The sequence below is a fragment of the Mesorhizobium sp. USDA 4413 genome (assembly GCF_056280365.1).
The window spans coordinates 4,326,026-4,768,136 of record NZ_JBVPRP010000001.1; the positions used below are offsets into that span (position 1 = coordinate 4,326,026).

The 442,111-nt window shown below is 63.6% G+C and carries 456 protein-coding genes, 4 tRNA genes and 10 pseudogenes (2 of these 470 cut by a window edge); 199 read left to right on the plus strand and 271 right to left on the minus strand.

Going from position 1 to position 442,111, the window contains the following annotated elements:
* Nucleotides 1-3,566: the 5' portion of a cytochrome P450 gene (locus ACVMIM_RS21145; protein ID WP_476114321.1), read on the minus strand. The gene continues 661 nt to the left of window position 1, outside the view; 3,566 of the gene's 4,227 nt are visible here — the first part of the coding sequence; its start codon is at nt 3,564-3,566; its stop codon lies off the left edge, out of view.
* A gap of 118 nt (nt 3,567-3,684) precedes the next feature.
* Entirely contained in the window at nt 3,685-5,466 is a 1,782-nt protein-coding gene (locus ACVMIM_RS21150; protein WP_476114323.1) for an adenylate/guanylate cyclase domain-containing protein, read from the minus strand.
* A gap of 417 nt (nt 5,467-5,883) precedes the next feature.
* On the opposite strand from ACVMIM_RS21150, the gene ACVMIM_RS21155 reads away from it, so the two are divergent.
* Together ACVMIM_RS21155 and ACVMIM_RS21160 are read left to right on the plus strand one after the other, a co-directional pair.
* Nucleotides 5,884-6,141, plus strand: a complete 258-nt coding sequence (locus ACVMIM_RS21155) for a PepSY domain-containing protein (RefSeq protein ID WP_476114325.1) — start codon at nt 5,884-5,886, stop codon at nt 6,139-6,141.
* 197 nt (nt 6,142-6,338) lie between these two features.
* Nucleotides 6,339-6,818: a hypothetical protein gene (locus ACVMIM_RS21160; protein WP_476114327.1), complete on the plus strand. Its 480-nt coding sequence runs from the start codon at nt 6,339-6,341 to the stop codon at nt 6,816-6,818.
* 64 nt (nt 6,819-6,882) lie between these two features.
* Here ACVMIM_RS21160 and ACVMIM_RS21165 read toward each other — a convergent pair whose 3' ends face one another.
* On the minus strand, nt 6,883-8,769 hold the full coding sequence (locus tag ACVMIM_RS21165; protein ID WP_476114328.1) for a L,D-transpeptidase family protein: 1,887 nt from the start codon (nt 8,767-8,769) through the stop codon (nt 6,883-6,885).
* A gap of 221 nt (nt 8,770-8,990) precedes the next feature.
* A complete protein-coding gene (locus ACVMIM_RS21170) occupies nt 8,991-9,737 on the minus strand; it encodes a 3-oxoacyl-ACP reductase family protein (protein WP_476114330.1) in 747 nt (248 codons plus the stop codon).
* A gap of 111 nt (nt 9,738-9,848) precedes the next feature.
* Here ACVMIM_RS21170 and ACVMIM_RS21175 point away from each other — a divergent pair, with 111 nt between their 5' ends.
* From ACVMIM_RS21175 to ACVMIM_RS21185, 3 genes are all read left to right on the plus strand, one after another.
* Nucleotides 9,849-10,460: a TetR/AcrR family transcriptional regulator gene (locus tag ACVMIM_RS21175; RefSeq protein WP_476117322.1), complete on the plus strand. Its 612-nt coding sequence runs from the start codon at nt 9,849-9,851 to the stop codon at nt 10,458-10,460.
* 173 nt (nt 10,461-10,633) lie between these two features.
* Nucleotides 10,634-11,035 (plus strand): rhodanese-like domain-containing protein, encoded by a 402-nt coding sequence (locus ACVMIM_RS21180; protein ID WP_040994826.1) that lies wholly within the window; start codon nt 10,634-10,636, stop codon nt 11,033-11,035.
* Nucleotides 11,036-11,069: 34 nt separating this feature from the next.
* Complete coding sequence (locus ACVMIM_RS21185) at nt 11,070-11,759, plus strand: glycerol-3-phosphate acyltransferase (protein ID WP_476114331.1); 690 nt, start codon at nt 11,070-11,072, stop codon at nt 11,757-11,759.
* Here ACVMIM_RS21185 and ACVMIM_RS21190 read toward each other — a convergent pair.
* The gene (locus tag ACVMIM_RS21190; RefSeq protein ID WP_476114333.1) at nt 11,756-12,664 is read right to left on the minus strand and encodes an alpha/beta hydrolase; all 909 of its coding nucleotides are present in this window, start codon (nt 12,662-12,664) and stop codon (nt 11,756-11,758) included. The two genes, ACVMIM_RS21185 and ACVMIM_RS21190, sit on opposite strands and share 4 nt — an antisense overlap.
* Nucleotides 12,665-12,711: 47 nt before the next feature.
* On the opposite strand from ACVMIM_RS21190, the gene ACVMIM_RS21195 reads away from it, so the two are divergent.
* Nucleotides 12,712-13,164: a MarR family winged helix-turn-helix transcriptional regulator gene (locus ACVMIM_RS21195; RefSeq protein WP_278048521.1), complete on the plus strand. Its 453-nt coding sequence runs from the start codon at nt 12,712-12,714 to the stop codon at nt 13,162-13,164.
* Between the two features lie 11 nt (nt 13,165-13,175).
* Here ACVMIM_RS21195 and ACVMIM_RS21200 read toward each other — a convergent pair whose 3' ends face one another.
* A complete protein-coding gene (locus tag ACVMIM_RS21200; protein ID WP_476114335.1) occupies nt 13,176-13,787 on the minus strand; it encodes a pyridoxamine 5'-phosphate oxidase family protein in 612 nt (203 codons plus the stop codon).
* Between the two features lie 83 nt (nt 13,788-13,870).
* The gene (locus ACVMIM_RS21205; RefSeq protein WP_040982795.1) at nt 13,871-14,224 is read right to left on the minus strand and encodes a gamma-butyrobetaine hydroxylase family protein; all 354 of its coding nucleotides are present in this window, start codon (nt 14,222-14,224) and stop codon (nt 13,871-13,873) included.
* 270 nt (nt 14,225-14,494) lie between these two features.
* Between ACVMIM_RS21205 and moaA the strand changes: the two genes are divergently transcribed.
* The 13 genes from moaA to ACVMIM_RS21270 all read left to right on the plus strand — a co-directional run bounded on the left by moaA (nt 14,495) and on the right by ACVMIM_RS21270 (nt 24,174).
* A complete protein-coding gene (moaA, locus tag ACVMIM_RS21210) occupies nt 14,495-15,490 on the plus strand; it encodes a GTP 3',8-cyclase MoaA (protein ID WP_476114337.1) in 996 nt (331 codons plus the stop codon).
* Nucleotides 15,491-15,543: 53 nt separating this feature from the next.
* A complete protein-coding gene (locus tag ACVMIM_RS21215) occupies nt 15,544-16,050 on the plus strand; it encodes a hypothetical protein (RefSeq protein ID WP_476114338.1) in 507 nt (168 codons plus the stop codon).
* Nucleotides 16,051-16,138: 88 nt separating this feature from the next.
* Nucleotides 16,139-16,495, plus strand: coding sequence for a hypothetical protein (locus ACVMIM_RS21220; RefSeq protein WP_476114340.1), 357 nt, complete (start codon nt 16,139-16,141; stop codon nt 16,493-16,495).
* Nucleotides 16,496-16,619: 124 nt separating this feature from the next.
* A complete protein-coding gene (locus ACVMIM_RS21225) occupies nt 16,620-17,540 on the plus strand; it encodes a DMT family transporter (RefSeq protein WP_476114341.1) in 921 nt (306 codons plus the stop codon).
* A gap of 4 nt (nt 17,541-17,544) precedes the next feature.
* Nucleotides 17,545-18,177: a molybdenum cofactor guanylyltransferase MobA gene (gene mobA, locus ACVMIM_RS21230; protein ID WP_476114343.1), complete on the plus strand. Its 633-nt coding sequence runs from the start codon at nt 17,545-17,547 to the stop codon at nt 18,175-18,177.
* Nucleotides 18,174-18,689: a molybdopterin-guanine dinucleotide biosynthesis protein B gene (mobB, locus tag ACVMIM_RS21235; protein WP_040994839.1), complete on the plus strand. Its 516-nt coding sequence runs from the start codon at nt 18,174-18,176 to the stop codon at nt 18,687-18,689. The genes mobA and mobB overlap by 4 nt, the downstream gene beginning before the upstream one ends.
* Before the next feature lie 151 nt (nt 18,690-18,840).
* The gene (locus ACVMIM_RS21240) at nt 18,841-19,626 is read left to right on the plus strand and encodes an ABC transporter substrate-binding protein (RefSeq protein ID WP_040994841.1); all 786 of its coding nucleotides are present in this window, start codon (nt 18,841-18,843) and stop codon (nt 19,624-19,626) included.
* Nucleotides 19,627-19,703: 77 nt separating this feature from the next.
* Nucleotides 19,704-20,420, plus strand: a complete 717-nt coding sequence (locus tag ACVMIM_RS21245; protein ID WP_040994843.1) for an ABC transporter permease — start codon at nt 19,704-19,706, stop codon at nt 20,418-20,420.
* Entirely contained in the window at nt 20,417-21,241 is an 825-nt protein-coding gene (locus ACVMIM_RS21250; RefSeq protein WP_476114345.1) for an ABC transporter permease, read from the plus strand. Before ACVMIM_RS21245 ends, ACVMIM_RS21250 begins: the two co-directional genes overlap by 4 nt.
* A 178-nt stretch (nt 21,242-21,419) precedes the next feature.
* Nucleotides 21,420-22,289, plus strand: a complete 870-nt coding sequence (locus ACVMIM_RS21255; RefSeq protein ID WP_476114346.1) for an NAD(P)-dependent oxidoreductase — start codon at nt 21,420-21,422, stop codon at nt 22,287-22,289.
* A gap of 5 nt (nt 22,290-22,294) precedes the next feature.
* Nucleotides 22,295-22,999 (plus strand): DNA alkylation repair protein, encoded by a 705-nt coding sequence (locus ACVMIM_RS21260; protein ID WP_476114347.1) that lies wholly within the window; start codon nt 22,295-22,297, stop codon nt 22,997-22,999.
* Nucleotides 22,959-23,537 (plus strand): N-acetyltransferase family protein, encoded by a 579-nt coding sequence (locus tag ACVMIM_RS21265; protein WP_476114348.1) that lies wholly within the window; start codon nt 22,959-22,961, stop codon nt 23,535-23,537. The genes ACVMIM_RS21260 and ACVMIM_RS21265 overlap by 41 nt, the downstream gene beginning before the upstream one ends.
* Before the next feature lie 64 nt (nt 23,538-23,601).
* Nucleotides 23,602-24,174 (plus strand): DUF3299 domain-containing protein, encoded by a 573-nt coding sequence (locus tag ACVMIM_RS21270; RefSeq protein ID WP_476114350.1) that lies wholly within the window; start codon nt 23,602-23,604, stop codon nt 24,172-24,174.
* Nucleotides 24,175-24,195: 21 nt separating this feature from the next.
* Here ACVMIM_RS21270 and ACVMIM_RS21275 read toward each other — a convergent pair whose 3' ends face one another.
* The 4 genes from ACVMIM_RS21275 to ACVMIM_RS21290 all read right to left on the minus strand — a co-directional run bounded on the left by ACVMIM_RS21275 (nt 24,196) and on the right by ACVMIM_RS21290 (nt 26,723).
* The gene (locus tag ACVMIM_RS21275; protein WP_006205209.1) at nt 24,196-24,687 is read right to left on the minus strand and encodes an Lrp/AsnC family transcriptional regulator; all 492 of its coding nucleotides are present in this window, start codon (nt 24,685-24,687) and stop codon (nt 24,196-24,198) included.
* 107 nt (nt 24,688-24,794) lie between these two features.
* Nucleotides 24,795-25,412: a uracil-DNA glycosylase family protein gene (locus ACVMIM_RS21280; protein WP_476114351.1), complete on the minus strand. Its 618-nt coding sequence runs from the start codon at nt 25,410-25,412 to the stop codon at nt 24,795-24,797.
* 28 nt (nt 25,413-25,440) lie between these two features.
* Nucleotides 25,441-26,052: a glutathione S-transferase gene (locus ACVMIM_RS21285; RefSeq protein WP_476114353.1), complete on the minus strand. Its 612-nt coding sequence runs from the start codon at nt 26,050-26,052 to the stop codon at nt 25,441-25,443.
* Nucleotides 26,053-26,099: 47 nt separating this feature from the next.
* Nucleotides 26,100-26,723 carry a thermonuclease family protein gene (locus ACVMIM_RS21290; RefSeq protein WP_476114354.1) on the minus strand — a complete coding sequence of 208 codons (624 nt, stop codon included), beginning with the start codon at nt 26,721-26,723 and terminating at the stop codon, nt 26,100-26,102.
* Between the two features lie 76 nt (nt 26,724-26,799).
* Between ACVMIM_RS21290 and ACVMIM_RS21295 the strand changes: the two genes are divergently transcribed.
* Nucleotides 26,800-28,326, plus strand: coding sequence for a sensor histidine kinase (locus ACVMIM_RS21295; protein WP_476114356.1), 1,527 nt, complete (start codon nt 26,800-26,802; stop codon nt 28,324-28,326).
* Nucleotides 28,327-28,343: 17 nt separating this feature from the next.
* Here the strand turns inward: ACVMIM_RS21295 and ACVMIM_RS21300 are convergent, their stop codons facing one another.
* The gene (locus tag ACVMIM_RS21300) at nt 28,344-29,339 is read right to left on the minus strand and encodes a nicotinate-nucleotide--dimethylbenzimidazole phosphoribosyltransferase (protein ID WP_476114358.1); all 996 of its coding nucleotides are present in this window, start codon (nt 29,337-29,339) and stop codon (nt 28,344-28,346) included.
* 162 nt (nt 29,340-29,501) lie between these two features.
* Here ACVMIM_RS21300 and ACVMIM_RS21305 point away from each other — a divergent pair, with 162 nt between their 5' ends.
* A complete protein-coding gene (locus ACVMIM_RS21305) occupies nt 29,502-29,732 on the plus strand; it encodes a DUF1289 domain-containing protein (RefSeq protein ID WP_476114359.1) in 231 nt (76 codons plus the stop codon).
* Nucleotides 29,733-29,742: 10 nt separating this feature from the next.
* A complete protein-coding gene (locus ACVMIM_RS21310) occupies nt 29,743-30,447 on the plus strand; it encodes a TIGR02281 family clan AA aspartic protease (protein ID WP_476114361.1) in 705 nt (234 codons plus the stop codon).
* Nucleotides 30,448-30,454: 7 nt separating this feature from the next.
* On the opposite strand, the gene dusA is transcribed toward ACVMIM_RS21310, so the two are convergent.
* Both dusA and ACVMIM_RS21320 read right to left on the minus strand, forming a co-directional pair.
* A complete protein-coding gene (dusA, locus tag ACVMIM_RS21315; RefSeq protein WP_476114363.1) occupies nt 30,455-31,453 on the minus strand; it encodes a tRNA dihydrouridine(20/20a) synthase DusA in 999 nt (332 codons plus the stop codon).
* 465 nt (nt 31,454-31,918) lie between these two features.
* A complete protein-coding gene (locus ACVMIM_RS21320; RefSeq protein ID WP_476117324.1) occupies nt 31,919-32,776 on the minus strand; it encodes a GNAT family N-acetyltransferase in 858 nt (285 codons plus the stop codon).
* 284 nt (nt 32,777-33,060) lie between these two features.
* Here ACVMIM_RS21320 and argE point away from each other — a divergent pair, with 284 nt between their 5' ends.
* The 6 genes from argE (at nt 33,061) to ACVMIM_RS21350 (ending at nt 39,643) form a co-directional block, all read left to right on the plus strand.
* Complete coding sequence (gene argE, locus ACVMIM_RS21325) at nt 33,061-34,185, plus strand: acetylornithine deacetylase (protein WP_476114365.1); 1,125 nt, start codon at nt 33,061-33,063, stop codon at nt 34,183-34,185.
* Nucleotides 34,186-34,198: 13 nt separating this feature from the next.
* A complete protein-coding gene (locus ACVMIM_RS21330) occupies nt 34,199-35,122 on the plus strand; it encodes a 2-hydroxyacid dehydrogenase (protein WP_476114366.1) in 924 nt (307 codons plus the stop codon).
* Nucleotides 35,123-35,146: 24 nt separating this feature from the next.
* Entirely contained in the window at nt 35,147-35,500 is a 354-nt protein-coding gene (locus ACVMIM_RS21335; RefSeq protein ID WP_476114367.1) for a cupin domain-containing protein, read from the plus strand.
* Nucleotides 35,501-35,650: 150 nt separating this feature from the next.
* The gene (locus ACVMIM_RS21340) at nt 35,651-37,114 is read left to right on the plus strand and encodes an aldehyde dehydrogenase family protein (protein ID WP_476114369.1); all 1,464 of its coding nucleotides are present in this window, start codon (nt 35,651-35,653) and stop codon (nt 37,112-37,114) included.
* A gap of 10 nt (nt 37,115-37,124) precedes the next feature.
* Nucleotides 37,125-38,168, plus strand: coding sequence for a tartrate dehydrogenase (locus ACVMIM_RS21345; RefSeq protein WP_476114370.1), 1,044 nt, complete (start codon nt 37,125-37,127; stop codon nt 38,166-38,168).
* 17 nt (nt 38,169-38,185) lie between these two features.
* Complete coding sequence (locus tag ACVMIM_RS21350; protein ID WP_476114372.1) at nt 38,186-39,643, plus strand: NAD-dependent succinate-semialdehyde dehydrogenase; 1,458 nt, start codon at nt 38,186-38,188, stop codon at nt 39,641-39,643.
* An 84-nt stretch (nt 39,644-39,727) separates the two neighbouring features.
* Here the strand turns inward: ACVMIM_RS21350 and ACVMIM_RS21355 are convergent, their stop codons facing one another.
* Both ACVMIM_RS21355 and ACVMIM_RS21360 read right to left on the minus strand, forming a co-directional pair.
* Nucleotides 39,728-41,002: an NAD(P)/FAD-dependent oxidoreductase gene (locus ACVMIM_RS21355; RefSeq protein WP_476114374.1), complete on the minus strand. Its 1,275-nt coding sequence runs from the start codon at nt 41,000-41,002 to the stop codon at nt 39,728-39,730.
* A 16-nt stretch (nt 41,003-41,018) separates the two neighbouring features.
* Nucleotides 41,019-41,687: a haloacid dehalogenase type II gene (locus tag ACVMIM_RS21360; RefSeq protein ID WP_476114376.1), complete on the minus strand. Its 669-nt coding sequence runs from the start codon at nt 41,685-41,687 to the stop codon at nt 41,019-41,021.
* 320 nt (nt 41,688-42,007) lie between these two features.
* Between ACVMIM_RS21360 and ACVMIM_RS21365 the strand changes: the two genes are divergently transcribed.
* From ACVMIM_RS21365 to ACVMIM_RS21395, 7 genes are all read left to right on the plus strand, one after another.
* Nucleotides 42,008-42,847 carry a GNAT family N-acetyltransferase gene (locus ACVMIM_RS21365; RefSeq protein ID WP_476114378.1) on the plus strand — a complete coding sequence of 280 codons (840 nt, stop codon included), beginning with the start codon at nt 42,008-42,010 and terminating at the stop codon, nt 42,845-42,847.
* A 126-nt stretch (nt 42,848-42,973) separates the two neighbouring features.
* The gene (locus ACVMIM_RS21370; protein ID WP_476114380.1) at nt 42,974-44,347 is read left to right on the plus strand and encodes an aminotransferase class III-fold pyridoxal phosphate-dependent enzyme; all 1,374 of its coding nucleotides are present in this window, start codon (nt 42,974-42,976) and stop codon (nt 44,345-44,347) included.
* 201 nt (nt 44,348-44,548) lie between these two features.
* Complete coding sequence (locus ACVMIM_RS21375) at nt 44,549-45,307, plus strand: HAD-IA family hydrolase (RefSeq protein WP_476114382.1); 759 nt, start codon at nt 44,549-44,551, stop codon at nt 45,305-45,307.
* A 63-nt stretch (nt 45,308-45,370) separates the two neighbouring features.
* Nucleotides 45,371-46,981 (plus strand): ABC transporter substrate-binding protein, encoded by a 1,611-nt coding sequence (locus ACVMIM_RS21380; protein WP_476114383.1) that lies wholly within the window; start codon nt 45,371-45,373, stop codon nt 46,979-46,981.
* An 89-nt stretch (nt 46,982-47,070) separates the two neighbouring features.
* Nucleotides 47,071-48,021 carry an ABC transporter permease gene (locus ACVMIM_RS21385; RefSeq protein ID WP_476114384.1) on the plus strand — a complete coding sequence of 317 codons (951 nt, stop codon included), beginning with the start codon at nt 47,071-47,073 and terminating at the stop codon, nt 48,019-48,021.
* A complete protein-coding gene (locus ACVMIM_RS21390) occupies nt 48,018-48,869 on the plus strand; it encodes an ABC transporter permease (RefSeq protein ID WP_476114386.1) in 852 nt (283 codons plus the stop codon). The genes ACVMIM_RS21385 and ACVMIM_RS21390 overlap by 4 nt, the downstream gene beginning before the upstream one ends.
* Nucleotides 48,866-50,521 carry an ABC transporter ATP-binding protein gene (locus ACVMIM_RS21395; protein ID WP_476114388.1) on the plus strand — a complete coding sequence of 552 codons (1,656 nt, stop codon included), beginning with the start codon at nt 48,866-48,868 and terminating at the stop codon, nt 50,519-50,521. Before ACVMIM_RS21390 ends, ACVMIM_RS21395 begins: the two co-directional genes overlap by 4 nt.
* Before the next feature lie 97 nt (nt 50,522-50,618).
* On the opposite strand, the gene ACVMIM_RS21400 is transcribed toward ACVMIM_RS21395, so the two are convergent.
* The gene (locus ACVMIM_RS21400) at nt 50,619-51,095 is read right to left on the minus strand and encodes an Lrp/AsnC family transcriptional regulator (RefSeq protein WP_066989429.1); all 477 of its coding nucleotides are present in this window, start codon (nt 51,093-51,095) and stop codon (nt 50,619-50,621) included.
* Between the two features lie 221 nt (nt 51,096-51,316).
* Between ACVMIM_RS21400 and ACVMIM_RS21405 the strand changes: the two genes are divergently transcribed.
* A complete protein-coding gene (locus ACVMIM_RS21405; protein ID WP_476114391.1) occupies nt 51,317-52,642 on the plus strand; it encodes an NAD(P)/FAD-dependent oxidoreductase in 1,326 nt (441 codons plus the stop codon).
* 26 nt (nt 52,643-52,668) lie between these two features.
* On the opposite strand, the gene ACVMIM_RS21410 is transcribed toward ACVMIM_RS21405, so the two are convergent.
* From ACVMIM_RS21410 to ACVMIM_RS21430, 5 genes are all read right to left on the minus strand, one after another.
* On the minus strand, nt 52,669-54,036 hold the full coding sequence (locus ACVMIM_RS21410; protein WP_476114392.1) for an FAD/NAD(P)-dependent oxidoreductase: 1,368 nt from the start codon (nt 54,034-54,036) through the stop codon (nt 52,669-52,671).
* Entirely contained in the window at nt 54,033-54,335 is a 303-nt protein-coding gene (locus tag ACVMIM_RS21415) for a (2Fe-2S)-binding protein (RefSeq protein WP_278048723.1), read from the minus strand. Before ACVMIM_RS21415 ends, ACVMIM_RS21410 begins: the two co-directional genes overlap by 4 nt.
* The gene (locus ACVMIM_RS21420) at nt 54,332-56,317 is read right to left on the minus strand and encodes a hydantoinase B/oxoprolinase family protein (RefSeq protein WP_476114394.1); all 1,986 of its coding nucleotides are present in this window, start codon (nt 56,315-56,317) and stop codon (nt 54,332-54,334) included. Before ACVMIM_RS21420 ends, ACVMIM_RS21415 begins: the two co-directional genes overlap by 4 nt.
* A gap of 5 nt (nt 56,318-56,322) precedes the next feature.
* Entirely contained in the window at nt 56,323-58,404 is a 2,082-nt protein-coding gene (locus ACVMIM_RS21425) for a hydantoinase/oxoprolinase family protein (protein WP_476114395.1), read from the minus strand.
* Nucleotides 58,405-58,493: 89 nt separating this feature from the next.
* Nucleotides 58,494-59,399: a LysR family transcriptional regulator gene (locus ACVMIM_RS21430; RefSeq protein ID WP_476114396.1), complete on the minus strand. Its 906-nt coding sequence runs from the start codon at nt 59,397-59,399 to the stop codon at nt 58,494-58,496.
* 102 nt (nt 59,400-59,501) lie between these two features.
* Between ACVMIM_RS21430 and ACVMIM_RS21435 the strand changes: the two genes are divergently transcribed.
* Nucleotides 59,502-60,620: an NAD(P)/FAD-dependent oxidoreductase gene (locus ACVMIM_RS21435; RefSeq protein ID WP_476114397.1), complete on the plus strand. Its 1,119-nt coding sequence runs from the start codon at nt 59,502-59,504 to the stop codon at nt 60,618-60,620.
* 489 nt (nt 60,621-61,109) lie between these two features.
* Here ACVMIM_RS21435 and ACVMIM_RS21440 read toward each other — a convergent pair whose 3' ends face one another.
* Nucleotides 61,110-63,698 (minus strand): EAL domain-containing protein, encoded by a 2,589-nt coding sequence (locus ACVMIM_RS21440; RefSeq protein WP_476114399.1) that lies wholly within the window; start codon nt 63,696-63,698, stop codon nt 61,110-61,112.
* 419 nt (nt 63,699-64,117) lie between these two features.
* Between ACVMIM_RS21440 and ACVMIM_RS21445 the strand changes: the two genes are divergently transcribed.
* Nucleotides 64,118-64,324 (plus strand): hypothetical protein, encoded by a 207-nt coding sequence (locus ACVMIM_RS21445; protein WP_476114400.1) that lies wholly within the window; start codon nt 64,118-64,120, stop codon nt 64,322-64,324.
* A 189-nt stretch (nt 64,325-64,513) separates the two neighbouring features.
* On the opposite strand, the gene ACVMIM_RS21450 is transcribed toward ACVMIM_RS21445, so the two are convergent.
* Genes ACVMIM_RS21450 through ACVMIM_RS21465 form a run of 4 tightly spaced genes read right to left on the minus strand, consistent with a single transcriptional unit; the run spans nt 64,514 to nt 68,459 of the window.
* Nucleotides 64,514-65,692, minus strand: a complete 1,179-nt coding sequence (locus ACVMIM_RS21450; protein ID WP_476114402.1) for a hypothetical protein — start codon at nt 65,690-65,692, stop codon at nt 64,514-64,516.
* 41 nt (nt 65,693-65,733) lie between these two features.
* A complete protein-coding gene (locus ACVMIM_RS21455; RefSeq protein WP_476114403.1) occupies nt 65,734-66,744 on the minus strand; it encodes a succinylglutamate desuccinylase/aspartoacylase family protein in 1,011 nt (336 codons plus the stop codon).
* A 9-nt stretch (nt 66,745-66,753) separates the two neighbouring features.
* Nucleotides 66,754-67,098 carry a RidA family protein gene (locus tag ACVMIM_RS21460; protein WP_476114405.1) on the minus strand — a complete coding sequence of 115 codons (345 nt, stop codon included), beginning with the start codon at nt 67,096-67,098 and terminating at the stop codon, nt 66,754-66,756.
* A 35-nt stretch (nt 67,099-67,133) separates the two neighbouring features.
* Entirely contained in the window at nt 67,134-68,459 is a 1,326-nt protein-coding gene (locus ACVMIM_RS21465; protein ID WP_476114407.1) for an alanine racemase, read from the minus strand.
* A gap of 77 nt (nt 68,460-68,536) precedes the next feature.
* Between ACVMIM_RS21465 and ACVMIM_RS21470 the strand changes: the two genes are divergently transcribed.
* A complete protein-coding gene (locus ACVMIM_RS21470) occupies nt 68,537-69,478 on the plus strand; it encodes an amidohydrolase family protein (protein WP_476117325.1) in 942 nt (313 codons plus the stop codon).
* Here ACVMIM_RS21470 and ACVMIM_RS21475 read toward each other — a convergent pair.
* The 4 genes from ACVMIM_RS21475 to ACVMIM_RS21490 are packed head-to-tail and all read right to left on the minus strand — an operon-like array spanning nt 69,452 to nt 73,961.
* Entirely contained in the window at nt 69,452-70,423 is a 972-nt protein-coding gene (locus ACVMIM_RS21475; RefSeq protein ID WP_476114408.1) for an ABC transporter permease, read from the minus strand. The genes ACVMIM_RS21470 and ACVMIM_RS21475 overlap by 27 nt on opposite strands.
* Nucleotides 70,420-71,385, minus strand: a complete 966-nt coding sequence (locus ACVMIM_RS21480; protein ID WP_476114410.1) for an ABC transporter permease — start codon at nt 71,383-71,385, stop codon at nt 70,420-70,422. Before ACVMIM_RS21480 ends, ACVMIM_RS21475 begins: the two co-directional genes overlap by 4 nt.
* Nucleotides 71,382-72,890, minus strand: a complete 1,509-nt coding sequence (locus ACVMIM_RS21485; protein ID WP_476114412.1) for a sugar ABC transporter ATP-binding protein — start codon at nt 72,888-72,890, stop codon at nt 71,382-71,384. The genes ACVMIM_RS21480 and ACVMIM_RS21485 overlap by 4 nt, the downstream gene beginning before the upstream one ends.
* An 18-nt stretch (nt 72,891-72,908) precedes the next feature.
* Nucleotides 72,909-73,961, minus strand: coding sequence for a substrate-binding domain-containing protein (locus ACVMIM_RS21490; protein WP_476114413.1), 1,053 nt, complete (start codon nt 73,959-73,961; stop codon nt 72,909-72,911).
* Between the two features lie 247 nt (nt 73,962-74,208).
* Here ACVMIM_RS21490 and ACVMIM_RS21495 point away from each other — a divergent pair, with 247 nt between their 5' ends.
* Nucleotides 74,209-75,003 carry an IclR family transcriptional regulator gene (locus ACVMIM_RS21495; RefSeq protein ID WP_476114415.1) on the plus strand — a complete coding sequence of 265 codons (795 nt, stop codon included), beginning with the start codon at nt 74,209-74,211 and terminating at the stop codon, nt 75,001-75,003.
* 492 nt (nt 75,004-75,495) lie between these two features.
* On the plus strand, nt 75,496-76,056 hold the full coding sequence (locus tag ACVMIM_RS21500) for an SH3 domain-containing protein (RefSeq protein ID WP_476114416.1): 561 nt from the start codon (nt 75,496-75,498) through the stop codon (nt 76,054-76,056).
* Nucleotides 76,057-76,143: 87 nt separating this feature from the next.
* Here ACVMIM_RS21500 and ACVMIM_RS21505 read toward each other — a convergent pair whose 3' ends face one another.
* The gene (locus tag ACVMIM_RS21505) at nt 76,144-76,446 is read right to left on the minus strand and encodes a DUF982 domain-containing protein (protein WP_476114418.1); all 303 of its coding nucleotides are present in this window, start codon (nt 76,444-76,446) and stop codon (nt 76,144-76,146) included.
* A 306-nt stretch (nt 76,447-76,752) separates the two neighbouring features.
* On the opposite strand from ACVMIM_RS21505, the gene ACVMIM_RS21510 reads away from it, so the two are divergent.
* Complete coding sequence (locus ACVMIM_RS21510; RefSeq protein ID WP_476114420.1) at nt 76,753-78,210, plus strand: NCS1 family nucleobase:cation symporter-1; 1,458 nt, start codon at nt 76,753-76,755, stop codon at nt 78,208-78,210.
* 44 nt (nt 78,211-78,254) lie between these two features.
* Here ACVMIM_RS21510 and ACVMIM_RS21515 read toward each other — a convergent pair whose 3' ends face one another.
* The 5 genes from ACVMIM_RS21515 to tpiA form a co-directional block, all read right to left on the minus strand.
* Nucleotides 78,255-78,800: a DUF1697 domain-containing protein gene (locus ACVMIM_RS21515; protein WP_476114421.1), complete on the minus strand. Its 546-nt coding sequence runs from the start codon at nt 78,798-78,800 to the stop codon at nt 78,255-78,257.
* 22 nt (nt 78,801-78,822) lie between these two features.
* The gene (locus ACVMIM_RS21520; protein WP_476114422.1) at nt 78,823-80,460 is read right to left on the minus strand and encodes a CTP synthase; all 1,638 of its coding nucleotides are present in this window, start codon (nt 80,458-80,460) and stop codon (nt 78,823-78,825) included.
* 148 nt (nt 80,461-80,608) lie between these two features.
* On the minus strand, nt 80,609-81,730 hold the full coding sequence (locus ACVMIM_RS21525; protein WP_476114424.1) for a L,D-transpeptidase: 1,122 nt from the start codon (nt 81,728-81,730) through the stop codon (nt 80,609-80,611).
* 213 nt (nt 81,731-81,943) lie between these two features.
* Nucleotides 81,944-82,456 carry a preprotein translocase subunit SecG gene (secG, locus tag ACVMIM_RS21530; protein WP_476114426.1) on the minus strand — a complete coding sequence of 171 codons (513 nt, stop codon included), beginning with the start codon at nt 82,454-82,456 and terminating at the stop codon, nt 81,944-81,946.
* 161 nt (nt 82,457-82,617) lie between these two features.
* Nucleotides 82,618-83,385: a triose-phosphate isomerase gene (gene tpiA, locus ACVMIM_RS21535; RefSeq protein WP_476114428.1), complete on the minus strand. Its 768-nt coding sequence runs from the start codon at nt 83,383-83,385 to the stop codon at nt 82,618-82,620.
* Between the two features lie 144 nt (nt 83,386-83,529).
* Here tpiA and ACVMIM_RS21540 point away from each other — a divergent pair, with 144 nt between their 5' ends.
* The 6 genes from ACVMIM_RS21540 (at nt 83,530) to lexA (ending at nt 89,789) form a co-directional block, all read left to right on the plus strand.
* Nucleotides 83,530-85,425: a peptidyl-prolyl cis-trans isomerase gene (locus ACVMIM_RS21540; protein WP_476114429.1), complete on the plus strand. Its 1,896-nt coding sequence runs from the start codon at nt 83,530-83,532 to the stop codon at nt 85,423-85,425.
* Nucleotides 85,422-86,432 (plus strand): anthranilate phosphoribosyltransferase, encoded by a 1,011-nt coding sequence (gene trpD, locus ACVMIM_RS21545; RefSeq protein WP_476114431.1) that lies wholly within the window; start codon nt 85,422-85,424, stop codon nt 86,430-86,432. Before ACVMIM_RS21540 ends, trpD begins: the two co-directional genes overlap by 4 nt.
* Nucleotides 86,433-86,436: 4 nt before the next feature.
* Nucleotides 86,437-87,249 carry an indole-3-glycerol phosphate synthase TrpC gene (gene trpC / locus ACVMIM_RS21550; protein ID WP_040994951.1) on the plus strand — a complete coding sequence of 271 codons (813 nt, stop codon included), beginning with the start codon at nt 86,437-86,439 and terminating at the stop codon, nt 87,247-87,249.
* Nucleotide 87,250: 1 nt separating this feature from the next.
* Entirely contained in the window at nt 87,251-87,727 is a 477-nt protein-coding gene (moaC, locus tag ACVMIM_RS21555) for a cyclic pyranopterin monophosphate synthase MoaC (protein WP_476114433.1), read from the plus strand.
* A complete protein-coding gene (locus ACVMIM_RS21560; RefSeq protein ID WP_476114435.1) occupies nt 87,727-88,932 on the plus strand; it encodes a molybdopterin molybdotransferase MoeA in 1,206 nt (401 codons plus the stop codon). Before moaC ends, ACVMIM_RS21560 begins: the two co-directional genes overlap by 1 nt.
* A gap of 116 nt (nt 88,933-89,048) precedes the next feature.
* Nucleotides 89,049-89,789, plus strand: coding sequence for a transcriptional repressor LexA (lexA, locus tag ACVMIM_RS21565; protein ID WP_040994957.1), 741 nt, complete (start codon nt 89,049-89,051; stop codon nt 89,787-89,789).
* Here lexA and ACVMIM_RS21570 read toward each other — a convergent pair.
* Nucleotides 89,783-92,242 carry a ComEC/Rec2 family competence protein gene (locus ACVMIM_RS21570; RefSeq protein ID WP_476114438.1) on the minus strand — a complete coding sequence of 820 codons (2,460 nt, stop codon included), beginning with the start codon at nt 92,240-92,242 and terminating at the stop codon, nt 89,783-89,785. The two genes, lexA and ACVMIM_RS21570, sit on opposite strands and share 7 nt — an antisense overlap.
* Nucleotides 92,243-92,343: 101 nt before the next feature.
* On the opposite strand from ACVMIM_RS21570, the gene gltX (ACVMIM_RS21575) reads away from it, so the two are divergent.
* Together gltX (ACVMIM_RS21575) and gltA are read left to right on the plus strand one after the other, a co-directional pair.
* Nucleotides 92,344-93,768: a glutamate--tRNA ligase gene (gene gltX, locus ACVMIM_RS21575; protein ID WP_476114440.1), complete on the plus strand. Its 1,425-nt coding sequence runs from the start codon at nt 92,344-92,346 to the stop codon at nt 93,766-93,768.
* Nucleotides 93,769-93,949: 181 nt separating this feature from the next.
* Nucleotides 93,950-95,278, plus strand: a complete 1,329-nt coding sequence (gene gltA, locus ACVMIM_RS21580) for a citrate synthase (protein ID WP_040994963.1) — start codon at nt 93,950-93,952, stop codon at nt 95,276-95,278.
* Nucleotides 95,279-95,323: 45 nt separating this feature from the next.
* Here the strand turns inward: gltA and lpxB are convergent, their stop codons facing one another.
* The 13 genes from lpxB to ACVMIM_RS21645 form a co-directional block, all read right to left on the minus strand.
* Complete coding sequence (lpxB, locus tag ACVMIM_RS21585) at nt 95,324-96,514, minus strand: lipid-A-disaccharide synthase (RefSeq protein ID WP_476114441.1); 1,191 nt, start codon at nt 96,512-96,514, stop codon at nt 95,324-95,326.
* Nucleotides 96,504-97,421 carry an LpxI family protein gene (locus tag ACVMIM_RS21590; RefSeq protein ID WP_476117326.1) on the minus strand — a complete coding sequence of 306 codons (918 nt, stop codon included), beginning with the start codon at nt 97,419-97,421 and terminating at the stop codon, nt 96,504-96,506. Before ACVMIM_RS21590 ends, lpxB begins: the two co-directional genes overlap by 11 nt.
* Nucleotides 97,408-98,250, minus strand: a complete 843-nt coding sequence (lpxA, locus tag ACVMIM_RS21595) for an acyl-ACP--UDP-N-acetylglucosamine O-acyltransferase (protein ID WP_040995315.1) — start codon at nt 98,248-98,250, stop codon at nt 97,408-97,410. Before lpxA ends, ACVMIM_RS21590 begins: the two co-directional genes overlap by 14 nt.
* Before the next feature lie 15 nt (nt 98,251-98,265).
* Entirely contained in the window at nt 98,266-98,727 is a 462-nt protein-coding gene (gene fabZ, locus ACVMIM_RS21600) for a 3-hydroxyacyl-ACP dehydratase FabZ (protein ID WP_040994967.1), read from the minus strand.
* The gene (gene lpxD / locus ACVMIM_RS21605; RefSeq protein WP_476114444.1) at nt 98,720-99,775 is read right to left on the minus strand and encodes a UDP-3-O-(3-hydroxymyristoyl)glucosamine N-acyltransferase; all 1,056 of its coding nucleotides are present in this window, start codon (nt 99,773-99,775) and stop codon (nt 98,720-98,722) included. The genes fabZ and lpxD overlap by 8 nt, the downstream gene beginning before the upstream one ends.
* 77 nt (nt 99,776-99,852) lie before the next feature.
* On the minus strand, nt 99,853-102,222 hold the full coding sequence (bamA, locus tag ACVMIM_RS21610) for an outer membrane protein assembly factor BamA (RefSeq protein WP_476114445.1): 2,370 nt from the start codon (nt 102,220-102,222) through the stop codon (nt 99,853-99,855).
* Nucleotides 102,223-102,440: 218 nt separating this feature from the next.
* Nucleotides 102,441-103,583 carry an RIP metalloprotease RseP gene (gene rseP / locus ACVMIM_RS21615; RefSeq protein WP_476114447.1) on the minus strand — a complete coding sequence of 381 codons (1,143 nt, stop codon included), beginning with the start codon at nt 103,581-103,583 and terminating at the stop codon, nt 102,441-102,443.
* A gap of 104 nt (nt 103,584-103,687) precedes the next feature.
* A complete protein-coding gene (locus ACVMIM_RS21620; protein ID WP_476114449.1) occupies nt 103,688-104,503 on the minus strand; it encodes a phosphatidate cytidylyltransferase in 816 nt (271 codons plus the stop codon).
* Nucleotides 104,504-104,515: 12 nt separating this feature from the next.
* Nucleotides 104,516-105,235 (minus strand): isoprenyl transferase, encoded by a 720-nt coding sequence (locus ACVMIM_RS21625; protein ID WP_476114450.1) that lies wholly within the window; start codon nt 105,233-105,235, stop codon nt 104,516-104,518.
* Between the two features lie 30 nt (nt 105,236-105,265).
* Complete coding sequence (gene frr, locus ACVMIM_RS21630; protein WP_082037291.1) at nt 105,266-105,820, minus strand: ribosome recycling factor; 555 nt, start codon at nt 105,818-105,820, stop codon at nt 105,266-105,268.
* A 90-nt stretch (nt 105,821-105,910) separates the two neighbouring features.
* Nucleotides 105,911-106,633 (minus strand): UMP kinase, encoded by a 723-nt coding sequence (pyrH, locus tag ACVMIM_RS21635; RefSeq protein WP_476114453.1) that lies wholly within the window; start codon nt 106,631-106,633, stop codon nt 105,911-105,913.
* Between the two features lie 166 nt (nt 106,634-106,799).
* The gene (locus tag ACVMIM_RS21640) at nt 106,800-107,909 is read right to left on the minus strand and encodes an aldo/keto reductase (RefSeq protein WP_476114455.1); all 1,110 of its coding nucleotides are present in this window, start codon (nt 107,907-107,909) and stop codon (nt 106,800-106,802) included.
* Between the two features lie 35 nt (nt 107,910-107,944).
* Nucleotides 107,945-108,472, minus strand: a complete 528-nt coding sequence (locus tag ACVMIM_RS21645) for a nuclear transport factor 2 family protein (RefSeq protein ID WP_278048756.1) — start codon at nt 108,470-108,472, stop codon at nt 107,945-107,947.
* 115 nt (nt 108,473-108,587) lie between these two features.
* Here ACVMIM_RS21645 and ACVMIM_RS21650 point away from each other — a divergent pair, with 115 nt between their 5' ends.
* Nucleotides 108,588-109,514, plus strand: coding sequence for a LysR family transcriptional regulator (locus ACVMIM_RS21650; protein WP_476114457.1), 927 nt, complete (start codon nt 108,588-108,590; stop codon nt 109,512-109,514).
* 53 nt (nt 109,515-109,567) lie between these two features.
* Here ACVMIM_RS21650 and tsf read toward each other — a convergent pair whose 3' ends face one another.
* The 4 genes from tsf to ACVMIM_RS21670 form a co-directional block, all read right to left on the minus strand.
* Nucleotides 109,568-110,488: a translation elongation factor Ts gene (gene tsf / locus ACVMIM_RS21655; RefSeq protein WP_040994984.1), complete on the minus strand. Its 921-nt coding sequence runs from the start codon at nt 110,486-110,488 to the stop codon at nt 109,568-109,570.
* Nucleotides 110,489-110,609: 121 nt separating this feature from the next.
* Nucleotides 110,610-111,389, minus strand: a complete 780-nt coding sequence (gene rpsB / locus ACVMIM_RS21660; RefSeq protein WP_040994986.1) for a 30S ribosomal protein S2 — start codon at nt 111,387-111,389, stop codon at nt 110,610-110,612.
* Nucleotides 111,390-111,591: 202 nt separating this feature from the next.
* Nucleotides 111,592-111,870, minus strand: coding sequence for a DUF4031 domain-containing protein (locus tag ACVMIM_RS21665; RefSeq protein WP_476114459.1), 279 nt, complete (start codon nt 111,868-111,870; stop codon nt 111,592-111,594).
* Nucleotides 111,871-111,953: 83 nt separating this feature from the next.
* Nucleotides 111,954-112,784 (minus strand): cell envelope integrity EipB family protein, encoded by an 831-nt coding sequence (locus ACVMIM_RS21670; RefSeq protein WP_040994990.1) that lies wholly within the window; start codon nt 112,782-112,784, stop codon nt 111,954-111,956.
* A 138-nt stretch (nt 112,785-112,922) separates the two neighbouring features.
* Between ACVMIM_RS21670 and ACVMIM_RS21675 the strand changes: the two genes are divergently transcribed.
* The 4 genes from ACVMIM_RS21675 (at nt 112,923) to ACVMIM_RS21690 (ending at nt 115,979) form a co-directional block, all read left to right on the plus strand.
* Nucleotides 112,923-113,387 carry a RidA family protein gene (locus tag ACVMIM_RS21675; protein WP_040994991.1) on the plus strand — a complete coding sequence of 155 codons (465 nt, stop codon included), beginning with the start codon at nt 112,923-112,925 and terminating at the stop codon, nt 113,385-113,387.
* An 8-nt stretch (nt 113,388-113,395) separates the two neighbouring features.
* Nucleotides 113,396-114,124, plus strand: a complete 729-nt coding sequence (locus tag ACVMIM_RS21680) for a glycerophosphodiester phosphodiesterase (RefSeq protein WP_476114461.1) — start codon at nt 113,396-113,398, stop codon at nt 114,122-114,124.
* A 54-nt stretch (nt 114,125-114,178) separates the two neighbouring features.
* Nucleotides 114,179-115,393, plus strand: coding sequence for a GNAT family N-acetyltransferase (locus ACVMIM_RS21685; RefSeq protein WP_476114463.1), 1,215 nt, complete (start codon nt 114,179-114,181; stop codon nt 115,391-115,393).
* Nucleotides 115,394-115,550: 157 nt separating this feature from the next.
* Nucleotides 115,551-115,979, plus strand: a complete 429-nt coding sequence (locus tag ACVMIM_RS21690) for an HIT family protein (RefSeq protein ID WP_476114464.1) — start codon at nt 115,551-115,553, stop codon at nt 115,977-115,979.
* Nucleotides 115,980-116,065: 86 nt separating this feature from the next.
* On the opposite strand, the pseudogene ACVMIM_RS21695 reads toward ACVMIM_RS21690, so the two are convergent.
* The 4 genes and pseudogenes from ACVMIM_RS21695 to ACVMIM_RS21710 all read right to left on the minus strand — a co-directional run.
* Nucleotides 116,066-116,164: pseudogene (locus ACVMIM_RS21695) on the minus strand (phosphotransferase-like protein); the annotation flags it as partial.
* A 64-nt stretch (nt 116,165-116,228) separates the two neighbouring features.
* On the minus strand, nt 116,229-118,694 hold the full coding sequence (gene clpA, locus ACVMIM_RS21700; protein WP_476114466.1) for an ATP-dependent Clp protease ATP-binding subunit ClpA: 2,466 nt from the start codon (nt 118,692-118,694) through the stop codon (nt 116,229-116,231).
* A 6-nt stretch (nt 118,695-118,700) separates the two neighbouring features.
* On the minus strand, nt 118,701-119,027 hold the full coding sequence (gene clpS / locus ACVMIM_RS21705) for an ATP-dependent Clp protease adapter ClpS (protein WP_040995322.1): 327 nt from the start codon (nt 119,025-119,027) through the stop codon (nt 118,701-118,703).
* 277 nt (nt 119,028-119,304) lie between these two features.
* Nucleotides 119,305-119,634, minus strand: coding sequence for a phasin family protein (locus ACVMIM_RS21710; protein WP_040972326.1), 330 nt, complete (start codon nt 119,632-119,634; stop codon nt 119,305-119,307).
* A gap of 289 nt (nt 119,635-119,923) precedes the next feature.
* On the opposite strand from ACVMIM_RS21710, the gene ACVMIM_RS21715 reads away from it, so the two are divergent.
* Nucleotides 119,924-121,339, plus strand: a complete 1,416-nt coding sequence (locus ACVMIM_RS21715) for an SPOR domain-containing protein (RefSeq protein ID WP_476114468.1) — start codon at nt 119,924-119,926, stop codon at nt 121,337-121,339.
* Nucleotides 121,340-121,382: 43 nt separating this feature from the next.
* Here ACVMIM_RS21715 and ACVMIM_RS21720 read toward each other — a convergent pair whose 3' ends face one another.
* The 3 genes from ACVMIM_RS21720 to ACVMIM_RS21730 all read right to left on the minus strand — a co-directional run bounded on the left by ACVMIM_RS21720 (nt 121,383) and on the right by ACVMIM_RS21730 (nt 124,130).
* Nucleotides 121,383-122,081, minus strand: coding sequence for a J domain-containing protein (locus ACVMIM_RS21720; RefSeq protein ID WP_476114470.1), 699 nt, complete (start codon nt 122,079-122,081; stop codon nt 121,383-121,385).
* A gap of 122 nt (nt 122,082-122,203) precedes the next feature.
* Entirely contained in the window at nt 122,204-122,641 is a 438-nt protein-coding gene (locus ACVMIM_RS21725) for a DUF1489 family protein (protein WP_476114472.1), read from the minus strand.
* Nucleotides 122,642-122,726: 85 nt separating this feature from the next.
* On the minus strand, nt 122,727-124,130 hold the full coding sequence (locus ACVMIM_RS21730) for an L-serine ammonia-lyase (RefSeq protein ID WP_476114473.1): 1,404 nt from the start codon (nt 124,128-124,130) through the stop codon (nt 122,727-122,729).
* 179 nt (nt 124,131-124,309) lie between these two features.
* On the opposite strand from ACVMIM_RS21730, the gene ACVMIM_RS21735 reads away from it, so the two are divergent.
* Nucleotides 124,310-125,029, plus strand: a complete 720-nt coding sequence (locus tag ACVMIM_RS21735) for a DUF599 domain-containing protein (protein WP_476114474.1) — start codon at nt 124,310-124,312, stop codon at nt 125,027-125,029.
* Here the strand turns inward: ACVMIM_RS21735 and ACVMIM_RS21740 are convergent.
* From ACVMIM_RS21740 to ACVMIM_RS21760, 5 genes are all read right to left on the minus strand, one after another.
* Nucleotides 125,002-125,793, minus strand: coding sequence for a YdcF family protein (locus ACVMIM_RS21740; protein ID WP_476117329.1), 792 nt, complete (start codon nt 125,791-125,793; stop codon nt 125,002-125,004). The genes ACVMIM_RS21735 and ACVMIM_RS21740 overlap by 28 nt on opposite strands.
* A gap of 43 nt (nt 125,794-125,836) precedes the next feature.
* On the minus strand, nt 125,837-127,402 hold the full coding sequence (locus ACVMIM_RS21745; RefSeq protein WP_476114476.1) for an amidase: 1,566 nt from the start codon (nt 127,400-127,402) through the stop codon (nt 125,837-125,839).
* Nucleotides 127,402-127,860 (minus strand): GNAT family N-acetyltransferase, encoded by a 459-nt coding sequence (locus tag ACVMIM_RS21750; RefSeq protein ID WP_278048768.1) that lies wholly within the window; start codon nt 127,858-127,860, stop codon nt 127,402-127,404. The genes ACVMIM_RS21745 and ACVMIM_RS21750 overlap by 1 nt, the downstream gene beginning before the upstream one ends.
* Before the next feature lie 3 nt (nt 127,861-127,863).
* Nucleotides 127,864-128,151 carry an Asp-tRNA(Asn)/Glu-tRNA(Gln) amidotransferase subunit GatC gene (gene gatC / locus ACVMIM_RS21755; RefSeq protein ID WP_040995008.1) on the minus strand — a complete coding sequence of 96 codons (288 nt, stop codon included), beginning with the start codon at nt 128,149-128,151 and terminating at the stop codon, nt 127,864-127,866.
* Nucleotides 128,152-128,399: 248 nt separating this feature from the next.
* On the minus strand, nt 128,400-129,107 hold the full coding sequence (locus ACVMIM_RS21760) for a metal-dependent hydrolase (protein WP_476114478.1): 708 nt from the start codon (nt 129,105-129,107) through the stop codon (nt 128,400-128,402).
* 117 nt (nt 129,108-129,224) lie between these two features.
* Between ACVMIM_RS21760 and ruvX the strand changes: the two genes are divergently transcribed.
* Nucleotides 129,225-129,707 (plus strand): Holliday junction resolvase RuvX, encoded by a 483-nt coding sequence (gene ruvX / locus ACVMIM_RS21765; RefSeq protein WP_476114479.1) that lies wholly within the window; start codon nt 129,225-129,227, stop codon nt 129,705-129,707.
* Here the strand turns inward: ruvX and ACVMIM_RS21770 are convergent.
* The 3 genes from ACVMIM_RS21770 to ACVMIM_RS21780 form a co-directional block, all read right to left on the minus strand.
* Nucleotides 129,649-129,990 (minus strand): DUF6105 family protein, encoded by a 342-nt coding sequence (locus ACVMIM_RS21770; protein ID WP_476114481.1) that lies wholly within the window; start codon nt 129,988-129,990, stop codon nt 129,649-129,651. The genes ruvX and ACVMIM_RS21770 overlap by 59 nt on opposite strands.
* A complete protein-coding gene (locus ACVMIM_RS21775) occupies nt 129,990-130,547 on the minus strand; it encodes a hypothetical protein (RefSeq protein ID WP_476114482.1) in 558 nt (185 codons plus the stop codon). Before ACVMIM_RS21775 ends, ACVMIM_RS21770 begins: the two co-directional genes overlap by 1 nt.
* A 182-nt stretch (nt 130,548-130,729) precedes the next feature.
* Nucleotides 130,730-132,358: a DNA alkylation response protein gene (locus ACVMIM_RS21780; RefSeq protein WP_476114484.1), complete on the minus strand. Its 1,629-nt coding sequence runs from the start codon at nt 132,356-132,358 to the stop codon at nt 130,730-130,732.
* A gap of 200 nt (nt 132,359-132,558) precedes the next feature.
* Between ACVMIM_RS21780 and ACVMIM_RS21785 the strand changes: the two genes are divergently transcribed.
* The 4 genes from ACVMIM_RS21785 to dprA all read left to right on the plus strand — a co-directional run bounded on the left by ACVMIM_RS21785 (nt 132,559) and on the right by dprA (nt 136,699).
* On the plus strand, nt 132,559-133,524 hold the full coding sequence (locus tag ACVMIM_RS21785) for an aspartate carbamoyltransferase catalytic subunit (RefSeq protein ID WP_040995018.1): 966 nt from the start codon (nt 132,559-132,561) through the stop codon (nt 133,522-133,524).
* Nucleotides 133,521-134,807 carry a dihydroorotase gene (locus ACVMIM_RS21790; RefSeq protein ID WP_476114485.1) on the plus strand — a complete coding sequence of 429 codons (1,287 nt, stop codon included), beginning with the start codon at nt 133,521-133,523 and terminating at the stop codon, nt 134,805-134,807. The genes ACVMIM_RS21785 and ACVMIM_RS21790 overlap by 4 nt, the downstream gene beginning before the upstream one ends.
* Before the next feature lie 186 nt (nt 134,808-134,993).
* Complete coding sequence (plsY, locus tag ACVMIM_RS21795; protein ID WP_476114486.1) at nt 134,994-135,575, plus strand: glycerol-3-phosphate 1-O-acyltransferase PlsY; 582 nt, start codon at nt 134,994-134,996, stop codon at nt 135,573-135,575.
* On the plus strand, nt 135,572-136,699 hold the full coding sequence (gene dprA / locus ACVMIM_RS21800) for a DNA-processing protein DprA (protein ID WP_476114487.1): 1,128 nt from the start codon (nt 135,572-135,574) through the stop codon (nt 136,697-136,699). Before plsY ends, dprA begins: the two co-directional genes overlap by 4 nt.
* A 32-nt stretch (nt 136,700-136,731) precedes the next feature.
* On the opposite strand, the gene ACVMIM_RS21805 is transcribed toward dprA, so the two are convergent.
* The 3 genes from ACVMIM_RS21805 to ACVMIM_RS21815 all read right to left on the minus strand — a co-directional run bounded on the left by ACVMIM_RS21805 (nt 136,732) and on the right by ACVMIM_RS21815 (nt 138,590).
* Entirely contained in the window at nt 136,732-137,874 is a 1,143-nt protein-coding gene (locus ACVMIM_RS21805) for a hypothetical protein (protein WP_476114489.1), read from the minus strand.
* A gap of 92 nt (nt 137,875-137,966) precedes the next feature.
* A complete protein-coding gene (locus tag ACVMIM_RS21810) occupies nt 137,967-138,179 on the minus strand; it encodes a hypothetical protein (RefSeq protein ID WP_476114490.1) in 213 nt (70 codons plus the stop codon).
* Between the two features lie 105 nt (nt 138,180-138,284).
* Nucleotides 138,285-138,590 (minus strand): DUF535 family protein, encoded by a 306-nt coding sequence (locus tag ACVMIM_RS21815; RefSeq protein WP_476114491.1) that lies wholly within the window; start codon nt 138,588-138,590, stop codon nt 138,285-138,287.
* Between the two features lie 469 nt (nt 138,591-139,059).
* On the opposite strand from ACVMIM_RS21815, the gene ACVMIM_RS21820 reads away from it, so the two are divergent.
* The 12 genes from ACVMIM_RS21820 to ACVMIM_RS21875 all read left to right on the plus strand — a co-directional run bounded on the left by ACVMIM_RS21820 (nt 139,060) and on the right by ACVMIM_RS21875 (nt 150,093).
* Nucleotides 139,060-140,295, plus strand: coding sequence for a tyrosine-type recombinase/integrase (locus ACVMIM_RS21820; protein WP_476114493.1), 1,236 nt, complete (start codon nt 139,060-139,062; stop codon nt 140,293-140,295).
* A gap of 114 nt (nt 140,296-140,409) precedes the next feature.
* Nucleotides 140,410-140,832, plus strand: coding sequence for a hypothetical protein (locus ACVMIM_RS21825; RefSeq protein WP_476114494.1), 423 nt, complete (start codon nt 140,410-140,412; stop codon nt 140,830-140,832).
* A 98-nt stretch (nt 140,833-140,930) separates the two neighbouring features.
* Nucleotides 140,931-141,140, plus strand: a complete 210-nt coding sequence (locus tag ACVMIM_RS21830; RefSeq protein WP_476114495.1) for a hypothetical protein — start codon at nt 140,931-140,933, stop codon at nt 141,138-141,140.
* Entirely contained in the window at nt 141,141-141,341 is a 201-nt protein-coding gene (locus ACVMIM_RS21835) for a hypothetical protein (RefSeq protein WP_476114496.1), read from the plus strand.
* 651 nt (nt 141,342-141,992) lie between these two features.
* On the plus strand, nt 141,993-142,268 hold the full coding sequence (locus tag ACVMIM_RS21840) for a hypothetical protein (protein ID WP_476114497.1): 276 nt from the start codon (nt 141,993-141,995) through the stop codon (nt 142,266-142,268).
* Nucleotides 142,265-143,182 (plus strand): AAA family ATPase, encoded by a 918-nt coding sequence (locus ACVMIM_RS21845; protein ID WP_476114498.1) that lies wholly within the window; start codon nt 142,265-142,267, stop codon nt 143,180-143,182. Before ACVMIM_RS21840 ends, ACVMIM_RS21845 begins: the two co-directional genes overlap by 4 nt.
* Nucleotides 143,183-143,541: 359 nt before the next feature.
* Nucleotides 143,542-143,955, plus strand: a complete 414-nt coding sequence (locus ACVMIM_RS21850) for a hypothetical protein (RefSeq protein WP_476114499.1) — start codon at nt 143,542-143,544, stop codon at nt 143,953-143,955.
* The gene (locus tag ACVMIM_RS21855; protein ID WP_476114500.1) at nt 143,952-145,385 is read left to right on the plus strand and encodes a hypothetical protein; all 1,434 of its coding nucleotides are present in this window, start codon (nt 143,952-143,954) and stop codon (nt 145,383-145,385) included. The genes ACVMIM_RS21850 and ACVMIM_RS21855 overlap by 4 nt, the downstream gene beginning before the upstream one ends.
* A gap of 16 nt (nt 145,386-145,401) precedes the next feature.
* Complete coding sequence (locus tag ACVMIM_RS21860; protein WP_476114501.1) at nt 145,402-145,602, plus strand: hypothetical protein; 201 nt, start codon at nt 145,402-145,404, stop codon at nt 145,600-145,602.
* Between the two features lie 11 nt (nt 145,603-145,613).
* Nucleotides 145,614-146,468, plus strand: coding sequence for a hypothetical protein (locus tag ACVMIM_RS21865; protein WP_476114502.1), 855 nt, complete (start codon nt 145,614-145,616; stop codon nt 146,466-146,468).
* A 101-nt stretch (nt 146,469-146,569) separates the two neighbouring features.
* Complete coding sequence (locus ACVMIM_RS21870; protein WP_476114503.1) at nt 146,570-149,194, plus strand: hypothetical protein; 2,625 nt, start codon at nt 146,570-146,572, stop codon at nt 149,192-149,194.
* A 71-nt stretch (nt 149,195-149,265) separates the two neighbouring features.
* Nucleotides 149,266-150,093, plus strand: a complete 828-nt coding sequence (locus ACVMIM_RS21875; RefSeq protein WP_476114504.1) for a hypothetical protein — start codon at nt 149,266-149,268, stop codon at nt 150,091-150,093.
* A 65-nt stretch (nt 150,094-150,158) separates the two neighbouring features.
* On the opposite strand, the gene ACVMIM_RS21880 is transcribed toward ACVMIM_RS21875, so the two are convergent.
* Nucleotides 150,159-150,293, minus strand: coding sequence for a hypothetical protein (locus ACVMIM_RS21880; protein WP_476114505.1), 135 nt, complete (start codon nt 150,291-150,293; stop codon nt 150,159-150,161).
* A 201-nt stretch (nt 150,294-150,494) separates the two neighbouring features.
* Between ACVMIM_RS21880 and ACVMIM_RS21885 the strand changes: the two genes are divergently transcribed.
* Nucleotides 150,495-151,421, plus strand: coding sequence for a hypothetical protein (locus tag ACVMIM_RS21885; protein ID WP_476114506.1), 927 nt, complete (start codon nt 150,495-150,497; stop codon nt 151,419-151,421).
* Complete coding sequence (locus ACVMIM_RS21890) at nt 151,421-151,708, plus strand: hypothetical protein (RefSeq protein ID WP_476114507.1); 288 nt, start codon at nt 151,421-151,423, stop codon at nt 151,706-151,708. Before ACVMIM_RS21885 ends, ACVMIM_RS21890 begins: the two co-directional genes overlap by 1 nt.
* A gap of 119 nt (nt 151,709-151,827) precedes the next feature.
* Here the strand turns inward: ACVMIM_RS21890 and ACVMIM_RS21895 are convergent, their stop codons facing one another.
* Together ACVMIM_RS21895 and ACVMIM_RS21900 are read right to left on the minus strand one after the other, a co-directional pair.
* Nucleotides 151,828-152,616: a hypothetical protein gene (locus ACVMIM_RS21895; protein WP_476114508.1), complete on the minus strand. Its 789-nt coding sequence runs from the start codon at nt 152,614-152,616 to the stop codon at nt 151,828-151,830.
* Nucleotides 152,617-152,771: 155 nt separating this feature from the next.
* The gene (locus ACVMIM_RS21900) at nt 152,772-153,032 is read right to left on the minus strand and encodes a hypothetical protein (protein WP_476114510.1); all 261 of its coding nucleotides are present in this window, start codon (nt 153,030-153,032) and stop codon (nt 152,772-152,774) included.
* 577 nt (nt 153,033-153,609) lie between these two features.
* Here ACVMIM_RS21900 and ACVMIM_RS21905 point away from each other — a divergent pair.
* From ACVMIM_RS21905 to ACVMIM_RS21915, 3 genes are read left to right on the plus strand one after another with little or no spacing between them, the layout of a single operon-like run.
* Nucleotides 153,610-153,951 carry a hypothetical protein gene (locus tag ACVMIM_RS21905; protein WP_476114511.1) on the plus strand — a complete coding sequence of 114 codons (342 nt, stop codon included), beginning with the start codon at nt 153,610-153,612 and terminating at the stop codon, nt 153,949-153,951.
* Nucleotides 153,948-154,202 carry a hypothetical protein gene (locus ACVMIM_RS21910; RefSeq protein ID WP_476114513.1) on the plus strand — a complete coding sequence of 85 codons (255 nt, stop codon included), beginning with the start codon at nt 153,948-153,950 and terminating at the stop codon, nt 154,200-154,202. The genes ACVMIM_RS21905 and ACVMIM_RS21910 overlap by 4 nt, the downstream gene beginning before the upstream one ends.
* A gap of 12 nt (nt 154,203-154,214) precedes the next feature.
* Complete coding sequence (locus tag ACVMIM_RS21915) at nt 154,215-154,409, plus strand: hypothetical protein (RefSeq protein ID WP_476114514.1); 195 nt, start codon at nt 154,215-154,217, stop codon at nt 154,407-154,409.
* 72 nt (nt 154,410-154,481) lie between these two features.
* Here ACVMIM_RS21915 and ACVMIM_RS21920 read toward each other — a convergent pair whose 3' ends face one another.
* From ACVMIM_RS21920 to ACVMIM_RS21930, 3 genes are all read right to left on the minus strand, one after another.
* Nucleotides 154,482-154,820: a hypothetical protein gene (locus tag ACVMIM_RS21920; RefSeq protein ID WP_476114515.1), complete on the minus strand. Its 339-nt coding sequence runs from the start codon at nt 154,818-154,820 to the stop codon at nt 154,482-154,484.
* Nucleotides 154,821-154,847: 27 nt separating this feature from the next.
* Entirely contained in the window at nt 154,848-155,315 is a 468-nt protein-coding gene (locus ACVMIM_RS21925) for a hypothetical protein (RefSeq protein ID WP_476114517.1), read from the minus strand.
* A 174-nt stretch (nt 155,316-155,489) separates the two neighbouring features.
* A tRNA-Lys gene (locus ACVMIM_RS21930) sits at nt 155,490-155,565 on the minus strand.
* 268 nt (nt 155,566-155,833) lie between these two features.
* On the opposite strand from ACVMIM_RS21930, the gene ACVMIM_RS21935 reads away from it, so the two are divergent.
* On the plus strand, nt 155,834-156,289 hold the full coding sequence (locus ACVMIM_RS21935; protein ID WP_040995030.1) for a BA14K family protein: 456 nt from the start codon (nt 155,834-155,836) through the stop codon (nt 156,287-156,289).
* Nucleotides 156,290-156,394: 105 nt separating this feature from the next.
* Here the strand turns inward: ACVMIM_RS21935 and ACVMIM_RS21940 are convergent.
* The 16 genes and pseudogenes from ACVMIM_RS21940 to ACVMIM_RS22015 all read right to left on the minus strand — a co-directional run bounded on the left by ACVMIM_RS21940 (nt 156,395) and on the right by ACVMIM_RS22015 (nt 173,145).
* Nucleotides 156,395-156,923 (minus strand): annotated as a pseudogene (locus ACVMIM_RS21940) (DUF6882 domain-containing protein).
* A complete protein-coding gene (gene glpK / locus ACVMIM_RS21945; RefSeq protein WP_476114518.1) occupies nt 156,884-158,377 on the minus strand; it encodes a glycerol kinase GlpK in 1,494 nt (497 codons plus the stop codon). The pseudogene ACVMIM_RS21940 and the gene glpK overlap by 40 nt, the downstream one beginning before the upstream one ends.
* Before the next feature lie 90 nt (nt 158,378-158,467).
* Complete coding sequence (locus tag ACVMIM_RS21950; protein WP_278048781.1) at nt 158,468-160,192, minus strand: ABC transporter substrate-binding protein; 1,725 nt, start codon at nt 160,190-160,192, stop codon at nt 158,468-158,470.
* A 77-nt stretch (nt 160,193-160,269) separates the two neighbouring features.
* The gene (locus ACVMIM_RS21955; protein ID WP_040995039.1) at nt 160,270-160,557 is read right to left on the minus strand and encodes a DUF2160 domain-containing protein; all 288 of its coding nucleotides are present in this window, start codon (nt 160,555-160,557) and stop codon (nt 160,270-160,272) included.
* Between the two features lie 3 nt (nt 160,558-160,560).
* Nucleotides 160,561-161,469, minus strand: a complete 909-nt coding sequence (locus tag ACVMIM_RS21960) for a carbohydrate ABC transporter permease (RefSeq protein ID WP_278048782.1) — start codon at nt 161,467-161,469, stop codon at nt 160,561-160,563.
* A gap of 3 nt (nt 161,470-161,472) precedes the next feature.
* Nucleotides 161,473-162,339: a carbohydrate ABC transporter permease gene (locus tag ACVMIM_RS21965; RefSeq protein WP_278048783.1), complete on the minus strand. Its 867-nt coding sequence runs from the start codon at nt 162,337-162,339 to the stop codon at nt 161,473-161,475.
* On the minus strand, nt 162,340-163,407 hold the full coding sequence (locus tag ACVMIM_RS21970) for an ABC transporter ATP-binding protein (protein ID WP_040995046.1): 1,068 nt from the start codon (nt 163,405-163,407) through the stop codon (nt 162,340-162,342).
* 10 nt (nt 163,408-163,417) lie between these two features.
* A complete protein-coding gene (locus ACVMIM_RS21975; RefSeq protein ID WP_476114520.1) occupies nt 163,418-164,497 on the minus strand; it encodes an ABC transporter ATP-binding protein in 1,080 nt (359 codons plus the stop codon).
* 39 nt (nt 164,498-164,536) lie between these two features.
* The gene (glpD, locus tag ACVMIM_RS21980) at nt 164,537-166,063 is read right to left on the minus strand and encodes a glycerol-3-phosphate dehydrogenase (RefSeq protein ID WP_476114521.1); all 1,527 of its coding nucleotides are present in this window, start codon (nt 166,061-166,063) and stop codon (nt 164,537-164,539) included.
* A gap of 126 nt (nt 166,064-166,189) precedes the next feature.
* Nucleotides 166,190-166,957: a DeoR/GlpR family DNA-binding transcription regulator gene (locus ACVMIM_RS21985; RefSeq protein ID WP_476114523.1), complete on the minus strand. Its 768-nt coding sequence runs from the start codon at nt 166,955-166,957 to the stop codon at nt 166,190-166,192.
* Between the two features lie 125 nt (nt 166,958-167,082).
* A pseudogene (locus tag ACVMIM_RS21990) lies at nt 167,083-168,493 on the minus strand (pyridoxal phosphate-dependent decarboxylase family protein).
* Nucleotides 168,494-168,564: 71 nt separating this feature from the next.
* On the minus strand, nt 168,565-169,296 hold the full coding sequence (locus tag ACVMIM_RS21995; protein WP_476114524.1) for a proteasome-type protease: 732 nt from the start codon (nt 169,294-169,296) through the stop codon (nt 168,565-168,567).
* Nucleotides 169,297-169,429: 133 nt separating this feature from the next.
* Nucleotides 169,430-170,224 (minus strand): transglutaminase family protein, encoded by a 795-nt coding sequence (locus ACVMIM_RS22000; RefSeq protein WP_476114526.1) that lies wholly within the window; start codon nt 170,222-170,224, stop codon nt 169,430-169,432.
* A 21-nt stretch (nt 170,225-170,245) separates the two neighbouring features.
* Nucleotides 170,246-171,188 (minus strand): annotated as a pseudogene (locus ACVMIM_RS22005) (alpha-E domain-containing protein).
* A gap of 138 nt (nt 171,189-171,326) precedes the next feature.
* Entirely contained in the window at nt 171,327-172,739 is a 1,413-nt protein-coding gene (locus ACVMIM_RS22010) for a circularly permuted type 2 ATP-grasp protein (RefSeq protein WP_278048791.1), read from the minus strand.
* Between the two features lie 169 nt (nt 172,740-172,908).
* Nucleotides 172,909-173,145, minus strand: coding sequence for an Lrp/AsnC ligand binding domain-containing protein (locus ACVMIM_RS22015; RefSeq protein WP_040995065.1), 237 nt, complete (start codon nt 173,143-173,145; stop codon nt 172,909-172,911).
* Between the two features lie 308 nt (nt 173,146-173,453).
* Between ACVMIM_RS22015 and ACVMIM_RS22020 the strand changes: the two genes are divergently transcribed.
* Nucleotides 173,454-173,873 carry a DUF4864 domain-containing protein gene (locus tag ACVMIM_RS22020; RefSeq protein WP_476114528.1) on the plus strand — a complete coding sequence of 140 codons (420 nt, stop codon included), beginning with the start codon at nt 173,454-173,456 and terminating at the stop codon, nt 173,871-173,873.
* Between the two features lie 34 nt (nt 173,874-173,907).
* Here ACVMIM_RS22020 and tgt read toward each other — a convergent pair whose 3' ends face one another.
* The 7 genes from tgt to coaD are packed head-to-tail and all read right to left on the minus strand — an operon-like array spanning nt 173,908 to nt 178,507.
* On the minus strand, nt 173,908-175,038 hold the full coding sequence (gene tgt, locus ACVMIM_RS22025) for a tRNA guanosine(34) transglycosylase Tgt (RefSeq protein ID WP_476114530.1): 1,131 nt from the start codon (nt 175,036-175,038) through the stop codon (nt 173,908-173,910).
* Nucleotides 175,031-175,300 carry a hypothetical protein gene (locus ACVMIM_RS22030; protein WP_476114532.1) on the minus strand — a complete coding sequence of 90 codons (270 nt, stop codon included), beginning with the start codon at nt 175,298-175,300 and terminating at the stop codon, nt 175,031-175,033. Before ACVMIM_RS22030 ends, tgt begins: the two co-directional genes overlap by 8 nt.
* Entirely contained in the window at nt 175,290-176,378 is a 1,089-nt protein-coding gene (gene queA / locus ACVMIM_RS22035; protein ID WP_476114534.1) for a tRNA preQ1(34) S-adenosylmethionine ribosyltransferase-isomerase QueA, read from the minus strand. Before queA ends, ACVMIM_RS22030 begins: the two co-directional genes overlap by 11 nt.
* Nucleotides 176,378-176,824, minus strand: coding sequence for a DMT family transporter (locus ACVMIM_RS22040; RefSeq protein ID WP_476114536.1), 447 nt, complete (start codon nt 176,822-176,824; stop codon nt 176,378-176,380). The genes queA and ACVMIM_RS22040 overlap by 1 nt, the downstream gene beginning before the upstream one ends.
* 15 nt (nt 176,825-176,839) lie before the next feature.
* Entirely contained in the window at nt 176,840-177,352 is a 513-nt protein-coding gene (locus ACVMIM_RS22045; RefSeq protein ID WP_040995079.1) for a peptidylprolyl isomerase, read from the minus strand.
* 30 nt (nt 177,353-177,382) lie between these two features.
* Nucleotides 177,383-177,988: a peptidylprolyl isomerase gene (locus tag ACVMIM_RS22050; protein WP_476114537.1), complete on the minus strand. Its 606-nt coding sequence runs from the start codon at nt 177,986-177,988 to the stop codon at nt 177,383-177,385.
* Between the two features lie 18 nt (nt 177,989-178,006).
* Nucleotides 178,007-178,507 (minus strand): pantetheine-phosphate adenylyltransferase, encoded by a 501-nt coding sequence (coaD, locus tag ACVMIM_RS22055; protein WP_040995083.1) that lies wholly within the window; start codon nt 178,505-178,507, stop codon nt 178,007-178,009.
* Nucleotides 178,508-178,791: 284 nt separating this feature from the next.
* Here coaD and ACVMIM_RS22060 point away from each other — a divergent pair, with 284 nt between their 5' ends.
* Nucleotides 178,792-178,944 (plus strand): hypothetical protein, encoded by a 153-nt coding sequence (locus ACVMIM_RS22060; RefSeq protein WP_476114539.1) that lies wholly within the window; start codon nt 178,792-178,794, stop codon nt 178,942-178,944.
* Between the two features lie 45 nt (nt 178,945-178,989).
* On the opposite strand, the gene gyrA is transcribed toward ACVMIM_RS22060, so the two are convergent.
* On the minus strand, nt 178,990-181,776 hold the full coding sequence (gyrA, locus tag ACVMIM_RS22065; RefSeq protein ID WP_476114541.1) for a DNA gyrase subunit A: 2,787 nt from the start codon (nt 181,774-181,776) through the stop codon (nt 178,990-178,992).
* 525 nt (nt 181,777-182,301) lie between these two features.
* On the opposite strand from gyrA, the gene ACVMIM_RS22070 reads away from it, so the two are divergent.
* Entirely contained in the window at nt 182,302-183,315 is a 1,014-nt protein-coding gene (locus ACVMIM_RS22070) for a PQQ-dependent sugar dehydrogenase (protein WP_476114543.1), read from the plus strand.
* A gap of 66 nt (nt 183,316-183,381) precedes the next feature.
* Here the strand turns inward: ACVMIM_RS22070 and ACVMIM_RS22075 are convergent, their stop codons facing one another.
* Nucleotides 183,382-184,212 carry a helix-turn-helix transcriptional regulator gene (locus ACVMIM_RS22075; protein WP_476114544.1) on the minus strand — a complete coding sequence of 277 codons (831 nt, stop codon included), beginning with the start codon at nt 184,210-184,212 and terminating at the stop codon, nt 183,382-183,384.
* A gap of 85 nt (nt 184,213-184,297) precedes the next feature.
* On the opposite strand from ACVMIM_RS22075, the gene ACVMIM_RS22080 reads away from it, so the two are divergent.
* The 3 genes and pseudogenes from ACVMIM_RS22080 (at nt 184,298) to ACVMIM_RS22090 (ending at nt 185,961) form a co-directional block, all read left to right on the plus strand.
* Nucleotides 184,298-184,828, plus strand: coding sequence for a hypothetical protein (locus ACVMIM_RS22080; protein ID WP_476114546.1), 531 nt, complete (start codon nt 184,298-184,300; stop codon nt 184,826-184,828).
* A gap of 32 nt (nt 184,829-184,860) precedes the next feature.
* Nucleotides 184,861-185,237, plus strand: a pseudogene (locus tag ACVMIM_RS22085) (VOC family protein).
* A 94-nt stretch (nt 185,238-185,331) separates the two neighbouring features.
* A complete protein-coding gene (locus ACVMIM_RS22090; protein ID WP_476114547.1) occupies nt 185,332-185,961 on the plus strand; it encodes a MarC family protein in 630 nt (209 codons plus the stop codon).
* 73 nt (nt 185,962-186,034) lie between these two features.
* On the opposite strand, the gene ACVMIM_RS22095 is transcribed toward ACVMIM_RS22090, so the two are convergent.
* The 3 genes from ACVMIM_RS22095 to ACVMIM_RS22105 form a co-directional block, all read right to left on the minus strand.
* Nucleotides 186,035-186,460 (minus strand): OsmC family protein, encoded by a 426-nt coding sequence (locus ACVMIM_RS22095; protein WP_476114549.1) that lies wholly within the window; start codon nt 186,458-186,460, stop codon nt 186,035-186,037.
* A 176-nt stretch (nt 186,461-186,636) separates the two neighbouring features.
* On the minus strand, nt 186,637-187,086 hold the full coding sequence (locus tag ACVMIM_RS22100; protein ID WP_476114551.1) for a DUF2306 domain-containing protein: 450 nt from the start codon (nt 187,084-187,086) through the stop codon (nt 186,637-186,639).
* Nucleotides 187,067-187,588, minus strand: coding sequence for a single-stranded DNA-binding protein (locus ACVMIM_RS22105; protein ID WP_476114552.1), 522 nt, complete (start codon nt 187,586-187,588; stop codon nt 187,067-187,069). The genes ACVMIM_RS22100 and ACVMIM_RS22105 overlap by 20 nt, the downstream gene beginning before the upstream one ends.
* A gap of 236 nt (nt 187,589-187,824) precedes the next feature.
* On the opposite strand from ACVMIM_RS22105, the gene ACVMIM_RS22110 reads away from it, so the two are divergent.
* From ACVMIM_RS22110 to ACVMIM_RS22150, 9 genes are all read left to right on the plus strand, one after another.
* The gene (locus ACVMIM_RS22110) at nt 187,825-188,139 is read left to right on the plus strand and encodes an ArsR/SmtB family transcription factor (protein WP_042642786.1); all 315 of its coding nucleotides are present in this window, start codon (nt 187,825-187,827) and stop codon (nt 188,137-188,139) included.
* Nucleotides 188,136-188,612, plus strand: coding sequence for an SRPBCC family protein (locus tag ACVMIM_RS22115; RefSeq protein WP_476114554.1), 477 nt, complete (start codon nt 188,136-188,138; stop codon nt 188,610-188,612). The genes ACVMIM_RS22110 and ACVMIM_RS22115 overlap by 4 nt, the downstream gene beginning before the upstream one ends.
* 16 nt (nt 188,613-188,628) lie before the next feature.
* The gene (locus ACVMIM_RS22120) at nt 188,629-189,231 is read left to right on the plus strand and encodes an ATP-dependent Clp protease proteolytic subunit (protein ID WP_040995107.1); all 603 of its coding nucleotides are present in this window, start codon (nt 188,629-188,631) and stop codon (nt 189,229-189,231) included.
* Between the two features lie 76 nt (nt 189,232-189,307).
* Nucleotides 189,308-189,586, plus strand: a complete 279-nt coding sequence (locus tag ACVMIM_RS22125) for a hypothetical protein (RefSeq protein ID WP_476114556.1) — start codon at nt 189,308-189,310, stop codon at nt 189,584-189,586.
* Between the two features lie 801 nt (nt 189,587-190,387).
* A complete protein-coding gene (uvrA, locus tag ACVMIM_RS22130; RefSeq protein ID WP_476114557.1) occupies nt 190,388-193,309 on the plus strand; it encodes an excinuclease ABC subunit UvrA in 2,922 nt (973 codons plus the stop codon).
* Between the two features lie 34 nt (nt 193,310-193,343).
* Nucleotides 193,344-193,808: a GNAT family N-acetyltransferase gene (locus ACVMIM_RS22135; protein WP_476114559.1), complete on the plus strand. Its 465-nt coding sequence runs from the start codon at nt 193,344-193,346 to the stop codon at nt 193,806-193,808.
* Between the two features lie 27 nt (nt 193,809-193,835).
* Nucleotides 193,836-194,642, plus strand: coding sequence for a DUF72 domain-containing protein (locus tag ACVMIM_RS22140; protein WP_476114561.1), 807 nt, complete (start codon nt 193,836-193,838; stop codon nt 194,640-194,642).
* 205 nt (nt 194,643-194,847) lie between these two features.
* A complete protein-coding gene (locus tag ACVMIM_RS22145) occupies nt 194,848-195,099 on the plus strand; it encodes a hypothetical protein (RefSeq protein WP_040995120.1) in 252 nt (83 codons plus the stop codon).
* Nucleotides 195,100-195,208: 109 nt separating this feature from the next.
* Nucleotides 195,209-196,354: a GGDEF domain-containing protein gene (locus ACVMIM_RS22150; protein ID WP_476114563.1), complete on the plus strand. Its 1,146-nt coding sequence runs from the start codon at nt 195,209-195,211 to the stop codon at nt 196,352-196,354.
* A 124-nt stretch (nt 196,355-196,478) separates the two neighbouring features.
* On the opposite strand, the gene ACVMIM_RS22155 is transcribed toward ACVMIM_RS22150, so the two are convergent.
* The 7 genes from ACVMIM_RS22155 to ACVMIM_RS22185 all read right to left on the minus strand — a co-directional run bounded on the left by ACVMIM_RS22155 (nt 196,479) and on the right by ACVMIM_RS22185 (nt 203,167).
* Complete coding sequence (locus tag ACVMIM_RS22155; protein ID WP_278048821.1) at nt 196,479-196,655, minus strand: hypothetical protein; 177 nt, start codon at nt 196,653-196,655, stop codon at nt 196,479-196,481.
* Nucleotides 196,656-196,973: 318 nt separating this feature from the next.
* Nucleotides 196,974-197,669, minus strand: a complete 696-nt coding sequence (urtE, locus tag ACVMIM_RS22160; RefSeq protein WP_476114565.1) for an urea ABC transporter ATP-binding subunit UrtE — start codon at nt 197,667-197,669, stop codon at nt 196,974-196,976.
* A gap of 71 nt (nt 197,670-197,740) precedes the next feature.
* Nucleotides 197,741-198,487, minus strand: coding sequence for an urea ABC transporter ATP-binding protein UrtD (gene urtD / locus ACVMIM_RS22165; protein ID WP_476114566.1), 747 nt, complete (start codon nt 198,485-198,487; stop codon nt 197,741-197,743).
* 6 nt (nt 198,488-198,493) lie between these two features.
* Complete coding sequence (gene urtC / locus ACVMIM_RS22170; protein ID WP_476114568.1) at nt 198,494-199,717, minus strand: urea ABC transporter permease subunit UrtC; 1,224 nt, start codon at nt 199,715-199,717, stop codon at nt 198,494-198,496.
* Nucleotides 199,714-201,330: an urea ABC transporter permease subunit UrtB gene (gene urtB, locus ACVMIM_RS22175; protein ID WP_476114570.1), complete on the minus strand. Its 1,617-nt coding sequence runs from the start codon at nt 201,328-201,330 to the stop codon at nt 199,714-199,716. The genes urtC and urtB overlap by 4 nt, the downstream gene beginning before the upstream one ends.
* Nucleotides 201,331-201,548: 218 nt before the next feature.
* A complete protein-coding gene (gene urtA, locus ACVMIM_RS22180; protein WP_476114572.1) occupies nt 201,549-202,859 on the minus strand; it encodes an urea ABC transporter substrate-binding protein in 1,311 nt (436 codons plus the stop codon).
* Nucleotides 202,860-202,960: 101 nt separating this feature from the next.
* A complete protein-coding gene (locus tag ACVMIM_RS22185; RefSeq protein ID WP_476114573.1) occupies nt 202,961-203,167 on the minus strand; it encodes a hypothetical protein in 207 nt (68 codons plus the stop codon).
* Here ACVMIM_RS22185 and ACVMIM_RS22190 point away from each other — a divergent pair.
* A complete protein-coding gene (locus ACVMIM_RS22190) occupies nt 203,166-203,555 on the plus strand; it encodes a hypothetical protein (RefSeq protein WP_476114574.1) in 390 nt (129 codons plus the stop codon). The genes ACVMIM_RS22185 and ACVMIM_RS22190 overlap by 2 nt on opposite strands.
* A gap of 160 nt (nt 203,556-203,715) precedes the next feature.
* Here the strand turns inward: ACVMIM_RS22190 and ACVMIM_RS22195 are convergent.
* From ACVMIM_RS22195 to ACVMIM_RS22205, 3 genes and pseudogenes are all read right to left on the minus strand, one after another.
* Nucleotides 203,716-205,287: pseudogene (locus ACVMIM_RS22195) on the minus strand (GMC family oxidoreductase).
* Nucleotides 205,288-205,335: 48 nt separating this feature from the next.
* Nucleotides 205,336-205,885, minus strand: a pseudogene (locus ACVMIM_RS22200) (gluconate 2-dehydrogenase subunit 3 family protein).
* 78 nt (nt 205,886-205,963) lie between these two features.
* Nucleotides 205,964-206,359, minus strand: a complete 396-nt coding sequence (locus ACVMIM_RS22205; protein ID WP_476114575.1) for a VOC family protein — start codon at nt 206,357-206,359, stop codon at nt 205,964-205,966.
* A gap of 235 nt (nt 206,360-206,594) precedes the next feature.
* On the opposite strand from ACVMIM_RS22205, the gene ACVMIM_RS22210 reads away from it, so the two are divergent.
* Nucleotides 206,595-206,900, plus strand: a complete 306-nt coding sequence (locus ACVMIM_RS22210; RefSeq protein ID WP_040995139.1) for a ribbon-helix-helix domain-containing protein — start codon at nt 206,595-206,597, stop codon at nt 206,898-206,900.
* Nucleotides 206,901-206,928: 28 nt separating this feature from the next.
* Here the strand turns inward: ACVMIM_RS22210 and ACVMIM_RS22215 are convergent, their stop codons facing one another.
* Both ACVMIM_RS22215 and cckA read right to left on the minus strand, forming a co-directional pair.
* Nucleotides 206,929-207,636, minus strand: coding sequence for a purine-nucleoside phosphorylase (locus ACVMIM_RS22215; RefSeq protein WP_476114576.1), 708 nt, complete (start codon nt 207,634-207,636; stop codon nt 206,929-206,931).
* A 75-nt stretch (nt 207,637-207,711) separates the two neighbouring features.
* Nucleotides 207,712-210,297, minus strand: a complete 2,586-nt coding sequence (gene cckA, locus ACVMIM_RS22220) for a cell cycle histidine kinase CckA (protein ID WP_476114578.1) — start codon at nt 210,295-210,297, stop codon at nt 207,712-207,714.
* Nucleotides 210,298-210,505: 208 nt separating this feature from the next.
* Between cckA and ACVMIM_RS22225 the strand changes: the two genes are divergently transcribed.
* Nucleotides 210,506-211,225 carry a hypothetical protein gene (locus tag ACVMIM_RS22225; protein ID WP_476114580.1) on the plus strand — a complete coding sequence of 240 codons (720 nt, stop codon included), beginning with the start codon at nt 210,506-210,508 and terminating at the stop codon, nt 211,223-211,225.
* 224 nt (nt 211,226-211,449) lie between these two features.
* On the opposite strand, the gene dksA is transcribed toward ACVMIM_RS22225, so the two are convergent.
* Complete coding sequence (dksA, locus tag ACVMIM_RS22230; RefSeq protein WP_040972254.1) at nt 211,450-211,866, minus strand: RNA polymerase-binding protein DksA; 417 nt, start codon at nt 211,864-211,866, stop codon at nt 211,450-211,452.
* A gap of 248 nt (nt 211,867-212,114) precedes the next feature.
* Between dksA and ACVMIM_RS22235 the strand changes: the two genes are divergently transcribed.
* From ACVMIM_RS22235 to ACVMIM_RS22250, 4 genes are all read left to right on the plus strand, one after another.
* Entirely contained in the window at nt 212,115-212,618 is a 504-nt protein-coding gene (locus tag ACVMIM_RS22235; protein WP_476114582.1) for a SixA phosphatase family protein, read from the plus strand.
* Nucleotides 212,619-212,681: 63 nt separating this feature from the next.
* On the plus strand, nt 212,682-214,154 hold the full coding sequence (locus ACVMIM_RS22240) for a YcjX family GTP-binding protein (RefSeq protein ID WP_476114583.1): 1,473 nt from the start codon (nt 212,682-212,684) through the stop codon (nt 214,152-214,154).
* On the plus strand, nt 214,151-215,233 hold the full coding sequence (locus tag ACVMIM_RS22245) for a YcjF family protein (RefSeq protein ID WP_476114585.1): 1,083 nt from the start codon (nt 214,151-214,153) through the stop codon (nt 215,231-215,233). The genes ACVMIM_RS22240 and ACVMIM_RS22245 overlap by 4 nt, the downstream gene beginning before the upstream one ends.
* Before the next feature lie 99 nt (nt 215,234-215,332).
* Nucleotides 215,333-215,887 (plus strand): hypothetical protein, encoded by a 555-nt coding sequence (locus tag ACVMIM_RS22250; protein WP_476114586.1) that lies wholly within the window; start codon nt 215,333-215,335, stop codon nt 215,885-215,887.
* 46 nt (nt 215,888-215,933) lie between these two features.
* On the opposite strand, the gene ACVMIM_RS22255 is transcribed toward ACVMIM_RS22250, so the two are convergent.
* From ACVMIM_RS22255 to ACVMIM_RS22285, 7 genes are read right to left on the minus strand one after another with little or no spacing between them, the layout of a single operon-like run.
* Nucleotides 215,934-216,923 (minus strand): ABC transporter ATP-binding protein, encoded by a 990-nt coding sequence (locus ACVMIM_RS22255; RefSeq protein WP_476114587.1) that lies wholly within the window; start codon nt 216,921-216,923, stop codon nt 215,934-215,936.
* Between the two features lie 8 nt (nt 216,924-216,931).
* Entirely contained in the window at nt 216,932-217,891 is a 960-nt protein-coding gene (locus ACVMIM_RS22260; protein WP_476114588.1) for an ABC transporter ATP-binding protein, read from the minus strand.
* Complete coding sequence (locus tag ACVMIM_RS22265; protein ID WP_476114590.1) at nt 217,888-218,859, minus strand: ABC transporter permease; 972 nt, start codon at nt 218,857-218,859, stop codon at nt 217,888-217,890. The genes ACVMIM_RS22260 and ACVMIM_RS22265 overlap by 4 nt, the downstream gene beginning before the upstream one ends.
* Nucleotides 218,859-219,854, minus strand: coding sequence for an ABC transporter permease (locus tag ACVMIM_RS22270; RefSeq protein ID WP_476117330.1), 996 nt, complete (start codon nt 219,852-219,854; stop codon nt 218,859-218,861). The genes ACVMIM_RS22265 and ACVMIM_RS22270 overlap by 1 nt, the downstream gene beginning before the upstream one ends.
* Before the next feature lie 59 nt (nt 219,855-219,913).
* Nucleotides 219,914-221,575: an ABC transporter substrate-binding protein gene (locus ACVMIM_RS22275; RefSeq protein WP_476114591.1), complete on the minus strand. Its 1,662-nt coding sequence runs from the start codon at nt 221,573-221,575 to the stop codon at nt 219,914-219,916.
* Between the two features lie 15 nt (nt 221,576-221,590).
* A complete protein-coding gene (locus ACVMIM_RS22280; RefSeq protein ID WP_476114592.1) occupies nt 221,591-222,496 on the minus strand; it encodes a proline iminopeptidase-family hydrolase in 906 nt (301 codons plus the stop codon).
* Between the two features lie 39 nt (nt 222,497-222,535).
* A complete protein-coding gene (locus ACVMIM_RS22285) occupies nt 222,536-224,050 on the minus strand; it encodes a leucyl aminopeptidase (RefSeq protein WP_476114594.1) in 1,515 nt (504 codons plus the stop codon).
* Between the two features lie 261 nt (nt 224,051-224,311).
* Here ACVMIM_RS22285 and ACVMIM_RS22290 point away from each other — a divergent pair, with 261 nt between their 5' ends.
* Complete coding sequence (locus ACVMIM_RS22290) at nt 224,312-225,214, plus strand: LysR substrate-binding domain-containing protein (protein ID WP_278048842.1); 903 nt, start codon at nt 224,312-224,314, stop codon at nt 225,212-225,214.
* A 91-nt stretch (nt 225,215-225,305) separates the two neighbouring features.
* Here the strand turns inward: ACVMIM_RS22290 and ACVMIM_RS22295 are convergent, their stop codons facing one another.
* The 3 genes from ACVMIM_RS22295 to ACVMIM_RS22305 form a co-directional block, all read right to left on the minus strand.
* Complete coding sequence (locus tag ACVMIM_RS22295; protein WP_476114595.1) at nt 225,306-225,668, minus strand: hypothetical protein; 363 nt, start codon at nt 225,666-225,668, stop codon at nt 225,306-225,308.
* A gap of 242 nt (nt 225,669-225,910) precedes the next feature.
* Entirely contained in the window at nt 225,911-227,125 is a 1,215-nt protein-coding gene (locus ACVMIM_RS22300) for an MFS transporter (protein WP_476114596.1), read from the minus strand.
* A gap of 60 nt (nt 227,126-227,185) precedes the next feature.
* Nucleotides 227,186-228,169, minus strand: coding sequence for an AraC family transcriptional regulator (locus ACVMIM_RS22305; RefSeq protein ID WP_476114597.1), 984 nt, complete (start codon nt 228,167-228,169; stop codon nt 227,186-227,188).
* A 140-nt stretch (nt 228,170-228,309) separates the two neighbouring features.
* Between ACVMIM_RS22305 and ACVMIM_RS22310 the strand changes: the two genes are divergently transcribed.
* Nucleotides 228,310-230,145 (plus strand): monovalent cation:proton antiporter-2 (CPA2) family protein, encoded by a 1,836-nt coding sequence (locus ACVMIM_RS22310; protein ID WP_476114598.1) that lies wholly within the window; start codon nt 228,310-228,312, stop codon nt 230,143-230,145.
* 9 nt (nt 230,146-230,154) lie between these two features.
* Nucleotides 230,155-230,703 carry a DUF924 family protein gene (locus ACVMIM_RS22315; protein WP_476114600.1) on the plus strand — a complete coding sequence of 183 codons (549 nt, stop codon included), beginning with the start codon at nt 230,155-230,157 and terminating at the stop codon, nt 230,701-230,703.
* Nucleotides 230,704-230,713: 10 nt separating this feature from the next.
* Here ACVMIM_RS22315 and folK read toward each other — a convergent pair whose 3' ends face one another.
* Genes folK through folP form a run of 3 tightly spaced genes read right to left on the minus strand, consistent with a single transcriptional unit; the run spans nt 230,714 to nt 232,426 of the window.
* Complete coding sequence (gene folK / locus ACVMIM_RS22320; RefSeq protein WP_040995174.1) at nt 230,714-231,226, minus strand: 2-amino-4-hydroxy-6-hydroxymethyldihydropteridine diphosphokinase; 513 nt, start codon at nt 231,224-231,226, stop codon at nt 230,714-230,716.
* A complete protein-coding gene (gene folB / locus ACVMIM_RS22325) occupies nt 231,210-231,569 on the minus strand; it encodes a dihydroneopterin aldolase (RefSeq protein ID WP_040995177.1) in 360 nt (119 codons plus the stop codon). Before folB ends, folK begins: the two co-directional genes overlap by 17 nt.
* Before the next feature lie 2 nt (nt 231,570-231,571).
* Nucleotides 231,572-232,426 (minus strand): dihydropteroate synthase, encoded by an 855-nt coding sequence (gene folP, locus ACVMIM_RS22330; protein ID WP_476114601.1) that lies wholly within the window; start codon nt 232,424-232,426, stop codon nt 231,572-231,574.
* Between the two features lie 84 nt (nt 232,427-232,510).
* Between folP and ACVMIM_RS22335 the strand changes: the two genes are divergently transcribed.
* Nucleotides 232,511-233,131 (plus strand): DUF922 domain-containing Zn-dependent protease, encoded by a 621-nt coding sequence (locus ACVMIM_RS22335; protein WP_476114603.1) that lies wholly within the window; start codon nt 232,511-232,513, stop codon nt 233,129-233,131.
* Between the two features lie 207 nt (nt 233,132-233,338).
* Nucleotides 233,339-234,823, plus strand: a complete 1,485-nt coding sequence (locus ACVMIM_RS22340; RefSeq protein ID WP_476114604.1) for an MDR family MFS transporter — start codon at nt 233,339-233,341, stop codon at nt 234,821-234,823.
* A 6-nt stretch (nt 234,824-234,829) separates the two neighbouring features.
* On the opposite strand, the gene ACVMIM_RS22345 is transcribed toward ACVMIM_RS22340, so the two are convergent.
* The 3 genes from ACVMIM_RS22345 to ACVMIM_RS22355 all read right to left on the minus strand — a co-directional run bounded on the left by ACVMIM_RS22345 (nt 234,830) and on the right by ACVMIM_RS22355 (nt 236,883).
* Nucleotides 234,830-235,861 carry an NAD(P)/FAD-dependent oxidoreductase gene (locus ACVMIM_RS22345; protein WP_476114606.1) on the minus strand — a complete coding sequence of 344 codons (1,032 nt, stop codon included), beginning with the start codon at nt 235,859-235,861 and terminating at the stop codon, nt 234,830-234,832.
* 233 nt (nt 235,862-236,094) lie between these two features.
* Nucleotides 236,095-236,415: a 2Fe-2S iron-sulfur cluster-binding protein gene (locus tag ACVMIM_RS22350; RefSeq protein ID WP_040995186.1), complete on the minus strand. Its 321-nt coding sequence runs from the start codon at nt 236,413-236,415 to the stop codon at nt 236,095-236,097.
* A 99-nt stretch (nt 236,416-236,514) separates the two neighbouring features.
* Entirely contained in the window at nt 236,515-236,883 is a 369-nt protein-coding gene (locus ACVMIM_RS22355; protein WP_476114607.1) for an Hpt domain-containing protein, read from the minus strand.
* Between the two features lie 302 nt (nt 236,884-237,185).
* Here ACVMIM_RS22355 and ACVMIM_RS22360 point away from each other — a divergent pair, with 302 nt between their 5' ends.
* A complete protein-coding gene (locus tag ACVMIM_RS22360) occupies nt 237,186-243,479 on the plus strand; it encodes a kinesin (RefSeq protein ID WP_476114608.1) in 6,294 nt (2,097 codons plus the stop codon).
* Between the two features lie 87 nt (nt 243,480-243,566).
* Here ACVMIM_RS22360 and ACVMIM_RS22365 read toward each other — a convergent pair whose 3' ends face one another.
* The 4 genes from ACVMIM_RS22365 to ACVMIM_RS22380 all read right to left on the minus strand — a co-directional run bounded on the left by ACVMIM_RS22365 (nt 243,567) and on the right by ACVMIM_RS22380 (nt 247,635).
* Entirely contained in the window at nt 243,567-244,157 is a 591-nt protein-coding gene (locus tag ACVMIM_RS22365) for an ABC-type transport auxiliary lipoprotein family protein (protein ID WP_476117331.1), read from the minus strand.
* A gap of 88 nt (nt 244,158-244,245) precedes the next feature.
* The gene (locus ACVMIM_RS22370) at nt 244,246-245,619 is read right to left on the minus strand and encodes an MlaD family protein (protein ID WP_476114610.1); all 1,374 of its coding nucleotides are present in this window, start codon (nt 245,617-245,619) and stop codon (nt 244,246-244,248) included.
* Nucleotides 245,620-245,633: 14 nt separating this feature from the next.
* Nucleotides 245,634-246,446, minus strand: coding sequence for an ABC transporter ATP-binding protein (locus ACVMIM_RS22375; protein WP_040995197.1), 813 nt, complete (start codon nt 246,444-246,446; stop codon nt 245,634-245,636).
* 1 nt (nt 246,447) lies between these two features.
* The gene (locus tag ACVMIM_RS22380) at nt 246,448-247,635 is read right to left on the minus strand and encodes an ABC transporter permease (RefSeq protein WP_476114612.1); all 1,188 of its coding nucleotides are present in this window, start codon (nt 247,633-247,635) and stop codon (nt 246,448-246,450) included.
* Nucleotides 247,636-247,712: 77 nt separating this feature from the next.
* Between ACVMIM_RS22380 and dgcA the strand changes: the two genes are divergently transcribed.
* The gene (gene dgcA, locus ACVMIM_RS22385) at nt 247,713-248,696 is read left to right on the plus strand and encodes an N-acetyl-D-Glu racemase DgcA (protein WP_476114614.1); all 984 of its coding nucleotides are present in this window, start codon (nt 247,713-247,715) and stop codon (nt 248,694-248,696) included.
* Here dgcA and ACVMIM_RS22390 read toward each other — a convergent pair.
* On the minus strand, nt 248,667-249,881 hold the full coding sequence (locus ACVMIM_RS22390; RefSeq protein WP_476114616.1) for an MFS transporter: 1,215 nt from the start codon (nt 249,879-249,881) through the stop codon (nt 248,667-248,669). The two genes, dgcA and ACVMIM_RS22390, sit on opposite strands and share 30 nt — an antisense overlap.
* A 184-nt stretch (nt 249,882-250,065) precedes the next feature.
* Entirely contained in the window at nt 250,066-250,896 is an 831-nt protein-coding gene (locus tag ACVMIM_RS22395) for a UDP-2,3-diacylglucosamine diphosphatase (RefSeq protein ID WP_278048859.1), read from the minus strand.
* Between the two features lie 122 nt (nt 250,897-251,018).
* Here ACVMIM_RS22395 and ACVMIM_RS22400 point away from each other — a divergent pair, with 122 nt between their 5' ends.
* The 3 genes from ACVMIM_RS22400 to ACVMIM_RS22410 all read left to right on the plus strand — a co-directional run bounded on the left by ACVMIM_RS22400 (nt 251,019) and on the right by ACVMIM_RS22410 (nt 255,598).
* Nucleotides 251,019-251,798 (plus strand): SDR family oxidoreductase, encoded by a 780-nt coding sequence (locus ACVMIM_RS22400; protein WP_040995204.1) that lies wholly within the window; start codon nt 251,019-251,021, stop codon nt 251,796-251,798.
* Nucleotides 251,799-251,961: 163 nt separating this feature from the next.
* On the plus strand, nt 251,962-254,286 hold the full coding sequence (locus tag ACVMIM_RS22405) for an NADP-dependent malic enzyme (RefSeq protein WP_476114618.1): 2,325 nt from the start codon (nt 251,962-251,964) through the stop codon (nt 254,284-254,286).
* An 88-nt stretch (nt 254,287-254,374) separates the two neighbouring features.
* Nucleotides 254,375-255,598 (plus strand): DUF2865 domain-containing protein, encoded by a 1,224-nt coding sequence (locus ACVMIM_RS22410; RefSeq protein ID WP_476114619.1) that lies wholly within the window; start codon nt 254,375-254,377, stop codon nt 255,596-255,598.
* Here ACVMIM_RS22410 and gltX (ACVMIM_RS22415) read toward each other — a convergent pair.
* Nucleotides 255,516-256,889 carry a glutamate--tRNA ligase gene (gltX, locus tag ACVMIM_RS22415; protein ID WP_476114621.1) on the minus strand — a complete coding sequence of 458 codons (1,374 nt, stop codon included), beginning with the start codon at nt 256,887-256,889 and terminating at the stop codon, nt 255,516-255,518. The two genes, ACVMIM_RS22410 and gltX (ACVMIM_RS22415), sit on opposite strands and share 83 nt — an antisense overlap.
* Nucleotides 256,890-257,600: 711 nt before the next feature.
* Between gltX (ACVMIM_RS22415) and ACVMIM_RS22420 the strand changes: the two genes are divergently transcribed.
* From ACVMIM_RS22420 to ACVMIM_RS22440, 5 genes are all read left to right on the plus strand, one after another.
* Nucleotides 257,601-261,377, plus strand: a complete 3,777-nt coding sequence (locus tag ACVMIM_RS22420; protein WP_476114622.1) for a vitamin B12-dependent ribonucleotide reductase — start codon at nt 257,601-257,603, stop codon at nt 261,375-261,377.
* Between the two features lie 82 nt (nt 261,378-261,459).
* Nucleotides 261,460-261,846, plus strand: coding sequence for a VOC family protein (locus tag ACVMIM_RS22425; protein ID WP_476114623.1), 387 nt, complete (start codon nt 261,460-261,462; stop codon nt 261,844-261,846).
* 348 nt (nt 261,847-262,194) lie between these two features.
* A complete protein-coding gene (locus ACVMIM_RS22430; protein ID WP_476114624.1) occupies nt 262,195-262,434 on the plus strand; it encodes a hypothetical protein in 240 nt (79 codons plus the stop codon).
* Nucleotides 262,435-262,462: 28 nt separating this feature from the next.
* Entirely contained in the window at nt 262,463-262,636 is a 174-nt protein-coding gene (locus ACVMIM_RS22435) for a hypothetical protein (RefSeq protein ID WP_278048867.1), read from the plus strand.
* Nucleotides 262,637-262,746: 110 nt separating this feature from the next.
* Entirely contained in the window at nt 262,747-263,658 is a 912-nt protein-coding gene (locus tag ACVMIM_RS22440; protein ID WP_476114626.1) for a complex I NDUFA9 subunit family protein, read from the plus strand.
* A 348-nt stretch (nt 263,659-264,006) separates the two neighbouring features.
* On the opposite strand, the gene ACVMIM_RS22445 is transcribed toward ACVMIM_RS22440, so the two are convergent.
* The 4 genes from ACVMIM_RS22445 to ACVMIM_RS22460 all read right to left on the minus strand — a co-directional run bounded on the left by ACVMIM_RS22445 (nt 264,007) and on the right by ACVMIM_RS22460 (nt 267,660).
* A complete protein-coding gene (locus ACVMIM_RS22445) occupies nt 264,007-264,477 on the minus strand; it encodes a YbhB/YbcL family Raf kinase inhibitor-like protein (protein WP_476114627.1) in 471 nt (156 codons plus the stop codon).
* A gap of 183 nt (nt 264,478-264,660) precedes the next feature.
* A complete protein-coding gene (locus ACVMIM_RS22450; RefSeq protein WP_476114629.1) occupies nt 264,661-265,803 on the minus strand; it encodes a glycoside hydrolase family 25 protein in 1,143 nt (380 codons plus the stop codon).
* 152 nt (nt 265,804-265,955) lie between these two features.
* On the minus strand, nt 265,956-266,642 hold the full coding sequence (locus tag ACVMIM_RS22455) for a phosphodiester glycosidase family protein (protein ID WP_476114631.1): 687 nt from the start codon (nt 266,640-266,642) through the stop codon (nt 265,956-265,958).
* 145 nt (nt 266,643-266,787) lie between these two features.
* The gene (locus ACVMIM_RS22460; RefSeq protein WP_476114632.1) at nt 266,788-267,660 is read right to left on the minus strand and encodes an undecaprenyl-diphosphate phosphatase; all 873 of its coding nucleotides are present in this window, start codon (nt 267,658-267,660) and stop codon (nt 266,788-266,790) included.
* A 196-nt stretch (nt 267,661-267,856) separates the two neighbouring features.
* Here ACVMIM_RS22460 and ACVMIM_RS22465 point away from each other — a divergent pair, with 196 nt between their 5' ends.
* Nucleotides 267,857-268,786 carry a hypothetical protein gene (locus ACVMIM_RS22465; RefSeq protein ID WP_476114633.1) on the plus strand — a complete coding sequence of 310 codons (930 nt, stop codon included), beginning with the start codon at nt 267,857-267,859 and terminating at the stop codon, nt 268,784-268,786.
* 11 nt (nt 268,787-268,797) lie between these two features.
* On the opposite strand, the gene ACVMIM_RS22470 is transcribed toward ACVMIM_RS22465, so the two are convergent.
* The 3 genes from ACVMIM_RS22470 to ACVMIM_RS22480 form a co-directional block, all read right to left on the minus strand.
* Nucleotides 268,798-269,010 carry a hypothetical protein gene (locus ACVMIM_RS22470; RefSeq protein ID WP_278048872.1) on the minus strand — a complete coding sequence of 71 codons (213 nt, stop codon included), beginning with the start codon at nt 269,008-269,010 and terminating at the stop codon, nt 268,798-268,800.
* Nucleotides 269,011-269,139: 129 nt separating this feature from the next.
* Complete coding sequence (locus ACVMIM_RS22475) at nt 269,140-269,535, minus strand: GFA family protein (protein ID WP_040981201.1); 396 nt, start codon at nt 269,533-269,535, stop codon at nt 269,140-269,142.
* Between the two features lie 113 nt (nt 269,536-269,648).
* Nucleotides 269,649-269,897 carry a ParB N-terminal domain-containing protein gene (locus tag ACVMIM_RS22480; protein ID WP_040981203.1) on the minus strand — a complete coding sequence of 83 codons (249 nt, stop codon included), beginning with the start codon at nt 269,895-269,897 and terminating at the stop codon, nt 269,649-269,651.
* Nucleotides 269,898-270,039: 142 nt separating this feature from the next.
* Between ACVMIM_RS22480 and ACVMIM_RS22485 the strand changes: the two genes are divergently transcribed.
* From ACVMIM_RS22485 to ACVMIM_RS22500, 4 genes are read left to right on the plus strand one after another with little or no spacing between them, the layout of a single operon-like run.
* The gene (locus ACVMIM_RS22485; RefSeq protein ID WP_476114634.1) at nt 270,040-271,680 is read left to right on the plus strand and encodes a N,N-dimethylformamidase beta subunit family domain-containing protein; all 1,641 of its coding nucleotides are present in this window, start codon (nt 270,040-270,042) and stop codon (nt 271,678-271,680) included.
* Nucleotide 271,681: 1 nt separating this feature from the next.
* The gene (locus ACVMIM_RS22490) at nt 271,682-273,064 is read left to right on the plus strand and encodes an aminotransferase family protein (RefSeq protein WP_476114635.1); all 1,383 of its coding nucleotides are present in this window, start codon (nt 271,682-271,684) and stop codon (nt 273,062-273,064) included.
* A 13-nt stretch (nt 273,065-273,077) separates the two neighbouring features.
* Complete coding sequence (locus tag ACVMIM_RS22495) at nt 273,078-273,572, plus strand: N-acetyltransferase family protein (RefSeq protein ID WP_476114637.1); 495 nt, start codon at nt 273,078-273,080, stop codon at nt 273,570-273,572.
* 2 nt (nt 273,573-273,574) lie between these two features.
* A complete protein-coding gene (locus ACVMIM_RS22500; protein ID WP_476114639.1) occupies nt 273,575-274,603 on the plus strand; it encodes a histone deacetylase family protein in 1,029 nt (342 codons plus the stop codon).
* Nucleotides 274,604-274,702: 99 nt separating this feature from the next.
* On the opposite strand, the gene ACVMIM_RS22505 is transcribed toward ACVMIM_RS22500, so the two are convergent.
* The 3 genes from ACVMIM_RS22505 to ACVMIM_RS22515 form a co-directional block, all read right to left on the minus strand.
* Entirely contained in the window at nt 274,703-275,977 is a 1,275-nt protein-coding gene (locus ACVMIM_RS22505) for a cysteine desulfurase-like protein (protein ID WP_476114640.1), read from the minus strand.
* A gap of 27 nt (nt 275,978-276,004) precedes the next feature.
* Nucleotides 276,005-277,072 (minus strand): aldo/keto reductase, encoded by a 1,068-nt coding sequence (locus tag ACVMIM_RS22510; RefSeq protein WP_476114642.1) that lies wholly within the window; start codon nt 277,070-277,072, stop codon nt 276,005-276,007.
* 112 nt (nt 277,073-277,184) lie between these two features.
* Nucleotides 277,185-277,643 carry a hypothetical protein gene (locus ACVMIM_RS22515; RefSeq protein WP_476117333.1) on the minus strand — a complete coding sequence of 153 codons (459 nt, stop codon included), beginning with the start codon at nt 277,641-277,643 and terminating at the stop codon, nt 277,185-277,187.
* A 390-nt stretch (nt 277,644-278,033) separates the two neighbouring features.
* Here ACVMIM_RS22515 and ACVMIM_RS22520 point away from each other — a divergent pair, with 390 nt between their 5' ends.
* Nucleotides 278,034-278,198 (plus strand): DUF1127 domain-containing protein, encoded by a 165-nt coding sequence (locus ACVMIM_RS22520; protein ID WP_096874857.1) that lies wholly within the window; start codon nt 278,034-278,036, stop codon nt 278,196-278,198.
* Between the two features lie 58 nt (nt 278,199-278,256).
* Here ACVMIM_RS22520 and ACVMIM_RS22525 read toward each other — a convergent pair whose 3' ends face one another.
* Nucleotides 278,257-278,763, minus strand: coding sequence for a DUF1993 domain-containing protein (locus ACVMIM_RS22525; RefSeq protein ID WP_040995242.1), 507 nt, complete (start codon nt 278,761-278,763; stop codon nt 278,257-278,259).
* Between the two features lie 141 nt (nt 278,764-278,904).
* Here ACVMIM_RS22525 and ACVMIM_RS22530 point away from each other — a divergent pair, with 141 nt between their 5' ends.
* Nucleotides 278,905-279,954, plus strand: coding sequence for a DUF1176 domain-containing protein (locus ACVMIM_RS22530; RefSeq protein WP_476114643.1), 1,050 nt, complete (start codon nt 278,905-278,907; stop codon nt 279,952-279,954).
* A gap of 15 nt (nt 279,955-279,969) precedes the next feature.
* Here ACVMIM_RS22530 and ACVMIM_RS22535 read toward each other — a convergent pair whose 3' ends face one another.
* The 7 genes from ACVMIM_RS22535 to ACVMIM_RS22565 form a co-directional block, all read right to left on the minus strand.
* Nucleotides 279,970-280,857 (minus strand): alpha/beta hydrolase, encoded by an 888-nt coding sequence (locus tag ACVMIM_RS22535; protein WP_476114645.1) that lies wholly within the window; start codon nt 280,855-280,857, stop codon nt 279,970-279,972.
* Nucleotides 280,858-280,890: 33 nt separating this feature from the next.
* On the minus strand, nt 280,891-282,507 hold the full coding sequence (locus tag ACVMIM_RS22540; protein WP_476114647.1) for an NTP transferase domain-containing protein: 1,617 nt from the start codon (nt 282,505-282,507) through the stop codon (nt 280,891-280,893).
* Nucleotides 282,504-283,208 carry an XdhC family protein gene (locus tag ACVMIM_RS22545; RefSeq protein ID WP_476114648.1) on the minus strand — a complete coding sequence of 235 codons (705 nt, stop codon included), beginning with the start codon at nt 283,206-283,208 and terminating at the stop codon, nt 282,504-282,506. Before ACVMIM_RS22545 ends, ACVMIM_RS22540 begins: the two co-directional genes overlap by 4 nt.
* Nucleotides 283,209-283,213: 5 nt before the next feature.
* The gene (locus tag ACVMIM_RS22550) at nt 283,214-283,552 is read right to left on the minus strand and encodes an XdhC family protein (protein ID WP_278048883.1); all 339 of its coding nucleotides are present in this window, start codon (nt 283,550-283,552) and stop codon (nt 283,214-283,216) included.
* 65 nt (nt 283,553-283,617) lie between these two features.
* Nucleotides 283,618-284,868 (minus strand): vWA domain-containing protein, encoded by a 1,251-nt coding sequence (locus ACVMIM_RS22555; protein WP_476114649.1) that lies wholly within the window; start codon nt 284,866-284,868, stop codon nt 283,618-283,620.
* 5 nt (nt 284,869-284,873) lie between these two features.
* Nucleotides 284,874-285,797 carry an AAA family ATPase gene (locus ACVMIM_RS22560; protein WP_476114651.1) on the minus strand — a complete coding sequence of 308 codons (924 nt, stop codon included), beginning with the start codon at nt 285,795-285,797 and terminating at the stop codon, nt 284,874-284,876.
* Nucleotides 285,798-285,826: 29 nt separating this feature from the next.
* Nucleotides 285,827-286,321: a flavin reductase gene (locus ACVMIM_RS22565; protein WP_476114652.1), complete on the minus strand. Its 495-nt coding sequence runs from the start codon at nt 286,319-286,321 to the stop codon at nt 285,827-285,829.
* A gap of 192 nt (nt 286,322-286,513) precedes the next feature.
* Between ACVMIM_RS22565 and ACVMIM_RS22570 the strand changes: the two genes are divergently transcribed.
* Both ACVMIM_RS22570 and ACVMIM_RS22575 read left to right on the plus strand, forming a co-directional pair.
* Nucleotides 286,514-287,584: a branched-chain amino acid ABC transporter substrate-binding protein gene (locus tag ACVMIM_RS22570; protein ID WP_476114654.1), complete on the plus strand. Its 1,071-nt coding sequence runs from the start codon at nt 286,514-286,516 to the stop codon at nt 287,582-287,584.
* Nucleotides 287,584-288,600 (plus strand): P1 family peptidase, encoded by a 1,017-nt coding sequence (locus tag ACVMIM_RS22575; protein WP_476114655.1) that lies wholly within the window; start codon nt 287,584-287,586, stop codon nt 288,598-288,600. Before ACVMIM_RS22570 ends, ACVMIM_RS22575 begins: the two co-directional genes overlap by 1 nt.
* A gap of 15 nt (nt 288,601-288,615) precedes the next feature.
* Here the strand turns inward: ACVMIM_RS22575 and ACVMIM_RS22580 are convergent, their stop codons facing one another.
* Nucleotides 288,616-288,873, minus strand: coding sequence for a DUF2171 domain-containing protein (locus ACVMIM_RS22580; RefSeq protein WP_040982323.1), 258 nt, complete (start codon nt 288,871-288,873; stop codon nt 288,616-288,618).
* A gap of 186 nt (nt 288,874-289,059) precedes the next feature.
* Here ACVMIM_RS22580 and ACVMIM_RS22585 point away from each other — a divergent pair, with 186 nt between their 5' ends.
* Together ACVMIM_RS22585 and purB are read left to right on the plus strand one after the other, a co-directional pair.
* On the plus strand, nt 289,060-289,584 hold the full coding sequence (locus ACVMIM_RS22585; RefSeq protein WP_476114657.1) for a hypothetical protein: 525 nt from the start codon (nt 289,060-289,062) through the stop codon (nt 289,582-289,584).
* A gap of 63 nt (nt 289,585-289,647) precedes the next feature.
* The gene (gene purB / locus ACVMIM_RS22590; RefSeq protein WP_476114659.1) at nt 289,648-290,955 is read left to right on the plus strand and encodes an adenylosuccinate lyase; all 1,308 of its coding nucleotides are present in this window, start codon (nt 289,648-289,650) and stop codon (nt 290,953-290,955) included.
* 99 nt (nt 290,956-291,054) lie between these two features.
* Here purB and ACVMIM_RS22595 read toward each other — a convergent pair whose 3' ends face one another.
* Nucleotides 291,055-291,867, minus strand: coding sequence for a VOC family protein (locus ACVMIM_RS22595; RefSeq protein WP_476114660.1), 813 nt, complete (start codon nt 291,865-291,867; stop codon nt 291,055-291,057).
* A gap of 199 nt (nt 291,868-292,066) precedes the next feature.
* Between ACVMIM_RS22595 and ACVMIM_RS22600 the strand changes: the two genes are divergently transcribed.
* Entirely contained in the window at nt 292,067-292,624 is a 558-nt protein-coding gene (locus ACVMIM_RS22600; protein ID WP_040995268.1) for an RBBP9/YdeN family alpha/beta hydrolase, read from the plus strand.
* Between the two features lie 176 nt (nt 292,625-292,800).
* Here ACVMIM_RS22600 and ACVMIM_RS22605 read toward each other — a convergent pair whose 3' ends face one another.
* From ACVMIM_RS22605 to ACVMIM_RS22615, 3 genes are all read right to left on the minus strand, one after another.
* The gene (locus ACVMIM_RS22605; RefSeq protein ID WP_040995380.1) at nt 292,801-293,574 is read right to left on the minus strand and encodes an HpcH/HpaI aldolase family protein; all 774 of its coding nucleotides are present in this window, start codon (nt 293,572-293,574) and stop codon (nt 292,801-292,803) included.
* Nucleotides 293,575-293,669: 95 nt separating this feature from the next.
* Nucleotides 293,670-293,804 carry a hypothetical protein gene (locus tag ACVMIM_RS22610; RefSeq protein ID WP_476114662.1) on the minus strand — a complete coding sequence of 45 codons (135 nt, stop codon included), beginning with the start codon at nt 293,802-293,804 and terminating at the stop codon, nt 293,670-293,672.
* A gap of 12 nt (nt 293,805-293,816) precedes the next feature.
* On the minus strand, nt 293,817-294,137 hold the full coding sequence (locus tag ACVMIM_RS22615) for a DUF1476 domain-containing protein (protein WP_278048893.1): 321 nt from the start codon (nt 294,135-294,137) through the stop codon (nt 293,817-293,819).
* A 274-nt stretch (nt 294,138-294,411) separates the two neighbouring features.
* On the opposite strand from ACVMIM_RS22615, the pseudogene purC reads away from it, so the two are divergent.
* The 5 genes and pseudogenes from purC (at nt 294,412) to ACVMIM_RS22640 (ending at nt 297,311) form a co-directional block, all read left to right on the plus strand.
* A pseudogene (purC, locus tag ACVMIM_RS22620) lies at nt 294,412-295,207 on the plus strand (phosphoribosylaminoimidazolesuccinocarboxamide synthase).
* 61 nt (nt 295,208-295,268) lie between these two features.
* On the plus strand, nt 295,269-295,508 hold the full coding sequence (purS, locus tag ACVMIM_RS22625; RefSeq protein ID WP_040995386.1) for a phosphoribosylformylglycinamidine synthase subunit PurS: 240 nt from the start codon (nt 295,269-295,271) through the stop codon (nt 295,506-295,508).
* A gap of 2 nt (nt 295,509-295,510) precedes the next feature.
* Nucleotides 295,511-296,179, plus strand: coding sequence for a phosphoribosylformylglycinamidine synthase subunit PurQ (gene purQ, locus ACVMIM_RS22630; protein ID WP_476114663.1), 669 nt, complete (start codon nt 295,511-295,513; stop codon nt 296,177-296,179).
* A 39-nt stretch (nt 296,180-296,218) separates the two neighbouring features.
* Entirely contained in the window at nt 296,219-296,629 is a 411-nt protein-coding gene (locus tag ACVMIM_RS22635; RefSeq protein WP_476114664.1) for a hypothetical protein, read from the plus strand.
* Between the two features lie 7 nt (nt 296,630-296,636).
* Nucleotides 296,637-297,311, plus strand: a complete 675-nt coding sequence (locus ACVMIM_RS22640) for a Pr6Pr family membrane protein (RefSeq protein ID WP_476114666.1) — start codon at nt 296,637-296,639, stop codon at nt 297,309-297,311.
* Here the strand turns inward: ACVMIM_RS22640 and ACVMIM_RS22645 are convergent.
* Nucleotides 297,292-297,540 (minus strand): DUF1127 domain-containing protein, encoded by a 249-nt coding sequence (locus ACVMIM_RS22645; RefSeq protein WP_476117335.1) that lies wholly within the window; start codon nt 297,538-297,540, stop codon nt 297,292-297,294. The two genes, ACVMIM_RS22640 and ACVMIM_RS22645, sit on opposite strands and share 20 nt — an antisense overlap.
* Nucleotides 297,541-297,631: 91 nt before the next feature.
* On the opposite strand from ACVMIM_RS22645, the gene ACVMIM_RS22650 reads away from it, so the two are divergent.
* The 4 genes from ACVMIM_RS22650 (at nt 297,632) to ACVMIM_RS22665 (ending at nt 302,369) form a co-directional block, all read left to right on the plus strand.
* Complete coding sequence (locus ACVMIM_RS22650; protein ID WP_476114667.1) at nt 297,632-299,041, plus strand: aminotransferase-like domain-containing protein; 1,410 nt, start codon at nt 297,632-297,634, stop codon at nt 299,039-299,041.
* Nucleotides 299,042-299,186: 145 nt separating this feature from the next.
* Nucleotides 299,187-301,418, plus strand: a complete 2,232-nt coding sequence (purL, locus tag ACVMIM_RS22655; RefSeq protein WP_476114669.1) for a phosphoribosylformylglycinamidine synthase subunit PurL — start codon at nt 299,187-299,189, stop codon at nt 301,416-301,418.
* A gap of 89 nt (nt 301,419-301,507) precedes the next feature.
* On the plus strand, nt 301,508-302,035 hold the full coding sequence (locus ACVMIM_RS22660; protein ID WP_476114670.1) for a hypothetical protein: 528 nt from the start codon (nt 301,508-301,510) through the stop codon (nt 302,033-302,035).
* 100 nt (nt 302,036-302,135) lie between these two features.
* Nucleotides 302,136-302,369 carry a BolA/IbaG family iron-sulfur metabolism protein gene (locus ACVMIM_RS22665; RefSeq protein ID WP_040995401.1) on the plus strand — a complete coding sequence of 78 codons (234 nt, stop codon included), beginning with the start codon at nt 302,136-302,138 and terminating at the stop codon, nt 302,367-302,369.
* Nucleotides 302,370-302,388: 19 nt separating this feature from the next.
* Here ACVMIM_RS22665 and ACVMIM_RS22670 read toward each other — a convergent pair whose 3' ends face one another.
* The gene (locus ACVMIM_RS22670; protein ID WP_476114672.1) at nt 302,389-303,588 is read right to left on the minus strand and encodes a ZIP family metal transporter; all 1,200 of its coding nucleotides are present in this window, start codon (nt 303,586-303,588) and stop codon (nt 302,389-302,391) included.
* Nucleotides 303,585-304,706 carry a multicopper oxidase domain-containing protein gene (locus ACVMIM_RS22675; protein WP_476114674.1) on the minus strand — a complete coding sequence of 374 codons (1,122 nt, stop codon included), beginning with the start codon at nt 304,704-304,706 and terminating at the stop codon, nt 303,585-303,587. Before ACVMIM_RS22675 ends, ACVMIM_RS22670 begins: the two co-directional genes overlap by 4 nt.
* Before the next feature lie 263 nt (nt 304,707-304,969).
* Between ACVMIM_RS22675 and grxD the strand changes: the two genes are divergently transcribed.
* Nucleotides 304,970-305,305: a Grx4 family monothiol glutaredoxin gene (gene grxD, locus ACVMIM_RS22680; RefSeq protein ID WP_040981263.1), complete on the plus strand. Its 336-nt coding sequence runs from the start codon at nt 304,970-304,972 to the stop codon at nt 305,303-305,305.
* Nucleotides 305,306-305,450: 145 nt separating this feature from the next.
* Nucleotides 305,451-306,719, plus strand: coding sequence for a multidrug effflux MFS transporter (locus ACVMIM_RS22685; RefSeq protein WP_476114677.1), 1,269 nt, complete (start codon nt 305,451-305,453; stop codon nt 306,717-306,719).
* A gap of 140 nt (nt 306,720-306,859) precedes the next feature.
* On the opposite strand, the gene ACVMIM_RS22690 is transcribed toward ACVMIM_RS22685, so the two are convergent.
* The 3 genes from ACVMIM_RS22690 to rpsD form a co-directional block, all read right to left on the minus strand.
* Nucleotides 306,860-307,687, minus strand: a complete 828-nt coding sequence (locus ACVMIM_RS22690; protein ID WP_476114678.1) for an inositol monophosphatase family protein — start codon at nt 307,685-307,687, stop codon at nt 306,860-306,862.
* The gene (ttcA, locus tag ACVMIM_RS22695; RefSeq protein ID WP_476114680.1) at nt 307,677-308,567 is read right to left on the minus strand and encodes a tRNA 2-thiocytidine(32) synthetase TtcA; all 891 of its coding nucleotides are present in this window, start codon (nt 308,565-308,567) and stop codon (nt 307,677-307,679) included. The genes ACVMIM_RS22690 and ttcA overlap by 11 nt, the downstream gene beginning before the upstream one ends.
* Nucleotides 308,568-308,673: 106 nt before the next feature.
* On the minus strand, nt 308,674-309,291 hold the full coding sequence (rpsD, locus tag ACVMIM_RS22700) for a 30S ribosomal protein S4 (protein WP_040995412.1): 618 nt from the start codon (nt 309,289-309,291) through the stop codon (nt 308,674-308,676).
* A gap of 365 nt (nt 309,292-309,656) precedes the next feature.
* On the opposite strand from rpsD, the gene ACVMIM_RS22705 reads away from it, so the two are divergent.
* Nucleotides 309,657-309,860 carry a hypothetical protein gene (locus ACVMIM_RS22705; protein ID WP_476114682.1) on the plus strand — a complete coding sequence of 68 codons (204 nt, stop codon included), beginning with the start codon at nt 309,657-309,659 and terminating at the stop codon, nt 309,858-309,860.
* 70 nt (nt 309,861-309,930) lie between these two features.
* Here the strand turns inward: ACVMIM_RS22705 and ACVMIM_RS22710 are convergent, their stop codons facing one another.
* Nucleotides 309,931-310,113, minus strand: a complete 183-nt coding sequence (locus ACVMIM_RS22710) for a DUF3008 family protein (protein ID WP_040981273.1) — start codon at nt 310,111-310,113, stop codon at nt 309,931-309,933.
* Between the two features lie 149 nt (nt 310,114-310,262).
* Between ACVMIM_RS22710 and ACVMIM_RS22715 the strand changes: the two genes are divergently transcribed.
* Together ACVMIM_RS22715 and ACVMIM_RS22720 are read left to right on the plus strand one after the other, a co-directional pair.
* Nucleotides 310,263-311,465, plus strand: coding sequence for a ribonuclease catalytic domain-containing protein (locus ACVMIM_RS22715; protein ID WP_476114684.1), 1,203 nt, complete (start codon nt 310,263-310,265; stop codon nt 311,463-311,465).
* Entirely contained in the window at nt 311,449-311,655 is a 207-nt protein-coding gene (locus tag ACVMIM_RS22720; RefSeq protein ID WP_476114685.1) for a S1 RNA-binding domain-containing protein, read from the plus strand. Before ACVMIM_RS22715 ends, ACVMIM_RS22720 begins: the two co-directional genes overlap by 17 nt.
* A 3-nt stretch (nt 311,656-311,658) precedes the next feature.
* On the opposite strand, the gene murI is transcribed toward ACVMIM_RS22720, so the two are convergent.
* The 3 genes from murI to ACVMIM_RS22735 form a co-directional block, all read right to left on the minus strand.
* Nucleotides 311,659-312,459 (minus strand): glutamate racemase, encoded by an 801-nt coding sequence (gene murI / locus ACVMIM_RS22725; protein ID WP_476114686.1) that lies wholly within the window; start codon nt 312,457-312,459, stop codon nt 311,659-311,661.
* A 288-nt stretch (nt 312,460-312,747) separates the two neighbouring features.
* Entirely contained in the window at nt 312,748-313,347 is a 600-nt protein-coding gene (locus ACVMIM_RS22730) for a hypothetical protein (protein WP_476114688.1), read from the minus strand.
* Nucleotides 313,348-313,427: 80 nt separating this feature from the next.
* Complete coding sequence (locus ACVMIM_RS22735; RefSeq protein ID WP_476114689.1) at nt 313,428-314,276, minus strand: RNA methyltransferase; 849 nt, start codon at nt 314,274-314,276, stop codon at nt 313,428-313,430.
* Nucleotides 314,277-314,484: 208 nt separating this feature from the next.
* On the opposite strand from ACVMIM_RS22735, the gene ACVMIM_RS22740 reads away from it, so the two are divergent.
* Together ACVMIM_RS22740 and ACVMIM_RS22745 are read left to right on the plus strand one after the other, a co-directional pair.
* On the plus strand, nt 314,485-315,696 hold the full coding sequence (locus tag ACVMIM_RS22740) for an NADP-dependent isocitrate dehydrogenase (protein WP_476114690.1): 1,212 nt from the start codon (nt 314,485-314,487) through the stop codon (nt 315,694-315,696).
* A gap of 74 nt (nt 315,697-315,770) precedes the next feature.
* The gene (locus tag ACVMIM_RS22745; RefSeq protein WP_476114692.1) at nt 315,771-316,397 is read left to right on the plus strand and encodes a glutathione S-transferase family protein; all 627 of its coding nucleotides are present in this window, start codon (nt 315,771-315,773) and stop codon (nt 316,395-316,397) included.
* A gap of 69 nt (nt 316,398-316,466) precedes the next feature.
* Here the strand turns inward: ACVMIM_RS22745 and alaS are convergent, their stop codons facing one another.
* Entirely contained in the window at nt 316,467-319,136 is a 2,670-nt protein-coding gene (gene alaS, locus ACVMIM_RS22750; RefSeq protein WP_476114694.1) for an alanine--tRNA ligase, read from the minus strand.
* A gap of 443 nt (nt 319,137-319,579) precedes the next feature.
* On the minus strand, nt 319,580-320,677 hold the full coding sequence (gene recA, locus ACVMIM_RS22755; protein ID WP_112127716.1) for a recombinase RecA: 1,098 nt from the start codon (nt 320,675-320,677) through the stop codon (nt 319,580-319,582).
* A 282-nt stretch (nt 320,678-320,959) separates the two neighbouring features.
* Here recA and ACVMIM_RS22760 point away from each other — a divergent pair, with 282 nt between their 5' ends.
* Both ACVMIM_RS22760 and ACVMIM_RS22765 read left to right on the plus strand, forming a co-directional pair.
* Nucleotides 320,960-321,898: a carbohydrate kinase family protein gene (locus tag ACVMIM_RS22760; RefSeq protein WP_476117337.1), complete on the plus strand. Its 939-nt coding sequence runs from the start codon at nt 320,960-320,962 to the stop codon at nt 321,896-321,898.
* 39 nt (nt 321,899-321,937) lie between these two features.
* A complete protein-coding gene (locus ACVMIM_RS22765) occupies nt 321,938-322,855 on the plus strand; it encodes a pseudouridine-5'-phosphate glycosidase (protein ID WP_476114695.1) in 918 nt (305 codons plus the stop codon).
* Nucleotides 322,856-323,059: 204 nt separating this feature from the next.
* Here ACVMIM_RS22765 and ACVMIM_RS22770 read toward each other — a convergent pair whose 3' ends face one another.
* On the minus strand, nt 323,060-323,383 hold the full coding sequence (locus ACVMIM_RS22770) for a TfoX/Sxy family protein (RefSeq protein WP_040995435.1): 324 nt from the start codon (nt 323,381-323,383) through the stop codon (nt 323,060-323,062).
* Between the two features lie 89 nt (nt 323,384-323,472).
* On the opposite strand from ACVMIM_RS22770, the gene ACVMIM_RS22775 reads away from it, so the two are divergent.
* Together ACVMIM_RS22775 and ACVMIM_RS22780 are read left to right on the plus strand one after the other, a co-directional pair.
* Nucleotides 323,473-323,970, plus strand: coding sequence for a GFA family protein (locus tag ACVMIM_RS22775; protein ID WP_476114697.1), 498 nt, complete (start codon nt 323,473-323,475; stop codon nt 323,968-323,970).
* 74 nt (nt 323,971-324,044) lie between these two features.
* Nucleotides 324,045-324,503, plus strand: coding sequence for a RidA family protein (locus ACVMIM_RS22780; protein WP_095765180.1), 459 nt, complete (start codon nt 324,045-324,047; stop codon nt 324,501-324,503).
* 21 nt (nt 324,504-324,524) lie between these two features.
* Here ACVMIM_RS22780 and sufA read toward each other — a convergent pair whose 3' ends face one another.
* The 8 genes from sufA to ACVMIM_RS22820 all read right to left on the minus strand — a co-directional run bounded on the left by sufA (nt 324,525) and on the right by ACVMIM_RS22820 (nt 332,120).
* Nucleotides 324,525-324,905 carry a Fe-S cluster assembly scaffold SufA gene (gene sufA, locus ACVMIM_RS22785; protein ID WP_476114699.1) on the minus strand — a complete coding sequence of 127 codons (381 nt, stop codon included), beginning with the start codon at nt 324,903-324,905 and terminating at the stop codon, nt 324,525-324,527.
* Nucleotides 324,906-325,006: 101 nt separating this feature from the next.
* Nucleotides 325,007-325,399 (minus strand): SUF system Fe-S cluster assembly protein, encoded by a 393-nt coding sequence (locus ACVMIM_RS22790; RefSeq protein ID WP_040995632.1) that lies wholly within the window; start codon nt 325,397-325,399, stop codon nt 325,007-325,009.
* 5 nt (nt 325,400-325,404) lie between these two features.
* Entirely contained in the window at nt 325,405-326,646 is a 1,242-nt protein-coding gene (locus tag ACVMIM_RS22795) for a cysteine desulfurase (protein ID WP_476114701.1), read from the minus strand.
* Nucleotides 326,647-326,749: 103 nt separating this feature from the next.
* Complete coding sequence (gene sufD, locus ACVMIM_RS22800) at nt 326,750-328,021, minus strand: Fe-S cluster assembly protein SufD (RefSeq protein WP_476114702.1); 1,272 nt, start codon at nt 328,019-328,021, stop codon at nt 326,750-326,752.
* Between the two features lie 25 nt (nt 328,022-328,046).
* Entirely contained in the window at nt 328,047-328,802 is a 756-nt protein-coding gene (gene sufC / locus ACVMIM_RS22805; RefSeq protein ID WP_476114703.1) for a Fe-S cluster assembly ATPase SufC, read from the minus strand.
* Nucleotides 328,795-329,205, minus strand: a complete 411-nt coding sequence (locus ACVMIM_RS22810) for a hypothetical protein (protein WP_476114704.1) — start codon at nt 329,203-329,205, stop codon at nt 328,795-328,797. The genes sufC and ACVMIM_RS22810 overlap by 8 nt, the downstream gene beginning before the upstream one ends.
* Complete coding sequence (gene sufB, locus ACVMIM_RS22815) at nt 329,202-330,719, minus strand: Fe-S cluster assembly protein SufB (RefSeq protein ID WP_476114706.1); 1,518 nt, start codon at nt 330,717-330,719, stop codon at nt 329,202-329,204. The genes ACVMIM_RS22810 and sufB overlap by 4 nt, the downstream gene beginning before the upstream one ends.
* Nucleotides 330,720-330,959: 240 nt before the next feature.
* On the minus strand, nt 330,960-332,120 hold the full coding sequence (locus ACVMIM_RS22820) for a cysteine desulfurase family protein (protein WP_476114707.1): 1,161 nt from the start codon (nt 332,118-332,120) through the stop codon (nt 330,960-330,962).
* 267 nt (nt 332,121-332,387) lie between these two features.
* Here ACVMIM_RS22820 and ACVMIM_RS22825 point away from each other — a divergent pair, with 267 nt between their 5' ends.
* A complete protein-coding gene (locus tag ACVMIM_RS22825) occupies nt 332,388-333,062 on the plus strand; it encodes an alpha/beta hydrolase (RefSeq protein ID WP_040981311.1) in 675 nt (224 codons plus the stop codon).
* A gap of 27 nt (nt 333,063-333,089) precedes the next feature.
* On the opposite strand, the gene ACVMIM_RS22830 is transcribed toward ACVMIM_RS22825, so the two are convergent.
* From ACVMIM_RS22830 to ACVMIM_RS22840, 3 genes and pseudogenes are all read right to left on the minus strand, one after another.
* Entirely contained in the window at nt 333,090-333,362 is a 273-nt protein-coding gene (locus tag ACVMIM_RS22830; RefSeq protein WP_476114708.1) for a phosphatase PAP2 family protein, read from the minus strand.
* An 80-nt stretch (nt 333,363-333,442) separates the two neighbouring features.
* A pseudogene (locus tag ACVMIM_RS22835) lies at nt 333,443-333,955 on the minus strand (phosphatase PAP2 family protein); the annotation flags it as partial.
* A 43-nt stretch (nt 333,956-333,998) separates the two neighbouring features.
* A complete protein-coding gene (locus ACVMIM_RS22840) occupies nt 333,999-335,642 on the minus strand; it encodes an ArnT family glycosyltransferase (RefSeq protein ID WP_476114709.1) in 1,644 nt (547 codons plus the stop codon).
* A gap of 234 nt (nt 335,643-335,876) precedes the next feature.
* On the opposite strand from ACVMIM_RS22840, the gene tyrS reads away from it, so the two are divergent.
* A complete protein-coding gene (gene tyrS, locus ACVMIM_RS22845) occupies nt 335,877-337,130 on the plus strand; it encodes a tyrosine--tRNA ligase (protein ID WP_476114710.1) in 1,254 nt (417 codons plus the stop codon).
* Between the two features lie 11 nt (nt 337,131-337,141).
* On the opposite strand, the gene ACVMIM_RS22850 is transcribed toward tyrS, so the two are convergent.
* Nucleotides 337,142-340,567, minus strand: a complete 3,426-nt coding sequence (locus tag ACVMIM_RS22850; protein ID WP_476114711.1) for a hypothetical protein — start codon at nt 340,565-340,567, stop codon at nt 337,142-337,144.
* A 95-nt stretch (nt 340,568-340,662) separates the two neighbouring features.
* Between ACVMIM_RS22850 and ACVMIM_RS22855 the strand changes: the two genes are divergently transcribed.
* Complete coding sequence (locus ACVMIM_RS22855; RefSeq protein ID WP_476114712.1) at nt 340,663-341,130, plus strand: peroxiredoxin; 468 nt, start codon at nt 340,663-340,665, stop codon at nt 341,128-341,130.
* A gap of 39 nt (nt 341,131-341,169) precedes the next feature.
* Here the strand turns inward: ACVMIM_RS22855 and ACVMIM_RS22860 are convergent, their stop codons facing one another.
* From ACVMIM_RS22860 to ACVMIM_RS22870, 3 genes are read right to left on the minus strand one after another with little or no spacing between them, the layout of a single operon-like run.
* Nucleotides 341,170-341,721, minus strand: a complete 552-nt coding sequence (locus ACVMIM_RS22860) for a GNAT family N-acetyltransferase (protein ID WP_476114713.1) — start codon at nt 341,719-341,721, stop codon at nt 341,170-341,172.
* Complete coding sequence (locus tag ACVMIM_RS22865; RefSeq protein WP_476114714.1) at nt 341,637-342,305, minus strand: GNAT family N-acetyltransferase; 669 nt, start codon at nt 342,303-342,305, stop codon at nt 341,637-341,639. Before ACVMIM_RS22865 ends, ACVMIM_RS22860 begins: the two co-directional genes overlap by 85 nt.
* Nucleotides 342,302-343,303 (minus strand): sterol desaturase family protein, encoded by a 1,002-nt coding sequence (locus tag ACVMIM_RS22870; RefSeq protein WP_476114715.1) that lies wholly within the window; start codon nt 343,301-343,303, stop codon nt 342,302-342,304. The genes ACVMIM_RS22865 and ACVMIM_RS22870 overlap by 4 nt, the downstream gene beginning before the upstream one ends.
* Before the next feature lie 305 nt (nt 343,304-343,608).
* Between ACVMIM_RS22870 and ACVMIM_RS22875 the strand changes: the two genes are divergently transcribed.
* Complete coding sequence (locus tag ACVMIM_RS22875; RefSeq protein ID WP_476114717.1) at nt 343,609-344,883, plus strand: M23 family metallopeptidase; 1,275 nt, start codon at nt 343,609-343,611, stop codon at nt 344,881-344,883.
* 131 nt (nt 344,884-345,014) lie between these two features.
* On the opposite strand, the gene ACVMIM_RS22880 is transcribed toward ACVMIM_RS22875, so the two are convergent.
* Nucleotides 345,015-346,241 carry a M20 metallopeptidase family protein gene (locus ACVMIM_RS22880; protein WP_476114718.1) on the minus strand — a complete coding sequence of 409 codons (1,227 nt, stop codon included), beginning with the start codon at nt 346,239-346,241 and terminating at the stop codon, nt 345,015-345,017.
* The gene (locus ACVMIM_RS22885) at nt 346,228-347,406 is read right to left on the minus strand and encodes a M24 family metallopeptidase (protein WP_476114719.1); all 1,179 of its coding nucleotides are present in this window, start codon (nt 347,404-347,406) and stop codon (nt 346,228-346,230) included. The genes ACVMIM_RS22880 and ACVMIM_RS22885 overlap by 14 nt, the downstream gene beginning before the upstream one ends.
* 264 nt (nt 347,407-347,670) lie before the next feature.
* Between ACVMIM_RS22885 and ACVMIM_RS22890 the strand changes: the two genes are divergently transcribed.
* The 12 genes from ACVMIM_RS22890 (at nt 347,671) to ACVMIM_RS22945 (ending at nt 358,826) form a co-directional block, all read left to right on the plus strand.
* Nucleotides 347,671-349,107, plus strand: coding sequence for an FAD-binding oxidoreductase (locus ACVMIM_RS22890; protein WP_476114720.1), 1,437 nt, complete (start codon nt 347,671-347,673; stop codon nt 349,105-349,107).
* Entirely contained in the window at nt 349,104-349,838 is a 735-nt protein-coding gene (locus ACVMIM_RS22895) for a FadR/GntR family transcriptional regulator (RefSeq protein ID WP_476114721.1), read from the plus strand. The genes ACVMIM_RS22890 and ACVMIM_RS22895 overlap by 4 nt, the downstream gene beginning before the upstream one ends.
* A gap of 2 nt (nt 349,839-349,840) precedes the next feature.
* Nucleotides 349,841-350,275, plus strand: a complete 435-nt coding sequence (locus ACVMIM_RS22900; protein WP_476114722.1) for a VOC family protein — start codon at nt 349,841-349,843, stop codon at nt 350,273-350,275.
* Nucleotides 350,276-350,343: 68 nt separating this feature from the next.
* On the plus strand, nt 350,344-351,396 hold the full coding sequence (locus ACVMIM_RS22905) for an ABC transporter substrate-binding protein (protein ID WP_476114724.1): 1,053 nt from the start codon (nt 350,344-350,346) through the stop codon (nt 351,394-351,396).
* Nucleotides 351,397-351,495: 99 nt separating this feature from the next.
* A complete protein-coding gene (locus ACVMIM_RS22910) occupies nt 351,496-352,269 on the plus strand; it encodes an ABC transporter ATP-binding protein (protein ID WP_476114725.1) in 774 nt (257 codons plus the stop codon).
* Nucleotides 352,266-353,021, plus strand: a complete 756-nt coding sequence (locus tag ACVMIM_RS22915) for an ABC transporter permease (RefSeq protein ID WP_476114726.1) — start codon at nt 352,266-352,268, stop codon at nt 353,019-353,021. The genes ACVMIM_RS22910 and ACVMIM_RS22915 overlap by 4 nt, the downstream gene beginning before the upstream one ends.
* Nucleotides 353,022-353,266: 245 nt before the next feature.
* Complete coding sequence (locus ACVMIM_RS22920) at nt 353,267-354,433, plus strand: ROK family transcriptional regulator (protein WP_476114728.1); 1,167 nt, start codon at nt 353,267-353,269, stop codon at nt 354,431-354,433.
* Nucleotides 354,430-355,194, plus strand: coding sequence for an ATP-binding cassette domain-containing protein (locus tag ACVMIM_RS22925; RefSeq protein WP_278048939.1), 765 nt, complete (start codon nt 354,430-354,432; stop codon nt 355,192-355,194). Before ACVMIM_RS22920 ends, ACVMIM_RS22925 begins: the two co-directional genes overlap by 4 nt.
* A gap of 39 nt (nt 355,195-355,233) precedes the next feature.
* Nucleotides 355,234-356,274: a sugar ABC transporter substrate-binding protein gene (locus ACVMIM_RS22930; protein ID WP_278048940.1), complete on the plus strand. Its 1,041-nt coding sequence runs from the start codon at nt 355,234-355,236 to the stop codon at nt 356,272-356,274.
* Between the two features lie 97 nt (nt 356,275-356,371).
* The gene (locus ACVMIM_RS22935; RefSeq protein WP_476114729.1) at nt 356,372-357,367 is read left to right on the plus strand and encodes an ABC transporter permease; all 996 of its coding nucleotides are present in this window, start codon (nt 356,372-356,374) and stop codon (nt 357,365-357,367) included.
* Nucleotides 357,368-357,380: 13 nt separating this feature from the next.
* Entirely contained in the window at nt 357,381-358,151 is a 771-nt protein-coding gene (locus ACVMIM_RS22940; protein WP_476114730.1) for an SDR family NAD(P)-dependent oxidoreductase, read from the plus strand.
* A gap of 138 nt (nt 358,152-358,289) precedes the next feature.
* Entirely contained in the window at nt 358,290-358,826 is a 537-nt protein-coding gene (locus ACVMIM_RS22945) for a hypothetical protein (protein WP_476114732.1), read from the plus strand.
* A gap of 243 nt (nt 358,827-359,069) precedes the next feature.
* On the opposite strand, the gene ACVMIM_RS22950 is transcribed toward ACVMIM_RS22945, so the two are convergent.
* The 7 genes from ACVMIM_RS22950 to ACVMIM_RS22980 form a co-directional block, all read right to left on the minus strand.
* On the minus strand, nt 359,070-359,381 hold the full coding sequence (locus tag ACVMIM_RS22950) for a hypothetical protein (protein WP_476114733.1): 312 nt from the start codon (nt 359,379-359,381) through the stop codon (nt 359,070-359,072).
* Between the two features lie 44 nt (nt 359,382-359,425).
* A complete protein-coding gene (locus ACVMIM_RS22955) occupies nt 359,426-360,304 on the minus strand; it encodes an ATP-dependent DNA ligase (protein WP_476114734.1) in 879 nt (292 codons plus the stop codon).
* 260 nt (nt 360,305-360,564) lie between these two features.
* On the minus strand, nt 360,565-361,047 hold the full coding sequence (locus ACVMIM_RS22960) for a DUF1515 family protein (protein ID WP_476114735.1): 483 nt from the start codon (nt 361,045-361,047) through the stop codon (nt 360,565-360,567).
* 9 nt (nt 361,048-361,056) lie between these two features.
* Nucleotides 361,057-361,239, minus strand: coding sequence for a hypothetical protein (locus ACVMIM_RS22965; RefSeq protein ID WP_476114736.1), 183 nt, complete (start codon nt 361,237-361,239; stop codon nt 361,057-361,059).
* A gap of 22 nt (nt 361,240-361,261) precedes the next feature.
* A complete protein-coding gene (locus ACVMIM_RS22970) occupies nt 361,262-361,642 on the minus strand; it encodes a hypothetical protein (RefSeq protein WP_476114737.1) in 381 nt (126 codons plus the stop codon).
* A 2-nt stretch (nt 361,643-361,644) separates the two neighbouring features.
* The gene (locus tag ACVMIM_RS22975) at nt 361,645-361,773 is read right to left on the minus strand and encodes a hypothetical protein (protein ID WP_476114738.1); all 129 of its coding nucleotides are present in this window, start codon (nt 361,771-361,773) and stop codon (nt 361,645-361,647) included.
* Nucleotides 361,773-362,618 (minus strand): glycoside hydrolase family 108 protein, encoded by an 846-nt coding sequence (locus tag ACVMIM_RS22980; protein ID WP_476114739.1) that lies wholly within the window; start codon nt 362,616-362,618, stop codon nt 361,773-361,775. Before ACVMIM_RS22980 ends, ACVMIM_RS22975 begins: the two co-directional genes overlap by 1 nt.
* 270 nt (nt 362,619-362,888) lie before the next feature.
* Here ACVMIM_RS22980 and ACVMIM_RS22985 point away from each other — a divergent pair, with 270 nt between their 5' ends.
* Entirely contained in the window at nt 362,889-363,107 is a 219-nt protein-coding gene (locus tag ACVMIM_RS22985) for a Flp family type IVb pilin (protein WP_476114740.1), read from the plus strand.
* A gap of 141 nt (nt 363,108-363,248) precedes the next feature.
* On the opposite strand, the gene ACVMIM_RS22990 is transcribed toward ACVMIM_RS22985, so the two are convergent.
* The 10 genes from ACVMIM_RS22990 to ACVMIM_RS23035 are packed head-to-tail and all read right to left on the minus strand — an operon-like array spanning nt 363,249 to nt 373,584.
* Nucleotides 363,249-364,616, minus strand: coding sequence for a LamG domain-containing protein (locus ACVMIM_RS22990; protein ID WP_476114741.1), 1,368 nt, complete (start codon nt 364,614-364,616; stop codon nt 363,249-363,251).
* A complete protein-coding gene (locus ACVMIM_RS22995; protein WP_476114742.1) occupies nt 364,616-365,533 on the minus strand; it encodes a hypothetical protein in 918 nt (305 codons plus the stop codon). The genes ACVMIM_RS22990 and ACVMIM_RS22995 overlap by 1 nt, the downstream gene beginning before the upstream one ends.
* A 15-nt stretch (nt 365,534-365,548) precedes the next feature.
* Nucleotides 365,549-366,196, minus strand: coding sequence for a hypothetical protein (locus tag ACVMIM_RS23000; protein WP_476114743.1), 648 nt, complete (start codon nt 366,194-366,196; stop codon nt 365,549-365,551).
* Nucleotides 366,193-366,930, minus strand: coding sequence for a hypothetical protein (locus ACVMIM_RS23005; protein WP_476114744.1), 738 nt, complete (start codon nt 366,928-366,930; stop codon nt 366,193-366,195). The genes ACVMIM_RS23000 and ACVMIM_RS23005 overlap by 4 nt, the downstream gene beginning before the upstream one ends.
* Complete coding sequence (locus ACVMIM_RS23010) at nt 366,930-367,472, minus strand: hypothetical protein (protein ID WP_476114745.1); 543 nt, start codon at nt 367,470-367,472, stop codon at nt 366,930-366,932. The genes ACVMIM_RS23005 and ACVMIM_RS23010 overlap by 1 nt, the downstream gene beginning before the upstream one ends.
* 8 nt (nt 367,473-367,480) lie before the next feature.
* Nucleotides 367,481-367,930, minus strand: coding sequence for a hypothetical protein (locus ACVMIM_RS23015; protein ID WP_476114746.1), 450 nt, complete (start codon nt 367,928-367,930; stop codon nt 367,481-367,483).
* On the minus strand, nt 367,930-369,687 hold the full coding sequence (locus ACVMIM_RS23020; RefSeq protein ID WP_476114747.1) for a hypothetical protein: 1,758 nt from the start codon (nt 369,685-369,687) through the stop codon (nt 367,930-367,932). The genes ACVMIM_RS23015 and ACVMIM_RS23020 overlap by 1 nt, the downstream gene beginning before the upstream one ends.
* Nucleotides 369,687-370,133, minus strand: coding sequence for a hypothetical protein (locus ACVMIM_RS23025; protein WP_476114748.1), 447 nt, complete (start codon nt 370,131-370,133; stop codon nt 369,687-369,689). Before ACVMIM_RS23025 ends, ACVMIM_RS23020 begins: the two co-directional genes overlap by 1 nt.
* Before the next feature lie 59 nt (nt 370,134-370,192).
* Nucleotides 370,193-372,946, minus strand: a complete 2,754-nt coding sequence (locus ACVMIM_RS23030; RefSeq protein WP_476114749.1) for a hypothetical protein — start codon at nt 372,944-372,946, stop codon at nt 370,193-370,195.
* Entirely contained in the window at nt 372,946-373,584 is a 639-nt protein-coding gene (locus tag ACVMIM_RS23035; RefSeq protein WP_476114750.1) for a DUF6441 family protein, read from the minus strand. Before ACVMIM_RS23035 ends, ACVMIM_RS23030 begins: the two co-directional genes overlap by 1 nt.
* A gap of 48 nt (nt 373,585-373,632) precedes the next feature.
* Here ACVMIM_RS23035 and ACVMIM_RS23040 point away from each other — a divergent pair, with 48 nt between their 5' ends.
* Entirely contained in the window at nt 373,633-374,001 is a 369-nt protein-coding gene (locus ACVMIM_RS23040) for a hypothetical protein (protein ID WP_476114751.1), read from the plus strand.
* 127 nt (nt 374,002-374,128) lie between these two features.
* Here ACVMIM_RS23040 and ACVMIM_RS23045 read toward each other — a convergent pair whose 3' ends face one another.
* The 21 genes from ACVMIM_RS23045 to ACVMIM_RS23145 form a co-directional block, all read right to left on the minus strand.
* On the minus strand, nt 374,129-374,611 hold the full coding sequence (locus ACVMIM_RS23045; RefSeq protein WP_476114752.1) for a phage pre-tape measure protein: 483 nt from the start codon (nt 374,609-374,611) through the stop codon (nt 374,129-374,131).
* Nucleotides 374,611-375,141 (minus strand): hypothetical protein, encoded by a 531-nt coding sequence (locus ACVMIM_RS23050; protein ID WP_476114753.1) that lies wholly within the window; start codon nt 375,139-375,141, stop codon nt 374,611-374,613. Before ACVMIM_RS23050 ends, ACVMIM_RS23045 begins: the two co-directional genes overlap by 1 nt.
* A gap of 53 nt (nt 375,142-375,194) precedes the next feature.
* Nucleotides 375,195-375,665 (minus strand): hypothetical protein, encoded by a 471-nt coding sequence (locus ACVMIM_RS23055; protein WP_476114754.1) that lies wholly within the window; start codon nt 375,663-375,665, stop codon nt 375,195-375,197.
* Nucleotides 375,665-376,009: a hypothetical protein gene (locus ACVMIM_RS23060; protein WP_476114755.1), complete on the minus strand. Its 345-nt coding sequence runs from the start codon at nt 376,007-376,009 to the stop codon at nt 375,665-375,667. Before ACVMIM_RS23060 ends, ACVMIM_RS23055 begins: the two co-directional genes overlap by 1 nt.
* Complete coding sequence (locus ACVMIM_RS23065; RefSeq protein ID WP_476114756.1) at nt 376,006-376,338, minus strand: hypothetical protein; 333 nt, start codon at nt 376,336-376,338, stop codon at nt 376,006-376,008. Before ACVMIM_RS23065 ends, ACVMIM_RS23060 begins: the two co-directional genes overlap by 4 nt.
* A gap of 10 nt (nt 376,339-376,348) precedes the next feature.
* Nucleotides 376,349-376,957 carry a hypothetical protein gene (locus ACVMIM_RS23070; protein WP_476114757.1) on the minus strand — a complete coding sequence of 203 codons (609 nt, stop codon included), beginning with the start codon at nt 376,955-376,957 and terminating at the stop codon, nt 376,349-376,351.
* Entirely contained in the window at nt 376,957-377,343 is a 387-nt protein-coding gene (locus ACVMIM_RS23075) for a hypothetical protein (protein WP_476114758.1), read from the minus strand. Before ACVMIM_RS23075 ends, ACVMIM_RS23070 begins: the two co-directional genes overlap by 1 nt.
* Nucleotides 377,344-377,347: 4 nt before the next feature.
* Nucleotides 377,348-377,560, minus strand: coding sequence for a hypothetical protein (locus tag ACVMIM_RS23080; RefSeq protein ID WP_476114759.1), 213 nt, complete (start codon nt 377,558-377,560; stop codon nt 377,348-377,350).
* 20 nt (nt 377,561-377,580) lie between these two features.
* Nucleotides 377,581-377,772 carry a hypothetical protein gene (locus ACVMIM_RS23085; protein ID WP_476114760.1) on the minus strand — a complete coding sequence of 64 codons (192 nt, stop codon included), beginning with the start codon at nt 377,770-377,772 and terminating at the stop codon, nt 377,581-377,583.
* A gap of 9 nt (nt 377,773-377,781) precedes the next feature.
* Nucleotides 377,782-378,444, minus strand: a complete 663-nt coding sequence (locus tag ACVMIM_RS23090) for a class I SAM-dependent methyltransferase (RefSeq protein ID WP_476114762.1) — start codon at nt 378,442-378,444, stop codon at nt 377,782-377,784.
* Nucleotides 378,350-379,276, minus strand: a complete 927-nt coding sequence (locus ACVMIM_RS23095; RefSeq protein ID WP_476114763.1) for a glycosyltransferase family 9 protein — start codon at nt 379,274-379,276, stop codon at nt 378,350-378,352. Before ACVMIM_RS23095 ends, ACVMIM_RS23090 begins: the two co-directional genes overlap by 95 nt.
* Nucleotides 379,276-379,893, minus strand: a complete 618-nt coding sequence (locus ACVMIM_RS23100; protein ID WP_476114764.1) for a hypothetical protein — start codon at nt 379,891-379,893, stop codon at nt 379,276-379,278. The genes ACVMIM_RS23095 and ACVMIM_RS23100 overlap by 1 nt, the downstream gene beginning before the upstream one ends.
* 5 nt (nt 379,894-379,898) lie before the next feature.
* Nucleotides 379,899-380,249: a DUF2190 family protein gene (locus ACVMIM_RS23105; RefSeq protein ID WP_476114766.1), complete on the minus strand. Its 351-nt coding sequence runs from the start codon at nt 380,247-380,249 to the stop codon at nt 379,899-379,901.
* 71 nt (nt 380,250-380,320) lie between these two features.
* Nucleotides 380,321-381,790, minus strand: a complete 1,470-nt coding sequence (locus tag ACVMIM_RS23110; protein ID WP_476114767.1) for a phage major capsid protein — start codon at nt 381,788-381,790, stop codon at nt 380,321-380,323.
* A gap of 82 nt (nt 381,791-381,872) precedes the next feature.
* Nucleotides 381,873-382,508, minus strand: a complete 636-nt coding sequence (locus ACVMIM_RS23115) for an HK97 family phage prohead protease (protein WP_476114768.1) — start codon at nt 382,506-382,508, stop codon at nt 381,873-381,875.
* Nucleotides 382,501-384,039 carry a phage portal protein gene (locus tag ACVMIM_RS23120; RefSeq protein WP_476114770.1) on the minus strand — a complete coding sequence of 513 codons (1,539 nt, stop codon included), beginning with the start codon at nt 384,037-384,039 and terminating at the stop codon, nt 382,501-382,503. The genes ACVMIM_RS23115 and ACVMIM_RS23120 overlap by 8 nt, the downstream gene beginning before the upstream one ends.
* Entirely contained in the window at nt 384,040-384,237 is a 198-nt protein-coding gene (locus ACVMIM_RS23125) for a phage head-tail joining protein (RefSeq protein ID WP_476114771.1), read from the minus strand.
* Between the two features lie 3 nt (nt 384,238-384,240).
* A complete protein-coding gene (locus ACVMIM_RS23130) occupies nt 384,241-386,193 on the minus strand; it encodes a phage terminase large subunit family protein (protein WP_476114773.1) in 1,953 nt (650 codons plus the stop codon).
* A 79-nt stretch (nt 386,194-386,272) separates the two neighbouring features.
* Entirely contained in the window at nt 386,273-386,875 is a 603-nt protein-coding gene (locus tag ACVMIM_RS23135) for a winged helix-turn-helix domain-containing protein (RefSeq protein WP_476114774.1), read from the minus strand.
* A gap of 275 nt (nt 386,876-387,150) precedes the next feature.
* On the minus strand, nt 387,151-388,134 hold the full coding sequence (locus ACVMIM_RS23140; RefSeq protein ID WP_476114775.1) for a hypothetical protein: 984 nt from the start codon (nt 388,132-388,134) through the stop codon (nt 387,151-387,153).
* Nucleotides 388,135-388,510: 376 nt separating this feature from the next.
* Entirely contained in the window at nt 388,511-389,887 is a 1,377-nt protein-coding gene (locus ACVMIM_RS23145; protein WP_476114776.1) for a DNA cytosine methyltransferase, read from the minus strand.
* Nucleotides 389,888-389,946: 59 nt separating this feature from the next.
* Between ACVMIM_RS23145 and ACVMIM_RS23150 the strand changes: the two genes are divergently transcribed.
* Nucleotides 389,947-390,624 (plus strand): hypothetical protein, encoded by a 678-nt coding sequence (locus tag ACVMIM_RS23150; protein WP_476114777.1) that lies wholly within the window; start codon nt 389,947-389,949, stop codon nt 390,622-390,624.
* Here ACVMIM_RS23150 and ACVMIM_RS23155 read toward each other — a convergent pair.
* Genes ACVMIM_RS23155 through ACVMIM_RS23200 form a run of 10 tightly spaced genes read right to left on the minus strand, consistent with a single transcriptional unit; the run spans nt 390,600 to nt 398,407 of the window.
* The gene (locus tag ACVMIM_RS23155) at nt 390,600-392,366 is read right to left on the minus strand and encodes a DNA primase family protein (RefSeq protein ID WP_476114778.1); all 1,767 of its coding nucleotides are present in this window, start codon (nt 392,364-392,366) and stop codon (nt 390,600-390,602) included. The genes ACVMIM_RS23150 and ACVMIM_RS23155 overlap by 25 nt on opposite strands.
* A gap of 3 nt (nt 392,367-392,369) precedes the next feature.
* Nucleotides 392,370-392,639: a hypothetical protein gene (locus ACVMIM_RS23160; protein ID WP_476114779.1), complete on the minus strand. Its 270-nt coding sequence runs from the start codon at nt 392,637-392,639 to the stop codon at nt 392,370-392,372.
* Complete coding sequence (locus ACVMIM_RS23165) at nt 392,640-392,981, minus strand: transcriptional regulator (protein ID WP_476114780.1); 342 nt, start codon at nt 392,979-392,981, stop codon at nt 392,640-392,642.
* Nucleotides 392,981-394,003, minus strand: coding sequence for a DNA-methyltransferase (locus ACVMIM_RS23170; protein WP_476114782.1), 1,023 nt, complete (start codon nt 394,001-394,003; stop codon nt 392,981-392,983). Before ACVMIM_RS23170 ends, ACVMIM_RS23165 begins: the two co-directional genes overlap by 1 nt.
* Complete coding sequence (locus ACVMIM_RS23175; protein ID WP_476114783.1) at nt 394,000-394,176, minus strand: hypothetical protein; 177 nt, start codon at nt 394,174-394,176, stop codon at nt 394,000-394,002. Before ACVMIM_RS23175 ends, ACVMIM_RS23170 begins: the two co-directional genes overlap by 4 nt.
* Nucleotides 394,173-395,570 (minus strand): helicase C-terminal domain-containing protein, encoded by a 1,398-nt coding sequence (locus tag ACVMIM_RS23180; RefSeq protein WP_476114784.1) that lies wholly within the window; start codon nt 395,568-395,570, stop codon nt 394,173-394,175. Before ACVMIM_RS23180 ends, ACVMIM_RS23175 begins: the two co-directional genes overlap by 4 nt.
* Entirely contained in the window at nt 395,567-396,031 is a 465-nt protein-coding gene (locus tag ACVMIM_RS23185; RefSeq protein WP_476114785.1) for a hypothetical protein, read from the minus strand. The genes ACVMIM_RS23180 and ACVMIM_RS23185 overlap by 4 nt, the downstream gene beginning before the upstream one ends.
* A 20-nt stretch (nt 396,032-396,051) precedes the next feature.
* A complete protein-coding gene (locus ACVMIM_RS23190; RefSeq protein ID WP_476114786.1) occupies nt 396,052-397,398 on the minus strand; it encodes a DUF7146 domain-containing protein in 1,347 nt (448 codons plus the stop codon).
* Nucleotides 397,395-397,934 (minus strand): DUF1643 domain-containing protein, encoded by a 540-nt coding sequence (locus tag ACVMIM_RS23195; RefSeq protein WP_476114788.1) that lies wholly within the window; start codon nt 397,932-397,934, stop codon nt 397,395-397,397. The genes ACVMIM_RS23190 and ACVMIM_RS23195 overlap by 4 nt, the downstream gene beginning before the upstream one ends.
* Nucleotides 397,934-398,407, minus strand: a complete 474-nt coding sequence (locus tag ACVMIM_RS23200; RefSeq protein WP_476114789.1) for a phage regulatory CII family protein — start codon at nt 398,405-398,407, stop codon at nt 397,934-397,936. Before ACVMIM_RS23200 ends, ACVMIM_RS23195 begins: the two co-directional genes overlap by 1 nt.
* Before the next feature lie 128 nt (nt 398,408-398,535).
* Between ACVMIM_RS23200 and ACVMIM_RS23205 the strand changes: the two genes are divergently transcribed.
* Together ACVMIM_RS23205 and ACVMIM_RS23210 are read left to right on the plus strand one after the other, a co-directional pair.
* A complete protein-coding gene (locus ACVMIM_RS23205) occupies nt 398,536-398,727 on the plus strand; it encodes a hypothetical protein (protein ID WP_476114791.1) in 192 nt (63 codons plus the stop codon).
* Nucleotides 398,728-398,730: 3 nt separating this feature from the next.
* Nucleotides 398,731-398,976, plus strand: a complete 246-nt coding sequence (locus tag ACVMIM_RS23210; RefSeq protein ID WP_476114792.1) for a hypothetical protein — start codon at nt 398,731-398,733, stop codon at nt 398,974-398,976.
* A 5-nt stretch (nt 398,977-398,981) separates the two neighbouring features.
* Here the strand turns inward: ACVMIM_RS23210 and ACVMIM_RS23215 are convergent, their stop codons facing one another.
* Nucleotides 398,982-399,239 carry a hypothetical protein gene (locus ACVMIM_RS23215; RefSeq protein WP_476114793.1) on the minus strand — a complete coding sequence of 86 codons (258 nt, stop codon included), beginning with the start codon at nt 399,237-399,239 and terminating at the stop codon, nt 398,982-398,984.
* Nucleotides 399,240-399,349: 110 nt separating this feature from the next.
* On the opposite strand from ACVMIM_RS23215, the gene ACVMIM_RS23220 reads away from it, so the two are divergent.
* From ACVMIM_RS23220 to ACVMIM_RS23270, 11 genes are all read left to right on the plus strand, one after another.
* Complete coding sequence (locus ACVMIM_RS23220) at nt 399,350-399,976, plus strand: helix-turn-helix domain-containing protein (RefSeq protein WP_476114794.1); 627 nt, start codon at nt 399,350-399,352, stop codon at nt 399,974-399,976.
* An 88-nt stretch (nt 399,977-400,064) separates the two neighbouring features.
* Nucleotides 400,065-400,652 (plus strand): hypothetical protein, encoded by a 588-nt coding sequence (locus ACVMIM_RS23225; RefSeq protein WP_476114795.1) that lies wholly within the window; start codon nt 400,065-400,067, stop codon nt 400,650-400,652.
* A complete protein-coding gene (locus ACVMIM_RS23230; RefSeq protein WP_476114796.1) occupies nt 400,649-401,272 on the plus strand; it encodes a hypothetical protein in 624 nt (207 codons plus the stop codon). Before ACVMIM_RS23225 ends, ACVMIM_RS23230 begins: the two co-directional genes overlap by 4 nt.
* Nucleotides 401,272-401,694, plus strand: a complete 423-nt coding sequence (locus ACVMIM_RS23235) for a hypothetical protein (RefSeq protein ID WP_476114797.1) — start codon at nt 401,272-401,274, stop codon at nt 401,692-401,694. Before ACVMIM_RS23230 ends, ACVMIM_RS23235 begins: the two co-directional genes overlap by 1 nt.
* Nucleotides 401,691-402,845: a hypothetical protein gene (locus ACVMIM_RS23240; protein WP_476114798.1), complete on the plus strand. Its 1,155-nt coding sequence runs from the start codon at nt 401,691-401,693 to the stop codon at nt 402,843-402,845. Before ACVMIM_RS23235 ends, ACVMIM_RS23240 begins: the two co-directional genes overlap by 4 nt.
* Nucleotides 402,842-403,102: a DUF2312 domain-containing protein gene (locus tag ACVMIM_RS23245; protein ID WP_476114799.1), complete on the plus strand. Its 261-nt coding sequence runs from the start codon at nt 402,842-402,844 to the stop codon at nt 403,100-403,102. The genes ACVMIM_RS23240 and ACVMIM_RS23245 overlap by 4 nt, the downstream gene beginning before the upstream one ends.
* The gene (locus ACVMIM_RS23250) at nt 403,102-403,287 is read left to right on the plus strand and encodes a hypothetical protein (RefSeq protein WP_476114800.1); all 186 of its coding nucleotides are present in this window, start codon (nt 403,102-403,104) and stop codon (nt 403,285-403,287) included. Before ACVMIM_RS23245 ends, ACVMIM_RS23250 begins: the two co-directional genes overlap by 1 nt.
* On the plus strand, nt 403,284-403,496 hold the full coding sequence (locus ACVMIM_RS23255; RefSeq protein ID WP_476114801.1) for a hypothetical protein: 213 nt from the start codon (nt 403,284-403,286) through the stop codon (nt 403,494-403,496). The genes ACVMIM_RS23250 and ACVMIM_RS23255 overlap by 4 nt, the downstream gene beginning before the upstream one ends.
* Complete coding sequence (gene ssb, locus ACVMIM_RS23260) at nt 403,496-403,960, plus strand: single-stranded DNA-binding protein (protein ID WP_476114803.1); 465 nt, start codon at nt 403,496-403,498, stop codon at nt 403,958-403,960. The genes ACVMIM_RS23255 and ssb overlap by 1 nt, the downstream gene beginning before the upstream one ends.
* Nucleotides 403,961-403,971: 11 nt before the next feature.
* Complete coding sequence (locus ACVMIM_RS23265) at nt 403,972-404,199, plus strand: hypothetical protein (protein ID WP_476114804.1); 228 nt, start codon at nt 403,972-403,974, stop codon at nt 404,197-404,199.
* A gap of 187 nt (nt 404,200-404,386) precedes the next feature.
* Nucleotides 404,387-405,448 carry a site-specific integrase gene (locus ACVMIM_RS23270; protein WP_476114805.1) on the plus strand — a complete coding sequence of 354 codons (1,062 nt, stop codon included), beginning with the start codon at nt 404,387-404,389 and terminating at the stop codon, nt 405,446-405,448.
* 99 nt (nt 405,449-405,547) lie between these two features.
* Here ACVMIM_RS23270 and ACVMIM_RS23275 read toward each other — a convergent pair.
* Nucleotides 405,548-405,623 (minus strand) — tRNA-Val (locus tag ACVMIM_RS23275).
* A 218-nt stretch (nt 405,624-405,841) separates the two neighbouring features.
* Here ACVMIM_RS23275 and ACVMIM_RS23280 point away from each other — a divergent pair.
* Together ACVMIM_RS23280 and ACVMIM_RS23285 are read left to right on the plus strand one after the other, a co-directional pair.
* A tRNA-Asp gene (locus ACVMIM_RS23280) sits at nt 405,842-405,918 on the plus strand.
* Nucleotides 405,919-406,257: 339 nt separating this feature from the next.
* The gene (locus tag ACVMIM_RS23285) at nt 406,258-406,455 is read left to right on the plus strand and encodes a hypothetical protein (protein WP_040995643.1); all 198 of its coding nucleotides are present in this window, start codon (nt 406,258-406,260) and stop codon (nt 406,453-406,455) included.
* 3 nt (nt 406,456-406,458) lie between these two features.
* On the opposite strand, the gene ACVMIM_RS23290 is transcribed toward ACVMIM_RS23285, so the two are convergent.
* The 5 genes from ACVMIM_RS23290 to ACVMIM_RS23310 all read right to left on the minus strand — a co-directional run bounded on the left by ACVMIM_RS23290 (nt 406,459) and on the right by ACVMIM_RS23310 (nt 409,655).
* A complete protein-coding gene (locus ACVMIM_RS23290) occupies nt 406,459-406,788 on the minus strand; it encodes an HK97 family phage prohead protease (RefSeq protein WP_476117477.1) in 330 nt (109 codons plus the stop codon).
* Nucleotides 406,691-406,924 (minus strand): HK97 family phage prohead protease, encoded by a 234-nt coding sequence (locus ACVMIM_RS23295; RefSeq protein ID WP_476114806.1) that lies wholly within the window; start codon nt 406,922-406,924, stop codon nt 406,691-406,693. The genes ACVMIM_RS23290 and ACVMIM_RS23295 overlap by 98 nt, the downstream gene beginning before the upstream one ends.
* A 244-nt stretch (nt 406,925-407,168) precedes the next feature.
* The gene (rbsK, locus tag ACVMIM_RS23300; protein ID WP_476114807.1) at nt 407,169-408,113 is read right to left on the minus strand and encodes a ribokinase; all 945 of its coding nucleotides are present in this window, start codon (nt 408,111-408,113) and stop codon (nt 407,169-407,171) included.
* 4 nt (nt 408,114-408,117) lie between these two features.
* On the minus strand, nt 408,118-408,570 hold the full coding sequence (locus ACVMIM_RS23305) for an RbsD/FucU family protein (protein ID WP_140677348.1): 453 nt from the start codon (nt 408,568-408,570) through the stop codon (nt 408,118-408,120).
* Nucleotides 408,571-408,596: 26 nt separating this feature from the next.
* Nucleotides 408,597-409,655 (minus strand): ABC transporter ATP-binding protein, encoded by a 1,059-nt coding sequence (locus tag ACVMIM_RS23310; RefSeq protein ID WP_476114809.1) that lies wholly within the window; start codon nt 409,653-409,655, stop codon nt 408,597-408,599.
* A 283-nt stretch (nt 409,656-409,938) separates the two neighbouring features.
* On the opposite strand from ACVMIM_RS23310, the gene ACVMIM_RS23315 reads away from it, so the two are divergent.
* The 3 genes from ACVMIM_RS23315 to ACVMIM_RS23325 all read left to right on the plus strand — a co-directional run bounded on the left by ACVMIM_RS23315 (nt 409,939) and on the right by ACVMIM_RS23325 (nt 413,749).
* The gene (locus tag ACVMIM_RS23315; protein ID WP_476114810.1) at nt 409,939-411,615 is read left to right on the plus strand and encodes an ABC transporter substrate-binding protein; all 1,677 of its coding nucleotides are present in this window, start codon (nt 409,939-409,941) and stop codon (nt 411,613-411,615) included.
* A gap of 92 nt (nt 411,616-411,707) precedes the next feature.
* A complete protein-coding gene (locus tag ACVMIM_RS23320) occupies nt 411,708-412,823 on the plus strand; it encodes a carbohydrate ABC transporter permease (RefSeq protein ID WP_040995487.1) in 1,116 nt (371 codons plus the stop codon).
* Nucleotides 412,824-412,831: 8 nt separating this feature from the next.
* The gene (locus ACVMIM_RS23325; protein ID WP_476114812.1) at nt 412,832-413,749 is read left to right on the plus strand and encodes a carbohydrate ABC transporter permease; all 918 of its coding nucleotides are present in this window, start codon (nt 412,832-412,834) and stop codon (nt 413,747-413,749) included.
* Between the two features lie 57 nt (nt 413,750-413,806).
* Here ACVMIM_RS23325 and ACVMIM_RS23330 read toward each other — a convergent pair whose 3' ends face one another.
* The 3 genes from ACVMIM_RS23330 to ACVMIM_RS23340 all read right to left on the minus strand — a co-directional run bounded on the left by ACVMIM_RS23330 (nt 413,807) and on the right by ACVMIM_RS23340 (nt 415,578).
* Nucleotides 413,807-414,157, minus strand: coding sequence for a hypothetical protein (locus ACVMIM_RS23330; protein WP_476114813.1), 351 nt, complete (start codon nt 414,155-414,157; stop codon nt 413,807-413,809).
* Nucleotides 414,158-414,264: 107 nt separating this feature from the next.
* Entirely contained in the window at nt 414,265-415,008 is a 744-nt protein-coding gene (locus tag ACVMIM_RS23335; protein ID WP_476114814.1) for a creatininase family protein, read from the minus strand.
* A gap of 3 nt (nt 415,009-415,011) precedes the next feature.
* The gene (locus ACVMIM_RS23340; RefSeq protein ID WP_476114815.1) at nt 415,012-415,578 is read right to left on the minus strand and encodes an SIS domain-containing protein; all 567 of its coding nucleotides are present in this window, start codon (nt 415,576-415,578) and stop codon (nt 415,012-415,014) included.
* 183 nt (nt 415,579-415,761) lie between these two features.
* Between ACVMIM_RS23340 and ACVMIM_RS23345 the strand changes: the two genes are divergently transcribed.
* Entirely contained in the window at nt 415,762-416,784 is a 1,023-nt protein-coding gene (locus ACVMIM_RS23345; RefSeq protein ID WP_476114816.1) for an aldo/keto reductase, read from the plus strand.
* Between the two features lie 83 nt (nt 416,785-416,867).
* Here ACVMIM_RS23345 and hupB read toward each other — a convergent pair whose 3' ends face one another.
* The 4 genes from hupB to ACVMIM_RS23365 form a co-directional block, all read right to left on the minus strand.
* Entirely contained in the window at nt 416,868-417,140 is a 273-nt protein-coding gene (gene hupB, locus ACVMIM_RS23350; RefSeq protein ID WP_040969493.1) for a DNA-binding protein HupB, read from the minus strand.
* A gap of 197 nt (nt 417,141-417,337) precedes the next feature.
* Nucleotides 417,338-419,749, minus strand: a complete 2,412-nt coding sequence (lon, locus tag ACVMIM_RS23355; RefSeq protein WP_476114817.1) for an endopeptidase La — start codon at nt 419,747-419,749, stop codon at nt 417,338-417,340.
* 272 nt (nt 419,750-420,021) lie between these two features.
* The gene (gene clpX, locus ACVMIM_RS23360; protein ID WP_040981372.1) at nt 420,022-421,296 is read right to left on the minus strand and encodes an ATP-dependent Clp protease ATP-binding subunit ClpX; all 1,275 of its coding nucleotides are present in this window, start codon (nt 421,294-421,296) and stop codon (nt 420,022-420,024) included.
* Nucleotides 421,297-421,586: 290 nt separating this feature from the next.
* Nucleotides 421,587-422,222, minus strand: a complete 636-nt coding sequence (locus tag ACVMIM_RS23365; protein WP_040995492.1) for an ATP-dependent Clp protease proteolytic subunit — start codon at nt 422,220-422,222, stop codon at nt 421,587-421,589.
* A gap of 346 nt (nt 422,223-422,568) precedes the next feature.
* On the opposite strand from ACVMIM_RS23365, the gene ACVMIM_RS23370 reads away from it, so the two are divergent.
* Nucleotides 422,569-423,156, plus strand: coding sequence for a hypothetical protein (locus tag ACVMIM_RS23370; protein WP_476114819.1), 588 nt, complete (start codon nt 422,569-422,571; stop codon nt 423,154-423,156).
* A 164-nt stretch (nt 423,157-423,320) separates the two neighbouring features.
* Here ACVMIM_RS23370 and ACVMIM_RS23375 read toward each other — a convergent pair whose 3' ends face one another.
* The gene (locus ACVMIM_RS23375; protein WP_040969488.1) at nt 423,321-423,524 is read right to left on the minus strand and encodes a DUF3126 family protein; all 204 of its coding nucleotides are present in this window, start codon (nt 423,522-423,524) and stop codon (nt 423,321-423,323) included.
* A gap of 150 nt (nt 423,525-423,674) precedes the next feature.
* Nucleotides 423,675-424,523 (minus strand): serine O-acetyltransferase, encoded by an 849-nt coding sequence (cysE, locus tag ACVMIM_RS23380; RefSeq protein WP_040995494.1) that lies wholly within the window; start codon nt 424,521-424,523, stop codon nt 423,675-423,677.
* A 121-nt stretch (nt 424,524-424,644) separates the two neighbouring features.
* On the opposite strand from cysE, the gene ACVMIM_RS23385 reads away from it, so the two are divergent.
* Complete coding sequence (locus ACVMIM_RS23385) at nt 424,645-425,250, plus strand: HD domain-containing protein (RefSeq protein ID WP_476114821.1); 606 nt, start codon at nt 424,645-424,647, stop codon at nt 425,248-425,250.
* A 163-nt stretch (nt 425,251-425,413) separates the two neighbouring features.
* Nucleotides 425,414-426,309: pseudogene (speB, locus tag ACVMIM_RS23390) on the plus strand (agmatinase).
* Nucleotides 426,310-426,329: 20 nt separating this feature from the next.
* Here the strand turns inward: speB and ACVMIM_RS23395 are convergent.
* From ACVMIM_RS23395 to ACVMIM_RS23405, 3 genes are all read right to left on the minus strand, one after another.
* Nucleotides 426,330-427,097, minus strand: a complete 768-nt coding sequence (locus tag ACVMIM_RS23395; protein ID WP_476114822.1) for an alpha/beta fold hydrolase — start codon at nt 427,095-427,097, stop codon at nt 426,330-426,332.
* A gap of 14 nt (nt 427,098-427,111) precedes the next feature.
* Nucleotides 427,112-427,606: a DUF192 domain-containing protein gene (locus ACVMIM_RS23400; RefSeq protein ID WP_476114824.1), complete on the minus strand. Its 495-nt coding sequence runs from the start codon at nt 427,604-427,606 to the stop codon at nt 427,112-427,114.
* Nucleotides 427,607-427,721: 115 nt separating this feature from the next.
* A complete protein-coding gene (locus tag ACVMIM_RS23405) occupies nt 427,722-428,315 on the minus strand; it encodes a cold-shock protein (protein WP_040995498.1) in 594 nt (197 codons plus the stop codon).
* A gap of 260 nt (nt 428,316-428,575) precedes the next feature.
* Here ACVMIM_RS23405 and gloA point away from each other — a divergent pair, with 260 nt between their 5' ends.
* On the plus strand, nt 428,576-429,016 hold the full coding sequence (gene gloA / locus ACVMIM_RS23410) for a lactoylglutathione lyase (RefSeq protein ID WP_040995499.1): 441 nt from the start codon (nt 428,576-428,578) through the stop codon (nt 429,014-429,016).
* 121 nt (nt 429,017-429,137) lie between these two features.
* Nucleotides 429,138-429,425 (plus strand): DUF2218 domain-containing protein, encoded by a 288-nt coding sequence (locus tag ACVMIM_RS23415; protein WP_476117339.1) that lies wholly within the window; start codon nt 429,138-429,140, stop codon nt 429,423-429,425.
* A gap of 14 nt (nt 429,426-429,439) precedes the next feature.
* Here ACVMIM_RS23415 and ACVMIM_RS23420 read toward each other — a convergent pair whose 3' ends face one another.
* Together ACVMIM_RS23420 and ilvA are read right to left on the minus strand one after the other, a co-directional pair.
* Nucleotides 429,440-430,000, minus strand: a complete 561-nt coding sequence (locus ACVMIM_RS23420) for a DUF1697 domain-containing protein (protein WP_476114825.1) — start codon at nt 429,998-430,000, stop codon at nt 429,440-429,442.
* Nucleotides 429,997-431,253, minus strand: coding sequence for a threonine ammonia-lyase IlvA (gene ilvA, locus ACVMIM_RS23425; protein WP_476114826.1), 1,257 nt, complete (start codon nt 431,251-431,253; stop codon nt 429,997-429,999). The genes ACVMIM_RS23420 and ilvA overlap by 4 nt, the downstream gene beginning before the upstream one ends.
* 274 nt (nt 431,254-431,527) lie before the next feature.
* Here ilvA and ACVMIM_RS23430 point away from each other — a divergent pair, with 274 nt between their 5' ends.
* Complete coding sequence (locus ACVMIM_RS23430; protein ID WP_278049042.1) at nt 431,528-432,562, plus strand: alpha/beta hydrolase; 1,035 nt, start codon at nt 431,528-431,530, stop codon at nt 432,560-432,562.
* Nucleotides 432,563-432,668: 106 nt separating this feature from the next.
* Nucleotides 432,669-433,829 (plus strand): alpha/beta hydrolase, encoded by a 1,161-nt coding sequence (locus tag ACVMIM_RS23435; RefSeq protein WP_476114828.1) that lies wholly within the window; start codon nt 432,669-432,671, stop codon nt 433,827-433,829.
* A gap of 12 nt (nt 433,830-433,841) precedes the next feature.
* Here the strand turns inward: ACVMIM_RS23435 and ade are convergent, their stop codons facing one another.
* On the minus strand, nt 433,842-435,659 hold the full coding sequence (ade, locus tag ACVMIM_RS23440) for an adenine deaminase (RefSeq protein WP_476114829.1): 1,818 nt from the start codon (nt 435,657-435,659) through the stop codon (nt 433,842-433,844).
* Nucleotides 435,660-435,818: 159 nt separating this feature from the next.
* Between ade and ACVMIM_RS23445 the strand changes: the two genes are divergently transcribed.
* Nucleotides 435,819-436,469 carry an outer membrane protein gene (locus ACVMIM_RS23445; RefSeq protein WP_476114830.1) on the plus strand — a complete coding sequence of 217 codons (651 nt, stop codon included), beginning with the start codon at nt 435,819-435,821 and terminating at the stop codon, nt 436,467-436,469.
* A gap of 144 nt (nt 436,470-436,613) precedes the next feature.
* On the opposite strand, the gene ACVMIM_RS23450 is transcribed toward ACVMIM_RS23445, so the two are convergent.
* A complete protein-coding gene (locus ACVMIM_RS23450; protein WP_476114831.1) occupies nt 436,614-436,904 on the minus strand; it encodes a hypothetical protein in 291 nt (96 codons plus the stop codon).
* Between the two features lie 226 nt (nt 436,905-437,130).
* Here ACVMIM_RS23450 and ACVMIM_RS23455 point away from each other — a divergent pair.
* A tRNA-Leu gene (locus ACVMIM_RS23455) sits at nt 437,131-437,216 on the plus strand.
* A 399-nt stretch (nt 437,217-437,615) separates the two neighbouring features.
* Here the strand turns inward: ACVMIM_RS23455 and ACVMIM_RS23460 are convergent.
* Nucleotides 437,616-437,990, minus strand: coding sequence for a hypothetical protein (locus ACVMIM_RS23460; RefSeq protein ID WP_476114832.1), 375 nt, complete (start codon nt 437,988-437,990; stop codon nt 437,616-437,618).
* Nucleotides 437,991-438,340: 350 nt separating this feature from the next.
* On the opposite strand from ACVMIM_RS23460, the gene ACVMIM_RS23465 reads away from it, so the two are divergent.
* Nucleotides 438,341-438,736: a hypothetical protein gene (locus ACVMIM_RS23465; protein WP_476114833.1), complete on the plus strand. Its 396-nt coding sequence runs from the start codon at nt 438,341-438,343 to the stop codon at nt 438,734-438,736.
* A gap of 718 nt (nt 438,737-439,454) precedes the next feature.
* On the opposite strand, the gene ACVMIM_RS23470 is transcribed toward ACVMIM_RS23465, so the two are convergent.
* Nucleotides 439,455-439,658: a hypothetical protein gene (locus ACVMIM_RS23470; RefSeq protein ID WP_476114835.1), complete on the minus strand. Its 204-nt coding sequence runs from the start codon at nt 439,656-439,658 to the stop codon at nt 439,455-439,457.
* A 325-nt stretch (nt 439,659-439,983) separates the two neighbouring features.
* On the opposite strand from ACVMIM_RS23470, the gene ACVMIM_RS23475 reads away from it, so the two are divergent.
* Both ACVMIM_RS23475 and ACVMIM_RS23480 read left to right on the plus strand, forming a co-directional pair.
* On the plus strand, nt 439,984-440,208 hold the full coding sequence (locus tag ACVMIM_RS23475; protein WP_476114836.1) for a hypothetical protein: 225 nt from the start codon (nt 439,984-439,986) through the stop codon (nt 440,206-440,208).
* A gap of 237 nt (nt 440,209-440,445) precedes the next feature.
* Entirely contained in the window at nt 440,446-440,757 is a 312-nt protein-coding gene (locus ACVMIM_RS23480) for a hypothetical protein (protein ID WP_476114837.1), read from the plus strand.
* Nucleotides 440,758-441,104: 347 nt separating this feature from the next.
* On the opposite strand, the gene ACVMIM_RS23485 is transcribed toward ACVMIM_RS23480, so the two are convergent.
* On the minus strand, nt 441,105-441,866 hold the full coding sequence (locus ACVMIM_RS23485; protein ID WP_476114838.1) for a LamG domain-containing protein: 762 nt from the start codon (nt 441,864-441,866) through the stop codon (nt 441,105-441,107).
* A gap of 22 nt (nt 441,867-441,888) precedes the next feature.
* On the minus strand, nt 441,889-442,111 hold the end of the coding sequence (locus ACVMIM_RS23490) for a hypothetical protein (RefSeq protein WP_476114840.1). The gene runs 1,592 nt beyond the window's last position; only the last 223 of its 1,815 coding nucleotides appear in the window; its start codon lies off the right edge, out of view — the gene reads right to left on this strand; it ends in the stop codon at nt 441,889-441,891.

Below are 442,111 nucleotides of genomic sequence, written 5' to 3' on the forward strand. Positions count from 1 at the left end.
GTGCCGTTGCGACCGAAATCGCGCGGCGGAGGCGGCTGCCCCGGAATCTGCCGGTTGCGCCGCACCTGCGACAGGATCCCGGTCCGATCCAGCGCCGCCTCGACCGACGGCGAAGCAGGGTAGAAGCCATGCTCGTCGCGATAGCCGAACAGGAATTCGCCGGGCGCGACGAGATGCATGGGCGCGGCTCCCTTGGCGGCGCGCGCCGTGCCCCGAACAATTGGCTGCGAAATGCCATCCGTGAAACCGAAATGCTCGACCGCCCGCTTGCCGTCGCGCTTCACCTGCAGCGGCAGCTCGGCGGTCACCGACATGCCGGCGCCTGCCGTCTGCCGCTTCATGGCCGCGATCTCGGCCTTCAACGTGGCTGGCATCTCGGCGTAGCAGACGATGACGAGGTCGACGGGATTTTTTGGCGAGCCCCACTGCCATTTGTCGGGAGCGTCAGGGCCGGTATCGTTGAGGATGCGGCTGCGCTCGGGCGTTCCCATGCCTTGGCGGAAAGCGACCGGGAACGTCTCCAACGGCTCGTCGTCGACGCCGCCTTCGAGCCCCAGCCGGCGCAAGCCGTTGGGACCGAACGCCACCATCATGGCGCGGCCGGCGGGCACACCGTCGCCGAAGCTGGTTTTTTCGATCACGACGTTGAGCCACGCCTTGCGCTTCGCCGCCGGCAAACCCTCCGGCACCCGGATACCGAGCATATGCGCATGGCCGAGCGCCCCGAACGGCCCGAAGAAGATCGATTGGATTTCCCCGGATTCCAGCTCTTCGAGCGGCGCGGACGGGGGTTCAGCCAGACTGGTCGCGTCCGCCGGCCGTGCTTGCGGGCGCGGCAGGGAGCCGAACAGGCTTAGCCAGTCGCGCGCCTCGTTGCCGGTGGCCGAAGCGATGCCGCGTCTGATCCTGGAGTTGATGCGGATACGGGTGGTGTTGAGATGCGGATAGGCGCTGTACCAGAACAGCGTCGGCACCTGCTGGCGCCGCGCCCAGCGCTTGAAGCGGTCGCCGTCGCGCGCGCCGTCGAGGAAGAGCCAGCGCGTGCGCGGATAGCCTTCGGTGTTGCTCCATACGCCGGTCAGGCCGGCCGAGGCCTTGGCGATGAAATCCTCGAGATAGCTTTCCCAGCTGCCGCCGTAATTCGAGAAGAACACCAGCTTGTCGGTGCCGGGCAACAGCACCCAGCGGGCGAAATGAATGGTGTTGATGGTGGCGAGGAAGCCCGGCCTGAACACTTTCTGCGCCGATATCGATATCAGATAGAAGGAGAGCCGCAGCGCCAGCCGCCGCAAGATCCCCGGCTTCATCGTCGAGATCGCCGTCAGGTTGTTTTGCGCGGTGTGATCCTCCTTGGCGAGGATCTTTTCGAGCGCGCCGATATTGACCGGGGTGTTCGCCGGCCGGTCCTTGTCCTCGAGCCGCCGCAGCGCCAGGAAGCAAAGGCCCACGAACAGGAGGAAGATGGCCAGCAGGCCGAGCACCGAAAGCAGAAGCGCGGCGCCGGCAATCGCGATATTGGCGAAGGTGACGCCATGCGGATTACCGAACACGAGCACATAGGTCATGCGCCAAAAGGCAAGAACGACGACCGCCACCGTGGCGAACATCGCCGGGGTCAGCAGCGTCGTCGTCAGCGCGCGCGCCCAGTGGCCCGGCGGCCTTTCCAGCAGGCTTTCGGCGGGCTCGAACGCCCAGCCGAATTGCCCGAGGCAGCGCACATGCCGGCGCGCTTCGGCAAGCACATCCATCGCATTGCCGTTGCCCGCGCGCGGCTTCTCGACGATCTCACGCACGCTGTCGGCGAGCTTGGCCTCGGCCAGGATCCGCCGGACGGAATGCCCCGGCGTGCCGGAGAAAACCAGCCCGGCGGCGCTGCCGAAGGAAGGCGATATGTCGATATGGTTCCTCTTCAGGAAGTCTTCCAGCGGGCCGCCATCCGGGAGGCCGCAGACATCCCTGAAGATAGGCCGCAACCGGTGACCGATCGATTGCGCGATGGCCGCAATGACATCGTCGGTGCTGCCATCGCCCGAGATTTCGAGCACCAGCGCGCCGGTTTCGCTCCCGGTTTTCTCGTCCCTGCCGGTGGGAGCGACGGCCAGGCTGGTGAAATGAATGGTGCCGACCCTGTCGAGCGCGGCGCTGAGCTCGCCGACCGCCGGATTGCCGAGATCCGCGACCTTGTCGCGCACCGCATCGAGCGGCACCGATCGGGTGATCGGGCAGACCACCGTCACCATCGACTGATCGGCGGTGCGGCAAAGCGGTGAGCGCTCGAAATCGACCTTGAGGCTCGCCGGATAGGCGCCGACATTGACCATCTTGCCGGCCCTGCCCCGCGCGCGGGCAAGCTTCGGTTTGCTGAACAGGGCGCGGACGCATTCGCCGATCTGGATGCGGGCGATCTCGGCGCCGATGCACAGATGGATGCCATAGCCGAATACCATGTAGTCGCGATGCGGGCGCGACGTGTCGAACTGGTTCGGCCGCTGCACGATCTCCGGGTCGAACATGGCTGAAAGCGTCGCCGGCATCACCACCGTTCCGGCCTTGACCAGGCGCTCGCGGCGCGTGCCCTTCCCGATGACCGCGTCACGCCTGGTGTAGCGCCACGGCCCGATCCAGATCGGTTTGAAACGCATGGCTTCCATGACCGCCCGGTCGAGCTTGCCGGTATCGCCGGTCGCGATTGCCTGATCGATGGCCTGTCGCGCATCGCTGCGCGACAGGATCACATCCAGGCAGTTGCCGCCGGCAAGCACGTTGGTCGGCACAAAGCCGGCGACCATGCCGAGCATGATGGAATGGATGTCGGGCAGCGACAGGCGCCCCTGATCCATCAGCCCGACGAGGCGGGCCAGCGGCCGGTCGTCCTTGCCTGACCTTTCCCTGATCGCGGCGATCGAGCGGTCTATGACCTTGATCAAGCGATCGCCGCCGACCACGGCGAGCTGGCGCGTGGTAGGGTTTGCCGTCGGGTCGGAGAAGAACAATGCGCTGAGCGCGATCGACCAGTCGGCGAATTCGGTTTCATCGTCGATCTCAAGGCCGAAATAATCGCGGCAGATGCGCACCGGCACGATCTTCATCAATCCGGCGATGGCGTCGAAGCCGGGGCTCGCGCGGGTCATGATCTCGCGCGAGTGATGCTCGGCGATCGGCCTGACGGCGGCTTCGACTTCCGCCGGCGGGAACGCGCTCAGCACCGCCGATTTCATCTGTCGGTACGCGGCGCCGTCCTGCATGCCGAGAATGAAATTCGAGCCCCGGGCGAGTTCGGCCATTTCCGGCCCGTAGGGCGTCTCGAACTCGTCGCCCCGCTCCAATATGTCGCGAACGTCTGCGCCCTTGGTGACGAGCAGGAAATTGCCGAAGCCGAAATTCGGCCAGAAACGGCGCAGCAGCGCCAGCAGCCAGCGCGGGTCGCCAAGAAGGAAGCCGGCGATGCGGGAAGCAATGCCGCTCTTGGAACGCAGGCGATTGATGTCGAAAGGCGGCATCTCGGCGACCGGACGCTGGCTCTTCTGAGCGGCGCGGACGGCGGCGAAATATTTCAAAGTGATCATCGCGTTCAAGCCCCCCGGCTGTCCACGTCAATGCGATGCCGGCATCGTTCTGGCCTAGGTTTGCATCGGTCCGGCGTATGTGAATTCGCTCACAGTCATTTGTTAGTCTACCCAGTGATCATGCTGCGGACTTGGCCAGATCGAAATTGCCGATCAGGAAATTGTTCTTGGCCGGGTCCACGAACGGTATCCAGCGTATCCTCTGCTCGGAAAAATCGGGGTGCCTGGTCATGAAAATCGCAAGCTCGCGCGCCGCTTCGTCGCGCCGGCCGCTTCTCATCAGCGCGCCTATCTTCAGGAACCTGGCGTAGAAATAGCCCGGCGAAAGGTTGAGCGAGCGCTCGGCGGTGGCGATCGCGGCCGGCCAGTCCTCGACGAAGCAATAGGCCGCGGCCAGTTCCCCCAGATTGTGGAAGCGATAAAGGTCGAACGGGCTCAACCGATCGGTGTCGAGGAAGAATGGGATTGCCCCGGTCGCATCGCCAAGCAAAAGCCGCGCGCTGCCCATGGCCGAGCGGGCGAAGGCAAAGCTCGGATTGATGTGGATCGCCTCGGCAAGGTGCTCAGCCGCCAATGCCGGCAGGCCGCGCATGATGTCGGCTGCGCCGAGATAGGCATGCGGACGCGCATCGAGGCTGTCCATCAGCAGCGCCTTGCGTGCAAGCGTCTCGACTTTCTCGAGATCGTCGCTGTCGCCGAAACGAAGCCACGCCCGCCAGAAATACCACCATGCGAGCTCGTTGAGCACGGCGCTCGAATTCGGATCGTCCCGGTAGGCTCTCTCGAAGAATTCGAGGGCAATGTCGGTGTCGCGGCGGGTGCGCCTGTTCATGTGCCAACGGCCACGCCTGACCAATTGCCAGGTTTCGAGGCTTTCCCACGGCACCTGGAACGTGCGCGCCTGCTCGGCGCGGTCGACCTCCTTGTCGAGGATGGAAACGATCTCACTGCCGATCTGGTCGCGCAGGCTGAAGATGTCGACGAGATCGCGGTCGAAGCGTTGCGACCAGACCAGGCGCCCGTTCGAGGTGTCGGTGAGCGACGTGTTGAGGCGGATCTGCCTGTCGGACTGCGCCAGCGTGCCGCTGACGATGTAGCGCGCGCCGAGCGCATTGCCGATGAGCCTTGTGCCCAGGCTGTCGTCGCGAAACTGGAAGCTGGAGCCCTTGGCGATGACCGAAAGCCAGCGCGTGTTGGAAAGGCCGTATATGATATCCTCGGCGATGCCGTCGGCCATATAGCCGACATCGGGTTCGCTTCCGTTGCCCTGGAACGGCAGCACGGCGATTGCGGGGGGGCCTTTGGCGATCGGCCTGTAATGGCCGGGCGTGGCGGAGATGGAAGCCAAGGAAGCCGCCGCGACGGGGCCGTTGCCGCCGCGGCCGGCGATCAGGACCTGCACCGGCAAGGCGATGTTCTTCAGGCTGAATTCGCCGAGATCGGTGAAGACGGCCGACGTCTTGTCCTTCACGTGATGCCATGTCGTCGCCGAGATGGCGACGCCGTCATGCGGCGCGAATTCCTGCAGCCGGGCTGCGATGTTCACGTCGTCGCCATAGAGCCGGCCTTCCCGGACGATGACGTCGCCGGTGTTGATCCCAGCGCGGAACGGCATGCGCATGTCCTCAGCGACCGCGGCATTCAGCGCCGCGATCCGGGACTGGAAATCGAAGGCCGCGCGCAGGGCTTCGATCGGGGTGCCGAATTCGGCCATGATGCTGTCGCCGGCATCGCCGAACGTGCGCCCGCCAAAGGCGCCGCAACTGTCGGCGATGATGTCGCGTCTTTCCTCGAAGGCGGCGACGGCGAGCTCGTCGTCGATGCCCATCAGTCGCGAGAATCCTACGGCGTCAATCGAAATAATTGTCGCAAGCTGACGGGTATAATTCCGTTCAGCCATGATCGAGCCCCCAGTCCCCGCTTCCAGTCCAGAACAGGCGACCTGCGCTCAAAGAAACACGTCGCCGTCTGCCGATGGAGATCCCCGGCAGGTCCGGCGCGCCGTTGCCACCCTGTTATGACCAGAACTCTATCAGGGTCTTGCCCAAAGCTCTACTACGAACAGCTAATATGACAAACTCGCCATCCGGCGCATGGTTAGTCCTTCGTTACATCGAGCGGCGTCTCCAGGCACCGCTTCTAGCTTTTGAAATCAAACCACCTTTCGCGCCAAGCGATCCCTGAATTGGTTCCCGGCGGACATGGATTGGCCGTATCAAGGCAAACGCTTCGGGAAGCGTTATTCTTACGCAGCGGAACCAACCTACCCAGGTGCGAGTTTCTGACCGCATTTGCCAACCGAGATTTGAGGGCTCTCATGCGCACTGTTGTTTTGGCAACCGGGATCGCGGTCTTCCTGGCCGCCGGACCGGCCTCCGCGGCGGATGACAAACCACTGCCGCCGCAGAATGCCAAGAAGCTCTCGGAAATCGTCGCCAAGGTCGAGCACCGCACCGACTTCCGCTATGTGAAGGAGGTCGCTTGGGATAGCGACGGCTACACCGTCACCTACTACACCACGGACAAGGCCAAGGTCCAAATCACCTACGACCCGGTGACCGGCGAACCCAAATAGGCTGCCTCGCCTGCCCGCCTTGACGTCCCGCCAGATCTACCGAAGCACAGACCCTGCCCGGTTTTCCTACCTCTGTGCTTTGGCACTGAACACTCCTGTGCCGCGCGCGAAAACCCGGCGCGACGGACCACACTTGCATCGATAAAGCTTTGGTGGCTGACTGCCCGTCATGATTGCGGGCACGGGGGTGCATGGCAATGATCGGATACGTCCTGAAGCGCATCCTGATGGTGCTTGTCGGCTATCTGGTCGCTGTGCTTATCGGGTTGATCGCCGTGGTGGTGATCTACGCGGTATTGAGCTCGCTGCCGAACACGCCAGCTTATTTCGGGCTTATGGAGTTCACGCCGGTCGCCGTTCTGGTGGTGCCGCCGCTCGGCATGTTCGTCTATTTCCTGACGATTATCCTGACGGGGATGCAGACGCTGGTCTTTGCCCTGATTGCCGAGCTCTTCTCCATACGCAGCTTTTGGCTGCACATGGTCTTCGGCGCTGCCGCCGCGGCTGCCGGTTTCATGCTGATCTGGCCCGATGCCACCGATGACCCGGAACGCTGGGCCGACATGGGCATTGTCGCCGGCGCCGGCCTGGTGGCCGGCCTGGTCTATTGGTTGATCGCCGGCCGCGACGCCGGCTTCCGCCGGCCGTTGGTCAAAGCAATTCCAGGAAAAGTGTGAAGCGGTCAGGCTCGGCGGGTTCGCCGTAGCCCTCCGTCCGGAATTGCATCAGAGTAAAAAGCGGTCAGCTTGCCGGCGTGCGCACCGCTTCGGTCGCGTCCAGCGCCTGCATCAGCTTGGAATCGCGGTCATAGACGTCGTCGAAATACTCGACCTTGCCGGACATGTCCGGCCAAGCAGTGAAATAGGCGACATAGACCGGGATGACGCGCGTGACATTCTCGGTCGAATGGCCGTGCTTTAGCTTCTCGGCGATATCGTCGACCGTGGTGCCCAGCACGGCGGCGGCCATGCCGCGCGGATCCTGCAACCGCACGCAGCCATGGCTGAGCGCCCGCATGTCGCGCGCGAAGAACGACTTCTGCGGCGTGTCGTGCATGTAGATGGCATGCTTGTTGGGGAAGAGAATCTTCAGCTCGCCCAAAGCATTGGCCTCGCTTGGCTGCTGACGTACGCTGAACGGAATGTTGGCGCCATACGCGCCCCAATCGACCGCCGCCGACGGGATACGCTTGCCGCGCGAATCCGTCACCTCATAGCCTGCGCGGTCGAGATAGCCCGGATCGCTGCGCAGCCTTGGCAGCATCTCGTTGACGATGATCGACTGCGGCACGCCCCAATAGGGATGGAAGTCAACCTGCTTGATCTGGTTGTAGAAGAAGGCGGTCTGGTTGGTGACCCGGCCGATGACCGCGCGGGTCTTCAGCTTCTCCTCGCCATTGTCGATATAGCTGGCGGTGAAGGCGGGCTGGTTGATGAAAACGCGCGGGCTGCCGAGATCCGACGGCATCCAGCGCAATTCCTCGAGCGCCACCTTGACCTTCTCGATCTTGTCGGCCTTCGACGTGCCAGCCAGCGAAGCCACCGTGCGCGGGCCGATAACGCCGTCGCCCTTCATGCCGGCGCGCTGCTGCACGGCCTTGATCACCGGCACCAGCTCCGGTTCGTACACCTCGCTCTTGCCCAGCCTGGCGAGAACTTCGCCGTAACTGCCGCCCGTCTCATCGTCGAGATTGCGGGCGATCAGCGTCAGCAATTTGGGCAGTTCCGGGCTGCTCTCGCCGGGCTTAAGCAGCAATTTGGGATCGACGACGATCTCGTTTTCCTCGCTGGTCTCGAGCGCCTCCAGTTCGACGCGCAGCGCCTGGTACTCGGCATTTTGCGGATGCCGCGATTCCAGATAGGTGCGGACCTCCTGGGTATGCGCCAGCGTCTTCAGCGCACCTTCCAGATCGAAGGGCTTGGCCGGGAAATCATAGTAGCCGGTCATCCGGTTGGGGTCGACGCGGCCGCTCTGGGCATCATGCGCATAGCGCAGCACACGCGCCGACAGCGCCATCTCGAAGCGGACCAGCTCCTTGGTCCGCTCTTCCGGCGTGGCGGAGCTTGAGGAAGCCGGAACATCGACGGAGTAGTCGGCTGGCGTCAAGCCGTAGCTCGCCGCCTCGCCCAGGGCACGCACCGCATCCTGCGCCCGGCTGTTGGGGGCATTGTCGCTCACCCAGATGAAGTCCGGATTGGCCGAATAATAGGCGATCAGCGCCTTGGCGATATCCGGCTCGGCGAACAGCTCGTAATCGCTCAAGCCTGCGACGGCATCGCGGAAGCTGTTGCTCGTCACCGACGGAACAAAGGCCGCGTCCTGCGCGGTCACCGGCTGGGGTGCCGGCAGCAGCGACTTGAAATCGACCCGCACGAGCTTGTCGGCCCTGTAAGTATTGTAGGTCGGGCTGCTGATCCTGACGCTGCCACCACCCTCTCCGGCGGGCACAGCCGGCCGTATCTTGCGCGGCTTCGGCGGCGGCGGAAATTCGCCTTGCGGGTTGTGCCGGATGCCGCCGCCGAACAGCATGTCGAACAGCCCTTGCGCGCTTGCCGGCTGCTGCCCGAGGGCAAGCGTTGCCGCGATTGCCATCGGCAGGACGGCTTTTTTGTTCCCGAGGATTTTCATGCTTCACCCGCACCGGTTGAAACCGGTTCCCGTTCCGTGCCGCTGGACGGTCCCGCCCTCCGCATTGCGGATGTATGACGTGACTATACCGATTCATACTGATTTCGTTAAGCTTCCATAAATTTCCGGAGCCATGTTGCAGAACGGTTTCACATCATCGTGAGACCCAAAGCGGCGATTGCTCCGGACCCCACGCGCTCGCAAAGCTGTCGAAAAAACAATCAGGCGTTGGCGCCGCCATCCATGGTCAACGACGCCCCGGTGACGAAGCGTCCTTCGGGGCTAGCCAACCAGGCCACCATTCCCGCGATCTCCTCGGCCTCGCCGAAGCGCGGTGTTGCCATCTTCCGGCGCTGGTGCTCCGCATGAGGCCCATTGGCGGGATTCATGTCCGTGTCGGTCGAACCCGGGTGGACAACATTGGCAGTGATACCGCGCGGACCGAGGTCGCGCGCCAAAGCCTTCGTCAGTCCGATCAGCGCCGCCTTGCTGGTCGAATAGGCGCTGAGGCCCGGATCCGTCACGCGCTCGGCCAGATTGCTGCCGATCGAGATGATCCTGCCGCCATCCGCCATATGCCGCGCCGCAGCCTTGGAGGCGACGAAAGGCGCTCTGAGATTGACCTCCATGCTCTCGTCGAAATCGGCGAGCGACAAGACATCGATCGGCGCGGCGCGCCAAATGCCGACGCTGTTGACCAGGATGTCGAGCCGCCCGAACGCATTCATTGCCCGGTCGACGGCGCTCTCGATCGCCCGGGCATCGCGCCCGTCGGCCTTGACGGCGATGGCGCGCCCGCCGGCCGCCTCGATTTCATCGACCACGGCGCGCGCCTGCGCCTCGCCATTCACATAGGTCAAGGCGACGCTTGCGCCGTCACGCGCCAATCTTTTCGCGATGGCTGCGCCTATACCACGGCTGCCGCCGGTGACGAATGCAGCCTTGCCGCGCAACTGGTTGGAAGACATTGGATTCTCCTTTATGTAGCGATCGATACATAAATACCTGCCAAGCTTGCCGAATGCCGTCAAGTGAATTATGTATCGATCAACACAGAAATGAGCCACCAGAAGGACACCGTGTCGGAAAGAGGTCGCCCGCGCAGCTTTGATCGAGCCGCCGCCTTACGTCGGGCGATGGAGGTCTTCTGGGCCAAGGGCTATGAAGGCGCCTCGGTCAGCGACCTGACCGCGGCCATGGGCATCAATTCGCCAAGCCTCTACGCCGCTTTTGGCAGCAAGGAGGCGCTCTTCCTCGAAGCAACCGACCTCTACACGCGCAGCGAAGGCACCGATATCTGGTCGACGCTCGAAGAAGCCCCGACCGCGCGGCGCGCGATCGAGGGGTTTTTGACTGAGACCGCCCGGGCCTATTCACAGACCGACCGGCCGCAGGGTTGCCTGATCGCGCTCGGAGCCTTGCATCAGGATTCGACGCAGGGGCTGATCTGCCAGGATCTGCGCCGCCGACGCGCCGAAAATCAGACGGCGCTTGAAAGACGTCTAGAGCGGGCAGTGGCTGAAGGCGAACTGCCTGCCGGCTTCGATTGCCAGGCCGCGGCCACCTTTTTCGCCACCGTACAGCATGGCATGTCGATCCAGGCGCGCGACGGCGCAACCCATGCCGCCCTTATGGCGACCGTTGCCGGCGCCATGGCGGCATGGACGACGATGGCCGGCGCTAGAGGATGATCCCGAAAAGTGGGAATCGGTTTTCGGAGAAACATTATGCTCCAACAAAGAGTTAGACCGTGATGGCGATTCAACGAAGGTCATCACGATCTAACGCCTGACCCCGTGACAAACGTCAGGCTTTGTGATCGAAATTCCGGCGGCCCCGACGAACGTGGCCGGGAGGATCTGACGTGAAGAAAGGGTATCGCCAGCTTCTCGACGAAGCGAATGCCGAGATCGAGGTTGTGTCGCCGGAGGAGGCCGCGGGGCTGCTGGAGGATGACGAGACGATATTCGTCGATCTGCGCGACCCGCGCGAGGTCGAGCGCGACGGCAAGATCCCCGGCGCCAAGCATGTGACGCGCGGCATGCTGGAATTCTGGATCGATCCCGAAAGCCCTTACCACAAGCCATTCTTCGCCAGCGGCAAGACCTTCGTTTTCTTCTGCGCCGGCGGCTGGCGTTCGGCTTTGGCCACCAAGACCGCGCAGGATATGGGCCTGACGCCGGTCAAGCATATCCTCGGCGGCTACACCGCCTGGAAGGCGGCCGGGCTGCCCGTGGAGCCGGGGCAGAAAAAGAAGGCGGACTGATCACAGTCTTCCGCAACAGCTGGGACCGACCCAAATGGTTTTCTGGATAGCGAGCGCAGTTGGATTGGCGGTCGCTTATCTTCTCGGTTCGACGCCCTCCGGCTATCTGGCCGGCAGACTGCTTAAGGGCATCGACATACGCGAGCACGGCTCCAGATCCACCGGCGCGACCAACGTGCTCAGAACCTTGGGCAAATGGCCAGCGCTGGCGGTGCTGGCGGTCGATGTGCTGAAAGGCGTTGCAGCTGTCGTCTTTGTTCGCCGGTTTTACCCGTGGTGCTTCACGATATCGTCGGCGGCGCCGCCGACGGCGCTCGAACTGCAAATCTGGGGGCCTTGGGCCGTCATGCCTCGCCGGACTTGCCGTATTGCTCGGGCATGGCCGGTCGGTCTGGTTGAATTTCACGGGCGGAAAATCCGCCGCGACAGGGCTGGGCGTGCTGCTGGCAATATCATGGCCCGTAGGGTTGGGAGCTGCGGCTGCATTTGCGACCTCGCTCGCTCTTTCCGGATCGTGTCCTTAAGCTCGATGCTGGCGGCACTGACGGCGGTCGCGCTTGTCTGCGGACTGGAGCAACCATTGCCCTATCGGTTGCTGGTGATCGCGGGCAGCCTCTATGTGATCCTGCGCCATCGCGCCAACATCCAGCGGCTGCTGGCCGGGACGGAGCCGCGCCTCGGCCACAGCAGCCAGGGGCCGAACGCAGGCGCGCAAAGCTCCTAGTGCAGCGCCGTTTCGCGCTGCCCGGTCACGAAACCCACCGCCCGTGCAACCACATCCCTGTCCGCGAGGATGCGGCGATGGCCGAGCCCGTCGGCCCAGTGCAGGTGGACATGCTCGCCGACGCCCGCATAGCGCTTCGCGTGGTCGGCATGGACCTCGCGATCGTCGGGCGCGTGGATGATCAGTGTCGGCACGGATGCCGCGGCCAGCTGGCGATCGCCGGTGAATTCGCTGAGCGGCCGCCCGGAAAGGTGTTTCACCCTGTCTGCCATTGCGACGCGGGAGCGTGGCCCGACATTCATCATGTCGCTGAAATCGTCGAAGATCGCGGGCAAGGAGCTCGGCGCGGCAATGAGCACCAGCTTCTGCGCCTTGAGCGGCGGCATGCCCTTGACCGAGGCCGCGACGGCATTGGCGGCAATCGCGCCGCCGAAGGAGTGGCCGACGACGGCGGCAAAGGGACCGAACCATTCGCCGGCGACCCGCGCCGCGTCCACGGCATTCACCATATTGAGATGGCGGCCAAGCGAATGGCCGTGTCCAGGCAGGTCGAGCGAGACGACCTTGTAGTCGGCGCCGCGAAACCCTTCGATCAAAGCGCGCATATATTCGGTGCGCGAGCGCCAGCCATGGATGACGAGCACCGTGCCGCGCGACTCCCTGCCCGGTTCCGGCCGGAATTCATGCACGGCGACGCAGTCCGTCCTGGTCTTCAGCCGGTGATGGCGCGCCTCGGCCATGAAGGCTGAGGCCCGCTCGACCGCGCGGCGTTCGCCGTCGCTCAAGGCCTTGACGCTGGGTGTCCGGCAAAACAATTCGAACGCGGCACGGCCGCCAAGACGCGGCGCAACATGCTCGGCCGCGCCGAAAACGCCCCGGATGACCTTCATTCCAAATGATGCCATATTGGCAGTCCATCCATTCGTTCAAGCATGAACATAATAGTTCAAACATGAACATTAAGCAAGAGCTGCCCTGGGACAATCCTCGCTTTCGCAACTGGGTTGCGGTGGCGCGCGCCTGCCATGTGCTGGAGCGCACCCTGGCGGTGAAGCTCGCCCCGCTCGACCTCAAGCCGGCGCAGCTCGACGTGTTGATGAACCTCTACCGGCACCCCGGCATGTCGCAGCATGACCTTGCCCGCAGGCTCCTGGTCGGCCGCTCCAACGTCACCATGCTGTTGCCCCAGCTCGAGACGCGTGGGCTGGTGCGCCGCGAGGGCGACGAGAAGGACAAGCGGGTGCTGCGGCTGAACCTCACCGAGGCGGGTGAGGCCCTGCTGATGAAGGCGCTGAAGATTCACATGGCACTGATCGAGAAGGCGATGAGCCAGTCGACGCCGGAACAGTGCGACATGATCGGCGAACAGATGCGCAAGATCGCCGACGTGCTGAAGGAAGCCTGAACGGCTTCCGACTACCACATCGTCTTCGTCGCCCGTTCCGGCCATTCCTGGTCGTAGGTCTCGCCGTCGATGCTCTTGCGGCTGGTGACCTCTAAGATCCGGCCGGGTGTCGGCAGCGACTTCGGATCGACATGCCTGGCCCGGTTCCAGAGTTCCGACCGCACGATGGCGCGGGCGCACTGGAAATAGACGGCGTCGACATCAATGACGGTGACCGAGCGGGCCGGCTTGCCGTCGACGATGAAGGACGCGCAAAGCCCGGCGTCGGTCGTGACATGCGCGCGGCCGTTGACGCGCAGCGTGGTGCCCGAGCCCGGCACCAGGAAGAGCAGCCCAACGCGCGGATCGCGAATGATGTTCTTCAGCGAATCGGCGCGGTTGTTGCCGCGCCTGTCCGGCATCATCAGCGTCTTGTCATCGACGATGCGCACGAAGCCGGCGAGATCGCCGCGCGGCGAGCAGTCCAGTCCCTCAGGCCCACTGGTCGCGAGCGCCACGAAGGGCGAGGCCTCGATGAAGGCGGCATATTCGGGAATCACATGGTCGAGTTCCTTGACGACCGAAGCCTCGCCCGGCAGCCCGTAGAGGGCCTCGAGCTGTTCGACGGATGTGATGCGCGACATCTTCTTCCCCCTGACCTTTTGCCGGCGCTACCCGATGTCCATGACGCCTTGACGACAGCCGATATTGGATTGCCCGCCCCAGGCTAGCGATCCCGACTCAGCCCCTTCTCGGCCAGCTCGGCAAGATAGGCGTTCCAGCGCTCGTCCTTTTCGTGGCCGAGCGTATGCAGATAGTTCCAGGTGAAGATGCCGGTGTCGTGGAAATCGTCGAAGGTGATGCGCACTGCATAATTGCCGACCGGCTCGATCTTGAGGATCGCGACATTGCGTTTGCCGGGCACGGTCACGCGCTGTTCCGGCGAATGGCCTTGCACTTCCGCCGATGGCGAGGCCACGCGCAAAAACTCCGCCGGCAATTCGAACGGTTGATGACCGGGAAAGGTTACGGTCAGCAGCTTGCGGTCCTTCGAGACCCTGAGTTCCTTTGGCGCGGTCATAGCTGGTCCTGTCTGGGTTGCGCCCTTCCCTACGCCGCTTCGCACGATCCGGAAAGATCATGCCAATGCAGGTCGCACAGAAGTGCGCAGCGGTTCCGGGACATGCAACGCGATAAGACCTAAAGCTCGTAACGCGCTTTGGGCAGCCGACACGCGATGTCGGTCGGGGAATGTTACCAAAGATCAAGACCTTCTATCTTGAATGCGGCGTTGGATCGTATCACATAGCTGTATATAACGACGCCGCTTAGGGCACGGGAAACGCTTGCAATGGACATGCTCGACCCCTTCGGTCGCACGATCAGCTATCTGCGCGTATCGGTCACCGACCGGTGCGATTTCCGCTGCACCTATTGCATGGCCGAGGACATGACCTTCCTGCCGAAGAAGGATCTGCTTTCATTGGAAGAGCTTGACCGGCTCTGCACCGTTTTCATCGAAAAGGGCGTGAAGAAGCTGCGGCTGACCGGCGGCGAGCCGCTGGTGCGCAAGAACATCATGCATCTGGTGCGTCAACTGTCGCGGCATCTGGAGACGGGTGCCCTGGAAGAGCTGACGCTCACAACCAACGGCTCGCAGCTGTCACGCTTCGCCGCCGAGCTCGCCGATTGCGGCGTCAAGCGCATCAACGTCTCGCTCGACACGCTGGATGCCGCGAAATTCCACCAGATCACGCGCTGGGGCAATCTCGGCAAGGTGATGGAAGGTATCGACGCCGCGCAGAAGGCCGGGCTGAAGATCAAGCTCAATACGGTCGCGCTGCGAGACTTCAACGATGCCGAAATCCCTGAGCTGATGCGCTGGGCACATGGCCGCGGCATGGACCTCACCCTCATCGAGACGATGCCGATGGGCGAGATCGATGCCGACCGCACCGACCAGTATCTGCCGCTGTCGCTGCTGCGCGCCTCGCTGGAGCGCCAGTTCACGCTCACCGACATACCTTACAAGACCGGCGGTCCTGCCCGTTATGTCCATGTCGCCGAGACCGGCGGCAGGCTCGGCTTCATCACGCCGATGACGCATAATTTCTGCGAGAGCTGCAACCGCGTGCGGCTGACCTGCACCGGTACGCTCTACATGTGCCTTGGCCAGGAGGACGCCGCCGACCTGAGGGCGCCGCTGCGCGCCTCCGAAGGCAACGAGCTGCTCGGCGAGACGATCGACGAGGCCATCGGCCGCAAGCCCAAGGGCCATGATTTCGTCATCGACCGCCGCACCAGCCGTCCTTCGGTGTCGCGGCATATGAGCGTCACCGGCGGCTGATTTTTTCTGCAATTTGGTGCAGGATCGCCTTTGGTCATCGACCGGGGGGTATCATGCAGCATCTTCGTCGCATCGGCTTGTATTCCGCGCTTCTGTTCTTGTTGATGAACTTGACGACAACGGCGCTGGCCAAGCCGTTCACCTATGTCAACGCGCGCTTCGGCACCGTGTGCACCTTCCCCGACCAGATTTTCAGCAACCGCATGCCCGAGCCCGAAAACGGCGATGGCCTGGAGTGGCAAAGCGCCGACGGCGCCAGCGTGGCCTATTACGGTAGCTACAATGCACTCGACGACACGCCCGACAGTCTCGTTCAGAACGAAAAAGCCAGCCCGGAGCCGGGAGAAAAAGTCACCTACAGCAAGACCGGCAAGAAGTGGGCGGTGCTGTCGGGCACGAAGGGCGACAACATCTTCTATCGTCGATCCGTGTTCGGAAAGGAGGATGTCGTCCACACCGTCTTCATCGAGTATCCCGCGGCGCTCAAGGCGAAATACGACCCGCTGGTCGGCGCCATTGCCGCAAGCCTGCACGAGGCGACCGGGCCACACTCGAAATAAACCCTGCAAGCCATCCGCCGCCCGATTTACCGCGGGCCTTTTCCGGCCTAGCCTTCGAAGCGCGATTTTCGCTCTAGGGGGAGTGCACATGCGCACATTCATGCTTTCACTTGCTATGCTTGGGATCGCCTCCATGCCGGCCGCTGCTCAGTCGATCGGCGGCACCTACACCGTCGCCGGCACCAATTTCGACGGCTCGAAATATGGCGGCGAGGCAACGATCACGCTGACCAGCGACACGACCTGCACGATCCACTGGGAAACCGGCGGCTCGACTTCGGACGGTATCTGCATACGTAACGACAATGCGTTTTCCGCCGGCTACGCGATGGGCAAGGAAGTCGGTCTTGTCGTCTACAAGATCGAGAAGGACGGCTCCCTGCATGGGCTATGGACCATCGCCGGCCAGAACGGCAACGGCACCGAAGTGCTGACGCCGAAGTAAGTCTTCGGAGCCTCGACAAATCGATCTCATGGGCCGCGTAGAAATTCGTGGCCCATTTCTTTTGGCGTTGCTGTTTCCGCCGACCTGCTACAGGTTCGAGCCAAAATAGAATCCGGAAACGCCTTTGCCCCTCTCGCCAAACCTGCGCGGCGCGCTGTTCATGATCGTGGCCATGGTCGGCTTCACCTTGAACGATGCCATCACCAAATTCTCTTCCGAGTCGATGAACATGGCGCAGGTCATGCTGGTGCGCGGCGCCTTCGCCTCCCTGTTCGTCGGCCTGCTCGCTTGGCGGCGCGGCGCGCTTGCCAATCCGGCCGCGATGCTGCAGCCGATGGTGGCGATGCGCGTCGCCGGCGAGGCCGGCGCCACGGTGTCGTTCCTGATCGCGCTTGCGCATCTGCCGATCGGCAACGTCTCCGCCGTCATGCAGGCGCTGCCGCTTGCGGTGACCATGGGCGCGGCCCTGGTGTTCGGCGAAGGCGTCGGCTGGCGGCGCTGGACCGCGATTGCCGCCGGCTTCGCCGGCGTGCTGATCATCGTGCGGCCAGGTTTCGAAGGGTTCAGCGTCTATTCGCTGGTGGCATTGGCCAGCGTCGCCTGCTGCGCGGTGCGCGATCTCTCCACCAAGCGCATCCCGGAGGCGATCCCGACCCTGCTGGTGTCGACGGCGACCGCGCTTGCCATGACCGTGCTTGGCGCGCTGCTCTTGTCGCCCATGGGCGGCTGGACGCCGATGAGCGTCCGGGCAACCATGCTTCTGGCGCTCGCGGCGGTGCTGGTGCTCATCGGCTATCAGTTCATCATCATGGCGATGCGCTCGGGCGACATCTCCTTCATCGCGCCCTTCCGCTACACCGCGCTGCTCTGGTCGATCCTGCTCGGCCTCGTCATTTTCGGCGACATGCCCGACCTGCCCATGATCTTCGGCGCCGCCATCATCATCGGCTCCGGCCTCTATGCGCTCTACCGCGAGCGCGTCGTCGGCAGGCAGCAACCTGCCGCCGAAAGCGCTGGACCCGATATGGCGCCGGACGGCATATAAGCCGATGGACCGAAATGTTGCGGGGATCATTCTGGCGGGAGGCCAGTCGCGCCGGATGGGCGGCGGCGACAAGCCGCTGCTTTCATTGGGCAAAGCCAGGCTGATCGATCATGTCGCGTCGCGCTTGAAGCCACAGGTCGCGGCCCTGGCGCTCAACGCGAATGGCGACCCGGCGCGATTTGCCGGCATGGGCCTGCCGGTTCTCGAAGACACGGTGCCGGGCCATGCCGGGCCACTGGCGGGCATTCTAACCGGCCTCGAATGGGCGGCGAGGAAAACGCGCTGCAGGTGGCTGATGAGCGCCGCCGGCGACACACCGTTCTTCCCCGACGATCTCGTCGAGCGCCTCGCAGCCGCAACCCGCGATCGTCCAGGCGCGATCGCCGTCGCCAGTTCGGACGGCAGATCGCACCCGACCTTCGCGCTATGGCCGCTCGGCTTGCGCGACACCCTGCGCCATTTCCTGGTAGAAGAGGACAACCGGCGGGTTTCGGCCTTTATGGAGAGCCAGGGCCATGTCGAGGTCGAGTTCCCGATGATCGCGGTCGGCAACCAAAAGATCGACCCTTTCTTCAACGTCAACACACCGGACGACCTTGCGGCGGCGGAGGGTCTGTTGCAAATCCTCAGGTCATGAGACGCGTATTCGGCATCACCGGCTGGAAGAACTCCGGCAAGACGACCCTGACGGAAAAGCTTGTCACCGAGCTGGTGGCGCGCGGCTGGACGGTTTCGACGGTGAAGCACGCCCACCATGACTTCGACATCGACAAGCCGGGCGCCGACAGCTTCCGCCACCGGCAGGCGGGCGCCACCGAGGTTGCCATCGTATCCGGCCGGCGCTGGGCGCTGATGCACGAATTGCGGAGCGAGGACGAACCGACGCTGGACGACATCCTGGCGCGGCTGTCGCCCTCGGACATCGTGCTGGTCGAAGGCTACAAGCGCGAAGCGCACAAGAAGATCGAGGCAAGGCGGCTCGAAGCCAAGGATCGGACGCCGCTTTCGGCCAACGATCCCAACATCGTCGCAGTCGCCGCCGACTTTACAGTCGAAGGCGAAGATCTGCCGGTTTTCGATCTCAACGACACGAAGTCGATAGCCGACTTTGTCGAGCGCACAACGGGTCTCGTGGCCCGAACCAAGTAACGCGGCGGCACGTCCTGATTGTCGTTTCCCGTTGATTTGCTGTTGCTTTTTTCTTGAAAAGAGTGGGAGTATCCGCCCCAGCGGGCGGTAAGGAAGCTCCGCCCACAAGAGCCGCACGGGACAGCGGCCATGACAATATGAGAGGATTATCATGCGTATTGCACTGCGTATCGCGCTTGCCGCTTCGGCCGCGCTGCTGACACTCGGCGTCGCCCAGGCTCAGGAAAAAACCCTGAGGATCGGCACCGAAGGCGCGTACCCGCCCTTCAACAACCTGACCTCGGACGGCCAGCTGGTCGGCTTCGACATCGATATCGCCAAGGCTCTCTGCGATGAAATGAAGGTGAAGTGCACCTTCGTCGCGCAGGATTGGGACGGCATCATCCCGGCGCTGCAGGCCGGCAAGTTCGACGCCATCGTCGCCTCCATGTCGATCACGCCCGAGCGCCAGGAAAAGGTGGACTTCACCCACAAATACTACAACACCCCGTCGGCCATCGCCGTGCCGAAGGATTCGCCGCTCAAAGGTGTGACCAAGGAAGACCTCGCCGGCAAAACCATCGGCGTCGCCACCACGACCACGCACTACAATTATGCTTCGAAGACCTACACGGACAGCACCATCAAGGGCTATCCGAGCAGCCCCGAGGAACAGGCTGACCTTGCCAATGGCCGTCTCGACGCCATCGAGGACGACATCGTCGTGCTGCAGCAGTGGCTGGATTCGCCGGACGGCGCCTGCTGCAAGATCCTCGGCCAGCCCTCGCCGCAGCCGGTCGAGATCTTCGGACCGGGCGCCGGCATCGCCGTGCGCAAGGGCGAGACCGATCTTGTCAACAAGCTGAACGCCGCGATCGACGCCATTCGCAAGAATGGAAAGTATAAGGAAATCAACGACAAGTACTTCAAATTCGACGTCTACGGCGCCGAATCCTGACAATTACGCCAGGGCGGTGAGGCACCCCTCGCCGCCCTTCTTTTCTTCCGGGATCGCCACGGAGACACGACCCGTCAATGCCGGCCCAAAGCATTTGGACACTTCTCAGCTGGGGACCGGACGGCTGGAGTGACGACATTGCGTCTGGCGTTCTGGTCACCATTGCATTGGCGCTCGCCACACTTCCGATCGGCCTTGTGATCGGCTTTTTCGTCGCCTTCGCCAAGCAGCATGAAGAGCCGTCGCTGCGCCTGGCCGGCAACATCTACACCACGGTCTTTCGCGGCCTGCCGGAACTGGTCACGCTGTTCCTGTTCTTCTTCGGCATGCCGCTTCTGTTGCAACATGTCGTGCGGCTGTTCAATCCGGACGCGACCATCGACGTCAACAGCTTCGTCGCCGGCATGATCGTGTTGTCGCTGATCTTCTCCTCCTATGCCAGCGAGGTCTTCCTCTCCGCGTTCCGCGCCATTCCGAAGGGCCAGTATGAGGGCGGCTACGCCATTGGCCTGTCGAAATGGCAGACGATGCGGCTGGTGATCCTGCCGCAGCTGATACGGATCGCCTTTCCGGGCCTCGAGAATTGCTGGCTGAGCCTGCTCAAGGACACCTCGCTGGTCTCGGTGGTCAATCTCGCCGAGACCTTGCGCCAATCCGGCGTCGCGGCTCGCGTCACCAAACATTCCTTCCTCTTCTACAGCGTCGCGGCGCTGATCTTCCTGGCGCTGGCCGTCCTGTCGTCGATCGCCACGAGCTACATCCTGCGCTATCTCGGGCGGAGGGAAGCGCGATGAGCGTCAGCCAGGCGATCGCTATCGACAAGCCGCCTTCGCAAGCGCGCGGCTGGCCCCGAGCCCGCATCCTGGGCTACGCGCTGGTCGGCATCTGGATTCTGTTCGGCCTCGGGATCGTGGCCTATCTCGTCTATGCCTGGAACGCCGAGTTCTTCGCCAGATACGCGCCGGCCTATCTGCAAGGACTAGGAACCACCCTGTCGCTGGTGGCCATCTCCATGGTCCTTGGCGCCATCCTGTCGCTTCCGGTCGCCTATGGCCGCATGTCGAAGAACCCGTTCCTGTCCGGGCTTGCCTATTGCTACGTCTATTTCTTCCGCGGCACGCCGCTGCTGGTGCAGACCTATCTGGTCTATTACGGCATCGGCTCGTTCCGCCCTGAGCTTGAAACGGTCGGGCTGTGGTGGTTCTTCCGCGAGGCTTTCTACTGCGGCGTCTTCGCCTTTTCGCTCAACACCGCAGCCTATCAGGCCGAAATCCTGCGCGGCGCCATCGAAAGCGTGCCGCGCGGCCAATGGGAAGGTGCGGCCTCGCTCGGCCTGCACAAATTGCAGACGCTGCGCAAAGTGATCCTGCCGCAGGCGATCATCGTCGCGCTCAGGCCCTACGGCAACGAGCTCATCCTGATGATCAAGGCCTCGGCAATCGTCGCCATCATCACGGTCTATGACCTGATGGGCAACGCCAAGCTCGCCTATGCGAAATCCTTCGACATCCAGGCCTATATCTGGGTGGCGATCGTCTATCTGGTGATGGTCGAGATCCTGCGCCATGGCGTCGAGTGGATCGAGCGCCGGATCACCGTCCATCTGCATCGATGATGCATTTCGCCTAAAAGTGCGCAGCGGTTTTTAGGGGAAACGACATCCATAAAACAAAGACTTAGATTGCCGCCTCGGCCGCCTGCACCAGTCGATCCGGCGCTGCGCGCCTTGACGAATTTTTCGCAGGGCCTAGACCTTCCGCCACTGAATCTCTGTTTTGTTGGAAGGCAGGCTTATGGCATCGGTTGCATTTCTCGGTCTTGGCGTCATGGGCTATCCGATGGCCGGACACCTCAGGAACAAGGGCGGCCATGACGTCACCGTCTACAACCGCACCAAGGCAAAGGCCGAGCAGTGGGTGGTCCAGCATGGCGGCAAACTGGCGCTGACGCCCGCAGAGGCTGCCGAGGGCAAGGACTTCGTCTTCTCCTGCGTCGGCAATGACGATGATCTGCGCTCGGTCACGACAGGTGCCAACGGCGCCTTCGCCGCGATGAAGAAGGGTTCCGTCTTCGTCGACAACACCACCGCCTCGGCCGAGGTCGCGCGTGAGCTTGATGAAGCTGCGCGCCAAGCGGGTTTCTCTTTCCTCGACGCGCCGGTGTCCGGCGGCCAGGCCGGCGCCGAGAACGGCGTCCTGACCGTGATGGTCGGCGGCGAGCAATCGGCCTTCGACAAGGCGAGGCCCGTCATTGACGCCTATGCCCGCATGGTCGGGCTGATGGGCTCGGCCGGCGCCGGCCAGCTGACGAAGATGATCAACCAGATCTGCATCGCAGGCCTCGTCCAGGGCCTGGCCGAGGGCATCCATTTCGGCAAGAAGGCAGGCCTCGACATTGAAAAGGTGGTCGAGGTGATCTCCAAGGGAGCCGCCGGCTCCTGGCAGATGGAAAACCGCCACAAGACGATGAATGCCGGCAAATATGATTTCGGCTTCGCCGTCGACTGGATGCGCAAGGATCTCGGCATCTGCCTGGCGGAGGCCAACCGCAACGGCGCCAAGCTGCCGGTGACGGCGCTTGTCGACCAGTTCTACAAGGATGTGCAGGACATGGACGGCAGGCGCTGGGATACCTCCTCGCTTCTTGCGCGCCTGGAAAAATAGCGACGATGCCTCTGCCCGATCCGAGCTGGAGCGCCGACGACATCGTTGCGCATTTGCGCGCGATCGGCACCGAGGCGGACCGGGCGGGCATGGCGCGCTTCGGCATCAACACGGCAAGCGCGCTCGGCGTCGGCAATTCGCAATTGCGGCCGCTGGCGCGCAAGTTGAAGAAGAACCACGAGCGATCGCTTCTGCTGTGGGATAGCGGTATCCGGGAAGCGCGTCTGATGGCGGCCTTCACCGGCGAGCCGAAGAAGATCGACATCGATCAATGCCGGCGCTGGGCCGCGGATTTCGACAGCTGGGAGATCGTCGACACCGTCGCCGACCTGTTCGCCGAAACGCCCTTCTGGCGCGAATTGATCGACGAGTTCGCCGAAGACGAACGCGAATTCGTCCGCCGCACCGCCTTTGCCATGCTGGCCTGGAGCGCGGTGCATCTCAAGAAAGAACCGGACGCGACCTTCCTTGCCTATCTGCCGCTGATCGAGAAGTATGCCGGCGACCCGCGCAATTTCGTCCGCAAGGCGGTGAATTGGGCGCTGCGGCAGATCGGCAAGCGGTCGATGAGCTTGCACGCCCCTGCCCTTGCGCTGGCGGAAAAGCTGGCAGCATCATCGGACAAGACGGCGCGCTGGATCGGCAAGGATGCGGTGAAGGAACTGACGGATGCCAAACAGCTCGCAAGGCTCGCAGCCGCAAAAACCTGACCTTTCCGGCGTGCGCTTTGTCGAGGTGACGCAAGAAACGCGTGGCCGTTTCGAGACATTGTTCGAGCAGCCCGGCGCTCCGAAATATTGCTGGTGCATGGCCTGGCGCCATTCCAGCCGCGAGCACATCGAGAACGACGAGAAGAAGCGCATGATGATGGCGCTGATCGCTGCCGGCACCCCGGTCGGAATCCTCGCCGAGTTGGACGGCAAGCCGGTCGGCTGGTGTTCGGTCGCGCCGCGCGAGACCTACCGGAAACTTTCAAGGCAGCAGGACGACACCGAGACCGGCATCTGGTCGATCGTCTGCTTCTATGTGCCAAGGGCTTTGCGCGGCGGCGGGCTGGCCTCCGCCCTGCTCGACGCTGCGATCGACCGTGCCTTCTCCAAAGGCGCGCGCGTCATCGAAGCCTATCCCGTCGACGAGGCCGCGCCCAGCTACCGCTTCATGGGATTTCGCGAGATGTTCACCGCGCGGGGCTTCCATGAGACCGGAACCGCCGGCACGCGCCGGCATGTCATGCGGCTGGATCGGTGAGCCCGGATAGGTCACGAGGCTTTTACTCGATTCCGGAAATCGGCTGGCGGAGGATGGAACGATCATGAGCAAGCGTTTCAAATCAGGCGCGGCGCTGGTGGCCGCGCTTCTCTTCACGGCCGCCGAAGCCGATGCCGCGGCCGACGTGGCGCATATCCTCTGGAAGGATCTGCGTCCCGCGACACAAGCTCTCGCGGAGGACGCAAACCTGCCAATGATCGCGGCAAAACTGCCCGACCACGGCGAGACCTTGTCGCTCAATCTGCAGGACAAGACGATACAATTAGCTGGCTATGCATTGCCGGTCGATCGCGAGGGCGATCTTGTCTATCAATTCCTGCTGGTGCCATGGACCGGCGCTTGCAGCCACATGCCGACGCCTCCGCCGAACCAGATCGTGCTGGTGACGCCGGCTCATCCGTATACGATGAAAGAGGCCTATGAGCCGGTCGCGGTCACCGGCGTGCTGAAGCCCGGAATGGAGAAAAGCCAGCTTTTCATCCTTGACGGCGTGTCGATCGTCCAGTCCGGCTACACCGTGCGCAAGGCCGAAGTGGCAAGCGTCGACAGCGTGCCGGACACGCTGAGCCTTCCGGTCAACTCGCCGTGGAATTTCCTCAACAAGAAGAGGAACTAAGGCCGATCGGCGCAGCCGGCGTCAGGCCGCGTTGGCGCCCGATTCCTTGTCCAGCACCATGTAGTCGAGCGGAATTTCCGTCGTGTACTTGATCTGCTCCATGGCGAAGGACGACGACACGTCGCGGATTTCGATCTTGGCGATCAGCCGCTTGTAGAAGGCATCGTAAGCGGCGATGTCGGGCACCACCACGCGCAGCAGGTAATCGACGTCACCGCTCATACGGTAGAATTCGACCACTTCCGGGAATTCCTGGATGACCTCGGAGAAGCGGCGCAGCCATTCATGGCTATGCGAATTGGTGCGGATCGAAACGAAGACGGTGACGCGCACATTGACCTTCTCGTGGTCGAGAATGGCGACGCGCCGCTTGATGACGCCCTCCTCCTCGAGCTTCTGGATGCGCCGCCAGCAAGGCGTGGTCGACAAGCCGACTTTCTTGGCGACATCGGCGACCGCGAGCGTCGCGTCCTCCTGCAGGAGGCGGAGAATTTTTCTATCGAGGCGATCCATGGGAAGCTCCAGGGGAATAGTTTCGCCATAATCCCTTTTATCGGGGCCTTCCACAAGAAAGAAATTCTGCCAAAGGCACGAAAAGCGAGTGATATCTTGCGGAATGCCTAACCGATGCGATAGCGGATTTCCGACCTGAGAAAGGGCAGCAAATCCATTTCAAACCAGGGATTCTTCTTCAGCCAGCCGGTGTTTCGCCACGACGGATGCGGCAGCGGCAGCACTTTCGGCATAGACGGTAAATCCCATATGGGGCGCCAGTTCCTGACCGTCTCGGTCAGCGACGGCAGCCGTGTCGTGCCCATATGCCATGCCTGCGCATAACCGCCGATGGTCAGCACCAGGTCGATCTGCGGCATGAGCGCCATCAATTCCCGGCGCCAGGTCGGCGCGCATTCGCGACGCGGCGGCAAGTCGGAGCCCTTGGCGTCCTGGCCGGGAAAGCAAAAGCCCATCGGCACGATGGCGAACTTTTCTGTGTCGTAGAATTCCTGCGCGCTGATGCCGAGCCAGTTTCTCAGCCGGTCCCCCGAAGCGTCGGTGAACGGCATACCCGACACATGCACCTTGGTGCCCGGCGCCTGGCCGGCAAGCAGGATCCGCGCCCTGGAGGACGGCCGCAGCACCGGCCGCGGCTCATGCGGCAGGGCCCGGCCGTTTGGCTCGTCGACGCAGATACGGCAAGCCCGCACCCTTTCGGTGAGGCGCTCCAGCGCTTGTCTCATGTCAGGCGGATTATCCAATTTCTGTCGCTCAGGCCGTCGCGCTCGGCCGGCTTGCAAGCGCCGCGTACCAGCGCAGCACGTTCGTGCATTCCTCCGGCACCTTGATGCGGGCCGGCTTCATGAAATCGATGGCGATCATGCCGGTAATGTCGGCGACCGAATAAGCATCGCCGGCGGCGAATTCGCGCTCCGCCAGTTCATGGTCGAGCAGGTGCAGGAATTCGATCGCCTTCGGCTTGTTGGCCTCGCCCCATTCCGGAATTTGCGGCACCTCCCATTCCTTCATCGCCGGATGGATGTGCCGGAACGCGGCGGCGACGCTGGCCATCAGGTTCAGTTCCATGCGTCTTTGCCACATCTCGACTTTTGCCTTGCCGAGCGCGCCCTTGCCGAACAGCGCGGGCTCAGGATGCAGTTCCTCGAAATAGCGGCAAATGGCGATCGATTCGGTGATGATGGTGCCGTCGTCGAGCTCGAGCACCGGCAGGCGCCGCAGCGGATTGCGCTGCGCCACCTCCTCGCCGCGATGCTCCAGCGCGCCCATGTCGACGGGCACCAGCGGCACCGTCAGCCCCTTCTCGGCAAGGAAGACACGCACGCGCCGGGGATTGGGCGCGCGGCCGCCGTCGAACAGCTTCATTCCATTCTCCAACGTCTCCACCGGATCATAGAGCGCGGGTCCACCCATCACCAGAAGCGAAAAAATTCGCGCAACGCATCGCCGAACGAGGCCAGCAAGCCGTGCTTTCTCTCGACCGGCGCGTCATGATGGCTGTCGCGCCATTGCTGCGGCTCGTCGAAAGTGCCTGCCCAGATACCGGCCTTGGCCGCTCTCGCCACCGCTTCCTCGGCTTCGAAGTCACCGAAGGCAACCGCCCATCCAGCCTGCACCTGGGCCCGGTTTAGGTCGGTATCGCCGGCCCTGCAATCGCCGAGCAGCCGACCGTAGCGGTCGCGCTGCCAGCCGCTGCAGGAAACAGGCCTGCCGGCGATCAGGCGCACCAGCGATTGCCGCGCCAGCTTGCCGCAGGGATAGTCGGCGCCGGCCTTCCGGCAGGTCTGCCGATATTCCGGAGCGTCGATGCCGCGTATGCGGATGCGCTCGGCACCCAGCGTAATCGAATCGCCGTCATTGACGATCGCCATGCCTTGTTCCTTACGCGTCTCGAAGCGATCGAGGCGCGCCGCCACCAGGATCAGCAACCCCAGCACAAGGATGGCCAGCCCCCAGTCCAGCAGCTTGAACCAGAGGCTTCGCGGCGAACGTGCCGCATAGCGTCGGCGCGGTTCCAGCGGCCCGAAACGGCTCATATGGCAAACAGTCTCTTAATCATTCGAACGTAGCTTAACGAACCGACAATCGCTGCGCGCAGAAATTGAAGTCTGTATGTCTTTGCAACGCTCGAATACAGCGGATAAATTCATTGTGGACCGCCGGAAACCGCACCGCAACAGCGAGGTGGCGCGGGCCGTGCGCAAGACGCGCGACCGCCTTTCGCAGCAGGCAGGCAGCCTCGACTTCGACCGTGAGCTGCTGAAGCTGCATGCGCGCACCATGGTGGTCAGCGCGGTCGCGATCCCCCTGCTCGTGCTCGCCGTGGCGGCCGTCGGCCGGCTGGCAGACCTGAACAGCCAGATCACCATCTGGGCTTTGGCGACGCTGCTTTGCTACACGATCGTCGCTTTCATGGCGCGTCGCGTGGAGCGGACCGAGGCGGCCGAACTCGACCCCGTGCAGACGCGCCGCGACTTCCTGATCGGCCATTTCCTGTGCGGCCTTGGCTGGGCATGGTTCGCCTGGATCGGTTGCGACACATGCCAGGTCGACCAGTTCCATGTGGCCAAGGCCATGGTGATCCTGGTCGCCATGGCGATGACGGCGGTCCTGGCCTCCTCGCTTGGCGGCGCCCTGTTCGCGACCTTCGCCATTCCCGTTGCCGTTTATGTCTACACCATTATGCGCCTGTGGACGCCGATCGAAGCCACGATGGCGGCGTTGCTGATCGCCGCGCTTCCCTTCTTCGGCTATGTGGCGCGACACCTTAATCAGGCCTCGTTGATGGTGCTGTCCTTCCGCTCGGAGAAGGACGCGCTGATCGCCGAAGTGGAGACGGCGAAATCGATGTCGGACGAAGCAAGGCGGCGCGCCGAGGACGCCAATCTGGCGAAATCGCGTTTTCTCGCCTCGATGAGCCATGAGCTCAGGACGCCGCTCAACGCAATCCTTGGCTTTTCCGAAGTGATGGCCAATGAAGTGCTGGGTCCGATGAACAATCCGACCTATCGCGACTATGCCCATGACGTGCATGAGTCCGGACAGCACCTGCTCGACCTGATCAACGAGATCCTCGACCTGTCGCGCATCGAGGCCGGCCGCTACCAGCTAAACGAGGAGCCGGTCGTGCTGGTGACCATCGTTGAGGACTGCTGCCATATGATGGAGCTGCGCGCCCGCAACAAGGACATCCGCATCATCCAGGAGTTCGAGGAGACCTTGCCGCGCCTCTTCGCCGACGAACGCGCTGTCCGCCAGATCACGCTCAACCTTCTGTCCAATTCGATCAAGTTCACCCCGTCCGGCGGCGAAGTGCGCGTGCGCGTCGGCTGGACCGCCGGAGGCGGCCAGTACATTTCGGTCAAGGACAACGGCCCGGGCATACCGGACGAGGAAATCCCGGTGGTGCTTTCGGCTTTCGGCCAAGGCTCGATCGCCATCAAGAGCGCCGAACAGGGGACCGGCCTCGGCCTGCCGATCGTGCAGGGGCTGCTTGCCATGCATGGCGGCGCGTTCGAGCTTCATTCCAAGCTGCGCGAAGGCACCGAGGCGATCGCCATCTTCCCGTTGAGCCGGGTGATGGAAGAGCTGCCGGCTTTGCCGACCAAGGCTGTCGCGGCGACGCGCGGACGCCGCTGAAGCGGCTTTTGGAACCTTTAACGTCGGACAGCCGCCGCCATGCCCGAACTCGTCAGTGCCGCGGCCTTCACGATACCGGCGGCGAGAGCGGCCCCTACCCCTTCGCCATGGCTGATGCCGAAATCGAGCAGCGGCCGCAATCCGAGCCTTTCGGCCGCCTTGGCGTGGCCAGGCTCCGGCGACAGGCTGGCAAGCAGGCAATGATCGAGCGAGCCTGGATTGGCCGCATGGAGGACGGCGGCCGCCGCGGTCGCCACGAACCCGTCGAGCAGGACGGGGATCTTCTCCATGCGCGCCGCGAGAATGGCGCCGCAGATCGCCGCGAATTCGCGTCCGCCGACCTTGCGCAGAGCCTCGAGCGGATCGCCGAGACCGGGGCCATGGAATGCCAACGCCCGATCCACGACCTCGGCCTTGCGCGCGATCATCGGCGCATCGGCGCCTGTCCCGGGACCGACCCAGTCAGTGCCCTCGCCGCCGAACAGCGCGGCGCAAAGCGCGGCGGCGATCGTCGAATTGCCGACCCCAAGATCGCCCAGGCACAGAAGATCGGCGCCGCCCGCGACCGCCTCCATGCCGAAGGCCATGGTTGCTGCGCAGCCGCGTTCATCGAGCGCGGCCTCCTCGGTGATGTCGCCGGTCGGGATATCCAAGGCGAGGTCGAAGACCTTCAAGCCGAGATCGTTGGCGACGCAGACCTGATTGATCGCGGCGCCCCCGGCGGCGCAGAGTTCGACTTCGTTTGCGGTCGCCGCCACCGGCCGCGGCGAAATGCCGTGCCTGACCGCGCCGTGATTGCCGGCGAAGATCGCCATCAATGGCCGGTTGATCGCCGGCGGCGCGCGCCCGCTCCAGGCGGCAATCCAGGCCGCGATGTCCTCGATCTGCCCCAGCGATTCTTTCGGCTTGCCCGCCTTGGCAAACAGCGCCCGCACATGGGCGCCCGCCGCGTCATCGGCCGGCGGCAGGGCCGCAAGCAGGCTTCGGAAATCGTCGAAAGGCTTAGCTGGCATGTCGGTTCGCGGTTCGTTGCGGAGGTCGCAAGCGGCATAGCCGCCTTCTCCGGCCGGCACAACCGCCTGACGATGCCGCGAATGCGTTGCCTTGCGGCGCAATGCGGAGGGCTTGCATTGCTCCGGCGGTTGCACCATGTGGAATAAAGCCGAGAGAACAGCATGTCCGCCATCGAATCCCCCTGCATACTGGTCTGTTCGATCGATATGAAAACCGGCTTCTGTTTCGGTTGCGGCCGCACGCGCGACGAGATTTCCGGCTGGCTCACGATGACCCCTGAACTTCGCCGATCGGTGATGGCTGAATTGCCGGCGCGGCTCGAAACGGTGGAGCGGCGGCCGCGCCGCGAAACCCGCCGTGCCCGCATGGCGCGCGAGCGCGGCGTTTTGTGAGAAGAAACCGATGAACCGGCTGTTCTGGATCGTCATGGCGGTGATCGGCACCGGCGTCGTGCTGCTCATGCTCAACAATTCGGCCGGCCACACTTTCGGCATGAACAACAATGATTTCGGCAGGTTGATCTGGGTCGGCGTGCTGGTGATGGTGATCGGCGCGAGCCTGCTCCGCTCGGGCCGGCCGCTGGGCGACATGGCGCGCAATATCGGCGTCTGGGCCGCACTGATCCTCGTGCTGATCGCCGGCTATCAGTATCGCTACGAGTTGCAGGACGTCGCGAGTCGCGTGACCGCCGGCCTTGTACCGGGCAGTCCGCTGGCCTTGGGCGTGGAGAATGACCGCCCGACCGTCACGCTCGACAAGGCCGGCAACGGCCATTTCGAAGCGCGCATCCTGGTCAACGGCACGCCGGTGCGCGCAGTGGTCGACACCGGAGCGACCAGCACGGTGCTGACGTCCGAAGATGCTCAAGCGGCGGGTTTCAACCCGGCGGCGCTCAGCTACAGCGTGGATGTCGCCACAGCCAACGGCATGGCGCGCGCGGCGACGGTCAGGACCGATGAGGTGGCGATCGGCGGCATCGTGCGCAAGAACATGTCGGTGATGGTCGCCGCGCCCGGCATGCTGGACCAGAGCCTGCTCGGCATGAACTTCATCGGCTCGTTGTCGGGTTTCGACGTGCGCGGCGACCGCATGATCCTGCGGGACTGACCGAAATTCAGGCCGCTTCGGCTTCCGCCGCCGCGAGATCGATTGCCGCAAAGGCGCTCTTAAGCACCTGCGGGCCGGCGCCGGGTTTGTTCGCATCGGTGGAAAGAATCTGCCGGAAGCGGCGCGCGCCGGGCAAGCCGTGGAACAGACCGACCATGTGGCGGGTGATGTGGCCGAGCCGCCCACCCCGCTCGATATGGCGCGCGGCATAGCCGGCCATGGCGTCGATCAGCGCCGGATAGTCGAAGGCGGCAGCCGCCTCGCCGTAGAAAGCAGCATCGACGCCGGTGAGGATCCCCGGCGTATGGTAAGCCGCGCGGCCGAGCATCACACCGTCGACATGGGAAAGATGCGCCGACGCCTCGGCGAGCGACTGGATGCCGCCATTGATGCCGATGAATTCGTCCGGCTTTCTGGCCTTCAGCCGGTAGACGCGCGGATAATCGAGCGGCGGGATTTCGCGGTTCTCCTTGGGGCTCAGCCCCTCCAGCCAGGCCTTGCGGGCATGCACCCAGAGCGCATTGGCGCCGGCGGCGAGCACGCCGTCGGCGAGCGTGTCGAGAGCGGGTTCTGGGTCCTGATCGTCGACGCCGATGCGGCATTTGACCGTGACAGGGATTGTCACCGAAGCTTTCATGGCCGCGACGCATTCGGCGACCAGGGCCGGCGTCTTCATCAGACAGGCGCCGAACGTGCCCGACTGGACGCGGTCTGACGGACAGCCGACATTGAGGTTGATCTCGTCATAGCCGAAAGCCTCGCCGATCCGCGCAGCCTCGGCAAGCTTTGCCGGATCCGATCCGCCAAGCTGCAATGCAACCGGGTGCTCGACCTCGTCGAAATCGAGCAGTCGCTCGCGCGCGCCATGGATAACGGCGTCCGCCACCACCATCTCGGTGTAAAGCAGCGCGCGCCGCGTCAGCTGACGATGGAAGAACCGGCAATGCCTGTCCGTCCAGTCCATCATTGGTGCCACGGCTATTCTAATATCCTGATATTTGCGCATTTTTCGTACTTCAACGAATTAAATCGCGTCGTGTGCACTCCATTTTACGCCACGACACGCGCCGTTCTCTGGTTTTTCGATGCCTCAGTGCACACGGAGCGCACAAGAATTGGCCACCTTCACTAAACTAAAATCCGGCTCTTGGAGAGGCCAGATCCGCCGCAAAGGGAATACGTCAATGAGACGTTTCTGCGTCGTAAGGTGCAGAGGAATGGGCGCTGGACCTGGAACATCGGATCGACAAGCAGGAACCGACGGTCACGCGAAGGTCCCGGATGCGAAAAATTTTGGCGATCTAATTACACTCCATTGTCAGGGCATGGAAGAAATAGGCACCAAGATCGGACGCTCCAAGGACGACCCCGGCTACCGCTTTGGGCAGAGAGCGGCCTGGCGGGTTCTGGCGTTGTCCTTGTTGGACGTTCGCATTGCAAGCGCAATACCGGTCCAAAGTCGAGCTCCAACCTACCCGAGAGTTTGGCTCGCCAGGGCATAGGTCTTCGGCCGAGCCGCGTCGCCGTCGGAGAAATCGGCGAGGCGCTTGCCGAGCGACATGGTCAGCACCGTGTCGAAGACTGGCATTCCGGCATGCGCGAGAAAGGCGGCGAACTCGCCACTGTCCATGTGCGTGTCGATCCTGAGGAAAGACCCCGAATGGTCGACGACGTGCGGACGCACGATCGCCACGGCGTCGGCATCGCTTTGAGCCACGACAGGCCCCACGACATGGCCGCGCCCAAACGGCCGGCAGAGTGCGAAAGCGGTCAGCTTCTTCCCGGTGAAAAGCCCATAGCCGGCCGAATGCGCAAAAAGCCTTTCAATGAGCGCTGTCCGCCTCACGCCAAAGCCCGCCGCGTCGAGCGCGATCGCCGCCGGGATATCGCTTGCCTCCAAAATCCGGATGTCGCCCAGCGCCCCTGCCGGGCTCTCCGTGGTCGGCACGTGGGCGATGCCCTGGCATTGATAGACAGTCTTCTCCGGGTGGAAGTCGAGCGAGAGATAAAGCCGCCGCGCAGCACGGGTCGCATTGAGACGCAGATCGCGCCCGGAGATTTTGTCGAGGACCCGCTTCATCAGCCATTGCGCCGCCCCCAGCGTCTGAAGCCGCGGCGAGGTGATGACCATCCCAATGGTTGCGAAACTGGCGCCATGCGGGAACCACATGGCCGAACCGAGAACCCGGCCGATCTCATCGAGCGCTACGAAACCCTGTCCCGCTTCGCGCAGGAATTGCCAGTCCTCGGCCCGATGCGGCCATCCCACAGACAGGGAAAGCGCGTGCAGCCGGTCGAGCTCGACGTCTTGGATGTCGCCGATCCGCATCGAGAAGGCATCGATTTTCAAGCTTTCGGACGGCTTCAATTCCGTGCCTCTGAAAGACTGCCGTATCAGTGACTGACGCACAACGGCCACCCTACCCGCCAACGCTAAACAACCCAGACCAATACGATTTGCTCGAAAGTCGAGCACCAACGCAAGATTCAACTGAAACACTTCCGCTTTCGGCACGCAATGGCGAGAGAACGCGCACACCCTCTCCGAAATTGTTGCAGCACACGGTCGACGGCACTGATCCCGGCGAACCTTAAAATGCCTTGAGGGCTGGAATGGACGTCTTCGACATCCTCGACCGTCTCGTCGCCTTTCCATCGGTCGCCGGCAAATCGAACGGAGACATCGTCGGTTGGATCGAAGCCTATCTTGCCGAACAAGGAGCGAAGGGCACCCTGCTCCCAGGACCGGAAGGCGACCGTTCAAATCTTTTCGCGACGATCGGCCCCGCCGATGTCCCGGGCTACATCCTGTCCGGCCATATGGACGTCGTCCCCGCTAGCGAGCCGCAATGGAGTTCGGCCCCTTTTTCGCTGCGCCGGGAGGGCGAACGGCTCTATGGACGCGGCACCACCGACATGAAGGGGTTTCTCGCCGCCGCGCTCGCTGCTGTGCCCGCGCTTGCGCGACTGCGCCTCGCCAGGCCGATCCACCTCGCCTTCTCGTACGATGAGGAGATCGGGTGCCGAGGCGTGCCGCACTTAATTGCCCGGCTTCCAGAACTTTGCGCCAAGCCGCTCGGCGTCATCGTCGGCGAACCGAGCGGAATGCGCGCCGTGCGCGGCCACAAGGGCAAGGCGGCCGCCCGCGTAATCATCAACGGCCGCTCCGGGCATTCCTCGCGCCCGGATCTTGGGCTTAACGCCATCCATGCGATGGCCGATATACTGAGCGCCGCTGTGAGTGAAGCGGAGCGGCTGACACATGGTCCATCCGACCCACGCTTCGAGCCGGCTTATTCCTCGTTGCAAGCCGGTGTGATCGCAGGCGGCCAGTCGGTCAACATCATCCCCGACAGCTGCAGGCTCGACCTCGAGGCGCGCGCAATACCGGGCATCGACCCGGCTCACTTGCTCACCCCGGTCAAGGCGCGGGCTGAAGCCCTCGCCTATGGGGGCTATGTTGTTGAATGGAAGCCGATCAGCGCCTATCCGGCGCTGTCCCTGCCGCAAGACGCGGCTTTGGCGGGGCTGCTGCGCGAATTGACCGGCGAAGCGCCTTTGGCCGCCGTCAGCTACGGGACGGAGGCCGGGCTTTACCAGGCCGCCGGCTTCGATGCGATCATCTGCGGCCCCGGCGATATCGGCCGCGCCCACAAGCCGGACGAATATATCCTCGCCGGCGAACTCGCCGCCTGCCAGCGGATGGTCGAAGCGCTGGGCGCGCGTTGCGCGGCTTGAAGGAGCAACCGGAATGACCTTCCTGTTCAACTCCGATACGCGGCGCGGCGCGGTCTTTGCCGAGCCCTTTGCCAAAGAGCTGCCGGACCTTTCCTTCGCGATGAATGCCGAAACCATCGATCCCGATGCCGTGCGCTATCTGATCACCTGGACCGTGCCGGACAACCTTGCGCGCTACAGGAACCTGGAGATCCTATTTTCCATCGGCGCCGGCGTCGACCAATTCCGCCTCGATGCGGTGCCCGCGAAGGTGAAGATCGTGCGCATGATGGAGGAAGGCATCGTGCGCATGATGCAGGAGTATGTGACCCTCGCCGTGCTTGCGCTCCACCGCAACCTGCCGGCCTATCTGGCGCAGCAGCGCGCCGGAGAATGGCGCGACATCCCTCAGCCTCAGGCCGCGTCGCGCCGAATCGGCGTCCTCGGCCTTGGACAGCTTGGCCAAGCCGTCCTCGACCGGCTGAAACCATTCGGCTTCCAGCTCTCCGGATGGAGCCGCTCCCCGCGGCGTCTCGAAGGCGTGACCTGTTATCATGGCGAGCTTGGGCTGGAGCAGATGCTGGCGGCCAGTGACATACTGATCTGCCTGCTGCCGCTGACCGAGGAGACGCGCGGATTTCTGAACGCCGGCCTGTTCGCGAAACTGCCTGACGGAGCGGCTCTCGTTCATACGGGTCGTGGCCCGCAGCTCGACCACGAAGCGCTTGTCGCCGCGCTCGATAGCGGCGATTTGTCGTCGGCGATGATCGACGTGACCGATCCCGAACCGCTGCCCGCGGGACATCCGTTCTGGTCGCATCCGAAGATCATCCTGACTCCGCATGTAGCCAGCGTGACCCAGCCCGCGACCGCCGCGCGGGCCGTTATCGACAACATCAAGCGCCACCGTGCAGGTCTCGATCCGATCGGGCTTGTCGACCGGTCGCGCGGTTATTGAAGTTCCAACCGGAAAGGCCATCCTGTGTCCCTGCTCAAGTCCATCGATATCAACCCAAGCTTTTCGCCCCGCGAATCGAACGCGCTGCCGGAGCGGCTGATTGCCGGCAATCCCGCCTTCAAGACCTGGGCGCAGGATGTCGCCAAGGATGATCTTGTCCATACCGGCGTCTGGGAGGCCACGCCAGGCGAAACGCGCTCGATCAAGGGCGAGACTTTCGAATTCTGCCATATCCTCGCCGGCGTGGTAGAAATCACGCCCGACGCTGGCGAAACGGTGACCTACCGGGCCGGCGACAGCTTCGTCATGAAGCCGGGCTTCACGGGTGTTTGGAAGACCATCGAAACCGTGCGCAAGATCTACGTCACCGTGGGCTAGCGAGCGTCCGCGCGGGCCCTGACGTCCGCGGAAGATTTTGCCGTGTCTTGTCACCAGCACGCAACATTCGTCGGCGGCGGGTCACCGAACAGCGCATGCTGCGTGCCGGCACGGGCTAGGCTCAGGCCGATGCTGCCGAGTGTTTTGCCCATGAGCCTGAGCTTCGATCCCAATACAATTACCCTACCCGTCGGCCACTTCATCGATGGGGAGCTGATTTCGGCCGAGGGTGCGATCGAGATGCGCCGCCCGTCCGATGGCAAGTCCTATGTCGCTTGCCCCGTGGCCGGCGTGGACATGGTCGACCGCGCGGTGGAAAGCGCTAAGGCGGCGCTGAAAGCCAGCAACTGGGGCGGCGTCCGGCCACGCGAGCGCACCAAGGCACTGCAGGCCTGGGCCGAGCTGATCGAGGCTGAAGCCGAAACGCTCGCCAGGATCGAGGCGCTGTGCTCGACGCGACCCGTGGGCCAGCTTATCGCGGGCGACATCGCCGTCACCGCAGAGCAGATCCGCTTCTTCGCCGAATTCGCCGACAAGGAAGGCAGCGACCTCGTGCCAACCGACGACGCCAGTCTCGGCATGATCATGAGCGAGCCCTATGGCGTGGTCGGCGCGATCACACCCTGGAATTTTCCGATCTCGATGGCTGGCTGGAAGCTCGGCCCGGCGCTGGCCGCGGGCAATGCGGTCGTGCTGAAGCCTTCGGAAATGACACCGTTCTCTACCGTCTATATGGCGCAGCTCGCCGTCAAAGCCGGTCTGCCGGCAGGACTCGTCAATGTGGTGCTCGGCGACGGTCCGACCACCGGAACGGCTTTGACCGGCCATCCCGAGATCGCCAAGGTCAGCTTCACCGGCTCGACCCGCGCCGGTTCGGCGATCATGGAGAACGTCGCCCGCACCGGCGTGAAGCCGATGACGCTGGAGCTCGGCGGCAAGAGCCCGCAGCTCGTCTTTGCCGATGCCGATCTCGACAAGGCGGCAACGGCAATCGCCGGCAGCGTCACCTTCAATGCCGGCCAAGCTTGCGTGGCCGGAACGCGCCTCATCGTCGAGAAGTGTGTGGCCGACAGGTTGACGGCGGCCATCCTTGAGCGAATGAAGGCGGTGCGACCCGGCCCGACCTGGGACGAGGCGACGCAGTATTCGCCGATCATCTCCGAACGGCAGCGGGCGCGTGTCGACGGGATCGTGCGGGCCGCGGTCGAGGCCGGCGGCAAATGCCTGGCCGGAGGCGGCGCCATGGACCACCCCGGCTATTTCTATGAGCCGACGCTGATCGCCAATGTCGATCAGAACAATCCGGCGATCGTCGAGGAGATCTTCGGCCCGGTCCTGACGGTCCAGACCTTCGAGACCGAGGACGAGGCGCTGGCGCTGTCCAGCCATCCGACCTATGGCTTGGCTTCCGGCCTGTTCACTTGCGACCTGTCGCGCACGATCCGTCTCGCGCGCAAGCTCGAAGCGGGCACCGTGTGGGTCAACCGTTACAGCCGCTCGCGCGACCACATCCTGCCGACCGGCGGCTACAAGCGCTCCGGCATCGGCAAGGATCTCGGCCGCGAGGCCTATCTCGCCAACCGCAGGACCAAGAGCGTCCTGATCAGCCTGTGAAGAGACGCCGATGAAAACCTACTCGATCGCCCTGATCCCCGGTGATGGCATCGGCCGCGACGTGACCGCCGCCGCCTGGACGGTGCTGGAAACAGCGGCCGAGCACTCCGGCTTTGCCCTGACGGGAACCGGGTTTCCCTGGTCCTGCCGCTTCTTCAAGGAGACCGGCCGCATGATGCCCGAGGACGGCATCGAGACCTTGCGCGGCTTCGACGCCATCCTTCTCGGCGCCGTCGGCTGGCCGGCCGAAGTGCCGGATTCCGTCTCGCTCCACGGCCTGCTGCTGCCGATCCGCAAGGCCTTCGTGCAATACGCCAATATCCGGCCGCACCGCTTGCTGCCGGGCGTCAGGGGCCCGCTGCGGGCCGAGAGCTTCGACATCCTTTGCATCCGCGAGAACACCGAAGGCGAATATTCCGGCGCCGGCGGGCGCGTGCACCAAGGCACGCTGGACGAGGTCGCGGTGGAGACCTCGATCTTCACCCGCGCCGGCGTCGAGCGCATCCTGCGTTTCGGCTTCGAGCAGGCGCGGGCGCGACGAGGCAGGCTTGCCTCCGTCACCAAGTCCAACGCGCAGAAATACTCGATGGTGTTCTGGGACGAGATCACGCGGAAGCTGGCGGCAGACTATCCGGACGTCGCAGTGACCAGCTATCACGTCGACGCGCTCGCCGCGCGCATGATCATGGAGCCGCAGAGCCTCGACGTGGTTGTCGCCTCCAACTTGTTCGGCGACATATTGACGGACATCGGCGCGGCGATCCAAGGGGGTCTCGGCTACGCCGCCTCCGCCAACATCAACCCGGACCGTTCGGCGCCGTCGATGTTCGAGCCGGTGCACGGCTCCGCCCCCGACATCGCCCATCTCGGCATCGCCAATCCGATCGCCGCCATATGGTCAGGCGCAATGATGCTCGATCATCTCGGCGAAAAGGACGCGGCCGGCCGCGTCATGAACGCGATTGAAGCGACAACCGCGCGGGGCATTGGAACCACCGCCGGCAAGGACAGCACAGACGCCGTCACAGCCGCGGTCGTCGCGGCGCTCAAATGATTGCAAGGTCGTTTTCGATGAAAGGCTTGAAAGACAAAACTCTCTTCCGCGAAGCCGGACTGATCGGCGGGAGATGGGTCGAGGCCGGTTCCGGCAGAACCGTCGATGTCATCGATCCGGCGACACAGCTATCGATCGGCACGGTGCCAGACATGGCAGGTCCGGAAACCCGTGCGGCCACAGAGGCCGCGGCTTCCGCCTATCGGGACTGGAGGAAGAAGACCAATACCGAACGTGCTGCCCTCCTGGACGCTTGGCATGGCCTGATGCTTAAGCATCTGGACGATCTCGCGCTGATCCTGACGACGGAACAGGGCAAGCCGCTTGACGAGGCCAGAGGCGAGATCCGCTACGGCGCCTCCTTCGTCAAATGGTTCGCTGAGGAGGCGCGCCGCATCAACGGCCACACCATCCCCTCGCCCACGGCCGACCGGCGCATCATCGTGCTGAAGGAGCCCGTCGGCGTGTGCGGCATCATCACGCCCTGGAACTTTCCCAACGCGATGATCACCCGCAAGGTCGCGCCGGCGCTGGCCGCCGGCTGCACGGTGGTGATCAAACCGTCCGAGTTCACGCCCTACTCGGCACTGGCGCTCGGCGTGCTTGCCGAACGCGCCGGCATTCCCGCCGGCGTCATCAACATCGTCACCGGAATGCCGGCCGAGATCGGCAACGAGATCATGGAGAATGAGACCGTGCGCAAGATCTCCTTCACCGGTTCGACCAGAGTCGGCTCGCTGCTGATGCGCGGAGCGGCGGACAGTGTGAAAAGGCTCAGCCTCGAGCTCGGCGGCAACGCCCCCTTCATCGTCTTCGAAGACGCCGATCTCGACCTCGCCGTCGAGGGAGCGCTTGCGTCGAAGTTCCGCAACGGCGGCCAGACCTGCGTGTGCGCCAACCGCATCCTCGTCCAGGCTGAGGTCTATGACGCCTTCGCCGCGAGGCTAAGCGCCCGCGTCAACGCCATGACGGTCGGCCCAGGTACTCAAGCCGGCGTCGCCATCGGGCCGATGATCAACATGGCGGCGGTCGAGAAGATCAATCGTCATGTCGAGGACGCGCTCGCCAAAGGCGCCACGATCGTCACGGGAAAGCCGGTGCTGCCGGAGGGGCCTCAATATGTCGCGCCGCTGGTGCTGACCGGCGCCACAAAAGAGATGCAGCTTGCCGGCGAGGAAACCTTCGGCCCGGTTGCGCCGCTCTTCCGTTTCGAGACGGAAGAGGAGGCGATCGCGCTGGCCAACGGCACGCCTTACGGGCTCGCCTCCTACTTCTACACCGAGAGCCTGAAACGCGCCTGGCGGGTCGGCGAGGCGCTGGAGTTCGGCATGGTGGGGCTCAACACGGGCTCGGTCTCGATGGAGGTGGCTCCCTTCGGCGGCGTCAAGCAGTCCGGCCTCGGGCGTGAGGGCGCGCAGGCCGGCATCGAGGAGTATCTCGAGATGAAAACGTTCCACATGGGAATAGGGGAGTAAGGGAACAAGGGAGTAAGGCAGTAGGGAATGAGCCACCTACTCCCCTACTCCCCTACTCCCCTACTCCCCTACTCCCCTACTCCCCTACTTCACCCTATCGAGCGCCTTGTAGTAAAGGCCGACCATCGGCAGGAACCAGGGCTTGCCGGAATAGCCGGGAATGGATGGCCACTCGAACCCCTTCATCGGATTGCGATCCTCGCGGGCGAGCATGGCATCGGCCATGATCATGCCGAGCCGGGTGGAAAGCTGCGCGCCGTGGCCGGAATAGCCCATCGCGTACCACACCCCGTCATGATAGCCGGCCCGCGGGAAGCGATCCTTGGTCATGTCGACCAGCCCGCCCCAGCAATAGTCGATCTCGACCTTGGCGAGCTGCGGGAAGATCGCCGCGAGGCTTGCTCGCAATATTTGTCCGCTCTTGGCGTCGGAGCGCTGATCCGACGTCGCGGAGAAGCGCGCTCGGCCGCCGAAGATCAGGCGGTTGTCCGGCGAAAGCCGGAAGTAGTTGCCGATGTTCATCGAGGTCACGCATGTCCGGTTGCCCGGCATGGTCGCGGCGATCTCGGCGTCGCTCAGCGGCCGCGTGGCGATGATGAAGCTGCCGACGGAGATGATCCTGCGGCGGAAATAGCTGAAATTCGGCGTGGTGTAGGCGCCGGTCGCCACCAGCACGTTGTCGGAGCTGATGCGGCCGCGCGAAGTCGTTAGCTCATGCCTTTTGCCGGCCTGCTTGCAGTCCGTCACCGCTGCGTTCTCGTGGATGACGGCGCCGTGGCGGGCGGCGGCTGAAGCCAGGCCTTCCACATAGCGGCCCATATGCATCATCGCGCTCTTCTTCGACAGCATCGCGCCATGGAACGGCGATCCGATCTCGGACTTCAGATCGGCCGCCGACAGCAGCGCCGTATCCGGATCGACCTCGGCATGGACGGCTTCGAAGTTGCGGGCGATCGCTTCGAAATGCTGCGGCTTGGAGGCGAGCTTCAGCTTGCCGGCGCGGCGGAAATTGCAATCGATGCCCTCCTCGGCGACCAGCGCCTCAATGGTGTCGACGGAGTCGTCCAGCGCCCGGTAGAGCGCGATCGCGCGTTCCTTGCCGAGCTCTGCCCTGGCCGCAAGGTAGCTGTGGGCGAGACCGTTGTTCAGGTGCCCGCCATTGCGCCCGGACGCGCCCCAGCCCACCCGCTCCGCCTCCAGCACGACCACCTTGGCGCCGCCCTTCGCCAATTGGCGCGCAGCAGCGAGACCGGTGAAGCCGCCGCCGATCACGGCGGCATCGTAGTGCCCTTCGACCGGGCCTTTTACCCCGCCGGAAAAGACCGGGGCGGTGTCGTGCCAGTAGGAGACGAATTTCATCGGCAATCCGCCTGTCTCAAAGCCCGACCACGCCCGGAAGTCCGGAAATATCGGCGATCTCAACATAGCCGTAATAGGGGTTGGCCGGTTCGTGGCGGCGGTTGACCCAGACCTTGTTCTTGATGCCGAGATCATGCGCCGACATGAGGTCGTAACGGAATGAAGACGAGCAATGAAGGATGTCCTCGGGGCCACAGCCCAGCCTGTCGAGCATGTATTCGAAGGCCTTGAAGCGCGGCTTATAGGCCTGTGCCTGCTCGGCCGTGTAGACGGCATGGAACGGTGCGCCGAGCTTCTCGACATTGGACATGATCTGCGCGTTCATCGCGTTGGAGAGGATGACCAGCGGAATTTCCTTCGCAACCTTCGAAAGCCCCGCCGGAACGTCCGCGTGAGGCCCCCAGGTCGGGACGCGCTCATACACCATCCTGGCGTCGTCGGGACTGAAGGCGACGCCGTTGCGCTTGCAGGCGCGCTCGAGTGCGTTGTGGATGACGTCGGCATAAGGCTTCCAGTCGCCCAATATCTCATCGAGCCGGTACGCCGCGAAGTTCTTTATGAATTCCTGCATGCGCGGTTCGTCGAGCCGGCTGCCGTAGAGGTCGCGTGCCGCTTCCGCCATCTGGAAATTGGTCAACGTGCCGTAGCAGTCGAAGGTGATGTATTTGGGCCTGAAAGATGCCATGTCCGTCGATCTCCGGTGGAAGCACATCTGCGTTGGATGTCTTTCATCATAGGCCGGCAGACGACGACCCACCTGACCGAAAAGCGCCTCCCGAAAGCAGAAAGTTCCGTATCCGCCATGCGGTTTGGCACGCTGTAGCATCTTGAGCGTCGATGGCTGCCGCCGTCGGTGGCGTGAAGCCCATCCAGTTCGAGAGGCGCCAGCACAAGATGCGGCGCACCCCCCGCGCAACGGCGAATGATACTGCCGAAGCCGAAACCTTCAGACGATCTGCGGCGCGCCGATGGCCGAGACTTGGGTGGCAGATAGAAGGATGCCTCATGCAGCAAGGCGAGATCGAGCTCCAGGATTTCGGACCGGACCATATCGAGGGCGCAGTCGCGCTATCTCGACAGGAGAATTGGCCGCATCGCCCGCAGGACTGGCAGATGGCGCTGCAGCTCTCGAGCGGCGCGGTCGCGCTCGATGACCAGCGGCGGGTCGCCGGAACCATCCTGGTCACGCCCTACGGCTGGGATTGCGCCATGATCAACATGGTGATCGTCGACCGGAACGCGCGGGGCAAGGGGCTCGGTCGCCGCCTCATGGAACAGGCCTTTGCCCTTGCCGGCGACCGTCCGCTTCGGCTCGTCGCGACGGCGGACGGCATGCCTCTCTATCAGAAGCTGGGCTTTGTTCCCTCGGGCACGATCCTGCAGCATCAGGGCAACGTCGTTGCGCTTGGTGCGCCCGACAACGTGGAAGCAGCAAGCGCCGATGATCTGCCGGAAATCAAGGCGATGGATCGCGACGCCTATGGCGCCGACCGTGGAGCCCTGATCGATGCGCTGGCCGAGCGCGGCGAATTCGCCGTCATCCGCCGCAATGGCTTGATCGAAGCCTATGCCGCAATTCGCCCGTTCGGGCGCGGCGAGGTGATCGGCCCGGTCATCGCGGAAAATACCGACGACGCCAAGGCCTTGATCGGCTTCTTCGCCGCGGAGCGTCCCGGCGCCTTCCTGCGCGTGGATACCGACAGCAGGACCGGCATCGCCGGCTGGCTCGCTGAAATCGGCCTCGTCCATGTCGGCGGCGGCGTGGCCATGGACCGTCCTGCCAAAAACGGCCCCGCACAGGCCAGGCCAAAAGTTTACGCGCTCGCCAACCAGGCGCTCGGGTAGAGCCGGATGATTTCGGATCGAGTCGATCCGAAGTCTGAATCCGGCGCCAAAGCAACGAGATAGAGCAGATGTCGTCCGAAAACCGCTTCACACCTTTCGGCGTCATGCTCTAACCGGAGGACAACAATGCTCGCCAATTCCCTGATTGAACTCGACCGGGCCCATCTCATCCATCCGGTCGCCTCCTATCGCGGGCATGAGGCGCTCGGCGTGCGCGTGCTGAAATCGGCGAAGGGCGCGACCGTGACCGATGCGTCCGGCCGGCAGCTTGTCGATGGTTTCGCGGGTCTGTGGTGTGTCAATGCTGGCTACGGACATGACAGCATCGTCGAGGCGGCCGCCCGGCAGATGCGCGAGCTTCCCTACGCCACCGCCTATTTCGACCTCGGCTCGGAGCCGGCCATTCGGCTCGCCTCGGAGCTCGCCGAGCGCGCGCCGGGCGATCTCAACCACGTCTATTTCACGCTCGGCGGGTCGGACGCCGTCGACAGCACGATCCGTTTCGTACGCTATTACTGGAACGCCAGGGGCGAGCCGCAGCGCGACCAGTTCATTTCGATCGAGCAGGGCTATCACGGGTCGTCGGTGGTCGGCGCCGGCCTGACGGCCCTGCCCGCCTTCCATGCCGGCTTCGGCATCCCCTTCGAATGGCAGCACAAGATCCCCTCGCCCTATCCCTATCGCAATCCGGTAGGCGAGGACGGCGAAGCGATCATCGCCGCATCGCTTGCCGCACTGAAGGCCAAGATCGAAGCGATCGGTCCGGAACGGGTCGCTGCCTTCTACGCCGAGCCGATCCAGGGCTCAGGCGGCGTCATCGTCCCGCCGAAAGGCTGGATCAAGGCAATGCGGGAACTCTGCCGCGAATACGGCATCCTGTTCATCGCCGATGAGGTGATCACCGGCTTCGGCCGCACCGGGCCTCTCTTCGCCTGCACGGATGAGGACATCGTTCCCGATTTCATGACGACGGCGAAGGGACTGACCTCGGGCTATGTTCCTATGGGCGCCGTGTTCATGGCCGATCATGTCTACAACGTCATCGCCGATGGCGCGGGCAGCGCGGCGGTCGGTCACGGCTATACCTATTCCGCTCATCCGGTCAGCGCCGCCGTCGCGCTCGAGGTGTTGAAGCTCTATGAGGACGGCCTTCTGGAGAACGGCGCCAGGGCTGGCTCCCGCCTGATGGCGGGCTTGGAGGAGCTGAGAAGCCACCCGCTCGTCGGTGACGTGCGCGGTCGCGGCATGCTTGCGGCGGTCGAACTGGTGGTCGACAAAAAGAGGAAGACGCCGCTTCCCGCCTCGTCCATGCCGGCACGGCGTATCTTCGACAGGGCGTGGGACAACGGCCTGATCATCCGTGCCTTTGCGCATGGGGTCCTCGGCTATGCACCCCCGCTCTGCTGCACGGACAGCGACATCGATGCGATCATCGAGCGCACGCGCCGGACGCTGGACCAGACGCTGGACGACGCGGATGTCCGCCAGGCGCTGGCATGAAGGGCGGCCAATATTTCGCGTTTCGAAATATCGCCGCGGCAGACGATTTCGCAATTTTGTGCCGCTACCTCGCGCCTTTTCGGCGAATCCAGCGCGGGGGAAGTGCCAGACTGCTTTTTAAGACAAGGCCAGAAAGCCCGAATTTCCAGGCTTTTGAACGGGCCGACGCCCCGGACAGCACGGAATTTTGTTCTGTTCAGCATGAGCAATTCGGTCGCGCGCAGAGGAGAGCCAGTCTTGGCCAGGGGCTTTAGCGAGTTCAAATACATGACCTTCGACGTGGTCGGCACGCTGATCGACTTCGAGGGCGGCATCACGAGTTGCCTGGCCGGGATCGCCGCTGAGTCAGGTGTTTCCATCGACGGCGAGGAGGCGTTGGCCCTTTACCGGCAGGCTCGCTACATGCCGGATGCGGGCCTATTCCCCGACGACCTTGCACGCGTCTACATGGTCATCGCGCCGCGGCTCGCTCTGCCGGCCGAGGAGAAGTACGGCGTCCGCCTGCGGGATTCCGTCAGCACCTGGCAAGGCTTCCCCGACAGCGCGGCGGCGTTGGCCGACCTTGCGAAATCTCACAAGCTCATTGCCATGACCAATGCCCGGCGCTGGGCGCTCGATCATTTCGAGAAGCAGCTCGGATCGCCCTTCTTCGCCACTTTCACCGCCGACGACACCGGCACGGAGAAACCGGATCCGGCCTTTTTCCAGGCTATCTTCGATTTCGTGGCCTCCCGCGGCGACAACAAGGACGACATCCTTCATGTCGCGCAAAGCCAGTATCACGATATCGGCATCTCCCGGGCGCTCGGCATGACCAATTGCTGGATCGAGCGCCGTCACGCCCAGAAGGGCTATGGCGGCACGATCGAGCCCGAGCGCTTCACCGTGCCGGACTACCACTTCACCTCGATGGCGGCGTTTGCGGCGGCAGTGCGGGAGAGCCTGAAAGAACGAACCTGAACCCAAGCCGGAAAAGCCGCAGCAAGACGCGCTTCCTGACCAACCAAAAGAAAGGGGAATCACATGACCGACAAGATCACCAACTGGACCGAAGCAGACGATGCGATGGTCGAAAACGCCATTCGACGGGGCGCCAGCCGCCGCGAACTCCTCAAGTTGCTGCTTGCGGGCGGCGCCGCTGTTGCCGCGGGCAGCATTGTGCTTGGCCGCGCCACGCAAGCCGTCGCCGCCACGCCGGTTTCCGGCGGACATCTCAAGGCGGCGGGCTGGTCGTCCTCCACAGCCGACACGCTCGATCCGGCGAAAGCGTCGCTCTCCACCGACTATGTCCGCTGCTGCTCGCTCTACAACCGCCTGACTTTCCTCGACAAGGACGGCAAGACGCAGATGGAGCTGGCCGAAAGCTTCGACAGCAAGGACGCCAAGACCTGGACCGTGAAGCTGCGCAAGGGCGTCACCTTCCATGATGGCAAGGAGCTCACCGCCGACGACGTCGTCTTCTCGCTGAAGCGTCATCTCGACAAAGCGGTCGGCTCCAAGGTCGCAAAGATCGCCGCGCAGATGACCGGCTTCAAGGCGGTCGACAAGTCGACAGTCGAGATCACGCTCGCCGATCCGAACGCCGACCTGCCGACCATCCTGGCGCTGCACCACTTCATGATCGTGGCCGACGGCACCACCGACTTCTCCAAGGGCAACGGCACCGGCGCCTTCGTGCTGCAGACGTTCGAACCGGGCGTGCGCTCGGTGGTCACCAAGAACAAGAACTACTGGAAGTCAGGCAAGCCCTATCTCGACTCCTTCGAGTTCATCGCCATCACTGACGACAGCGCCCGCGTCAACGCCCTGATCTCCGGCGACATCAATTTCGCCGCCTCGATCAATCCGCGCTCGATGAAGCTGCTGGACAGCCAGCAGGGCTTCGAGCTGTCGAAGACGACCTCGGGCAACTACACGGACCTCAACATCCGGCTCGACATGGCTCCGGGCAGCAAGGCCGATTTCGTTGCCGGCATGAAATATCTCGTCAACCGCGAGCAGATCGTCAAATCGGCCTTGCGGGGCCTCGGCGAAATTGGCAACGACCAGCCCGTCTCGCCGGCGAACATCTTCCACAACGCCGACCTCAAGCCGAAGGCCTTCGACCCGGACAAGGCGAAGTTCCACTTCCAGAAGGCGGGGCTCCTCGGCCAATCCATCCCCGTAATCGCTTCCGATGCGGCGACCTCGTCGATCGACATGGCGGTGATCATCCAGGCCGCCGGCGCCGATATCGGCATGAAGCTCGACGTCCAGCGCGTGCCCTCCGATGGCTACTGGGACAATTACTGGCTCAAGGCGCCGGTCCATTTCGGGAACATCAATCCGCGCCCGACGCCGGATATCCTGTTCTCGCTGCTTTACGCCTCCAACGCGCCTTGGAATGAAAGCCAATACAAGTCCGAGAAGTTCGACAAGCTGCTCGTCGAGGCTCGCGGCCTGCTCGACCAGGCCAAGCGCAAGGAAATCTACGGCGTGATGCAGACCATGATCGCCGAGGAAGCCGGCACCATCATCCCGGCCTATATTTCCAACGTCGATGCCCTTTCCAGCAAGGTGAAGGGTTTGGAAGCGAACCCGCTCGGTGGCATGATGGGCTACGCAATGGCGGAATACCTCTGGCTTGAAGCCTAAGAGGCGCCTGCAGGGGGGCCGGCTGACCGGCCCCCTGCACTGCATTGCGCAAGATTGTCTGGCCGAACGCAACCGCAGGGAGCGCTTCCATGAAGGCTGGGGTTCTCAAGCTCGTGGTGAAGCGGCTTGCGGTCGCGGTCGTCACGCTTCTGATCGTCCTGTTCGCCGTGTTTTTCGCCACCAGCATGCTGCCTGGCGACACGGCGTCCATCCTGCTCGGCCAGGCAGCGACACCCGAGGCGGTCGCCGGCCTGCGCGAGGCAATGCATCTCAACGATCCGGCGATCCTGCGCTTCCTTCGCTGGCTTCTCGGTCTGCTCCATGGCGACCTCGGCACCTCCTATGCCAATCAGATGCCGGTCGCGGCGCTGATCGGCGGGCGCTTCGTCAACACCATGAAGCTCGCCGGCATCACCACGCTGATCTCGGTCCCACTGGCACTGACGCTCGGCATCACCGCAGCGATGCTGCGCGGCTCGCTCTATGACCGTACCGTCACGGTGCTGTCGATCGGCGTCATCTCGGTGCCGGAGTTCATGGTCGCGACGCTGGCGGTCCTGCTCTTCGCCGTCTATCTCAGGTGGCTGCCGGCGCTGTCTTCGGTCAACGAGGCGCATTCGCTTGCGGATCTCGTGCGCATCTATGCGATGCCTGTGATCACGCTCACCTTCGTCATCTCCGCCCAGATGATCCGCATGACCCGCGCCGCGGTGATCGAAACGCTCTCCACGCCGTATGTGGAGATGGCGCTTCTCAAAGGCGCCTCGCGCAGCCGCATGGTGCTCAGGCACGCGCTTCCCAACGCGCTCGGCCCGATCGTCAACGCGGTCGCGCTCTCGCTGTCCTATCTGGTCGGCGGCGTCATCATCGTGGAGACGATCTTCAACTATCCCGGCATCGCCAAGCTGATGGTCGATGCGGTCGCGACCCGCGACCTGCCGCTGATCCAGAGCTGCGCGATGATCTTCTGCCTCGGCTATCTCCTGCTCATCACGGCCGCCGACATCGTCGCCATCATGTCCAACCCGAGGCTCAGATGAGAGTGGCGCGCGTGGCATCCTCCCGACGGTCCTTCCTGGGCCACAGCTATAATCTCGTCGGGGTCGCGGCCTCGCTGGTCATCCTGGCGTGGACGCTCGTCGCGATCTTCGCGCCCTGCATCATCCCTCATCCGATCGGCGACATCGTCGACGACGACTATTTCGGCCCGATGCGTCAGGGGCTATGGCTCGGTTCCGACTATCTGGGCCGCGACATGCTCTCCAGGGTTCTCATGGGCGCACGCTACACTGTCGGCATCTCGCTCGCCGCCGTCTCCATTGCCTGCTTCTCGGGCGTCGTGCTCGGCATGATCGCTGCCGTCACCGGCGGCTGGCTCGACACTTGCCTTAGCCGCTTCCTCGACGCGATGAACTCCATCCCCAGCAAGCTGTTCGGCCTGGTGGTCGTCGCGGCGGTCGGCTCATCGATCCCGGTGCTGATCCTGACGCTTGCAGTGATCTATATCCCCGGCGCGTACCGGTTCGCGCGAGCGCTCGCGGTCAACATCAACACCATGGACTTCATGACCGTCGCCCGCGTCCGCGGTGAAAGCACAGCCTATCTGATCGGGTCCGAGATACTGCCCAACATCATCCGCCCAGTGCTCGCCGATTTCGGCCTGCGCTTCGTCTTCATCGTGCTTCTGCTCTCCGGCCTGTCCTTCCTCGGGCTCGGCCTGCAGCCTCCCTTGGCCGACTGGGGCGCGCTGGTGCGCGAGAACATCGGCGGCCTGCCCTTCGCGGCTCCGGCCGTCATCGTGCCTTCTCTGGCGATCGCCAGCCTCACCATCAGCGTCAACCTGCTGATCGACAACCTGCCGCAGAAGATCAGGGACCGAGACGCATGACCTATCTCGTCGAGATCAAGAATCTGAGGATCGAGGCGACGACCGACGCCGGACGCCTGGTTGAGATCATCAAGGGCGTCAGCCTCGACATCGCGGACGGCGAGATCGTCGCCCTTATCGGCGAGAGCGGCTCCGGCAAGACAACGGTGGCGCTCTCGCTCATGGGCTACGCGCGGCCCGGCTGCCGCATCACCGGCGGTGACATCAACGTGAACGGCAAGAACATGGCTGCGCTTCCCGAAAAGGAACGCGCCAAGTGCCGCGGCACCGACATTGCCTATGTTCCGCAAAGTGCCGCCGCCGCCTTCAACCCATCCTCCACGATCATGGAGCAGGTGATCGAGGTGACGCGCATCCACAAGCAGATGCCGCCCGAACAGGCGCGAAAGCGAGCTGTCGAGCTGTTCCGTGCTCTGTCGCTGCCGGACCCGCAAGGGATCGGCGCCCGCTATCCGCACCAGGTTTCGGGCGGGCAATTGCAGCGCCTGGCGGCAGCCATGGCGCTCATCGGCGATCCCAAGCTGGTCATCTTCGACGAGCCGACGACGGCCCTCGACGTGACGACGCAGATCGACGTGCTGAAGGCGTTCAAGTCGGTCATGAAGGCCGGCGGGATAGCGGGTGTCTATGTTTCCCACGACCTCGCGGTCGTTGCCCAGATCGCCGACCGCATCGTGGTGCTTAAGGGCGGCGAAGTGCAGGAGACAGGCACGACGGCCGAAATCCTTTCGGCTGCCCAGCATCCCTATACACGGGAATTGCTAGCCGCTTTCGAGCCGAAGTCGAGGCAAATACGGGCCGATGAAGATTCCAGACCAAAACCGCTGCTTCGCATCGACAATCTGATAGCCGGATATGGCCCGGTGAAACGTAACGGGCAGCCGGTTATCCGCGCGGTCGATTCCGTCAGCCTAGTCGTGGAGAAGGGCCGCAATCTCGGCGTCATCGGCGAGTCCGGCTGCGGAAAATCGACGCTGGCGCGCGCCATCGCAGGCATTCATCCGGCGGCGACCGGCGATATCGTCTTCGACGGCAAGGCGCTGGAGCGCGCCGCCGGGAAACGCACTCGCGACCAGCTGCGCGAGATGCAGATCGTCTTCCAATACGCCGATACCGCGCTCAATCCCGCCAAGCCCATCGAGGATATCATCTCGCGACCGCTGACCTTCTATCACGGGCTCGACAGGCAAGCGCGCTCGAAGCGGGTCGACGAACTGCTCGACATGGTGCGCCTGCCGAGGGCGCTGCGCTACCGTCATCCTTCCGAGCTTTCAGGCGGGCAGAAGCAGCGTGTGAACTTCGCGCGCGCGCTCGCGGCGTCGCCCAAGCTCATCATCTGCGACGAAATCACCTCGGCGCTCGACACCGTGGTGGCGTCCGCCGTGATCGAGCTGCTCAAGGAGCTGCAGCGCGAGCTGGGCCTCTCCTATATCTTCATCAGCCACGACCTTTCGGTCGTCGAAGCCATCTGCGACCAGATCATGGTCATGTACAAGGGGGAGCGGGTGGAACAGATCACGCCCGACAAGGTGAAGGCGCCTAACCATCCCTATTCCAAGCTTCTGTTCTCTTCCGTGCCGAAGCTGGATCCGACATGGCTCGACGGCCTCGTCCGCGACCCCGAGCTCGTCAACCAGTACGGCCACCGCTGAGCGACAGCCTGAGCACCTCGTTGCAAAGTGGCATTGCTAAGCGGATAGCGCATGGGATCGGTGAAGGGGACCTTGTTTGAGGAAAACGGCCGCCGCCTCACATCGGGAAGAGGCTGGGCAGCGGCATGTGCGACTTGACGATGGGAGATTTCAGCACCACGAAGCTGAAATATTTGTCGATGCCGATGTCCATATCGGTCAGCCGCTCCATAATAGTCTGGTATTCGCCGATGCCGGCGGTCACGAATTTCATCAGGTAATCGTACCCACCCGACACGAGATGGCATTCGATAACCTGGTCGATCTTCTCCACGACAGCAAGAAAGCGGGCGAAATCCACCTGGCGATGATTCTTCAGGGTGATTTCGGTGAACACGGTCAGTGTCTGGCCGAGCTTGCCTATGTTGACCTGCGCCGAATAGCCTTCGATGTAACCTTCCGATTGGAGCTTCTTGACCCGCATCAGGCAAGGGCTCGGCGACAGATGCACCAGTTCGGCCAGTTCGACATTCGTGATGCGGCCGTTCTTCTGCAATTCGTGCAGAATCTTGATGTCGATCCGATCCAGTTTCACAGCCGTCTCCGAAGAAAGCGCCACAGCATAAAATGCTGCCGCAACAATTGCCAATGACACTACCACAGCCCGCCGGTCTGTCCATCAGAGCGAATGTCTCTTTGAAACGCAGCGGCTCCCGATTTTAACCGGGCTGTCGGAATAAAATTCTGCCTCGACCCCAACTGCAGCAGCGGCTGCCTGCGCAACGCGCTAAATTGGCGCATCAAGGTGGAGAGATCATGCGCGCGCCGCTGCAGCAAATCGAAACGTCCGGCGAACTGCCACAATCCGCGGATGCGGTGGTGATCGGAGGCGGCATCGTCGGCGTCTTCGCGGCCTATTACCTGGCGCGGCGCGGCATGAAGGTCGCGCTTGTCGAGAAGGGACGCATCGGCGCCGAGCAGTCCTGCAGGAATTGGGGATGGTGCCGCCAGCAGAACCGCGACGCCCGCGAGCTGCCGATGGCGACTCGCAGCCTCGATCTGTGGGAGCGTTTTGCAGCCGAAACCGGCGAGGACACCGGCTTCCGCCGCTGCGGTCTGCTCTATCTGAGCAATGACGAGGCGGAACTGGCCGGCTGGGCGCGCTGGCGCGACTTCGCCAAGACGGCCGGCGTCACCACGCATATGCTTGACAGCGCTGCGGCCAGCGAGCGGGGCCGCGCCACCGGCCGCACCTGGAAGGGCGGCGTCTTCTCGCCGACCGATGGCACCGCCGATCCGTCGCGGGCCGCGCCCGCGGTCGCCCGCGCCATCATCCAGCACGGCGGCAGCGTGCACCAGAGTTGCGCCGCGCGCGGCATCGAGACCGAAGGCGGACGCCTGAGCGGCGTGGTCACGGAAAGCGGAACGATCCGCACGAAGATGGCAGTGCTGGCGGGCGGCGCTTGGGCGTCCTCCTTTTGCCGACAGTTGGGCTTCCGTTTTCCGCAGGCATCGATCCGCTCCTCCATCCTGTCGGTCTCGCCCGGGGCGAAGGACCTGCCGGATGCGCTGCATACGGCGAAGATCTCGGTCACGCGTCGCGGCGACGGCGGCTACACGCTTGCGATCAGCGGACGCGGTCGCGTGGACGTGACGCCGCAGCAGCTGCGCTTTTCCCCGCAGTTCGTCCCAATGTTCCTGAAGCGCTGGCGCAGCCTCGCGGCCGGCGGCCTCCAGGGGTTGCGCTCGGGGCACGAAACGCTCAAACGCTGGCAGCTCGACCAGCCAACGCCGATGGAGCGCATGCGCATCCTCGATCCGGTTCCGGATCGGGCGACCATCCGCCTGACGCACGCCCGGGCGCTCGAGCTGTTGCCGGCGCTCAGGCAGACCAGGATCAGCGCGGCCTGGGCCGGCTATATCGACAGCACGCCGGACGGCGTGCCGGCCATCGGCGGGATAGATACCGTTCCAGGTTTCTTCCTGGCCGCCGGGTTTTCGGGGCACGGCTTCGGCATCGGGCCCGGGGCCGGTCACCTCGTCGCCGATCTTGTGACCGGGTCGCAACCGATCGTCGATCCGACGTCCTACGATCCGCGGCGCTTCGACGCTTCGGCTTGGGGCAAGGTCGCCGACTTCTAGGACCAAGCGTAGCTTGCACAATCGCATCAGCTCTCCTGGAGAAAGGCGCCGATGGGCGCCGGCCGGACAGGGGCCTGTCCGCGGAACCGTCCCACCGCGCCCGGCGTACAGCCGGCCCGCGTCGCGACGAGCTCGACGGCGGCCAATTGGCAATAGCGTCCCTGGCAGCGTCCCATGCCGGCGCGTGAAAGCGACTTCACCCTATTGGCGTCGCCGCCGCCCAAATCCGCGCTCTCGCGCACGGCTCCTGCTGTAACGTTCTCGCAGCGGCAAACAATCGCCTCGTCGGGAAGTGTTCGCACCATCGCGACTGGCCAAGGAAAGGCACAGGCCAACCCGCGGGCAAAACGCTCGAGCCGCGCGAGCTTGCGCAGGTCGGCGCAAACGGAAGGCGCCGGACGCCCGAGATCCGCAAGACACGCAGTCGCGGCAAGGCGCCCGGCCACTTCCGCGCCGTCCGCTCCGAGAAGACGCACTCCGTCGCCGGCAAGATAGACGCCGTTGCCCGCCCGACCCATCTCGTCGGCCTTCGGCAGCCATTGCCGCCACTGCTCGTCATAGGCGAAGGCGCATCCAGCAAGGTCGGCCAGATGCGTCTCCGCCCGCAGGTGCCAACCCATGCCGATCATGTCGCATGCGGTGATTCGCTCGCGGTCGCCGGCGTCGCGCCAGCGCAGCGCCGTCACCCCCGATGCGCCGGCCTCGATCCGCTCCAGCCGAACGCCCGCGTGATAGCGGCGGCCGAGCATCGCCCGCAGCGCCAGCCCGCGCAGCGCGATGATTGGGCGGGCGGAAAGTCCCCAGAACCCCTGCATCTGCCGGTGCCAGGGGGAGGTGTCGAGTACCGCCGCCACATCCGCTCCAGCCTTGAGGAGCTGCGCGCCGACCAGCGTCAGCAAAGGCCCCGATCCGATGAGGACGATCCGCCGTCCGAGCGCCACGCCCTGCGCCTTGAGCGCGATCTGCGCCGCGCCAAGGCTGTAGACGCCGGCGTTCTGCCAGCCGGGAATCGGAGCCATCCGGTCGGACGCTCCGGTGGCAAGGATCAGGCGGTCATAGCCGATCACCTGCACGCCGCCCTCCCCCAGCACATGCAGCCTACCTTCATGCACGGCGATGACCGATCTGCCGGCGAAATGAGTGAGCCGCCCTTCTTCGGCCAGTCTGTCGAAGAGCATATGCAGTGCGCGCGCCTTCGCCGCCTCGGACCCGTAGAGCTGCTCCGGCGTGCGGAGAAACCCTGCCGGCGGGCGGCGGTAGATCTGCCCGCCCGCCCGATTGGCCTCGTCGACCACCACCGGGTGAAGCCGGGCTTCTACAAGCGTTGCGGCGGCCCTTATGCCGGCGGGACCGGCGCCCACGATCACGATCCGCGGCGCTTGTGGCTCGCTCACGGCCAGTTCTCCGGCGGCGTCGTGCGCAGTCGCATGCCTTCAGCGACAGGCGTTGTACAGGCGCGCAGGCGCGATCCTTCCTCCTGCCACACCCAGCAATCCTGGCAGGCACCCATCAGGCAAAAGCCGGCGCGCGGATCGGCTCCGAACTCTGACTTTCGCAGCGCGTGGCCCGATGCCAGCATGGCGGTCAGCACAGTGTCGCCCGCCAGCGCGCCGCGGATCTCACCGTCAAGAAGGAACTGCACCTCTGCTCGGTCGCGCTCGGCCAGCCGGACGATGCGGCCGGCCGCGATCATTCCGCAGCCTCCCGCACCGCACGAGGACGAGGCAGCTCGGGAAACCGTTCGCAGACCGCATCGAAGGCGGCCTGTACACCTTCCGGCCCCGAGCGACCTTTCATGCGGCGGAAGATCTCCGTCTTGGCAAAGAACCGCCAGTGGATCGGCAAGGCATCCAGCAGAGCGTGGAGCCGGTCATAGGCAGCTCGTGTCCACCGCGCTTCGTAGCCTTCACGCTCCGGACCGAAATGGAAGTGGCCGGTGGACGACTTGTGCCGCGCGCGCAATTGCTCCGTCGCCTGCTCGTCCACCTCGCCGCCGCGGATGACGACGCCGTAGTCGCGCTCGGCGGAGGCCTGCGAGACATAGCCCCGCCGCACATCCTGCGCGACCCGCCAGGGCTCGCGCCGATGCGGGTCGCCGCGCCCGCCGCCGCCGGCGGAGCGGATCTCAAGCACGTCGCCGGGCTGCAGGACCGCGGTGTCGATGTTGCCCAGCCGCCGCTCATGCTCGGTCCCCGGATTGACGACCATGTCCGACAGGCCGGCCGCCTTGCCGCCCAGCACACCCCAGGGACGGAAGAAGCTGCGGTCGCGGTTGCGCGCGGTAATCCGGGAGTCGGGGGCAAAGACGCGAAAGGCCATCTCGGTCGCCAGCCCGCCGCGCCAACGGCCCGCACCGCCGCTGTCCCGGGCGAGCCCGTATTTCACGAACTCAACCGGAGTCTCGGTCTCGGTGATCTCGATCGGCGTGTTCTTGAGATAGGCGGCATCGGCGCCCGACCCATTGGTGCCATCGCGATGCGGCATCGCGCCGCCGCCGCCGACCACCGGGTTCACCGCTGCGATGACGGTCCTGCTGGTGCGCTCGTCGGTGGTCATGACGTTGACGATGCAGTTGTTACCGGCCGGAGCCGCGGGCAGCCGCTCAGGCACCGCCTGCGAAAAAGCGCCGAATATGACCGAGCGCAGCCGGGCGCAGGTGAGCGAGCGCATGCCGACGGCAGCAGGGTGGACCGGGTTAAGCACCGAACCTTGCGGCGTAATGCAGGTGAACGGCCGGGTAAGGCCTGTGTTGAGCAGGATCTTCGGGTTGAGCGTGTAGAGCACGTAGTAGACGCCGACGAGCAACATGGTGTGGCGCGGGTCGCCGCCCGAAGGCACGTTGAGCGAGGAGCCGAGCTGCGGATCGGAACCGGTGAAGTCGAGCACCGCCTCGTCGCCCCTAATCGTCAGTGTCACCTTCAGCCGACAGGGATTGGCCTCGACCGAATCCTCGTCGGCGTAATCGGCGAATTCCCAGGTGCCGTCAGGCATGGAACGCAGCACGTCGCGCGCCTGCGCCTCCGCATGGTCGAGGAGAGCGGAGACGCCTTCGATGAAGCCGGATTTGCCGAACTTCTTCACCATCGCCAGAATCTTGCGCTCGCCGGTGTTGAGCGCACCGACCAGCGCCTTGATGTCGCCGATGTTGAGGTCGGGCTTGCGCACATTGGTGCTCATGATCCTGAGGATCGTCTCGTCGAAGACGCCTTCCCTCACCAGCTTCATCGGCGGAAAGCGGATGCCTTCCTGATGGATCTCGGTCAGCGCGCGGCTGAGCGAGGCCGGCACCGCGCCACCCATGTCGGTGTTGTGGATGTGCCCGCCGGTCCAGGCGACGATCTCGCCGTCGACGAAAACCGGCTTCCACAGATGAGTGTCGGGCGCATGCGTGGCGACGTGGCCGGAATAGGGATCGTTGGTGAAGGCGACATCCCCCGGCCGGTAGTCATCGACCATGGCGATGGCGCGGTGGTAGGAAAGCCCCGGATACCAGGTGGCGCCGAGTTCCATCGGCACGGCGAAGGTCGCGCCGGAGCGGTCCATCAGCATGACCGTGAAGTCCTGTGTCTCCTTGACGAAGGCGGAGTGCGCGGTGCGGTGCAGCGTGTGCGCCATGTTCTCGGCGGCCGCGCGGGCGTGGTTTGCGAGAACCTGAAGGTTTGTCCGGTCAAACAAGACAGTCACTCCGGGAAGGTCAGCAGAAGGTTGAGATGACGGTCGACGCGTGCCTGCGTTCCCGCAGGTATGGCGAAGGTGGTGTCTTCCTGCACCACCACGGCCGGCCCGCTGAACGTGCTGCCGGGCACCAGGTTCTGCCGGTCGTGAAGGTCGACGGTCTGGACGCTGAGGCCCGTGTAGACGGGCAGCAGGCGCACTGGCGCGGCCGGAGCATCGATCTCGTCGGTCTCCGGAAAGGACAGGGCCGGACCTGCGCCTATCGCCGACAGCCGGACATTCACAAGCTCGATCGCGCCGTCCGGGTCGTGGAAATCGTAAAGCCGCTCGTGGGTGCGGTGGAAGGCCTGCTCGATCGCGGTCATGTCACCTTCGGCCAGCCATTTCGGCGAAAGGACGACCTCGATCTCATAGCTCTGCCCGACATAGCGCATGTCGCAGGACAGGCAGAGTTGCGCGGCCGCGTCGTGCCCCTGCGCCGCGAGCCAGTCGCGGCCCTCTTGCGCAAGTGCCTCGAACGCCTCGCGGATCATGGGGAGCGATGCGCCCGTCAACGGGCCGAAGATGGTGCGGATGAAGTCGCCGCGCAGATCGGCCACCAGCCCGCCCAGCGCCGACACCACGCCCGGGCGGCGCGGCGCCAGGACGCGTTTCATGCCGAGTTCGCGGGCAAGGAAGGCGCCGAGCATGGGGCCGCCGCCGCCGAAGGGCATTAGCGTGAAATCGCGCAAGTCGACGCCGGCGCGCGACGCGAGCTTCTCGACCTCGACGAACATCTCCGACACCGCGATATCCAGGATCGCCTGGGCCGTCTGCTCGACCGGGCGGTCGAGCCGCGCGGCAAGCTCGCCGACCGCGCGATGCGCCAGGCCCGTATCGATCCTGAGCTGGCCATAAGCCATCTCGCTGTGACCGAGCCATCCGCACACCACCACGGCGTCCGTCACCGTCGCCTGCTCGCCGCCACGACAATAGCATGCCGGCCCGGGCGTCGAACCGGCCGACTCCGGCCCGACACGCAGCACCCCTTGCGCGTCGACGCTGGCGATCGAGCCGCCGCCGATGCCGATCGAGCTCACCGACACCGACGGGATATGGAGCGGAAACTCGCCGATCAGCTCGCCGGTGCCGAACTGCGCCTCGCCGCCTATGATGAGCGCGAAGTCGGCCGAGGTCCCGCCGATGTCGAGGGTAAGAACCTTGTCCTCGCCTGCCTGACGTGCCAGCCACGAGGCACCGATGACCCCGGAGGCCGTTCCCGACAACAGCATGTTGACACAGGCGCGCTTGCCTTCAGCGGCGTTCATCAGCCCGCCGTTCGACTTCGTCAGCATCGGGCGGGCCGGCACACCGCGATCCTTCAGCCGCGCTTCCAACGCCGTCAGATAGCGGGCGACGCGCGGATGGACATAGCCGTTCAGGATGGCGGTCGAACTGCGCTCGTATTCTCGGATGACCGGCCAGACCTCGGCCGAAGTAAAGACGAAGAGGTTCGGCGCAAGACGCGCGATTGCCGCTTTGACCGCAGCTTCCTGCGCGGCGTTGCGCCAGGAATGGAGGAAGGCGACGATGATCCCTTGCGCCCCGTTCGCTTTCGCTGCCGCGACCGCGCTTTCCACCGCCGCCATATCCGGCGCTCGCGATTCGCTGCCATCGGCACGCATGCGAGCTGGAATGCCGAAGACCATATCGCGCGCGATCAGCGGGTCCGGCCGCGCGCAGAACAGCGAATACATGTCCGGCATGCGAAGCCGCGCGAGCTCGATCACGTCCTCGAAACCGGCATTGGTGAACAGCGCGAGCGGCGCGCCCTTGCGCTGGATGATGGTGTTGATGCCGACGGTCGTGCCGTGCACGAAGCGCGTCATGCGGGTGGGATCGAAACCTTCGCGTTCCGCCAGGAGGGCGAGGCCGGTCATCAACTCGGCACCCGGATCTTCCGGCGTCGTCAGCACCTTCAGCGAGGCGACGCGCCCGGACTTTGCCTCGAGCGCGCAGAAATCGATGAAGGTCCCTCCGATATCGACGCCGACTTTCCAGTCGGCCCCGTTCCGCGCCTCATCCGCGCTTGCGATGGCACCGTCCATGAGCCGTTCTCCCGATTAACCAACCGAAAGCTGGCACGGCTGGACGGTGCGCGTCCAAGACGTATAAGAGGCAGGGATATAAGCCATGCTTATGCCTTGACGCGATGGTCGCCGAGAACGGCGGAACAAGCCGCGCGGATTTCGTCGCGCATCATCTCGTCGGCCCGCGAAAGGGCCCGTGCGCGCGAAGCCAGCAGCGCGATCGGAAACTCGGGTCCAGCCGCGAGCGGCCTGACTACAAGCCCGGCAAATTGCTGCCACGGCAGCAGGGCGTCGACGAGGGCGATACCCAGACCCGCCTGGACGAAGCCGACCGCGGAGATGGACGCGTCGATCTCGAGCGACGGCGCAAGCGCCACCCCCTGCGCGCGGGCCGCGTGGGCCAGCTCGTCGGCGGGACGCGTGTTTCCGCGATAGGTTATCAACTCTTGCCCGGCGAGGTCGGCAAGCGTCAGCTCGGTTTTCCTGGCCAACGCATGTCCGGCGGGCAGCAGGCATGCGAAGCCGATGCTGCCGATCACGTCGGCCGCGATGTCGGGTGGCAGGCGATCGTCCATGGCAACGCCGAGGCTGGTATCGCCGGCGCGAAGCATGTCGACGATCGCGGCGATCGGGGCGCTATGGGAACGCAGCAATATGTTGGGATGCTGCGCCCGGAACCTAGTGAACGCGCGCGGCAGTATAGCCATGGCCGGCGGCGGGGACGCCGCAACCCGCACCAGCCCGGCGCGCCCCAGCCGCAGATCCGTGGTCTTGCGGCGCAGCCCGTCCAGCCCCGCCGACAGCCTCTCGGCATCGGGGAATATCTCGAGCGCATCCGGGGTCGGCCGCAGCCGGCCCTTGACCCGCTCGAACAGCGTGAAGCCGAGTTCGTCCTCGGTGTGAAGCAGGATTTGGCTGAGCGCAGGCTGGGAGATGTTCAACATCCGTGCCGCGGCGGTCACGGTGCCCGCGCGCATGACGGCGATGAACACTTCAAGCTGCCGAGCCCGCATTGTCACTCCATAGGTAAAGCTTATAGGCCTTGCCCAAACCCATCTTTGACGCAATACCGCGGCGCCGACAAGATGGATGCATCCAAGGATCAAGGAACGACTATGGATGTGATCGTGCTGGGCGGCGGACTGATGGGGACGGCTTCGGCCTATTTCCTTGCCAGGCGCGGCGCTCGCGTGACGCTGATCGAACGCAACCGGATCGGCACCGGGGCAACCGTCGCCTCCTTCGGCAACATCCGGCGCACGGGGCGTCATCTGTCCCAGCTTCCGCTGGCCCACCGCTCGCTTCGGCTGTGGGGCGAGGCCGAGAAAATGCTTGGGCGCGACGTGGAATTCCGGGCCACCGGTCATATCCGGCTGATCTTCGATGAAGGCGGTCTCGCCGACATGCGGGCCTATGCCGAGGCGGCGCGTTCCTTGGGGCTCGAGTTGGAGGAGCTTGGGCCGCGCGAAATCCGTTCCCGTTTTCCTGGCCTCGGGCCCGAGGCGATCGCGGCGTCGTTCTCTCCGCATGACGGCAGCGGCAATCCGCGCCTGATCGCGCCGGCCTTTGCCGAGGCCGCCCGCAAGCTGGGCGCGGAAATCGTCGAGGAAGCCATGGTCGACAACATCGAGGCAACCGATTCCGGTTTCCTCGTCGCCACCTCGAAGGGTTCATTCGCGGCCGAATGCCTGCTCAACACCGCAGGCGCTTGGGGCGCGCGCATCGCCGCGCTGTATGGCGAACAGGTTCCGCTCGATGCCCGCGGCCCACAGATGGGCGTGACCGAGCCGCTGCCGCATCGGATCCTGCCGGTGGTTGGCATCTGGACGCGCGACAAGGACTACGGCGCCTATCTGCGCCAGGTCGAGCGCGGCAACATTGTCTTCGGCGGCGCGGCCGAACGGGTGGCCGTGGACCTCGATCCGGGCCATGCGGCCGCCGATCCCATGCGCCTTCCAGTGCAACTGCGCGCCGTTGCGCGGTTGCTGCCGGCGATCGCGAAGGTCGCTGTCATCCGCACCTGGTCCGGTTGCGAGGGCTATGTGCGCGACATGCTGCCAGTCATGGGTCGCTCGGCGACGACGCCGGGCCTGTTCCACGCCTTCGGCTTCTGCGGACATGGCTTCCAGCTCGGCCCGGGCGTGGGCGATGCCATGGCCGAGCTTATGGTGACCGGCCGCTGCGAAACACCGCTCGACGATTTCAGGGTGGATCGCTTCGGCCGCGGAGCCTAACGAATCGAATTGATAACCATTGGCTGTCCCAAGACATGGCGATGACACCTTGTAGGAAACACCAGAGTTCACCGCTACGGCCGATATGAGACGCAAAGCGGGCTCGGCGCGGCTTTCGCTGGACTACAATGCCGACGGCGCCTTGCCCTGTTCAGCCTGTGCTCCTGAACAACGGCACGAACGGGCTCTGGACGCTCAATCAGATGGCCATCGACAGCTCCGAATGGGAGGTCGGCTGGACGACGCTTGCCGGCAGCAACCTCAACCAGATAGCAGTGGTGCGCGATCTGACGCCGCCGGTCTGAGATTGCCGGCGCGCGCATGAGAGCCGGTAAGTTTTACGGCCGAGCGACCGCGCTCGGGCTCGCGCTGCGGCCAGAGGCCGATGCAGATATGCCGTTCCTGGAGGCGCTCACTAAACTAAAGTCCGGCCTCTTGGAGAGCCCATCGACCGCTACGACGTTTGCTCGCGAGAGAACCGGAAACATTCTAGGTGGAAGCAGCCGCACGTCTGCGACTTCGCTCATCGGAGAGCTGCTCTTTGTCCCGCTCGCTCATCGTTTCGGGTGCGGCCTCGATGATTTCTCCAGTCACGACAGCTCGAGTGCGCTCCAGCATTGCGGGGATCTCCCGGGCAGGCAACGGCCGACTGAGCAGAAAGCCCTGAGCCTCGGTGCAGCCTTCCTTTCGCACCCGCTCGAGTTGCTCGGCTGTTTCGATCCCTTCGGCGGTGGTCTGCATGCCAAGGCTGCTGCCAAGGCTCGTCACGGCGCGGATGATGGCGACTGAGCTGTTGACATCGGCGCCATCCTTCACAAAGGACTGGTCGATCTTGATCTTGTCGAACGGGAACGAGCGCAGATAGCTCAGGCTCGAATATCCGGTTCCGAAATCGTCCATCGCGATATGCACACCCAGCATGTGGATCTGTTCCAGCATCGCCAGAGTCGCCTGGGTGTTGGCCAGCAGAACTGTCTCGGTGACTTCAAGCTCAAGCTGGCTTGGCCGCAATCCAGACGCGTCGAGTGCCTCGACGATCGTCGAGAGCAAACGGGAGTTGCGAAATTGCGTTGGCGACAGATTGACGGCAAGCCTGATGCTTTTGGGCCAGCTTGCCGCGTCGAGACAGGCCTGCTTGAGCACCCATTCGCCGATCGGCACGATCAGACCGATCTCCTCGGCCAGGGGGATGAACTCCGCCGGAGAGACAGTACCACGCGCCGGGTGGTGCCAGCGCAGCAGTGCCTCGAAGCAGCTGACTTCGCCGCGATCGAGATTGAGCAGCGGTTGATAGTAGATCTCGAATTGACCCCGTGCCAGCGCTTCGCGCAGATCGAGTTCGAGAAGCCGCCGCGCCTGCATGCGAGCGTCCATTTCCGGCTCGAAGAACCTGTACGTCCTACGTCCTTCCGCCTTCGCCCGATAGAGCGCCATGTCGCCATTCTTGAGCAGCTGGTCGGCGTTCCCGCCATCGTTCGGCGCAATGGAAATGCCAACGCTGGCGCTGATCACAATCCCATGCCCATCGACGACATAAGGCGCGCTCAGCGCATCGATGACCTGTTGCGCGAGGGCGGTGGCCTCGACCGGCTGTTCGGCCCCTCTTTGGATGATCACGAACTCGTCGCCACCGAGCCTCGCCACCGTGTCTTCTTCGCGCACGACCTGCCTCAGCCTCGCGGCGACCTCTTTCAACAATGCGTCGCCTACCGGGTGCCCCAGCGTATCGTTGACCGTCTTGAAATGGTCTAGATCGAGGCAAAGGAAGGCAGCCTTGCTATCCTTGCGTTCCATCTCGATCAAAGCTTCCTCGGCGCGTTCGCGGAACAAAATGCGGTTTGGCAGATCCGTGAGCCCGTCATGGCGCGCCATGTGCGAGATGCGGGCTTCGCTGCGTCGCAAGTCGGTCACATCGTGGTGGGTGGCAAGCCAGCCGCCGCCCGGCAACGGCTGGTGGATAAGGTCGATGGTGCGCCCGTCCCTGAGTTCCACAAGGCTTACCACGCGCTCGGCGCGATCAATGGTCGCCGAGAGCTCTTCGAGATACTTGTCCGGGTCATGGCCGACATAGAGACCGGCGGCGATACGATATCGCATCAAGTCGGCCCACTGCGTGCCTGGACGGGTCAAGCCCTCTGGCAGATGGTAGAAGTCGGCATAGGCCTGGTTACAGAAAACCAGCCGTCGCCCGGCATCGAACATGCATAGTCCCACCGGCATGTTCGCGGCAGCGGCAGCGAGGTGCTGCCGTTCCAGCTCGGCCTCGCGGGCCAAGGCGTTGCTGCGCTCCAGACTGGCACGGTAACCGGCAAAGGCGGAGAAGAGCACTCCGACCTCGTCCTGCCTATCCGTTTTCAATGCAACTAGGTTCGAGCGGTGTTCTCCCCGCGTCAACCGGTGCATCGCCTCGCTGACCGCCAGGATCGGCTTGCTGACATTGTGGCGTATCCAGACAATAAGCAAGCCAAGGCATAAGGCCGCAAAGGTAATCGCGGCCCAAGCCAGCCGCTGTGCGATGGTGTAGGTGCGGTCCGCCATGGCGGCGGCAGCCGTGCTCCGCTGATTGGTGAGCGCCAAGAGGCCGTTCAACCGATCAGCCGCCGCGGCAACCGTCGGAACTGAAATAGCCTCGAACTCATTGGCGGCCTTCGTTCGCTGTCCCGCATCGAGGAGCGGGATAATTGACGACAGGGAGTCCTGATATGCCGTCCACAGATTGACAAACTGGTCGAACAGCCGCTGCTCAGACGCCGATCCAGCACTCCTGCGGTAGGCGCGGCGGCCTTGGAGCATTTCTTCGCTCTCTCCCGCCATCTGTTTGTCGATGTCAGATATTTGCTGAGCGTCGGTGGTGCTCATGCGCAGCGTTGCATAAAGCTGGTGTTGCGCCAGGTTGCGCTTCATCTGCTCGACGATTTGGACTTGCGGCAACCAAATGCCCGTAATCTCGCTCGTGACCTTGTTGAGTGCTCGTAGTTGCGAAGCGCCAAATACACCTACTGCGACGATGCAGAGCAAGGCCAGTCCGAAGCCCAGTGAGAGCTTGCTGCCGACACTAACATCTCTAAACCGTTTCATCCAAACGCCGATCTGATGAGACTTGTCCCGACCGCGCGCGCCGATAGCGCGAGAAATGGAAGCGCCTCACTGATCTCGCGCTTAAATGTATTAAAGCTGACTTAAGATCGAAGTTGAAACGACTTATTCGGCGGCCGCAGTGCAGCGGGCAAATCATAGCCAGAGATTGTCCCTCTGCTATCCAGAAAGCAGTCAGCAAAGTTATGCTTGCCGCCGTTTGACTTCCGTCCGAGGGCCGCCGCCCACGAGCAAGCACATGGTCGCTATCAAACATGCATGCTGCGGGGCGGAAATATCCTTCTGGACGCTAATACAAGCCGCTACATATTTAACGAGTGGGCGGCTGTCGGCGCAGCTCGTTCGGTGCACGACTGCTGACCAACGCATCGACCGGCTGAATTCGGGATGGGAGGAAGGCCGTGGGAGATCACACCGGCTCGGCGCGCAACGCAGCCGACTTCGTCATTCACAACGTGCTGGATACGGTCCAATACTCCGACCGGGGCGTGGTGGTCACAATGGTCGATCCGCAAGGCGCACGTCTTCGCCTCCATATCACCATGGTCACGGGGGAGATGCTTTGCGAACATATCGCCGACGCGCTGGAGCAGCGTTACGGGCAATAGCAAGCCTGCTGTGGCAGCGCCATAATCCTATTCAGCGCACGTGGAAATCCCTCAGCACCGGCTGTCGACGACGAAAAGGGCTTGGCAATGCGTTAGCATCGAGCAGATGACAGTAGATTTCTTGAAGATAATGGATGCCCTTCGCACTGCTGAATGCACCGCAGGCCACAACCGAATTTACATCAGAGATCAAGGTGAGAGAGCTGCTTTCACCCAATCCAGCCGTGCGGCGGGGACGAGGCCGTAATTGTAGAAATTGAGGCCGTCGACGTCCGGGCGCCGCGCCGGCTTCACCTTTGCGGCGAGCGCATCTGGCCCGGCCATTTCAGGATAAAAGAGCCGGTAGCCAGCACCGAGGAACTTTCCGGCGCCGAGCGCGGCGCGACCGGCCGTTACCAGGCTTGCGACATCGCCCGGCCGCATGTCGTAGGCGCACAGGATCGCCCCATCGCAGACCTGGCCGAGCGCCGCGAGGTCGCAGCCTCCGAGCCAGCCGTCCTTCAGGTCAATGACGAGGACGTTCGTCGCCGGATGCGCCACCTCGCGCAGTTCAGCGACGAGACTGGTGACCGGCTCGAAGCGCCAGGCAAGATAGGCGTGGAGTTCGGGCCAGGGCCGGAAGACATCTAGCCCGCCCGCCGGAAAATCGGGAAAGCGCCGCGCAGGCACCGCCCGCTCGCAGGCCTCTACGATCCATTGCGCGACGAGTTTTTGCGCCGCTTTGCCATCGACGCCGGCTTTGGCCGCGCGATCCAGACAGGACGGGCAAAAACACAACGAGAGGAGAAAATCGTCCTCCGGCGTCAGCCCGACGCCGTCCTTTTCATGGTGATATTCATGCGCAAAACCCATGAAGGACGGGCTTTCAAGCTCGATCCTGTCCGGCCTGTAGCCATACGAGATATCGGCGACCAGCGCGCGGACATAGGCGCGCGCGTCAGCATGCGATGGACAGAGGTTGTAATAATTGGGATCGCCGAAGGCGTTGCGGGTGACGGCCTCAGGGTGCAGCATGCCGAGGCGCGTGTTGTGCAGGCACACGGTCCAGCACGAAACCCCTGGCCCGCCTGCCTCGCGGCGGCGGATGAGCTCGCCAAGCACGTCGCCGCCCTCGCCGATCACATCCGCCACCTTCGGCTGAATGACGAGGTCGGCCCACCGTGCCGCCGACGGCTTGAAGTAGATCGTGCCGTCCTCCGGGAAATAAGCTTTCCGCTTCGGGCTGCGCGGCTGCAGGAACCGCCCGGCATGATAGGAGGTCGCGAGGCTCACCATATTGAGCCCAGCGCGGCGAGTGAGGTCGCGCTCGACCGTCTCCAGGCCGAGATCCTGGATATCCCACGGATAGGTCCACATCGAAAGCTGCATGCTGGTCCTCTGTTTCTGGCGCTGCCTGGCGTTGTTTAGTGTCAGCCCTCGACGGGCTCCGCCACCTGCATAAGGCAGTCCCCGGCCTCGCACATCGTGTGCAGCCGGCGCGACAAAACGATGCCGCCTTCGGCAAAATGCAGGGCCTCCTCGGCGGCGTCCAGCCGCTCGAAATCGTGATACCAGCCCGCGACCTGCCCGGCGCTCACGCTGTCGCCGAGCTTGACCGCCGGTTCGAACCAGCCGCGCCGCGTCGCGTAGAGGCCCTGGCTGTGGCGCGACAGCGAAAGCAGCCGCGTCGGCACTGCAGGCCCGGCGCCGGGCGCCAGCAACGGCATCTCCATCACGCCCAGCGCAACCATGAGGCTGTCGAGCGCGCGGGCGGTCAGGGCCATCGATTCGACCGTCGCCGTGCCGCCGCCGCCGAACTCGCCGCTGACGCCGATCGCGCCGGCGCGACGCGCCGCGCCCATCGAGGTCGGTGATGCTGGGCCGTTGTCAGCGATGAAGCCGAAGGGCATGCCGAGCGTGCGCATCAGTTCGACGCCGCGCCGATGCCGCTCGGGATCGGCGTTGCGCTCGACGAGTGACGTCGGCAGATGCTCCATCGAGGTGCCGCCGGAATGGATATCGAAGATGACCTCGTGGCGGGCGAACAATTCCGTCTCCAGGAAATGCGCAAGCCGGCTGGTCGGCGTGCCCGACGGATCGCCCGGAAACGCCCGGTTGAGGTTACCGCCGTCGAGCGGCGAGCAGCGCTTGGCCGCCATCACCGCCGGGGCATTCGTCATCGGCAGGATGGTGACGCGGCCGCGGATTGCAGCCGGATCGAGGCGGCGCACCAGCTTCGCCAGCGACAGCTCGCCCTCATACTCGTCGCCATGATTGCCGGCCATCAGCAGCAGCGACGGACCTTCGCCATTGCGGATCGTGCAGATCGGCACCTTGACTTGGAAATAAGGCGACCGGTCGATCGAGAACGGGATGCTCAGATGAGCAAGCGTCTTGCCGTCACGGTCGAAATCGAGCGTGTGGACGAGGCCGGTATGCATAGCGTCCCCTTAGACAGCCGCGACCGCGGTGACTTCGATGCGCAGATCCGGATCGGCCAGACGGGCTTCGACGCAGGCCCGGGCCGGTAGCCGCGCCGGATCGACCCAGGCATCGTAGATCTTGTTCATCGCTTCGAAGTCGCCGATCTGCGGCAGGAAGATGTTGACCGCCACCAGCTTCGACTTGCTGCTGCCGGCCTCGTTGAGAAGCGCCTCGACCTTGGCCAGCACGTCGCTCGTCTGTGACTCGATGCCGGCTTTGCGATCGTTGGCGACCTGGCCGGCTATATGCACCATGCCGCCATAGACCACCGCCTGCGACATGCGCGAGCCGGACTGGAAGTATTTGATCATATTGGATCCTTTCGAGGTGTTTTCTTGAGGCCGGATCAGCCGAAAAAGGTCGGGAATGCGTGGGCGACGTGTCCGCTCTCGTCCACGCCGAAGATCACCCGGTAGCGGTCGAGACAGGTGCAGGGATGCGAAATGCCGAATTCGATGACGTCACCGACGGCGATGTCATCGTCCGGCTGCAGCGACAGAAATGCGTGCTGGTCGTTGAGCTTGATCACATGTGGCTGCATCGGTGGCGCAGGCAGTTTTTGACCGGCGCGATAAACGGCGAGCGGTTTCGGGAAACCCTGGTCGAATGAGACGTCCCGCATCCCCATGCCGCAGATGGCGAGGCCCGGTTCCGGCCGCGACAGCAATTCAGCCCAGACGCGCAGCGCCGGACGGAAGGAGCGTCGCGCCGAAGCGCCGGCACCGCCTACGGCAAAGCCGTTACGGGCGTCGACGGCGCCCAGCGATCGGTCGTAAATGCCGTGGTCGTGGAAGAAGATGGCGCCGCTGCGCAGCACCAGCGTCGCCTTGTCGTCCCGTTCGACCAGCGGCGACAGCGCCGTCACCACCTTGTCGAAGAAGACCGAACCGCCGGCCGTCACGATCAGCGGCGCATCGCCACCGATGCGGGCGCGCAGCCTGAGGAACATGTCGCCGACAATGGCCAGCAGCGCGGCAACCGCCTCGTCGGTGCGAACCGGATCGGATTGGGCGGCAGCGCCTTCGTAGGTGGCGACGCCGGCGATCCGCAGCCGTCCGCCGGTGGCAGCAACGGCATCGGCGATCGCCTCGGCCTCTGCCGTGCTGCGCGCGCCCGCTCTCGCCGCGCCGAGCTCGACCAGGACGCGCAATGGCGCAAGGTCTGCATTGCCGCGCCATGCGTCGGCGAGAGCCTGCACGATCGCGACTGAGTCGACAAAGACGTAGATCTCGGCACCCGGCCAGGCGCCAATCAGTTTTGCCAATCGGCTCGCACCACCGGCGCCGCCGACCTCATTGGCGATAATCAACCGGGAGAGACCCGCTTTCAGCATCACCGTCGCCTGCCTGATATCGGCGACCGTCGTGCCCCAGCCACCGGCCTCGACCAACGAACGGGCAAGGTCCGGCGCCATCGGCGTCTTGGCATGCGGCGCGATTGCGGCGCCGTGCTCGCGCGCATAGCGCAGGAACAGGTCGCGGTTCGAAGCGAAAGCCGCCTCGTCGAGTGTAAGCAGTGGCAGCGACATGCGACCGTCGGCCGGATGCCAGCCTTGCTGTCCGGCCAGGTTGGAATCCAATCCGGACGTGCCCGGAGGCACGCCGCGGATGCGGTCGTCGAGCGTAAAATTTTCATGCACGTCAAGCGGCGGAGCCGATGTGTTCTCGTTCATCCGATGCTACCTCTTCCGCTATCACCAAACGAGGGCCGGACCGATTGCCGGCGCTCCCCACAGCCTGCGAGGATCGCGTGCCCAATCCCTATTCCGGACCGATCGTCGACGCGCATCATCATCTGTGGGATCTGGGCCTTGGACGGCATCCCTGGCTCACTGCCACCGCTGGCGAGCGCGGCGGCCTGGGCGATCTTGGACCGTTGCGTCGCAACTATCTTCCCAACGACTATCTTCGCGATGCCGCAAGGCACAACATCGTGGCCACCATCCATGTCGAAGCCAACTGGGCCGCAGGAGATAGCGTCGGCGAGACGCGCTGGCTGGAGACGCTGGACAAGGCGCGAGGCGTCGCTGCCCGCTACGTCGTCCATGTGCCGCTCGCCAGTCCGCAGACGCCGGCGCTCATCGAAGCGCAGACCGCTTTCGACCGCGTCGCCGGCGTACGCGATATATTGAGCTGGGATCCCGATCCCGCCCGCCGCTTCGCCGCCCGCGACGGCATAATGGACGATCCGGCTTGGCGCAGCGGCCTTGGCCTGCTCGCCCGTCACGGGCTCTCGTTCGACCTGATGGTGTTCCCGCGCCAGCTCGCCGACGCCGCGCGCTTGGCGGCATCGTTCCCGGACCAGCAATTCGTCCTCAACCATTGCGGCAGCCCGATCGACCGCGACGCCGAGGGCATGCACAGATGGCGCGACGGCCTGCGGCGCCTCGCCGAACGCGACAACGTCGCCATCAAGATCTCGGATCTCGTCGCTTACGACCATAATTGGACGCTCGACAGCTTGCGGCCGGTGGTGCTGCACTGCATCGACTGTTTTGGCGCCGGGCGCGCGATGTTCGGCTCCGACTTCCCGGTCGCCGGCCTGCATGCCTCGTTCGACGAGGTGTATGACAGCTTCAAGGCTATCACGGCCGACCTTTCCGCCGATGAGCAAGCGGCGCTGTTCTGCGGCAACGCCAAACGCATTTATAAGCTGGACGACATCTCATCGACGAGCCTGCTCCCTGCCTGAGAGAAGCAGCAGTCCGAGGATCAGCGAGCCGAACAGGATGCTGCGCCAGCCGGGCGACGCATTGACTACGGTGATCAGCGCGGTGATCGTCACCAGAAGGATCGCACCGGGAATGGTGCCGGCATAGGTGCCGAGTCCGCCGAGGATCGAGGTGCCGCCGAGCACGACGGCGGCAATCGAGGCAAGCAGGTAGGGATCGCCGATCCCGACATAGCCCTGTCCGTTCATGCCGAGCACCAGCACGCCGGCCAGCCCGGCCGTGAAGCCGCTGATGCCGTAGACGGCAAGTGTCGTCGACGTCATGGGAACGCCCGACAGGGAAGCCGCTAGCGGGTTCGCGCCCATAGCAAAAATGCGCGCGCCGAAAGGCGTTGCGTGCATGACCGCCAGCACGATGGCCGAGACGGCAATCCACAGGATGATGCCCGCCGGCATGCCGGCCGGGCGGGCATTGCCAAGCCAATGGACCAGCGGGTTTTCGGCGGTGACGGCGCTGCCGCCGGCGATGATGATCAAGAGCCCTTGCAGGAAGGTCGCCATGGCCAGCGTCATGATCATTGGATGCACACGCAGCAGTGCCACGCCCAGACCGTTGACCACCCCGATTGCGGTGGTCAATGCGAGCACAGCGATCACGGACACAAGGCCGGTCGGATCGGCCTGCCACGACAGCAGTGGCAGGCTGATGGCGCTGACGGTGACGATCGCCGCGACAGACAGGTCGATGCCGCCGGCGATGACGACGAAAGTCTGGCCCGCCGCGACGAGGCCGATTACGGCGCCGAGTTCGACCAGGTAGCGCAGGTGGCCATAGGCGCCGAAGCCGCGAGAAACGAAGCTCGCCAGGATCCAGACGGCCGCGACGATGGCGAGCGTGAGAAACGGCCGGCTTTTCAGGATTGCGCTCGCGCGTTTGCCGCCGGCGCTGTCGTTCCAGGCTGTCATTGCTGCACCTTGCGGAATTGTGGAATGGCGACGGCGCCAATGATGATCAGGCCTTGCGCGACATATTGCGCCACCGGCGTGAAGCCGAGAAAGAACATCACGCTGATCATCAGGCTGAGCAGCAGGCTGCCGGCAAGCGCGCCGCGCATGGTGCCTTGCCCACCGAGGAAGCCGATGCCGCCAAGCACTGCGGCGGCGATCGAATTCAACGTGAAAGCCGTACCGATCACCGGGTCGCCCGAACCCGTCTGTGCGGCAACGAACAGGCCGGCGCTCGTCGACAGCAATCCGCTGATCGCATAGGCGGCGACGCGCGCAGCGTCGACCGGCACGCCGGAGCGATAGGCGCCGACCGGATTCTCGCCGGCGGCATAGAGGCTGAGGCCGAGCGGCGTGGCGAGGTAGAGCTTCCACAACAGCACGATAACAAGCAGAATCAGAAAGGCCGCCGGCGTATCGCCGGCGAGCAGGTCCGAAAACCATGCCGGAATGACGCCGCCCGGCCGAGGCAGGATCAGCAGCGCAGCGCCGCCGATGATGAAGGAGCCGGCAAGCGTTACCACGATCGCCGGCAGGCGCAGCTTGACGACGATGAAGCCGGTCGCGGCCCCGATGCCGAGCCCAGCCAGCGCCACGGCGGCCGCGCCGCCGGCGACGCCAAGCGGACCGGCCATGGTGGTTGCGGCAATGACGGCGCCAAGGCTGACGGTGGCGCCGATCGCCAGGCTGATGCCGCCGGTCAGCATCAGAATTGCCTGCGCCATCGCAACCAGCGCCAGCGGAAACCAACTCTGCGTGAACTTGGCAAAGCCGGAGGCGGTTAAAAGACCGGGAAACAGCACGCCATAGGCGACGAGAAATGCCAGCACGACCACGAAAAGGCTGCGCACGCCGATATTGCGGCGCGCCTGTACCGGCCAGTAGAGCGCGCCGGCGGATTTCGGAGAAGAATCGATGCTCATGCCGCGACCTTCTGCTTCTCGGCACCCATGGCCGCCGACACGATTGCCTCCTCGCTCAACGCCGCCCGGTCCAGCGTGGCCATAATGCGACCTTCGCGCACCACGGCGACGCGATCGCATAGATGGACCAGCTCCGGCGTGTCGGAACTGAGCAGCACGACGGCTTTCCCGGCGTCGGCGAAGGCGCGAAGCATCAGATAGATTTCGCGCTTGGTCTCGACATCGACGCCGCGCGTCGGATCGTTGAGCAGAAGCACCAGCGGGTCATGCGGCATCCACTTCGCCAGCGCGACCTTCTGCTGGTTGCCGCCGGAGAGCGCCTGCGCCGGCCGGCCAAGATCGCCCTTGATGGCAAGCTGCGCGGCGAGGCTCTTTCCCGTCTCGCGTTCGGCCCTGCGGCTGCGCAGCCTCAGGGCCGGCAGCCTGGCGAAGGCAGGCAGCATCATGTTGGTGAGGATCGGATGGATCAGGTGCAGCCCTTCCCGCTTTCGGTCGGCCGGCACATAGGCGAGCCCCAGCGCATTGGCCTTCGGCACGCCGCCCGGCAGGCCCGATGTTCCGTTGACCGTCGCCGATGCCGTCCTGGCTGGAATGGCGCCATATAGGCCGAGGAGCAGATCCTCCTGCCCCTGCCCGACCAGCCCGCCGATGCCCAGCACTTCTCCGGCCCTTATGTCGAGGTCGACATCGCGCATCAGGCCAGCGGAGAACCCGCGGACCGATATCGCATTGGCAGACGACGCGGACGGCCGCCATTTGGGAAAAAGATCGCCCGGGTCGCGCCCGACCATCAGCCGCACAAGCCCGGCGGCGTCGGTTCCGGCGAGCGAGCGATCGGCCGTGCAGGTGCCGTCCTTGAGCACGGTGACATGCTGGCAAAGCGCCATCACTTCGTTCAGCCGGTGGGAGATATAGAGAATGGCGATGCCTTCCGCACGCAACCGCTCCAACAGGTCCGTGAGTATTTTCGTTTCGGTGGCGGACAGCGAGGATGTCGGTTCGTCCAGGATGAGAACCCGCGGCTTGCGATAGAGCGCTTTGGCGATCTCGACCATCTGCCGGCGCCCGAGTGCAAGACGGCCGACGGGCGTCGACAGCGGTTCGTTGAGCCCGACCAGCGCGCAGGCGGCTTTCGCTCGCGAGGCGAGCTCGTTGTAATCGATCAGGCCGAACCGTTTTGGATAGGCACCGAGCCCGATGTTTTCGGCGATCGAAAGGCTGGCAGTCAGGCTGAGTTCCTGCTGCACGACGGCGATGCCGGCCTGCCGCGCCAGCGCCGGCGTCATGCGTGGCACGGCGCGTCCGTCGACTTCGATCTCCCCGCTGTCCGGCCGCAGCGCCCCGGACAGCAGATTGATCAAGGTCGACTTGCCGGCGCCGTTCTCGCCGAGCAATGCGTGCACGCGGCCCGGCTGCAGAGCGATGGAAACGCCGCGCAGGACAGGGTTGCCGAAGAATGCCTTCGACACACCCCGCGCGGCCAGGAGCGGAGGCACGGTTGTCAATGCTACAACCCTTCCGGCCTATTTCTGCGCCAGCAGTTTCTTGAACAGCTCCTCATCATAGGGCGAATAGATGTAGCCGTCAGCCGGGAAATCCTTGGCGCGGGCGAGATATTCGTCGATGTTGGAATTGTCGATGACCGGCAGCGGGATCTTGACGAAGGTCGGCACATCCTTGCCTTGCAGCGCCTGTACCGCGGTGTAGGCGGCAAGGGCGCCGAGCCAGTTCGGCTGCATGGTGGCCCAGCTCTTCAGGCCCTTTTCCTTCCACAGTTCAAGGAACTGGCGCGCATTCTCGCCGGTGATCGGCACCTGCTCGCGGCCCTGCTTGTCGAGCGCCAGCACCGCGCCGGCGGACAGCGCGCCGCCGAGCGACAGGATGCCGTCGATCTCGGGGTTGGCGAAGAGCAGACTGGTGACGGCTTCCTGGGCAGGCGCGACGTTATAGGGCGTGTTGGTCTCGGCCAGGATCTTCACATCGGGATGAGCCTTCAGCTCCGCATCCGCGCCCTTGCGGCGATCGTCGCTAACCGAAATGCCGGCTGGGCCATTGAGGATGAGGATCTTGCCCTTGCCGCCGATGGCGTTGATCAGGAACTTGGCGGCCTGGTCGCCCCATTGCGAAGAATCGGTGTTGATCTTGGCGGTCACCTTGTCGGTGTCGACGAGGCTGTCGAAATTGATGATGGCGATGCCCTTGGCGCAGGCGTCGGCCAGCACGCGCGCCGGCGCGGTCGAGGAACCGGCAATCAGGATGATGGCATCGACATTGGAATCGATCATCGACTGGATCTGCTGGATCTGCACGTTGGCGTCGCCCTGGGCGTCGGTCACGACCAGCTTGTCGACAAGACCCTGCTTCTTGAGCGTCTCGACCTCGGCTTCGATCGTGCCCTGCGTCTGCTTCATCCAGGTTGGCACTGAATAGATGTCGGCCCAGCCGATCGTGTAGGGCGGCTTGCGATCGCCCTTGATGCAGTTGGCGGCTGCGTTGGCAACGGTGCCGGCGCTCACGGCCAGGACGAGACCGAGGCAAAGGGCGCTGGCGGATGCGAAAAACGACGATTTCTTCATGACGGTTCCCCTTGGTGGCTATTGTCCGGACGCGCGAAATCGGGACGACGAAAGCCATCGGTCGCCGCATCGCGGAACCGCTGCTTTCCCGTCAGAAACTTCTCTGTCCGGCTCGTTAGTTTGTCCGGTATTTCAGACAACATGTCTGTATATCGGACAAAACGGATGCTAGTCTGAGCCTTGACATCTTTCAAGCGTCTTGGGACGAGGACCGAAAAAATGATCCTGGCGACATGAGTGACTTGGCATGAGTGATGGAGCGACTGATCTGATCGAAGCGAGCGCGCAGCCGCAGGGCGGCGAGCGGCGTCGCGGCATCGATCGCGTCATCATGCTGCTGGAAGCTCTGCTGAAACATCGCGCGCCGGTGCGCGTCGGCGACCTCGCCAAGATGATCGGCGCGCCGCGCTCAACGACCTACGAGATCGTCAACAGCCTGCTCGAGGCGGAGATGCTCGAGAATGTCGGCTCCGAAGGCTATGTCTATTTCGGCCGTGCAATGCATCTGTTCGGCTGGGCCTACTCACATCACAACGCGCACTATCGCCGTATTCTCGAAACCCTCGACAAGATGGCCGCGGAAACCGGCGAGACGGTCCAGCTCTGCGGGCTGCGCGGCAACAAATATGTGGTCCTCGACTGTCGCGACTCCCCCGGTCCGTTCCGCATCTCAAGCGATGTCGGTGTTGAAGTGCCTATCCCATGGACAGCATCGGGACGGTTGCTGGTCGCTCACATGAACGAAGCGGAGTTGAAGAACTTCATTCCTGCCGAGGACTACAAACTGCCTGACGGTCGCATCGTCGCGCGTGAGCATTTCTTCGCCGATGTCGACCTGGCGCGCCGGCAGGGCTTCAGCGAGACCTCGGCACTCGCCGACCGCTTCACCTGGTGCATGGCTGCCCCGATCCGCGACGGCCACGGCGCCATCAACAGGACGCTTTGCTTTGTGCTCCCCATCGACACGCCGGAGCCGCGGCGCAACCAATTGCTCGACCTATTACGCGAGCGCGCCCGTGGACTCTCATTGGCTGAAGTCTAAAGAAGAGCCCGGTCCGCGACAGCTCTAGAGAACCGACACGCGACCGCCTGGCAGAGAATTCTGCAGCCCTTCCAGCGAGCCTTAGAGCCGCCCCGATAATCTACTCTGTCCTCACATGATTGCTATCGGCATGGAATAGTTTCCAGTCGGGCTCGGTATATGCGGCATCGAGGTGAAGTTTGTCCGCGCTCGCCATTTTGGAGAATTTCCGTGTGCTCAAGCATAGCGTCTCAGGCGCTGGCGTGCGCGAGACAAGCGTGAGCGCAGGAATATCTTCGCAGACCCGCTCGCGACCGGAAATTCTGCCGGTAGGACCCGGTATCCCGCTGCCCCATCTCCCAAGCTGGGTCGCTTCCGCAGAGCATGTCGATCGACAGGACGATTTCCGGCCATTGTCGGCCGGATTGCGGAAATCAACGTGAAGCAAAGTCAACATGAAGCCGCTGACGGTCCGATGGCGATCGATCCCTTACGCATCCGCAGGTGAACGACATGAATTCCGAAGGGTCGCTCGGATTCCCGAAAGTCCGCCGGCCGGTCGGACGTCGAATGCAATCCGTCCTCGTCCTTTTCATCCTTACAACCGCGCTGATCTCGATACCCGGACCGATGGCCGGGCTGCGGGCAGAGGGCGGAACTCTTCCTCTACCGCGCTTCGTCTCGTTGAAAGCCTCATCCGCCAACCTGCGCGTCGGACCGGGCACCGGCTACGACATCCAATGGGTCATGACACGCCCGGGCATCCCGCTGGAGATCTATCAACAATATGGCAATTGGCGTCGCGTAAGGGACTGGGAGGGAACCACCGGATGGATCTTCGGACCGCTCCTGTCCGGGCGAAGAACGGGGATTGTCGCTCCCTGGGCGAAGAACAAGGTTCCATTGCGCAACAAACCGGCAATCGACGGTCGCATCACCGCATGGCTCGAGCCTCACGTTCGAGTCAAACTGACACAGTGTGACGGAAAGTGGTGCGCTGTCGCGCTGAGGGAGGCGTCCGGCTTCGTCAAACAAACCGACTTGTGGGGCGTCTATCCCGATGAAGTGCTTTAACGGGATGGCTCAAATGCAAGCAAAGGTCCGAGGCGTCGGCCGAAGGCCGACGCTCCGCCAACACCCGGCGTCGCGGGCGTGCAGGTACTAACGTCTCAAGGCGTAGACATTGTCCATCGACGCGCCACCCAGCGGCAGCGCCATGTCGTCGTCAAGCAGCCGGGTGATGCGGGCAAAGCCGACAAAGGCTTTCCGCGCCTCCTCGACCGACATCTTGCCCGCCATTGCCGCCGCGCAGCAATTCAGCGCGCATTGGTAAACCGGTCCGCGCCGTCCCGTCGGCCACTTCCGCAGGAACACCATCGCTTCGGAGACGCTATCGACCTCCTCCACAGGATATCCCTGCCCACGCGCAATTCGCACTGGGGTAAAGAAATGCAAGCGATCCATAATTTTCCTCCCGGTCGACCGCAGCGCAGTCGAACTTCATCAAACGCACGTCTCGAGAATTCGTTCCAAACAAATTTAGGTGCCGACGGAAAAATTTGGAACCGCCGGCCCGCGCCTGACATGCGAGAAGACACCACAGCGACTCGGCTAACCGCAGGCTGGAGCCATCGGATAAGAGCGATTCTCGTTGAATATCTTTAAGGCGAAAGCCGGCAAATGGATTGCTTGCCGGTTCCCCTGCGTCAGGCTTAACCTCCGCGGTTAAACGCGTGAGGGCGCGTCTTTTGCAAAAGGGGAACACTTGCAATGACCATTCAAGGCGCATCGCCTGACCTCTACAATGAGGATCTGGCTCCCGCAACGGTCAGGAACTGGGGACCGTTTTCGATCTTCAACGTCTGGACCTCGGACGTCCACAGCCTGTGGGGGTACTATCTGGCGGCCAGCCTGTTTCTGTTCTGCGGCGGCTTCGTCAACTTCATCATCGCCATCGGCATCGGTTCGCTGATCATATATGGCCTAATGAACCTGGTCGGCTATGCCGGGGTGAAGACCGGCGTGCCCTACCCCGTGCTTGCCCGCGCCTCCTTCGGCATCTGGGGCGCCAATGTGCCGGCTCTGGTGCGTGCCATCGTCGCCTGCTTCTGGTACGGTGCCCAGACGGCCGCCGCGTCGGGCGCGATTGTCGCGCTGCTGACGCGCCTGCAATGGTTCGAGGAGTTCAACAAGAGCTCGCACATGCTCGGCCATTCCACCCTCGAGGTGATCTGCTTCGTCATCATCTGGGCGCTGCAGCTGCTGATCATCCAGAAGGGCATGGAAACCGTGCGCCGCTTCCAGGATTGGGCCGGCCCGGCCGTCTGGGTCATGATGCTGATCCTGGCCATCTATCTTTGCGTGAAGTCGGGCACCTTCGCCTTCACCAGCGACATCCCGATGGACGTGCTGCTGGACAAGACCAAGGATGCCGGCGTTCCGGGCGAGCCTGGCTCCTGGACAGCCCTGTTCGCGGTGGCCGCGATCTGGGTGACCTATTTCTCGGCGCTCTATCTCAATTTCTGCGACTTCGCCCGCTACGCGCCGGACAATGCAGCGCTGCGCAAGGGCAACATCTGGGGCCTGCCGGTCAACCTCATCCTGTTCTCGCTGGTTGCCGGAGTCACCACGATCGCCGCCTATGACGTCTATCACGAGGTGCTGCTCCATCCCGACCAGATCTCGGCCAAGTTCGACAGCTGGTTCCTGGCGGCTCTTGCCGCGCTGACCTTCGCGGTGGCGACGCTGGGTATCAATGTCGTGGCGAATTTCGTCTCGCCGGCCTTCGACTTCTCCAACGTCTTCCCGCGCCAGATCGACTTCAAGAAGGGCGGCTACATCGCGGCGCTGATCGCCTTGGTGCTCTATCCCTTCGCGCCATGGGAAGGCAGCGCCGCTTCCTTCGTCAACATCATCGGCGCAACGATGGGACCGATCTTCGGCGTGATGATGGTCGATTATTATCTGATCCGCAAAAGCGAGGTCGACGTCGCGGCGCTCTATCGCGAGGACGGCGAGTTCCGTTTCCAGAGCGGCTGGCATGTCAACGCCTTCATCGCCGCCGGTATCGGCGCCATCTTCTCCTCGATCCTGCCCAACTTCACCAACTGGCTGCCGTCCTGGTGGGGCGTCTATGGCTGGTTCTTCGGCGTGGCGATCGCAGGCGCCGTCTACTATGTGCTGCGCACAATGGCGCTGGGCGCAGGCGCCAGAACGGCGAAGGCCTGAAGCAAGGCAGTAGGCAGTAGGGATTAGGCAATAGAAAATGCTGCCTACTGCCTACTGCCGACCATCTCGGCGAGGCGACGCACTGTGTTCCAATTGCGCGACGTGCCGACGCCGAAGCGCTTGTGATTGGCCGCGGCGAGCAGTCGTGAGCTCGGCCGCTCGCGGGAGAAGACAAGCCAGATATCGCCGTCGACCCAAAGCACTCTCTCATCGTCAGCGGCATGGGCCTGGAGCGCTTCGAGGGCATCCGCCGACACCGGCTCGCGCATCACGCGCACCGCGACCTGATCGGCCGAAGCGGCGGATTCGCCCGGAAACGGATTGGCTGCAGCAAGCTTGAGCCAGTCCTCGGCGCCGCGCACGATGATGTCGACATGGCGGCCGAAGGTCTTTTCGAAGGCCTTTTCCAGCCGCTGCTCGAGCTTTGAGATGTCGCCGGCCCGCGCCTCGAAAACCAGATTGCCGGTCGCGACCAGCGTGCGGACGTTTTTCAACCCCAGCTTCTCGGCCATGGCCTTGAGGTCGGCCATGACCACCCGCCGCCCCTCGCCCAGGACGATGCTGTAGAGCAGCGCGACATAAGTTTGCATGGCCAATGTGCCGGCCGGTTGCTCAAACCAGCCGCGACTGATCCACGGCGGCCGAAATGAAGCTCGCGAACAGCGGGTGCGGGTCGAGCGGCCGGCTCTTCAGTTCGGGATGGTACTGCACGCCGATGAACCAGGGATGGTCGGGATATTCGACCGTCTCCGGCAGCACGCCGTCGGGCGACATGCCGGCGAACACCAGGCCGCAATCCTCGAGCCGCTGCTTGTAATCGATGTTGACCTCGTAGCGATGCCTGTGGCGTTCCGAAATCTGCGTGTCGCCATAGATTTCGGCAATTTTGGAGCCCTTGGCGAGGTCGGCCTGATAGGCGCCGAGCCGCATAGTGCCGCCGAGGTCGCCGGTGGCCCGGCGCTTTTCCAGCATATTGCCCTTGAGCCACTCGGTCATGAGGCCGACGACCGGCTCGTCTGTCGGACCGAACTCTGTCGAAGAGGCGTGCTCGACGCCAGCCAGCGACCGGGCCGCCTCGATACAGGCCATCTGCATGCCGAAGCAAATGCCGAAGTAAGGCACCTTGCGCTCGCGGGCGAACTTCGCCGCCAGGATCTTGCCTTCCGAGCCGCGCTCGCCGAAGCCGCCGGGAACGAGGATGCCGTGCACCTTCTCCAGCCAGGGCGTCGGATCCTCCTTCTCGAAGATCTCGCTCTCGATCCAGTCGAGCTTGACCTTGACGCGGTTGGCGAGGCCGCCATGCGAAAGCGCCTCGATCAGCGATTTGTAGGCGTCCTTGAGGCCGGTGTACTTGCCGACGATGGCGATCGTCACCTCGCCTTCCGGATTATGGATGCGGTTGGACAGCGCCTGCCACGGCTCCATGCGCGGCTTCGGCGCCGGGTCGATGCCGAAGGCGGCAAGCACTTCCGAATCGAGCCCTTCCTTATGGTAGGCCATCGGCACGTCGTAGATATGCGGCACGTCGAGCGCCTGGATGACGGCGCTTTCGCGCACGTTGCAGAACAGCGAAAGTTTTCTGCGCTCCTCCTTGGGGATCGGCCGATCGGCGCGCACCAGAAGGATGTCGGGCGCGATACCGATGCCGCGCAACTCCTTGACCGAATGCTGCGTCGGCTTGGTCTTCAACTCGCCGGCGGTCGGGATGTAGGGCATCAAGGTGAGATGCACATAGACCGCGTTGTTGCGCGGCAGGTCGTTGCCGAGCTGGCGGATCGCTTCCAGGAAGGGCATCGCCTCGATGTCGCCGACCGTGCCGCCGATCTCGCACAGCACGAAATCGTAGTCGTCATTGCCGTCGAGCACGAAGTGCTTGATCTCGTCGGTGACGTGCGGGATCACCTGCACGGTCGCGCCGAGATAATCGCCGCGCCGCTCGCGCTCAATGATGTTCTTGTAGATGCGGCCGGTGGTAATGTTGTCCTGCTGGTTGGCCGAGCGCCCGGTGAAGCGCTCGTAATGGCCGAGATCGAGATCGGTCTCGGCGCCGTCATCGGTCACGAACACTTCGCCATGCTGGTATGGCGACATCGTTCCGGGGTCGACATTCAGGTAAGGATCGAGCTTCTTGATCCGTGCGCGATAGCCTCGCGCCTGCAGAAGAGCCCCAAGAGCTGCTGCGGCGATGCCTTTTCCGAGTGAGGAAACCACGCCGCCTGTGATGAATACATATCGCGCCATGGGAGTCATCGCTTAACGCGGCCTGATTGATTCCGCCAGAGAAAAAACCGCCGCGAAGGCTTTTTCCCAAAATGGCGCCGGTACCCGTGCGGGCTTGGATTCGGTCAAAACAAAAGGGCCGGCGATGCCGGCCCTTTCGGCAGTTTGGTGGAAATCATTAGATGATCACGACCTTGGTGCCGATCTTGACACGGCTATAGAGGTCCATGACGTGCTCGTTGATCATGCGGAAGCAGCCATTGGAGGCGCTGGTTCCGATCGTCTGCGGCGCGATGGTGCCGTGGATGCGCAGATGCGTGTCCTTCTTGCCGTCATAGAGGTAGATAGCGCGCGCGCCGAGCGGGTTCTCGCCACCGCCGGGCATGCCGTCCTTGTACTGGCCGTAATGCTTCGGCTCGCGCTTCTGCATGTCGAGCGTCGGAATCCAGCGCGGCCATTCCTGCTTGTCGCCGACCGCGACGGTGCCCTTGAACTGCAGGCCCTCACGGCCGACGGCGATGGCATAGCGCCGCGCTGTCGAATAGCTCTCGACCAGATAGAGGCGACGCGCGTTGGTGTCGATGACGATGGTGCCCGGCTCGTAGCCCGAGAAGGAAACATCCTGCGGCACGAATTCCGGTTTCACCTTGAAGGGGCGCTTGGCCTCCTTTTTGGCAAGGGCGGAATCGAGCGCCCGAGTTTCCGGCAGATAGTTGATCGAGGTGACGGAGGAACCGCCGAACAGGCCGGCGAACAGCCCGCCGCTGCTCGTCTGCTTCTGGCCGGGATTCTCGCTGCGCAACTCGCCATTGTTGCCCGTGGCCGTGATGTTCATCGCCTCGGCCGGGATCGGCTCGGCGGTCTGGATCGGCTCAACCGGCGTCAGCGGCTCGATGATCTTGATGGTCTTCTTATTGGCAGGCTTGGCATCGGCGACTTGGGCCGGAGCAGCGCCGCCGTTCTTCTTGGCGAGCCATTCCTGGCGCGCGGCGTCCGCCTTGGCCTTCGCTGCCTCACGCATCGCCATCTTGCGAGCCTCGAGCGCCTTCTGCTTGGCGGCTTCCTTGTCCGCCGCGATCTTGGCCTCGAGCTTGCTGATCTGCGCGAGATCGTCCGGCGTCGGGTTTTTCTTCTTCTTGAGGAGCCTCAGCTGCGATGCGTCGCTCTTGGCGGCGACAGGAATTGCGTCGGTCCTCTCAACCGACGGGGAAGTGGCCAGATTTGCCGGTCCGGCAAAGGCCGAGGAACCCATGCCGAGGACGGCACAGAATCCCAGAAGGATGAAGCTGCGAAGCTGCATGGCGAAGATCCGATTGTTCAGTGCAAGTTGCCCACGGCGTCGCCCGGCGCCCCCCAAGGACGCCGAAAAGTGCCGCGCGCAATCTATAGTCGATTGGCTGTCGTCGCCTCAAGCTGAGGCAGGCGCTACGCCCAGTTGAATCTTCGTGATTGGACGCGCATTTGCCGCGACTGTGTTCAAAGAACAACAGATCGCGGCCCGATGCTTGTCCGGCTACTGGTTCGGGACCTGCGGGGTGACCGGCAGGGTGACGCCATTGTTTTCCGGCGGCGTGGCCGGATTCGCGGGCGCCGGCGCAGCCGGAGCGGGCGTCGTTGCCGGAGCCGGCGGGGTCGCGCCATTGGCGAGCGGCGTGGTCGTCGCCGTGCCGCCTGACGGAGCCGTGCTGCCGGCCGGAGCCACGGGCTTGGAGGTGCCCACCGGCCCATTGGAACCCGGCAGCTGGTTGAGCACGCCGTTGCCCTGGCCGGACGTCGCCGGACGGTCGAGAATGTCGATCGGCTTCTCGCCGTAGCGGGCAAGGATCGACAGCGCCAGCGATGTTACGAAGAACGCCGCAGCCAGGATTGCGGTGGCGCGGGTCAGCGCGTTGGCGGCGCCGCGCGCGGTCATGAAGCCGGAACCGCCGCCGATGCCCAGGCCGCCGCCTTCGGAGCGCTGCAGCAGCACCACGCCGACAAGGGCGAGCACGACCATGAGGTGGATGACGATCAGTACGGTTTCCATAATTTATCCTGGCGAGGCCGAGCGCTGCCGCGCATACGACCGGTGTTTTGGAGGCGGCTCCTTACAATGCTTTGGCGGCATTTCCAAGCCCGTGGCCGGGAATATGGGAAGCAATGCGGCCATTACAACGATTTAGGCCGCGCGAGCCTCGGCGACGGTCGCTAAGCGATGTTCATATAGGCTTCCGCAATCGCCAGAAAGTCGGCTGCCTTGAGGCTGGCGCCGCCGACCAGCGCACCATCGACGTTCTCGACGCCGAGAAGCTCCACCGCATTGGAGGGCTTGACCGAGCCCCCGTAAAGAATGCGCATCTTCGCCGCGGGATCGCCGAGCAACCCCGTCAGCTTGCCGCGGATATGCGCATGCGCCTCGGCTACGTCGGCCGCGGTCGGGGTCAGGCCGGTGCCGATCGCCCAGACCGGCTCATAGGCAATGATGGTGTTCGCCGCGGTCGCGCTGGTCGGAACCGACCCTTCGAGCTGACGCGACAGGACATCGAGCGTGGCGCCCGCCTCGCGCTCGGCCCGCGTCTCGCCGATGCAGATGATGGCCACAAGCCCCGCCCGCCAGGCGGCCGATGCCTTGGCATGCACGATCGCATCATTGTCGCCGAACAGCTCGCGACGCTCAGAATGACCGACGATCACGTGGCTTGCACCGGCATCCTTGAGCATCTCGGCCGAAATCTCGCCGGTGAAGGCGCCGCTCTCCTTGGGATGGCAATCCTCTCCCCCGGCCCGCACCGGCGTGCGCGACAGGATCTCGGCGGCGCGCTGGAGCAAGGTCGCCGGCACGCACACCAGGGCTTCGGTCTCCGCGTCGAGTCCGCTCATGAACCCGTTGCCGATCGACCGCAGCTCGTTGAGCGAGGCGCTGGTGCCGTTCATTTTCCAGTTGCCGGCGACAAGCGGGCGGATTCCAGGGGTCATGGGGCGCGTTCTCCGAGCGACATTAAGCAGCGCCCTCACTACCAAAATCAGGTCACAAAGCAATCGACAGTGGACCGGAAGGGCGCTATTGCGCTTGTTTCAGACTCGGCGCGTGCGAAAAACGCGCAAAAATCGGAAGTATGCATGCTTGGTATATTGAGAAGCGCGGCGGGCACTTGGGTCGCGAAGGCGTTGCTGTCCTTGCTGGTGGTGAGCTTCCTCGCCTGGGGCGCGACCACGCGCATGGTGGGTGGCGTGCTGGGCGGTCATCACGCGGTGATCACGGCCGGCGGCACCGAGGTCTCGATCAACGAGTACCGCCTCGCTTATGACCGCCAGCTCAGCCTTCTGTCGCAGCAATATGGCCAGCGCATCACCCAGGAGCAGGCCAAGCTGCTCGGCGTCGATAACCAGGTGCTGGCGCAGCTCGTTTCAGGCGCCGTGCTCGACGAGCAGGCGCGCAAGCTCGGGCTCGGCCTTTCCAAGGACCGGCTGGCCGAGCTGACGCGCGAGGATCCGGCTTTCAAGGGCCCCAGCGGCCAGTTCGATCGCCGGACCTTCGAATATCTCCTGCGCCAGCTCGGCATGCGGCCTGAGGACTATCTCAAGAACCGTGCGCAGGTGGCCGTGCGCCAGCAGATCGTGGAGGCGATCTCCGACGGCCTGAAGGTGCCGCAGACCTTCCTGAAGGCGGTCTCGCTCTATCGCGGCGAGGATCGCACGATCGACTATCTCGTGCTGCCAAAGAGGCTGGTGCAGCCGATTGAGGCGCCGTCCGACAGCGCCATCAACGCCTATTTCGACGCCAACAAGAAGAACTATGCCGCGCCGGAATACCGCAAGTTCTCCTATATCCGGCTGGAGCCGCAGGATATCGCGGATCCGTCCGCAGTGACCGACAGCCAAGTCAGTGAGGACTACAACAAAAACATCGCGCGCTACACGACGCCCGAGATGCGCACCATCGAGCAGCTGGTGTTCAAGACGTCGGATGCGGCCAAGGCGGCCTACGATTCGCTGAAGGCAGGCGCCACTTTCGACAAGCTCGTCACCGCCGAAGGCAAGACGCCGGCCGACACGCTGCTGGGCACGCTGTCGAAGGACAAGATCGCCGACAAGGCGATCGCCGATGCTGCTTTCTCGCTCAATGCCAATGAGGTCAGCCCAGTCGTCCAGGGCGCCTTCGGTCCCGTGCTCTTGCGCGTCACCGAGATCAAGCCGCAGGTGGTGAAGCCGCTTTCGGAAGTGTCCGCCCAGATCCGCAAGGACCTGGCGCTCGGCGAAGCAAGCCGCATCCTGCTCGACGTCCATGACAGCTATGAGGACACCCGCGCCTCGGGCGCCTCGCTTGCCCAAGCCGCCGAGAAGCTGAAGCTCAAGGTTGTCACCATCGACGCCATCGACCGTACGGGCCAGCGGCCGGACGGCACGATTGTCAACGACCTGCCGGAATCGGCAACGCTGATCAAGTCGGTGTTCGCGGCCGAGCCCAACACCGAGAACGAGGGCCTGACCACCGCGGACAATGGCTTTGTCTTCTACGAGGTGCAGTCGATCACGCCGGCGCGCGACCGCACGCTGGACGAAGTCCGCAAGAAGGTCGTGGCCGACTGGACGGAGGCCGAGACCGACAAGCGGCTCGACGCGAAGGCTAAGGAACTGGAGAAGCGCCTCAAGGCCGGCACCACGCTCGACGTCATCGCCGGCGAGCTCAAGCTGGAGAAACAAACCAAGCGTGGCCTTAAGCGCGAAGCCGACGATGCCGATTTTGGCAAGGAGGGTGCTGCGGCGATGTTCGGCGTCGGAGAAGGCGGTACCGGTTTGATCCCCTCGCCCACCGGCGACGGCCAGATCCTGTTCAAGGTCGCCGAGGTCTTCGAGCCGGCAGGCGCCGACGGCAGCGCGGTGCCGGAAGACGCGCAGAAATCCTTCGGCGCCGGCATGTCCGACGACCTGCTCGACCAGCTGGTGGCGCAGCTGCAATCGCAATATGACGTTCGCATCGACCCGAACGCCGTTTCGCAAGCACAGACACGATGAGCGCGCTGAAGACACACATAGCCAAGGTTGCCACCGGCAGCGCGCTTTCCTTCGAGGAAGCGCGCGAGGCGTTCGACATCATCATGTCGGGCGACGCGACGCCCGGCCAGATCGGCGGCTTCCTGATGGCGCTGCGCGTGCGCGGCGAGACCGTGAGCGAGATATCCGGCGCGGTGGCGACGATGCGCGCCAAGATGCTGCGTGTCGAGGCGCCGCACGGCGCCATCGACATCGTCGGCACCGGCGGCGACAATTCGCACTCGGTCAACATCTCGACCGCTTCGGCCTTCGTCATCGCCGCCGCCGGGGTGCCGGTCGCCAAGCATGGCAATCGCGGCCTGTCCTCGCTGACGGGCTCCGCCGATGTGCTGACGGCGCTGGGCGTCAAGATCGATGTCTCGCCGGAAATGATCGGCCGCTGCATCCACGAAGCCGGCGTCGGCTTCATGTTCGCGCCGGCGCATCATCCGGCGATGAAGCATGTCGGGCCGACCCGCGTCGAGCTCGGCACCCGCACCATCTTCAACCTGCTCGGGCCGTTGTCGAACCCGGCCGGCGTCAGCCGTCAGATGGTGGGCGTCTTCCTGCCGGAGTGGATCATGCCGGTGGCCGAGACGCTGAAGGCGCTGGGCGCCGATCACGCCTGGGTCGTCCATGGCGACGGCTATGACGAGATCACCACGACGGGCGAAACCCAGGTGGCGGAGCTTGCCGGCGGCGAGATCCGCAGCTTCACCCTGACGCCGGAAGCCGTCGGGTTGAAGCGGCACAGCAAGGAAGAGCTGCGCGGCGGCGACGCGGCCTACAACGCCAAGGAATTGCGCGATATGCTGGGCGGAGCGGCCGGCGCCTATCGCGACACGGTGCTGATGAATGCCGGCGCCGGGCTGGTCGTGGCCGGCAAGGTGACGACTTTGGCCGACGGCATCACGGCGGCGGCGCAAGCGATCGACAGCGGCCGCGCGCTCGGCGTGCTGGACAAGCTGGTCGAGATTTCGAACGGATAAGGCCTTGTCGGACATCCTGCGCAAGATCGAAGCCTACAAGCGCGAAGAGATCGCCGCGGCGAAGCTCGCCGTGCCGTTCGCCGAGATCAAGGCGAAAGCCAGGGACGCGGAGCCGCCGCGCGGCTTCCTCGCGGCACTGGAAGCCAAGCGCCGGGCCGGCGGTTTCGCGCTGATCGCCGAGATAAAGAAGGCCAGCCCTTCCAAGGGCCTGATCCGCGCCGATTTCGATCCACCGGCGCTCGCTAGGGCCTATCAGAAAGGTGGCGCAGCCTGTCTTTCGGTGCTGACCGATGCGCCGTCTTTCCAGGGCGCTCCGGAATTTCTGACCAATGCGCGCAAGGCGGTGTCTCTGCCCGCGTTGCGTAAGGATTTTCTGTTCGACCCTTATCAGGTCTACGAGGCCCGCGCCTGGGGCGCGGACGCCATCCTGATCATCATGGCAAGCGTTGACGATGCCCTGGCGAGCGAATTGGAAGCGACCGCGTTCGAACTCGGGATGGACGCGCTGATCGAGGTGCATGACGAGGCCGAAACGGAGCGCGCGCTAAAATTGTCGTCGCGGCTGATCGGAATCAACAACCGCAATTTGCGGACCTTCGAGACCAGGCTTGAGACTTCCGAGCGGGTGGCGCCGATGGTGCCGGGCGGCTACCTGCTGGTCAGCGAAAGCGGCATCTTCACCCACGACGACTGCCTCAGGATGCAGAAGACCGGCATCGGCGCCTTCCTGGTCGGCGAGAGCCTGATGCGGCAGGCGGATGTGGCCGCGGCGACCGAGCTTCTGCTGACAGGCAAGGCGGCGGCTGAGGCCATCTGAGATGGCCCTCACCCATCTCGACGCCAAGGGCGAAGCCAACATGGTCGATGTCGGCGACAAGGCCGAGACAACACGCACCGCGATCGCCGAAGGCTTTGTCTCGATGCAGCCGGAAACGCTGGAGATAATTCTCGCCGGCGACGCCAAGAAGGGCGATGTGCTGGGCACAGCGCGCATCGCCGGCATCATGGCCGCGAAGAAGACGCATGAGCTGATCCCGCTTTGCCATCCGCTGCTTCTCACCAAAGTGGCCGTCGAGATCGAGCCGGACCGCGCGCTACCCGGCCTCAGGATCACCGCGCTTGCCCGCGTCACCGGCAAGACCGGCGTGGAGATGGAGGCGCTGACCGCCGCTTCGGTCGCCTGCCTCACCATCTACGACATGGCCAAGGCGGCGGACCGTGGCATGGTGATTTCCGGTATCCGGCTGGTCGAAAAGACCGGCGGCAAGTCGGGCGACTACAAGGCGGGTGCCTGATGGCCCTCGTTCTAGTCGCCGAAGCGCTCGAACGCTTGCTCGACGGCGCAGCACCTTTGCCGGGCGAGAGCGTTCCGCTGGCGGACGTGGCCGGGCGGGTTCTCGCCGAACCGGTTGTGGCGCTGCGCACCCAGCCGCCCTTCAACGCCTCGGCGATGGACGGCTACGCCGTACGCTCCGCCGACGTTGCTTCTGCGCCGGCGCAACTGGAGGTCATAGGCATGGCGCCCGCCGGGCGCGGCTTTTCCGGGACTGTCGGCGAAGGCCAGGCGGTGCGCATCTTCACCGGCGCGCCGCTGCCTGAAGGCGCGGACACCATCGTCATCCAGGAAAACGTCCGCGATCTCGGCAACCGCCAGATCGAGGTGACGGAGCCGACGGCCGAAGCACGCAATGTGCGCCGCCGCGGGCTCGACTTCGTCCAGGGCGACGTGGTGCTCGAAAAGGGCCGCGTGCTCGACGCGGCGGCCCTTTCGCTTGCAGCCTCGGCCAACCATCCCGCCTTGAATGTCGTGCGCCGGCCGCTGGTCGCGATCATCGCCACCGGCGATGAACTGTTGCCGCCGGGCAGCGCGCTCGGCCCCGATCAGATCATTTCATCCAACGCCTATGGCGTCGCCGCCGCCGCCCAGTCGGTCGGCGCGCGTGCGCTCGATCTCGGCATCGCCGCCGATCGTAAGGAAGCGATCGCGGCGCTGGTCCGGAAAGCAGTCGAGGCGAACGCCGATGTCATCGTCACGCTCGGCGGCGCCTCGGTCGGTGACCACGACCTGATCCATGACGTGCTGACCAGTGAAGGCATGCGGCTCGACTTCTGGAAGATCGCCATGCGCCCCGGCAAACCGCTGATGTTCGGCCGGCTTGGCAATGTCCGCTGCATCGGCCTGCCCGGCAACCCGGTGGCCAGCATCGTCTGCTCGCAGCTGTTCCTTAAGCCGCTGCTTGCCAGGCTCGGCGGCCGCGACCACAGGCAGGAGCTGCGAACGGCCCGGCTGGGCGCAGCGATGCAGGCCAACGATCTCAGGCAGGACTATGTGCGCGCCGTCATACGCGAGGACGCCGGCACGCTCGTCGCGACCCCGTTCGGCATCCAGGACTCCTCGATGCTCAGAACGCTCGCCGACGCCAACGGCCTGATCGTGCGCGAGCCCTTCGCGCCGGCAGCCGAGACCGGCGCCGAATGCAGCGTTCTGATGTTACGCTGAACAAATCGTCAACGAGTTCACTAAACTTTAAACGGTTGCGGAACACAACTGGAACAGATAGTGTTTGTTCTGGGTTTGTTTTTCTGATTCTGGTTTCAGAACCCGTGGGGGCCGCCATGCTGACGCGCAAACAACATGAACTTCTGATGTTCATCCACGAAAGGCTGAAGGAAAGCGGGATTCCGCCGTCTTTCGACGAGATGAAGGAAGCGCTCGACCTCGCCTCCAAGTCCGGCATCCACCGGCTGATCACGGCGCTGGAGGAACGCGGTTTCATTCGCCGGCTGCCGAACCGGGCGCGGGCGCTGGAAGTGCTGCGCCTGCCCGACTCGATCGCACCCGGCCTCAATGCGGCGAAGAAGTTTTCGCCAAGCGTCATCCAGGGCAGCCTGGGTCAGAACAATCTCAGCCGTCAGGTCAAGCCGGCTGCGCCCTCGCGCGCCCCGACGCCAAGCAACGACGACGATGCCGGCTCGGCCGTATCCATTCCGGTGATGGGCCGCATCGCCGCCGGTGTCCCGATCGACGCCATCCAGCACCAGACGCATTCGATCACGGTGCCGCCGGACATGATCGCCGGCGGCGAGCATTATGCGCTGGAGGTCAAAGGCGACTCGATGATCGAGGCCGGCATCTTCGACGGCGACACGGTCATCATCCGCAACGCCAACACGGCAAGCCCGGGCGAGATCGTGGTGGCGCTGGTCGATGATGAGGAAGCGACGCTCAAGCGCTTCCGCCGCAAGGGTGCCTCGATCGCGCTGGAAGCTGCCAACCCGGCCTACGAGACCCGCATCTTCGGACCGGATCGGGTGAAGGTGCAGGGCAAGCTCGTCGGGTTGATCCGCCGCTACTGATCCGGTTGCGAAGGTTTCGCATCCGTCCGCTGAGGCTTTTGATAAGGCGGCAGTCCTCTCGCCTCGCGGGTATACTTGCGCTGTTCGTGCCAAGGCCGGTACGGCTGCTCGACAGCATATTGGATGGCCGGTCGCGCGGTTGCCGATTGGGGATCGAAGAAGACGGCGGCGCTGCCGTCGCGCGCCAACTGCCGCTTGGTGACGACGAGCACGCGCGGATCGCGGCAGGGATTGTAGGCGGTGGCGTCGTTGATGACGACGAGGTCGGCAAAGCCGCAGGCCGGCCGGGCGCTGTCGCGGGTTTCAGCGAGTGCGACGATGGCGCCGGACGGATGCCGGCCGATGCAAAGATCACCCGTGCAGTAGAAGGGCGAGCCGGGCGGCAGATCGACGGGATCGACGATGTCCAGCGCATCTTTGGCGAACGTCTCCGGCGGCACGATTTCCTCGGCTTTCAGCGCCCGTTTCCAATTGTCGGTGGTGAACTCGTTGGCGCGTGCGCGACTGACGGCAAGCTCGCCACCGCCGATCGGCATCGCCACCAGATGCGCGTCCTCGGAAATGAGCACATCCGGCGTGCGGACATGCGGAATGGCCAGCAGCGCGGCAAGCGCGAAGGGAACGGCGGCAAGCCTCAGCCAGGTTGTGGCCATTGTCGCAATGACCAGCGCAATCGTCGCCAGCAGCACCGACTGGATCGAGATCAGCCCGACGGCGTCGACCGGTGAGCGTTCGGAGATCCATGCCGAAATGGCGATCATCGCCGTCAGTCCCTTGCCCATCACAAAGAGGAACGGGCCGTCGAAACCGAAGGGCATGGCCAGCGCGCTCAACACGGCAAACGGCATGACGATCAGTGACACGATCGGCATGACCGCCAGATTGGCGAGCAGACTGAGCGGCGACACGCGCTGGAAATGCCAAATCGCAAACAGCAATGTCGCGCTGCCCGCGATGAGCGACGTCACGGCGGCGCCGCCCACTCCAACCGCCAGTTTTCGCGACAGGAATCCCAGGAATGAACGCTTTGCCGGCGGCGCGATCGTTTTGCCGGCGCGATAGTCGGCAAAGCCGGCATAGGCGCCGACCAGGGCGGCGGTGGCGGCGAAGGACATCTGGAAACTCGGGCCGACCACCTCGTGCGGCGAGACGAGGATCACGGCGATTGCCGAGATCGCCAGGTTGCGCATCGTGAGCGCCGCACGGTCGAAGAGCACGGCGGCAAGCATCACGGCGAGCATGATGAAGCTTCGCTCGGCCGCCACCACGATGCCGGAGATGACGAGGTAAGCGGCGATCGAGATGAGCGCGATTCCGGCGGCATATTTCTTCACCGGCCGGCGCGAGGAGAAATCCGGAAGCAGCGCGAAGGCGCCGCGCAAAAGGACCATGATCGTGCCGGCGACCAGCGCCATGTGCAGGCCGGAGATCGAGATGATGTGGTAGATGCCGGTGCGCCGCATCGACTCGTTGATTGGCTCCGGAATGCCGGCGCGCACGCCGACGATCAGCGCCGCCGCGATCTCGCCCTCGGACCCGCCTATGCTGCTCCTGATGTGATCGGCGATCCCTTCGCGCGCATTTTCGACTGCCGAGGCGACGCGCGCGCCGAAAGGCGCCTCCACCGGCGCAACCAGCTTCGGGTCGCCCAGGAAAAAGCCGCTGCCGCCGATGCCGGCAAAATAGCTGTCGAAGGAAAAGTCGTAGCTGTCCGGCCGAACCGGGCCCGTCGGCGGCAGCAGCTTGGCATAGCCGGTCAGCATCGATCCGGCCGTCATGCCGGGCGGGATCCTGCGTGCCGACAGCCTGACGCGGTCCGGCGCGTAACGCAGCTTCGGATGGTCCGTGGAAATAAGGTCGATGGTCAGCCGGACACGGCCGTTGGCCATCGCCTCCGCGGTGACGAGCCGGCCCGTCAGCCTTGTCTGGATTTCCGAGCCCAGCATCGGGGTCGCCATTCGCCAGGTCTCCACCTTGGCCGCGAGAAAGCCCAAGGCGCAGAAAAGCGTTGCCATGAACAGAAGATGCGTTCTCTGCCAGGAGCGCGAGACCGCCGCGCAGACAGCCATCAGCGCCACGGCCGCAAGCGGCCTGTAGAGATCCGGCTCGGTGCTCAGCGAAAAGTAGTAGATGACACCGGCGGCCAGAAACACCGGCACCAGCAGAAAGCCGACGCCACGATCGAGCTCGGTGGTGGCAGCGACCGCAACGCTTCGGCGCAGCGCAGCAAGCGAAACGCGGCCAAGCTGTTTGCGGATCCTGCTGACGACGGCTGTTGGCGAGGCCGGCTGTAGCGCACCGCAACCGGGCGGCGGCAGCTCGGCGGGTGGATGGAGTTCCGGAAGCGAAAATGGCGCTTCTTCAGTGGACGCGGCATGAGCAAACATCAGGCGCTCGCTGACGCCTGCTGTCGTTCCTCCGCCCTCCTCCGCGCCCCCGCCACGTCCAGCCATCGGGTCTGCCCCTTGCGCCCCAGACCGCCTATGCTACATGAACGCCGGTCGCGTGGAAGCCCGCGCGAAATGTGCCGTTTCAGTGCTTCTTCGAGAGTTCCATGTCCGACAAGGTCGTCACACGTTTTGCCCCCTCGCCAACAGGCTACCTGCATATTGGCGGGGCACGCACGGCGCTGTTCAACTGGCTTTATGCCAAGCACACCGGCGGCACGATGCTTTTGCGTATCGAGGACACCGATCGCGAGCGCTCCACCCAAGCCGCTACGGCCGCCATTCTCGACGGTCTGACCTGGCTTGGCCTTTCCTGGGATGGTGAGGCCGTCTCGCAGTTCGAACGTGCGCCACGCCATCGCGAGGTGGCCGAGGAGCTCGTGCGCATGGGCAAGGCCTATTACAGCTACGAGACGCCTGCGGAACTGGAGGCGATGCGCGAGGCAGCTAGAGCCAAGGGCTTGCCGCCACGTTACAACGGCCAGTGGCGCGACCGCGATCCGTCCGAGGCTCCGGCCGGCGTCAAGGGCGCCATCCGCATCAAGGCGCCGACCGAGGGCGAGACGGTCGTGCAGGACCGCGTGCAGGGCGAGGTGCGGTTTCCCAACAAGGATCTCGACGATTTCATCATCCTGCGTTCGGACGGCAACCCGACCTATATGCATGCCGTCGTCGTGGACGATCATGACATGGGCGTGACCCATATCATCCGCGGCGATGACCACCTGACCAACGCCGCGCGCCAGACGGTGATCTACAACGCCATGGGCTGGGCGGTGCCGTCGATGTCGCACATCCCGCTGATCCACGGCGCCGACGGCGCCAAGCTGTCGAAGCGGCATGGCGCGCTCGGCGTCGAGGCCTATCGCGCCATGGGCTATCTGCCGGAAGCCCTGCTCAACTATCTGGCGCGGCTCGGCTGGAGCCATGGCGACGACGAGGTGATGTCGATCAAGGATATGATCGCCTGGTTCGATATCGGCGACGTCAACAAGGGCGCTGCCCGCTTCGACTTCGCCAAGCTCGAGGCGCTGAACGGCGTGCATATGCGCAAGATGGACGATCGCGCGCTGTTCGATATCTTCGTCGCCACTCTGCCCTATCTCGAGGGCGGTCCGGCGCTTGCCGCAAAGCTCGACGACAAGCGCAAGGCGCAACTGCTTGCCGCCATGCCCGGCCTCAAGGAGCGGGCCAAGACCCTGGTCGAGCTGGTCGACGGCGCGGCTTTCCTGTTCGCCGAGCGGCCCTTGCCGCTGGACGAGAAGGCGGCGGGCTTGCTGAGCGCCGATGCGCGCGCGATTCTGCGCGGCGCGCATGTCGCATTGTCTTCCATCCAGGGCGACTGGAGCGCCGCTTCGGCGGAGGCTTCGATCCGCGAATTTGCGCAGGCCGGCGGGCACAAGCTCGGCGCGGTGGCCCAGCCGCTCAGAGCCGCGCTGACCGGCCGCAGCACCTCGCCCGGCGTGTTCGACGTGCTGGCCGTGCTGGGCCGGCAGGAAAGCCTGGCAAGGATTGGAGACCAAATCGATTAGGAGCGAACTGGCCCAAGAAGATTGGCATTGAAAGGTGTGTTTCGCAGTGCAACATTAGGCCTTGGCCCAATCTGGCACGCGCCTCCTAAAATGCGGTGGCAAGTTCGCGCATTCCGGTGATTTCGACGTGTCGTTTGCAGGAATTGCCTTGCCGGCATGAGGAACATAAAGGAGTTTGGGAATGAGCGAAGCTGCGACAAAACTGGAACCTGGCGGCAAGGCGCACGAGTCGACCGCCAGGCTCGAACTCGCCGGCAAGACGCATGAGTTCAAGGTGCGAAGCGGGTCGACCGGGCCTGACGTCATCGATATCGGCGCGCTCTACAGCACCACCGGCGCCTTCACCTACGATCCAGGCTTCACGTCGACGGCGAGCTGCGAGTCGGCAATCACCTTCATCGACGGCGATGCCGGCATCCTGCTGCATCGCGGCTATCCGATCGACCAGCTTGCCGAACATGGCGACTTCCTCGAGGTCTGCTATCTGCTGCTCTACGGTGAATTGCCGACCAAGGCGCAGAAGGAGGATTTCGACTATCGCGTGACGCGCCACACCATGGTGCACGAGCAGATGTCGCGCTTCTTCACCGGCTTCCGTCGCGACGCCCATCCGATGGCCGTGATGTGCGGCGTGGTTGGCGCGCTGTCGGCCTTCTATCACGACTCGACCGATATCTCGGATCCGTATCAGCGCATGGTCGCCTCGATGCGCCTGATCGCCAAGATGCCGACCATCGCGGCGATGGCCTACAAATACCATATCGGCCAGCCCTTCATTTATCCGAAGAACGATCTCGGCTTCGCGGCCAATTTCCTGCACATGTGCTTTGCCGTGCCGTGCGAGGAGTACAAGATCAATCCGGTGCTGGCGCGCGCGATGGAGCGCATCTTCATCCTCCACGCCGACCATGAGCAGAACGCCTCGACCTCGACGGTTCGCCTCGCCGGCTCTTCTGGAGCCAACCCCTTCGCCTGCATCGCCGCCGGCATCGCCTGTCTTTGGGGCCCGGCGCATGGCGGCGCCAACGAAGCGGCGCTGAACATGCTGGGCGAGATCGGCCATGTCGACCACATCCCGGAGTTCATTGCCCGCGCCAAGGACAAGAACGACCCGTTCCGGCTGATGGGCTTCGGCCATCGCGTCTACAAGAACTACGATCCGCGCGCCAAGATCATGCAGAAGACCGCGCATGAGGTGCTGGGCGAGCTCGGCATCAAGGACGATCCGCTGCTCGACATCGCGATGGAGCTTGAGAAGATCGCGCTGACCGACGAATATTTCATCGCCAAGAAGCTCTATCCGAATGTCGATTTCTATTCCGGCATCACGCTGAAGGCGCTCGGCTTCCCCACCACCATGTTCACTGTGCTGTTCGCGGTCGCGCGCACCGTCGGCTGGATCGCCCAGTGGAAGGAGATGATCGAGGACCCGCACCAGAAGATCGGCCGCCCGCGCCAGCTCTACACCGGCGCGACCGAACGCGATTACGTGCCGATTGCTAAAAGGTAGGAATTAGTGAGTAGGCAGTAGGCAACGGGAAAGACAGCCTACTGCCTACTGCCTACTGCCTACTGCCGCCTTCTTCACACACCCCATCACCACCTCCGCGGCGATCTCGCCCGGGGGCCGCTCGGTCGCCATGCGCCGGGCGATCTCGGCAAAGCCCGCCTTTTGCCATACCCGCATGCCGGTGTCGGCGAACAGGGCTTCCAACTGCCTGGCGAGATTTTCCGGACGGACATACTGGTCATAAAACTCCGGAACCAGCGCGCGGTCGGAAATGAGGTTGGGCAGCAGCGCCGACCACGTCGTCACCATATGCTGCAGGAGCTGGCGCGCGATCGGGTCGAGCTTGTAGCACGAGACCATCGGAACGCCGGCAAGCGCCAGCTCGAGCGAAACCGTTCCGGACGCGATCAACGCCGCATCGGCCTTGCCGAAGGCCTGCCATTTGCGCTCCGGCTCCGTGATGATTTCGGGCTTGTCGTCCCAACTGGCAACAGAGGCCTTCACCAGCTCGGCGACATGCGGCACCGTCGGTAAGAGCAGGCGCAGACTATGGCCGCGTTGACGCAGCGCCGACATTGCCTTGCCGAAGGGTTCTATCAGCCGGCGGACTTCGCCACGGCGCGAGCCGGGCAGCACCAGCACCGTCTTGACGCGGTCGTCGGAGAGATCGCGCGGCTGGCTCTGCGCCTTGGCGGCGCCGAGCACGCCCGGATCCTGCGTCAGCCGGTGACCGACATAAGTGCCAGGCGGTCCGCCGAGACGGGCAAGCGCCTTCACCTCGAACGGCAGGATGCACAGGATATGGTCGACATACGGCTTCATCGCCACCGCCCTGCCCGGCCGCCACGCCCATACGCTCGGGCAGACATAATGGACGATCGGGATGGCCGGCGCTGCCGCGCGGACCTTTTTCGCGACGCGCAGCGAAAAGTCCGGACTGTCGATGGTGACGAGACAATCGGGCCGATCGGCCGCGATCGCCGCCGCCGTCTGGTTGATCCGGCGCATCAGCCGCGGCAGGTCGCGCAGCACCGCGCTGAAGCCCATCAGCGCGATCTCGCTGCCCTCGAAAAGCGGCGTCAGCCCCAGCTGCTGCAGATGCCGTCCGCCAATGCCCACAAGTTGCACCTCGCGACCGGTTGTGCGCTGGAGCGCGCGCACGATGTCGGCGCCGAGCAGATCGCCGGATTCCTCGCCGGCGACGATCGCGATCTTGAGCGGCTTGTCAGCGACCATTGGCCGGCTCCCCATTGGCCAGCTCCGTTGCGGGCAAGCCGACGATGAATAGCCCAAGCGCGTTGGCGCGTTCCAGCGTTTCAGGGCCTTCCAGAATGAGCGAGCGGCCAGCTTCCAGGGCAATGCCGGCCAGTCCGGCGGCATGCGCGGCTTCGACCGTCAGCGGGCCGATCGAGGGCAGGTCCGCGCGCAGTTCCTGGCCGGGTTTGGCGCATTTGACAAGGACGCCGCGCGTCTTGCCGGCAAGCCTGCCATGGCCGCGCAATTGCCTCGTCCGCTCGAGCAGCGCGGCAGTGCCCTCCACTCCCTCGAGCGCTATCGCCCGCCCGCCGATCGCGATCGCCGCCTGCCCGATGTCCAGCGCGCCGATGGCCTTGGCCGCCGCGCGGCCGGCCTCGATGTCAAGCCAATCCGATTGCTTTGGCGCCGAGGCCGTCAGCGTGCCTTTGCCGGCGGCGAGTTCCGGCACGACCTCATGCGCGCCGACGACCGTGATGCCGCGCTTCTCCAATCCGCGCGTGACCACCTTCAAAAGCCCGTCGTCGCCGCGCGCCAGCGCCATGATCACGGAAGGGATTATCGCCAGCAGGCCCAGGGTCGGACGGATCCTGGCTAGCCGTGGCCTGCGGCGGATCTCGCCGGCAAGGACCAGATGGCTGATATTCCGGCGTTTCAGCAACGGAACCAGCGAACCGACATCTTCCAGCGCAAGCGTCGCCTGTTCATACCCCGCAAAGTCCGCCTCGCGATCGACCTCACCTTCGGCCATGATGATGAAAGGCGAATATCCCTGCCGCTTCAGGCCTTCCGCCACTTCGACCGGCAGGCTGCCGCCACCGGCAATGATGCCGACTTTGGAGCCGGGCGCGAGTACAAGCCGTGTTTCGGCGGGCTCAGCCCTCGTCATCGCCATCATTGTCGTCGCCGCCACCACCCCTCAGCGGCGGCATGGTATAGTGCCGCTTGCCGGGGCTGGCGATGAAGTCGATCATCTTCATGGCGGCGGGAGACGAGGAGGCGAATTCCGCCCTGGCAAGCTTGATATTTTCGGCGACGCTGCGGGAGCGGTCGAAAATCGACCGATAAACCTTGCGCAACAGGTAGATTTCCGAGCGAGGCAGGCCGGAACGCTTGAGCCCGATGATGTTGAGGCCGCGCAAATTGGCGCGATTGCCGGCGGCGATCGCATAGGGAATGATATCGCCGACGACCGCCGAGCAACCGCCGATAAAGGCATTGTCGCCGACCCGCACGAACTGGTGAATGGCGGTCAGGCCGCCGATATAGACGTTGTCGCCGATCTCGCAGTGGCCGCCGAGCGTCGCGCCATTGGCGAAGGTGGCGTTCTTGCCGACGACGCAATCATGGGCGATGTGGGCGTAGGCGAGGAAATTGCCGTTGTCGCCGACACTCGTCTCCCCACGGCTGGAATCGGTGCCGACATGCATCGTGACACCTTCGCGTATGGTGCAGTTCTCGCCGATGACGAGCGTGGTGCGCCCGCCCTTATGCTTGGTGTTCTGCGGCGGCGCGCCGAGCGTCGCCATCGGATAGACCTTCGTCCCTGCTCCGACGGTCGTGGCGCCCATCACCGACACATGGCTGACCAGTTCGACACGGTCGGAGAGAATTGCATCGGCGCTGACATGGCAGAAGGGTCCAATGTGGACGCCTTTGCCGAGCCGGGCTCCTTCTTCGACGACCGAGGAAGGATGAATGGATGTCTCGACTTTCATGAGCATTTCAAATCGTCAGCCGGTAACCATCATGGCCGACACCTCGGCTTCGGCGGCCTTCGCGCCATCTACCATCGCCTCGCAGGCGAATTTCAGCAGATTGCCGCGCTTCTTGATCTTTTTGACATGGATCCTGAGCTGATCGCCCGGAACCACCGGTTTGCGGAATTTCGCGTTGTCGATGGTCATGAAATAAACCAGCGAGGGCTTTTCCGTGTTGAGGCTGCGAATGCAGATGGCGCCCGCGGTCTGGGCCATGGCCTCGATGATGAGCACGCCGGGCATGACCGGCTGCTGGGGAAAATGGCCCTGGAAATGCGGCTCGTTGATGGTCACGTTCTTGATGCCGACGGCGGAATCGTCGCCATCGATCTCGACGATGCGATCGATCAGCAGGAACGGGTAGCGGTGCGGCAGGAGCTTCATAAGCCCCATGATGTCGACTGCCTCGAGTGTCGTTGCCACCATATCAGCCATTTCCGTCGCCTTGCTTGCGCGTCCTGGCCATCTTCCGCAGCATCGCAATCTCGCGCATGGCTTCCGCCATAGGCTGCGCGGGATAACCTCCCCAGACCTCGCCTGCCGGCACGTTGTTCATGAATCCACTTCTCGCAGCAAGCTTGGCCCCGGGCCCGATGGTCAAATGATCGGCGAGGCCGACACCGCCACCCATGGTGACGTTGTCGCCGACGACGACGGAACCGGAGATACCCGAAAGCCCGGCTATAATGCAATTGCGGCCGATGCGAACATTGTGGGCGATCTGCACCAGATTGTCGATCTTGGTGCCTTGGCCGATGATGGTGTCAGACATCGCACCGCGGTCGACAGTGGAATTGGAGCCGATCTCGACATCGTCCTGGATGATGACGCGGCCGATCTGCGGCACGCGTTCTGGTCCCTTGGCGCCGCCGACGAAGCCGAAACCGTCCTGGCCGATCCGAGCGCCGCCATGGATGATGACGCGATTGCCAACAAGCGCATATTGAATGCTGGCGCCGGGCCCGATGAAGCCGTCGCGGCCGATCTGGCAGGAGCGGCCGACAACGGCGTGGGGCGCAACGACCGTGCCGCTGCCGATGGACACGCCGGGGCCGATCACTGCCCCGGCCTCGACGATCGCTCCGTCCTCGATATGCGCGGACGGATCGATGAATGCATGCGCCGATATGCCGGTTTCTCCGGTCATTGGCCCCGGAGTCGCGGCTTGCGGAAACAACAGGCGGCCGACCATCGCGAAAGCCTGCTGCGGACGCGGATGCATGAGCACGGCCACGCCCGGCGGCGCCTTGCTGGCAAAATCGGCAGGGCACAGGACCGCAGCCGCCCTGAGCAACGGCATAAGCGCGAAATTGCGCTTGCCGTCGACAAAGACGAGCGCGCCATTGCCACCCTCATTTGCTGGAGCCAGCGCCTCGATGGCAATTTCGGCCTGAGCGGAATCGAGCAGGCTAGCGCCGGTCAGATTCGCGACCTCGCCAGCCGTATACCGGCGTGAAGGCGCGAAGAACACCGGATCGGTCATTCCAGAAGCAATATCCAGCTGGGTCGGATCAGTCCACTCCGGGCCGTCAGCCGGCCCGGAACGATCGCAACCACGAATTAGAAGCGGGTCGCGATACCGAAGTTAAATTCCTGCACGTCATCACCCGGCTGTTTCTCGACCGGTATCGCATAATCGATGCGGATCGGGCCGAACGGCGAAGCCCACATCAGACCGACACCGACCGAAGCGCGCAAATGCATGTCAGCCGATCCTGGCTTGATCAAAGCAGGATCGAGCTTGCTGCCGTAAAGCGTTGCCGCATCGGCAAACACAGCGCCACGCAGACCGAAGCTCTCCGGAATAACCGGCAGCGGAAACTGAGCTTCCGCCGAGGCATTGAAATAGGTCGTGCCGCCCAGATGGTCGCCGCTGGTATCGCTGGCAATCGGGCCAATGCCGCCATAGGCGAAACCGCGAATCATGCGGTCATTGCTCTGGAAGTGGTCAAAGATGCGCAGATCGCCATTGCCATAGCCCGCGATATAGCCCGCACCACCCGACACTAGACCGACCAGGTCGAGCTGCTCAGACAAGGTCTGATAAACGCTTGCCCGGCCAGTCACCTTCACCCATTTGGCATCGCCGCCGAGACCGGCGACTTCCGTTGTGCCTGTGATGTAAAGACCCTCATGCGGGTTCTTCATGTCGTCGATGGTGTTGTAGACCAGCCCAAGGCTGACCGACGACTTGGTCCACGGGCTCTCGGCGACGCCGTCCCGGATGGCCTGAGAGATCGTGCACTTGGACGGGTCGTAGACTCCGCTGGTCAAGCAGCCATCGGCGATCGAATACTTCTCTTGCGAGATATTGTACGCCAGTTGCGTCGAAATGCTGTCAGTGATCGGCAGGCCGAATCGAACGGTCGCACCGGTGACGTCGGTGTCGTAATGATTGTACTCGCGGGTCGACTTGTAGATGTCGAAGCCCGCCGCGATGCGGCGGCCGAGGAAATAAGGCTCGGTGAAGGAAATGGCGAAGTCGCGCGAATGCTTGCCGCCGCCGGCCGACAGCTTGATGTATTGGCCGCGACCGAGGAAGTTGCGCTCCGTGATTGAACCTTCGATCGACGGACCAGGCGTGTCGCCGCCTGTCGAATAGCCGGCGCCAACGGAGAATTCACCGGTCGACTTCTCGACCACGGTGACCACTAGCACGACCTGGTCAGGCGCCGAGCCCGGAACAGTCGAAATGTCGACGGACTGGAAGTAGTCGAGGTTTTCCAGCCGCTTCTTCGCGCGCTGGATGAGAACCTGATTGAAGGCGTCGCCCTCGCTGACATCGAATTCGCGACGGATGACATAGTCGCGCGTGCGGTCGTTGCCGCGGATTTCGATGCGCTCGATATAGGCCTTGGTGCCCTGGTCGATGGTGTAGACGACCGAGATGGTGTGGTTCTCGAAATTGCGATCGCCGCGCGGCGTCACCTGGGCGAAGGCATAGCCCGAACCCGCGACCTTCTCGGTCAAGGCGACGATCGTATCCTCGACGTCCTTGGCGTTGTAGACGTCCCCCTTATGGGTTTCGACGACCGATTCCAGCGACTTCGAATCGACTTCGGGGATGGTGCTTTCCACGCTGACGTCGCCGAACGTGTAGCGGTCGCCTTCCTGCACGGTGATGGTAACCGTGTATTTGTTGGTGGTGTCGTCGAGCTCGCCGACGGCCGAGACGACCTGGAAGTCGGCATAGCCGTGATTGTAATAGAAACGGCGCAGCAACTCCTGGTCGGCGCGCAGCTTATCCTCGTCATAGACGTCGTCGCGCAGCACGAAGGACAGCCAAGACGAGCGCTTGGTGTTGATGACGTCCGACAGACGCCGGCTGGAAAAAGCGTGGTTGCCGACGAAATTGATCGCCGCGATCTGGGTGCGGCCACCTTCGTTGATGTTGAAGACCACGTTCACGCGGTTGTCGCCGAGATCCATGATCTGCGTGGTCACTGCGGCGTCGTCGCGGCCAATGCGCTTGTAGGCCGTCTTGATCGCCTCGACATCGGCGTCCAGCGTCTGCTGCGAGAAGGTCGCGCGCGGCTTCAGTTGGATACCCATCTGAAGCGCGTTGTCCTTGATCTTCTTGTTACCCTGGAACAGGACCTGATTGACGACCTTGTACTCGGAAACCTTGACCACCAGGGTCGAGCCGACCTGGTTGATCTGAACGTCCGAGAACAGCCCGGTGCCGAACAGCGCCTTGACGGCGTCGTCGATATCGGAGCTGGAGAAAGGCTTGCCCGGCTTGATCGAGATGTAATTGCGGATCGTCTCGGCATCGACGCGCTGGTTGCCGCTGACCTCGACCCGCGAAATGACCGCGGCTTCGGCCACGGATGTGGCGGCCAACTGCACTGCGAGCGCGCCTGGCACGACCAGAGCGGCGGACAAAGCCGCCGCGGAAGCGGCGCTCAAAAACTTGGATGCTGCCTTCATCGGGCTTTTGTACCTTTTTCTCGTAGTCCCCACGGCGAGAAAACCGGACGTGCGGTATTTTCCCTTACCGTATTAACCGGATTTTCCCTACACGCAAGGCTCCCGGTTAATTTGTATTTACTTAACCGTATCGCGTGGCTTTCGCGTCACGCATATCCCCACGCATGGTAAACGGCATCTCAATATGATCGGAGCTGAAGCCAAATTTCTTCATGATTTCAGCACCCAAACAGATCGTTCCAAAACACGAAGGCCATGAAGCCGAGCACCAGGAACAACCCGGTCCGGTAAGCCATCTCCATCATGCGCTCCGAAACGGGCCGCCTTATGACGGCCTCCACGCCGTAGAACAACAGGTGGCCGCCGTCGAGAGGGGGAATCGGGAGGAGATTGAGAAATCCTATTCCGACTGACAGAAATGCAACAAGCTGCACGAGCCACTCGAAGCCGAGCTTGGCCGCCTGGCCCGACATCTTCGCGATCTTGATCGGACCGCCCAGCTGGCACTTGTCCTCGCGTCCAAGCGCAAAGCGCTGCAGGAACTGTCCCGTGCGCTCGATCACGTGTCCGGTTTCCTCGACCGCCGCCACCACGGCGCCGGCCGGCGTATAAGAGATCAGGCGCGGCTGGCCGAGCTCGGCGTTGTTGACGACGCCGATCACCGCGACCTTGACCTTGTTGCCCAGCGCATCCTGCTGCTCCATGGGCTCCGGGGTCGCCGTAACGTGGATTTCCTTGCCGTCGCGCAGCATGGTGAAGGTGATGGGGTCGCCTGCCCGGCCTGAAACCAGCCGCTGCACGTCGGCGAAGGTCTCAACCTTGCTGCCGTCGACTTTGACGAATCGGTCGCCCGGCTGGATTCCGGCTTTTTGCGCCGGGCTGCCGGCGGTGACTTCGGCCACCGTCGGCTCCAGGACCGGGCGGCCATAGAGAGAAAACAGCACCGCAAACACGGCAATCGTCAGCAGGAAATTGAACAGCGGCCCCGCGACGACGGTGGCGGCGCGCTTCCAGATGGGTTGCCTATGAAAGGCGACCTCGCGCTCGGCTTCCGTCAGCGATTCGAGCTCTTCCGTGTTCGGCTGGCTCGACGTCGCATTCATGTCGCCGACGAATTTGACGTAGCCGCCAAGCGGAATGGCGCAAAGCTTCCAGCGCGTGCCGCGGCGGTCGTGAAAACCGAAGAGCTCAGGGCCGAAGCCGATGGAAAAAGCCTTCACGCCGATGCCGCACCAGCGGCCGATCAGATAGTGGCCCATCTCGTGGACGAACACGACGACGGTCAGCACGAACAGAAACGGCACGAGCGTGCCAAGGACGAAGCCTTGTGTGCTGAAGACCGCGTGAAAGATGTCGTTCAAGTCATGCCCTCAAATTCGCCCGCACGCGACATTCCACCGCGACTGTGGCATCAATCCGGGCGAATCCGTGGCGCGCGCCATTTTTCGCCCTGCTGCTGCGTCGTTCAGTTTGGAAACAGCCCCGATGCCGGATGCTCGGCGCCCGCCGCGATCCAGCCCATGACGTACAGCGCGAACGCGGCCGCGACAAGCCCGTCCACCCTATCCATGACGCCGCCATGGCCGGGAATGAGATTGCTGGAATCCTTGGCGCCGTGCCGGCGCTTGACCCATGATTCAAAGAGATCGCCGATCTGCGAAACGATCGAGAGCGCCAGCGCGACCAAGCCAAGCTGGACGAGATTGCCGGCGCCGGCCGCGATTGCGAGCAAAACTCCGGCGATAACGCCACCGGCCGCGCCGCCCAGCGCGCCGCTCTGCGTCTTGCCGGGCGAGATCGACGGCGCGAGCTTTGGGCCGCCGACGGCGCGACCGACGAAATAGGCCGCTATGTCGGTCGCCCAGACCACGGCGAACAGGAAGAGAATCGCAATCAGCCCGGAATGATTGTCGTCGCGGAGATAGGCGAGCGAAAAGCCGGAAAGAGCCGCGTAGGCCACCCCGGAGGCTTCCCACGGCGCAGCCCCTCTGACCCGGGCGACAATGGCCGCGCGGGCCACCAGGATCGCAACGAGGAGCAGCAGCCACAAGGCCGGCAGGCCGGCGATCAGCGCGACGATGAAGATAAGAATCAGGGCTTCCGGCAGGAAGCCTAGAGCCGCGCCGCTCCCGGCGCGCGCCATGCGCGTCCATTCGTAGAAGATCAGCGCCGCTATTCCCGCGCTAAACAGCCGGAACGGCAGTCCGCCGAGCCAGGTGAGCCCAAGCGTCAGAGCCGCCATCACGATTGCCGAGACGACGCGCTGCTGGAGGTTGCTCATGCGCGGCGGCGCCTAAAGCGCGACGTCGCGGGCGGCGAGCCCGCCGAAGCGTCGTTCACGGCCGGCAAAGTCGCGCAAGGCGTCTGCCAGATGCTCGCGGCTGAAGTCCGGCCAATAGCAAGGCAGGAAAACAAGTTCGCTATAGGCGGCCTGCCAGAGAAGGAAGTTCGACAGCCTGAGCTCGCCGCTGGTCCGGATCACCAGTTCAGGATCGGGAACGCCCTTTGTGTCGAGCGACGCTGCGAAGCTTTCGGCTGTGATCGCCTCGCTCGCCATGTCGCCGCGTGCGACGGCTTCCGCCAGCTTGCGCGCGGTTCGTACGATCTCGTCGCGGCCACCATAGTTGAAGGCGATCACCAGCGTCAGCGCCTCATTGCCGGCGGTCAGCGATTCGGCCTCCTGCAGCAGGCCCCGGATGTCGGGCTGCAGACCTTCCTTGTCGCCGATCACCCTCACCCGCACCCCGTTCTGATGCAGTTCGGCGAGATCGCGGCGGATGAACAGCTTCAAAAGACCCATAAGGTCGCTGACCTCAGATTTCGGCCGCGACCAGTTCTCCGAGGAGAATGCGTAGACGGTCAGATAGGAGATGCCGAGTTCGGGCGCGGCGCGGACAGTCTGGCGCAGGGCCTCGACGCCGGCGCGGTGACCGGCAAGGCGCGGCAGACCGCGCGCCTTGGCCCAGCGTCCGTTTCCATCCATGATGATCGCGACATGCGCGGGCTTTGCCATAGTCTCGCTTTCGAGCCGGAAATCCCGACCCTAAACCTGCATGATTTCAGCTTCCTTATCGGAAAGCAGGTGATCGATGGTGCTGATCATCTCGTCGGTCAGCTTCTGGACCTGGTCGGACCGCTTGCGCTGATCGTCTTCGCTGATGGTGCCGTCCTTCTCAGCCTTCTTGAGGAAATCCATGCCGTCGCGGCGGACATGGCGCACCGCCACGCGCGCGTTCTCGGCATAGCCATGCGAGATCTTGACCAGTTCCTTGCGGCGCTGCTCGTTGAGCTCGGGCAGTGGAATCCGGAGCGTGGTGCCGTCGACGATCGGGTTGAAGCCCAGATTGGCTTCGCGGATGGCGCGGTCGACAGCGCTGACCATCGACTTGTCCCAGACCGACACCGAAATCATGCGCGGCTCCGGCACCGAAACATTGGCGACCTGGTTGATCGGCATCGCCGTGCCGTAGGCCTGCACCTGGACGGCGTCGAGCAGGTTGCTGGAGGCCCGGCCGGTGCGCAGCGAAGCCAGGTCGTGCTTGAAGGCGGCGATCGCCCCGTCCATGCGTCGCTTCAGGTCTTCATACTCGCCACTCATGATCATCTCCTCGACCCGTTCGCCGGGTTCACTGTTTCTAACGTTGTTCGGTTCGCGGTTCCGTAGTCGCTTGACGGATCCGGGCGCCGGTTACTTGTCCGTGACGACCGTGCAATGGCCGCCGCCCCTCAGAATATCGCCGAAACCACCTTTTTCGTGGATCGAATAGACGATTATCGGAATGTTGTTTTCGCGCGCAAGTGCAATCGCGGCGGTGTCCATGATTGCAAGCCCGCGTTTGATGACTTCGGCGTGACTGATGCGGTCGAAGCGGACCGCGTTCGGATCCTTCTTGGGGTCAGCCGAATAGACCCCGTCGACCTGCGTGCCCTTGAAGAGCGCATCGGCGCCGATCTCCGCGGCGCGAAGCGCGGCGGCCGAATCGGTGGTGAAGAATGGATTGCCGGTGCCGCCGGCGAAGATGACCACCTTGCCCTGGTTCATATAGGCTGTCGCCTGGCGCTGCGAAAAACTCTCGCAAAGTTCCGGCATGGCGATCGCCGAGAGCACGACGGCGTCGACGCCGAGCTTGTTGAGCGAGGTGCGCAACGCCAGCGAATTGATGACGGTGGCAAGCATGCCCATGTGGTCGCCGGTGACGCGGTCGCCGCCCTTGGAGGCGACGGCCACGCCGCGAAAAATGTTGCCGCCGCCGATGACGACACCGACTTCCACGCCCAGCGCGCGCGCCTCGGCAATGTCGGCGGCGATGCGGTCGACCACCGAGACATCGATGCCGAAATGCTGCTCGCCCATCAATGCTTCGCCGGACGCTTTCAGCACGACACGTCGATAGAGGGGCTTTACCGTCATCTCATTCCTCGAAATCTCGGCGCGGCAAATTTGGAGGCAAAACCGCCCCCGCTTCATCCGGCGATGCTGTCATGACGGGTTGACCCGATACACGAAGGGCGCGGCGATGTCACGCCGCGCCCTCGTGCAAAATTCCAGGCTTTTTCGGTCAGTTGCCGTCTTTTGATCAGTTGCTTGAGATGCTGACCGCCTCGCCTTCGATCATGACGGGAGGCGAATAGCCGGCCGGCTTGTCGCCGGTGACGGCCCCGCCCGTCACGCGCACCTGGATCTCGGAACCGAAATAGGAGTGCGGGAACGGCGCCGGCGTCGCGCTGACCTTTTCCAGCCGCGCGCGAAGCTCCGCGGGAATTGAAAAATCGAGTGCGCCAAGATTGTCCTCGAGCTGGCTGAGCTTCGTCGCTCCGAGGATGACGGAGGCGATGCCTGGCTGCGTCGCCACCCAGTTGAGCGCGACCTGGGCCATGCTGCGGCCAAGCTCGACCGCCACTTTTTCGAGTTCCGCCACGATCGCCCAGTTGTGGTCGCTGAACTTCTGGAAACCGGGATGCGTTGTGTTGCGGAAACCGTCGAGACGCCCGGCATTTCCGGCTTGGGTCGGCTTGTATTTGCCGCTGAGCAATCCGCTGGCCAGCGGGCTCCACACCATGATGCCCGCGCCATGACGGGTGCCGAAAGGGACGTATTCATGTTCGATCGCGCGCTCGGCGAGCGAATATTCGAGCTGCAGCGCCGAGACCGGCTCATAGCCGCGCAGTTCGGCGATCGCCTGGGCGCGGCCGGCATACCAGGCCGGCACGTCGGAGAGGCCGATATGGCGCACCTTGCCGCCGCGAACGAGGTCGTCCAGCGTGCGCAGCACCTCCTCGGCCGGGGTGATCCTGTCCCAGACATGGAGAAGGTAAAGGTCGATATAGTCGGTGCCGAGCCGTTTCAGCGAGGCGTCCACGGCCCGCATGATGTTCTTGCGGCCGTTGCCGCCGGCATTCGGATTGCCGGCCTCGGAATTCATGGTGAATTTGGTGGCGATCACCGCCTTGTCGCGCAGGCCACGCTCGGCGACGAACTCGCCGAGCCAGGTCTCGGCGGTGCCGCCTGTGTAGAGGTCAGCCGTGTCGAAGAAGTTGCCGCCCGCTTCGACATAGGCGTCGAACATCGCGCGCGCGGTGTCCCTGTCCGCGCCCCAGCCCCACTCGGTGCCGAAGGTCATGGTGCCGAGCGCCAGCCGGCTGACGCGCAGGCCGCTGTTGCCAAGCGTATAATAGGTCATGGTCATGGTGGTCTTCCGATTCTGAACTGATTTGCGGCCGGTCACTGGCCGGGGGTCGCCTTGACCCAGGGATTTCCGCGCTCATGCGTCATGCGGAAGGTGAAGCCGTCGACTTTCCAGCCGTCAGCCGAGCGCGTCAGGTGGTGCTCGTAGGTGCCCCAGACTTCCCAGAGCGGGTCGCCATTGCCTTCCATCCGATTCCAGGCATAGCCGTTGGAGCGGACGGTCGCGGCATCGGCTTCGAGCGCAACCTGATGGTTGGTGCGCAGATGCAGGCTGGTCTTGCTGCCCTTGAGGTTGCTCGCCCAGGCGCCGATCAGGTCATCGGACGCGATGTTGGCCGCAGGCTGTCCGGACAGGCTGCTGAAATCGGCGGTGACTCGCTCGGCGAAATAGCTGCGCGCCAGCTTCCAATCCTGCGCATCCACCGCCCGGTCGATGGCATCGGCGATGCGGATAACGGCGCGCTCGTCGGCAAGGGCCTGCCAGCCGGTTGGTTCTGCGCCGCCCGCATCGACGGGCGCCAGCGCCATGCCTGCTGCGAAAGTTACATATCTCAACGCGTTCATGTCGTTTTCTCCTTGGCCATCAGCCCGCCGCCGATGTGTTGACGACAATATGGGCCAGTCTGCTGGCGTCGATAAGATTGCATTGTTCGCAAAGACTGTGCGATATTATTCATGAATGGACCGCGACCTTCTCACACACCTGCCGGTCATCGTCGCCGTGGCGCGGCGAGGCGGCTTCGCGCTTGCCGCGGCTGAACTGGGCATGAGCCCGTCCGCTGTCAGCCATGCCGTTCGGCTGGTGGAAGAGCGCATCGGCCAGCCGCTTTTTGCCCGCACAACGCGCAGCGTCTCGCTGACGGAAGCCGGCAAGGCGTTGGTCGAGACCGCGGCCCCAGCGCTCCAGGACATCGCCGAGCGGATGGACCGCATCCGTGGCGTGACGGGAAGGCCGGCCGGCCTGCTCAGGATCAACGCCTCCAACATAGCGATCCCCCTGGCTGTGACGCCGGTGGTCGCGGCCATGGCCGAACGCTATCCCGATGTGACGGTCGAGATCGTTGCCGACCAGGGACTGATCGATATCGTCGGCGAAGGTTTCGACGCCGGCATCCGGCTGGGTGAAATGATCGCGCAGGACATGGTCACCGTCAGGATGACGCCGCCGTTCAAAGCCGTGATCGTCGCCTCTCCCGCCTATGTCGGAAAGCACGGCCGTCCGCGCGGCGTGGCCGATCTCGCCAATCACAACTGCATCGGCTATCGCCTGGTTCGGTCCGGCGCGCTTTACCGCTGGGACCTGAGCGACAACGGCAAGGACATCGTCGTCGAAACGCGCGGCACCGCCATCGTCACGGATTCGCTTGGCGCCATCGATCTGGCGCTGACCGGCGTCGGGCTTGCCTACGTTTTCGAACCGCTGGTGCGCGCCGACCTTGCCGCCGGCCGCCTCGTCCAGATCCTGCCGCAGACGGCGATCGAGGAGCCCGGCCTCTTCCTCTATTTCCCGCGCCGCGCATCGATGGCGCCGAAGCTCAGGGCCTTTATCGACACCGCACAAGAAATCGGCCGGGCATCCATGCGGACACCCGGCCGAGTTGCCTGAGCTCGTGAGCTCTTCACCTCAAGGGAAACGTTAAGCGCTCCCCTGGATCGGAGCTATTTCTTGACCGCGGCAGCGACTTCCGCCGCGAAATCGGTCGTTTCCTTTTCGATGCCCTCGCCCAGCGCGTAACGCAGATAGGCGGTGATCTTCGCCGGAGCGCCGATCTCCTTCTCCGCATCCTTCAGCGCCTTCTCGACGGTGATGTCGGGGTTAAGCACGAAGGCCTGCTTCAAAAGCACGACCTCTTCGTAGAACTTGCGCAGGCGGCCCTCGACCATCTTCTCGATGATGGCTTCAGGCTTGCCGGATTGGCGCGCCTGGTCGGAGAAGATCGCCTTCTCGCGCTCGACCAGCGCCGGGTCGACTTCCTCGGCGGTCAGCGCGACCGGGTTGCTGGCGGCGACATGCATCGCCACCTGACGGGCAAAGGCATTGGCCGCGTGCTCGTTGCCGGTGGTCTCGATCGCCACCAGCACGCCGAGCTTGCCGAGGCCGTCCGCAACCGCATTGTGGACATAGGTGGCCACCACGCCATGCGGCACGGTGAGCTTGGCCGAACGGCGGAAGCCCATGTTCTCGCCGATCGTGCCGACCGCGTCCTTGATGGTCTCGGTGACCGACTTGTCGGAGCCCGGATACTTGGCGGCGGCCACGGCCTCCGTCGTGCCGTAGGCGAGCGCGACCTTGGCGACGTTGGCGACGATTTCCTGGAAGGCCGCATTGCGGGCGACGAAGTCGGTCTCGGAATTGACCTCGACAATGGCGGCTTCACGCACGCCGGCGTCGACGCCGATCAGGCCCTCGGCGGCGGTGCGGCCGGCCTTCTTGTCGGCCTTCGAGATACCCTTCTTGCGCAGCCAGTCGACGGCCGCTTCCATGTCGCCGTTGGTCTCGTTCAACGCCGCCTTGCAATCCATCATGCCCGCGCCGGTCAAGTCGCGGAGTTCTTTGACCTGTGCAGCCGAAATCGTCATTGTCGCCTCTTTGTTTCAAATGCGCCGACGCACCAACCGGGACTCGGGTGATGCGCTCGGCAAAAGCGCTTTAGCGCGCCAACTTATTGGAAAGATGAAGGCCGGGCTCCGGCCTTCCTTATCAAGCTTCCGGAGCTTCCGCAGCCGGAGTGTCGAGCGCCGGCTCGACCGGAGCCTCGGCCGAAGCGCCGATGTCTACACCGAGCGCACCCTGCTGGCGGGCGATGCCGTCGATGGCGGCCTTGGCGATCAGGTCGCAATAGAGCTGGATGGCGCGGGCCGCGTCGTCATTGCCGGGGATCGGAAAGTCGATCTTGTCCGGGTCGCAGTTCGAATCGATGATGGCCACGACCGGGATGCCGAGGCGCTTGGCCTCGAGGATGGCGATCGCTTCCTTGTTGGTGTCGATGACGAACATCAGGTCCGGCGTCGAGCCCATGTCCTTGATGCCGCCGAGAGCCTTGTTGAGCTTCTCGCGCTCGCGGTCGAGGTTCAGGCGCTCCTTCTTGGTGAGGCCCTGGGCCTCGCCGGCCAGCGTCTCGTCGAGTTTGCGCAGGCGCTGGATCGAGTTCGAGATCGTCTTCCAGTTGGTGAGCATACCGCCCAGCCAGCGCGAGTTGACATAGTACTGGGCTGAGCGCTGCGCGGCGTCGGCGACGATGTCGGACGCCTGGCGCTTGGTGCCGACGAACAGCACGCGGCCGCCCTTGGCGACGGTGTCGGACACCTGCTTCAGTGCCTGGTGCAGCAGCGGCACCGTCTGCGACAGGTCGATGATGTGGATGTTGTTGCGGGCGCCATAGATGTAGGGCGCCATCTTCGGGTTCCAGCGGTGGGTCTGGTGGCCGAAGTGAACACCAGCTTCCAAAAGCTGGCGCATGCTGAAATCTGGCAGAGCCATTCTTTAGTTCCTTTCCGGTTGGCCTCCACGGACACAGGCATTTCGGACGGGATGTCCTGATGCCACCGGAGGTTTCAGCCGGATTTCTCCCGGGCAGACACCAAAGTCCGTGTGTGGAATGAGCGCGGATATAGAGGGGAAGTCCCATAAACGCAAGCAGGGCACCGGAAAACGCCCTCGCCTGCGGCGATCCGCCCAAATCTCAGCGTTTTACCTTGCCGTTCGGCACCCTGACGCGGCGAAAGATCGCGACGATCTCCTCGCGGCTGCATTGGATGGCGCCAAGCCGGACCGCGCGGTCGCGCTCGAAGCCGGTGATGTCGTAATGGGGCGCCGAGGTCTTGGGCGGTCCTTGATAGGAGGAAAGCTTGAGGCCGAGATCGGCGGCGAAGCGGTGCAACTCATCCGTATCGTCGGCAAGGAGATGGCACCAGCGGTGGCCGGCCCATTTCCAGATCGCCGCATCGACATAGACAGCCATCAGGCCCGCCGCACTTCGTCATCCCGACACATGGCGAGTTGAAACCAGGCTTGCAAGCCTGATCGCCTGCCGTCGGGACGCTGCTATTTCGAAGCGGGGCAAGGCTTGGTCTGGTCGAACAGCGACAGGTTCACCAGCTTGCCGGTCATCGAGAAGTCGCCATAGTCCATGACGAGGTCGCGCGTGATGCCGTTCTCGTGCAGCTTGAAGCTGATCCGGTATTCCGGCACCTCCTCGCCGCTTTTGTCGGTATCGTCGAAATAGGCGATGTCGACCGGCCAGTATTTGTCGGAGGCGAGCTTGGCTAGTGCCGGCGCTTCCGGATCCGCCTTGTCGGCATCGGTCTTCTTGCCGACGATGACGGTGGTGGTCATCACCTTGTTGGCGTCCTCCGAACCGTCGAACAGATTGGTCTGGTAGAAATTCTCGCCCTTCTCGGCCTTGCCGATCAGCTCGACCAGATGCTGGGTCGGAAACTGCGTGGCGGCGAGCTCGAGGCTGCTCTTCTCCGGCTTGTCGATATCGACCTTGAGCCCCTTCGCCTCCCTGGTGGCCGTGCCTTTGACCTCCTTGTCGAGGTTCTGGTCGACAAAGGATTTCGTAACGAAGGAAAAGGTCTTGCCCTCAGCGTCCTCGAAAGTCGTCGTCTGCTGGTCGGTCAGCCTGGTGTTGTCGTTGGTGACGATCTGGGTGACGAAGCGGAACTTGACTGTATAGCCTTCGCAGGCGGAGCCGTTGAACTCGTAGACCATGCGGCCGGTGATGCCGGTAATGCCTGAACGGTCGGAAGCCTTGTTGAGCGTCAGATCGTAGACCGCGCGGTGCGCCTGCAGCGCGGGCACCGCAAAGGCCGGCGCCATGGGGAACGCGGCCGAAAGGCAGGCGGCGGCGAGAAAAAGGCGCGTTGCGCGCATGCGTTGCTCCGATCGTCGCGGCTGAGGGCAGGCCGCAGGGAAACATGGTCCAGCTTAAAAAAAGTCGTGGCGGAAGCGAGGCAAAAATAGCAATTTCGGCCCGGCCAACGCGGCGTCTTCCAGCAATAGGGAAAACCAATGAGCGAAACAATCGAAAAGCGGCTAAGCGATCTTGGCGTCACCATCCCGGCCGCCGCCGCGCCCGCCGCGAATTATGTGCCCTATTGTCGCACCGGCAACACGCTGTTTACCGCCGGGCAGTTGCCGCTGAAGGACGGCAAGCTGCAGGCAAGCGGGCTGCTCGGCCGCGACATCGACACCGCCGCCGGCAAGGAAGGCGCGAAATTCTGTGCCATCAACATCCTGGCGCAGGCCAAGGCAGCGCTGGGTGACCTCGAAAAGATCCGCCGCCTGGTCAAGATCACCGTCTTCGTGGCCTCGGCGCCTGATTTCGTCGAGCAGCATCTGGTCGCCAACGGCGCCTCCGACTTTCTGGTCGCGGCACTGGGCGAGCGCGGCAAGCACGCCCGCTCCGCCGTCGGCACCGCCTCGCTGCCGCTCAACGCCGCGGTCGAGATCGAAGCGATCTTCGAAGTCGAGTGAGGCTTAAGATGACCGATCTGTCCTGGCTGATCGCGCGACCTGTCGCGCATCGCGGCTTCCACGACATGAACAAGACCCGCTGGGAAAACACGCTGTCGGCCTTCACCGCAGCGGCCGAGCGCGGCTACGCCATCGAATGCGACGTGCATATCTCGTCGGACGGCGTCCCGGTCATCATCCACGACGGCGAGCTGAAACGGCTGACCGGCCAGGACGGATTCGTCTGGCAGCGCACGGCGGCCGAGCTGGCGACGCTCAGGATCGGCGGCACGAAAGACCACGTGCCGACGCTCAAGGAAGCGCTCGACCTGATCGACGGCCGCGTGCCGCTGGTGGTCGAGCTGAAAGGCGTTCCCGGGCATGATGCGGGGCTGGTGGCAAGCGTCGGCCGGCTGCTCAAGCGCTACAGGGGCAAGGTGGCGATCATGTCGTTCGATCACTGGCTGATCCGCGATTTCGCCACGGATGCGCCGGGCATCCCCGGCGGGCTGACCGCCTATGGCAAAGACAACCAGTTGATCGAGGCGCATTTCGCCATGCTCGCGCACGACCTCGCCTTCACCTCCTACGCCGCCGGTGACCTGCCGAACCCCTTCGTCAGCTTCGTGCGCGAGAAGCTGAAGATGCCTGTCATCACCTGGACCGTGCATGACCAGCCGGCGATCGACCTCACCTTCAAATATGCCGACCAGATGACCTTCGAGGGCTTCGAACCCGATCTGGTGAAAGTCGCCTGAGGCGGTGCCTGAAACGTGACTTGTAGCAGTCTTGAGGACGCTTAAATAAGCCCCATGGATCAGGGCGACGACGATGATGGACGGGCAGCGAACGCGGATTATGCGATCCGCATAGCGGCGGGCATCGGAGCCTTTACTTGCGAGGAATGGGACGGCTTTGCCGGCACCACGCGCGGCGATCAAGAAAACGGCTACAACCCGCTGGTTTCCTTTGCTTTTCTAAGCGCCTTGGAGGACTCCGGCTGCGCCGTCCGGCGCACCGGCTGGCAGGGCCATCACCTGCGACTGGAAACGGCGCAAGGCAGGCTTCTCGGCGCCGTCCCTTGTTATCTCAAGTCGCACAGCCAGGGGGAATATGTCTTCGACCATGGCTGGTCGGCCGCCTTCGAGCGCGCCGGCGGGCGCTACTATCCCAAGCTGCAATGCTCGGTGCCGTTCACGCCGGTCACCGGCCCTCGCCTGCTGGTCAGCAAAGGTGAGAACGAAGGTGCCGTGAAGGCCGGCCTCGCCGAAGGCCTGAAGCTCGTGACCGACAAGCTCGGCGTCTCTTCCGCGCATGTCACCTTTGCCACCGAGCCCGATGTCGCGACGCTGGAAGCGGCCGGCTTCCTGCACCGCACCGACCAGCAGTTCCACTTCTTCAACGAGGGCTTTTCAACTTATGACGACTTCCTCGCCACGCTTGCCTCGCGCAAGCGCAAGGCGATGAAGAAGGAGCGCCGCGAGGCGCTTGTCGACGGCATCTCAATCGACTGGCTGACCGGCAAGGACATCACCGAAGCCGCCTGGGACGATTTCTTCGCCTTCTATATGGATACCGGCGGCCGCAAATGGGGCCGGCCCTATCTCAACCGGCAGTTCTTCTCGCTGATCGGCGAGCGCATGGCCGACGACATTCTTCTGGTGATGGCAAAGCGAAACGGCCGCTACGTCGCCGGCGCCATCAACTTCATCGGCTCCGACGCGCTCTACGGTCGCAACTGGGGCTGCATAGAGGATCACCCGTTCCTGCATTTCGAGGTCTGCTACCATCAGGCGATCGATTTCGCGATCGAGCGCAAGCTCAAGGTGGTGGAGGCCGGCGCGCAGGGCGAGCACAAGCTGGCCCGCGGCTACCGGCCCGTGACCATGCATTCGGCGCACTACATCTCGCATCCCGGTCTACGCAATGCCGTCGCCGACTATCTCAGGCGCGAGCGGCGCGAGGTCGAGCGCATGGGCGAATATCTCGAAGAGCACACGCCCTTCCGCAAGGACCTCGCGGAATAGGCGGACCGCCGGGTCTCGCGGTCAGTGCGGCTTTCCCGCAAATCCGGCGCTCATGCATGACAGGGCGCGTGCGGCATCGTCGATCTCGCCTGAGCGCCTTGCCGCCCATCGGCGGCTTCGCTACACCGGACGGCGAACGCAATTGGGAGTGTCACCCATGGCCGAAGCCTACGATCCCGGCAACATCTTCGCCAAAATTCTGCGTGGCGAGATCCCCTCGCATCGCGTCTATGAGGACGACACGGTCGTCGCCTTCATGGATGTGATGCCGCAAGGCACAGGCCACACGCTGGTGGTGCCCAAAGCGCCGTCGCGCAACATGCTCGACGCCGATCCGACAACGTTCGGACCATTGTTCGGCGTCGTGCAGAAGGTTGCGGTCGCGGTGAAAAAAGCCTTCAACGCCGACGGCGTCACCATCATGCAGTTCAACGAGCCGGCTTCCGGCCAAACCGTCTACCATCTGCATGTCCACGTCGTCCCGCGCTTCGAGGGCGTGCCGTTGAAGCCGCATTCCGGCCAGATGGAGAAGCCGGAGGTGCTGGCCGAGAACGCCGACAAGATCCGCGCGGCTTTGGGAAGCTGAACTCCCCGGGCTCAGCCGTCGGCCTGCCAGCGCGCCAAGATCTGGAAGGCCGCGGGGACGCGACATGGGCGCAGGCGTCGAAATTTCATCCAGACGCCCTCGAATGTCTCCTGGATCGCCGCGGCGGTGCTCGACTTTCCCGATCGCGGCGCACCGTTGAGGATGATGATCTGTCCGGCTTCCAAGCGGTGCTCCCTTCAACGAAAAAGGCCCCGTTTCCGGGGCCTTTTGTATTCAAGCGAGCGCTTGTCAGCCCTTGCGCGGCAGTTGCGGCACAAGGCTGCGTTTGTTGCCGTCCTTGCCCTTCGGCTCCGGCTTCTGCGCCACCGCCTTCTTGGGCGCCGGCTTCTTGGCCAGCGTCTTTTTCGGCTTCGGCGCGTCTTCCGGCTCTTCCTTCTTCGGCCGCACGGGCGACTCGTCGGCGAGCGATTCGAGCTTCAGGCCGGACTCGCCGGTTTCCTTCTTCTCGACGGTGACGCGCACCGTGCCGCCCTTCTTGAGCTTGCCGAACAGCACTTCGTCGGCCAGCGGCTTCTTGATGTGCTCCTGGATGACGCGGCCGAGCGGACGCGCACCCATGCGCTCGTCATAACCCTTGTCGGCCAGCCAGGCGATCGCGTCCGGCGACAGGTCGAAGGTGACGCCTCGCTCGGAAAGCTGGGCCTCGAGCTGCATGACAAACTTCTGCACCACCTGATGGATCACCGGCACCGGCAGCGAGCCGAACGGGATGATCGCATCCAGACGGTTGCGGAACTCTGGCGTGAACAGCCGGTTGATCGCCTCGACGTCGTCGCCTTCGCGCTTGGTCGAGCCGAAACCGATCGCCGCGCGCTGCGCATCCGAGGCGCCCGCATTGGTGGTCATGATCAGGATCACGTTGCGGAAGTCGATCTGCTTGCCGTTGTGGTCGGTCAGCTTGCCGTGGTCCATCACCTGCAACAGGATGTTGAACAGGTCCGGGTGCGCCTTCTCGACTTCGTCCAGCAACAGCACGCAATGCGGATGCTGGTCGACGCCGTCGGTGAGCAGGCCGCCCTGGTCGAAGCCGACATAGCCGGGAGGCGCGCCGATCAGCCGCGAGACGGTGTGGCGTTCCATGTATTCCGACATATCGAAGCGGATCAGCTCGACGCCGAGCGAGGCGGCAAGCTGCTTGGCCACTTCCGTCTTGCCGACGCCGGTCGGGCCCGAGAACAGGTAGGAGCCGATCGGCTTCTCCGGTTCGCGCAGGCCGGCGCGCGCCAGCTTGATCGCCGAAGTCAGCGCAGTGATCGCGGTGTCCTGGCCGTAGACGACGCGCTTCAGCTCGACATCGAGGCCTTGCAGCACCTTCTCGTCGTCAGCCGAAACCGTCTTCGGCGGGATGCGCGCCATGGTGGCGATCGTCGCCTCGATCTCCTTGATGCCGATCGTCTTCTTGCGCTTGGCCTCAGGCACCAGCATTTGCGAGGCGCCGGTCTCGTCGATCACGTCGATCGCCTTGTCCGGCAGCTTGCGGTCGCTGATGTAACGGGCCGACAGCTCGACCGAGGCCTTGATCGCCTCGCTGGTGTAGCGAACCTTGTGGAACTCCTCGAAATAGGGCTTCAGGCCCTTCATGATCTCGATAGCGTCCTCGATGGTCGGCTCGTTGACGTCGATCTTCTGGAAGCGACGCACCAGCGCACGGTCCTTTTCGAAGAATTGGCGGAACTCCTTGTACGTGGTCGAGCCGATGCAGCGAATGGCGCCGGACGACAGCGCCGGCTTCAGAAGGTTCGACGCATCCATGGCGCCGCCCGAAGTGGCGCCGGCCCCGATCACGGTGTGGATCTCGTCGATGAACAGCACCGCGCCCGGATAGTCCTCGAGCTCCTTGACGACCTGCTTCAGCCGCTCCTCGAAGTCGCCGCGATAGCGTGTGCCGGCCAAGAGCGTGCCCATGTCGAGCGCGAAGATGGTGGCGTCCTGCAGCACTTCCGGCACGTCACCCTCGACGATGCGCTTGGCGAGCCCCTCGGCGATCGCCGTCTTGCCGACGCCCGGGTCGCCGACATAGAGCGGGTTGTTCTTGGAACGGCGGCACAGCACCTGGATGGTGCGGTTGATCTCGCTGTCGCGGCCGATCAGCGGGTCGATCTTGCCGGCGCGCGCCTTGTTGTTGAGGTTGATGCAGTAGGCCGTCAAGGCGTCCTGCTGCTTCTTCTTGCCGCCCTCTTCCTGCGGCTCGGCGCCGTTCGAGCCGCCCTGCTCGTCCTCGGCGCCGCGCGGCGTGCGCGATTCCGAAGCGCCCGGGCGCTTGGCGATGCCATGCGAGATGTAGTTGACCGCGTCGTAGCGGGTCATCTGCTGTTCCTGCAGGAAATAGGCGGCGTGGCTCTCGCGCTCGGCGAAGATGGCGACGAGCACATTGGCACCGGACACTTCCTCGCGGCCGGACGACTGCACATGGATCACGGCGCGCTGGATGACGCGCTGGAAGCCTGCCGTCGGCTTCGAATCCTCGTCGTAACCGGTGACGAGGTTGTCGAGCTCGGTGTCGATATAGGTGAGAACGGTATGCTTGAGCTCGTCGAGATCGACGTTGCAGGCGCGCATGACGGCGGCCGCCTCGGTGTCGTCGATCAACGCGAGCAGCAAATGTTCGAGCGTCGCATACTCATGATGCCGCTCGTTGGCGAATGTCAGCGCCTGATGTAGCGCCTTTTCCAGGCCTTGGGAGAAAGCCGGCATGTTACCTCACTTCTTCTCCATCACGCATTGCAGCGGATGCTGATTCTGTCGGGCGAAATCCATGACCTGGGACACTTTGGTCTCGGCCACCTCGAATGTGTAGACGCCGCACTCGCCCACTCCATGATTGTGGACATGAAGCATGATGCGTGTGGCGGCTTCGCGGTCCTTTTGGAAAAAGCGTTCCAGGACATGAACGACGAACTCCATCGGAGTGTAGTCGTCGTTCAGGATGAGGACCCGGTAGAGGCTGGGCTTCTTGGTCTTGGTTTTGGTGCGCGTGATGACAGCGGTGCCGCGACCGAGATCGTTGCGGTCTCCGTCACCTTGCATTCGCACCACGTCCGCCGTGGCAGTCAAACCGATCGTCACGTAGTCCAGCCTTTTCGAATCCTCATGCGAGTTCAACATGTAGGTTCTCGATGGACGATTTTAAGCCCTTCTGTTTAGCTGACAATATGGCTAGGTGAGCAAACCTCAGCGAATTTTCTCAATCGTGAATGCGGCAAGGTCCATCGGGTTGCGATCGCGCATAAAAAAACCCGGCCGCGTTTCCGCGACCGGGTCCTTTTTGCAGGCCGGCTGGCCGTATCAGCAGTGATCCGGCGGATTACTTCGCCTTGGCGACCACCGATTCGAACGGCTTGTAGGCTTCCTTGGCGAGCTCGGCATAGAGATTGCCGATCTTGCTGGCCTCGGCCACGAAGCTCTCATAGCTCTGCTTGGCGTAATCGGTCTGGATCTCGATGGCCTTCTCGATCGACTTGGCCGAGAACAGCTTCTCGAAGGCAGCGCTGCCGGCCTCGAAGCTCTTCTTGGTGTATTCGCCGGCTTCGGTGGCGATCGCCTGCGCGCCCTTAGTGAGCGAGGCAAAGCTCTTCAGCCCGGTGTCGGCGAACTCCTTGCCGTATTTGGTGAAGTCCTCATAGGTCTGGGTCATTTCATATTTCCCTTGGTTGAAACGCCCTTTTTGCCCCGGGGCGCCCTTGTGCAATGCACCTCAATATATTGTGCGATGCACAAAAGTCAAGAATCCCTTCGCGCGCAGGGCCTCCAGCGCCGGCCGTCCAGTAAAATTCGATTAAAGAGAAACTCGATTTGCCGAAAAATGGTGAACGCGGCGGTTACCATAAACGGATTGGTAACGCTGAGCGCGATAGCTTGGCCGGAAGCGAGGCAGGCACTCCCTTGGCCGCCTCCGGGGCAACGAAAATTCAGGGTAAGTAACGGTGCGTCAGGCGTTGTCGGGCTTCGTCTCCAAATCCTCATTCTCCTTCAAGGCGCTCATGGTTGCCGCGCTCGCGTTGACGATTGTCGCCGCCGATGTCGCGTCGGCTCTTGCCGCAAAGTCCGCGGCCATCGTCGTCGATGCCAAGACCGGCAAGGTGCTTTACTCGGCCGACGCCAACGGCCGGCGCTATCCGGCCTCGCTGACCAAGATGATGACGCTTTACCTCACCTTCGAGGCGCTGGCGAAAGGCAGGATCAGCAAGAACACGCCGGTGCCGTTCTCGGCGCATGCCGCGTCCGAGCCGCCGACCAAGCTCGGCGTGCGCGCCGGCGGCTCGGTCCCGGTCGAGACTGCGATCCTGTCGATGGTGACGAAGTCGGCCAACGACTCGGCGACCGCGCTGGGCGAGCTGCTCGGCGGCAGCGAGGATAATTTCGCCCGCATGATGACGGCCAAGGCGCGCCAGCTCGGCATGAACGGCACCGTCTTCCGCAACGCCAACGGCCTGCCCGACCCGGGCCAGTTCACCACGGCGCACGACATGGCGATGCTGGGCATCGCGCTGCGCGAGCACTTCCCGCAATATTACGGCTATTTCTCGCAGCGCTCGTTCCTGTATGGCCGCCAGCGCATCAACGGCCACAACCGCCTGCTTGGCCGCATCAAGGGCGTCGACGGCATCAAGACCGGCTATACCCGCGCCTCGGGCTATAATCTCGTCTCCTCCGTCGCTGATGGCGACCGCCGCCTCGTCGCGGTGGTGATGGGCGGCACTTCCGGCCGCAGCCGCGACAACCAGATGGCCACGCTGATCAACACTTATCTGCCGCGTGCCTCGACGCGCGGCGGCGGCGATCTCATCGCCAAGGGCAACGACAATCAGATCAAGACGTTGGCCAAGGCCTTCTTGCCCAAGCATGACGCGCCGACGCCGGACGCCAAGCCGGCAACGGACGACACCGTCGTTGCCTCAGCCGATGATGTCCAGGACGATACCCAACAGGTCACGGAGGAGACCAAGCCGGTGCTCAAGGCCCGGAAGGTCAAGACGGTCGCGATTGCAGCCATGGCGCCGGCCTCCAAATCCGAGGACACCAGCGTCGCCGCCTATGCCGAACCGGCGCCTGCCGCGCCCGCGATCGATCCGGTCAAGACGTCGTCGCTGCCGTCGGGCTGGGTGGTCCAGGTCGCTTCCTCGCCCACGAAGTCGGGGGCTCAGAGCCTGCTCGACCAGACCGCCAAGCAGGCGCCGAAGATCCTGGCCGACGCTTCCGGCTTCACCGTCGCCTTCGACAAGAACGGCACCACCTACTACCGCGCCCGCTTCGGCGGCTTCGGCTCGAAGGACGCCGCCTGGAAGGCCTGCGATGCGCTGAAGCGTAAGAAAATCTCGTGCTACGCCGTCGAGCAGTAGGCGGTTGTTGAAATCTCCCGGAAGGTACCGGCGTCGAAGGAGACTAATCGTGATTGGAGAGCAAGATGTCCTTGGCTTCATTGATCCGCGCCGCCAGGACAGACGTGCCGCCGACGTCGGCGTTCAGGCGCTGCATCAGGCGGCGGTGCGCCTTGCGGATATCCGCCGCGGCAGCCCCCGCTTCAAGACCAAGGATCTTGTAGGCCTCCTCCTTAGTCATGGCGCCCGCACCTGGCGCAACACCCAGCCCTTCGCCACCGTGCGGCTGCGCGTCCTTGCGCCAGACGGGAAAACGGCCGTCAAGATACGTCTCTAAAAGCTGCCGGCTCTCCAGATCGGGGCTGAGCTCGCCATGAAGCTGGCGCAGGTCGGTCAGCCCCATAGCCCCAAGCATCTTGCCTTCATAACGCCCGGCGAGAACGAGCCCCTCGAGCCTGCCGCTGTCATGGTCGAGGTCCATTTCGAGCGCCGCGGTGCGCACCGTCGAGTGCTTGGACGCCGCCGCTCTTGCCGCCGGCCGCCTCGTGCGTATCCAGCCGACCCAGGCCAGCGCTGCGAGCAGAAGCAGTCCGCCGATCAGGTTGCGGCCGAAGATCAACATCGGCGCGCCAATCAGCCCAAGGAATGCGGGGCCAAGCGATCTGAGACTGTCGGCCATCCTTGCCGCATCCGCGCGCACAAAGAGCAACGCGGCGCCGAAAAGCACCACGAGCACCGCTGCCAAAGCGAGGATCACGCCCATCGATCAGCACCGCCATAGAAATGACCGAGCATAGAAATAGGATGGGACCGAGGATGGGCGCTTGCAAGTCCCACATTGAGAGAGCCGAAGGGCCAGCGCCGCGCGAGAAGCGCCAAGCGACGCTAGAGCAGGCCGAGTTCGGCGAGTTCCAGCCTGAGCTTCGGCGGCATCTCGGCGAGTGCCGCCCTGCCCTTGCCGAGATCGGCCGGCGCGTCAGCAGGCTTCAGGTAACGCCAGCCCTGGAAGGCGCGCCGCGGCTGCCAATCGGTGCGCACCACCTGGGGATCGAGCACCAGATGACAGCGGCCGATCCCTTCATCGTCGGTGAAAGGCCTGATCTCGGTGATCAACTGCCGGCATTGCACGCTGCCCTTGATCACCCAATAGAGCGAGCCGCCATCGGTGATCTCGCTGCCGCGCGTTGGCACCATGCGGGTGGTGTGCCAGTGCTCGGCCGGCTCGCCGGCACGACGCCGCTCGTCGAGCCGGAAGGCGATCCACTCTTCGAGGTCCTCGACGCTGTCGCAGCCGACGCACAGTTTGATGAGATTGAGTGACATGCCCCAAGATTTAGCCGCAAGGGTTGACGCGTCAACGCCTTGAGCGACTTCTCCACAGGGCCAGCCTCGGATCCCGGGTAAGACCTCAGCACTCGACGACGTTGACCGCCAGCCCGCCGAGGCTGGTTTCCTTGTACTTCTCATTCATATCGAGGCCGGTCTGGCGCATGGTCTCGATCGCCGCGTCGAGCGGCACGAAGTGCGTGCCATCGCCCTTGATGGCCAGGGAGGCGGCCGTCACGGCCTTCACCGCGCCCAGCGCATTGCGCTCGATGCAGGGCACCTGCACGAGGCCGCCGACCGGATCGCAGGTCATGCCGAGATGATGCTCGAGCGCGATCTCGGCGGCGTTCTCCACCTGCTCGGGCGTGCCGCCCATCACGGCGCACAGACCTGCCGCCGCCATTGCCGAAGCCGAACCCACCTCGCCTTGGCATCCGACTTCGGCGCCCGAAATCGAGGCGTTCGATTTGATGATGCCGCCGACGGCGGCGGCCGTCAGCAGGAAGTCGCGGATGCTTGGCTGGTCGGCCTCGGGATGGAAATGCAGCCAGTAGCGCAGCACCGCCGGCAGCGTGCCGGCCGCGCCATTGGTCGGCGCCGTCACCACGCGCCCGCCGGCGGCGTTCTCCTCGTTGACCGCCATGGCGTAAATCGACAGCCAGTCATTGGCGAGCAGAGGATTGGGCCGGTTCTGCTGCCACTGTTCCTGCAGCTTGTCATGCAGTTGCCGCGCGCGGCGGCGCACTTTCAGCCCGCCCGGCATGACGCCGTCCTGCGACAGGCCGCGATCGATGCAGCCTTTCATGGCGCCCCAGATCGCGTCGAGGCCGGCATCGAGCTGCTCGCGCGACATATGCTTTTCCTCGTTGGCGCGCTTCATCTCGGCGATCGAAAGCCCGCTTTTTGCCGCCATCGCCAGCATCTCGACGGCATTCTTGAACGGGTACGGCACCTTCTTGCCTTCGGTCGTCACCGAGCCCTTGGCCTTCATGCGCTGCAGCTCTTCCTCGGAAACGACGAAGCCGCCGCCGATCGAATAATAGATGCGCTTGAGCAGCAGCCGGTCGGATGCGTCATAGGCATAGAAGGCCATGCCGTTGGCATGGCCGGTCAGCGGCGTCTTGCGGTCGAGCACGACATCCTTGGCGGGATCGAAACGATAAGTCGGATGCCCAGGCGGTGAAATCCGCTTCTCCGCGCCGATGCGGGCGACGATGCCGTCGGCCTCATCCGGATCGACCGTCTGCGGCGTCTGGCCTGCCAGGCCGAGGATGACGGCACGGTCCGAGCCGTGGCCGATGCCGGTATAGGCGAGCGAGCCATGCAGGCTGGCGCCTATGCGATCGACTTTCACGCCCGCCGGCCGCGGCCAGTCGCCGGCCAGGATCTCGTCGAGGAAACGGCGCGCGGCCGTCATTGGTCCCATCGTGTGCGAACTCGACGGGCCGATGCCGATCTTGAACAGGTCGAAAACCGAAAGGAACACGGGGCCGTTGTCTCCTGGAGGCCGATCAAGACTTACATATAGGAATCCCCGCGATTTTTCCGATGTTTTGCATGGCACGGCGCGGCGGCTGCCGACCTTGTTTGCTCCGCCAGCGACATCGCAAGCCGGCGCCTCGAGCGCCCGTCGAAGCACCGGCCCGGCCCGTGTTACAAGAAGTCATGGGCGACTCACTCCACCTCTCAACGGCAGATCTGGCGGCTTTGACTTTCTTCCTGGCCGTCTGGGTGCTGCACACGCTGGCCTCCGACGGCAGGCTGATCAGCCGCGTCTCGCTGACGACCGCCATGAACACGCAGCGCGAGGCCTGGATGCGCAACATGGCCGAGCGCGAGATCCGCATCGTCGACACCGCCATCATGGGCGGCCTGCAGCAAGGTACCGCCTTCTTTGCCTCGTCTTCCCTGATTGCGCTCGGCGGCTGCTTTGCCCTGCTCGGCGCCTCCGACCGCGTGCTTCAGGTTCTGGCAGACTTGCCCTTCGGCGCGGCTTCGTCGCGCGAAGCCTTTCAGACCAAGGTGTTCGGCCTGGTGCTGATTCTCGCCTTCGCCTTCTTCAAATTCGGCTGGGCCTACCGGCTGTTCAACTATTGCTCGATCCTGATCGGCGCGGTGCCGACCCCGCATGGCCCGGCTTCGCGCAATCCAGTCAGCGAAACGGCGGTGTGGCGAGCGACCCGCATGAACGTGCTTGCCGGCAAGCACTTCAATTCCGGCCTGCGCGCCGTCTTCTTCTCGATCGGCTATCTCGGCTGGTTCGTCGACCCGATCGTCTTCGTGATCTCCACGCTGGTGCTTCTGGCGGTGCTGGTGCGGCGCCAGTTCTTCTCGGCGGCGCGGCAGGCGGTGCTCGGTCAACCACCGGGTCCGGGAAAAGGCTGATCGATGCGGCCGGCGATCCAATAAGCGATGAGCCCAGCCCATTCACGAAGCGCCTTGGTGGTGATTTCCAGATTGTCACCAGGACTTGTGCGGTACAGGCGTTCCTTTCCCGTGGTCCAGTAATCGACCGGCCACGGAACAGTAGGAAAGCCGGCCCTGTCGAACAGTGCCTTCGCGCGCGGCATATGAAAAGCCGACGTGACGAGCAGCCAGGTCTCGCCCGGCTTAGGCATCACCAGCCTCTTGGTGAATATGGCATTCTCGTAGGTGGTGCGGGATTTGTTCTCGAGGACCAGGCGATCGGTGCTTACCCCGAGCGCTGTAAGCAGGCGCGGCGCGGCGTCGGCATCGCCCTCGCCTTCGCCGATCATTTCGAGCGGACCCCCGGTAACGACGACCTTTGCGGTCGGGAACCGCCGGGCCAGAACCGCCGCCTCGACGATGCGGTCGCCGCTGGCGTTCAATTCATAGCCGCCGCGCACGATATTGACCGCGCCGTCCATGGCGCCGCCCAGCACGACGATGCCGTCCACCTTTGCCGGCAGCGGCGGCCTCGGAAAGCGCTCTTCCAAGGGGTTGAGCATCATGACGCCAATCGACGACCATGTCGAAAGCACAAGGATGAGAAAGGCGAGAACGCTGCCGGCGGTTGCCAATCGCCGACGACCGAACATGCCGGCAACCAAGCCTGCCAGCAGCAGGAAGATCGCCAAGTTGAGTGGCCTGGCGACGAACCAAAAGAGCTTCGACAGGAAGAAGAACATCACTCACAACGCTGGGTGGGCACTGACCCTGACGGGATTGACCCTACCACCATTTTTCCGGCTGGAACCGACCCGCCGCCTGTTCGATGACATAAGCGGTCTGGAATAGTGTTTCCTCGTCGAAAGGCCTGCCGATCAATTGCAGGCCGAGCGGCAGGCCCTTGCCGTCGAGACCGGCCGGCACGGAAATGCCGGGAAGGCCCGCCATGTTCACCGTCACTGTGAAGATGTCGTTGAGATACATCTTGACCGGATCGGAGGCCATATCCTCGTCGGCGATGCCGAAGGCGGCCGAGGGGGTCGCGGGTGTCAGGATGACGTCGACGCCGGCGGCAAAGACCTTCTCGAAGTCGCGCTTGATCAGCGTGCGCACCTTCTGCGCCTGCAGATAGTAGGCGTCATAATAGCCCGCCGACAGCACATAGGTGCCGATCATGATGCGCCGCTTGACCTCGCGGCCGAAACCGGCGGCGCGGGTCTTCTCATACATGTCGACGATGTCCTTGCCTGGCACGCGCAGGCCGTAGCGCACGCCGTCATAGCGGGCGAGGTTCGACGAAGCCTCGGCGGGCGCCACGATATAATAGGCCGGCAAGGCATATTTGGTATGCGGCAGCGAGATGTCGACGATCTCGGCGCCGGCGTCCTTCAGCCAGGCGATGCCCTGCTGCCAGAGCGCCTCGATGTCTTCCGGCATGCCGTCGACACGATACTCCTTCGGAATGCCGACCTTCATGCCCTTGATCGGCTTGCCGATCGCCGCTTCGTAGTCCGGTATCGGGCGGTCGACCGAGGTCGTGTCCTTCGGATCGACGGAAGCCATCGACTTCAGCAGGATGGCAGCATCGCGCACGTCGCGCGCGATCGGCCCGGCCTGGTCGAGCGAGGAAGCGAAGGCGACGATGCCCCAGCGCGAGCAGCGGCCGTAAGTCGGCTTGATGCCGACCGTACCGGTCAGCGCGGCGGGCTGGCGGATCGAGCCGCCGGTATCGGTCGCGGTAGCGCCGGCGCAGAGGAAGGCGGCCACAGACGATGCCGAACCGCCCGACGAGCCGCCCGGCACCAGTTGCATGTTGTCATAGGTCCGCGCCGTCTTCGTGCCGCCGGCGGAAATAAAGCCGCCATCGCCCTGATGCGTCGTCGGCATGACGACCGTATCGACACGCGAGCGCCGCCACGGATTGATCACCGGGCCGTAATAGGAGGTCTCGTTCGACGAGCCCATGGCGAACTCGTCCATGTTGAGCTTGCCGAGCATGACGGCGCCGTCGGCCCAAAGATTGCTGGTCACGGTCGACTCGTAGCGCGGCTTGAAGCCGTCCAGAACATGGCTGCAGGCCTGGGTGTGGATGCCTTCGGTGGCGAACAGGTCCTTGATGCCGAGCGGAATGCCCTCCAGCGCGCCGCCCTCGCCCTTGGCGAGCCTGGCATCGGAGCTCTTCGCCATGTCGCGCGCTTTGTCGGCGGTGACGGCCACATAGGCGTTGAGCGCGGGATTGGCGCGATCGATCGCAGCGAGATATGCCTCGGTGATCTCGGCCGCGGTGATCTCCTTACCGCGCAGCTTGGCGCGGGCCTCGGAAATGGTGAGATGTGTGAGATCGCTCATCAGGCAAGGCTCTTTTCATAAAAGACCGACCACTCCGAGTCGGGATAATCCAGCACCGGTCCGCAACGCGAGAATCCGGCCCGCTCATAGACGGTCCACGCCGCAGGGTGCCGATCGCCGGTTTCAAGCACCAGCCGCGTCAGCCCTTCCTGCCGGGCGAGCGCCTCGACCCGTCCGACGATCTCGGCGCCGATCTTGCGGCCGCGGTGCGAAGGTCGCGTATACATGCGCTTGACCTCGCCGACGCCGCCCTCATGGCGCTTGAGAGCACCACAGCCGACGGCAAGCCCGCCATCGCGGGCAATGAACACAGTCGTATCCGAGCCTGCCATCTGCTCGACGGTGAGATGATAGCAGTGTTCGGGCGGCGTCAGTTCGAGCAGCGCGGCATTGAGTTCGGCGACGAGCGCGCGCACGTCGTCCTGCAAAGGCGTCTCGACGGCGATCTCGACAGCCACGGTCTACTCCACCACCTTCGGGACGAGGAAGAAGTTCTCATCCGTTGCCGGCGCGTTGGCGACGATGTCGGAGGGCTTGTTGCCGTCGATGACGACATCCTGGCGCTTCTTCATCTCCATCGGCGTGACCGAGGTCATCGGCTCGACGCCCGTGACATCGACCTCGTTCAATTGCTCGACGAAGCCGAGGATGGCGTTCAATTCGCCGGTCATGCGCTCGGCGTCCTCCTCGCTCACCGCGATACGGGCAAGGTGCGCGACGCGCTTCACGGTCTGAAGATCAACGGACATGTTCTATCGCCTCGGGAAAACCAGTGCGGGCTATAGCGGCGGCGCGCCCGGCGCGCAACATGGATGATGCCGGTCAATCGCGTGCAGTGCCTTGTCGCCATCGCGATAACGTTACGTCCTTCCACTGATACTAGCTGCCGTTCTGCCGGCTTGCGCGCACGCCGGCGCGGGCGTCGCCGCGCCTTGCGCCGAAACGCAAAGATTCCACCCCAAGGCTATGGCTTTGTTCCGGATTCCCGAACAGCGACCTAGATGGTGATCGCCTTGCCGATCTCCGGCAGCGCCACCTTGACGCCCGAACCTTCCATGCCGGCGACGAACTTGTCGGCGGTCTGGTCGATCATCGAGAAGGTGCCGAAATGGCAGGGAACGACCGTATCGAAGCCGAAGAAGCGGCGGCAGGCAAGGGCCGCCACCGCGCCACCCATGGTGAAGCGGTCGCCGATCGGCACGATGCCGATCTTCGGTTCGTGCAATTCGTTGATCAGCCCCATGTCGGAGAAGATGTCGGTGTCCCCCATATGGTAGAGCGTCTTATCCTCGGGAAAATGCAGGACGAGCCCGCCCGGATTGCCGAGATAGGTGTCCGTGCCGCCTTCGCCGCCGAAAGAGGACGAGTGCAACGCCTGGACGAAGGTCGTGGTGAACGGTCCGCAATCGACGGTGCCGCCGATATTGCCCGGATTGATCTTGTCGCCGCTGATGCCCTGGCCGACGAGATACATGCAGATCTCGAAATTGGCGACCAGCATGGCGCCGCTTTTCTTCAGCACCTCGACCGCGCCGCTGACATGGTCGTTATGACCGTGAGTCAGGAGAACATGCGTGACGCCGTCCGCCGGCCCTTCCCAGCCGCCCGTCCAGGACGGATTGCCGACCAGATAGGGGTCGATGAGAATGGTGGCGTCCTTGGTCTCGACGCGGAATGCCGAATGTCCGTACCAGGTCAGTTCCATGAATGCTTCCTCGATTTTTCCGTTGCCGAAGGATAGAACGCTGGCGGCAAATTGAAAGTAGCGCGGCGCTCTCCACCGTCAAAAGGATGTGTGACGCCTGGATTTCAGGAAAAGCCGTTGGGCATTATTTCAATCGAGGAACTGCCGGCGCGGCTTGCCGACGGCAAGACGCTCGCCGGGCTCGATCTCGGCGACAAGACGATCGGCGTGGCGGTCTCCGATCGCGGGCTGTCCTTCGCCCATCCGCGCCCGGTGATCCTGCGCAGGAAATTCTCGCTCGATGCCGCCCAACTGCTCGCTCAGCTCGATAAGGACAATGTCGGCGCCGTCGTGCTCGGCCTCCCCGTCAACATGGACGGCTCGGAAGGCCCTCGTGCGCAAAAATCGCGCGCCTTCGTCCGCAACATGGCGCCGCTTTCCGACCTGCCCTTCGTGCTGTGGGACGAGCGGCTGTCGACGGTCGCGGCCGAGCGGACGCTGATCGAGATGGATTTCTCGCGCAAGAAGCGCGCCGGCAAGATCGATTCGGCGGCCGCCGCCTTTATTCTGCAGGGAGCCTTGGACCGGCTTCAGTCGCTCGGCCGAGCCGCTCGGGGCTGATAACGCCCTGCCGGCGCTGCCTGATCCATGCGGCGATGTTGCGCCGGCGGCGGAAGGCCCACAGTCCCATGAGCAGGAAAAAGTCGAAAACGCAGGTTCGCGCCACCATGCCCGGGATGACAGCCGGATCGACGCCGAGCATCTGGCCGTAGAGCTGGAAAGCGAAATCGTGCACCTGTCGGCTGAGCATCGCGTAGCCGAAATTCATGTCGTTGGCCGACAGGAAGAACCATCCCCAGAAGATGGCCATCGGAGCAGCCCAGAGCGTGAATATCGTGCGCATCAGCGCCTGCCTCCAGGCTTGTTTTCCGGGCGGCCGGATATGCGGGAAAGAAGCGAACTGTGCGCGGCGCCCATCGCCATGAGCGAGGCCGCGCGAACATCGCCCTCGGGCAAATGCAGCGCGGCGAAGCTGGAGCGGCGCTCCGCCAGCACCGCGACATAGGAAGCAAGCAGCGCCGTCATCTGGATGGCGCCGATCATGAACAGGCCGTTTATGCCTTGCGCCACGCCGCCGATGAGGATCAGCGAAAGCAGGAAAGATGCCGAGATGAAGGCGATCCGCGCCACGCTCTCGCCCGCGTCCGCCCTCGTCGCCGTGTTCAGCAGCGTTTCGACGAAGGCCCAGCAGAACAACACCGCGACGGTCAGGAGCGCGATCGAAAGCGGCGCCAGCACGGCAAGATTTTCAAGCTCGGGAAACCGGCTGGCCTGAACCGACAAGCCAAGCACGCCGAGCGCCGCCGCTATGCCGCGGCTGCCATCCATGCAGATATAGGCAAGCAGGGCGAAAACCACCGCCCAATGCAAGGCCAGAACTGAGCTCAACACGTGCCGCATACGCTTCCCGCTGACGGAGCCTCGGGGAAGTCATGGTTAACCTTTCCCTACTCCAGCAAACGGAGATTGGGCTTTGCAACGGTTCGCCGCAATGGAAACCATTCGTTAAGGTTAACAGCTATCCACAGCTCGGCGAAGCGCGTGAAGCGGTTTCGGATCATGCTCTTTGATTTTGGACGGGATCAGGTCACCGGCGGATAGAGCGTGTCGATGATCATGCGCGCGTCATGGCGCGAATCGAGCATGCCGTAAGTGGTGCGCCACTGACCGCCCAGCCGCGTTTCGACGAAGGCGTCTGCGATGCGCCCTGCTCCCAGCCGGCGCAGTTCCGCCGCGGCGGCCGACAGCGCGAGCTGTTCGGTGAGCAGCCGCGCCGAGCCCTGGTCGGTCGCCGCCACCTGCATGGCAGCCTTCAGCACGCCGATGGTGCCGCGCCCGCCAGTGCCGAGATCGCGGTCGATGCCGGCGAGCACTTCCTCGAACAGGCCCGGCGCGCGGCCAAGCACGCGCAGCACATCGAGCGTCATAACATTGCCCGAGCCTTCCCAGATCGCGTTGACCGGCGCCTCGCGATAGTAGCGGGCAAGCGGCGCCTCCTCGACATAGCCGTTGCCGCCAAGGCATTCCATCGCCTCGTAAAGCAGCGCCGGCGCGATCTTGCAGACCCAGTATTTGACGACAGGGGTCATGGCGCGGGCAAAGGCCGCCTCGCCGCGGTCGCTTGCAGCCTCGTCGAAGGAGCGCGCCAGTCGGAACGACAGCGCGGTGGCCGCGGCGACATCGAGCGCCATATCGGCCAGAACCCGCTGCATCAGCGGCTGGTCGATCAAGTTGGAGCCGAACACCTGGCGATGACGCGCGTGGTGCACGGCCTCGGCGAGGCCCGCCCGCATCAACGCCGACGAAGCGACCGCGCAGTCGAGCCGGGTCAGCGTCACCATGTCCATGATCGTCTTCACGCCGGCGCCCGGGTCGCCGACCATCTCGCCGATCGCATTGACGAATTCCACCTCGGACGAGGCGTTCGAGCGGTTGCCGAGTTTGTCCTTCAGCCGCTGGAAGCGGAAGCCATTGCCGGAACCGTCACCCAGGATCCGCGGAACGAGAAAGCAGGACAGTCCCTCAGATGCCTGGGCGAGCACCAGGAAGGCATCGGACATCGGCGCCGACATGAACCATTTGTGCCCGGTCAAGCGGTAGAAGCCGCTTCCTGTGCGCTCCGCCCTGGTCGTGTTGGCGCGCACATCGGTGCCGCCTTGCTTCTCGGTCATCCCCATGCCGAGCGTCAGCCCGGTCTTCTGTACGGGAGGCTTCTGCGTCTGGTCGTATTTGCGCGTCGTCACACGCGGCGCCCATTCGCGGAAAAGCTTCGGACTGGCCATCAGCGCTGCCAGCGAGGCGCTGGTCATGGTGATCGGGCACAAATGCCCAGTTTCGAGTTCCGCGGTCAGATAGAAGCGCGCCGCCCTGACTTGATGGCGGCGGCCGATCTCGGCGTCGCCGTTTTCCCACACCGAAGAATGCAGGCCGCCGGCAATCGAGCGGCGCATCAGGGCGTGATAGGCCGGATGGTATTCGACCACGTCGAGGCGCCGGCCCTGGCGGTCATGCGTCCGCAATTTCGGCGTGTCGGTGTTGGCGAGGCGGGCGAGCTCCTGCGCCTCCTGCGTCATCACGAACCGGCCAAGTCCGTCGAGATCCTTGCGCACGGGATCGGAAAAACGCTCGGCAAGCTGGATGAGCAATGGATCGCCCCGCCATGCATTGCCGCCCGTCAGCGGCGGCGGCTGGTTTATCACCTCGTCGGTCACGCCCAATCCTTCAGTTGCCCAATCCTTCAATTGGCCGAGAGGTTCTTAGCATTTCCAAGGTCGCGGTCGCGAATCCGAAACTCCTGGGCCTTATAGCCCAAGCCACGGAAGGCGCGCGACGAAAATACCGGGGAGAACGCCCGCAATCCAAAGCTGGCGCTTGCGGCAGGCCGGACCGCACCCTATAGCAGCGCCTTGAGATGACCGACGCTTCGTCCCTGCCACTCTTTCCCCACCGCCATCTTCTGGGCATCCGCGATCTTTCCCCGGCCGATATCGAGCTGTTGCTCGATCGTGCCGACCAGGCCGTGGCGATCTCGCGGCAATCGGAAAAGAAGACCACGACGCTGCGCGGCCGCACCCAGATCAACCTGTTCTACGAGGCATCGACCCGCACGCAGTCGTCCTTCGAGCTCGCCGGCAAGCGCCTCGGCGCCGACGTCATGAACATGTCGGTGGCAAGCTCCTCGGTGAAGAAGGGCGAGACGCTGATCGATACGGCGATGACCCTCAACGCCATGCGGCCCGACATCCTGATCATCCGTCACCAGTCGGCGGGCGCGGCGGCCCTGCTCGCCCAGAAGGTCGGCTGCTCGGTGGTCAATGCCGGCGACGGCGCGCATGAGCACCCGACGCAGGCGTTGCTCGACGCGCTGACCATCCGCCGCGCCAAGGGGCCGCTCTCGAAGCTGATCGTGGCGATCTGCGGCGACATCCTGCATTCGCGCGTCGCCCGCTCCAACATCATGCTGTTGAATGCACTCGGCGCGCAGGTGCGCGTTGTCGCTCCCTCGACGCTGCTGCCCTCCGGCATCGACAGGATGGGCGTGATCGTCGCGCGCTCGATGGCCGAGGGGCTGAAGAATGCCGACGTGGTCATGATGCTGCGCCTGCAGCGCGAACGCATGGAAGGCGCCTTCGTGCCGTCGATCCGCGAATATTTCCGTTATTTCGGCCTCGATGCCGAAAAGCTGAAAGCCGCCAAGGACGATGCGCTGGTCATGCATCCCGGCCCGATGAATCGCGGGGTCGAGATCGCCTCCGAGATCGCCGACGGACCGCAAAGCGTCATCCAGGAACAGGTCGAGATGGGAGTGGCCGTGCGCATGGCGGTGATGGAAGCGCTGCTTGATCCGCGCCGCAACCATGAGGGGCGCGGCGCATGAGCGTGACCGTCTTCAGCAAGGCGCACATTGTCGACCCGTCGCGCGGCGTCGACGAGATCGGCAGCCTCATCGTCGACGGCCGCAAGATCGTCGCTGCCGGAAAAGCGGCATTGAACCAGGGCGCGCCGGAAGGCGCCGCCGTCGTCGACTGCGCCGGCAAAACGATCATTCCAGGTCTTGTCGACGCGCGCGTCTTCATCGGCGAACCCGGCGGCGAGCATCGCGAGACCATCGCCTCGGCAAGCGTGGCGGCGGCGGCCGGCGGCGTCACCTCCATCGTCATGATGCCCGACACCGACCCGGTGATCGACAATGTGGCGCTGGTCGAATTCGTGCTGCGCACGGCGCGCGACACCGCAAGCGTCAACATCTTTCCGGCCGCCGCGATCACCAAGGGCCTCGAAGGCCGCGAGATGACCGAATTCGGCCTGCTGCGCGAGGCGGGCGCCGTCGCCTACACCGACGGCAGACACACGATCGCCAACGCGCTGGTGATGCGCCGCGCGCTGACCTACGCGCGTGATTTCGGCGGCGTGATCGCGCATGAGACCCAGGATGCCGACCTCGCCTCTTCCGGCGTGATGAACGAAGGCCTCTATGCAAGCTGGCTTGGCCTTTCGGGCATTCCGCGCGAAGCCGAGCTCATCCCCTTGGAGCGGGATCTGGCGCTGGCCCGGCTGACCGGCGGGGCCTATCACGCGGCAAAAATCTCGTCCGCGATGGCGGCCGGCGCGGTGAACCGGGCCAAGACCGAAGGCGCCAACGTCACGGCCGGGGTCGCCATCCACAATCTGTCGCTCAACGAGAACGATGTCGGCGAATACCGCACCTTCTTCCGGCTGACCCCGCCCTTGCGCGCCGAGGACGACAGGCTGGCGATGATCGAGGCGATCAAGGACGGCACGATCGACATCATCGTCTCCTCGCACGACCCGCAGGACGTCGACACCAAGCGCCTGCCCTTCGCCGATGCTGCCGCCGGCGCGATCGGACTGGAAACGCTGCTTGGCGCGGCACTTCGGCTCTACCACAATGGCGATGTGCCGCTGCTCAGGCTGATCGAGACGCTGTCTACTGGGCCGGCGCGACTGTTCGGCCTGCCGGGTGGCACGCTGCAGCCGGGCGCGCCAGCCGATCTCGCAATCGTCGATGTCGACGAGCCGTGGATCGTCAGCGAAAGCGGACTGCGCTCGCGTTCGAAGAACACCTGCTTCGAAGGCGCGCGCCTGCAGGGCAAAGTCTTGCAGACGATGGTCGCGGGCCGCACAGTGTTTTCAGTATAGCCCATTCATTGCTTTGAGCTCTGCCGGACCCTGCCCGCACAGAGTTGCTTGGCGAACCCTCCCGACTCTACCATTATGACCAGCTGCTGCCCAAGCAGCGCCAGCTCTTGCAAACTGTGGTTGCATAAAGCAGATTATATCAATCCTGGGGCGAGCATCTGGAGCGACAGGAGTATGGGGGAAACAATGGGTTACGCGATCGCGCTCGTGTTCGGCTATCTGCTCGGCTCGATCCCGTTCGGGCTCCTGATCACCCGTGCAGCCGGGCTCGGCGATGTCCGCCAGATCGGCTCCGGCAATATCGGCGCGACCAATGTGCTGAGGACAGGCAACAAAGGCCTTGCCGCCGCCACGCTGCTGCTCGATGCGCTGAAAGGCACCGTCGCCGCGCTGATCGCCGGCCATTTTTCGTCGGACTTCGGACTGTTGGCCGGCTTTGCCGCGTTCCTCGGCCATCTGTTCCCGGTCTGGCTCGGCTTCAAGGGCGGCAAGGGCGTCGCGACCTATCTGGGCGTGCTGCTCGGCCTTGCCTGGCAAGGCATGCTCGTCTTCGCCGTCGTCTGGCTCGCGATGGCCTTCCTGTTCCGCTATTCCTCGCTGGCGGCATTGGCGGCCGCGGTGGTCGTGCCGATCGCGCTCTATTTCATAAGCACGCCGCAGATCGCCGGCCTGTTCGCGCTGATGAGCCTGATCGTCTTCATCAAGCACCGCGCCAATATCTCGCGCCTGCTGGCCGGCGCCGAAGGCAAGATCGGAGCGAAGGGATGAGCGCCCCGGCCGCCGGCCCGCATCTCAGCGACCGGCAGCGGCTTGCCTGGCTTCGCCTGATCCGCACGCCCAATGTCGGTCCGGCCTCGTTTCGCGAGCTGATCAACCGCCTCGGCTCGGCCGAAACCGCGCTCGAAATGCTGCCCGAGCTGATGATTTCCGGCGGCGCCAATCGCATCGCCCGCATTCCGTCCGTCGCCGAGGCCGAAGCCGAGTTGGACGCCGCCCGCCGCGCCGGCGCCCGCTTCGTCGGCATCGGCGAGGCGGACTATCCGCCCTTGCTGAAGACGCTGGACAACCCGCCGCCGCTGCTTGCGGTGAAAGGCGAAGGCGCGGTCTTCCGTTTGCCCGCGGTGGCCATCGTCGGCGCCCGCAACGCCTCGCTGGCCGGCATCAAGATGGCGCGCATGCTGGCGGCAGACCTCGGCCGCGAAGGCTACGCGATCGTTTCCGGCCTGGCGCGCGGCATCGACACGGCCGCGCACAAAGGCAGCGTTTCGACCGGAACGATCGGCGTGCTGGCCGGCGGGCTCGATGCCCCCTACCCGCCCGAGAATGCCGGCCTGTGCGACGAGATCGCAGATCGCGGCGGCGCCGTCGTTTCGGAAATGCCCTTCGCCTGGCAGCCGCGCGCCCAGGATTTTCCGCGTCGCAACCGCCTTGTCGCCGGCATGGCGCTTGGGCTGGTTGTGGTCGAGGCGGCACAGCGCTCCGGTTCGCTGATCAGCGCCCGCCTCGCCAATGAAATGGGCCGATTGGTCTTTGCCGTGCCGGGCTCGCCGCTCGATCCGCGTGCCGCCGGCTGCAACGCGCTGCTCAAGGACGGCGTCACGCTGGTCACCGAAGCCGCCGATGTGCTCGGCGCGCTGGCGCCGCTTGCCGGCACCCGGCTTCCAAGAACCCTCCCACTTGCCGAGGCGCCCGACATGTCGGCCATGCCGCCGCCCGGCGAAAACGACCGCGCCGATGTGCTGGAAGCGCTTGGCCCCACGCCGATCGCGGTGGATGACATCATCCGTCACACGGGTATGAGCGCAGCGCAGATCTCGATGGTGCTGCTGGAACTCGACCTCGCGGGACGGCTGGAGCGTCACGCCGGCGGGAATGTGTCGCTGATCGCGTGATCTGCGGCCCTCAGTTCCGGGTTCGGGTCCTCCTACCGGAACAGATATTTCGACACTTCCGGATTGCCGCGGCGCCACATCACATTGTCGAGGAAGTAGTGGTGCACGTTGATGAAGATCAGCACGATGAAGAAGAACAGCGATGAACCGAGCACCTGCCTGTCGTAGGGGACCAGGGCGGTCAGCACGAACGGGATCAGCCAGAAGCCGAGATAGCCGAGTGCGGCGCCTCCGATGATGAATCCCAGCACTCGCAGCCTGTAGCGAGGCCCAAGCACGGATAGTATTTTCGGCTCCGGATCCCGCGCCGCATCCAAGACGTCACGCTCGACATTGGTCTGATAGCGCCACACCACGGCCAGATATTGCAGCGAGTGCAGCGCCGGCACCACCAGCAGCCAGAGCGGGTTTATCCTGGCAATCAGGATCCAGAGATAGAGCGACGCGACATAGGCAACGATGCCGTTATACGGCAGGCCACCGCCATTCTTTCTCCAACGACGGGCCAGCATCAGGAGCGTGGCCGCTGTCGATGCAACGGCCGCCGCCAAGGCAATGTCGGTGATCCATGAAGGGGCGGCGAAGGTGTAATACTGGAGCCCGTAATACTGCCCCGCGGTCACCGCTGTGTTGGTCTGCAGCCAGGCCAGGATCCACACCGCGTAGCTGTTGACGAGCAGCACCTTCTTGTCCCGGTCATCGAAGAATTTGCGTTTCAAGACAGCGTCGACCATCAGCATCCCGTAGCCCTGCTTGACGTAGTGCCAGCCGACGAAAAAGAACATCGCGTTGGCCGCAAGGCCGAGCAGCCGCGTGTTCGACGTCGCCGCACCATAGGCAAAGAACAGGGCCATGATCACCGGGACGATGACGCCGGCGAAAATGTAGCGAAGCTGCAGGCTTCTGTCGTAGCCGTCGCCACGCGCCTTCCGGCCGAAATTGCGATAGAAGATCTGGTAGGAATGGGCGAAATGCGGATAGTTCACCAGGTAGGCCACAACGACCATCGTCGCGGCCAACGGCCCTTCATAGTCGCGCGGCACGAAGAACAGCACAGGCAGGATCAGGAACGCGCTGCCGCCGAGCATAAGGAAATCGGCGACCGGGCCGAAGAGATATTTGCCGGGCGTCGCCGCTTTACGAGCCGTGGTCTCTACCGAAAGGTCAAGTGCCATCCTGGAGCCTCCCTCGGGGCTCCGAGTTTAACCATGCCCCCTGTCCAGGGACAAGTTTGCCGGCGGCCCGCTCTCATTGGTCTTGGGGAAAGTCACCCCTCAGGGTAGGCAGCCTGAGCGATTTTCATCAGCCGCTTTCTGGCTTCTGCCACACGCTTCTGTTCCGACCTTATGCGGCTGCACAGCGCGATGTTGATCCCGACGCCACAGTCCTCGTCCAGCATTTCCTTTGCGTGATTGAGAGAAGTCTCTGCGCGCTTTACGCTCTGCCTGGCCCTGGCCAGTTCCAAGTTCAGTACGTCCACTGTATCCGCGTCCCAAATTGCGGTCCCTTCTGGAATTGAACGGGCGCGAATAGTTTTTTGTTCCGAATGCCTACGGCATCGAGCCGGCAATGGCGCAAAGCGCGGTTATTTCCGGAACAAAGGCTGAATTGACGCCTTCACCTGGTCGGTAAGTTGATCCTCCAGACGCCATCGCCTGCGAACCCGCGCCCGTTTGTTGGGCTTGTACTCGGTAAGCTCGCGCCGCGCCTTGGCAGTGGGCATGGCGAACATCAAGGGGTCTGTCCGAAGCCCTCCGGACTCCGTCCAGAAACCGTCATAGTCGGCGGAGATGCGGCGGCGCAAACTGTAATCGGTTGCAAAGACATGCCCCGCATTCGATACGGCAAAGAGGCCGGACAGTCCTAAGGACCGGCTTAGAACCTGCGCCACGCGACGCCGGGGACTATGTCCCTCTGATGATGACCGACGGCATGACCCGGAGGGCCCGGGTCGTTCATCCGAGCCAATTCTGTTGCCCAACAGCCGGATGCCCGAACCGGGCCACCGGCCTGCCCTATCGCGAACCGCGCACCCAAGGCAATTTACAAAAATGTAAAGCGCCAGCGGAGCGCCAACACAATGTCGTGGTGGAGGTTGGACTGCGGCAATTCGGCAGTTGTGACCGGGCTGTTCAGGCGGTCGTTGTTGGTGAGCGCGATGGGATTCGAACCCATGACCTACTGATTAAAAGTTCATTCCACGCGTTTTCGGCAAGCCGTTGATCCTGTTCAATATTCCCCGTGTCCGCACCATAAGCTATTGATTCCCAAAGGACATGCTTTGACAAATCAGGACACTATGCGACAATGCCCGCATATGGAAGCCCGTCGATTTGACGGACACAGTGCGGACACAAGACATGAAGCTTAGCGACCCCGAAATCAAGAAGCTGCCGACGCCAGCCACCGGCAACAAGATCACCTATGACGACGAGGTTAAGGGCTTTGGCGTCCGCGTCACTGCCGGCGGCGCCAAGTCCTTCATTCTCAACTACCGCACACGCTCCGGCCTGGAGCGGCGATATACGATTGGCTCCTGCTCTGATTGGAAGTGCAGCCCTGCCCGCGAGGAAGCTAAGGACCTCAAGAAACGGATCGATGTCGGCTTTGACCCGATGGGCGATCTAAAGGCAGCGCGCGAGGCGAAGACCGTTGCCGATCTGTGCGAACGCTTCGAAAAGGAGCACCTGTCCAAGAAGCGGGATTCGACAGCGCGCGACTACAAGGCCCTGATCAAGAACCGCATCCTCCCCGCCCTGAAACACAAGAAGGTGATCGATGTCGAGTTTACCGACGTCGACAGCCTGCACCGGAAGATTTCCAAGGATGCCCCTTATCTGGCGAACCGGACGGTCGCGGTACTGTCCAAGATGTTCGGGCTGGCCATCAAGTGGAAGTGGCGCACCGATAACCCGGCCAAGGGCATCGAGCGCAACGACGAGCAGAAGCGTCACCGCTATCTCTCCCCGCCTGAGCTGGCAAAGCTCACAGAGGCCCTAAGCGCGCTGGAAGACCAGCAAGCCGCGAATATCTTCCGGCTTCTGCTCCTGACCGGCGCGCGCCGTGGCGAAGTCCAGGCGGCGAAGTGGGAGCAGTTCGACCTGACTGCCGGTGTGTGGACCAAGCCGGGCTCAACCACGAAGCAGAAGACCCTGCACCGCGTCCCCCTCTCCGCCCCTGCTCGTATGCTCCTGACTGAGCTTCGGGAGGAAGCGAAGGATGATGCCGTCTATGTGTTCCCCGGCCGTGGCACTGATCACCGCGTCGAGATCAAGAACGAGTGGCGGGAAGTGTGCATTGCCGCCGGCATCGTCACGGCTGAGGCAGTGCCGGACAGCAAGGGGGTCGAAAAGATCGTTCTGACGCCATCGGCGCGCATTCACGACCTGCGCCACACATACGCCTCTGTGCTGGCCAGCGCGGGCCTTTCCCTGCCGATCATTGGTGCATTGCTCGGACACTCACAGCCGGCCACCACGGCCCGCTACAGCCACCTTATGGACGATCCGCTGAGGCAGGCCACTGAACGTGTCGGATCGATCGTCATGGCCAAAGACAAGGGCGCGGAAGTCGCGTCGCTGAAAGGCGGTGCGTGAATGTTCCGACCCAAAAGGATCTCATTGCACGCTGCACGTCAGATAGTTTCACAGCGGACGGCGACCGGAGAGAATCGAGTGAGCCCTATTTTCGATGCCCTACGGGAGAAGGCCTTGTCTATCAGCGTCGCAAACCAGGCCGGCAATTATGCCGAGTTGGACTATGAGGCGACCGATATCTGGTGGCCACACCCTTATCAGGTGACTAGCCCAAAAGACGGCCAGCACTCTTGCTTCGATGTGATGGTGTCCTCTGACGACCTAGACAAGCTTTGGCCTGAAAAGCCAGCAAAGGCTCCTCCGACAGAGCGGCTTCAGCCCGGCAATCCCGGTAAATGGAATTGGGAGGGAATGCTGATTGAAGCAGCGTTCTACATCCACGAAAACGGCCTGCCTGACCAGAAGGGTAAAGCAGCTTTCAAGGAGCATCTCTTGTTGTGGCTCAGCAACCAAAACGGCGGAGACGGCGGCCCCCACCCGAAGGAAGTCGAGAAGCGCGTCAACGCACTCTACAAGCGATTTGCGAGCGCGGAGTAAAACTCCTTATTTCCTCCAATTCCCCCCAACCTCCTCCGGTCTGGGAGCCGACAAAACATAACATCTGCTGACATTTCAACGAAAGGAAATGACACCAGATGAGCCTTCTAGACGAATACCTGGACCGCCCTTCCCTCGCCGCCGAACTTAAGGTGAGCGAGCGCACACTGATCCGCTGGCAGCATTTGCCGGATGGCCTTCCCTATGTCGAACTCGGCGGCCGCATCCTTTACCGCGTCCCCTCAGTGAAGGCCTGGATTGAGGCGTTGGAGCGCAGGCCCAATCCCCGCAAAGCGAGGGCCGCATAAATGCAGACAGACCTCCAGCCCGACGAGGCAGTCACCGCTGCAGCGCTCTATCTCGTCTCTCCGCGTGAGCGGTCAGGCCGCGCCACCGTTCCCGATCTCCGTACCAGGTTCGGCATTACCACGATGCAAGCCATCGAGGCGATGCGCCTTGCGAGCAGACTCAAAGATGGAGGCGCCTATGCGGCTATCGCCTCCTCTTGAAATGCGAAAGCCCGCCGGCCAGGGCGAGCTTCGCGAAGTCGATATTCACAGCAGCAACAACCAAACAATAGCCGAAGACCTCCGCTTTAGGCAAGCGTCACACATCCTCGCACGCTTCCCTATGTCGGTTCCCGTCGCGCTTACTGTCGCACGGCTCGCCTACGGAGGCGGCGCATGACGACATGCATCTTGGGAATCGATCCTGGCCTGTCCGGCGCCGCCGCCTTCTATTTTCCGGCAGCACCCGATCGCGTGGCGGTCTACGATATGCCAGTGGTCGCAAAGAGCATCGACGCGGCATCGCTTGCCCGCCGTATCGAAACAGATGCGCCCGGATCTCGCCATCGTGGAGAACGTGGGCGCCCGTCCTGGCCAAGGCGTGTCGTCAATGTTCCGCTTCGGGGTGGCACATGGCGCAGTGCTAGGTGCCCTCGCCGCCCTGAATGTCCCGACGCACCTAGTTTCCCCTACGTCATGGAAGAGGCATTTCAAGCTGGACAGCGACAAGGAAGCGGCCAGGGCATTGGCAATCCGCCTTTGGCCTGCCTGTGACCATTTCGGCCGCAAGAAAGACCATGGCCGAGCAGAAGCGGCCCTGATCGCCCGCTGGGCCGCTGAAACCCTCCCGGCAGCTCGCCAAGGAGGTTCGGCATGACCGTTCGACCGAATCTTCCGAGCGTCGAAGACATGTTCATCGATGCCGCCGTCCACCATTTGACGGCGGCGCGCAACCACCTCCAATGCGCTGCACTCCGGTTCGATGATGCGGGCTACGAGCACGATCCGACCGCCAGGTCTTACAGCTATGTCGCCGGAATCGTTGCTGACTTCCACGGCAGACCGTTTCGTCCGATCCAGACCGTTCCAGCGCATGTCGCTGATGCTGCCATTGAGTGGCGAGCAGAGCGCGAGAGGAGACGCAAATGAACGCTCCTCTCACCATCACGGCCGCAGACCTCCAGCACATGGAGTTCGAGCCCTTGCGGTATGTCATCCCCGGCTACTTGGCAGAGGGTGCTACATTGCTTGCGGGGAAGCCCAAGCTCGGAAAATCATGGCTTGTCTTGGACTGGTGCATATCTGTCGCTATCGGCGGCTATGCGCTGGGCTCCGTCAAATGCGAGGAAGGCGACGTTCTCTACGCTGCCCTCGAAGACAACCAGCGCCGCCTTAAACGGCGCATGAGCCAGGTGATCCCCGCCAGCCAAGCATGGCCGAAGCGGTTGGCGCTGCGAACCACCATGCGGCGCCTGGATGATGGGCTGCTAGGTGAAATCACGGCGTGGGCGCGGCATGCGCCGAACCCGCGCCTCATCGTCATCGACACGCTCGCGAAGGTTCGACCGCCGGCAAAGGCCAGTGACAAGCCTTACGAGGCCGATTATCGCGCGGTCTCCCCTTTCACTGCTCTCGCTGCTGAACTGCAGCTTGCAATCGTCATCGTTCACCACACGCGCAAGATGGATGCCGACGATCCGCTCGACATGGTGTCCGGGACCACGGGCCTCACCGGCGGCGTCGATAGTGTGATGGTGCTAGCAAAGGACGGCCAGGGAACTATCCTCTCAGGCAGAGGTCGCGACCTGGATGACATCGAAAGCGCCATCAAGCTGGACAGTAGCGGCCATTGGTCCTTGCTGGGCGACGCCGATGAGGTTCGCCGTAGCAAGGAGCGAAACAGGATCCTCGAAGCTGTCAGAGAGATCGGAGAAGCCGGACCTAAGGAAATCGCGGCGGCAACCTCGATGCGCGAGAACAACGTGCGGTATCTGGTGCGTGAGATGGCGAAGGCTGGTGAACTGGAGGCGGTAGCTCGCGGGCTGTATCGCATTCCAAAGTGAGGGGCTTTGTGAGGAGTGCTTTTCGCTGAGCTGTCCGAAGTGAGGGCAAACCCGAAAACACCCATACCCCCCCCCAACATCCCCAACATCCCTAACAATGGATCAGGAATGTTAGCGTTGTGAGGCCCGCCCCGGCGAACGTTCGGAAGGCGACACTTTTTCCTGTTGGCTCACGGCAGCAAACGACAAGTTGTCGCTTGCTGTCGTCCCTTTAACCCTCAGCCTGACAATTGCCGACACTGATTGTTTATCAGTAGACAGTTTATGACAACTTATTGATATTGCTTGCATTTCATATCGAACAAGCCGATTGTGTCCGCACTGTATCCGCTCAACCGCGACCAGATCGAGGTTCGGAAATGACTGAAAATAGCGCCACGATAGAGCTAGGTTCCCAGGCCAATGCACCGTCAAAAGGTGCTGGCAAGGCCCGGCTTGTCACGTTGTCCGATCTGGACAAGCGCACCGCTGCCGCGAAGCAGGCTCTTGAGTTCCGGGATATTCTCATCAGCGAACGCGGCGGCGACGACATCGGCGCGCTTCGGCTGGCGATTATCGAGGACGTGGCTTGCGTCTCTGCCATTATCCGTGACGCCCAGGTGCGTTGGCTGAAGGGCGAGCAGATCAGCCTTTCCGAGCTTGCCACGCTGCTCAACACGCGCCGCAGGGACGCAGAGCTTATCGGCATCGATCCCGAGCCGCGCGACATCACCCCCGACATCACCACGTTCATGGCCGCCAAGGCCGCAGAGAAGGCGAGCAAGGCCGCATGAGTGCTCCCGCCTTCACCTACAGCGAGGCTTGCCAAGACCCTGACCTGTTCGGGCCGTGGTTCGCTGCCGATAGCTGGGGTGTATGGCGCGTCATCGACAAGGCTCTGTTCGGCGAGCCGCTGGACGAGGCAGAACTTGCCATCTTCACCGAACTGACCGGCAGGGACGAGGCGCCTACTTCCCCGGCATCGGAGGCCTGGTTTGTGTGCGGGCGGCGTTCTGGCAAGGACGTGAAGGCCGCCAGCATTGCGACCTACCTGGCCACGTTCGGAGCGGAGCAATACGGCTATCTCTCCCGGTTGGTCCGTGGTGAGCGTGGCGTTGTCCAAGCCCTTGCCGTCGATCGCGATCAGGCAAAGGTCGTGCTGGGCTACACCAAGGCATTTTTCGAGCAGCCGATCCTCCGCAAGACCGTCAAGAAAGAGACGGCAGACGGGATCGAACTGAAGAACGGTCTCTGCATCGAAATCACTACGAATGACCGGCGTCGGGTGCGTGGCCGCACAGTGGTGGCAGCCGTGTTCGACGAGGTGGCTTTCTGGCTCTCTGAAAACAGCGCCAACCCTGACGAAGATGTGTACAAGGCAATCAAGCCTTCGATGGCCACCATTCCCGGCGCCATGCTGATAGGCATCAGTTCCCCCCATGCTCGCAAGGGCCTCCTGTACCGCAAATGGAAGGCCAACTACGGCAAGCCAAGCAAGGTGCTGGTGGTGCAGGCACCGACATGGCGGATGAACCCCAACCTTACCCGAGAAAGCGAGCTGATCGCCGAGGCCTACGCCGAAGATCCATCGTCAGCGGCCGCAGAGTTCGGCGCCGAGTTCCGAACCGACGTTGAGCAATTCGTGTCTCTCGATGTCGTGGAGGCGTGTGTGCTTCCAGGGGTGACCGAACTGCCTCGGGACGGCAAACATCACTATGTTGCCTTCGCTGACCCGTCTGGCGGCTCTTCGGACAGCTACACCCTGGCAATCGGCCACAGGGAAGGCAAGCGGGCCGTTCTGGACGCGATCAGGGAGCGGAAGCCACCTTTCAGCCCGGAAGCGGTCACGTCCGAATACTCGGCTCTCCTGAAGGCCTACGGCATCTCAACCGTGCAAGGCGACAAGTATGCTGGTGAGTTCCCCCGTGAACTCTACCGCAACAATGGCATCACATATCGGGTGGCCGGCAAGTCCCGCAGCGAGCTTTACCTGGACATGCTTCCGAGCCTGAACAGCGGCACGGTTGATTTGCTCGATAACCCGAAGCTCGTTTCGCAGATCGTCGGCCTGGAGCGTCGCGTGGCTCGTGGCGGGCGAGAATCCATCGACCATGCCCCGAACGGCCACGACGACCTGGCCAACGCTGTGGCCGGCGTGATCGATCTGCTCGCCAACAAGGCTCCCGCACCAACCGCTTACTCAGTGCCGATGCATTGGGGCTAACCCACAGGAGAAACCCATGACCCCCAGCCGTACAACCGAAATCAAGCCAGGCGTGAACGTGGACATGTCCAACTTCGGCCGGACGCCGGATCAGCATCCGATCGATATGAGCGATCTCGCCCGCAACCGGGAAATGGCGAAGCTCTCGACCGAAGGCAAGCTTAACCAGGCGCTCGGCATCGAATCTTCCGAACGCCTTCCGACCAAGCCGATCTGAAAGGAAACACCATGAAGATGCTCCCTGGAAAGCACAGCCTTTCAGAGCGCAAGGGCGCCAAGTTCGTCGGCTACTGGATGCATGAGCCCCAGGAGCAGCGTAACAAGGTCTATCGCGATCTTCGCGCTGCCTATGACGCGGCATTGGAAAGCGTGGGCTCTTTTAACCAGCATGTTTCGGATCTTCGTGCCGGCGGCAAGCTGACCGAAAAGGGCATCATGGAATCAGCATCGAAGCACGGCTTTGAGACCGTGCAGAAGCTTGCCCGGAACAAGGTTCAGGCTACGGCGGCCCTTCGTCGCGACATCGCAACGCGCATTGCCAAGATGAAAGCGGTCAACATCGACCGCACCGATATCGTGGGCGAGATGCAACGGCGGGAGCTGCGCGATCACTTCAACGCTCTTCCGGAGGAAAAACGCCACGCTCTGATGCGTGCTCCAAGCGACGCGCTTTTGGACGCGTTGCTCGGTGTCGATTCCATGCTGGTCAAGATTGAGCCTTCTGTTCTGGAGGTGGCAGCATCGCAGCGAATGGAGGCCAGATACGGCGCCGAGAAAGCGATGCTCGACGATCTGCAGGCCGCAGTCGAAACCGTCGAGCGGGCATATGATGCGGCCCGTGACGAAATCCGCCACGGCCTCGGCCTGCAAAGCCATGAATTCGAGGCACTGGCCGGGCCTATGGAGCAGCCGATCATCGAGCAGGAACGCGCCAAGGTCGATCGCATGGCGGTTAACGAGCAGCCGATCGCCGACGTGGACAAGCTTGCGGCCGAGATCGTGGCACTGCCCTTCGCGGATCGTGAGCGGATGCTGGATCTGGCCCTCAATACTCAAGGTGAAACGCTGAGCAAGGCGGCCTGACAGGTTTCATGCGCGCGCGGGGAAAGAGCCGGCCCACAAACGCGCTGCGCTGGCGGTGATCTGCTCCCCAGATCACCGCCCTCTCTATCGAAGGAACGACCATGACCGATCTGGCAACACTTGGCATCGCTTTCGAAAGTAAGGGGCTGGCCAACGCCACCTCCGATCTGGACAAGCTCACTGCCTCCGCGAACAAGGCTGAGCAGGCGACCAAATCGCTTGAGACGGCGAACACCCGCCAAGTATCGGCGACCGTCATGTTGTCCAAGAATATCGAGGCCGTGACGGCCAGTTATGATGCCGCCACGAAGAGCGTGGCCAGCCAGGTAGGCACGTTGAATAAGTTCGCTTCCGCCGCCGGCACGGCAAGCGCTGCATCGAGGCTCGGCGCCGCACAACTGCTGTCTTTCAGTCACGCCGCACGCTCAGCCGCAGAGAGCCTGCTGATAGGCGCATCCCCGCTGCAGGCGTTCGCTCAGCAGGCAAATCATCTATCCTTTGCCATGACCGGCCCGCAGGGTCTTATCGCGGCTACAGCGGCATCTAGGGCGGCGTTTGCCGAATGGTTGGCAACGACTCCCGGCATTATCACAACGGCGGGTGTTGGTGCTGTGGCCGCAGTTGGTGCGTACCTCATTGCCACCCGCGAAGACATCAAGTCTGTCGACGAGATTCTCGCTGGGCATAAGGCCCTGATCGACGAAATCGCGAACGCTTATCCGAATGCTGAGGCGGCTCTGAAGCACTACCAGGAACAGGCTGCGAAACTGCCTCAATCTGTAATTGCTGCCGACATCGAAAAGCAGCTCGGCGACAGCCTGAAAACACTAAACTCTCTAATGGACGGTTTGCGCTTGGACCTCAAGACGGTCGGTAGCGATTGGGGCCTTATGGGTTCCGCCGGCTCTGCCGCGTTTGCCAAGCTTTCCTCGGGTATTCAGGATGGCACCATTGACGCCAAGATGCTCTCTTCGGAGCTGGGCCGGCTGCGTCAGGAAAACAGTGGCCTTTCTGACTATGCCCGCTCATTTGCTGACAGCCTCCAGGACGCCGCCAACAAGGCCGCAGAGGTGGAGGATAGAATCAACGGCACCAAGGGATTGGCCGATGTCACTGTTGGCGGGCAGAAATTCCGCCAGACGCTCTATGAGATCAGTGGCGGCTTGAAGGATGTCGGCACCAAGGCCACGGATGCCGATTCCATCATCTCACGGCTCTTCAAGGCCGGATCATCCGACACTGGTGCCTTCGCAAAGATGTCGCAAACCATCGATCTGACGGTGGGCGCCCTCGATCGCATGGACGAGGCGGTCAAGAACGCACGTCGCGGGCAACTGGAAAGCTTCAACGACCTGGAGCAGCAATATCGGAGCACGCTCACACAGATCGACACACTGCAGAAGGCGCTCGAAACCGCCGGCGGCAAGGACAACATCGCCGCGTTCTTCGGCGACGTGTCCAGCATCAAGGGCGCGACTGGGGCGATCGATGATGCAATCTCGACCGTCAACAAGCTTTTCGACGCCCTGAATAGCGGCGGCGCCTCCACCACCAGCGTGTTCGAAGGCCTCCAGATGGTGCGCCAGACGCTCACCCAGAGCGGCCTCGGTGTCGATCAGGTCAACGCATTCGTCGATAGCCTGATCCGCGCTCGTCAGCAGATGGACGCGGCATCGTCGGATGCGCGGAAGCTAGATGCGGCCATTCATGCTATCCGCAATCGCACCGTGACCGTCACAGTGCTTACGCGGAAAGTCGGCACTGGCACCCAGAGCCTATACGATGTTCCCAATGGCACTGGGACCACAAGCGGCGTAGGCGTCACGAGATATGGCGGCGACGGCTCAGGGCCTTCTGTGACCTCCTATTCGGTCCCGAGCAGCTATTCAGGCGCCGAGAGCATGGGCAGCGGTTCCAGCTACGGCGTGAGCGGGTCCGGTACCGTCAACGTCACTCGCTTCGCCACAGGCGGCATGATTCATCCCGGTGATACGCAGCGCGTCTCATTCTTCAAGTCTCCAGATGAAACAGTCGGCATCTTCACGCCCCAGCAGATGACGGCACTTGCCGGCGGCACGCAATCGGTTGGTAGTGCCGATAAGTCGGCAACCGACAAACTGTCCATGGCCATTACCGACACGGCGGCCAACACCAAGAAGACCGCGCAAATCCTCGACGATATCAAAACGGCCGGTAGCGTTTCTGCGCTGGGGGGATCACCCTCTGCTGGCGTCGGATCGTCTTCCTCAGTCAATTCTGATCAGGCTCAATGGGATGCCGTCTTCAGCCAAGCATTCAAGACGGCGCAGGCCAATTATCAGGCCGCAAGGATGGCCGGTGGTGGCGACGGTATCGTTCCATTTGCGCAAGGGCTTGTGGCTACGCCGGCAGAAATAGCTCGCAATGCCGCAAATTTGGCAACGGGCCGGGGCGGCACGACTTCTGTCTTGGGTTTCGCCTCCGGGGGCATAATCCATCCAGGCGATAGCCAGCAAGTCCAGTTCTTCAAGAGCCCTGAAGAAACAGTGGCCATCTTCACCCCGGAACAGATGAAGGCGCTTAAAGGGTCGGATAGCAAATCGGGTGGCGGAGAGAGGCCAATCAACCTCTCCATGACGGTCAACATCCAGAGCGGCGCTCAGGCCAGCAAGGACAGCATCGCAGAGATGCGCCGACAAGCCGCGTTGGGCGTCCGTGAGGCCATCAGGAGCATCAATGGTCGATAGGATGCCCGTGCTCGCCTTCCTCGCCTCGCTCGCCGTCGTCGGCGCCTTACTGTTTCACTGAGAGGGTTGCAATGGCAAATCGCTTCTGGGTCGGCGGCACTGGCACATGGGATGCCTCGACAACAACGCATTGGTCAACAGCGACAGGCGCCGCTGGCGGCGCATCGGTGCCGGGGGTCAATGATGTCGCTATCTTCGATGCCAACTCAGGCGGCGGCACCGTCACGGTCGCAACGGACATCAATATTCAGGGTATCACCTGGGGTGCCTTCACCGGGACGCTCGATTTCAGCGCCAACAACAACAATGTGACGCTATCGTCGTCTTTCAACGGCAGCGGCAGCGGCACACGGACTATCAATTTAGGCAACGGGACATGGAATATAACCGCTTCGAGCACGGGGCCGTGGGCCATGGGGACCGTCACCGGCCTGACATTCAATGCAAATGGATCGACGATACGGTTCAGTGGGGTCTTAGGCGCTGGTGTCATCAGAACGTTCACGGGCGGAGGTCTGACCTACAATGCAGTCGTGTTTGATGCCCAGCCTTCAGGCGGCGTGAACCGCATTTCCTCGGGCAACACGTTCGGAAGCCTTACGGTGGCTGGACTCAACATAATCGACCTGGTTGGAGGCCAGACCATCTCGACGCTTTCGCTCAATGGCACAGCGAGCGCGCCCATCTCCGTTCGGTCTTCGGGAGAAGGCACGGCGAGAACACTGTCAGTGGCCAGCAACGCGCCAACCATGAACTTTTGCGCCTTCAGGGATATCACCGGTGCTGGAGGGGCGTCCTTCGTCGCAAACAACAGTTTCGATCTCGGCAACAACAGCGGAATCGCCATCAACGGTCCTGCGGGCGGCCACATCGCCACGCGCCAACAATTGGGGATGTAACGGATGCGCAGACTCGCTCAATCCACAGCCTACACCGTCATGCTAAAGCTGTTTCTGTCGAGCGATCACGTCTCGGCCGCGATCGGCAAGACGGTCGCGATCAAGATCAGCAAGAACGGCGGTGCCTTCGCCGATCCGAATGCCGGCGCAACCAACGCGACGGAGGTCTCAAGCGGCTGGTACAAGGTGGCGCTCGACACGACAGACACCGCTGGGGGACTTGGTGGTGCGCGGCACGGCGACGAGCTGCGACGATGCCGAGCAGGTCTGCCAGGTTGTCAGCGCCACGACGGGCGGCGCAACCAATCGATGCCGGGGCCGATACCTCCGGCACTCTTTCGCGCCTCACAAGCAATGCCGGCGCAACCAACGCGACGGAGGTCTCAAGCGGCTGGTACAAGGTGGCGCTCGACACGACAGACACCGGCACGCTGGGGGACTTGGTGGTGCGCGGCACGGCGACGAGCTGCGACGATGCCGAGCAGGTCTGCCAGGTTGTCAGCGCCACGACGGGCGGCGCAACCAATCTGGACGCGGCGGTATCGTCTCGCTCAACCTATGCCGGGGCCGATACCTCCGGCACTACGACGCTGCTTTCGCGCCTCACAAGCACGCGCGCCGGCCTGCTCGACCATTTGGACGCCGACATCTCGTCGCGTTCTTCGCATTCCGCCGCCGACGTCTGGGCCGTCACCACGCGCCGGCTGTCGGACGGCACCAACATTGTGCTCGCCAAGGGAACCGGCATCACCGGCTTCAATGACCTTTCCGCCGCGCAGGTGAATGCCGAGGCGGATACGGCCCTCTCGGATGCGGGTGTGACTAGTGTGCGCATGGCGCATCTGGACGCTGACATATCGAGCCGCATGGCGACATTCAGTTATACGGCACCGCTGGATGCTGCCGGCACTCGCACCGCGCTCGGCATGGCATCCGCCAATCTTGACACCCAGATCGGCACGCTGGCCACGTCGACCACAGCCGCCGCGATCAAGACTAAGACCGACAATCTGCCAAGTGATCCGGCCGATGCATCAGACATCGCTGCAGCCTTCGCCAGCCTACAGAGCCATGGCGACGGTGCTTGGGTCACAGCAACGGTGCCGACTGCCACCGACAACGCTGCGGCTATCCTGACCGCCGCTTATGAGGGATCCGAGACGGTTGAGGAATTCCTGCGCATCGCCCGCGCCGCGCTCTATGGCAAGGCTGATGGATTGGCCGGAACAACGGTTCACTATCGTGATGCGGCTGACAGCAAAAACCGCATTACAGCGACAGTGGATTCGAACGGAAACCGCTCCGCAATCACTGTGGACGGTGCCTGATGTTCGGCGCGCGCTATTGGGGGCGGCGGTACTTCGGCGGGCGCTACTTTGGCCCCGCCGCCATTGACGCGCCTGTGCCGGTTTTCGCCAGCGACGATCTGGCCGCCGTGCTGTCCGAAGCTGTGGACCTGCACGCATTCACCGTAATGACGCCAAACGATCGAATCATCATCGTGGACGCAGAAACCCGGTTCGTTTCGGTAGATTCCGAAAACCGTATGATCGCGGCTGAGGCCGAGGTGCGCACGATCACTGTAGATCCAGAAATCAGAACCGTGTCGGCATAGGCTCGACCACCGAGTTAGTGAAGACCAACGATCCTCGCCATGTCATGAGTCTGGCGCTACAACCGGCTTCGTCAAGCGCACCATGCTTTGACGCCGGAGCAGCGGAAGGGCTGGACGCCTTAAGGGCCTGGCCTGTCCAGCGCTTCCTGCCATTCGGCACCTGTCCGAAAGTCACCAGGGAAGTAAGTGTGGATTTCACGCATCGGCATTTTCAGATGCATCTCACGGTAGGCTCGCCAATGGTTATGGCTGAAGAACGTGATGTCGGTGAGCCCTTTGCTGGGCGGCTCGGAATCAATCGCCAGAATGTAGCCGAACGGCGGGAAGCTGATCTCGGCAAACGTGTGGGAAGGCCCTCCTAAACTCAGCATTCCGGTAATCCCAGACTGCCGCGTCTTAGAAGATCGCGGGTCGGTCATGAAGCAGAACAGCCTCAATTTCGGATCGAAGCCGATCGCATCCCGATCGAGCACATACTTCCGAAGCGAAGGATTGGCTTCGAACATGCCAGGCCCGCAAGCGCTAGCAAACATACAAACAATCTGCTTCGCCACTGCGCCAGGGAAGATCCGAAAGGGCAGGGCCAATGAACTGCCGCCTGCCAACCGGAACTCCATGCCCTGGTAGCTCCATTCGACATAGTGCCGGACGTACCAAGCGCCAGTATCATTGTTGCACCGCTGGCACAGCGTGTAGCCCCCGGCGCCTCGCCGGCTGGTCCGGTGTCTCATCTCGGAGGGGTGGGCAAGTTGGCCTGCAAGTCGGCCACTTTCGAAGTAGTGATTGATATCGGAGAACCGCATACTGCCCTTGTTGAACGCGGCCTCTGGCGGAACATGCTCAAAGGTAAGCCGGTCCTCGACACCGCAGACCGCACACTTTCCGAAGTGGAGTTCCTTCTTCGGCATCGTGACCTACGGCTTCGCCGGCAACAGTAGCGCAGCGACGGCCAAGACAGCCATGAGAGCGCTTGCCGTCATCCCGAGCATATCGCGCTGCCGGTAGCGCCAGACCGCGCTGGTGGCCATGGCTAGGGCGATTGCGGCGATGTAGAGCGGGACGGTCAGTTTCCGCCTTTCATGCACACCAATTGCACCTTGTCGCGGAAGTCGTTGATGGCGTTCTGCTTGTTTTCCTCTGTGTTGAAGCGGGGCTGCTCGTAAGCCATCATAATCATGGCGCGGAAGCCTTCCTTACCCTCTGCTGTGAATTGGGTGTCGTTTAACTTCTCAAGCACCGTCTGCATTGCGGTGCCGTTTTGACGGGCCTGCATAACCGCTTCCGCAGCACGGGCCACGTTCGCGCACGCCTCGTCTGTGGTCATCGCTATCGCCGGTTGGCCGATCAAGATTGAGACAAGACCAAGCCCAATAACGTATCGGAGAATACTCAACGCCCCGTCCTCCCTTATTCCCAATACAGCATCGCGCAACTGCAGGGCGCACGCAAGCCAACTTCCTTTCACGCGCGAAAGGTGTGATCTCCCCAGAAAAGGGGAATTGTATTTTTCGACAAATCAGCGCAGCGTGTCCGTGGGTGTGAGAACCCGGACCGTGATATCTCCGAATGGACCCTTGGCGGGGTCTTGCTCCCTTGGCGGGGGGCTCGGATGAACGAGGTTTCGCGACTTCGCGAACCTCAATGGACGCGCTTGGCGGCGCGGCTCCAACCGGCTGAATATGGCCGGGGTCGAGCGTGCTGTCCAGAGGGAAACCTTAAAAGCGTTCGAGCTGTCTCACGGCAGTTTCTCACCCCCCGGCTTCGGCGCCGTCCGCCGATATCAGATCAAGTGTCCAAAGGGCAGTTGATCGCCGGCTGTGAGAAGCCGGTCTTACCGTGGGGACTTGGAAATGAAATCCCAGGCAATGACACGTCGCGCCGCTCTAGGCGCAATAGCATCTGTGCCGGCCATAGCGGGCGCCACAGCGCTGCCGGTGGCCTTGGCGGCAGCAGCAGCCATCTCCGATCCGCTCGCCGATCTGATCGCCGAATACCGCGCCAAGACAGCCGAGTTTGCTGCGATCCCGGACGAGGTGGTGACGAGGGAGAACGAGGATGCCCTTGTCGAAGCGACCTATGGGCCTATCTCCCGCAAGCTTTGGCGCGACCCACCTCTTCCGACGACTTTGCGCGGCGTGGCCGAGGCTATGCGCTTCGCGATCGATGAGCGCGGATTTTGCGATCGTGCCGCCGAGCGGATCATCGTCGCGGCGCTGGCCTATCTGGATGGAGGCCGGTCATGAGCGACCTAATCGAACCCGCCGTGATCCTCGATACGTTTGTACAGGGCGTGGGGCGTGTGGAGGAGATCGCGGCCAATCTGTTCCGCGTGTCCTACTATGCCCACCAGCGCGGCTACGACGGCACTCAAGAGCGCGTCTGTGTGGCCAAGTTCATCGTGACCGCCGACACAATGGTTGCGATGGCTAACGCCACGGGCTTTCAAGAAATGGCTCGCCGCCTTATGGGCCAGACACACTCGTCTCTGAGCTGAGGGAGGGCAAAGGTGCCTGACCTCTTCAACAAGATCGCCGCCATTGCCGAAGCAGAGGCCGAAAAGACCATGCTGGAGGTAGAGGTGTTGGCCAACATCATTGCCGACAAGATGCAACATTTAGACGGTGGTGTCGGCAAGGACGGCCGCTATGGAGTCCTCATCAATCACGAACTCGGGTTTTTGACGATCGTGAGAAACTACTGATCTCAATTGCCCTATGGGGACACTTGATGAAGGCCCGGCGGCTTAGGCTTCCGGGCCTTTTCCAAAGAGACATCAGTAGCAGTTGGTGTTGATCATCCCGCTGCTGCCAGTTGAAGTGCAATGGAGCGGCCTGGAGGCAGCCTGTTGATTGGCGATGGCCTGCTGCATGGCAATGTTTCGCAGCGTGTTGTTGTGCTGCTTCGCCTGAGCCTCGTTCTCAATGCATTGCGCCATTTCAGGCGTTCCGGGTTTAAAGCCATAGGCGACGCATCGTTTGCCAAAGTAGGCTGCAACGGTATCAGGTGAGGCCGTTGCGAACCATGCTGGCGAGCCCGGCATTCCCACGTAGCGCTCACCATCAACGCCAGTGCAGCCGGCTAGAAACAAAAGAATCGCGATACGCTTCCGCATTGATGCCCCCCCCCTTTCATCCTCGCATCATTCGTTTGGTTCCAGCCCGTACGCTTGCCTCACAAGTCTGGTCAGAATTTCGTCGATCATTTCGTCAGTCAGATCTTCAAGCGACTCGACCTTGAATTTGTAGGCCGAATTACCACGATTCCGCCCGGCACCATTCAAAACGTGTACCCCGCCCCCGCTGTAAGCCCGAAATATATAGCTTCCGACGTACGCACCATTGTACATGGAGACAGTGATCGTTGGATAAGTTCGATTTGCCTCGGACGAAATGTCGAACTTGTCAGACTGATCATTGATCTGAAGCTCAACTTTGTGGGCCCATTGCTCCTTAGCCTCTTGAAGACGGGGCAAAAGCCTGTTGCGAAGGGCTATGCCGGCCTGCAGCATCTGTGAATGTCGTTGATTAGCTTCAGACTGTTCGCTCGCATCTTTGGTCGCTTTTGCATTCTCCGCGTCTTCCAAGATGCGCTTCAATTTGTCGTCCATGCCCGCCCCTCGTAGGTGTCTGTTTCACGCGCGTCAGTATATTCGCAGGAATGTACGCGAAAGCAATCAGGGATGGCTAAACCGTCAAAATTGCGGACACAGTGCGGACACCAAATTCTGTGGACACAGAACCCCGCCCTCACCTCTCGCAATTCCTTGATTTTCTTGGATCTTTGGTGAGCGCGTCGGGGTTCGAACCCGAGACCTACTGATTAAAAGTCAGTTGCTCTACCGGCTGAGCTACGCGCTCCCGCGGGCTCAAAACACCGCCCTCGAAATTGCGCGGAACATAGGGAGAGTGCCGCGGCCGGTCAACCGGAAAAGATGGGCTTCCAAGGCCGATTTTTTGAACCGATTCGAGGAGTCGCCGAGGGTGTTTGCGATGCCTGCGGCAATGGCCCGGGTCAGCATTGCTTCAGAAAGCTCCACAACAACGGGTTGATATTGAGCCTGGAACAATGTGCGACCCGGACCCGTTTCGCAGCCAGGGACGTCGATCAACCTCGAGGAGAAGATTAATGAACAAGATCGCATCGGGACTGCTGGCAGCCGCTCTCTCGGCGTCGTTCATCGCGGCGGAGATGGTGCCGGTCAACGCTCAGCCAAACTATGTGCCGCAACCCCAGGGCCTGTCGTCGGATGTCCAGACCGTGCAATATCGGGATTGGAGAAGGCACCGCGGCTTCAACCGCGATTTCTCGCGTCGTGGTGACGCCGTCTATTGGAACGGCCATCGTGGCTATCGTGAATATCGCCGCGGCTATCGCCGGCATGGCGACTATTGGTTCCCGCTGGCTGCCTTCGCGACCGGGGCGCTGATCACCGGCGCCATCGTCAACAGCGAGAACAACCGCGTCTATCGCGGCAACGCGCATGTGCAGTGGTGCTACGACCGCTACCGCTCCTACCGCGCATCGGACAACACCTTCCAGCCTAACAGCGGCCCGCGTCGGCAGTGCGTGTCGCCCTATTGATGGCCTCCAGTCGATATCCGGGTCGTTAACTGAGCCCGCGCCGCAAGGCGCGGGCTTTCTCGTTGTCATTCGACTGGACTTCAAGAACTGAGTGCGCCCCACGGGTCAGCTTGCCCAGCTAATGGTTTTGAGGATGAGATAAAGTCCTACGCCGTCATCAGGAGGACAGCGATAGGCTCCGCAGGCGTTGCAAATCCGAGTCACTGCTGAGGTCAATTCCCAGCCGAGTGCGTTAAGATCTTCGTCCGTCACATAGTCTCGAGTTAGCTCGCCGATGCCGTGCTCCTTGCCGAAAGATCGGGCTGACTGGGCGTCCGTTATGAACTCGGAAGGCCAATTCGAATTAGCCCAAGCCCAGAGCCAATTGCCGGCTGGTGGAGCCCGCTATCTGGATTTCCGAAACGACCTTGACGCCGCTCTGGTCGGAAAACAGCAGCTTTCCGGCCTTCAAGTCGTAGTCGTAACGCGACCAGTTGCCGAGGCGGAAATCCTTCGCCAGGCGCGCATTCTTGGCGGTAAGCTGTTCAAAGGCCTCGTCGCGCCAAGCAGGATACCAATGCGGTTGCATTTCCCCTCCGCCCGCTCCGGTAATCGTCACTGCCCATTTAGAGTCCGCCGCACCGCATCGCGCCATCCGGCCAGCTTCGCCCCGCGTGTGGCCGCATCCATCTCCGGCTTGAAGCGCCGCTCCAGCGCCCAGCTCTTGGCGAATTCCTTCGCTTTCGGCCAGACACCCGCTTTCGACCCGGCAAGCCAGGCCGCGCCCAGCGCCGTCGTCTCCAGGATCGTCGGACGGTCGACCGGCGCGTCGAGAATATCGGCGAGCCGCTGCATGGTCCAGTCGGACGCCACCATGCCGCCGTCGACCCTAAGCACCGTCTTGGCCGAGGCGCCTTTCCAGTCCTTGCGCATGGCGTCGAGCAGGTCGCGCGTCTGGAAGGCGACCGATTCGAGCGCGGCGCGCGCGAACTCGGCCGGGCCCGAATTGCGCGTCAGGCCGAAGATCGCGCCGCGCGCATCCGCGTCCCAGTGCGGCGCACCGAGCCCGACAAAGGCCGGCACCAGATAGACTTGTTGCGCCGGATCGGCGGTCGCCGCGAGCGCACCGCTTTGCTCGGCCTTGCCGATCACCTTGATGCCGTCGCGCAGCCATTGCACGGCGGCGCCCGCGATGAAGATCGAACCTTCCAACGCATAGGTAGTCTTGCCGTTGAGCCTGTAGGCGATCGTTGTCAGAAGCCGGTTCCTCGAGCGCACGAGATCCGCGCCGGTGTTGAGCAGCGCGAAGCAGCCGGTGCCATAGGTGGATTTCATCATGCCGGGTTCGAAACAGGCCTGGCCGATGGTCGCCGCATGCTGGTCACCGGCGACGCCGAGTATCCGCATCTCAGCCCCGAAAAGGCCCTTCTCGGTGACGCCGAAATCGTCGGCGCAATCCTTCACCTCAGGCAGGATCGCTGCCGGTATGTTCAGGATCGAGAGCAACTCTTCGTCCCAGACATTCTTCTCGATGTTGTAGACCAGCGTGCGCGAAGCGTTCGTCGCGTCGGTGGCGTGCACTTGGCCGCCGGTCAGCCGCCAGATCAGGAAACTGTCGATGGTCCCGGCGAGCAGTTCGCCCTTCTCGGCGCGCTTCCTGGCCCCTTTCACCTTGTCCAGCATCCAGGCGATCTTGGTGCCGGAGAAATAGGGATCGAGCAGCAGGCCGGTCTTCTTCGTGAATTTCTTCTCCAGCCCCTGCTTCTTCAGCTTCTGGCAGAGCGGTGCGGTGCGGCGATCCTGCCAGACGATCGCATTGTGGATCGGCTTGCCGGTCGCCTTGTCCCAGATCACGACCGTCTCGCGCTGGTTGGTGATGCCGATCGCGGCCACGTCGGACGCTGTGCGGCCGGCGGACTTCAGCGCCGCCTTCACCGTGGCGAGAACGCTCGTCCAGATGTCTTCCGGATCGTGCTCGACCCAGCCGGAGGCGGGATAATGCTGCGCGAATTCCTGTTGGCCGGTGCCGGCGACCTTCATCTCACCGTCGAACAGGATCGCCCGGGTCGATGTGGTACCTTGGTCGATCGCCAGCACAAAACCGCTCATTCCGTCCCTCCGCTTTTCATGCAACAGGGGAGACGGCCAAGCCGCCTCCCCTGCATTTCCTACGCGGGCGAACGCGCCCACGTCATGCAGTTACTTCTGCCAGCTCTTCACCAGCTCGTCATAATTGATGGTGATCGGCTTTTCCTTTTCGTTCTCAATCTTGAGCTGCGGCGCAAGGTTGCCCTTCGAGACGGCATCCTTGTTCCAATAGTCGAGATCATGCTCTTCGGCGAGCTTTGGTCCGATGTCGCCCTGGACGCCGGACTTCTCGATACGGCCCATGACCTTCTCTTGCTCGGCGCAGAGCGAGTCCATCGCTTCCTGCGCGCTCTTGGCGCCCGAGGACGCATCGCCGATCGCCTGCCACCACAGCTGAGCAAGCTTCGGGTAGTCAGGCACGTTGGTGCCAGTCGGCGACCACTGCACGCGGGCTGGCGAGCGATAAAACTCGATCAGGCCGCCGAGCTTCGGAGCGCGCTCGGTGAAGCTCTTGTCGTGGATGGTGGAGTCACGGATGAAGGTGAGACCGACATGGCTCTTCTTCACGTCGACCGTCTTCGAGGTGACGAACTGCGCATAGAGCCAGGCGGCCTTGGCGCGGTCGGTAGGCGTCGACTTCATCAGCGTCCACGAGCCCACGTCCTGGTAGCCGAGCTTCATGCCGTCCTTCCAGTAGACGCCGTGCGGCGACGGAGCCATGCGCCATTTCGGCGTGCCGTCCTCGTTCACGACCGGCAGGCCGGGCTTGACCATGTCGGCGGTGAAGGCCGTGTACCAGAAGATCTGCTGGGCGATATTGCCCTGCGCCGGGACCGGACCCGATTCGGAGAAGGTCATGCCCTGCGCCTCGGCCGGGGCGTAAGCCTTCAGCCAGTCGAGATATTTCTGGATCGAGTAGACCGCGGCCGGGCCGTTGGTGTCACCGCCACGCGCGACGCAGGAGCCCACGGGACGCGACTTCTCGTCGACCTTGATGCCCCATTCGTCGACCGGCAGGCCATTCGGGATGCCCTTGTCGCCATTGCCGGCCATGGACAGCCAGGCATCGGTGAACCGCCAGCCGAGCGACGGGTCCTTCTTGCCGTAGTCCATGTGGCCATAGACCTTCTTGCCGTCGACGTCGCGACCGGTGAAGAATTCGGCGATGTCCTCATAGGCCGACCAGTTGACGGGAACGCCGAGATCGTAGCCGTACTTGGCCTTGAAATCGGCCTTGTTCTTCTCGTCGTTGAACCAGTCGTAGCGGAACCAGTAGAGGTTCGCGAACTGCTGGTCGGGCAGTTGGTAAAGCTTCTTGTCCGGTGCCGTCGTGAACGAGGTGCCGATGAAGTCCTTCAGGTCGAGATTCGGGTTGGTGACGTCCTTACCCTCGCCTTCCATCCAGTCGGTCAGATTGCGCACCTGCTGGTAGCGCCAGTGCGTGCCGATCAGATCGGAATCGTTGACCCAGCCGTCATAGAGGTTCTGGCCGGTCTGCATCTGGGTCTGGATCTTCTCGACGACATCGCCTTCCTGGATCGTATCGTGCGTGACCTTGATGCCGGTGATCGCCGAGAAGGCAGGCGCCAGCACCTGCGATTCATACGAGTGGGTGGCGATGGTTTCCGACACGACCTTGATTTCCATGCCGGCAAACGGCTTGGCGGCGTCGATGAACCATTGCATTTCCTTTTCCTGATCGGCGCGCGAAAGCGTCGACAAGTCGCCTATCTCCTTGTCGAGAAAGGCCTTTGCCTCGTCCATTCCGGCATAGGCGTGGCCGGCGCCGAGCAATAGGACAAGGGCGGTCGTCGATGTTAGAAATTGCCGTCGCATGTGTCTCCTCCAGTCTTAGGTTTCAGTTTCGATCCGGAGCGGGCCGCCAGCACGCGGCCGCTTCGGCTATTCCCCCTCTATACGTATCGGAATACGCCAATCGCGTAGACCACCGAGAGAGCGAGAGCCCACCACAGGTTGGGCCCTACCAGGCCCAGCCAAGCGAGATGGATGAAGGCGCTGCCGAGCAGCGAAATGAAGAGGCGGTCGCCGCGCGTCGTCTCGAAGCGCAGCACGCCGATGCGCGGATTGCCGCCGGGTGAGACATATTCCCAAACGCCCATGCCGCAGAGCATCAGCGCAATCACGATGAAGAAAGCGGCCGTCGGCCACGTCCATGCCATCCAGGAGAAGTCGAAATTCATGGATCACACCCTCCCGAGGGCGAAGCCCTTGGCGATATAGTTGCGGACGAACCAGATCACGAGCGCGCCCGGGATCAGCGTCAGCACACCGGCAGCAGCCAGCAGCCCCCAGTCCATGCCGGCAGCCGAGACGGTGCGGGTCATCGTGGCGGCGATCGGCTTGGCGTCGGTCGTGGTCAGCGTGCGCGCGATCAGGAGTTCCACCCATGAGAACATGAAGCAGAAGAAGCAAGCGACCCCGATGCCGCTGGCGATCAGCGGCATGAATATCTTCACGAAGAAGCGCGGGAAGGAATAGCCGTCGATATAGGCGGTCTCGTCTATCTCCTTAGGGACGCCGGACATGAAGCCTTCAAGGATCCACACCGCCAGCGGCACATTGAATAGGCAGTGCGCCAGCGCCACCGCGATATGCGTGTCGATGAGGCCGAAAGCCGAATAGAGCTGGAAGAACGGCAGCGCAAACACCGCCGGCGGCGCCATGCGGTTGGTGAGCAGCCAGAAGAACAGGTGCTTGTCGCCGAGGAAGCGGTAGCGCGAAAAGGCGTAGGCGGCCGGCAGCGCGACCGCCACCGAGATCACCATGTTCATCACCACATAGGTAATCGAATTGATATAGCCCGAATACCAGGACGCGTCGGTGAAGATGATCTTGTAATTGCGCAGCGTCGGCTCATGCGGAAAGAGCGTCAGGGAGGAGATGATCTCCTGGTTGGTCTTGAAGCTCATATTGATGAGCCAATAGATCGGCAGGAGGAGCACGATGATGTAGATCGTCGGCACGATCCACCACCAGCGCGATTCCTCGCCGCGGCGCCGCATCAGCTTGGCCACCTCGTCCTGCGACAGCGTGCTCCCCACCTCGGTGACCGCCGCTTCGCTCACGCGTGTCGTCTCGTTGGCGCTCGCCATCTGTCAGCGCTCCGCGTCGTAGTTGGTCATCACGGTGTAGAACACCCACGACAACAACAGGATGATCAGGAAGTAGACCAGCGACATGGCCGCCGCCGGACCGAGGTCGAACTGGCCGAGCGCCGTCTTGACGAGGTCGATCGACAGGAAGGTCGTCGAATTGCCTGGGCCGCCGCCGGTGACCACGAAGGGTTCGGTATAGATCATGAAGCTATCCATGAAGCGCAACAGCACCGCAATCAGAAGCACGCGCTGCATCTTCGGCAATTGGATGTAGCGGAATACCGCCCAGCGCGAGGCGCCGTCGATCTTGGCCGCCTGATAGAAGGCGTCGGGAATGGAGACCAGGCCGGCATAGCAGAGCAGAACGACCAGGCTGGTCCAGTGCCAGACATCCATGACGATGACAGTGACCCAGGCATCGAACGGATCCTGAACATAATTGTAGTCGATGCCGAGCGCGTTGACATAATAGCCGAGCAGCCCGATGTCGTTGCGGCCGAACACCTGCCAGATCGTGCCGACGACGTTCCACGGAATGAGCAACGGCAGCGCCATGAGCACCAGGCAAACCGGCACTCCCCAGCCCTTCTTCGGCATGTTGAGCGCGATGAAGATGCCGAGCGGCACCTCGATCGCCAGGATGATGAAGGAGAAGATCAGGTTGCGCACCATCGCTTCCCAGAAGCGATCGGAGGCAAGCAATTCCTCGAACCACTCGGTGCCGGCCCAGAAGAAGACGTTGTTGCCGAACGTGTCCTGCACCGAATAATTGACGACGGTCATCAGCGGTATGACGGCCGAGAACGCCACCAGCACCAGCACCGGCAGCACCAGAAACCAGGCCTTGTTGTTCCAGGTCTTGTCCATCTATGCCCCCATCTCGACGCGCCAGGAACCGGCATAGATGTTGATGCCGGCCGGATCGAAGCGGACCTTCGGATCGGCCGGAACTTCGTCGTCCTCGCCGATTACCGCGGCAATTTCCCTGCCTTCCAGATTGGCGCGCACGACCTTGTGGCGGCCGACGTCCTCGACCTTGCTGACCTGCACCGCCATGCCTTCGCGGCCGAGCCGCACATATTCGGGACGGATGCCGAGCTCGACGGTGCCGCCTTCGGCTTTCGGCACCCCGGGCAGTTCGATGCGTTGCGTACCGAGCGTTGCCGTCCTGCCGTCGAGCGACACCGGCAGCACGTTCATGCCCGGCGAGCCGATGAAATAGCCGACGAAAGTGTGGCGGGGGCGCTCGAAGAGCTCGGCCGGCGTGCCGATCTGGACGATCTCGCCATCATACATGACCACCACGCGGTCGGCGAAAGTCAGCGCTTCGGTCTGGTCATGCGTGACATAGACCATCGTGTAGCCGAAGCGCCGATGCAGTTGCTTCAACTGCGAGCGCAGAACCCATTTCATATGGGGGTCGATCACCGTCAGCGGCTCGTCGAACAGGATGGCGTTGACGTCGGAGCGCACCAGGCCGCGCCCGAGCGAAATCTTCTGCTTCTGGTCGGCGGTGAGCCCACGCGCCTTTTTCTTCGCAAGCGAAGCGAGATCGATCATGTCGAGCGTCTCGCGCACCTTGCGGTCGACATCGGCTTCGGGCACGCGACGGTTGCGCAGCGGGAAGGCCAGATTGTCGTAGACGGTCATGGTGTCGTAGATGACCGGGAACTGGAACACCTGCGCGATGTTGCGCTCCTGCGTCGACAGGTTGGTCACGTCCCGGCCGTTGAACAGCAACCGGCCATGCGAGGGATGCAGCAATCCCGAAATGATGTTGAGCAAGGTGGTCTTGCCGCAGCCCGAGGGCCCGAGCAGCGCATAGGCGCCGCCATCCTCGAAGGTGTGATGCACTTCCTTCAGCGCGAAATCCGAATCCTTCTGCGGATTGGGCAGATAGGAGTGGCGGATGTGGTTGACCTCGATGCGCGCCATCGCTTGCTCCTCAGGCCGCCAGCTTCGACGCTGTCACGGCGTGGCCGTTCTGGTCGAACACCATGATGTGACGCGGATCGATGAACACCTCGACCTCGTCGTCCGTCTCGAAATCGAAAATGCCATGCGCAAGCATCACCCAGCGTGCATCGGCGAAGTCGAGATGGACGAAGCTTTCCGAGCCGGTGATCTCGGTGATCGTGACCTTGGCCCGCACCGGCACGGCACTGGCGTTCGGCCGCTCCAGCGACAAATGATGCGGCTGGAAGCCGATCGTGTAGCTGGCGTCCGCAATGCCGGCGAGCTCCGGCGGCACGGGCAGCTTGACGCCGCCTTCGAGCAGGAAGTCCGCGCCTTTCTTCGAGAGCACGATGGTGTTGAGCGGCGGGTCGGCGAAGGTCCGTGCCGTCACCAGGTCGACCGGTTTGCGGAACACCTCGACGGTCGGGCCGAATTGCGTGACGCGGCCTTCCGAGAGCGTCGCCGTATTGCCGCCGAGCAACAGCGCTTCGTGCGGTTCGGTCGTGGCATAGACGAAGATCGTACCGGCGGCGGCAAAGATCTTCGGCAATTCGGCGCGCAATTCCTCGCGCAGCTTGTAGTCGAGATTGGCCAAAGGCTCGTCGAGCAGCACCAGGCTGGCATTCTTGACGATGGCGCGGGCAAGCGCGGTGCGCTGCTGCTGCCCACCGGACAGGTTGAGCGGTGTTCGGTCGAGATAGGGCGTGAGCTTCAACAGCGCCGCTGCGTTGCGCACTTCCTTGTCGACCTTGGCCTGCTCGACGCCGGCGACCCTAAGCGGCGAGGCGATGTTCTCGTAGACGGTCATGGCCGGGTAGTTGATGAACTGCTGGTAGACCATGGCGACGTTGCGCTTCTGCACCTTCTGTCCGGTGACGTCCTTGCCGTCGAACCAGACCGAGCCGGAAGTCGGCGCGTCGAGGCCCGCCATCAGCCGCATCAGGCTGGTCTTGCCGGAGAGCGTCGGCCCGAGGAGCACGTTCAGCGAGCCGTGCTGAAGCGTCAGCGACACGTCGCGGATATGCTCCTGCGCGCCGACCGTCTTCGTCACGTTCCTCAGTTCCAGCATCACGCCTCCTCCCGGGCCTTGCGCATCAGCGGCCGATCCTCATTCCGCCGCCGCGACGTGACGGTTGCTCAGTCCGCGCATGAATTCCTCCAGTGCCGCCGCCTGCTCGCGGTTGAAATGCAGGCCGCGCTTGGTGCGGCGCCACAGCACGTCCTCGGCGGTGACCGCCCATTCGTTCTCGACCAGGTAGCGGACTTCCGCCTCGAAAAGGTCGGCGCCGAAATTGCGGCCGAGATCGGCATTCGACTTGGCGAGCCCGAGCAGCTTCTCGGCGCGCGTGCCGTAAAGCCGGGTGAAGCGGCGCGCCAGCCGCTGGTCGAGGAACGGATAGGTGCTCTTCAGCCTGGCGACCTGGGCATCGAAACCGGTCGCAGGGAAATCGCCGCCGGGCAGCGGCGCGTCATGCGTCCACGGCTTGCCGCGCTTGCCGAGAAACCCTTCGATCTTCTCCAGCATCGATTCTGCTAGCCGGCGGAACGTCGTGATCTTGCCGCCGAAGGCGTTGATCAAGGGGGCCATACCCTCCCCGCCGTCGGCTTTCAAAACATAGTCGCGCGTCGCCTCCTGCGCCTTCGAGGCGCCGTCGTCATAGAGCGGGCGTACCGCCGAATAGGTCCAGACGATGTCGGAGCGCTTTACCGCTACCGCGAAATACTCGCTCGCCGCGGCGCACAGATAGTCGATCTCGGCGTCGGAGATCTTAACGTCGTGCGGATCGCCCGGATAGTCGCGGTCGGTGGTGCCGATCAGCGTGAATTCTTCCTCGTAAGGAATGGCGAAGATGATGCGACCATCCTTGTTCTGGAAGAAATAGGCGCGCGGATCATCGAACTTCTTGCCGACGACGATGTGGCTGCCCTGCACGAGGCGAACATTGTGGACCTCGTTCTGGCCGACGGCGGCCGAGAGCACGTGATCGACCCACGGGCCGGCGGCGTTGACGAGAAGCCGCGCGCGAACCTCCTCGGTTTCGCCGGTAAGCACGTTCTGCACCTTGATGGTCCAGGTCGACCCGTCGCGCCGCGCGCTGACGACCTTGGTGCGGGTGCGGATAATGGCGCCCCGGTCGGCGGCGTCACGGGCGTTCAGCGCCACCAGGCGCGCGTCATTGACCCAGCCATCCGAATACTCGAACGCCTTGCGGAACAACGGTTTGAGCGGCTTGCCGGCCGGATCGCTCGCCATATCCAGCGTCTTCGTCGCCGGCAAGAGCTTGCGCCCGCCGATATGATCATAAAGGAACAGCCCGAGCCGGATCAGCCAGGCGGGCCTCAGGCCCTTGGCGTAAGGCAGAACGAAGCGCATCGGCCAGATGATGTGCGGCGCGTTCTTCCAGAGGACCTCGCGTTCCATCAGCGCTTCGCGCACCAGCCGGAACTCGTAGAATTCGAGATAGCGGAGGCCGCCATGGATGAGCTTGGTCGAGCCGGAGGAGGTCCCGCTCGCCAGATCGTTCATCTCGGCGAGGTAAACTGAAAATCCGCGGCCAACGGCGTCGCGGGCGATGCCGCAGCCATTGATGCCGCCGCCGATGACGAAAATGTCATGGATCGGGGATGCGTCCAAAGGGTCCTCCAACGATTTCGCATTGCACCATTTTTGTGTTTTACGAAACCGTGACGGGATTATTTCGAACTCAAACCGAATGTCAAACGAAATATCACCGCTGCGTGAGACGGCCGTGATGCGCGCCTATTGGAGCGCCGTCTCGATCAACCGAACCTCGGTCTCCTCGCAAACCCGGCGGATCGACGGGATGTCGCACCGATCGGTGATGAAGGTGTTCACCTGCGAAAGGTGACCGATCCGAACCGGCGCCGTGCGCTCGAATTTGGTCCGGTCGGAGACCAGGATGACGTGGCGCGCATTGGCGATGATGGCCTGCGCCACCTTCACTTCGCGGAAATCGAAGTCGAGCAGCGCGCCGTCATGGTCGATCGCCGAGGCGCCGATGACAGCGTAGTCGACCTTGAACTGGCGTATGAAATCGACGGCCGCTTCGCCGACAACGCCGCCGTCGGAACCGCGCACCACGCCGCCGGCGATCACCACCTCTATCGTGGGATAGATGCGCATCCTATTGGCGACATTGATGTTATTGGTGATAACCATAAGCCCGTTGCGGTCGAGCAGCGCCTTAGAGACGGCCTCGGTGGTGGTGCCGATATTGATGAACAGCGAGGCGTTGTCCGGAATGAGTCTGGCCGCGGCGCGGCCGATCGCTTCCTTCTCGTCGGCCGCGATTTTACGGCGAGCCTCATATTCCATGTTTTCGATGCCGGACGGGAACAACGCCCCGCCATGGACGCGTGTCAGCAAGCGCTGGTCGCAAAGGTCGTTGAGATCCTTGCGGATGGTTTGCGGCGTCACATTGAAATGCGTCGCCAGATCGTCGACCAGAACCCGGCCGTGATCTTTCGCCATCTGGATGATTTCGGCGTGGCGTGGCGAAAGAAACATCCGGCGTCCCTCCATTTTCGTTTTTTCCGTCTATATCGGAAAACGAAAGCGAAGAAAAGGTATGAGCCGGCTAACGAAAATCACCTGATTGCAAAAGGCAAACAGAGCGGAACACCTCTACCGCCTCAGGATAAGCGCCGCGCGATCTCGGTTATGACGTCGAAGGCGGCATCGACATCGGCTGCCGTCGACTCGAACTGTCCCGCCTGAAAGCGAATAGCCACGCGCCCATCGACCCGCGTTTGCGTCAGGTAAATGCGGCCATCGGTGTTGATGGCGTCGACGAGGCGGAGGTTGTGCTCGTCAGGGTCGATGCCTGCCACCGTGCGGTGCCGGAACGAGAACAGCGAAAGCATCGGCTCGCTGACGAGCTCGAAATCCGCTTCCCCGGCGAGGCGCGCGGCAAGCCCTGTGCTCCAGGCAACGTGGTTGCGGATCATCGCGCGCAGGCCCTCGAGGCCATGGGCGCGCAGCAGGAACCAAAGTTTCAGCGCGCGGAAGCGGCGCCCGAGCGGCACCGACCATTCCGAATAGTTGATGATGCCGTCATGACCCAGCGTTTTCAAAAACTCCGGCTTGATGGCCAGCGTGCGCACGAGATCTTCCGGCTGGCGGACGAACTGGATCGAGCAATCGAACTGCGCGCCGAGCCACTTATGCGGATTAAAGACAATGGAATCGGCGCCTTCGACGCCGGCCCAGAAAATCGGTATTCCGGGCAGATCATCGCCGACCCGGCCCAGGCGGCGTCGACATGCAGGTAAAGTCCGTGCTGCTTCGCCACAGCGGCCACCGCCGCTATGTCGTCGGTGCCGCCGGTGCTGGTGCCGCCGACACAGGCGATGATTCCCGCCGGCAGCAGACCGGCTTCACGATCGGCAAGGATCGCGGTCTCAAGCGCCGCGGTGTCCATTGCGCGAAAACGTCCGGAGACCGGGATGCGGACAAGGTTATCCTCGCCGATGCCCGATACCCAGATGGCGCGGTCGATCGAGGTATGGACCTGGTCGGAGGAATAGACGCGCAGCTTGCCCTGCCCGGTCAGCCCCTTTTTGTTGCCCAGCCAGCCGAGCGCGCGCTCACGCATCGTGAGCACCGCGGCAAGCGTCGCCGACGAGGCCGAATCCTGGATGACGCCGGAAAAGCCTTCGGGCAGGCCAAGCGCCTGGCGCATCCAGTCGACGATGCGCGTCTCGAGCTCCGTCGCCGCCGGCGAGGTCTGCCACAGCATGCACTGCGCGGCCATCGCCGAGACCAGATATTCCGCCACGACCGAAACCGGAGCCGCATTGGCCGGGAATAGGCGAAGAAGCGCGGATGCTGCCAATGCGTCATGCCCGGCACGATCTTCTCTTCGAAATCGGCGAAAATCTTGTCCATCGGCTCCGGCAATTCGGGTGGCGAGGCCTCGATGCTCCTGAAGATCTCGCCCGGCGCGATCGCCGGCCGCACCGGGCGGTCGCGCAGGCCGGCACGGTAATCGACGCCCCACTCGGCCGCCCGCCTCGACCAGTCGCGGAATTCCTCATTATCCATATTTTCCTCCCAGCAGCCGTCGAAGACACCGGCCGGCTGAACCGCTCCCAGGCAATGGTGCGACCAAAATCCTACCCCGGAAAATCCGGCAGATTTGAAAAAGCGATTTTCAGCGCATTGGACCAGCCGTCGGAAACGGTGCGATAGTAAGGGTCATTCTGGTCGATCCGTCGGTTCAGCCCCACCCTGAGCGCATCGTGCTCCAGGAACAGCAGGTCGAGCGGCAGCCCGACCGAAAGGTTGGATTTCAGCGTAGAATCGAAGGACACGAGAAGCAGCTTCACCGTTTCGGCAAGGCTCATTGTCCGGTCGTAGGCACGGATGATAATCGGCTTGCCGTATTTCGTCTCGCCGATCTGAAAGAAAGGGGTGTCATCGGTCGACTCGATGAAGTTGCCTTCCGGGTAGATCATGAACAGCGTTGGCGGGCTGCCCTTGATCTGGCCTCCAAGGATGAAGGAGGCATTGAAGTAGGAATCGGCCTTGTCGCCGTTCGGCGAGGCATGTTCGATGACTTCCTTGACCGTATCGCCGACCAGCCGCACCGTCTGGTACATGGACGGGGTTTCGAGCAGCTTCGGATGACGGTCGCCAACGGCCTTGTTGCGTTCGTCGAGAAGGCTGACCACCGCCTGCGTCGTGGCAAGATTGCCTGCCGACATCAGCACGATGACGCGCTCGCCGGGCTCTTCCCACACATGCATCTTTTTGAAGGTCGAGATCGAATCCATGCCGGCATTGGTACGCGTGTCCGACATGAACACGAGCCCGCGATCGATCTTGAGGCCGACGCAATAGGTCATGGTCGCTCTTCTGCTAAAGCAATTCCAGGAAAGCATGTAGCGGTTTTCCGCCCGGAATTGCGTGAAAACAAAGAGATAGAGCGGTTCGGCGATCCCATCAAATGCTGAACCGCTCCGGCGGTTTCGAAGCGGATTACTGCTCCACCGTGACGCTGACGGCAAGCTTCTCTTGCGCCTGCCCCAAGAGTATCCCCGACACCGGCGAGGCATCGCGATAGTCGCGCCCCATCGCCACCCGCACATAGCGTTCGTCGGGAGAGATACCGTTCGCCGGATCGAAGGCAACCCATCCGAGCCCGACGACATAGGCCTCGGCCCAGGCATGGCTCGCGGCCTGCTCCACGGCCGCATCCATCATCAAATAACCGCTGACATAGCGGGCGGGAAAACCAAGCGCGCCGGCCGCAGCGATGAAGATGTGGCTGTGGTCCTGGCAGACGCCGGACTTCAGCGCGACCGCCTCCTCCGCCGGCGTCACGACGCTGGTCGTGCCCGGTTTGTAGGCGACTCGTTCGCGGATCACGCCCATCAGCCGGTGCAATCGCTCGATCTCGGTGCCCTGCCCGACCAGGCCAGCCAGTTCGCGTATCCCTTCGCCGGCGGTGGTGAGCGGCGTCTGTTGCGCGAACAGCCAGAGCGGCGCAAAACCCTGATGCGGACCCGTCACGCCCGCCGTGTCATGCGTGGTCACGTCTCCAGCCGCCTCGACGGTGATCGAGTTCTGGCCCCTCTCGGCGCTGACCAGCCGCGTGTCGTTGCCGAAATGGTCGGTGAAGCGCACCTCCTCGCGCGCGCCTTCCACCTTGATCGCCCAGGAGCCGATGGTCTGCGTGCGCCCGCTGGAAGGGAGCAGGCGCAGCCGCTGCAGCAGATACTGCACCGGCTGGTCGTAGTGGTACTCGGTGCGATGGGTGATCTTGAGCCGCATAGCGCTCGCCCTCGGCTGTGCTCAATAGAACCGGTAATCCTGGGCGATTTCGTCGCCCAGCCTGGTGTTGTCGCGAATGAACTCGTGCAGGAATTCGTGCAGGCCGTGGTCGAATATGTCCTTGATCGAACCCTTCCTCAGCATCGCCTGGGATCTTCTCGGCCGTGGCGTGGCATGCATGGCGCTCGCCGTAATCGTCGGCGAGGAATTTCAAATGCTCGCCGAGAAAGCGGTAGCAGAAGGTCAGTGAGCGCGGCATGCGCACGTTGAGGATCAGATAGTCGGCTATATTGGTCGGCTTGTAGTCCGCCTCATAAACCCAGCGGTAGGAGCGGTGCGCCGACACGGAGCGCAGGATCGACTCCCACTGGTAGTTGTCCAGCGTCGAGCCGACCCAGGACAGTGAAGGCAACAGCACATAATATTTCACGTCGAGGATGCGCGCCGTGTTGTCGGCGCGCTCGACATAGGTGCCGAGCTGCGAGAAATCGAAAATCTCGTTGCGCAGCATCGTACCGTAGAACGAACCGCGGATCAGCGCCGTCTCGCGCTTGATGGCATCGAGAACCGTCGGCAGGTCGCGCTCGTCGACGGGCCTCGCCAGCATGCGCTTGAGCGACATCCAGGCTTCATTGATGCTTTCCCAAGTCTCGCGCGTCAGCGCCGTGCGCACCATGCGGGCATTGTTGCGCGCCGTCTCGATCGACGACATCGTGCTCGACGGGTTCGAGGTATCGCGCAGCAGGAAATCGGAGACGTTTGCGGCCGTGTAGTCCTGGTACTTCTGGCTGAAGGCGACGTCCGAGCCGGCGCTGAGCAGCACCGAGTTCCACTCCTCGGATGCATCCTGGGTGCGCGTCAGCGCCATGCGCAAGCCGGCATCGACCAGGCGCGCCATGTTTTCGGCCCGCTCGATATAGCGGTTCATCCAGTAGAGACCGTTGGCGGTGCGGCCGAGAAGCATGAGAACGCCCTTCGGGCTAGTGAGTAGGGAATAGGCAGTAGGCAGTAGTAAGCATTTGAATCTCAATAGAATGTGCCATTTCCCGTCCCTCTATGTTCAACTGCCTACTGCCTACTGCCCATTCCCTACTCGCTCATATCAATCATCCAACACCCACGTATCCTTCGTCCCGCCCCCCTGTGAGGAATTCACCACCAGGGAGCCCTCTTTCAGGGCGACACGCGTCAGGCCGCCCGGCACGATCTGAATTCGGTCGGAGACCAGCACATAAGGCCGAAGGTCGACATGGCGGGGCGACAGGCCCTTCTCGGTCAGGATCGGGCAGGTCGAGAGCGCCAGCGTCGGCTGGGCGATGTAGTTGGAAGGCTTCGCCTGGAGTTTGTTGGCGAACGCCTCACATTCCTTCTTGGTCGCGGCCGGGCCGACCAGCATGCCGTAGCCGCCGGAGCCATGCACTTCCTTGATCACCAACTCGCCGATGTGCTCGAGCACATATTTGAGGCTGTCGGGCTCCGAGCAGCGCCAGGTCGGGATGTTGCCGAGGATCGCCTTGCGGCCGGTGTAGAACTCGACGATCTCGGGCATATAGGAATAGATCGCCTTGTCGTCGGCGATGCCCGTGCCAGGCGCATTGGCGATGGTGATGTTGCCGGCGCGATAGACATCCATGATACCCGGCACGCCGAGCGCGGAGTCCGGCCGGAAGGTCAGCGGATCGAGGAAGGCGTCGTCGACGCGCCGGTAGAGCACGTCGATCTGCTTGTAGCCCTCCGTGGTCCGCATCGCGACGTGGCCGTCGACGACGCGCAGATCCTGCCCTTCGACGAGTTGCACGCCCATCTGGTCGGCGAGGAAGGCATGTTCGAAATAGGCCGAGTTGTAGGAACCCGGCGTCAGCACCGCGATGGTCGGCGTGCCTTTGGCGCTTTGCGGCCGCACGGCCGCCAGCGACTGGCGCAGCAACTGCGGGTAGTTCTCGACAGGCCGCACCTTGATCTTCTGGAACAGCTCCGGAAAGAGCTGCATCATCGTTTCGCGGTTCTCGAGCATGTAGGAGACGCCGGACGGCGTGCGGGCATTGTCCTCCAGCACGTAGAACTCGTTCTCCGAGATGCGCACGATATCGACGCCGATAATGTGGGTATAAACGCCGGCCGGCGGCCTGACCCCGATCATCTCGGGCAGGAAGGCTTCGTTCCTGGCGATCAGATCCTTGGGCACCCGCCCGGCGCGCAGGATCTCCTGGCGGTGGTAGATGTCGTCGAGGAAGGCGTTCAGCGCCTGCACGCGCTGCTCGATGCCTTGCGTCAGCCGGCGCCATTCCTGGCCGGAGAGGATGCGCGGGACGATGTCGAAAGGGATCAGCCGCTCGGAAGCTTCCTGCTCGCCATAGACGGCAAAGGTAATGCCGGTCTTGCGGAAGACGCGCTCGGCGTCCTGCATCTTCTGGGTAAGCCTGGCCGGGTCCTGCTCCTTCAGCCAGCGATCGTAAGCCTCATAAGGTCTTCTCAATCCGGAGACTTCCGGAAGCATTTCGTCGAACGCTGCCAATCGCGTACTCCCCTCTGAGGCCATTTCACTGGCCCCGCCGGAGAAAATCAAGCGCAATCGGTGATTTAGGAAGCCGTGACGGTCACTCCATGCAAATTGCCTAAAATCAAGGCACGGATGGCAAGGCCGGGTCAGTTCCTGCTTCCCGGCGGGGCACAGCGAGACCCGATCAGAACGCCCGGAAGGTCACGATAGTGAAGGTGTCCTTGATTCCAGGCAGAATCTGCACCCGCTCGTTGACGAAGTGGCCGACGTCTTCCTCGTCATCGATATAGAATTTGGCAAGCAGGTCGTAATTGCCCGCGGTCGAGTAAATCTCGGAGGCGATCTCGGCATCGGCGAGCGCGCTGGCGACCTCATAGGACTTGCCCAGGTCGCACTTGATCTGCACGAAAAATGCCTTCATTGCCCGGTCCTGCCAGCCTCGGAGCAATTCCAGGAAAAGTGCCTGGCGGCTTTCCGTCCGGAATTGCGTCAAAACAAAAAGTTGGAACGGATCCACGATTCCAAGAGCGGATCCGTTCCAACGAATAAGCGGCCCTTGTGGCAGACTGCCGCTCGGCTTTCAAGCTTCACGCGCCGCGCACCTCAAAGAGCATCTGATCTCGCCTCCCGACGCTGAAATGGCGAAATCTTCGCAGCTCGGTGAAACCACGCAATGCCGCGACGCGTATGTTAGATTCGTTCGCCAAGTGAATTCCAGGGAGGCAGGTCATGCGCCGCGCATTGTTCGCACTAGCTCTCGTTCCGATGTTGATGACCTCGCTTGCCTTGGCTGGCGATGCCGAGATCCAGGCCGCGCAGACCGTCATCGACAGCCAGTTGAAGGCCTTCATCGCGAATGACGGGGCCACCACCTACAGTTTCGCCGCACCGAACGTGAAGCAGATCTTTCCGACCGTCGACACCTTCATGAACATGGTGACGAACGGCTACGCGCCGGTGCGTAAACCCCAATCCTATTCCTTCGGCAAGGTCGAGGAGACCGCGCCCGGTTCGATCGTCCAGCAGGTGTTGATCGTAGGACCCGACGGCAAAGACTACGAGGCGGTCTACACCCTGCAGCAGCAGGCGGACGGCAGTTTCAAGATCACCGGCTGCAGCCTGCGCGCCGCGACTTCGGTCAGCACCTAAGCACAATCAGGAAAGTGCGAAGCGATTGGCGGCATCACCGCGCCGGAATATCGCCCCTCGCCCAGCCTTCGGTGATCTCGGCGGCGCGCGTTTCAAAAGCCTGCGCCTCGATGGCTGCCCGGATGTCCTGCATCAGTCTCTGATAATAGGACAGGTTGTTCCAGGTCAGCAGCATGGCGCCGAGCGCTTCCTGCGAGCGCACCAGGTGATGCAGATAGGCGCGCGAATAGTCGCGCGCCGCCGGGCAGTCGCTTTCCTCGTCGAGCGGCCGCGGATCGTCGGCATGACGGGCGTTCCTGAGATTGACCTTGCCGCGGCGTGTGTAAGCCAGACCGTGACGGCCGGCGCGCGTCGGCATCACGCAGTCGAACATGTCGATGCCGCGCGCCACCGATTTCAATATATCGTCCGGCGTGCCGACGCCCATCAGATAGCGCGGTCTGTCGGCCGGCAGTTCCGGGCAGGTAATGTCGAGCATCTCCAGCATCACCGCCTGGGGCTCGCCGACCGCAAGCCCGCCGACGGCGTACCCTTTGAGGTCCATCGCCTTGAGCGCCTGCGCCGAACGCAGGCGCATCGGCGCGCTGTCGCCGCCCTGGACGATCCCGAACATCGCCTTGCCCGGCTGGTCGCCGAATGCCGTCTTGCAGCGCTCGGCCCAGCGCAGCGACAATTCCATGGCGCGCTCGATCTCCTTTGGCTTTGCCGGAAGTGCCGTGCATTCGTCGAGCTGCATCTGGATATCGGAATCGAGCAGTCCCTGGATCTCGATCGACCGCTCCGGCGACATCTCGTAAGGCGCGCCGTCGATATGCGAGCGAAAGGTGACGCCCTGTTCGGTCAGCTTCCTGAGCTTCGAAAGCGACATGACCTGGAAGCCGCCGCTGTCGGTCAGGATCGGATGCGGCCAGCGCGCGAACTCATGCAGGCCGCCGAGCCTCGCCACGCGCTCGGCGCCCGGCCGCAGCATCAGATGATAGGTGTTGCCGAGGATGATGTCGGCGCCGACGCCGCGCACCTGGTCCATATACATGGCCTTGACGGTGCCGCCGGTGCCGACCGGCATGAAGGCAGGCGTGCGGATCTCGCCGCGCGGCATCGAGACAACGCCGCGCCTGGCCTTGCCGTCAGTGGCAAGCACCTTGAAGGAAAAAGTCTCAGCCATTGAATTCCTTGTCATGCACCGGAGCGCCCGGCGCCTGCTCGGCGAGCGACTGCCGGTAGCGGATGCAGCCCCGCATGAATTTCGGCCAGGGTGGCACGGCGATCGACGGCTCGGTCTTTTCCGGCAAAAGGTCCCAGAGGTCGGGATGATGCCAGCACAGATCATGCCCGGTCGCGTCGCGATGCGCGCGGATGCCGGCGCGCAGCTTTTTCACCTCCGCCATCAGCATGTCGCGGTCCATTTTCTCGAGATCATCGTCCATCGCTCGTCTCCGCCCGGTAAAGCAGGCTGGCATCGCCATAGGAATAGAACCTGTAGCGGTTCTCGACGGCATGCGCATAGGCCGAGCGCATCGTCTCCAGTCCGCTGAAGGCCGAGACCAGCATGAACAGCGTCGAGCGCGGCAGATGGAAATTGGTCATCAGCATATCGGCTGTGCGGAACCGATAGCCGGGCGTGATGAAGATGTCGGTCGGTCCGGACCAGGGCTCGATCCTGCCGTCCGCACGCGCCGCGCTCTCCAGCAGCCGCAGCGACGTCGTGCCGACACAGATGATCCGCCCTCCCCGCGCCTTGGCCGCGTTGAGCGCCGCCGCCGTCTCCGGGCTCACCGAGCCGGTTTCGGCATGCATCTTGTGATCGGCCGTGTCGTCGGCCTTGACCGGCAGGAAGGTGCCGGCGCCGACATGCAGCGTGACGAAGCGACGCTCGATGCCCCTGGCGCCGAGCGCGGCAAACAGCTCCGGCGTGAAATGCAGCCCGGCGGTGGGGGCAGCGACTGCGCCCTCTTCCCTGGCATAGATCGTCTGGTAATCGGCGCGGTCGCGCTCGTCGTCGTCGCGCTTTGAGGCGATGTAGGGCGGCAGCGGGATGTGGCCGACCGCGTGCAGCGCCTCGTCGAGGAACGGCCCGGAAAGATCGAAGCCGAGCAGCGCCTCGCCCGCCTCTCCCTTTTCGAGCACCGTCGCGTCGAGTTGGCCGAGGAAGCAGGAATTCTGATCATGGCCGAAATGGATGCGGTCGCCGGCGGCGATGCGTTTGCCCGGCCGCATGAAGGCCTGCCAGCGGTCCGGTGCCACGCGCATATGCAGCGTCGCCTCGACCTGCGCCACCGCATCGCCGCGCTTGCGCATGCCTTTGAGCTGCGCCGGAATAACCTTGGTGTCGTTGAACACCAGCACGTCGCCTTCGCGAAGCAGCGACGGCAGATCGGAAACGATGCGGTCCTGCAATGCTTCTCCCGGTGTGACGACTAGCAGCCTGGCGCTATCGCGCGGCTCCGCCGGGCGAAGCGCGATGCGCTCCTCCGGCAGGTCGAAGTCGAACAGGTCGACGCGCATCAGAAGAGCCGGATGAGCAACGCCCCGGCAAGCAAGAGCACGGCGCCGGCAACGCGGCCAAGCGAGATTTCGCGCACCGCCACGCCAAGGAAACCGGCGCGGTCGATCAGCATGCCGGCGGTCAGCTGGCCGGCGACCAGGAAGGCCATGAGCGCGGCAGCGCCGATGCGCGGCGTGAGGATCGTCGACAGCGTCACATAGAAGCCGCCGAGCATGCCGCCGGCGATGAACAGCCAGGGCGCCGGCGCTTTCCAGTCCAGCGAGATGCCCTGCAGCTTTACTACCGAGACCGAGATGACGCCGAGCACGATGGCGCCGGACAGGAAGGAGAACGCGGCGGCGGCCACCGGAAGACCGAGGCCGCGCGCCAATTGGGAATTGATCGGCGCCTGGACGGCGATGAAGGCGCCGGACAGGATGCCAAGCAGGGACCAGACTGCGCCCATCGTCGTTCTTGTGCCTTACTTGACGTCGGCCGCGACCTTCAGCGACACGATCTTGTCGGGATCCTGCACCGGCTCGCCGCGCTTGATCTTGTCGACATTTTCCATGCCTTCGATGACCTGGCCCCACACCGTGTACTGGCGGTTGAGGAAGGCGGCGTCGTCGAAGCAGATGAAGAATTGCGAATTGGCCGAGTTCGGGTTCTGGGCCCGAGCCATCGAGCAGGTGCCGCGGCCGTGATTGGCGTTGGAGAACTCGGCCTTGAGGTCCGGCTTGTCGGAGCCGCCCATGCCGGCGCGCGAGGGCGCATAGGTGGGCTTCGAGGAATTGCCGAACTTGACGTCGCCGGTCTGCGCCATGAAGCCGTCGATGACGCGGTGGAACACCACGCCGTCATAGGCACCCTCACGCGCCAGTTCCTTGATGCGGGCGACGTGCCCGGGTGCCAGCTCGGGGTACATCTCGATGACGACCGGACCCTTGGTCGTTTCCATGATGAGTGCGTTCTCGCGGTCCTTGATCTCAGCCATGTCAGAAATCCTTTTTGAAAATCGAGGGAGTTATTTGCCGTCGGCGGCGATGCGAACCTTGATCATGCGGTCGGGATCGGTGACCGTGCCGTTGTCGGCTTCGTCGCCCTTCTTGATCTTGTCGACGAGGTCCATGCCGCCGACCACCTTGCCGACGATGGTGTACTGGCCGTCGAGGTTCGGCGCCGGCGCGAACATGATAAAGAATTGCGAGTTGGCCGAATTCAGGTCTTGCGAGCGGGCCATGCCGACTACGCCGCGCGTGAACTGCTCGGTCTGCGAGAACTCGGCCGGCAGGTCGGGAAGATCGGAACCGCCGGTGCCGACGGCTTGCGGGTTGAAGCCCTTCTTCATGTTGCCGAACTTGACGTCGCCGGTCTGCGCCATGAAGCCGTCGATGACGCGGTGGAAGGCGACATTGTCATAGGCGCCGTCGCGCACCAGCTTCTTGATCTGCGCGACATGCTTAGGCGCCAGGTCGGGGCGCAACGCGATGGTCACGTCGCCATCCTTGAGCGTGATGATCATGGTGTTTTCCTTGTCGGCGGCGACGGCCGGCCCGGATGCCGAGAAAAGGAATGCCGCGAAAAGGCCGGCAAGCACGACAAGGAACGAAGCGAGCTTCTTCAGCTGCATGGGAATCTCCGGGAAAGCCTATCTGGTGAACTTGGCGTTGAGCGCGCCGGCGACGGCCACTGGCACGAATGGGCGGATATCGCCACCCATCGAGGCAATCTGGCGCACGAGTGTGGCGGTAATGGTGCGCACCGAGGGGCTGGCGGGGAGAAAAACCGTCTGTAATTCCGGCGCCATCGTCTCGTTCATGCCGGCCATCTGCATTTCGTAGTCGAGGTCGGTGCCGTCGCGCAGGCCGCGGATCATGATCGAGGCGCCGTGTTTGCGGGCCGCGTCGATGACTAGCCCGTCGAAGGAAACGACCTTGATGCGGCCGCCGTCCCGGCCGAACTCGGCTTTGGTCGCGGCCTCGATCAGCTCCACGCGTTCCTCGAAGGAAAACAAAGGCTTCTTACCCGGATGGATGCCGATCGCCGCATAAACGGTGTCGGCTACCGCGAGCGAGGCTTTCAGCACGTCGAGATGGCCGTTGGTCAGCGGGTCGAAGGAGCCGGCGTAAAGAGCGATGCGTTCGGTCATGGCAGGCTTCTAGAGCAATTCCAGGAAAAGTGTGAGCGGTTTTCCGTCCGGAACTGCGCAAAACAAAAAGATAGAGCCGTCCGCCGTTTCCCACGAAACGCATTAGCGAGCTTCTCAAACGATGGCAAATCCCACCGATTGGCCGGCCGTGAACCTTTTCGCGCCGATGAACGACAGATGAATGCGGCAATCACTAACGTTTCACGCAGCGTTCACTAGGCTGCCGCTTCAAGCGATGAAACCAAATTCCCATGTCATCGTTGTACGCCCAGGAGAACACGCAAATGCTGATCTACATGCTTGCCACTGCAATGACCATCGTGATGCTGATCGCGACTGCATTCGGGTTGCATCAGGAAGCAGCGCGGGTGCGCGTCAAGGCCAACACAAAGCGGCTCGATGGTTTTGCTCAACGCAACGTCTACCGTCGCCGCTAATCACCACTATCACCGCACCGGCCCAGAGGGCCGGCTTTGACGGACCTATTCGCTCTCGCTCCTATTGTCGGCGCCAGTCTCACTCGAAGCCACGTCTTCGGCCTCTTCATCCGACTGCGGCTCCGAAATCCGCTCCACCGACACAACCTTCTCGCCCTCAGCCGTGTTGAAGATCGTCACGCCCTTGGTGGCCCGGCTGGCGAAGCGTATGCCGTTGACCGGTACCCGGATGACCGTGCCGCCGTCTGAAACCAGCATGATCTGGTCGTCATTGCCGACGGGGAAGGTGGCGACCAGGCGGCCGATCTCGGCCGTCTTCGACACGTCGGTGGCGCGGATACCCTTGCCGCCGCGACCGGTCAGGCGGAAGTCGTAGGACGACGAACGCTTGCCGTAGCCATATTCAGTCACCGTCAGCACAAACCTTTCATGCGCCTTGAGGAACTCATAGCGCTCGTCGGAAAGCTCGGCTTCCTCGCCGACCTCCTCATTGGTGAGCGCAATCTCCTCTTCCTCGCCGGCTCCGCCGGCGGCAAGCCTGCGCTCCGCTGCGGCACGCTTCAGATAGGCTGCGCGCTCGGCGGGTGACGCATCGACATTCTCGATGATCGACATCGAGATGATGCGGTCGGTATCGGCCATGCTTATGCCGCGCACGCCGACGGAATTGCGGCTCTGGAAGACGCGCACGTCGGAGACCGGGAAACGGATGCACTGGCCGGAATTCGCCGTCAAAAGCACGTCGTCATTGTCTGTGCAGGTCTCGACGCCGAGAATCTCGTCGCCCTCTTCCTCCAGCTTCATGGCGATCTTGCCGTTGCGGTTGACCTGGACGAAGTCGGACAGCTTGTTGCGGCGCACGGTGCCGCGCGTGGTGGCGAACATCACGTCGAGCTCGCCCCAGCTGGTCTCGTCCTCCGGCAGCGGCATGATCGTAGTGATGCGCTCACCCTGCTCGAGCGGCAGCATGTTGATCAGCGCTTTGCCGCGCGATTGCGGGTTGCCGATCGGCAACCGCCAGACCTTTTCCTTGTAGACGATGCCGCGCGAGGAGAAGAACAGCACGGGCGTGTGCGTGTTGGCCACGAACAGCCGGGTGACGAAATCCTCGTCCTTGGTCGACATGCCGGAGCGGCCCTTGCCGCCGCGGCGCTGCGCCCGGTAGAGCGAGAGCGGCACGCGCTTGATGTAGCCGGAATGGCTGACGGTGACGACCATGTCCTCCCGCTGGATCAGGTCCTCGTCTTCCATATCCGCCCCGCCGTCGGAGAGCTCGGTGCGGCGCGGCGTGCCGAATTCGTCACGGACCGCGATCAGCTCGTCCTTGACGATCTGCTGGATGCGCGCGCGCGACGACAAGATATCAAGGAAATCAACGATCTCAGCGCCGATCTTGTTCAACTCGTCGGCGATCTCGTCGCGGCCGAGCGCGGTCAGGCGCTGCAGGCGCAGGTCGAGGATGGCGCGCGCCTGTTCCTCGGAGAGATTGTAGGTGCCGTCCTCGTTGATGCGGTGGCGCGGATCGTCGATCAGCTTGATCAGCGGCGCGACGTCATGCGCCGGCCAGCGCCGCTCCATCAACTGCTCGCGCGCCGTCTGCGGATCGGGTGCTGTGCGGATGAGCTTGATCACCTCGTCGATGTTGGCGACCGCAATCGCCAAGCCGACAAGCACATGGGCGCGCTCGCGCGCCTTGCGCAGCAGGTATTTCGTGCGGCGGCTGATCACCTCCTCGCGGAAACCGACAAAGGCCTTGAGCATGTCGATCAGCGTCATCACTTCCGGCTTGCCGCCGTTGAGCGCCACCATGTTGGCGCCGAACGAGGTCTGCAGCGGCGTGAAGCGGTAAAGCTGGTTGAGGATGACGTCGGCGACAGCCTCGCGCTTCAGTTCGATGACGACGCGATAGCCCTGACGGTCGCTCTCGTCGCGGATGTCGGAAATGCCGTCGATACGCTTTTCGCGCACCAGTTCGGCCATCTTCTCGATCATCGCCGCCTTGTTCACCTGATAGGGGATCTCGGTGACAACGATGGATTCACGATCGTTTCCGCGCCTTTCGATCTCGACGCGACCGCGCATGACGATCGAGCCGCGGCCGGTGGAATAGGCGCTGTATATACCGGACCGGCCAAGGACGATGCCGCCGGTCGGGAAATCCGGGCCGGGCACGATCTCCATCAGCGCCGGCAGGTCGATGGCCGGATTGTCGATGATCGCCATCGCTCCGTTGCACACTTCGGCCAGATTATGCGGCGGGATGTTGGTGGCCATGCCGACGGCGATGCCGCCCGAACCATTGACCAGAAGGTTCGGGAAACGCGCAGGCAGCACCTTGGGCTCTTGTTCCGCGCCGTCATAATTGTCCTGAAAATCGACCGTTTCCTTGTCGATATCCTCCAGGAGCTCGTGCGCGACCTTGGTGAGCCGCGACTCGGTGTAGCGCATGGCCGCAGGCGGGTCGGCGTCGATAGAGCCGAAATTGCCTTGACCGTCGATCAGCGGCACGCGCAGTGACCAGTCCTGCGCCATGCGAACCAGGGCGTCATAGATCGAGGCGTCGCCGTGCGGATGGTATTTACCCATCACATCGCCGACGATGCGGGACGATTTCACATGCTTGCGGTTCCAGTGGTAACCGCCTTCCTGCATGGCGTAGAGGATGCGCCGATGCACGGGCTTCAGGCCGTCGCGCACATCTGGCAGCGCGCGGCTGACGATCACGCTCATGGCGTAATCGAGATAGGAGCGCTGCATCTCCTCGATGATCGAAATCGGCTCGATGCCGGTGGGGCCGCCGTCCGGCCCGCGCGGTGTCTTCTGGTCGGTCAAATCAGGTCACAATCCAGTCGGGAATCACTGCATGCTTATATAGGAAGCCTCGCCGAAACTCCAATGTCGGCCGGACTTTTCCAGAGACAATTTCGGTGGTAATTTCAAATGGATACCGCTGATTGCGACGATATGGCCACTGTCGTTTTCGCCGTCATGCGGCAAGGTCGGCGATGGATCGGGCAAAAACCGCAAGTGCTGTGAACCTGGCCTCATGGCTGCCCCTGCGGGCGCTGAGCGGCTGGAGCGTCAAGGACCTCAACGGCGATCTGGCGGCCGGCGCGTCGGCCCGCACCAGCAAGGCAGATAGTCCGCGTCCTTGCTCCTGGCGAGCGCCAACGCTTCCTTCATCGCTTTGTTGAAATTCTTCGCAACTGCATCCTTATCGATGCCGTCGGATTGACGGCAGCCGGGCCTGGCAAGCTCCGTGCCCTGCCTGTCGCCGCTGTATCGCTGGCTCGACTTGAAACGGGGATAAGCCGCTCCAATTCCCTCCGGCAGACCTGCTTGCGTGTGGAGGCGGCAATGGACGTCCTTTCCCTCAAGACCGGATTGCTTTCCGCTGGAATTCGATTCCTCGCTTTCGCTTCGGTTGCGACGGTCGCCTCCGGTTTGGATCTCGGCGCGGCGCGGGCTGCGCTTCTTGCCCGCGTTCCAGCCGCGCGCGAAATGGCGGTCTGCGGCGACATGCTGTTCGTCGGCACCAAAGGCTCCTCGGTCTATGCCTTGCCTGTGTCCGGGGGACGCGCCCGACGGGTCGCCTCCGGGTTCTCGGCTGCGAGCGGTGTCGCATGCTCCGGCAGTCGTCTGTTCGTAGCCTGGAGGAACAGCGTAACCGCCTTCGATATCGGGCCAGGAGGCGCTCTCAGCGGCAGGCGCGACATTCGCCGGGGATTGGCGAATTCAGGGGTTCATAGTTATCGCTATATCGGCGTCGGCCCCGATTCCAGGCTCTATGTCTCGTTGGGATTGCCTTGCAACATTTGCCAGCCGCGGGGACTGCAAGGCACGATCGTCAGCATGAAGCAGGACGGGTCCGATCTTCGGCGCGTCGCCTGGGGCGTGCGTAATTCGGTTGGCTTCGACTGGCAAGGCGGCACGATGTTCTTCACCGACAACGGCGCAGACCGTATGGGCGACGACATCCCGCCCGACGAGTTGAACGAGCTCCGGCCCGGCGGCTTCTACGGCTTTCCATATTTCGGCGGCCAAATCCGGCTCAAGGGATTCGAGGGCGCGCGACCGCCCGCGCAGCAGATTTCGCCCGTCTTCGACTTCCAGGCGCATGTCGCAACGCTCGGAATCCACTTCTTCCGCAGCCTCGGCGGCGACGCTCTGGTCGCCGAGCATGGAAGTTGGAACAGGTCGGTACCCGTCGGCCGCCAGGTCGTGCGCGTGCGCTTCCGGGGCGGACGGCCGGTCTCGGTAGCGACATTCGCCAGAGGCGTTGGTCGCCCCGTAGATGTCAAGGAGGCGCCGGATGGCTCCGTCCTCGTATCCGACGACAGCGGAGGCGCGATTTACGTTTTCAAGCAATGACAACGGGGCACTCGAGACAGCCGGTTGTTGGCGAAATTGCCGGTCCAAATCAAAGCGCGTCCGGCGCTATCGCATGTGGGCTCGCCTGGCTCGGTATGCGCCAGGCGCCTCCCCCATCTCGCGCCGGAAGCGGCGGTTGAAGGTCGACAGGTCGTTGAAGCCTGCGTCGAAGGCGATCGTCGAGATCGCCGCGTCCGAGCTGCGCAGGCGCACCGCGGCGCGGTGCAGTCTGGTCCGCAGCAGGAACTGATAGGGCGTCATGCCGGCAACCTGCCGGAACGTGCGCAGGAAATGATACGGGCTGGTCGCAGTGCCGTCGGCCAGCTCGGTCAGCGAGAGCGGTCGCTCGGCGTTGAGCTCGATCAGGCGCACGGCCTCGGCAACCCGTTTCTGGTCGCGGCGGCTGGGAGCCCGTGCCGCTCTGGAAAGACCGGCGGCAGCCGCGATGACCGCGCCTGCAATGCGCAGGCCGAGTTCCTCGAATGCCTCGTCGTCGCCGGATTCCTGCGCTGCCTCCGCCCCGGCCAGCAAAGGCGCCAGCGCCGGCAAAGGCGGCAGGCGCGGATCGGCAAAGCCGAGCCGTTTTACGCCCGGCAAGTCGGCCATGACGCCTTCCATATAGGCCGGCGAGAAATGGAACGAGAGGCAGCGGTCGCCGGCACCGTGCTCATGCCCACATTCGTAGCAGGCGCCGGGATTGCCGAGCAGGATGGCGCCCGGCGCCAACATTGCCGTGCCCTGGCGCGTGCGATAGCGGAACGTTCCCCTGGTCACCGCGGCGATGCAGAAGCCGCGATGCTCCTCCTCGAACGGCTTGTCGCCGGCAGCGGCGGTGCACACCACGTCGGACACGGACCAGCCATGTCCTGAACCCAGAGTTTTCTGCGCTGTCGTCATGCCCGAAAGATAGCAATTTTTCCCAAGCGACGAACCCTGCCATGCCCCTATTGCTTGCCCTCTCCTGACAAACGAGGCAGCAACAATGACCGATCCCTTTGCTGAGGCCCTGCACAGTGACGGGCCCAAACCAGACCTCGCCGAAAAGCTGAAGCTCTACGGCCGCTTCATCGGTGCCTGGGCATTCGACGCCACCCGCATTCTCGAGGACGGCACCAGGCTCACAGGGCGCGGCGAGGTGCATTTCGGCTGGGTTCTGGAAGGCAGGGCCGTGCAGGACGTCTGGATCCTGCCCGCCCGCGACGCAGGTCCCTCCCCGTCGCTCGGGCCGTGGACCTTCTACGGCACGACATTGCGGGTCTACGATGCCAGCGCCGACGCCTGGCACATTTTCTGGAGCGACCCGCGCAACCAGTATTACAGCCGGCAGCTCGGCCGCGCCGAGGGCGACACGATCGTCCAGGTCGGCGCCGACGGCACCGGCGCGTCGGTGCGCTGGAGCTTTTCACGCATAACCGAAAACTCGTTCCGCTGGCTCGGCGAGCGCTCGCATGACGGGGGCGCGACCTGGCGCATGGAGGTCGAGTTTTTGGCACGGCGCTCGACTCCAGCTTAAGCGACCAACCAATTGCAATCATGGAGGAAACAATGCTCGACCATGTCTCGATCGGCGTCCGTGACGCCAGCGCTTCGAAACGCTTCTATGACGCAGCGCTGAAGCCGCTCGGCTATTCTGTCTCAGCCAGTCGCCCGGGTCCTTCGGTTACGGTGCCGAGACAGTCCGGCTTTGGGTAAACGATGCCGGGCGGCCGGTACCGGCTGACATGGACTCCGGCCTGCACATCTGCTTCTCGGCGCCGACACGCGCCAGCGTCGACGCCTTCCATGCGGCCGTATTGCGTGAGGGCGGCAAGGACAACGGCCAGCCCGGACTGCGCGCGGGCTATGGCGACAATTATTATGCCGCCTTCGTCATCGATCCGGATGGTTACCGGCTGGAAGCCTATTGCAGCAATGCCGAATAGCCGGCTGATTTACCCTCCCGCCTGTTTCCAGCGCCCGGCCTTTGCTCTACCAATTGCGGGGCTCGGGCGTCGCCCCGGCGGGAGGGGGCCAGCGATGCCGAGCTTCGATACCCTGTTCAACGCCTTCGTCACCATCCTGGTGACCATCGACCCACCGGGGCTGGCGCCGCTCTTCCTTGCGGTGACGCGCGGCATGAATCGCGAAGAGCGTCAGCAGGTCTCGGTGCGTGCTTCGGTAATCGGCTTCCTGGTGATGGCGCTGTTTGCAATTGCCGGCGCCTCGATCCTGTCGGTGTTCGGCATCACGCTGCCGGCCTTCCGCGTTGCCGGCGGCTTCCTCTTGTTCTTCATCGCCTTCGAAATGGTGTTCGAGCGCCGTCAGGACCGCAAGGAGAAGATCGGCGACGTCGCCATAACCAAGGACATGATCCACAACATCGCCGCTTTCCCGCTGGCGATTCCGCTGATCGCCGGCCCCGGCGCGATTTCGGCGACGGTGCTCTTATCGGGGCATTTTGAGGGCTTTGCCGCACAGGCAGCGCTGGTCGGCATCATCTTCCTCTGCCTCGTCATCACCTATCTGGTGTTCGTGCTGTCGGAACGCATCGACCGCATCCTCGGCCAGACCGGCCGCTCGATCCTGACGCGCCTGCTCGGCGTGATCCTGGCCGCGCTCGCCGTGCAGTTCGTGGCCGACGGCGTAAGGGCCCTGATGGCGGCATAATCCGCAGCTGCGAGTGGCTCACACCTACTGCCTACTGCCTACTGCCTACTGCCTACTGCCTACTGCCTACTGCCTACTTCGCCACCGTTTCGACCACCTCGAAATCACGCGTGATAGTCGCCGTCTTCGCCATCATCGCGCTGGCCGAGCAGTATTTCTCGATCGACAGGTCGATCGCCCGTTTCACCTTGTCGCGCGAGAGCGCGCGGCCCTTGACGATGAAATGCATGTGGATGCGGGTGAACACTTTCGGGTCGGTCTCGGCCCGGTCGGCGTCGAGCTCGACCACGCAATCCTCGACCGCCTCGCGGCCCTTCTCGAGGATGTGGACGACGTCATAGGCCGAGCAGCCGCCAGTGCCGATCAGCACCAGTTCCATCGGGCTCGGTCCAGGCGTCTTGCCATCCGGCCCATGCGCCGTGCCCAGCACGACCTTGTGGCCGGTGCCGGACTCGCCGACAAAGGTGCGTTCCTCAACCCATTTGACGCGTGCTTTCACGTTTGATCTTCCTTGCGAAATTCCCGTCCGCGCCAAGGCGTGTTGAGATTCAGGTCAGGCCGCGCCGAAAATGGCGGGTTCCGAGAACCGGAGCGGAGCGTACTTGAAGTACGTGAGCACCGGAAGCGCAGGAAACCGGCATTTGCAGGCCGGCCTCACCTGAATATCAACACGCCCTACTGGCCGAACACGACGGCATGCATGACCCGGCCGGGGAGCAGCGTGGAGATGCCGGCGCCGACCAGCGCGAACAGATAGAGCTTGATCATGGTGCCGCGATGCGCTGCCACCTTATGGGTGTGCGCATACCATGCCGCCAGCGGCACCGTAACCAGCACCAGGATAGACAACAGATGGATCGGACTGAACGGACCGACGAGCCGTATCTGCTGGATCCAGAAACTCGAAATGGCGATGACCAGCATAAGCGCCACCCAAGCATAGCCCAGCACGCGGTGACGCGCAGTACCCTTCGGCAGCGCCAGCTGGGCGCCGCCGATGGCGAAAGCGGCAAAGGCCGCGAAGGCATGCCATGGAATGGAGGCGGCGCCGACAGAAGCGGTCCGAGCGACATCGCGCCTTCCCTCAAATGCCGTTTCGAGGCGCCTAGAACGGGATCTCGTCATCCAGCTCGCGCGACGGGCCGCCACCGCCGCCGCCTTTCGAACCACCGCCGCCGCCGCGACTGAAACCTTCATTCGGGCCGGACTGGCCGAAATCCGAACCGCGGCTGCCGCCGCCGGAATAATTGCCGACCTGGCCGCCGCCACCCTCGCCGCGCGCGTCGAGCATCTGCAATTCGCCACGGAATTTCTGCAGCACGATTTCGGTCGTGTAGCGGTCATTGCCGGTCTGGTCCTGCCATTTGCGGGTCTGCAACTGGCCCTCGACATAGACCTTCATGCCCTTCTTCAAATACTGCTCGGCCACCTTGGCAAGCTGGTCGTTGAAGATGACGACATTGTGCCACTCGGTCTTGTCCTTGCGCTCGCCGGTGTTCTTGTCGCGCCAGCTTTCCGATGTGGCGATGCGGATGTTGACGACCGGATCGCCGGAATTCAGGCGGCGGATTTCAGGGTCCGCCCCGAGATTGCCGACCAGAATGACCTTGTTGACGCTACCCGCCATCTTACTTCTCCGCGCTCATCCGAAACAAATTTTAAGTCGCTCACCTTACAGCCTCGGGGTCGCCCATGCCCGCAAAGGCTGGTTTTTCCCACAAGGTTTTTGTTCTCTTTTCGTTCTAATCTCGACCGCCTGTCCTGTCAAGGAATGTCAGCAAAGGCCGGGTTTGAACATGCATCCCGATATGGCGATCAAATAGAAGCTTGCCAAATCGATAAGTATCGACTTATGCTTCATCCATGATCGAAGCAGAGATTTTCCGGGCACTCGCCGACCCCACCCGTCGCGCCGTCTACGAGCGGCTGACCGCCAGCGAGATGAGCGTGAGTGAGCTGCGTGCCGGCATGAGCGTGTCGCAGCCGGCGGTCTCCCAGCATCTCGCCGTTCTGCGCGGCGCCGGCCTGGTGGTCGAGCGGCGCGCCGGCCGCAACGCCTACTACCGCGCCGATCCGCAAGGGCTCGATCCGTTGCTCGGCTGGATCGAACGCTACCGCGCCTTCTGGCCGGAACGCATCGAAAAGTTGAAGACGGTTCTGAAGGGAATGGACCAATGACGGCAACCGAAAACCCGACGGTCGACGAAGCGCCGCTCAGCTTCGAATGCGACCTTCCCGATCCGCCGGAAAAAGTCTGGCGAGCGCTGACCGAGCCGGAACTGCTCGCCGCCTGGATGATGCCGAACGACATCAAGGCGGAAGCAGGCCGCCGCTTCGCCTTTGCCGGACCGGATGCGCCGATCGAATGCGAGGTGATCGAGGCCGAGCCCGGCAGGCTGTTGCGCTACTCCTGGCGCGAGCGGCCCGGCGCCAAGGACGCGGACCGGCTTCCCGCCTTTGACAGCATCGTCACGTTCACGCTTGCCGGCACCGCCTCGGGCGGCACGCATCTTCGCATCGTGCATGACGGCTTCGTGCCCGTGGCGCAGCCGCTCGTCGCCGTCTCGGGCGCGGAATGCGGACTTTCGCTTGACGCGCGCAAGACCCCAACCGCCGCCAATGCGCCTTGCATGATGCTGCGCGCGGCCTGATCGAAAGGAATCCGTCATGAGCATTGCCAATCTGGTGCCGATGGTCATCGAGCAATCGAGCCGCGGCGAGCGCTCCTTCGACATCTTTTCGCGGTTGCTGCGCGAGCGCATCGTCTTCATTAACGGCGAGATCAACGACAACGTGTCGGCGCTGGTCTGCGCGCAGCTTCTGTCGTTGGAATCGGACAATCCCGACAAGGAGATCTCGCTCTACATCAACTCGCCCGGCGGCATGGTGACCAGCGGCTTCGCGATCTACGACACGATGCAATACGTCTCCTGCCCGGTGTCGACGGTCTGCATGGGCTTCGCCGCCTCGATGGGCTCCTTCCTGCTGATGGCCGGCACGCCAGGGCGACGCATCGCCTTGCCCAACACCAGGATCGTGCTGCATCAGCCGCTCGGCGGCTTCCAGGGCCAGGCCTCCGACATCCAGCGCCATGCCGAGGATATTGTGCGCACCAAGCAGCATATGACCGAGCTTTACGCCAAGCATTGCGGCCGAACCTACGAGGAAGTCGAGCGCACGCTCGACCGCGATTATTTCATGAGCGCCGCGGAAGCCAAGGACTGGGGCCTCGTCGACCACGTCTACGACACGCGCAAGAAAGCGGCCTGACTTCGCGAGGCAGACGCGCGGCAATTTGATCGCCGCGCGTCTGGCATCGCTCCAGCCGCGTCCTTATAGTCCGCGCATGACCAATCCGCTCCAACGCAGACAATTATGCGCTGTTCTCGCCGCGCTTGCCGCCGCGCTGGTGTCCGGCACCGCGCTTGCCGACAGCTCGACGCAGAAATTGCCAGGCGTCAGCGACGACTACCGCATCGCCAAGCCGGCGCCGCAGCCGGAACCGGACGACGCGCAGCCCGCCGGCGGCGACGGTTCGTTCAAGATCGGCAACACCGATGTCAGGATCGGTGGCAGCATAACGATCGACATGGCAACCGGCGGCATGAAGCTGCCGAACCACTGAAAACCCTTGCGTCGCTTGTTCGCAAGGCGAGCGCCTCACAAAATGCAAGCCCCATCCCTGCTGTGCAGACGGATGGGGCTTCATGGATCTTAAATCCAACTTTAGCCGGGGGTGGACTGCCGGCGTTCTGTTTCGGATGCAACGCGGCGCTCAGCCGACGATCCGACTATCGTCTCTGATTGTAGGGAATCGGCAAGTCACGGTTTGTCGGGCTGGCGTTTCAAGTCTGCCCTGGCACTTATGCCTGCCGCGGCTCCATCTCCGTGTGGAGCCTCAAGGGACTGTCCGGTGGCGTCATGCTCCGCTCCTGGGTCCGTTGCGACAATGTCGTTCGAAGCGCTAATCGCTATCACCTGCGGCGTCTCGCAGCCGCCAATTGGGCGGCGAGGCCATCGAAAGACGGCCGGCTTCGCTGACGGTTTTGAGACTGCTCCCGCAGGTCCGCGACGTCAACCGTCGACGGCCGGTTACCGAAAAATGTGATCGCCAGGAGATTACGTGAAGGTAAGCTGGATGGTGTGGATCAACGGGGCGGGATTGGCGGTACTGACTTCCACGACGCTCTTGCGACTGTTTCACAACCATTAGCGCGATTGTTTCCACAGGCGCTTTGTCAGGAGCGTGTTCGGCCTTTGTTCTTTCCGCTTGCCCGCTCGCGCGAAAGACGGTTAAACCCATGATCGGCTTCTTCCGTCGAGATTGTGGCGTCTCTCGACGCGGCGGCAAAACAACCTACATATGGGATGGCCGGGAAGAACCCGCCCAATCCAGCAAATTCCAGATCTGAGGCGGCGACCGGCGATGGCCGACCAAAAATACCTTTCCATTCGCGGGGCGCGCGAGCACAATCTCAAGAACGTCGATCTTGACCTGCCGCGCGACAGCCTGATCGTGATGACCGGGCTGTCGGGCTCCGGCAAGTCGTCGCTTGCCTTCGACACCATCTATGCCGAGGGCCAGCGCCGCTATGTCGAAAGCCTGTCGGCGTATGCCCGGCAGTTCCTTGAGATGATGCAGAAGCCCGACGTCGACCAGATCGACGGCCTATCGCCCGCCATTTCCATCGAGCAGAAGACCACCTCGCGAAACCCGCGCTCGACGGTCGGAACCGTCACCGAGATCTACGACTATATGCGCCTGCTCTTCGCGCGTGTCGGCACCCCCTATTCGCCGGCGACAGGCCTGCCGATCGAGAGCCAGACCGTTAGCCAGATGGTCGACCGCGTGCTGGCGCTGGAGGAAGGCACACGTCTCTACTTGCTCGCGCCGATCGTGCGCGGCCGCAAGGGTGAGTACCGCAAGGAACTCCTGGAGCTGCAGAAGAAGGGGTTCCAGCGCGTCAAGGTCGACGGCGTCTTCTACGAGATCGCCGACGTCCCGGCGCTGGACAAGAAGTACAAGCACGACATCGACGTCGTGGTCGACCGCATCGTCGTGCGCGGCGATCTGGCGACCCGGCTCGCGGACTCGATGGAGACCGCGCTGAAGCTCGCGGAAGGTCTTGCGGTCGCCGAGTTCGCCGACCGGCCGCTCGACGCCAGCCTGACCGGCGAAGACTCGGTCAACAAGTCGAAGAACGAGACGCATGAGCGCATCCTGTTCTCGGAGAAATTCGCCTGCCCGGTGTCCGGCTTCACCATTCCCGAGATCGAGCCCCGGCTGTTCTCCTTCAACAACCCGTTCGGCGCCTGTCCGACCTGCGACGGCCTCGGCAGCCAGCGTGCCATCGATCCCAACCTCGTGGTGCCGGACGAGAACGTCTCGCTGCGCGACGGCGCCATCAGCCCGTGGGCGAAGTCGACCTCGCCCTATTACGCGCAGACGCTCGAGGCGCTCGGCAAGGCCTATGGCTTCAAGCTCGGCGACAAGTTCAAGGATCTGAGCGCGGAGGCGAAAGAAGCCGTGCTGCATGGCACCGGCGAGCGCGAGATCACCTTCCAATATGACGACGGCTTGCGTTCCTACAAGACGACCAAGACCTTCGAGGGCGTCATCCCCAATCTCGACCGGCGCTGGAAGGAAACGGAATCGGCCTGGATGCGCGAGGAGATCGAACGCTTCATGTCGGCCACCCCCTGCCCCGCCTGCAACGGCTACCGCCTGAAGCCGGAAGCGCTGGCCGTGAAGATCGCCGGCAAGCATATCGGCGAGGTCACGGAATTGTCGATCCGCAAGGCCGACCAGTGGTTCACCGATCTGCCTTCACAGCTCAACGAGAAGCAGAACGAGATCGCGGTGCGCGTGCTCAAGGAAATCCGCGAGCGGCTGCGCTTCCTCAACGATGTCGGCCTCGACTATCTGACGCTGTCGCGCAACTCCGGCACGCTGTCGGGCGGCGAAAGCCAGCGCATCCGGCTCGCATCGCAGATCGGCTCAGGCCTCACCGGCGTGCTCTATGTGCTGGACGAGCCGTCGATCGGCCTGCACCAGCGCGACAATGCGCGCCTGCTCGATACGCTCAAGCACCTGCGCGACATCGGCAACACGGTGATCGTCGTCGAGCATGACGAGGACGCCATCCTGCATGCCGACTATGTCGTCGACATCGGCCCGGCCGCCGGCATCCATGGCGGCCAGATCATCGCGCAGGGCACGCCGCAGCAGATCATGGCCACGCCCGCTTCGATCACCGGCAAATATCTGTCGGGCGAACTCGAAGTGGCAACGCCGGCCGTGCGCCGCGAGGCGAAGAAGAACCGGCGAATAAAAGTCGTCGGGGCGCGCGGCAACAATCTGAAGAACGTCACGGCGGAGATTCCGCTCGGCACATTCACCTGCGTCACCGGGGTCTCCGGCGGCGGCAAGTCGACCTTCCTGATCGAGACGTTGTTCAAGGCGGCCTCGCGCCGCATCATGGGCTCGCGCGAGCATCCGGCCGAGCATGACCGTATCGAGGGGCTGGAGTTCCTGGACAAGGTCATCGACATCGACCAATCGCCGATCGGCCGCACCCCGCGCTCCAACCCGGCGACCTATACCGGTGCCTTCACGCCGATCCGCGACTGGTTCGCTGGGCTGCCCGAAGCCAAGGCGCGTGGCTACCAGCCGGGTCGCTTCTCCTTCAATGTCAAGGGCGGCCGCTGCGAGGCCTGCCAGGGCGACGGCGTGATCAAGATCGAGATGCACTTCCTGCCCGACGTCTACGTCACCTGCGACGTCTGCCACGGCAAGCGCTATAACCGCGAGACGCTGGACGTGCTGTTCAAGGGCAAGTCGATCGCCGACGTGCTCGACATGACGGTTGAGGAAGGCGTCGAGTTCTTCTCGGCGGTGCCTGGCGTCCGCGACAAGCTGGAGACGCTGAAGCAGGTCGGCCTCGGCTATATCCATATCGGTCAGCAGGCGACGACTTTGTCGGGCGGCGAGGCGCAGCGCATCAAGCTCGCCAAGGAACTGTCGCGCAAGGCGACCGGCAAGACGCTCTACATCCTCGACGAGCCGACGACCGGCCTGCACTTCCACGATGTCGCCAAGCTGCTCGAAGTGCTGCACGAACTGGTCGATCAGGGCAACACGGTGGTGGTGATCGAGCACAATCTGGAGGTGATCAAGACCGCCGACTGGGTGCTCGATCTCGGCCCCGAAGGCGGCGACGGCGGTGGCGAGCTGGTCGCATCGGGCACGCCGGAAGCCATCGTGCGCGAGAAGCGCAGCTACACAGGCCAGTTCCTGAAGGAGCTCCTGGAACGGCGCCCCGGAGGCAAACGCGAAGCGGCCGAGTGAGCGCGCATTTCGTCGGTGTCTGGAGGGCGTTTGAATGACAATTAGAAGAGCGCTTTCCGGTGATCTCCCGGCCGTTGTCGCGCTGACCACGGCCGCCTATGCTCCCTACACCTCTCTGTTCGGCGCCCCGCCAATCCCGGTGACGGAAGACTATGCGCCGCGCATCGAGCGTGGCGAAGTCTGGCTGCTGGAAGAAGGCTCAAAGCTTGCCGGATTGATCGTGCTCGAGCGTCATCCCGATCACGCCATGATCTTCAGTATCGCCGTCGCGCCGGCTTTCCAGGGCAGGAAGCTCGGGATCAGATTGCTCGACTTCGCCGACGAGCAGACGCGCTCCTGGGGCTTGCCGGAGGTGCGGCTCTATACCAATTCGCGCATGGAGCGGAACATCGCGCTCTATTCCGCTTACGGCTATCGCGAAACGGGCCGCCGCGCCAACCCGTACCGGCCAGGATGGACATTGGTCGACATGGTGAAGCCTGTCGACCGAGCAGCCTGATCGCAGTTCGAACGGAGGAGGAAGACGATGACTGCCCAAGGAAAAATCCGCTCCGGCATGGGCGGCTGGACCTTCGAGCCCTGGGACACCTCCTTCTATCCGGAGAAGCTCGCCAAGGCCAAGCAGCTCCACTATGCCAGCCGGCAGGTGCCGACGATCGAGGTCAACGGCACCTATTATTCCAGCTTCAAGGAACCGACTTTCGCCAAGTGGGCCAATGACGCGCCGGAGGGCTTCGTCTTCTCGCTCAAGGGCAACCGCTTCGTCACCAACCGCCGCGTGCTCGGCGAAGCAGGTGAATCGATGATGCGCTTTCTCGGCTCCGGCGTGGCCGCGCTCGGCGAGAAGCTCGGCCCGATCCTGTGGCAATTCGCGCCGGCCAAGAAATTCGACGCCGACGATTTCGAAGCTTTTCTCAAACTTCTGCCCGAGAAGCAGGACGGCGTGCCCCTGCGCCACGCGCTGGAGGTGCGCCACGACAGCTTCATCGTGCCGGAGTTTCCGGCTCTTGCGCGCAAATACAAGGCCGCGATCGTCTATGCCGACCATGCCAAATATCCGGCGATAGCCGACGTCACCGGCGACTTCGTCTATGCGCGGCTGCAGACCGGCAGCGACGACAACCCCGACTGCTACACCCCGAAAGGCCTCGACGAATGGGCAGCGCGAGTGAAGACCTGGGCGGAGGGCAAGCAGCCGGCCGACCTGCCGCGCGCCGATCCCAGGACCGATGCGCCGGTCAAACCGCGCGACGTGTTCGTCTACTTCATCACCGAAGGCAAGGTGCGCGCGCCGTTCGGCGCCATGGCGCTTATGAAGCGGGTGACGTCCTAAAGCTGCGCATCTTTCCGCAGCCCTTCGTTCAAACGCCAGAGCTCTGTCCGGCGCGCTACGCTACGCCAATCGGCGGTTTGATTGTCGGAACCTGCCGGCTATCTTGACCGTTCTGCCTCAGCCGTCAACTGCAGGGACGCAAAGTCGCGGCAGCCACCTCGCGAAACGCTGCCAAATCCCGCAGCGTCGGAAAGGAGCGAGGAAAGTGACCGTTATCCTCGGTGCGTTGCTTACCATCGCAGGCGTCGTGTACATGGCAGTCGCCACGCTGAGGCGTGGACGCCTGAGCGATCCAGCATCCACGGTGCCGGATCGTCCGCCTAACCTGGCAACACCAGGCCCGACACTGGAGCCGCGGCGGCGCGGACTCGGTTTTCTCGGCCTGTCGCAGAATTGGCCGGGTCTGGTGATGATGGGGATCGGCATCATACTGCTGCTGTCGGTGGCGGTCCTCTGACGCTGCGGAATTCCGGCATCTTCACGGCTATCGTAACGTAATCGATACTTCCTTGCTGCACTAATAGCCCACGCCCGGTTCAGGAGCCCGGCGCCGGCGAGGACGGTGCATGCTGCTCGATTACAACTCATTGCTTCTAGCCGTCGGCTTCTCCGCTGCTTGCCTCAGCCTCACGCTGTTCGGAACCTGGCTGACCGCCCGTTCCGACAGATTCCTGCTGACATGGGCGACCAGCGTGCTGGTGGTGGTCGCGGAGGTCTTTGTTTATGACGCCTATATTGATACGCCCGGAACAGCCCTCGGCATCCTGACGCTGGCGCTGCTGCTGTTCGGCTTCTCGGTGATGCTGGGCGCGGCGCACCAGTTCCGGACCGGCCGCTCGCCGCTGTCCCATATCGCGCTTGGCACTGCCATCTCCTTTGCGCTGGCGTTGCCGCCGATGGCGCTTGGCTATGACGGCCTGGGCTTCATGCTTGAGAATTTCCTCGCCGCGCTGCTCCTATTCGGCACCGCGTATGAATATTGGAAGGGTCGCGAGGAGGCACCGGCGCAACTCGTGGGCGTGGCGCTGCTCTATTCGTTGACCGCTGTTTCCTTCGTGCTGTGCGCGGCCGCGCTGGCTTGGGACGGCAAGCTCGTCCTCGGCCACGCGCCGAGCAACTGGGCGGAGGATCTGAGCCTGGTCATCGTCATCGCCTCGATGACTGGCATCGGCGCGCTGTCGCTGGCGCTCAACCAGGGGCGGCTCGCGCGCCACCACAAGCGTGAGGCTGAGACCGACCCGCTGACCGGCCTGCTCAACCGCCGCGCTTTGTTCGACCTGCACGGCAAGACACCGGTCAGCGCTTTCACGGCGGTGGTGGTGTTCGACCTCGATGGCTTCAAGGCCATCAACGACCAGTACGGCCATGCGGCCGGCGACGAGGTGCTGAAGGTTTTTGCCCAGGTGCTCTCCGCCGAACTGCGTCCGAACGACTCCGTCGCCCGCATGGGCGGCGAGGAATTCGCCATGGTGCTGAGGCGCACCTTGCCCGAGACGGCCGAGGCGACGGCCGAACGTGTCAGGGCCGCGTTTGCCGCGCGCATTGTTGAAACAGAAACCGGGCCGCTGCGCTGTACGGTGAGCGCCGGCTTCGCCTTCGGCAGCAGCGATGGCATGAGCTTCGACAAAGTGCTCAGCGCCGCCGATAAGGCGCTCTATGCCGCCAAGCGCGGCGGCCGCAACCGCGTGCTCGACTTCCGTCGAGCCGGTTGAAGCATGTCTCCCGAAAGTGGGAACCGGTTTCGGGGTAAGACATGTGCAAAATCAAAAGCCTAAAGCGCAGGGAGCGAATCTGAAAGATCGCGACGCGCTTCAAAGCTTGGACTGGCCATCGCCCTCAGTGGTGGGCGATCACCTCGTTGAATGCGTCGAGATCGACGTAGAAGACCTTGGTCATTTCGCCCAGCAGATCATCCTCTTCGAAGCCTTGCGACATCAGGATGTTGATCGCCGTCATGATATCGGCGCGATCGGTGAGCCGCCGCTTCTGATAGTCCTCGACAAAACGTTCCATCGCCGTCCCCTGGCACGAATCTTTTTGGACGCGTTGACCGACAATCACTCCAGGGAAAGCTAGGCAGGCTTGCTTGCGTGGAACTTGCGGGCGGTGTGCGCACGCCTTCCCCTAAATTTCGCGACTGATACGGAAAGCGGCCGACTCACCAAGGCCAAGGAAAGACTAACATGCGGTATTCGACGCACCAGAGCGCTCAACAACTCCATCATCCTTGGGCGTAGTGACGCGCGCAGACCCAAACGACGCGAGCGACGCTTCGGCTAAGCTCCGAAATTTTGCCATTGCCAACCAGGGGGCCGCCAGGCCTCACCTCGATCACACCGTCAGGAACTTGCGCACATCCGCCCGGTCGAGGTCTTCGGCGGGGCCGGTATGCACGATCTGGCCGCGATCCATGATGTTGACCTCGTCGGCAAGTTCCCGGCAGAAATCGAGATACTGCTCGACCAGCAGCACGGCGATGCCCGCCTGATCGCGGAGATACCGGATGGCGCGTCCGACATCCTTGATGATCGAGGGCTGGATGCCTTCGGTGGGCTCGTCGAGCACCAGAAGCTTGGGCCGCATCACCAGCGCGCGCCCGATGGCAAGCTGCTGCTGCTGGCCGCCGGAAAGGTCTCCGCCGCGGCGGCTGAGCATCTGCTTCAGCACCGGGAACAGCTCGAAGACATGGCCCGGAATATTGCGGTCGGCTCGCCTGAGCGGCGCAAAGCCGGCTTCCAGGTTCTCGCGCACCGTGAGCAGGGGAAAGACCTCCCTGCCCTGCGGCACGAATGCGATGCCCGACCGGGCGCGATCATACGCCGCGCTCCGGTCGAGCGCCTTCCCCTCGAAGGCAACGCTTCCGCTCGTCAGCCGGTGATGGCCGACGATCGATCTCATCAAACTGGTCTTGCCGACGCCGTTGCGGCCGAGCACGCAGGTGATCTTGCCGGCGCCGGCCTTCAGCGAAACGCCGCGCAAGGCCTGGGCGGCGCCGTAATGCAGCGTGGCGTTGGAAACTTCGAGCATGGGTCAGCCCTTTCTCCAGCGCCGCAGGAAAGCGAAATCGAAACGGTGGAACGGAACCCGCCAGACCATGCTTAGCGCCCCAGATAGACTTCAACGACGCGCTCGTCGGCCGAGACGAAATCGAGCGTGCCTTCCGACAGCACCGAGCCCTCGTGCAGGCAGGTGACCTTGACGCCGAGCTCGCGCACGAAATGCATGTCGTGCTCGACGACGACGACCGAATGGTCGCGGGCGATGTCCTTGAGCAGCCGCGCGGTCTCCTCGGTCTCGGCGTCGGTCATGCCGGCGACCGGCTCGTCGACCAGCAAGAGCTTCGGGTCCTGCGCTAGCAGCATGCCGATCTCCAGCCATTGCTTCTGGCCGTGGCTGAGATTGGCGGCGAGCTCGCCGCGCTTGTCGCCGAGACGGATGATGCCGAGGATATCGTCGATGCGCCGCGTCTCGGCGGCGGAGCGGCGATGGAACAGCGCCGGCAAGATCGAACGCGGCCCCTTCAGCGCCAGCATCAGATTGTCCTCGACGCTGTGGCTCTCGAAGACGGTCGGTTTCTGGAATTTGCGGCCGATGCCCATCATGGCGATCTCGGCCTCGTCGTGGCGCGTGAGGTCCACCTGGCCATCGAAGAAGACCTCGCCCTCGTCCGGCCGCGTCTTGCCGGTGACGATGTCCATCATCGTCGTCTTGCCGGCGCCGTTGGGTCCGATGATCGCCCGCATCTCGCCCTTGTCGAGCACCAGCGACAGACTGTTGATGGCGCGAAAGCCGTCGAAGGAGACCGAGACGCCGTCGAGATACAGGATGGTGTTCGACTTGCTCATGATCGCTCACTCCGCCGGCTGCGGCTCAACGCCGGAGGCGGACCATGCCCCCGGCGTCCTTGCCGCCGAGCGCACGATCTTCGGCTCTGGTGCCTCGCGATCGGCGCCGGCTTCCGCGGCAAGCGAGGCCGCGCGCAGCGCCTTGGCCTTGCCCCGCCAAGCATCCCACATGCCGACGATGCCCTTGGGCAAAAGCAGCGTGACTGCGACAAACAGCCCGCCCAGCGCGAAGAGCCAGAATTCCGGCAGCACGCCGGTGAACCAGGATTTGCCGGCATTGACGAGCAGCGCGCCGATGATCGGACCGACGATGGTGCCGCGCCCGCCGACGGCGGTCCAGATCACCACCTCGATCGAATTCGCCGGATCGAATTCGCCGGGATTGATGATGCCGACCTGCGGCACGTAGAGCGCGCCGGCGATGCCGGCCATGATGGCGGAAACGGTGAAGGCGAACAGCTTGACGTTCTCGGCCCGCCAACCGAGGAAGCGGGTGCGGCTCTCGGCGTCGCGCACCGCGATCAACAGCTTGCCGTATTTGGAGCGGACGATCGCAGCGGTCACGAAGACGGCGAGCGCCAACGTGACCGCGCTCGCCGCAAACAGCGCCGAGCGCGTCGCGTCTGCCTGCACGCTGAAGCCGAGAATGTCCTTGAAGTCGGTCAGGCCGTTATTGCCGCCGAACCCCATATCGTTGCGGAAGAAGGCGAGCAGCAGCGCATAGGTCATCGCCTGGGTGATGATCGACAGATAGACGCCGGTGACGCGGCTGCGGAAGGCGAGCCAGCCGAAGACGAAGGCGAGCAGGCCGGGCACGGCCAGCACCATAAACGCCGCGAACCAGAAATGGTCGAAGCCGTACCAGAACCAGGGCAGTTCCTTGTAGTTCAGGAACACCATGAAATCGGGCAGGATCGGATTGCCATAGACGCCGCGCGAGCCGATCTGGCGCATCAGATACATGCCCATCGCATAGCCGCCGAGCGCGAAGAAGGCGCCGTGGCCGAGCGAGAGGATGCCGCAATAGCCCCACACAAGGTCAAGCGCGAGCGCGAGCAGCGCGTAGCAGAGATATTTGCCGACCAACGCCACGATATAGGGCGGGATATAGAAGGCGCTCTGTGGCGGGACCGCAAGGTTGAGCAGCGGCACGACGATGGCGGCTGCCAGCAAAGCGAGGATCGTGACGGCGATGCGGCGGTCGGCCGAAAGGAAGCGCTGCGCGATCATGCTTCCACCGCCCTGCCCTTCAGCGCGAACAGGCCGCGCGGGCGTTTCTGGATGAACAGGATGATCAGCACGAGCACGACGATCTTGCCGAGCACGGCGCCGGCATAGGGCTCGAGGAACTTGTTGACGATGCCGAGCGAGAAGGCGCCGACCAGCGTGCCCCACAGATTGCCGACGCCGCCGAAGACCACGACCATGAAGCTGTCGATGATGTAGCCCCGGCCGAGATTGGGCGAGACATTGTCGATCTGGCTGAGTGCGACTCCGGCAATGCCGGCGATGCCGGAGCCGAGCGCGAAGGTCAGCGCGTCGACCCAAGGCGTCCTGATGCCCATCGAAGCGGCCATGCGGCGGTTGGCGGTGACGGCACGCATCTGCAGTCCCCAGGGCGTGCGCTTCATGACGTAGAGCAGCACCGCGAACACGGCGAGCGCGAAGACCAGGATCCACAGCCGGTTCCAGGTGATCGCCAACTGACCGATATCGAAGGAGCCCGACATCCAGGATGGATTGCCGACCTCCTGGTTGGTCGGCCCGAAGATTGTGCGCACCGCCTGCTGCAGGATCAGCGAGACCCCCCAGGTGGCCAGAAGCGTCTCCAATGGGCGGCCGTAGAGGAAGCGGATGATGCCGCGTTCGATGGCGAGCCCGACGAGCGCTGCGACCAGAAAGGCGAGCGGCAGCGCGATGACCAGCGACCAGTCGAACAGGCTCGGAAACGAGGTGCGGATCGCCTGCTGGACAACGAAAGTAGTGTAGGCGCCGAGCATCACCATCTCGCCATGCGCCATGTTGATGACGCCCATGACGCCGAAGGTGATGGCGAGCCCGATCGCGGCGAGCAGCAGCACTGATCCCAGCGAAATGCCGTACCAGATATTCTGGCCGGCATCCCACAGGGCCAGCTTGGAGTTGATATGTCTGATCGCGGCGCTCGCCGCGTCCTTGACCGCGCCCTGGGCATTGGCATCGACCGAAGTCAGCAATGAAAGCGCATCGCGATCGCCGCGCGCGGCGATGACCGAGATGGCGGCGAGCTTGTCGGCTTCGGGCTTGTCGGAAACTAGAACCGACGCCGCGCGCGCCTGTTCGAACAGGGCTTTGACTGCCGAGTCGGTTTCGGCCGCTATAGCGGCGTCGAGCGGTTTGATATTCGCCGCGTCCGGCGTTTTGAACATTGTCGCGGCGGCGGCAAGACGCACGCTTGCGTCCTTGGCGCGCAGCGTCAGCGTGCCCAGAGCGTCCCGGATCGTGCGGCGGAGCCCGTTGTTCACTTTGACCTTGGTGAGGTCGGTCTTGGTGGCGTCGGCCGCCTTTTCCCCGCTTAGCGGATCGAGCAATTCGATGCCGTCTCCCGCCTCCCTGCCGACAAAGACCTGGGAGTCGCTCTTGCGAATGTAGAGATTGCCGTCTGCCAGCGCCGAAAGCGGGCGCTCGACGGCCGGATTGCCGCTGGCGGCCAGCTCGCGCACAACGGCCTCGGTGGCCGAGAAACCGGTTGCGACGGCGAATTTGGCGATCGTCGCACGGAGATCGGCCTCGGCCGCCTTCGACGGCGTCAGTCCTCCTATCGTCAGCAGCAACATCAGACCAATTGCGCGCAGCAAAAGCATTGTCGTTTTCAAGCGGCTTTCTCGAGCAATTCCAGAAAAGTGTGAAGCGGTTTTCCGTCCGGAATTGCGCAAACTAGGTTTCGGCGATCTTGTCCGGGCGGGTTGAGGAACCCGCCCGGACAGCGGTCTCGATCGCGGGGCCACTCCACGATCCGCCAGACCTGGGGTCACGGACCAAAGGTCCGGATCGTGGTCACGGACCTAGGTCCGGAGCGGCATCAGTTGGTGCCCTTGCCGCCGCATTTGCCGGTCTTGACGTTGAAATTGCCGCAGCTCAGCGGCGCGCGCCAATCGGAGATCAGATCCTTGGAGTCCGGCAGGTAGTCCGACCACTCGTCGCCCATCACGAGGCCGGGCGTCTGCGAGACGGTCTCGAACTGGCCGTCGGCCTGGATCTCGCCGATCAGCACCGGCTTGGTGATGTGGTGGTTGGGCATCATCGTCGAATAGCCGCCGGTCAGGTTCGGCACCGAAACGCCTACCATGGCGTCGATGACCTTGTCCGGATCGGTGGTGCCGGCTTTCTCGACCGCCTTCACCCACATGTTGAAGCCGATGTAATGGGCCTCCATCGGGTCGTTGGTGGTGCGCTTGTCGTTCTTGATGAACTTGTGCCAGTCGTCGATGAACTTCTTGTTCTCCGGCGTGTCGACGCTTTCAAAGTAGTTCCAGGCGGCGAGATGGCCGACCAGCGGTCCGGTGTCGAGACCGGCGAGTTCCTCCTCGCCGACCGAGAAGGCCATCACCGGGATGTCCTCGGCCTTGATGCCCTGGTTGCCGAGCTCTTTGTAGAACGGCACGTTGGCGTCGCCGTTGACGGTCGAGACGACGGCCGTCTTCTTGCCGGCCGAGCCGAATTTCTTGATCGCCGAAACCTCGGTCTGCCAGTCGGAAAAGCCGAACGGCGTGTAATTGACCATGATGTCCTCGGCCGGCACGCCCTTGGACTTGAGGTAGGCCTCGAGGATCTTGTTGGTGGTGCGCGGATAGACATAGTCGGTGCCTTCGAGCACCCAGCGCTTGACCGAGCCGCCATCGGCGCTCATCAGGTAATCGACCGCCGGAATAGCCTGCTGGTTCGGGGCGGCACCGGTGTAGAACACGTTGCGCTCGCTCTCCTCGCCCTCGTACTGGACGGGATAGAAGAGGATGTTGTCGAGCTCCGAGAACACCGGCAGCACCGACTTGCGCGACACCGAGGTCCAGCAGCCGAACACGGCCGCGACCTTGTCCTTGGAGATCAGCTCGCGCGCCTTCTCGGCGAAAAGCGGCCAGTTGGACGCCGGATCGACGACCACGGCTTCCAGTTTCTTGCCGAGCAGGCCGCCCTTGGCGTTCTGCTCATCGATCAGCATCAGCATGACGTCCTTCAGCGTCGTCTCCGAGATCGCCATGGTCCCCGACAGCGAGTGGAGGATGCCGACCTTGATCGTGTCCTCAGCCGCCCTTGCGGAAGCCGACGCCAGCAGACCGGCCGCGACGACGCCTGCCGACAGCATCTTTGTTATTTTCGCGAAATTACCCCTCATAGACACACTCCCAAGCATGGTTGTTTGCATCGCAACATAGACTGTGCAAGCGATGTGCCAGACGAGAATGCGCCCACCGGGATTTCCGGATAACAATGAAATTACAGCGAGTTATCAGGTAGCCAAGAAACTTTTTGCATCCGCTGCAGCGCGGCGGACTGAGAAAAGTTTACGCAATGCTGCCTAGATTTTGCCCAAATTTTAAGAATGCTCAAACTTTCATCATACAGCCAAAACCAATCCAACTGGCCCTGTTGCAGGCTCATGGCGAAATGGGGCAAGGTCGCCGTGCAAACGAGCGACGTCATGGCCCTGCGAACGATCCTGACTTTCCTGCTTCTTGTATCCGCTGCCGGCGGCGCCCGCGCCGATTTTGCCGACGGCAAGCTCCCCGATGGCGTCTATCACTGCGAGGTCTACCTGCTCGGCCTGTTCCTCAATCTCGGCGAGATCACCATTAAGGGCAGCCTCTACAGCGGCCCGGTGACCTTCGGCGCCCCGCCGCCGCCTCACAATTACCAGATGAACCCCAATGGCGAGATCACCTGGCTCGGTCCGCTCGGCGGCTACACCAGCGGCGGCAATTCGATCTCGATGACCCAGGCGACGCTGGACGACCCGAGCGGTCCTTCCTTCGACATCATCATGAAGCAGCAGGACGGCGCCTTCACGGCCTCGACCTGCACCAGAAGATAGTCGCGGGTTCATATAAAAAGGCGCGGAACCCTCGCGGGTCCCGCGCCAGCAGGCAGTCGGGAGGACCAACGCAATTCCGGGAAACTGCTTAGCGGTTTTCCGTCCGGACTTGCGTCAAACAAAAATAGCTGGAGCGGGTCGGCGGTTACGCCGAACCGCTTCAGATCGTTTTCGCCGACATCTGGGCGGCGATGTAGTCGGCCTGACGGATCGCCAGCGTCACGATGGTCAGCGTCGGGTTCTCCGCCGCGCCGGTGGTGAACTGGCTGCCGTCAGACACGAACAGGTTCTTGATGTCGTGCGACTGGCCATGCTTGTTGACGACGCCGTCCTCCGGCTTCTCGCTCATCCGGTTGGTGCCGAGATTATGAGTGGATGGATAAGGCGGCGTTGGGAAAGTCCTGGTCGCGCCGACAGCGGCATAGAGCGCCTGACCCTGCTTGTAGGCATGGTTGCGCATGGCCTCGTCGTTGGGGTGGTCGTCGAAATGGACGTCGGCGATCGGCATGCCGTGCTCGTCCTTCTCGTTCTTGTGCAGCGTGATGCGGTTTTCCTCGCGCGGCATGTCCTCGCCGACGATCCACAGGCCCGCCATATGGTCGTAATGGTCGAGCGCCGTGGTGAAGGAGCGGCCCCAGCCGCCGGGATTGAGGAAGGCCGCCATGAACGGCAGGCCGAGCGATAGCGTCTCCATCTCATAGCCGCCGACGAAGCCCCGCGAGGGATCATGGCGCGCCTCGTCGCGGATGATGCCGGCCATCGTGGTGCCGCGATACATATGCACCGGCTTGTCGAAGATGGCGTAGACCGAGCCGGTGGTGTGGCGCATGTAGTTCTTGCCCACTTGGCCGGATGAGTTGGCAAGCCCGTGCGGGAATTTGGACGATTCCGAGTTGAGCAACAGGCGCGGGCTCTCGATCGAATTGCCGGCGACGGCGACCGACACGGGCCTTCTGCTCCTGCAGCTTGCCGTCCTTGTCGGCATAGACAACGCCGGTCACCTTGCCGGAAGCGTCATGATTGATCTTGATCGCCATCGAGTTCGGCCGGACCTCCAGATGGCCGGTCGCCTCGCCCTTCGGGATCTCGGTGTAGAGCGTCGACCACTTGGCGCCCCATTTGCAGCCCTGGAAGCAGAAGCCGGTCTGCTGGCAGGAATTGCGGTCGTCGCGCTCCACCGAATTGATGGCCATGTTGCCGGTGTGGCATTCCTTGTAGCCGAGTTTGTCGGCGCCGGCCTTGAGCACCTTGAAATTGTTGTTGCCGGGCAGCCGCGGCCAGTTGTTGGTGCCGGTGACACCCATCTTGGCTTCGGCCTTGGCGTAATAGGGCTCCATCTCGGCCAGCGTCACCGGCCAATCCAGAAGGTTCGCGCCTTGACCTGGCCGTAGGTCGTGGCCGCCTTGAACTCGTGCTCCTGGAAACGGAGCGAAGCGCCCGCCCAGTGTGTGGTCGAGCCGCCGACCGATTTGACGATCCAGGCCGGAAGGTTCGGAAAATCCTTGGCGACGCGCCAGTCGCCGGAAGTGGTGCGCTTGTCCTTCCAGGCGAGTTGGGCGAAGGACTCCCACTCGTCGTTTATAAAGTCGTCATATTCATGGCGGGCGCCCGCCTCGAGGATGACGACGTCGATGCCTTTCTGCGCGAGCTCGTTGCCGAGCGTGCCGCCGCCCGCGCCGGAGCCGATGATGACGACCACGCCGTCGTTGTTGAGATCAAATTGTGCTGCCATGGTTTCCTCCCATGAAATCTATCGAAAGGCGGTTCGTGACAGAGCGGCTCAGAGCCACTCGATGTCGTTGAAGCCGCGCGCGATGTAGCCCGCCCTTGGAGTAGGACTCGCCCTCGTAACCGAAGATCGGCCACACCTCCTTCTGGTTGTAGAGACTGACGACAAGCCCGCCGCGCACCGCCTGGAAGAAGGGCGTCTTCTCGATGCCGGTGAGCAGCGCGACGCGCTCTTCCTCCCAGCCGAGCCCGCGATAGCCGCCCTTGCCGGCCTTCTTGTCGAGCTCGGCGATGCCCTTCTCGATCAGATCCTTATGCGCTGGGTCCTTGCCCGCCGTTTCGTCATGACCCTTGACGGCAATGGCGTAATATTTGTCCGGCACCTGGTCGTGCGGGTAGATGTCGCGCGCCACCTGGATCAGCGTCGCCATTGTCTCGGGCTTCAGCGCCGAGGTCTCGAGACCCCAGGCGTGTTCGGGGCTGATGACGGCGCTGCCGGAGATGATGAGCAGCGCGCCCGCGCCGCCGCGCTTCAGAAGCTCGCGCCGCGAAAGCCCGGCTTTCGTCTCGTGGCCCGGTTTCTTCTCGTAGACTGTAACCATGATTTCCTCCCTGCTTGCTGCTCGCACCCCTGAGGGAGTGCCGTTGCTGGCGCCGCGCCTCTCCGCGGCGAATATCTCCTATTGGAAGCGTCCTCCCCGCTGCAGGACCTCGATCTTGTAACCGTCGGGATCGTCGATGAAGAAGAAGCGGGCGATCAGCGCCCCGTCGTGGTTGAACTCGACGATCTTCTTAGGATTGAGACCGAGCGCGCCGATCCGGTCGTGCTCGCTGTCGAGATCGGCGACCGAGACGGCGAGATGGCCGTATCCGTCACCAAGCGCATAGGGCTCGGTGCGCCCCTTGTTCACGGTCAGTTCCACCTCGAAAGGCGAACTCTCATTGCTGAGATAGATCAGCGTGAAGGTCTCGAAATCGAGCCGCTGCGCGACTTCGAGCCCGAAGGCCTTGTTGTAGAAATCGACGGACCGCGCCTCGTCGAGAACCCTGATCATGGAATGGATCGTCTTCGCCAAATCGGACTCCGTGAGCTTCATGCTTTCGAAGCCGATTATGCGCGCCGGCGAAAAATGGTGGTGGCAGCCGATTACCACGCATGCGGCTTGAAAATGGGTAGTCTCGCCGCGCGTAAGGACGAAAGTCTGATTGCCGTCGACGGCTATCGGATCGAAAATGACCGACGCAGGCAGTGTTCAAAAAGGCGCCAGCCAACCAATCGGCGCCCAAGACAAACAACAACGGGAGGTACCGATGTGCAGAGTCTTCGCCGGGCAGGACCCGGAAGGCTACCGGCAGATCAACAGATCGATCCGCATCGACGGTCACTCGACCAGCATCCAGCTCGAGGCGACATTCTGGGGTCTGCTTGACGAGATCGCCGACAGCCAGGGACTGACGACCCCGAAATTCATCTCGAAGCTCTATGACGAGGCGATCGAGATCAACGGCCAGATCCCCAACTTCGCTTCCATGCTGCGCACGACCTGCGCGCTTTATCTGCGCGGCCACCGGCCCAGCGCCGAGGACCAGGCCGCATTGAAGCGGGAGGCCGCCTAAGCCGTTTTCCGTCAAACGGTGAAACGCCCTAGTCTTCAGCCGCGACTTCGAGCGCCAGCCGGGTCATGTCGGTAAAGAGGGCCTGGCGCTCCGAATAATCGGTCAGCTCGCCGGTGGCGATATGATCGACCACGGTGAGCAGCGACAGCGCCCGCGCGCCGAACTGCGCCGCAATCCGATAGAGCGCGCTGGTCTCCATATCGACCGCCAGCGCGCCCAGCGCCATCGGCTCGTCGAACCGGGCTCGGCCCTCGGGGTGGTGGAACACGTCGCTGCAAATCGTCAGTCCGGCGCTGCAGGCGACGCCGAGGTCGGTTGCGCGTCGCAGCGCCAGCGCATGCAGCGCCGGGTCCGGTCCCGCCGGCTGGTACAGCCCGAAAACCTGCCCGCTGTTTGCGCCCTCGGCCCGCACATGACTGGAGATGACGACACCACGCAAGGGCACCTCTTCCGACAAGCCGCCGCATGTGCCGGTGCGTATCAACGTTTTGACGCCGTAATAGTCCAGAAGCTCAAAGGCATAAATCAGGAAAGACGACACCCCGATCCCGGTCGCCTGGATGCTGATCGGCTTGCCGCGGAACAAACCGGTGAAGCCCAGCGCGCCCCTTCGGCGGTTCACTGAGCGCGGTTTGTCCAGGAAAGTTTCCGCCATCCATTGCGCGCGCTCGGGATCACCCGGCAACAGCACGGTTTCGGCATAGTCCCCCCGGCCCGCCTCGATATGCGGCGTCACGCGCTACCACCCCATGATAGACCCATCCGGTCGTCATCATGACAGGGTGGCCGCAATCTGCAAGCGCTGGCTTATTTAGGATCCCAGAACGTCCTTGACGATCGTCGCCAGTTGCTTGAGCGAGAACGGTTTCGGCAGGAAGCCGAAATGCGCGTCGGCCGGCAGGTTCTTCGCAAAGGCGTCTTCGGCATAGCCCGAAACGAACACGAACTTGATATCCGGCTGGCGCTTGCGGAGCTCGCCGAGCAATGTCGGCCCGTCCATCTCTGGCATCACCACGTCGGACACCACGATATCGACCTTGCCGCCGAGCGCCTCGAACACCTCAAGCGCCTCGACGCCGGATGACGCCTCGTGCACGGTATAGCCGCGCGAGGTCAGCGCCCTGACGCCACCCATGCGCACCGCGTCCTCGTCCTCGACCAGAAGCACGGTGGCCGAGCCGGAAAGGTCTTTTGCGGTGTCGGCCGGCTTGGCCGGGACCGTCGCCGCGGCCGCCGGCACCTCGCCGGGCTCTGCCTGCTTTTTCACCTCAGCGATGTGGCGCGGCAGGAAGATACGGAACACCGTGCCCTTGCCGACTTCGGAATCGCAGAAGATGAAGCCGCCGGTCTGCTTGATGATGCCGTAGACCATCGACAAGCCGAGGCCGGTGCCCTTGCCCACTTCCTTGGTCGTGAAGAACGGCTCGAAGATCTTCTTCAGCACATCGGGCGCTATGCCGCTGCCGGTGTCCTCGACATCGACGAGCACATAGTCGGCCGGCGTCAGCTCGCGATAGGCAAAGGATTTGGACTCTTCCGCCGTCACGTTGCGGGTGCGCACGGTGAGGTCGCCCCCGCCCGGCATGGCGTCGCGCGCATTGACGGCGAGATTGACCACCACCTGCTCGAACTGGCCGATATCGACCTTGACCGGCCAAAGGTCGCGGCCGTGGTCGATCTTGAGCTTGATGTCGTTGCCGACCAGCCGGGCGAGCAGCATTCTGAGGTCGGCGAGAACATCGGTCAGGTTGAGCACTTCCGGCCGCAGCGTCTGCTTGCGCGAGAAGGCGAGCAATTGCCGCACGAGCGAGGCCGCCCGGTTGGCGTTCTGCTTGATGTTCATGATGTCGGGGAAGGACGGGTCCGACGGCCGGTGGTTGGTCAACAGAAGGTCGGACGCCATGATGATGGCGGTCAGCACGTTGTTGAAGTCATGCGCGATGCCCCCGGCGAGCTGGCCGACCGCCTGCATCTTCTGGCTCTGCGCCATCTGGCCCTCGAGGGCCTTCTGTTCCGTGGTCTCGACCGCATAGACGATCGCGGATTCCTCGGCGCTCTCGCCGCCCGCGCTGTCGGCGACGGCATTGACGTAGAAGCGGATGTGACGCTCCTCATTGGCGGGCAGCACGGAGTCGATCGGCTCGATATTGGCCTGCCGCTGCCTGGCCTTCTCGAAGGCGGCCGCGAAGGCCGGCCGGTCGCGCTCGTGAACGATGGTCTCGAAGCGCACTCGCCGGTCGACGGCATCGCGGTCGACCACGGACGAAAACAGCTGCAGGAACGGCGCGTTGGTGCGCAGGATGCGTCCGTTCGCATCGACGCCGGCAATCGCCATCGGCGTCGAGTTGAAGAAGCGCGTGAAGCGAACCTCCGACGCTCTGAGTTCGGCCGAAGCGTCCTCGCCCTGTGTGCGATTGAGCACGATCGTGCGGGTCGGGCCGTTCACGCCTTCGCGGCTTGCCGAAACCCGATGCATGAAGCGCACCGGCAGCGCCTGGCCGCTCATGGTGGTGAGATCGAGGTCGATGACGGCGTTGCGCGTGGTGCCGGGATCGGCCTTGACGGAACGCACCAGCGCCATGCCGTCGCCGGCGATGATCTCCGGCAGTGTGATGGCGCCCGGCGTGAAGGAGGCGAGGTCGATGCCAAGCCACTCGGCGAGCGTGGCGTTGATATAGGTGACGCGGCCTTCCTGATCGGCCGAGAAGAATCCGGCGGGCGCATGGTCGAGATGGTCGATGGCCTTCTGCAGGTCGAGGAAGAAACGCTCCTGCTCCGCCCGTTCCTGCGAGATGTCGGCGAGCTGCCAGGCCAGCATCGGCAGCCTTTGTCCGGGCATGCTGAAGGCGCGGGCGCGGGCACGATACCAGCGCGCGCCGGGTTCGGCGCCCGGCTTGATCGATTGCGCCAGCCGGAACTCGCCGTCGCCCGCTTGGCCGTCACGCAGGCCGGACGCCAGCCGGTAGATCGTCATCGAGGCCTCGGGAACATCCGACAACAGCCCTTCGACGGTCTTGAGATCGGCGGCCGAGGCGGCACCCGTCATGTCGGCATAGGCGCGGTTGGCATAGACGACGCGGCCCTTGGTGTCGGTGACCAGCAGGCCCTGCGACATCGAGTCGACGAAGGCTTTCGACAATTCGTCGCCCGTCGACCGCGGCGCGACCTGCACGAAGCCGATCGCGGTCGCGAACAGGAACCCGACGCCGATCATGGCGAGCACGCCGAGCATGCCGAGCAGGAAAGGATCGCCGAGCCGCTCGCGGAAAAGCCCGAAGACGATCGCGGCGCCCGTCAAGACGACGATGAAGACGATGAGCCTGGTGACGGCGCCCGGACGCGTGTTCTGGTCGACGATCGGTACCGGATAGAAATCGCCGCGCGCTTCCTTGGCCATGTTCCCCCTGCTCGTGATTCCGGTGTCCGATGGGCGCGGACGGTCGGTTGAATCACATTCTCCTGTAACGGAAAAGGCCCCGGCGGCAAATGTCCGATAAAATCAACGATTCATGTCTCAAACTGTTCACGATCGGTGAAGTGAACTTGCGGCCGGCCGCCGCGGCGGTCTAGTGTCGCCTCACTCGAAAAGGCGATTGGGTGCACCGATGCTGCAGTGGCTGGATAACGTGGCGGGTCCGGGTTATGTCGCTGCAATCCTGTGGACGTTCGCAGCGCTCATTCTGCTTGTCGTCGTCCTGCTCGTCATCAAGGTCGTGCGCAACCTGACCTTCGGCACGTTCGTGGCGGGCGGCAGGAACCGCAAGACGCGCCTTGCGGTCATGGACGCCACCGCCGTCGACAGCCATCGCCGCCTGGTGCTGGTACGCCGCGACGACATCGAGCACCTGATCCTGATCGGCGGGCCGACCGATGTCGTGGTCGAGCGCGATATCCGGCTCGCGGCATCTCGCCGGCCGGCGCTGACCGGCGACAGCGGCCAGCAGCAGGCGACCGCCGCGCGCCCGCGCACGCCGCAGCCGGCACCTCCGCCCGCACCCGCCCCCACCAGACAACCGCCGCCGGCTGCCTCCCAGCCATCTGCTGCCGCACGCCCGCGCGCGCCGGCGCCCGCTCCCGCGCCGGCGGCGCCCACCCAGCCGACGGCCAGAGTCATGCCGCTGCCGGGCTACGGGACGACCAACGGCAGCGCCAGATACACGCCGCCGCCCTCAAATGATTCCATCGACGACACGTTGATGCAGGAGCTCGAGACCTCTCTCGACGAGACGCACGCCCAGCCGGCCGCAAGCAAACCCGCGCCCAAGCCTTCCCTCGACGACGAGATGACCAAGCTGCTTGGCGAGTTGGGCAGCCACAAGCGCTGATCTTGCGGCAGGTTGCCGGTCCGGGCGAACCTCTCCGTGCCCTTAATGCAATTCCTGGAAAAGTGCGCAGCGGCCAAGCTTGGCTACTTCGCCGTAGCCTTCGATCCGGATTCGTCAAGCAAAGAGAGAGTGTTTCACGGTTTCCGTGAAACACTCTGGTGCTGAGAACAAAAATGGCCGGAAATCCGGCCATTTTCTATGTTTTCTTGCCTATTCGGTTCGCCTCAGTCGTCGCGATAGACCTTCTCACGGCGCTCGTGGCGCTCTTGCGCCTCGATCGACAGCGTCGCGATCGGACGCGCGTCGAGCCGCTTCAGCGCGATCGGCTCCCCGGTCTCCTCGCAATAGCCGTAGGTGCCTTCGTCGATTCGCTGGAGCGCGGAGTCGATTTTCGAGATGAGCTTGCGTTGACGATCGCGGGCGCGCAATTCGATGGCGCGGTCGGTTTCGGAGGAGGCGCGATCGGCTAGGTCGGGATGGTTGGCGTTTTCCTGCTGCAGGATTTCGAGGGTTTCGCGCGCTTCGCGCAGAATGTCGTTCTTCCAAGTGATAAGCTTTTGGCGGAAGTACGATTTTTGCCGTTCGTTCATGAACGGCTCGTCTTCGGAGGGTACGTAATCGGCGGTAACGATGTCGTTCATTCGACTCACCCAACAACCCCAAATTTGGCGCCTATATATTCGGGGACAAGAGCCTGCACAAGCGCTATCGGCGACAGTTTCACGCAATTGTTAGTCTCACATCGGCAGCTCCGGCGACGACGTTGTTTCAACGGCAGAAAACGAATTCGCGCATGATTCGTTGCAGTCGCCGGTATCGGCCATTGTGCAGGACATCGTTCTGGTGACTAATCGCGCTTTGTTTCGAAGGAAGCGCCATGGGGGTCCGTTTGAGCAGGCTTTTTCTGTTGCGGCACGCCAAAGCCGGCTGGGCGCTGCCCGGCGTGCGCGATTTCGACCGTCCGCTCGACGAATCGGGCATGGCCGATGCCGAAGCAATCGGAGAGGCCATGCGGGTCCGCAACTATGTGCCGGACGTCACGCTTTGCTCCAACGCCAAGCGGGCAAGGCAGACGCTGGAAGGCCTGGCGGGGCGCACCGACACCGGCCGGGTCTTGTTTTTCGATACGCTCTACAGCGAGGATGCGGCCGGCTATCTCGACATCATCCGCAAAAATGGCGGCGCCGATCAGCTTCTGGTGATCGGCCACAATCCCATGACCGAGGATCTGGCCATAGCGGTGTCGGGCGACGGCGACGAGGCGGCGCGCGGCATGATGGACCACGGTTTTCCGACCTCCGGCCTCGCCGTGGTGCGCTTTCCCGGCAATCTTGCGGAAGCGGCTCAGGGCAGCGGCTACCTCGAGGCCTTTCTCACGCCGGCCGACCTTTGAGGTCATTTCAAACCCGCAGTCCAGGGCCTATATCGGGCGCGGACGCGCAACCAGAGGCCCGATTTGGCATCATCGATCACCAATTTTACCGACGAGGCAAGGATTGCGCTCGACACGCTGTCGGGCCGCGCCGCCGGGCTCTTCTCTCCGTCATTGCGTCTTGGCGTCACCGGCCTCTCCCGCGCCGGCAAGACGGTGTTCATCTCCGCCCTCGTCCACAACCTCATCCATGGCGGACGCCTGCCGCTCTTCGAGGCGCAGAAATCCGGCCGCATCGCTCGCGCTTTCCTGGAGGAGCAGCCGGACGACGCCGTTCCGCGTTTCCAGTATGAGGACCATGTCGCGGCCTTGGTGACCGACCGCGTCTGGCCGGACTCGACCCGCGCCATCTCCGAGCTCCGGCTTACCATCGAATACGAGTCGGCTTCCGGCTGGAACCGCTTGTTTTCAGCCGGAAAACTGTCCATCGACATCGTCGATTATCCCGGCGAATGGCTGCTCGACCTGCCGCTGCTCGGCAAATCCTTCGCCGATTTTTCACGCGAGGCGGTCGAGCTGGCCGCCCTGCCCGTCCGTTCCGACCTGTCGCAGGCTTGGCGCGAGACGGCCTCCGCCATCGACCCCGATGCCGACGCAGACGAGATGACTGCGCGACGATTGGCCGAGAGCTTTGCCGCTTATCTCAAGGCCTGCAAGCTCGACGACCGCGCGCTGTCGACGCTGCCGCCCGGCCGCTTCCTGATGCCGGGCGATCTCGAAGGCTCTCCGGCGCTTACCTTCGCGCCGCTGATGACGCTGTCGAAGGGCCGGCCGCGCTCCGGATCGCTGCAGGCGATGATGGAGCGCCGCTACGAGGCCTATAAGACGCATGTCGTGAAACCGTTCTTTCGCGAACACATCACCCGTCTCGACCGGCAGATCGTGCTGATCGATGCCATGCAGGCGCTCAATGCCGGCCCAGCCGCCATGGCCGATCTGGAGCGCGCCGTCACCGAGATCCTGTCCTGCTTCCGGCCCGGACGCGGTAATTTCCTGACCGACTTCTTCTCGCGCCGCATCGACCGCATCCTGGTCGCCGCGACCAAGGCGGACCATCTGCATCACGAAAGCCATGACCGGCTGCAGGCGATCGTGCGCCGGCTGACCGACCGGGCCGTGGCGCGGGCGAATTTCAGCGGCGCCGCCGTCGATGTCGTTGCCATGGCCGCGATCCGCTCGACCCGCGAGGGTACGGTGAAGCAAGGCCGCGAGACGCTGCCGGTGATCATCGGCACCCCGCTCAAGGGCGAGAAGATCAACGGCGAGACATTCGACGGAACGACCGAAACCGCCATATTCCCGGGCGATTTGCCGGAAAAGGTGGATGCGGTGTTCGACACTTCCAGATCGCCGCCTGACAGCACCGAACCGGCGATCCGCTTCGTGCGTTTCCGCCCGCCTAAGCTCGAACGCACAGCCGAAGGCGTCACGCTGTCCCTGCCGCATATCCGGCTCGACCGCGCGCTGCAGTTCCTGATCGGAGATCATCTGGCATGACCGCGCCCCGCAAACCGGCGGCCTTCCGCATCGAGCCTGAGACAGAATCGCCGCCGCAACCGCCGCGAAAGCGCGTCGCCGAGGAGCAGCCGGCGCGCAGCCCGCGTGCCGCAAGGGCGGATGTGGCGGTCGTGATCCCCTCGGAGGTCGACATCTTCGACGAGCCGGACATCGAGGCCGCGGTCCCGCCGCCGGCGACGGCACCAAGAAAGCGCTCGCTGCTGGCCCGGCTGTTCTTCGGCGCGGTCGGCGCCCTCATCTCGCTGGCGGTCGGCCTGTGGGCCGACCAGCTGATCCGCGACCTGTTCGCGCGTGCCGAGTGGCTCGGCTGGCTGGCGGCGGGCATGGCGGCGATCGCGCTGCTCTCGCTGCTCCTCATCCTCATCCGCGAATTCCTCGCCATTGCCCGTCTTGCCGAAGTCGAAAAGATGCAGAAGCAGGCCCTCGACGCCGTGGCGCGCGACGATCCCAAGGCAGCGCGCGCCTTGGTCGACGAGCTTTCGGCCTTCGTCGCGGCAAAACCCGAGACCGCCGCCGGGCGCCGCTCGCTCGCCGAACTGCGCGGTGAGATCATCGACGGCGCCAATCTGGTGCGGCTTGCCGAAGCCGAGATCCTGTCGCCTCTCGATGCCCGCGCCAAGGTCCTGATCCTGGAAGCGGCGAAGCGCGTCTCCCTAATAACGGCGGTCAGCCCCCGCGCGCTGGTCGACATCGCCTATGTCGTGTTCGAGGCTGGGCGCCTGATCCGCCGGCTCTCCGAACTCTACGGCGGCCGCCCGGGCACGCTCGGCTTCTTTCGGCTGGCGCGCGGCGTGCTTGCGCATCTGGCAGTGACAGGCTCGATCGCGGTCGGCGACAGTTTCGTGCAGCAGATCGTCGGCCACGGGCTCGCCGCGAAACTCTCGGCGAAACTCGGCGAAGGCGTGGTCAACGGCATGATGACGGCGCGCATCGGCATCGCGGCGATGGAAACCGCCCGGCCCTTGCCGTTCATCGCCGTAAAGCGCCCGGGCCTCGGCGATTTCCTCTCGGCGCTGACGTCCTTCGCGGCGCGAAAGGAAGGGCCGGCGCAAGAATAGGGTAAACGCGAAAACCGCCGCGAGTGACGAAGCATTAACCAATCTTCGCCATGGTCGATCAGGTTCCAAGAACAGACTCTGTCGTGCCGGGTGTCGTCCATGAGAAGCGTAATCCTGTCCTGCGTGCTGCCTGCGACGGTTGCGATAGCCGCGCCGCTCGGATTGGTCGAAAAGGCTTTTGGCGCGGAGCCGGACAAGCAGTTTTTCCACTCCATCGAAGGCAGATGGGTCGGCCCAGGCGAGATCATCGCGGGCAAGTACAAGGGCACGAAATTCACCTGCGATTTCAACGGCTCGACGCCTGCCAGCAAGCTCGGCATGACGCTTGACGGCGGCTGCAGGGTGGGCGTGTTCACGCAAAAGATGTCGGCCAGCGTGGAGCGCAAGGGCCGCAACGGTTACAGGGGCACCTTCATGGGCGGCTCGACCGAAAGCGGAATGGACATCGTCGGCGGCAATGTCGTCGATGCCCAGAAGGTGGTCTTCACAATCAACCGCAAGCAGTTGAATGGCGTCATGCAGGCGCGTGTGCCCGACGCCAATTCGATGACCGTGACGGTGGCCGTGCGCGTCAACGATCAGCTGGTGCCGGTGATCGGCATGAGCCTGAAGCGGGTCGACTCGGTCGAAGTCGGCGCCATCGCCAAGAACTGACCGGCGCGGTTCCGGCAACCGCGCCCGCGCTCGCGAAATACAGAGCTCAAGTCAAAGTCGGGAAGTGGCAGGCCACCTTGCGGCCGGGGCGATATTCCCTCAGTTCCGGCCGCTCGGACCGGCAGCGATCCTCCGCGATCGGGCATCGCGGGTGAAAGCGGCATCCGGACGGCGGCTTCAGCGGACTCGGCACATCGCCGGTGAGGATGATGCGCTTGCGCGCGCCCGTGGGCGTCGTCTCGACGACGGGGACCGCCGAGATCAGCGCCTGGCTGTAGGGATGGGCCGGCGTCGCAAACACCGCTTCCGCCGGCCCCTCCTCGACGATCGAGCCGAGATACATGACCGCGATGCGGGTCGAGACCTGCCGCACCACGGAAAGGTCGTGGGCGATGAAGATATAGGTGAGCTTCAGCTTCTCCTGCAGGTCGGCGAGCAGGTTGACGATCTGAGCCTGCACGGACACGTCGAGTGCGGAGACGGGCTCGTCCAGCACGACAAGGTCGGGGTTCAACGCGATCGCCCGCGCGATCCCGACGCGCTGGCGCTGGCCGCCCGAGAATTCGTGCGGATAGCGCATCACATGGTCCGGCAACAGTCCGACCAGTTCGAACAGCTCCGCCACCCGCGCGGTGATTTCCTTGGCCGAAAGCTTGCCGTGGATGCGCAGCGGCTCGGCGACCAGGTCGCCGACGCGCCGGCGCGGATTGAGCGAGGCCGAGGGGTCCTGGAAAACCATCTGCAGGCGCCGGCGCAGCGGCCGGAGCTCGGACAGCGACTTCGAGGTGATGTCGTCGCCTTCGAACAGAAGCTTGCCGTCGGTGATGTCGTAGAGCCGAACCAGGCAGCGCGCCAGCGTGGACTTGCCGCATCCGGATTCGCCGACAAGGCCGACCGTCTCGCCGCGCCGCACGGTCAGCGAAACATTGTCGACCGCATGGACCGTCCGCCTGCCCTCGGCGGAAAAGCGGGTGCCGATCGAAAAACGCTTTGCCAGCGAGCGCGTCTCGAGGATCGGTCGGTCTGCTTTAATCATTGCTTCGCTCATACCTGTGCCACCCGAAAACACGCGGCGGCATGCGCGTCGCTGCCGAGACCCGGCTTGCCGGCCTCGCAAGGTTCGTAGCGAACCGGACAGCGCGGGCCGAAGGCGCAGCCTTGCGGCAGCCGCAGCAAGGACGGCGGCGAGCCTGGAATGGCCGGCAGGCGGCGCGGTTTCTGGCCGGTCAGCGGCGGGATCGAGCCAAGCAGCGCCCGCGTGTACGGGTGTCGCGGATCGGAAAACAGCTCCGTGCGGGTGCCGCGTTCCACCACGCGGCCGGCATACATGACCATGACCCGGTCGGCGAGCTCGGAGACGACGCCCATATCATGCGTGATGAAGACCACGGTCGACTTATGCTTCGCTCGCAATTTGCGAACGAGGTCGAGAATGCCGGCCTGCACCGTGACGTCGAGCGCGGTGGTCGGCTCGTCGGCCACCAGGAGCGCCGGGTCGCAGGACAAGGCCATCGCGATCACCGCCCGCTGCCGCATGCCGCCGGAAAGCTGGTGCGGATAGCGCGACATCGCCTCGTGCGGATTGGGGAAATTGACTTCCGCCAGCAGTTGCTCGACACGCTCCATCGCCTTCGCCTTGCTGACGCCGCGATGCGCCCGGATTTGCTCGGCGATCTGCCAGCCGATCGTGTAGACCGGCGTCAGCGCCGTCATCGGGTCCTGGAAGATCATCGCGATCTCGTTGCCGCGCAGGCGCCGAAGCTCGCGCGGTGGCAGCCCGATCAGCTCGCGGCCCTTGTAGCGGATCGAGCCTTCGATGGTGGCGTTCGGATCGGTGATGAGTCCCATGACGGCCAGCAGCGACACCGTCTTGCCGGAACCGGATTCGCCGACGACGCCAAGAATCTCGCTTTCCTCGAGATCGAAGGAAACGCCGTCGATGGCGCGCACCGGTCCGTCATGCGTGCGGAAGGACACTCTAAGATCGCGCACCGACAATATCATGATGCCCTCAGGCGCGGATCGAGAAGGATGTAGACGAAATCGACGACCGCGTTGGCGATGACCACGAACATGGAAGCGTACATGACCGTCGCCATGATCATCGGCAAATCGAGATTCTGCAACGCGTCATAAGTGAGCTTGCCGATGCCGTGCAGGCCGAAGACGACCTCGGTGAGCAGAGCGGAGCCGCCCACCAGCGCACCGAAGTCGAGGCCGAACAGCGTGACGAAGGCGATCAGCGAAGTGCGCAGCGCATGGCGAAACAGGATGCGGATCTCGGACAGTCCCTTGGCGCGGGCGGTGCGGATATAGTCTTCCTGCATGGATTCGATGATGGCCGCGCGCAGCACGCGCCCGTAGATGCCGATATAGAGGACGGCCAGCGTGATCCATGGGATGACCAGCGTCAGGAACCAGCCTTTCGGATCATCGGAAAAGTTCTTGTAGCCGAGCGGCGGCACCCAGGAGAAGGCCCAGCTGTCATGATAGCGGCTCTGGGTGATCAGGTTCATCACCTCGCCCAGCCAGTAGACCGGCATGGAAATGCCGAGCAGGCCAAGCGCCATCAGGAGCTTGTCCGGCCAGCTGTCGCGGGTGGCCGCTGCGACGATGCCGATGATGATGGAGACGACCACCCACAGGACCGCGGCCCCGAACACCAGCGAAAGCGTGACGGGAATCGAATCCATGACGGCCGGCACCACCTTCCAGCCGCGATTGACGAAGGAGGTCAGGTCGCCGGTGACGAAGATCTTCTCCATCATGCGCGTGTATTGCACATAGAGCGGCTGATCGAAGCCGAAGCTGTGGCGAACCGCCGCCAGCACTTCCGGGGACGCGTTGCGGCCGGCGATGCGTGCGGCCGGATCGGCGCCGGGCGTGGCGAAGAAGATCAGGAAGACGATGACCGAGATGCCGAACATCACGAACAGCATCTGACCGAAACGGCGCAGGATCGCATAGATCATCAGTCGCGCCCCAGCCGCACCTTGGAGCGCGGGTCGAGCGCATCGCGCAGGCCGTCACCGAAGACGTTGAGAGCCATGACCGAAACGGCGATCGCCAGCCCGGGCACCAGCGCCACCAGCGGCCGCGTGTAGAGCAGCGCCTGCCCATCCTGGATGATGGTGCCCCAGCTTGCGGCGGGAGGCTGCACGCCGATCGACAGGAAGGAAAGCGCCGATTCCGTCAGCATGTTGAGCGCCATCATTAGCGGCACGAACACAATGAGCGTGGTGGTGATGTTGGGCAGGATGTCGCGCCACAGGATGCGCCGGCCCGGCACGCCCAGATTGACCGCGGCGAGCACGAACTCGCTGTGCCGCAGCGCCAGGACCTGCCCGCGAATCGGCCGCGCGACATAGGGTATATAGACGATGCCTATGATGATGATCGGCAGCCACAGGCTTCCCGATTGGATCTCGATCGGACCGATCGCGATGCCTTGCGCGATGGTGACAATGGAAAGCGAGATCGCCAGCAGATAGATCGGAAACGCCCAGAGAACGTCCAGCAAGCGCGACAGAACCGTGTCGGTGATGCCGCCGAAATAGCCCGCGATCAATCCTGCCAGCGTGCCGAAGATCAGCGTGAAGATGGTGGCGGCGCCGGAGACGAGCAGCGAGTTCAGGCCGCCATAGAGCAACCTCGCCATCACGTCCCGCCCCTGGCTGTCGGCGCCGAGGAAATAATTGCCGAGCCGCCAGGTCGGCCCGATCGGCGTATAGCCAAGCCCCAGCCCCTCGGTCGACTGTTCCATCACCGGAACGTCCGCGCCGTCGATCTGGATGACGGCGTCGAGCGTCGAGGCGAACGGATCCGTGCCCGCCCATTTCGCGTAGAGCGGCGCGCTGAAACAGGCGAGAACGATGACGAGAAACACGGCCAGGGACGCCATGGCGGCCCTGTCCGTTGCCAGCTTGGCAAACGCGACGGCCCAGGGCCCTCGCGTCTTGCGCGGCATGGCGGCGACTTGGCTGGACACGATGTGCCTTCCGCGTTTCGTTACTGCACCCAGGCCCCTTACTGCACCCAGGATTGGGTGATAATCCAGTTGAACTGCGGGTTGAACTTGAAATTGCCGACGCGCTTGCTGACAAAATCAAGCCGCTTCGGTGTGAAGAGGCCGACCGCCGGCGCCTTGTCGGTGACCTGCTTGTCGATCGCCGCCCAAAGCTTATCGGCCGCCTTCTGATCGGTCACGCCAAGGTCCAGCGCCTTCTGCATCTGGGCGTCGATATCCTTGTCGCAGAAGCCGGAAATGTTGATCGAGGCATCCGAGCCTTCACGGAAGGACGCGCAGCTGAACAGGATGTTCAGGAAGTCCGACGCTGCCGGGTAGTCCTTGTACCACTGGCTGACGGACATCTGCACTTTGTTGTTGGTGTTCTGGATATAGGTGAACTGCAGGTTGGACGAGATCGGCTTGACGTCGGCGACGTAGCCGATGCTGGTCAGCACGCTCTGCAGATACACGCCGATCGACCGCGAAATCGCGGTATCCTCGACGATGATGGTCACCTTCTGGCCCTTTGTGCCCGATTCCTCGACGAGTTGCTTTGCCTTGTCGACATCCGGAGCCGACCATTTGGCGCCAGGGTTCTTGGTGAAGGGGCAATAGTCCTCATGTCCGGGGAAGTCCGGCGGCAGGACCTGGCAGACCGGCGAGGCCAGCACCTTGCCGCCGAACAGCTTAACCAGCGTGTTGCGGTCGACTGCGTAAGCCACGGCCTGGCGGGCCTTTTCATTATCGAACGGAGCCATGCGCGTGTTGAGCGGCGCGTACCACCAGGCCGAAAGCGGCGAGATGTGCAGTTGGTCCATCAACTTGCTGCCGAGCTCGCCGAGGCGGTCGCTGGGCAGCGCGTCGAACATCCAGTCCGCTTCGCCGTTCTGGATGGCCGTCACGGCCGCCTCTTCCGACAGGCCGAAATCATACTGCACGACATCCGGGTAGCCGTCCGGCTGGGCTTCCTCGCTCCACTGCTTGAAGTTGAGATTGCGGGAAACCGTCATGCCCTTGTTGGGATCGAAGGCCGAGATCATGTAAGGGCCGGTGCTGGGGATCGGCTTGGAGCCCATATCCTCCGCCGGCGTGTCCGCCGGCAGGATCACGGCATGCGGCAAGGCGAGCTTGTAGAGGATCTCGGCGTCCGGCTTGGTGAGATTGAGGGTGATCGTGCCGGCCGCCTCGTCGGCGACGACACCGCCTTCCAGCGTGCAGCTCTTGGTGTCGGCCAGGCATTTGTCGGCGCCGACAATGCCTGCATAGAACGTGCCCGAGGTTGGCCCGGAGACCTTGAAGATGCGCTGGAACGAGGCGACGACGTCCTTCACGCCGAGATCCTGTCCGTTCGAGAACTTGATGCCCTTGCGCAGCTTGAAGGTGAAGGTCTTGCCGTCATTGCTCACCTGCGGCATCGCCTCGGCCAGATCGGGAACGATGCTGAAGCCATCGACGCCCTCGGCTTTGCGGAAGGCGACTAGGCCGTCATAGATCGGCTGGTACATCTGCCAGCCCTGATCGGTGTAGTTGATGTGCGGATCGAGCGTTCCGGCCGCTGACCGGGCGAGAAGGCGAATGGTGCCGCCGCGGTGCTCCTTGAGATATTCGGCCTGCGCCGGAGCGAGCCACGAGCCGGCCAGCAATGCCGCGGCTGACGCGGCCAAAAGCAGTTTTTTCATGTCGTCATTCCCCTTTCAATTGTCGTTGTCGTCCAGGAAGTCTCCCACCACCCGCATGCAGAGATCCTGCTCCTCGACATGCGGCATGTGGCTGGAATGCTCGAATACCTGCCAGCGCGATCCCTTGATGCCTTCCTTGAAGGGCTGGACGGTCGCGGGCGTGGCTTCGTCGTAACGGCCGGAGATGAGGAGCGTCGGAACATCGATGGCCGGCAGGCGGTCAATGACGCTCCAGCTCTTCAGCGTGCCGATGACGTGGAATTCGTTCGGGCCGTTCATCACATTGTAGACGGTCGGATTGCGCACGATCTGGGCGAAAGTCTCCGTCACCTCGGGCGGGAACGGCACGACCCGGCAGACATGCCGTTCGTAGAACCGCATCGTCGCTTCCTGATATGCTGGGTCGTCCGTCGTGCCGGCCTGTTCGTGCTTCGTCAGCGTCTCCTGCACGTCCCTCGGCAGATCGGCACGCAGCCGGTTGGCCTCCTCGACCCAAAGCTTCATCGAAGCCGGTGAGTTGGCGATGGTCAGCGACTTCAAGCCTTTCGGCCGGGTCACGCCGTATTCGGCGCCCAGCATGCCGCCCCAGCTTTGACCCAGCACGTGGAAGCCGCCGCGAATGCCGAGATGGTCGACGAGGTTTTCCAGCTCATCGATGAAGCGTTGGGGCGTCCAGAAATCGGCGCCCTTTTCCGGCAGCAAGGTGGAATTGCCGCACCCCAACTGGTCGTAATGGATGACGGCGCGGCCGCCTCGGGCAAGGAGCTTGTAGGCATCGACGTAATTATGGGCAGCACCCGGCCCGCCATGCAGGATCACCACCGGAGCCTTGCCGGCATCAAGATTGCCGCTGATCCGGTACCAGGTTTCGTAGGCGCCGAAGCCGGCGCGCCCTTCCTTGCTGACGATCTCGGACGACATTGCGGCTCCCTGCTTGGTTGAAGACATTCTCATTGCCGCCTAGTTCGCCGCCCGGCCGGACTGCACCCACTCTTCCAGCATCTGCACGCCGAAGGCCGTGGCGCCCTCGCGGCCCAGAGGCCGGTCCTTGTCGGCCAGTTCCTTGCCGGCGATGTCGAGATGCACCCAGGGACGGTCTTCGGTGAAATTCCGCAGGAAGGCGGCGGCATAGGGCGCGTCGCCGTCTTCCATGTCCTTGGCGTGATGGCGGATGTCGGCAAAGGGCGATTGCAGCCCCTCGTCATAGGCCCGGTCGAGCGGCAGCTGCCAGAACCGCTCGCCGACCTTTTCCCCGGCCGCGATCATGCGGGAGGCAATCGTGTCGTCGGTGCTGAACAGACCGGCGAAGACCGAGCCGAGGCCGCGCATCACCGAATAGGTCAGCGTGGCCAGATCGACGATCACCGAGGGATTGAAGCGCGAGGCGGCATAGTAGAGGCAGTCGGCCAGGATCAGCCTGCCTTCCGCATCCGTATCGAAGACCTCGACCGTTCGTCCCGATGCTGTCGTGATGATGTCGCGCGGCTTGAGCGCCGTGCCGGATGGCATGTTCTCGGCGATGCCGAGCACGCCGACGGCGTGCACGGGGCTGCCTTGCCGCGCGAGCGCGATCAACAGGCCGACCACGGCAGCCGCGCCGCCCATGTCGGCCTTCATGTCGAACATCTGCTCGCCGCGCTTGATGCACAAGCCGCCGGAATCGAAGCAGACGCCCTTGCCGACAAAGGCCAGCGGTTGTGCGGGAGCGCCCTTGCCGCGATAGCGCAGGACGGCGACGCGCGGCGGTCGCGTCGAGCCGGAGCCGACCGCCAGGATCGCATTCATGCCGAGCTCCTTCAGCCGCGCCGCGTCGAGTATCTCGACATCGATGCCGGCCTCGCGCAGCGGCTCCAGGTGATCATGGAAATTGTCCGGGTGGAGATGATTCGGCGGCAGGTTGACCAGCGTGCGCGCATATTCGACGCCGTCGGCGATGGCATTGACCCGTGCCAGCGCCACCTTCAGCTCCGGACCGGCCGCGCCGATCAATTGCACCCGCAAGGTCCGGTCAGCCCCGGCACCTTGCCGCCGGTTGCGCATGTCGAAACGATAGCGCCGCAGCCGCATGCCGAGCGCAACCCGCGCCAGGAGTTCCGCTGCCGGAAGCTCGACACCCGAGAGCGAGTCCAGCACCAGGGTAGCGGCGCATTCGCCCTTGCCTTCCAGATGCGCTGCAAGCAAACCGCCGGCTCGCGCCAGGGAAAGCGTGGTTACGGCCTCGGCCCTGCCCAAGGCCAGCACCACCACGCGCCGGGCCGATACCGCCTTGGGAGCGATGACGTCGACGCAGGCGCCGGATTCCTCAAGGGCGGCCGGCTCGGCGCAAGCGCGAGACAGAATCCCGTCCATCTCGGCATCGAGGGCCGCTGCCCGGGGCCCAAAACCTGCTTGAGCGGTTTGCAGGATCACGATGACCGAGGTTTCCGCGGAAATCTCGTCCGCCGCTTCGAAGACCGGCGCCGGCGACTGAGGCATAAAAGCTCGTTCTCCCATTCTAGGGCGCCTGCCGAGGCTGGCTGGCCTGCGCCATACGCAAGCTTCGCCGGCCACCGGTGGAAACCGGTGATCCCGGTCTCCGCCGCTGGTGGAACGGCATCGGAGTGCCCAAACAATCGTTTTTGGATAGCGACTTAGTCGCTCTTGCCTTTTGGGTATCCCCGAACCGGCCGGGCGATCAAACGCCAATTTTGCCCAAGTCGATTGACAAAAACTCAACTGACATTTCATGATCGGCCAATGGCCCTGCCCTCACTCAATGGCATGCGCGCTTTCGAGGCCGCCGCGCGCCTCGGCAGCATCAAGGATGCAGCGGAAGAGCTGCATTTGACGCCCTCGGCTGTCAGCCGCCACATCCGCGCGCTTGAAAGAAACCTCGGCCAGGACCTGTTCGAGCGCGGCTTTCGCCAGATCACCCCGACCATCAGGGGCTCATATTACGCGCGCTCTCTCTCGGAGGCATTCGAGGCCATCTGGCGCGCCACCGACGACGTCAGCTTCGCCGATGCGCCGGGGCACGGCAGGACCCAGCGTGTCAGGGTCTTGTGCGTGCCGACCGTCCTGAATCTTTGGCTGGCGGACCGGCTGCCGAATTTCCGGCGGCTGCATCCGTCCGTGGATCTGGAGATCTCGACGTCGGGCAAGCGCGCCAACTTCGATTTGGCCATTGTCGACGAGTTCGTCTACAAGGCCGGTCCTGCCTTGACGCTGCTGATCCCGCTCCTGCTGACGCCGGTATGCGCGCCCTCTTTGCTCGAAGGGCCGGTGCCGCTCAGAACGCCCGCCGATCTGGTCAACCATCACCTGATCCACGAATGCGAGACCATGCGCTGGCGGCGCTGGCTGGAGCAGGAGGGCGTCCTGGACACGACGCCCAAATCCAGCACGACGCTCGATGACTGCACCTTGATCATGCGCGAGGTGATAAACGGTGCGGGGATCGCTCTGGCCGACACCATAATGGCGCAGGACCTTCTGCAGCAAGGCAAGCTTGTCGCCCCCTTCAGCGCCCGCCACACCTATCCTGCCGGCATCTACCTGCATCAGCGCCGCAGCATCGGGAACAAGCCGGGCACCGGTCTGTTCCAGGATTGGCTGCTAGCCGAGATCGCCGACCATAAACGCACCATGGGTATCCCGTAGCGCATTCCGGAAAGATGTGCCGACCGAAGGCTGCGCAAACAAAAAGGCGGCGGCCGACCGGCCACCGCCTTCGCGTTGTCGACGGCTGCGCTCAACCCTTGATAGTGGCGGTCAGCTCGTCATAGGCCTTGCAGGCTTCATCGAGCGTCGTCGCGCCCTGATATTTGGTCGTCACGGCCTGCACCTTGGCGGTCAGATCGGCCGCCTTGCTCGGATCCTTGGTGATCGCTTCCTGGAGGGCGGCAGCCATGTCCTGCGCCTTCTTGGCAGCGATTTCCTGCGTGCATTCCGGCCCCTTGGAGCAAGCCGAACCGGCCAACGCCGCAACGCCCACGGCAACGAGCAAAAACTTCTTCATGTCAATCATCTCCTCAAAAAAGGCAGCCGCCCATTGCCGCTGCCTCCACTGGCCGAAGCCGAGCGTGCCATAACCTCTGATTGTGGCGGCGCGCAACGACTGGGCTGCATAAACTTGTGAACGAGGTTGCAATATCGCGGCGATCCGAATTCAAGCCGCCCAATACATGTAAAACATCAATCAGACGCGGGTCGCATGAGGCCATTCAGGCTTGACGCGCTTCCCAGCAATTCCAGGAAAATGTGAATCGGTTTTCCGGCCGGAATTTCTAAAACAACGAGATAGAGCGTCTCGCCGTTTTCGTGAACGGTGAGACGCTCTAGGTCAACTGGAACAGTTCACCTGCGAGGCTGCAGCAGCGCCAGCATCACCGTCGATGCGGCAAGGAGGACGGTAAGGGTCAAAGGTCCCGAGGCGCCATAGGTGTCCACGACATATCCGCCGACAACGGCGCCGATGGTGATGGCAACCTGGAATGAGACGACCATCAGGCTACCCGCTGCTTCCAACGCATCAGGCGCCGCGCGAGACAGATTGGTCGGCAGCACCACCGGCGCCATGCCGAATGCCAAGCCCCACAGCGTGACGAATCCGAAGGCAACGGCGATGTGCACGCCCCAAAGCACCAATGCCAAAGCCGCAAATGCCATCAACGCCGCGGTGCCCACGAGAGCCCAGTGGATATCGGCGTCGGCCATGCGGCCGCCGACAACATTGCCGATCACAGCGGCGATGCCAAACCCAAGCAGGGCCATGGCAATTGGCCCGGTTGCCAGCAGCGTCACATGTTCGAGGAAGGGGCGTACATAGACCGAGCCGGCAAAATGCCCTGTCATCAGCAAAAGGATAGCCAGCATGCCGAGCTGAATGCCACGCCGCCGAGTCAGCCGAAATACATCCCCAAGGCTATTGCTGGCTGTGGCGGGCAGGGTCGGCAGGCTAAGCAGCTGTAGTAGCAGCGCAATCACGGCCAGCCCCGCCGTCAAGGCCATAGCGGTGCGCCATCCCAGCCAATCGCTGATCAAGGCACCCGCCGATGGTGCGGCAATGGTAGCAAGCGAGACGCCGAGGGTGACGATACCCATGCCCCGACCTGTCGCATTGGCGCCAACCAGTCTGGCCACGACGGCAACCGAGAGTGCCCAGAAGGCGCTGAGAGCGATTCCGAGCCCGGCGCGGCCCAACAGCAACAGCCAGAAATTGGGCGCCAGCGCTGCGAGAAGGTTGGAACCAACGGCCAAGGCGCTGAGGCCAACCAGCACCGTCTTGCGATTCAATCGGCCGATCAGAACATTGCTCAACATGGCCGTCACGGCACCGATCGAGGCGGTGGCGGTGACGACCTGCCCGGCCGTTCCTTCGCTGATGCCAAGATCACGCGCCATTGGCGTCAGCAGACCTGCTGGCAGGAATTCGGCTGACACCAGGGCAAAGCTGGTGGCTGCTAATGAAATGACCGAGAACCAGGTGGCTGCGTTCCACCTAGTTGGCGCGGCGGCATCGAGCTCTAACGCCGCGTCTTCGTCTGCAAGCTGTAATGTTGTGTCTGTCACTGAAAGATCTCCAAGGTCTGGAGGTCTTAAATAGGTGAGTCTTTTCGGATGATATGTATCTTAAAATCCGAAATTCATGTCCGTTCGTCCGGAAATTGTGCGACGCACAACGCCTGGCGAGACATTGGTGATGCGTTTGAAAGCGCGGGCGAAGGATGCCTCGCTATCATAGCCCAAACGGGTCGCGACCTCGGCAACCGACAATCCGTTTTGCCCCAGCAACTCGCGGGCAAGTTGCATACGCAGACGGGCGAGATAATGGGCGGCGCCCTCCCCTAACACGGCGCTGAAGCGCTCGGCGAAAATCGAGCGCGATTGGCCTGCCAGGCGGGCAAGGCTTTCCAAGGTCCAATTATGGCCAGGATCTCGGTGCATGGCTGCCAGCGCGCGGCCGATATGGGGATCGCGGATGGCGGCGAGCCAACCGGTGGTCGAGGCTCCCGCGCAATTTACCCAGCATCGGATGAGCCGGGCTGTCAGCAAATCCGCCATGCGCGACAGAATCGTGGCGCTGCCCATCTGCGGTTGCGCGGCCTCAGCCGTCATGGCCGCCAGCAAAGGACCGACGACCGGATCGTTGCCGGCCACGTCGCACCCTTTGATAATCGGCGGCATCAACGTGATCAGTGGATTGAGCGCACAGACGCCCAAGGCCATTGAGCCGCAGAAAAGGGTGCTTGTCGCGCCCGTCCCTTCCCGCACCACCTCGCAGACATTGCTTCCCACCTTCGTCACCTGCCAACCCTCCAGCGAGTCGCCGACAACGTCCGGCGCACTGGCCAGCCGATGGGCTATGCCTTGCGGCAGCAGCGCCAGATCGCCATCGCGCAGTTCCTGCCAGCCTTCCGCTTCGGTATAAATCCAGCACGGACCCTGGCCGACAAAGTGAAAGCGAAGCAGCTTTTGTTGCGGAAAGGCGATGCTCCACGGATGTCGCAACTCGCAGCGGCCATAGTTGACCCCGCTCAAGCGAAAATCCTGTAGGACTTCGCTGAGCGCATCCATGGGTATAGGTGAAGGCGAGCCGGACGAATTGTCAGTCATTTGGCCATTATAGATGCCGAACGTCCGTCACGCAAGCGAAGGAGCCGCCTCAACCGGACCCACCCCTTCCAGTCTCTTCCCGCCCTTGCCTCTCAGTCCCGGTGCATGCAAGGAGTGCTTTGAGCAACAGGATGACAGGCATGGCAGCTGAAGCGTCGAGCAGCGATCTGGTGCAGGTGGTGGCGCTGCTCGCCGCGGGCGTCGTCGCCGTGCCGATCTTCAAGCGCATGGGGCTTGGCTCGATCCTCGGCTACCTCGCCGCTGGCGTCGTCATCGGCCCGTTCGGCCTGCGCATCTTTTCCGAATCGGAAGCGATCCTCCACGTCGCCGAGCTCGGCGTCGTCATGTTCCTGTTCATCATCGGCCTGGAGATGCAGCCGTCGCGGCTCTGGGGCCTCCGCCGCGAGATCTTTGGGCTGGGCGCCTTCCAGGTCGGCGTCTGCGCGGTCCTGCTGACCCTCGTCGGATTGGCGGGAGGCTTTCCGATCGCGCAGTCCTTCGTCGCCGGCGCCGGCTTCGTGCTGACCTCGACGGCGATCGTCATGCAGTTGCTGGAGGAGCGCGGCGAGATCGCCACGCCGAAAGGCCAGCGCATCGTCTCCATCCTGCTGCTCGAAGATCTGATGATCGTGCCGCTGCTCGCGCTGGTGGCCTTCCTCGCGCCCGGCGGCGCCGAGACCAGTTTTTCGGAGCGGCTGACCGAAATCGGCATCGGCATCGCCGCCATCGTCGGTCTGGTCCTGGCCGGCCGTTACCTGCTCAATCCGCTCTTCCGCATCCTGGCCGACGCCCGCGCTCGCGAAGTCATGACCGCAGCGGCGCTGCTGGTGGTGCTGGGATCGGCCCTGGCCATGCAGCTCTCCGGCCTGTCGATGGCGATGGGCGCCTTCCTGGCCGGTGTGCTCCTGTCGGAATCGACCTTCCGCCACCAGCTCGAAGCCGATATCGAGCCGTTCCGCGGCATTCTGCTCGGCCTGTTCTTCCTCGCCGTCGGAATGTCGCTCGACCTTGGTGTCGTCGCCCAGAACTGGCGGCTCGTCGCCATCTATGTCGTCGCCTACATGGTCATGAAGGCGGTCGGTATCTACGCCGTCGCGCGCATCCTGAAGAGCGGCCACCGCGAGGCGCTCGAACGCGCCGTCTTCATGGCGCAGGGCGGCGAGTTCGCCTTCGTGCTCTATTCCTCCGCCGCCGCGGTCGGCATCATCGATAGCCAGGCCAATGCCACGCTGACCGCCATCGTCATCATCTCCATGGTGCTGACGCCCTTGGCCATCGTGGCGTTGCGTTACCTCACCCCGCGCGACGAGCAGTCGCTCGACGGCGTCGACATCGCCGACGGCCTCACCGGCAGCGTGCTGATCATCGGCTTCGGCCGCTTCGGCCAGATCGCCAGCCAGCCGCTTCTGCTGCGCGGGCAGGATGTCTCGATCATCGACAACGAGGTGGAGATGATCCAGGCGGCGGCCGATTTCGGCTTCAAGGTCTATTACGGCGACGGCACGAGGCTCGACATCCTGCATGCGGCCGGCGCCGGGCGGGCGCGCGCGGTGCTGATCTGCGTCGACAAGCCGGACGCCGCCGTACGCATCGCGCAACTGATCAAGGCCGAGTTCCCTTTGGTCACCATCCTGGCGCGCGCCTTCGACCGCGGCACCGCGCTGCAGCTCGTGCGCGCCGGCGTCGACTATCAGCTGCGTGAGACCTTCGAATCGGCGCTGGTCTTCGGCGGCTCGGCGCTGGAGGCGCTGGGCGTCGATCCGGAGGAGGTCGCCGAGGTCATCGAGGATGTGCGCCGCCGCGACGAAGCGCGCTTCGAGACGCAGCTGGCCGAAGGCGTGCGCGCCGGCCAGCGTTTCCTGAAGGGCAATATCGGCACGCCGATTCCGACCCCGCTGACGCAACCGCGCCGCGTCGGCCGGGCGCTGAACCAGGAAACCGCCGTCGTGCTGAACCAGGCAGAGACGAAAAACTGAGGGGCAATCATGGCAGAGTTCGATCCGCGAGCGCTTTCGGTCACCAAATTCTGGCGCGACGCAGGCGAAGATGCCTGGTTCGAGAAGAGGGACGCCTTCGACACGGATTTCCGCAATTGCTTTCTGGAGCTGCATTACGCCGCCGCGCGGCGCGAATGCGACGATTGGAGCACGCATGCCGAGGGATCGCTGGCGCTGATGATCCTGCTCGACCAGTTCCCGCGCAACTGCTTCCGCGGCACCGGCCACATGTACGCGACCGATCCGCTCGCCCGGTATTTCGCCGACAGGGCGATCGCCGCCGGTCAGGATCTGCAGTTGGATGAGCCGGTTCGCGTCTTCCTCTACCTGCCCTTCGAGCATTCCGAATTGCTGGCGGACCAGGAACGGTCGGTAGAGCTTACGGCCGCCAGAGCGCCCGACTATCTGAAATACGCCGAGGAGCATCTGGAGATCATCCGACGCTTCGGCCGCTTTCCGCATCGAAACAAGATGCTCGGCCGCGAGACGACCGCCGAGGAGCAGGCATTTTTGGACGGCGGCGGTTTTTCCGGCTGACCAGCGGGCTTTATCCGAGCCACCATTCCCGGCCGGACGGCAGCCGCTCGATGCCGGACGCATCGACGGCTTTGAGCCGTTCCGACACGTTCCTGCCGCCGACCGAAAGCCCTGGCGCGATCTCGGCCAGGGGCGCCAGCACGAAGGCACGCTCCAGCATGCGCGGATGCGGCACTTCGAGCCCGGTCTCGTGGATCACCCGATCGCCGAAGACCAGGATGTCTATATCGATCAGGCGCGGTCCCCAGCGCTCTTCGCGTACGCGTTTCAACCGCCTTTCGACATCGAGGCAAAGGTCGAGCAGCGCGCGTGGCGAAAGCGCCGTTTCGATCGCGGCGGCGGCATTGAGAAAATCGGGCTGGTCAAGCTTGCCCCAAGGCGGCGTGCGGTAGAGCGAGGAGACGGCGGTCACCCGCGTCGCGTCGTCGCCGTCCAGCATGCGCAGCGCCGCGCCCATGGACTTCGCCGGGTCGCCGAGATTGCCGCCGAGGCTGAGATAGACGGCGCTATTCTGGCCAGACAACGGTCACCTCGACATGATCGAGCACGCCCGGCACCGGGGCGTTCGGTTTGCGCACGGTGATCGCGGCTTTCCTGATCTGTGAGAACCGCGCCGTCAGCGCTTTCGCAACCTCCAGCGCCAGCGCCTCGATCAGGAAGCGGCGATGCCCGGTCACGATCTTCTCGATGACCGAGAAGGCGACGCCGTAATTGACGGTGTCCTCGATGGAATCCTCCGTCAGCGGCCGGCTGGGCTCCACCGTCAGCTCGGCATCGACATAGAAACGCTGCCCGAGCGTCTCCTCCTCATCCAGCACGCCGTGGCGGGCGAAGAAGGCGCAATTCTTCATGCGGATGACGTACATGATCAGTGTCCGGGAGGAAGCTCGGTTTCGCGTCGAAGCATAGCATCGGTCAGCGCCAGCGCATCCACGTTGATTGCGACATCGTGGACGCGAAACAGGTCGGCTCCCTTCAAGCGCAGGATGACGCTGGTGGCCGCCGTGCCGGCCGCCCGCTCGCCAGGTTCCCGCCCGGTGGCGTTGCCGATGAAGCGCTTGCGCGAGGTCCCCGCCATCAGCGGATAGCCGAGTGCCTGAAGCTCGGAAAACCGGGCCATCAGATCGAGGTTTTCCTCCGCCGTCTCCTTGGCGAAGCCGAAACCGGCATCGAGCACGATCTGGCTGTCGGCGACATTGCCGGCGCGCGCGATCTCCAGTGATTTGCGCAGGAACAGGAACTGGTCCTCGATCACGTCGGGCAGCTTCTGCCGTTCGCGCCCGGTATGCATGATGACGAGCCCGGCGCCGGTCTCGGCGGCGACACGCGCGATGCCGGGCTCGCGCTGCAGCCCCCAGACGTCGTTGACGATATGCGCGCCGGCGTCGACAGCCCGCCGCGCCGTGTCCTCGCGATAGGTGTCGACCGAGATCAGCGCCTCGCCGGAAGCGGCGAGCGCCGCGATGACCGGCAGCACGCGGCCCTGCTCCTCTTCGACGGTGATTGGGGCAAAACCCGGCCGGGTCGATTCCCCGCCGACATCGATGACGGCGGCGCCTTCTTTTACCATGCGGTGCGCCTGCTCCAGCGCCTTCTCGGGCGCGATAAACAGGCCGCCATCCGAGAAACTGTCGGGCGTCACGTTCAGGATGCCGACGACGACCGCCTTCGGGCCGAGGTCGAGATAGCGCCCATGCGCCAGCTGCCATCGCCTTGTCGTCATTGTCCATCAACCATGCGTGATCCGCGCGAAATCAATTTCGTTGCGCTGGCGACGGCCCTAAAGCAAGGTGCGTGAAGAGGCAATATGATGAACCGTTCCCTGCTCTGCGCCCTGATGCTCTCGCTCACCGCCCTGCCGGCGGGCGCGGCCAATCTGGTGAAGACCTATAGCTATTTCAGCATCGGCGGCCGCACGCTCGACGATATCCAGAACCAGCTCTCGAAAAACGGCCCCGAGGTGAAGAGCACCGGCTCGCGGCACCCGGGCGCCACGCAGATGGCCTTCACCACCCGCATCAGCTACGCGCAGAGCGCAGGATCCTGCCGCATCGCCGACGCGGCCGTCACCGTGAAGGTCAAGGTGATTCTCCCGGAATGGCGGCGCCCGCGCAAATCCGATCCCACCGTCAGGCTGTTCTGGGACGCGCTCTCGGCCGACATCAAGCGACACGAGGAGCGCCATGTCGAGATCGCCAAGAACCATGCGCGCCTGCTCGAGGATGGGCTGAAAGCTGTTCCCCCGCAGAAGACCTGCGAGGCGGCAAAGGTCAGGGCCGCCGCTGTTCAGGCAGCCGAACTCGCCAGGCACGATCAGGACCAAGTGCGCTTCGATCGCGTCGAGAGCGCCAATTTCGAAAGCCGCATCCTCCGACTGATGCGCTACCGGATGGAGCGCGTCGAAGCCGGGCAACTGCCGCCGCCTTGACCGAGGCAGGCGGCATCCGGGGCCAATTTCGCCCAAGCGTGGTGCCAGACCGGGAAAAACTTTCGAAGGGCGGTCGAAATCGGCCTATATCGAACGACATATAGCGGGCTCGAAACATTTGAGCCGCCATCCACGATGAGAAATGACAGGCGCGACCGGCTAGAGCCGTCTTGGCGCGCCAAGCACCAGCCTTTGAAAGAATGACGCATGGATCAGACCGTCGAAAACCAGGCGATGGCGCCGAAAGCCTCGCCGCTGATGAGCGAGAGCGAGAAGAATACCATCATCGGCGGCGTGCTGTTGTCGATGCTTTTGGCGGCGCTTGACCAGACCATCGTTGCTCCCGCCCTGCCGACGATCGCGCGCGCGCTCGGCCATGCCGAATATTTGCCATGGATCGTCACCGGCTATCTTTTGACGGCGACGGCGGTGGCGCCGCTCTACGGGAAGATTTCCGATGTCTATGGACGCAGACCGGTCATCCATGCCGGCATCCTTATTTTTCTGATCGGCTCGCTGGTCAGCGCGCTCGCTCCCAACATGCTGGTGCTGGTCATCGGCCGCGCCATCCAGGGCGCCGGCGGCGGCGGTCTCTTCGCGCTGGCCCAGACGGTCATCGGCGATCTCGTGCCGCCGCGCGAGCGCGCCCGCTACGCGGCCTGGATCTCCGGCACCTGGGCGGTGGCCAGCGTCGCCGGTCCGCTGCTCGGCGGCGTCTTTGCCGAACACCTGCACTGGTCATTGATCTTCTGGATCAACCTGCCGATCGGCTTCCTGGCCATGGCTATCGTCAACAACCCGCTGAAGAAGCTGCCGATCGCGGCCAAGCATCACCGCATCGACGGGTTGGGGGCGGTGCTCCTGGTCATCGCCACCGCGCTGCTGCTTCTGGCGCTCAGTTGGGGCGGCAGCACCTATCCCTGGTTCTCGTCGGAGATCCTCGGACTGGTGGCTTGCTCTGCCGTGTTCTGGTTCTTCTTCGCGCTGAGGCTGCTGAGAGCGGCCGAGCCGTTGGTCTCGCTTGAAGTGTTGGGCAACCCTATCGTGCTCGCCGGCACTCTGTCGATGTTCCTGCTGCAGGCCGCGAATATCGGTGCTTCAGTCTACCTGCCGGTCTATCTGCAGTCGGTCGTCGGGCTTTCGGTGAGCGAATCCGGCACGGCGATGCTCGGCCTCCTGCTCGGCACGGTTGCCGGCGCGGCCTTCAGCGGCCGCATGATCCCACGCTTCGTCCACTACAAGCGCATCGCCCTGATCGGCATCAGCCTGGCAATCCTGTGCATAGGCCTGCTCAGTGCCATTGCGGGACACGCCTCGCTGCTCGAAGTCGAAATCCTGACCACGCTGATCGGCCTGGGCAGCGGCACGACCTTTCCGGTCAGCACCGTCTCCGTCCAGAACGCGGTCGACCGCGCACATCTCGGCGTCGCGACGGGCGTGCTGACCTTCCTGCGCACGCTGGGCGGGGCGCTGGGCGTCGCCATGCTCGGCGCCGTTGCGCTCGGCTTCGGCCTGCCCCTGGCCGCCGAAGGCTCTCAGACGCATATCCAGCTGACATCGGCAATGCCGTTCGTGATGATCTTTCTCACCGCCGGCATCACGCTTGTGCTGGCGCTGATCACGCTCGCCCTGATGCCCGAAAAGGAGCTGCGCGGCCACGACGAGAACGCGGCGCCCGTGCTCGCGGAATGACTTTTTTCAGTCGTGGACGCCGAGCTTCTTCTGCAGGCTGGTCGACGAGGTCGTGTACTGGAAGACGATCCGCTCGCCCGGGCTGACGATGCGCTTGGCGGCCTGCGCCATCAGCGCCACCTCATGGAAGCCTGACAGGATCAGCTTCAGCTTGCCCGGATACCAGTTGATGTCGCCGACGGCAAAGATGCCAGGGATCGACGTCTGGAACTTCTCCGTATCCACCGGGATCAGGTTCTCGTGCAGATTGAGGCCCCATTCGGCGATCGGCCCGAGTTTCATGGTGAGGCCGAAGAATGGCAGCATGCGGGTGCACGGCACCTCGACGTCACCATCCGGGCCGCCCTTGATGGTCGCCGACGCAAGCTGGCCGTCGGCGCCGGCAAGGGCGCTGACCTGGCCGACCAGGAATTCGAGCTGCTTCATCTCCTGCATGGCATACATCTTGTTGACGCTGTCGGGCGCGGCCCGGAATTCCGGGCGGCGATGGACCAGCGTCACGCTTTTGGCGATCGGCTGCAGGTTGAGCGTCCAGTCGAGCGCCGAATCACCGCCGCCGACGATGACGAGGTCGTGCCCGCGAAAATCCTCCATGCGCCGGACGGAATAGAAGACGCTCCTGCCTTCATATTCCTCGATGCCGGGGATGGGCGGGCGCTTGGGCTGGAACGAGCCGCCGCCGGCGGCGATCACCACCACCTTGGCTTCGAACAGCTCGCCTTCGTCGGTGGCGACGCGGAAGCTGCCGTCCTCCAGCTTTTCAAGGCTCGAGACCATGCGGTTGAAGGTGAACTCAGGCTTGAACGGATGGATCTGCTCCATCAGCTTGTCGACGAGACCCTGGGCCGAGATCGTGGGCCAGGCCGGAATGTCGTAGATCGGCTTTTCCGGATAGAGTTCGGCGCATTGCCCGCCGGGACGGTCGAGAATGTCGATGAGATGGCATTTCATGTCGAGCAGGCCGAGCTCGAACACGGCGAACAGCCCGACCGGTCCTGCCCCGACAATGAGAACGTCCGTCTTGATGGTCTCGGTCATGCGCTGCGCCCTCTTTTGGGAATGAGCGAGACTGCATGAGCTATCGCCTGCTGCCAAGCAGCCAGCATGAAAGAATGTTGAGAAGCGACCTAAGGTGTGTCGAGATTCAGGTCAGGCCGAGTCGAAAATGGCGGGTTCCGAGAACCGGAGCGGAGCGTACTTAAAGTACGTGAGCACCGGAAGCGCAGGAAACCGCCATTTGCAGGCCGGCATCACCTGAATATCGGCGCACCTCAGCCTTGGCGCTCGGGCACGCGCACGACCAACCCGTCGAGCGCGTCGCGCACCTTGATCTGGCAGGAGAGGCGCGAATTCGGCCGGACGTCATAGGCGAAGTCCAGCATGTCCTCTTCCATCGCCTCGGGCTCGCCGACCTCGGCCGTCCAGGCCTCGTCGACATAGACATGGCAGGTCGCGCAGGCGCAGGCGCCGCCGCATTCGGCTTCGATGCCGGGCACGGCGTTGCGGATCGCGTTTTCCATCACCGTCGAGCCGTTTTCGGCATCCACGTCAAATTGGGTCCCGTCATGGGCGATGTAAGTCAGCTTGGTCATTAAGTCACCTGAGGAGTCGCAGCCGAGATAATCACTCGGCCGGACAAGTCAACTGCGGCGCGAAAGCGCCACGAAATGACGTTTTTCAGAAAGATAGTGCTAGCGGCTGATGCCGGCGATGAAATCGCGCACTTCCTCGATCAGCGTGCCGAGCCTCTTGAGCGCTGGCAGGTCTTCGGGCTGCTTTTCGATGATCGCCGCGCATTCGGCGACCGCAAAGGCGCCGATGCCTCGCGCCGAGCCCTTCAAGCCATGCGCCAGAAGCACCCGCTGCCGGGCGTCGGCGTCGGCGATCTGGTCGCGGACGGCAAGCGACTGATGCACGAACAACGCCAGCACCTCCCGTTCGAGGTCGCGGTCGCCCATTGTCTGACGTGCCAGATGACCGAGATCCACAGGTCGGGCTCCGACCGTTCCGGAGGCATCTCCCCCCGGCATGGAAAACGCGATACCAGTTTCGCCACGCATACGCACTGAAACTCCATCAAGCGGGCCGACGGGCCCAGGAAAATAGGCGGCTCCGGTCGCCAAGGGGTTAACGATTGCGAGGGAAAAATGTTGTCACGGAGGCGTGCCGGATCACGCTTCCGTTAACCTTATATTTAAAGTTTTACGTATCGCCCGGAATGCATGTTTTCTTTACCCCTGTGTGTCATTACGATACGAAGGTCCATTTTTCAGCCTCCTGCTCGGGATAGACAAGCCAGAATCGGGCCAGAATCAGGCCACAATCATAAGTCCCGCGGCAGCTAGTACAGGGTAGCGAAGGCATGGCTAAGAAACCAACCACGACCAAGTCTCTCGAGAATGACGTAGCCGCGGAATTGGAAAAGGCGCTTGACCTTGACCTTGCCGGCGACGAAGGCGGCCTCGATATGGCGGCGTCGATGGAGGACCTCGAGGCGCAGATCTCGGCGGCGGCCGACGAGCTTGCGCGCGAGGGCCGCAGCCACAGAGCCGAGCCGGCGAACAACCCTCAGCCCGCCCCCCAGCCTCCTAGGGCACCCGCGGCCAAGCCGGCTGAATTGCGCCCCGTCGAGCCGCGCAACGGACAGCCGTCCGGCTTTACGCCTCCCGCAGGCTTCACGCCCGCCAATGACGACCGCCAGAAGGACTACAAGACGCTGCTGCACAGCCTCAACCGGCGTGCGTCGAGCACTGTCTATTGGGTGATCGCCTTCATCTCGCTGGCCTGGATCGCCGGCGCTGGCGGCGTGGCCGATCTCTTGTTCGGCCCCGGCATCTGGAATATCCGCACCTTCGACCAGTTCTTCGCCCGCCCCGAACTGATCGGCCTGGCGGTCGCCGCGATCGTTCCGGTCATCCTGTTCTGGGCGTTCGCCGCCATGATCCGGCGCGCGCAGGAAATGCGCATCGCCGCGCAATCCATGACCGAGGTCGCCTTCCGCCTGGCGGAGCCGGAAAACCTCGCCCAGGACCGGGTCATGATGATCGGCCAGGCCGTTCGCCGCGAGGTGGCGGCCATGGGCGAAGGCATCGAGCGCACCCTGGCCCGCGCCGTCGAGCTCGAAACCCTTGTCCACGGCGAAGTCAGCCAGCTCGAACGCTCCTATTCCGAGAACGAGGCCCGCATTCGTTCGCTGGTCGATGGTCTCGGCAGCGAGCGCGAGGCGGTCGTCACCCACGCCGAGCGCGTGCGTGCCTCGATTGCCAGCGCTCACGAGACGCTGCGCGACGAGATCGGCGCGGCCAGCGACATCATCCGCGACTCGATCCTCAACGCCTCGACCAAGCTGTCGATGACGATCAACAATTCCGGCGACACGCTGATCGATCGCATCAATGAAAGCTCGACGTCGATTTTCGATTCGGTCGAATCGCGCCTGGACAGCATCACCGACCGTCTTTCGACCTCCGGCGAGGCTTTCGCCAGCCTGCTCGACACCCGTATCGCCAAGCTGACCGACACCACAGACGGCCTGACCCGCTCGCTGACCGACCTGCTCGACGACCGCACCCATGGCATGGTCTCGCTGCTCGGCGGCGCGGCGCGCACGCTGAGTTCGGAATTCGAAGCGAGCCTCAGCGGCATCGAACGCACGCTGGCCGAACGCGGCCAGGCGCTGATCAGCGAGTTCCAGACCCGCGCCGAGGCGCTCGACACGGGCACGCAGAAACTCAACGCCGCCCTCGAGGCGCGCGCCCGCCAGATCAACGAGACGATGGTGGAGCGCGCGAAGGAAATCGCCCACGCTTTCGCCGAGAGCAAGGACACGCTGTCGGCAATGATCGATCAGGGCAAGACCCAGATCGGCGCCGATATGGCCGACATCATCTCGTCGACCTCCTCGATGCTCGAAGCCCGCGCCACCGACTTCGCCGGCCGCATGGAAGCGGCCCGGCATGTGGTGTCGCGCTCCTTCGACGCCGACATCCAGCGGCTCGCCGATGCCCGTGTCGGCATCGAGGAAGCCGTCGAGAACCACAGTCGCGCCCTTTCGGAGAGCCGCGAACGCATGGCCGCCGCCATGCAGGAGGACCTGGCGAAATTCGCCGAGGGCCGCGCCGCGATCGATGCGGCCGTGACCGACCAGGTGCAGAAGCTGGCCGAAGGCCGCGGCCTGATCTCGCGCGCGCTGGAAGAAGACTTGCGCAAAGTCAACGAATCGCGCGCTGCCATCGACGCCTCGTTGGGCAGCCATCTGGAGCAGCTCGAGGAAGGCCGCAACCGGCTCACCCAAGCGTTGAACGAAGACTCGGGCAGACTTGTCCAAGCCCGCGCGATGATTGACGAAATGGTCGCCGGCCATGTCGGGAAGCTGGCCGAGGGCCGCAACATCCTGGCGCGCGCCCTGGAAGCCGATCTCGGCAAGTTGCAGGACAGCCGCGCCTCGATCGACGGGCTCGTCGCCGGCCAGGTCGAGAAGATCGCCGAGGCCCGCGCCGTGCTCGCCAAGGCGCTCGAGACCGACATCATCGGCATTAGGCAGTTGATCGAGACCCACTCGACCAAGCTCGCCGAGGACCGCGGCGAACTCAGCCGCGCGCTCGAAAGCGATCTTGGCGGCATCCGCAGCCTGATCGACAGCCATGCCGGCAAGCTCGCCGAGGACCGCAGCCTGCTGTCGCAGACGCTGGAAGCCGACCTCGCCAAGCTCGCCGAAAGCCGTGCGTCGATCGACGGCCTCGTTGCCGGCCAGGTCGAGAAGCTTGCCGAAGGCCGCGACATCCTCAAGCGCGCGCTGGAAGCCGACCTCAACACCATCAAGGGTGCCATTGCGGGACACTCGGACAAGGTGCTGGAGGATCGCGCCCGGCTGTCGAAAGCGCTCGAAGCCGACCTGCAGGCCGTCAGCGGCGCCATCGCCGATCACCAGAACAGGCTCGAGCAGGATCGCTCGACCTTGTCAAAGGCCTTGCAGGATGATCTCCAGACTGTAAGCGGCGCCATCGCCGACCATCAGAACCGGCTCGTCCAGGACCGTTCCGTGCTGTCGAGGTCGCTGGAGGACGATCTCGCCAAGCTGGCGGAGAGCCGCTCCAGCATCGACGGGCTGGTCGCCGGCCAAGTCGAGAAGCTCGCCGAGGGCCGCGACATCCTCAAGCGCGCGCTGGAGGCCGACCTCAACACGATCCAGGGCGCGATCGTCGATCATTCGCAGAAGATCACCGACCACCGCGCCGAGCTTTCGCGTGCGCTGGAGACCGACATGGCCAGCGCCAGCAGCCTCATGCAGACCCATGCCGACCAGCTGTCGCAGAACCGTGCGACGCTGTCCAAGGCGCTCGAGGACGATCTCGCCAAGCTGGCGGAGAGCCGCGCCAGCATCGACGGACTGGTCGCCGGCCAGGTGGAGAAGCTCGCCGAAGGCCGCGACATCCTTAAGCGTGCGCTGGAAGCCGATCTTGCCAAGCTGGCGGAGAGTCGCGCCTCGATCGATGGCCTCGTCACCGGCCAGGTGGAAAAGCTCGCCGAAGGCCGCGACATTCTCACGCGCGCGCTTGAGGCCGATCTCGCCAAGCTCGCCGAAAGCCGCGCCGGCATCGACGGGCTGGTCGCCGGCCAAGTGGAAAAGCTCGCCGAGGGCCGCGATATCCTCAAGCGCGCCCTTGAAGCCGATCTTCAGAAGCTGACCGAAAGCCGGTCCGAGATCGACGACGTCATCGCCGGTCATATCGGCAAGCTGTCCGAAGGCCGCGAAATGTTGGCCCGCGCCCTGGAGGACGATCTCGCCAAGCTCGCCGATGCGCGCAAGGACGTCGACCGTTCAGTGTCCGGACATATCGACCAGATCGCCGCCAGGAGCAGCGACATCTCGGCGGCGATTGCCGCCGACGTCGAGAAGATCGAGCAGGCCTTCAGCCGGCAAACCGGTATCATCGAGGAGCGCGCCGGCACCATGGAGCGTGCGCTGTCGACCGGCGTGGACAATGTCCGTGGCGTGCTGGAAAAGACCGCAGTCTTCGTGGCGGGTGCGCTGCGCGACAAGGTCATGGAAGTCACCAGCACCCTGCATGAGCAGGCCGGCGCCGCTTTCAGCGACGCCGATCGCAAGATCGCCGAGCGCGCCGAGCAGACCTCCGCCGCGCTGCTTGCCAGGGCCGAGGACATCGCCCAGGCCTTCGAGGCGGCCGACCGCCGCCTGCACGAACGCGCCCAGGACACGTCCAACATGCTTATGGCGCGCGCGGACGATGCGTCCAACGCGCTCATGGCCCGCGCAGAGGAAACCGCCGACAAGCTGGCGACGCGCGCCGGCGAGATCGCCAACACCTTCGACGCGGCCGACCAGAAGCTGGTTGCCCGCGCCGTCGAGACGGCGCAGTCGCTGGCCGCCCGCGCCGGCGACATCCTGCGCAACTTCGAGGGCGCCGACGAGCGGCTCTCGATGCGCATCACCGAATCGGCCGAAGCGCTGGCCGCCCGCGCCACCGATCTCGGCCGTATCTTCGACAGCGCCGACCAGCAGCTGATGGCGCGCATTGCCGAGGGTTCGGAAGCGCTTTCCGCCCGCGCCAGCGAAATCGGCCGCATCTTCGACGACGCCGACAACCGCTTGGTCTCGCGCATTGCCTCGACCAGCTCGACCATTGGCGAGCATGCCGACACGATCGTCGGCGCCTTCGCCGCCACCGAGCAGCGTGTCGCCGACCGCGCCCGCCAGACCGGCCAGGAGCTCGCCGTGCATGCCCGCGAGATCGAGCAGGCGCTGGCTGGCGCCGACGAGCGGCTTGCCGCAAGCGCCGCGGCCGCCGCTTCCCGCGTCGAAGACCAGGTCGCGAATGTGGAAAATCGCCTCGCCTATACGGCCGAGACGATGGGCCAGAAGCTCAACGAGCAGGTTTCCGCTGCCGAGGCCCAGCTCATCTCGCGCGCCAATGTGATCGCCGAGACCTTCACGGCGGTCGGCCAGCACATCGGCCAGAGCACCAATGAGGCCGCGCGCACGATCGGCGCCAACACCCGCGAGCTCAACACCATGCTCGCGGCCCGTTCGGCCGAGATGGCGAAAATCCTCGACGAGACGGCCAAGCCGCTCGTCGAGCGCTTCGCCCAGGGCGGCTCCGAACTGCAGCGCAGCATGGAAGAGGTCGCCGAACGGGCGGCCGAGAAGCTGCGCAGCGAAAACACGAACCTCGTCAATGCGCTCGCCAGCCGCACGGCCGAAACGCTGTCGGCCGTCGAAGGCGCGCGCTCGTCGCTTGCCGACAGCGTGGCCGATCTCATCGGCCGCATGACGACCTCCAGCGCGCAGCTCGGCCAGCTCATCGAGCAGGCGGCCGTCAATCTCGGCCAGGTCGAGGAGCGGCTCTCGGGCAGCACGCAGAGCTTCGCCGCGACCACGGAGAAGGCCGCCCAGACCTTCGCCAGCTCGGCGCGCCTCGTCGATTCCAACACGACGCGGCTCACCGACCTGTCCTCGGCAACGCTGCGCGAGGTGGCCTCGATCGCGACCAAGTTCGACGAGCACAGCCGGCTGCTCTCCAGTGCCTCCAACCTGCTCAGCTCCGCGCAGAGCAATCTCGAGCACACGCTGGAGCGTCAGTCCTCGCTGGAAGACCTCGCCGTCGGTCTGGTCAAGAAGTCGGAAGACCTCGAGAAGGTGATGCGTTCCTTCGAGAGCCTTGTCGGCCAGACGATGCAGACCGCGGAGGGCCGCACGATGGAATCGGCGGAGAAGATCCGCACGACCATCGCCGAGGTCATCGATTCGGCGACGCGCCGCTTTGCCGACGCGACCGAGGAGATGCGCCGCACCGCAGGTTCCATCAAGAGCGAGCTCGACCTGACCCGCGCCGAACTGAAGAAGGGCGTCATTGAGATGCCGGAAGAGGCCAAGGAATCGACCTCGGCCATTCGCCGCGCCGTCGCCGAGCAGATCAACGCGCTCAAGGAACTCTCGGATATCGTTGCGAAATCCGGCCGCAGCGGCAGCAGCGAACAGGGCGAGCCGCGCGGTCTGCGCCCTGCTCCGCAGGCGCCGGCCCGCGCCGCCGAGCCGCCGCTGCGCCGCCCGCCGCACACGCCGCAGCCGCAATCAACGGCTCGCGCCCCGCAGACGCCGCTTGCCGAGACCACGCTGCGCGGCACGCTCGACCTCGAACGTCCCGCCGAAACGCCGCGCCGCGAGAACGGCAAGCCTGCGCAGGGCGGCTGGGTGCGCGATCTCTTGACCAACGCCTCGCGCGAGGAAGAGCTGAGGCCGGCAGCGCCGGCGGAAGCGCCGCGCGCGACGCCCGCCCAGCGCTCGCCGCTGCATGTCATGGAGTCGCTCAACTCGCTCTCCGTCGACATTGCGCGGGCCATCGACCATGACGCCTCGATCGAGCTCTGGAACCGCTACCGGCGCGGCGAGCGCGACGTGTTCACGCGCCGCCTCTATACGCTCAAGGGACAGCAGACTTTTGACGAGATCCGCCGCAAGTATCAGGCCGAAGCTGAATTCCGCGCCGCGGTCGACCGCTACTGCGAGGATTTCGAGAAGCTGCTCAAGGATGTCTCGCGCAATGACCGCGACAACATCATGGCGCAGACCTATCTGACGTCCGACACCGGCAAGGTGTACACTATGCTGGCCCACGCCAGCGGCCGGCTGCAGTGACGCCGCCAAGCAGAATCGGAGCTAAAAAGGCGGGTCTCGACCCGCCTTTTTCATGTCCATGATGTCGATTGCCGGCTTGGCTGGCGCTCAGATCGTCGAATCCGTCCAGCGCACGATATCTTTCGCCGCCTGGCCGAAGGCGTTGTCCAGCGCGCGGACGTAAGCCGCATTGCCACTGCCGGAGACCGGCGCGCTCGCGGTGAAGTTCTTCGAGGCGCGCACCTCGCCGTTGCGGTCGTTCAGGATGCGCACGAACAGGTCGACATCGGCATGCTCGCCGCCATCGACGCGCACGTCGAAGGAGCGAACCTCGACGATGATCTGGTAGTCGATCGCCAGCCCCTCGCCCGGCTTGCCAACGCCGGCAAAGCTGCCGGAGCGCTGGAAGGTCTCGGCCAGCCTTGCTTGGACAATCAGCGGCAGCCGGTCCGCCCATTGCGCGCCCTTCAGGAACTGGATCGACCGGTCGGAAGGCCTGATGACGATGTTCTGGCTATCCAGCGCCTTGAGCGCCGAGGGCTGGGCGATCAGGATCTGGCGGCGGCTGTGGGCACGCACGTCGACCGACGGCGCGGATAGCTCGAATGTGTCGAGCGGCGTCGGCCTGCCGCCCAGTACCGCGCAGCCGGTGAGCGTCAACACGAGCGCCGCGGCGGCAACCGACTTCAACCCTCTCACTGATTTCACGCGCGATCCCCGTTGTCCCCGGATCTGACGATCAACTTATGGCTGCAATCTATGTTCTTGGCGGTCGCGGCGGACGAAGTCAACGCCGCGCCCTGCCGTCAAATTGACGAACCTCTCCCTCGCCGCCCGTCAGTATCCGTTGCGGATTTCGGCTGAGGTCGGTCACCGCTTCCTCGATGCGGTTGATCGAGCGGCGGCTGTCCTGCACCAGCGCCTCGACGTTCTGCAGGCCCTGGCCGGAGAAGCGCGACAGGTTGTCGACGATGGTGCCGAGGCGGGAATTCAGCGTGTCGGCCACCTGCTTGAAGGATTTCAAGGTCGCCCTGGCGTCGGCCATCACACCGTTGGCCTCACCGGAGCCGAGGAGATTGTCGACCTTTTCGAGGATGCCATCGACGCGCACCGAAGCGTCGTTGAGACGCTGCGCAAGCTGGCGGGCATTCCTGATCGTATCGTTGATGTCGTCGGAGCGGCTGGCGATCTTGTCGGTGACCTTGGCTATGTCGGCGGCCGCCTTGTTGGCGCTGTCGCTCGCCTTCTGGATATTGGCGAGCGCGGCGCGGACGTCATTCGGGTCGATGCCGTCCAGCACGCCGTTGACCTTGGCCAACGTCCCTTGCGTCTGCTTGGCGAAATCGTTGATCGAGCCGACCGCCGTGTTGACGTTGCCGATGACCGTGTCGAACTGCTTCGAAGTCTCTTTCAGGTTCGCCGTCACCGTGTCGACATTGGCCACAATGCTCTTGATCTGATCCTTGTCGACGGAATTGAGCAGGCCTTCGGCGGCCTTCAGCGTGGTGTCGAGCCGGCCCGAAACGTTCTTCAGCTGATCGGAAAGCGAGCTCACCGCCGACAAGAACTTGTCGATCCCGTCGGAGTTCTTGGCCAGCGCATCCGAGAAGGTCTCGACATTCTTGACCGTCTGAGTCAGCGGGCCGCGAACGTCCTTGGTGAAGCCTTCGAGCTCGCTCAGCACCTTGTCGGCGCGGGTGAAGATGTTCTGCGCCGTCTGCAGAAGGTTGGTGACCGCCGACGGATTGGCGGTTATCTCGGGGATCCTGCCCTCCTTCTCCGCCTCGTCGAGCAGCTTCGCTTCCTTGGGATCGGCGCCGCGGAGTTCGATATTGGCTTGGCCGGTCAAGCCCGCTAGGCCGATATCGGCCTGTGTCGACTTGGTGATCGGGGTCATGCGGTCGATCTCGGTATCGGCGATGGCCACCGTTGGATTGTCGACGTCGATATAGACACGTTTGACGTCACCGACCTTGACGCCATTGAACAGCACGAAGCTGCCGCGGCCGAGACCCGAGGCCGAACCCGGAATGCGCACGCGCAGCATTGTCGTTTCGCCTCTGTCGCCGATCGCCGCGGTCCAGTAGACGAAGGCGAAGGCCGCCAGGATCGCACCCAGCGTGAAGATGCCGACAATAACGTAGTTGGCTCTTGTTTCCATTGCCCCACTTATGGCTATGCGCGCGCCGCAAGATCAAGTTGCCGGGCGCGTTTTCCGCGGAAATAGGATTTCACCCACGGCTCCTCGCTCTTCAGCATGTCGTCGATCGTGCCTTCGACCAGCACCCGCTTTTTGCCGAGCACGGCGACGTGGTCGCAAGCGGTGAACAGCGTGTCGAGATCGTGCGTGACCATGTAGACCGTCAGATCCATCGTGTCGCGCAGCTTGACGACAAGCTCGTCGAACTCGGCCGCGCTGATCGGATCGAGCCCGGAGGTCGGTTCGTCGAGAAAGACGATGTCGGGATCGAGCGCAAGCGCGCGGGCGAGTGCCGCGCGCTTGATCATGCCGCCCGACAGCTCGGAGGGAAATTTCTGTGCGGCGTCGGCCGGCAATCCGACCAGCTCGATCTTGAGCATGGCGAGTTCGTCCATCAGCGCCTTCGGCAAGTCGAGATATTCACGCATCGGCACCTGCACGTTTTCCAGCACCGTCAGCGCCGAAAACAGCGCGCCATGCTGGAAAAGGACGCCGAGCCGCATGTCGATGCGCAGGCGGTCGGCGTCACTTGCCTTGTCGACGTCGACGCCGAACAGGCTGATCGTCCCCGATTGCTTCGGCATCAGTCCCAATATCGTGCGCAGCAGCACCGATTTGCCGGCGCCCGAAGCGCCGACGAAGCCGAGGATTTCCCCGCGCTTGATGTCGAGCGAAAGCTTGTCGAGGATGAGCTTGTCGTCGATGGCGACGGTGACGTCGCGCACCGACAGCACGATCTCGCCGTCGTTCGGGTCCTGCGCTGCCGTGGCGCCGTTGCCGTTCGCCATCTCAGAACCCGATCGCTGCGTAGAACATGGCGAAAAGCCCGTCGAGGATGATGACGACGAAGATCGACTTCACCACCGACGCGGTCACATGCAGGCCGAGCGATTCGGCGCTGCCGCCGACCTTCATGCCTTCGACTGACGCGATGATGCCGATGATCAGGGCCATGAATGGCGCCTTGATCAGGCCGGCGAAGATGGTGCTGAGATCGATGGCGACGCGCAGCCTGTCGATGAACGCTGCCGGCGCAATGTCGGAATAGAGCCAGGCGGCGACGATGCCGCCGGCAAGGGCTGCAAAATTGGCGATGATGGTGAGGCATGGCAGCCCGATCACCAGCGCGACGAGCCGCGGAAAGACCAGCACGCCGATCGGATTGAGGCCGATCACCTTCAGCGCGTCGACCTCCTCGCGCATCTTCATGGAGCCGATCTCGGCGGTGATGGCGCTGCCCGAACGGCCGGCGAGCATGATCGCCGTCATCAGCACGCCGAGCTCGCGCAGGATCAGCACGCCGACGAGGTCGACGACGAAGATGTTGGCGCCGAAATAACTGAGCTGATAGGCGCCCTGCTGGGCGACGATGGCGCCGACGATGGCCGACATCAACACCACCACCGGTATCGCGCCGACGCCCATGCGATCGATCTGGTTGAAGATCGCGGCGGGATTGACCGCGTGACCGCGCCCGAGCTTCATCTGCGCGCCGCGGATGGTGGCGCCGAGGATGTTCATCGAGGCCAGGAAGTCGTCGCGCATCTCGTAGACGCGGCGGCCGACCAATTCCAGCGCGCGCAGGATGATGTTGGGCGGGCCGGCCGGTCCCGATTCGGGCTCGCGGCGAACCGCATCGCCGACCGCGCCAAGCAGGATAGAGGCGATCTCGCTCTGCCCTTGCACATGGACCTCGACGCCTTTCTTCTCGAAGGCGCTAGCCAGGCGGTCGATCAGCCAGGCGCCGGCCGTGTCCATCTTTTCGATGTGGGAAAGGTCGAGCACCAGTTGCTTCGCGCCGCTTCTCTGCTCGATCTTGCGCATGTCGGCATCGACCGCCGCGACGGTGCGCGTCGTCCACACACCTGAAAAAGCGCAGCCCAGCACGCCGCCTTCCTCGCCCACGGCAACGCGCGGCCGGTGCTCGGCCTCCCTGGCGGCCTCGCCGCTTGCGTCGCGTCTGCGGATGGTCAACATGGCGTCCTGTTTAGCGTGACGGGACTGGCGTGTCGATTTGCCGGCAGGCCGGTGTCGCGCAGCCGGAGAAGAAAATTATGACGCGTGTCATTTCGGTCGAAATGGAGCGATTCCCGATCGCCGGCACCTTCACCATCTCACGCGGATCCAAAACCGAGGCCGAAGTCATCACCGTAACGATCTCTGAAGAGGGACGTTCCGGGCGCGGCGAGTGCGTGCCTTACACGCGCTACGGCGAGACAGTAGAGGGTGTGCGCGCGGCCATCGAGGCCATGCGCGATCCGATCGTCGCCGGCATCGACCGGACCGCTTTGCTGGCGGTCATGCCCGCGGGCGCCGCGCGAAACGCCATCGACTGCGCGCTTTGGGACCTGGAAGCCAAGCTGACCGGCACGCCGGTGGCGGCGGCGATCGGCGTTCTTCCGACGAGGCCGCTGGAAACCGCCTACACGCTGTCGCTCGCCGAGCCGGAGGCCATGGCGGCGCAAGCACGCGCCAACGCCATGCGGCCCTTGCTCAAGGTCAAGATCGGCGGCGACAATGACATGGCGAGAATCCGCGCGGTCACCGAAGCCGCCCCTCAAAGCCGCATCATCCTCGATGCCAATGAGGGCTGGACGGACGAGACTGTCGAGGCGAACCTTGCCTTCGCCGCGCAGCACGGCATAGCGCTTGTCGAACAGCCGCTGCCGGCGGGCAAGGACGACATCCTGCGCCGGATCGCGCATCCGGTGCCGGTCTGCGCCGACGAAAGCGTGCACGCGGCAGAGGACCTCGATGCGCTGGTCGGCCTCTTCGACGCCGTCAACATCAAGCTCGACAAATCCGGCGGCCTGACCGAGGCGCTGACATTGCGCGACCGTGCGCGCGACCTGGGCTTCGGCATCATGGTGGGCTGCATGGTCGGGACCTCGCTCGCCATGGCGCCGGCGGTGCTCCTGGCGCAGGACGCGGACTTCGTCGACCTCGACGGTCCACTGCTGCTCGCGCGTGATCGCGAGCCCGGCCTCGTCTACCAGGGGTCGCTCGTCTCACCGCCTGAGCGGGCGCTCTGGGGCTGAACGCGCGGCCAGCCCGATCAGCGCCATGCCGATGATCGCGATCGGGATCATCGCCCAGAAACCGTCGACGCCCAGACGGTCATAGAGCGGGCCGGAAGCGAGTGTCACCGCCGCCATGAAGAAGCCGTTGAAGAAGTAGGCGATGCCTTGCGCCGCACCGGTGCGCTCCTCGGAAACCGTCTCGCCGATCATCTTCTGCAGGCCGATCAGCACCATCGCCACCGACACCGAATGCAGCGACTGGACAAGAAAGAAGCCGGTGACGCCAAGCCCAAGCGGCCAGACCAGCGGAAATGCGACCCAGCGCACAATCGAGCCGATGCCGGCGATCACCATCACTCTGACCACCGAGACCGAAGCAAAAATACGGTTGAAGAACAGGAACATGCAGACTTCGCAGACCACGCCCCAGGCCCAGAGCAGGCCGACGACGGAATCGCCGATGCCGATCGACTTCCAATAGATCGAGACAAAGCCGTAGAGAAATGCGTGGCTGGCGGTGATGATGCCGACGCCGAGCGTGAAATAGAGGAAATAGCCGTTGAACAGGCTCGGCGCCTTATGCTGGATCTCGGTGGCGGACAGCGGCGAGGCCTTGCGAGGCCGCCCCATGCGCGGCGCTGCCACTGCCGCGGCCAGGGCCGCGCCGAGCGCGATGAAGATGATGACCGGAACCGCCTGCGGGCCCGTGGCCGCCAGGATGAAGCCGCCCACGATATTGGCGCCGAGATAGGAGATCGAGCCCCATTTGCGCATCGCCGTGTAGTTCGAGCCGAAGCGGCGCACGCCCGACAGCGCCAGCGAATCGGCCATCGGCGAATGCGGCGTCCAGACGATCGTAAACAGCAGCGACACGGCAAGCACGATCGCGTAGGTGGCCGGCAGGAAATAGCCGGCCGAGACGACCATCGAGGCCGCGACCAGCGCGATGTAGACATTGGCGCGGTCCTTCGTCCGGTCGGCAAGCGCCGTCAGCATCGGCGTCGTCACCACGCGCAGGAACATCGGCGCCGCCAGGATGACGGCGATCTGCTCGGCATGAAACCCTTTTGCCTGCAGCCAGAGCGGAAAATAAGGCAGATGTGTGCCCTGCGACACGAACAAGGTCGCAAAGATCAGGCTCATGCGCAGTTCGAAATGGCTGGGCTTGACGAGTTGCTCGGGCGACAGGGGCGGCAGCGACATGAATCGATCCAATTACGCTGCAGTCGACGGCCTGCAACGCGTCTCGATCCCTAACATGCAGCAAGGCGCGGCGGAACTGGCTGGATCAATCGATCGGCGGCAAAGCTGTTGACGAACCGGGCCGGGAGCGCCGCACGTCGGCACGACGAAGGCGGCAGGCTGAACCGGGGACGGACGGCTGCGTTCAGGCCGCCTGAGCCGCCCTGCCCTTGAGGTCGATGATGTCGACCGGCACCAGCACATCCTTGCCGGCCGAAGCTTCGGGCAGCACATGCGCCCAGGTCAGGATCTCCATGCGGCCGTCGAAGTGCTCTACAACCGCCGTGCAGCTTTCCACCCAGTCCCCGGTGTTGATGTACTGCACGTCGCCATAGCTTTCTATGGCGGCATGATGGATGTGGCCGCAGATCACGCCGTCGACATGCGAGCGCCGCGCTTCCTCCGAAAGCACCGTCTGGAACGAACCGATGAAGTTCACCGCCTTCTTCACCTTGACCTTGGCCCAGGACGAGAACGACCAGTAAGGCAGGCCGAGGAGGTGGCGCAGCTTGGTCACGACGCGGTTGATTAGCATCGCCGTGTCATAGGCATAGTCGCCGAGATAGGCGAGCCAGCGCTGGTTGTGCACCACCGTGTCGAACTGATCGCCATGGATGACCAGCAGGCGCCGGCCGTCCGCGGTCTCGTGGATGGCGCGGTCGGCGACGACGATGCCGCCGAAATGCACGCCCTGGAACTGGCGGGCGAATTCGTCGTGATTGCCGGCGATATAGGTGATCGAAGCGCCCTTGCGCGCCTTGCGCAGCAGCTTCTGCACCACGTCGTTGTGGCTCTGCGGCCAATGCCAGCTGCGCCGCAGCCGCCAGCCGTCGACGATATCGCCGACCAGATAGATGATCTCGGCATCGTGATGCCGCAGGAAATCGATCAGGAAATCGGCCTTGGCCGCTTTCGAGCCGAGATGCACGTCGGAAATAAACAGGGCGCGGAAAGTGCGGGGCTCTGGGTTTGACATCACGATTTTACCCTTTGCTTTCGCGTGCCTATGCCCCGATTCATGCAACAACCGTATGACGGTTGCGGTTGGTCCAGCCCAGGCGCTAGCCTGCGCGACCAACGCATCAGGAGAAAATCACCATGGATCTCGGCATTCGCGGCAAGAAGGCCATCGTCTGCGCTTCGAGCAAGGGACTCGGAAAGGGCTGCGCCATGGCGCTGGCCGAGGCCGGTGTCGACCTCGTCGTCAACGGTCGCAACGCCGAGCTTCTGGCCGGGACCGCCGCTGAAATTCGCGAAAAGTTCGGCGTCAAGGTGATCGAGGTCGCCGGCGACGTGTCGAAGCCCGAGGTGCAGAAGGCGCTGCTTGCCGCCTGCCCCGACCCGGACATCCTGGTCAACAACAATGGCGGCCCGCCGCTGCGCGACTTCCGTGAGCTCGACCGCGCCAAGATCCTCGAGGGTGTGACCCAGAACATGGTTACGCCGATCGAGCTGATCCAGGCGGTGATCGACGGCATGGCCAAGCGCGGCTTCGGCCGCATCGTCAACATCACTTCGCTGTCGGTTTACGTGCCGATCCCCGGCCTCGACCTGTCGTCGGGCGCCCGCGCCGGCCTGACGTCTTTCCTCGCCGGCGTGGCGCGCACTGTGGTCGACCGCAACGTGACCATCAACAGCCTTTTGCCCGGCAAGCTCGATACCGACCGTCTGCGCGGCCCGCATGAGGCCGGCACTCCGGAAGATCCGGCCGCGGCCGCCGCGCGCAAGGCCCGCATCAGCGCCGACGTGCCGGCGAAACGTCTCGGCACACCGGAGGAATTCGGCCAGATCTGCGCCTTCCTGTGCTCGGTCCATGCCGGCTATCTCACGGGCCAGAACATCCCGGTCGATGGCGGCCTCTACGTCAGCGCATTCTGACCGCTGCCGATCCAAAAGGCTTGAGGCTCACAGCCCAACCATCTGGAATCGATTGATTATTTTCGCTCCGGCATTGTGAAGGCCGGAGCCCGCTATTTGCCGTCGCGAAAACTCTTCGCCGCATGCTAAAAGGCTCCAAATCAGGAACAGAGGGAGGGCCGGGATGGACGGCGAGAACAAGAAAACGGCCCGGTCGGACCTCGACGAGGCCGCTCTCTTCTTCCACAAGCACCCGACCCCGGGAAAGCTCGAGATCCAGGCGACGAAGCCGCTCGGCAACCAGCGCGACCTGGCGCTGGCCTATTCGCCGGGCGTGGCCGCGCCCTGCCTCGAGATCCGCGATGATCCGGCGACCGCCGCCGACTACACTGCGCGTGCCAATCTCGTCGGCGTCGTCTCCAACGGCTCCGCCGTGCTTGGATTGGGCAATATCGGCCCGCTCGCCTCCAAGCCGGTGATGGAAGGCAAGGCGGTGCTGTTCAAGAAATTCGCCGGCATCGACGTCTTCGACATCGAGATCGACGCGCCCGGGATCGACCGCATGGTGGAAACCGTCGCCGCGCTCGAGCCGACTTTCGGCGGCATCAATCTCGAGGACATCAAGGCGCCGGAATGTTTCGAGGTCGAGGAGCGGCTGAAGGCCCGCATGGGCATTCCGGTCTTCCACGACGACCAGCACGGTACCGCGATCATCGTCGCCGCCGCGGTGCTCAACGGGCTGGAACTGGCCGGCAAGGCGATTTCCGACATCAAGATCGTCACATCCGGCGCGGGTGCGGCCGCACTTGCCTGTCTCAACCTTTTGGTCTCGCTCGGCGCCAAAGTCGAAAACATCTGGGTCACCGACCGTTTCGGCGTTGCCTACAGGGGCCGCGTCGAGGAGATGGATCGCTGGAAAGACCCTTATGTGAAGGACACAGAGGCACGCACACTGGCCGATGTCATTCCCGGCGCCGACGTGTTTCTCGGCCTCTCCGCCGCCGGCGTGCTGAAACCGGAACTCTTGCAGCATATGGCGCCGAAACCGCTGATCCTGGCTTTGGCCAACCCCAATCCCGAGATCATGCCGGAAGTCGCGCGCGCCGCCCGGGCGGACGCCATGATCTGCACCGGCCGCTCGGATTTTCCCAACCAAGTCAACAACGTGCTCTGCTTTCCTTACATCTTCCGCGGCGCGCTCGATTGCGGCGCCAGCGCCATCAACGAGGAGATGAAGATGGCGGCCGTGCGGGCGATCGCCGCCCTTGCCCGCGAAGAGCCTTCCGATGTCGCGGCGCGCGCCTATTCCGGCGAGACGCCGATATTCGGTCCCGATTTCCTGATCCCCTCGCCCTTCGATCCGCGCCTGATCCTGCGCATCGCGCCGGCAGTAGCGAAGGCAGCCTGCGACACCGGCGTCGCGACGCGGCCGATCGCCGACTTCGCCGCCTATATCGACAAGCTCAACCGCTTCGTCTTCCGCTCCGGCCTGGTGATGAAGCCGGTGTTCTCCTCGGCCAAGACATCAAGCGCCAAGCGCGTCATCTATGCCGATGGCGAGGACGAGCGCGTGCTGCGCGCCGCGCAGGTTGTGCTGGAGGAAGGCATTGCCGAACCGACCCTGATCGGCCGTCCGCATGTGGTGGAGGTCCGCCTGAAGCGTTACGGCCTGCGCATCCGGCCGGGCGTCGATTTCGCTTTGATCAATCCGGAAGACGATCCGCGTTACCGCCACTATGTCGACCTCCTGATCGAGCTTGCCGGCCGCCGCGGCATCACGACGGAAGCCGCCCGCACCATGGTGCGCACCAACAATACGGTTATCGCCGCCCTTGCGCTGAAGCGGGGCGACGCGGATGCGATGATTTGCGGCCTCGAAGGCCGCTTCGAGCGGCATCTGCGCAATGTCAACCTGATCATCGGGCCTCGCGCCAGCATCAAGGACCGGGACCTGTCGACATTGTCGATGCTGATCTCGCAGCGCGGCATCATCTTCCTCACCGACACGCATGTCTCGGTCGATCCCACCGCGGAAGAAATCGCCGAGATGACGGTGCTCGCGGCCGAGGAAATCCAGCGTTTCGGCATCGAGCCGAAGGCAGCGCTTCTGTCGCATTCGGATTTCGGCTCACGCGATTCACCCGGCGCGCTGAAGATGCGCCAGGCCGCGGCGATCCTGGCTCGGATCGCCCCGGACCTGCAGTGCGATGGCGAGATGCATGCCGATACCGCTCTGTCGGAGCATCTGCGCCAACGCGTCTACCCGCATTCGCGGCTGAAAGGCGAAGCCAATCTGCTGGTTTTCCCGAACCTCGACTCGGCCAACATCACGTTGACGGCGCTGCGCGCCATGATGGACGCGCTGCATGTCGGACCGATCCTGCTCGGCACCGACAAGCCCGCGCACATATTGACGCCGTCGGTGACCTCGCGCGGCGTCGTCAACATGACCGCGCTTGCCGTTGTCGAGGCCGCGCATAAGGCGCAAGCGCTTGTCGACCTGAATTGAAGCGGCGCCAAAGCGCAGTTGCAGACTAGCGAAGGTTTAACCACGAACGCGTTAGCTTTCCGGCCACGGGCAATCGGGATCCAGGCTGATGAAGGGGTTGAGGCTGGTGCACCTTGCGGCGCTGCTTGCAGCGCTTGCAGGTTCGGCTGTCGCCGTCACGCAGTCCCAGGCGGCTTCTCGCATATGCAGGCAACTCGAAGCCGAGCTCGCCGCGGTGCGCGGTGGCGGCGGAGGGCCGGGCCTGGTCCGCAAATATGACGACGCGATCGCCAGGCAGCGCGAGCAGCTTGCCAAGGCCCGCGGCCGGGCAAGCGGCGCCAATTGCGGCTTCACGCTGTTTTCGCGCAATGTGAGCCAATGCGCCGCGATCAACGCCTCGATAGAGCGCATGAACGCCAATCTCGACATGTTGCAAGCCAAGCGCGAGCGGCTGGCCGGCGGCGGCTCGCGGCGCGACCGCAGCCGCATTCTGGCGGCGCTCGATGCCAATGGCTGCCGCGGCGACGAGGCCCCGCCGCGCCGCGCTCCGCTTGAAGAGGCTTCCCGCGACAATGGCGGCGGCAATCTGTTCGAGCAGCTTTTCGGCCCCCGGGATCAGCAACTCGACATGCCGGAGGCGCCCGACAGCCCGAACACAGCGGACGTGCCGCTCGACGATCCGAGCGTGCGCAATATCCGCCGCGTCATCAACCAGCCGGACGGCATGGACCTGCCGAGATTGGGCGGCGAGTTCCACACAATGTGCGTGCGAACCTGCGACGGTTATTTCTTCCCGATGTCCAACGCCGCATCCGTCGGCGATTTCGAGCGCGATCCGAAGAACTGCGAATCGAGCTGCCCCGGCACCGAGATGCAGGTCTTCTATTCGCGCGGCATGGACGACGATTCGGGGTCGATGACCTCCTCGGTCACCGGGCAACCCTATAGCGAGCTGCCGACCGCCTATCTCTACAAGCAGGCCAATTACTCGCGCCCGCCGAGCTGCGGCTGCAACGCGCAGGCCGGCAATTTCACGATCATCGGCGGCAACCCGCCCAATCCCGAACAGTCCCAGCCGCAGAATGGGACGGCGCCCTTCATTCCCGTGCCGGCGGCCAAGCCCGATCCCGGCGCCGATCCTGAAACGCTCGCCAATGCCCAAGGTGGACTCGACCAGGAAGTGATCAGGCGGCTGACCACCAAGGCGCCGGTGTCGCCGGTCTCGATGCTCCCGCCGGATCAGCGCAAGGTCAGGGTCGTCGGGCCAGCGTTCCTTCCCGACCCATCAGCGGCAATAGATCTGAAAGCTCCGGCCCCGAAGTCCGCCCGGTGAGCGCCAACCGCAGCGGCATGAACAGCGACTTGCCCTTGCGCCCGGTCGCTTCCCTGATCTTGCCGGTCCAGTCCTTCCAGACCGTGCCGTTCCACGGCTCCTCCGGCAGCAGTTCGAACGCCTGACCGAGAAAGTCGCGGTCCTCGCCGGAGAAGTCGGCCGGCTCCTGCGGACCCTCGTTCAGGATACGCCACCAGACGACGGCGTCCGACAGGCGGTCGAGATTGCCGCGCACCGCCATCCAGAACGGCTCGGCCTTGTCGCCGGAAATGCCAAGCACCATCAGCCGGTCGCGCGCTTCCTCGAACGGCATATGATGCATCAGCGTGCGGTTGAGCACGAAGAGTTCGTCCGGGTCGAATTTGGAGGCGGACTTGGAGGTCGCGGCCGGATCGAAATGGCCGGCAAGCTCATTGAGGTCGTGCGCGGCGGTGACATTCTCCGACGTGCCGACGAGCACGGCCAAGGACGCGACCGCCATCGGCTCGATGCCGTCCTCGCGCAGGCTTTCGATCGACAGCGCGCCGCTGCGCTTCGACAGCCCCTCGCCCGACACGGTGGTGAGCAGATTGTGGTGGCCGAAAACCGGCGGCTCGGCGCCGAGCGCCTTGAAGATGGCGATCTGCACGCCGGTGTTGGTGACATGGTCGTCGCCGCGAATGACGTGGCTGACACCCATCTCGATGTCGTCCACCACAGAAGGCAGCGTGTAGAGATAGGTGCCGTCCTCGCGCACCAGAACGGGGTCCGACAGCGAGGCGAGGTCGACCGTCTCCTCGCCGCGCACCAGATCGTTCCAATGCACTTCGGTGCGCTCCGGCTGCAGCGGGTCGCTGGTGAAATTGGGCAGCAGGAAGCGCCAGTGCGGCTTGCGTCCGTCCGACTGGTATTCGGCCACCTGCTCCGGCGTCAGCGTCAGCGCCTCGCGGCCATAGACCGGCGGCAGGCCGCGCGTGCGGCGCACCTTGCGGCGCAGATCGAGCTCCTCCGGCGTCTCGTAGCAGGCATAGAGCACGCGTGCCGCCTTCAGCCGCTCGACCGCCGCGTCATAGATCTCGAAGCGGCGCGACTGATACTCGGTGACGTCCGGGAAGATGCCCAGCCAATGCAGGTCGTAAAGAATGGAATCGGCATATTCCTGCTTCGAGCGGCCAATATCGGTGTCGTCGAAACGCTGGATGAAACGGCCCTTGTTGTTCATGGCGAAAAGCCAGTTGAACAGCGCGGTGCGCGCATTGCCGATATGGATGCGGCCTGTCGGCGATGGGGCAAAACGTACGGTAACTGTCATGAGCGGGGCGTAGCGGATGCTTTTGCTGTTGACAAGGCGCGCCCCCGCGCGAACGCAACAGATAGTGCAAGCCAGCTAAAATGAAAAGCCGCCGTCCGACACGCGTCGCGGCGGCCTGACAAACGGCGTCAAGTGCTTGCAAACCCGGGCTTCTCATGTCCCCGTTATCCACATGTGTGACACACAAGATGTTGGGGTCACAAAAGCTACAAAAACGAATCCTTGACGGGTCGGAACGAGTCGCTTTTTATGGGCCATGCGCTCCTGTTGCGGGCGCGGCCGGAGAGTTTAGAGACCGGTCTTTTTTCCCGGATTTTGTGCGTTTTGCCCACATTTCCGCCCGTTCACGAGGCCGGCGGAAGCGTTGGGATCGTTAGGGCTTGGGTGGGCGAAAGGGAGAATTGTCGGCCTGGAAAAAATGATCTGTTAACACTATATTTAGTGTTTGCAGGCAGGCTGGACCCTAGATAGTGTGAACCTCCCTCTTACGAGGGAATCGACCAAAGTTTCATCTGAAGGACCCGCGGGGGTCGGCCTGCAGCCCGGGCAAATGCCCGGCAAGGTGTTTTGCTGTCCGCATGGCGGCGCCCGCGACGAGGAGAGTGCCGGCGTCGCCTGCGGTGCCGGCAAACGGCGGACTGCGCTTTTCGCCATGCGGGGCAGAAATCCCCGGGGAAAGGCGCTATATGTAGACACAAAGGGACCGGACCAATGCGCATCGAGCGTCGCTTCACCAAGCCAGAGCAGTCGGCCTACGCGGAGATCGAATTCCGCAAGGCTTTGTCGGAGATCAAGAATCCCGACGGCTCGGTGGTGTTCCGCCTCGACAACATCGATGTGCCGGCGCAGTTCAGCCAGGTCGCGGCCGATATCCTGGCGCAGAAATATTTCCGCAAGGCCGGCGTGCCGGCGCGCCTGAAGAAGGTCGAGGAGAACGACGTCCCCTCCTTCCTGTGGCGCTCGGTTGCCGACGAAGCCGAGCTCGCCAAGCTGCCCGAGGCGGAGCGCTATGGTTCGGAAACCGATGCCCGCCAGGTCTTCGATCGCCTCTCCGGCACCTGGACCTATTGGGGCTGGAAGGGCGGCTATTTCAAATCCGAGGAAGATGCCCGCGCGTTCCGCGACGAGCTTGCCTATATGCTGGCCACCCAGCGCGTCGCGCCGAACTCGCCGCAATGGTTCAACACCGGCCTGCACTGGGCCTACGGCATTGACGGCCCGAGCCAAGGCCACTTCTATGTCGACCCTTTCACCGGCAAGCTGACGAAGTCGAAGTCGGCTTACGAGCACCCGCAGCCACATGCCTGCTTCATCCAGAGCGTGCAGGACGATCTCGTCAACGAGGGCGGCATTATGGACCTGTGGGTGCGTGAGGCGCGCCTGTTCAAATACGGCTCGGGCACCGGCTCGAACTTCTCCATGCTGCGCGGCGAAGGCGAGAAGCTTTCCGGCGGCGGCCGCTCTTCCGGCCTGATGAGCTTCCTCAAGATCGGCGACCGCGCGGCGGGCGCCATCAAATCGGGCGGAACGACGCGCCGCGCGGCCAAGATGGTCATCGTCGACGCCGACCATCCCGACATCGAGGACTTCATCGACTGGAAGGTCAATGAGGAGCAGAAGGTCGCCTCACTGGTGACCGGCTCCAAGATCGTCAAGAAGCATCTCGAAGCCATCATGAAGGCCTGCGTCAATTGCGAAGGCGATGGCGACGACTGCTTCGACCCGGCGCTGAACACCGCGCTGAAGCGCGAGATCAAGGCGGCCAAGAAGGACGCCGTGCCGGAGAACTACATCTACCGCGTCATCCAGTTCGCCCGCCAGGGCTACACCTCGATGTCGTTCAAGACCTACGACACCGACTGGGATTCGGATGCCTATCTCACCGTCTCCGGCCAGAACTCCAACAACTCGGTGTCTCTGAAGGACAATTTCCTGCGCGCCGTGGAGGCCGATGGCGACTGGCAGCTCACCGCCCGCAAGGACGGCAAGGTGCTGAAGACGCTGAAGGCGCGGGATCTGTGGGAAAAGATCGGCTACGCCGCCTGGGCGTCGGCGGATCCGGGCCTGCACTTCAACACGACGATGAACGACTGGCACACCTGCGCTTCGGCCGGTGCGATCCGGGCCTCCAACCCGTGCTCGGAATACATGTTCCTCGACGACACGGCCTGCAACCTCGCCTCGATCAACCTCCTGCCCTATCGCAAAGAAGACGGCACGATCGACATCGCCGCTTACGAGCACACCGTTCGGCTGTGGACCATCGTGCTCGAAATCTCGGTGATGATGGCGCAGTTTCCGTCCAAGGAGATCGCCAAGCTCTCCTACGACTACCGCACGCTCGGCCTCGGCTACGCCAATATCGGCGGCCTGCTGATGACCTCGGGCATTCCTTACGACTCCGATGAGGGCCGTGCGATCTGCGCAGCGCTCACCGCGATCATGACCGGCGTCGCCTATTCGACCTCGGCCGAGATGGCTGCCGAGCTCGGCGCCTTCCCGGACTATGACCGCAATGCCCAGAACATGCTGCGCGTCATGCGCAATCACCGCCGCGCCGCTTACGGAGATAAGGACGGCTACGAGAAGCTCTCCGTCAATCCGGTGCCGCTGGTCGCGTCCGACCTCAAGCAGCAGGAACTGGCCGAGCACGCCCGCGCCGCCTGGGACCGCGCCATCGAGCTCGGCGAGGAGCACGGCTACCGCAACGCGCAGGCGACCGTGATCGCGCCGACCGGCACGATCGGTCTCGTCATGGATTGCGACACCACCGGCATCGAGCCCGACTTCGCGCTGGTGAAATTCAAGAAGCTCGCCGGCGGCGGCTATTTCAAGATCATCAACCGCGCCGTGCCGGAAGCGCTTAGGACGCTCGGCTATTCCGAAAGCCAGATCGCCGAGATCGAGGCCTATGCCGTCGGCCACGGCAACCTCAACCAGGCGCCGGGCATCAACCCCTCGACGCTGAAGGCCAAGGGCTTCACCGACGAGAAGATCGCCGCGCTCAATGCGGCGCTGAAGTCGGCCTTCGACATCAAATTCGTGTTCAACCAGTGGACGCTTGGCGCCGACTGGGTGAAGGAGACGCTCGGCTTCACCGACGAGCAGCTCGGCGACTTCTCCTTCGAAATGCTGCCGGCGCTTGGCTTCTCCAGGAAGGACATCGACGCCGCCAACATCCATGTCTGCGGTGCGATGACGCTGGAAGGCGCGCCTTTCCTCAAGGCCGAGCATCTGCCGGTGTTCGACTGTGCCAGCCCCTGCGGCAAGATCGGCAAGCGCTCGCTGTCGATCCAGAGCCACATCCTGATGATGGCGGCGGCCCAGCCCTTCATCTCGGGCGCCATCTCCAAGACCATCAACATGCCGAACGAGGCGACGGTCGAGGACGCCAAGAACGCCTATATGCTGTCCTGGAAGCTGGCGCTGAAGGCCAACGCGCTTTATCGCGACGGCTCGAAGCTGTCGCAGCCGCTCAACGCCTCGCTGCTCGTCGATGACGACGAGGATGAGGACGAGGCGGTCGAGCAGTTGATCGCGGCCCCCGCCGCCCAGCGCGCCGTGCAGGTGACGGAAAAGATTGTCGAGCGCGTGGTGGAGCGTCTCTACCGCGACCGCGAGAAGCTGCCGAACCGCCGCAAGGGCTACACGCAGAAGGCCGTTGTCGGCGGTCACAAGGTTTATCTGCGCACCGGTGAGTTCGATGACGGCCGCCTGGGCGAGATCTTCATCGACATGCACAAGGAGGGCGCTGCCTTCCGTGCGATGATGAACAACTTCGCCATCGCCATTTCGCTCGGCCTGCAATATGGCGTGCCGCTCGATGAGTATGTCGAGGCTTTCACCTTCACCAAGTTCGAGCCGGCCGGCATGGTACAGGGCAATGACGCGATCAAGAACGCCACGTCGATCCTCGACTATGTGTTCCGCGAGCTAGCGGTCTCCTATCTCGGCCGCCACGACCTCGCCCATGTCGACCAGTCGGACTTCGACAAGACCGCGCTCGGCCGTGGCATCACCGAAGGCAAGGCGACGCCCTTCTCCAAGGGTCTCTATCGCGGCGCCTCGCCGGTGAAGCTGGTGTCGGGCATCGGCAGCGAGCCCAAGGGCTTCGGCGGCTCAACGTCGACGCCTGCCCCTGCCCGCGCCGCGCCCACGGCCTTCGCCGGCTCCAACGTGCTGGCGCTGAAGCCGGCCAGCGACGAGGCACTCGCCTACAAGCGCGACTATGAGGAGCGCGCCCGGGAACTGGCCGAGGATATGGTGGAAGAAGAAGCCGAAGCCGCCGGCGGCGCCGAGGCTCTGTTCACCGACGCCGCAGCGAATGAAGCCGCCGAGGCGAAGAAGCTCGCCGCGACAAGGCGCCAGCAATCGCTGCTCCAGGGCTATACCGGCAACGAATGCTCCGAGTGCCACAACTTCACCATGGTGCGGAACGGCACCTGCGAGAAGTGCGACACGTGCGGATCTACGAGCGGGTGCAGCTGAGGAAATCTGAGCCGCTAAGACGTAACATGCTCGGCCCGGTCGTAAGATCGGGCCGATTTTGTTTATACAACCGGGACGCAGGATGATCGACCACATCACTATCGAAGTCAGCGACCTCGCGAAGAGCAAGCTCTTCTACGAAAAGGCCTTTGCGCCTTTGGGCGATCGCCTCTCCTTCGGCAAGGAAGGCGTGTTCTGGGCATTCGATGTCGGCAATGGCTGCCTGTTCGAGATCCAGAGCACCGGCGAGACGCCGCCGCTCGCCCATCTGCACGTCGCCTTCAGGGTGAAGAGCAAGGCACAGGTCGATGCATTCTATCGGGCGGCACTTGAGGCGGGTGCTGCGGACCACGGCGCGCCTGGGCCGCGCCCGGATTATGCCGAGAACTACTACGCCTGCTTCGTGCTCGATCCCGATGGATATAACATCGAGGCGATGATCAACGAGGCCTCCGCTTCGTCATCCTAGGGCGAAGCAAGGAGCGAAGCGACGCGCGTAGACCCTAGGATCCATGCCGTTACTTCAAGGCGTTGCAGCGTTTCAGAATTCTGCACCGTTCATGCTACGACAATGGTCACGGCATGGATCCTCGGGTCAAGCCCGAGGATGACGATCGCGCGCTGCGGGGCGCCAAGCCCAGGGGCGGCGCTTCCGTCTAGCATGCCTCATCCGGCCGCTTTGCGGCCGCCTTCTCCCACAAGCGGAGAAGGGAAGAAGCGTTCCTGCCGTTCTCATGGGAACTCCAAACCGAAAACGCAGTTCACTAGTGCTTGGAATCGCAGGAACTTCACCGCACCCGCGAGGAGCCGGAAGCAAATGAACGCGGTGCCGCCGAAGGAAATGGACGTCGTCCTGCAGCAACTGCCGCTGAGGATCGGCGCCTATGTGCCCGACGATCTGCTGGAGGACTGGTTCGCGCCGGGAACGGGCATGCGCCCTGTCAGCGAAGCAGCGCTTGCTGCCGCCGCCCGCTACGGACGACAGTTCGAATGTGAATTCAAGTACTACCCCGAGAGGATGGAAGGCGTGTTCTGGAAATGGGTTCCAGCGCTCTGATTTCGGACACGCCGGCGGAGCAAAAACAATGATGGAAGAGAAGGTTCGCGAGGCAATCGTCTCGGAGCTTGAGCGTCAATCGGAATCCGATCCTTCGAGACTGCGCATCGAATTGGACGAAGATCGCCTGATTGCAAACGGCGATATCGACCTCTTGGCGCTCGCCACGGCGATCGTCGGCGCCGTGGCGGGCGCTCCTTAGAACCCGCGAATCTGGTTTCGGGATAAAGACATGCGTCAAACCAGAAACCTAAAGCGCATGGAGTCTGAAAGGTCGCGACGCGCTTTAGAGGCGACGCGCGAGGAGCACCGATGAAGGTTGCTGTCTTCGGCGGGACCGGGTTTCTCGGCCGCAGGATCGTCGAGCGGCTGCTGGACAAGGGCTTTGAAGTGCGGGCGGTGTCCCGCCGAGCGCGGCGGGCAGCGGTCGGCTCGGGAGCGAAGGCGCCCCATCAGGTCAATGCGGATATTCTGGACAGATCCTCGATCGGCCCGGCAATTGCCGGATCAGACGCGGTGGTGAACGCAGTCAGCCTTTATGTCGAGCATGGCGGCTTGACGTTCGAAAGGATGCACGTGACGGCCGCGGCCGATTTGGCGAGCGCCGCGCGGCAAGCCGGGGTCGAACGGCTTGTCCATATCTCGGGGATAGGCGCGGATCCGCGATCCGCATCGAGGTATATCAAGGCACGCGGGCGCGGAGAAGACGCGGTCAGGAACTCGTTTTCCGACGCGATTGTCCTGCGCTCGGCCGTCATGGTCGGGCCGGACGACGCTTTTCTCACAACCCTTGCTCGACTGGTCCGGCTGCTGCCCGTCTATCCGCTATTCGGCCGGGGAGCTACGCGGCTTCAGCCCGTCTATGTCGGCGACGTCGCTGAAGCGGTGGGCCGGCTGCTCGCCGATCCTATCCAGGACATGTCTACGTTCGAAGTCGGCGGTCCCCGTATTTTGCCTTACAGGGAGCTGGTTCGCGAAATCGCCCGAAGGTTCGGCGCTCATCCGATCCTGGTGCCCATGCCGTTCGCCGCCTGGAACCTCCTGGCGGGAGTGGCGGAATTTCTCCCGACGCCGCCTTTCACACGCAACCAGATCGATCTCATGCGTCAGGACAACGTGACGACAGGCGGCATGCCGGGGCTGCAGGAACTCGGCGTCGAGCCACTGGACATCGAGCAGGTCATCCGCATGATCGAAGGAAGCGGCATCAAAACAAGAACTTAAAGCGCGTCGCCTCGGATCCGCTTGGTCGCGACGCGCTTCAACGCGACCGCCACGTCGGCGGAGCCTTCTGCGGTCGGGCTGGGAAATATTGGCTGCTCCGGAGGGATCTCAGGTGGAGTGTTCGGCGGAATATCCGGAGGTCCCCTCCCCGGTCCGGGGATGGGATCGGGTGAAGGCGGAGGAACGCCAGGTGGTCCTCCAGGCGGGTTTTCCGGCGGAGCTGGAGGCCGGGCCGGCTCGGGACTGGGATCGCCCGGCGTCGGTTCGGGGTTGTTCGGGTCTGGATTGTTCATTGCAGGCTCCCGAGTGATACGGCCGGCGCTGGCTGACGGGAAAAGCCTTCGCCACTCAGGCGGCATGTTCGTATGTGCCCACGAGCTCCGCCGCCTCGATCGCGTGGCGCCGGGCCTCCTTCCAGATTTCCTTGACGCCGGCCTGGCCGGGAACGCCGAGGCTCGGCACATCGAGAGCCGCCAGCCGGAAATGGTAGTGATGAACTCCGTGCCCGACCGGCGGGTCCGGGCCGTCGTAGGAGGCATTGCCGAAGTCGTTCTTCCCCTGCTGGAGCGCTTCGGTTCCGGGCTTCCCGTCCTCGCCCTCGGCAAGTTGCTCGACGTCGGGCGAAATGTTGAACACGGCCCAGTGGCCGAACGTCCCGCGCGGCGCATCGGGGTCGTCCACGACGAGAACCAGGCTCCTGGTCCCGTCAGGAACCCCCGACCATTTCAGAGGCGGAGAAACGTTTTCACCATCGCGGGTGAAACGCTCGGGAATGGGATCGCCGTCGGCGAACGCCGGACTGATCAGTGTGAGTGGCATGTCGGTCCCTTCCGCTTTGATGCCGCAAGGTGCCTTAGCCGCACGACATCCTTGGTCGATTCCAACGAATGCCCAGGCGGATCGTTCCCCGGTGCCGGCGAATTGCGGCGCCCATGCAGGTGTGTTTGTGGTCGGACGTCACGGCCTCTGCCACCGAAACAGTCGAGGCAATCCGAAAGCGGCTCAATCCGCGTCGGCGACCATCTGCCCGCCGCCGCCCAGCCAGGCGCGCCATTGCCGTTCGTCGCCATGGAAGACGTTGAGGTCGATGCGGCCGCTTACGCCATGCGACAGGCCCGAGCCGGAATACTGCCAGAACAGCCATTTGCGGCCCGGATAGACCTTTGAGGGATGCGCGGCCACCGCGCGCAGCCAGAACGGGTAATCCTGGAAGGCGCCGCGTAGATTGTCGCGGTAGAAATCGGGGCTGGTGTAGATGATGGGCCGCTGACCGTAATGGCGCTCCAGCTTGTCCATGAAGACCTGCATCTTCTCCAGCACCTTTTCGCGCGAAGGCCTGCGCTTGCAGGAGGACTCGCCGTTCCACTCGACGTCGATGACCGGCGGCAGCGCGCCGTCGACCTTGGGCACGTTGCGGATGAACCAGTCGGCCTGCTCGCCGGCGGTGCGGCACCAGTAGAAGAAATGATAGGCGCCGCGCTTGAGCCCGGCGGCGTCGGCGTTGCGCCAGTTCTTCATGAACATCGGGTCGAGATGATCGCCGCCGTCGGTCGCCTTCATATAGGCGAAGTTGGCGCCCTGGGCGCGCAGCTTCTGCCAGTTGATGTTGCCCTGCCAGCGCGAGACGTCGACGCCGTGGACAGCCAGATGGCGCGGCGAAGAGCGGCCGAAATTGATCGGCTTGGCGTCGCGGAACGCATAGCGTGTGACCGGGCTGGCGAGCATGGCGGGCGCGGCGCGCGACAGCCGCTTCGGCGGCGAGACGAGCGCAGCCTCCTGCACCGGCGGCTCGACGCTGTCCGGCAGATCAGTCGCCGGGAAGTTCACGGTCTCCTCTTCGGCGAGCCCAAAGGGTCGCGAATTTTCGTCGCCAAGGCGCGAATTCTCGTCGCTCGCGCTCGCGTTACTCTCGTCAAGCAAAGGCGCCGGGGGCTTGATGCGTGCCATGCCCGACATCGACGCGGTCTCGATGGTTTTTTCCCTTACGGCGGTCCTCACGCCCTTCGACACGGGCGCGCTCGGCCGCACGACCGAACTCGTCGTCTCGTTGGACGGCATCTGCAAGGCATCGACGCCCGACGTGGACGAGCAGCCGGCAAGGCAAAGCGAAGCGAGCACGAAACTGACGACGCCAAAAATCCGCATCTTGACCTGTACGCAAAACAAAACAGACCGAAGGCAGGAACAGCGCCGCCGGAAACCCCATTCCTAATGAGAAATTACCAACAAAGTTTGAATCAAAATTTACCTTTGGCGCGGCCGGATGATTCGGGGCAGCGCCGAAAGGCGCTTCCCGGCTAGCGCCGGAACACGCCGATCATCGGCCCGAGATTCCAGAAATCGTCGTTGCGGCCAATGGCGGGCGCATAGAGGCTCGAGATCGAGCCGTCGAGGAAGAGCGCGTTCGGGCAGCCGAGCTGGTCGCGGAACAGCCGCGCGAATTCGTGGAAGGTCACGACGTCGTCCGAGATCGCGAAAACCGCGACGCCGTCGGCGCGCACGCCCACGCCATCACGGATCTTGCGCGAGGTGCTGTCGGCCTGGAATTTTGGATGCAGCTTGCCGTCGATGACCAGCATCGGTCCGGACTGCGTGGCGTAACGACGCGCGGCGGGCGCTTCAGGTAATCCCTGGTTGCGCGAACGCCGGCCTTGCCGGCGGCGAGATAGAAGATGCCGTTGGGCTGCATGGAGAAATTGCCGGTTCCCGCTCCCGTCTTCGCCGGCGTGACCTGCTCGCCGCGTTCGACATAGAGCCCGACCGGCGCGAGATCCGGATGATACATGCCGGCATTGATGCCGAAGAGCATGGTGCGCCCCGCCGCCTGCTGCGCGCTGCGCAGATTGTGCAGCGACCGGTAGAGCTCGCCGTCTTTGTTCTTCCAGAACAGCTCGATGGAAAAATGCTTCGGGTCGGCCTCGCAGACGAGATAGGTCGCGCTCTCGAAAGTCTGGTTGCGGCAGGGCGGCAGCGCGGCCAGCCATTGGCCGAGGCCCATGCCGGCACCGACGGCGGCGGGCACCGCCGATTTCACCAGCGCGGCCAGCAAAGATAGCGATTGCAGCAGCGTCCCAATGTCCATCGGCGCACCCGGCGGTCAGCTGTCGACAGAGCGGATAGGGCCGAGATTCAGGTCAGCCAGCCGGTCGCGACGCCGATCAGCAGCACCACGCCAAGCACACCGCGATAGATCACGAACGGCCATGCAGAGAAGCGTTCGAGCACCCGCATCAACCCCCAAATGGCAAAGAAGGCCGAGATCGAGGCGACGATGAGGCCGACGGCCAGGATCGACCAGCCATGCGCGTCGAGATGCACCTTGTGCAGTTCCCAAAGCTCCTTGAGGCCCGCGAGCGCAATGGCCGGCAAGCCGAGCAGGAAGGACAGGCGCGCCGCTTCGGGCCGGGCGAAGCCAAGCCCCATCGCCGCCGTCAGCGTCGAGCCAGAACGGGAGACGCCGGGAATAAGCGCGCCGACCTGGGCGACGCCCACCAAGAGCGCGTCGAGGATCGATGCCTGGCGCAGCACGAGCTTGTGCCTGGCGAAGATCTCGGCGAGCGCCAGGAGGATCGCCATGACAATGCAGGCCCAGCCGATGACGGCCAGCCCGCGCAGCGGCGAGTTGCAGGCGTTGAGCACGCCGGAAAGCGCAAGGCCGGCAATCACGATCGGGACGGTGGCAAGCACGATGCTGATCGCGAGGCGGAAATAGCGGTCGCCGAAATCGCGACGCGAGATCGCGGACAGCGATCCGAACAGCACGTCCCTGACATCGCTCCAGAAATAGCTGACCACGGCCGCCAGCGCCGCGAGCTGCATGGCGGCGGAGAAGGCCGAGCCGGGATCCTGCCACCCGAGCACGGCCGGCACGATGCGCATATGCGCGGTCGACGAGATCGGCAGCAATTCGGTGATGCCTTGCACGATGCCGAGAAACGCCACCTTGGCATAACCCAGGCCGACAAAGCCGGTATCCAACCCTTGAGTGCAGACGTCGGTCATCTCAATCCTTTTCCCAGCGCCCCGGCCCAAGGCAAAAGTGAACCATTCGAAAGCCCTGGAGGACAGGCTTAGCCTCACGATAGCGTGATTCCAACTCACGGATTTGTAAGGTGCCGCTGATCCTGCTTGACAACCTTTGGCACCATATTATCATCCGCTAATCTTACACTGTAAGGTATATCGGAGGAGGATATTCATGTCGACCGCCGCACTCGCGGAATTGCAGCCGCTCACGCCGCCGGAAACGCATGTCCCTGAAATCGCGATTGAGGAGGTGTCGCGCGATTTCAGCCGCGCCATCGAGCGCGCCGAAGTCGCTGCCTGGCTCGACCTCTACGAAGCGGCGCCCGCCGATTTCGCGGCACGGCAAGGGTTGTCGATTGCGGGCGACGGCGATCTGGTCTGGACCACCTGCACGACGATCCCGTTCATCCATTTCAACTGCGTGAAGAATATCGGCGTCGACACTCCGGCAACGGAAGACCAGGTCGATGCGCTGCTCGCGCATTACCGCGCTGCCGGCATCATGCGGCCGTGGTTCTATACCAATCCACATGCCGAGCCGACGCGGCTGCGCTGCTGGCTGGAAGCGCGCGGCCTGCAGCACCAGGGCGGCTGGGAGCGCATCCATCGCGACGCGACGCCGCTGCCGGACGAACCGCTTTTCCCGGGCGACCCCCTGATTCCGGTCGACGATCTGGTAGTCGAGGAGGTCACGCGCAGGACGGCTTCGGAATGGGCTTCCTTCATCGATGCCAAATACAGGCTCCCCACCTCGCAATGGCTCATGGCGCTTGTCGGCCGCAAGGGCTGGCGTCACTACATGCTGAAACGCAGGGGCGCGGTCGTCGCCGTGCGCTCGCTCTTCATCTCAGGCGGCGCCGCCTGGAGCGGCATCGAGGCCCCGGTGCCGGGCATCATGGCGCCGAGCTTCGATCTTGACGCCATGCTCGGCGAAAGGCTGGTTCGCGACGGCATCGCCGCCGGCGCGAAGCTGTTCGTCGCCGACATCGAGGCGCCGCGCCCCGACCGCGACGGGCCGGCCTATCGCAATTACGACCGGCTCGGCTTCAAGCTCGCCTATTTGCGCAATCATTACAGCTACCTGCCCGCGCATTCGAGCTGACCCGGGTCGCCTCAGCGGTAGAGCCACTGTTTCAGGCAGCTTCTTGCCACCACATGCGCCGGCGGCACCGAAGCCTGGTCGATGCGGGAATCATCGCCAGCCCTGTCGCGAGCTTTTTCCAGAAGCAGGCGAAGCTCGGCCGGGCGCACCCGGTCGCGTTCCATCACGAGCTGGATCATCGGGTCGTTTAAAAGCTCGTCCAGGGTGTTGATGCTCTCGCTCATCCGTCGCCTCCTCGATGCCCGCCCGCATGGCGCTTAGATAGGCAGCCAATGATGGCCCGCCAATGACGCTTTGCCGGCTATGTCGTGAATCGAAGATGAAATTTTTGTGCAGGCCTGCGTCGCAATGACTCAGGCCGGCGGCGCGCCTTCATATTGCGGCAGGCCATCGTCGAGCATCACCCAGGGCTGCTTCGAGGCGGTCCAGAAATGCATGTCGGGCTTGAACAGGGACGGGTCGTCGAGCGAGCCGGAGGTGACGCCGAGGATGCCCCTGGAGTCGCGCCGTGAGAACAGCGTCGTGCCGCAGGCCGGGCAGAAGCCACGCTTGAGATCCGGCGTGGAATTGATCGTCGCCACCGGTCCTTCGATGGTCACGTCGTCGATGCGGAACAACAGGCGGGCATTGAAAGCGGCGCCGATCGCCCTCTGGCAGATCCGGCAATGGCAGACCCGTTCGTTGACTGGTTCGACTTCGGCCTTGTAGCGCACCGCGCCGCACAGGCATCCGCCCTCATATTTTGCCATGGTAAGCTTCCTGTTCCTGGAGGAGCGGCACGGTAGTGGCCGCCATGGCAGCGTCAATCAAAAAGCATTGATGGGATGCGATCGGTAATGGTGATGCGGCCGGACGCTCAGGATCAGTGGCGCTTGGCCTGTACGAGATAGGCGTCGATCGTGGTCTCGCCGAGCCACTTGGCGGCTTCGAGCCGATGCAGCCCCTCGACCAGTATGTGGCGCTTGCCGTCGTGCCGCACCTGGATCGGCGTCTTCATGCCATTCTCGAGGATGTCCTCGGCAAGATGGCGCACGGTCTCGGGATGCAGCGTCTTGCGTCGCGCCGTCGGCACGTAGATGTCGTCGACCTTGACCTTTTGTACGCGCAGCATGTCGGTTCCCTGCCACTGAACATCGCCGTATGAAATAGTCTGTTTGCCGGATATGGCCAAGCGCGCGCTGGCCCGATGCTTTCCATTTGACGCTCAGCCGGCCAATGGTCTCAATGGCGGCCTCGTGATCTCAGGTGTTTCCTTGACGCAACTGCCCACCGAATTCCCCGATTTCGGGCTGACGCCCGATCAGCGCCGCGAGGCGGTGCGCGGCCATTATTACGAATGGCCGGAAATGGATGGGGAACGCGATGAGATTTGGGCCTACAGCGACCGGTTTTCCTATCGTCCGGGCGAGACGGTGACGCTTTTCGTCAGCTCGACGGCGCCGCACTTCAGCCTTGCCGTTATTCGCGATGGCGACAGCGAAACCAAGGTCTTCGAGGGAGCGGGCCTGTCGGCGCGCTGGCAGGATACGCCCGACCAATGCTCTGTCGAAGGCTGCGGCTGGGAGGCTTCCTTCGAATTCCGCGTCGGCGACGACTGGCCGTCAGGCGCCTATCGCGTGACGCTCTCAGCCGAAGGCCGCGACGGTAACCCGATCCGCTCCCATCATCTCTTCATCGTCGCCCCACTGCCCGGCCGCAAGCCAGGCCGCCTGCTGCAGGTCGCCGCGACCGGCACATGGCTTGCCTACAACACCTGGGGCGGCTCGAACCACTATCAGGGCATCACCGGCCCGAACCGCGATCAGTATGCAACGATCGTGTCGACGCAGCGCCCCTGGTGCCGCGGCTTCGTCGTGCTGCCGAAGGACGCGCCGCGCGTTCCGCTCGAAGTCGCGGTGCCGCCGAAGACCGTGCCGCGCTATCCGCATATGGAATGGGCCTTCGCCACCGGTCATTCGAAGAAATACGCCTCGTCCGGCTGGGCGAGCTATGACAGCCATTTCTTCCATTTCGCCGAGCGCGCCGGCTATCAGGTCGATCTCGCCAGCCAGCACGAGCTCCATTTCTCACCCGAGATGCTCGACGGCTATGACTGCGTCGTCTTCGTCGGCCACGATGAATACTGGACCTGGGAGATGCGCGACGCCGTCGACAATTATGTCGAGCGCGGCGGACATGCGGCGCGCTTCGCCGGCAATTTCATGTGGCAGACGAGATTGGAGGACGAAGGCCGCCGCCAGGTCTGCTACAAATACCGGGCGCGCGCCGAAGACCCCGCCTATCGCGGCGGCGATGTCTCCCGCGCAACCAACTCCTGGGAAGCGCCTGAGATCGGCCGTCCAGGCAGCGCCACCTTCGGCCTCAACGCGACGAGAGGCGTCTATGCCGGCTGGGGCGGCTGCGCGCCGCGCGGCGTGCGCGGCTTTCCGGTCTATCGACCCGAGCACTGGGCTTTCGCCGGCACCGGCATCTACTATGGCGACCTGCTCGGCGCCGATAGCCATGTCTACGGCTATGAGGTCGACGGGCTCGATTTCGAGATCCGCGGCGGTCTGCCCTATCCGACTGCAGAGAGCGGCGCGCCGGACGGCTTGCAAGTGCTGGCCGTCGGCATGGCGAGCCAGGTCGAGGAAAGCGCCGACATTCCGATCGAGGACCAGTTCCTCACCGACGAGGACGGCCGCTTCACCGCCGAGACTTTGTTCGGCGAGGCGAACGACGCCAATCTCGACAAGGTCAAGCGCGGCAACGGCATGATCGTCAATTTCCCGCGCGGCAAGGGCGAGGTGTTCCATGCCGGAAGCTGCGAATGGGTCGCCGGCCTGCTAAGGCAGGACGCGATGGTCGAACGCGTGACCAAAAATGTTCTCGACCGCTATCTCGGAAAGTCCTGACATGTCGAAACTGGAAGTGCAGCCCTCGCCTGAATCAGAAGATCGGCCGCCGTCGCATCTGTTCTATCTTTCCAGCCTACGCCGGCCGCTCGTCGATCGCGCCGAGGGCATCTATTTCTGGACCAAGGACGGCCGCCGCTTCATCGACGGCTCGAGCGGGCCGATGGTCGCCAATATCGGCCATTCCAACCGCAACGTGCTCGACGCCATGAAGCGGCAGATGGACAAGACCACCTTCGCCTACCGCCTGCATTTCGAGAACGAGCCGGCGGAAGAGCTGGCGCGGGAACTGGCCGGAAAACTGCCTGAAGGCATGGACCGTATCTTCTTCGTTTCCGGCGGCTCCGAAGCGACCGAATCCTGCATCAAGCTCGCCCGCCAATGGGCCGTCGCCACCGGCCAGCCCAAGCGCTGGAAGGTGATCGCTCGCTTCCCCTCCTATCATGGCGGCACGCTGGGTTCGCTCTCTATCACCGGCGACGATGCGCTCGCCGAAACGTTCACCCCGATGATGCGGGTGATGCCGACCGTGCCGGCGCCCACCGCCTGGCGCGACCGCGACAACCTCTCGATGGAACAGCGCGGCATCCGCTACGCGGACATGCTGGAGGAGAAAATCCAGGCTGAAGGCCCGGAAAGCGTGCTCGCCTTCATCATGGAGCCGATCGGCGGCGCGGCGACCGCAGCCCTTGTCGCGCCCGATAGCTACTATCCCCGCATCCGCGAAATCTGCGACCGCTACGGCCTCCTTCTCATCCATGACGAGGTGATGAGCGGCGCCGGCAGGACAGGCAAATTCCTCGGCGGCGATCACTGGAACTGCAGGCCGGACATCGTCGCGCTGTCGAAGGGCCTCGGCTCGGGCTATGCGCCGCTCGGAGCCCTGGCCGCGCCGATGCGCCTGGTCGAGCCGCTGCTTGCCTCCGGCGGCTTCCAGCACGGCCACACCTATGCCGGCAATCCGCTGGCCTGCGCCGCCGGCCTCGCGGTACTTGGCGAAATGGACCGGCTCGATCTGATCGCCAACGCCGCCGCCATGGGCGACGTGCTGATGGCGGAGTTGAAGGGCTTGCAGAAGCGCTTCCCCTTCATCGCCGACGTGCGCGGCAAGGGCCTGCTCACCGGCGCCGAAATGGTCGCCGACCCTGAGACGCTGAAGCCCATAGACCCGGTCCGCAAGGCAACGCAGCGCCTGCTCGACCACGCCTATGCGCGTGGCCTGATCATCTATGGCCGCAAGGTCAAGGGCGGCGTCGACGGCGACAATTTCATGGTGGCGCCGCCGATGATCATCACGCGAGAGCAGGTCGGCGAGATGATCGCCATCATCGGCGACTCGCTGGAGGCGCTGGCGCAGGAACTCGACCTGCCGGTGGAAGGGTGAGGAAGGTGTTTTGATGCCGGCACCGGTCACCCTTCGCCCCGGCCGCATTGACGACGTTGAAACCATCCACGCCGCCCTGCTGCGCCTCGGCACGCATATCGGCGCGCATCAGGAAATCACTTCGACGCCCGAAGACCTTCGCCGCTACGGCTTCGGCGAAAAGCCCGTCTTCTCCACCTTGATCGCCGAAATCGGCGGCGAATTCGCCGGGCTTTGCCTGCATTTCCCGATCTTCTCGACCTGGATGGGCCGTCCAGGCGTCTATGTGCAGGACCTTTATGTCGAGGATCGTTTTCGCGGCCGCCGGGTCGGCGAAAGGCTGCTGCGGCGCGTCGCGAAAGAGTGCCGTGCGGCGGGCGGGGTCTATCTGAGGCTCTCCGTCGATACCGACAACGAGACCGCCAAGACCTTCTATGAGAGATTGGGCATCGGCTGGTCGAGCTACGAACAGGTGCAGAAGATCGTCGGCGACGCCTTTTTCGCCTTTGCCGACGCGCCGGAGGAGTGACGATGAAAGCCTTTTATGCCGAAGAGCAGAAGCGCCATGATCCCAAGGCCTTCCTCTCCAGCGGCGCGCCTCAGCCGAATCCCGAAAAGCCGGAGAGAATCGAGAGATTATTAGCCGGCGCAAGATCGGCCGGTTTGACGGTCGAACGTCCAGGAAATCATGGGCTTGGCCCGATCGCGGCGGTGCATACGCCTGAATATCTCGATTTCCTTGAGCACATTTTTCCGCGCTGGCAGCGCATCGACGGCGCTTCGGCGGAAGTCATCCCGAACATCCACCCGATCGCCCGTAACGGCTCCTATCCGGCCTCTGCTGTCGGCCAGGCCGGCTACCATATGGCCGACACCGCCTGTCCGATCTCGGCCGAGACCTGGAACAGCGCGCTATGGAGCGCCTGGAGTTCGGTCGAGGCCGCTGAAGCGGTGATGGCCGGGGCGCCGTCGGCCTATGCGCTCTGCCGCCCGCCCGGCCATCACGCTTTCGCCGATGTCGCCGGCGGCTTCTGCTTCATCAACAATTCGGCCGTCGCCGCGCAGGTCCTGCGGAGGAATTCCGCCCGCGTCGCCATCCTCGATGTCGACCTGCACCACGGCAACGGCACGCAAGGCATCTTCTACGCCCGTCCCGACGTGCTCACCGTCTCGCTGCACGCCGATCCGGTGCGCTTCTACCCGTTCTTCTGGGGGCATGCCGACGAGCGCGGCGAAGGCCCCGGCCTCGGCTACAATCTCAACCTGCCGCTGCCGCGCAAATCCGGCGACGCGGCCTTTCTCGAAGCGCTGTCGGCAGCATTCCAGCGCATCCGCGCCTTCGCGCCGGAGGCGCTGGTTGTGGCGCTCGGCCTTGATGCTTTCGAGGGCGATCCGTTCGGCGGCCTTTCGGTGACGACGCCCGGCTTCTCGCGCATCGGCGAAGCGATTGCCGGGCTCGGCCTGCCCACGGTGATCGTCCAGGAAGGCGGCTATCTCTGCGACGCGCTGAGCGACAATCTCACCGCTTTCCTGACCGGTTTCGGCGGCAAGAAAGACTAGAGCGGTTCGCCGTTTCACCGAAACGGCGAACCGCTCTATCTCTTTGTTTTTTTGCGCAATTCCGAACGGAAAACCGCTCACACTTTTCCTGGAATTGCTCTAGCGCTGCTGCCTCAGCATCGCGATCACGCGATGCACGCTTTCCAGCGTCTCCTCGATCTCGGCCGCCGTGTTGTAATGGGCAATGCCGATGCGCACGACGCCCTGCTCGGCGGGTATGCCGAGTTGGTGGACGACCTCCCACGCATAATTGTGGCCTGACCAAAGGAAGATGTTTTCGGCGTTCATCTGCCGCACGATCGTTTCCGGCGCGATGCCTTCGACGGTGAAGGAAATGGTCGGCACCCGCTCGGCGAGGCGTTCCGGATCGGTGATGCCGTGGATGACCAGGCCATCGATGCCGCGCAGGCCTTCGATCAATTGCCGGGCCAGCGTATTCTCGTAAGCGATCGAGACTTCGAACGCCTTTGCGATCCGCTGCCGCCGCGACCCGGTCTCGCCAGCAGCAGCGCCGAGATCGGCGAAATAGTCGATGGCTGCCGTCAGCCCGGCCATCAGCTCGATCTGCGGCGTGCCAAGCTCGAACCGCTCTGGCAGGGCGTTCGAAGAGCAGCGGCATTTGTAAGGCTGGAGCGCGTCGATGACGTCGTGGCGGCCCCACAATATGCCCATATGCGGCCCGAAGAATTTATAGGCCGAGCAGATCAGGAAATCACAGCCAAGTTCCTGCACGTCGATCAGCCCGTGCGGCGCGAACTGTACGGCGTCGACATAGACAAGCGCGCCGGCCTGCCTGGCGATCGCCGTCAGCGCCTTCACCCGGTTGATCGAGCCGGTGAGGTTCGAGGCATAGTTCAGCGCGACAAGCCGCGTCTTTTGCGAAAGCAGTGATTTAAGCGCCGATTCCTCGACCTGCCAGCTCCGCTCGTCGAACGGCAGGAAGCGCACCACCAGGCCAAGATCCTCGGCAAGCTGCAGCCAGGGCGAGACATTGCCCTCATGGTCCATGCGCGTGACGATGATTTCGTCGCCAGGCTTCATCGTGCGGCCGAGCGTGCGCGACATGTGATAGGTCAGCGTCGTCATGTTGGCGCCGATGACGATCTCCTCGACGCTCGATGCGTTCAGGAAATCGGCCGTCGCCGCATGCGCGTCGTCGACAACCTTCTGCGCCCCGATTGTCGTCTCGAAGAACCCGCCGAGATTGGCGTTGGTGGAAAGAAGGCAGCGCGACACCGCGTCCGCCACCGTCAGCGGCACCTGAGTGCCCGCGGGATTGTCGAGATAGATGCGCCGGCGCCCGTCATCGGCCAGCGAAAGCGCCGGAAACTTGCCGCGCACGACCTCGATCGGAAAATCTACCGCCATCTCCATCCCTCGTTCTTTCTCACCGATTCCTGATCACGGGCACGGATTGCCGACGCGCTGATGGATGGCGTCGACCGCGTTCTGCATTTCCTCCGTCCACCTGACCTCGACCGATGACAGCGCCGTGTCGAGCTGCGCGACGCTTGTTGCGCCGACGATGTTGGCAGTTACAAAAGGCCGGCTCGATACATACGCGTTCGCGAAAAGCGCCGGCTCCATGCCGAAGGAGCGTGCCAGTTCATTGTATTCGAGCAGCACCTCCGCCGCATTCGGCGTCTCGTAGCGCTGGCCGCGGTTGAAGAGCTGCGAGCGCGAACCTTGCGGCCGCGCGCCATGATCGTATTTGCCGGTGAGATAGCCCTGCGCAAGCGGCGAGTAAGGAAGGAACGCGATCTCCTCGCGCTCGCAGACCTCGGCAAGGTTCACCTCGAAAGTGCGGTTGACGAGATTGTAGGCGTTCTGCAGCGAGGCGACGCGCGGACCCGTGCCCTTCTCGGCTTCGAAGACAAAGCGCATGACACCCCAGGAGCTTTCGTTCGAAAGCCCGAGATGGCGAATCTTTCCGGCCTTTACGAGCTCATCGAAGACGGCGAGCGTTTCTGCAATCGGCGTCTCGTCTCCCGGAGCGCCTGCCGCATCCGCACGCCGCGCCACCGCTCCGACACGCGTCGGATTCGAGCCCCACGGAATGTCCCGGTCCGGCCAGTGGATCTGGTAGAGGTCTATGTAATCGGTGCCGAGCTTCTCCAGCGACTTCTCGACCGCGTCGAAAATGTCGGCGCGTACCAGCTTCGACGGACAATCGCCGCGGAACCATGTATTGGCCGTGCGGCCGACGACCTTCGAGGCGAGGATGACCTTGTCGCGGTTGCGATTGGCCTTCATCCAGCTGCCGATGGTCTTCTCGGTTCGCCCTTGCGTCTCCGCCTTGGGCGGAATCGGGTAAAGCTCGGCCGTGTCGATGAAATTCACGCCGCGCGAGAAGGCCAGATCCATCTGCGCGTGACCCTCGGCTTCGGTGTTCTGCTGACCCCAGGTCATCGAACCGAGGCAGATTTGCGAAACAAGGAGATCGGTCCGACCGAGGCGGCGTTTATGCATTGGGTTCTCCGGCGGGAGGTTGCGCGGACAGCGCGGGGAGGGAATTCAAGCATAAAGCACAGGCTGGAGTTTCTCCAAGCCCTGTAGCCTCAGACTTTTAAGGGAATTCCGGCTACCGGCGTGTGGCCGCCAAAGCCCGCCGCTTGGCCTCGTCGATCAGCATGTTGGCCACCTGCATGCGGATCATGGCGCGCTGGCGCAGATGCGGCGCGACCCGGTCCGGGTGGTTGGCGAAAGCGAAATTGCGGCGGATGCGGCCGAAATCGGCATTCTTGGCCGGACGGTCAAGGCCGAGCTCGCCGGCGATCGCCTCGGGATCGATCGGCGGCAGCTTCTCCTCGGGCCGGGGATCTTCGCCGGCAAGCGCCAGTTTCGCCTGGTCGAGAAGTGCCGCGAACTCGGCCGCGAGGTCGGCGCCTGACTCGCGATATTCGGCAGCGACGCTCTCGCCGGCGACCTTGATGCGGCCGGAATGCAGCTCATCGGCCACGGACAGATAGTCGAACGGGATAGACGGCCGGGCGCCCTCTTCCTCGCCTTTTTCCGAGGCGACGATCAGGTCGTCGAGCAACGAAGCGAAATCGAGCTTGTTCCCGGTGCCGATCTCAGCCTCCCCTGTGGTGACGGCATGTGTTGATGCCGCCGACCATAGGCCGCTCTCGTTAAAAATGAATGCTGGCGACATTAACAATTGCCGGCTTTTGTGCCCGGGAAAACGATCACGGGAAAAGGCCGGGCTGCATTTTCGTGCAGCCCGGCAGGGGCGCCAGGAATGGCGAGGAAAGCCAGCCATGAGCCGGCACCGGTCCCTACGGTCGAGCCCACCGGAAAGTTTCACGGACAATCGATGTGGCGGAAAAAATTTCATCCGGCATGGCAGCCATGCAATTGCTGCACTGCACAATTTTAACAAATCGCCTATATCGTGGTGTCGGGAGGACCAACAGGGGCAACTTGAGTCATGGGGTTCTTCACTGAAATGTTCGCTCGGCCGAGGCCGCAGGAACAGCAGCGTTACCGCGCGGCGCTCGCGCTTCTGAATGCGATGAGCAATGCCGACCGCGCCGATATCGGCATCAAGCCGGCGGATTTTCCGCGCATCGCGCGCGAAATGTCGATCCGCTGAGGCTGCGCTGAACCAAAGAGGTTTCCCGGGATGCCGGGAAACCTCCAACCTCTTCAAGTCAACGATTTCCCAGAAACGTCTGCTTGCCGAGCGGCACGCCATTGTGGCGCAGGATGTCGTAGGCCGTTGTGACGTGGAAATAGAAATTCGGCATCGCCAGGTGCAGCAGATATTGCAGGCCGGGCAGCGTGGTTTCGCGGCCGCCGAGCCGCACTTCGACCGTCCTTTCATGCGATCCTTCCAGATCGGCCGCCGTGAATGTCGCCAGATGGTCGAGCGTCTTGGCGATGCGGGCCTGCAGCTCGGCAAAGCTGGCCTCATTGTCCTCGTATTTCGGCACCTCGCGGCCGGCCAGCCGCGACGGCGCGCCCTTGGCGTGGTCGGTGGCGATCTGGACTTGCCTGGTCAGCGCGAACATGTCCGGTGCCAGCCGCGCGGTGAGGAACACCTGCGGATCGATCTTGCGTTCGCCGGCATTCTGCTCCGCCGCGGTCAGGACGCTGGCCAGCGCCTGCAGCCTGGCGGAAAACACGCCGACCGATATGTCGTACATGGAAATGGTCACGGGTAATCTCCCAAGCGGCCCCAGCGCCGCGGGGCCTGAACTAGCGCCTCCCAACACGATTCTTCAAGCGGCCCGGCCCGCGGCGTCACCACGCCGCCGCAATCGCCGTGGTAGTATTTTCGTTACCGAGCGGAGGATTCGATGAAAAGAGCCACTTTCGCAGCGACCGTCTTTCTCTCACTGGCCGGCCTCACGCAGCCCGCGCCTGCGGCGGACGCGCCCTATGTCGACGACAGGTCCAGCGCCGATGCGGTCGTTCGCTCGCTCTACAGCGCCATCGACCGCCACGAATTCGCCCGCGCCTGGGGCTATTTCGGCGATACGAAGCCGGCAAAAGACTTCAACGCCTTCGTCAAGGGTTACGACGGCACCGATAGCGTCGAAGTCAAGACTGGCGCCGTGTCGGAGGAAGGGGCGGCCGGCAGCATCTATTACAGCGTCCCGACCGCCATCCAGGCAACCGACAAGAAGGGCGAAGCCAAGGTTTTCGCCGGCTGCTACACGGTCCGCCAAGTCAATGCGCAGATCCAGGAGCCGCCCTTCCAGCCCATCTTCATCGACAAGGGCGCATTGAAGCCGTCGACCGAGGATTTCGACAGCGCCTTGCCGGCAAGCTGCGGCGACGGTCCGCCGCCGCCGAAGAAGGACGAGGCGCTGGAACAAGCCAAGAAAGCTTTCCTCGCCAGCTATGGCGACCAGTGCGACAAGGAGGATCCGGAAGGCAAGCCGATCGGCGAGCCCGAGGCTCATTCCATCCGTTACAAGGACAAGGATGCCCAGCCCAACGACCCGGAACGCGAGACGCGGCTGTTCCGCTTCTTCTGTTCGATGGCCGCCTACAACGAGACGGCGGTCTACTACATCGCCGACGACGTCAACGGCGTGACCCAGTTGCAGTTCACCGAGCCGGATCTCGACATCCGCTACGAGAACAACGACAGCGAAGGCAAGGTCGAGTCGATCCACATCATCGGCTTCAAGACCAGCGGCTGGGCAACCAATTCGGACTATGACGACAACACCAAAACCATCACCACGTCCAACAAATGGCGCGGTGCGGGGGATGCCTCGTCCTCAGGAACCTATCTCTTCCGCAACGGAGATTTCTCGCTCGTCCAGTATGACGTCGATGCATCCTATGACGGCGAGCAAAACCCGCAGACCGTCATCGACTACAACACAGCGCCTTGAGGCGCTGCAGCGCAGTCACGGCGCCTTCGTCAGCATCCAGTTCAGCGTGCCGCGCCAGTCGACCATGCGGATCGGCGTGCCATGCGTGCCGGTCTCGAAACGCACGAAGCGGGTCGGATAGGATTTTTTGGCGAGGATCGAGCGGAAGAAGGCTTCCTGCTTCTCCACCGGGAAGACCACGTCATGGCTGCCCTGGCCGAAGAACACCGGCACGCGGCGCTTGAAGGCAGGGCTGGTCAAAAAGCTGTCGTCCCACAGCGATCCGAGCAGCAGCAGCCCGTTGATGCGGCCGCCCGTATCCTTGCGCGCGGCGAGCTTCCAGCAGATCATCCCGCCCATCGAACCGCAGGCGACGAAGATTTTCGCGCCCGGCGATGCCTCAGCATAGTGACCGATGAGCGCCGCGACCTGCGCCGCACCCTTGTCGCCGAAATCGGGGAAATCCGGCGAAAGATAGAGGCCGTTATTGGCGGCCATAAGGTTCTTGATGCGGTTGAAATTGCCACCGAAGGTGAAGTCGTCGACGCCTTGCTTGCGGCTGCCGCCCTGCCCGTGCAGGTAAAGCACGATGATGGAAGCGCCTTGCGTCCTGCCGACCGCGACATGCCTGATGTCGCCGGCGTCAGTCTTCAGCATCAAATCCTGCTGCACCTTGCGCACGCCGGGATCGGTATATTGCGCACGCACCCGCTTTTCCGGCACCTCGTCGCGCTGGTTGATGTCGCGCATCTCGCGATAGTCGAGGACGGTGTAGGCGCCGTTATCGCTCGTCGAAAGTGTCGCCGGATAGGCGAAGAGATCGTCCTTGAACGATTTCAGCGAAAGCGTCTGCCCCTCGGCGGCCGAGAGGGAAACTGCGGTCGCAGTGATCAGGGCGAAGAAAACTCGATAACGCAAAGCCATGCCGAGAGGCATGCGAAATTCGGCTCTGCTTTGTCAATCCTGCAGAACGCCGCCCGCCCCTTCCAGCGCCTCGCGCGTGTCGACATCGATCGAGGCGCCCTGCCCGATCTCGACGTCAATGACGTCGAGCCCCTCGGCCTCGACCAGATGGCGCGCGCCGGTGTCACCTTCAAGCTGCGCGACGGCCGCGAAAAGCGATCGCGGCAAAAGAACCGGATTGCCGCGCTTCCCCTGATGCGAGGCGCGCACCACGGCGCGGCCGCCGGAGCGGCGGAACGCGTCGATCAGGCTGTCGAGGTCCTTGGACGAAACGCCGGGCATGTCGCCAAGCACGATCATGGCGCCTGCCGCGTCGGGCGCCACCCTTGCGATGCCCGCCTTCAATGACGAAGCGAGGCCATCGGCGAAGTCCGGATTGTCGGCGAGCCTCACAGCGAGACCGGAAAGCGCGGAACGCACACGCTCGCGCTGATGGCCGGTGACGACGATAGTGCTGGCGGCCTTCGAGCCCAGCGCGCGCGTGGCGGTACGGCGCACCAGCGGCTCGCCGTCGAACAGCGCCAGAAGCTTGTTCGGCCCGCCCATGCGGCTCGAACGGCCTGCGGCCAGCAGCACGATATCGACCTTCAACGCCGACCGTGCCGGCTGCGGCGCCGGCTCGCGCGGCTGCGGCCTTGTCGGGATTTCCATCAGAAGCCCGCCAACGCCCATGCCGGCAATATCGCGGGCCGACACCTCGAGCCCGGCAATCAGGCGATCGAGCACCCAGTCGAAGCCATTCTCCTTCGGGCTGCGCGCGCATCCGGGCGCGCCGACGACGCGCTTGCCGTCGAGCGTCCCGAGCACCAGCAGATTGCCGGGATCGACCGGCATGCCGGCGCGGACCACGGTACCACCGGCACGTTCAATCGCCGCAGGCACGACATCGGCGAAGTCGCTCATGGCCGAGGCACCGAAGATCACCACCATGTCGTTGTCGCGCGCAAGCTGGGTCGCGGCTGCGGCGACCGGCGCAATCTCGTGCGGCGTGCGCCGTTCGGCCGTCAGCCGGCCGCCGGAACGCGCCAGCCGCGCCTCGGTGACGCGCAGCGTCTTGTCGAGCACGCTCGGCTTGACGCCCGGAAGCACCGTCTGGATGACGCCGACAGTGACGGGGCGATAGGCGTTGACGGCAAAGATCTCGCGGCCGGCGCAAATTCTCACCACGGTGTCCACAAGGCTTGCCGCGACGGCAAATGGGATGATCTTCACCGTCGCCACCATCTGGCCCTTCTCGACCGATGCGTGCTGCGCCAGCGTCGCGATGGTGATGGCCGGATCGACGGCATTGATGGCGTCGATCATCCCGGCATCGACGGTAAAGACGCCCGAGGCTTCCGCATGCAAATTCGCCCGCCCGGTCGCGGCCGGCTTGACCTCGATGTTGCGGTGGCTCATGGCGGCGGCGATCTTCGCGGCGGCGGCATCTTCGCCGAGATCGTCCTCGGCGAGCACCGCGGCGACGACTTCACCGACGCCCGCCGCCTTGAGCGCCGCGATGTCCTCGCGGGTCAGCCGTTGCGCCTTGCGGAACCGTTTTTCACCGGCGGTGGTCGCATGCGCCAGCACCGCCCCTTCCGCCTCATCGATCGGAACCGGCCCGAATTTCACGCCACGGCGCCTTTTGCTTCCAGACCGCGTGAGCGGAAGGCGTGGATGGTCTGGGCCAGGACGGCGACGGCGATCTCGGCCGGACTTGCCGCGCCGATGTCGAGGCCGATCGGCGCATGGATGCGGGCGATCTGGTCGGCGCCGGCGCCGAGCGCCAGCAGGCGTTCGACACGCTTGGCGTGAGTCTTGCGGCTGCCTAGCGCCCCGATATAGAAGCACCGCGCGTCGAGCGCCGCCTTCAGCGCGAAATCGTCGATCTTCGGGTCGTGGGTGACGGCGGCAAGCGCGGTATAGCTGTCGAGCGGCGCGCGCTTCAGCACATCCTCCGGCCATTCGGCGTGCAGCGCGACGTCGGGAAAGCGCTCCGGAGTGGCAAAGGCGGTGCGCGGATCGATGATCTCGACCGGGTAGCCGGCGATCCTGGCCATCGGCGCCAGCGCCTGACTGATATGCACGGCGCCGATCACGACGAGGCGCGGGCGCGGCAGATGCGCGTTGAGAAAGAAGGTCCGCCCTTCCGCTTCCACCGACCGCGAATGGCCGGTGCGGAACGCATTGGCGATTGCCGCTCCGAGATCGCCGGCAACATGATCACCCTCGCGCACGATGCGGTCGCGGCCGTCGCCGAGATCGGTGACAAGCACGGCCGCTCGGCGGGCGCGGCGTTCTTCGTTGAGCGTCTTCAAGACATAGGGATCCACGGCGGTCAGCCCAGCCTTTCGACATAGACCTTGATGCGGCCGCCGCAGGAAAGGCCCACCTGCCAAGCGGTTTCGTCGGCAACACCGAACTCCAGCATCCTGGCCTTGCCCGAGCCGATGACGTCCATCGCTTCCGTCACAACCGCGCCCTCCACGCAGCCGCCGGAAACCGAACCATGGAAGTTCCCTTCGGCGTCGATGACAAGATGGCTGCCGACGGGGCGCGGCGCCGAACCCCAGGTCTCGACCACGGTCGCGATGGCGACATCCTTGCCATCCTTCATCCAGCTTTCCGCGATGATCAGGGGATCGCGGGCTTCATCGAGATAAATGCTCTCATCCATCGTCGTTTCTCGCAAAGTTTCCCGAGGGGAACACCCCCAGAATATAAGGCTTCAAAAACATATGACTATGCGGCACGCCTCCCACCAGTTTGCAGCCAGCGGCGCGGATCGACCGCAGCCGCCGGCCGCTGGTCGAGCGAGGCGCAAAGATCGGCCAGCGCGTCGAGATTGTGCACCGCCCGGAACTCGTCGACATGGGGCAGCATCGCTTTCACGCCGCGGGCGCGCGCCTCGAAACCGTCGAAGCGCAACAGCGGATTGAGCCAGATCAGCCGCCGGCAGGATTTATGCAGCCGCTCCATCTCCTGCGAAAGGCCGGTGACGTCGTCGCGCTCCAGCCCATCGGTGATGAGAAGCACCACGGCGCCCTGCCCGAGCACCCGGCGTGACCACAGCCGGTTGAACTCGGCCAGCGTATCGCCGATGCGGGTGCCGCCCGACCAGTCCTTCACCGCCGCCGAGCATTCGGCAAGCGCCTCGTCCGGATCGCGGTGGCGCATCTGGCGGGTCAGGTTCGTCAGCCTTGTGCCGAAGACGAAGACATGCACGCGCCTTCGCTTTTCCGTCAAGGCATGCAGGAAATGCAGGAAGATGCGCGTGTACTGGCTCATCGAGCCGGAAATATCGGCAAGCACCACCAGCGGCGGATGCACGTCGCGCTGCGACCGGAATTTCGGCAGGATAAGCTCACCACCGGTGCGCGCGGCCGAGCGCATCATGGCGCGCGGATCGATGCGGCGCCCCTGCGCGTCGGCCTTGAAGCGCCGCGTGCGGACGAGATCGAAGGGAAGGCGCAGGGCCATGATCGCCTTTTTGGCCTCGGCCATTTCGCCGGCGTCCATCTGGGCAAAGTCCTTGCCGCGCAGTACCTCGTTGCCGGAAAAAGTAAGGCGCGCATCGACTTCGATCCCCGGCACTTCCCGCATTGGCTGGTTCTTCTGGTGGCCTTCGAACACCGCCTGGCTGACGCGGTTCTCCGCCGCTCGCGGCTTCTGCTTTTCAGCGTTGTCCGGCGCGACCGGCGAAAACATCGCCAGCAATTTCTCGATCAGCTCGCGCGATTTCCAGAACAGGCGGAAAGCCTCGTCGAAGACGGGATGATCCTCGTGCCGCGAGACCAGCACCGCATGCAGCGTCCAGTAGAAATCGTCGCGCGAGCCGATGCCGGCGGCAAGCACCGCCTCGATGGCGTCCTTCACCGAGGCCGGGCCGACGCGCATGCCGGCCTTGCGCAAGGCGCGGGCGAAATAGACGATGTTGTCGGCGATACGCCCCTCGGCTGTCGCCTCTCTGGATTCCGGACGCGGCGACGGCATCGCGCCTACTCCGCCGCCGACAGCTCGGCCTTCACCTCATCGAGGATGCGCCGGCCCTCGCCTTCGCCGATACGGGCGATGTCGTCCTGGTATTTCAAAAGCACGCCGATCGTCTCCGATACGGTCTCCGGATCGAGCGCCACCTTGTCGAGCTCGGTCAACGCGGCAGCCCAATCGATGGTTTCGGCGACGCCGGGAGCCTTGAACAACTCGACCTGGCGCAGCTTCTGGATGAAGGACACGACCTCCGCCGACAGCCGGCGGTTCGCCTGCGGCACCTTGCGCCGCACAATCTCCAGCTCGCGCTCGGCATTCGGATAATCGATCCAGTGATAAAGGCAGCGCCTCTTCAGCGCGTCGTGGATTTCGCGCGTGCGGTTGGTGGTGATGATGACGATCGGCGGCTCTTCGGCCTTGATCGTGCCAAGCTCGGGGACAGTCACCTGAAAGTCGGAGAGGATTTCGAGCAGGAATGCTTCGAACGCCTCGTCGGTACGATCGAGCTCGTCGATCAGGAACACCGGTGCCGCGCCTTTCTTGCCGGTCAGCGCGTCGAGCACCGGGCGGCGGACCAGGTATTTTTCGGAAAAGACGTTGCGTTCCATGTCGGAGCGCACGACCTCGCCCGCCGCCTCCTCCATGCGGATTTCGATCATCTGGGCAGCGTAATTCCACTCATAGACGGCCGAAGAAACGTCGAGCCCCTCATAGCATTGCAGCCGGATCAGCCGGCGGCCGAGCGCGTCGGCCAGCACCTTGGCGATCTCGGTCTTGCCGACGCCCGCCTCGCCTTCGAGGAACAAGGGCCGCTTCATGCGCAGCGATAAAAACAGCACGGTCGCCAGCGAACGGTCCGCGACGTAGTCCGCGCCGGTCAAAAGGTCGAGCGTTTCATCGATCGATTTCGGCGCGGGGCGCGGGGCGGTCATCTTGTCTCCGTGGATCCCGCCCGCCCGTTTCAAAGAACGTGATAGCCGCGGTTGTGGTAGATCAGCGGCCGCAAATTATCGCCGATGCGCAGGCCTGTCACCTTGCCAAAAAGCACACGGTGGGTGGCCAAATCCTTGGCATCGATGATCTCGCAGTCGAACACGGCAAGCGCGCCTTTCAGCGTCGGCGCGCCGGTCGAGATCACATCCCACTCGGCCAGCGCAAAGCGCTCCTCCACCGGCAGACCGGTGATGCCGGAAAAGCCGACCGAGACCGCTTCCTGGTCCGAGCCTAGCGTGTTCAACGCGAACTTGCCGTTCTTGACGAAGGCTTCGTTCTTGGCGTTCTCGCGGTTGAGGCAGACCAGCACCGTCGGCGGCGTGTCCGAGACCGAACAGGCGGCGATCACTGTTGCGCCCCTTTTGCCGCCGGGCCCGTCCGTCGTCACCACATGCACATGGCCGGCGAAATGCGCCATCGCATCGCGATAGTGCTGCGGCCCGATGTCATTGATCTTGAGCACTCGATAATCCACCTGTCGAAACCGGTTCGTTATATATGGCGGCATATTGCACGCCACAAGTTACCCTGCGGGGGCGAAGTGCTTGACTGCAATCCGCAAATTCGCGTGTTGCGCGGCGCTTAGCCACCCTTTAGGCATTTCCTGGAATAGTGTCGGGACTTTATTCCCGGCATGGAGGATCTCTTAGCCCGAATGCGTCTTCTTACGACGACATCAGCCGTGCTGCTCTGGCTGTCGCTGGCCGCGAGCGCCGACGCCGAGACGCTGGTCGGCGTTGCCGCGCCGCTTTCCGGTCCGTCGGCGATCCTCGGCAAGCAGGTCGAGGCCGGCGCCGGCATGGCGGCGGGGGCAAACGGCATCGCCATGAAGGTCGTGGACGACGCCTGCACCGCCGATGGCGGCGCCGCGGCGGCAAAGGCCTTCGTCGACGCCAAGGTCAATGTCGTGGTGGGCTTTCTCTGCACGGAAGCGATCGAGGCCGCGCTGCCGATCCTGAAGGATGCCAACATCCCGGTCATCACGGTTGGCGTGCGCACCGAAAGCCTGACGGACCGGCGCGCCAAGACCGGCTGGCCGGTCTACCGGCTCGGCCCGCGTGGCGACGATGAGCGCAACGCGGTTGCCGCCAAGCTTACCCAGCTCTGGCGCGACGACCTGTTCGCCATCGTCGATGACGGCACCATTTATGGCCGCGAGATGGCCGAGACCTTCCGCGCCGCGGCCGAGCAGGCTGCCTTGAAGCCGGTTTTCGTCGACACGTTCCGGCCGCAGCTCGACAACCAGATCGGATTAATCGGCCGGTTGAAGAAGGCCGGCGCCACCAAGGTGTTCGCCGGCGGAGACGGCGACGATATCGCCATCATGAGTCGCGACGCCGCCCAGCTCAATGCCGGCATAACCTTCGCCGGCGGCGAGAACCTGCGCACGCCGCCGGGCGATGTGCCTTACGCCGTCGGCACTCTGATGATCGCCATGCCCGAATGGGCGGAGGTCGCCGATCCCAAGGTGGTGCAGGCTTTCGGGGCGAAGAAGATCGTGCCGGATGGCTACACGCTGCCGGCCTATGCCGCGGTCGAGGTCGCTAACGCCGCGCTGGCCGGCGCGGAAAGCTCCGGCCAGCCGCTCGGCGAAGCGCTCACCGGCCACGATTTCGCGACCGCGATCGGCACCATCCGCTTCGATGATAAGGGCGATCTCAGCCAGACCCCATTCCGCCTCTTCCGCTTCGACGGCGCGCATTTCGTGCTGCTGGAGGACAACTGATGTTCCGCACCGGTCCGCGCAATCTCATCACCGACGTTGACGGCCTTCGCGTCGGCAATGCCGCCGACGCCCGGCTGAAATCCGGCGTCACGGTGGTGCTGTGCGACGAGCCTGCGGTTGCCGGCATTCAGGTGCTGGGCGGCGCGCCGGGTACGCGCGAGACCGATCTGCTCGAGCCGCAGAACTCGATCGCGACGATCCATGCCGTCGTTCTGTCCGGCGGCTCCGCCTTCGGCCTCGACGCCGCCTCCGGCGTGCAGGCGGCGCTGCGCGAGAAAGACATCGGTGTCGAAGTCGGCGGCTTCCGCGTGCCGATCGTGCCGGCCGCGATCCTTTTCGACCTGCGCAATGGCGGCGACAAGGATTGGGGCCGCTATCCGCCCTATCGCGAGCTCGGCTATGAAGCCGTGCAGGCGGCAGCGGTGGATTTCGCCATCGGCACCGCGGGTGCCGGCACCGGCGCCCTGACCTCCGGGCTGAAGGGCGGCCTTGGCTCCGCCTCGACCGTGCTCGACAGCGGTGTCACCATCGGCGCGCTCGCCGCCGTCAATCCGACCGGCTCGGTGACGGTCGGCCGCGGGCGCCATTTCTGGGCGGCCCCCTTCGAGATCGGTGACGAGTTCGGCGGCCTGGGTTATCCCGAGCCTATGCCGGAAGACGCAAGGAACATCCTGCTGAAATACCGCGACAGGCGCGTCGGCGGACATGGGGAAGCCGGCAGCACCACCATCGCCGTCATCGCCACGGATGCCGTCCTGACCAAAGCCGCTGCCAAACGGCTGGCGATTTCGGCGCATGATGGCTTCGCCCGCGCCATCTGGCCGACGCACACGCCGGCCGACGGCGACCTGGTGTTTGCCTTGGCGACCGGCAGAAGCGGCATCGAGTTCGGCGCCGATGCCGCGATCGACCTGTTCGCGGCGGCCGGTGCAACCATGGCGCGCGCCATCAGCCGCGGGGTCCATGCCGCGACGCCCGCCGACGGCGATCTGTTCCCGGTCTGGTCGTCGCGCTGATTGGCTCGGCGCCGATCAGGTCGGATCGGACTTTTCTTCCTCGAAGGTGACGGCGACATCGGAATTCGCGGAGAGCCATACCTTTTGCCCGTCGATTTCCGCGACCAAGGCTAGCGAAATGTAGTGGTGATGGCCTTTATGCGAGCCCATGCCGCTGTCGGCCTTGGTCAGCTTGATCCGGTCGCCTTCGACCTTGTCGACGGTGCCGATATGAACGCCATCGGCGCCGATCACTTCCATATGGCCGCGTATCTTGCTGATGTCGGTGCTCATGCTGGTCCTCCGCTGGATGGCGATCTGCCCTTTCGGATGCGAGACGGCCGACAATAACAAATGAACGCCGGATTGGATGCATCGCTCGGCACGTCTCGTTCACCATGGCGTGATAGATATGACGCCGATGAGACAGATGACGCCCAGCCTGCGCGGCCATGCGACGCGCGACGGGACTTGCCGCCCATGACGCCGTTGCAGCAAGTTCCGTTGCGCCACGGTCTCATGGACCGGCTGCGTGCCGCAATTCCTTCGGCAAGCGAGGCTGCTGTCGGAACCTTGCTCTGGGGCATGGCCATGGGTGGCAGCGCGCTGGCAAATCTTCTGCTGGCAGCCTGGGAGACGCCCGACAGGATCCGCTTTGTCGCGTTGCTTTACGGCCTCGGCGGCGTGCTCGCCTTTCCGGTCGGGCTGACGCTGGCTAGGCTTGTTTCTCGCGGCCGGGATTGGGAAACAGCCTTGGCCGCGGCATTCGTGTCCCTCCTGGCGACGACACTCGCCTTCACCGGCGGCCTCTTCGCGCTGCAATACCGCTCCTATTACGCCGAGTGGCATGCGCCTGCATTGACGCTGACCTGGGCGTTCGAGTTCGCCTTCACGCTGCTGACCGCGCTCTACCAGTTCCTCGCGCTTGGCGTGCGGCTCTATTTTCCGGCGGGTTTTGCGGCACTTGTCGCGGTCAGCATCTGGTTTGCGCGGCAGCGGCGTTGAGCATTGGGCCTGCCTCTGTTAGGACGCGGCCGACGCTTCTCCCAGGCAGGACTTAGAAAACGGATGATCCCTCGCTATTCCCGGCCGGAAATGGTCGCCATCTGGTCGCCCGAAACCCGCTTCCGCATCTGGTTCGAGATCGAGGCGCATGCCTGCGATGCGCTGGCGGAGTTGGGAGTCATCCCGAAGGAAGCGGCAAGGACCATCTGGGAAAAAGGCGGCGCCGCCAAATTCGATGTCGCCAAGATCGACGAGATCGAACGCGTCACCAAGCATGACGTCATCGCTTTCCTCACCCATCTCGCGGAGTTCGTCGGACCGGATGCCCGCTTCATCCACCAGGGCATGACCTCGTCGGACGTGCTCGACACCTGTCTTGCCGTGCAGCTGACGCGCGCCAGCGACATCCTGCTTGCCGACATCGACGCCCTGCTCGCGGCACTGAAGCGCCGCGCTTTCGAGCACAAGGACACCGTCACCATCGGCCGCAGCCACGGCATCCATGCCGAGCCGACCACCTTCGGCGTCAAGCTGGCGCAGGCCTATGCCGAGTTCTCGCGCTGTCGCGAGCGTCTGGTGCATGCGCGGGAAGATATCGCCACCTGCGCCATCTCCGGCGCGGTCGGCACCTTCGCCAACATCGAGCCCTACGTCGAAGAGCATGTTGCGGCAAAGCTCGGGTTGAAGCCGGAGCCGGTGTCGACCCAGGTGATTCCGCGCGACCGGCATGCCATGTTCTTCGCCACGCTTGGCGTCATCGCCTCGTCTGTTGAACGCCTCGCCGTCGAGATCCGCCATCTGCAGCGCACCGAAGTGCTGGAAGCGGAAGAATATTTCTCGCCGGGCCAGAAAGGCTCGTCGGCGATGCCGCACAAGCGCAATCCGGTGCTGACCGAAAACCTCACCGGCCTTGCCCGGATGGTGCGATCGATGGCGCTGCCTGCCATGGAAGACGTGGCGCTCTGGCATGAACGCGACATTTCGCATTCGTCGGTCGAGCGTATGATCGGGCCGGACGCGACGGTGACGCTGGATTTCGCGCTGGCGCGCCTGACTGGCGTCGTCGACAAGCTGCTCGTCTATCCCGAGAACATGGAGAAGAACCTCAACAAGTTCCGCGGCCTTGTGCATTCGCAACGCGTGCTCCTGGCGCTGACGCAGGCCGGCCTGTCACGCGAGGATGCCTATCGGCTGGTGCAGCGCAACGCCATGAAAGTCTGGGAGCACGGCGCCGATTTCCTCGAGGAACTGCTGGCTGACAAGGACGTCACCGCAGCCCTTTCCGAAGCCGATGTCCGCGAGAAATTCGACCTCGGCTACCACACCAAGCATGTCGACACGATCTTCAAGCGGGTGTTTGGGGAAGCTTGATCATTCTTTCTCCCCGTTCGCCCGTTTACGGGGAGAAGGTGCCCAAGGAGCGGATGAGGGGCAGCGCCGACTTCGGCGCTGATCGCTTGACGTGCCTGCTCACGCCTTCCCTGGTACTGTCTTGATCACCGTGCCCCAGGGATCCTCGCGGCTCGTCTCGGCCTTCGCATTGTCCGAGCGCATCTCGACCCAGGCGAGGCCGGAGCGGGACGGATCGCGGCGGCCGGCGCCAGCGCTCTGCCAGGCATTGGCCCCGATATGATGGTGGTAATGGCCGGACGACAGGAACACCGCCTGGCTGCCATATTTGGCGACGGTGTCGAAGCCGAACGCCTCATGCCACCACGCTTCGGCATCTTCCGGCCGGCCGACGCGCAGATGCACATGGCCGACAATGGTGTTTTCCGGCGCGCCCTGCCAGCCGGCATCGCCCGCCGGCACGCTGCCCACCACCGCCGGCAGGTTCAGCCTCTCGGTCGCCATGGCGATCTTGTCACCATTCCATGTCCAGTCCTGCGGACGACGGTCGGCATAGATCTCGATGCCGTTGCCCTCCGGGTCGGTCAGATAGAGCGCCTCGCTGACCAGATGGTCGGACGCGCCCTCGATGCCGATGCGGTTGGCGGCGGCGTGGCTGATCCAGCGGCCAAGATCGGCGCGCGACGGCAGCAGGAAAGCGGTGTGAAAAAGCCCGGCGCTGCGCGGATCATCCGGCTTGGCCGAAGCATCCTGCTCAAGCACCAGCAGCGGGCGATTGGCAGCACCAAGCGTGATCGCGCCGTCGGCGCGGCTCAACTCCTGCAGGCCGACGACGGCGCGGTAATAAGAGGCCAGGCTCTCGGCGTCGCGCGTCTTCAACCCCACGCGCGACACGCTGACCGGGGTGGTGGCGGCAAAAGGCAGTTCGCTCATCAAACTCTCCGTTCCGGCGACATCCATTCCCGAAATGGCTTCCAGGGCCGCCAGCTCTTGTTCCTTGTTCCCTCTTCAAATCGTCTATTGAGATCGTTCACACAAGGCAGCAAGAATCGAACAGGTTGTTCACAATTGTGATCACACCGATATTGGCGACAGGGTTGCAGGCGAGAAGGCCGCTCGCTACATCGGCGCCATGAAAGTCAAAGACGCAGATATCCTGATCGTGCCGGGCTACACCAATTCCGGCCCCGAGCACTGGCAGACCCGCTGGCAGTCGAAACTGTCGACGGCGCGCCGGGTCGAGCAGGCGGAGTGGACGAAGCCCGTGCGCGAGGACTGGACGGCGAGCGTGGCGAACGCAGTCAACGAGGCGGAGCGGCCGGTGGTTCTCGTTGCGCATTCGCTTGGCGTCGCGGCCGCGGTGCAGGCCATCCCGCAATTCAGGAAGCCGGTCGCGGGCGCCTTCTTCGTCGCGCCGCCGGACGTCTCCAACCCGGAAATCAGGCCGAGGCATCTGATGACTTTCGGCCCTTATTCGCGCGATCCCCTGCCCTTTCCGTCAATCGTGATCGCCAGCCGCAACGATCCGTTCTGCGCCTTCGAGGTCGCCGAGGATATCGCCGCCGCCTGGGGATCGCTGTTCATTGATGCCGGCGAGGCCGGTCACCTCAACCACGATGCCGGCTTCGGCCCCTGGCCCGAGGGTTCGATGACTTTCGCCAAATTCCTGACGGAGTTGAAAGAACCCTGAGTCGACCTAAGGTGTGTTGAGATTCAGGTCAGGCCGAGCCGGAGTCGAGGACGGGCGCGAAGCGACCAAAATGGCGGCTTCCGAGAACCAGAGCGGAGCGTACTTAAAGTACGTGAGCACCGGAAGCGCAGGAAGCCGGCATTTGCAGGCCGGTCTCACCTGAATATCAATACGCCTCAGGAACCGATCGAATCCCGCATGCTCTTCAGCAGCGTCTTTGCGCCGAGCGAAATCAGCGTGTGGTCCGAGCCCATGGCGAGCAGCCGGAAGCCCATCGACACGACGCGCCCGGCAATCGCCGGTTCGATGACATAGATCGCGGCATGTTTGCCCGCCTTGCGCGTCCGCTCGGCGATCGACGCGACCGTGTCCATCATGCTTTCCAGCGTCGAACTGACGGTGGCGCCGTTCGACCAGGCGATCGAGAAATCGGACGGGCCGACAAAGATGCCGTCGATGCCGGGCGTATCCAGAATACCGTCCAGCGCCTCGAGGGCCGCCCGCGTTTCGACCATCGCGAAAGCCATGGTGCGCTGGTTCGTATCGCGCAGCCATTCGGCATGATCGCCCTTCCCGTGACGCGGAAAAGCGTAGGTCGGGCCCCAGGAGCGCTCGCCCAGCGGCGGATATTTCATCGCGGCGGCGAACTGCCTTGCATCGGCTACGGAATTCACCATCGGCGCGATCACCGCCTCGGCGCCGAAATCGAGCGCGCGGCTCGCCATGTCGAAGCGCCCGACCGGAATACGCACCAGCGCCGGCTTGTTGGCGGCCAGCACCGGCACCAGTCCGCGCAGCACGCTGTCCTCGTGATGGCCGCCATGCTGCATGTCCAGGGTGACAGCATCGAAACCCTGCTTGGCGATGATCTCGACCGTCAGCGCGTCCGGCACGCCCGACCACGCGGTGAAAAGCGTTTCGTCGGCGGCCAGGCGGGATTTGAGCGACATCGGAACTTCCTTGTTAACAATCCACAGTTTCGGCCGGAAACAGTGTGAAGGCAAAGAAAAACCGCCCGGTTTTGCCGGGCGGTCGATTGGTCCAGTCAGAGTAATTCCGGGAAAAGCGTGTGACGTTTAGGTTCGGCGACTTCGCCGTAACCTTCCGTCCGGAATTGCGTAAAAACAAAGGGATAGAGCACGATACCGAAAAGCGTGGAGCGGTTTTCCGGCGACATCATGCCCGCGCAGCCTCAGCTGTTCTTGATGTGCTCGATCGCCTGCGCCATCAATTCGTCCATGGTGCGGCGGATCTGGTGGTCGGACTGGTTGACGCCGGCGGCATCGAAATCCTTGCGGATCTTGCGGAAGACATCGTGGTCGCCCGCTTCCTCGATATCGGAGACGACCACTTCCTTGGCATAGGCTTCGGCATCGGCGCCGGATTTGCCGAGCTTCTCGGCGGCCCAGAGGCCAAGCGCCTTGTTGCGGCGCGCCGAGGCCTTGAAGCGAAGTTCCTCGTCGAAGACGAACTTGCGCTCAAAACCCTCTTCGCGGTCTTTCATGCTGCTCATGACGTCTCTCCGATCAATCCGATTCGCTTGGCGATGAATATGTGTGATGGGCAAGCACAAACCAAAAGGCCGCGGGTCGGTCAATATGCTTCCTCGCATGCTGCGCTGCGGCATTTCGGTTCCGAAAGCGGTTGATTCGCGGGATTTGCCGATTGAGCAAACAAGACGATTGCGATAACACCGGCATTGAACGCCGCCTTCGCCATACTAATTTAGGCAGACGGACAGGAACCGGTCGCTTGCCCCCTGCCCGCAGATCCAGAGAAATAATCAGATGAAAAATCGCCGCCGCATTTACGAAGGCAAGGCCAAGATCCTCTATGAGGGACCTGAGCCGGGGACGCTGATCCAGTTTTTCAAGGACGATGCCACCGCATTCAACAAGAAGAAGCATGAAGTGGTCGACGGCAAGGGCGTGCTCAACAACCGCATTTCCGAGCACATCTTCAACCACTTGAACCGCATGGGCATCCCGACCCATTTCATCCGCCGGCTGAACATGCGCGAGCAATTGATCAAGGAAGTCGAGATCATTCCGCTCGAGGTCGTCGTACGCAACGTCGCCGCCGGCTCGCTGTCCAAGCGCCTCGGCATCGAGGAAGGCACGGTGCTGCCGCGCTCGATCATCGAATTCTATTACAAGGCCGACGCGCTCGACGACCCGATGGTGTCGGAAGAGCACATCACCGCCTTCGGCTGGGCCAGCCCGCAGGAAATCGACGACATCATGGCGCTCGCCATTCCGCGTCAACGATTTCCTCTCCGGCCTGTTCCTCGGCGTCGGCATCCAGCTTGTCGACTTCAAGATCGAATGCGGCCGCCTGTTCGAGGGCGACATGATGCGCATCGTCGTCGCCGACGAGATCTCGCCGGATTCCTGCCGGCTGTGGGATGTCGCGACCCAGGACAAGCTCGACAAGGACCGTTTCCGTCGCGACATGGGCGGCCTGGTCGAAGCCTATCAGGAAGTCGCCCGCCGCCTCGGCATCATCAACGAGAACGAGCCGCCGCGCCCGACGGGTCCCGTGCTCGTGGCCTCCTCCGAGGCGCCCAAGGGCCTGAAGCACTGACTAACAGGCCGCCGGATAACGGCAGGCCCTTTCCTAAACGACCGTTTGCCCAGGAGTATCGATGAAAGCCCGTATCACCGTCACCCTCAAGAACGGCGTCCTCGACCCGCAGGGCAAGGCGATCGAGCACGCGCTCTCCGGGCTGGGTTTCGACGGCGTTGGCCAGGTGCGCCAGGGCAAGGTGTTCGACATCGAGCTCACCGGAACCGACAAGGCCAAGGCCGAAGCCGACCTGAAGGCCATGTGCGACAAGCTACTGGCGAACACGGTGATTGAGAACTACGCGGTGGAGATCGCCTGACAATGAAATCAGCCGTCGTCCTCCTGCCTGGCCTCAACCGCGACCGCGACATGATCGCGGCGCTGACCAAGATTTCCGGCCAGGCGCCGGCGACCGTCTGGCAGACCGACACCGAAATTCCCGATGTCGACCTGATCGCTATCCCCGGCGGCTTCTCCTTCGGCGATTATCTGCGCTGCGGTGCGATTGCGGCGCGCATGCCAGTGATGCGGGCGGTCGCCGAAAAGGCCGCCAAGGGTGTGACCGTCATTGGCGTCTGCAACGGTTTTCAGATCCTGGTCGAGGCGGGACTGCTGCCCGGCGCCTTGATGCGCAACGCCTCGCTGAAGTTCGTCTGCCGGCAGGTGAAGCTTGAGATCGCCAACGCCAACACCATGTTCACCCGCCGCTACCAGCCCGGACAGATAATCCGCTCGCCCGTCGCGCATCACGACGGCAATTATTTCGCCGATGCCGAGACGCTGGCGCGGCTCGAAGGCCAAGGCCAGGTGGTGTTCCGTTATGCCGACGGCACCAATCCCAACGGCTCGATCAACGACATTGCCGGCATCGTCAACGACAAGGGCAACGTGCTCGGCCTGATGCCGCATCCCGAGAACCTGATCGAAGCCGCGCATGGCGGCAATGACGGACGGGCGCTGTTCGAAAGCGCCCTCGGCATCGCGGCTTGATTCTTTAACATCCTATCGGAAGGCGGGGGCGGACTAGCCATGAGACTGACGATTGCTCGCCTTGCTCTCCTGGCCGCCACGGGGCTCGCCTTGGCTTCCTGCCAGTCCGGCCCCAAGACCTCGCCCGTTCCCTCAGGCAAAAGCGCCTCGCTGCTTGCCATGGAACAGGTCGCCATCGCGGCGCATAAATGCTGGATCGCCAGCAAGGATCCGGCTTTCAAGGCCTATCAGATGGCCAACGAACTCAATTCCTACAGCGGCACGCCGCGCTTCCTGCTCGTGCCCGCCAAGCACTATGGCGGCAAGCCGCTGCTGGTCGTGCAGGCGCAAGGCAATTCCAGCCGCGTCGACGTGTTCGGGCCGCTGATGAATGAGCCTCTCGGCGCGCGCATCGGTGCCGACATCGCCCGCTGGCAGGCCGGCAATCCGTCCTGCGCGGCTGCCGCGTGACCCTGCGATGGGCCGGTTCCTGCAGATCGCGGGACTGGTTATCGGGCTGATTGCGCTTGTCCTGCAATTCGCCATCACCATACCGGCATCGATGGCGGCGGGACGCAGCCTGCTCGGCTCGATCGTCTTCTATTTCAGCTTCTTCACTGTCCTCACCAACATCGCGGCGGTGATGGTTCATGCGGCACTGGTCTCGCCAGCCGGCTACGCCTGGTTCCCCGCCTTCGCCGGGCAACGCCTGCGGGCTGGCGTGGCGGTGGCCATCACGCTGGTCTTCATCGTCTACAGGACGGTGCTGGCGGGGCTTTGGCAACCGCAAGGCCTATTCCTGCTTTGCGACATCCTGCTCCACTACATTACGCCGTTGATCTTCGTATTGTGGTGGCTCATTGCCGGTGCCGATGGCACGACGCGCTGGCGCGATATCTCCTGGTGGATGATCTCTCCGCTCGCCTATCTCGCTTACGCGCTGATACGCGCGCCCTTCGCCGGCGAAGTGCCCTACCCGTTCCTCGACGTCGCCAGGAACGGCGCGGCCAGCGTCGCCGTCTCGGCCCTGGGCGTCACGGCATTGTTCATCGGATTGAGCGTGCTTGCCGTACTGATCGATCACGGCTCAGGCGGGTTGCGGGGCAAGCCCCGCAACCCGGATGGGATAAGCCTCACTCCCAGAACGCCTTGATGCCTTCGCGATGGGCGTCGCAGCGCGAGATGCCGATGTCCTTCAACTGATCGTCCGTCATCTCCATGAGTGCCAGGCGGCCGCGCCGGCGCTCCAGCATGCGGTCGATCTGCCTGGCGATGGAACGGAGCACAACCACCAGGCGGCCGGCGAAGCCGCGATGGGCCAAGGGCTTGGCCTGCGCGCCAAAAGCCGGGCGAGCATAGCGAATTGTCTCGATTGTATCCATTGTTGTCCTGCCTTGTCCCGATTGTACCTCGCCAATCGCGAGATCGATATGAATTGACTCATCTCGCGGTGCAATATAGAAAATTGTCACCATGACAAATTGGCTCCCCGATCTTTCCTCCGGCTCCGGCCCGCTCTATCAGCGTCTTGCTGACAGCATTGAGTCAGATATCGACAAGGGCGTTATCGACGCCGGTGCAAAACTGCCGCCGCAGCGCGACCTCGCCTATGACATCGGCACGACCGTCGGCACGATCGGCCGGGCCTATCAGTTGCTGCGCGAGCGCGGCCTGGTGAGCGGCGAGGTAGGTCGGGGCACCTACGTGCTTGGACAGCGCACGGAGGTCCCGAAATCGGATGTCGAGCCAGCCTTGCAAGGCACGCGCGCCATCGACGCGCCGAGCGGCAAGCTGCGCTTCGACAGCACCGCAGCGCCCGATTTCGGCCAGGGCGCGGTGATTGCCGACATGCTGGCGCGCACGGCGCAGGAGCATCCGCACGACATTTCGAGCTATACGCGGGATTTTCCCGAGCGCTGGTACGAGGCGGGGAGCCGCTGGCTGGCGCGCAATGCCTTCCGCCCCTCGCCCGATTCGATCGTGCCGACGCTTGGCACCCATGCCGCGGTCATGGCGGCGATCGCGGCACTGACCATGCCCGGCGACTACGTGGTCTTCGAGCATCTCACCTATTCACAGATCGCGCGCAGCGCCGGGCTGATCGGGCGCCGCACGGCGCTGGTTTCGGCTGACGAGGGTGGCATCGATCCGGACGATTTCGAGCGCGTCTGCGCGCAGAAACATCCAAAGGTGATGTTCCTGATGCCGACCGCGAAGAACCCGACCTTGGTGACGTTGTCGGCGGAGCGGCGGCAGGCGATCGCACAGATTGCGCGCGAGTACAATGTCGCCCTGATCGAGGACGACCTTTACGGCGAGCTCACCGACGACCCGACACCGCTGCTGGCCGAATATGCGCCCGAGCGCACGATCGTCGCCGGCGGTCTATCGAAGTCGGTCGCGGCCGGCGTGCGCGGCGGCTGGCTTTCCTGCCCGCCGGCCTATCGCCACCGCATCCGTGTCGCCCATAAGATGATGACCGGCGGCTTGCCCTTCCTTCTGGCCGAGGTCGGCACGCGGCTGGTGACGTCGGGCCAGGCGGGCGAAATCCGCAAGCGCTGCATTGCCGAAATCCAGGCGCGCCTTGCCATCGTGCGTGACGTGCTGACGGGGTTCGACGTCAAGGCGCGGGACAACGTGCCCTTCGTCTGGCTGACCTTGCCGGACCCGTGGCTGTCCGGCACCTTCAAGAACGCCTGCCTCGCGCAAGGCGTGCTCATCGACGACGAGGACGAATTCAAGGCCGGCCGCTCCGAGCAGGTCTTTCACGGCGTGCGCTTTGGCGTGTCGCAACCGCGGCAAAGCAAGGATGTCGCCGGCGGCGTGGCGGTCATCCGTCGTCTGCTCGACGAAGGCCGCGCCGGCTACGACAGTTTTTCCTGATCAAGCCGGCAAGCCTCGGAGCATCGCCGGCAGTGGCGGTTTTCCGGCATTTTCCCTATCTGGTGGGGGTGTATCGCGAGAAAGCTTGCGATAAGAGGAGACTCAAAGAAACGCCCCCTCTCCCCACGGACAAAAATCGCCGCTCATGACCATTTCCAATTCCGTGCCGATCACCCCCGAGCTCGTCGCCGCGCATGGGCTGAAGCCTGACGAATACCAGCGCATCCTCGATTTGGTCGGCCGCGAGCCAAGCTTCACCGAGCTCGGCATCTTCTCGGCGATGTGGAACGAGCACTGCTCCTACAAATCCTCCAAGAAATGGCTGCGCACGCTGCCGACCAGCGGCCCGCAGGTCATCCAGGGTCCGGGTGAGAATGCCGGCGTGGTCGACATCGGCGACGGCGACTGCGTCGTGTTCAAGATGGAGAGCCACAACCATCCCTCCTACATCGAGCCCTATCAGGGTGCCGCGACCGGCGTCGGCGGCATCCTGCGCGATGTCTTCACCATGGGCGCGCGGCCGGTGGCGGCCATGAACGCGCTGCGCTTCGGCGCGCCGGACCATCCCAAGACCCGGCATTTGGTCGCGGGCGTGGTTTCCGGCGTCGGCGGCTACGGCAATTCCTTCGGCGTGCCGACCGTCGGCGGCGAGGTCAATTTCGATGCCCGCTACAACGGCAACATCCTGGTCAACGCCTTCGCGGCGGGCCTTGCCAAGACCGACGCCATCTTCCTGTCGCAGGCCAAGGGCGTCGGCCTGCCGGTCGTCTATCTCGGCGCCAAGACCGGACGCGACGGCGTCGGCGGCGCCACCATGGCTTCGGCCGAATTCGACGACAAGATCGAAGAGAAGCGCCCGACGGTGCAGGTCGGCGATCCCTTCACCGAAAAATGCCTGCTGGAAGCCTGCCTCGAGCTGATGGCGTCGGGCGCCGTCATCGCCATCCAAGATATGGGTGCGGCCGGCCTCACCTGCTCGGCCGTCGAGATGGGCGCCAAGGGCGACCTCGGCATCGAGCTTGACCTCGACAAGGTGCCGGTGCGCGAGGAGCGCATGAGCGCCTATGAAATGATGCTGTCGGAAAGCCAGGAGCGCATGCTGATGGTGCTGCGCCCCGAGAAGGAACAGGAAGCCGAGGCGATCTTCCGCAAATGGGGCCTCGATTTCGCCATCGTCGGCAAGACCACCGACGATCTGCGCTTCCGCGTCATCCACCAGGGGGACGAGGTCGCCAATTTGCCGATCAAGGAACTTGGCGACCAGGCGCCGGAATATGACCGCCCCTGGGTCGAAGCGAAAAAGCCGGCGGCGCTGGCGGCAAACGATGCGCCGAAGGCCGATGTCGCGGACGCGCTGCTGAAAATGCTCGGCGGGCCGGACCTCTCCTCGCGCCGCTGGGTGTGGGAGCAGTATGACACGCTGATCCAGGGCAATTCGCTGCAGATTCCGGGCGGCGATGCCGGCGTCGTGCGCGTCGAAGGCCACCCGACCAAGGCGCTCGCCTTCTCCTCCGACGTCACGCCGCGCTATTGCGAGGCCGATCCTTACGAAGGCGGCAAACAGGCCGTGGCCGAATGCTGGCGCAACCTCACCGCCACCGGCGCCTTGCCGCTCGCCGCCACCGACAACCTCAATTTCGGCAATCCGGAGCGGCCCGAGATCATGGGCCAGTTCGTCGGCGCCATCAAAGGCATCGGCGATGCCTGCCGCGCGCTCGGCTTCCCGATCGTCTCGGGCAACGTCTCGCTCTACAACGAGACCAACGGCCGCGGCATCCTGCCAACGCCGACCATCGGCGGTGTCGGCCTGATCGCCGATTGGTCGAAAATGGCGCGCATCGGCTTTGCCGCCGAGGGCCAGATGATCGTGCTGGTCGGCGCGCCGCCGAGCTGGGGCAGCCACCTCGGCCAGTCGATCTACATGCGCGACATCCATGGCCGGGCCGACGGTCCGCCGCCGCCGGTCGATCTCGCGCATGAGAAGCGCGTCGGCGACCATGTGCGCACGCTGATTGCTTCCGGCATTGTGACCGCCGCTCATGACGTTTCCGACGGCGGCCTTGCCGTGGCGCTGGCCGAAATGGCGATGGCCTCCGGCATCGGCGCCACAATTCCAGGGCTCACCGGCACCGATCCGATCCCGGTCTGGTTCGGCGAGGACCAGGGCCGCTATCTGCTGACGCTGTCGATCGACCCGCAGAGTGGGGAATGGGACAGGATTCGCGAGCAACAGGGCAAGCTCGGCATCTTCGCACCCTGGATCGGCACCACCGGCGGGCATGAATTGAAGCTGGGTGACGCACGGCCGATCTCGGTCAGCGAATTGACCGCCGCCCATGAGGGCTGGTTCCCGCGCTTCATGGACCAGGCCAGTTGACCAGAAGCATGTCTCCCGAAAGTGTGCAGCGGTTTCGGGAGACATGCTTACGACAAAAGACTTAAATCATGTCGTATAAATCCTTTCTTATGCGACATGATTTAACCGCCAAGGCGCTGCTTGCAGCCGTCTTTTGGCCATCGCTGTTCTTTTTCTGGGTCCTCGGCCCGTTCGTCTTTCTGCTGCTGTCGACGACCTCGAGCGAGGTCTGTCCGCGGCTGGAAACCCGCGCCGAGTTCCTTGCGGCGGCCAACGGCACGCTGCCGATGCTCATCGCGCAGACATTGATCTACGCGGTTCCGATCGTGTGCCTGGTGCTCTGGAACAGGCTTTCTCCGGAGGCGGCGCGGGCATCGCTCATCGCGACCTGCATCAAGCTCTTCATCGTCGCGGTGGTGGTCGGGGCGGTTTGGGACTATGGCTCGTCCTTGGCGTGCGACGGCTACGGTCAGGCCTTTTTCTCAAACGCATGGCGGATGACGAGCTATCTTCCCGTCGTCAGCCTGGTGATCAACATCCCTCTTTACGTGCTGGTTTTCAGCCTCGGCCGCGCCTATTCGACGCGCGATGACATCACCGAAGACGGCGTGGTTCATCCCAGCCAGGAGAACCCCTAGGCTTCATCACCCGACGGAACGGCTTCAATCCGGGCCGGAAAGGCTTTAGGCTCACGCCGAGTCACATACACAGCCTGCGCGCTTGGAACAGGATTTTGCCATGGCAATGGATGCCCACGACATTGAAAAACTGATCAAGGAAGGCATTCCGGACGCCAAGGTGACGATCCGCGACCTGGCCGGCGATGGCGACCATTATGCGGCGGAAGTAGTGGCCGAGAGTTTTCGCGGCAAAAGCCGTGTCCAGCAGCACCAGATGGTCTATGACGCGCTGAAGGGCAAGATGGGCGGCGTGTTGCACGCGCTGGCACTACAGACCAGCGTCCCGGACTGAGCCTTGACACAGCCGCAGTTCAAACCTTGACCAGCATCGCCGTCAGATACATGAAGCCGACGCCGGCTGCCAGCCCGGCCATTGCGGGCGGTGCAAGCAAGGCGCGCGAGCCATCGGTGCGCTGGCGAAGCTGCAGCGAAACCATTTCGACGATCACTTGCAGGATCGCCCCGGCGCCTACCGCCAGCGCCAGCGCCGACCATTGCGGCGCATAGGCGAGGCTGCCGATCCATAGACCGACGACGGCGGGCCCGCCCGCAAGCAGCGTCAGTGCGACGAAAGCGCTGAGCGGCGGTCGCTGCTTCAAGATCGGCGCGGCGATGCCGATGCCTTCGGTGATGTTGTGCAAGGTAAAGCCGAGAACCAGGAAAGTGCCGAGGCCGGCCGCACCCGAGGCGAAGGCTGCGCCGATCGCGAGCCCCTCCCCGAGATTGTGCAGGCCGATGCCGAGCGCAATAAAGGTGGCGAGCGCCAGACCGGTCGGGGTTCCCCCGCGCCGGCCCGCCGCCACGAGCAGGAGGAAGCTGGCGGTAGCTGCGAGCACGATCAGGGTCGGCCCCTGGAACAGGGCGGCTGCTTTGCCGGCCAGTTCGAACGCGTCCTCGAGCGTGTCGACGAAAAGGAAGGCGAGCAGACCGACGGTCATCGACAGGAGGAAATCCATGCCGCCGCGACCGGTTCCGCGAAGCGCCGGATAGAACATCAGGCCGATCGCCACGGGCAGGATGCCTACGAAGGCGCCGAGCACCGCCTTCCCGGCGAAGCTCGGCGAATCGCCCGTCGGCGTCGGTACTGCGACGGCGATCTCATGGCCGAACGTCGTCCCGGTGCTGGTCACGACGTTGACCGCATGCGCCTCCCCCAGCACCCAAGGGTATGGCAGCGCGATCCACGCCGTAGCGCCGCGCGCGATCGGCCCCGGCGGATCTTGCGTGAATTGCCAGTAGGCGTCGTCGACCTGGACCTGCGCGATCGTCATCGGTTCCGACCCGCCGGCCCGCACGAGGATTCGAATGCCGTCATTGCCAAGTATCGTCCGCTCGAAGGTGAGGTTCTCGACCGGCGGCGCGCCGTTGCGAAAGCCCGACAGCGGGTCGGAAGAAACCATCCATGCGACCGCGAGCCCCAGCACGGCGAGCGGCAGTACGATCCAGAGCAGAGAGGCCCAGCGCGACCGGCCGGCCTGTGTATCCCGCGAGGTCTGGCCGACATCGGTCAAGACACGGTCTCCACGACGTCGAACATGCCCGACCAGCCGAGTTCGGTGAATTCGGACTGGTGCGGATGGAACATGTAGAGCCCGGGTTCGTGCTCCTTGAAATGGAATTCCAGGATACCGCGCTCGGCCTGGCATTGCGTGATCAGGTCGACGGTCTTCAGTGTCGGGGTAAGGGTAGTGCCCTGATTGTAGTAGTCGAAGAAATTGGCATGCAAATGGAAGGAGTTGATTGGGTCGAATTCGACCAGGTTGACAAGATAGATCCGGACAGGCTTGTGCCTCAGCACCCGTATCGGCTTCTTCGCGTAGGCATGGGCGACGGTGTTGACGGCATAGACCTCGTTCTCGTTGTCGAAATTGGTGTCGAAGGCGTTCATCACCATCACGAATTCCTGCCAGCCGGCATTCTCGGGCGTGCCGAGCAGGCGCGGGCGGACGACCGCCTCGTGCTCCGGATGCCGGGCGGGGTCAGGGTCGACCACGAAGGCGCCATACATACCCTTCTGGATGTGCCGCTTCAGCGGCAGTGCGTGGCAATGATAGAGATGGCAGCCGAACGGCTTGGCGTCGAACTCGTAGACGAACTCCTCGCCCGGCCCGATCAGGCCGGCGCCGGGAACGCCGTCCATCCGTGCTGCATGAATGCCGTGGAAATGCATCGAATGCGGATGCGAGCCGTTGTTGCGGAAGACGATTTTCAAACGATCGCCTTCGGTCGCCCGCAGCGACGGCCCCGGCACGCGGCCATTATAGGTCCACGCCGGAAACAGGATGCCGGGCGCGATCTCGATCTCCTTGTCCTCGGCCGTGACCTCGAAGGTGCGGAGCGTTCGCCCATCCGGCAGCATCGACACCGTTCCGGTCTCCCAATCGCCGAGCAGCTTCGCGGGATCGAAACCGTTGCGGCTGTCGTCGACCTCGCCGACCGTGATCATCGCCCCATGCGCGGACAGGTGCGCCGGTTGCGGTTCGACCGCCGCCGACGTTCCATGACCCTCGTGGCCGCCCTGCCCGCGCGCCGCGCTCGCCACCACCGCAGTGCCGCCCGCCGCCAAGCCGCCGGCCAGAAGCAGCCTTCGATCGAGCTTGTGTTCCAGCAAGGATTTCGCTTCGCGCATGTCCGCTTCCTCCACGCGCCAGGAAGAATAGCGCATGCTTCAAGATTTAGCTATAGCTACATTTTGGCGAATGCGCATCCGGAAACCGGGGGAGTCACTGGGAGGGATTTGTCCGGCCTGCCGGCCCGAATTGGCCCAATGGCGGACCAAAGCTTTGCGCCATTCAAGTAGCGTCGCGGCTAACGTCTTGTTTCAGCCACCCTATGGGTTTATTTGAAGGACATGCTTCGAGCCTGACTCCCACAGGCGTGAAAGGATTGTCCATGACCGGCATCAGCGACTACATCGACAATGAAGTGAAGAGCAACGACGTCGTGCTCTTCATGAAGGGCACGCCCGGCTTCCCGCAATGCGGGTTCTCCGGCCAGGTGGTGCAGATCCTCGATTACATCGGGGCGGACTACAAAGGCGTCAACGTGCTCGACTCGGCCGAATTGCGCCAGGGCATCAAGGACTATTCGAACTGGCCGACCATCCCGCAGCTCTATGTGAAGGGCGAATTCGTCGGCGGTTGCGACATCGTGCGCGAGATGTTCCAGGCCGGCGAGTTGCAGGACTTCCTCGTCGAAAAGGGCGTCAGCGTCAAAGGCGCGGCCTGACTGAATCGCACCGGCCAGCCGGCCGGCAGCGCTAATTTCCGGGGCAGCCCCCACCTCGGCATTGTGGTTCCCTAAGCTCGGGAACGAGACGAATTCATGCGCCGGCAGTCCGGCGCATGTTCGTTTGAAACGATCGGATCTTGCGGTGGACAAGCAGGCTGTGGCGCAGCAATCGGCAACCAATTTGCCCATTCCGCGCTGGGAATTCATCGCGCTCTGCGCGGCGCTGATGGCGCTCAATTCCTTGGCCATCGACATCATGCTGCCGGCACTGCAGCAGATCGGCGCCTCGCTCGGCGTCGAGAGCGAGAACCACCGCCAATATGTCATCACCGCCTATATGCTCGGCTTCGGCGGCGGACAGCTTTTGTTCGGGCCTATTTCGGATCGCTTCGGGCGCCGCGCGCCCCTGGTCTTTGGCCTGGTCGTCTATGTCGTAGCCGCGGCCGCCGCCGCCATAGCGCCCAGTTTCGCCCTGTTGCTGACCTGGCGCCTCGTCCAGGGCATCGGCGCGGCCGCAACCCGCGTCATCGCCGTCTCGATCGTGCGCGACACGTTCGAAGGCCGGCGTATGGCCGAGGTGATGTCGCTGATCTTCATGGTGTTCATGGCCATCCCCGTCATCGCGCCCGGCATCGGCCAGTTCGTCATGCTGTTCGCCAGCTGGCACTGGATTTTCGTGACCATGGCTATCGGCGCGCTGATCGTTTCGACCTGGGCTCTGCTGCGCCTGCCTGAGACGCTGCATCCCGAATATCGCCGCCAGCTCACGGCAGGATCCGTGCTCGGCGGCTTCCGCATCGTGCTCACCAATCGGCTCACGCTTTGCTACGCCTTTGCCAGCACGTTCATCTTCGCGGCAATGTTCGGCTTCATCAGTTCGGCGCAGCAGATCTACATCGACATCTTTCACGTCGGTGAATTGTTCCCGCTGATCTTTGCCGGCGTCGCCGGCGTGCTAGCCTTCTCCAACTATCTCAATTCGCGGTTGGTCGGACAGATCGGCATGCGCCGCCTGTCGCAAGGCGCGCTGCTTATCTTCCTGTGCATCAGCCTTGCCTGGCTGGTGGTCTCGCTGGAGATGCAGATGCCGCTCTGGCTCTTCATCACCTTCTTTGCCGGCGCGATGCTGCCATTCGGCGGACTGGGCGCGAATTTCAACGCCTTGGCCATGGAGCCGCTCGGCGAACTCGCCGGTACGGCGGCATCCATTCTTGGTTTCATGCAGACTTTTCTCGGCGCCCTGATCGGAGCGGCGATCGGCCAGGCCTATAACGGCACGGTAACCCCCCTGGCCGCGGGCTTCTGCAGCGTCTCGGTCGCGGCCTTGCTGATGATCCTGATTGCAGAGCGGGGCAGGATGTTCCAGCCCCACAATCCCCCCGTTTCGGGGCACGTCACCGATCTGCACTAGAGCATTTCACCGTTTCACGGCAACGGTGAAATGCTCTATCTCCTTGTTTTTACGCAATTCCGGACGGAAAACCGCTTACACTTTTCCTGGAATTGCTCTAATTGCTCTCTGGCCGGCAGATCGCCGGCCGGGCGCAGATTCTACTCGGCCCAGAGCTCGCGGCGCAACTCGTCCCAGCTCTGCTTGTCGGGCGCGACCAGAAGGCCGCCGTCGACATGCGAGGGCAGGTAGGCGCTGCCATCGACGCGCGCGACATAGCCGCCCGCTTCCTGATGGATCAGCGCGCCCGCCAGATGATCCCAGGGCATCAGCTTGTTGTAGAGCACGAAATGGGCGTGGCCGCTGGCTAGAAGCCGATATTCATGGGCCGCGCAGCGATAGGCGAATTGCGACAGCGTCTTGGTCTGGTTGCGAGCAAGCCGCGAGCGTTCAGGCTCCTGGAGAAACTGCCAGGAAACGGCGCCGGTCATCTGCGACATCGGCACCGGCGCCGCGACTTGTACCTTCTCCAGCGCGCCATGCGCATGGCGGATATGGCTGCCGGCGCCCTTGGCGCCGATCAGCCAGTCCTCGCCGACCGGGTCATAAATGATACCGGCGACGGTCTCGCCGTTGACGACGACGCCGGCCATGACGCCGAACAGCGGCACGCCGGACGCGAAGTTGAAAGTGCCGTCGACCGGATCGACGACGAAGGCAAGCGCAGCATCGCCAAGGCCCGACAGCAGCGCCGGATTGTCGAAGCAGGCTTCCTCGCCGACCACCATGGCGTCGGGATAGCGCTCGAGCAGCCGGGCAGTGATCAGCCGTTCGGCGTTGACATCCGCCTCGGTGACGAGGTCGGCGGCGGACGTCTTCTGGCGGACGTCGCCCTCGCCCAGCCGGCGGAAGCGCGGCATGATTTCAACCCTGGCTGCATCGGCAAGAAGGTCGGCCAGCCAGTCGATCGCGCGGTCGTCAAATGTCATTGGAAATGTCTTGCCCCGTGTTCGTGGCGAGCCCCGCGAAGTCGAACAGTTTCCTGTCCAACAGATGCGAAGGCCTTACATTGGTCATGGCGCGGATCATCGTGTCCTTGCGGCCCGGCATGCGCTTCTCGATGTCGTCGAGCATCGCCTTCATGGCATTGCGCTGCAGCCCTTCCTGGCTGCCGCAGAGGTCGCATGGGATGATCGGAAATTTCATCGCATTGGCGAACTTCTCGAGGTCGGCCTCGGCACAATAGGCAAGCGGCCGCAGCACCATGACGTCGCCCTCGTCATTGAGGAGCTTGGGCGGCATGGCGGCGAGACGCCCGCCATGGAACAGGTTCATGAAGAAGGTTTCGAGGATGTCCTCGCGGTGATGGCCAAGCACCAGCGCCGAACACCCCTCCTCGCGCGCGATCCGGTAGAGATGGCCGCGCCTGAGCCGCGAGCAGAGCGAGCAATAGGTGCTGCCCTCCGGAAGCTTGTCGGTCACCACCGAGTAGGTGTCCTGGTATTCGATGCGGTGCGCGATCCCGTTGGCGCTGAGATAGTCGGGCAGGATGTGTTTTGGAAAATTCGGCTGGCCCTGGTCGAGATTGCAGGCGAGCAGTTCCACGGGGAGCAGCCCGCGCCATTTGAGGTCGAGCAGGATGGCGAGCAGGCCGTAGGAATCCTTGCCGCCGGAGAGCGCCACCAGCCAGCGTTCGCCCGGCTTCACCATGGCGAAATCCTCGATCGCCTGGCGGGTGAGCCTTAAGAGCCGCTTGCGCAGCTTGTTGAATTCGACCGAGGACGGCACGTCGCGGAACAGCGGGTGGAAACCGCCGTCAATCTCGTCGCCAATCGGCTCGAGGGATTTCACGTCTGGCAGCATGTTCATGGCCCCGGCCTCATGGTTCGGTTGGCGCTCGGCTTAGCGGACCTGACCGCCAAAGAAAAGGCCGCCCCGAGAGGCGGCCTTGGATGCTGCGGCTGGTTGGTCCCGATCAGCGCGAGTAGAATTCGACGACCAGGTTCGGTTCCATCTGCACGGCGAACGGAACGTCCGACAGGCCCGGAACGCGAGCGAAGGTCGCGGTCATCTTGTTGTGGTCGGCTTCGATATAGTCCGGCACGTCGCGCTCGGCGAGAGCGACCGATTCCAGCACCATGACGAGCTGCTTCGACTTCTCGCGCACCTCGATCACGTCGCCCGGCTTGCAGCGATACGAACCGATGTTGGTGCGCTTGCCGTTGACGTTGACATGGCCGTGGTTGACGAACTGACGGGCGGCGAAGATGGTCGGCACGAACTTGGCGCGATAGACGATCGCGTCGAGGCGCGACTCCAGCAGGCCGATCAGGTTCTCGGAGGTGTCGCCCTTGCGGCGGTTGGCCTCTTCATAGACCTTGCGGAACTGCTTTTCCGAAACGTCGCCATAGTGACCCTTCAGCTTCTGCTTGGCGCGCAGCTGCAGGCCGAAGTCGGAAAGCTTGCCCTTGCGGCGCTGGCCGTGCTGGCCGGGGCCATATTCACGCTTGTTGACCGGGGACTTCGGGCGACCCCAGATGTTTTCGCCAAGACGGCGGTCGATCTTGTATTTCGCGGATTCGCGCTTGCTCATCGCATTCCCTTTCAAAACAATATACCCGGAACCCATGGCTCCGGGCGAAGGAAACGCGCCCTCCTCTGGCCTCCGTTTTCGAGACCTGACAGGGTTTCCCACGCAAAGCGACGGAAAACCCACGGGACACGTCAAAACAAACCACCGGGCGTCGCCACCCGGTGTTGGTGGGCCTGTTAAACACAGATTTAACCGCTGTCAAGCTTGTGGCTGGCGGTGCCGACGCCAACCCGATATCATCCCTGCGTTGCATGCGGCGCTGGGTGTGGCGCAAAGTTGCACACCGGCATCGGGGCGGATGCGGCGTCTTAGGACACAACGCCCTGCATTGATGAAGGGACTGGAGCAGAGGAGTCCGAATTCCCATGAAGAAATTCTTCCTTACCCTGACTGGAGCCGCCGTATTGGCCGGGTCGATGGCGGTCATGATGCCTGAGCCGGCCATGGCCAGGCATTGGCATGGCCACAAGCAGGTGTGCCGCGTCGTGGTGAAGAAAAGAGTGGTGTGGCGCCACGGGCACCGCCATGTCGTCCGCTACAAGACGCGGCACTGCTGGTGGCGGCGCTAGCTGACTGCCTGGCCTTATCCAGACGAAGCCCGCGGACGGCACCGCGGGCTTTTTTCTTCCGATCTCGCGATTATGACTTCTTGCTGGGCAGGCCCTTGCGTTTGGTCTCGGCGAATTCCTCGAGCTGCTTCTCGCTCATGGAATCGTACATCTCGCGCGACGCCCCCTTGAGCTCGCTTTTCTTGATCTCGCCACGCTTGGCGGAAAGTGCCGCGCCAGCGGCCTTTTGCTGGGCTTGCGATGTAGCGGGCATGGCCGTCTCCTTTGCTGCGGGAAAAACGCGGGGCCTCTGCGGCGGTTCCAACGTCAGCGACTCGGCCCCTCGGCATCGGTAAGTCGCCGGCCCGGGCGATTTTCCTTGGCAGCCTTCCCGCGTCCGGAGCGCCAGTGTAGGACGGCAGCATGAAATCGCTGACCGATCCCGCACAGGCACTCTCTACCGGCCTCGCGAAAATCCGAACCGAATTCCACGTGCCGAATGGATTTCCGCCGGAGGTGGCGGCCGCGGCGCAGGCGGCTGCGAGGCGTGTGCCCGGCCAGCATGTCGACCGCACGGCGATGCCTTTCGTCACGCTCGATCCGGCGAGTTCCACGGATCTCGACCAGGCCTTCTCGATCGACGCCAGCGGCGGCGATCTTCTCTTGCATTACGCCATTGCCGACGTGGCCTGGTTCGTCGAGGACGGCGACGCGATTGACCTCGAAGCCTGGAACCGGGGCGAGACGTTTTACTTGCCCGACGGTAAGGCCGGTCTCTACCCACCCCTGCTTGCCGAGGCTGCGGCGAGCCTGTTGCCCGATGGGCCGCGTCCTGCGGTCATCTTCACGATCCGGATTGCCGGAGACGGCGCGGTGAAATTGGATAGCGCGGAGCGCGCCATCATTCAAAGCCGCGCCAAGCTCGCCTATGACAGCGTCAAGGCTTCGGATGTTCCCGCCGGTTTCGCGGAACTGGCGCGGCGCATGGCGATGAACGAAGAGCGGCGCGGCGCTTCGCGCGTCGACCCGCCCGAGCAGGAGGTGGAAAGGCTCGCCGACGGCACGTTCCGGCTTTCGTTCAGACCGTTGTTGCAATCCGAGCAGGACAACGCCGCGCTTTCGCTGGCCGCCAATATGGCGATCGCCGATGCCATGCTGGTGCACAAGACCGGGCTGTTCCGGGTGATGTCGGGGCCGGATGCCTCCAAGGTGCAGAGGCTGCGCAACGCGGCACAGGCGCTCGGCCTGTCCTGGCCGGCATCCACCAGCCTGCGCGACTACCAGCGCACGCTCGATCCAGCCGATCCGCGACAGGCGGCGCTGATGCTGGAAATCCGCCGCGCGGGCAATGGCGCGTCCTACCAGCCCTATCGGGAAGGCATCATTCCTTGGCATGAGGCGATGGCCGCGACCTATGCGCATGCCACCGCGCCGCTCCGGCGGCTGGCCGACCGCTACGTCGTTCGCTGCGCGCTGGCAATCGCCAACGGCCAGCCTGTGCCGCAGGCGGTCACCGCCGCCTTCGCCAGATTGCCGAAGTGTGATGGGGCGTGCCGATGCCCGTGCGTCGCAGATCAGCCACGCGGCCATCGATCTGGCCGAGGCGGTCATGCTCAAGGGACATGAGGGGGAAACGTTCAAGGCCGTCGTCACCGATATCGTCGATCATGGCGTGCGGGTGCAGCTTGCCGACCTGCCTGTCGTCGCCAATGTGAAGGCCTCCCGGCTCAGGCAGGGCGATAGTCTCGCACTAAAGCTGGTCTCCGCCGATCCGGATCAGCGCAGCATCGTCTTCGAGCCCGCTCCGCCGGCTTGAGCGCTAGCGCGCGGTAAGGCCAAAGCCTTGGATCAGCCGCCTCACGGGAAAATCCACCTTACCCGAAGTGAAGACGGCCAGATCGGGCTCGCTCTCGCCCAATGTTTCGCCGACAGGATCGATGAGCGACATGGCGCGCCGCGCGATCGCCTCGGCGGGATCGATCCAGTCGACCGGCCAGGGCGCGGTCTTGCGCATGCGGTTGACCAGAAACGGGTAATGCGTGCAGGCGAGCACGACGATATCGGTGCGGTTGCCGTCGCGCTCGATGAAGCAGGGCGCGATTTCGGCGCGCACCGCTTCCTCGTCGACGAAACCCTGGCGCATATAGATCTCGGCCAGCCCGGCTAGCCTATCGCTGCCGACCAGGCGCACATGGCATTTCTGCGCCCATTTGCTGATCAGGTCACGCGTGTACTGGCGCTTCACGGTGCCGGGCGTCGCCAACACCGATACCAGGCCTGACCGGGTGCGTTCGGCGGCGGGCTTGATCGCAGGCACCGTGCCCACGAAAGTATGGCCGGGGAATGTTTCGCGCAACGCGTCGATCACCAGCGTCGAGGCTGTGTTGCAGGCGATGACCGAGATCGCCGGCTGCAGGCGGTCGAGCAATTTGCCGAACAGCGTGAGGATGTGATCCTTGAGCGCCGGCTCTTCCCAGGCGCCGTAAGGAAAAGCCGCGTCGTCGGCGACATAGACGAAGCGGCGGTCGGGCATCAGCACGCGCGCCTCGCGCAGCACCGTCAGCCCGCCGACGCCAGAATCGAACATCAGGATCGGGCGTTGGCTTGATCGATCGCTCATTGTCATCCGGCCACAGAGCAATTCCAGGAAAAGTGTGAACGGTTTTCCGTCCGGAATTGCGTCAAAACGAAGAGAAGCGTCCGATCCGTGATTGGATCGACCGCGCTTCTATCGCGAATGATCGTGGTCTTGAAGAGGCGAATGCGAGCAGCTTTTGCGCAGTCGCCAGAGCAATATGGCGAAAGGTGTGGAGCGGTTCTCGGACGACACCATGCTCCATCTCTTGGATTGGACGCGGACCCAGAGTTCAGGTCGATTCGACTGAAATCATCGGGCTCTGAGGCTCGCTCATATGCCGCGCTTGCCGAAGCCGGCGGGGCGCGGCCTGCCGAAAGGCTGCGGCGCGGGCGGAATGCGTGCGGATGAGACCGCGGCGCGTGGAGCGGCCGGCGCAGCGGTGCGTCCGGCGCGCGCCGGTGCCGGCAGGGGGCCGTCGAAGTCGAAAACGTCCGTCAATTCGTCGATATTGCTGCCGGCGACGGGTTTCGCCCAGAGGATCGTGCACCAGAGGCCGAATATCGAAAGCGCGAGCAGGTTCAGCCCGCCCGGAATGCTCTCGGGATCGTCGAATTTGACGACCAGAAGCACGCCTGCCTGCAAAAGGGCGTACACCGCGGAGAGCGCGATGTAGGCCCACAGGATCCAACGGCGCCCGTTGGCGTCGCGGGTGCGGCGCGAGGCGATGTTGCCGCGCAGCGCGACAAAGATGAGCGAGGCGACGAGGACGGCGCCCGCCATGCCTTGCCGCGCCGGACCAGGCCCCGAATTGATCAGCCCTTCGAAGCCGATCGTGCTGACAATGCAGATGACGATCACCACGGTTTCGGCGACGGCAAGACCGAGAGAGTAAAGGAAAAAGCGCAGCCGACCAATATTGGACGTGAACATGTGCCACCCCACTATTACAGCAAGGATGACGCACCACCGAATAAAATTCAGTTACTTCAAATGCTCATAGCTTATCGATTTTAACTTTCTTCGTCTTTGGCGCGACCGCGCGCGCCGGCCGGCAATCGTCTCGGATCGTCTCCGGGCGAGCCGTCGCCGCGCGGCATGGCCGGCGAGAACCGGTCGAGCGAGGAGATGATGCCGCGCAGGACTTTGAGCTCGGGTTCGGCGAAGCCCGCGCGCGTCAGCACGGCGCGCAGATTGTCGACCATCTTCGGCTTCTTTTCCTCAGGGCGGAAATAGCCGCGCGCTTCAAGCGCGTTTTCCAGATAGGCGAACAGGCTGTGCAGCTGCTCCTTGGTCGCCGGCACCAGCTCCGGCCCGGAGAAATTGGTCTGCGTCTCGTCGGCGAGGCCGGACTTCATCCATTCATAGGACATCAACAGCACCGCTTGCGCGATGTTGAGCGAAGAGAAGCCGGGATCGACCGGGAAGGTGACGATCTCGTCGGCGAGCCCGACCTCGTCATTATAGAGACCGAAGCGCTCGCGCCCGAACAGGATGCCGGTGCGCTGGCCCGCCTCGTTGCGCGCTCTCAGCGCCCTGCCCGCCTCCACCGGCCCGCGCACCGGCTTGAAGCCGTCGCGCTCGCGCGCCGTCGTGGCGAAGACGAAGTTCAGGTCGGCAACCGCCGAGGTCAGATCGTCGAAGACCCTGGTGGCGTCGATGACGTGGTCGGCGCGGCTGGCGGCCGCGCGTGCCTTCTCGCTCGGCCAACCGTCGCGCGGGTTGACCAGCCTGAGCTCGGACAAGCCGAAATTCGCCATGGCCCGCGCGACCATGCCGATATTCTCGCCGAGTTGCGGCTCGACCAGGATGATCGCCGGTCCGGCGAAAGCGGTTTTGGTTGTGTCTTCGATGGCTGGCATGGCTATGACTAACCGGGGTTTGCGGCGTTTCGGCGTCCCCTGCCACATCCGGGCCGGAAAATGAAGCATTCACGACAGCGGCACCTGTTCGGCCCGGCGCGGATCGCGGTTTGCGCGCTGAAAAAGCCTTTGATATACGCTCCCGCATCCCCGGCCGAAACCATGCGGGCAAGGCCGTTCAGATCCCCAGCAACGAGGCATTCTTTCCATGGCGAAGATCAAGGTGGCGAACCCGGTCGTCGAGCTCGACGGCGACGAGATGACCCGCATCATCTGGCAGTTCATCAAGGACAAGCTGATCCATCCTTATCTCGACCTGAAGCTTGAATATTACGATCTCGGCATCGAGAACCGCGACGCCACCAACGACCAGGTGACGATCGACTCGGCCAACGCGATCAAGAAACACGGCGTCGGCGTGAAATGCGCGACGATCACCCCCGACGAGGCGCGCGTCGAGGAATTCAAGCTGAAGAAGATGTGGAAGTCGCCCAACGGCACCATCCGCAACATCCTCGGCGGCACCATCTTCCGCGAGCCGATCATCATGAAGAACGTGCCGCGCCTGGTGCCGGGCTGGACCAAGCCGATCGTCGTCGGCCGTCATGCCTTCGGCGACCAGTACCGCGCCACCGACTTCCGCTTCCCCGGCAAGGGCAAGCTGACGATCAAGTTCGTCGGCGAGGACGGCCAGGTGATCGAGCACGACGTCTATGACGCTCCGGGCGCAGGCGTCGCCATGGCCATGTACAATCTCGACGAGTCGATCCGCGAGTTCGCCCGCGCCTCGCTGAACTACGGCCTGCTGCGCAACTTCCCGGTCTATCTGTCGACCAAGAACACCATCCTCAAGGCCTATGACGGCCGCTTCAAGGACATCTTCCAGGAAGTCTACGAGAAGGAATTCGAGGCCGAATTCAAGGCACGGAAGCTCTGGTACGAGCACCGCCTGATCGACGACATGGTTGCTTCTAGCCTGAAATGGTCGGGCGGCTATGTCTGGGCCTGCAAGAATTATGACGGCGACGTGCAGTCCGATACCGTGGCGCAAGGTTTTGGTTCGCTCGGCCTGATGACCTCGGTGCTGATGACGCCGGATGGCAAGACGGTGGAGGCCGAAGCCGCGCACGGCACCGTCACCCGCCACTACCGCCAGCACCAGAAGGGCGAGGAAACCTCGACCAATTCGATCGCCTCGATCTTCGCCTGGACGCGCGGCCTCGCCCACCGCGCCAAGCTCGACGACAATGCCGAACTGAAGCGCTTCGCCGAGACGCTGGAGAAGGTCTGCATCCAGACGGTCGAGGCCGGCTTCATGACCAAGGACCTGTCGCTGCTGATCGGTCCCGACCAGCCATGGCTCTCGACCACCGGCTTCCTCGACAAGATTGACGAGAATCTACAGAAGGCCATGGGGTAAAACGAAATCCCGGTAATATCGAAGGCTCCGTACGGAGCCTTCGTTTTTTCTAGGGTAACCGAAAGAGCGAAGCGATGGCCAAGCCAACCCTCTACGGCGCCGACTACAGCGTCTATGTCCGCATCGCGCGGATGGTGCTGGAGGAAAAGAGCGTCGGCTACGACCTCGTCCCTCTCGACATCTTTGCCGCCGAAGGCATTCCGGCCTGGTATCTCGAACATCATCCGTTCGGCCGCATCCCGGCCTTCGAGCATGACGGTTTTCGTCTGTTCGAGACGGGTGCCATTGCGCGCTATGTCGACGAGGCTTTCGAGGGTCCGGCGCTGCAGCCGGCCGACGCCCGCGGCCGCGCCAGGATGGGCCAGATCATCGGCATGCTCGACGCCTATGGTTATCGCGCCATGGTCTGGGACGTAGCCGTGGAGCGGTTGGAGAGGGCGCCACCCGATGAGGCGCTGATCGCCCGCGGGCTCGGTCAAGCGGAAACCGTGCTCAAGGTGCTGAGATCGCTGAAGGCACAAGGCCCGTGGCTGCTTGGCGAGCAACTGACGCTGGCCGACCTGCACGCGGCGCCGATCATCGCCTATTTCCTCAAGGTCGCGGAAGGACGCGATCTGCTGGCGCGGTTCGTGGAGATCAAAGATTGGTATGCGCGCATCGCCGCTCGCCCGAGCTTTGCGCTTACCGAGAAGGTGAGCTGACAGTATTGAAAAGACCGCGGGACAGCGCCCTCTCTGTCCCGCCGACGTTTCGATAAATTAGCCCGCGACCTACGCCGCCTCCAGAGCCGCCCTCACCGCCGCGATGGCATCATCGGCCTTGGAGGCGTCGGGGCCGCCGGCCTGCGCCATGTCGGGCCGGCCGCCGCCGCCCTGCCCGCCAAGCGCAGCGGACGCGACGCGCACCAGATCGATGGCGCTGAAGCGGCCGGTCAGGTCGTCGGTGACGGCGACGACCACGCTTGCCTTGTTGTCCTCGCCGGCGCCGACAAAGACCACCACGCCGGAGCCGAGCGTTTTCTTGCCGGCATCGGCCAGGGGCTTCAGGTCCTTCGGCGCCACGCCGCTAACCGCCTTGCCAAGGAAACCGACGCCCGCGACGGTCTCGCTGGTGGGCGGAGCGTCGGATACGGCCGGGCCGGCGCCAAGCGCCAGTTTCTTGCGCGCTTCCGTAAGCTCCTTTTCGAGCTTCTTGCGCTCATCGAGCAGCGCCTCGACGCGCGCCGGCACGTCTGCCGGCGATATCTTCAAGGTCGCCGCCGCGGCCTTCAGCCGCCTGTCCTGCTCGTCCAGATGCTTGCGCGCCGCCTCGCCGGTCAGCGCCTCGATGCGGCGCACGCCGGCCGCCACCGCGCTGTCCGACAGGATGCGCACCAAGCCGATATCGCCGGTCGACTTCACATGCGTGCCGCCGCAGAGCTCGACCGAATAGGGCCGATTGGCCTTGGCGCCATGCAAGCCCGTACCCATCGACACCACGCGGACCTCGTCGCCGTATTTCTCGCCGAACAGCGCCATGGCGCCTTCGGCGATGGCATCGTCGACCGACATCAGGCGCGTCGTCACCGGGCTGTTCTGCACGACGATCTCGTTCGCCATGCGCTCGACCTCTTCGAGCTCGTCCGCTGAGATCGGCTTATTGTGCGAAATGTCGAAACGCAGCCGGTCAGGTGCGACCAGCGAGCCCTTCTGCGCCACGTGGGTGCCCAGCACCTCGCGCAGCGCCTCGTGGATGAGATGCGTCGCGGAATGGTTGGCGCGCAGCTTCGAGCGGCGGACATGATCGACCTTGAGCTCGACCGCCGCACCCGTCTTGACCGTGCCCTTGGCCACCTTGCCGAGATGCACGAACAGACCGTCGGCCTTCTTCTGCGTGTCGGAAATCTCGATCGAGAAGCCCTCGCCGGAGATCACGCCGGTGTCGCCCATCTGGCCGCCGGATTCGCCATAGAAGGGCGTCTGGTTGACGACCACGGCGACCGCGTCGCCCTGGCCGGCGCTGTCGATCGTCTTGCCGTCCTTGACCAGCGCCTGGACGATGCCTTCCGCAGCTTCAGTCTCGTAGCCGAGGAACTCGGTCGCGCCCGTCTTTTCGCGCACGGAGAACCAGACGGTTTCGGTCGCGGCTTCGCCCGAGCCCGCCCAATGCGCGCGCGCCTCCGCCTTCTGCCGCTCCATCGCGTCGGTGAAGCCGGCGATATCGACCGATATGCTGCGCTGGCGCAGCGCGTCCTGCGTCAGATCGAGCGGAAAGCCATAGGTGTCGTAGAGCTTGAAGGCCGTCTCGCCATCCAGCATGTCGCCGGCCTTGAGCGTCTCGGTCGCATCCGAAAGCAGGCCGAGGCCGCGCACCAGCGTCTTGCGGAAACGCGTCTCCTCGAGCTTCAGCGTCTCTGTGATCAGCGCCTCGCCGCGCACCAGCTCGGGATAGGCCTGGCCCATCTCGCGCACCAACGCCGGCACCAGCTGCCACATCAAAGGCTCCTTGGCGCCGAGCAGCTGCGCGTGGCGCATGGCGCGGCGCATGATGCGGCGCAGCACATAGCCGCGCCCCTCATTGGAGGGCAGCACGCCGTCGGCCACGAGGAAAGAGGATGAGCGCAAGTGATCGGCGATGACGCGGAAGGATGCTGCATTCTCCTGGTTGTGACCGTGCCCGAGCGCCGAGCACGTCGCATCGATCAGATGCTTGAAAAGGTCGGTCTCGAAAACGCTTTCGACGCCCTGCAAGATCGAGGCCATGCGTTCCAGGCCCATGCCCGTGTCGATCGAGGGACGCGGCAAGTCGATGCGCTCTTCCTTCGTCACCTGCTCATACTGCATGAACACCAGATTCCAGAATTCCAGGAACCGGTCGCCATCCTCTTCCGGGCTGCCGGGCGGGCCGCCCCAGATATGCTCGCCGCGGTCGATGAAGATCTCCGAACACGGGCCGCAGGGTCCGGTGTCGCCCATCGCCCAGAAATTGTCGGAGGTGGCAATGCGGATGATACGATCGTCCGAGAAGCCGGCGATCTTCTTCCAGTAGCCGGCCGCCTCGTCGTCGGTGTGATAGACGGTGACCAGAAGCTTGTCCTTCGGCAGGCCGAATTCCTTGGTGATCAGCTTCCAGGCCAGCTCGATCGCGCGTTCCTTGAAATAGTCGCCGAATGAGAAATTGCCGAGCATCTCGAAGAAGGTGAGATGGCGCGCGGTGTAGCCGACATTGTCGAGGTCGTTGTGCTTGCCGCCGGCGCGCACGCTCTTCTGCGCCGTCGCGGCGCGCGAATAGGGGCGCTTCTCCAGGCCGGTGAAGACGTTCTTGAACTGCACCATGCCGGCGTTGGTGAACATCAGCGTCGGATCGTTGCGCGGCACCAGCGGGCTCGAGGCGACGATCTCGTGGCCCTCCTTGCGGAAGTAGTCGAGGAATGTCGACCGGATGTCGTTCACGCCACTCATTGCATACTGCCTTTTTCGCAAGAACCGCCGGCCCGGCCGGCGGCAAATGGGCTTTGGTGTTTCAGAAGATAGATGGGCCTTTTAGCGATAGCTCTTGAGCCTGTCCAGAAACACGGAGTTAAAGCATGTCTCCCGAAAGTGGGAACCGGTTTCGGGATAAAGACATGCGTAAAATCAAAAACCTAAAGCGCATGGAGCGAATCTGAAAGATCGCGACGCGCTTTAGGCCATTAAACGATCCGCCGGCCGCTCGACGCTACCCCGAAACACAAAACCGCCGGCGCGAAGGCCGGCGGTTCGGGTACGCAGTACTCAAGAACTCGATTACATAAGCATAACCCGATAAACCGGGATTGTGGCCGAACTCCGGCTAAGCCGACGAATTGCTTTCGCTCAATTCCGAACAGAAAGCCGCTGCGCGGTTTTCCTGGAACGAGCTAGCCTTACATGGCGCCGGCTTCGTCCTCGAACCCGTCATCGCCACCCTCGGAGCCACCATTCTCGAGGAATTTCTCGGCGATCAGCCCGGCATTCTGCCGAAGCGCCAGCTCGATCTCGCGCGCCGTGTCGGGATTGTCGCGCAGGAACAGCTTGGCGTTCTCGCGACCCTGGCCGAGACGCTGCGAATTATAGGAGAACCAGGCGCCCGATTTCTCGACCACACCCGCCTTGACCCCAAGATCGACGAGCTCGCCGGTCTTCGACACGCCCTCGCCATACATGATGTCGAACTCCACCACCTTGAAGGGCGGGGCCAGCTTGTTCTTGACCACCTTGACGCGGGTCTGGTTGCCGACGACCTCGTCGCGGTCCTTGACCGAGCCGATGCGGCGGATGTCGAGGCGCACCGAGGCGTAGAATTTCAGCGCGTTGCCGCCGGTGGTCGTCTCGGGCGAGCCGAACATGACGCCGATCTTCATGCGGATCTGGTTGATGAAGATGACCATGGTGTTGGAGCGCGAGATCGAAGCGGTCAGCTTGCGCAGCGCCTGGCTCATCAAACGAGCCTGCAGACCGGGCAGCGCGTCGCCCATCTCGCCTTCGATTTCGGCGCGCGGCGTCAATGCCGCAACGGAGTCGACGACCAGCACGTCGATGGCGCCCGAACGCACCAGCGTGTCGCAGATTTCCAGCGCCTGCTCGCCGGTGTCGGGCTGCGAGATCAGCAAGTTTTCCAGGTCGACGCCGAGTTTGCGAGCATAGACCGGATCGAGCGCGTGCTCGGCATCGACGAAGGCGCAGATGCCGCCCTTCTTCTGGGCCTCCGCAACCGTGTGCAGCGCCAGCGTCGTCTTGCCCGAGCTTTCCGGCCCGTAGATCTCGATGATGCGGCCGCGCGGCAGGCCGCCGACGCCGAGCGCGATGTCGAGGCCGAGCGACCCGGTCGGCACGGTTTCGATCTCGACCACCTGCTCATTGGCGCCGAGCCGCATGATCGAGCCCTTGCCGAAAGCGCGCTCGATTTGCGACAGCGCCGCATCCAGAGCCTTTGATTTGTCCACTGCCTTATCCTCTACAAGCCGCAAAGTATTCTGAGCCATGATACATCACCCCTTGGTCGTCAATGAAGGCCGGACAATCCGTGATCCCTGCCGTTTTGTACCTTTTTTGTTCTCATTTGGCAAGGGGCAACAAATACCTGAAAAATAATCAATATCTGGATTTGTTCTATTTTTGTCTCACCAGAGCTAGTGCGGAGCGCAACCACTGGCCTAGAAGAGATTTCGATATCCGGCCATCCCGAATCGCGCCCCCGATTGCAGGGTGACCCGGGGAAACCTAGTGTGCGCAGCCGCACGATCAACGAAAGTCACCGACCCGAAATGCCGACATCCCCAACTATCCTGGCCCTGGGTGGCGCCCATATCGACCGGCGCGGCCAGGTCTCTGGCACTTATGTGCCCGCCGCTTCCAACCCCGGCATGATGCGCGAGGATGTCGGCGGCGTCGTTTTCAACGCGCTGCGCAGCGTAGTGAAGCGTGGCGTCTCGGCCTCGCTGATCTCGGTGCGCGGCGGCGACGCGGCGGCCGAAACGGTCGCCTCGGCGATCGACAACGCCGGGATAGCGGACCTCTCGGTCGTGTTCCTCGACCGCACCACGCCGAGCTATACCGCGCTGATCGACGCCGAAGGCGAATTGATCGTCGGGCTGGCCGATATGGCGCTCTATGACCTCGCCTTCCCGAAACAGATCCGCCGCGCCAAGGTGCGCGAGGCGATCGCCGCCGCCGACGCCATCCTGTGCGACGCCAACCTGCCAACGACGGCGCTGGATCGCCTGGTGGCGCTCGCCGGCGGCCGGCCGGTCTTCGCCATTGCCGTCTCGCCGGCGAAGGTCGTTCGGCTGGCTCCGTTGCTCGGGAATTTGTCGCTGCTCTTCATGAACCGCCGCGAAGCCGCCGCGCTGGTCGGCGCCGAATTGTCGGGCAAAACCCTTGTCGAGGCGCTCAGGCGGGGTGGCCTGAATGCCGGCGTGGTTACGGCCGGCAGCGCCCCCGTGCTGGCCTTCGACGACGCCGGCATCTTCGAAATCGACCCGCCTGCGCCGCGCCGGGTCGCCGACGTGACCGGCGCCGGCGACGCCTTGACCGGCGCGACGGTGGCCGCCCTGCTGCGCGGCCTTCCTTTGCGCGCAGCGCTGCGCGAGGGCGTGGCGGCGGCAATGCTCGCCATAGAGAGTCCGGAGGCCGTGCCATCCTTCACGATCGCCAACTTCACGCAGGCGCTTGCCCTTGTGCCGGAGGCGCGGGAGGTGGCATAGGGCCACACACCATCCACTTCCTCCTTGTCGGAGACAGATATGACGCCGGAAACCGCTCGCCCCTTTATCGACATCCATCCGCCCGTGGCGGAGGCGCTTGCTGCCGGCCGGCCCGTGGTGGCGCTGGAAAGCACCATCATCACCCATGGCATGCCCTATCCCGACAATGGCGCGATGGCGGCCAGGGTCGAGCAGATCATCATCGATGGCGGCGCGGTGCCGGCGACGATCGCCGTGGTCGACGGCCGCATCAAGATCGGCCTGTCCGACGGCGAACGCGAATCGCTCGCGATGATCGGTGACGCCATGAAGCTGTCGCGCGCCGATCTCGGCTTCGCGGTCGCCCAAAAGCGCACCGGCGGCACCACGGTGGCGGCCACCATGATCGCCGCGCATGTGGCCGGTATAAAAGTCTTCGCCACCGGCGGCATCGGCGGCGTCCACAAGGGCGCCGAAAAGAGTTTCGATATCTCGGCCGATCTCGACGAACTGGCGCGCACGCCTGTCATCGTCGTATCGGCCGGTGCCAAGGCGATCCTCGACATCGAAAAGACGCTGGAAGTTCTGGAAACGCGCGGCGTGCCGGTCATCGGCCATGGCTGCGAGACCATGCCCGCCTTCTGGTCGAGGGAGTCGCCCTTCCGCGCGCCGCTGACGCTGCAGGCGCCTGAGGACATCGCGCATTTCTACCGCACCCGCCAGGCGCTGAGCTTGGGCGGCGGCATCCTCGTCGCCAATCCCGTGCCGCAGAACGACGAAATTCCGGCTGACGAAATGGCCGGCTATATCGAAGCCGCGCAAAAGGCGGCCGAAGCGCAGAATGTCACCGGCAAGGCGGTGACGCCGTTCCTTTTGTCGAAGATTCTTGAGCTGACCGGCGGCCGCAGCCTCAAGACCAACATCGCGCTGGTCGAGAACAACGCGCGGCTGGCGGCGGAGATTGCCAAGGCGTTGTAGGCACAAGGCGAAGGCCCCTTACCCGGATTGCCAAGACCGAATTGCAAGGGCAATTCGGGGCAATCCGACCTCTCCCCAAGGCAAGAGGAGCTTGCCGGCGCCGGCGCCTATCTCTTCTCCCCACCGGGGAGAAGGTGGCCGGGAAGCGGCCAGATGAGGGGCGGCCTCGACGTGCCCTTCACAAGTGTTTCGACAGCGGACCAATCACTTCCCAGCCCGTCTTCCCGCCTCATAGGCCCGCCGCGCCCACACCGCCATCTCGTCCGGATCGTCGAACGCCTCGTCGGGAACGCTCCAATAGGGCATCGCCACCTCCTTGCCGTGGCGCGAGCCTGTATAGGTCCACTGGCGGCAGCCCGCGGCTTCGAAGTGCGGAACGGTTTCCTCATCCGCCTTTAGCATCAGTTCGCCGCGAACGACGACCGCGACGATGACGCCGTCGCAATAGATGCCCTTGCCGCCGAACAGTTTTCGGATGCCGATCGGGCCAAGGCTTTCGAACAATTCTTCAAGGCGGGCATTGTCCATGCCGCGATCATCTCATCCGGGATCGGCCTTGTCATCGCCGCAACCAAAAGCATGCTGACAGGTTGAGACCTGGAAGCGGAGTTCCCGCCATGCCCGTCCTGCTCAAAGGCTCCTGCCGCTGCGGCGCCGTTCGCTTCGAGGTGGAGAGCCACACGCCGGTGCCGTTCATGCTCTGCTACTGCTCGATCTGCCGCAAGCAGCAGGGCGGCGGCGGTTTTGCCATCAACCTCGGCGCCGATTACCGGACGATGAACATCAGGGGCAAACGCAGCCTCGGCGTGTATCGCGCCGAGATCGAGGACGACGAGCACCCGCATTGCGAGGTCTCGACAGGCGAGCGCAACTTCTGCCGCAAATGCGGCGCGGCCCTCTGGCTCTACGACCCGACCTGGCCGGAGCTTGTGCATCCCTTCGCCTCGGCGATCGACACCGACCTGCCGACGCCAACGGAAAAGGTGCATCTGATGCTGAAATACAAGGCGAACTGGGTCGAGCCGGTGATCGGCGAGAACGACAAGGTGTTCGACCTCTATCCGGAGGAATCGATCGCCGACTGGCACAAGCGGACGGGGATGTGGGTGGATTAGAGCAATTCCAGGAAAAGTGCGCAGCGGTTTTCCGTCCGGAATTGCGTCAAACAAAAGCTTGGCAGGAGGCCGGAATGAACCTCACGACGCACAAGAAATTCAAAGGCGATCGTTTGATGCCCTGGGGCAAGGGCACGGTCGTCTCGGACGCGAAGGGATATGTTTTTCTGTCCGGCAACACCGCCACAGTCGACGACTACGATCCGTCGAAGCACCAGGGCGGCGCTGTCGGCGACGCGGCAACGCAGTGGCGCGAAATCCTTGCGAACATCAAGTCGGACCTGGAGGAACTTGGCAGCTCGCTCGATCACCTGGTCAAGGTGACGTTCTACGTCAAAGGGCCTTTTCCTTCCGGCGGCGTTCTCAGCTCACCCAATTTTCGCCTGGACGTGTTGGATGAATTCTTCGCCGAACATTGCCCGAAGCACTGCAGTTACAACAATCCGCCGCCATCGGAGGTGATCGGGGTCGCCGCCCTGGCGCAGCCTGATCTTGTTGTCGAGCTTGTCGTCATCGCGGCGTTGCCGGACTGAGCGGAAGCGCCGCGAGCTTGGTCAGGCCGAGGCGCGCGCCTCGGCAAGCGCCTTGAGGTCGGCGGGCTTCAATTCGACGGATTCGCCGCAGCCGCAGGCCGAGCTCTGGTTCGGATTCTTGAAGGTGAAGCCGGTGCGCAGCGTCGTCTGCTCGAAATCCATCTCGGTGCCGAACAGGAAGAGCGCGGCTTCCGGCGCAACATAGACATGCGCGCCGCCACGCTCGATATGATCATCCTTGGGATTGGGCTCGGTCACCAGATCGATCGTGTATTCCATGCCGGCGCAGCCGCCCTTCTTGATGCCGAGGCGGATGCCATGCGCGTTGTCGCGCGTAGCGACGATCTCGCGCACGCGGACGGCGGCCTTATCGGTCATCGTGATGACGGCGAAGCGTCCCATGCTTTTCCTTCTCCATTCCATGCAGGTTCAAGTCTGCCGAATGATTCTCACCTAAAATGGTGAAGTTTTACCGCCGGCGCAAGTGCGCCAGCCTGCGCCTGCTAGTACCACCCGACCGCGACCTGCGCCTCTTCCGACATGCGGTCCGGCGTCCATGGCGGGTCGAACACCATTGAGACCTCGACGCCGGAAACGCCTTCGACGGCGCCGACGGCGTTCTCGACCCATCCGGGCATTTCGCCCGCCACCGGGCAGCCCGGCGCGGTTAGCGTCATGTCGATCTTGACCGAACGGTCGTCTTCTATGTCGATCTTGTAGACCAGGCCGAGCTCATAGATATCGGCCGGGATTTCCGGGTCGTAGACCGTCTTCAGTGCCGAAACGATGTCGTCGGTCAGCCGCGCCAGCTCGTCGGCGGGGATAGCCGAGGCCGAGACGATGCCGTTGCCGGCGGTTTCCGGAACAGTCTCTGCGGTCGCGCTCACATCGTCCATGATCATCACCCGAAGAACTTTCGCGCCTTTTCCAGCGCCTCGGCCAAAGCGTCCACTTCGGCCCTGGTATTATACATGCCGAATGATGCCCTGCATGTGGAGGTGACGCCGAAGCGTTTCAACAGCGGCTGAGCACAGTGGGTGCCGGCACGAACCGCCACGCCCTGCCTATCAATGACCATCGACACGTCATGCGCATGGATACCGTGCAGTTCGAACGAGATGATGGCACCCTTGCCCGGTGCGTCGCCGAAGATGCGCAGCGAGTTGATCGCCCGCAGCCGCTCATGCGCGTAGGCCTTGAGATCCGCCTCGTGTGCCGCGATGCGCTCGCGGCCGACCTTTTCCATATAGTCGAGCGCCGCGCCCAGGCCGATCGCCTGCACGATCGGCGGCGTGCCGGCCTCGAAGCGGTGCGGCGGCTCGTTATAGGTGACGATATCCTCCGTTACCTCCTCGATCATCTCGCCGCCGCCCATGAAGGGCCGCATCTCTTCCAGCCTATCCTTCTTGCCGTAGAGCACGCCGATGCCCGACGGGCCGTAGACCTTGTGGCCGGTGAAGACGAAGAAATCGCAGTCGAGGTCCTGCACGTCGATCGGCATGTGGACCGCGCTCTGGCTGCCGTCCACGAGGACGGGAATTCCACGCGAATGGGCGATGCGCACGATCTCCTTGATCGGCGTCACCGTGCCGAGCGCATTGGACATCTGGGTGATGGCGACGAGTTTCGTGCGCGAGGTTAGGCGCTTCTCGAGTTCCTCGATATGGAAGGCGCCCAGATCGTCGACCGGCACCCAGACGAGCTTGGCGCCCTGCCGCTCGCGGATGAAATGCCAGGGCACGATGTTGGAGTGGTGCTCCATGATCGACAGCACGATCTCGTCGCCCTCGCCGATCCGCGGCATGCCCCAGCCATAGGCGACGGTGTTGATCGCGGAGGTGGTGTTGGAGGTGAAGACGATGTTGTCTGTGCTCGGCGCGTTGAGAAACCGCTGCACCGACTTGCGCGCATTCTCATAGGCGTCGGTCGCGGCGTTCGACAGGAAATGAAGGCCGCGATGGACGTTGGCATATTCCTGGGAATAGGCGTGCTGGATGGTGTCGAGCACCACCTGCGGCTTCTGCGCTGAAGCGCCATTGTCGAGATAGACCAGCGGCTTGCCATAGACCTGGCGCGACAGGATCGGGAAATCGCGGCGAATCGCCTCGACGTCATAGGGGGTGGTGTCGATCTTCTGGTCCATCACAAGCTCTTCCGAGGCAACGCCTCACTCCGTCCAGCACCCCTCATCCGTCTCGGCGCTGCGCGCCGATCCACCTTCTCCCACAAGGGGAGAAGGTCTGGCGCTATCCGTGCGTCGAAAACCAGCCGTCGAGCCGCTCTTCGAGCGCCTCGACCAACGCCTCGTCGTCCAATTCCTCGATCACTTCGGCCACGAAAGCCTTCACCAGAAGGCCCCGTGCCGACTTTTCGTCGATGCCGCGCGCCATCAGGTAGAACAGATGGTTGTGGTCGATCTCGGTGACGGTCGCGCCATGGCCGCAGACGACGTCGTCGGCGAAGATTTCCAGCTCCGGCTTGGTCGAGAACTCGCCGTCATCCGACAGGAGCAGCGTGTTGCAGGCCATCTTGGCGTTGGTCTTCTGCGCGTATTGATGCACGTTGATGCGGCCCTGGAAGACGCCGCGCGCCTCGCCTGTCACGACGTTTCGCATCACTTCCGTCGAGGTGGTATGTGGCACGGCGTGATCGAGCACCATGGTGGTGTCGGTATGCGTGTCGCCGGCGAGAAGATTGATGCCGCGCAATTTGAAATCGGCGCCCTCGCCCGTCGTCCTGACAACGACCTCCTGGCGCACCAGCCTGCCGCCGGCATTCATCACGAACAGCGTCAGCTTTGCGTCCTTGCCGATATGCGCCTTGAACTGGGCGAGATGCGTGGCCGTGTCCGGCTGCTCCTGCACGATCAGCCAGGTCACTTCCGCGCCGTCGCCGACCACAAGCTGACTGACCGAGCTGACGAGCGCCCCTTCGCCCTCACCGGTCTGGCGTTCAAGGATAATCGCCTTGGCCCCGGCCCCGACACGCGCAAAGAGCCGCACATGCGATTGGCCGCCGGCCTGCAGGTTCTGCAATTCGACCGGCTTTTCCAATTTGGCACCCTCGGCGATGTCGACGAAATAGCCGTCGGCGACGAAGGCGGTGTTCAGCGCACCGATCGCATCGTCGCTGCCATAGGGATCGAGCCCGGGCGCGACACTGCCGTCGGTCAGCTTCTCCGACAGGCGCTGCACCGTGACGCCTCCGATCTCCGGCAGCTTCGTCTGCGAGACGCCGTTCAGCACCGGCAGGACCGCCGACCCTTCAAGCACCGGCGCCAGGGCCTTTGTAACGGCGCCGGCCTCGAAAGCCGGCACCTTGGTCAGCAGCCGGCGTAGATCCGTATAGTGCCAGGATTCGACGCGGCGCGTCGGCAGTCCGTGCTTGATCGCCTCGATCGCGTCGTCGCGCTTAACCATCACCGCGCCGTCGCCCGGCAGCAGCGACAGCCGCTCGCCGAAGGCATCGATCAGCGCCGTCTCGGCCAAGGTCCGCTGGGGCTGTGCGTGCATGTTCATTGTTCTTGCCTCGACCGCTCCCATCTCACGCGGCTTCACCGATCACGCCGGCATAGCCGTTGGCCTCGAGATCGAGCGCCAGCGACTTGTCGCCCGACTTGATAACCTGCCCCTTGTAGAGCACGTGCACCGAGTCCGGCACGATGTGCTCGAGCAGACGCTGGTAGTGGGTGATGACGACGATGGCGCGCTCCGGCGAACGCAGCGCGTTGACCCCGTCCGAGACGATCTTCAGCGCGTCGATGTCGAGGCCGGAATCGGTCTCGTCGAGCACGCAGAGTTTTGGCTCGAGCAGCTTCATCTGCAGGATTTCGGCGCGCTTCTTCTCGCCGCCGGAGAAACCGACATTGAGCGGCCGCTTCAGCATGTTCATGTCCATGTTGAGCGAGGCGGCGGCTTCCTTCACGCGCTTCAAAAATTCCGGCACCTTGAGCGGCTCCTCGCCGCGCGCCTTGCGCTGCTCGTTCATCGCCACCTTGAGGAATTCCATGGTCGCCACGCCCGGTATCTCCATCGGATACTGGAAGGCGAGGAAGATGCCCGCCGTGGCGCGCTCGGCCGGATCCATTTCGAGGATCGACTGGCCATTATAGAGGATGTCACCCTCGGTCACCTCATAGTCCTCGCGGCCGGCAAGGATATAGGACAGCGTCGACTTGCCCGAGCCGTTCGGCCCCATAATGGCCGCGACCTCGCCGGCTTTTACTGTCAGGTCCAGCCCGCGGATGATCTCGGTGCCGTCATCGACGATGCGGGCGTGCAGGTTCTTGATCTCAAGCATTTTCTTGCTCTATCGTTCCGTTAGTAATGTATCGCCGGGCCAATGATACGGCGACACCGCTTTCAAGTTCAGGAGCCAGGTCAAATCGCAAGGTCCCGTCTCCAAGACAATCGGCAGGATTCGGCCATCTCGTAATCTCAAAAATCTCCGGACCGTAGATCGCGATCGTCAATTCCGTGCCGTCATCGCGACCGGCGCTAATCCGGTTGCCTTCGACTTCAATGCCGACCACGACTTTGTTTTCGGCAGCAAAGCCTCGGAGATAGTTCGCGAGCGACGTTGCCAGGTCTCCGCAAACTTGCTCGTCAGCGTTGGCCCGATAATCGTCAGGCAACTCGCCAGTATCCCTGTCAAACTGGTGGACGCGTGCAACCAGCGGCGGACCGTCCTCATCATCACTCAACCCACGCTCCCCTCAAGTGAGATACCGATCAGCTTCTGCGCCTCGACGGCGAATTCCATCGGCAGCTGCTGGATGACGTCCTTGACGAAGCCGTTGACGATCAGCGCGATCGCCTCCTCCTCGGGGATGCCGCGCTGCATGACGTAGAACTTCTGATCCTCGGAGATCTTCGACGTCGTCGCTTCGTGCTCGAACTGCGCCGTCGCGTTCTTGGCTTCCATGTAAGGCACGGTGTGCGCGCCGCACTGGTCGCCGATCAGAAGCGAGTCGCAATTGGTGAAGTTGCGCGCGTTGGTCGCCTTGCGATGCGCCGAGACCTGGCCGCGATAGGTGTTCTGCGAGAAGCCGGCGGCGATGCCCTTGGAGATGATGCGGCTCGACGTGTTCTTGCCGAGGTGGATCATCTTGGTGCCGCTATCGACCTGCTGATAGCCGTTCGAGACCGCGATCGAATAGAACTCGCCCGAGGAATCGTCGCCGCGCAGGATGCAGCTCGGATATTTCCAGGTGATGGCCGAGCCGGTCTCGACCTGCGTCCACGAGATCTTCGAGCGGTCGCCGCGGCAGTCGCCGCGCTTGGTGACGAAATTGTAGATGCCACCCTTGCCCTCGGCGTCGCCGGGATACCAGTTCTGCACCGTCGAATATTTGATCTCGGCATCGTCGAGCGCGATCAGCTCGACCACCGCGGCATGCAGCTGGTTCTCGTCGCGCTGCGGCGCCGTGCAGCCTTCGAGATAGGAGACGTAAGCCCCCTCCTCGGCGATGATCAGCGTACGCTCGAACTGGCCGGTGTTCTTCTCGTTGATGCGGAAATAGGTCGACAGCTCCATCGGGCAGCGCACGCCCTTGGGCACGAAGACGAACGAGCCGTCGGTGAACACGGCCGAATTCAGCGTCGCGTAGAAATTGTCCGAGGTCGGCACGACTGAGCCGAGATATTTCTGCACCAGCTCCGGATGCTCGCGGATCGCTTCCGAGATCGAGCAGAATATCACGCCCGCCTTGGCGAGCTCTTCCTTGAAGGTGGTGACCACCGAGACGGAATCGAACACGGCGTCGACCGCGACGCGGCCGGATTTGTAGACATTGTCGCCGATCTCGTCCTCGTCCGTTACCGCGGGCCTCTGCACCCCGGCCAGGATTTCCTGCTCCTTGAGCGGAATGCCGAGCTTTTCGTAGACCTTGAGCAGTTCAGGATCGACCTCGCTCAGCGACTTCGGCCCCGGCGCGCTCTTCGGCGCGGCGTAATAGTGAATGTCCTGGAAGTCGATCTTCGGATAGTGGACACGCGCCCAGGTCGGCTCTTCCAGCGTCAGCCAGCGGCGATAGGCTCCCAGACGCCATTCCAGCATCCAGTCCGGCTCGCCCTTCTTCTCCGAGATCAAGCGAATGATGTCTTCGCTCAGGCCCTTGGGGGCCTTGTCCATCTCGATCTCTGTCTGGAATCCGTATTTATACTGGTCGACGTCGATCTTTCGAACCCGATCGATCGTCTCCTGCACAGCAGGCATAAGCGTTCTCCATCCACGCCGGGGTCAAGGCCCGGCAGTTTTCAAACTATGGCACCGCTGTGGTCGCGTCCCGGCGGGGGGTGCGCAGCGGAGTAAGCTCCATATAGTGCGTGTCCGCCGGAAATTCACCCGGCCAGGACAAAACGCACGGCTCTACCAGGCCATAAGGCCTGAATTCGTCTTCGAGCAGCGGAAATCCGAGAACCGCAAGGCGTTTCTCGCTCCGTTGCCTTGCCGCCGTCAGGCGGCTTCTTCCTTGCCCGCGCGGCGCGCGACGATGCCGGCCAGCGCCGCCCGGAAGGCCGCGATATCCTCGGGGCCGGTCGCGCGGCCGATCGAGACGCGCAAGGCGCCGAGGCTGTCGCCATGGCCCATGGCCTTCAGCACATGGCTTTGCCCGACCTTTCCCGACGAGCAGGCCGAGCCCGCCGACAGAGCGACGCCGGCAAGATCGAAAGCAATCTGCGCAGTCTCGGCCTTGACGCCGGGAATAGCGAAGAATGTCGTGTTGGCAAGCCTTTGAGCGCCATTTCCGAAGATTTCCGCGTCGGGCGCCAATTCGGCCACGATGGCCTCGATCTCGTCGCGCCGGCGCGCGATGGCCCCCATCTCGGCGAGATCCGCCAGTGCGACCCGCGCGGCGGCGCCGAAACCGGCAATCCCGGCGACGTTTTCCGTGCCGGCGCGATGGCCCTTCTCCTGGCCGCCGCCATTGACCAGCGGCCGCGGCATCATCAGGTCGGACGCGGCAACGATCGCGCCGACACCCTTAGCCCCGCCCATCTTGTGCGAGGACAGGATCAGATAATCGGCATAAGGGCCTGACATATCGATCGGAATCCGCCCGGCGGCCTGCACGGCGTCGACGACCAGCACCCCGCCGGCGGCCTTGACGATTTCGCCGATGCGACCGACCGGCTGGATGACACCGGTCTCGTTGTTGGCTGCATGGATCGCCACCAGCGGCAGGCCGGCGGCCTTGTCATGCGCGGCAAGCGCGGCGGCAAGCGCCTCGAGATCGGCAATACCGTTGCGATCGACGCCGATCCTCGTTACCTGCGCGGCCGCGAAGCGTCCGCCATTGAGGATGCAGGGATGGTCGGCGGCGGAGACGTAGAGATGGCTCATGCGGATGGCGCCGCGTCCCATCTGCCAGTCTGGCGTAAGCAGCGTCGAGGCCGCCTCGGTGGCGCCGGAGGTGAAGACGACATGCTCGGGCCTGGCATTGACCAGCCGGGCCACGTCGCGGCGCGCATCCTCTATCAGGCGGCGCGAGGCGCGCCCTTCGGTGTGGACCGATGACGGGTTGGCGGCGTCGAGCGCTGCGACCATCGCCGCGCGCGCTTCCGCAATGAGCGGCGCGCTGGCGTTGTAGTCGAGATAGGCGCGGGGTGCGGCCATTTTCGCTCAGTTCGTCCTTCCGCCAACTATCCCGCGAGGATAGCGCGTTATTTCCTTGAAATTGCAAGGCAAGCCGTCCTATCTACCCGGCTTGCGGCGCGGGCGGCCGGACCATCGGGTTTCGGCCTCCCAGTTTTGAACAATTCTAAACTAGCTTCTAGGAAGACGCTCGCCCGGCGTCAAGGCCACAGAAGGTTTGGGGCCGCAGGACAGTTAGGGCCGAAAGAGTTCCGGGCTAGCGCATTCATATGCCACGTGGAGTATTTTATGCCTGAGGTCATTTTCGCCGGTCCGGCTGGTCGCTTGGAGGGACGTTATCAGCCCTCGAAGGAAAAGAGCGCCCCGATCGCCATCGTGCTGCACCCGCACCCGCAATTCGGCGGCACGATGAACAACAAGATCGTCTACGACCTCTTCTACATGTTCCAGAAGCGCGATTTCACGGTGCTGCGCTTCAATTTCCGCGGCATCGGCCGCAGCCAGGGCGAGTTCGACCACGGCACCGGCGAATTGTCGGACGCGGCCGCGGCGCTCGACTGGGTCCAGTCGCTGCATCCGGATTCCAAGAGCTGCTGGGTCGCCGGCTACTCCTTCGGCTCGTGGATCGGCATGCAGCTTCTAATGCGCCGGCCGGAGATCGAGGGCTTCATCTCGGTCGCGCCGCAGCCCAACACCTATGATTTCTCCTTCCTGGCGCCCTGCCCCTCATCCGGCCTGATCATCCATGGCGATGCCGACAAGGTGGCGCCGCCCAAGGACGTGCAGGGCCTGGTCGACAAGCTGCACACGCAAAAGGGCATCACCATCACCCAGAAGACGCTGCCGGGCGCCAATCATTTCTTCGCCAACGACACCGAGCAGCTGATCCAGGAATGCGCCGATTATCTCGACCGGCGCCTGGCCGGCGAGCTCGCAGATCCGAGGCCGAAGCGCCTGCGCTAAGCACGGCAGGCTGCCGGTCCAGACGCCTTAAGGAGCTCGGTCGACGGCGATCCCGGCGGCCTCGACCGGGCCGGCCGTCGAAATCCTGCCTCTCGGCGCGCGGAACGGTCCCAGCCGGAATGTCCGTTTGCGCACCGGCAGTTTCGAGCTTGTCTGGCCGAAGATGAAACCCAGCCGGGCGAACACCAGACCCGAAACCACCGCGAACGCCAGCCCAAGGCCGAAGCCCGCGACCGTATCGCTCGGATAATGCGCGCCGACGAAGACGCGTGTCGAAGCGATGCAGGCGGTGACCGCCAACGCAAGATACCAGCGCCGGGGGGGAACAACAGCAGCAGGATGCCGAAGACCGCGCCCATTGTCGTGGCATGACCGGATGGAAAGCCGGCAAAGCGCGCGTCCATGGCGAAAGGATGCAGCGACAGGACCCCGAAACTGTCGAAATAAAGCGGCCGGGCGCGGCCGATGCCGTATTTCAGCAGGTTGACCGCGAGGCCCGACAAGCCGGCGGCGCAGAGCACCAGGAAGGCGAAGCAGGTCCAATTGTAGACGATCATCCGGCCATGCCGGGACAGGCCGCGCCAATCCGTCAGATTGGCCGCGACGAGGCAGAGCGCCGCCGGAATGAGGTACCAGCCGCCCAGGCCGAATTGCGTGAAGAAGTCGGTGAAGCGCGCGAAGCCGGGTGACCATTCGCCGCGCATCTCGCCCGCGCCGGCGTCGAAGCGCAGGAAGGTCGCAACGATGAGCAGCGCCCAAGCTATGAGCCAGACGCTCCATAGAATTCTCGGATAGCGCGCGGGCCGCACGGCAAAGCGTCGGCTCACGATCGCAATCGTGTTGCGAAAATTGCCGAGCGAGCGGCGGCAAAAGACAAGGGGCGCGATCGACATGGCTTTAGTGCTTATAGGGGCGTTCGACGTCCGACGCTATTCATCACGGCGCCACCCGGTAAAGCCCGAGCGACAGCTTGTCTCCTGACGAATAGTTGATGCCGTCGATCTCCGTCAGCCGCTTCGCCGATTTGCCCTGCGTGGTCAGCACATCGGCAAGCTTCTGCTCGTCCTTGATGGGCGCCAGTCCGAGCGCGCAGGAGGGATCGTCAAGCAGATGCCGCGCCACCCCCTCGACATCGGTAAGGACGGTCTTGGTGCCGACCAGGAAGACCAGGCTCGGCTCCTGGAATTTCGCCGAGGCAAGCACCGTGGTGTCGCAAGGCCGGTTGGCGTCGACAGCGGCCTTGACGGCGGGGCTCAGCCAAATCGGCTTCAGGGACGGCGCGATGACGCCGAACAGCAGGCTGAAGGTGATGCCGGCACCGACCGCGATCGCGGCGATGCGCGGAAGCGGCACCTGCAATTGCCGCGGAAAGGCAAGGTAGCCGGTGACCAGAGCGGCGATCGCCGCCGGTATGCTCCACCAGGAGAAGGTCTTTGCCAGATAAAGCGGCGCGCCGACGCAGACCACGGCAAGACCGATCGCCACCACGGCAAGGCCGAAGGCTGTCGCCCACCACAGCCATGTCTGCCAGCGCTTGAGCGGCGCGTTGGCCTTGTCGGCCGGCAAGGTGAGCAGCCAGCCGATCAGGAGCGCCATGCCCGGATAGGCCGGCATCACATAGTGCGGCAGCTTGGTCGGGATCGCCTCGAACACCAGCCAGAACGGGATGTACCAGGCCAGACAGAAACGCAGGCGTGGATCGTCCCAGAAACGGTTGATCGCCTGCAGCCCGGCGCCGACCGCGATCAGCCCGAAAGGCCACATGAACAGCGAATAGGTGAGCATATAGAAGCCGGGCGGCAGGCCGTGCGATTCCTCGCCCTGCGCCACCTTGTTCAGCATGTCCTTGCCGACCGCCTCCTGGAAGAAGGCGCCGCCGCTCTTCCAGGTGATCAGGATCAGCCAGGGCAAGACGATGGCCAGCACGATCACTACGCCGCGCACCAGCTTCATCTTAGTGAGCCAGCGCCAATCGCGGTCGAAGGCAAAGAGCGCAGCGGCGGTCAGCATCGACAAGAGCGGCGAGACAGGGCCCTTGATCAGGATGCCCAAGCCTTGCGCGGTCCAGAAGATCCACGGCAAATGCCCGGGTACCGGCTCGTTGCGCTTTGCCGCTAGATAGACCTGCGCCAGCGAGCCTTGCGCCATCACGCAGCAGGCGAGAAGCATGGCGTCGGTCTTGGCGTCGCGCCCCTCGAAGGCAGTGGCGAAGATCGCCGCCATCATCAGGCCGGCGGCCAGCCCGGCATTGGCGCCGAAGAGCTTTGTCCCGGTCCAGCCGATGCCGACCACCGCCAGCGCTATGCCCAGCATCGAGACCAGGCGATAAACCCAGATCGGCGCCGCCGCCCCCTCGCCGCTCAACGCGACCGCCGCAGACTGCAGCCAGTAGATGCCGATCGGCTTCTTGTAGCGTGAAACATCCTGCAGGCGGATGTCGACATAGTCGCCCGTCTCGACCATCTGCTTGGTCGCCTGGACGAAGCGGGATTCGTCGCGGTCGACGGGCGGCAGGCTGGCCAGCCCGCTGACCGTCATGATGATGCTGAACAGAAAGAGGATAAGGTAGTTCGTGTTCATCGCGGGAGCTCGTCCGATCTGAAACTGCGGGATAGCCCCGTCGCGGCGCGTGGGCGCCTGTCTTTGCGCGGCGCTTCATTACGCCAGCAAAAAGGGTGAAGCAAGGATGCCCGGGCGCCGCATCCAATCCATCGCAAAAGCCGGAAACCACTTTTGCTAACGGCGCGTGGATGCTAAACGCGCGCCTTTCATAGCAAGCTTGGCTGAATGCCTGGCGATCTCCAGGAAGAGAAAATGTCCGCCTTCAAATCCGATTTCCTGCGCATCATGAGCGAGCGCGGCTTCATCCACCAGATTTCGGATGAATCCGCTCTGGACCAGCTTTTCGCCAAGGAAACGGTCACCGCCTATATCGGCTTCGACGCCACGGCAAAGAGCCTGCATGCCGGATCGCTGATCCAGATCATGATGCTGCACTGGCTGCAGCAGACGGGCCACCGGCCGATCGCGCTGATGGGCGGCGGCACCTCGATGATCGGCGATCCCTCCTTCAAGGACGAAGCGCGCAAGCTGCTGACGCCGGAGGACATCGAGAGCAATCTTGCCGGCATCCGCCGCAATTTCGCGCCGTACCTCAAATTCGGCAGTGGCGCCGGCGACGCGATCATGATCAACAACGCCGACTGGCTGATGCAGATCAACTACGTCAACTTCCTGCGCGATGTCGGCCGGCATTTCTCCGTCAACCGCATGCTCGCCTTCGATAGCGTGAAGCTCAGGCTCGACCGCGAGCAGTCGCTGTCCTTCCTCGAATTCAATTACATGATCCTGCAGGCCTACGACTTCGTCGAGCTCTACAAGCGCGTCGGCTGCCGGCTGCAGATGGGCGGTTCGGACCAGTGGGGCAACATCGTCAACGGCATCGATCTCGGCCATCGTATGGAGGGCGTGCAGCTCTTCGCCATGACGACGCCGCTGCTCACAACCTCGTCCGGCGCCAAGATGGGCAAGTCGGCCTCGGGCGCGGTCTGGCTCGATGGCGACATGCTGAGCCCCTACGAGTTCTGGCAGTACTGGCGCAACACCGAGGACGCCGATGTCGGCCGCTTCCTGAAACTCTACACGACGCTGCCGCTCGATGAGGTGGCGCGCCTCGAAAAGCTCGGCGGCTCGGAGATTAACGAAGCGAAGAAGATCCTCGCCACCGAGATTACCGCCATGCTGCACGGACGCGACGCGGCCGAGACCGCAAGCGAGACGGCGCGCAAGACCTTCGAGGAAGGCGCGCTCGCCGACACGCTGCCCAGCATCGAGGTGGCCAAATCTGACCTCGAAGCCGGCATCGGCATCCTGGCGCTGTTCGTGAGCGCCGGTCTGGCCGGCTCGAACGGTGAAGCGCGCCGGCATATCCAGGGCGGCGCGGTGCGCGTCAACGACCAGCCGCTGACCGACGATCGACGCGTCGTAACGCTTCAGGACCTCGGCCCGGAAGGCGTCGTGAAGCTTTCGCTCGGCAAGAAGAAACACGTGCTGGTGCGGCCGAGCTGATCGGCCGCATCTTATTGCGCATTTGGGGATGGCTGTTGCCTGTACTCGAAGATCGAGCGGAATATGCCTGGCGCCACCACCGATAGCGGATTGATGTTGAGCGTCGGCTTGTTGGCGTTGCCGCGCAGCCGGTAGGTGACGCCGATCAGGCCGCGGTCGCGCCCATTGCCGAGCAGCGGCCCGAACAGCGGCAGTTCGCCGAAGATGCGATTGAGACCATAGACCGGCATGAAGGTCCCGGTCATGTCCATGTTGTTGTTCGGATCGTAGAGCGTGCCCTGGAAGGTCGTGCCGATGCGCGGGCCGCGCAGCAGGCCGTTCGCGAGTTTCAGATAGCCGGAACCCTTGTCGATCTCGGCGAAGCCGCGCTCGAACTGCACCCTGGACGTATCGATGTTGCCTTTGACGGCTTCGTTCAGGCTGCGCGTATCGCCAGCCGGAGTGGTCGACACGATCGAGGCGAGCTTTGGCTCGTTGACGATATAGAAATTGCGGGCATCCACCTGCCCCTTCATCGGTCCGTCGGCGGAGCCCGAGAGCGACAGCGTGATCGCGCCGCCTTCCATATGCTCGTAGACGTTGAGGAACCGCAGGATCGCGCCGGCATCGGCGGACTTCACCCTGAGCACGCGGCCGCCTTCGCTGGCGGTGTTGTTGATCGTGATCGCCGCGCCGGAGCTTGCAGCGGCGGTGACGTTGAGCCCGTTCACGCGCGATCCGGCAGCGCTGTATTTGAGCTTGAGATTGGAGAGCACCTCGTCATGGAAGCCGGTCAGCGATGCCACGTCGGCGCTCACCGAGACGGCGTCACTGCCTGCGCCCTTCGTCGCAGTGTCGACATCCGAGGTGAACTGCTTGATCAGCGAGCGGGCGTCGAGCGACGCGCCGCTGACGTCGACGGCATAACTCTTGCCCGAGCGCTTCACCGAAACGGCAACGTCGTCGCCGCGGTTCAACGAAACCTTGCTGAAGCGGGCCGTGGATAACGCGCCGTTGACCAAGGTCACATTGCCGTCGATCGAAAAGCTTTTGCCGTCGAGATCGAAATCCGACAGCGTGGTGGTGCCGCCGGATTTCGCCATGTTGAACGCGACCTTCGCGGGAATGCCGGCGCCCTTGCTCCAGCCCGCCCAGGGAATGTCGAGCCTGGCATTGGTCAGGTCCGCCGAAACCTGCTGGGCGCCCTCGCCGCTCTTGTCGATCGCCACCTTGATGGTCCCCGAAAGCAGGTCCGACAGGCCGGGCATGCTGGCATTGCGCGTCTTGTCGTCGAGGACCAGCACCACCTTGCGGCTGCGCGCCGGTCCGTCATCGGCGAGCGGCTCGACCAGATCGAGCTCGGCCGGAATGCCGTTGAGCTTGGCCTCGGCGGAAATCACCGCCTGCTTCGGCCCGACGATGATCGAACCATTCGCCTCGGTGACCGTCTGATCCTCGAAAGGCTTGGCCAGCGACAGGTCCTGATAGTCGAGCGAAACCAGCCAATCGAGCTTCGAGGTATCCATGCCTTTCGTCAGCGGGATGTCCGCCCTGACATGGCCGGTGACGGCGCCGGACAGGTCCTCGGGCGCCAGTCCGACATGGCGCATGGCGTTGATCGGCTCGTAGGAGGCAAGCTCGGCGATCGCCGGGGCCTCACCCGCGACGTCGATGTCGAGCCCGCCGACGACAATCGGCAGGTTCGCGTTCTTGATCGTCAACGTGCCGCCGCTTGCCGCCACGGTGCGGCCGCTCGGCATATAGACGCTGCCGGAGGAGAGTGCGATATCGACATCGTTGCCGTGGAAGGCAACGACGCCGACAGCGTCACGCACCGGCGGGATGCGCCCGGCGGTATCGAAGCGCGATCCTTCGATCTGGAAACGGCCGAACACTTCGTCGCCGGTCAGCGGCACGCCGTTGCCCAGGCGCCCCGGCACGACCTGGAACTGCAGATTGGCGTCGGTCACCGTGCCGCCGAACAGATTGCCCAGCACCCAAAGCCGCGCGTTGCGGGCCGAGAACCACGGCCACAATTGCTTGACATGCGACACCGGCATGTCGTGAACGTTGAGCGACAGCGATACTCCCGGCGGACCGTTGTCGACGAAGGACACCGTGGCGGCGCCCAGCACCTCGCCCGGTCCACCCGAGCGCACGCCGATCTGCTCTGCGACGAGCTTGCGGCTCTTCGGCTGGTAAATCCCGGCGATACGGGCCAGGAACTGCAGCGCCGGTTCCGGCGATTCCGAAGGCGCAAGCGTCGAGCCGTCGCTGGTGAGGTCATAGCGATAAGCGGGCTCCTCCCCGGCGACTGCCGGCTTCGGCCCGATCGATCCGGCAAAGTCGAAGCTGGAGCGGCCGCTCTTGATCAGCAGCCGGTCGACCGAGACCTTGTTCGAACCGGCCACCAGCGTGGCATCGGCATCGACATCGGTCGGCAGCAGCCCACGTTCGTCCAGGTCGAGCACCGAACCGTTGAGCGAGAGCGACGCAGCCAGGCGCGACGGGGTGTCGCCCGACGCTTCCGAGCCCGAGAGCTTGAAGGCGATCGAACCCAGTTTGGCGCCATCCGTCGCCGGGTCGGTTCCTGTCGAACTCTCCTCGCCGGGAGGGCCGGCTATCTCGAGTTTGGCATCCAGCGACGAAATGCGCCTTGCCGTCGCGTCCCGTGTCGCCGAGGCGATCAAAGTCGCGTGCCGGCCATGGATCTCGGCATCGTAGGAGAACTGAATGCTTCCCGTGCCGGTCTGCACCACGGTCGCCGAGGTCACGGTCACGCGCTTGACCAGCCCGGTGTCCGGCAGCTCGAACTCGACATTGCGCAGATCGATCTGGCGCATGGAGTCCTCGCGCACGGCATCCAGCGCGTCATTGACGCCTGAAAACACCGCCGCCGACACTTTCTCCGGGTCGACAAGGCCATCCTCGTTGCGCAGCGCCGCCGTCCAGTCGCCTTTGCCGGAGGGCATGGCGGCCATCACAATGTGGGCGTCGGAAAATCGGGCGCTGGTCAGCCGGACATCGCCGGAAAGCAGCGGCAGCAGCCGCATGCCGAAACGCACGCGCCCGATATCGGCCATCGGCTTGCCGTCGGCCGTCTCTAGGCTGACATCGTTCACCTGGAGGGCGACGAAGCTCGACCCGTCGAGCGTCAGCCGCGCCGCGCCGACGGCGACGTGGACATCGACGCCCGCCAGCTTTTCGATGGCGGTCTCCGCCTCGGCCCGGAGGCGCTCCGTGCCTATGCCCGAGGCGCCGAGGATGTAGACGCCTGCCGCCGCCAGGAGCACGAGCGCACAAAGCCCGGCAAAGACACGACCGAGAATGCGAAAGCGCCGCCGCACCACCGCGCGGCCAAGCGGCGGCACGCTGCACGCGGACGGAAGCCTCGCCAGGTCGGTGATCTCGTCCCGCCTGAACCTGATCTTCTCGTGCTGCGGTTCTTCCTGATCCAAGCAATATTCCGTTGTAACGAACTCGTCGTGGACGAATCCCGGCTTCACGTTATATCGATGATTTCCCGCGCGTAACCGCAAACAAGGGCATCGACATGGCTGATCTCCAGGTGGGCGACGCAGCACCCCAATTCGATCTTCCGCGTGACGGCGGCGGCTCCCTCAGCCTCGCTGCCTTCTTAGGCAAGCCCGTCGTGCTCTACTTCTATCCGCAGGACGACACCACAGGTTGCACCACCGAGGCGATCAACTTCTCACAGTTGAAGCCGGAATTCGAGAAGGCCGGCGCCGTGGTCATCGGGCTCTCGCCCGATAGCGTCAAGAAACACGACAAATTCAAGGCGAAGCACGATCTCACCGTCGATCTCGTCGCCGACGAGGAGCGCAAGGTGATCGAGGCTTATCACCTGTGGGTCGAGAAGACGATGTACGGCCGCAAATATATGGGCGTCGAGCGCGCCACCTTTCTGATCGGCAAGGATGGCCGCATCGCCCGCATCTGGCGACAGGTTCGCGTCAAGGGCCATGCCGAAGCGGTGCTTGCGGCCGTGCGCGCGCTCTGAGCGTCGCCAAAGCACCAAAGCAATCGACAATTATGGTTTTTACTCGTCAGGTGCCTCGGCCTTCGGCTGCTGCCGCGTCCTCCAGGATTTCGAACTATGGCTCACCTGATCGGTCAGCGCGGCAAGATGGCCACGCAAGCCCCGCGCGCCCATCATGGACGACAGCGTGACAGACTGCGTGGCGAAGCGCCGCTTGAAATCCTCGCCGCCGCAGAGAAAATCAATCGCGGCAAGGCCACGGTCGAACGACCATTGGATATAGTCCATCATCAGTACCATACCCGGCGAGGCGCGCTCGTATTCGGGATCATAGGTGGTGACGAAAGCCATCATCGTGCCGTGCTGCTCGAAATTAATCGAGACGGCGACGATCGTTTCGTCAAGCTCCAGCACGAAGATGCGCAACAGCCCGAGGTCGGCCAGCACCGAAATGAGCGCGGCGAGAACCGGCGAACCCTTATCGAACAGATCCGAGGCACGACCATGGCGAGCGAGCCAGAGGCGCTTCAACGTCGCGACGCGCTCGAGTACCGGCTCGCGCGGCTCCTCCGCATCCACCAGCCGGAAACGCAATGCACCGCTTTCTTCCATGAACTTGCGGCCACGACGATAGTTCTGCCGGCCCTTCTTGGACAACGTCTCGAACCATGCCGCCCCACACTGCCAGGAGCCAGCGACACGATAGCTGATTTCAGTGCGGTGGTTGGACCGAAGGCCTTGCCATGAGCTGGTTCCAGGAGGGCATGAACACCGGCATCCGGTAGCAGACGGTTGAGATAGACCAGGTCAAAGCCACCCTGGTCGAAAACATATTGCCAGAGGCGGGAGATCGCCCGCGGGTCGCTGTCGGGTGCAACCAGCGCGTCGCCGTAGTCACTGTGATCCTTTGCCGCCCATTCGAGTACGCGGATGCCGGAACGCCTGAAGGTTGCGAGCGCTATCACGCCATCGAGCCGGTCACCGTTCCAGGCAAGCCCAATCCTGAGCGCGCGCCGCTCCTGCTGTGGGGTGGTGCGCCACCAGGCCGCGATCCAGTCCGGGTGCTGGAAGACAAGCCCGCCGGCCCGCTGCCAGAGCGCGCTCCAGGCCGGTGTGATCTCGGCCAGGCGCACCGCGGATGTCACGACTTCAAAGGTGCGTGTCCGCGGGATTGCGAGCACAACGGGAGCGTTCATGGCCGTATCCCCTCCGAGGATCGCGAGCTACGTGAGCGTGGCTTTCCGGGCCGGATGCGCCTGGCGATATGCCCCCACATCCGCTTCAGCGGCATGACGTAAAGGCCTGCGAGCGACTGATAGTCGCGCACATCCCGGTCGACCAGCCCGAACTTGAAGTCCTCGTCGGGCCTCGGCACACACAATGTTCCGAAGAACCGGTCCCAGAACGAGAAGAGCAGCCCGAAATTCTTGTCGTAGTGCCGTGGATCGACGCTGTGATGCAACTGATGCCAGTGAGGACACAGGATCAAATTGTTGAGCGGGCCGAACGAGATCTTGAAGTGCGTGTGCCTGACGAAATCCATCATCAGGATGTTACGCATGACATAGACGTTGACGCCAAAAACGGTCAGTTCGACAAGGTTCAGCGAAATCAGCGACCAGATGCCAAAGCAGAGCCCCGCGATGATGCCGTCCCAAGCTCGGTTCATCAACTCGTCGAGCGGATGGACCCGGTCCTTGGTGATCCCGACCATCACCTCGGCCGAGTGATGCACCTTGTGCAGTTCCCAAAGCAGCGGATAGCGATGCTGGGCGACGTGATAGAGATAATAGGAAATGTCATAGGCGAGGAGCATGCTGACGGTGAAGATCAGAACCGTCACCGGCCCTGCCGGCCCGTCGATCAGAGGCGGCTGGAAGTGGAACAGTGTCGAAAACAGCCAGTTGGTCCCATACCCCACCGTCGTGACGAAGACGATTCCGGCGGGCAGCATCAGGAAAGGCATCAGGGCCTTCTTCGTGATCCAGAACAGCAGGTCGGCCTTCGCGGAGGGATGGGTGATGACCTCACGCGGGATGACGAACTCGAAAAACTCCTTCCAGCTCTTCTCCTCGACCGTGCGCCAATAGGCCACAAGCGCGCTGACAAAGGCAGTTAGCAGCAAAAGCCCGGTCGCCAGCAGACTGGTGCCCGAAATCTTGTCGAGGATATTACCAACCAGATCGTCCAGCATTCCTACCGCCGCGGTGAGTCCCAAGTACCAACACGCCTTTACTCGAAAAGCGTCAATTAAACGCAATCGAAGACAGTTAAGAAACCCGAGCCTTGCTCTGCGAGCTACAGGCTGCTCCTGGCAGAACATTTGTGTTCATCGCCAACGATTTCGCGGCATGGCGTCCACATCCTGGAGATTTTCGCGCAACCTCTTGCCCGCGCTGCGTGCATCCGGCGCGGCGCAGTCGACACGGCAAAACTTTGTTAACCCTAATAATGTGTAATCGAGCTTGTCGTTGATCCCCCTAACGAAAGCTCCGTCCCGTGAAACAAATCGGTCAGTCAGCGGTCTTCGGCAGGCGCAAGGAACCGCATACGGTCATCATCGCCCGGGGCAATGAGATAAGGCATTTCACCATCCGTCCCTGGTTCGCCGCCTTCATCGGTTCGGCCTTGGCGGCGATCGCCATCGGCTATCTGCTCGCGACGTCCTATCTGGTGCTGCGCGACGACCTGATCGGCGCCACGACGGCCAGGCAGGCACGGATGCAGCAGGCCTATGAGGACCGCATCTCAGCCCTTCGCGCTCAAGTCGACCGCATCACCAGCCGCCAGCTTCTCGACCAGCAGCTGATGGAAACCAAGGTCAGCGAGCTGCTGGCCAGGCAAACCCAGCTCAGCGAGCGCCACGGGCGGCTCGGCCCGATCCTCGAGCGTGCCGAGAACGAGGTTGGCGACGCGGCAGGCGCTGTGGCGCCCAAGCCCGACGAGCACGCGGAAGTCACTGGCAGCCTCTCGCAGGCGCCGACCTACTCCGTCGCGTCCTTGAGCGCCGGCGACACCAGGCCGTTCTCGCTCTGGTCGACCAGGTCCGATCCGTTTGAGGGCGAAACCGCCGCCGATCGTGCGGACAAGCTGTTCGTCTCGATCAACGCGTCGCTGAAAGCCATCGAGAGCCAGCAGCTTTCACGCATCACCACGCTTGCCGACAACGCCTACAAGAATGCCGATGCCATCGCCCAGGCGCTCGAAGCGGCGGGCCTGCCGGTCGACAGCGAGTTCGACAAGAGCGATGTCGGCGGTCCGCTGGTCCCGCTTGATCCCTCGATGGCTTTCGACAGCAAGGTCAAGGAGTTGGACGAAGCGCTTGATGCGCTCGACCAGGTCAAGAAGGAGGCGCGGAAACTGCCGCTCGCCAACCCCGCCCCTGGCCATACGGTAACCAGCCCGTTCGGCGTGCGCACCGACCCCATCCTTGGCAGCGCCGCCCTGCACACGGGAATGGATTTCAGGGCGCCGATCGGCATGCCGGCCAAGGTCACGGCCGCCGGCATCGTCAGAAGGGCCGGCTGGGCCGGCGGCTACGGCCGCATGGTCGAGGTCGACCATGGCAACGGCTTTGCCACACGCTACGGACATCTGAGCGAGATCGACGTCGCCGTCGGCCAGAAGCTCGCCGCCGGCGACGTCATCGGCAAGACCGGCAGCAGCGGCCGCTCGACGGGCCCGCACCTGCACTACGAGGTGCGCCACAACGGCGAGGCAATCGACCCGCTGCGCTTCCTGACCGTCGGCAAGAAGGTCGCGCAATATCTTTGACCGGCTGAATCGGCGCCTGCGAATTCGCTAAAGCATGTCTCCCGAAAGTGGGAACCGGTTTCGGGATAAAGACATGCGTAAAATCAAAAACCTAATGCGCATGGAGCGAATCTGAAAAATCGCGACGCGCTTTAAGCACCGGGATTCTCCTGCCCGGCTAGGTACATCGTTGCCGCCGAAACCAAAGTAAGGACGCCGTTCTTCAACGCGGCCTCGTCGACGCGAAACCTGGCGTGGTGAAGCGGGTAGACCGATCCGACCTCCTCGTTGCGGATGCCGAGCCGGAAATAGACCGACGGGCGTTTCTCGCTGTAGTAGCCGAAGTCGTCGGCAATGCTCCATCCGGGCATGTTGAGCACATTGTCCGCGCCGATGCTGGCCTTGGCGGAGGCCCTGATCAGGGCCGTCATCCCGGCATCGTTGACGACGCCAGGTTCGCCCCGGTGGATGTCGGTCTTTACGCTTGCGCCGTGGCTTGCCGCTATCCCTTCAAGCACTTCGCGAAGCCGGCGCCAGGCGCGCTCACGGGTGCTGTCGCTGCCGCTGCGTATGGTGCCTTTGAAAGCGACCTTGCCGGCGGTCACGTTGTAGACATTGCCCCCGTTGATGGCGGTCACCGAGATGACCAGCGGATCGTAAGGGTCGGTCTCGCGCGAGACGATCTTCTGCAGCTCGCTCACCATGGAGCAGGCGACAGTCAGCGCATCGATACCCTCATAGGGTTTTGCCGCATGCGCGGCCGAACCGGTGACCATCACATCGAACGTATCGCAAGCCAAAGTGTAGGGACCGGAGCCGACCGCGACCTTGCCGGATGGCGTATAGGGATCGACATGGACGCAAATCGCGGCATCGATATCGTCGAGAAGCCCCTCCTCCACCACACGCCGGCCGCCCGACGGCTCGTCCTCTTCGGCCGGCTGGAAGATGAGGCGGACGGTTCCGCCGAAACTGTCGCGCGCGCGGTGCAGATGCGCGGCCACCGCGAAGCCCATCGCGGCATGGGCATCGTGGCCGCAGGCATGCATCACACCCCGATTTTCCGAGGCAAAATCGACACCGGACTCCTCCTCGATCGGCAAGGCGTCTATGTCGGCGCGGATGACCAGCTTGCGGTTTGAAGGCCGGCCGGTGCCGACGATATCGACCGCAAGCCCGTAGCCGGCGACGTCGCGGATATCCGCAATCCCCTGCCCGGCCAGCATCTCGCGCAAATAACGCTGCGTGCCTGATTCCCGGTTCGAAAGCTCGGGATGGCGGTGCAGATGGCGACGGATCTCGATCATCCGATCGAGAATCCCGGCGTCGATGTCGGGAGCGGTGTCGGTTGCAGAAGACGGCCGGTCAGGCTTTGACATGGATGTCCCGCGGGAACTTCGTCAGCGTCTCGTTGCCGCTCTCGGTCACCAGGATGGTCTCGCTGACCTCGATACCCCAACCGTCCATCCACATGCCCAGGATGGAATGAACGACATTGCCGGGTTGGAGCACCGTCTTGTCGCCAGGCCGCAGGCTGATCGTGTGCTCGCCCCAATCCGGCGGATAGGCAACGCCGATGGAATAGCCGATGCGCGATTCCTTTTTCAGCCCGTGACGCTCTATGACCTTGCGCCAGGCGGCTTCGACTGCCTCCGCGGTCGTGCCCGGCCGCAGGGTGTCGAGCACAGCATCCATGCCTTCGATCACCGCCTTTGCCGTGTCCGCGACGCGGGTCGGCGTCTTGCCGAGTTGCACCGTCCTGGCGAGCCCGGCGGCGTAGCGGCGGCAAACGCCGGCCAGCTCGAGCGCGATCGTTTCCTCCTTCCCGAACCGCCTGTCGCTCCACATGATGTGCGGCGCCGAGGCATTTTCGCCGCCAAGGATCGTCGGTGGCAGCGCCGTGATGTCGCCGGCGAAATCCGGGCTGCCGGCGATCTGCGCCGCCTGGATCGAAGCAATCGCGTCGCATTCGCGCACACCCGGCGCGATGACTTCGTAGGCCCGCGCCACCGCCGCTTCGGCCAGTTGCGATGCCTTGCGCAGATAGGCGATTTCAGGCGCCGATTTTACTGCGCGGATCCAGTTCACGAGCAGGTCGGCATCGTGCCATTTCGCGTTGGGCAGCCCGGCGACGAGCCGCGCATGGGCCTTCGGCGAGAAGTAGTAGGCTTCCAGCTCGATTCCGATATGGCGATTGCCCCAGCCCTTGGCGACGATCCAGGCCGCGATCCAGTCCATGGGGTGACGGTCGGCGCGCTGAACATGGTCCTCGGGAAAGCCGACCACGTTTTGCGGCTCCATCCAGGCCGTCAGCAAGCCGCCGGCCGCATCCATGGCGCGGCCGATCCAGACAGGCTCGGCGTCCTCGATCGGAACAAGCACCACCTGTGGCGTGTAGAACGACCAGCCGTCATAACCGGTGATGTAATGCTGGTTGGCGACGTCGTTGACGATCAGGAGTTCGATGCCGCGCTTGGCCATCTGGGCGCGGATTTTTCCGAGCCGCTGCTGGTATTCTTCACGGACAAAAGGCAGTTCAATCATCTTTTCTCCTCAACGGACCGATCTGGTCGAAGGACGAGCCAACGGCTTCCCCCCGCTGTGCACCATCGCGGTGGTTTTGGCGGCCGGCAATCGGCCAGGACGACGCATAGGCAGGGCCTAGCCCGACCGACACAGCCTTCGCACGGGCATGGTCAACTCCCCTCTTGAACAAGCCCGTGACGTGGTCGCCGAACAGGAAGGACGATTGACTCGAGCCAAGTTGTAGGATGATATGCATCACCCGATATCCAGTCGCAAACGCTCATGACGCTGCAACGCTTTTCACCGGAAATCCTCGGCGCCATGGAAAGCGCCGTCGGAGAAAAGGGCATCGCCCTCGACCCGGCCGGCATGGCGAAATACCTGGGCGACTGGGCAGGCGATTATCGCGGCGGGGCTCTCGCCGTGCTGCGGCCAGCCTCGGTTGCCGAGGTTCAGGCCGTGATGCGGCTTTGCAGCGAGCTTGGGCTCGGCGTTATCCCGCAAGGCGGCAACACCGGGCTGGTATCAGGCGCGATCGACAGCAAAGGCAGCGACTTGGTTGTCGTCAGCCTGGAGCGGCTGAACGCCGTCCGGCAGATCGATACGGACAATTTCACGCTGCGGGCCGATGCCGGCTGCGTGCTGCAAACGATCAAGGACGCGTGCGAAGCGCGGGATTGCTTGTTCCCGCTGGCGCTCGGCGCGCAAGGCAGCTGCCAGATCGGCGGCAATGCGGCCACCAACGCCGGCGGCGTCAACGTGCTGCGCTACGGCATGGCTCGCGACCTGATCCTTGGCCTCGAAGTGGTGCTGGCGGACGGCGACCTCTGGAACGGCTTCTCCGGCCTGCGCAAGAACAACAGCGGCTATGACCTGAAGCAGTTTTTCATCGGCTCGGAAGGCACGCTGGGTATCATCACGGGTGTCGAGGTCAAGCTGTTTCCGAAACCGGCCAAGACGGAGACCGCCTATCTCGGCCTGGCTTCGTTCGAGGCGGCTGTCGCGCTCTTCAACCGGGCGCGCCGCGACTGTTCGGACCTGATCTCCGCTTTCGAGATCATCGGCTCGGAATGCATAGAGCTTGCCCGGCTGATCGACCCTGGAATGAGAGCGCCGGTCTCGGCGCCCGTCCAGGTCCTCATCGAACTGTCCTCCGGCCCCGCCATCGATCTCAACGGATTGCTTGCCGGCTTCCTCGGCGATGCCATGGAACATGGCCTGGTGACCGACGCGGTCCTCGCCGTGAGCACCACGCAGGCCAGGAGTTTTTGGGCGATCCGCGAGGGCCTGGTCGAAGGCCAGGCAAAGCGCGGCTATCATGTGCGCACTGACCTGTCGGTGAGGATTTCCGATATCCCTGTCCTGATCGAGCAGGCCCGCCGCTTTGTCGCGAACGATCATCCCGGCTGGATTCCCCTCGCCTACGGCCATGCCGGCGACGGCAACATTCATTTCAACGTGCTGCCGCCGCCCGCACTTGCCGAGCACGAGGCTCGTGCGCGTGGTGCTGAGGTTGTCACCGGGCTCTATGACATCGCCGTCGGTCTCGGCGGCTCGATCAGCGCGGAGCACGGCATAGGCCGCAGCCGGCGCAAGGAATTCTGGGCCGGGCTTTCGCCGACGCATCGCCGCATGGCCGCGGCGCTGAAGAACGCCCTCGACCCCAAGGGCCTGATGAATCCCGGCTGCCTGCTGCCCGCAACGGAGATCTTTCCATGAAGCAGAGACTGGCCGCCATCGGCACTGTCGAGACGCTGCCGCACCGTGTCGCCGCTTTCCTCAGCCGCGAGATCGAATCCGGCGAGCTGAACCCCGGGGCACGCCTGCCGACCGAGCAGGAGCTGTCGGAAAAATTCGGCGTCAGCCGCAATGTCGTGCGCGAGGCGATCGCCCAGCTTCGTGCCGACGGCATGATCGAGGCGCGGCAAGGCATCGGCGCCTTCGTGCTGGCGCCCGAGCAGCGGGCCGCGATCCGCATCGACCGCGAGGCGCTCAAGGACACGCACAATATGGAGCGGCTGTTCGAGCTGCGGTGCATCCTCGAGGCCGAATCGGCGGCCCTCGCAGCGGCGCGCCGCAACCAGGAACATCTCGATTCGATCAAGGCGGCGCTCGACCGCATGGGCGGCGAGGAGCGCTGGGAGGAAGGCAGCATCGACGCCGACCTGCTCTTCCATCGCGAGATCGCACGCGCCACCGGCAACAGCTACATCCACACCTTCATTTCCTTCGTCTGCGAGCAGATCCGCCACTCGATCCATTACGCCCGCATGACCAACCCGCTGCACGACCTGGTCGAGATCAATGTCGGCGAGCATGTGCGCATTTATGAGGCGCTGGTGGCGGGCGACCCGGCTGCGGCGGAAGCGGCGATGCGCGCGCACATCGTCGGCGCCGCCAACCGCGTCGGCGTCAAGCTACCGCTCTCGAAAGCTAACGGAGCGAAATAGCCATGCCAGCAAGCATCACCCGCATCTCCGATGTCTGCCTGCTGGTCGAAAATATCGAAAGGACGGTCGACTTCTACGTTGAAAAACTCGGCTTCCGCCTGCGCCGCCGCGCCGAAGGGTTTGCCGATTTCCATGGCGAAGGCGTCACGCTCGCCGCTTGGGAGCTCGACCACATCAATCGGCACACCGGTGTGTCCAAGCTGAGATCGCCGCGCCACGCGCATAAGGTCTGCGTCGCCGTGCAACTCGACACGCCCGCCGACATCGACCGCATGCATGCCGATCTCAGCGCCAAGGGCGTGCCCTTCTATGGCCCGCCCGAAAACTACGTCTGGAACGCGCGCTGCGCCTATTTCACCGACCCGGACGACACGCTCTGGGAACTTTACGCCTGGCTCGACGGCGGCCCCGGCGACTACCACGACGAACAGCCGTAGACGACGCCCCGCCGAAGGGAGCGGCGCTTGAAAAGAAGAGACGAGAAAGTCTGCAACAGGAGCGAAAAATGAGTGGGAACCGAGACTACGAATTGAACCGCCGCGCTTTCGTCAAGGGCGGCATTGCGGCCGTCGCGGCCGCGTCTGCCGGCATGCAGCTGGTGCTGACGCCGGGCGCTAAGGCCGCCGGCAAGGTCGTCATCCAATATGACTGGCTGATGTCCAACGGCCAGATCGGCGACATCGCGGCCGTCGCCAACGGCTATTTCAAGGATGCCGGACTGGAGGTCGAGTTCAGCCCCGGCGGCCCGAATGCGTCGACCGTGCCGCCGGTCATTTCGGGGGCCGCGCAGCTTGGCCAGTTCTCGGAAACCCCACAGCTTTATTCAGCCCGCGCCAGCGGCGTGCCGGTCAAGATCATCGCCTGCGGCTTCCGCACCGGGCCCTACGCGCTGACCTCGAAACCGGCCAAGCCGATCCGCGGCGTGGCCGACCTCAAGGGCAAGAAGATCGGCATCCAGCCGACGGCGCGGTTCGTCATCGACGAGATCCTGGCCAAGAACGGCATCGATCCGTCGGAGGTGACCATCGTCAATGTCGGCTTCGACAAGGCGCCCCTGGTGCGCGGCGATGTCGACGCGATCGGCGGCTGGATCACCAACACCCAAGCGCTCAGCGTCGTCGGCGACGACCGCATCGATCTTCTGGTGCGCGACCTCGGGCTGAGCTCCTATGCCGACGTCTATTTCGCCACCGACGCAGCGATCGAAAAGGACCCTGAGACTCTGGCGAAGTTCATCGGCGCCGTGGGCAAGGGCTGGGGCTGTGTGCACGCCAACCCGCAGGAAGCGGTCAAGAAGATGGTCGCCGCCTATCCGGAAATGGACCTCGGCTGGGAGGAAAAGACCGTCAACCTGGTGTTGAAGCTCTCCTTCGACGCCGCCACCGCCAAGGATGGCTGGGGCACGTTCGATCCGGCCTCGATCGAGGAGCAATTGGCGCTGCTCGACAAGGTCGGCCAATATCCGAACGGACGCCCGGCCGCCAAGGATGTCTACACCACCAAGATCCTGGAGCTTTCTGCCGCGGACCGGCCCAAGCTCGACGCGCCCGCGGCCTAAAGCATGATCCCAAAAAGTGGGAACCGGTTTTTGGAAAGATCATGCTCCGTCAAAGGGTTAGATCCGCATGACGATTCAATCAAACGTTGTGATGATCTAATGCAGAACGCGATCGAAGCGCGACAGCTGGATGTCGGCTATGGCGGCCGGCAGACGGCCATCAAAGTGCTCGCCGGCCTCGACTTGACGGTCGCAGCCGGTTCTTTCCTGTCGATCCTGGGGCCGTCCGGTTGCGGCAAGTCGACCTTGCTCAGGGTGGTGGCCGACCTGCTCGATCCGCTCGGCGGCACGATCAGCGTGCTTGGCGAAACGCCGCATGCGGTGCGTTCGCGCCGCGATGTCGGGTTCGTCTTCCAGGATTCTACCCTGCTGCCCTGGCGCACGGTGCGCGACAATGTGCGCCTGCCGCTCGGCGTCGGCCAGGGCAGCCTGACCCGCAAGATCGAGGACCGCAGCGCGGAACTGCTGGAGCTCATGGGTCTCGGCGGCCTCGGCGAGCGCCTGCCGCATCAGCTCTCCGGCGGCCAGCGCCAGCGCGTCGCGATCGCGCGCGCCCTGCTCGGCGAACCGAAACTGCTTCTGATGGATGAACCCTTCGGCGCGCTGGACGAGATCACGCGCGACCGGTTGAACGACGAGCTATTGGCGCTATGGCGGCGCAGCGGCACGACCATCCTTTTCGTCACCCACTCGATCGCCGAGGCGGCCTATCTCGGCGAACGCGTCATCGTGCTCGCCGCCAATCCGGGGCGCGTTGTCAAGGACCTTGACATGCGGCCGTTCAAGCAGGAAGGCAACCGCTGCAAGCGCGAGGATCCGGCGATCGTCGCCGCCATGGCCGATCTGCGCGTGGCGCTGGAGCGCGCATCATGAGACAGGCGCCGCTTTCCCCGCAGATGACGATCGCGCTTCCCGTCCTGGGTGCGGCATCGATCCTGCTTGCCTGGCAATACCTCCTGCCGCTGCTCGGGGTGCCGGCCTATATCGTGCCGACGCTGACAGCGATCCTCGGCGTCTTCCAGAAGAACTTTTCGCTCCTCATCGACAATCTGCGGCCAACGCTGATCGAGGCACTCGCCGGCTTCGTCATCGGCAATCTGGCTGCCGTGCTGCTTGCCGTCCTCTTCGTGCACAGCCGCGTCCTGCAAGCGGCCTATTTCCCGATCGTGCTGTTCTTCAACACTATCCCCATCCTGGCGCTGTCGCCGATCATCATCCTGATCTTCGGCCTCGGCATGACGCCGAAAATCGTCATTGCCGCGGTGATCTGTTTTTTCCCGACGCTGGTGAACATGATCCGCGGCCTCGATTCGGCCAGCGACAACGAGCACGAGCTGTTCCGGGTTCTGTCGGCGACACGCTCGGAGATTTTTTGGAGCCTTCGCCTGCCGCGCGCCCTGCCGATGCTGTTCTCCTCACTCAGGATCGCGTCGGCCACCGCCGTGATCGGCGCCATCGTCGGCGAGTGGATCGGCTCGGACAAGGGCCTCGGTGCGCTGATCATCCAGGCGACCTTCAACTACCAGTCCGACCGGCTTTATGCGGCGATCGTACTATCATCGTCGCTGTCGATCGCGCTGTTCTGTATCGTCGTGCTGATCGAGCGGCGGGCTATCCGCTATTAGGGCAACGCCAGGGAAGTGCGTGGCGACCTTCCAAAACTGTACGAAAACGAAGCCTTATAGCGATTCCGCGACATTCTGAAACGCCGAGCCGCTCCAGCTGCCCTTTGGCTTCGAATTTGAGGTTCCCGCTCCGAAAAGGCGATCGCAGCGGGCTCCTGTTGCGCTGCAACAAGAGATATTTTTGAATTCCATTTGACTGAATAAATCTTCTCTGCAAGTCTTGCCCACAAGTGGGAGCGCAAGGCATGGCGTTGCGGGGGACCAATCAGGAATTCGGGCGGCCGTACAACCGGCGCATCGTGCTCGAATCCATCCGCCGCTTCGGCCCCATTGCTCGCGGCGATATCGCCCGCCATGTCGGACTGACCGTCCAGACCGTTTCGACCATCGTTCGCGAACTGGAGGCGCAAGGTTACATCCTGTCGGTTCGCGAGGAGCCGAAGGGCCGTGGCCTGCCGCCGGCGACGCTGCGCATCAACCCGGAAGGCGGTTATGCCGTCGGCATCCACCTCACCCCGCTCGGCATCGACGCGGCGCTGATCAATCTCAGCGGCGACGTCGTCGAGAGCGCGCACGGAGAGGCGCCAAACGCCGCTCCCGACGACGCATTCGAAGCAATCGGCGCCATGGTCGCCGAGATGACCGGGCGCCGCCCGGGCGGCCGCGTCATCGGTATCGGCATGGCGCTTCCGGGCCCGTTCGGTGTTGAACCCATGAGCTTCGTCGGCCCGACCACCATGGCCGGCTGGCAGGATGTTCCGCTGCGCGAGCGGCTAACAGCAGCCACTGGCCTGCCGGCCTTCTTCGAAAACGATATGGCTGCCGCCGCCGTGGGCGAACGCCTCTACGGTCTCGGCGCAAAGCATTCCGAATATTACTATCTCTATTTCGGCGTCGGGCTCGGCGGCGCCATGCTGCATGACGGCAGCGCGTTGCGCGGCGCCTGGGGCAATGCCGGCGAGATCGGCCACATCCCGGTCGTTCCGGATGGTGAACCATGCCCCTGCGGCAATCGCGGCTGCCTCGAACGCTACATTTCGCTGGACGCGCGAAGCCGCTGGAGCGGCGATGACGCTGGCTGGGTGGCCGCGGTCGCGCCCGTTTTCCGCAACGCAATCGCTATCATCGAGAACCTCTTCGATCCTGAAACGATCGTCCTCGGCGGACTGGCCTCGCCTGCCCTGCTCAAACGGCTGGCGACATCGGGGCATCCGCTGCTGAATTCGGTCTCGGCGCGCAAGGATCGCACCACGCCGCGCATCCTGGTGGCAGAAGGCGGCCAGCATGCGGTGCTGCGAGGAGCGGCGGCGCTTGCCGTTTCGGGCGTGCTTTCCCCGCGCTTCGGCCAGATCTTCACCGCCAAGCGGCTGCGCGATGGCGACCTTCTGAGAGGCGGAGACGTCGCGCCATGAGCGAACCCCTGCTGGTCCTCGACAATGTCACCAAGAACTACGGCGCCATCCAGGCGCTGCGCGGCATCAGCTTTTCGATCGGACGCGGCGAGGTCGTGGCGCTGCTAGGCGACAACGGTGCCGGCAAGTCGACGCTGGTCAAGATCATCGCCGGCGGGCTCGAACCGACCTCGGGCCGCATGCTGTTTGAAGGCAAGGAATTCCTCGCCAGGTCTCCGGCCGAGGCCAAGGCCGCCGGCATCGAGACCGTCTACCAGGACCTTTCGCTCTGCACCAATGTCGATGTGGTGGCCAATTTCTTCATGGGACGCGAGATCACGCGCAAGGTGCTGGGCGTTCCGGTGCTCGACGAGCGCGCCATGGAAGCAGTGGTCGGCAAGGCGCTGGCCAATGCCGGCACACGTATTCCCTCGCTGCGTACCAAGGTCGAGCATCTTTCGGGCGGCCAGCGGCAGGCGATCGAGCTCAACCGCTTCGTCCATTGGGGCGGCAAGCTGGTGCTGCTCGACGAACCCTTCGCCGCGCTCGGCGTCGAACAGACCCGCCGCGGCCTCGACATGATCCGCCAGGTGGCGAGCCAGGGCATCGGCGTCGTCATCATCACCCACATCATGCAGCAGGCCTTCCAGGTCGCCGACCGGATCGTTGTGATCCGCCACGGCGTCGTGGCCGGCGACGTTGCCCGCAACAAGACAAGTCCCGATGCGGTGATCAACATGATCACCGGGGAGACGCTCGCCGGTGCCGGACCGGCGCGCTGAGAAACAATGAGGGGTCCGGCGAGAAGAGGAGCGAATGACATGAAGCGAATGCTACTTTCTGTCTTCGGTATCCTGGCACTGGCCGTTGCCACGCTCACGCCGGCATTCGCCCAGTCCAAGGGTACCGTCTATTACCTGGTGCCGACACTGCTCGACGAATTCCAGACCGGCTCGGTAAGCGCGCTGGAACTATTCCTGAAGCAGGTCGGCTACGAGATGAAGACGCTGAACGCCGACAACAAGACCGACGCTCAGCAATCGCAGATGAATGACGTGATTGCCCTGAAGCCGAAGGCGATCATCCTCGCCGCTGTCGACTTCAACGCACTGAAGCCGTCGGTGGAGGCCGCGCGGGCCGCCGGAATCCCGGTGGTCGAGTTCGACCGCCAGATCACTGCGACACCGTCCGACTTCACCTCCGTCGCCGGCACGGTCGAGATCGGCCACATCGCGGCCGACCAGGCCGAAGCGCTGCTGAAGGCCAAGAATGGCGCAGTCAAAGGCAAGATCCTGCAGGTGCTCGGCGATCCCGGCGACCCTTATACCCTCGATATCCAGAAGGGTTTTGAGGAAAAGATGAAGGCGTTTCCGGACGTCAAGATCATCTCGCTACCGGCCATGCAGTGGGAAGCGAGCAACGCCGGCACGATCGTCGCCGACCAGATGCTGGCCAATCCCGACATCGACCTGATCTTCAGCCATGCCGCCCACCTGTCGGTCGCCGCGGTTGCTTCGCTTGAAGCCGCCGGCAAGAAGCCGGGCGATGTCATGCTGATGAGCTCGAACGGCGCGCCTGTCGGCCTCGACCTGATCCGCAAGGGCTGGCTGAACGTCGAGGTCGAGCAGCCGCTTTACGCACAGGCCGCCGCTGTCGCCATGTTCATGGACAAGGTCGCCAATAAGCAGGAGATCAAGCCCGGCGACTATGACGTGCTCGGCCTGAAGTCGGTGGTGACCAAGGAAGCCTGGGGTCCCAACATCAAGATCCCGGGTGCTGCGATCACCAAGGCGAATGTCGACAACCCCGCCTTCTGGGGCAATCAGAAGCCGCCGACGGAAACCGTCAAGTCCGTCGAATAGGCTTCCCAGCAGAGCCCCGGGCCGCACGCGGCCCGGGGCCTCCCAGCCCGCCCCGCGGCGGCCGCGCATTCAAACCCGACGCTAACCGGATCGGCCGATGAGCCCACGCACCCGCCATAGTCTCGAGCTCGTGCTCGACAATCTCGTCTGGTTCATGCTGGTCTTTGTGCTGGCGGTGTTCTCGATCTTCATTCCGAATTTCTTCCAGCTCGGCATCTTCGCCAACATCGTCGAGGCGTCCAGCGTGCTCGGCGTCATATCGATCGGCCTGGCGCTGGTCATCATTGCCGGCCACATGGACTTGTCGGTCGAATCGGTCGCGGCGCTCAGCGCCATGGCGGTCGGCATCATGTTCTGCTCGTCCGGCATCGGCCTCGGCCTGCAGCTGTATCCGGACTGGCTGATGGTGCCGGTCTCGCTCGCCATCGCGCTGGCGGTGGGCGCCATCATCGGCGTCATCAACGGTTTCCTCATCGTCAGGCTGCAAATGAGCGCCTTCATCATCACGCTGGCCTCCTACATCTGGGTGCGCGGCCTTGTGCTGGTCATCTCCGGTGGACGCTCGGCGCAGGACCTGGCGCCTGCCATCCGCTGGTTCGGCATCCAGCGGCTCGCCGGCCTGCCGCTCACCGCCTGGATTGCCGTCGCCTGCTTCGTGGTCTTCTCGCTGATTCTGGCCAAGACGCCGTTCGGCCGCCATCTGGTGATGATCGGCGGCAATGAGACCGCGACTTTCCGCGCCGGCATCCGCGTCAACCGCAACCTGATTATCGCCTTCGTGCTGGCCGGTGCGATTGCCGGCCTTGCCGGCTGGCTGCTTGCCATCCGCACCTCCGGCGCCACCGCCAATCTGGGCGTCGGCCTCCTGTTCAACGCCTTCGCCGCCGTCGTCATCGGCGGCGTCAGCCTGAAGGGCGGTGTCGGCACGCTGCCCGGTGTTTACGCCGGCGTGCTGCTTCTGTCGGCCATCAACACGGCAATCAACCTCATGGGCCTGCCGGCCAATTTCACCCAGGTCATCCACGGCCTGCTGGTACTGGCGGCCGTGCTGCTCGACGCTTTCAAGCAAACGATTCGTCAAAAACTCGCATGACAGGACGGCTCGCATGACCGGACGTATCGAAGGCAAGGTGGCGGCGATCATCGGCGCCGCGCGCGGCATCGGCAAGGGCATAGCCCAGCGCTTTGCCGAGGAAGGCGCAAGGCTGGTGCTTGCCGACAGCGAAGCGGAGGCCGGCCAGGCGAGCGCCGATGAGCTGGGTGCCGCCTTTATCCATACCGACATCTCGAAGATGGCCGACGCCGAAGCTGTCGTGGCTTTGGCACTGAACCGCCATGGCCGCCTTGACATCGTCGTCCAGAACGCCGGCATCTATCCCTGGCAGCTCATCGAAAACACCAGCCCCGAGGACTGGGACCGCGTCATGGCGGTCAATCTGCGCGGCACCTTCAATGCCGCCCGCGCCGCTCTGACGCCGATGAAGGCGCAGCGGAGCGGCCGCATGCTCTTCACCTCCTCCATAACCGGCCCGCAGGTAAGCAGCCCCGGTCATGGCCATTATTCGGCGAGCAAGGCCGGCATCAACGGCTTCATCCGTTCCGCGGCCCTGGAGTTTTCCGGCTATGGCATCACCGTCAACGGCGTCGAGCCCGGCAACATTCTGACGGAAGGCATGCGGCTGCACCGCGCCGCCGCCTTCATCAAGAGCATGGAGGACGCCGTGCCGCTCGGGCGCCTCGGCACGCCGCGCGACGTCGCGAATGCCTTCCTATTCCTGGCCTCGGACGACGCCAGCTATATCACCGGCACGACAATCGTCGTCGATGGCGGCCAGCTCCTGCCGGAAGGCCAGGATTTTCGCCTGACGCCGCCGTGAGTCGCCGCGGCTTGGGCACAGCCCATCCTTGGGCAAGATGGGCCGGCGGCGACGGCCCTTGCAATGACCGGCTTGTTCATCGCCTATTGAACCGGGCTGCTATAGGATGGCGAGCTTGCATCGCATGGAGGACAAACCGTGTCAAAAACCCCAATTTTCTTGATCCGAATGGCGTTTGCAGTCATTTGCCTCATCGGCTTGGCTGCGACCGCCACCGCCCTTTTCCCCGCTACCGCCTCGGCGCAGCAGCTGCGGCGATGTGCCAATGAAGGCGGCATATGCCGCTTGCCCTATCCGACGGAGGTGGTTTACGGCGCGCGGGGCCGAACAACCTCGCGGTTTTTTGACCGTCGGTCCGTGCCCTGCTCGAATCGCCTCTTTGGCGACCCCGCCCCCGGCCGCGAGAAGGCCTGTTACTTCGTGGCTCGTGGCGGCTATGGTGATGACGACGATTACGGCGACGATGACTACGGCCCACGTCCGGGCCGCGGCGAATGGGTCGCCTGCGCCCGGGAGGGCGAGTTCTGCGATTTCCGCGGCCGCGCGATGGTCAGATACGGCGCACGCGGCCAATACACGCAGGATGTTTTCAGGAACGGCGTTCGCTGCAGCAACAACGCTTTCGGCGATGATCCCGCTCCGGGCGCTCACAAACGCTGCTATGTGAGACAGTAGCGGCCTGAATCAGGTGCTTCAGAGTGGCGGCCCTGGCGAGGGCCGCTGCCGCATTTTGCTTCAGCTTGTCTGGCGGATTGGTGGGCGATGACGGGCTCGAACCGCCGACATCTTCGGTGTAAACGAGCGTTCAAACCGCAGGAATGGCGGATTTCCGGGCTTTTTTGTGCCGTTTGTGCCCAGCTATTTCCGCCGAAACTGGGCGCTTTGGGGTCGTATCTGGGCGGTTTCCGGGCGCGCGCCCTACCCCTCCTTCCATACCGGCACCGTCAGAACCTTGAGCGCCTTGAGGCGGCGGATGCGCAGGCCGACGGCTTCCTTGCCGGTCGGCGCGAAGGCCTCGACCTGCGGATGGCCGTGGTCGGCGCCGTTCTCGCATTTCATGCGCCATGACAGCGAATCGACGTCGACGTCACCGAAGACGCGGATGAGATCGTCCGGATAATAGCAGTGCTGGCGCTTGCAATAGCCGCAGCGCACGCGCACCAGCCGCAGGCCATCATTGAGGTTCGAAAGCGGGTAGTCCTTCCGCTTGGGCGCATAGGTCTCTGGCATCAGAACGAAATGAGAACAAATTCCCATTTCGTCAAGAGGCAGCGCTACTCCTGCTCACGAATCGCCTTCACCGAGCCGTGACGCAGCTTCGTCTCGCCGCGCAGGGATTGCACGGTGGCTTTCAGACCTGGCTTAAGCCATTCGATGTCGGCCGTCGCGATGGCCTTTGGCAGGCCGGGCGGCGGCCGAGCGCCGCGCATACGCTGCAGCAGCCGCTCGCGGATTTCCTTCGTCAGGGAGATCGCCGGCGCGCCGGCATATTTGCCGTCCCGGGCGACGATCGCCTCGGTGCGCTTGCCTTCCTCGCGCTTGATCCCGAGCAGGTCAAAGGTGCCTGTTTCCCAGCATTTGATCTTCAGCCAAGCGTCGGACAGGCCACCGCGATAGAAGCTGCCGCGGCGCTTCGAGACCATGCCTTCGAGGCCCATCTTCTCGACAGCCTCGAAGAAAGCGGCACCTCCGCCTTCCACGTGCTGGCTGTACTGGATGATGCCCGTGGCCGGCTTCACCAGGTTCCACAGGATGGCCTTGCGCTCGATCGCCGGCGTCGCGCGCAGATCCTCGCCATCAAGGTGGAGAATATCGAAGGCGACGAAGGCGAGCTGCTCGGCATTCCAGGCCATGCGCGAATGCATGGCGTGGAAGTTCGGCCGACCATCCGGCTCGGGCGCGATCATCTCGCCGTCGATGATGAAGGATTGCGCCGGCAGCTTCTCGCCGGCGCCGACCACCGGCCAGTAGCGCTTCGACCAGTCGTGGCCGTTGCGCGAATAGGCGGTGACGCCAGCCCAGTCGCGCACCAGCTGGGTGCGGAAGCCGTCATATTTGATCTCGTGGAACCAGTCGTCGCTCACTGGCGGCGTCTCCACCAGACGCGGCTCCATCGGCCGAATGAACTTCAGCCGGGCTTTTTCGTTACCCATGCACAACACCCAACAACGCGATTCAAGGCGCCGGGGCGCTGATCGGTTCCGGGCATTTTAGCAAAATTTGATGGACGAGCGGTTATGAAGGAAGACGGAAACGTAGGGCCGCCGATCGTTGGCAGGCATATAGGCGAACCGGTGAGCAGTGAGAGCGAGCATTTCTACACCTGCTCGACCTGCGGCAAGCCGGTCGACATGCGCGACCTGCGGCCAGGTAATGCTGCATGAAACGCCCGACCACGGCAAGGGGCGCAGGGTCATACGCCGCGCAGGAACTTCCAGATATCCGACCAGTAGAGCGTCACGACGGAGCTGAGCGAGGCGAAGGCAATGCCGGTGACGGCGAGCGCGCCCATGCCCATCAGCTTCCAGCGCACCACGTCATCGGTGACCGCTTTCACGTCGGTCATGTCCTCCTTCAACAGCTTGATGCTGTTCTCGGCCTCCGCCATGCGCTCGATCAGCTCGTCGCTGCGGGCATGCAATTTGGCCCGGCTCGCTGCCGCCCGCTGTTCGGACTGTTCGTAGCTCAACGACGCCCTGGCGTCGCTCTCCTTGATGTCGCGACGGATCTCGGTGATGTCGCGCTGCATGTTGGCGGTGGCTTCGAGCAAGCCGCCAATCATGAGTTCAAGGCTTTTGGTGCCCGGTACCGCCATTTTCCCCCGCCCTTTCGATGCACGGTTTGCAATCATAAAGGGCCGCCCCTCAGCATCGCCCTGCACTTCGCCCTGGTCCAAGCGACCGGCTCATTCCTTGTTCCATGCCCGCACGCCATCAACCTGCGCCGTGCAGACCAGAAGCCGCGACTTGTTCACGTCGCCTCGGGTGAACAGGTCCTCGACGGTCTCGGCGCCATCGGCTCTGGAGTTGGCCGGCGCGCCGGCCTTTCGCCATGGCGGCGCGACCGGCGCGATCAAGGCCGCGGGCACCCGGTCCTTCTCGATCTTCGTCTCAGTGATGACCGAGGGCTTTGTCGTCGCGCAGGCGCAGAGCATCAGGGATGCGCAAAGCCAGAAACTTGCGGATGTCTTCGTTCTCATTTTGGAGCTTCCTGCGCTCGTCGGCGGCGTCGACCAGCGACTGATTGGAGGTCTTGATCTGTTCGGCGAGGTCCGCAGCGAGCTGGTCGGATTTTTCCTTGGCTGCTTTCAGTCGGCCGATCGCCTCGTCCTGTGCCTTGTTGACGGCGATCGCCGTCGACAGGCTGCGCTCCGCCGCCTCCTTGGCGGCGACCGCATCGCGCGCCGAAACCTTGTAGTGATAGGCGACGAGGCCGACGCCCATGCAGGCAGCGATGGCGATGGCCAGCGCGATGAAAAGAATTCGGATCATGCTCACCCCCACAGCAGACAGGCGAGCAGGAAGCCGCCCAACGCGCCGCAGCCGGCGGATATGGCCGCCACGCGCGCATAGGGTTTGGCAGCCTTCCAAGCGGCCAAGGCGAGTTCGATGCGGCCTTCCATCACGCCGGTCCCACGGCTTCGGCCAGACGCTTGGCCTTGCGGCGGGCGTACCAGCTCCAGGCGAGGCCGCCGATCGCCAGCAAAGCGCTGACGATGGCGAGCACGACAATGACCTTGCCGATCCATTCGCTCGTGTAGGTGAACGGCGAAAGCTGGTTCTGCAGGTCGTACAGATAGCCGGAGACGCCAAGCCCCCCGGCTCCAGCTCCCGTGGCCGCATCGGCGGGAGCAGTGGACGGCGCCGCATTCGCGTCCTCGACAAAGCCCTTCGCCTGCCCGCCGGAGAAGAAGCTGGCGGCCTGTGGCGTTTCACCGGTGGCCCAGGCCTGTCCGATGGAACGCACCTCAGCAACGCGCGCCGACCATCCCTTGCCGAACACCGGCCATGTCCGAAGATGGCGCAGGAAGTTCAGGCGCTGGTCGCAGATGCGATCGATAAGTTGATCGTTGTTGCCGTAGGCGTTGACGGCCTGGAGCGTCCCCAGGCCCATGACACCATCGACGCGGCCCTTGTAGACCGGCGCAAGGGCGCGCTGCAGCCAGATCACCGATTGGCTTACGCCGGAATTGACCGCCCCGTCGAGCACGACATAGTCGACGCCGTCGGGAAGCTGATCGCCCTTGATCGCGTCCCAATACTGGCGGTCATATATATCGTAGACCTCCTGCATGGTGATGCTCTTCACCGAGCGGGGAGCCTGCCCCTTGCCCTTCCGGTAGGCGTCATAGACGCGCTGCGTCACGCCCTTGTTGGTCGGGCCGCCTGGGTCGCTGGGGTGATTGACGTACCCGCCCTCGTGTACAAGCAACTTGTCGAGCGATGCCCGCTCGCGTGAAACGGCCATGATGTATACTCCGATATATTGTCGATGACGGGCGGCGGACCTTTGGCCGGCCCAGCCTCAGCCTGTTGGCGATAGAGTTAACCGGCCAAATTCCAGCGAAAATTCAGCAACTTACCCGCGCGCAAATATTGCCAAGAAGTCCATCGCGGTTAATGAATTGCTAATTTTCCTTTGACTCCAAGAGGCTGACGGGAACAGGATCACTCTCGGGACCAGGGGGATGAGCTTGGAAGCACCTCTGTCCGGGTATTGGGTAACAGGGGAATTCAAATGAAGAAGCTTCTCAGCATGGCCAAGGAGTTCCGCGACGAAGAGTCCGGCGCCGCCATGGTCGAATATTCCATCCTCGTCGGCATCATCGCCGCCGCTTCGATCCTCGCCATCATCGCGATCGGCGCGTGGGTGACGGGCCGCTTCACGGGCCTCTGCAATGCAATGGACGCATCGAATATCGGCGCCTGCGACGCCGCCGCCGGTACCGGCAGCTGATTGATCAAAAATAAGCGCGCCGCCGTCGATTGAACCCGAACGGCGCGCAAGGCCAAAGCGACATAGGAGGGTTGATTTCCGTCTATGTTTGCAGCGGCGTAGGGGAGGAGCCGGCGCGACGAACGCTGGCTCCTTTTCCGTTCAAGAGCGCGGGAATGCCGCAGTCGGGACGGGGATAGATCCGTCCGTGTCGTATCGGCAGACGCCCTTGGTGATGCGAATTTCATCCATGTTGCCGTTAAGGTTGGCCGTGGCTCCGAGCAATCGGCCGATTTCGAGCGCCGCGGTCGAATTGAAGATGCTGCTATCGGCAGGTGTGGCGCTCGAATCCAGCGCCCCGTCGATCCATAGCCTGATCTTCCCAGAGGCATTCTTGGACACTGCTACAAAGTGCCACGTATCCAGCGCGATCGCCTGTATGACGTTGCCGACGGAAACGACTGATGCATTAGTGCCATTTGGCGAATAATTGAATGAAATCTGCCCATGCTGGCCGCCCGTGGCAGAGAATGTCGAATTGAAATACCAGCCGATGTTCGTTGTCGACGACGCCTGGCCAATCAAGCGTTGATTAGACACGTTGGCGTGCGGCCGGAACCAGAATTCAATGGTGAACAGGTCCGAATTAGCGTCTGAAAGGTCCCAATCAGCGCTGTCTGCGATCGAAAGATAATCGCCCGAGCCGTCGAATAGGCAGGACGACGAGCCAAAAGCTGCCGTCGCTGTGCTGATCTGCGCGTTGCCGTTGAAAGTGACAGTTTTGGGCGACGGGCTTTCATCGGTCGTTGTCGTCGCGCCGTTCGTTCCCTCGAAGCCGAGCAAAAGCTTGACGCTGGAGAAATATGGATCGGATGCTACCGCATCGGCAAACTGATCGATGGTGATCGAGAACGGCCCTGCGTCGGCATTGTTGAACCACAGCGCGACGCCGAAGGTTGTGACGCCCGAGACATTGGAAAATGGCGATAGAGACTGGTTCGAAAACTCCGTGTTCCAGGCCGTCCCGTTGACGCTCGATTGCAGCGTGTAGGTGGTGCCGTCCGACGAAATGATGATACGCAGGTAGTTCGGACCGGCCTGCGTTCCTGAAGCAGCGGCGCCACCGTCATTTGTGGTGTGGCCGGTCTGCGCGTTCCAGCCATTCGGCGGTGCGCCATAGACCTGATATTTGTTGAGACCTGTCGAGCCGTCGCCTCGCAGCCCAACGATGTGGAAATCGTTGTTGGTCTTGAAGCCGAAGCCGACCATGGCGAGCTTGCCCTGCTGGGCGAGCTGCGAGAACTGAGGGGTATAGCGAAACGTGTATTGCCGACCAGCTTGAACCGTTGCCAGCGGAACGACGAACTTGCCGAAGGACCCGGGCTTGACCTTGCCTTTGATGGTCGTGTCGCCGCTCGACGTCGTGGTGATGACGGGATCAGTGATCCCGCCATCGCCTTCGCCATTGCCGGACCCAGGCGCAACATAGGCCCCCTTGCCGCGCTGCCCGATCAGATAAGGCGCGAGCATCAGGCGGCGCCCTGGAAACCTTCGAGCGTGGCGATCCATGTGGATTGCGCGACCGGCGTGAAGGCCTCAAGGGTCTGCAGTAGACCGAACACGGTCTTTGCCCCGGATGTCGGGAGCGTGATGATGCGCGAACCCTCGTCGGGAACGAAGAGGCCGCCGGAGCCGTCGCTGAAGGTGCGCATGGTGCCGGAAAGCGAACCGATGAAGGTGGCGCGCGGATTGGAAAAGGCCGCGTTGTCACCGGCCCCGACGGTCGGCGATGCCCGGAAGAGCCACATGCGCAGCGCTTTGCCGGCGACACCCGTATCGGACGTGATCAGGCGCAGCCGCTCGATGGTGACCAGATCGTCATTGACATCAGAGACCGTGAAGGAGAACGGCGTCACCGATCCGGCCGTTGTGTTATTGGCAACCGCATCGTTGGCGGTGTAGGCATTCGTGTCGTTCGGCCGCGTCATCGTCGAAGCCGCTGCTTCAATGAACTTGGTCTTGACCTTGCCAACGAGATTGGTGCCGGCCGAAAGACCGACATTCCATGTGCCAGACTGACTGACAGGCAAAGCGGTGCCGGAGCCATCGACCTTTAGACCGCCGCCAGTACCGAGGGCAGTCGGAAGCAAGCCGATAAGCGAGGTCAGTCGTTGCGAAACCCTTTGGAGGCGACCGTTGAGGCCGCTTGAGGCAGTGTCGGACGCGGGAGCGGTTTCCGTGAGCGAGCCGATGCCGGATACGGCCGGATCGTCGCTCGCCAGCGTGACACGCTGGACGCCGGCCGCGACCGCGCCTGCCCCGCCAAGCGCGTCTGTCGCCGAACCGTCAGGTCCAAGTGACAGCTTGACACGCTGATGCTTGACGCCGCCGATATCGTCAGCAGCAACCGTGTCCCCCGTTCCCGGAAGGGTTACGTCGTCAGCCATTTGGAAATCCTCAGATTAGGCGGTGAGCGATGGCAGCAGCGAATTCGCCACTGGTGCCGACAGCGTGACCTTGCGGTAATAAAGCGGGTTCTTCGATGTCGCGCCGAAGCCGCCAAGAACGGCCGTCGCCATCGGGTTCATCACGTTTGGCGTGGTGTCGACCAATGTGTCGAGACCGTCGATCGACATGGCGATTTGAGTGCCTGTATAGGTGACCGCGACCTTGTGGACGCCCGGTCCATATTCGTTGCCGCTGTCACTGACCGAACGAAAGCCGGTTCCAAAGCCATAAGCCCACATGCCGTTGCCGGTATCGCGTTCGATGTCGAGTTCGTCGCCATCGAAATCTTCCATATAGAGCAGCACCGTCCTGTCGGTGTCGACGAGTTCTTCCCATTCGATGACGATTGTCCAGGCAAGCGCAATGAGATCGGTGAACAGGTCGCCTGCAGCGAAGATCGAGCCGGATGCGTTGTGGTCAAGCACCTCAAGCCCGCTGGCGCCGACGCGCTCCGGCTTGTCGATAATGTCGGCCAGGACAACCGTGCTGCCGTTCTTCGTATAGACCTCGTTGAGGAAGTCGAGGCTCCAGGAATTATCGATCCCCCCACCGCCGCCCGAGGATGAGCGACCGAGCGGTTGTGCGGCGACACCCGGCATCATGCGGTGACATCCTCTTTCTGCATGAGCACCATCAGCGAGCCGGGCGTGAAGGTCGAAACGCCGGAAACCAGTGACGCGACCGGCCGCCAGGTTTTTTCCTTGTAGGTTGCTGTCAGCCCCTCAAGCGAGAAGGATTGGGTCTGGATCTCGCTGATCGCAGGCGAGAACGGCCCTCCCTCTGTGGCGCCGGTTCCCCACTGGCCAGGGTCGGTGAAGCCAAGGGTCCAGTGCGGCGCGCCTGGCAAGAACATCTGGCCTTTCAGGATAACCGATGGATCGAGTGCCTGGTTGAATATTCCCGCGCCGCCTGGCGCCTGCACTTCCGGGATGCCGGTAGCCGGCCCGCCCGGCGCCCACTGGTTGAACGGCTGTTTGATGCCTGCCGCATCGGGCCAGGTCCATTGCCAAGCGCCAAGATCGACCGAACTCAAGGACGGCAGGCCGGATGCCTCGACTTGGCCAAGTGGAACGGACGTCCAGTGTCCGCTCGTGCCCGCATAAGCGGCGACAATCTCCGGGGCAGCGGGGTCGATCGACGAGGCGTAGTGCAGCGTGAACGGCTCGACAAACGGATCGCCGACGACGGAGAAATTCGGCGCGCCGGCAACATGCTGCACTGTCCAGACGGCTCCGATGCCAAGCACAAGATATTTCGACCCCCAATGCACATTTACGATGCGCCGGAACGGCCCAAGATCGACCGGATGCGCAACCGAGCCGTACGCCTGCGCCATCAGACGGTCACATCCTCGACGACGCGGCCGATGAGCCGCCAGATGCCGGACCCCATAAACTTCGCCGTGACGACAGAGCCAGCCCCGCCAGTGCGGTTGAGGAACCCGGCCAAGCCCTTGACGGTAACATCCGTTGGCCCGTCGAACAGAACGGCGCCGGCGCCTTCCTGGCAGAAGGTGACCTCCATGTCAGCGGTCGCTGTCGCCGGTAACTCAACCGTTATGTTGGACGAGCCATCGTAATTCCAGAAGCGGTTGAAGTCCGAGTTGGTAACCGCATAGACGCCATCCGTGGGCACATCCAGCGTCCCGCCGACCGACGGGCGAAACATGGCCTGCGGAACAGTGAACGGCCCGAAAGTCAGCCCATCAGGGTAATAGAAAGTCAATTGCGATCCGATGAGCGTAATGTTGGACGGCGGTACGCCTTCGATCGGAGCATCCTCGAGCGCAGTAAGGCGCTCGTCGGCCTCCTCGAAATTGTCGTCGACCTCGTCAGCGGTGAGGTTTGACCCCTTCACCCGGCGGTAGGTAAAAGCCATGCTGAAGCCTATCTGTCGTCCGCGACGCGCGGCAGGTTGAGGGCGATGAAGCGGCCGTCATCACGGCTCTGGAAGACGATGCGGAAGATGTTGCGGACCTCGACCCATTGTTCCGAATCCTCTGGGTTCTCGACGCGAACGTCCTCCCAGCAGCGCGAAACCCAGTCATATTCCGAGATGTGGACTTCCTTCGGCTCGTCATCCTGGTTGTTGTCGTCCGGCCATGTGATGGTGGCGCCTGGCTGCGTCTTCTGCACTGGCGTCGTCCCCGTGAAGCGGGACGCCTTGCCGAAGCGGGTGTGCGCCTCGCCGCCCTCGTCAGGCTTGATTTTCGACAGCGCGCGCTTGAGGACGCTTTCGCCATTGTTGGTCGTTATGAACGATAGAGTCGCGCCGCTGGAATTGCGCCCCGCTCGCCAGGGGTCGGGCAAACCGCCGATGCTGATGCCGTCCGCCATCAGGCCGCCTCAAGATTGATCGTGCGCGGCACCTGAAGCGCGCTCACTGTGATCGGATAATCGGTGATGAACGGGCCGCCTTTCAGCTTCTTGAAGTCGGCGTCGACCTCGGTGAACACCTGGTCCAGAGCATTGGCCGCCCCCGCGATATCGGTTTGGAACGCATCGAGCACCGCGCGCTGAGTCGGCAGCGGATTGACGATGGTGATCTGTTCGATGAGCGTCGCCGGGTTCATGACGAAGAAGTCGACGCCATCGTCGTTTGGCGGGATCTGGCCGAACTCTTCATAGGTGACTTCGCCGGCTACCGGCATATAGGTCTGGCCGTCGTAAATCTGGTAGCCGGCATCGACATAGCCATCATCGACATAGGACGGCGTGCCGTCGCTGATCGAGACCGTGTTGCCGTTGCCGATCGAGCAGCCGATGGTCACGGTCGCCTGCATCTGGCCGTTGGCCGCAGTCAGCGTATAGCCGATGATCTTGCCGGTTGCCTCGCCGCCGGGAATGCGCGGATCGGCGACACGGGCATTCTTGCGGCAGGAGAGCTCGAGGCCGGCGTTGAACGGCACGGTGAAGGTGATGGTAATCGCACGGCCGCGCTCCAGGATGCTCTTGCGGGCCAGGCAGATCAGGAATTCGAGGCTTTGCCGTCCCCTCGCCGTCGGCAGATAGGCGCGGTTGCGGACGTCGCCGATCGGCAGGCCGAAGGGATTGTCGGTGGTCACCGCGTCGATCGGCTCGTCGGCATCGCCGGAAACCGTGATCTCGGTGATGTCCTCGCCGGCGGGGTCGGTGACCAGCGCCTGGCAGTCGGCGGTGAGCGTGAAGGAAACCGTCTCCTGCCGGTTGCGGGAAACGTCGTAATCCACCTTCCAGACCGGCTTCATCGCCCAGACCGGGAATTGCCCGGTGCCGTTGGTCATCACCACCTGCTGGAAGTCTTCGGGCAGCACGGTGCCGTCGGCGCGCGTGATCGAGCAGGCGCCATAGGTCCAGCCGCCGCCGATGCGGTCGCCGCTTTCGGGGAAATCCTCCATGAAGCCAGCGCCGGTTTCCGACTTGATGAAATGGCCGTCCCCTGAGCCGGCCAGCGTGAAGGCGGTGATCAGTTGCTGGCTGAAATCGACCGTGCCAGTGGCATCCTGCGACCAGTTAATCTCGGCCGAGACTTTCACGGCCGAAAGCGGCGGCTGGCTGTACGAGATGTCAAGGCTGGACGCGATGAAATCGTCGTCGAAGTCGATCAGCCCATCCTCGCCGTTGAGGATGTCAGAAGCTGTCACCGCATGGGTCACGCGGTCGACATGCCAGGCCTTCGTGTAGCCCTGAAGCACCGAGTCCGGGTCGCTGCGCTTGTCCTCGCTGACGAAGATGGCGTCCCAATAGGGCGAGACCTTCATGCTCTCGGCCAGCGCACGCTTGATCGTGTCATAGGCCGCCGGCCGGGCAAGGAACGTCAAGGCGATGGCGTTGCCCTGCACCTGCTGCGGCACGCCGACGACGCGGCCGAACAGCAGGGGCACGACGCCCGCTGTCGGGTTCTGCGGGTCGGCATAGGACAGCCACGCCCATTGGTCTCGGCCGGGCGCCAGCAAGCCGACACGCGGGTTCTTGACCGTGATGTCGACCTTGGCCAGGTTGCCCTCGCCATGCGTCAGCGAAATGCCGACGACCTTCTCGTCCTCGACCTGATGCTCGATCCCGAAGGTGGTTTCGGTCGGTGCGACCCAGGCAAAGAAGAACGGGCCGGCCATCAAATTTCCTCAAGATCGACGCGCCAACCCGCATCGGCGTCCCATTCCGTGAAATTGGTGCTGAAGCTGACAACGCGCATCGCGAGCAGCGGGCGGTAAAAGGTGAACAAGCCTTCAGTGCGCGTGGCCGGATCGTCCGTGGTGCTGGCCAGCGGGCGCTCGGGCGAGCCGGATGCAGTCAGATAGGAAAGCTCGGCGACACAACTGACCATCAGCTCCACACCCGGCCAGACACCGGAAAGCGCCGGCATTTGCTGGTCGGTGCAGGTGATGGTCGACTTGTATTTGCGGAAGGTCGAGCCGTCCGAAAGGTCGATCAGCTCACCATTGACCGTGCGGGCCAATTGCGAGCCGGCATCAATCGGATCGAGCGTCTGGTTGATGTTGCGTGCCGAGTATGGCGGCACACCGATCGGGTCGAGACGCAGGAGGGTGATTTCAGCCATCGCGTCAGGCCTTCGTCAGGGACTGGCTAACGGCGAATCGAGAAAGCCTATCGACGACGCTATCCTCGGCGATGGCCTTCAAAACATCCTGCATCGACGGCCCATATTGGATGTCGACGCGGACCAGCTTGCCGGAGAGGCCGCCAATTCCGGCCTGTGCCAGTTGCGTGTCGGCTAGACCGCCAGTGGCGAAGCGCGGAATGGCCATCGAACGACTGATGCTGTTGACGAAGCCGCCGACCTTGAAGCCCGCGCAGGCTTTTCAGCGAAGGCACCACGCCCTGGTTAATGGCATTCAAGAAGCCAAGGCCGAGCTTCTTCACGGCCGCAGCCTGGATTACAAACTCGCCATTCGACAACCACGCAAGGATGCTGTCGCTGCGCGGGCCGCCCTTGCCGGTGACGTGACCGCCGGAGGCGAATCCGCTGGTCGACCCGCCGCCGCTATCGCCCGCCGCCGCGCGCAGCCGCTGAGCTTCGGCGACCGCCGACTGAAGAGCGGACAGGATGCGCGAAATCGCGCTCTGCACCTGCGCAGCGACATTGTTCACGACGCCGAGCAGCGCATTGAAGCCGCTTTCGACCATGGTACGGAAGCTGGCCATGATCTGCTGGATGGCAGCCTGCGCCTGCCGGAAGGGCTCGACAAGTGCATCCGCAAGCGCCTGCGCGCCTTGAATGTCGCCTGCCACCTCCGCTGCGGTCTGGATCGCCGCGGCGATGTCTTTTGCCGCCTGAACGACCGTGCTGACAGTGTTGGTGAAGAGGTCGGAAAGGCCGCTGGCGAGCGTGCCGATCGCCGTCGAGACGGCATCGAACACAGTCGAGGCGGTCGTTGCGATCGTGTTGAACGCCGTGGTGGCGGCGCCGGAAATGGCGGTCCACACCGTCGACCCGGCATTGACGATCGAGGTCCAGACCGGCGCGAGAAGAACGCCGAGCCCCGCTGCCGCCTCAGCTATGAGCCTGAAGGCCACCGCTGCTGCATCGGAAATCTTGGTCCAGATCGCGTTTGCCGCGGCAGCAATCGAATCCCATGTCGGCAGTAAGCTCGCCGCCAATCCTGCGATGGCGGTGACTACGCCTTCGACGAAGCCACCGACCAATGACGCAGCGCCGAGAAGCGCCGTGCCGATGCCCTGCACCGCCAGCGTAAAGGCCTGGACGAGAAGTTCGCCCGCCTGTTTCCCCGCCTCGAGGAGGCCATCGAAGAGCTTCGACAAATTCTCGGCGGTGAACAAGCCCTCGATGAAGGCGAGCGCGTTCTTGGCCGCCGCGACGATATCATCCCAGAAGACGAAGATTGCCGTGGCAGCTACGGCCAATCCGGCAATGATAAGCGCCGGCCAGCCGACCAGCGTGGCGATGAAGCCAACGAACGCCGTGGCGCCGTCGATCAGGATGCCGAAGAACGTGCTTGCGGCGGTGATGACGCCCTCGCTGAAAATCGTCGCAATGACAGCGCCGATCAGCCGCAAGGCGGAGACCACCACGCCGGAGGCCGACGCGATCAGGCGGAAGACGCCGAGCAGCTGCAGCAGCGCGGCACCGATCAGCAGCTCGCCGCCTGTGATATTGGTGCCGAAGACCGCATTCAGCGCGTCGGCGACCTTCTGGGCGCCGTCCCGAATGCCCTTGAACAGTGGCAGCACGACATTGTTGACGACTGCAAAGACGTCCCGGCCGAACTGCAGAATGGCGTTGCGCCAGATCAGGATCCACGGATTGCGAACCCTGTCGTCCTGCCCGATGAGGGCAAAGAGCAGGTCTCGAACGCTTTCGAGGAACCTCTGATTGAGAGCCCGGCCGAAGGCAAGGATGGCGTCCTTGTTCTGCACGATGACGTCGCGCAGGCCGGCGGCGAGTGCCGTGAAGCCAGGCGCGAAAATCAGCCCGAGCTGATCGCGGATGCCCTTGGTTGCCGCAGAGACCTCATCCAGCGTGTCGCCGAGGGCATCGCCAACTTCTGACTGCTGCTTGGTGAAGACGATGCCAAGCCGTTCGGCTTCCTTGCCGAGTTCCTTGATGCCCTCCCTACCTTGGTTGAGGAAGGGGATAAGCTGGACGCCGGCCTTGCCGAATAGTTCGATCGCCAGCGCGCTCTTGCGTGGCCCGTCAGGCATCTTCGAAAAGACGTCGGCAAGGTCGCCGATGATGTCTTCCGTCGATCGCAGGTTGCCCTGCGCGTCCTTGACCTTGATGCCGAGGTCCTTGAAGACGTTGCCGCTCTGCTTGACGGTGTTGGCGGCTTTTTTCACATTGCCGCCGAAGCGGGTAACGGTCACGCCAAGGTCGCTGAACGTCTCGGTGGTGAAGCCCGCGCCCTGAACGATATTGGACTGCGCCTCCCCGAGCGCACCAGCGGCCTTGTTCCCTTCCGCCGCAGCCTCGGCGATCGCCTTGTTCAGGCGCGACATGCCTTGGACGAACTGGTCCTGATCGACGTCGGCCTGCTTCGCCGCAAACGACAGGCGGCCATAGGCATCGACCTGCAGGCCGGTCTTTTCGGCCGCCTTGCCGGCCTGGTCCGCGGCTTCGGCGCCCGACTTGGCAAGCGCGAAGAGGCCCGATGCGGCAGTCGCAGCTGCAGAGGCAACAGCCGATCCGAAAAGTGTCGTCCTAGCGATTACCGTGGCAAGGTCGTTGCTAAAGGTTTTCAGACTGTTGCCGAACTTGGCCAGATCGGCCTTTAGCGCCGCCGCCTGGATTTGGGCGAACGCCTTCTCACCGGCGTCGCCAAGCGCCTTCAACTGGTCCTTGATCGCATCGCCGCCTTCAAGGGCAATGCGTTGGACGATGGTATTTTTCGCCATCAGTCGACCTTGAGATGCTTGAGATAGAGTTCACCAAGACGCGCAGCGGCGCGCTCGGTGATCTCCTTGATCGAGAATTTGTCGCGGATCGAAACCCGCTCGATGCCAATGAACAGCGGCACCAGGGTCGACGGTGCGCCCTTGCCGCCTCGCTTGAGGGCCGAAAGAGAGACCTTGGTCGTGCCGCCGCGCCGCCTCGTGGCTATCCTGCCTGCCAGCAAGGGTGCTTTGCCGGGCCTCTCGATGGATACCAGCGGGCCAATCGTCTTCACGTAGAGCGCAGGCGTCATCTTCTGACGGCCAGCCCGCTTCGGCGCGGTCGGAAGAGGCAGCCACAATCGCGGCTTGCCGGATATGATCGCGCCTTTCTCGAACACGCCGGCATATGGAATCTTGTGCCAGATGTAGGCGGCGGCATCGATCGATGTGACGCGCCGCCCGGGATAGATGTCGACCCGCAGCGTGTTCTGCCAGCGTTTTGAGAAGCCGGCAGCGGCAATGTCCAGTCGACCTTCGCGCTTGACGATATCGCCGGCCTCAGTGACAGCTGAAGTCCCTGCGAAGCCGATCGGGTCTTTCATTGCCGCTATTGCGGCGGAAAATTCCTGCTTCTTGTACTCATACCGGAATCGCGCCATTTGCCCTTCGCCTGCTTCCGTGGTTGTATTTCGCCGGGAGGGCTTCCGATGAGATATACAGGGTTATTGCTGACGCTTGCCGTGACCTCTGCCGCGGCAACCGAACGGGTCATGATCGACCCGACCGAGTTCATGGTTTCCTGGCCTGATCTGGTCGGTCGCGATGTCGTCATCACCAAGGGCCGCGTCGCCGTCGCCAGCGACGCCTTCATGGTGCTGCAACTGCCAGGCGGCACCGTTACCCTGATGCCGCCATGGAAGGATCGGGACGATCTTCGGCCGCTTTTCGAGCACTGCACCAGCGTCATCACCGATGACCGCTGCGACGTCGCCGCAGAGGGCGTCGTCGGCAAGATGCTGGTCGGCAATGGCCCGCAATTGAAGGGCGTCGACTTCTTCAAGCCGGCGGGAAACTAGTCCCGCTCGGCTTCCTGCAGCGTCTTCTTGACCTCTTTCGGATCGCCGCGCGCGCCGAGAGCAGCGACCGCCAACGCTTCGGCGAACTGCCGCTTTCTGATCCGATTGGAGAAATGCAGGCGACCGATCAGTTCGCGCGGCGTGGCTTTCCAGAGCCGGTCTTCATCTTGCCCGCGCTCGACGAGTTCAATGATGACTTCGGCGATTTCGTAGCCAGCGCCTTTTGCAATGCTCCGGCCCCGTCGCCCTTGACCGCCAGCATGGCCGTCAGCTTGTCGATGAAGGGGCCGACCCCGTTTGGGAGTGTCACCTTGATGATCGCAGCCAGGATATCGGCCTGTGCCTCGAGCGGCAGGCGACCAGCGGCCGCTTCCTGCTTTTCGTCGCCGGGGAAGCCGATGCCGGCCGCGATGACGGCGGCGATCGCCTCGCCGCCGATATTCATCAGGCTGGCGACGTCGACCTCCCTGCCGTTCATCATCTGACGGATTTCGGGGAAGCGGGAAATGAGGTTGACCAGGCCAGCGGCGGAGACGCCATATACGGCCAGTTGCTTGCCGCTGACGGTGACTTTTTCCGTCAGCGGAGCGATATCGAGGAGACCGACCATTACGCAGCCTCGGTGATGGTCATCGTGCCGAAGTCGGACGTGCCGTCGGTATAGACCGTGGCCAGCAGGTCGCCGGTGATCTCGATCTGGCCGAAATCGGCGTCCTCGATCGGCGAGAACGAACCGGTCGGGCCGAACGACACCTGCGGAAACACGCCGTGGACCTTGTTGCCCTGGGTGTTGTCGCCGATGAACTCCAGCGCGCCAGTGATGGCGCTCTTGGACATGATGCGGATCGACTTCACGCCGTCTGTCACGTCTTCCGGGTCGTCCGACATCAGCAGCAGACCAAGATTTTCGGCCGTGATCTCGTCGAGGACGATGCGGATCTGCACCGCCTGGTTGTTGTACTGCGTGAAGTCAGTCTTCTTGGCGCCGCCGCGGGTCTTCTTGTGCTCAAGCTTGTCCTGCGAGGGCGTGAGCTCGCACTCGACGATGTTGCCGAGATCGCGCTGGACGCCGCCGGTCGGTGTCCAGAGAGCGTAGCCGGTGCCCTGGAAATAGTTGCTGGTGCTGGGAGAGTCAGCCATTGACCGATCCTTTCGGTGAATTGCCCGTCACCGGGCGGTTGAAGAAGGGAGGCTTAAGCCGCGACCTGGGCAGGCCGAAGCAGGTAATTGAACTTGAAAGCGACACCGATGCCGCCTTCCATAGAGCGGCCGCGCTCAGCAACCATGTTGGAGCCGGCGAGGTGCGCAGAGGCACGCTTGACCGTCATGGCAAGCAAAATTTCGTCGGTAAGGACAATGGCCATAAGCCGAATGCGCAAACGATTCAGATCGGTCCCGATGTTGCGGACTTTCCCCGCAGGTTGCCGGAACTGTATTTCTGGGATCATCTGCATGATCTGATATGGCGGATCGCCGGGACTGCGGCGGCCGGGTGCCTCGCCGACAGATTCCTCGCTTCCGTCAAGCAGGACGACATATTTCTGATTGTCCGAAAGATGCGTCTCATTGCGGCGCACTTCGAACTCGTCATCGACCATCGCCATTAGAACGAGCAGCCGCTGAAGGATGTCTTCGCGGATGTCCTCGTAGACAATCTCGGCCATTAGATTCTTTCGTCGAGGGATAGGCGGACTTCGCCGAAGGCTTCGCCGGTCGGTGCCGGGATCGGCTGGTGATTGATGATCTTCCAGTCCTTGCCGTTCAGCGTCAGTGTGCCGCCGTCGAGAGTGTCGGGATCAACATCCTTCTCGGTCAACTCGGTCGCGCGAACGTTTGCCGTTGGACCGATGGTGGCAACATCAGCGCCTTGGAAGCTGGCAAATTGCGGAGATGTCTTGTCGATCGCCCGCAGTTCGATTGGCATTTCACCGCACGCCACGGTGAGCACGGCATCGACCGCAAGCGGCGAACTGTAGAGCGCGTCGTAATGGATATCCCAGATACTCATGCGCCGCGCCTCACGATGGGCTTGAAGGCGAATTCCCAATGGCCGATGCGATCGGGACCGGCATCCACCTCGACATGCGCGAAATACTGCGTTCCCGCGGTCATCTCGACGTCATCCTCGATGATGCCGCGATAGAGGCCAGGAACCCCATCAGTCCCATCGACCGGGTCCATCGGTGCCGGCCAGGTCTGGCCCGCGACTTCCTCGCCGTCGGCATCCTTGATCGTGAACGTGACGGCCGCATCGCTGATCAACGCGTTCTCGACGGCGTCGGTGAGCCCGGTCAATTCGATAACGTTGGTGTTGGCGACGTAGACGATGCAGGCCATGGCTTTGCCCTCAGTGCAGGGTTACGTCGTCGGTCTTGATCTTGCCCGAGAGCGCCGGGCGGGTTTCGAGGTCGCCGTCGAGCGCGCTCTCGATGTCCAGTTTGCCGGCGAGCAGCGGGCGGATGTCGATGCCGGCCAGCACCAGCGTCGCGATAACCTTGCGGAGCGTGGCATCGTCAACTAGGCCGATCAGAAGGTCGTCGACCGCGGCAATGAAGTTGGTGACCTCGCTCTGATCCTCGAGCAGCGGCGCCAGCGTGTCGCCGACATTGAGTGCGGCCAGAATGGTCACCGCCTCGGCCAGCGATAGCGATAGTGTATCCGACCGGTTCAGGCTGCCGGCAATGGCATAGGCTTCCGAGAGCGCCACATTCAGCGCATCCGTCGAGCCGAATGAGACCAGCATCGCGGAAACCGCATCGGAGAGCAGCACCGCCAGCGCGTCGGAGGTGCCGATGCTGACCTGCAGCGCGGCCGATTCCGTCAGCAGGACGGCCAAACTGTCGGAACGCGCGAGCGAGACCAGGATGGCCGCGCTCTCCGTGAGCTTCGGCGCAAGGCTGTCAGACGCGGCGATATCGATCGGTGCCGCGTTCTGGAAGAGGAGAAGCAGCGACATCAGGCGCCGATCGACACCGTGATGTCGACGGTGAGCAGCCAGCTCTGCGCGCTGGTCTTGGTGCCGAGATCCTCGGCCTTGCGCGAGAGCATGTCGCCACCCGACGAGCCGTTGAACACGCCCCATTCCTGCCAGTGGAAATTGGCGTCGCCGGTGCCGAACAGGCTGCGGAAGGTTAGCACGTTGGTCGTGCGCTGCGGATAGCTGGATTCCATGCCCCTGCGCAGCTTGTTCGACGCCGCCTGCAGGTCGGTCTGCGCGGCCCCGTAGGCGGTCGAGGAATCGCCGACGCCGAGATAGGCGTTGCCGGCGTCGAAGGGAGTGGGAGGGCCATCGGCGATCAGGGCGGCGGCGATGTGGTTGCGGCCTGCATTGGTCAGGGGCATCGTCTTATCCTTTGCCTTCGATCACTTCGACCGGCGCGAGACCTGGACGAAAGTCGCCGTTGAACTTTTCCAGCCGGTAATTGATGCCGACATTGATGGTCGCCAGATCGCGCTTGCCCGCGCCGACCTCGGCCAATGCCTTCTCGATCGCGGCTGCCTTCTCCGGATCAACCTTTGCCATCTGCTGGGCTATGCGACGGATGTCATTAGGCGTCATTCGGGGTCACCTCGACGGCTTCAGTGGCGTTCGGTGTAGCCGAAGACCGATGGTGCCATCTGCGGGGCGACCTCCTGCCAGAACCATTCCCGGTCGGCGTCGAAGCCGGCATCTCGCAATCCGGCGACGATCTCGTCGGTGGACAGGCCGCTGTCGTCAGGGTCCAGATCGGCGAACAGCTTATCGATATCCGCCGGCGTGGCGCGCTTCATCGGTCGGGCTCAACGCTTCCAGAAGGCCAGCCAGGTGCCGGCGACGTGTTTCAGCTCGGCGCCGTTGTCGAACTTCTCTTCGAGCACGCTCTTCACATCAACCGTGCCGCGCGCGTGGTAGTCGTGATAGACGATCATGCCGCCGCGCCGCACGCGGTTCATGGCAAGCGCGTGGTCGGCGCGCACGCCGGCGTCGCTGTGGTCGCCGTCGATGAAAGCGAAGTCGGCCTTGGGCAGATCGTCGAAATCGAGGTCGTGCGATCCGCGGCGGGCGACGATCAGGCGGAAACGCGGATCGTCGAGCGCCAGCCTGCCGGGAGCGCTGGGCACCTCGTTGCGCTGCACGATCTTGTCGGTGACATAGCCCTGAGGCACTTCGATGCCGACATAGCGCTCGATCGTCGGCACATTGACCATCAGCGCCTTGGCGGTGCGGCCTTCGTTGACGCCGAACTCGATCACGGTCTTCGGCCGGACGCTGTTCGCCAGCGCGACCAGCACCTCCATCTCGCCAGGGTTCATGAAGCGCGTCGGCAGGCCGCGCCAGTCGATCGGGCCGACATGGGCGCCAATGACGTCAAGCGCATCCTGCCCAATGGCGGGCAGCTTCAGCGAAGAAGGGTCGTAGACGGGCAGTCGCGTCGGCGGTGTCGATGGATTTCTGGCAAGCATGGCTGTGGCTGAAACACTGACAGGGGTTGATCGGATCGATGCCCAGGTAAGGCGAGAAGCGCGCCCCGCCGGCGAAGGACGATGAATTCTCATAGCCGCCGAAGATTGAGGCGACCGGCGTGCCGAGCGCCTGGGCGAGGATGACGGCGAAGCCTGGCGAGGCGAAGACGGCGGCCGAGAGCGAAAACAGGCCGGCCAGCGTCTCGAAATCGAGCTCACCCCTGTGCAGTTCGACATCGGCGCGGATCGGCCGGCCGACGATCCATTCCTGCCCCGGCACCAGATCGGCGATCGAGACGACAAAGAACTCGTCGCGGATCGCATCGAACAGTGCCGCATAGGCGGCGTGGTCCGGATTGCGGTTCCGGCAGCCGCCCCATTCGGTGCGCTCGACCAGCGGGCGATAGACCAGCACAGGCTTTTTCGGCTGCCAGGCATCGAACAGCAGCTTCGCCCGCTGTAGCCATTCCGGTTTCACCGGCATGCGAAAATCGGCGAAGTCGTAGTCTGTTCCGGTTGCCCGACACATGGCGGCGAGAACCGATCCGGCCCTGCGCACCAGCTCGGGCGTATAGGTAATCCGCAACTCATGTGCGCGCAGCGAGACAGGCCCGCGATGGAAGAGCGAAGCCTCGCGGTCGGCGTTCTTCGATTGCGTGCGCAAGGGCGTCGCCTTGCGGATGATCTTCAGCCCCGCGCCAACCAAGTCGTGGTAGGGCGCGACCCAGGAGCTTTCGAGGAACACCTCGTCGCGAGCCATCAGCTGTCGGATCACGGCGCGCTGGTGCAGGTTGTCGCCCAGGCCGTGCATGCCGCGCACAAGGATTGCCATCACCAAGCCTTCACGACGGTTTCGAACGGAGCGCGCGGCCAGACCATGATCGCGCTATCCGGATTGGCGTTGACCACGTCGACCCCTGCCCGTGCGATCGACGGCGCCACGGCCTGGAATTCCGCCTGGTGCAGATCGAACGAGCCCTTGATGAAGGGCCAGGGATAGGCCGCGCCATGATGATGACGCCGCCCAGCCTCGCCGTTCTTGCCGTCGACGCCGAGCAGCACGATGCGCCGGCAGCCGAGATGGACGGCAAGGTTGATCGCGCCGGTGACCGAAGTCCGCGCCAGCGCCAGCTGGGCCGGGTTCAGGGCGATGCCGTTCACCGGATCGACCTTCATCAACCGGACGACGTCGGCAGGGCCGCCGCCGGAAGTCGTGACGACGCGGCCAGCGAAGCGGCCGATATCGGCCTTCCAGCCATGCGGCGGATCGCTCCACCAGCGGGAATCGGCGTAAAACAGGATGTCCGCTTCCGGCCATGCGAGCACGGCGGAGTTGATGGCGATGACCCGCCGCCCCTTCAAAGGCGACAGGTCGAGATCCTTGACGGAGGCACCGCCCGCGAGAACGAAGGCCGTCTCGCCCTCCCACTCGCGGGCAATCGTCCCCATGCTGCTTAGGCGGCGGTCGGCAGCAGCAGCACGCGACCCGTCGAGGACGGATTGGCGGCAGCCTCCAGCGCCAGGCCGATCAGCTTGTTGGAGCTGGCGGTCGTTGTGCAGACGCGGTTGGTGGCGTCCCAGTAGATCTTCTGGCCGACGCTCCAGGCCTGCGCCGAGGTCTTGGCGAGGTCCCAGACGCCACGGATGTCGATTTCCCCGTCATCGCCGACGGCGATGTCGGTCTGCGCGACGCCGAAGAGCTGGCCGATCTGGACGCCCTCGCCGGATGCGATCGCAACGGCGCCGGTCACGTCGGTATTGGTCACGGTGACCGTATTGCCCGGCTGGATGAAGTTCTTGGCCATTTCAGGCCTCCTTTTTTCGGAAGGTGAAAGAGAAACGGGCGGCATCAGCCGCCCGTCAGCGGGTCAACGGATCAATTTCCGGGATTCTTGTAGCCGCCGCGGAAATCGGTCGGGCCACAGCCGAAATCGTGCTCGACCGACATCGAGAAGCCCTGCTTGCCGAACGGCTCGTCCATGCGCACGCGCGGCGCCTCGTAGCCTTCCAGATAGCCCCAGCGATAGTTGGAGATGCCGCTGGCCGGATCGGCGAAGAGATACCAGGAATTGTCGGCGATCTGCGCGGTCGAGATCGGCGCCATCTTGCCCGAGAAGGGATTGATGTTCGACAACTGCGTGGCGTTGATCGGCGCGAGCAGCATCTGCGCCTCCAGGTCCTTGTCGGGACCGGTGAGCAGGATGGTGGCGTTGTTGGCGAGCAGCGGATTGCCTTCGAGGCTCTTCTGCTTGGCCATGGCAGCGCGGCCGTCACCGACAGCGGCAACGGTGATTGCGGTGCCCGCTCCGGCAAGGTTGGCATGGTCGGTGTGGAAGACCGTCTTGCCGTCAGCCAGCTTGCCGTTGAAGGCGGTCGAGTAGAAGGTGACCTCCTCGAACAGCGCCACCGACTGGCCGTAGCTCGACAGCATGTCGTTGATCGCGCCGAGGTCGTCGTTGATCAGCATCTGGCGGCTCACCGTCATGGCGATCGCATAGCTGAAGGCCTGCACGGTTTCCTTGCCTTCCGAGAAGGTGCCGTACTTGATCTCGCCGGCTTCCAGCACCTTCTTGAGCAGCGGGAAATCGCCGAGCTTGACGGAGGTGTGCGGGCGGAAGTCGCGGAAGTTGCGCTGCCGGGCGATGCGCCGGTAGGTCGGCTGTGCCAGAGCATAACGCTGCTCGAGCGAGCGGTTGATCGAACCCTCGAAGATCGCCGGGAAGTCCGACGTGGTGTGCGAGGCGCGCGTCAGGATCTCGTCGATCTGGCGGGCGTTGAGCATCACGACGCCGCCGCGATAGCCGATGCTCTCGGCGGCAAGGTCGATCAGGCCGCGGCCCATATACTGGCGCGCGGCGGCGGACGGGCCGGCCTGCGGCAGCGGCGCGCCAAGGCGATAGGACAGCGCCTCGATCATGGCGTTGCGACGGGTCTCGGTCTCGTCCTGGCCGCCGCCGCGACCGGGCTCGGTGCGGTTGCGGTTCGACTGGCCGGCGAGATGATCGAAGGCACGGGTACGGAAGGCCTCGACGGTCTCATTGGCGCGGATGGCCGCCTCGATCGCGGTGGATTCCATGCCCGCACGGGTGCCGATCGCCAGGATGTCGGCGGCGCGCGTGGCGGAAGCTGCACCGGCATTGTTGCCGCCGCCGGCGTCATCGTCGTCGTCGTCCTGAGCCGCGAGCGCATCGATCTCGGCGCGCAGCGCGGTGATCTCGTCGGCGATCCTCTTGTGATCGGCCTCGATCGCGCGAGCAGCTTCCTCGCCGGTATCGTCCTTGATCTCGGCGAGTTTCGCGGCAGCACGCTGTTCGAGCTCCCGCAGCTTCTTGAGAAGCTTCTTCATGGTCTCTTTCCTTTCAGAGAGTGCCTAGCCCCAGAAGGCGGGTTGACGGGCGTGCCGCGTGAACGGCGATCGGCGCGCGAACTTACTGGCGCACCAATCCGACAAGGCGCGCCATGCGCTGACGGCGTGCCTGATTTTCGATGGCCAGTGCCTCGGCTGCGGAGCGCGTGACCATGCAAGCGAAGGTTTCGAGCTTGACGTCGCCGGAGCGCACGCGGGCGCCGGGATCGGCCGGGATCGGCACGGCCGAGATTTCCCACGGCTCCCAGTCGGTGGCGCGCATCAGCGGAATCCTGCCCTTGCGCTCCTGCTTTTCGACGGTCCAGATCTTGTAGCCGGCCGAGATGTTGCGGATGACGCCGTCGCGGATGTCCTGCACCGTGCCCTTGGCGTCCTCGCGGCGGGTGAGCTGGATGGTGGCGAGGCCGCGGCCGGCTTCGATCCGGGCGCTGCCAGGCACGACGGAGCCGATCACCGAGGACAGGCTGTAGCCGGAATGCGTGTCGAGGAAGGGCGCGCCGCTGTTCAGCCGGTCGAGGCGCACGCTGGCCGGATTGACCACCAGCTCCTCGTCGAACTCGCCGTCCATCCAGTTGCGGCGGCGCACGGTGGCGCCCGTCGTCCAGATCACGTCGATGGTGTTGGCCTGCTCGTTGAAGGAGCCGCTGCGGACTTCCGCCTCGCGGGTGAACTGCGGCAGCTGGATGATCTCAGGCATTGGCGTTGTCCTGTTGCTGTCCCTGATGGCCGGCTTCCGCGACGCCTGTTTCCGGCGCGCCGGTGGCGGCGATCATGGCGCCGCCGCGCGCGGGGCGTCGGCCGTCGATGTCGAGGGCGAGCTTGGCCTCGTCGACGGTCTTGAAGAAGGTCTGTGTGTCGGCGATGACCTTGCGCCAGTCGCGGCCCCAGGCCGAGATGAACTCCTGCGGCGACATGCGGCCCGCGCGCACCGCGGCGATGTCGGCGTCGAGATCCTTCTGCGGATCAATCGGCTCGTTGGCCGGCATGTTGATGTCGAATGGATAGTTGTCCTTACGGGGCGGCAGCAGGCCGGCGAGGATGGCCCGGTCGATGAAGCGGCGCGTCGTCGGCGCGACCAGGCGCGGCGCCATGATGTGCCACTGGATTTGCTCGACCAGGCGGCGGAACTCGATCTTGCCCGCGCGCAGCGACGAATAGTTGGCCTGGCGCAGGTCGCCGGTCAGTTGGTCGTAGGTGATGCCTGCGCCGGCGGCCATCGCCTGCATGCCCGCGATGTAGACGGCGCCGAATTGCGACTGCGACGAAGGGTTGGCGAAGGTGATGTCGCTCTCGCCGATGTCGGCGATCATGCCGGGCTCGATGCGGGTGACCTTCTGCGCCTCGCCGGCCTCGCCCCGTCCGGCTTGCGTCGCGAACGGATTCGGGCCACCAGGCTGGCGCTTCATGAAGCCGGCGAAGCAGGCCTGCGTGCGCGCCTGGACGATCGCCGCCTCGGTCAGGTCCTGCATCTCCTTGCCGGTGAGCAGGATCGGCGCGAACCAGGTGATGCCGCGCACCTGACCCCATCGCAGCGGCCGGTAGAGGTGGCAGAGGTCGGCCCAAGCGATCAGGCTTGAATTGAAGTTGCCAGTGTAGCCCTGCTCGCCCGGATGCGTCTCGAACAGCCACAGGCCCTCGCGACGGCCCCAGTCACCGAGCTGGACACCGAGACGTTCGCCGTTCATGCCAAGCCGGCTGTCGTGGCGGGCGTCGATCTGGTCGCCTTCGAGGCCGAGCAGGCGGAACGGCACAGTGCCGTTGGCCTGGTTCATCGGCAGGTCGATCATGCGGATGACGGTGTCGCCGCCTTCGACCATCGAGCGCAGCGCAAGGCCCTGCATCGTGCCTTCGTCGAGCACACCCTCGACGTCGGCCTGCTCCTGCCATTCCTCGCGGACCAGGTTGAACTGCTTGTCAGCGCGATCCGAGCCGGTGTTCGGAACCACGCTTATGCCGGTGCCGACGACGTGCGAGACGAGAACGTCGAGGATCCTCTGGCCGGCCCAGCTGTCTCGCACGAATTCGCGGGCGCGGTTGCGCAGCGTCGCCAGCGCCTGGCCGACCTCGACATTGGCCGATGTGCCGCGACCGGACCAGCCCTTGTTGCGGCGGCCGGTGCGCGCGGCCCCATAGCGCTTATCGACCTGGTCGAGCATGGCGCGCGCATTGGCACGGCGCAGCCCGCTTTCCGGCGAGAAGACCCCGATCAGGCGGTCGAGGACGTTCATTCACTTGCCGCCGTGATATTCGGTGAAGATCATGCCGCCCTGCGGCTGACCGGAGACTTCCGCCTTCATCCGCTCGATCTGGCGTTCCATCTCGGCCATCGAGCGGAAGGTGGTCAGCGTGTCGCCGTGCTTGACGGTCAGCACGCCGGACGCCATCGCCTTCTCCAGACGATCGATATCGGTCTGCGTGAAAGCCATGGCTCAATCCCAGAATGACGATGCGCCGTCGGAAGGCGGCTCGGATGCCTGCTTCGGTGCCTGTGGCGCGCCCTGTTGCGCCTGGATGACTTCGCCCGCGAAGAAGTCGAAGTCCTTCGGAAAGCCGCGGTCGGCGGCAAGCTTGCGCCACTGGTCGGCGGTCATGCGCGACAGGCCGAGATAGTCGGCAAGCGCGGCGTTGTAGACCTCGCAGTCCAGCAGGTGGTTTTCCTCGCCGACCCGCGTCAGCCAGCGGCGGCGCACCCGTCCCCGGAACGTCTCGTTGCCGAGATATTCCGAGGTGATCTGGCGGAAATAGACCTCGTCCTGCCACCAGCCGAAATGGCAGTAGCCTGGCGGGTTGGCGTCCTGCCCGGCGGCGATGCCTTCCTTGCGCAGCTGGGCGTAGAAGGCGGCCTTCAGCGGCCAGGTACCGACGGCCCAGACCATGGCGCCCTTGGCGATCTTCTTGCCGCGGAAGTCGATGTCGACCGGCTTCGGCTGGCCGAGCGCCGGGCGGCTCCATCCGTCCTCGCCCTTCAGCGCGAAGGTCGCCGCCTTGCCGCGCACCCAGCTGTACACGACATGGCTGCGATAGCCGGAATCGACACCGAAAGCATCGACGGTGCGCGACCGCCCGTAGGCGTCCGGCCATTTCGTCGCCCGGATCTGCTCCAGCCCGACGAAGGCGCCGCCATGCGGATCGTCGGTGCCGCCGGAGATGTAGCCGGCGTCGACGACCCAACTCTGGCCGTCCGGCGCCCAGGCCTTGATCGAATACCAGATGCCAAGCATCTGCACGTCGGCCGCACCCGTCAGGATCAGGCCGGCCGGCGGGATATGGCCGCGCTTCTGCTCGCGGTCTCGGCGAAGCATCAGCTTCTCGTGGTCCGGCGCGTCGCCCTTGACCTCGAAGGGCAGGCCGAGCGTCAGGTTCCAGAAGGTCTTCAGCTTCTGCGGGTCGCCGGCGGCCTTGGCGAAGCGCTCGGCGATCTTCTCCCATGGCACGAAGGGCGAGGTCAGCGCGTCGAAATGGTAGCTCGGATGCGCGCCGGGCCGCGACGCTGTGGCGATCCAGCGGCCCTTCTTCATCAGCTCGACCTTGTCGGCCGCCTCGACGATCGCGCCGCAGCAGGGCGTCGCGTAATAGGCCTTGTAGGGATGGACCTCCTCGAACTTGAAATACTTCCGGTCGAAGACGAACCGGAACATGGTGGCGCAGCCAGGGCACGGCATGTGCCAGAAACGCTGGTCGCCGGCCTCGAAGCCGGTGTCGATCTTCGATGCGCCCTTGACGGTCGGCGTCGAGATCTTGGCGCGCTTCCACTCGCCAGACATCAGGAACGATTCCTGTCGGCCCTCGATCATGCCGAGCGGATCGCCCTGGCCGTCGAGGTCGTCGGGGTACTCGTCGACCTCGTCGAGCAGCGCCACCTTGATCGTCTTCGATCTAAGGTCGGCCGCCGAGGTGGCGATCGCCAACGTCAGCGAGCCGCCGGGGTAGACCTTCGACGTTGAGGTCGAGGCGTCGCCGGCGCGGCTTGTCTGCGGCTTCACTTTCCGCTTGAGCGCCGGCGTCTTCTCGATCGCCAGCGCCAGCTTCTCGCGGTTAAAGTCCGACAGCGCGCCGCTGGTCGGCTGCACGATCATGACCCGGCAAGGGTCCTGGTCGATGATGTGACCGCAGGCCGCGAGCAGCAGCGTGGTGAAGCCGGTCTGCGCCGACTTCCTGATGTCGATCTCGTTGACGCCGCTGTCCATCGACAGCATGTCGAGCGGTTCGATGATGTAGGGCGTCAGCGAGGCGTCCCAAGGCTCGTTGGCCTTGGGGCCGTCCGGTACGATCAGGTTCAGCCTAGCCCAGTCGCTCGGCGACATGCGCTCCGGCGGCGCGATCAGGGCGGCCAGCGTGCCGGCGATGACGGCGGCGGCCGAGCGCTTGAGCGTGAGCTTCATGGGAACTGCTCGCGGACGGCGTTAGGCGGAGATACCCTTGCCAGCATTTTTGCTCCTCGCCCGCGAGGCCTGGCGCCCTTCAGTCGGCACCAAGATCGAATTCCGAGCCCCCGCTTTCTTCCTCGGCCTGGCCGGCGTCGCGCTGCAGGGTGAGCGCATCCGCGGCACGGCGCCGGATCTGGTCCTTGATGTCGCGGAGCTTGCGCCGCAAAGCCGGCTCGCCTTCGCGGGCCGCGGTCATGATCTCGCCGGCGAAGCTCGGCAGCTGCTCGATCGCCCGCACGATCGCCTCGCCGGCCCGCACCATGGCGGTCTCGACATCAGCGACCGGCACCAGCTTGCCCAGACGCTCGCTGACGTCGAGGGCAGAGCGGCGCGCTTCCCACTGCGCTTTCTCGGTCTGGGCGTCGCGCAAGGCGCTCGGCGGGCCGGAGGCCTCTGCCTTCTCCTCGCGGACGGTCGCGGCCGACTGCTCGGCATAGGCGTTTCCGGCTACGCCGATCGCCTTGTCGAAGGCGGCAAGGTCGACCAGGCGCTCGCGGCCCTCGCGGCGCGTCTGCACCAGGCCCTCAGCCTCGAACTTGTCGACGCGCTTCTTGATCGCGACCTTCGAGACGCCGCGCATGGCCGCGATCTCGGACAGCGACTTCCAGACGCCTTCCGGTAGGTCTGGGGCCGGCATGTGTGAAAGTCCTTGCGGCGGTTTACCGTTCACCGGCCATCGTTAACATCGTAAACCCGGTTTTCCGGACCCCGTCACTAGTCCCCCCTCGGACTACGCCGTCCCGCATACGGTTTTAGGGGCGAGAAGGACCCGTGACCGGGGGGGATGTCGGAGTGGAGAGGGATGGTCGATGGCCGGAGGGTGACCGTCCGAAACGAAAAGACCCGCCTCGTTGCCGAAGCGGGTCTGACCTCTTTATCCGTGACAAGTGATCCTCCAAATCTTCACCGCAGTCAAGCGGGTGCATCGAGGATTTTTGCTGCCTGCTTCTTGAGCGCCTTGAACCAGTGAGGGAAGCGTGCGGCGAAGCGCGCGTCGCTCGCCTCGCGCTCGGCCTTGGCATAGGCCTCGGCTGCGATCAGGTCGGGCAGCACGCGCCCTGCCCTGCCCTGCTCCTCCAGCCATGGCTGCATGGGAATGGCGGTCTGCCTGACCTCGATCTCCTCCATCTCGTCGACCACCGTCTCATAGACCGCATGCAGGGCCGACAGCCAGATCTCATGCTCGGCCCTGGCCACGATCGCATCAACCGGATCGGGATCGAGCACCGGCTTGCGGTATGCACCAGGCCATGGCCGCTGCGACTTCGAATTCCAGCCATTGCTCTCGACTTCCTGCGGCACGGTCCTGTCGCTGCCATCGGCATTGCTGCCGACCACTGTATCGACGACGTGGCGCACGAACCATTTGTCCTTGCCGTTGCTTGCTGTCTCGTACCGCTGCTCGACCCCATCGATCTCCATGCCGCCAAGGTCCACGCCCATGACCGCGCGCCTGATCACCAGCTCCGATGGCTTCAGCCGCAACACCTGACCGCCCTGCCCGTCGTCGCGCGTCATCCTGCGCCATGCCTCGCTCACCGCCTTGACACCAAGCCCGCCGAATCGGTCGAGCTCGGGCGCCGGTCGCCAGTCCTCGGGCAGTTCCAGGCTGCAGTCGTCGAGCGCCATTACCGCATTGCCGATGATCTGTGCGTCGCGGCACGGCCAGCTGTCGGCAGAGAAGTCCGGCACCGCGCCATACTGGTTGACGCCAAAGCTGTCGACCAGCGACAGCATCTCGGCGAAACGGCCGGTCTTGTCCCAGCCGCCCGCCATCTGCATCGGCCCGTCCGTGCGGCGCGGCACCTTCGGCAACTCCTCGCGCCATGCCCAGGCGATCACCGCCTCGACCGGCCCGCCGCGTTTTCCCGACGCGCCGCGCTGCAAAAGCGGCATCGTCCCAAATCCAGACCTATCGACCCTGTTTTTCATCTTTCGTCCCTTTCCTCGAACCGATCAAACCCTTGCTTTCGCAAGCAAAAATCAAAAGGCGGCGCAGCAAGGGACGGTAGGGACGATAACAGGGCAGGCCCATATATGACGGGAACGCCTGCCCCTTTCCCCTTCACAGACCATCACGCATGCGGCACCGCCGATTACCGTCCCTTGCGCCCCTAGCGTCGCAAGCCGCTGATTTCCCTATCCCTTTGCATGGGGCGAAAAGCGCCGGCGAGGCGGACATCGCCCCGATCGCCCCACAAATTGCGCCGCACGGGCCGACATCCGCCGACGCGGCGCGAAGCGTCATGCAAGGGGGAAAGGGAAAAGCGGCTCATGCGATGCGCCCTTCGCTGACCAGCCGCTCCATCAGGTCGATGCGCTGGCCGATCCAGCGCATGACGGGCACCGCCATGGAATTGCCATAGGCCTTGTATTGCGGCCCGTCGGGCGCCGGCTTGCCGCGCCAAGGGATGCGGCATCGATCGTCAGGAAAGCCCTGCAGGCGCGCGCACTCATGCGGCATCAGGCGGCGGACAGCTACGCCCGTCACGGCTGGCGTTTGACCTACGTGTAGCGCGCCTGCGATGCCGCTCTCTGGATCATAGCCAAGCGTTGACTGGTCGTCTCCGCCTTGCCAATTGAACGCTACTGCCGGCGGATGCGCGTGAGCCGATAGGGCATGCATCGGATCGCCCGGTTGCGGGCTGCTGCCGTTGGCTTTGCTGGTGATCTGCGTCGTGTCGAGCGGTACGACAACGATGTTATGGTCATCCTCTTGCCGACGCCCTGCATAGCCGCCTTTGCCTGCGCTTTCGGCTCCGCGCGTCAGGGTCGCAGCCGTATCGGGAGCCGCGATATGCAAACCCCGGTTTAGATGCGCGCTGCCGGTATCCAGCGTCGCAAAGACCTCGTCATCGCAAGCCAGGTTCTGGCCGTCAAAAGCGATCAGTCCACCATCAAGGTCGAAGTCCGTTCCGAGCCCGCCGCCGCCTGTAGGGCGGCTGCTAATTGTCGGGGAAGCTCTTTCCCCCGCTTCTCGGCGCGGCGGAGGATGCCCCTGCATGCTTTCGGGCTCAAATAGTACCGCCGCGGCACGTCGCCAGTCTCCAAGATATCCGATAACGAACACACGCCGCCGTCGCTGGGGGACGGCGCGAGCGAAGCCGTCCACTCGCACATACTGAGCGTCAAGCACGCGCCATGCGAGGCCGTAGGCGCCAGGAACTCCGGCAACGATGCCGGCGTTCTGCCATCCCCCCCTCGGCACGGCGATTCGCCGTCCGGCGAGGAAGCCCAGAAAGTCAGCAAAGTCTCGTCCGCCGGCGCTGGAGAGGACGCCGGGGACGTTCTCCCAGACGACCCAGCGGGCGCCAAGGCGCTTAGCCAGGCGGACATACTCAAGCGCAAGGTTGCCGCGCGGATCATCCAGTCCGAGACGCTTTCCCGCGACGGAGAAGGACTGGCAGGGAGTGCCTCCGACGAGAAGATCGACTGGTCCGGCTCCGGCCGGTATTTTCGTGAAGTCGCCATGGTTCGGCACCCCGTTTCGAGAAAGCGGCTCGCCCGGCATGTTCGAACCGTAGTGATGCGCGAGAACGGCGCTCGGAAAGGCCTCGATCTCGGCGAAGAAGGCCGGCCGCCAGCCGAGCGGTTCCCAGGCGACGGAAGCCGCCTCGATGCCTGAGCAGACGGAGCCGTAGGTCAGCATGCGGCACCCATTGCGCCTGCCAGTCGGCACGCTAGGATTGCAGCGGGAGGGGTGGTTTCATGGAACGCAGCGACGTCTGGTTCATCGCGGTGGTCTGCGCGGTGCTCGGTATTATCGTGGGCATGGCGTGGGTCGACTTCTGGAATGAACTCAATCCATTGAAGGAATATCAGACCCTGATTGCTGGCCTCGCGGCCGTGGCTGCGGCGTTCGCCACGATCAACACCATGCACCGAACGGACGAGGCGCAGGCAGAGCGCCATCGACAGCTTGTCGACCTCACGCTTAGACCCGACCGGCTGAAGGCAAATCGCGCCGCCTATGCTTTTCCGGCCGCGATTAAAACTCTCGCGCGAGAAGCTGATTTCATCGTCACTCTCGCCACCAAATCCTCTGATATAACGCCCGAATTGGTGAATAGGTTGATAGAAGCAACGCAGTCTGTGGAGAAACGCGTGAGACGGGTCCTCAGTATGAACAACCTGAGCGGCGCCCAAGACATATTCGATGAAAAGACATCTGTTGTGTACAACAGCCTTCTTGGAATGATGGAGAGCGATGGTCTGACTGTTAATTTGTCGCTTATCGATTTCAGGAACAGCACGCATACGAAGCTCACAATGCGCGCCTTTGTAGCTGAACTGCAGCGGTTCCAGTCCATGCTTGGGAGCTTGGCTGAAGGACTGGAACGGCTGCGAGAGGACCTCAAGCATCACCGCCCGCCCTCATCGTCCTGATGCCGCGAGCGATCCCCGCCAGTCGGCACCCATTCCGGCTTGACCTTGATGCCGCGATAGACCGTCGTGCCGCTCTTGGCCTTGGCGAACATCTTCACCGTGCCGTCCGGCCCCGGCCAGCCGCGGCCGGCAGCGCTCGCGAAGCGCTTGGCGAAGGTGGCGTTGTTGAACTTGAACACGCCCTCCTCGGTGGCGAACTTGTCATAGGCGAGATAGATGTCGAACGGCTTCTCCTCGTCGTCGCTCTCACCTGTCACCAGGCAGGCCAGCCGGATGAAGGCGCCGATCGGGTCGCTCTCCTGCCGATATTCCTCGGAAGCCGCGCGCACCGCCGCCGGCACCGCCAGGCCGCCATTGAGATATTCGATCGCGCCCTCGACCATCCAGGCGAAGATGCCGTCGGCCTCGGCCTTCAATTTGCGCGACAGCGCGCGATCGACCTCGTTGGCCGGGATCTGCACCGTCCACGGCACCAGAAGCACGCGCCGCCAGATGCCGTCCGAATCGTCGTCGATGCGCGGCTTGTGGTTACCCGAAAGCACGATCTTGAAATTGGGCAGGACCTCGAAGAAATCCTTGTGCAGGCGCCGCACCGGGATTTTTTCGCCGCCGGTCAGCGTCTTGATCAGCGCGTCCTTCAGCTTGACGTTGGCCTCCGGTTCGCTCGCCGCCACCAGCCTGGCGCCCGGCAGCCGCGCCAGGTCGGGCGTCGCCTCGCCGCCGCCGCGCTTGTTCTCGCCGGAAAAACTGTCGATCGACAGCGTCACGGCATAGTCGCCCATGATGTTGCAGAGCAGGTCGACGAAGGTCGACTTGCCGTTGCGACCGGCGCCATAGAAGAACAGCATCACCTGCTCGATCGTCAGCCCGGTCAACAGATAACCGCTGAAGCGTTTCAGGAAGGCGCGGATCTCCGGATCGGGCTGCACGCGATGCAGGAATTTTGTGAACTCCGGCATCGGCGGCGCGCCATCCGGCTGCCATTCGGCCTCGATCATCTTGGTCATGAAGTCGGCCTGGCGATGCTCGCGGATCTCGGCATGCCAGACGAAGCGCGGATCGTCCGGCTCGCTTTCCTCGTCCTCGCGCTGGACGAAGACGATCGTGCCGTTGAGGCAGTTGACGATATAGGGGTCGATGTTGAGGTCCTGCACCTTGCAGGCCATGTAGGGCTGGCCCTCGGCCATGAGGTTGTTGAGCTTCGACGAGCCGGCCGTCGACTTGGCGTGCCGCCGGCGCGAGCTGCCGCGCGCCATGATCGCCTCTGCCACTTCGCTTGCCGCGGCGACGGCCTGCTCATAATCGCGCTTGCGGGCGACGGCCTCGATGTCCGGCAGGCCCCGGCGCGGCTGGCTGATGCGCGCCAACGCCTCGGCCGCCACCTCACCGGCGGCGAGCACCGCCTGCTCGGCCTCGTTGGCGCCGAGATAGGCGACTTCCTTGCGGATCGCCTCGGCGGTTCTGTGCGCCAGCCGGCGGATCAGCGAGCCGTCCTCATCTTCCTTCCAGCGCCTTCCGTCGAACACATGCCAGCCGATATGCGCCACGCAGACCGCGACGTTGCTCGCAGCACCCGGATGATCCTCGGCGAGATCCCCGAAGCGCAGCCGGAAGCGTCGGCCGTTTCCGATATCCGTCTCCGGCTCGGCCGCGCAGGCCTCCAGCAGGCGCTCGGCGGCCTCATCGGGCGCTGCGTCATCGTCCGGTGCCTCGTCCGGCGAAAAGTCGTCATCCTCCTGCATGGATCAGCTGGCCGCCGCTTCCTTGAGCGCCGCACGACCGGCTTCGGTGATGATGTCAGGCGGCCCAAATCGAACATGCTCGTCTTCATCGTAAGGCGCGCTTGCGATGTAGCCGAGCTGGCGAAGGCCGATGGTCTGTTCGTCGCTCAGGAAACCGGTAGGATGGCGCGGCCACAGCCAAGCCATGTCTCCGTCCTGGCTGAATGTCATGTGATGGCCGTTTGCCATCGCTTCGAGGACGACGCGCTGCGCCTCGGTCAGTTTCCCGCTCATCTAAACCCCCATCCGCCCCATGCGCATGCGCGTCGTCACCGCGCGCAGATATGGCCGTTCCTCCAGCACCGCGCGCGTTGCCCGCCAGCTGCGCCGCCCGGCCCGCTCGGCGGCGTCCTCGGTGTGGAAATTCGACGCCATGCGGTTGACGGCCTGAAACACGCCAAGCGCCTGCGCGTTGGCGCGGTCGAAACGGTGCGCCATGTAGAGATCGTAAAGCTCGGCGCCGCGCTGCATCCTGCGATTGTTCCAGCGCTGGCGGCAGGCGGACGTGCAGAACTCGCGCCCTCGCGCCGCCGCGAACTGCGTGCCGCACTCCAGGCAGGCGTTTAAACGCGCCATCAGGAGACGGCCTCCAGCCGGTCTTCGTCCTCATCGTCGGCGTCCGGTGCCGCGCTACCGCCGAAGATCGCCTCCTCGGGCTTGTCGTCGAGGTCGCGTGTCATGTTGACCTTGGCCTGCCGGAAGTATTTGTCCTTCAGCTCGAAGCCCAGCCCGCGACGGCCGGCATGCACCGCCGCCCACACTTCCGAGCCGATGCCGAGGAAAGGCGTGAAGACGATATCGCCGGGGTTAGACCAGAGGTCGACGCAGCGCTCGATCACGTCGAGCTGCAGCGGCGCGATATGCGCCTCGTCATTGCTCGCGCGGGCCGTAAGGTACTGCAATGTCCGGCTCTGGCGGATGTCCATCCACACCGGCGAGGCATAGCGCTGCCAGGTCTCGATCGAGAACCAGTTGCGGCTGTCGCCGTCGGTGGTGAATTTCGAATAGCTCGGCCCGTCGCCCTCGCCGACATAGCGACGCAGAGCGCCGGCCACCGGCTCGGGATTGTCGCCCGGCTTGCGGAACGCGACGATGTAGTCGGCCAGCGCCTGGCCGGAGATGGTCGAATCCTTCACCAACTGCTTGTGGTTCAGCCGGTGCGACTTCGAGCGCGCCTGCGCCACCACAGCATCTTTCCAGATGCAGACCTCCGAATGCAGCCACCAGCCGGCATCCTGCCAGGCACGGATTACCTCGCCGCGGAAGTCGCGCATGCCGATGAAACCGTCGCGCCGCTTCGAGGTCGGCAGCTGCATCACATGCACCGCATGCAGCCGCCCCGACATGGTGATGCGCAGGATCTCGGCGATCAGGAAGCGGTAATGCGTCCAGAAGTCGCCGCCTTCGGAATTGGAGAGGTCGCGATCGGAACCGGAGAACTTGTATAGCCCCTCGAAGGGCGGCGAATGCACGCCGAAATGGATCGAGCCGTCCGGAATGCCCCGGATCAGCTCGCAGCTGTCGCCCTGGTAGATGGCGTAGCGGTCGGTGACGACCTGGTCGACGGCTTTTATGGCGGGAAGCTTGCGGACGCTCACTTGCGCCTCCGCAGCCAGATGATCGCCGGCCACAGAAGCGGCCAAAGCGCCGCTTCGACGACAAACATGGCAACATCGCTGGCATCTTTCGGCACATCTTCAAGCCGTGAGCGGATCAGATAGTGCGCGAACAGCATCGCGATTCCGATGTAAGCCATGATCGCGAAGATCATCGAAACTCCTCCCATGCCGGCAATTGCATCTTCTGTTTCGGCTGATAGTCGTGGCGCTCCAGCGCCGCGCCCCGCACCTCGGCCGCCGAGAGGTCGGCCATGTGCGCCACCATGGCTTCGGCCATCCGTTCGGCGTCGCGTTCCTTGCGCTCAAGATTCGCCACCACGGCGCCCTCGGTGTCGGCGGCGATGAACTCGGCGGTCACTTCGCTTTTCTGGCCGAAGCGCCAGAAGCGGCGGATCGCCTGGTAGACCTGCTCGAAACTGTCGTTGAGGCCGACGAAGCCGGTGCGATGGCAGTGCTGCCAGTTCATGCCGAAGCCGCAGATCGACGGCTTGGTCACCAGCACGCGGATCTTGCCGGCGGCGAAATCCTTCAGCTTCTCTTCTTTCCAGTCGTCATGGTCGGAGCCGCGCACCTCGACGGCGCCTGGAATGCTGGCGGCCAGCCCCTCGGTCTCGGCGTTCAGGTTGCCCCACCAGACGAAGGCCTCGTCGCGCGGGGTGAGCGCCACCGCCTTCTCGATGCGTGCCTCGACCGTCTCGCGCCGCGCAGCACCCCGCTCGGACAGCGTCGCCGCCTCGACCGGCAGCATCGACCATTGCCCATTGGCATGCCAATGGCTGGCTTCGGTCGGCACCACATGCAACCGCTTGGTAAGCGGCGGCAGGTCGTAGCCCGCGTCGGAATAGCCGAGGTCGGAAGGCTTGCGCAGCATCACCGCCCATGACGCCATCCAGCGCCAGAAATCGGCCTCGGCATGGCCCTTCAGCCGCCATTTGCGCGTCTCCGACCCGTCATGCACGAAGAAGGTGGCGAGCATCGACGTGTAGGACATGACGCCGAGGAATTCGGCATGGTTGCCGAGCTCCATGAAGTCGTTCGGCGCCGGCGTTGCGGTCGCGGCGAGCCGGAAGGGAATGCCCCGGCAGGCTTCGATCAGCCGCGTGCGGTAATGCCCGTCATAGGCCTTCAGGATCGAGCTTTCGTCGAGCGCGATGCCGCCGAAGGCGCAGAGGTCGAACTGGTCAAGCTTCTGGTAGTTGGAGATCTGCGTTTCCGAGGCGATGCCCTTGGCGGTGACGACCTTGGCGTCAAGGCCGAAGCCGCCGGCCTCGCGCTCATGCTGGTGACTGACAGCCAGCGGCGCCAGCAGCAGCACCGGCCGCCCGGTATGGCGCGCCACGCAGCGCGCCCAGACCAGCTCCATCAGCGTCTTGCCGAGCCCTGTGCCGGCGAACACAGCGGCGCGGCCACGCTTCAGCGACCATCGCACGATGTCGCGCTGGTGCGGGAAAAGATAATCCGGCAGGTCCGGCAGCGCCACCATGCCGCTCGCTACATCCGCGAGGCGTTTTGTGGCCAGGAAATCGCGATAGGCCTGCAGGGTCATATGTCCGCCCCCACGGGAAAGACATGCCAGATGGTCGGCGTGCGATGGCCGGGTGCGGCAACCATCTTGATCAGGCCGACGCGCACCAGCTTGTGCTGAAAAGTGTCGACGGAATTCACCGCGACGCCGGCTTCCTCGGCGAGCGACCGCTGCGACATCTGCACATTGCCGTTGCCATCCTTGGCCCGGTTCATGACGCGCAACAGACGAAGCGGCCCAACGGTGATGCCGAGGCCCTTGGCGATGTCGTAATCCATGCTGGAATTGTGGCGCGCTGCTTCCGGCGCAGGCGCCGGCTCGGTGGTCGGTCCGTTGATCAGTATCGTCTCGAAATGCTTCTGCACGAAGGTCGTCGGCGTCATGCCGATCTTCTTCGCCGCTTTCTCGATGCGGACATTCGTTTCCCGGTCGCACTTGACCGAGAAGCGGTAATAGAGCCCTTCCGGCTCCGGTGCTGACATTGCCCCCGCCCCCATTTTGCTTACGCGGCCCTCCCCGCCTGCCGCGTTTCGCGGCGCGCCCTCAATGCGTCGTTGAAATCCATGCCATCCGGCGCCCAGTCGATTTCGGCGCTATGCCGCGCCATCTCGAAGCGCTTCCTGGCGCGCAGCATCGCGGCCTGCGTGGTGAAGCGGTCGCTGTCGCTGTCGCCGAGAAGCGTGATCTTGTCGAACAGGCCGAACGGAATCTGCAGGCAGCCGATGTCGTCGAGGTCCGGCTCCTGCCCGCCGACCTTGCGGCGGCGCTTGCGGCCGATCCGGTCGGTGTCGGTCAGCGAGGGATGCGGGATCTGCTCGGCCGCCTTGCCGGCGATGTTGCCCATGTTGAGGCCGGACCAAAGGGTTACCTCACGCGCCGTACCGGCGGCTTCGCCGCCTGGCGCTCCGGTGGGGCGTCGAACGATCGACGGCGGCCGGTCGGCCGCTAAGGCAGCCCAGCTTAGGACCGTCTCGATGCCTTCGCCGAGCGCCAGAATTTGAAGTGCCGTCTCTCCGGCTGTCACGCCACTCGCGCAAGCGTTCGCGTCCAGTTTTCTCCGCTCCGCGATCTCGCTCGCGGCGGCCAAGGCGCTGCAGGCACTGGCAACCCCGCCCACCTTCTCGTGGTCACCACCAAAGGTGACGCGTCCCAAAAATATCTTGCCGCCCTTCTGCGAGCCCTCGACCTTCTTGGCGTCCAGCACCTCGCCGGTCTCCGGATCGGCGATCACCGCCTTGCCGTTCGGCCGCGCGAGGTCAAGCCAGGTGCGGTGCACGCCCATGAAGCGGCCGTCGGGGCCGGTGATGGCGGCGAGCATGGCCGGGCCGGAATGGATGACCCTGAATTCGCCCTTGGAAAAATGCCAGTAAGGCAGCTGTGCGGCCTCGCGCAGCGCCTTGATCCGCCAGCCGGGGAAAGGGATCGCACGCAGCGCAAAATAGTCGCGCACGAGTCGGCCGCGCTTTTCCGGCTCGATCGGCGCGCCGTTGTTCCAGATGTTCCAGGCGCGGTGCCGCGCCTTCTCGCGATAGAAATCCTTTTGCGCGGCATCGCGCTCCGGCGCGCGGCGCGCCTCGATGGCGCGCTCGCCGGTCAGTTGCTCGATCGCGTCGGCAAAGCTCACCTCGCTCACATGCTGCACCAGCGCAATCGGGTCGCCGCCCTCGCCCGAGCTGCGGCAGAGGAAGATGTTCTTGCCATGGTCGACCGAGAACCGGTCGCGCCCTCCGCAGCGAGGACACGGCACGCCGCGCTCGTTGACCCTGACGCCGTCAGCCGCGCCAAGCGCCAGCGCCACGTCGACGATCGACATTTCGCGCGCACGGGTAACGACATCGGCGGGGATCATGCCGCGCTCCGGTACTGGAACGGCTGAAACCTTGCGTCATCCGGAATGCGGTGCTTGCCCCGCGCCAAAGGATGCTTCGGCGACCCGTCCTGCGATGTGCCGAGGCAATAGACCTTGGAGTGATGCGCGATGACTTGCTGCCAAAGCCGGTAACCGCCCTCGCCCGCCTGCGCGCCAAACGCCAGCCACACCGCATCGCAGAGCGCACAGGCCTGTGCAATGGCATCGCGGTTCAACGGCCCGTGCGGATCGGCAGCCGCGAACATTTCCGCAGGTTGGCTTGATCTGAACGCGTAGGCGTTGACGACGATGACGCCGCCATAGACGTGCGCCTTGGCGAAAAATATCACCCGGAGGATCGTGGGATCGTTCTTCCGGTGGTCGGCCGTCGACGGATTGAGCATGCCGACCAGCAGCAGCGGCTTGTTGCGATCCCAGATGCGCCAAAGCGCCATGCGATAGAGCGGTACTTCCTCGTCGGATAGCCAGGCGCCGATATAAGGGTCAGCCCCGATGCGGTCTTTGAGCGTCGTCATCACTCGCCTCCCGCGATCTTGCGGTCGAGGCGGTGGAGCTGCGCGATGTTCTCGGCGATCTCCTTGCGCACGGCGCGCTTTTCCGAGCCGTCGAGCCGGCCGTCATCGGCCAGCCCTGCGGCGATGGTGCCGACGACGTCGCTGGCCTCCTTGCTGACGGCGGCGAGGTCGGCCACGCCGATCCGCCCCTCGCCGCCGCTTTCCGCCTGCTCAGCAGGAACCAGGCGGAAACCCAGCATGCGCGCCATCTCCTCGACGATGGCCGGCGAGCCGATGTCGCGGCAGAGGTCGACCACCACGTCGACCGGCATGAACTTTTCCGGCTCCGAGATCGCGCCGTAGTTCGACAGCGCCGGCGCGTCGACACGGGTGACCAGCGCGAACTTCGTCGGCCGTGCCATTTCCAGCGCCGCACGCGTCGCCGCCTTCAGGTCGAGGCGTTCGGTCTCGGTGATCTTTCGGGGCAGCTTCACGGGCTCTGTTTCCGAGCAAGGGTCCGCCGTCAAGGAAACAGTCGCGAAAACCGTTTCCGTGCCGGGCGTATGCATTCGTGGTGATGTGGGACATCGAAACGGGCGGCTGTCGCCCTATGGAGGTCTGGATGTCCTTTCGGTTGCGGTCATGGTTCGCGCATCTCCTGAAGAAGAAGGCCGGCCCCGGCTTGGGAAACGGGGCCGGCCGCGACGCTGGCGGCGTTGGGGTACGGGGCAGTGACAGCGTCGAAGTTGTAAAAATTCCAGGCGGCGGGCCGCTGCGGCTCACCAACCGGTTCAGCCAGTTTCGCAAGGGCTGAGCGATGGACAATCCGGCCGACAAGACGCCGCCGCTGACCGAGCCGGTCATGGTCCAGTGCCTGTTCTGCACCGGCGTCGAGGTCCAGCACACCGAATTCTTCACCCGCCTGATCGGCTGGGTCGAGCTGCCCGCGCCCGGCTACGATTTCGGCGAGCGCCGTGTCATGGCGCGGCTCGTCATGCCGCCAAACGTGGCGCGCGCTCTCTCGCGCGACCTGCGCCGCAGCATCGCCAAGGGAGAGCATTGATGTGCTCATGCCGCCGCCTCCGCCTCAAACTTTTCCGGCCGGTTCTCGCGCAGCCAGGCAAGCCGCACCGCGTGCATGTCGTCGGCCGTCACCTCGCCTTTGGTGAACTCGCGAATGCGTTCGATGACGTCGGCATCCGGACGCGAGCGGCCGGTTTCCCAATTCCAGACCGACGCGCTGTCGCGCTCGCCGTCGAGGCCAAGCCCCTTGGCGACATCCGCACAGGAAAGAGAATTGGCCTTGCGCCAGTCCGCGAGCTGCATCGTCACACTCCGATCGACGCCTATATCGCACAATTTTCGATATCGCTGTCAAGTGCGATATCGCATTTTCTTCGATTTTCAGTTTCTCGCGGTTCGAATAGGCATCGGCCATGAGGAACCGCATCCGAGAACTGCGCGAAGCGCAGGGCCTTTCGCAGGAAGCCCTGGGCGCCAAGATCGGCGTCCATTGGCAGACAGTGCTGCGCGCCGAATCCGGGAAGACAGCGCTTGGCGCTAACAAACTTCGCACATACGCGGACGCCCTCGGCGTCGAACCCGACGACCTGGTGCAGCCGGACGAAGGCCGCATGGTCACCGTCAAGGGCTTCGTCCAGGCCGGCCATTGGGCCGAGACATGGGAATGGCACGAGGACGAGCAGTATCAGGTCCCCGTACCGGACGATCCGGCCCTGCGCCACTTCACGCTTCATGCCGCGGAGACGCGCGGTCCTTCGATGGACAAGCGCTATCCGGAAGGCACAGTGCTCGTCTTCACCGACATCGTGCAGAGCGGCGACGACCTGCAGCTCGGCAAGCGCTACATCATTGAGCGCGAACGCGCCGACGGCTTACGCGAGGCCACGGTGAAGACCTTGTGGCGCGACGAGGCGGGCAAGATCTGGCTGTTGCCCGAATCGAACGACCCGCGTTTTCAGGAGCCGATCCCGATCGAAAGCAACGAGGACGACACGGTGCGAATCGTCGGTCGCGTGCGCTTCGCTGTGAGCCGGGAATAGGTATATCGCATTTTTTTCGATAGGCCGCCTTGACAGCCTATCGCATTTTCTTCGATATTCGCCGCCATCAACCCGATGGAGGCTTCCTTTGTTTGCAGCGACAGATCCAAGCAGCGACGCTCCCCGCATTCCCGAAAGCCTCGCGAGCCGGCCCGCAAAGCGCTTCACCGCCGAGCGGCGCGCCGATGAGCCGGAGCCGCGCAACTACCATCCGCGCGCGGTCGAACTGGCGGATGCGCTGCGCGAGGCGGCCGGCTGCCGTGACTGCGCCACCGAAAAAGACATGGTCATGGCGGGCTTCTCGGTCGCCGAGATCGTCGAGCACGCCGCCGAGGCCAAGCAGATCATCGCCGAGACCTTCGTCAAGCAGGTGGCGCCTTCCTTCGATCGCGTGCCGGAGATCATCCAGAAGGCGCTCGATGCGGTGGCCCATCAGATGCCGGTCACCGGCGGGCTGACCGAAGGCGAGACCGATGCCGCGGCGACCGAATGGCGCCGCTACTGCGTCGCCCGCTCTGCCTTCAAGCTCGACCCGTGGTGGTCGCAATCCGAGCGGACGATCACCATGCTGCGCCGCTTCCTGGCCAAACTGCCGCTCCTGGAGCGCGAAGCAAACCGCGTCATCTACGCCGTCGGCGCCGCCCACAAGGCCGATCTCGCGAGGGCGCCGAAATGACCGCCATCTGGAAACAGACTTACTCCGGCCGCGCCTTCCCGATGCTCGACTTCACGGCGCAGGACATCGACCTCTATCGCGATGTCGCGGAGGGCCTGGCGCGCGTCTGCCGCTTCGGCGGCCATGTGCCGGGCAACCCGTATTCGGTGGCGCAGCATTGCGTCGTCGGCGCAGACGCCGCGCTCGAGGAAACGCGCGACGCCAACATCGCGGCCTATGTGCTCTTGCACGACGCGCATGAATTCGTCTTCGGCGACATGACGACGCCGGTGGCGAAGTGGCTGTCGGCCATGGAATACGAGCTGTTCGGCTCGACCGACAAGGTGCGCACCATCCTCCATGCCGCCAAGCAGCGGCTTGACGCCGCGATCTGGCGCGCCGCCGGCGTGCTGCCGCCCGGTGCGACATACCGCAAGGCGATCGACGACTTCGACGTCCGCCTGCTGGCGACCGAGCAGCGCCAGCTGCTCATGCCGGCGCCGAGAAGCTGGGGCGAGGCGGTCGACAAGGCGAAGCCCCTGCGCTTGCGCGGCCGGCTCACCGCCTGGCCGGTGGCAAAGGCGGCCGAGGAATACCGCGCCCGCCTCGACCAGCTCTGCCCGAACGCCAGGAGGGTGTGATGAAGGTCAAGATGACAATCGATGCCGCTCAGCTAGTCAAGGATATGAAGGACGAGCTGCATGAGATCGTTCCCCTCATCGCCGAGCAGTTGGGCGCTACCGACTTCGTCGATACCTTCGCCGACCATTCCGCTGACCTTGTCGACGGGGACTACAACCTCACCGAACGCGGCATCCAGATCCTCGACGTCTTCGTCGCGCGCGCTGTCAAGCTGGGTCGCATGCCTGACGAGGGTTGGGAGCCTGCCTGGGTCGAGGAATTGCGCGGTAACCTCGATCGCCTGCAGCGGCTGATCTGCGAAGGGCGCACCGACGAGGCTCTGGATGAGCTGCGCCAGATCGCACCGGAGCACCAATTCCTCTCACCCGCCGCCGAAAAGATGCTGGCCGCCATCAATAGTCAGGGAGCGCTGCCGCTATGACCGTTCGCTTCAACGTCGCCGCTTTCGCCGAGGCTGCGAAGGCGATCCGCAACGTGCCGGGCGGCACGCGCGAGATCGACATCCTCGACCATGCCCGCCTGCATGCCACGAAGAAGAAGGGCATGACGCTGACCATGTCCGACCTCGACGTCGAGGCGCGCGTCAGCCTCGATTGCGAGACCGACGCCGAGGTCCTCGCCGCCATCCCGCGCGCGGTGCTGGAATTCTTCATCGCGCGCGCCGGCTCGGGCGAGGAGACCGGCACGCTCGATTTCGACGCCGACATGAAGGCCGTCGTCGCCCGCCACGGCAAGGCAAGGCTCTCGATGCCGATCCTCAAGGGCGAGGATTTTTATCTCATCGACGCGCCCAAGCCCGACTGGTCGCTGACCTTGCGTGCGCATGAGCTCTGCGGCGTGCTGAAGCGCTGCGAGAAGGCGCTGGGAGAGGATGTCAACCGCATCATGCTGCACGGCCCGTTCCTTCACCAGCTGGACGGGGTGAAGGTGATCGGCTCCGATTCCAGCCGCATCCACATCATCGAGGTCGACGACCCCGCGCTTTCCGGCAGCCTTCCGACGCGCGACGGCGCCGAACTGCCAGGCGTCATCATCCCGCCGAAGACGGTCAAGGAGATCCTGCGCATCTTCGGCGGCGACGAGAGCGAGCTGAAGGTGAGCGGCACCGGCCGCGTGATGCTGGTCGAGGCGGAGCGCATCCGCATCGCCTCGAAGCTGATCGACGCCACCTATTTCGACTATCCGCGCCTGATCCCGGCGCGCCCCGATGCGCATGTCACAATCGCTTCGGACGCGCTGACGCGCGCCATGGACGGGCTCTTGGTCGTGCCGAAGAACGACGCCAAGGGCCGCCGCGAGACCTCGCGCACGATCCGGCTGACCGTGCGAGAGAGATCGATCGAGCTGTTCGCCAAGGGCGACGCCGGCGACGCCGAGGACGAGATCGAGGCGGACAATGACGGCGTGCCGGAGGGCACCTTCATGACCTTCGACGCCCGCTTCCTGCGCGACGTGATCGAGGCCGCCGGCGCGCCGAAGATCGCGCTGCACCCGCCGGCCGACTTCGCCATGCCCTTCCATGTCGCCGCCGGCGAGGGCTGCGCCTTCATCATCGGCCAGAGGAGGATGTGATGGACGAGATCCCGGAGACGTCGCAGACCGTCGCCGCTGGCCAGCTGCGCCAGTATATCGAGCGCGTTGAGCGCCTGGAGGAAGAGAAGAAGACGATCGGCGACGACATCAAGGATGTCTATGCCGAGGCCAAGGGCGTCGGCTTCGACACCGCGGCCATGCGCACTATCGTCGCCATGCGTCGCAAAGACCCAGCCGAACGCGAGGAAGCCGAATCCATCCTCGACCTCTACATGCGCGCGCTGGGGATGGTGTGATGCTGAAGATCGTTTCCGAACATTTCTTCGGCGTCTTTGCACCGAATGGCGAGCTTGAGGCCGTCGACGGCACCGAGATCATGGCGCAGTTCAGCGCGCAGAACCTCTCGCCCGATCCCAGGAAACCGAACCGGATAGTCAAGCCGGTCGTCATCTGCATTCCAACCGAGGAGACCGCCCGATGACGAAGCGACGCCTGGTCGACATCGCCTGCGAGATCCGCAGCAACGACCCCAGGAAAAAGGCGATCGCTGTCGTCGACGGCACCACTGAGGAAGTCGACGGCCGCGAGCGCATGAAGTGGTTCTGGCTGCCGCGCTCCGAAATCGAGATCAACGACAACGGCACGGTGACCATGCCTGAATGGCTGGCGCTGGAGAAAGGACTTATCTGATGGCCGGTTTGAACAAAGTCATGCTGATCGGCCATCTCGGCGCCGATCCCGACATCCGCCGCACCAACAGCGGCGCCGATGTCGTCTCGTTCCGCATCGCCACGTCCGAGACATGGAAGGACAAGAACACCGGCGAGCGCAAGGAAAAGACCGAGTGGCACTCGATCGTCGTGTTCAACGAGCACCTGACCAAGGTCTGCGCCGACTACCTGAAGAAAGGCTCAAAGGTCTATGTCGAGGGCCAACTGCAGACCCGCAAATGGCAGGACAACGCCGGCACCGACCGCTACACGACCGAGATCGTGCTGCAGAACTTTCGCGGCGAGATCCAGCTGCTCGATCGCCTGCCGTCCAACCGCCCGCCGGGCGCCGAAAGCCCGGATGAATACGGCACGCAGCGCACGCGAGAGAGCGGCCAGCAGCAGCGCGGCAGCCGCGAGCTCGACGACGAGATCCCGTTCTGAGGAGCATCACCATGGCCACCAAGACGCAAGCCGCAAGCCATCAGCGACAGATCGACCAGCTGAAGGCGCGCATCACGTTCCTGCATGGCGAGCACGACAAGACGCACCGCGAGCTCGACGCCGCGCTCGCGCGCAATGTTCGGCTGCAGGAAACCATCAGAGTGCTGAGCGGCCTGCTGACGGAGGCCGATACCGAAGTGACGACGCGCCGCCAGCTCGACGGCGAGTTGCCGTTCTGATGACGCCCTTGGCCGACATCGACGACGACACGCCGATTCGGCTGCAGGAGGCCTGCGACCGCTTTTTCGGTGGACGGCTGACGCCAAAGGCCTTGCGCGCCGAGGCCCGCAAGGGAAATTTGACAATCGAGCAGATCGCCAACAAGGATTTCGTCACTCCGGCTGCCATCAGGGAAATGCGCGAGAAATGCCGCGTCGCCAAAGCCCGCCCCGTCTCGTCCCGCGCCTCGACCGCGACGGCGTCAAGCGGCTCGTCATCCGCGACGGGTCCGTTTACCGCCGAACGGGATGCCTTGTTGGCGAAACTGAAAGCGCGGCGGAAAAGCTCGCGGAATACATCGCCCAAAAGAAGCAAAAGCCAGTCAGCGTCGAACGTGGTCCCGATCACGTCGCGTGCGCAGCCGCGCTAGACCACTACGTCACCGCCAAGCAGTCGCGCGGCGAGGAGACCGGGCCGCTCGAAGGCCGCGTCGCTTTCCTGACCGAGTTCTGGGGCGCGAGGCCGCTCTCCGACATCTCTGGCGACACCTGCCGCGAATATGCCGCCAGTCGCAAGAGGCCGGCCGCGGCGCGCCGCGAGCTGGAGGATCTGCGCGCCGCCGTCAACCTGTTCTCGAAAGAGAAGCGGCTGAACTTCAGGCCGCATTTCGACCTCCCCGACAAGCCCGTTGCGCGCGAGCGCTGGCTGACGCGCGAGGAAGCGGCCGAGCTCTTACGCGGCGCGCTGCGGCTGCGGCGCGCGCGGCCGAAGACCTATGAGTGCCTGCCGCGCTTCATCCTGATCGGCCTCTACACCGGCACCAGGCATTCGGCCATCCTGGAGCTCAACTGGAACCGCGGTCCGTCCGGAGGCTGGCCGGATCTCGATGCGGGCGTGCTCTACCGGCGCGGCGAGCGCGTGCGCGAGACGACCAAGCGGCGCCCGCCGATGCGACTGCCGCGCCGCCTCATGGCGCACCTCAGACGCTGGAAGGCGAAGGACGAAGGCAAGGGTCCGGTAATCCACGCCAAGGGCGGCGAGCCGATCGGCCTGATGCGCAAGTCCTTCGAAGCCGCGCGCATCGAGGCGGGCCTCGGCGACGACGTCACCCCGCACATCCTGCGCCACACCAGGGCGACCTGGCTGATGCAGCGATCGGTGCCGATCTGGGACGCCGCCGGCTCGCTCGGCATGACCGTCAAGCAGATGGAATCGACCTACGGCCACCATCATCCAGACTTCCAGAAAACCGCCGCCGATGCCTACTGAGCGCCCCGAAAACGGTCGTTTCTGGGCGCATAGCTGGGCGCAAGCAGCGCCTCCCGCCGAAGCGGGGCCACACAGGCCATTGAAAACATTGAAGAAATCTGGTGGGCGATGACGGGCTCGAACCGCCGACATCTTCGGTGTAAACGAAGCGCTCTACCAACTGAGCTAATCGCCCGCCTGAGCGCGGACCATTAAGCAGTTAGGGCCGTATTCGCAAGGCCAAATGAACAGACGGTGCCCCCGTCGCGGTGCGGGTTTCCCCAGCCTCGGCGCCGTTGTCAAAAAACCTTCTCCTGATTGCAGTAATGCTTGAATGCCGCGCTTGACACCCGCAGGCGAACCCCTTATCCAGCGCCCCAACGACGAACACGCCTGACACGTGCTCGTCAGTGCGCGGGTGTAGCTCAGTCGGTTAGAGTGCCGGCCTGTCACGCCGGAGGTCGCGGGTTCGAGCCCCGTCACTCGCGCCATTTGTTTTCAAAGGCTTATGCCTCTCTTGCCATTGGCGGTTTCAACTTTTTTCGCCGCCGAGTTTCAACTTTTTGAACTCGTTCTGTTCCAAGCTCAGGAGCTTGCGGCCTTTCCTGCGATGCTCAGCGCGTCGCTATCGACCAAACCGGGCCAGCGATAAGTCCGCCCGGCGGTAGCGACCGATAGCGTGAGGTTGCCAACGGTGATCATGCCACCCCCCTTTCGTGGATCCCCCGCAACCTTATCGCGGCCTCGGCTGACGCCCGGCCCCCCAAAAGTGATTTTGCGCTCCGCGCCGGCCGGGTTACGCTGCGTCACCACGAATAAGGAGGATGACGATGAAAGCCTTCCTTACAACGATCGCCGTGCTTGGACTGTCCGTCTCTGGGGCGTCTGCCGACTGCGCCTATCATCAATCGATGGCATCGGCGACCCAGGTCGACACACAGAAGACCGCCAGCGTTCAAAAGTCCGACGTGACAAAGGCGTCGGATGCGCAACAGATCAAGAAAGAAGCGCCGCCGAAGACGGAATAGCGCTCACCTGATCCCCCGCAGCTTGTGCTCGCGCTCCATCTTCTCAATGAGGCGGCGCCGCGCGTTGGCCGCGTTGTCGGAGCGCATGACATCGACATATGATTGGGGATAGGCCGCCCGGATGACCGCGGAAATCTCAAACAACTCCGCCTCCAAAATCGTGCGTTCTGGCAAAGCGTTGTAATCTTCGGGCTCTAGCTCGCGGCGCCCAATAGACGAAAGAGCCAGCGCGGCATCAGGGTTCGAGGGGTCCAGATCTGCCGAAAACCACAAGCCCATCCGCCCCTGATCCCGCAAGGCTGGTGGTGCGAGCAAGCGGCCGATCGTGGTCATGGCTCCAGTGTAGGACTACATCGCTGAGAGATTTGGAGAAGGCGCCGGGGGCGATCTTCTCGATGAAGACCCCCGCGATGGTGGTGGGTGCGTTGTATGGGATGGCCCACCCGGATATCGTGTTACTTGCCGCCATGGCGGGACCTGCCCGCCCTTTACTCTTCCAAGGGTCAGCTGTTCCGAGATCATTCGCCCAATATGACGCCGGAAGCGATAATCTGAGCCGTCCGCGCGGTGAGCTTCTGGCGCTTCACGAGCGTGGGTTTTTCGTATGGCTTTTTCATCCTGCCGTTCCGGCGTTGCCGACCAGGAGGATGAACGCGCTTGCTTCGGGAGCGTTCCGGGACAAGGGGCCGCTAATAAACGCGCGAACTGCGATTTCATGCCTTTGCGAGCAGCGCCTCGACTTCCTTGAGGGTCGGCATCGACGGCGCGGTGCCGGGGCGCGTCACCGAAATGCCGGCGACCGCGCAGGCAAAGCGGACCGCCTCCAGCGGCTCGACGCCCTTTGCCAAAGCGGCGGCGAGGCCGCCGTTGAAAGCATCGCCCGCGCCCGTCGTTTCGACCACCGGGCCGGCACTGACCGCGCCGACATGTTCGGAGCGGTCCCTGGTGTGCAGCAGCGCGCCCTTTTCCCCCAGCGTCACGATGACGGCACCGACGCCCTTGTCCAGCAGAGCGTCGGCGGCGCGGCGGGAATCGTCGATCGAGGAGACATGAATGCCGGTCAGACCTTCGGCCTCGGTCTCGTTGGGCGTGACATAGTCGCAGAGCGTGTAGATGCGGTCCGGCAGGCTGGCGGCAGGCGCCGGATTGAGAATGGTCGTCACCCCTGCCCCGCGCGCGATCTCAAGCGCCTTCAGCGCCGCGTCGATCGGCTGCTCGAGCTGGGTGACGAAGACGCCGGCCGATCGGATGAGGCCGGCATGGGCCTCGATATCGGCGGGCGAGATCAGCATCGCCGCGCCCGGGCTGACGATGATGGCATTGTTGCCGGTGCCTTCCTCGATGAATATGTAGGCCGCGCCAGTATAGCTGTCCGGAGTGTCGATGACGGCGCTTTTCACGCCTGCGTCCTTCCACGTCTGTTTGGCCATGTCGGCGAACGCATCGACGCCGAGCCTGGTCAGGAAGGTGATATGGGCGCCAAGTTTGCCTGCCGCGACTGCCTGGTTCGAGCCCTTGCCGCCCGGGCCGAGCTTGAAGGAGTTGCCGAGGATCGTCTCGCCGAGGCGCGGCTGGCGATCGGCGCGATAGGCGGTGTCGGCGACGAAGACGCCCAAAATCACAATAGGCTTCATGACGACAGGCTTGCCGGTGGCCATGTCCCTACTCCGCATCCGGCGGGACGACGCCCTTGCGGAAGGCAAAGCAGCCATAGAAGCGGCGCTCGCCGGTCTGGATCACGCAATAGGCTTTCTTGGAGCGCTCGTAGAAGGCGTAGCGCTCGATCGAGATCATCGGCCAGGGCTTGCCCTCGGCCGCGTCGATCTCCTTCTGCACCTCTTTCTGCACCGGCGGGATCTCGTTTGGCTTGCCGACGATCTCCATGCGCGCCGCCGCATCGTTGACGAAAGTATCCAGCGGCAAGACCGACAGCACCGCCTTCACCACTTCGGCCGCCGTCGCATCGATGCGCAGCAGCTTGCCGAGCACGGTTTGCCGCGCGACCGAATCGGACGGAAAATTGGTGTCGGCGATGATCAGGTCGTCGCCATGGCCCATCGCCCGCAGCGCCTGGAGCACATCGGCATTGAGCAGCGGATTGATCCCTTTGAGCATGGTTTCCTCTTGAAGGGTTGATGCGGTCAGAGACGCTTGCCGGTCCCGGCGTCGAAGAGGTGGACCTGGTCGAGACGCGGCTTGAGCTTGAGCGTGTCGCCGGGCTTGAAGTCGTGGCGCTCGCGAAACAGCGCCACCATCTCGCCCTCGCCGAAGCGTACGAAGGCCAGGGTCTCGGAGCCCGTCGGCTCGACCACGGAGACCTTGGCCTCGACGCCGTCCGGTTGAATTTCCAGATGTTCGGGCCGCACGCCATAGACGACGGCCTGGCCATCCTCGGCAACGGCGCCCGGGGGCATCGGGAACGCCGTACCGGCGATCTCCACCACCGGCTTCCCGGCCTTCTTCACAGTACCTTTGAGCAGGTTCATCGAAGGCGAGCCGATGAAGCCGGCGACAAAAAGGTTCGCCGGCCGGTCGAACAGCTCCAGCGGCGCGCCGACCTGCTCGATGCGGCCGTCGCGCATCACCACGATCTTGTCGGCCATGGTCATGGCCTCGATCTGGTCGTGAGTGACGTAGATGGTGGTCGTCTTCAGCCGCTGGTGCAGTTCCTTGATCTCGGTGCGCATCTGCACGCGCAACTTGGCGTCGAGATTGGAAAGCGGCTCGTCGAACAGGAACACCTGCGGATTGCGCACGATGGCGCGGCCCATGGCGACGCGCTGGCGCTGGCCGCCCGAAAGCTGGCGCGGGTAGCGTTTGAGGTAAGGCGTGAGGTCGAGGATGTCGGCGGCGCGCTTGACCCGTTCGGCGACGACGGCCGGATCGGTGCCCCGCAGCTTCAGCGCGAAGGCCATGTTCTGCTCCACCGTCTTATGCGGATAGAGCGCATAATTCTGGAACACCATGGCGATGTCACGCTTGGCCGGCGGCAGGTTGTTGACGACGCGGTCGCCGATCGAGATCGTGCCGCCGGAAACCGTCTCCAGCCCGGCCACCATCCTGAGCAGCGTGGACTTGCCGCATCCTGACGGGCCGACCAGCACGACGAACTGCCCGTCGGCAATATCGACGCTGACCTCATGCAGGACCTTGACGGTTCCGAACGCCTTGGCCACACTGCTGATCGCGACTTGAGCCATCGTCTCCCCTTTTATCTTTTGCGGTGAAGCTAGCCATTGCCGGCGGCAACGGCAAGTCGGTATCTTATAGATAAAAAGCCAATCTTGTTGACAAGGTAATCGATTACGCGAATAGTGGCGAGTGCCGATCCGACAACCGGTATTTTACCGGGAAATCGGGGCTCCAGGCGACGCAGGGTGGGGTCCCACGTCCCGTATGATCGAGGAGAACCGTGAGACGTTTCGACGTCCGAGAGAGATTGGCACTTCAATTCAAGCGCTGTTGTTCTGGGAGGAACCTTAGATGAGAGTCGATCTGTATGAAAAACTGATGCGCGCCGGCGCGAGCCGCCGCGATGTGCTGAAGGGTGCGGCCAGCATGGCGGCAATCGCCACCGCCTCCGGCGCCGGGCTTGGCGCGCTGACGAGGCCGGCCGCCGCCGACGACAGCTTGCGTGCGAAAATCCTGCAGATCCCGGGCGTCGGCAAGGGCCAGCCGACCGATGCGGACTTCCAGAAGGTGGGCGAGCTCTGCCTCGGAGCGACCAAGGCCAATGTCAAGGAAGGCGAGTTCGCCGGCGTCGAGCTCACCTTCATGGGCCTCAACAATCAGAACCTGCACAACGTGCTGTTCCGTGGCTTCCTGAAGCCGTGGGAGGCCTATACCGGCGCCAAGATCAGCTGGATCGACCTCGCCCAGGCCGACTACAACGCCCGCCTGCAGCAGTCCATCGCGACCAAGACCGTCGACTTCGATATCATCGAGATGGGCGCGCCCTTCGAAGGCGATGTCTGCGGCAAGGGCCTCACCTCCGAAATGCCCGACTGGGTCAAGAAGCAGATCGATTTCGACGACCTGGTCAACTACCTGAAGCCGCCGGTCGGCACCTGGGAGGGCAAGCAGTATCGCGTGACCATCGACGGCGACACGCACAATTTCAACTACCGCACCGACGTGTTCTCCGACTCCGAGCTGGCGGCGGCCTGGAAAGCCGACAGTGGCGACAAAGCCGGCCTGACCGAGTGGGGCGTGCCCAAGACCTGGCAGCAGGTGCAGGCCGTGACCAAGTTCCTGAAGGGCAAGAAATTCAAGGGCCAGGACGTCTACGGCTACCTCGACGCGCCCAAGCCCTGGGGCGGTTTCGGCTTCTACTTCCTCGGCAGCCGCGCCACAGCCTATGCCAAGCATCCCGATGACAAGGCCTGGCTATTCGATGCCGACACGATGAAGCCGCGCATCAACAACCCGGCTTGGGTGCGCGCCATCCAGGACGTGATCGACGCCCTGCCGTCCGAGCCCGCCGACCAGATCAACGCGGATCCGAACACGACCGCCTTCCAGCAGTTCCTGGCCGGCACCGGCTCGATGATCCCCTGGTGGGGCGATGTCGGCTCGAACGTGAAGACCAATGACTCTTCGGTCATCGGCGACGTCACCGGCTTCTCGATCCTGCCGGGCTCCGACGACGTCTACAACTCCAAGACCGGCAAGTGGGAAAAGCTCGCCAGCGGTCCGAACTATGCGCCGAACTGCGCCTATCTCGGCTGGGGCGTCTATGTCATGGCCCGCGTCGATTCCGACGAGAAGAAGAAGAAGGCGGCATGGTCGGCCGCCGCGCATCTCGGCGGCAAGGACCTGTCGATCTGGACGGCGATGTATCCGTCGGGCTTCCAGCCCTACCGCAACTCCCACTTCAATATTCCGGAATGGGTGGCGGCCGGCTATGACGAGGCCTTCATCACCTCCTACCTCAAGTCGGAAGGCGATTCCTACAACCATCCGAACGCGGCGATCGAGCCGCGCATCCCCGGCATCTTCCAGTACTACTCCGCCGCGGAGGACATTCTGGCCAACACCTTCGCCGGCAAGATGAAGGCGCAGGAAGGCGCCGACGCCATCGCGGCGGCCTGGGAAAAGCTGACCGACCAGATCGGCCGCGAAAACCAGATCAAGCTCTACAAAGCCTCGCTCGGCATGTAAGCTGACTTATGAGACGTCGCGGCCCGATGGCACATCGTCATCGGGCCGCACCTTTACCGGCTCGACCGGTTCGATGGCAAAGAGGCAGAGGCGTGGCTGAGCAGACTTCGACCGCGAATGCGTGGCCGGCAAATCCGGCCGACCTGATCCCGCAAGGACGCAAGCGCCTCGGCTGGGGCCTGCTGGCTATTGCAACGCTTGGCCTGCTGGCGATCATCATCGTGCAGATCCTCTACAAGACCGAGATGTCCACGGTCGGATTCTACACCTGGCGCCCTGTGGTCTACGCCTACATCTTGTGGGGCGCAGCACTCGGCGCCTGGCAGGTGCTGACGCGCGGCGAGGATGGGCAGCGCGCGCTGTTCCTTTTGCCGGCGCTGCTCTTCACCATCGCCATGGTGATCTTCCCGACGCTGTTCGGCTTCTACATCGCGCTGACCGACTGGAACCTCAGCTCGTATACCGGACGAAGGTTCAACGGCCTCGACAATTTCTGGCAGATGCTGGCCGACCCCTATTACCGCAACGCGCTGTTCAACATGGTGCTCTATGTGCTTGCGGTGCTGGTCGAATATGTCATCGCCTTCGGCCTGGCGCTGCTGCTCAACGCGCAGATCCGGGCCCGCAAATTCTTCCGCGTTGTCTTTCTTTTGCCGCTGATGCTGTCGCCGGTCGCCGTGTCCTGGATGGTCGGCAAATCGCTGATGGAGTACCGGTTCGGGCCGGCGGCGACGCTGGCGCGCCATCTCGGCTGGGACAATCCCGCCTTCTTCTCCGATCCGATCACCGCCCGCATCGCGATCATGATGCTCGACGCCTGGACCTTCATCCCGTTCATGATGATCATGCTGCTTGCCGGCCTGCAGGCGATGTCGCGCGAGGTGCTGGAAGCCGCCCGCGTCGATGGCGCGACCGCATGGCAGACCTTCTGGCAGGTCACCTTCCCGCTGATGCTGCCGGTGTCGGTGACGGCCGTGATCCTGCGCATCATTTTCAAGCTGAAGCTTGCCGACATCATCATCACCCTGACCTCCGGCGGCCCCGGCGGCGCCACCGATTCCGTGTCGAGCTTCATCTACCGCGAATACCGCGACCGCTCGAATGTCGGCTACGGCACCATGCTGGCCATGGCCTATCTGATCATCATCATCGTCTTCGTGACCTGGCTGTTGAAAGTCGCCAGTCGCTTCGTGCGCAACGTCAACTGAGCGGCATCATGAGCGTCCAGACCACCGAATACACTGTTTCCGAGATCCGTTCGCCGGCCGCCTTCATTACCAGTCGCGTCTTCATCTATGGCGCGCTTATCTTCTGGGCTTTCGTCTGCCTGTTCCCGATCTATTGGACGATCACCACCTCGTTCAAATCGGCGGTCGACGTCACGCAAGGCCATCTCGTCCCCTTCCTCGACTTCCAGCCCGACTGGAAGGGCTGGCGCTCGCTCGGCCTGTCGCCGGATTCGATCTTCCAGACATCGACCGTGCGCGACGAGTTCCTCAAACGCTTCATGAACTCGGTCATCACCTCGGTTGGCGCATCGAGCCTCGCCATCATCATCGGCAGCCTCGCCGCCTACGGCCTTGTCCGCTACCGCTACAAATTCGCCTGGTTCAAGAACGAGGACATCTCCTCCTTCTTCTTGTCGCAGCTCATCCTGCCGCCGGTCGTGCTGGCGCTCCCGTTCCTGGTGCTTTACCGGGAAGTCGCCCTCCTCGACACACGCATCGGGCTCGTGCTCCTCTACACGCTGATGGTGCTGCCGATCGTGATCTGGATCATGCGCGACCAGTTCAACTCCATTCCCGTCGAATTGGAGGAAGCGGCCTTGGTCGACGGCCTGTCGATCTGGGGCGCCTTTTTCCGCATCGTCATGCCGATCGCGCTGCCCGGCATGGTCGCCGCTTTCATCCTGGCGATGGTGCTGTGCTGGAACGAGTATTTCTTCGCCGCGCTTCTGACGTCGACCGATGCCAAGACCATCCCTGTCATGGTGGCGAGCCAGACCGGCTCGCAAGGCATCAACTGGTGGTCGATGGCAGCCCTTGCGACCGCGGCGATCGCGCCGCTGGCCATCATCGGCATCGCGCTTGAGCGCTATCTGATCATGGGCATGACGGCGGGCTCGGTGAAGTAGCCAGGACTCGACTGACGCCTCACGCATATTGCCCGAAGCGGGCCGGTCAGTCCGCCACTATATAGCTTCGGCTGGCGCAAAGAAGCAGTTTTCGTGCTCCTCGGTCGGATGCAAGCAGATGTGAAAGTTGTCGTCGCCAGACGGAATGACACTGTCATAAGGAACGAGATAGCGGTTCTGGCGAGTGACTTTTCGATGATCTCCCGGCCGCAGGATGATCACATAACCATCCTCGCTCGGCGTGACAGTGGTGCTGGGGATACTGCTGCATTCGCCGGTCACTGAGTCGCCGTGACAGCAGGCCGGCGGATAAGTCCAGCCACTGCCGGCCCCGTGCGCAAACGCGGAAACATCCTGAAGTTCTGCAGCCGTGACGACTACGCCTGCAAACGTTGCTACGCGTAGCACTGAGGTCCCCTCGGGTTCCCGATACAATTGGTTCTGCAATATAGCTTATTTTGATTTGCTAATATATAGGCTGGAGGACTTCTTGACATCCTCCTCCAAGAACTCGACTAGGCAGAAAGCGTCGTCCGCAAATGCTCCAGGATCATGGCGACGCCCTTTTGCCCCAGCTCGGCCGAAGCTTCCGGCGCGCTCTTCGTGTACCAGCTGGTATTGTCCGCGAAACGCCCGGCATCCACCGCCTCGGGACACAGCGCCAACATCAGCGACGTCTCGCCGATGCCAGCATGGTCGAACGGATATTTGCCATTTATCGCGGCCGGCATCAGCGGGTGCACCTGCACCCAGTTGAAGACATTCTCGCCCTGCGCATGGCCGGCATAATAGTCGGCCATGCTGTTGGAGCCCCACCAGCCCTCCCCGCGCTCCTTCTCCAGGAAGCGGAAGATCGCCTGGCGGCCGGCGGTCTTGAAGGCGAGATCGGTCGGCATGCCGGCCACGAAATTCTCGGTCTGGTGGTGGATGATGGCGTGGATGTTGCGGAAGCCGATGCGCAACAGGCCGTAGAACAATTCCTCCGCGAAGGGCGAAAGCACCGGACCGCCGACCTGCACCGAGCCGCCGCCTTCCGGCGCCGCCACCGCATAGCTTGCCGCGCCGTAATAGAAGGGCGGCAAGATGACGATGTCCCTCTCCTTCTCGATCAACTCCACCGTCTTGATGACCGCCAGCGTGTCCATGCCGACCGCCATGTGCTCGCCATGGTATTCGAGCACGCCGAGCGGCAGCACGACCGGCCAGTTCTCCTCGATCGCCTTGCGGATCTGGTGCGGCAGCATCAGCTCGTAGCGCATCCCCTACTCCATGTTGGTGTGCCTCGCGCGCATCGCTTCCGGCGTCGCGCCAGTCAGCGTCTTGAGCTTCAGCACCATGATCTCGAACAGAAGGAACAGCGCGCCTTCGAACAGCGAGCCCATCGGCAGCACCGAGCTTCTTGCCGCGCCCTGATCGCTGGCCATTGTCTGCGCCGGAATGAGCAATGTGAAGTCGGCAAGCTTTGCCGCGCTGCCTTCCGGTTCTGCCGTCAGGAGCAGCACCTTCGCGCCGGCTTCGCGGGCAACCCGCATCAAGGTCAGCACCGTAGTGGTCTCGCCCGGCCCCGAACTCGCCAGGAAGACGCCCCCCTGCCCCAGTGGCGGCGTGGTCATATCGCCGACGACCGAGACCGGCAGGCCGAGATGGTAGAGCCGCATGGCGAAGCCCTTCACCTGCAGCGCCTCGCGGCCGCAGCCATAGACGACGATCCTGCCGGCGCCGGCCAGCATGGCGCAGGCCGCGTCCATCCGCGCTTCGTCCGTGCGCGCCAACACCGCGCCAAGCTCGCCCAGCGCGGTCGCGAACATTCCGGATCCGGCTTTGGTCATGACGCTCACCCTGCCTGCCGAGGTATCGCTTGTCCTTTGGATTTGCCGCGCGCTGCCGCGAAAGGCTTGTTTCTGTTCATGCTACCATTGGGAAAATCGCTGTCCAATGAGCCTCGGCACTTTTGCTGAGCCACGGGCGTGATAGTGTCATGTCAGACAAATCACTCCGGGACATCGTCAGACATGAAGACACGGCATTTCGACCGCATCGGCAATGGCGGCATCACCTTCACCGAGCTCGGCTTCGGCACCGCGCCGCTCGGCAATCTCTATCGCGCCATTTCCGACGAGGACGCCAACGCCACCCTGGAAGCGGCATGGGCGACCGGCTGCCGCTACTATGACACGGCGCCGCTTTACGGCCTCGGTCTGTCGGAAACGCGCCTCAACCCGTTCCTGCGCGGCAGGAAGCGTGACGACTATGTGCTGTCGAGCAAGGTCGGCCGCCTCATGCGCGTCGCACCGCCGGACCAGCGCACCGGCATAGGCAAGTTCTTCGAGACGCCGTCGCGCCGGGAAGTCTACGACTACTCCTATGACGGTGTCATGCGCTCCTTCGAAGCCTCGTTGGAGCGTCTTGGCGTCGACCGCATCGACATCCTCTTCGTCCACGACGTCGACATCTTCACCCATGGCAGCAAGGAGGCATCCGACGCGCGCATCAAGGAATTCATGTCGTCCGGCTATTACGGGCTGCTGGCGCTGCGCGACCAAGGCGTGATCAAGGCCTTCGGCGGCGGCATCAACGAGTGGCAGGTCGCCCAGACGCTCGCCGAGCGCGGCGATTTCGACCTGTTCCTGCTCGCCGGCCGCTACACGCTGCTCGAACAGGAAGCGCTGCAATCCTTCCTGCCGCTTTGCCAGAAGCGCGGCATCGGCATCGTGCTGGGCGGCCCCTACAATTCCGGTGTGCTGGCGACCGGGCCGAAGCCCGGCGCCTTCTACAATTACAGCGAGGCGCCGAAGGAGATCCTCGATCGCGTGGCGCGTATCGAGGCAGTCTGCAAGCGCCACAATGTGCGCCTGATCGAGGCGGCGCTGCAGTTCCCGCTGCAGCACCCTTCGGTGATGTCGGTGATCCCCGGCGGCCAGCGGCCGGCCGAAGTCGAAAGCAACCGCGCGCTGCTCGACACCAACATACCGGCGGCGCTCTGGGCGGATTTGAAACAGGAAGGCCTGATGCGCGCCGACGCGCCGACGGCCTGAGCGCTCCAGAAAAAGTGCGGGGCCGGCCGCCAAAAAAGAAAAGCCGGGCAAGCCCGGCTTTTCTGCACTTAAAGAAAAAGGTCTTAGTTGACCGCGTCCTTGAGGCCCTTGCCGGCCGAGAACTTCGGCACGGTGCGCGCCGGAATCTTCACTTCCGCGCCGGTCTGCGGATTGCGGCCGGTCGAAGCAGCGCGTTTTGACACGGTGAAATTTCCGAAGCCGACAAGCCGGACATCGCCGCCCTTCTTCAGTTCGCCTGTGATCACGGAAAACACCGCATCGACGGCGGACTGCGCATCAGCCTTCGAAATGCTTGCGGCATCGGCGACAGCGGACACCAGTTCGTTCTTGTTCATCAAAATTCCCTTCCATGAGAAAACCGGAACTTACGACTCATCCGGCAGGAAACGGACTTTAGAAAGAAGCGTTCAGGAACCCAAGCCGAAAACCGCGGAATTCCGGGCTTTTTTGCACTTTTCGTGGCTTTTTAACATGAAAAAAGCCGGGCTCAGGGCCCGGCTCTCTCCTTGTTGCGCTGCAACGTTAGAACATCCTAATGAGCAAGCGATTTTCCGGCATCGTCGCCGGTGTCGACAGGAGCCGGCGCGTTGACCGGCTCGACCCACTCGATCGGCTCCGGCATCCGGGTCAGCGCGTGGGCGAGCACCTCGCCGACCCGCGAGACCGGGACGATCTCCATGCCGTTCTTCACGTTGTCCGGAATGTCCGCCAGATCCTTGACGTTCTCTTCCGGGATCAGGACCTTCTTGATGCCGCCGCGCAGAGCCGCGAGCAGCTTCTCCTTCAGGCCGCCGATCGGCAGGATGCGGCCGCGCAGCGTGATCTCGCCGGTCATCGCCACATCGGCCCGGACCGGAATACCCGTCAGAACCGACACGATGGCCGTGGCCATCGCCGCGCCGGCGGACGGGCCGTCCTTCGGGGTCGCGCCTTCCGGCAAGTGGACGTGGATGTCGCGCTTGTCGAACAGCGGCGGTTCGATGCCGAAATCGAGCGCCCGGGAGCGGACATAGGAAGCCGCCGCCGAGATCGATTCCTTCATCACGTCACGCAGATTGCCGGTCACCGTCATGCGGCCCTTGCCGGGCATCATGACACCTTCGATCGTCAGCAGCTCGCCGCCGACTTCTGTCCAGGCAAGACCCGTGACCACGCCGACCTGATCGTCGGCCTCGACCTGGCCGAAGCGGAAGCGCGGCACGCCAAGATAATCGGCGAGGTTGTCCGCCGTGATCTTCACCGTCTTCTTCTTCGTCCGCAGGATCTCGGTCACCGCCTTGCGCCCGAGCTTCATCAGCTCGCGCTCCAGGCTGCGCACGCCGGCTTCCCGCGTGTAGGTCTGGATGATGCCGCGGATCGCGTCCTCGCCGACCGAGAATTCGTTCGGCTGCAGGGCATGGTCGCGGATCACCTTGGGCATCAGGTGACGCTTGGCGATCTCGATCTTCTCATCCTCGGTGTAACCGGCGATGCGGATGATCTCCATGCGGTCCATCAGGGGCGCAGGGATGTTCAGCGTGTTCGCCGTCGTCACGAACATCACGCTCGACAGGTCGTATTCGACCTCGAGGTAATGGTCCATGAACGTCGAGTTCTGCTCCGGATCGAGCACCTCGAGCAGGGCCGAAGAAGGGTCGCCGCGGAAGTCCTGGCCCATCTTGTCGATCTCGTCGAGCAGGAAGAGCGGGTTGGACTTCTTGGCCTTCTTCATCGACTGGATGACCTTGCCGGGCATCGAGCCGATATAGGTCCGCCTGTGGCCGCGGATCTCGGCCTCGTCACGCACGCCGCCGAGCGCCATGCGGATGAACTCGCGGCCAGTCGCCTTGGCGATCGACTTGCCGAGCGAGGTCTTGCCGACGCCGGGCGGTCCGACGAGGCACAGGATCGGTCCCTTGATCTTCTTCTGGCGGCTCTGCACGGCGAGATACTCGACGATGCGCTCCTTGACCTTGTCGAGGCCGAAATGATCGGCATCGAGCACGTCCTGCGCATAGTTCAGGTCCTGCTTGACCTTGGAGTTCTTGCCCCACGGGATCGACAGCAGCCAGTCGAGATAGTTGCGCACGACCGTCGATTCAGCCGACATGGGCGACATCGAGCGCAGCTTCTTCAATTCGGCTTCCGCCTTCTCGCGGGCCTCCTTGGAGAGCTTGGTCTTCTTGATGCGCGCCTCGATCTCGGCGGCCTCGTCGCGGCCGTCCTCGCCCTCGCCGAGCTCCTTCTGGATCGCCTTCATCTGCTCGTTGAGGTAGTACTCGCGCTGTGTCTTCTCCATCTGGCGCTTGACGCGCGAGCGGATGCGCTTTTCCACCTGGAGCACGGAGATTTCGGCTTCCATGAAGCCCATCGCCTTCTCCAGACGCTCCTTGACGGAAAGCGTGGCGAGCATCTCCTGCTTCTCGGGGATCTTTATGGCGAGATGCGAGGCAACCGTATCGGCGAGCTTGGAATAGTCGTCGATCTGGCTGGCGGCACCAACCACTTCGGGCGAAATCTTCTTGTTCAGCTTGACGTAATTCTCGAAGTCGGTGACGACCGAGCGGGCAAGCGCCTCGATCTCGACCTCTTCCTCTTCCGGCTCGGCGAGCGCCGTGGCGCGGGCCTCGTGGAAGTCAGGACGATCGGTGAACGACACGATCTTGGCGCGCGTGGCGCCCTCGACGAGGACCTTCACGGTGCCGTCGGGCAGCTTCAAAAGCTGCAGCACATTGGCGAGCGTGCCGATGTCGAAAATCGCATCGGGTTCAGGATCGTCGTCGGCTGCATTCATCTGGGTGGCGAGCAGGATCTGCTTTTCCTGACCCATCACCTCTTCCAGCGCCTTGATCGACTTTTCACGGCCCACGAAGAGCGGAACGATCATATGCGGAAACACGACGATATCGCGCAGTGGGAGGACTGCGAAAACGCCGTCGCCGGAAGCCTTGGATATCTTGGCCATTGTCCAACCTTTCATGTCGCGGCCGCTTATTTAGCCAACCGCGAATCTCATATTAACGACCGAGTGTCGTTCCGCCTACCACCGTTTGTGACGGGAGTTTTACAGCACAGAATTCGGCGCCTCGGCCTTCCGCTGTTAGGTGGATGCATCCGGGGCAAAGATCAAGGGTTAACATGGTCGCTCGAGCCGTTCCACTGTCCGCCTCCCGCCTTTGACAGCAAAACGGCGCCACGCGGGCGCCGTTCCACGGAAATTGACGGGTCAGTGCCATTTCAGGCGCTGACATTGCCCTTCTTTTCCTTCTGCTCGGAATAGATGTAGAGCGGCCGGGCGTTGCCGGACACCACCTCTTCCGAAATCACCACCTCGCGCACGCCTTCCAGCGCCGGCAGTTCGAACATCGTGTCGAGCAGGATTGCTTCCATGATGGAACGCAGGCCGCGCGCGCCGGTCTTGCGCTCGATAGCGCGCTTGGCGATCGCCGACAGCGCGTTCTCGTGGAATGTCAGGTCGACATTCTCCATCTCGAACAGCCGCTGATACTGCTTGACCAGCGCGTTCTTCGGCTCGGTCAGGATCTGGATCAGCGCCGGCTCGTCGAGGTCTTCCAGCGTCGCCAGAACCGGCAGACGGCCGACGAATTCGGGGATCAGGCCGAATTTCAACAGGTCCTCGGGCTCGACCTGGCGGAACAGGTCGCCGGTGCGCCGATCCTCGGGCGAGGCCACGGTCGCGCCGAAGCCGATCGAGGTCTTGCGGCCGCGGTCCGAGATGATCTTGTCCAGACCCGCGAAGGCGCCGCCACAGATGAACAGGATGTTGGCGGTATCGACCTGCAGGAACTCCTGCTGCGGATGCTTGCGGCCGCCCTGCGGCGGCACCGAGGCGACCGTACCTTCCATGATCTTCAGCAGCGCCTGCTGGACGCCCTCGCCCGACACGTCGCGGGTGATCGAGGGATTGTCCGACTTGCGCGAGATCTTGTCGATCTCGTCGATATAGACGATGCCGCGCTGGGCGCGTTCGACATTGTAGTCGGCCGATTGCAACAGCTTCAGGATGATGTTTTCGACGTCCTCGCCGACATAGCCGGCCTCGGTCAGCGTCGTGGCGTCGGCCATGGTGAAGGGCACGTCGATGATGCGGGCGAGCGTCTGGGCGAGCAGCGTCTTGCCGCAGCCGGTCGGGCCGATCAAAAGGATGTTCGACTTCGCCAGCTCGACGTCGTTGTTCTTGCCGGCATGCGCCAGGCGCTTGTAGTGGTTGTGGACCGCCACCGACAGCACCCGCTTGGCGTAGGGCTGGCCTATGACATAGTCGTCGAGGACCTTGAGGATCTCCTGCGGGGTCGGCACGCCCTCGCGCGACTTCACCATCGAGGTCTTGTTCTCCTCGCGGATGATGTCCATGCACAGTTCGACGCATTCGTCGCAGATAAAGACCGTCGGTCCGGCGATCAGCTTGCGGACTTCGTGCTGGCTCTTGCCGCAAAACGAGCAGTAAAGCGTGTTCTTTGAATCACCGCCGCCGTTGCTGACCTTGCTCATTTTTCTGTCCTTTCACCGACGCCCGCCGATCGCCTGGCTTGGAGTGACGTCTCACCAATCTATCGCGGGAATCCGCCACCGCCAGTATCCCGGCTCACACAGCGCATTCCGTACGAAACACAATTCAGAAAACGCGGCAATGATTCGCAGCAACCCCATGCAAAGCTAAGCCGTCGAAAATCAACATAGCCTTAACGTAGGCAATCCCAAAGCCTGAGGGAACAGCCAATTGTGGCCGAAATGCCGCAAGACGCGCCAAAACCGCGTTATGCTGCCATTTGCTGTTGATATCAGGCTGAAACCGTGGCTGCCTCGGCCGCCTCGCGGCTTGAGATGACCTTGTCGATCAGACCAAAGTCCCTGGCCTCGTCCGCGGTCATGAAGTGGTCGCGATCCAGCGTCCTTTCGATCTCGTCATAGCTCTTGCCGGTATGCTTGACATAGACCTCGTTCAGGCGGCGCTTCAGCTTGATGATGTCCTGGGCATGACGTTCGATGTCCGAAGCCTGACCCTGGAAGCCGCCGGACGGCTGGTGGACCATGATCCGGGCGTTCGGCGTGGCGAAACGCATATCCTTGTGGCCGGCGGTCAGGAGCAGCGAACCCATCGAGGCAGCCTGGCCGATGCAGAGCGTCGACACCGCCGGCTTGATGAACTGCATGGTGTCGTAGATCGCCATGCCCGAGGTGACGACGCCGCCCGGCGAATTGATATAGAGATTGATTTCCTTCTTCGGGTTCTCCGCCTCGAGGAACAAAAGCTGTGCACAAACCAGCGTCGCCATCCCGTCCTCGACCGGACCGGTGATGAAGATGATGCGTTCCTTCAGGAGGCGCGAGAAAATGTCATAGGCGCGCTCGCCGCGATTGGTCTGCTCGACCACCATCGGAACGAGGTTCATGTAGGTTTCAACGGGGTTCTTCATGGACTACCCTTGTTGGAGATGGATTCCGGCACCTTGGTACCATCAGCAATCGCGCGGAATCGTTCTGGATCGGTTACGACCTAAATAGGATGCCGGCTCACCCTAGCGCAAGGCCGCCTCTCCTAGCCATCTGGTTAAGTCGAATCAAGCGTTGCAACGACCGGCGAAGCCCAGGCGAATAGGCCTAAGAGACAGGCTCGGTCCGGTTGGCCGAACCGAAGCCATGGCTAGGTAGCAATTCCTTAACCGCGCCGCTTAACGAAAAGCTTCGAAATCGCTGTCCGGCCCCGGACCTTCCGCTACAGTCCTGCGTTGTGAAGGCGCCCTTTTTCAACGGGGGAATGTCATGATCCGCAAAAGCTCCGCATCGCTGGCGGCCGTCGCGATGCTTGCCAGCGTCTGTGAAACCGCCGCAGGCGGTCGCGCGCTCGAATGCTATGAGCCGATCCATAGGCCGGCACTTTACGACACCGTCTACGAGGATGTGATGCTGAGCCCGGGCGGGCAGGTGGTCGATTACGATGCGCCGATCTACGGCACCTATCAAAGCGTGGACCAGATCGCGCCGCCGCGCGTCACCTATGAGACCGTGCCGGCGGTGACGCGCACGGTCTACCACACCGTCAAGGTCGACGACGGCGGCTATGCCTGGGAATGGCGCATCATCCATGGCCGCAAGGTGCTGTGCAAGGTATGGCGCAAGGCTCGCTATGCGCGTGTCGCCGAGACGGTCGTGATCCAGCCGGAGAGCGTCCGGCGCGTCGTTCAGCCGGCCGAGTTTGAAGCGGTTGCCCACGAAGTGCTGGTGCGTCCGCAACAGGTCCGCATCCGGGACATCCCGCCTTCATACGGAACGGTGGCGCGCCGGGTGGTGGTGCGGGAAGGTTCGACAAGCTGGCGGCGGGTGCATATTCCGCGGCATTGCCAGGATTAAAGCATGTCTCCCGAAAGTGGGACCCGGTTTCGGGATAAAGACATGCGTAAAATAAAAACCTAAAGCGCATGGAGCGAACCTGAAAGATCGCGACGCGCTTTAGGCGATAGTCGCCTGCACGGCCGGGCGGCGATATGCGCACGCTCCGGCCGGAACGGGCCTGATCAGGCCAGATCGACGTCGAGGATCGCCATCGAGAAATTATAGTCGCCATCGTCCTCGTCCTTGAAGACGATGCCGAGGAACTCGTCGCCGACATAGACTTCGGCCGAGTCCTCCTTGCGCGGGCGAGCCTTCACCTGCAGCTTGGGATTCTGGAAGACGCGCTTGAAATAGGCGTCCAGCTTTCTGATCTCGTCAGGCTTCAAAAGTCTTCTCCGAAATGTCGGCGTCGTTCGTTGGAACGCGCTTCTGACACGCCAACGATGGCCATGTAAAGGCAAGCGGGCACAATTGCATAGGGCAAAAGCGGCCGGGCCCGGCCGCCGGATTTCGGCGTGTCCCGATGACGGCGGAAGTCAGATGTCGAAGCTGACCACGTGGTCCATGCTCTGAGACGGCAGGAGCTGGTCCATCTGCCGCGAGGGCTGGTCGCAGCCGGTCTCGCCGACGACGCGCGCGGGCACGCCGGCGACCGTCTTGTTGTGCGGCACGGGCGACAGCACGACCGAGCCAGCCGCAATCTTGGAGCAATGGCCGATCTCGATATTGCCGAGGATCTTGGCGCCGGCGCCGATCAGCACGCCGCGGCGGATCTTCGGGTGCCGGTCGCCACTGGCCTTGCCGGTGCCGCCCAGCGTCACCCCATGCAGGATCGAGACATCATCCTCGATGACGGCCGTCTGGCCGACGACCAGGCCCGTGGCATGGTCGAGGAAGATGCCCTTGCCGATGCGGGCGGCCGGATTGATGTCGGTCTGGAACACCGAGGACGAGCGGCTCTGCAGGTAGAGCGCGAAGTCCCGGCGCCCCTGGTTCCACAGCCAATGCGCCAGCCGGTGCGTCTGAATGGCGTGAAAACCCTTGAAATAGAGGACCGGCATGATGAAACGGTCGCAGGCCGGGTCGCGATCGTAATAGGCCTGGATGTCGACGCGAACGGTCGAACTCCACTCCGGATCGTCGTCAAGCATCGCCTTGAAGGTCTGGCGGATGAGATCGGAACCGATATCCTGATGCGCCAGGCGCTCGGCAAGCCGGTGGATCACCGCTTCTTCCAGGCTCTCCTGGTTGAGGATGGTCGAATAGAGGAAGGCCGCAAGCAGCGGATCGCGGTTCACCGCCTCCATCGCCTCGTCGCGGATCGACCGCCAGATCGGGTCGACCGGCTGCACCATGCTGGGGCGGGCAATCGTAACGCTGTTCATCGACGCTCTCCGGCCTTGCTCATTCTCCGGCGGCACATATAGGCCAGATCATAGCACGGTTGAACTCAATTTTCCTTAGTGCTTTGTCAAATGGACCTGGTTCACGCAAATTCAAGCGACGATGGAAAACGAACCCTTGATCGACGAAGCGCTGAAAAGCGAGCTTGCGGCGCTCTATCGGGCTGCGGATCGCCACTATCACGGCCTGGCCCATATCGATGCGATGCTGGCGCTCGCAACCGAATACCGGCGCCTTCTTCATGACCCCGAGGCCGTCGAGGCGGCGATCTGGTTCCACGACGCCATCTATGACAGCCGCGCCAAGGACAATGAGGCAAAAAGCGCCGAACTGGCCGAAAAAAGGCTCGCCGGGCGCGCCAGCCCTCATCGCCTCGCCCGCATAGCGGCGATGATCAACGCCACCGCCACGCACCAGCTGCCGGCTTTCCGCGACGAGGACGCGCTCAAGGATGCTGCTTTTTTGCTCGACATGGATCTGGCAATCCTCGGCGCAGAACCGGCGGTGTTCGATGCCTATGAGAAGGCGGTGCGGCTCGAATATGGCTGGGTGGAGGAACCGATGTGGCGCGCGGGCCGAGCCGCCGTCCTCAAGAATTTCCTCGCCCGGCCGCATATTTTCAACACGCAATTGTTCCGGGATCGGCTCGAGGCGCAGGCCAGAAAGAACCTCGGCCGTTCACTGCAAGCCCTGCAAGACCTGCCCTGATAGGCCCATACTCCCGCCGGGCTTTGCCTCTATGCCCAAATCCGGGACCCTGCGATCACTATCGAATGTGAACCGCTCTGGGATGGCCGTCAGCATGGAAAACAGCTTCCACCAACCCGTCGACGCCGCGCAGGTGCCGCGATTTGCCGGGCTTTCCACCTTCATGCGGCTGCCAGCCGTGCCGAGCGCGAACGGGCTGGACATCGCCCTTGTCGGCATTCCCTGGGATGGCGGCACGACCAACCGGGCCGGCGCCCGCCACGGTCCGCGCGAGATCAGGAACCAGTCGAGCCTGATGCGCCGCGTCCACCACGTTTCGGGGACCGAACCGTTCAGCATCGCCAATGTCGCCGATGTCGGCACGTCTCGGTCAATCCCATCAACCTGCTCGACGGGTTGAAGCGCATCGAGGAGGGCATTGCCGCGATCGTCGCCGAAGGCGCCGTCCCGCTGGTCGCCGGCGGCGACCACCTGACGACGCTGCCGGTGCTGCGCGCGGTGGCCGGCAAGGCACCTGTTGGCATGATCCACTTCGACGCGCATTCCGACACCAACGATCGCTACTTCGGCGACAATCCCTACACTCACGGAACGCCTTTCCGTCGCGCGATCGAGGAAGGGCTGCTCGACCCCAAGCGTGTGGTCCAGATCGGGATCAGAGGCTCGATCTACGAACCGGGCGAGCACGACTGGGCAACGTCCCAGGGCATACGCATCATCTATATGGAAGAGTTCGTCCGGCGCGGCGCCGCTTCCGTCATGCAGGAAGCGCGCGATCTCGTCGGCGGCAGCCCGACCTATGTGACGTTCGACATCGACTGCATCGATCCGTCCATGGCCCCCGGCACCGGCACGCCGGAGCTCGGCGGCTTCACCACGCGCGAGGCGCAGGAGATGGTCCGATTGCTGGGCGGATTGAATTTCGCCGGCGCCGATGTCGTCGAGGTCGCGCCTCCCTTTGACGTCGGCGGCATGACGGCGCTGGCCGGCGCGACGATGATGTTCGAGCTGCTATGCGTCATGGCGAGATCCCTCGCCGACAGGCGAGCGCACAGCTAGAGCGCGCGCGCCGCGCGCTCTCATAGCGGATTTTCGGCGTAGAACTCGAGCACGCGCTGCTTGAAGCTCTTGTCGCCGACGGCGAGCATATGATCGCGTCCCTCGATGTGGAAGGCCCTGGCATTGGGCATCAGGGCGGCAAGCTCGTCCGGCGAGCCGCCGATATCGTCCTTGGTGCCGACGGCGATCAGCGTCGGCTGGGCGATGCGGGCCATGTCGTCCTCACTGAGCAACTCGCGCGACTTTGCGATGCAGGCCGCGAGCGCGCGACGGTCGCTGCGCGTCTGATCGGCGAAGGCGCGGAAGGAACGGCCGCGCGGATGCGTGGTCTGGGACGGATCTTCCGCCAGCAGCGCCGCCGCGATCGGATCCCAATCGCCGACGCCGTCGACCATGCCGATGCCGAGGCCGCCGAAAACCAGCGTGGCGACCTTCTCCGGATTGGAGAGCGCCAGGAAAGCCGAAACGCGCGCGCCCATGGAATAGCCTATCACATGCGCGCGCTTGATGCCGAGATGATCGAGCAGCGCGGCCGCGTCAGACGCCATCTTTTCCGGTGTGTAATCGGCCTCGTCATAGCTCTTCGATGACGAGCCATGACCGCGATGGTCGAAGGCAACGGCCCGGTAGCCGGCATCGTTCAGCGTCTTGAACCAGCCCGGCGAGACCCAGTTGACATAGTGGCTGGAGGCAAAGCCGTGGATCATCAGCACGGGGTCGCCCTGCCCGGAGGCCGGCTGGCGATCGAGATAGGCAAGCTCGAAACCGTCATGCGAAAAGAAATCCATCGGCGGAACTGCTTTCAGTTCGAACCGGCGCTGATGGCCGGATGGCGCAAGAGATCGCCTTCCTTAATGCCGTCCTTGGCGGCCGTGCCTGCTTTCAGTTCAAGCACGAAGCGCACGGGCTGTCCGGGCGAGATGATCGCTTCGGATTCGGGCTCGCCGCGTCTGATGGCTTTGATCCTGCCGTCCTGCCCGATGAAGATCAGGTCGAGCGCCATCGGCGTGTTCTTCATCCAGAAATCCACCTCGGCGGTTCTTTCGAAGACAAACAACATGCCGTGATCGTCGGCCATCGTCCGGCGAAACATCAGGCCTGCCTCCCGCTCCGCAGAGGTGTCGGCAATCTCGATGGAGAAGGAACGTTCGCCCGAACCGGTCGACACCACAAGCGGCGTCCGGTCGATGGGCAGCAGCATCGCATCCGCCGAACTCGGCTTGGCGGCGATGAAACAGGCGGCGAAAACGATCGCGGCGCAGAGCGCGCCCGCAGTCAACCAATTGCGGTGAGCCATGGGATACCTCGTCCAGACCCTCGTCCTAACCCATGATCCGGTGAAGTGGAACCGGGTTTCGGACAAAGACGGTCAGTCCGCGGCGCCGGGGCTGTTCGATGGCGTCGAGAGGCCCTTAATGCGAGACCGACAAGGTACCCATATCGGGGTGGATTTCGGCGGCCATGAGGCCTTTGTCCCCGCGTCCGAAGCGGACGAGTACGACCTGCCCGGGCCGGAGCTCGGTTATGCCATAGCGCCGCAGCGTCTCCATATGGACGAAAATGTCTTCCGTCCCCTCGCCCCGCGTCAGGAAGCCGAAACCCTTGGTGCGGTTGAACCACTTGACCAAGGCCCGCTCGAGGCCGCTCTCGGGGCTCACGGTAACATGGGTGCGCTGTTCCTGCTCGGCCGGGTGGACAGCCGTCGAAGCATCCATGGACAGGACGCGGAAAGCCTGCAGCCCGCGCTCGCCCTGTTTCACGAGGCAGACGACCCGCGCGCCCTCGAGCGCCGTCTGGAAGCCATCCCTTCGAAGACAAGTCACATGGAGGAGGATATCACCCGAGACGCCGTCGTCCGGAAGAATGAAGCCGTAGCCCTTGGCCACGTCGAACCATTTGATAGCGCCGGCGATTTCGACAAGCTCGGCGGGGTCGCCGCCATTGTCCCGCTTCAAGGCGTCGTCAAGGCTTCCGTCCCGCCTCGTAAAAGAGGCTTTTTCCCCCATAAGAATGCCCCCTTTTTCAAACTGAACCGCAACTGATTCTTGCCAAGAGATTAACACTGCGGCTTCCGGGGGTGTGCAAGGGCTGACGTGCCTTTTTTCACCGTTCAGTACCGGAAAGGTTGAAATGTTGTTTGCCGGCGCTTCCCAAAGACGAGCGGCGAAGCCCTAAATCAGCCCTGCCGCCGCAATTGTCGGACGATTGCCCTTTCGCCGGGCGGCCCCTATGTTGCCAGGCAACCCCAACACCCGAGGAAGCCGCCATGCGCTATCTGCACACAATGGTCCGCGTCGCCGACATCGACCAGTCGCTCGATTTCTACTGCAACAAGCTCGGCCTGAAGGAGGTGCGGCGTTACGAAAACGAGCAGGGCCGCTACACGCTGATCTTCCTCGCCGCGCCCGAAGACGAGCAGAGCGGCATCAATGAGAAGGCGCCGCTGATCGAGCTGACCTACAATTGGGACCCGGAGGACTATAAGGGCGGCCGCAATTTCGGCCACCTCGCCTATGAGGTCGACGACATCTACGCCACCTGCCAGAAGCTGATGGACAATGGCGTGACCATCAATCGTCCGCCGCGCGACGGGAACATGGCCTTCATCCGCTCGCCGGACGGCATCTCGATCGAGCTGCTGCAGAAAGGTCCCGCGAAGGCGAAGGCCGAACCCTGGGCCTCGATGCCGAACACAGGCGTCTGGTAAGCCGGCGCTCCAACGCCGATTTGACCGGCCGCCGCTGGCGTTTCGCCAGATGCTGCCTATCTATCCGCCATGGCGCCAGCCTTATCCAGGCTGGCGTTTCTTCATCCGCCAGGAGAATTTCATGCCGACAAGCCGCGCCGATGTCGCCACCGAGCACGCAAGCCGCTATCTGCAGCAGCTCTGCAAGCACTGGTCGCACAAATTCCCGGTCGAGTTTGACCCGCAGCACGGCGCCATCCAGCTCTCGATCGGCCGCACCGTGATGGATGCCGACGACCAGGCGCTGCACATTGCGTTAGCCGCCGACGATGGAGCTTCGCTGGAGCGGCTGGAAAGCGTGGTCGCCGACCACATCAAGCGCTTCGCCTTCCGCGAGGAATTGAGCTTCGACTGGCAGAAGGCCGCTTAAAGTTGCGGTAGCCATCAGCCGCCGGCCTTGCCGGCCATGTCGAGCAGCGCCAGCACGCTGCGCCAGTTGCGCGCCGTGCCCGGCACCTTGAGCGTGCGCGGAATGAGGTTGGCGAACACCGATTTGCCGAGCCCGTCGGGCGCGTGAAGATAAAGCACGTCGCCCTTGATCTCGAAACGCTCGGGCCCGGTGCATTTGTCGGCCAGCCGCTTCGTCTCCTCGGCGGTCGGCTCGCGCTCCAGCGTGTAGGCATGCAGCTTGGTCGGCTCGCCGGCGACCTCGGGATAGGGATTGTTCTTCACCAGCCGCTCGAACCAGCCGGCATCGCGTACCATGATGCGCGAGTTGAAGCCCCATTTCTTCTCGAAGGCTGTCTCGAGTTCCTTGGTCAGCGCCGCCGCGTCCTCCGTCTTCGCCCGGAACACGACATTGCCGCTTTGCACATAGGTCGCGACATCGCTGAAGCCGAGGCCTTCGAAGAAGGCCTTGAGCTCCGCCATTTTGACGATGCGGTTGCCGCCGACATTGATGCCGGAAAACAGCGCCACGAAAACCGTGCTTTGTTTCGCGCTCATATGATGAATCCCGCCAGCGTCTCGTTGTCGGTGATGTCCTGATATTGCACGCCCTCGGCGTCGAAATTGGCCTTCAGCAGGTCGAAATTGCGCCGGTCCTTGGTCTCGATGCCGATCAGCACCGAGCCGAAATTGCGCGCCGACTTCTTCAGATATTCGAAGCGGGCGATGTCGTCGTCGGGGCCGAGCATTTCGAGGAAATCGCGCAACGCGCCGGGCCGCTGCGGAAAGCGGATGATGAAGTATTTCTTCAGCCCCTCGAAGCGCAGCGCCCGCTCCTTCACGTCCGGCAGCCGCTCGAAGTCGAAATTGCCGCCCGAGACGACGGCGACGATGGTCTTGCCCCTGATCTCCTTGCGCGAAAAATCCTTGAGCGCGTCGATCGCCAGCGCGCCGGCCGGCTCCAGCACGACGCCCTCGACATTGAGCATTTCGATCATGGTGGCGCAGAGGCGGTTTTCCGGAACCAGCCGCACGGTGTCGGCGGTGAAGTCCTTGAGATGGCGCAGCGGCTCGCGGCCGATCTCGGCCACAGCGGCGCCGTCGACGAAATTATCGACCTTGGTGAGCTTGACGCGCTTGCCGCTGGCAAGGCTCTCAGCGAGGCTCGGCGCGCCAGCCGGCTCGCAGAACACGAAACGCGGGTCGCGGTGCTGTTCGTCGAAATAGTGCGTGACGCCGGCGGCAAGGCCGCCGCCGCCCACCGGCAGCATGACGATGTCGGGCACGCGCCCTCCCGGCATCTGCGCCGCGATCTCGTAGGCGACCGTCGCCTGGCCCTCGATGATGTCCTTGTGATCGAAGGGCGGCACCATATGCGCTCCGGTGCTCTCGGTGAATTCGAAGGCGGCGCGGTAGCAATCGTCGAAAAAGTCGCCGACCAGCCTGATCTCGACGAAATCGCCGCCGAACAGCCGCGTCTTGTCGATCTTCTGCTGCGGCGTCGTCACCGGCATGAACACGACGCCCTTCTGGCCGAAATGGCGGCAGACGAAGGCGAAGCCCTGCGCGTGGTTGCCAGCGGAGGCGCAGACGAACAGCTCGGCATTGTTGCCTGCGGCGAGCGCCTTGCGGAAGAAGTTGAAGGCGCCCCTGATCTTGTAGGAACGCACCGGCGTCAGATCCTCGCGCTTCAAAAGCACGCGGGCGCCGGTCTTCTTCGACAGATAGTCATTCTCCTGCAGCGGCGTTTCCGGAAAGATGCCGCGGATCGCTTCGGCGGCCGCGGCAACGCGAGAAGAGAAGCTGTTCACAGAAGTCCCTCATTGGATCTCGGCGGCACACGCCAGGACAGCCATCGCTCGTGCCAGCAAACCTTCCTGCCGCCCTTTTGGCTTGCGCGCAACACCATGATGGCTGTCGCCCATCGTCGAACGATTTTCGCTGGACACGACTTACTTTGGCCGCACTTCGCCTGTGGGGGAGATTTTCGCGGAGGTGGACGGCCAATTGTGGCCGCGGTGGAATTGCAGTGGAAGTGTCGACGTGCGGTTGAAGACAATTCTGATTATCGCCCTTGGCCTGCTGATGGCGGGCTGCGCAGGCCACCAGACGCAAGAAATCCTGGGCAGCGTCGTCGTGCCGACGCAGGCGACCGAGATCGCCGGCAACCATTCGATCTTCATCGCCACCACGCGGAAGCGGTCCGACGACCCGAACAAGGTCTTCGACGGCGAACGCTCCGCGACGCTCAACTACGCCCGCGTCAACGTCACCGTTCCCCCCATTCATCAGACCGGCCAGATCGAGCGCCGTTCACGCGGCAAGTCGAATGACCCGACGAAGTATTTCATGGCCTCGGAAGTCGTCGGCTACGACACGCAGCCGAAATTCGCCAGCGCCCTCAACGCCGACATCGACGCGCGCGGCGGACGTGTGATGGTCTTCGTCCATGGCTACAATACCGGCTTCGACGATGCCGTTTACCGGCTGACCCAGATCGTCCATGATTCCGGCTATCCGGGCACGCCGGTGCTGTTCTCCTGGGCTTCCGGCGCCAAGACCACCGACTATGTCTATGACAAGGAGAGTGCCGCAGCCGCCCGCGACCAGCTGGAAGTGACGCTCAGGATGCTCGCGCAGACCGGCGCCCGACGCATCGACATCGTCGCCCATTCGATGGGAACCTGGGTGACGATGGAAACCCTGCGCCAGCTCGCCATCACCGGCGACCGCGATCTCGGCGGCAAGCTCGGCGATGTGGTGCTCGCCTCGCCAGACATTGATGTCGACGTCTTCAAGAGCCAGATGCGCCGCTACGGCAAGCCGGACAAGCCCTTCATCCTGCTCCTGTCGGACGACGACCGGGCCTTGCGGCTCTCCGGCCTGATCGCCGGCTCGCGGCCGCGCGTCGGCGACTATCGCGACGCTGCCGACCTCGCCTCCTACGGCGTCACGGTCGTCGACCTTTCCAAGATCAAGGGCAATGACAGCTTCAACCACACCAAATTCGCCGATAATCCGATGATGGTGCAGATGATCGGACAGCGGCTTCGCGAGGACGACGGCTTCGCCAGCGACCGCGACGTAACTGACCGCATCCGCCAGTTGGCTGCGCAGTAACCCTATCCGCGCGGTTTGCACGTCGCCTTGAATTTGAACTGGACCCGGCAGCCCTCTGGCTTTATCGGAAGGACAGGAGAGGTTTGCCACCCTTGGGGGACCCCGGGTGACCGTGCATGTGAAGATCGTCGTCGGCCTTGCCTTCGCGCTCGCCCTCGCCGGCTGCGCCGGTCCCACGCACGATCTGCTCAACCGCAAGGCGGTCACGGCGCCTGCCTCCGACATTGCCGCCAGGCACGAGATCTTCGTCGCCACGACCCGCCAGCCGGCAACCAAGGATCCGCGCCAGGTGTTCGACGGCGACCGTTCGCTGACCACCAGCTACGCCCGTGTCGACGTCACCGTGCCGAAGATCCATCAGGTCGGCGCGATCGAGCGCGCCAAGGGGTCAGCCGACTCCAACCCGGCCAAGCAGTTCACCGCCACCGATGTCGTGCACTATGGCGACGCGCAGCAATTCGCCAAAGCAGTCGGCGCCGACATTTCCATGCGCGGCGACCGCGCTTTGGTGTTCGTTCACGGCTTCAACAACGGTTTCGATGACGGCATCTACCGCATCACGCAGATAGCGCATGACACCAAATATCCCGGAACGCCGGTGCTGTTCTCATGGGCATCGAGCGCCAAGGCGACCGGCTACATCTACGACAAGGACAGCTCGACCGCCGCGCGCGACGACCTCGAGGCGACGCTGCGGATGCTCGCCAAGACGCACGTCAAGAGCATCGACATCATCGCCCATTCGATGGGCACCTGGCTGACGATGGAAGCTTTGCGCCAGCTCGCCATCACCGGCGACCGCGATCTCGGCGGCAAGCTCGGCTACGTCATCCTCGCCTCGCCCGACATCGACGTCGATGTCTTCAAGAAGCAGATGATCCGCTACGGCAAGCCCGACAAGCCCTTCGCCATCTTGCTTTCGGGCGACGATCGGGCGCTCAAGCTGTCGAGCTTCATTTCCGGCGACAAGCCGCGCGTCGGCGATTACGGCAACGCCGCAGATCTCGCCAATTACGGCGTGACGGTCGTCGACCTGACCCAGACCAAGGGCGGCGACCGCCTGAACCATGCCAAATTCGCCGATAACCCGATTCTGGTGCAACTGCTGGGCAACCGGCTGCGCACGCCGGCCGGACTTGCCTCGGACGAGCCCGACCCGGCGCAGCTCAACGATATCGGCCAGGGGCTCGGCAAGGCAGTCGGCTCGGTCGCCGAGGTCGTCATCACCACGCCGTTCAAGGTGTTGACCATCGCGACTGGTGGATAGCTGGCGAACGCCTCAGATAAAAAGATCGACCTTCTGGAACGTCGTCACGTCGACAAGACCGACATCCGATATCCTGAGTTCCGGAATGACCACCAGCGCCAGCAGCGAGTGCTGCATATAGGCGTTGTTGAGTGAGCAGCCGACCTTGCGCATGGCCTCGGTCAGTTGCTCGGCCTTCGCCGCGACGATCTCGGCGCGTTCGTCGGACATCAGCCCTGCGATCGGCATCTCGACCAGCGCCAACTCCTTGCCCTTGGAATAAAGAACGACGCCGCCGCCCACCTCGCTCAATCGGTTGACGGCCAAGGCCATGTCTTCCTTGTTGGTGCCGACGACGATGATGTGGTGCGCGTCATGCGCGACGCTGGACGCCATCGCGCAATCCTCCACATAGCCGAAACCGGAAACGAAGGCGTTGGTGACCCCGCCCGTGCCGCGATGGCGCTCGACTAGGGCGATCTGGCAGATGTCGTTGCGCCGATCCATGGCGACCAACCCGTCCTCGACGGCGAGATCGGCCTCGAGGGCCCGCGTCGGCGCCTGGTTCTCGATCACGCCGATCACCCGTGCCCGCACCTCGTTGGCGCCCTGAGGCGCAAGAATGTCGAAGTCCTTCGCGGCAATCCTCTTGCCCAGCTTGACGGTGTTCTTTGCGGATTGCGGATAATCATAGGCCGCGATGTCGATCTCGAGCTTGCCGGCCTTGGCCAGCCGGACGCCGCGGCCATAGACCTCGTCTATGGTCATCTGGGCAAGGTCCGAAACGATCAGGAGATCGGCCAACCGTCCGGGCGCGATCGAGCCGATCTCGCGCTCCAGCCTGAAATGCTGCGCGGTGTTGAGCGTCGCCATCTGGATCGCCGTTATTGGCTTCAGCCCCTGGCTGATGGCGTGCCGCACCACGCGATCCATATGGCCTTCATGCACCAGCGTGCCGGAATGGCTGTCATCGGTGCACAGGACGAAGTTGCGCGGGTCGATGCCGCTTTCGGTCACCGCCTTGATCTGCGCCGCGACGTCGTACCAGGCCGATCCCAGCCTCAGCATCGCCTTCATGCCCTGACGCACCCGCGCGATCGCATCCTCCGCGCGCGTGCCCTCATGGTCGTCCTCCGCCCCGCCGGCGGCATAACCATGGAACGGCAGGCCGAGATCGGGCGACGCATAATGCCCGCCGACCGTTTTGCCGGCCCTGACCGTTTCGGCGATCTCGCCCGACATGACCGGATCGTTGGCGGCGACACCCGGGAAATTCATCACTTCGCCCAGCCCGATGATGTTTTCCCAGCTCATCGCGTCGGCCACGTCGGCAACCGTCAGTTCGGCGCCGGCGTGTTCGAGCCCCGGCGCCGAGGGCACGCAGGACGGCATCTGCACATGCACGTTGATCGGCATCGCGACCGCCTCGTCATGCATCAGGCGTACGCCCGGCAATCCAAGCACATTGGCGATCTCGTGCGGATCGATGAACATCGAGGTCGTGCCATGCGGGATGACCGCGCGGCAGAACTCCGTCACCGTCACCATGCCGCTCTCGACATGCATGTGCGCGTCGCAAAGGCCGGGCACCAGATAGCGCCCGCCGGCATCGACGACCTCGGTCCCCTGCCCGACGGCATGGTCGGCATTCGGCCCGCAATAGGCGAAGCGGCCGGCGGCAACAGCGATATCGGTGCCGGGGATGATCTCGCCCGAATGGACATTCACCCAGCGGCCATTGCGGATGACCAGATCCGCGGGCTTTCGGCCCATCGCGACATCGACCAGATGTGTCGCCACTTCGGTCCACGGCTTCGGTTTTGCGGCGCTGGTCGGCTTGGTGTTCGTCATTGGCTGAGTCCTCTGCGTGGGCCAGTTTGGCAAATGTCGGCGCCCGGAGCCAGAGTGTCAGGTCGTAAACCACTGTTGCAGAGATACAATTCCGTTTGGCGATGAATGGCGCTAGTTTGCGCACAGGAGTCTTTCGAAACCGCCATTTCGGAGCGCCCGATGCGTCGACTGACGCTCGCCAGTGCCGGTCTTCTTGCCCTGCTGTCCGGCTCTGCCTGGGCGGCGGATCTAGGTACTGATCTGCCGATGACCGCGCCCGGTTTCGACTGGACCGGCTACTATGCCGGCATGCAGGCCGGTTATGGTTGGGGACGGTCCGATATCACCGTCGATGGCGGGTCGGTGAAGCCCGACATCGACGGCGGTTTCGTCGGCGGCCATGTTGCGGGGCTCTGGCAGTTCGACCAGGCCGTGATCGGCGCCGAGGCCGATCTCAACTACGCCTCGATCGACGGCACCGCAGGCCCCGCAAACACGTTCGGCACCGACGTCAAGTGGTTTGGATCGATCAATGCCAAGGCCGGCTACGCCATGGACCGCGTGCTGATTTATGGCATCGGCGGCGTCGCTTTTGCCGGCATCGAGACCTCGCAGGCGGCAGGCACCGCCTTTGCCCAAGCCCGCACCAGCACCGGCTGGACCCTCGGCGCCGGCGTCGACTATGCCTTGACCAACAATGTCGTCGTCGGCGCACAATACCGCTACTACGATTTCGGCAAGGAGCATTTCGACGCTTCGGACACCTTCACCGAGCGTGACCAGGACGTGAAGCTGCAGACGCTAGGCGTGAATTTCAGCTATAAATTCTGAGGCTTGCAGCGTCGGATGATCCGGAAGATCTCTCGCGCATCATCTCTCGGAAATTCAGATGGCCGGCGCCCGCAGGGGGCGGGGGAATGGGTAGGGGCCTGATGGACGCCGGCCTCGACGGATCGATCCGCCGCGTCGCGAAACCTAACGATCCTTCAACAGACCGTAATTCCGTGATCGCGCCACTTTCCAACTGCCCTGCCCCGCCGTGGCGGATGTGGCGGACAGGCTTGACTGAAACACTTGCGACCGGCCGGTCAGAATCGGTCCGAAGCCCTCTTTCCTTCGGGCATGGCGTCGAGGCACTCCTCCAGCCTTCGCAGCCGGGCCCTTTCGCCAGCGCAGCGTGTGCGCGACCTCATGCAGGTTCCATTTTGCCTTCGAGTTGGCGGCTTCGATCAGACCTCGCTCGAGCCCATCGATCTCGCTGCGCAACTGCCGCGCCTCGCTTCCCGCTGCCCTCTGATCCAGCCTGCCTATGCATGGTTCCACCGTAAAGGCCCGCCCGTGCTCGCAGACAAACGCTAATGAGATCGATTTCGAGAGCTTGGAATTTTAAATATCACTAATATTAATCTACGTGATGGCCGCGCGCGCAAACTGCGGACGATCGGAAACATCGCTTGACGGCTCATATCAGGCATCTGAAAAGGGCACGCCTGCGGACGTGGCGGAATTGGTAGACGCAAGGGACTTAAAATCCCTCGATCTCTGATCGTACGGGTTCGATTCCCGTCGTCCGCACCACGTTGAAATCGCTAGGAATATTCCTTTTCTACAAACGTACTGGCTACCCTGGAAAAACCGACGTGGGTAGCCGTGCGGGTAGCCGGAACACAAAAGCGGGGGCAGAAATGATCAAGGTGATGGGTCTCGTCGGACTAGCCGCTGGCCTGGCGGGTTGTTCGAATAGCGAGCCTCGATACCAAGTCTCAGAGGGTGCGATCGCCGCCTATATGAATCCTGGCCAGTCGCAGCCGACAACCGTGATGGTTGACCGACAGACTGCCCAAACGTGGTATCTGGTCCGCACAGCCACTGGCGAGGTAACTTGGCTTGCTCTTGGCGAGCCCATGATGCTGAAAAAATAGGCCCGGGAGCCGAAGCCGCCGGGCCTTTCTCATCGACGACAAGGCGATCGACATCTTACCCCTTCGGGTAAGCAGCCTTGCGCAGAATATCACGGGCTTGGACCTTTGCCCTTTGGTCCTGCTCAAGAAGCTGAACGAAACTTTCTTGGAAATCGTCGCTCGCGAGAATTTCCACGAGTTTCGGCCGCATGGCGCGAACGTCGCCTGGATGTCGGGCGAGATGGTCCGTCAGAAGCAATACCAACTCCACCATGTCTTCGCGCCCGCTTTCTTGCGCCAGGTCGAGAAGCCGCCCGGTCGCCTTCTTGAGAAGACTTGACGCTCGCTGACCCCGGTACTGGTCGGCGTGGTCGTTGAAGGTCATGTCTCTCAACCTTTTCCTTTTTGCTGCCCCCGCCATTTCTGTCGTTCCTCCTTGGAAATTCATCATTGTCCTAGCATCCTCCGCCGTGAAGCGTTGTCCACCCTTATCAGGACGAAGCCAACATCCTGGTTCACCTCGACGCGGTAGAGGTCGCCATGAAGGTGCTCCATCTTGTCGGCGATGACGTTCGCCAAGACCGCAACTTAACAACCAGAACCAGATTCTACAGACGGTCAACCCGTACAACCCCGCCTCGGACGACACCAGGATCAAAGGCGATGGCGCTAGGTCGGCCGCAGTGGTTCAGAAATACAAGCAGGGACCCGGCCCCGCCGGTTCATCCAGTAGCGCGGCTTCCCAAGTTTCAGCGCTTCCTCCACCACCGCCGCCGGGAGGCTGATGCTTAAAGCTCAGCGATGGCAAAGGACGATTTCCAGGCAAACTGGCGTGGTGCCCGCAAATACCAATTTGATGAGGAAACCCGTCGAAAGCAGGCCGCGCTGGATCGGAAGTATCCCGATCCGCCTGCAACGGACGAAACAAGGACGGGTCCTTGGTCACGGCCTGGCCGGATCGAGTGGCCGCCTGCTATCGAGTTGCCGCCTGTCCCTGAGGAGCCGCTCGTTCAGCGCAAATCAAAGCGACAGCGGCGCGTCATGGTCAACCTCCTCATCGCGACAATCGCCTTAGTCACTGGCTACGTCATGCCGCTGCTTTTCGATCGCCCACAGACGCCGAACCCCCAGGGTCAGAGCGGCATGTCAGAGTTGCCATCGACGGCGCCCATTCCGAAGAGACGGCCCGACAAATAGTTACGGACAAGGCGTCCAGCCCTTCCACTGCTCTGGCGTCATGGCGTGGTTGGTGAATTGCAAGTTCCGGTCGTCGCGGCCGGCGGCACGGCACTCGTGAAGCATAATCGTCTATGCAATTGCCATCGGCGGCCGAGAGGTCCATGGTTAACGCTGTCCGGGTTGCCACCCCATTTTGGACCCGGATCACCTGGGCCCGGCGGCTCAACGCCACTTCCCCCCGAAGCTAAGCTTGTCGCCGGGCCATTTGCCGCGCGAGGGGGAAGTCGTGGGCAAACAGGCCGACGAGAGAACGTTTACGCACGTAAGATCACGATCCTTCGTTCGCATGAGGGTGCGCTTCGGCGAGTTTTGATATGACTCAGGCGCCTGTGTGGGTTCTCCCTCAAGTGCCCCATGGGTCGGCCCGGCGGCGCCCTGAACAACAGCCCGCCGGGCGGCTAGATCCTCACGGGCTGAACGTCGTCGGGTCGGCGCAACCTTCTGGCGCTAAGTACGTTGAAGGCCCGGCTGATTGTCATGTGCTGGGGAGTTTCAATGGACAGAGTTGGTAACGGCGGCAATGGTTTTGAGGCGTTCATGGTCTTCATGATTGGCCTTGCTACGATAGCGGCGGGCATCTCGATCTACTTCACCGGAATGCACTGATAGCGCGACGGCACGGTCGTGACGCGCGACGGTTGATGGACTTCGGCAGGCTTCCTTAGTACAAGGAAAATCACCACCTCATGCGTTGAGTTGTTGGGCGATGCTTCTCCACGAGCACATCAGCATGGCGCGACGCCACGTTCAGGACGGCGAACGGCATATCGCCCGTCAGCACGAACGAATAGTGCGACTGCGATCCAGAAATCTTCCGACGGCGGACGCTCTGAAGTTTTTGGAATTGCCGGAACAAGTTCACGCCTTTCAGCGGCAACACCTATCACGACTCGTATCGAAATCGGACCTGCCAGGACCCGCACATTCGGCAGAGCCGACGGAGGGTCCGACCGACGACGTGATCTCGATTTCTGATCCGATCCTCCGGCTTGCGCTAGCGCTTCAGAACGAAATCAGATTGAAGCGGTTGAAAGCTCCTCCGAAGAGCAAGCTGCACTAGCTGCCCGATTCATCCCGCGCGCGGCCGGGCCGTTCGGTAAGTTCGCTGTCGCGCGTGGCTGCGACTTAAAGCCTCTTGCGCCGCGCTCTGAAAATAGGAATTCTGTCCTCGGATGGGGCGATCACCACAAAAAGAGGCGGTCGCAATGGTTCGACGGAACAAGGCAAAGCAGCTTTCAGAGGTCGAGATAGAGCGTTTCCTGGAGGCGGCAGGCGCGCTCCATAGAAGCATCGTTGATCCGCTGATTTCGACGCAATGCGCCCATTACCGGGCCATGGGCGATCTGCATGAAGCTCTGTTGAAGGCGGTGAAGGAAATCACCGGGAAGGATGCGGAGTTCATCCGCTGGTTTGGGGCGGGATCGAAATAGGTTGGCGTCGCTTGCCAAAGCCTTACGCGATCACGCCATGTCGATCGTAGATATTTTAGCTAAGCTGCATATGCGGCGGACCACGGTTCGCCAGGCCGGCGCGGGCTCAGGCAATCTCCCCAAAGAGGCGCCCGCCACCCTTAGCCCGTCGCTAGGTGTGGGGGCACACCTGCGGCGGGCTATCGGCGAATATTAGCAACCGCTTGACGAAGCCACCAGCCGCGCCAGAGTCATGGCATGGCTAAGGAGAACATCAAGGTAGGCGACACGGTTGCGATCACGGCAACGATCCGCAAGCGCGTCACAGAAGACAGGGTTGCCGTATTAATCCCCACCTACCATCATCCGCATTCGATCGTGGACACGTCGCCGAACATCAGCAGTGGGCAGAAGATCGAGCTGACTGGCGAAGTCCTGCGGGTCGATGAAGATACGGTGACGGTCGGCGGCAAGGATCTAGGCATCACCGTCAAGCGGTCTGCGGTGAAGCTCGTCACCAGCTATGTGCCGCCGAAGCGGAAGACGCCGCTCATCGACAAGGCGACCTAAGGAAAGCCCGCGCTTCCTCGGAAACGCGGGCCAATGGGGCGAGCCACTTTCCTTGGCCTAATTGCCGGCAGATAACCCGCTTTCCAGGCAGGGCTATTTTCCGTGACTTCCGATGCCCGTCAAGCGAGGGGGATTCACAGACTCGCTGTTTCGATCTATGGTTGCTCTGGAAGAAATCGCAGGTGGCAACCATGGATCGCGCTTTCGATGACATCGCAGCAGCCCTGAGAGCCCCCGCCAGCGCGTTTGCCGGCTCGCTATGTGGCCTTGGCGATACGCTTGGCCGAAAGCCTCTGCACCGGCCTTGCAATAGGCGTGGGCATCGCTGTCGTCCACGCCGTCGCGGGTTAGCTTCTCGGGAAAGCTGCTGTCGGCACGGGGATCGAGCCGTCCGTATCATAGCGACAATAGCCCTTGGCTATACGAACTTCATCGAGGTTGCCGTTGAGGACGGACGAGCCACCAAGGCCTCGCCCGATTTCGAAGGCGCCGGTCGAGTTGAAGAAGGAACTGTTGGCAGGCGTGGCGCTCGCATCCAGAGTTCCATTAACCCAGAGACGGATTTTGCCGGCCGAGTTCTTGGTGATGGCGATGAAGTGCCATGTGTCTAACGCCATAGGCGTGCCGCCATTGCCGATCGTCGTTATGGCCCCGCCCGCTGCGCCGGTCGAAGAAAAATTGAAAGAGATATTTGATACCAGCGCTGTGAACGTCGAATTGATGTACCAGGAGATGTTGCCGGCGGCCGGCGATTGGCTCATGATGTACTGGTTGGAAACGTTGGCGTGGGGCCTGATCCAAAACTCGATGGTGAACAGATCGGAGTTTGCCGCAGAGAGTCGCCAATCGAGACTGTCAGACCACGACCAATAATCCCCGGCCCCATCAAACAGACCTGATGAAGAGCCAAACTTGAACTGCGCCGTGCTGATCTGCGCGTTGCCGTTGGCCGTACCGCTGCCGTGCGCTGCTGAACTTAGATCGGTAAGGGTCGTTGACCCGTTTGCGCCTTCGAAGCCGAGCAGCAGGACGACGTTGGAGAATGGTATTTCCTGCGCGCCACCGCCCGCACTTGCGTTATTGAAAAACGAGCCTGTCGAACACAGCATTTCCGATCTCCTTTGGGTCTCTCTATTGGTCAGTCATGTCGCCGGCCGAGGAGATCGATGCATCGACAGCGAAGCTGCCATCCGTCAGCGCTCGCTTGAAGATGATTTGGCCAGAGCGCTCGAAAATGGCGATGGAGTATGGGTCGCAAGTGGCCCTAGCTACGTCCCTCGCCCCAGCGGTGATGTCGATAACCGCCCCATCGATCACATCGTCGATGTTGATCGTTTCAACTTCCGACTGATCG

Excerpts from the sequence above, each read along its gene's own strand:
- ACVMIM_RS21840 (WP_476114497.1), top strand. The coding sequence starts at position 141,993 with ATGACCGTTCGACCGAATCTTCCGAGCGTCGAAGACATGTTCATCGAT.
- ACVMIM_RS23000 (WP_476114743.1), bottom strand. The coding sequence starts at position 366,196 with ATGATGCCGGGTGTCGCCGCACAACCGCTCGGTCGCTCATCCTCGGGC.
- ACVMIM_RS23175 (WP_476114783.1), bottom strand. The coding sequence starts at position 394,176 with ATGATCTTCGCGATCATGGCTTACATCGGAATCGCGATGCTGTTCGCG.
- ACVMIM_RS21975 (WP_476114520.1), bottom strand. The coding sequence starts at position 164,497 with ATGCTGGAACTGAGGAACGTGACGAAGACGGTCGGCGCGCAGGAGCAT.
- mobA (WP_476114343.1), top strand. The coding sequence starts at position 17,545 with ATGGACCGAAATGTTGCGGGGATCATTCTGGCGGGAGGCCAGTCGCGC.
- ACVMIM_RS23140 (WP_476114775.1), bottom strand. The coding sequence starts at position 388,134 with ATGCCGCTTTTGCAGCGCGGCGCGTCGGGAAAACGCGGCGGGCCGGTC.
- ACVMIM_RS21340 (WP_476114369.1), top strand. The coding sequence starts at position 35,651 with ATGAGCCTGAGCTTCGATCCCAATACAATTACCCTACCCGTCGGCCAC.
- ACVMIM_RS21910 (WP_476114513.1), top strand. The coding sequence starts at position 153,948 with ATGAGCGACCTAATCGAACCCGCCGTGATCCTCGATACGTTTGTACAG.
- ACVMIM_RS23250 (WP_476114800.1), top strand. The coding sequence starts at position 403,102 with ATGCTGAAGATCGTTTCCGAACATTTCTTCGGCGTCTTTGCACCGAAT.
- ACVMIM_RS22390 (WP_476114616.1), bottom strand. The coding sequence starts at position 249,881 with ATGTCGCTGCCGCCCCTGTCGCCCGAGCAACTCGTCAAGCCCAGCCAT.
- ACVMIM_RS22675 (WP_476114674.1), bottom strand. The coding sequence starts at position 304,706 with ATGCGCGAAGCGAAATCCTTGCTGGAACACAAGCTCGATCGAAGGCTG.
- ACVMIM_RS21385 (WP_476114384.1), top strand. The coding sequence starts at position 47,071 with ATGAAGGCTGGGGTTCTCAAGCTCGTGGTGAAGCGGCTTGCGGTCGCG.
- ACVMIM_RS22940 (WP_476114730.1), top strand. The coding sequence starts at position 357,381 with ATGACCGGACGTATCGAAGGCAAGGTGGCGGCGATCATCGGCGCCGCG.
- ACVMIM_RS22820 (WP_476114707.1), bottom strand. The coding sequence starts at position 332,120 with ATGGCCGCACCCCGCGCCTATCTCGACTACAACGCCAGCGCGCCGCTC.
- ACVMIM_RS23315 (WP_476114810.1), top strand. The coding sequence starts at position 409,939 with ATGAGAGTCGATCTGTATGAAAAACTGATGCGCGCCGGCGCGAGCCGC.
- ACVMIM_RS22225 (WP_476114580.1), top strand. The coding sequence starts at position 210,506 with ATGCTGCAGTGGCTGGATAACGTGGCGGGTCCGGGTTATGTCGCTGCA.
- ACVMIM_RS21620 (WP_476114449.1), bottom strand. The coding sequence starts at position 104,503 with ATGAGCAACCTCCAGCAGCGCGTCGTCTCGGCAATCGTGATGGCGGCT.
- ACVMIM_RS22450 (WP_476114629.1), bottom strand. The coding sequence starts at position 265,803 with ATGCGGATTTTTGGCGTCGTCAGTTTCGTGCTCGCTTCGCTTTGCCTT.
- ACVMIM_RS22015 (WP_040995065.1), bottom strand. The coding sequence starts at position 173,145 with ATGAAGGCATTTTTCGTGCAGATCAAGTGCGACCTGGGCAAGTCCTAT.
- ACVMIM_RS21505 (WP_476114418.1), bottom strand. The coding sequence starts at position 76,446 with ATGGATCGCTTGCATTTCTTTACCCCAGTGCGAATTGCGCGTGGGCAG.
- ACVMIM_RS22905 (WP_476114724.1), top strand. The coding sequence starts at position 350,344 with ATGAGTGGGAACCGAGACTACGAATTGAACCGCCGCGCTTTCGTCAAG.
- ACVMIM_RS21240 (WP_040994841.1), top strand. The coding sequence starts at position 18,841 with ATGCGTATTGCACTGCGTATCGCGCTTGCCGCTTCGGCCGCGCTGCTG.
- ACVMIM_RS21935 (WP_040995030.1), top strand. The coding sequence starts at position 155,834 with ATGAACAAGATCGCATCGGGACTGCTGGCAGCCGCTCTCTCGGCGTCG.
- dprA (WP_476114487.1), top strand. The coding sequence starts at position 135,572 with ATGAGCGCCCCGGCCGCCGGCCCGCATCTCAGCGACCGGCAGCGGCTT.
- ACVMIM_RS21365 (WP_476114378.1), top strand. The coding sequence starts at position 42,008 with ATGCAGCAAGGCGAGATCGAGCTCCAGGATTTCGGACCGGACCATATC.
- ACVMIM_RS21170 (WP_476114330.1), bottom strand. The coding sequence starts at position 9,737 with ATGTCTTCCAACCAGTTGCGCGGCAAGGCTGCATTCGTCACCGGCGGC.
- ACVMIM_RS23010 (WP_476114745.1), bottom strand. The coding sequence starts at position 367,472 with ATGGCTTTTACCTACCGCCGGGTGAAGGGGTCAAACCTCACCGCTGAC.
- ACVMIM_RS22155 (WP_278048821.1), bottom strand. The coding sequence starts at position 196,655 with ATGGAACGTTTTGTCGAGGACTATCAGAAGCGGCGGCTCACCGATCGC.
- ACVMIM_RS23075 (WP_476114758.1), bottom strand. The coding sequence starts at position 377,343 with ATGCCCCTGACCAATGCAGGCCGCAACCACATCGCCGCCGCCCTGATC.
- ACVMIM_RS21355 (WP_476114374.1), bottom strand. The coding sequence starts at position 41,002 with ATGAAATTCGTCTCCTACTGGCACGACACCGCCCCGGTCTTTTCCGGC.
- ACVMIM_RS22735 (WP_476114689.1), bottom strand. The coding sequence starts at position 314,276 with ATGCCAGCCATCGAAGACACAACCAAAACCGCTTTCGCCGGACCGGCG.
- gloA (WP_040995499.1), top strand. The coding sequence starts at position 428,576 with ATGCGCTATCTGCACACAATGGTCCGCGTCGCCGACATCGACCAGTCG.
- ACVMIM_RS21220 (WP_476114340.1), top strand. The coding sequence starts at position 16,139 with ATGCGCACATTCATGCTTTCACTTGCTATGCTTGGGATCGCCTCCATG.
- ACVMIM_RS22605 (WP_040995380.1), bottom strand. The coding sequence starts at position 293,574 with ATGTCGCTCAAATCCCGCCTGGCCGCCGACGAAACGCTTTTCACCGCG.
- sufC (WP_476114703.1), bottom strand. The coding sequence starts at position 328,802 with ATGCTTGAGATCAAGAACCTGCACGCCCGCATCGTCGATGACGGCACC.
- ACVMIM_RS22900 (WP_476114722.1), top strand. The coding sequence starts at position 349,841 with ATGCCAGCAAGCATCACCCGCATCTCCGATGTCTGCCTGCTGGTCGAA.
- ACVMIM_RS21320 (WP_476117324.1), bottom strand. The coding sequence starts at position 32,776 with ATGCGGATCGGCGACATCCAAGACGTCGAGCTCGACCGGCTGCACGCG.
- moaA (WP_476114337.1), top strand. The coding sequence starts at position 14,495 with ATGGACATGCTCGACCCCTTCGGTCGCACGATCAGCTATCTGCGCGTA.
- urtE (WP_476114565.1), bottom strand. The coding sequence starts at position 197,669 with ATGCTCGAAGTTTCCAACGCCACGCTGCATTACGGCGCCGCCCAGGCC.
- ACVMIM_RS23155 (WP_476114778.1), bottom strand. The coding sequence starts at position 392,366 with ATGCAGGAGGATGACGACTTTTCGCCGGACGAGGCACCGGACGATGAC.
- sufB (WP_476114706.1), bottom strand. The coding sequence starts at position 330,719 with ATGCCTGCTGTGCAGGAGACGATCGATCGGGTTCGAAAGATCGACGTC.
- ACVMIM_RS23340 (WP_476114815.1), bottom strand. The coding sequence starts at position 415,578 with ATGACCAAAGCCGGATCCGGAATGTTCGCGACCGCGCTGGGCGAGCTT.
- ACVMIM_RS23105 (WP_476114766.1), bottom strand. The coding sequence starts at position 380,249 with ATGGCCAAGAACTTCATCCAGCCGGGCAATACGGTCACCGTGACCAAT.
- ACVMIM_RS22000 (WP_476114526.1), bottom strand. The coding sequence starts at position 170,224 with ATGCGGCTCAAGATCACCCATCGCACCGAGTACCACTACGACCAGCCG.
- ACVMIM_RS22950 (WP_476114733.1), bottom strand. The coding sequence starts at position 359,381 with ATGCCAGAGACCTATGCGCCCAAGCGGAAGGACTACCCGCTTTCGAAC.
- sufA (WP_476114699.1), bottom strand. The coding sequence starts at position 324,905 with ATGGGACGCTTCGCCGTCATCACGATGACCGATAAGGCCGCCGTCCGC.
- ACVMIM_RS22895 (WP_476114721.1), top strand. The coding sequence starts at position 349,104 with ATGAAGCAGAGACTGGCCGCCATCGGCACTGTCGAGACGCTGCCGCAC.
- ACVMIM_RS21150 (WP_476114323.1), bottom strand. The coding sequence starts at position 5,466 with ATGGCTGAACGGAATTATACCCGTCAGCTTGCGACAATTATTTCGATT.
- ACVMIM_RS22080 (WP_476114546.1), top strand. The coding sequence starts at position 184,298 with ATGACCGATCCCTTTGCTGAGGCCCTGCACAGTGACGGGCCCAAACCA.
- ACVMIM_RS22190 (WP_476114574.1), top strand. The coding sequence starts at position 203,166 with ATGGCCCTGCGAACGATCCTGACTTTCCTGCTTCTTGTATCCGCTGCC.
- ACVMIM_RS22045 (WP_040995079.1), bottom strand. The coding sequence starts at position 177,352 with ATGGCTGAGATCAAGGACCGCGAGAACGCACTCATCATGGAAACGACC.
- tsf (WP_040994984.1), bottom strand. The coding sequence starts at position 110,488 with ATGACGATTTCGGCTGCACAGGTCAAAGAACTCCGCGACTTGACCGGC.
- ACVMIM_RS23160 (WP_476114779.1), bottom strand. The coding sequence starts at position 392,639 with ATGAGCGGGAAACTGACCGAGGCGCAGCGCGTCGTCCTCGAAGCGATG.
- ACVMIM_RS22370 (WP_476114610.1), bottom strand. The coding sequence starts at position 245,619 with ATGGAAACAAGAGCCAACTACGTTATTGTCGGCATCTTCACGCTGGGT.
- ade (WP_476114829.1), bottom strand. The coding sequence starts at position 435,659 with ATGACGAACACCAAGCCGACCAGCGCCGCAAAACCGAAGCCGTGGACC.
- ACVMIM_RS21200 (WP_476114335.1), bottom strand. The coding sequence starts at position 13,787 with ATGTCGCGCATCACATCCGTCGAACAGCTCGAGGCCCTCTACGGGCTG.
- ACVMIM_RS22765 (WP_476114695.1), top strand. The coding sequence starts at position 321,938 with ATGACGCCGGAAACCGCTCGCCCCTTTATCGACATCCATCCGCCCGTG.
- ACVMIM_RS22075 (WP_476114544.1), bottom strand. The coding sequence starts at position 184,212 with ATGACGACAGCGCAGAAAACTCTGGGTTCAGGACATGGCTGGTCCGTG.
- ACVMIM_RS23090 (WP_476114762.1), bottom strand. The coding sequence starts at position 378,444 with ATGCTTGCCAGAAATCCATCGACACCGCCGACGCGACTGCCCGTCTAC.
- ACVMIM_RS23285 (WP_040995643.1), top strand. The coding sequence starts at position 406,258 with ATGAAAGCCTTCCTTACAACGATCGCCGTGCTTGGACTGTCCGTCTCT.
- ACVMIM_RS23430 (WP_278049042.1), top strand. The coding sequence starts at position 431,528 with ATGGCGGGCTGCGCAGGCCACCAGACGCAAGAAATCCTGGGCAGCGTC.
- ACVMIM_RS23420 (WP_476114825.1), bottom strand. The coding sequence starts at position 430,000 with ATGAGCGCGAAACAAAGCACGGTTTTCGTGGCGCTGTTTTCCGGCATC.
- ACVMIM_RS23065 (WP_476114756.1), bottom strand. The coding sequence starts at position 376,338 with ATGGCCTGCATCGTCTACGTCGCCAACACCAACGTTATCGAATTGACC.
- ACVMIM_RS21465 (WP_476114407.1), bottom strand. The coding sequence starts at position 68,459 with ATGAACGAGAACACATCGGCTCCGCCGCTTGACGTGCATGAAAATTTT.
- ACVMIM_RS22535 (WP_476114645.1), bottom strand. The coding sequence starts at position 280,857 with ATGGCTTTGCGTTATCGAGTTTTCTTCGCCCTGATCACTGCGACCGCA.
- trpD (WP_476114431.1), top strand. The coding sequence starts at position 85,422 with ATGAGCGCGCTGAAGACACACATAGCCAAGGTTGCCACCGGCAGCGCG.
- ACVMIM_RS22420 (WP_476114622.1), top strand. The coding sequence starts at position 257,601 with ATGCGCATCGAGCGTCGCTTCACCAAGCCAGAGCAGTCGGCCTACGCG.
- ACVMIM_RS21310 (WP_476114361.1), top strand. The coding sequence starts at position 29,743 with ATGAACCGGCTGTTCTGGATCGTCATGGCGGTGATCGGCACCGGCGTC.
- ACVMIM_RS21195 (WP_278048521.1), top strand. The coding sequence starts at position 12,712 with ATGAACATTAAGCAAGAGCTGCCCTGGGACAATCCTCGCTTTCGCAAC.
- ACVMIM_RS23035 (WP_476114750.1), bottom strand. The coding sequence starts at position 373,584 with ATGGCGCGATTCCGGTATGAGTACAAGAAGCAGGAATTTTCCGCCGCA.
- ACVMIM_RS22730 (WP_476114688.1), bottom strand. The coding sequence starts at position 313,347 with ATGTTCACGTCCAATATTGGTCGGCTGCGCTTTTTCCTTTACTCTCTC.
- ACVMIM_RS22520 (WP_096874857.1), top strand. The coding sequence starts at position 278,034 with ATGGGGTTCTTCACTGAAATGTTCGCTCGGCCGAGGCCGCAGGAACAG.
- ACVMIM_RS22550 (WP_278048883.1), bottom strand. The coding sequence starts at position 283,552 with ATGGATGAGAGCATTTATCTCGATGAAGCCCGCGATCCCCTGATCATC.
- ACVMIM_RS22975 (WP_476114738.1), bottom strand. The coding sequence starts at position 361,773 with ATGGAAGGCCGCATCGAACTCGCCTTGGCCGCTTGGAAGGCTGCCAAA.
- queA (WP_476114534.1), bottom strand. The coding sequence starts at position 176,378 with ATGCGCGTCGACCTGTTCGACTTCGACCTGCCGGAGGAGCGCATCGCG.
- ACVMIM_RS22070 (WP_476114543.1), top strand. The coding sequence starts at position 182,302 with ATGGACGTCCTTTCCCTCAAGACCGGATTGCTTTCCGCTGGAATTCGA.
- tyrS (WP_476114710.1), top strand. The coding sequence starts at position 335,877 with ATGTCCGCCTTCAAATCCGATTTCCTGCGCATCATGAGCGAGCGCGGC.
- ACVMIM_RS22825 (WP_040981311.1), top strand. The coding sequence starts at position 332,388 with ATGCCTGAGGTCATTTTCGCCGGTCCGGCTGGTCGCTTGGAGGGACGT.
- ACVMIM_RS21775 (WP_476114482.1), bottom strand. The coding sequence starts at position 130,547 with ATGCGGCACGTGTTGAGCTCAGTTCTGGCCTTGCATTGGGCGGTGGTT.
- hupB (WP_040969493.1), bottom strand. The coding sequence starts at position 417,140 with ATGAACAAGAACGAACTGGTGTCCGCTGTCGCCGATGCCGCAAGCATT.
- ACVMIM_RS21475 (WP_476114408.1), bottom strand. The coding sequence starts at position 70,423 with ATGACAGCCTGGAACGACAGCGCCGGCGGCAAACGCGCGAGCGCAATC.
- urtC (WP_476114568.1), bottom strand. The coding sequence starts at position 199,717 with ATGATCGCGCAGCGCTTCCTTTCGGCCGACCGCCGCATCGCCGTCACG.
- argE (WP_476114365.1), top strand. The coding sequence starts at position 33,061 with ATGGACGTCTTCGACATCCTCGACCGTCTCGTCGCCTTTCCATCGGTC.
- ACVMIM_RS21740 (WP_476117329.1), bottom strand. The coding sequence starts at position 125,793 with ATGTTCTTCTTCCTGTCGAAGCTCTTTTGGTTCGTCGCCAGGCCACTC.
- ACVMIM_RS21300 (WP_476114358.1), bottom strand. The coding sequence starts at position 29,339 with ATGCCAGCTAAGCCTTTCGACGATTTCCGAAGCCTGCTTGCGGCCCTG.
- ACVMIM_RS23125 (WP_476114771.1), bottom strand. The coding sequence starts at position 384,237 with ATGGCTTTCACGCAGACCGATATCGATCGTCTGGAGAAGGCGATGGCG.
- ACVMIM_RS22345 (WP_476114606.1), bottom strand. The coding sequence starts at position 235,861 with ATGACCGAGACCATCAAGACGGACGTTCTCATTGTCGGGGCAGGACCG.
- lexA (WP_040994957.1), top strand. The coding sequence starts at position 89,049 with ATGCTGACGCGCAAACAACATGAACTTCTGATGTTCATCCACGAAAGG.
- urtB (WP_476114570.1), bottom strand. The coding sequence starts at position 201,330 with ATGCTTTTGCTGCGCGCAATTGGTCTGATGTTGCTGCTGACGATAGGA.
- ACVMIM_RS22930 (WP_278048940.1), top strand. The coding sequence starts at position 355,234 with ATGAAGCGAATGCTACTTTCTGTCTTCGGTATCCTGGCACTGGCCGTT.
- ACVMIM_RS22585 (WP_476114657.1), top strand. The coding sequence starts at position 289,060 with ATGACGCCGTTGCAGCAAGTTCCGTTGCGCCACGGTCTCATGGACCGG.
- ACVMIM_RS23185 (WP_476114785.1), bottom strand. The coding sequence starts at position 396,031 with ATGTCAGCACCGGAGCCGGAAGGGCTCTATTACCGCTTCTCGGTCAAG.
- ACVMIM_RS21330 (WP_476114366.1), top strand. The coding sequence starts at position 34,199 with ATGACCTTCCTGTTCAACTCCGATACGCGGCGCGGCGCGGTCTTTGCC.
- ACVMIM_RS22460 (WP_476114632.1), bottom strand. The coding sequence starts at position 267,660 with ATGACCGACGTCTGCACTCAAGGGTTGGATACCGGCTTTGTCGGCCTG.
- ACVMIM_RS21570 (WP_476114438.1), bottom strand. The coding sequence starts at position 92,242 with ATGGCTGGACGTGGCGGGGGCGCGGAGGAGGGCGGAGGAACGACAGCA.
- ACVMIM_RS22560 (WP_476114651.1), bottom strand. The coding sequence starts at position 285,797 with ATGACCGCCCCGCGCCCCGCGCCGAAATCGATCGATGAAACGCTCGAC.
- ACVMIM_RS22650 (WP_476114667.1), top strand. The coding sequence starts at position 297,632 with ATGACAAATTGGCTCCCCGATCTTTCCTCCGGCTCCGGCCCGCTCTAT.
- ACVMIM_RS22445 (WP_476114627.1), bottom strand. The coding sequence starts at position 264,477 with ATGCCACTCACACTGATCAGTCCGGCGTTCGCCGACGGCGATCCCATT.
- ACVMIM_RS22410 (WP_476114619.1), top strand. The coding sequence starts at position 254,375 with ATGAAGGGGTTGAGGCTGGTGCACCTTGCGGCGCTGCTTGCAGCGCTT.
- ACVMIM_RS21645 (WP_278048756.1), bottom strand. The coding sequence starts at position 108,472 with ATGAACGCGTTGAGATATGTAACTTTCGCAGCAGGCATGGCGCTGGCG.
- ACVMIM_RS21540 (WP_476114429.1), top strand. The coding sequence starts at position 83,530 with ATGCTTGGTATATTGAGAAGCGCGGCGGGCACTTGGGTCGCGAAGGCG.
- ACVMIM_RS21425 (WP_476114395.1), bottom strand. The coding sequence starts at position 58,404 with ATGGACGGTGCCATCGCAAGCGCGGATGAGGCGCGGAACGGGGCCGAC.
- plsY (WP_476114486.1), top strand. The coding sequence starts at position 134,994 with ATGGGTTACGCGATCGCGCTCGTGTTCGGCTATCTGCTCGGCTCGATC.
- ACVMIM_RS23290 (WP_476117477.1), bottom strand. The coding sequence starts at position 406,788 with ATGACCACGATCGGCCGCTTGCTCGCACCACCAGCCTTGCGGGATCAG.
- ACVMIM_RS21685 (WP_476114463.1), top strand. The coding sequence starts at position 114,179 with ATGGATCAGGGCGACGACGATGATGGACGGGCAGCGAACGCGGATTAT.
- ACVMIM_RS21390 (WP_476114386.1), top strand. The coding sequence starts at position 48,018 with ATGAGAGTGGCGCGCGTGGCATCCTCCCGACGGTCCTTCCTGGGCCAC.
- ACVMIM_RS22245 (WP_476114585.1), top strand. The coding sequence starts at position 214,151 with ATGACCGCGCCCCGCAAACCGGCGGCCTTCCGCATCGAGCCTGAGACA.
- ttcA (WP_476114680.1), bottom strand. The coding sequence starts at position 308,567 with ATGAACATGCTGCCAGACGTGAAATCCCTCGAGCCGATTGGCGACGAG.
- ACVMIM_RS22640 (WP_476114666.1), top strand. The coding sequence starts at position 296,637 with ATGGGCCGGTTCCTGCAGATCGCGGGACTGGTTATCGGGCTGATTGCG.
- ACVMIM_RS23310 (WP_476114809.1), bottom strand. The coding sequence starts at position 409,655 with ATGGCTCAAGTCGCGATCAGCAGTGTGGCCAAGGCGTTCGGAACCGTC.
- gltX (WP_476114621.1), bottom strand. The coding sequence starts at position 256,889 with ATGACAGTTACCGTACGTTTTGCCCCATCGCCGACAGGCCGCATCCAT.
- clpS (WP_040995322.1), bottom strand. The coding sequence starts at position 119,027 with ATGCAAGGTGACGGAGACCGCAACGATCTCGGTCGCGGCACCGCTGTC.
- ACVMIM_RS23020 (WP_476114747.1), bottom strand. The coding sequence starts at position 369,687 with ATGGCCGGCCCGTTCTTCTTTGCCTGGGTCGCACCGACCGAAACCACC.
- folB (WP_040995177.1), bottom strand. The coding sequence starts at position 231,569 with ATGTACGTCATCCGCATGAAGAATTGCGCCTTCTTCGCCCGCCACGGC.
- mobB (WP_040994839.1), top strand. The coding sequence starts at position 18,174 with ATGAGACGCGTATTCGGCATCACCGGCTGGAAGAACTCCGGCAAGACG.
- ACVMIM_RS21745 (WP_476114476.1), bottom strand. The coding sequence starts at position 127,402 with ATGAGCGATCTCACACATCTCACCATTTCCGAGGCCCGCGCCAAGCTG.
- ACVMIM_RS22440 (WP_476114626.1), top strand. The coding sequence starts at position 262,747 with ATGAAGGTTGCTGTCTTCGGCGGGACCGGGTTTCTCGGCCGCAGGATC.
- ACVMIM_RS22350 (WP_040995186.1), bottom strand. The coding sequence starts at position 236,415 with ATGACCAAGCTGACTTACATCGCCCATGACGGGACCCAATTTGACGTG.
- frr (WP_082037291.1), bottom strand. The coding sequence starts at position 105,820 with ATGAGTGGCGAGTATGAAGACCTGAAGCGACGCATGGACGGGGCGATC.
- ACVMIM_RS22985 (WP_476114740.1), top strand. The coding sequence starts at position 362,889 with ATGAAGAAGCTTCTCAGCATGGCCAAGGAGTTCCGCGACGAAGAGTCC.
- ACVMIM_RS21295 (WP_476114356.1), top strand. The coding sequence starts at position 26,800 with ATGTCTTTGCAACGCTCGAATACAGCGGATAAATTCATTGTGGACCGC.
- lon (WP_476114817.1), bottom strand. The coding sequence starts at position 419,749 with ATGGCCAAGATATCCAAGGCTTCCGGCGACGGCGTTTTCGCAGTCCTC.
- ACVMIM_RS21380 (WP_476114383.1), top strand. The coding sequence starts at position 45,371 with ATGACCGACAAGATCACCAACTGGACCGAAGCAGACGATGCGATGGTC.
- ACVMIM_RS23485 (WP_476114838.1), bottom strand. The coding sequence starts at position 441,866 with ATGCTGTGTTCGACAGGCTCGTTTTTCAATAACGCAAGTGCGGGCGGT.
- ACVMIM_RS22530 (WP_476114643.1), top strand. The coding sequence starts at position 278,905 with ATGAAAAGAGCCACTTTCGCAGCGACCGTCTTTCTCTCACTGGCCGGC.
- ACVMIM_RS21710 (WP_040972326.1), bottom strand. The coding sequence starts at position 119,634 with ATGACCCAGACCTATGAGGACTTCACCAAATACGGCAAGGAGTTCGCC.
- ACVMIM_RS21520 (WP_476114422.1), bottom strand. The coding sequence starts at position 80,460 with ATGACTCCCATGGCGCGATATGTATTCATCACAGGCGGCGTGGTTTCC.
- purQ (WP_476114663.1), top strand. The coding sequence starts at position 295,511 with ATGAAATCAGCCGTCGTCCTCCTGCCTGGCCTCAACCGCGACCGCGAC.
- ACVMIM_RS22660 (WP_476114670.1), top strand. The coding sequence starts at position 301,508 with ATGCGACATGATTTAACCGCCAAGGCGCTGCTTGCAGCCGTCTTTTGG.
- ACVMIM_RS22920 (WP_476114728.1), top strand. The coding sequence starts at position 353,267 with ATGGCGTTGCGGGGGACCAATCAGGAATTCGGGCGGCCGTACAACCGG.
- ACVMIM_RS22570 (WP_476114654.1), top strand. The coding sequence starts at position 286,514 with ATGCGTCTTCTTACGACGACATCAGCCGTGCTGCTCTGGCTGTCGCTG.
- ACVMIM_RS23480 (WP_476114837.1), top strand. The coding sequence starts at position 440,446 with ATGGCTAAGGAGAACATCAAGGTAGGCGACACGGTTGCGATCACGGCA.
- ACVMIM_RS23235 (WP_476114797.1), top strand. The coding sequence starts at position 401,272 with ATGAAGGTCAAGATGACAATCGATGCCGCTCAGCTAGTCAAGGATATG.
- ACVMIM_RS21360 (WP_476114376.1), bottom strand. The coding sequence starts at position 41,687 with ATGGCATCTTTCAGGCCCAAATACATCACCTTCGACTGCTACGGCACG.
- fabZ (WP_040994967.1), bottom strand. The coding sequence starts at position 98,727 with ATGGCTGATATGGTGGCAACGACACTCGAGGCAGTCGACATCATGGGG.
- gatC (WP_040995008.1), bottom strand. The coding sequence starts at position 128,151 with ATGTCCGTTGATCTTCAGACCGTGAAGCGCGTCGCGCACCTTGCCCGT.
- ACVMIM_RS23395 (WP_476114822.1), bottom strand. The coding sequence starts at position 427,097 with ATGGATTTCTTTTCGCATGACGGTTTCGAGCTTGCCTATCTCGATCGC.
- ACVMIM_RS21955 (WP_040995039.1), bottom strand. The coding sequence starts at position 160,557 with ATGAATTTCGACTTCTCCTGGATGGCATGGACGTGGCCGACGGCCGCT.
- ACVMIM_RS23110 (WP_476114767.1), bottom strand. The coding sequence starts at position 381,790 with ATGAAGAAGCTTCTCAAGAAGCTGCGGGAGCTCGAACAGCGTGCTGCC.
- ACVMIM_RS21435 (WP_476114397.1), top strand. The coding sequence starts at position 59,502 with ATGGATGTGATCGTGCTGGGCGGCGGACTGATGGGGACGGCTTCGGCC.
- ACVMIM_RS22495 (WP_476114637.1), top strand. The coding sequence starts at position 273,078 with ATGCCGGCACCGGTCACCCTTCGCCCCGGCCGCATTGACGACGTTGAA.
- ACVMIM_RS23475 (WP_476114836.1), top strand. The coding sequence starts at position 439,984 with ATGGTTCGACGGAACAAGGCAAAGCAGCTTTCAGAGGTCGAGATAGAG.
- ACVMIM_RS22690 (WP_476114678.1), bottom strand. The coding sequence starts at position 307,687 with ATGACATTTGACGACCGCGCGATCGACTGGCTGGCCGACCTTCTTGCC.
- ACVMIM_RS22110 (WP_042642786.1), top strand. The coding sequence starts at position 187,825 with ATGATCGAAGCAGAGATTTTCCGGGCACTCGCCGACCCCACCCGTCGC.
- grxD (WP_040981263.1), top strand. The coding sequence starts at position 304,970 with ATGACCGGCATCAGCGACTACATCGACAATGAAGTGAAGAGCAACGAC.
- urtD (WP_476114566.1), bottom strand. The coding sequence starts at position 198,487 with ATGAGCAAGTCGAACACCATCCTGTATCTCGACGGCGTCTCGGTCTCC.
- ACVMIM_RS23205 (WP_476114791.1), top strand. The coding sequence starts at position 398,536 with ATGTCCTTTCGGTTGCGGTCATGGTTCGCGCATCTCCTGAAGAAGAAG.
- ACVMIM_RS22090 (WP_476114547.1), top strand. The coding sequence starts at position 185,332 with ATGCCGAGCTTCGATACCCTGTTCAACGCCTTCGTCACCATCCTGGTG.
- ACVMIM_RS23135 (WP_476114774.1), bottom strand. The coding sequence starts at position 386,875 with ATGCCGGCCCCAGACCTACCGGAAGGCGTCTGGAAGTCGCTGTCCGAG.
- clpA (WP_476114466.1), bottom strand. The coding sequence starts at position 118,694 with ATGCCGGCTTTCTCCCAAGGCCTGGAAAAGGCGCTACATCAGGCGCTG.
- ACVMIM_RS22475 (WP_040981201.1), bottom strand. The coding sequence starts at position 269,535 with ATGGCAAAATATGAGGGCGGATGCCTGTGCGGCGCGGTGCGCTACAAG.
- secG (WP_476114426.1), bottom strand. The coding sequence starts at position 82,456 with ATGGAAACCGTACTGATCGTCATCCACCTCATGGTCGTGCTCGCCCTT.
- ACVMIM_RS23405 (WP_040995498.1), bottom strand. The coding sequence starts at position 428,315 with ATGGGGGAAAAAGCCTCTTTTACGAGGCGGGACGGAAGCCTTGACGAC.
- ACVMIM_RS21670 (WP_040994990.1), bottom strand. The coding sequence starts at position 112,784 with ATGCGCGCAACGCGCCTTTTTCTCGCCGCCGCCTGCCTTTCGGCCGCG.
- gltX (WP_476114440.1), top strand. The coding sequence starts at position 92,344 with ATGTCCGACAAGGTCGTCACACGTTTTGCCCCCTCGCCAACAGGCTAC.
- ACVMIM_RS22380 (WP_476114612.1), bottom strand. The coding sequence starts at position 247,635 with ATGTTGACCATCCGCAGACGCGACGCAAGCGGCGAGGCCGCCAGGGAG.
- ACVMIM_RS22150 (WP_476114563.1), top strand. The coding sequence starts at position 195,209 with ATGCTGCTCGATTACAACTCATTGCTTCTAGCCGTCGGCTTCTCCGCT.
- ACVMIM_RS23150 (WP_476114777.1), top strand. The coding sequence starts at position 389,947 with ATGGAACGCAGCGACGTCTGGTTCATCGCGGTGGTCTGCGCGGTGCTC.
- ACVMIM_RS22050 (WP_476114537.1), bottom strand. The coding sequence starts at position 177,988 with ATGCAGCTGAAGAAGCTCGCTTCGTTCCTTGTCGTGCTTGCCGGCCTT.
- ACVMIM_RS22355 (WP_476114607.1), bottom strand. The coding sequence starts at position 236,883 with ATGCGTGGCGAAACTGGTATCGCGTTTTCCATGCCGGGGGGAGATGCC.
- ACVMIM_RS22635 (WP_476114664.1), top strand. The coding sequence starts at position 296,219 with ATGAGACTGACGATTGCTCGCCTTGCTCTCCTGGCCGCCACGGGGCTC.
- ACVMIM_RS21525 (WP_476114424.1), bottom strand. The coding sequence starts at position 81,730 with ATGCAGCTTCGCAGCTTCATCCTTCTGGGATTCTGTGCCGTCCTCGGC.
- ACVMIM_RS23190 (WP_476114786.1), bottom strand. The coding sequence starts at position 397,398 with ATGATCCCCGCCGATGTCGTTACCCGTGCGCGCGAAATGTCGATCGTC.
- ACVMIM_RS23385 (WP_476114821.1), top strand. The coding sequence starts at position 424,645 with ATGGAAAACGAACCCTTGATCGACGAAGCGCTGAAAAGCGAGCTTGCG.
- ACVMIM_RS23195 (WP_476114788.1), bottom strand. The coding sequence starts at position 397,934 with ATGACGACGCTCAAAGACCGCATCGGGGCTGACCCTTATATCGGCGCC.
- ACVMIM_RS22615 (WP_278048893.1), bottom strand. The coding sequence starts at position 294,137 with ATGAGCAGCATGAAAGACCGCGAAGAGGGTTTTGAGCGCAAGTTCGTC.
- ACVMIM_RS21995 (WP_476114524.1), bottom strand. The coding sequence starts at position 169,296 with ATGACCTATTGCGTCGGCCTCAAGATCGATCGCGGGCTCGTGTTCATG.
- lpxA (WP_040995315.1), bottom strand. The coding sequence starts at position 98,250 with ATGAAAGTCGAGACATCCATTCATCCTTCCTCGGTCGTCGAAGAAGGA.
- ACVMIM_RS21735 (WP_476114474.1), top strand. The coding sequence starts at position 124,310 with ATGGGCGACTCACTCCACCTCTCAACGGCAGATCTGGCGGCTTTGACT.
- ACVMIM_RS22335 (WP_476114603.1), top strand. The coding sequence starts at position 232,511 with ATGATGAACCGTTCCCTGCTCTGCGCCCTGATGCTCTCGCTCACCGCC.
- ACVMIM_RS22400 (WP_040995204.1), top strand. The coding sequence starts at position 251,019 with ATGGATCTCGGCATTCGCGGCAAGAAGGCCATCGTCTGCGCTTCGAGC.
- ACVMIM_RS21260 (WP_476114347.1), top strand. The coding sequence starts at position 22,295 with ATGCCTCTGCCCGATCCGAGCTGGAGCGCCGACGACATCGTTGCGCAT.
- ACVMIM_RS23085 (WP_476114760.1), bottom strand. The coding sequence starts at position 377,772 with ATGAAGCGCGCCACGCCGGCGGATATCGATAAGCTGTTCGCCGATCTG.
- ACVMIM_RS23145 (WP_476114776.1), bottom strand. The coding sequence starts at position 389,887 with ATGCTGACCTACGGCTCCGTCTGCTCAGGCATCGAGGCGGCTTCCGTC.
- ACVMIM_RS21690 (WP_476114464.1), top strand. The coding sequence starts at position 115,551 with ATGGCCGAAGCCTACGATCCCGGCAACATCTTCGCCAAAATTCTGCGT.
- ACVMIM_RS21265 (WP_476114348.1), top strand. The coding sequence starts at position 22,959 with ATGCCAAACAGCTCGCAAGGCTCGCAGCCGCAAAAACCTGACCTTTCC.
- ACVMIM_RS22890 (WP_476114720.1), top strand. The coding sequence starts at position 347,671 with ATGACGCTGCAACGCTTTTCACCGGAAATCCTCGGCGCCATGGAAAGC.
- ACVMIM_RS21920 (WP_476114515.1), bottom strand. The coding sequence starts at position 154,820 with ATGCGGAAGCGTATCGCGATTCTTTTGTTTCTAGCCGGCTGCACTGGC.
- ACVMIM_RS22745 (WP_476114692.1), top strand. The coding sequence starts at position 315,771 with ATGGCCAAGCCAACCCTCTACGGCGCCGACTACAGCGTCTATGTCCGC.
- ACVMIM_RS21805 (WP_476114489.1), bottom strand. The coding sequence starts at position 137,874 with ATGGCACTTGACCTTTCGGTAGAGACCACGGCTCGTAAAGCGGCGACG.
- pyrH (WP_476114453.1), bottom strand. The coding sequence starts at position 106,633 with ATGACGGTAAAGCCCCTCTATCGACGTGTCGTGCTGAAAGCGTCCGGC.
- ACVMIM_RS23295 (WP_476114806.1), bottom strand. The coding sequence starts at position 406,924 with ATGGCGGCAAGTAACACGATATCCGGGTGGGCCATCCCATACAACGCA.
- ACVMIM_RS22310 (WP_476114598.1), top strand. The coding sequence starts at position 228,310 with ATGGCAGCTGAAGCGTCGAGCAGCGATCTGGTGCAGGTGGTGGCGCTG.
- ACVMIM_RS21190 (WP_476114333.1), bottom strand. The coding sequence starts at position 12,664 with ATGGCATCATTTGGAATGAAGGTCATCCGGGGCGTTTTCGGCGCGGCC.
- recA (WP_112127716.1), bottom strand. The coding sequence starts at position 320,677 with ATGGCTCAGAATACTTTGCGGCTTGTAGAGGATAAGGCAGTGGACAAA.
- cysE (WP_040995494.1), bottom strand. The coding sequence starts at position 424,523 with ATGAACAGCGTTACGATTGCCCGCCCCAGCATGGTGCAGCCGGTCGAC.
- ACVMIM_RS22185 (WP_476114573.1), bottom strand. The coding sequence starts at position 203,167 with ATGACGTCGCTCGTTTGCACGGCGACCTTGCCCCATTTCGCCATGAGC.
- ACVMIM_RS22910 (WP_476114725.1), top strand. The coding sequence starts at position 351,496 with ATGCAGAACGCGATCGAAGCGCGACAGCTGGATGTCGGCTATGGCGGC.
- ACVMIM_RS21785 (WP_040995018.1), top strand. The coding sequence starts at position 132,559 with ATGACCGACGCTTCGTCCCTGCCACTCTTTCCCCACCGCCATCTTCTG.
- ACVMIM_RS22040 (WP_476114536.1), bottom strand. The coding sequence starts at position 176,824 with ATGGGCGCAGTCTGGTCCCTGCTTGGCATCCTGTCCGGCGCCTTCATC.
- ACVMIM_RS21850 (WP_476114499.1), top strand. The coding sequence starts at position 143,542 with ATGACTGAAAATAGCGCCACGATAGAGCTAGGTTCCCAGGCCAATGCA.
- ACVMIM_RS21245 (WP_040994843.1), top strand. The coding sequence starts at position 19,704 with ATGCCGGCCCAAAGCATTTGGACACTTCTCAGCTGGGGACCGGACGGC.
- ACVMIM_RS21680 (WP_476114461.1), top strand. The coding sequence starts at position 113,396 with ATGACCGATCTGTCCTGGCTGATCGCGCGACCTGTCGCGCATCGCGGC.
- ACVMIM_RS21925 (WP_476114517.1), bottom strand. The coding sequence starts at position 155,315 with ATGGACGACAAATTGAAGCGCATCTTGGAAGACGCGGAGAATGCAAAA.
- ACVMIM_RS23265 (WP_476114804.1), top strand. The coding sequence starts at position 403,972 with ATGGCCACCAAGACGCAAGCCGCAAGCCATCAGCGACAGATCGACCAG.
- ACVMIM_RS23180 (WP_476114784.1), bottom strand. The coding sequence starts at position 395,570 with ATGACCCTGCAGGCCTATCGCGATTTCCTGGCCACAAAACGCCTCGCG.
- ACVMIM_RS23130 (WP_476114773.1), bottom strand. The coding sequence starts at position 386,193 with ATGAAGCTCACGCTCAAGCGCTCGGCCGCCGCCGTCATCGCCGGCACG.
- ACVMIM_RS21395 (WP_476114388.1), top strand. The coding sequence starts at position 48,866 with ATGACCTATCTCGTCGAGATCAAGAATCTGAGGATCGAGGCGACGACC.
- glpK (WP_476114518.1), bottom strand. The coding sequence starts at position 158,377 with ATGAGCGGTTTTGTGCTGGCGATCGACCAAGGTACCACATCGACCCGG.
- ACVMIM_RS22285 (WP_476114594.1), bottom strand. The coding sequence starts at position 224,050 with ATGCCTCAGTCGCCGGCGCCGGTCTTCGAAGCGGCGGACGAGATTTCC.
- ACVMIM_RS23215 (WP_476114793.1), bottom strand. The coding sequence starts at position 399,239 with ATGCAGCTCGCGGACTGGCGCAAGGCCAATTCTCTTTCCTGTGCGGAT.
- ACVMIM_RS22405 (WP_476114618.1), top strand. The coding sequence starts at position 251,962 with ATGGACGGCGAGAACAAGAAAACGGCCCGGTCGGACCTCGACGAGGCC.
- ACVMIM_RS21415 (WP_278048723.1), bottom strand. The coding sequence starts at position 54,335 with ATGATCGCGGCCGGCCGCATCGTCCGGCTGGCCGAGCGCGACCGAGCA.
- rpsD (WP_040995412.1), bottom strand. The coding sequence starts at position 309,291 with ATGAGCAAGCGCGAATCCGCGAAATACAAGATCGACCGCCGTCTTGGC.
- ACVMIM_RS23445 (WP_476114830.1), top strand. The coding sequence starts at position 435,819 with ATGCGTCGACTGACGCTCGCCAGTGCCGGTCTTCTTGCCCTGCTGTCC.
- ACVMIM_RS21500 (WP_476114416.1), top strand. The coding sequence starts at position 75,496 with ATGAATTCCGAAGGGTCGCTCGGATTCCCGAAAGTCCGCCGGCCGGTC.
- ACVMIM_RS22595 (WP_476114660.1), bottom strand. The coding sequence starts at position 291,867 with ATGAGCGAACTGCCTTTTGCCGCCACCACCCCGGTCAGCGTGTCGCGC.
- ACVMIM_RS22970 (WP_476114737.1), bottom strand. The coding sequence starts at position 361,642 with ATGATCCGAATTCTTTTCATCGCGCTGGCCATCGCCATCGCTGCCTGC.
- ACVMIM_RS21830 (WP_476114495.1), top strand. The coding sequence starts at position 140,931 with ATGAGCCTTCTAGACGAATACCTGGACCGCCCTTCCCTCGCCGCCGAA.
- ACVMIM_RS22250 (WP_476114586.1), top strand. The coding sequence starts at position 215,333 with ATGAGAAGCGTAATCCTGTCCTGCGTGCTGCCTGCGACGGTTGCGATA.
- ACVMIM_RS23015 (WP_476114746.1), bottom strand. The coding sequence starts at position 367,930 with ATGGCGGACGGCATCAGCATCGGCGGTTTGCCCGACCCCTGGCGAGCG.
- sufD (WP_476114702.1), bottom strand. The coding sequence starts at position 328,021 with ATGAACATGCACGCACAGCCCCAGCGGACCTTGGCCGAGACGGCGCTG.
- ACVMIM_RS23115 (WP_476114768.1), bottom strand. The coding sequence starts at position 382,508 with ATGCCTGAGATCATCCAGCTGCCGCAGTTCACCCGCGAGGCGGAAGTC.
- ACVMIM_RS22500 (WP_476114639.1), top strand. The coding sequence starts at position 273,575 with ATGAAAGCCTTTTATGCCGAAGAGCAGAAGCGCCATGATCCCAAGGCC.
- ACVMIM_RS21250 (WP_476114345.1), top strand. The coding sequence starts at position 20,417 with ATGAGCGTCAGCCAGGCGATCGCTATCGACAAGCCGCCTTCGCAAGCG.
- ACVMIM_RS21490 (WP_476114413.1), bottom strand. The coding sequence starts at position 73,961 with ATGAAGAAATCGTCGTTTTTCGCATCCGCCAGCGCCCTTTGCCTCGGT.
- ACVMIM_RS23070 (WP_476114757.1), bottom strand. The coding sequence starts at position 376,957 with ATGTCGCTGCTTCTCCTCTTCCAGAACGCGGCACCGATCGATATCGCC.
- ACVMIM_RS21480 (WP_476114410.1), bottom strand. The coding sequence starts at position 71,385 with ATGAGCATCGATTCTTCTCCGAAATCCGCCGGCGCGCTCTACTGGCCG.
- ACVMIM_RS22855 (WP_476114712.1), top strand. The coding sequence starts at position 340,663 with ATGGCTGATCTCCAGGTGGGCGACGCAGCACCCCAATTCGATCTTCCG.
- ACVMIM_RS21895 (WP_476114508.1), bottom strand. The coding sequence starts at position 152,616 with ATGCCGAAGAAGGAACTCCACTTCGGAAAGTGTGCGGTCTGCGGTGTC.
- ACVMIM_RS21375 (WP_476114382.1), top strand. The coding sequence starts at position 44,549 with ATGAGCAATTCGGTCGCGCGCAGAGGAGAGCCAGTCTTGGCCAGGGGC.
- ACVMIM_RS22915 (WP_476114726.1), top strand. The coding sequence starts at position 352,266 with ATGAGACAGGCGCCGCTTTCCCCGCAGATGACGATCGCGCTTCCCGTC.
- ACVMIM_RS21430 (WP_476114396.1), bottom strand. The coding sequence starts at position 59,399 with ATGCGGGCTCGGCAGCTTGAAGTGTTCATCGCCGTCATGCGCGCGGGC.
- murI (WP_476114686.1), bottom strand. The coding sequence starts at position 312,459 with ATGAGCGATCGATCAAGCCAACGCCCGATCCTGATGTTCGATTCTGGC.
- ACVMIM_RS22995 (WP_476114742.1), bottom strand. The coding sequence starts at position 365,533 with ATGGCTGACGACGTAACCCTTCCGGGAACGGGGGACACGGTTGCTGCT.
- ACVMIM_RS22425 (WP_476114623.1), top strand. The coding sequence starts at position 261,460 with ATGATCGACCACATCACTATCGAAGTCAGCGACCTCGCGAAGAGCAAG.
- ACVMIM_RS22955 (WP_476114734.1), bottom strand. The coding sequence starts at position 360,304 with ATGGGTAACGAAAAAGCCCGGCTGAAGTTCATTCGGCCGATGGAGCCG.
- ACVMIM_RS22140 (WP_476114561.1), top strand. The coding sequence starts at position 193,836 with ATGACTGCCCAAGGAAAAATCCGCTCCGGCATGGGCGGCTGGACCTTC.
- ACVMIM_RS21720 (WP_476114470.1), bottom strand. The coding sequence starts at position 122,081 with ATGGGCGTGATCCTCGCTTTGGCAGCGGTGCTCGTGGTGCTTTTCGGC.
- ACVMIM_RS21205 (WP_040982795.1), bottom strand. The coding sequence starts at position 14,224 with ATGACCGCGCCAAAGGAACTCAGGGTCTCGAAGGACCGCAAGCTGCTG.
- ACVMIM_RS22375 (WP_040995197.1), bottom strand. The coding sequence starts at position 246,446 with ATGGCGAACGGCAACGGCGCCACGGCAGCGCAGGACCCGAACGACGGC.
- ACVMIM_RS21460 (WP_476114405.1), bottom strand. The coding sequence starts at position 67,098 with ATGATCAAATACTTCCAGTCCGGCTCGCGCATGTCGCAGGCGGTGGTC.
- ACVMIM_RS22505 (WP_476114640.1), bottom strand. The coding sequence starts at position 275,977 with ATGGAGATGGCGGTAGATTTTCCGATCGAGGTCGTGCGCGGCAAGTTT.
- ACVMIM_RS23060 (WP_476114755.1), bottom strand. The coding sequence starts at position 376,009 with ATGAGTATCTGGGATATCCATTACGACGCGCTCTACAGTTCGCCGCTT.
- ACVMIM_RS21185 (WP_476114331.1), top strand. The coding sequence starts at position 11,070 with ATGGTTTTCTGGATAGCGAGCGCAGTTGGATTGGCGGTCGCTTATCTT.
- ACVMIM_RS21760 (WP_476114478.1), bottom strand. The coding sequence starts at position 129,107 with ATGGAACTGACCTGGTACGGACATTCGGCATTCCGCGTCGAGACCAAG.
- ACVMIM_RS21215 (WP_476114338.1), top strand. The coding sequence starts at position 15,544 with ATGCAGCATCTTCGTCGCATCGGCTTGTATTCCGCGCTTCTGTTCTTG.
- rbsK (WP_476114807.1), bottom strand. The coding sequence starts at position 408,113 with ATGGCCACCGGCAAGCCTGTCGTCATGAAGCCTATTGTGATTTTGGGC.
- ACVMIM_RS23270 (WP_476114805.1), top strand. The coding sequence starts at position 404,387 with ATGCCGCGTCGCCAAAGCCCGCCCCGTCTCGTCCCGCGCCTCGACCGC.
- ACVMIM_RS22210 (WP_040995139.1), top strand. The coding sequence starts at position 206,595 with ATGTGCAGAGTCTTCGCCGGGCAGGACCCGGAAGGCTACCGGCAGATC.
- ACVMIM_RS22490 (WP_476114635.1), top strand. The coding sequence starts at position 271,682 with ATGTCGAAACTGGAAGTGCAGCCCTCGCCTGAATCAGAAGATCGGCCG.
- ACVMIM_RS22340 (WP_476114604.1), top strand. The coding sequence starts at position 233,339 with ATGGATCAGACCGTCGAAAACCAGGCGATGGCGCCGAAAGCCTCGCCG.
- ACVMIM_RS22115 (WP_476114554.1), top strand. The coding sequence starts at position 188,136 with ATGACGGCAACCGAAAACCCGACGGTCGACGAAGCGCCGCTCAGCTTC.
- ACVMIM_RS22280 (WP_476114592.1), bottom strand. The coding sequence starts at position 222,496 with ATGTCGTCCGAGATCGTCAGCAAGGAAGGGCGCGCCGGCTTCGGCGCC.
- uvrA (WP_476114557.1), top strand. The coding sequence starts at position 190,388 with ATGGCCGACCAAAAATACCTTTCCATTCGCGGGGCGCGCGAGCACAAT.
- dusA (WP_476114363.1), bottom strand. The coding sequence starts at position 31,453 with ATGCGCAAATATCAGGATATTAGAATAGCCGTGGCACCAATGATGGAC.
- ACVMIM_RS23465 (WP_476114833.1), top strand. The coding sequence starts at position 438,341 with ATGGCAAAGGACGATTTCCAGGCAAACTGGCGTGGTGCCCGCAAATAC.
- purB (WP_476114659.1), top strand. The coding sequence starts at position 289,648 with ATGATCCCTCGCTATTCCCGGCCGGAAATGGTCGCCATCTGGTCGCCC.
- ACVMIM_RS22990 (WP_476114741.1), bottom strand. The coding sequence starts at position 364,616 with ATGCTCGCGCCTTATCTGATCGGGCAGCGCGGCAAGGGGGCCTATGTT.
- ACVMIM_RS22715 (WP_476114684.1), top strand. The coding sequence starts at position 310,263 with ATGAAATCGCTGACCGATCCCGCACAGGCACTCTCTACCGGCCTCGCG.
- ACVMIM_RS22880 (WP_476114718.1), bottom strand. The coding sequence starts at position 346,241 with ATGTCAAAGCCTGACCGGCCGTCTTCTGCAACCGACACCGCTCCCGAC.
- ACVMIM_RS23335 (WP_476114814.1), bottom strand. The coding sequence starts at position 415,008 with ATGCGCTACGAGCTGATGCTGCCGCACCAGATCCGCAAGGCGATCGAG.
- ACVMIM_RS21290 (WP_476114354.1), bottom strand. The coding sequence starts at position 26,723 with ATGAGCCGTTTCGGGCCGCTGGAACCGCGCCGACGCTATGCGGCACGT.
- ACVMIM_RS23325 (WP_476114812.1), top strand. The coding sequence starts at position 412,832 with ATGAGCGTCCAGACCACCGAATACACTGTTTCCGAGATCCGTTCGCCG.
- ACVMIM_RS22885 (WP_476114719.1), bottom strand. The coding sequence starts at position 347,406 with ATGATTGAACTGCCTTTTGTCCGTGAAGAATACCAGCAGCGGCTCGGA.
- ACVMIM_RS21860 (WP_476114501.1), top strand. The coding sequence starts at position 145,402 with ATGACCCCCAGCCGTACAACCGAAATCAAGCCAGGCGTGAACGTGGAC.
- ACVMIM_RS21370 (WP_476114380.1), top strand. The coding sequence starts at position 42,974 with ATGCTCGCCAATTCCCTGATTGAACTCGACCGGGCCCATCTCATCCAT.
- ACVMIM_RS23165 (WP_476114780.1), bottom strand. The coding sequence starts at position 392,981 with ATGGCGCGTTTAAACGCCTGCCTGGAGTGCGGCACGCAGTTCGCGGCG.
- ACVMIM_RS22255 (WP_476114587.1), bottom strand. The coding sequence starts at position 216,923 with ATGATTAAAGCAGACCGACCGATCCTCGAGACGCGCTCGCTGGCAAAG.
- ACVMIM_RS23230 (WP_476114796.1), top strand. The coding sequence starts at position 400,649 with ATGACCGCCATCTGGAAACAGACTTACTCCGGCCGCGCCTTCCCGATG.
- ACVMIM_RS22105 (WP_476114552.1), bottom strand. The coding sequence starts at position 187,588 with ATGGCGGGTAGCGTCAACAAGGTCATTCTGGTCGGCAATCTCGGGGCG.
- ACVMIM_RS21345 (WP_476114370.1), top strand. The coding sequence starts at position 37,125 with ATGAAAACCTACTCGATCGCCCTGATCCCCGGTGATGGCATCGGCCGC.
- ACVMIM_RS21665 (WP_476114459.1), bottom strand. The coding sequence starts at position 111,870 with ATGGCTGTCTATGTCGATGCGGCGATCTGGAAATGGGCCGGCCACCGC.
- lpxB (WP_476114441.1), bottom strand. The coding sequence starts at position 96,514 with ATGGTCGCTGACAAGCCGCTCAAGATCGCGATCGTCGCCGGCGAGGAA.
- ACVMIM_RS22600 (WP_040995268.1), top strand. The coding sequence starts at position 292,067 with ATGAAAGTCAAAGACGCAGATATCCTGATCGTGCCGGGCTACACCAAT.
- ACVMIM_RS21965 (WP_278048783.1), bottom strand. The coding sequence starts at position 162,339 with ATGGACAAGACCTGGAACAACAAGGCCTGGTTTCTGGTGCTGCCGGTG.
- ACVMIM_RS22120 (WP_040995107.1), top strand. The coding sequence starts at position 188,629 with ATGAGCATTGCCAATCTGGTGCCGATGGTCATCGAGCAATCGAGCCGC.
- ACVMIM_RS21305 (WP_476114359.1), top strand. The coding sequence starts at position 29,502 with ATGTCCGCCATCGAATCCCCCTGCATACTGGTCTGTTCGATCGATATG.
- ACVMIM_RS21270 (WP_476114350.1), top strand. The coding sequence starts at position 23,602 with ATGAGCAAGCGTTTCAAATCAGGCGCGGCGCTGGTGGCCGCGCTTCTC.
- ACVMIM_RS21440 (WP_476114399.1), bottom strand. The coding sequence starts at position 63,698 with ATGAAACGGTTTAGAGATGTTAGTGTCGGCAGCAAGCTCTCACTGGGC.
- ACVMIM_RS22260 (WP_476114588.1), bottom strand. The coding sequence starts at position 217,891 with ATGATATTGTCGGTGCGCGATCTTAGAGTGTCCTTCCGCACGCATGAC.
- ACVMIM_RS23100 (WP_476114764.1), bottom strand. The coding sequence starts at position 379,893 with ATGGGGACGATTGCCCGCGAGTGGGAGGGCGAGACGGCCTTCGTTCTC.
- ACVMIM_RS22710 (WP_040981273.1), bottom strand. The coding sequence starts at position 310,113 with ATGCCCGCTACATCGCAAGCCCAGCAAAAGGCCGCTGGCGCGGCACTT.
- ACVMIM_RS23365 (WP_040995492.1), bottom strand. The coding sequence starts at position 422,222 with ATGAAGAACCCCGTTGAAACCTACATGAACCTCGTTCCGATGGTGGTC.
- ACVMIM_RS22935 (WP_476114729.1), top strand. The coding sequence starts at position 356,372 with ATGAGCCCACGCACCCGCCATAGTCTCGAGCTCGTGCTCGACAATCTC.
- urtA (WP_476114572.1), bottom strand. The coding sequence starts at position 202,859 with ATGAGGGGTAATTTCGCGAAAATAACAAAGATGCTGTCGGCAGGCGTC.
- ACVMIM_RS22060 (WP_476114539.1), top strand. The coding sequence starts at position 178,792 with ATGCTGATCTACATGCTTGCCACTGCAATGACCATCGTGATGCTGATC.
- ACVMIM_RS21890 (WP_476114507.1), top strand. The coding sequence starts at position 151,421 with ATGTTCGGCGCGCGCTATTGGGGGCGGCGGTACTTCGGCGGGCGCTAC.
- ACVMIM_RS22290 (WP_278048842.1), top strand. The coding sequence starts at position 224,312 with ATGGCCCTGCCCTCACTCAATGGCATGCGCGCTTTCGAGGCCGCCGCG.
- ACVMIM_RS23305 (WP_140677348.1), bottom strand. The coding sequence starts at position 408,570 with ATGCTCAAAGGGATCAATCCGCTGCTCAATGCCGATGTGCTCCAGGCG.
- ACVMIM_RS21985 (WP_476114523.1), bottom strand. The coding sequence starts at position 166,957 with ATGTTTCTTTCGCCACGCCACGCCGAAATCATCCAGATGGCGAAAGAT.
- ACVMIM_RS23095 (WP_476114763.1), bottom strand. The coding sequence starts at position 379,276 with ATGGCAATCCTTGTGCGCGGCATGCACGGCCTGGGCGACAACCTGCAC.
- ACVMIM_RS22135 (WP_476114559.1), top strand. The coding sequence starts at position 193,344 with ATGACAATTAGAAGAGCGCTTTCCGGTGATCTCCCGGCCGTTGTCGCG.
- ACVMIM_RS22870 (WP_476114715.1), bottom strand. The coding sequence starts at position 343,303 with ATGCTGGACGATCTGGTTGGTAATATCCTCGACAAGATTTCGGGCACC.
- ACVMIM_RS22555 (WP_476114649.1), bottom strand. The coding sequence starts at position 284,868 with ATGCCGTCGCCGCGTCCGGAATCCAGAGAGGCGACAGCCGAGGGGCGT.
- ACVMIM_RS21820 (WP_476114493.1), top strand. The coding sequence starts at position 139,060 with ATGAAGCTTAGCGACCCCGAAATCAAGAAGCTGCCGACGCCAGCCACC.
- ACVMIM_RS21590 (WP_476117326.1), bottom strand. The coding sequence starts at position 97,421 with ATGACGAGGGCTGAGCCCGCCGAAACACGGCTTGTACTCGCGCCCGGC.
- ACVMIM_RS22270 (WP_476117330.1), bottom strand. The coding sequence starts at position 219,854 with ATGCCGCGCAAGACGCGAGGGCCCTGGGCCGTCGCGTTTGCCAAGCTG.
- ACVMIM_RS21870 (WP_476114503.1), top strand. The coding sequence starts at position 146,570 with ATGACCGATCTGGCAACACTTGGCATCGCTTTCGAAAGTAAGGGGCTG.
- ACVMIM_RS22125 (WP_476114556.1), top strand. The coding sequence starts at position 189,308 with ATGACCAATCCGCTCCAACGCAGACAATTATGCGCTGTTCTCGCCGCG.
- gltA (WP_040994963.1), top strand. The coding sequence starts at position 93,950 with ATGAGCGAAGCTGCGACAAAACTGGAACCTGGCGGCAAGGCGCACGAG.
- ACVMIM_RS22100 (WP_476114551.1), bottom strand. The coding sequence starts at position 187,086 with ATGACGAGATCCCGTTCTAGGCGCCTCGAAACGGCATTTGAGGGAAGG.
- ACVMIM_RS23005 (WP_476114744.1), bottom strand. The coding sequence starts at position 366,930 with ATGGCGCAGGCGTACGGCTCGGTTGCGCATCCGGTCGATCTTGGGCCG.
- ACVMIM_RS21510 (WP_476114420.1), top strand. The coding sequence starts at position 76,753 with ATGACCATTCAAGGCGCATCGCCTGACCTCTACAATGAGGATCTGGCT.
- ACVMIM_RS22860 (WP_476114713.1), bottom strand. The coding sequence starts at position 341,721 with ATGGAAGAAAGCGGTGCATTGCGTTTCCGGCTGGTGGATGCGGAGGAG.
- ACVMIM_RS22980 (WP_476114739.1), bottom strand. The coding sequence starts at position 362,618 with ATGGCCGTTTCACGCGAGCGGGCATCGCTCGACAAGTTGCTTGTACAC.
- ACVMIM_RS21515 (WP_476114421.1), bottom strand. The coding sequence starts at position 78,800 with ATGCAAACTTATGTCGCGCTGCTCTACAGCATCGTCCTGGGCGAGGGG.
- cckA (WP_476114578.1), bottom strand. The coding sequence starts at position 210,297 with ATGGCCAAGGAAGCGCGCGGCGATTTCTATCCGGTACCGATCGTCGAC.
- ACVMIM_RS23400 (WP_476114824.1), bottom strand. The coding sequence starts at position 427,606 with ATGGCTCACCGCAATTGGTTGACTGCGGGCGCGCTCTGCGCCGCGATC.
- ACVMIM_RS22435 (WP_278048867.1), top strand. The coding sequence starts at position 262,463 with ATGATGGAAGAGAAGGTTCGCGAGGCAATCGTCTCGGAGCTTGAGCGT.
- ACVMIM_RS21790 (WP_476114485.1), top strand. The coding sequence starts at position 133,521 with ATGAGCGTGACCGTCTTCAGCAAGGCGCACATTGTCGACCCGTCGCGC.
- ACVMIM_RS22455 (WP_476114631.1), bottom strand. The coding sequence starts at position 266,642 with ATGGCTGGCCGCGCTGCCGCCCTGCCGCAACCAGACTTTCGAGAGCGC.
- ACVMIM_RS21770 (WP_476114481.1), bottom strand. The coding sequence starts at position 129,990 with ATGCGCACGATATTCACGCTCTGGGCTGCTCCGATGGCCATCTTCTGG.
- ACVMIM_RS23460 (WP_476114832.1), bottom strand. The coding sequence starts at position 437,990 with ATGATGAATTTCCAAGGAGGAACGACAGAAATGGCGGGGGCAGCAAAA.
- ACVMIM_RS21275 (WP_006205209.1), bottom strand. The coding sequence starts at position 24,687 with ATGGATCGCCTCGATAGAAAAATTCTCCGCCTCCTGCAGGAGGACGCG.
- ACVMIM_RS21625 (WP_476114450.1), bottom strand. The coding sequence starts at position 105,235 with ATGGCAAAGCCCGCGCATGTCGCGATCATCATGGATGGAAACGGACGC.
- ACVMIM_RS23055 (WP_476114754.1), bottom strand. The coding sequence starts at position 375,665 with ATGGCCGAGATTGTCTACGAGGACATCCGCGAAGACATCCTTCAGCGG.
- ACVMIM_RS22465 (WP_476114633.1), top strand. The coding sequence starts at position 267,857 with ATGTCGACCGCCGCACTCGCGGAATTGCAGCCGCTCACGCCGCCGGAA.
- ACVMIM_RS23030 (WP_476114749.1), bottom strand. The coding sequence starts at position 372,946 with ATGGCGAAAAATACCATCGTCCAACGCATTGCCCTTGAAGGCGGCGAT.
- ACVMIM_RS21960 (WP_278048782.1), bottom strand. The coding sequence starts at position 161,469 with ATGGCGAGCGCCAACGAGACGACACGCGTGAGCGAAGCGGCGGTCACC.
- dgcA (WP_476114614.1), top strand. The coding sequence starts at position 247,713 with ATGACGCGTGTCATTTCGGTCGAAATGGAGCGATTCCCGATCGCCGGC.
- ACVMIM_RS23050 (WP_476114753.1), bottom strand. The coding sequence starts at position 375,141 with ATGGCTGACTCTCCCAGCACCAGCAACTATTTCCAGGGCACCGGCTAC.
- ACVMIM_RS21640 (WP_476114455.1), bottom strand. The coding sequence starts at position 107,909 with ATGACCATGACCTATTATACGCTTGGCAACAGCGGCCTGCGCGTCAGC.
- lpxD (WP_476114444.1), bottom strand. The coding sequence starts at position 99,775 with ATGACCGATCCGGTGTTCTTCGCGCCTTCACGCCGGTATACGGCTGGC.
- ACVMIM_RS21450 (WP_476114402.1), bottom strand. The coding sequence starts at position 65,692 with ATGCAGCTTTCGATGTGGACCTATCCGTGGGATATCCAGGATCTCGGC.
- ACVMIM_RS21165 (WP_476114328.1), bottom strand. The coding sequence starts at position 8,769 with ATGAAAATCCTCGGGAACAAAAAAGCCGTCCTGCCGATGGCAATCGCG.
- ACVMIM_RS23025 (WP_476114748.1), bottom strand. The coding sequence starts at position 370,133 with ATGGCTGAAATCACCCTCCTGCGTCTCGACCCGATCGGTGTGCCGCCA.
- ACVMIM_RS22395 (WP_278048859.1), bottom strand. The coding sequence starts at position 250,896 with ATGTCAAACCCAGAGCCCCGCACTTTCCGCGCCCTGTTTATTTCCGAC.
- tpiA (WP_476114428.1), bottom strand. The coding sequence starts at position 83,385 with ATGACCCCTGGAATCCGCCCGCTTGTCGCCGGCAACTGGAAAATGAAC.
- ACVMIM_RS22265 (WP_476114590.1), bottom strand. The coding sequence starts at position 218,859 with ATGATCTATGCGATCCTGCGCCGTTTCGGTCAGATGCTGTTCGTGATG.
- moaC (WP_476114433.1), top strand. The coding sequence starts at position 87,251 with ATGGCCCTCACCCATCTCGACGCCAAGGGCGAAGCCAACATGGTCGAT.
- ACVMIM_RS22790 (WP_040995632.1), bottom strand. The coding sequence starts at position 325,399 with ATGGACGATGTGAGCGCGACCGCAGAGACTGTTCCGGAAACCGCCGGC.
- ACVMIM_RS23370 (WP_476114819.1), top strand. The coding sequence starts at position 422,569 with ATGATCCGCAAAAGCTCCGCATCGCTGGCGGCCGTCGCGATGCTTGCC.
- ACVMIM_RS21855 (WP_476114500.1), top strand. The coding sequence starts at position 143,952 with ATGAGTGCTCCCGCCTTCACCTACAGCGAGGCTTGCCAAGACCCTGAC.
- ACVMIM_RS22865 (WP_476114714.1), bottom strand. The coding sequence starts at position 342,305 with ATGAACGCTCCCGTTGTGCTCGCAATCCCGCGGACACGCACCTTTGAA.
- ACVMIM_RS21560 (WP_476114435.1), top strand. The coding sequence starts at position 87,727 with ATGGCCCTCGTTCTAGTCGCCGAAGCGCTCGAACGCTTGCTCGACGGC.
- purS (WP_040995386.1), top strand. The coding sequence starts at position 295,269 with ATGAAAGCCCGTATCACCGTCACCCTCAAGAACGGCGTCCTCGACCCG.
- ACVMIM_RS21900 (WP_476114510.1), bottom strand. The coding sequence starts at position 153,032 with ATGACCACAGACGAGGCGTGCGCGAACGTGGCCCGTGCTGCGGAAGCG.
- ACVMIM_RS23415 (WP_476117339.1), top strand. The coding sequence starts at position 429,138 with ATGCCGACAAGCCGCGCCGATGTCGCCACCGAGCACGCAAGCCGCTAT.
- ACVMIM_RS21495 (WP_476114415.1), top strand. The coding sequence starts at position 74,209 with ATGAGTGATGGAGCGACTGATCTGATCGAAGCGAGCGCGCAGCCGCAG.
- ACVMIM_RS22275 (WP_476114591.1), bottom strand. The coding sequence starts at position 221,575 with ATGAAAAAACTGCTTTTGGCCGCGTCAGCCGCGGCATTGCTGGCCGGC.
- ACVMIM_RS23045 (WP_476114752.1), bottom strand. The coding sequence starts at position 374,611 with ATGGTCGGTCTCCTCGATATCGCTCCGCTGACGGAAAAAGTCACCGTC.
- ACVMIM_RS22470 (WP_278048872.1), bottom strand. The coding sequence starts at position 269,010 with ATGAGCGAGAGCATCAACACCCTGGACGAGCTTTTAAACGACCCGATG.
- ACVMIM_RS22645 (WP_476117335.1), bottom strand. The coding sequence starts at position 297,540 with ATGGATACAATCGAGACAATTCGCTATGCTCGCCCGGCTTTTGGCGCG.
- tgt (WP_476114530.1), bottom strand. The coding sequence starts at position 175,038 with ATGGCTGAGACTTTTTCCTTCAAGGTGCTTGCCACTGACGGCAAGGCC.
- ACVMIM_RS22020 (WP_476114528.1), top strand. The coding sequence starts at position 173,454 with ATGCGCCGCGCATTGTTCGCACTAGCTCTCGTTCCGATGTTGATGACC.
- ACVMIM_RS22925 (WP_278048939.1), top strand. The coding sequence starts at position 354,430 with ATGAGCGAACCCCTGCTGGTCCTCGACAATGTCACCAAGAACTACGGC.
- ACVMIM_RS22610 (WP_476114662.1), bottom strand. The coding sequence starts at position 293,804 with ATGATGTCGCCGGAAAACCGCTCCACGCTTTTCGGTATCGTGCTCTAT.
- ACVMIM_RS22315 (WP_476114600.1), top strand. The coding sequence starts at position 230,155 with ATGGCAGAGTTCGATCCGCGAGCGCTTTCGGTCACCAAATTCTGGCGC.
- ACVMIM_RS22430 (WP_476114624.1), top strand. The coding sequence starts at position 262,195 with ATGAACGCGGTGCCGCCGAAGGAAATGGACGTCGTCCTGCAGCAACTG.
- ACVMIM_RS22840 (WP_476114709.1), bottom strand. The coding sequence starts at position 335,642 with ATGAACACGAACTACCTTATCCTCTTTCTGTTCAGCATCATCATGACG.
- ACVMIM_RS21405 (WP_476114391.1), top strand. The coding sequence starts at position 51,317 with ATGCGCGCGCCGCTGCAGCAAATCGAAACGTCCGGCGAACTGCCACAA.
- ACVMIM_RS22575 (WP_476114655.1), top strand. The coding sequence starts at position 287,584 with ATGTTCCGCACCGGTCCGCGCAATCTCATCACCGACGTTGACGGCCTT.
- ACVMIM_RS22770 (WP_040995435.1), bottom strand. The coding sequence starts at position 323,383 with ATGGACAATGCCCGCCTTGAAGAATTGTTCGAAAGCCTTGGCCCGATC.
- ACVMIM_RS21160 (WP_476114327.1), top strand. The coding sequence starts at position 6,339 with ATGATCGGATACGTCCTGAAGCGCATCCTGATGGTGCTTGTCGGCTAT.
- ACVMIM_RS21835 (WP_476114496.1), top strand. The coding sequence starts at position 141,141 with ATGCAGACAGACCTCCAGCCCGACGAGGCAGTCACCGCTGCAGCGCTC.
- ACVMIM_RS21155 (WP_476114325.1), top strand. The coding sequence starts at position 5,884 with ATGCGCACTGTTGTTTTGGCAACCGGGATCGCGGTCTTCCTGGCCGCC.
- ACVMIM_RS22030 (WP_476114532.1), bottom strand. The coding sequence starts at position 175,300 with ATGGACGATGATCTCGAGAAAATGGACCGCGACATGCTGATGGCGGAG.
- ACVMIM_RS21280 (WP_476114351.1), bottom strand. The coding sequence starts at position 25,412 with ATGAGACAAGCGCTGGAGCGCCTCACCGAAAGGGTGCGGGCTTGCCGT.
- dksA (WP_040972254.1), bottom strand. The coding sequence starts at position 211,866 with ATGAACGACATCGTTACCGCCGATTACGTACCCTCCGAAGACGAGCCG.
- ACVMIM_RS21255 (WP_476114346.1), top strand. The coding sequence starts at position 21,420 with ATGGCATCGGTTGCATTTCTCGGTCTTGGCGTCATGGGCTATCCGATG.
- bamA (WP_476114445.1), bottom strand. The coding sequence starts at position 102,222 with ATGAAGGCAGCATCCAAGTTTTTGAGCGCCGCTTCCGCGGCGGCTTTG.
- ACVMIM_RS21455 (WP_476114403.1), bottom strand. The coding sequence starts at position 66,744 with ATGCATACCGGCCTCGTCCACACGCTCGATTTCGACCGTGACGGCAAG.
- ACVMIM_RS23345 (WP_476114816.1), top strand. The coding sequence starts at position 415,762 with ATGAAGACACGGCATTTCGACCGCATCGGCAATGGCGGCATCACCTTC.
- alaS (WP_476114694.1), bottom strand. The coding sequence starts at position 319,136 with ATGAGTGGCGTGAACGACATCCGGTCGACATTCCTCGACTACTTCCGC.
- ACVMIM_RS22510 (WP_476114642.1), bottom strand. The coding sequence starts at position 277,072 with ATGCATAAACGCCGCCTCGGTCGGACCGATCTCCTTGTTTCGCAAATC.
- purL (WP_476114669.1), top strand. The coding sequence starts at position 299,187 with ATGACCATTTCCAATTCCGTGCCGATCACCCCCGAGCTCGTCGCCGCG.
- ACVMIM_RS21285 (WP_476114353.1), bottom strand. The coding sequence starts at position 26,052 with ATGAAGCTGTTCGACGGCGGCCGCGCGCCCAATCCCCGGCGCGTGCGT.
- ACVMIM_RS22775 (WP_476114697.1), top strand. The coding sequence starts at position 323,473 with ATGCCCGTCCTGCTCAAAGGCTCCTGCCGCTGCGGCGCCGTTCGCTTC.
- ACVMIM_RS23220 (WP_476114794.1), top strand. The coding sequence starts at position 399,350 with ATGAGGAACCGCATCCGAGAACTGCGCGAAGCGCAGGGCCTTTCGCAG.
- ACVMIM_RS21950 (WP_278048781.1), bottom strand. The coding sequence starts at position 160,192 with ATGCGACGGCAATTTCTAACATCGACGACCGCCCTTGTCCTATTGCTC.
- ACVMIM_RS21675 (WP_040994991.1), top strand. The coding sequence starts at position 112,923 with ATGAGCGAAACAATCGAAAAGCGGCTAAGCGATCTTGGCGTCACCATC.
- ACVMIM_RS22795 (WP_476114701.1), bottom strand. The coding sequence starts at position 326,646 with ATGGACCAGAAGATCGACACCACCCCCTATGACGTCGAGGCGATTCGC.
- rpsB (WP_040994986.1), bottom strand. The coding sequence starts at position 111,389 with ATGGCTCTGCCAGATTTCAGCATGCGCCAGCTTTTGGAAGCTGGTGTT.
- ACVMIM_RS22780 (WP_095765180.1), top strand. The coding sequence starts at position 324,045 with ATGAACCTCACGACGCACAAGAAATTCAAAGGCGATCGTTTGATGCCC.
- ACVMIM_RS23040 (WP_476114751.1), top strand. The coding sequence starts at position 373,633 with ATGAGATATACAGGGTTATTGCTGACGCTTGCCGTGACCTCTGCCGCG.
- ACVMIM_RS23120 (WP_476114770.1), bottom strand. The coding sequence starts at position 384,039 with ATGAACGTCCTCGACCGCCTGATCGGGGTCTTCTCGCCGGAAAGCGGG.
- ACVMIM_RS22740 (WP_476114690.1), top strand. The coding sequence starts at position 314,485 with ATGGCGAAGATCAAGGTGGCGAACCCGGTCGTCGAGCTCGACGGCGAC.
- ACVMIM_RS22705 (WP_476114682.1), top strand. The coding sequence starts at position 309,657 with ATGAAGAAATTCTTCCTTACCCTGACTGGAGCCGCCGTATTGGCCGGG.
- ACVMIM_RS21970 (WP_040995046.1), bottom strand. The coding sequence starts at position 163,407 with ATGGCGCGCATCGAGGTCAACCACATCCGCCACTCCTATCTGCCCAAT.
- ACVMIM_RS22305 (WP_476114597.1), bottom strand. The coding sequence starts at position 228,169 with ATGACTGACAATTCGTCCGGCTCGCCTTCACCTATACCCATGGATGCG.
- ACVMIM_RS23240 (WP_476114798.1), top strand. The coding sequence starts at position 401,691 with ATGACCGTTCGCTTCAACGTCGCCGCTTTCGCCGAGGCTGCGAAGGCG.
- ACVMIM_RS22480 (WP_040981203.1), bottom strand. The coding sequence starts at position 269,897 with ATGCTGCGCGTACAAAAGGTCAAGGTCGACGACATCTACGTGCCGACG.
- coaD (WP_040995083.1), bottom strand. The coding sequence starts at position 178,507 with ATGACCGAACGCATCGCTCTTTACGCCGGCTCCTTCGACCCGCTGACC.
- ACVMIM_RS21650 (WP_476114457.1), top strand. The coding sequence starts at position 108,588 with ATGGACCGCGACCTTCTCACACACCTGCCGGTCATCGTCGCCGTGGCG.
- ACVMIM_RS21875 (WP_476114504.1), top strand. The coding sequence starts at position 149,266 with ATGGCAAATCGCTTCTGGGTCGGCGGCACTGGCACATGGGATGCCTCG.
- ACVMIM_RS21350 (WP_476114372.1), top strand. The coding sequence starts at position 38,186 with ATGAAAGGCTTGAAAGACAAAACTCTCTTCCGCGAAGCCGGACTGATC.
- ACVMIM_RS23255 (WP_476114801.1), top strand. The coding sequence starts at position 403,284 with ATGACGAAGCGACGCCTGGTCGACATCGCCTGCGAGATCCGCAGCAAC.
- clpX (WP_040981372.1), bottom strand. The coding sequence starts at position 421,296 with ATGAGCAAGGTCAGCAACGGCGGCGGTGATTCAAAGAACACGCTTTAC.
- ACVMIM_RS23080 (WP_476114759.1), bottom strand. The coding sequence starts at position 377,560 with ATGACGCCTAATGACATCCGTCGCATAGCCCAGCAGATGGCAAAGGTT.
- ACVMIM_RS21725 (WP_476114472.1), bottom strand. The coding sequence starts at position 122,641 with ATGTCACTCAATCTCATCAAACTGTGCGTCGGCTGCGACAGCGTCGAG.
- ssb (WP_476114803.1), top strand. The coding sequence starts at position 403,496 with ATGGCCGGTTTGAACAAAGTCATGCTGATCGGCCATCTCGGCGCCGAT.
- ACVMIM_RS21865 (WP_476114502.1), top strand. The coding sequence starts at position 145,614 with ATGAAGATGCTCCCTGGAAAGCACAGCCTTTCAGAGCGCAAGGGCGCC.
- ACVMIM_RS21845 (WP_476114498.1), top strand. The coding sequence starts at position 142,265 with ATGAACGCTCCTCTCACCATCACGGCCGCAGACCTCCAGCACATGGAG.
- ACVMIM_RS22665 (WP_040995401.1), top strand. The coding sequence starts at position 302,136 with ATGGCAATGGATGCCCACGACATTGAAAAACTGATCAAGGAAGGCATT.
- ACVMIM_RS22360 (WP_476114608.1), top strand. The coding sequence starts at position 237,186 with ATGGCTAAGAAACCAACCACGACCAAGTCTCTCGAGAATGACGTAGCC.
- ACVMIM_RS22580 (WP_040982323.1), bottom strand. The coding sequence starts at position 288,873 with ATGAGCACCGACATCAGCAAGATACGCGGCCATATGGAAGTGATCGGC.
- ACVMIM_RS23210 (WP_476114792.1), top strand. The coding sequence starts at position 398,731 with ATGGACAATCCGGCCGACAAGACGCCGCCGCTGACCGAGCCGGTCATG.
- folP (WP_476114601.1), bottom strand. The coding sequence starts at position 232,426 with ATGACGACAAGGCGATGGCAGCTGGCGCATGGGCGCTATCTCGACCTC.
- ACVMIM_RS22720 (WP_476114685.1), top strand. The coding sequence starts at position 311,449 with ATGCTCAAGGGACATGAGGGGGAAACGTTCAAGGCCGTCGTCACCGAT.
- ACVMIM_RS22760 (WP_476117337.1), top strand. The coding sequence starts at position 320,960 with ATGCCGACATCCCCAACTATCCTGGCCCTGGGTGGCGCCCATATCGAC.